421 protein-coding genes, 7 tRNA genes, 11 pseudogenes and 1 riboswitch (2 of these 440 only partly in view) are annotated in these 454,007 nt (G+C 63.0%); of the genes and pseudogenes, 198 read left to right on the forward strand and 241 right to left on the reverse strand.

The window, feature by feature from the left end; genetic code table 11:
• A protein-coding gene (locus FIU81_RS08095) for an RluA family pseudouridine synthase (RefSeq protein WP_124112506.1) crosses the window boundary here: on the reverse strand, positions 1-704 show its 5' portion. 316 nt of this gene lie to the left of the window's left edge; only the first 704 of its 1,020 coding nucleotides appear in the window; its start codon is at positions 702-704; its stop codon lies off the left edge, out of view.
• Between FIU81_RS08095 and FIU81_RS08100 the strand changes: the two genes are divergently transcribed.
• A complete protein-coding gene (locus FIU81_RS08100; protein WP_124112507.1) occupies positions 703-1,014 on the forward strand; it encodes a DUF6476 family protein in 312 nt (103 codons plus the stop codon). The two genes, FIU81_RS08095 and FIU81_RS08100, sit on opposite strands and share 2 nt — an antisense overlap.
• 4 nt (positions 1,015-1,018) lie before the next feature.
• On the opposite strand, the gene FIU81_RS08105 is transcribed toward FIU81_RS08100, so the two are convergent.
• Positions 1,019-1,095 (reverse strand) — tRNA-His (locus FIU81_RS08105).
• Between the two features lie 104 nt (positions 1,096-1,199).
• Here FIU81_RS08105 and FIU81_RS08110 point away from each other — a divergent pair.
• Positions 1,200-1,400 carry a DUF6324 family protein gene (locus FIU81_RS08110; protein ID WP_124112508.1) on the forward strand — a complete coding sequence of 67 codons (201 nt, stop codon included), beginning with the start codon at positions 1,200-1,202 and terminating at the stop codon, positions 1,398-1,400.
• 1 nt (position 1,401) lies between these two features.
• On the opposite strand, the gene FIU81_RS08115 is transcribed toward FIU81_RS08110, so the two are convergent.
• Positions 1,402-1,872: an MmcB family DNA repair protein gene (locus tag FIU81_RS08115; RefSeq protein ID WP_124112509.1), complete on the reverse strand. Its 471-nt coding sequence runs from the start codon at positions 1,870-1,872 to the stop codon at positions 1,402-1,404.
• Positions 1,873-2,193: 321 nt separating this feature from the next.
• On the opposite strand from FIU81_RS08115, the gene FIU81_RS08120 reads away from it, so the two are divergent.
• Both FIU81_RS08120 and FIU81_RS08125 read left to right on the forward strand, forming a co-directional pair.
• Positions 2,194-3,447, forward strand: a complete 1,254-nt coding sequence (locus FIU81_RS08120; protein WP_124112510.1) for a hypothetical protein — start codon at positions 2,194-2,196, stop codon at positions 3,445-3,447.
• Positions 3,444-4,208: a hypothetical protein gene (locus FIU81_RS08125; RefSeq protein ID WP_124112511.1), complete on the forward strand. Its 765-nt coding sequence runs from the start codon at positions 3,444-3,446 to the stop codon at positions 4,206-4,208. The genes FIU81_RS08120 and FIU81_RS08125 overlap by 4 nt, the downstream gene beginning before the upstream one ends.
• On the opposite strand, the gene FIU81_RS08130 is transcribed toward FIU81_RS08125, so the two are convergent.
• The 4 genes from FIU81_RS08130 to ribB form a co-directional block, all read right to left on the reverse strand.
• The gene (locus tag FIU81_RS08130) at positions 4,183-4,419 is read right to left on the reverse strand and encodes a hypothetical protein (RefSeq protein WP_124112512.1); all 237 of its coding nucleotides are present in this window, start codon (positions 4,417-4,419) and stop codon (positions 4,183-4,185) included. The two genes, FIU81_RS08125 and FIU81_RS08130, sit on opposite strands and share 26 nt — an antisense overlap.
• Positions 4,420-4,520: 101 nt before the next feature.
• Entirely contained in the window at positions 4,521-4,985 is a 465-nt protein-coding gene (gene nusB / locus FIU81_RS08135) for a transcription antitermination factor NusB (protein ID WP_124112513.1), read from the reverse strand.
• The gene (locus FIU81_RS08140; RefSeq protein ID WP_124112514.1) at positions 4,982-5,485 is read right to left on the reverse strand and encodes a 6,7-dimethyl-8-ribityllumazine synthase; all 504 of its coding nucleotides are present in this window, start codon (positions 5,483-5,485) and stop codon (positions 4,982-4,984) included. The genes nusB and FIU81_RS08140 overlap by 4 nt, the downstream gene beginning before the upstream one ends.
• Positions 5,486-5,488: 3 nt before the next feature.
• Positions 5,489-6,592: a 3,4-dihydroxy-2-butanone-4-phosphate synthase gene (gene ribB, locus FIU81_RS08145; RefSeq protein ID WP_124112515.1), complete on the reverse strand. Its 1,104-nt coding sequence runs from the start codon at positions 6,590-6,592 to the stop codon at positions 5,489-5,491.
• Positions 6,593-6,699: 107 nt separating this feature from the next.
• On the opposite strand from ribB, the gene FIU81_RS08150 reads away from it, so the two are divergent.
• Complete coding sequence (locus FIU81_RS08150; RefSeq protein ID WP_254695871.1) at positions 6,700-6,933, forward strand: N-(5'-phosphoribosyl)anthranilate isomerase; 234 nt, start codon at positions 6,700-6,702, stop codon at positions 6,931-6,933.
• Positions 6,934-7,061: 128 nt separating this feature from the next.
• On the opposite strand, the gene FIU81_RS08155 is transcribed toward FIU81_RS08150, so the two are convergent.
• Positions 7,062-7,664 (reverse strand): riboflavin synthase, encoded by a 603-nt coding sequence (locus FIU81_RS08155; RefSeq protein ID WP_124112517.1) that lies wholly within the window; start codon positions 7,662-7,664, stop codon positions 7,062-7,064.
• 134 nt (positions 7,665-7,798) lie between these two features.
• Here FIU81_RS08155 and FIU81_RS08160 point away from each other — a divergent pair, with 134 nt between their 5' ends.
• The 3 genes from FIU81_RS08160 (at position 7,799) to FIU81_RS08170 (ending at position 12,316) form a co-directional block, all read left to right on the forward strand.
• Positions 7,799-9,085, forward strand: coding sequence for a capsule biosynthesis protein (locus FIU81_RS08160; protein WP_124112518.1), 1,287 nt, complete (start codon positions 7,799-7,801; stop codon positions 9,083-9,085).
• Positions 9,086-9,184: 99 nt separating this feature from the next.
• Positions 9,185-10,327, forward strand: coding sequence for a polysaccharide biosynthesis/export family protein (locus FIU81_RS08165; protein ID WP_124112519.1), 1,143 nt, complete (start codon positions 9,185-9,187; stop codon positions 10,325-10,327).
• Positions 10,328-10,330: 3 nt separating this feature from the next.
• A complete protein-coding gene (locus FIU81_RS08170) occupies positions 10,331-12,316 on the forward strand; it encodes a capsular polysaccharide biosynthesis protein (RefSeq protein WP_124112520.1) in 1,986 nt (661 codons plus the stop codon).
• Here the strand turns inward: FIU81_RS08170 and FIU81_RS08175 are convergent.
• The 3 genes from FIU81_RS08175 to FIU81_RS08185 are packed head-to-tail and all read right to left on the reverse strand — an operon-like array spanning position 12,313 to position 15,192.
• The gene (locus tag FIU81_RS08175) at positions 12,313-13,839 is read right to left on the reverse strand and encodes a cryptochrome/photolyase family protein (protein WP_124112521.1); all 1,527 of its coding nucleotides are present in this window, start codon (positions 13,837-13,839) and stop codon (positions 12,313-12,315) included. The genes FIU81_RS08170 and FIU81_RS08175 overlap by 4 nt on opposite strands.
• On the reverse strand, positions 13,833-14,501 hold the full coding sequence (locus tag FIU81_RS08180) for an SDR family NAD(P)-dependent oxidoreductase (protein ID WP_124112522.1): 669 nt from the start codon (positions 14,499-14,501) through the stop codon (positions 13,833-13,835). Before FIU81_RS08180 ends, FIU81_RS08175 begins: the two co-directional genes overlap by 7 nt.
• The gene (locus FIU81_RS08185) at positions 14,491-15,192 is read right to left on the reverse strand and encodes an SDR family oxidoreductase (protein WP_124112523.1); all 702 of its coding nucleotides are present in this window, start codon (positions 15,190-15,192) and stop codon (positions 14,491-14,493) included. Before FIU81_RS08185 ends, FIU81_RS08180 begins: the two co-directional genes overlap by 11 nt.
• Before the next feature lie 218 nt (positions 15,193-15,410).
• Here FIU81_RS08185 and FIU81_RS08190 point away from each other — a divergent pair, with 218 nt between their 5' ends.
• Complete coding sequence (locus FIU81_RS08190; protein ID WP_124112524.1) at positions 15,411-16,982, forward strand: 2-isopropylmalate synthase; 1,572 nt, start codon at positions 15,411-15,413, stop codon at positions 16,980-16,982.
• 104 nt (positions 16,983-17,086) lie between these two features.
• On the forward strand, positions 17,087-18,094 hold the full coding sequence (locus FIU81_RS08195) for a PAS domain-containing protein (RefSeq protein WP_124112525.1): 1,008 nt from the start codon (positions 17,087-17,089) through the stop codon (positions 18,092-18,094).
• 74 nt (positions 18,095-18,168) lie between these two features.
• Here FIU81_RS08195 and FIU81_RS08200 read toward each other — a convergent pair whose 3' ends face one another.
• Complete coding sequence (locus tag FIU81_RS08200; protein WP_124112526.1) at positions 18,169-19,020, reverse strand: DUF4394 domain-containing protein; 852 nt, start codon at positions 19,018-19,020, stop codon at positions 18,169-18,171.
• A gap of 342 nt (positions 19,021-19,362) precedes the next feature.
• Here FIU81_RS08200 and FIU81_RS08205 point away from each other — a divergent pair, with 342 nt between their 5' ends.
• The 6 genes from FIU81_RS08205 to FIU81_RS08230 are packed head-to-tail and all read left to right on the forward strand — an operon-like array spanning position 19,363 to position 25,856.
• The gene (locus FIU81_RS08205; protein WP_124112527.1) at positions 19,363-20,400 is read left to right on the forward strand and encodes a rod shape-determining protein; all 1,038 of its coding nucleotides are present in this window, start codon (positions 19,363-19,365) and stop codon (positions 20,398-20,400) included.
• Positions 20,401-20,425: 25 nt separating this feature from the next.
• Positions 20,426-21,340 (forward strand): rod shape-determining protein MreC, encoded by a 915-nt coding sequence (mreC, locus tag FIU81_RS08210; RefSeq protein WP_124112528.1) that lies wholly within the window; start codon positions 20,426-20,428, stop codon positions 21,338-21,340.
• Positions 21,333-21,869, forward strand: coding sequence for a rod shape-determining protein MreD (locus tag FIU81_RS08215; RefSeq protein WP_124112529.1), 537 nt, complete (start codon positions 21,333-21,335; stop codon positions 21,867-21,869). The genes mreC and FIU81_RS08215 overlap by 8 nt, the downstream gene beginning before the upstream one ends.
• Positions 21,866-23,791 (forward strand): penicillin-binding protein 2, encoded by a 1,926-nt coding sequence (gene mrdA, locus FIU81_RS08220; protein WP_124112530.1) that lies wholly within the window; start codon positions 21,866-21,868, stop codon positions 23,789-23,791. The genes FIU81_RS08215 and mrdA overlap by 4 nt, the downstream gene beginning before the upstream one ends.
• On the forward strand, positions 23,788-24,933 hold the full coding sequence (gene rodA / locus FIU81_RS08225) for a rod shape-determining protein RodA (RefSeq protein WP_124112531.1): 1,146 nt from the start codon (positions 23,788-23,790) through the stop codon (positions 24,931-24,933). The genes mrdA and rodA overlap by 4 nt, the downstream gene beginning before the upstream one ends.
• The gene (locus FIU81_RS08230; protein ID WP_124112532.1) at positions 24,930-25,856 is read left to right on the forward strand and encodes a 2-hydroxyacid dehydrogenase; all 927 of its coding nucleotides are present in this window, start codon (positions 24,930-24,932) and stop codon (positions 25,854-25,856) included. Before rodA ends, FIU81_RS08230 begins: the two co-directional genes overlap by 4 nt.
• A 7-nt stretch (positions 25,857-25,863) precedes the next feature.
• Here the strand turns inward: FIU81_RS08230 and FIU81_RS08235 are convergent, their stop codons facing one another.
• Complete coding sequence (locus tag FIU81_RS08235; RefSeq protein ID WP_124112533.1) at positions 25,864-26,640, reverse strand: SseB family protein; 777 nt, start codon at positions 26,638-26,640, stop codon at positions 25,864-25,866.
• Positions 26,627-27,220 carry a uracil-DNA glycosylase family protein gene (locus FIU81_RS08240; protein ID WP_124112534.1) on the reverse strand — a complete coding sequence of 198 codons (594 nt, stop codon included), beginning with the start codon at positions 27,218-27,220 and terminating at the stop codon, positions 26,627-26,629. The genes FIU81_RS08235 and FIU81_RS08240 overlap by 14 nt, the downstream gene beginning before the upstream one ends.
• A gap of 180 nt (positions 27,221-27,400) precedes the next feature.
• Here FIU81_RS08240 and FIU81_RS08245 point away from each other — a divergent pair, with 180 nt between their 5' ends.
• From FIU81_RS08245 to FIU81_RS08265, 5 genes are all read left to right on the forward strand, one after another.
• Positions 27,401-28,663, forward strand: a complete 1,263-nt coding sequence (locus tag FIU81_RS08245) for a Na+/H+ antiporter NhaA (RefSeq protein WP_124112535.1) — start codon at positions 27,401-27,403, stop codon at positions 28,661-28,663.
• A gap of 131 nt (positions 28,664-28,794) precedes the next feature.
• Complete coding sequence (locus tag FIU81_RS08250) at positions 28,795-29,454, forward strand: ABC transporter ATP-binding protein (protein ID WP_124112536.1); 660 nt, start codon at positions 28,795-28,797, stop codon at positions 29,452-29,454.
• Entirely contained in the window at positions 29,432-31,090 is a 1,659-nt protein-coding gene (locus FIU81_RS08255; RefSeq protein ID WP_124112537.1) for a capsule biosynthesis protein, read from the forward strand. The genes FIU81_RS08250 and FIU81_RS08255 overlap by 23 nt, the downstream gene beginning before the upstream one ends.
• A 75-nt stretch (positions 31,091-31,165) precedes the next feature.
• Positions 31,166-31,240, forward strand: a tRNA-Gln gene (locus tag FIU81_RS08260).
• A gap of 294 nt (positions 31,241-31,534) precedes the next feature.
• The gene (locus FIU81_RS08265) at positions 31,535-33,205 is read left to right on the forward strand and encodes a tyrosine-type recombinase/integrase (RefSeq protein WP_172971431.1); all 1,671 of its coding nucleotides are present in this window, start codon (positions 31,535-31,537) and stop codon (positions 33,203-33,205) included.
• 855 nt (positions 33,206-34,060) lie between these two features.
• On the opposite strand, the gene FIU81_RS08270 is transcribed toward FIU81_RS08265, so the two are convergent.
• Positions 34,061-35,551 carry a DUF6880 family protein gene (locus tag FIU81_RS08270; RefSeq protein ID WP_124112539.1) on the reverse strand — a complete coding sequence of 497 codons (1,491 nt, stop codon included), beginning with the start codon at positions 35,549-35,551 and terminating at the stop codon, positions 34,061-34,063.
• Between the two features lie 324 nt (positions 35,552-35,875).
• Here FIU81_RS08270 and FIU81_RS08275 point away from each other — a divergent pair, with 324 nt between their 5' ends.
• The 5 genes and pseudogenes from FIU81_RS08275 to FIU81_RS08295 all read left to right on the forward strand — a co-directional run bounded on the left by FIU81_RS08275 (position 35,876) and on the right by FIU81_RS08295 (position 42,034).
• Entirely contained in the window at positions 35,876-36,745 is an 870-nt protein-coding gene (locus tag FIU81_RS08275) for a tyrosine-type recombinase/integrase (protein WP_124109949.1), read from the forward strand.
• Between the two features lie 11 nt (positions 36,746-36,756).
• Positions 36,757-37,959 (forward strand): annotated as a pseudogene (locus tag FIU81_RS08280) (IS91 family transposase).
• Between the two features lie 639 nt (positions 37,960-38,598).
• The gene (locus tag FIU81_RS08285; RefSeq protein WP_124112196.1) at positions 38,599-40,176 is read left to right on the forward strand and encodes a hypothetical protein; all 1,578 of its coding nucleotides are present in this window, start codon (positions 38,599-38,601) and stop codon (positions 40,174-40,176) included.
• 9 nt (positions 40,177-40,185) lie between these two features.
• Positions 40,186-40,584 (forward strand): hypothetical protein, encoded by a 399-nt coding sequence (locus FIU81_RS08290; RefSeq protein ID WP_124112195.1) that lies wholly within the window; start codon positions 40,186-40,188, stop codon positions 40,582-40,584.
• Positions 40,585-40,636: 52 nt separating this feature from the next.
• Positions 40,637-42,034: a hypothetical protein gene (locus FIU81_RS08295; RefSeq protein ID WP_124112194.1), complete on the forward strand. Its 1,398-nt coding sequence runs from the start codon at positions 40,637-40,639 to the stop codon at positions 42,032-42,034.
• Between the two features lie 232 nt (positions 42,035-42,266).
• Here FIU81_RS08295 and FIU81_RS08300 read toward each other — a convergent pair whose 3' ends face one another.
• From FIU81_RS08300 to FIU81_RS08320, 5 genes are all read right to left on the reverse strand, one after another.
• A complete protein-coding gene (locus FIU81_RS08300) occupies positions 42,267-43,031 on the reverse strand; it encodes a 3-oxoacyl-ACP reductase (RefSeq protein WP_124112193.1) in 765 nt (254 codons plus the stop codon).
• Between the two features lie 2 nt (positions 43,032-43,033).
• Positions 43,034-43,840 (reverse strand): bifunctional hydroxymethylpyrimidine kinase/phosphomethylpyrimidine kinase, encoded by an 807-nt coding sequence (gene thiD, locus FIU81_RS08305; protein ID WP_124112192.1) that lies wholly within the window; start codon positions 43,838-43,840, stop codon positions 43,034-43,036.
• A complete protein-coding gene (gene thiE / locus FIU81_RS08310; protein WP_254695872.1) occupies positions 43,837-44,424 on the reverse strand; it encodes a thiamine phosphate synthase in 588 nt (195 codons plus the stop codon). Before thiE ends, thiD begins: the two co-directional genes overlap by 4 nt.
• A 17-nt stretch (positions 44,425-44,441) precedes the next feature.
• Positions 44,442-45,233, reverse strand: a complete 792-nt coding sequence (thiM, locus tag FIU81_RS08315) for a hydroxyethylthiazole kinase (RefSeq protein WP_124112190.1) — start codon at positions 45,231-45,233, stop codon at positions 44,442-44,444.
• A gap of 46 nt (positions 45,234-45,279) precedes the next feature.
• A riboswitch (TPP riboswitch) is annotated at positions 45,280-45,375 on the reverse strand.
• Between the two features lie 200 nt (positions 45,376-45,575).
• Positions 45,576-46,196 (reverse strand): TetR/AcrR family transcriptional regulator, encoded by a 621-nt coding sequence (locus FIU81_RS08320; protein WP_124112189.1) that lies wholly within the window; start codon positions 46,194-46,196, stop codon positions 45,576-45,578.
• A gap of 86 nt (positions 46,197-46,282) precedes the next feature.
• Here FIU81_RS08320 and FIU81_RS08325 point away from each other — a divergent pair, with 86 nt between their 5' ends.
• A complete protein-coding gene (locus FIU81_RS08325) occupies positions 46,283-47,359 on the forward strand; it encodes an aldo/keto reductase (protein ID WP_124112188.1) in 1,077 nt (358 codons plus the stop codon).
• Positions 47,360-47,444: 85 nt separating this feature from the next.
• Here FIU81_RS08325 and FIU81_RS08330 read toward each other — a convergent pair whose 3' ends face one another.
• Positions 47,445-47,852, reverse strand: coding sequence for a RidA family protein (locus FIU81_RS08330; protein ID WP_124112187.1), 408 nt, complete (start codon positions 47,850-47,852; stop codon positions 47,445-47,447).
• 142 nt (positions 47,853-47,994) lie between these two features.
• Between FIU81_RS08330 and FIU81_RS08335 the strand changes: the two genes are divergently transcribed.
• Together FIU81_RS08335 and FIU81_RS08340 are read left to right on the forward strand one after the other, a co-directional pair.
• Entirely contained in the window at positions 47,995-48,876 is an 882-nt protein-coding gene (locus FIU81_RS08335) for a LysR family transcriptional regulator (RefSeq protein ID WP_216644244.1), read from the forward strand.
• Positions 48,877-49,469: 593 nt separating this feature from the next.
• A protein-coding gene (locus FIU81_RS08340; RefSeq protein WP_254695873.1) for an IS5 family transposase occupies positions 49,470-50,194 on the forward strand; the annotation gives its coding sequence in 2 pieces (ribosomal slippage) (positions 49,470-49,773 and positions 49,773-50,194; 726 coding nt in all).
• A 182-nt stretch (positions 50,195-50,376) separates the two neighbouring features.
• Here the strand turns inward: FIU81_RS08340 and FIU81_RS08345 are convergent.
• Genes FIU81_RS08345 through FIU81_RS08355 form a run of 3 tightly spaced genes read right to left on the reverse strand, consistent with a single transcriptional unit; the run spans position 50,377 to position 53,226 of the window.
• Complete coding sequence (locus FIU81_RS08345) at positions 50,377-51,222, reverse strand: NAD-dependent epimerase/dehydratase family protein (protein WP_124112185.1); 846 nt, start codon at positions 51,220-51,222, stop codon at positions 50,377-50,379.
• Positions 51,207-52,004 carry a glycosyltransferase gene (locus tag FIU81_RS08350; RefSeq protein WP_124112184.1) on the reverse strand — a complete coding sequence of 266 codons (798 nt, stop codon included), beginning with the start codon at positions 52,002-52,004 and terminating at the stop codon, positions 51,207-51,209. Before FIU81_RS08350 ends, FIU81_RS08345 begins: the two co-directional genes overlap by 16 nt.
• A 4-nt stretch (positions 52,005-52,008) precedes the next feature.
• Entirely contained in the window at positions 52,009-53,226 is a 1,218-nt protein-coding gene (locus FIU81_RS08355) for an NAD-dependent epimerase/dehydratase family protein (protein ID WP_124112183.1), read from the reverse strand.
• A gap of 658 nt (positions 53,227-53,884) precedes the next feature.
• Here FIU81_RS08355 and FIU81_RS08360 point away from each other — a divergent pair.
• The 3 genes from FIU81_RS08360 to FIU81_RS08370 all read left to right on the forward strand — a co-directional run bounded on the left by FIU81_RS08360 (position 53,885) and on the right by FIU81_RS08370 (position 56,480).
• On the forward strand, positions 53,885-54,835 hold the full coding sequence (locus tag FIU81_RS08360; RefSeq protein ID WP_124112182.1) for a class II glutamine amidotransferase: 951 nt from the start codon (positions 53,885-53,887) through the stop codon (positions 54,833-54,835).
• A gap of 51 nt (positions 54,836-54,886) precedes the next feature.
• Entirely contained in the window at positions 54,887-55,465 is a 579-nt protein-coding gene (locus tag FIU81_RS08365; protein WP_124112181.1) for a poly-gamma-glutamate hydrolase family protein, read from the forward strand.
• 379 nt (positions 55,466-55,844) lie between these two features.
• Positions 55,845-56,480: a tyrosine-type recombinase/integrase gene (locus FIU81_RS08370; RefSeq protein ID WP_124112198.1), complete on the forward strand. Its 636-nt coding sequence runs from the start codon at positions 55,845-55,847 to the stop codon at positions 56,478-56,480.
• Positions 56,481-56,845: 365 nt separating this feature from the next.
• Here FIU81_RS08370 and FIU81_RS08375 read toward each other — a convergent pair.
• From FIU81_RS08375 to FIU81_RS08410, 8 genes are all read right to left on the reverse strand, one after another.
• Positions 56,846-57,972, reverse strand: a protein-coding gene (locus tag FIU81_RS08375) for an IS3 family transposase (protein ID WP_124112180.1) whose coding sequence is annotated in 2 segments (ribosomal slippage) — positions 56,846-57,708 and positions 57,708-57,972 — 1,128 coding nt in all. Because the reading frame shifts where the segments join, the coding sequence is not laid out codon by codon here.
• Positions 57,973-58,464: 492 nt separating this feature from the next.
• Positions 58,465-59,205, reverse strand: coding sequence for a Crp/Fnr family transcriptional regulator (locus FIU81_RS08380; protein ID WP_124112179.1), 741 nt, complete (start codon positions 59,203-59,205; stop codon positions 58,465-58,467).
• An 80-nt stretch (positions 59,206-59,285) separates the two neighbouring features.
• Positions 59,286-60,107, reverse strand: a complete 822-nt coding sequence (locus FIU81_RS08385; RefSeq protein WP_254695874.1) for a sulfotransferase family protein — start codon at positions 60,105-60,107, stop codon at positions 59,286-59,288.
• Position 60,108: 1 nt separating this feature from the next.
• A complete protein-coding gene (locus FIU81_RS08390; RefSeq protein ID WP_124112177.1) occupies positions 60,109-61,242 on the reverse strand; it encodes a glycosyltransferase in 1,134 nt (377 codons plus the stop codon).
• Between the two features lie 4 nt (positions 61,243-61,246).
• The gene (locus FIU81_RS08395; RefSeq protein ID WP_124112176.1) at positions 61,247-62,188 is read right to left on the reverse strand and encodes a glycosyltransferase family 2 protein; all 942 of its coding nucleotides are present in this window, start codon (positions 62,186-62,188) and stop codon (positions 61,247-61,249) included.
• Complete coding sequence (locus tag FIU81_RS08400; protein WP_124112175.1) at positions 62,185-63,339, reverse strand: glycosyltransferase; 1,155 nt, start codon at positions 63,337-63,339, stop codon at positions 62,185-62,187. The genes FIU81_RS08395 and FIU81_RS08400 overlap by 4 nt, the downstream gene beginning before the upstream one ends.
• A gap of 4 nt (positions 63,340-63,343) precedes the next feature.
• A complete protein-coding gene (locus FIU81_RS08405; RefSeq protein ID WP_254695875.1) occupies positions 63,344-65,389 on the reverse strand; it encodes an HAD-IIB family hydrolase in 2,046 nt (681 codons plus the stop codon).
• 365 nt (positions 65,390-65,754) lie between these two features.
• Entirely contained in the window at positions 65,755-66,723 is a 969-nt protein-coding gene (locus tag FIU81_RS08410; RefSeq protein ID WP_124112174.1) for an IS5 family transposase, read from the reverse strand.
• Between the two features lie 191 nt (positions 66,724-66,914).
• Here FIU81_RS08410 and FIU81_RS08415 point away from each other — a divergent pair, with 191 nt between their 5' ends.
• Entirely contained in the window at positions 66,915-67,856 is a 942-nt protein-coding gene (locus tag FIU81_RS08415; RefSeq protein WP_152460910.1) for a YihY/virulence factor BrkB family protein, read from the forward strand.
• Between the two features lie 591 nt (positions 67,857-68,447).
• On the opposite strand, the gene FIU81_RS08420 is transcribed toward FIU81_RS08415, so the two are convergent.
• Positions 68,448-68,684: a YdcH family protein gene (locus tag FIU81_RS08420; RefSeq protein ID WP_124112927.1), complete on the reverse strand. Its 237-nt coding sequence runs from the start codon at positions 68,682-68,684 to the stop codon at positions 68,448-68,450.
• Between the two features lie 153 nt (positions 68,685-68,837).
• Here FIU81_RS08420 and FIU81_RS08425 point away from each other — a divergent pair, with 153 nt between their 5' ends.
• Complete coding sequence (locus FIU81_RS08425; protein ID WP_124112926.1) at positions 68,838-69,770, forward strand: hydrogen peroxide-inducible genes activator; 933 nt, start codon at positions 68,838-68,840, stop codon at positions 69,768-69,770.
• A gap of 11 nt (positions 69,771-69,781) precedes the next feature.
• Here the strand turns inward: FIU81_RS08425 and FIU81_RS08430 are convergent, their stop codons facing one another.
• From FIU81_RS08430 to FIU81_RS08470, 9 genes and pseudogenes are all read right to left on the reverse strand, one after another.
• Complete coding sequence (locus FIU81_RS08430) at positions 69,782-70,795, reverse strand: cytochrome d ubiquinol oxidase subunit II (RefSeq protein ID WP_124112925.1); 1,014 nt, start codon at positions 70,793-70,795, stop codon at positions 69,782-69,784.
• Positions 70,796-70,799: 4 nt separating this feature from the next.
• Positions 70,800-72,236, reverse strand: a complete 1,437-nt coding sequence (locus tag FIU81_RS08435) for a cytochrome ubiquinol oxidase subunit I (RefSeq protein ID WP_124112924.1) — start codon at positions 72,234-72,236, stop codon at positions 70,800-70,802.
• Positions 72,237-72,257: 21 nt separating this feature from the next.
• Positions 72,258-72,803 (reverse strand): GbsR/MarR family transcriptional regulator, encoded by a 546-nt coding sequence (locus FIU81_RS08440; RefSeq protein ID WP_124112923.1) that lies wholly within the window; start codon positions 72,801-72,803, stop codon positions 72,258-72,260.
• 862 nt (positions 72,804-73,665) lie between these two features.
• Positions 73,666-74,694 (reverse strand): annotated as a pseudogene (locus FIU81_RS08445) (IS110 family transposase).
• A gap of 117 nt (positions 74,695-74,811) precedes the next feature.
• The gene (locus FIU81_RS08450; RefSeq protein ID WP_172971432.1) at positions 74,812-77,892 is read right to left on the reverse strand and encodes an efflux RND transporter permease subunit; all 3,081 of its coding nucleotides are present in this window, start codon (positions 77,890-77,892) and stop codon (positions 74,812-74,814) included.
• Complete coding sequence (locus FIU81_RS08455) at positions 77,889-78,977, reverse strand: efflux RND transporter periplasmic adaptor subunit (RefSeq protein WP_216644246.1); 1,089 nt, start codon at positions 78,975-78,977, stop codon at positions 77,889-77,891. The genes FIU81_RS08450 and FIU81_RS08455 overlap by 4 nt, the downstream gene beginning before the upstream one ends.
• A 342-nt stretch (positions 78,978-79,319) precedes the next feature.
• On the reverse strand, positions 79,320-80,168 hold the full coding sequence (locus tag FIU81_RS08460) for an SDR family NAD(P)-dependent oxidoreductase (protein WP_124112920.1): 849 nt from the start codon (positions 80,166-80,168) through the stop codon (positions 79,320-79,322).
• On the reverse strand, positions 80,165-81,079 hold the full coding sequence (locus FIU81_RS08465) for an alpha/beta fold hydrolase (RefSeq protein WP_124112919.1): 915 nt from the start codon (positions 81,077-81,079) through the stop codon (positions 80,165-80,167). Before FIU81_RS08465 ends, FIU81_RS08460 begins: the two co-directional genes overlap by 4 nt.
• Positions 81,079-82,575 (reverse strand): flavin-containing monooxygenase, encoded by a 1,497-nt coding sequence (locus FIU81_RS08470; RefSeq protein WP_124112918.1) that lies wholly within the window; start codon positions 82,573-82,575, stop codon positions 81,079-81,081. Before FIU81_RS08470 ends, FIU81_RS08465 begins: the two co-directional genes overlap by 1 nt.
• Before the next feature lie 220 nt (positions 82,576-82,795).
• On the opposite strand from FIU81_RS08470, the gene FIU81_RS08475 reads away from it, so the two are divergent.
• Positions 82,796-83,737, forward strand: a complete 942-nt coding sequence (locus tag FIU81_RS08475) for a YihY/virulence factor BrkB family protein (protein WP_152460911.1) — start codon at positions 82,796-82,798, stop codon at positions 83,735-83,737.
• 372 nt (positions 83,738-84,109) lie between these two features.
• Here FIU81_RS08475 and FIU81_RS08480 read toward each other — a convergent pair whose 3' ends face one another.
• From FIU81_RS08480 to FIU81_RS08500, 5 genes are read right to left on the reverse strand one after another with little or no spacing between them, the layout of a single operon-like run.
• A complete protein-coding gene (locus tag FIU81_RS08480) occupies positions 84,110-85,018 on the reverse strand; it encodes a TonB family protein (RefSeq protein ID WP_124113206.1) in 909 nt (302 codons plus the stop codon).
• Positions 85,015-85,398, reverse strand: coding sequence for an ExbD/TolR family protein (locus FIU81_RS08485; RefSeq protein ID WP_124113204.1), 384 nt, complete (start codon positions 85,396-85,398; stop codon positions 85,015-85,017). Before FIU81_RS08485 ends, FIU81_RS08480 begins: the two co-directional genes overlap by 4 nt.
• A complete protein-coding gene (locus FIU81_RS08490; protein ID WP_124113202.1) occupies positions 85,398-85,748 on the reverse strand; it encodes a biopolymer transporter ExbD in 351 nt (116 codons plus the stop codon). Before FIU81_RS08490 ends, FIU81_RS08485 begins: the two co-directional genes overlap by 1 nt.
• Positions 85,749-85,770: 22 nt before the next feature.
• Positions 85,771-86,430: a MotA/TolQ/ExbB proton channel family protein gene (locus FIU81_RS08495; protein ID WP_124113200.1), complete on the reverse strand. Its 660-nt coding sequence runs from the start codon at positions 86,428-86,430 to the stop codon at positions 85,771-85,773.
• Complete coding sequence (locus tag FIU81_RS08500; protein WP_254695876.1) at positions 86,427-86,867, reverse strand: hypothetical protein; 441 nt, start codon at positions 86,865-86,867, stop codon at positions 86,427-86,429. Before FIU81_RS08500 ends, FIU81_RS08495 begins: the two co-directional genes overlap by 4 nt.
• A gap of 134 nt (positions 86,868-87,001) precedes the next feature.
• Between FIU81_RS08500 and FIU81_RS08505 the strand changes: the two genes are divergently transcribed.
• From FIU81_RS08505 to FIU81_RS08530, 6 genes are all read left to right on the forward strand, one after another.
• Entirely contained in the window at positions 87,002-88,060 is a 1,059-nt protein-coding gene (locus tag FIU81_RS08505; RefSeq protein ID WP_124113198.1) for a siderophore-interacting protein, read from the forward strand.
• A 32-nt stretch (positions 88,061-88,092) separates the two neighbouring features.
• On the forward strand, positions 88,093-89,067 hold the full coding sequence (locus FIU81_RS08510) for an ABC transporter substrate-binding protein (RefSeq protein ID WP_216644247.1): 975 nt from the start codon (positions 88,093-88,095) through the stop codon (positions 89,065-89,067).
• 4 nt (positions 89,068-89,071) lie between these two features.
• Positions 89,072-90,073 (forward strand): FecCD family ABC transporter permease, encoded by a 1,002-nt coding sequence (locus FIU81_RS08515; RefSeq protein ID WP_124113196.1) that lies wholly within the window; start codon positions 89,072-89,074, stop codon positions 90,071-90,073.
• A 20-nt stretch (positions 90,074-90,093) separates the two neighbouring features.
• Positions 90,094-91,086, forward strand: coding sequence for a FecCD family ABC transporter permease (locus FIU81_RS08520; protein WP_254695877.1), 993 nt, complete (start codon positions 90,094-90,096; stop codon positions 91,084-91,086).
• Complete coding sequence (locus FIU81_RS08525) at positions 91,083-91,913, forward strand: ABC transporter ATP-binding protein (protein WP_124113192.1); 831 nt, start codon at positions 91,083-91,085, stop codon at positions 91,911-91,913. The genes FIU81_RS08520 and FIU81_RS08525 overlap by 4 nt, the downstream gene beginning before the upstream one ends.
• A gap of 83 nt (positions 91,914-91,996) precedes the next feature.
• Entirely contained in the window at positions 91,997-94,063 is a 2,067-nt protein-coding gene (locus tag FIU81_RS08530) for a TonB-dependent siderophore receptor (RefSeq protein WP_124113190.1), read from the forward strand.
• A 249-nt stretch (positions 94,064-94,312) separates the two neighbouring features.
• On the opposite strand, the gene FIU81_RS08535 is transcribed toward FIU81_RS08530, so the two are convergent.
• Positions 94,313-94,489 carry a ribbon-helix-helix protein, CopG family gene (locus FIU81_RS08535; protein ID WP_254695878.1) on the reverse strand — a complete coding sequence of 59 codons (177 nt, stop codon included), beginning with the start codon at positions 94,487-94,489 and terminating at the stop codon, positions 94,313-94,315.
• Between the two features lie 108 nt (positions 94,490-94,597).
• On the opposite strand from FIU81_RS08535, the gene FIU81_RS08540 reads away from it, so the two are divergent.
• From FIU81_RS08540 to FIU81_RS08550, 3 genes are all read left to right on the forward strand, one after another.
• The gene (locus FIU81_RS08540; RefSeq protein WP_124113187.1) at positions 94,598-95,092 is read left to right on the forward strand and encodes a hypothetical protein; all 495 of its coding nucleotides are present in this window, start codon (positions 94,598-94,600) and stop codon (positions 95,090-95,092) included.
• 390 nt (positions 95,093-95,482) lie between these two features.
• Positions 95,483-96,184: a GIY-YIG nuclease family protein gene (locus FIU81_RS16700; protein ID WP_172971433.1), complete on the forward strand. Its 702-nt coding sequence runs from the start codon at positions 95,483-95,485 to the stop codon at positions 96,182-96,184.
• An 83-nt stretch (positions 96,185-96,267) separates the two neighbouring features.
• A complete protein-coding gene (locus FIU81_RS08550; RefSeq protein ID WP_172971434.1) occupies positions 96,268-98,520 on the forward strand; it encodes an AAA family ATPase in 2,253 nt (750 codons plus the stop codon).
• 178 nt (positions 98,521-98,698) lie between these two features.
• Here the strand turns inward: FIU81_RS08550 and FIU81_RS08555 are convergent, their stop codons facing one another.
• Genes FIU81_RS08555 through FIU81_RS08590 form a run of 8 tightly spaced genes read right to left on the reverse strand, consistent with a single transcriptional unit; the run spans position 98,699 to position 105,683 of the window.
• Entirely contained in the window at positions 98,699-99,733 is a 1,035-nt protein-coding gene (locus tag FIU81_RS08555; protein WP_124113183.1) for a TRAP transporter substrate-binding protein, read from the reverse strand.
• Positions 99,734-99,786: 53 nt separating this feature from the next.
• The gene (locus FIU81_RS08560) at positions 99,787-101,076 is read right to left on the reverse strand and encodes a TRAP transporter large permease (protein WP_124113180.1); all 1,290 of its coding nucleotides are present in this window, start codon (positions 101,074-101,076) and stop codon (positions 99,787-99,789) included.
• Entirely contained in the window at positions 101,076-101,609 is a 534-nt protein-coding gene (locus FIU81_RS08565) for a TRAP transporter small permease (RefSeq protein ID WP_124113178.1), read from the reverse strand. Before FIU81_RS08565 ends, FIU81_RS08560 begins: the two co-directional genes overlap by 1 nt.
• Positions 101,599-102,294 carry a TetR/AcrR family transcriptional regulator gene (locus FIU81_RS08570; protein WP_124113176.1) on the reverse strand — a complete coding sequence of 232 codons (696 nt, stop codon included), beginning with the start codon at positions 102,292-102,294 and terminating at the stop codon, positions 101,599-101,601. The genes FIU81_RS08565 and FIU81_RS08570 overlap by 11 nt, the downstream gene beginning before the upstream one ends.
• Complete coding sequence (locus FIU81_RS08575; protein WP_124113174.1) at positions 102,291-102,821, reverse strand: MaoC family dehydratase; 531 nt, start codon at positions 102,819-102,821, stop codon at positions 102,291-102,293. Before FIU81_RS08575 ends, FIU81_RS08570 begins: the two co-directional genes overlap by 4 nt.
• Positions 102,818-103,246, reverse strand: coding sequence for a MaoC family dehydratase (locus FIU81_RS08580; protein ID WP_216644248.1), 429 nt, complete (start codon positions 103,244-103,246; stop codon positions 102,818-102,820). Before FIU81_RS08580 ends, FIU81_RS08575 begins: the two co-directional genes overlap by 4 nt.
• Positions 103,247-103,257: 11 nt before the next feature.
• On the reverse strand, positions 103,258-104,004 hold the full coding sequence (locus tag FIU81_RS08585; protein WP_124113170.1) for an SDR family NAD(P)-dependent oxidoreductase: 747 nt from the start codon (positions 104,002-104,004) through the stop codon (positions 103,258-103,260).
• Positions 104,001-105,683 (reverse strand): class I adenylate-forming enzyme family protein, encoded by a 1,683-nt coding sequence (locus tag FIU81_RS08590; protein ID WP_124113168.1) that lies wholly within the window; start codon positions 105,681-105,683, stop codon positions 104,001-104,003. Before FIU81_RS08590 ends, FIU81_RS08585 begins: the two co-directional genes overlap by 4 nt.
• Positions 105,684-105,847: 164 nt before the next feature.
• Between FIU81_RS08590 and FIU81_RS08595 the strand changes: the two genes are divergently transcribed.
• The 3 genes from FIU81_RS08595 to FIU81_RS08605 all read left to right on the forward strand — a co-directional run bounded on the left by FIU81_RS08595 (position 105,848) and on the right by FIU81_RS08605 (position 108,415).
• Positions 105,848-106,648, forward strand: coding sequence for an enoyl-CoA hydratase/isomerase family protein (locus FIU81_RS08595; RefSeq protein WP_124113167.1), 801 nt, complete (start codon positions 105,848-105,850; stop codon positions 106,646-106,648).
• A 64-nt stretch (positions 106,649-106,712) separates the two neighbouring features.
• Positions 106,713-107,489, forward strand: a complete 777-nt coding sequence (locus tag FIU81_RS08600; protein ID WP_124113165.1) for a cyclase family protein — start codon at positions 106,713-106,715, stop codon at positions 107,487-107,489.
• Between the two features lie 2 nt (positions 107,490-107,491).
• Positions 107,492-108,415, forward strand: a complete 924-nt coding sequence (locus FIU81_RS08605; RefSeq protein ID WP_124113163.1) for a 3-keto-5-aminohexanoate cleavage protein — start codon at positions 107,492-107,494, stop codon at positions 108,413-108,415.
• A 37-nt stretch (positions 108,416-108,452) separates the two neighbouring features.
• Here FIU81_RS08605 and FIU81_RS08610 read toward each other — a convergent pair whose 3' ends face one another.
• The 11 genes from FIU81_RS08610 to FIU81_RS08660 all read right to left on the reverse strand — a co-directional run bounded on the left by FIU81_RS08610 (position 108,453) and on the right by FIU81_RS08660 (position 120,176).
• Positions 108,453-109,634, reverse strand: coding sequence for an acetyl-CoA C-acyltransferase (locus FIU81_RS08610; protein ID WP_124113161.1), 1,182 nt, complete (start codon positions 109,632-109,634; stop codon positions 108,453-108,455).
• A 16-nt stretch (positions 109,635-109,650) separates the two neighbouring features.
• Entirely contained in the window at positions 109,651-110,955 is a 1,305-nt protein-coding gene (locus FIU81_RS08615; protein WP_124113159.1) for a TRAP transporter large permease, read from the reverse strand.
• A complete protein-coding gene (locus FIU81_RS08620) occupies positions 110,948-111,505 on the reverse strand; it encodes a TRAP transporter small permease (RefSeq protein ID WP_124113157.1) in 558 nt (185 codons plus the stop codon). Before FIU81_RS08620 ends, FIU81_RS08615 begins: the two co-directional genes overlap by 8 nt.
• 11 nt (positions 111,506-111,516) lie before the next feature.
• Positions 111,517-112,644 (reverse strand): C4-dicarboxylate TRAP transporter substrate-binding protein, encoded by a 1,128-nt coding sequence (locus FIU81_RS08625; RefSeq protein WP_124113155.1) that lies wholly within the window; start codon positions 112,642-112,644, stop codon positions 111,517-111,519.
• Between the two features lie 61 nt (positions 112,645-112,705).
• Complete coding sequence (locus tag FIU81_RS08630) at positions 112,706-113,464, reverse strand: crotonase/enoyl-CoA hydratase family protein (RefSeq protein WP_124113153.1); 759 nt, start codon at positions 113,462-113,464, stop codon at positions 112,706-112,708.
• Positions 113,461-114,222: a nuclear transport factor 2 family protein gene (locus tag FIU81_RS08635; protein ID WP_124113151.1), complete on the reverse strand. Its 762-nt coding sequence runs from the start codon at positions 114,220-114,222 to the stop codon at positions 113,461-113,463. Before FIU81_RS08635 ends, FIU81_RS08630 begins: the two co-directional genes overlap by 4 nt.
• Complete coding sequence (locus FIU81_RS08640) at positions 114,219-115,727, reverse strand: long-chain-fatty-acid--CoA ligase (RefSeq protein ID WP_124113149.1); 1,509 nt, start codon at positions 115,725-115,727, stop codon at positions 114,219-114,221. Before FIU81_RS08640 ends, FIU81_RS08635 begins: the two co-directional genes overlap by 4 nt.
• Positions 115,728-115,753: 26 nt before the next feature.
• Positions 115,754-116,929: an acyl-CoA dehydrogenase family protein gene (locus FIU81_RS08645; protein WP_124113148.1), complete on the reverse strand. Its 1,176-nt coding sequence runs from the start codon at positions 116,927-116,929 to the stop codon at positions 115,754-115,756.
• A 9-nt stretch (positions 116,930-116,938) separates the two neighbouring features.
• Positions 116,939-117,811: a 3-hydroxyacyl-CoA dehydrogenase family protein gene (locus tag FIU81_RS08650; protein ID WP_124113147.1), complete on the reverse strand. Its 873-nt coding sequence runs from the start codon at positions 117,809-117,811 to the stop codon at positions 116,939-116,941.
• Complete coding sequence (locus tag FIU81_RS08655) at positions 117,801-119,423, reverse strand: flavin-containing monooxygenase (protein WP_124113145.1); 1,623 nt, start codon at positions 119,421-119,423, stop codon at positions 117,801-117,803. Before FIU81_RS08655 ends, FIU81_RS08650 begins: the two co-directional genes overlap by 11 nt.
• 153 nt (positions 119,424-119,576) lie before the next feature.
• The gene (locus FIU81_RS08660) at positions 119,577-120,176 is read right to left on the reverse strand and encodes a TetR/AcrR family transcriptional regulator (RefSeq protein WP_124113143.1); all 600 of its coding nucleotides are present in this window, start codon (positions 120,174-120,176) and stop codon (positions 119,577-119,579) included.
• Positions 120,177-120,194: 18 nt separating this feature from the next.
• Between FIU81_RS08660 and FIU81_RS08665 the strand changes: the two genes are divergently transcribed.
• Positions 120,195-121,169, forward strand: coding sequence for an alpha/beta hydrolase (locus tag FIU81_RS08665; protein ID WP_124113141.1), 975 nt, complete (start codon positions 120,195-120,197; stop codon positions 121,167-121,169).
• Positions 121,170-122,376: 1,207 nt separating this feature from the next.
• Here FIU81_RS08665 and FIU81_RS08670 read toward each other — a convergent pair.
• Positions 122,377-123,548: pseudogene (locus tag FIU81_RS08670) on the reverse strand (IS3 family transposase).
• A gap of 30 nt (positions 123,549-123,578) precedes the next feature.
• Positions 123,579-124,013, reverse strand: a complete 435-nt coding sequence (locus FIU81_RS08675; RefSeq protein ID WP_124113216.1) for a hypothetical protein — start codon at positions 124,011-124,013, stop codon at positions 123,579-123,581.
• A 496-nt stretch (positions 124,014-124,509) separates the two neighbouring features.
• Here FIU81_RS08675 and FIU81_RS08680 point away from each other — a divergent pair.
• The 9 genes and pseudogenes from FIU81_RS08680 to FIU81_RS08720 all read left to right on the forward strand — a co-directional run.
• A pseudogene (locus FIU81_RS08680) lies at positions 124,510-124,770 on the forward strand (transposase); the annotation flags it as partial.
• Between the two features lie 47 nt (positions 124,771-124,817).
• Positions 124,818-125,799: pseudogene (locus FIU81_RS08685) on the forward strand (IS5 family transposase).
• A gap of 429 nt (positions 125,800-126,228) precedes the next feature.
• Positions 126,229-126,999: an amino acid ABC transporter substrate-binding protein gene (locus FIU81_RS08690; protein ID WP_124111540.1), complete on the forward strand. Its 771-nt coding sequence runs from the start codon at positions 126,229-126,231 to the stop codon at positions 126,997-126,999.
• Positions 127,000-127,007: 8 nt separating this feature from the next.
• Entirely contained in the window at positions 127,008-127,682 is a 675-nt protein-coding gene (locus tag FIU81_RS08695; RefSeq protein ID WP_124111541.1) for an amino acid ABC transporter permease, read from the forward strand.
• On the forward strand, positions 127,679-128,410 hold the full coding sequence (locus tag FIU81_RS08700; protein ID WP_124111542.1) for an amino acid ABC transporter ATP-binding protein: 732 nt from the start codon (positions 127,679-127,681) through the stop codon (positions 128,408-128,410). The genes FIU81_RS08695 and FIU81_RS08700 overlap by 4 nt, the downstream gene beginning before the upstream one ends.
• 544 nt (positions 128,411-128,954) lie before the next feature.
• A complete protein-coding gene (locus FIU81_RS08705) occupies positions 128,955-130,211 on the forward strand; it encodes an imelysin family protein (RefSeq protein ID WP_124111543.1) in 1,257 nt (418 codons plus the stop codon).
• 62 nt (positions 130,212-130,273) lie between these two features.
• Complete coding sequence (locus FIU81_RS08710; protein ID WP_172971435.1) at positions 130,274-131,848, forward strand: di-heme oxidoredictase family protein; 1,575 nt, start codon at positions 130,274-130,276, stop codon at positions 131,846-131,848.
• On the forward strand, positions 131,848-132,825 hold the full coding sequence (locus tag FIU81_RS08715; protein ID WP_124111544.1) for an imelysin family protein: 978 nt from the start codon (positions 131,848-131,850) through the stop codon (positions 132,823-132,825). Before FIU81_RS08710 ends, FIU81_RS08715 begins: the two co-directional genes overlap by 1 nt.
• Positions 132,826-132,828: 3 nt before the next feature.
• On the forward strand, positions 132,829-133,902 hold the full coding sequence (locus FIU81_RS08720; protein ID WP_124111545.1) for a DUF1513 domain-containing protein: 1,074 nt from the start codon (positions 132,829-132,831) through the stop codon (positions 133,900-133,902).
• 549 nt (positions 133,903-134,451) lie between these two features.
• Here FIU81_RS08720 and hemN read toward each other — a convergent pair.
• Complete coding sequence (gene hemN / locus FIU81_RS08725) at positions 134,452-135,783, reverse strand: oxygen-independent coproporphyrinogen III oxidase (protein ID WP_124111546.1); 1,332 nt, start codon at positions 135,781-135,783, stop codon at positions 134,452-134,454.
• Between the two features lie 69 nt (positions 135,784-135,852).
• Between hemN and fnrL the strand changes: the two genes are divergently transcribed.
• Positions 135,853-136,584: a transcriptional regulator FnrL gene (gene fnrL / locus FIU81_RS08730; protein WP_124111547.1), complete on the forward strand. Its 732-nt coding sequence runs from the start codon at positions 135,853-135,855 to the stop codon at positions 136,582-136,584.
• 4 nt (positions 136,585-136,588) lie between these two features.
• On the opposite strand, the gene FIU81_RS08735 is transcribed toward fnrL, so the two are convergent.
• The gene (locus FIU81_RS08735; RefSeq protein WP_124111548.1) at positions 136,589-137,401 is read right to left on the reverse strand and encodes a universal stress protein; all 813 of its coding nucleotides are present in this window, start codon (positions 137,399-137,401) and stop codon (positions 136,589-136,591) included.
• 148 nt (positions 137,402-137,549) lie between these two features.
• Here FIU81_RS08735 and ccoN point away from each other — a divergent pair, with 148 nt between their 5' ends.
• The 8 genes from ccoN (at position 137,550) to ccoS (ending at position 145,605) form a co-directional block, all read left to right on the forward strand.
• Complete coding sequence (gene ccoN, locus FIU81_RS08740) at positions 137,550-139,145, forward strand: cytochrome-c oxidase, cbb3-type subunit I (protein WP_124111549.1); 1,596 nt, start codon at positions 137,550-137,552, stop codon at positions 139,143-139,145.
• A 4-nt stretch (positions 139,146-139,149) separates the two neighbouring features.
• A complete protein-coding gene (gene ccoO / locus FIU81_RS08745; protein ID WP_124111550.1) occupies positions 139,150-139,965 on the forward strand; it encodes a cytochrome-c oxidase, cbb3-type subunit II in 816 nt (271 codons plus the stop codon).
• Positions 139,966-139,977: 12 nt separating this feature from the next.
• Entirely contained in the window at positions 139,978-140,208 is a 231-nt protein-coding gene (locus FIU81_RS08750) for a cbb3-type cytochrome c oxidase subunit 3 (protein ID WP_124111551.1), read from the forward strand.
• Positions 140,205-141,140, forward strand: a complete 936-nt coding sequence (gene ccoP, locus FIU81_RS08755; RefSeq protein WP_124111552.1) for a cytochrome-c oxidase, cbb3-type subunit III — start codon at positions 140,205-140,207, stop codon at positions 141,138-141,140. Before FIU81_RS08750 ends, ccoP begins: the two co-directional genes overlap by 4 nt.
• 163 nt (positions 141,141-141,303) lie before the next feature.
• Positions 141,304-142,836 carry a cytochrome c oxidase accessory protein CcoG gene (ccoG, locus tag FIU81_RS08760; protein WP_124111553.1) on the forward strand — a complete coding sequence of 511 codons (1,533 nt, stop codon included), beginning with the start codon at positions 141,304-141,306 and terminating at the stop codon, positions 142,834-142,836.
• On the forward strand, positions 142,836-143,276 hold the full coding sequence (locus tag FIU81_RS08765) for a FixH family protein (RefSeq protein WP_124111554.1): 441 nt from the start codon (positions 142,836-142,838) through the stop codon (positions 143,274-143,276). Before ccoG ends, FIU81_RS08765 begins: the two co-directional genes overlap by 1 nt.
• Positions 143,273-145,411, forward strand: coding sequence for a heavy metal translocating P-type ATPase (locus FIU81_RS08770; protein ID WP_124111555.1), 2,139 nt, complete (start codon positions 143,273-143,275; stop codon positions 145,409-145,411). Before FIU81_RS08765 ends, FIU81_RS08770 begins: the two co-directional genes overlap by 4 nt.
• Positions 145,408-145,605 carry a cbb3-type cytochrome oxidase assembly protein CcoS gene (gene ccoS / locus FIU81_RS08775; protein WP_124111556.1) on the forward strand — a complete coding sequence of 66 codons (198 nt, stop codon included), beginning with the start codon at positions 145,408-145,410 and terminating at the stop codon, positions 145,603-145,605. Before FIU81_RS08770 ends, ccoS begins: the two co-directional genes overlap by 4 nt.
• A 402-nt stretch (positions 145,606-146,007) precedes the next feature.
• On the opposite strand, the gene FIU81_RS08780 is transcribed toward ccoS, so the two are convergent.
• Entirely contained in the window at positions 146,008-146,133 is a 126-nt protein-coding gene (locus FIU81_RS08780; RefSeq protein WP_124111582.1) for a ribbon-helix-helix protein, CopG family, read from the reverse strand.
• A gap of 175 nt (positions 146,134-146,308) precedes the next feature.
• Between FIU81_RS08780 and FIU81_RS08785 the strand changes: the two genes are divergently transcribed.
• From FIU81_RS08785 to FIU81_RS08795, 3 genes are all read left to right on the forward strand, one after another.
• On the forward strand, positions 146,309-146,821 hold the full coding sequence (locus FIU81_RS08785; protein ID WP_124111557.1) for a hypothetical protein: 513 nt from the start codon (positions 146,309-146,311) through the stop codon (positions 146,819-146,821).
• Between the two features lie 81 nt (positions 146,822-146,902).
• Positions 146,903-147,436 (forward strand): hypothetical protein, encoded by a 534-nt coding sequence (locus FIU81_RS08790; protein ID WP_124111558.1) that lies wholly within the window; start codon positions 146,903-146,905, stop codon positions 147,434-147,436.
• Between the two features lie 70 nt (positions 147,437-147,506).
• Complete coding sequence (locus FIU81_RS08795; RefSeq protein ID WP_124111559.1) at positions 147,507-149,690, forward strand: AAA family ATPase; 2,184 nt, start codon at positions 147,507-147,509, stop codon at positions 149,688-149,690.
• Positions 149,691-150,424: 734 nt separating this feature from the next.
• Here the strand turns inward: FIU81_RS08795 and FIU81_RS08800 are convergent.
• The 10 genes from FIU81_RS08800 to FIU81_RS08845 form a co-directional block, all read right to left on the reverse strand.
• Entirely contained in the window at positions 150,425-152,191 is a 1,767-nt protein-coding gene (locus FIU81_RS08800) for a hypothetical protein (RefSeq protein WP_124111560.1), read from the reverse strand.
• Entirely contained in the window at positions 152,188-152,505 is a 318-nt protein-coding gene (locus FIU81_RS08805; protein WP_124111561.1) for a plasmid mobilization protein, read from the reverse strand. The genes FIU81_RS08800 and FIU81_RS08805 overlap by 4 nt, the downstream gene beginning before the upstream one ends.
• A gap of 635 nt (positions 152,506-153,140) precedes the next feature.
• A complete protein-coding gene (locus FIU81_RS08810; RefSeq protein ID WP_124111562.1) occupies positions 153,141-154,121 on the reverse strand; it encodes a D-2-hydroxyacid dehydrogenase in 981 nt (326 codons plus the stop codon).
• A gap of 42 nt (positions 154,122-154,163) precedes the next feature.
• A complete protein-coding gene (locus FIU81_RS08815; RefSeq protein ID WP_172971436.1) occupies positions 154,164-154,874 on the reverse strand; it encodes a GntR family transcriptional regulator in 711 nt (236 codons plus the stop codon).
• Positions 154,875-155,023: 149 nt separating this feature from the next.
• The gene (locus FIU81_RS08820; RefSeq protein WP_124111564.1) at positions 155,024-156,055 is read right to left on the reverse strand and encodes a lactonase family protein; all 1,032 of its coding nucleotides are present in this window, start codon (positions 156,053-156,055) and stop codon (positions 155,024-155,026) included.
• A 2-nt stretch (positions 156,056-156,057) separates the two neighbouring features.
• Positions 156,058-157,263 carry a mandelate racemase/muconate lactonizing enzyme family protein gene (locus FIU81_RS08825; protein WP_124111565.1) on the reverse strand — a complete coding sequence of 402 codons (1,206 nt, stop codon included), beginning with the start codon at positions 157,261-157,263 and terminating at the stop codon, positions 156,058-156,060.
• Positions 157,264-157,275: 12 nt separating this feature from the next.
• Positions 157,276-159,018, reverse strand: coding sequence for a dipeptide ABC transporter ATP-binding protein (locus tag FIU81_RS08830; RefSeq protein ID WP_124111566.1), 1,743 nt, complete (start codon positions 159,016-159,018; stop codon positions 157,276-157,278).
• Entirely contained in the window at positions 159,018-160,241 is a 1,224-nt protein-coding gene (locus tag FIU81_RS08835) for an ABC transporter permease (protein WP_254695879.1), read from the reverse strand. Before FIU81_RS08835 ends, FIU81_RS08830 begins: the two co-directional genes overlap by 1 nt.
• Positions 160,242-160,245: 4 nt before the next feature.
• The gene (locus FIU81_RS08840; protein WP_124111567.1) at positions 160,246-161,232 is read right to left on the reverse strand and encodes an ABC transporter permease; all 987 of its coding nucleotides are present in this window, start codon (positions 161,230-161,232) and stop codon (positions 160,246-160,248) included.
• Between the two features lie 206 nt (positions 161,233-161,438).
• Positions 161,439-163,391 (reverse strand): ABC transporter substrate-binding protein, encoded by a 1,953-nt coding sequence (locus FIU81_RS08845; RefSeq protein ID WP_124111568.1) that lies wholly within the window; start codon positions 163,389-163,391, stop codon positions 161,439-161,441.
• A 367-nt stretch (positions 163,392-163,758) separates the two neighbouring features.
• On the opposite strand from FIU81_RS08845, the gene FIU81_RS08850 reads away from it, so the two are divergent.
• A complete protein-coding gene (locus tag FIU81_RS08850) occupies positions 163,759-164,622 on the forward strand; it encodes an NAD-dependent epimerase/dehydratase family protein (protein ID WP_124111584.1) in 864 nt (287 codons plus the stop codon).
• Positions 164,622-165,488, forward strand: a complete 867-nt coding sequence (locus FIU81_RS08855) for a hypothetical protein (RefSeq protein ID WP_124111569.1) — start codon at positions 164,622-164,624, stop codon at positions 165,486-165,488. The genes FIU81_RS08850 and FIU81_RS08855 overlap by 1 nt, the downstream gene beginning before the upstream one ends.
• Before the next feature lie 187 nt (positions 165,489-165,675).
• Here FIU81_RS08855 and FIU81_RS08860 read toward each other — a convergent pair whose 3' ends face one another.
• A complete protein-coding gene (locus tag FIU81_RS08860; protein ID WP_124111570.1) occupies positions 165,676-166,281 on the reverse strand; it encodes a peroxidase-related enzyme in 606 nt (201 codons plus the stop codon).
• Positions 166,282-166,571: 290 nt separating this feature from the next.
• Here FIU81_RS08860 and FIU81_RS08870 point away from each other — a divergent pair.
• The 3 genes and pseudogenes from FIU81_RS08870 to FIU81_RS08880 form a co-directional block, all read left to right on the forward strand.
• A pseudogene (locus FIU81_RS08870) lies at positions 166,572-167,458 on the forward strand (IS481 family transposase); the annotation flags it as partial.
• Between the two features lie 165 nt (positions 167,459-167,623).
• Positions 167,624-168,894: pseudogene (locus tag FIU81_RS08875) on the forward strand (IS3 family transposase).
• Positions 168,895-168,997: 103 nt separating this feature from the next.
• Complete coding sequence (locus tag FIU81_RS08880) at positions 168,998-169,186, forward strand: hypothetical protein (RefSeq protein ID WP_124111572.1); 189 nt, start codon at positions 168,998-169,000, stop codon at positions 169,184-169,186.
• 27 nt (positions 169,187-169,213) lie between these two features.
• Here the strand turns inward: FIU81_RS08880 and yiaK are convergent, their stop codons facing one another.
• From yiaK to FIU81_RS08910, 6 genes are all read right to left on the reverse strand, one after another.
• A complete protein-coding gene (yiaK, locus tag FIU81_RS08885) occupies positions 169,214-170,227 on the reverse strand; it encodes a 3-dehydro-L-gulonate 2-dehydrogenase (protein WP_124111573.1) in 1,014 nt (337 codons plus the stop codon).
• 74 nt (positions 170,228-170,301) lie between these two features.
• A complete protein-coding gene (locus FIU81_RS08890) occupies positions 170,302-171,351 on the reverse strand; it encodes an L-idonate 5-dehydrogenase (protein WP_124111574.1) in 1,050 nt (349 codons plus the stop codon).
• Between the two features lie 16 nt (positions 171,352-171,367).
• Positions 171,368-172,645, reverse strand: coding sequence for a TRAP transporter large permease (locus FIU81_RS08895; protein WP_124111575.1), 1,278 nt, complete (start codon positions 172,643-172,645; stop codon positions 171,368-171,370).
• Between the two features lie 4 nt (positions 172,646-172,649).
• A complete protein-coding gene (locus FIU81_RS08900; RefSeq protein ID WP_124111576.1) occupies positions 172,650-173,162 on the reverse strand; it encodes a TRAP transporter small permease in 513 nt (170 codons plus the stop codon).
• Positions 173,163-173,242: 80 nt separating this feature from the next.
• Positions 173,243-174,217: a TRAP transporter substrate-binding protein gene (locus tag FIU81_RS08905; RefSeq protein ID WP_124111577.1), complete on the reverse strand. Its 975-nt coding sequence runs from the start codon at positions 174,215-174,217 to the stop codon at positions 173,243-173,245.
• Positions 174,205-174,960, reverse strand: coding sequence for a GntR family transcriptional regulator (locus FIU81_RS08910; protein WP_124111578.1), 756 nt, complete (start codon positions 174,958-174,960; stop codon positions 174,205-174,207). Before FIU81_RS08910 ends, FIU81_RS08905 begins: the two co-directional genes overlap by 13 nt.
• A gap of 120 nt (positions 174,961-175,080) precedes the next feature.
• On the opposite strand from FIU81_RS08910, the gene uxuA reads away from it, so the two are divergent.
• From uxuA to FIU81_RS08925, 3 genes and pseudogenes are all read left to right on the forward strand, one after another.
• Complete coding sequence (gene uxuA / locus FIU81_RS08915; RefSeq protein WP_124111579.1) at positions 175,081-176,292, forward strand: mannonate dehydratase; 1,212 nt, start codon at positions 175,081-175,083, stop codon at positions 176,290-176,292.
• Between the two features lie 35 nt (positions 176,293-176,327).
• Entirely contained in the window at positions 176,328-177,773 is a 1,446-nt protein-coding gene (locus FIU81_RS08920) for a mannitol dehydrogenase family protein (protein WP_254696054.1), read from the forward strand.
• Between the two features lie 66 nt (positions 177,774-177,839).
• Positions 177,840-178,821, forward strand: a pseudogene (locus tag FIU81_RS08925) (IS5 family transposase).
• Between the two features lie 363 nt (positions 178,822-179,184).
• Here the strand turns inward: FIU81_RS08925 and FIU81_RS16705 are convergent.
• The 8 genes and pseudogenes from FIU81_RS16705 to FIU81_RS08960 all read right to left on the reverse strand — a co-directional run bounded on the left by FIU81_RS16705 (position 179,185) and on the right by FIU81_RS08960 (position 186,229).
• Complete coding sequence (locus FIU81_RS16705; RefSeq protein ID WP_172971437.1) at positions 179,185-179,346, reverse strand: hypothetical protein; 162 nt, start codon at positions 179,344-179,346, stop codon at positions 179,185-179,187.
• Positions 179,347-179,418: 72 nt separating this feature from the next.
• Positions 179,419-179,958, reverse strand: coding sequence for a hypothetical protein (locus FIU81_RS08930; RefSeq protein ID WP_124113214.1), 540 nt, complete (start codon positions 179,956-179,958; stop codon positions 179,419-179,421).
• Between the two features lie 21 nt (positions 179,959-179,979).
• Positions 179,980-180,510 carry a hypothetical protein gene (locus FIU81_RS08935; protein WP_124113213.1) on the reverse strand — a complete coding sequence of 177 codons (531 nt, stop codon included), beginning with the start codon at positions 180,508-180,510 and terminating at the stop codon, positions 179,980-179,982.
• A gap of 161 nt (positions 180,511-180,671) precedes the next feature.
• Positions 180,672-181,604 carry an IS5 family transposase gene (locus FIU81_RS08940; protein WP_124109948.1) on the reverse strand — a complete coding sequence of 311 codons (933 nt, stop codon included), beginning with the start codon at positions 181,602-181,604 and terminating at the stop codon, positions 180,672-180,674.
• Positions 181,552-182,283, reverse strand: coding sequence for a hypothetical protein (locus FIU81_RS08945; RefSeq protein WP_172971438.1), 732 nt, complete (start codon positions 182,281-182,283; stop codon positions 181,552-181,554). Before FIU81_RS08945 ends, FIU81_RS08940 begins: the two co-directional genes overlap by 53 nt.
• A 51-nt stretch (positions 182,284-182,334) precedes the next feature.
• Positions 182,335-182,448 (reverse strand): annotated as a pseudogene (locus FIU81_RS17160) (hypothetical protein); the annotation flags it as partial.
• A 1,014-nt stretch (positions 182,449-183,462) separates the two neighbouring features.
• Positions 183,463-185,073 (reverse strand): DUF262 domain-containing protein, encoded by a 1,611-nt coding sequence (locus FIU81_RS08955; RefSeq protein ID WP_216644249.1) that lies wholly within the window; start codon positions 185,071-185,073, stop codon positions 183,463-183,465.
• Between the two features lie 481 nt (positions 185,074-185,554).
• The gene (locus tag FIU81_RS08960; RefSeq protein WP_124112296.1) at positions 185,555-186,229 is read right to left on the reverse strand and encodes a hypothetical protein; all 675 of its coding nucleotides are present in this window, start codon (positions 186,227-186,229) and stop codon (positions 185,555-185,557) included.
• Positions 186,230-186,593: 364 nt separating this feature from the next.
• On the opposite strand from FIU81_RS08960, the gene FIU81_RS08965 reads away from it, so the two are divergent.
• Positions 186,594-187,133, forward strand: a complete 540-nt coding sequence (locus tag FIU81_RS08965; RefSeq protein ID WP_124112297.1) for an RNA 2'-phosphotransferase — start codon at positions 186,594-186,596, stop codon at positions 187,131-187,133.
• Positions 187,134-187,204: 71 nt separating this feature from the next.
• Here FIU81_RS08965 and FIU81_RS17025 read toward each other — a convergent pair whose 3' ends face one another.
• Complete coding sequence (locus FIU81_RS17025) at positions 187,205-187,330, reverse strand: hypothetical protein (RefSeq protein ID WP_256366136.1); 126 nt, start codon at positions 187,328-187,330, stop codon at positions 187,205-187,207.
• 194 nt (positions 187,331-187,524) lie between these two features.
• Here FIU81_RS17025 and FIU81_RS08975 point away from each other — a divergent pair, with 194 nt between their 5' ends.
• On the forward strand, positions 187,525-188,457 hold the full coding sequence (locus tag FIU81_RS08975) for an IS5 family transposase (protein WP_124109948.1): 933 nt from the start codon (positions 187,525-187,527) through the stop codon (positions 188,455-188,457).
• Here FIU81_RS08975 and FIU81_RS08980 read toward each other — a convergent pair.
• The 3 genes from FIU81_RS08980 to FIU81_RS08990 all read right to left on the reverse strand — a co-directional run bounded on the left by FIU81_RS08980 (position 188,438) and on the right by FIU81_RS08990 (position 190,166).
• Positions 188,438-189,040 carry a hypothetical protein gene (locus FIU81_RS08980; RefSeq protein ID WP_148085640.1) on the reverse strand — a complete coding sequence of 201 codons (603 nt, stop codon included), beginning with the start codon at positions 189,038-189,040 and terminating at the stop codon, positions 188,438-188,440. The two genes, FIU81_RS08975 and FIU81_RS08980, sit on opposite strands and share 20 nt — an antisense overlap.
• 117 nt (positions 189,041-189,157) lie before the next feature.
• A tRNA-Asn gene (locus FIU81_RS08985) sits at positions 189,158-189,232 on the reverse strand.
• Between the two features lie 58 nt (positions 189,233-189,290).
• Positions 189,291-190,166 (reverse strand): MBL fold metallo-hydrolase, encoded by an 876-nt coding sequence (locus tag FIU81_RS08990; protein ID WP_124111860.1) that lies wholly within the window; start codon positions 190,164-190,166, stop codon positions 189,291-189,293.
• A gap of 38 nt (positions 190,167-190,204) precedes the next feature.
• Here FIU81_RS08990 and FIU81_RS08995 point away from each other — a divergent pair, with 38 nt between their 5' ends.
• On the forward strand, positions 190,205-191,521 hold the full coding sequence (locus FIU81_RS08995) for an ATP-binding protein (RefSeq protein WP_124111859.1): 1,317 nt from the start codon (positions 190,205-190,207) through the stop codon (positions 191,519-191,521).
• Between the two features lie 172 nt (positions 191,522-191,693).
• On the opposite strand, the gene FIU81_RS09000 is transcribed toward FIU81_RS08995, so the two are convergent.
• The gene (locus tag FIU81_RS09000) at positions 191,694-192,395 is read right to left on the reverse strand and encodes an RlmE family RNA methyltransferase (RefSeq protein WP_124111858.1); all 702 of its coding nucleotides are present in this window, start codon (positions 192,393-192,395) and stop codon (positions 191,694-191,696) included.
• Between the two features lie 113 nt (positions 192,396-192,508).
• Here FIU81_RS09000 and FIU81_RS09005 point away from each other — a divergent pair, with 113 nt between their 5' ends.
• On the forward strand, positions 192,509-192,856 hold the full coding sequence (locus FIU81_RS09005; protein WP_124111857.1) for a DUF1428 domain-containing protein: 348 nt from the start codon (positions 192,509-192,511) through the stop codon (positions 192,854-192,856).
• Here FIU81_RS09005 and FIU81_RS09010 read toward each other — a convergent pair.
• Entirely contained in the window at positions 192,853-193,968 is a 1,116-nt protein-coding gene (locus tag FIU81_RS09010; RefSeq protein ID WP_124111856.1) for a Ppx/GppA phosphatase family protein, read from the reverse strand. The genes FIU81_RS09005 and FIU81_RS09010 overlap by 4 nt on opposite strands.
• Positions 193,969-194,192: 224 nt before the next feature.
• Here FIU81_RS09010 and FIU81_RS09015 point away from each other — a divergent pair, with 224 nt between their 5' ends.
• Genes FIU81_RS09015 through FIU81_RS09035 form a run of 5 tightly spaced genes read left to right on the forward strand, consistent with a single transcriptional unit; the run spans position 194,193 to position 199,128 of the window.
• The gene (locus FIU81_RS09015) at positions 194,193-194,489 is read left to right on the forward strand and encodes a virulence factor (protein WP_124111855.1); all 297 of its coding nucleotides are present in this window, start codon (positions 194,193-194,195) and stop codon (positions 194,487-194,489) included.
• Positions 194,490-195,440 carry a methylenetetrahydrofolate reductase gene (locus FIU81_RS09020; RefSeq protein ID WP_254695880.1) on the forward strand — a complete coding sequence of 317 codons (951 nt, stop codon included), beginning with the start codon at positions 194,490-194,492 and terminating at the stop codon, positions 195,438-195,440.
• Positions 195,437-196,096, forward strand: coding sequence for an HAD family hydrolase (locus FIU81_RS09025; protein ID WP_124111882.1), 660 nt, complete (start codon positions 195,437-195,439; stop codon positions 196,094-196,096). Before FIU81_RS09020 ends, FIU81_RS09025 begins: the two co-directional genes overlap by 4 nt.
• On the forward strand, positions 196,093-197,082 hold the full coding sequence (locus tag FIU81_RS09030; RefSeq protein ID WP_124111854.1) for a methyltetrahydrofolate cobalamin methyltransferase: 990 nt from the start codon (positions 196,093-196,095) through the stop codon (positions 197,080-197,082). Before FIU81_RS09025 ends, FIU81_RS09030 begins: the two co-directional genes overlap by 4 nt.
• 36 nt (positions 197,083-197,118) lie before the next feature.
• Complete coding sequence (locus FIU81_RS09035) at positions 197,119-199,128, forward strand: ASKHA domain-containing protein (protein ID WP_124111853.1); 2,010 nt, start codon at positions 197,119-197,121, stop codon at positions 199,126-199,128.
• A gap of 1 nt (position 199,129) precedes the next feature.
• Here FIU81_RS09035 and FIU81_RS09040 read toward each other — a convergent pair whose 3' ends face one another.
• The 4 genes from FIU81_RS09040 to FIU81_RS09055 all read right to left on the reverse strand — a co-directional run bounded on the left by FIU81_RS09040 (position 199,130) and on the right by FIU81_RS09055 (position 200,810).
• On the reverse strand, positions 199,130-199,555 hold the full coding sequence (locus FIU81_RS09040; RefSeq protein WP_124111852.1) for a hypothetical protein: 426 nt from the start codon (positions 199,553-199,555) through the stop codon (positions 199,130-199,132).
• A gap of 66 nt (positions 199,556-199,621) precedes the next feature.
• Positions 199,622-200,167 (reverse strand): Hint domain-containing protein, encoded by a 546-nt coding sequence (locus tag FIU81_RS09045; RefSeq protein WP_124111851.1) that lies wholly within the window; start codon positions 200,165-200,167, stop codon positions 199,622-199,624.
• Between the two features lie 447 nt (positions 200,168-200,614).
• Positions 200,615-200,699 (reverse strand) — tRNA-Leu (locus FIU81_RS09050).
• Between the two features lie 25 nt (positions 200,700-200,724).
• A tRNA-Leu gene (locus FIU81_RS09055) sits at positions 200,725-200,810 on the reverse strand.
• 74 nt (positions 200,811-200,884) lie between these two features.
• On the opposite strand from FIU81_RS09055, the gene FIU81_RS09060 reads away from it, so the two are divergent.
• Positions 200,885-201,277: an NUDIX hydrolase gene (locus FIU81_RS09060; RefSeq protein WP_124111850.1), complete on the forward strand. Its 393-nt coding sequence runs from the start codon at positions 200,885-200,887 to the stop codon at positions 201,275-201,277.
• A 108-nt stretch (positions 201,278-201,385) separates the two neighbouring features.
• Positions 201,386-202,594 carry an aminopeptidase P family protein gene (locus FIU81_RS09065; protein WP_124111849.1) on the forward strand — a complete coding sequence of 403 codons (1,209 nt, stop codon included), beginning with the start codon at positions 201,386-201,388 and terminating at the stop codon, positions 202,592-202,594.
• 66 nt (positions 202,595-202,660) lie between these two features.
• Here FIU81_RS09065 and FIU81_RS09070 read toward each other — a convergent pair whose 3' ends face one another.
• Positions 202,661-203,188, reverse strand: coding sequence for a component of SufBCD complex (locus FIU81_RS09070; protein ID WP_124111848.1), 528 nt, complete (start codon positions 203,186-203,188; stop codon positions 202,661-202,663).
• A 104-nt stretch (positions 203,189-203,292) separates the two neighbouring features.
• On the opposite strand from FIU81_RS09070, the gene hemB reads away from it, so the two are divergent.
• From hemB to gluQRS, 7 genes are all read left to right on the forward strand, one after another.
• Positions 203,293-204,291 (forward strand): porphobilinogen synthase, encoded by a 999-nt coding sequence (hemB, locus tag FIU81_RS09075; RefSeq protein WP_124111847.1) that lies wholly within the window; start codon positions 203,293-203,295, stop codon positions 204,289-204,291.
• Positions 204,292-204,415: 124 nt separating this feature from the next.
• On the forward strand, positions 204,416-204,979 hold the full coding sequence (locus FIU81_RS09080) for a YSC84-related protein (RefSeq protein ID WP_124111846.1): 564 nt from the start codon (positions 204,416-204,418) through the stop codon (positions 204,977-204,979).
• Between the two features lie 57 nt (positions 204,980-205,036).
• Positions 205,037-206,902, forward strand: a complete 1,866-nt coding sequence (locus FIU81_RS09085) for a peptidyl-prolyl cis-trans isomerase (RefSeq protein WP_124111845.1) — start codon at positions 205,037-205,039, stop codon at positions 206,900-206,902.
• Positions 206,902-208,407: an anthranilate synthase component I gene (gene trpE / locus FIU81_RS09090; protein ID WP_124111844.1), complete on the forward strand. Its 1,506-nt coding sequence runs from the start codon at positions 206,902-206,904 to the stop codon at positions 208,405-208,407. The genes FIU81_RS09085 and trpE overlap by 1 nt, the downstream gene beginning before the upstream one ends.
• A gap of 127 nt (positions 208,408-208,534) precedes the next feature.
• On the forward strand, positions 208,535-211,303 hold the full coding sequence (gene gyrA, locus FIU81_RS09095; protein WP_124111843.1) for a DNA gyrase subunit A: 2,769 nt from the start codon (positions 208,535-208,537) through the stop codon (positions 211,301-211,303).
• Between the two features lie 27 nt (positions 211,304-211,330).
• Positions 211,331-212,677 carry a methylenetetrahydrofolate--tRNA-(uracil(54)-C(5))-methyltransferase (FADH(2)-oxidizing) TrmFO gene (trmFO, locus tag FIU81_RS09100; RefSeq protein ID WP_124111842.1) on the forward strand — a complete coding sequence of 449 codons (1,347 nt, stop codon included), beginning with the start codon at positions 211,331-211,333 and terminating at the stop codon, positions 212,675-212,677.
• The gene (gene gluQRS / locus FIU81_RS09105; protein WP_124111881.1) at positions 212,674-213,492 is read left to right on the forward strand and encodes a tRNA glutamyl-Q(34) synthetase GluQRS; all 819 of its coding nucleotides are present in this window, start codon (positions 212,674-212,676) and stop codon (positions 213,490-213,492) included. The genes trmFO and gluQRS overlap by 4 nt, the downstream gene beginning before the upstream one ends.
• On the opposite strand, the gene hisI is transcribed toward gluQRS, so the two are convergent.
• Complete coding sequence (gene hisI, locus FIU81_RS09110; RefSeq protein ID WP_124111841.1) at positions 213,489-213,842, reverse strand: phosphoribosyl-AMP cyclohydrolase; 354 nt, start codon at positions 213,840-213,842, stop codon at positions 213,489-213,491. The two genes, gluQRS and hisI, sit on opposite strands and share 4 nt — an antisense overlap.
• A 75-nt stretch (positions 213,843-213,917) precedes the next feature.
• On the opposite strand from hisI, the gene FIU81_RS09115 reads away from it, so the two are divergent.
• The gene (locus FIU81_RS09115) at positions 213,918-214,370 is read left to right on the forward strand and encodes an iron-sulfur cluster assembly scaffold protein (RefSeq protein ID WP_124111840.1); all 453 of its coding nucleotides are present in this window, start codon (positions 213,918-213,920) and stop codon (positions 214,368-214,370) included.
• 357 nt (positions 214,371-214,727) lie between these two features.
• Here FIU81_RS09115 and recG read toward each other — a convergent pair whose 3' ends face one another.
• From recG to FIU81_RS09135, 4 genes are all read right to left on the reverse strand, one after another.
• Positions 214,728-216,812 carry an ATP-dependent DNA helicase RecG gene (gene recG / locus FIU81_RS09120; protein WP_124111839.1) on the reverse strand — a complete coding sequence of 695 codons (2,085 nt, stop codon included), beginning with the start codon at positions 216,810-216,812 and terminating at the stop codon, positions 214,728-214,730.
• Positions 216,809-218,902 carry an NAD-dependent DNA ligase LigA gene (gene ligA, locus FIU81_RS09125; protein WP_124111880.1) on the reverse strand — a complete coding sequence of 698 codons (2,094 nt, stop codon included), beginning with the start codon at positions 218,900-218,902 and terminating at the stop codon, positions 216,809-216,811. Before ligA ends, recG begins: the two co-directional genes overlap by 4 nt.
• Before the next feature lie 135 nt (positions 218,903-219,037).
• Entirely contained in the window at positions 219,038-219,757 is a 720-nt protein-coding gene (gene ctrA, locus FIU81_RS09130; protein WP_124111838.1) for a response regulator transcription factor CtrA, read from the reverse strand.
• A 101-nt stretch (positions 219,758-219,858) separates the two neighbouring features.
• Positions 219,859-220,137, reverse strand: a complete 279-nt coding sequence (locus tag FIU81_RS09135; RefSeq protein ID WP_124111837.1) for a DUF1153 domain-containing protein — start codon at positions 220,135-220,137, stop codon at positions 219,859-219,861.
• 130 nt (positions 220,138-220,267) lie between these two features.
• Here FIU81_RS09135 and mnmA point away from each other — a divergent pair, with 130 nt between their 5' ends.
• Positions 220,268-221,404 (forward strand): tRNA 2-thiouridine(34) synthase MnmA, encoded by a 1,137-nt coding sequence (gene mnmA, locus FIU81_RS09140; RefSeq protein ID WP_124111836.1) that lies wholly within the window; start codon positions 220,268-220,270, stop codon positions 221,402-221,404.
• A 33-nt stretch (positions 221,405-221,437) separates the two neighbouring features.
• Here the strand turns inward: mnmA and lpxB are convergent, their stop codons facing one another.
• The 14 genes from lpxB to pyrH all read right to left on the reverse strand — a co-directional run bounded on the left by lpxB (position 221,438) and on the right by pyrH (position 235,318).
• Complete coding sequence (gene lpxB, locus FIU81_RS09145) at positions 221,438-222,589, reverse strand: lipid-A-disaccharide synthase (RefSeq protein WP_124111835.1); 1,152 nt, start codon at positions 222,587-222,589, stop codon at positions 221,438-221,440.
• Positions 222,586-223,389 carry an LpxI family protein gene (locus FIU81_RS09150; protein WP_172971439.1) on the reverse strand — a complete coding sequence of 268 codons (804 nt, stop codon included), beginning with the start codon at positions 223,387-223,389 and terminating at the stop codon, positions 222,586-222,588. The genes lpxB and FIU81_RS09150 overlap by 4 nt, the downstream gene beginning before the upstream one ends.
• Complete coding sequence (gene lpxA / locus FIU81_RS09155; RefSeq protein ID WP_124111834.1) at positions 223,386-224,183, reverse strand: acyl-ACP--UDP-N-acetylglucosamine O-acyltransferase; 798 nt, start codon at positions 224,181-224,183, stop codon at positions 223,386-223,388. The genes FIU81_RS09150 and lpxA overlap by 4 nt, the downstream gene beginning before the upstream one ends.
• Positions 224,180-224,632, reverse strand: a complete 453-nt coding sequence (fabZ, locus tag FIU81_RS09160; protein WP_124111833.1) for a 3-hydroxyacyl-ACP dehydratase FabZ — start codon at positions 224,630-224,632, stop codon at positions 224,180-224,182. The genes lpxA and fabZ overlap by 4 nt, the downstream gene beginning before the upstream one ends.
• Positions 224,633-224,707: 75 nt before the next feature.
• Complete coding sequence (locus FIU81_RS09165) at positions 224,708-225,253, reverse strand: OmpH family outer membrane protein (protein ID WP_172971440.1); 546 nt, start codon at positions 225,251-225,253, stop codon at positions 224,708-224,710.
• Complete coding sequence (gene bamA, locus FIU81_RS09170) at positions 225,228-227,513, reverse strand: outer membrane protein assembly factor BamA (RefSeq protein WP_124111831.1); 2,286 nt, start codon at positions 227,511-227,513, stop codon at positions 225,228-225,230. The genes FIU81_RS09165 and bamA overlap by 26 nt, the downstream gene beginning before the upstream one ends.
• Before the next feature lie 189 nt (positions 227,514-227,702).
• Positions 227,703-227,828, reverse strand: coding sequence for a hypothetical protein (locus FIU81_RS17030; protein ID WP_256366137.1), 126 nt, complete (start codon positions 227,826-227,828; stop codon positions 227,703-227,705).
• Between the two features lie 92 nt (positions 227,829-227,920).
• Entirely contained in the window at positions 227,921-229,243 is a 1,323-nt protein-coding gene (gene rseP / locus FIU81_RS09175; protein ID WP_124111830.1) for an RIP metalloprotease RseP, read from the reverse strand.
• 11 nt (positions 229,244-229,254) lie between these two features.
• Positions 229,255-230,424 (reverse strand): 1-deoxy-D-xylulose-5-phosphate reductoisomerase, encoded by a 1,170-nt coding sequence (gene dxr / locus FIU81_RS09180; protein WP_124111829.1) that lies wholly within the window; start codon positions 230,422-230,424, stop codon positions 229,255-229,257.
• A gap of 4 nt (positions 230,425-230,428) precedes the next feature.
• Entirely contained in the window at positions 230,429-231,214 is a 786-nt protein-coding gene (locus tag FIU81_RS09185) for a phosphatidate cytidylyltransferase (protein ID WP_124111828.1), read from the reverse strand.
• Positions 231,211-231,927 (reverse strand): polyprenyl diphosphate synthase, encoded by a 717-nt coding sequence (gene uppS, locus FIU81_RS09190; protein ID WP_124111827.1) that lies wholly within the window; start codon positions 231,925-231,927, stop codon positions 231,211-231,213. The genes FIU81_RS09185 and uppS overlap by 4 nt, the downstream gene beginning before the upstream one ends.
• Positions 231,928-232,117: 190 nt before the next feature.
• Positions 232,118-232,681, reverse strand: a complete 564-nt coding sequence (frr, locus tag FIU81_RS09195) for a ribosome recycling factor (protein ID WP_124111826.1) — start codon at positions 232,679-232,681, stop codon at positions 232,118-232,120.
• A 79-nt stretch (positions 232,682-232,760) separates the two neighbouring features.
• On the reverse strand, positions 232,761-234,542 hold the full coding sequence (locus FIU81_RS09200; RefSeq protein ID WP_124111825.1) for a S1C family serine protease: 1,782 nt from the start codon (positions 234,540-234,542) through the stop codon (positions 232,761-232,763).
• 47 nt (positions 234,543-234,589) lie between these two features.
• Positions 234,590-235,318, reverse strand: a complete 729-nt coding sequence (pyrH, locus tag FIU81_RS09205; RefSeq protein ID WP_124111824.1) for a UMP kinase — start codon at positions 235,316-235,318, stop codon at positions 234,590-234,592.
• Positions 235,319-235,392: 74 nt separating this feature from the next.
• On the opposite strand from pyrH, the gene miaA reads away from it, so the two are divergent.
• The 13 genes from miaA (at position 235,393) to FIU81_RS09270 (ending at position 249,971) form a co-directional block, all read left to right on the forward strand.
• Positions 235,393-236,289 (forward strand): tRNA (adenosine(37)-N6)-dimethylallyltransferase MiaA, encoded by an 897-nt coding sequence (gene miaA / locus FIU81_RS09210; RefSeq protein ID WP_254695882.1) that lies wholly within the window; start codon positions 235,393-235,395, stop codon positions 236,287-236,289.
• 80 nt (positions 236,290-236,369) lie between these two features.
• Positions 236,370-237,170, forward strand: coding sequence for a helix-turn-helix domain-containing protein (locus FIU81_RS09215; RefSeq protein WP_124111823.1), 801 nt, complete (start codon positions 236,370-236,372; stop codon positions 237,168-237,170).
• 192 nt (positions 237,171-237,362) lie between these two features.
• Positions 237,363-239,036 (forward strand): ABC transporter substrate-binding protein, encoded by a 1,674-nt coding sequence (locus FIU81_RS09220; RefSeq protein WP_124111822.1) that lies wholly within the window; start codon positions 237,363-237,365, stop codon positions 239,034-239,036.
• A gap of 80 nt (positions 239,037-239,116) precedes the next feature.
• Complete coding sequence (locus FIU81_RS09225) at positions 239,117-240,163, forward strand: ABC transporter permease (RefSeq protein ID WP_124111821.1); 1,047 nt, start codon at positions 239,117-239,119, stop codon at positions 240,161-240,163.
• 12 nt (positions 240,164-240,175) lie between these two features.
• A complete protein-coding gene (locus FIU81_RS09230) occupies positions 240,176-241,630 on the forward strand; it encodes an ABC transporter permease (RefSeq protein WP_124111820.1) in 1,455 nt (484 codons plus the stop codon).
• 57 nt (positions 241,631-241,687) lie between these two features.
• The gene (locus FIU81_RS09235; protein WP_124111819.1) at positions 241,688-243,769 is read left to right on the forward strand and encodes an ABC transporter ATP-binding protein; all 2,082 of its coding nucleotides are present in this window, start codon (positions 241,688-241,690) and stop codon (positions 243,767-243,769) included.
• A gap of 51 nt (positions 243,770-243,820) precedes the next feature.
• Positions 243,821-244,660 (forward strand): DUF1206 domain-containing protein, encoded by an 840-nt coding sequence (locus FIU81_RS09240; RefSeq protein ID WP_124111818.1) that lies wholly within the window; start codon positions 243,821-243,823, stop codon positions 244,658-244,660.
• 175 nt (positions 244,661-244,835) lie between these two features.
• Positions 244,836-246,155 carry a DUF5930 domain-containing protein gene (locus FIU81_RS09245; protein ID WP_413816200.1) on the forward strand — a complete coding sequence of 440 codons (1,320 nt, stop codon included), beginning with the start codon at positions 244,836-244,838 and terminating at the stop codon, positions 246,153-246,155.
• Entirely contained in the window at positions 246,145-246,708 is a 564-nt protein-coding gene (locus tag FIU81_RS09250; protein ID WP_124111817.1) for a bactofilin family protein, read from the forward strand. The genes FIU81_RS09245 and FIU81_RS09250 overlap by 11 nt, the downstream gene beginning before the upstream one ends.
• A gap of 151 nt (positions 246,709-246,859) precedes the next feature.
• Complete coding sequence (locus FIU81_RS09255; protein ID WP_124111816.1) at positions 246,860-248,107, forward strand: nucleotide disphospho-sugar-binding domain-containing protein; 1,248 nt, start codon at positions 246,860-246,862, stop codon at positions 248,105-248,107.
• Positions 248,108-248,188: 81 nt separating this feature from the next.
• Positions 248,189-249,580 (forward strand): class II fumarate hydratase, encoded by a 1,392-nt coding sequence (fumC, locus tag FIU81_RS09260; RefSeq protein ID WP_124111815.1) that lies wholly within the window; start codon positions 248,189-248,191, stop codon positions 249,578-249,580.
• Positions 249,577-249,750 carry a DUF4169 family protein gene (locus FIU81_RS09265; protein WP_124111814.1) on the forward strand — a complete coding sequence of 58 codons (174 nt, stop codon included), beginning with the start codon at positions 249,577-249,579 and terminating at the stop codon, positions 249,748-249,750. Before fumC ends, FIU81_RS09265 begins: the two co-directional genes overlap by 4 nt.
• Positions 249,747-249,971: a ribbon-helix-helix domain-containing protein gene (locus FIU81_RS09270; RefSeq protein ID WP_124111813.1), complete on the forward strand. Its 225-nt coding sequence runs from the start codon at positions 249,747-249,749 to the stop codon at positions 249,969-249,971. The genes FIU81_RS09265 and FIU81_RS09270 overlap by 4 nt, the downstream gene beginning before the upstream one ends.
• Positions 249,972-250,013: 42 nt before the next feature.
• Here FIU81_RS09270 and FIU81_RS09275 read toward each other — a convergent pair whose 3' ends face one another.
• The 3 genes from FIU81_RS09275 to FIU81_RS09285 are packed head-to-tail and all read right to left on the reverse strand — an operon-like array spanning position 250,014 to position 253,416.
• Positions 250,014-251,387, reverse strand: coding sequence for a cytochrome P450 (locus tag FIU81_RS09275; RefSeq protein ID WP_124111812.1), 1,374 nt, complete (start codon positions 251,385-251,387; stop codon positions 250,014-250,016).
• The gene (locus FIU81_RS09280; RefSeq protein ID WP_124111811.1) at positions 251,384-252,631 is read right to left on the reverse strand and encodes a hypothetical protein; all 1,248 of its coding nucleotides are present in this window, start codon (positions 252,629-252,631) and stop codon (positions 251,384-251,386) included. Before FIU81_RS09280 ends, FIU81_RS09275 begins: the two co-directional genes overlap by 4 nt.
• Before the next feature lie 41 nt (positions 252,632-252,672).
• Positions 252,673-253,416, reverse strand: coding sequence for a cytochrome c biogenesis CcdA family protein (locus FIU81_RS09285; RefSeq protein WP_124111810.1), 744 nt, complete (start codon positions 253,414-253,416; stop codon positions 252,673-252,675).
• A gap of 65 nt (positions 253,417-253,481) precedes the next feature.
• Between FIU81_RS09285 and FIU81_RS09290 the strand changes: the two genes are divergently transcribed.
• Positions 253,482-253,748 (forward strand): sulfurtransferase TusA family protein, encoded by a 267-nt coding sequence (locus FIU81_RS09290; protein ID WP_254695883.1) that lies wholly within the window; start codon positions 253,482-253,484, stop codon positions 253,746-253,748.
• Between the two features lie 3 nt (positions 253,749-253,751).
• The gene (locus FIU81_RS09295; protein ID WP_124111809.1) at positions 253,752-254,186 is read left to right on the forward strand and encodes a hypothetical protein; all 435 of its coding nucleotides are present in this window, start codon (positions 253,752-253,754) and stop codon (positions 254,184-254,186) included.
• A 49-nt stretch (positions 254,187-254,235) separates the two neighbouring features.
• Here the strand turns inward: FIU81_RS09295 and FIU81_RS09300 are convergent, their stop codons facing one another.
• The 7 genes from FIU81_RS09300 to purC form a co-directional block, all read right to left on the reverse strand.
• Positions 254,236-256,881 (reverse strand): Rne/Rng family ribonuclease, encoded by a 2,646-nt coding sequence (locus tag FIU81_RS09300; protein ID WP_124111808.1) that lies wholly within the window; start codon positions 256,879-256,881, stop codon positions 254,236-254,238.
• 360 nt (positions 256,882-257,241) lie between these two features.
• The gene (locus tag FIU81_RS09305) at positions 257,242-258,573 is read right to left on the reverse strand and encodes a sigma-54-dependent transcriptional regulator (RefSeq protein WP_124111807.1); all 1,332 of its coding nucleotides are present in this window, start codon (positions 258,571-258,573) and stop codon (positions 257,242-257,244) included.
• 3 nt (positions 258,574-258,576) lie between these two features.
• Positions 258,577-260,334 carry a sensor histidine kinase gene (locus FIU81_RS09310; RefSeq protein WP_124111806.1) on the reverse strand — a complete coding sequence of 586 codons (1,758 nt, stop codon included), beginning with the start codon at positions 260,332-260,334 and terminating at the stop codon, positions 258,577-258,579.
• 37 nt (positions 260,335-260,371) lie between these two features.
• Positions 260,372-261,040, reverse strand: a complete 669-nt coding sequence (gene purQ / locus FIU81_RS09315) for a phosphoribosylformylglycinamidine synthase subunit PurQ (protein ID WP_124111805.1) — start codon at positions 261,038-261,040, stop codon at positions 260,372-260,374.
• Positions 261,037-261,576: a 5' nucleotidase, NT5C type gene (locus FIU81_RS09320; protein WP_124111804.1), complete on the reverse strand. Its 540-nt coding sequence runs from the start codon at positions 261,574-261,576 to the stop codon at positions 261,037-261,039. The genes purQ and FIU81_RS09320 overlap by 4 nt, the downstream gene beginning before the upstream one ends.
• Positions 261,576-261,806 carry a phosphoribosylformylglycinamidine synthase subunit PurS gene (gene purS / locus FIU81_RS09325; protein WP_124111803.1) on the reverse strand — a complete coding sequence of 77 codons (231 nt, stop codon included), beginning with the start codon at positions 261,804-261,806 and terminating at the stop codon, positions 261,576-261,578. Before purS ends, FIU81_RS09320 begins: the two co-directional genes overlap by 1 nt.
• Before the next feature lie 48 nt (positions 261,807-261,854).
• On the reverse strand, positions 261,855-262,616 hold the full coding sequence (gene purC / locus FIU81_RS09330; RefSeq protein WP_124111802.1) for a phosphoribosylaminoimidazolesuccinocarboxamide synthase: 762 nt from the start codon (positions 262,614-262,616) through the stop codon (positions 261,855-261,857).
• 133 nt (positions 262,617-262,749) lie between these two features.
• Between purC and FIU81_RS09335 the strand changes: the two genes are divergently transcribed.
• The 3 genes from FIU81_RS09335 to FIU81_RS09345 all read left to right on the forward strand — a co-directional run bounded on the left by FIU81_RS09335 (position 262,750) and on the right by FIU81_RS09345 (position 264,564).
• Positions 262,750-263,055 (forward strand): DUF1476 domain-containing protein, encoded by a 306-nt coding sequence (locus tag FIU81_RS09335; protein WP_124111801.1) that lies wholly within the window; start codon positions 262,750-262,752, stop codon positions 263,053-263,055.
• A 107-nt stretch (positions 263,056-263,162) separates the two neighbouring features.
• Positions 263,163-264,179 carry a betaine--homocysteine S-methyltransferase gene (gene bmt, locus FIU81_RS09340; RefSeq protein WP_124111800.1) on the forward strand — a complete coding sequence of 339 codons (1,017 nt, stop codon included), beginning with the start codon at positions 263,163-263,165 and terminating at the stop codon, positions 264,177-264,179.
• A gap of 70 nt (positions 264,180-264,249) precedes the next feature.
• On the forward strand, positions 264,250-264,564 hold the full coding sequence (locus FIU81_RS09345) for a chorismate mutase (RefSeq protein ID WP_124111799.1): 315 nt from the start codon (positions 264,250-264,252) through the stop codon (positions 264,562-264,564).
• On the opposite strand, the gene FIU81_RS09350 is transcribed toward FIU81_RS09345, so the two are convergent.
• Positions 264,550-265,632, reverse strand: coding sequence for a PA0069 family radical SAM protein (locus FIU81_RS09350; RefSeq protein ID WP_124111798.1), 1,083 nt, complete (start codon positions 265,630-265,632; stop codon positions 264,550-264,552). The genes FIU81_RS09345 and FIU81_RS09350 overlap by 15 nt on opposite strands.
• A 164-nt stretch (positions 265,633-265,796) precedes the next feature.
• Here FIU81_RS09350 and FIU81_RS09355 point away from each other — a divergent pair, with 164 nt between their 5' ends.
• From FIU81_RS09355 to FIU81_RS09360, 3 genes are read left to right on the forward strand one after another with little or no spacing between them, the layout of a single operon-like run.
• A complete protein-coding gene (locus FIU81_RS09355; protein WP_124111797.1) occupies positions 265,797-266,501 on the forward strand; it encodes a corrinoid protein in 705 nt (234 codons plus the stop codon).
• A 58-nt stretch (positions 266,502-266,559) separates the two neighbouring features.
• Positions 266,560-266,706: a hypothetical protein gene (locus tag FIU81_RS16710; RefSeq protein ID WP_172971441.1), complete on the forward strand. Its 147-nt coding sequence runs from the start codon at positions 266,560-266,562 to the stop codon at positions 266,704-266,706.
• Positions 266,703-267,332 (forward strand): DUF1638 domain-containing protein, encoded by a 630-nt coding sequence (locus FIU81_RS09360; protein WP_124111796.1) that lies wholly within the window; start codon positions 266,703-266,705, stop codon positions 267,330-267,332. Before FIU81_RS16710 ends, FIU81_RS09360 begins: the two co-directional genes overlap by 4 nt.
• Here FIU81_RS09360 and kdsA read toward each other — a convergent pair.
• The 5 genes from kdsA to FIU81_RS09385 all read right to left on the reverse strand — a co-directional run bounded on the left by kdsA (position 267,329) and on the right by FIU81_RS09385 (position 271,303).
• Positions 267,329-268,147 (reverse strand): 3-deoxy-8-phosphooctulonate synthase, encoded by an 819-nt coding sequence (gene kdsA / locus FIU81_RS09365; RefSeq protein ID WP_124111795.1) that lies wholly within the window; start codon positions 268,145-268,147, stop codon positions 267,329-267,331. The two genes, FIU81_RS09360 and kdsA, sit on opposite strands and share 4 nt — an antisense overlap.
• 45 nt (positions 268,148-268,192) lie before the next feature.
• Complete coding sequence (locus tag FIU81_RS09370) at positions 268,193-268,981, reverse strand: 3-deoxy-manno-octulosonate cytidylyltransferase (RefSeq protein ID WP_124111794.1); 789 nt, start codon at positions 268,979-268,981, stop codon at positions 268,193-268,195.
• Positions 268,978-269,937 (reverse strand): KpsF/GutQ family sugar-phosphate isomerase, encoded by a 960-nt coding sequence (locus FIU81_RS09375; RefSeq protein WP_124111793.1) that lies wholly within the window; start codon positions 269,935-269,937, stop codon positions 268,978-268,980. The genes FIU81_RS09370 and FIU81_RS09375 overlap by 4 nt, the downstream gene beginning before the upstream one ends.
• Positions 269,938-269,979: 42 nt before the next feature.
• Positions 269,980-270,960, reverse strand: coding sequence for a hypothetical protein (locus FIU81_RS09380; protein WP_124111792.1), 981 nt, complete (start codon positions 270,958-270,960; stop codon positions 269,980-269,982).
• A 259-nt stretch (positions 270,961-271,219) separates the two neighbouring features.
• Positions 271,220-271,303: transfer RNA gene (locus FIU81_RS09385), tRNA-Tyr, on the reverse strand.
• An 88-nt stretch (positions 271,304-271,391) separates the two neighbouring features.
• On the opposite strand from FIU81_RS09385, the gene rlmB reads away from it, so the two are divergent.
• From rlmB to FIU81_RS09400, 3 genes are all read left to right on the forward strand, one after another.
• A complete protein-coding gene (gene rlmB, locus FIU81_RS09390; RefSeq protein ID WP_124111791.1) occupies positions 271,392-272,183 on the forward strand; it encodes a 23S rRNA (guanosine(2251)-2'-O)-methyltransferase RlmB in 792 nt (263 codons plus the stop codon).
• Between the two features lie 88 nt (positions 272,184-272,271).
• Positions 272,272-272,721, forward strand: coding sequence for a YHS domain-containing (seleno)protein (locus FIU81_RS09395; protein WP_124111790.1), 450 nt, complete (start codon positions 272,272-272,274; stop codon positions 272,719-272,721).
• A 199-nt stretch (positions 272,722-272,920) separates the two neighbouring features.
• Positions 272,921-273,382: a CoA-binding protein gene (locus tag FIU81_RS09400; protein ID WP_124111789.1), complete on the forward strand. Its 462-nt coding sequence runs from the start codon at positions 272,921-272,923 to the stop codon at positions 273,380-273,382.
• A 58-nt stretch (positions 273,383-273,440) separates the two neighbouring features.
• On the opposite strand, the gene FIU81_RS09405 is transcribed toward FIU81_RS09400, so the two are convergent.
• Positions 273,441-273,947 carry a hypothetical protein gene (locus tag FIU81_RS09405; RefSeq protein WP_124111788.1) on the reverse strand — a complete coding sequence of 169 codons (507 nt, stop codon included), beginning with the start codon at positions 273,945-273,947 and terminating at the stop codon, positions 273,441-273,443.
• Between the two features lie 85 nt (positions 273,948-274,032).
• Between FIU81_RS09405 and moaA the strand changes: the two genes are divergently transcribed.
• The 3 genes from moaA to FIU81_RS09420 all read left to right on the forward strand — a co-directional run bounded on the left by moaA (position 274,033) and on the right by FIU81_RS09420 (position 277,390).
• Complete coding sequence (gene moaA / locus FIU81_RS09410; protein WP_124111787.1) at positions 274,033-275,037, forward strand: GTP 3',8-cyclase MoaA; 1,005 nt, start codon at positions 274,033-274,035, stop codon at positions 275,035-275,037.
• Positions 275,038-275,043: 6 nt separating this feature from the next.
• Complete coding sequence (locus FIU81_RS09415) at positions 275,044-276,261, forward strand: 3-deoxy-D-manno-octulosonic acid transferase (protein WP_124111786.1); 1,218 nt, start codon at positions 275,044-275,046, stop codon at positions 276,259-276,261.
• A 64-nt stretch (positions 276,262-276,325) separates the two neighbouring features.
• Positions 276,326-277,390, forward strand: a complete 1,065-nt coding sequence (locus FIU81_RS09420) for a glycosyltransferase family 4 protein (RefSeq protein WP_124111785.1) — start codon at positions 276,326-276,328, stop codon at positions 277,388-277,390.
• 42 nt (positions 277,391-277,432) lie between these two features.
• Here FIU81_RS09420 and FIU81_RS09425 read toward each other — a convergent pair whose 3' ends face one another.
• The 3 genes from FIU81_RS09425 to FIU81_RS09435 are packed head-to-tail and all read right to left on the reverse strand — an operon-like array spanning position 277,433 to position 280,662.
• Complete coding sequence (locus FIU81_RS09425) at positions 277,433-278,152, reverse strand: glutamine amidotransferase (RefSeq protein ID WP_124111784.1); 720 nt, start codon at positions 278,150-278,152, stop codon at positions 277,433-277,435.
• Positions 278,149-279,306, reverse strand: coding sequence for an amidohydrolase (locus FIU81_RS09430; protein ID WP_124111783.1), 1,158 nt, complete (start codon positions 279,304-279,306; stop codon positions 278,149-278,151). The genes FIU81_RS09425 and FIU81_RS09430 overlap by 4 nt, the downstream gene beginning before the upstream one ends.
• Positions 279,307-279,315: 9 nt before the next feature.
• Complete coding sequence (locus FIU81_RS09435; RefSeq protein ID WP_124111782.1) at positions 279,316-280,662, reverse strand: NAD(P)/FAD-dependent oxidoreductase; 1,347 nt, start codon at positions 280,660-280,662, stop codon at positions 279,316-279,318.
• A 158-nt stretch (positions 280,663-280,820) separates the two neighbouring features.
• On the opposite strand from FIU81_RS09435, the gene FIU81_RS09440 reads away from it, so the two are divergent.
• On the forward strand, positions 280,821-282,140 hold the full coding sequence (locus tag FIU81_RS09440; protein ID WP_254695884.1) for an MATE family efflux transporter: 1,320 nt from the start codon (positions 280,821-280,823) through the stop codon (positions 282,138-282,140).
• Here the strand turns inward: FIU81_RS09440 and FIU81_RS09445 are convergent.
• The 6 genes from FIU81_RS09445 to aceE all read right to left on the reverse strand — a co-directional run bounded on the left by FIU81_RS09445 (position 282,109) and on the right by aceE (position 291,036).
• A complete protein-coding gene (locus FIU81_RS09445; protein ID WP_124111780.1) occupies positions 282,109-283,401 on the reverse strand; it encodes a DUF3422 family protein in 1,293 nt (430 codons plus the stop codon). The genes FIU81_RS09440 and FIU81_RS09445 overlap by 32 nt on opposite strands.
• A gap of 69 nt (positions 283,402-283,470) precedes the next feature.
• Positions 283,471-283,962, reverse strand: coding sequence for a phasin family protein (locus FIU81_RS09450; protein ID WP_124111779.1), 492 nt, complete (start codon positions 283,960-283,962; stop codon positions 283,471-283,473).
• Between the two features lie 51 nt (positions 283,963-284,013).
• Entirely contained in the window at positions 284,014-285,129 is a 1,116-nt protein-coding gene (locus FIU81_RS09455; protein WP_124111778.1) for a Hint domain-containing protein, read from the reverse strand.
• A gap of 131 nt (positions 285,130-285,260) precedes the next feature.
• Positions 285,261-287,009 (reverse strand): dihydrolipoyl dehydrogenase, encoded by a 1,749-nt coding sequence (gene lpdA, locus FIU81_RS09460; protein WP_124111777.1) that lies wholly within the window; start codon positions 287,007-287,009, stop codon positions 285,261-285,263.
• 10 nt (positions 287,010-287,019) lie between these two features.
• Positions 287,020-288,351, reverse strand: a complete 1,332-nt coding sequence (locus tag FIU81_RS09465; protein ID WP_124111776.1) for a 2-oxo acid dehydrogenase subunit E2 — start codon at positions 288,349-288,351, stop codon at positions 287,020-287,022.
• Between the two features lie 30 nt (positions 288,352-288,381).
• On the reverse strand, positions 288,382-291,036 hold the full coding sequence (aceE, locus tag FIU81_RS09470; protein ID WP_124111775.1) for a pyruvate dehydrogenase (acetyl-transferring), homodimeric type: 2,655 nt from the start codon (positions 291,034-291,036) through the stop codon (positions 288,382-288,384).
• Positions 291,037-291,329: 293 nt separating this feature from the next.
• Between aceE and hisB the strand changes: the two genes are divergently transcribed.
• The 4 genes from hisB to FIU81_RS09490 all read left to right on the forward strand — a co-directional run bounded on the left by hisB (position 291,330) and on the right by FIU81_RS09490 (position 294,449).
• On the forward strand, positions 291,330-291,917 hold the full coding sequence (gene hisB / locus FIU81_RS09475) for an imidazoleglycerol-phosphate dehydratase HisB (protein WP_124111774.1): 588 nt from the start codon (positions 291,330-291,332) through the stop codon (positions 291,915-291,917).
• A gap of 44 nt (positions 291,918-291,961) precedes the next feature.
• The gene (hisH, locus tag FIU81_RS09480; RefSeq protein ID WP_124111773.1) at positions 291,962-292,597 is read left to right on the forward strand and encodes an imidazole glycerol phosphate synthase subunit HisH; all 636 of its coding nucleotides are present in this window, start codon (positions 291,962-291,964) and stop codon (positions 292,595-292,597) included.
• 50 nt (positions 292,598-292,647) lie between these two features.
• Complete coding sequence (locus FIU81_RS09485; RefSeq protein WP_124111772.1) at positions 292,648-293,025, forward strand: HesB/IscA family protein; 378 nt, start codon at positions 292,648-292,650, stop codon at positions 293,023-293,025.
• Positions 293,026-293,330: 305 nt separating this feature from the next.
• Positions 293,331-294,449 carry a Hint domain-containing protein gene (locus FIU81_RS09490; protein ID WP_124111771.1) on the forward strand — a complete coding sequence of 373 codons (1,119 nt, stop codon included), beginning with the start codon at positions 293,331-293,333 and terminating at the stop codon, positions 294,447-294,449.
• A 79-nt stretch (positions 294,450-294,528) separates the two neighbouring features.
• Here the strand turns inward: FIU81_RS09490 and ispG are convergent, their stop codons facing one another.
• From ispG to hemA (FIU81_RS09505), 3 genes are all read right to left on the reverse strand, one after another.
• The gene (gene ispG, locus FIU81_RS09495; protein ID WP_124111770.1) at positions 294,529-295,662 is read right to left on the reverse strand and encodes a flavodoxin-dependent (E)-4-hydroxy-3-methylbut-2-enyl-diphosphate synthase; all 1,134 of its coding nucleotides are present in this window, start codon (positions 295,660-295,662) and stop codon (positions 294,529-294,531) included.
• 60 nt (positions 295,663-295,722) lie between these two features.
• On the reverse strand, positions 295,723-296,964 hold the full coding sequence (locus tag FIU81_RS09500) for a helix-turn-helix domain-containing protein (RefSeq protein ID WP_124111769.1): 1,242 nt from the start codon (positions 296,962-296,964) through the stop codon (positions 295,723-295,725).
• A 129-nt stretch (positions 296,965-297,093) separates the two neighbouring features.
• On the reverse strand, positions 297,094-298,317 hold the full coding sequence (hemA, locus tag FIU81_RS09505; protein WP_124111768.1) for a 5-aminolevulinate synthase: 1,224 nt from the start codon (positions 298,315-298,317) through the stop codon (positions 297,094-297,096).
• Between the two features lie 230 nt (positions 298,318-298,547).
• On the opposite strand from hemA (FIU81_RS09505), the gene FIU81_RS09510 reads away from it, so the two are divergent.
• The 3 genes from FIU81_RS09510 (at position 298,548) to FIU81_RS09520 (ending at position 301,411) form a co-directional block, all read left to right on the forward strand.
• Entirely contained in the window at positions 298,548-299,903 is a 1,356-nt protein-coding gene (locus tag FIU81_RS09510; protein WP_124111767.1) for a M20/M25/M40 family metallo-hydrolase, read from the forward strand.
• 146 nt (positions 299,904-300,049) lie between these two features.
• Positions 300,050-300,979: a nucleoside hydrolase gene (locus tag FIU81_RS09515; protein WP_124111766.1), complete on the forward strand. Its 930-nt coding sequence runs from the start codon at positions 300,050-300,052 to the stop codon at positions 300,977-300,979.
• Positions 300,980-301,411 (forward strand): GNAT family N-acetyltransferase, encoded by a 432-nt coding sequence (locus FIU81_RS09520; protein ID WP_124111765.1) that lies wholly within the window; start codon positions 300,980-300,982, stop codon positions 301,409-301,411.
• On the opposite strand, the gene FIU81_RS09525 is transcribed toward FIU81_RS09520, so the two are convergent.
• Positions 301,408-302,565 (reverse strand): deoxyguanosinetriphosphate triphosphohydrolase, encoded by a 1,158-nt coding sequence (locus FIU81_RS09525; RefSeq protein WP_124111764.1) that lies wholly within the window; start codon positions 302,563-302,565, stop codon positions 301,408-301,410. The genes FIU81_RS09520 and FIU81_RS09525 overlap by 4 nt on opposite strands.
• 73 nt (positions 302,566-302,638) lie before the next feature.
• Between FIU81_RS09525 and FIU81_RS09530 the strand changes: the two genes are divergently transcribed.
• From FIU81_RS09530 to FIU81_RS09545, 4 genes are all read left to right on the forward strand, one after another.
• Positions 302,639-302,962 carry a HesB/IscA family protein gene (locus tag FIU81_RS09530; RefSeq protein WP_124111763.1) on the forward strand — a complete coding sequence of 108 codons (324 nt, stop codon included), beginning with the start codon at positions 302,639-302,641 and terminating at the stop codon, positions 302,960-302,962.
• A gap of 41 nt (positions 302,963-303,003) precedes the next feature.
• Complete coding sequence (locus FIU81_RS09535) at positions 303,004-303,897, forward strand: EamA family transporter (protein ID WP_124111762.1); 894 nt, start codon at positions 303,004-303,006, stop codon at positions 303,895-303,897.
• 28 nt (positions 303,898-303,925) lie between these two features.
• The gene (gene xth, locus FIU81_RS09540) at positions 303,926-304,705 is read left to right on the forward strand and encodes an exodeoxyribonuclease III (RefSeq protein WP_124111761.1); all 780 of its coding nucleotides are present in this window, start codon (positions 303,926-303,928) and stop codon (positions 304,703-304,705) included.
• 70 nt (positions 304,706-304,775) lie between these two features.
• Entirely contained in the window at positions 304,776-305,078 is a 303-nt protein-coding gene (locus FIU81_RS09545) for a hypothetical protein (RefSeq protein WP_124111760.1), read from the forward strand.
• A 3-nt stretch (positions 305,079-305,081) separates the two neighbouring features.
• On the opposite strand, the gene uvrA is transcribed toward FIU81_RS09545, so the two are convergent.
• The 6 genes from uvrA to bcp form a co-directional block, all read right to left on the reverse strand.
• Positions 305,082-307,982, reverse strand: a complete 2,901-nt coding sequence (gene uvrA, locus FIU81_RS09550; protein WP_124111759.1) for an excinuclease ABC subunit UvrA — start codon at positions 307,980-307,982, stop codon at positions 305,082-305,084.
• Positions 307,983-308,061: 79 nt separating this feature from the next.
• Positions 308,062-309,210 carry an MFS transporter gene (locus tag FIU81_RS09555; RefSeq protein WP_124111758.1) on the reverse strand — a complete coding sequence of 383 codons (1,149 nt, stop codon included), beginning with the start codon at positions 309,208-309,210 and terminating at the stop codon, positions 308,062-308,064.
• Positions 309,211-309,252: 42 nt separating this feature from the next.
• Positions 309,253-309,444 carry a hypothetical protein gene (locus tag FIU81_RS09560; RefSeq protein WP_124111757.1) on the reverse strand — a complete coding sequence of 64 codons (192 nt, stop codon included), beginning with the start codon at positions 309,442-309,444 and terminating at the stop codon, positions 309,253-309,255.
• A 79-nt stretch (positions 309,445-309,523) separates the two neighbouring features.
• On the reverse strand, positions 309,524-310,099 hold the full coding sequence (locus FIU81_RS09565; protein ID WP_124111756.1) for a DUF924 family protein: 576 nt from the start codon (positions 310,097-310,099) through the stop codon (positions 309,524-309,526).
• Between the two features lie 73 nt (positions 310,100-310,172).
• Positions 310,173-311,489, reverse strand: coding sequence for an MFS transporter (locus tag FIU81_RS09570; RefSeq protein ID WP_124111755.1), 1,317 nt, complete (start codon positions 311,487-311,489; stop codon positions 310,173-310,175).
• 158 nt (positions 311,490-311,647) lie between these two features.
• A complete protein-coding gene (gene bcp / locus FIU81_RS09575) occupies positions 311,648-312,106 on the reverse strand; it encodes a thioredoxin-dependent thiol peroxidase (RefSeq protein WP_124111754.1) in 459 nt (152 codons plus the stop codon).
• Positions 312,107-312,214: 108 nt separating this feature from the next.
• On the opposite strand from bcp, the gene FIU81_RS09580 reads away from it, so the two are divergent.
• The 10 genes from FIU81_RS09580 (at position 312,215) to FIU81_RS09625 (ending at position 323,538) form a co-directional block, all read left to right on the forward strand.
• Positions 312,215-315,529, forward strand: a complete 3,315-nt coding sequence (locus tag FIU81_RS09580; protein WP_124111753.1) for a DUF3971 domain-containing protein — start codon at positions 312,215-312,217, stop codon at positions 315,527-315,529.
• Between the two features lie 3 nt (positions 315,530-315,532).
• Positions 315,533-316,600 carry a tRNA preQ1(34) S-adenosylmethionine ribosyltransferase-isomerase QueA gene (gene queA, locus FIU81_RS09585; protein WP_124111752.1) on the forward strand — a complete coding sequence of 356 codons (1,068 nt, stop codon included), beginning with the start codon at positions 315,533-315,535 and terminating at the stop codon, positions 316,598-316,600.
• Positions 316,593-316,871, forward strand: coding sequence for a putative quinol monooxygenase (locus FIU81_RS09590; RefSeq protein WP_254695885.1), 279 nt, complete (start codon positions 316,593-316,595; stop codon positions 316,869-316,871). Before queA ends, FIU81_RS09590 begins: the two co-directional genes overlap by 8 nt.
• Positions 316,868-317,740, forward strand: a complete 873-nt coding sequence (locus tag FIU81_RS09595; protein WP_254695886.1) for a DMT family transporter — start codon at positions 316,868-316,870, stop codon at positions 317,738-317,740. The genes FIU81_RS09590 and FIU81_RS09595 overlap by 4 nt, the downstream gene beginning before the upstream one ends.
• Positions 317,741-317,868: 128 nt before the next feature.
• Positions 317,869-319,074 (forward strand): OmpP1/FadL family transporter, encoded by a 1,206-nt coding sequence (locus FIU81_RS09600; protein WP_124111749.1) that lies wholly within the window; start codon positions 317,869-317,871, stop codon positions 319,072-319,074.
• An 84-nt stretch (positions 319,075-319,158) separates the two neighbouring features.
• Positions 319,159-320,022: an ATPase gene (locus FIU81_RS09605; RefSeq protein ID WP_124111748.1), complete on the forward strand. Its 864-nt coding sequence runs from the start codon at positions 319,159-319,161 to the stop codon at positions 320,020-320,022.
• A 58-nt stretch (positions 320,023-320,080) separates the two neighbouring features.
• Entirely contained in the window at positions 320,081-321,001 is a 921-nt protein-coding gene (locus FIU81_RS09610) for a homoserine O-succinyltransferase (RefSeq protein ID WP_124111747.1), read from the forward strand.
• Complete coding sequence (locus FIU81_RS09615; protein WP_124111746.1) at positions 320,973-321,935, forward strand: alpha/beta fold hydrolase; 963 nt, start codon at positions 320,973-320,975, stop codon at positions 321,933-321,935. Before FIU81_RS09610 ends, FIU81_RS09615 begins: the two co-directional genes overlap by 29 nt.
• Before the next feature lie 105 nt (positions 321,936-322,040).
• Positions 322,041-322,928 (forward strand): polyphosphate kinase 2, encoded by an 888-nt coding sequence (gene ppk2, locus FIU81_RS09620; protein ID WP_124111745.1) that lies wholly within the window; start codon positions 322,041-322,043, stop codon positions 322,926-322,928.
• Positions 322,921-323,538: a TetR/AcrR family transcriptional regulator gene (locus FIU81_RS09625; protein WP_124111744.1), complete on the forward strand. Its 618-nt coding sequence runs from the start codon at positions 322,921-322,923 to the stop codon at positions 323,536-323,538. The genes ppk2 and FIU81_RS09625 overlap by 8 nt, the downstream gene beginning before the upstream one ends.
• Here the strand turns inward: FIU81_RS09625 and FIU81_RS09630 are convergent.
• The 5 genes from FIU81_RS09630 to FIU81_RS09645 form a co-directional block, all read right to left on the reverse strand.
• Complete coding sequence (locus FIU81_RS09630) at positions 323,535-323,747, reverse strand: hypothetical protein (RefSeq protein ID WP_124111743.1); 213 nt, start codon at positions 323,745-323,747, stop codon at positions 323,535-323,537. The two genes, FIU81_RS09625 and FIU81_RS09630, sit on opposite strands and share 4 nt — an antisense overlap.
• The gene (locus tag FIU81_RS17035; protein ID WP_256366140.1) at positions 323,744-323,872 is read right to left on the reverse strand and encodes a hypothetical protein; all 129 of its coding nucleotides are present in this window, start codon (positions 323,870-323,872) and stop codon (positions 323,744-323,746) included. Before FIU81_RS17035 ends, FIU81_RS09630 begins: the two co-directional genes overlap by 4 nt.
• Positions 323,873-323,943: 71 nt before the next feature.
• Entirely contained in the window at positions 323,944-324,831 is an 888-nt protein-coding gene (gene htpX, locus FIU81_RS09635; RefSeq protein ID WP_124111742.1) for a zinc metalloprotease HtpX, read from the reverse strand.
• 64 nt (positions 324,832-324,895) lie between these two features.
• A complete protein-coding gene (gene gndA, locus FIU81_RS09640) occupies positions 324,896-326,293 on the reverse strand; it encodes an NADP-dependent phosphogluconate dehydrogenase (RefSeq protein WP_124111741.1) in 1,398 nt (465 codons plus the stop codon).
• A gap of 72 nt (positions 326,294-326,365) precedes the next feature.
• Positions 326,366-327,397 (reverse strand): L-idonate 5-dehydrogenase, encoded by a 1,032-nt coding sequence (locus FIU81_RS09645; RefSeq protein ID WP_124111740.1) that lies wholly within the window; start codon positions 327,395-327,397, stop codon positions 326,366-326,368.
• A gap of 112 nt (positions 327,398-327,509) precedes the next feature.
• On the opposite strand from FIU81_RS09645, the gene FIU81_RS09650 reads away from it, so the two are divergent.
• Complete coding sequence (locus tag FIU81_RS09650) at positions 327,510-328,277, forward strand: SDR family oxidoreductase (protein ID WP_124111739.1); 768 nt, start codon at positions 327,510-327,512, stop codon at positions 328,275-328,277.
• 100 nt (positions 328,278-328,377) lie between these two features.
• Here FIU81_RS09650 and FIU81_RS16955 read toward each other — a convergent pair.
• Positions 328,378-328,715: pseudogene (locus tag FIU81_RS16955) on the reverse strand (hypothetical protein); the annotation flags it as partial.
• A gap of 218 nt (positions 328,716-328,933) precedes the next feature.
• On the opposite strand from FIU81_RS16955, the gene FIU81_RS09655 reads away from it, so the two are divergent.
• On the forward strand, positions 328,934-329,719 hold the full coding sequence (locus tag FIU81_RS09655; protein ID WP_124111738.1) for a MauE/DoxX family redox-associated membrane protein: 786 nt from the start codon (positions 328,934-328,936) through the stop codon (positions 329,717-329,719).
• Here the strand turns inward: FIU81_RS09655 and FIU81_RS09660 are convergent.
• Positions 329,716-330,066, reverse strand: a complete 351-nt coding sequence (locus tag FIU81_RS09660; protein ID WP_172971442.1) for a DoxX family protein — start codon at positions 330,064-330,066, stop codon at positions 329,716-329,718. The genes FIU81_RS09655 and FIU81_RS09660 overlap by 4 nt on opposite strands.
• A 57-nt stretch (positions 330,067-330,123) precedes the next feature.
• Between FIU81_RS09660 and FIU81_RS16715 the strand changes: the two genes are divergently transcribed.
• Complete coding sequence (locus tag FIU81_RS16715) at positions 330,124-330,264, forward strand: hypothetical protein (protein WP_172971443.1); 141 nt, start codon at positions 330,124-330,126, stop codon at positions 330,262-330,264.
• Positions 330,265-330,300: 36 nt separating this feature from the next.
• On the forward strand, positions 330,301-331,191 hold the full coding sequence (locus FIU81_RS09665; protein WP_124111736.1) for a sterol desaturase family protein: 891 nt from the start codon (positions 330,301-330,303) through the stop codon (positions 331,189-331,191).
• Positions 331,192-331,194: 3 nt separating this feature from the next.
• Here the strand turns inward: FIU81_RS09665 and FIU81_RS09670 are convergent, their stop codons facing one another.
• Positions 331,195-331,380 (reverse strand): hypothetical protein, encoded by a 186-nt coding sequence (locus FIU81_RS09670; RefSeq protein ID WP_124111735.1) that lies wholly within the window; start codon positions 331,378-331,380, stop codon positions 331,195-331,197.
• Positions 331,381-331,581: 201 nt separating this feature from the next.
• Here FIU81_RS09670 and gap point away from each other — a divergent pair, with 201 nt between their 5' ends.
• Positions 331,582-332,583, forward strand: coding sequence for a type I glyceraldehyde-3-phosphate dehydrogenase (gap, locus tag FIU81_RS09675; RefSeq protein WP_124111734.1), 1,002 nt, complete (start codon positions 331,582-331,584; stop codon positions 332,581-332,583).
• A 95-nt stretch (positions 332,584-332,678) separates the two neighbouring features.
• On the opposite strand, the gene FIU81_RS09680 is transcribed toward gap, so the two are convergent.
• Positions 332,679-333,605 (reverse strand): calcium/sodium antiporter, encoded by a 927-nt coding sequence (locus FIU81_RS09680; protein ID WP_124111733.1) that lies wholly within the window; start codon positions 333,603-333,605, stop codon positions 332,679-332,681.
• A 178-nt stretch (positions 333,606-333,783) separates the two neighbouring features.
• On the opposite strand from FIU81_RS09680, the gene FIU81_RS16720 reads away from it, so the two are divergent.
• Positions 333,784-333,948, forward strand: a complete 165-nt coding sequence (locus tag FIU81_RS16720; RefSeq protein ID WP_172971444.1) for a hypothetical protein — start codon at positions 333,784-333,786, stop codon at positions 333,946-333,948.
• 28 nt (positions 333,949-333,976) lie between these two features.
• Complete coding sequence (locus FIU81_RS16725; RefSeq protein WP_172971445.1) at positions 333,977-334,141, forward strand: hypothetical protein; 165 nt, start codon at positions 333,977-333,979, stop codon at positions 334,139-334,141.
• Here FIU81_RS16725 and FIU81_RS09685 read toward each other — a convergent pair.
• Positions 334,138-334,554, reverse strand: coding sequence for a DUF6314 family protein (locus FIU81_RS09685; RefSeq protein ID WP_124111732.1), 417 nt, complete (start codon positions 334,552-334,554; stop codon positions 334,138-334,140). The genes FIU81_RS16725 and FIU81_RS09685 overlap by 4 nt on opposite strands.
• 80 nt (positions 334,555-334,634) lie before the next feature.
• Here FIU81_RS09685 and purB point away from each other — a divergent pair, with 80 nt between their 5' ends.
• From purB to FIU81_RS09700, 4 genes are all read left to right on the forward strand, one after another.
• Positions 334,635-335,942 carry an adenylosuccinate lyase gene (purB, locus tag FIU81_RS09690; protein ID WP_124111731.1) on the forward strand — a complete coding sequence of 436 codons (1,308 nt, stop codon included), beginning with the start codon at positions 334,635-334,637 and terminating at the stop codon, positions 335,940-335,942.
• Positions 335,943-336,026: 84 nt separating this feature from the next.
• The gene (locus tag FIU81_RS16730; protein ID WP_172971446.1) at positions 336,027-336,173 is read left to right on the forward strand and encodes a hypothetical protein; all 147 of its coding nucleotides are present in this window, start codon (positions 336,027-336,029) and stop codon (positions 336,171-336,173) included.
• An 89-nt stretch (positions 336,174-336,262) separates the two neighbouring features.
• Positions 336,263-337,312 carry a FliG C-terminal domain-containing protein gene (locus FIU81_RS09695; protein WP_124111730.1) on the forward strand — a complete coding sequence of 350 codons (1,050 nt, stop codon included), beginning with the start codon at positions 336,263-336,265 and terminating at the stop codon, positions 337,310-337,312.
• A gap of 123 nt (positions 337,313-337,435) precedes the next feature.
• Entirely contained in the window at positions 337,436-338,338 is a 903-nt protein-coding gene (locus FIU81_RS09700; protein WP_254695887.1) for a lysophospholipid acyltransferase family protein, read from the forward strand.
• A 7-nt stretch (positions 338,339-338,345) separates the two neighbouring features.
• Here FIU81_RS09700 and FIU81_RS09705 read toward each other — a convergent pair whose 3' ends face one another.
• Positions 338,346-339,047: a DUF1223 domain-containing protein gene (locus FIU81_RS09705; RefSeq protein ID WP_124111729.1), complete on the reverse strand. Its 702-nt coding sequence runs from the start codon at positions 339,045-339,047 to the stop codon at positions 338,346-338,348.
• A gap of 217 nt (positions 339,048-339,264) precedes the next feature.
• Between FIU81_RS09705 and acnA the strand changes: the two genes are divergently transcribed.
• On the forward strand, positions 339,265-342,072 hold the full coding sequence (gene acnA, locus FIU81_RS09710) for an aconitate hydratase AcnA (RefSeq protein ID WP_124111728.1): 2,808 nt from the start codon (positions 339,265-339,267) through the stop codon (positions 342,070-342,072).
• 55 nt (positions 342,073-342,127) lie between these two features.
• Here acnA and FIU81_RS09715 read toward each other — a convergent pair whose 3' ends face one another.
• From FIU81_RS09715 to yajC, 10 genes are all read right to left on the reverse strand, one after another.
• Complete coding sequence (locus FIU81_RS09715) at positions 342,128-342,373, reverse strand: hypothetical protein (RefSeq protein WP_124111727.1); 246 nt, start codon at positions 342,371-342,373, stop codon at positions 342,128-342,130.
• A gap of 312 nt (positions 342,374-342,685) precedes the next feature.
• Positions 342,686-343,228 carry a DsbE family thiol:disulfide interchange protein gene (locus FIU81_RS09720; protein ID WP_124111726.1) on the reverse strand — a complete coding sequence of 181 codons (543 nt, stop codon included), beginning with the start codon at positions 343,226-343,228 and terminating at the stop codon, positions 342,686-342,688.
• The gene (gene ccmD, locus FIU81_RS09725; protein ID WP_124111725.1) at positions 343,221-343,367 is read right to left on the reverse strand and encodes a heme exporter protein CcmD; all 147 of its coding nucleotides are present in this window, start codon (positions 343,365-343,367) and stop codon (positions 343,221-343,223) included. The genes FIU81_RS09720 and ccmD overlap by 8 nt, the downstream gene beginning before the upstream one ends.
• A complete protein-coding gene (locus FIU81_RS09730) occupies positions 343,360-344,094 on the reverse strand; it encodes a heme ABC transporter permease (RefSeq protein ID WP_124111874.1) in 735 nt (244 codons plus the stop codon). The genes ccmD and FIU81_RS09730 overlap by 8 nt, the downstream gene beginning before the upstream one ends.
• Positions 344,095-344,210: 116 nt before the next feature.
• Positions 344,211-344,867 (reverse strand): heme exporter protein CcmB, encoded by a 657-nt coding sequence (gene ccmB, locus FIU81_RS09735; RefSeq protein WP_124111724.1) that lies wholly within the window; start codon positions 344,865-344,867, stop codon positions 344,211-344,213.
• Between the two features lie 34 nt (positions 344,868-344,901).
• On the reverse strand, positions 344,902-345,504 hold the full coding sequence (gene ccmA, locus FIU81_RS09740; protein ID WP_124111723.1) for a heme ABC exporter ATP-binding protein CcmA: 603 nt from the start codon (positions 345,502-345,504) through the stop codon (positions 344,902-344,904).
• The gene (locus FIU81_RS09745; RefSeq protein WP_124111722.1) at positions 345,501-345,851 is read right to left on the reverse strand and encodes an Mth938-like domain-containing protein; all 351 of its coding nucleotides are present in this window, start codon (positions 345,849-345,851) and stop codon (positions 345,501-345,503) included. The genes ccmA and FIU81_RS09745 overlap by 4 nt, the downstream gene beginning before the upstream one ends.
• Before the next feature lie 12 nt (positions 345,852-345,863).
• On the reverse strand, positions 345,864-346,829 hold the full coding sequence (gene secF, locus FIU81_RS09750; protein ID WP_124111721.1) for a protein translocase subunit SecF: 966 nt from the start codon (positions 346,827-346,829) through the stop codon (positions 345,864-345,866).
• Positions 346,830-346,833: 4 nt separating this feature from the next.
• On the reverse strand, positions 346,834-348,495 hold the full coding sequence (secD, locus tag FIU81_RS09755) for a protein translocase subunit SecD (RefSeq protein WP_124111720.1): 1,662 nt from the start codon (positions 348,493-348,495) through the stop codon (positions 346,834-346,836).
• 1 nt (position 348,496) lies between these two features.
• Positions 348,497-348,820, reverse strand: a complete 324-nt coding sequence (yajC, locus tag FIU81_RS09760; RefSeq protein ID WP_124111719.1) for a preprotein translocase subunit YajC — start codon at positions 348,818-348,820, stop codon at positions 348,497-348,499.
• Positions 348,821-349,080: 260 nt separating this feature from the next.
• Between yajC and FIU81_RS09765 the strand changes: the two genes are divergently transcribed.
• From FIU81_RS09765 to FIU81_RS09780, 4 genes are all read left to right on the forward strand, one after another.
• On the forward strand, positions 349,081-349,644 hold the full coding sequence (locus FIU81_RS09765) for a CHAP domain-containing protein (RefSeq protein ID WP_124111718.1): 564 nt from the start codon (positions 349,081-349,083) through the stop codon (positions 349,642-349,644).
• Positions 349,645-349,699: 55 nt separating this feature from the next.
• Complete coding sequence (gene serS / locus FIU81_RS09770; RefSeq protein WP_124111717.1) at positions 349,700-350,959, forward strand: serine--tRNA ligase; 1,260 nt, start codon at positions 349,700-349,702, stop codon at positions 350,957-350,959.
• A 164-nt stretch (positions 350,960-351,123) separates the two neighbouring features.
• Entirely contained in the window at positions 351,124-352,044 is a 921-nt protein-coding gene (locus FIU81_RS09775; RefSeq protein ID WP_172971447.1) for a YaaC family protein, read from the forward strand.
• 65 nt (positions 352,045-352,109) lie between these two features.
• Positions 352,110-352,790 carry a hypothetical protein gene (locus FIU81_RS09780; protein ID WP_124111715.1) on the forward strand — a complete coding sequence of 227 codons (681 nt, stop codon included), beginning with the start codon at positions 352,110-352,112 and terminating at the stop codon, positions 352,788-352,790.
• Here the strand turns inward: FIU81_RS09780 and der are convergent.
• From der to FIU81_RS09795, 3 genes are read right to left on the reverse strand one after another with little or no spacing between them, the layout of a single operon-like run.
• A complete protein-coding gene (gene der / locus FIU81_RS09785; protein WP_124111714.1) occupies positions 352,750-354,210 on the reverse strand; it encodes a ribosome biogenesis GTPase Der in 1,461 nt (486 codons plus the stop codon). The two genes, FIU81_RS09780 and der, sit on opposite strands and share 41 nt — an antisense overlap.
• A 42-nt stretch (positions 354,211-354,252) precedes the next feature.
• The gene (locus FIU81_RS09790) at positions 354,253-355,545 is read right to left on the reverse strand and encodes a PQQ-like beta-propeller repeat protein (protein WP_124111713.1); all 1,293 of its coding nucleotides are present in this window, start codon (positions 355,543-355,545) and stop codon (positions 354,253-354,255) included.
• Between the two features lie 11 nt (positions 355,546-355,556).
• Positions 355,557-356,210 carry a hypothetical protein gene (locus FIU81_RS09795; protein ID WP_124111712.1) on the reverse strand — a complete coding sequence of 218 codons (654 nt, stop codon included), beginning with the start codon at positions 356,208-356,210 and terminating at the stop codon, positions 355,557-355,559.
• Between the two features lie 201 nt (positions 356,211-356,411).
• Here FIU81_RS09795 and FIU81_RS09800 point away from each other — a divergent pair, with 201 nt between their 5' ends.
• Both FIU81_RS09800 and FIU81_RS09805 read left to right on the forward strand, forming a co-directional pair.
• Entirely contained in the window at positions 356,412-357,629 is a 1,218-nt protein-coding gene (locus FIU81_RS09800; protein WP_124111711.1) for an efflux RND transporter periplasmic adaptor subunit, read from the forward strand.
• A complete protein-coding gene (locus FIU81_RS09805) occupies positions 357,626-361,342 on the forward strand; it encodes an efflux RND transporter permease subunit (protein ID WP_124111710.1) in 3,717 nt (1,238 codons plus the stop codon). The genes FIU81_RS09800 and FIU81_RS09805 overlap by 4 nt, the downstream gene beginning before the upstream one ends.
• A gap of 120 nt (positions 361,343-361,462) precedes the next feature.
• Here FIU81_RS09805 and FIU81_RS09810 read toward each other — a convergent pair whose 3' ends face one another.
• A complete protein-coding gene (locus FIU81_RS09810) occupies positions 361,463-363,286 on the reverse strand; it encodes an ABCB family ABC transporter ATP-binding protein/permease (RefSeq protein WP_124111709.1) in 1,824 nt (607 codons plus the stop codon).
• A gap of 57 nt (positions 363,287-363,343) precedes the next feature.
• Positions 363,344-364,816: a LysM peptidoglycan-binding domain-containing protein gene (locus FIU81_RS09815; RefSeq protein WP_124111708.1), complete on the reverse strand. Its 1,473-nt coding sequence runs from the start codon at positions 364,814-364,816 to the stop codon at positions 363,344-363,346.
• Positions 364,817-364,896: 80 nt separating this feature from the next.
• On the opposite strand from FIU81_RS09815, the gene FIU81_RS09820 reads away from it, so the two are divergent.
• Positions 364,897-365,454 (forward strand): TIGR00730 family Rossman fold protein, encoded by a 558-nt coding sequence (locus FIU81_RS09820; protein ID WP_124111707.1) that lies wholly within the window; start codon positions 364,897-364,899, stop codon positions 365,452-365,454.
• Here the strand turns inward: FIU81_RS09820 and rarD are convergent.
• Both rarD and FIU81_RS09830 read right to left on the reverse strand, forming a co-directional pair.
• Entirely contained in the window at positions 365,429-366,334 is a 906-nt protein-coding gene (gene rarD / locus FIU81_RS09825; RefSeq protein WP_254695888.1) for an EamA family transporter RarD, read from the reverse strand. The genes FIU81_RS09820 and rarD overlap by 26 nt on opposite strands.
• On the reverse strand, positions 366,324-368,018 hold the full coding sequence (locus FIU81_RS09830) for a divergent polysaccharide deacetylase family protein (RefSeq protein ID WP_124111706.1): 1,695 nt from the start codon (positions 368,016-368,018) through the stop codon (positions 366,324-366,326). The genes rarD and FIU81_RS09830 overlap by 11 nt, the downstream gene beginning before the upstream one ends.
• 102 nt (positions 368,019-368,120) lie before the next feature.
• Between FIU81_RS09830 and FIU81_RS09835 the strand changes: the two genes are divergently transcribed.
• The 4 genes from FIU81_RS09835 (at position 368,121) to FIU81_RS09850 (ending at position 371,598) form a co-directional block, all read left to right on the forward strand.
• Positions 368,121-368,702: an anthranilate synthase component II gene (locus FIU81_RS09835; RefSeq protein WP_124111705.1), complete on the forward strand. Its 582-nt coding sequence runs from the start codon at positions 368,121-368,123 to the stop codon at positions 368,700-368,702.
• Positions 368,699-369,718, forward strand: a complete 1,020-nt coding sequence (gene trpD / locus FIU81_RS09840; protein ID WP_124111704.1) for an anthranilate phosphoribosyltransferase — start codon at positions 368,699-368,701, stop codon at positions 369,716-369,718. The genes FIU81_RS09835 and trpD overlap by 4 nt, the downstream gene beginning before the upstream one ends.
• Positions 369,719-369,773: 55 nt before the next feature.
• The gene (locus FIU81_RS09845; protein WP_124111703.1) at positions 369,774-370,598 is read left to right on the forward strand and encodes an aldo/keto reductase; all 825 of its coding nucleotides are present in this window, start codon (positions 369,774-369,776) and stop codon (positions 370,596-370,598) included.
• Between the two features lie 73 nt (positions 370,599-370,671).
• On the forward strand, positions 370,672-371,598 hold the full coding sequence (locus FIU81_RS09850) for an NAD(P)H-dependent flavin oxidoreductase (protein WP_124111702.1): 927 nt from the start codon (positions 370,672-370,674) through the stop codon (positions 371,596-371,598).
• Positions 371,599-371,689: 91 nt separating this feature from the next.
• Here FIU81_RS09850 and FIU81_RS09855 read toward each other — a convergent pair whose 3' ends face one another.
• A complete protein-coding gene (locus FIU81_RS09855; protein ID WP_124111701.1) occupies positions 371,690-372,154 on the reverse strand; it encodes an Lrp/AsnC family transcriptional regulator in 465 nt (154 codons plus the stop codon).
• Between the two features lie 113 nt (positions 372,155-372,267).
• On the opposite strand from FIU81_RS09855, the gene putA reads away from it, so the two are divergent.
• Entirely contained in the window at positions 372,268-375,660 is a 3,393-nt protein-coding gene (putA, locus tag FIU81_RS09860) for a bifunctional proline dehydrogenase/L-glutamate gamma-semialdehyde dehydrogenase PutA (protein ID WP_124111700.1), read from the forward strand.
• 10 nt (positions 375,661-375,670) lie between these two features.
• Here putA and FIU81_RS09865 read toward each other — a convergent pair whose 3' ends face one another.
• Positions 375,671-375,868 (reverse strand): hypothetical protein, encoded by a 198-nt coding sequence (locus FIU81_RS09865; RefSeq protein ID WP_124111699.1) that lies wholly within the window; start codon positions 375,866-375,868, stop codon positions 375,671-375,673.
• A 190-nt stretch (positions 375,869-376,058) separates the two neighbouring features.
• On the opposite strand from FIU81_RS09865, the gene FIU81_RS09870 reads away from it, so the two are divergent.
• Together FIU81_RS09870 and FIU81_RS09875 are read left to right on the forward strand one after the other, a co-directional pair.
• Positions 376,059-376,766: a rhomboid family intramembrane serine protease gene (locus tag FIU81_RS09870; RefSeq protein WP_124111698.1), complete on the forward strand. Its 708-nt coding sequence runs from the start codon at positions 376,059-376,061 to the stop codon at positions 376,764-376,766.
• On the forward strand, positions 376,763-377,125 hold the full coding sequence (locus FIU81_RS09875; RefSeq protein WP_124111697.1) for a GFA family protein: 363 nt from the start codon (positions 376,763-376,765) through the stop codon (positions 377,123-377,125). Before FIU81_RS09870 ends, FIU81_RS09875 begins: the two co-directional genes overlap by 4 nt.
• Here FIU81_RS09875 and FIU81_RS09880 read toward each other — a convergent pair.
• The 3 genes from FIU81_RS09880 to FIU81_RS09890 all read right to left on the reverse strand — a co-directional run bounded on the left by FIU81_RS09880 (position 377,122) and on the right by FIU81_RS09890 (position 381,150).
• The gene (locus FIU81_RS09880) at positions 377,122-377,901 is read right to left on the reverse strand and encodes an inositol monophosphatase family protein (RefSeq protein WP_124111696.1); all 780 of its coding nucleotides are present in this window, start codon (positions 377,899-377,901) and stop codon (positions 377,122-377,124) included. The two genes, FIU81_RS09875 and FIU81_RS09880, sit on opposite strands and share 4 nt — an antisense overlap.
• A 62-nt stretch (positions 377,902-377,963) precedes the next feature.
• Positions 377,964-380,141, reverse strand: a complete 2,178-nt coding sequence (locus FIU81_RS09885) for a fused MFS/spermidine synthase (protein WP_124111695.1) — start codon at positions 380,139-380,141, stop codon at positions 377,964-377,966.
• Positions 380,142-380,244: 103 nt separating this feature from the next.
• Positions 380,245-381,150 carry a LysR family transcriptional regulator gene (locus FIU81_RS09890; protein WP_124111694.1) on the reverse strand — a complete coding sequence of 302 codons (906 nt, stop codon included), beginning with the start codon at positions 381,148-381,150 and terminating at the stop codon, positions 380,245-380,247.
• A gap of 87 nt (positions 381,151-381,237) precedes the next feature.
• Here FIU81_RS09890 and metF point away from each other — a divergent pair, with 87 nt between their 5' ends.
• Both metF and FIU81_RS09900 read left to right on the forward strand, forming a co-directional pair.
• Positions 381,238-382,095 (forward strand): methylenetetrahydrofolate reductase [NAD(P)H], encoded by an 858-nt coding sequence (metF, locus tag FIU81_RS09895; protein ID WP_124111693.1) that lies wholly within the window; start codon positions 381,238-381,240, stop codon positions 382,093-382,095.
• A gap of 40 nt (positions 382,096-382,135) precedes the next feature.
• Entirely contained in the window at positions 382,136-382,618 is a 483-nt protein-coding gene (locus tag FIU81_RS09900) for a PaaI family thioesterase (RefSeq protein WP_124111692.1), read from the forward strand.
• Here the strand turns inward: FIU81_RS09900 and FIU81_RS09905 are convergent.
• Together FIU81_RS09905 and FIU81_RS09910 are read right to left on the reverse strand one after the other, a co-directional pair.
• Positions 382,545-383,546, reverse strand: coding sequence for a DUF2235 domain-containing protein (locus tag FIU81_RS09905; RefSeq protein WP_254695889.1), 1,002 nt, complete (start codon positions 383,544-383,546; stop codon positions 382,545-382,547). The genes FIU81_RS09900 and FIU81_RS09905 overlap by 74 nt on opposite strands.
• 76 nt (positions 383,547-383,622) lie before the next feature.
• Positions 383,623-385,920 (reverse strand): xanthine dehydrogenase family protein molybdopterin-binding subunit, encoded by a 2,298-nt coding sequence (locus FIU81_RS09910; protein WP_124111690.1) that lies wholly within the window; start codon positions 385,918-385,920, stop codon positions 383,623-383,625.
• Positions 385,921-386,045: 125 nt separating this feature from the next.
• On the opposite strand from FIU81_RS09910, the gene FIU81_RS09915 reads away from it, so the two are divergent.
• From FIU81_RS09915 to FIU81_RS16735, 3 genes are read left to right on the forward strand one after another with little or no spacing between them, the layout of a single operon-like run.
• Positions 386,046-389,168 carry a valine--tRNA ligase gene (locus FIU81_RS09915; protein WP_124111689.1) on the forward strand — a complete coding sequence of 1,041 codons (3,123 nt, stop codon included), beginning with the start codon at positions 386,046-386,048 and terminating at the stop codon, positions 389,166-389,168.
• Positions 389,165-390,274, forward strand: a complete 1,110-nt coding sequence (locus FIU81_RS09920; protein WP_124111688.1) for a pyridoxal phosphate-dependent aminotransferase — start codon at positions 389,165-389,167, stop codon at positions 390,272-390,274. The genes FIU81_RS09915 and FIU81_RS09920 overlap by 4 nt, the downstream gene beginning before the upstream one ends.
• Before the next feature lie 41 nt (positions 390,275-390,315).
• Positions 390,316-390,489, forward strand: a complete 174-nt coding sequence (locus FIU81_RS16735; protein WP_172971448.1) for a hypothetical protein — start codon at positions 390,316-390,318, stop codon at positions 390,487-390,489.
• Here FIU81_RS16735 and FIU81_RS09925 read toward each other — a convergent pair.
• A complete protein-coding gene (locus FIU81_RS09925; RefSeq protein WP_124111687.1) occupies positions 390,486-391,673 on the reverse strand; it encodes a pyridoxal-phosphate-dependent aminotransferase family protein in 1,188 nt (395 codons plus the stop codon). The genes FIU81_RS16735 and FIU81_RS09925 overlap by 4 nt on opposite strands.
• 76 nt (positions 391,674-391,749) lie before the next feature.
• On the opposite strand from FIU81_RS09925, the gene FIU81_RS09930 reads away from it, so the two are divergent.
• The gene (locus tag FIU81_RS09930; protein WP_254695890.1) at positions 391,750-393,504 is read left to right on the forward strand and encodes an ABC transporter ATP-binding protein; all 1,755 of its coding nucleotides are present in this window, start codon (positions 391,750-391,752) and stop codon (positions 393,502-393,504) included.
• A gap of 3 nt (positions 393,505-393,507) precedes the next feature.
• A complete protein-coding gene (locus FIU81_RS09935) occupies positions 393,508-394,233 on the forward strand; it encodes a YgfZ/GcvT domain-containing protein (protein WP_124111686.1) in 726 nt (241 codons plus the stop codon).
• 5 nt (positions 394,234-394,238) lie between these two features.
• On the opposite strand, the gene efp is transcribed toward FIU81_RS09935, so the two are convergent.
• Complete coding sequence (gene efp, locus FIU81_RS09940) at positions 394,239-394,802, reverse strand: elongation factor P (protein ID WP_124111685.1); 564 nt, start codon at positions 394,800-394,802, stop codon at positions 394,239-394,241.
• A 214-nt stretch (positions 394,803-395,016) separates the two neighbouring features.
• Between efp and FIU81_RS09945 the strand changes: the two genes are divergently transcribed.
• Positions 395,017-395,334, forward strand: coding sequence for a DUF6280 family protein (locus tag FIU81_RS09945; RefSeq protein ID WP_124111684.1), 318 nt, complete (start codon positions 395,017-395,019; stop codon positions 395,332-395,334).
• A gap of 77 nt (positions 395,335-395,411) precedes the next feature.
• Here FIU81_RS09945 and FIU81_RS09950 read toward each other — a convergent pair whose 3' ends face one another.
• From FIU81_RS09950 to FIU81_RS09965, 4 genes are all read right to left on the reverse strand, one after another.
• On the reverse strand, positions 395,412-395,978 hold the full coding sequence (locus tag FIU81_RS09950) for a cobalamin biosynthesis protein CobQ (protein ID WP_124111683.1): 567 nt from the start codon (positions 395,976-395,978) through the stop codon (positions 395,412-395,414).
• 15 nt (positions 395,979-395,993) lie between these two features.
• On the reverse strand, positions 395,994-396,923 hold the full coding sequence (locus FIU81_RS09955; RefSeq protein ID WP_124111682.1) for a hypothetical protein: 930 nt from the start codon (positions 396,921-396,923) through the stop codon (positions 395,994-395,996).
• A 76-nt stretch (positions 396,924-396,999) separates the two neighbouring features.
• A complete protein-coding gene (locus FIU81_RS09960) occupies positions 397,000-398,418 on the reverse strand; it encodes a TolC family outer membrane protein (protein WP_124111681.1) in 1,419 nt (472 codons plus the stop codon).
• A complete protein-coding gene (locus FIU81_RS09965) occupies positions 398,415-399,068 on the reverse strand; it encodes a protein-L-isoaspartate O-methyltransferase family protein (RefSeq protein ID WP_124111680.1) in 654 nt (217 codons plus the stop codon). Before FIU81_RS09965 ends, FIU81_RS09960 begins: the two co-directional genes overlap by 4 nt.
• A 132-nt stretch (positions 399,069-399,200) precedes the next feature.
• Between FIU81_RS09965 and FIU81_RS09970 the strand changes: the two genes are divergently transcribed.
• A tRNA-Cys gene (locus tag FIU81_RS09970) sits at positions 399,201-399,274 on the forward strand.
• Positions 399,275-399,373: 99 nt separating this feature from the next.
• Here the strand turns inward: FIU81_RS09970 and FIU81_RS09975 are convergent.
• Both FIU81_RS09975 and FIU81_RS16960 read right to left on the reverse strand, forming a co-directional pair.
• Positions 399,374-399,589, reverse strand: a complete 216-nt coding sequence (locus FIU81_RS09975) for a hypothetical protein (protein ID WP_254695891.1) — start codon at positions 399,587-399,589, stop codon at positions 399,374-399,376.
• An 8-nt stretch (positions 399,590-399,597) separates the two neighbouring features.
• Positions 399,598-399,821, reverse strand: a pseudogene (locus tag FIU81_RS16960) (IS3 family transposase); the annotation flags it as partial.
• Between the two features lie 390 nt (positions 399,822-400,211).
• Here FIU81_RS16960 and FIU81_RS09980 point away from each other — a divergent pair.
• The gene (locus FIU81_RS09980; RefSeq protein WP_254695892.1) at positions 400,212-401,015 is read left to right on the forward strand and encodes an MBL fold metallo-hydrolase; all 804 of its coding nucleotides are present in this window, start codon (positions 400,212-400,214) and stop codon (positions 401,013-401,015) included.
• Between the two features lies 1 nt (position 401,016).
• Here the strand turns inward: FIU81_RS09980 and hemA (FIU81_RS09985) are convergent, their stop codons facing one another.
• The 13 genes from hemA (FIU81_RS09985) to FIU81_RS10045 all read right to left on the reverse strand — a co-directional run bounded on the left by hemA (FIU81_RS09985) (position 401,017) and on the right by FIU81_RS10045 (position 412,380).
• Positions 401,017-402,240, reverse strand: a complete 1,224-nt coding sequence (gene hemA, locus FIU81_RS09985; protein WP_124111678.1) for a 5-aminolevulinate synthase — start codon at positions 402,238-402,240, stop codon at positions 401,017-401,019.
• Entirely contained in the window at positions 402,237-402,659 is a 423-nt protein-coding gene (locus tag FIU81_RS09990; protein WP_124111677.1) for a DUF302 domain-containing protein, read from the reverse strand. The genes hemA (FIU81_RS09985) and FIU81_RS09990 overlap by 4 nt, the downstream gene beginning before the upstream one ends.
• 62 nt (positions 402,660-402,721) lie before the next feature.
• Positions 402,722-403,990, reverse strand: coding sequence for an NAD(P)/FAD-dependent oxidoreductase (locus FIU81_RS09995; protein WP_124111676.1), 1,269 nt, complete (start codon positions 403,988-403,990; stop codon positions 402,722-402,724).
• A gap of 32 nt (positions 403,991-404,022) precedes the next feature.
• The gene (locus tag FIU81_RS10000) at positions 404,023-404,355 is read right to left on the reverse strand and encodes a c-type cytochrome (protein ID WP_124111675.1); all 333 of its coding nucleotides are present in this window, start codon (positions 404,353-404,355) and stop codon (positions 404,023-404,025) included.
• Positions 404,345-405,793, reverse strand: a complete 1,449-nt coding sequence (locus FIU81_RS10005; protein ID WP_320414773.1) for a c-type cytochrome — start codon at positions 405,791-405,793, stop codon at positions 404,345-404,347. The genes FIU81_RS10000 and FIU81_RS10005 overlap by 11 nt, the downstream gene beginning before the upstream one ends.
• Complete coding sequence (gene soxC, locus FIU81_RS10010; RefSeq protein ID WP_124111674.1) at positions 405,777-407,027, reverse strand: sulfite dehydrogenase; 1,251 nt, start codon at positions 407,025-407,027, stop codon at positions 405,777-405,779. The genes FIU81_RS10005 and soxC overlap by 17 nt, the downstream gene beginning before the upstream one ends.
• 14 nt (positions 407,028-407,041) lie before the next feature.
• The gene (soxB, locus tag FIU81_RS10015; protein WP_124111673.1) at positions 407,042-408,736 is read right to left on the reverse strand and encodes a thiosulfohydrolase SoxB; all 1,695 of its coding nucleotides are present in this window, start codon (positions 408,734-408,736) and stop codon (positions 407,042-407,044) included.
• 87 nt (positions 408,737-408,823) lie between these two features.
• Positions 408,824-409,663: a sulfur oxidation c-type cytochrome SoxA gene (gene soxA, locus FIU81_RS10020; RefSeq protein ID WP_124111672.1), complete on the reverse strand. Its 840-nt coding sequence runs from the start codon at positions 409,661-409,663 to the stop codon at positions 408,824-408,826.
• Positions 409,664-409,690: 27 nt separating this feature from the next.
• Complete coding sequence (gene soxZ / locus FIU81_RS10025) at positions 409,691-410,020, reverse strand: thiosulfate oxidation carrier complex protein SoxZ (RefSeq protein ID WP_124111671.1); 330 nt, start codon at positions 410,018-410,020, stop codon at positions 409,691-409,693.
• A gap of 25 nt (positions 410,021-410,045) precedes the next feature.
• Complete coding sequence (soxY, locus tag FIU81_RS10030) at positions 410,046-410,462, reverse strand: thiosulfate oxidation carrier protein SoxY (RefSeq protein WP_124111670.1); 417 nt, start codon at positions 410,460-410,462, stop codon at positions 410,046-410,048.
• Between the two features lies 1 nt (position 410,463).
• Positions 410,464-410,949: a sulfur oxidation c-type cytochrome SoxX gene (soxX, locus tag FIU81_RS10035; protein ID WP_124111669.1), complete on the reverse strand. Its 486-nt coding sequence runs from the start codon at positions 410,947-410,949 to the stop codon at positions 410,464-410,466.
• Between the two features lie 102 nt (positions 410,950-411,051).
• Entirely contained in the window at positions 411,052-411,627 is a 576-nt protein-coding gene (locus tag FIU81_RS10040; protein ID WP_124111668.1) for a thioredoxin family protein, read from the reverse strand.
• A gap of 12 nt (positions 411,628-411,639) precedes the next feature.
• Entirely contained in the window at positions 411,640-412,380 is a 741-nt protein-coding gene (locus FIU81_RS10045) for a cytochrome c biogenesis CcdA family protein (RefSeq protein ID WP_124111667.1), read from the reverse strand.
• A gap of 78 nt (positions 412,381-412,458) precedes the next feature.
• Between FIU81_RS10045 and FIU81_RS10050 the strand changes: the two genes are divergently transcribed.
• The 8 genes from FIU81_RS10050 to FIU81_RS10090 all read left to right on the forward strand — a co-directional run bounded on the left by FIU81_RS10050 (position 412,459) and on the right by FIU81_RS10090 (position 418,375).
• Positions 412,459-412,803, forward strand: coding sequence for a hypothetical protein (locus FIU81_RS10050; protein WP_124111666.1), 345 nt, complete (start codon positions 412,459-412,461; stop codon positions 412,801-412,803).
• 98 nt (positions 412,804-412,901) lie between these two features.
• Positions 412,902-413,231, forward strand: a complete 330-nt coding sequence (locus FIU81_RS10055; protein WP_254695893.1) for an ArsR/SmtB family transcription factor — start codon at positions 412,902-412,904, stop codon at positions 413,229-413,231.
• A gap of 21 nt (positions 413,232-413,252) precedes the next feature.
• Entirely contained in the window at positions 413,253-414,314 is a 1,062-nt protein-coding gene (locus FIU81_RS10060) for a YeeE/YedE family protein (protein WP_124111665.1), read from the forward strand.
• Positions 414,315-414,808: 494 nt separating this feature from the next.
• Positions 414,809-415,426, forward strand: coding sequence for a zinc uptake protein ZrgA (gene zrgA, locus FIU81_RS10070; RefSeq protein ID WP_124111664.1), 618 nt, complete (start codon positions 414,809-414,811; stop codon positions 415,424-415,426).
• Between the two features lie 3 nt (positions 415,427-415,429).
• Positions 415,430-416,125 carry an ABC transporter ATP-binding protein gene (locus FIU81_RS10075; protein WP_124111663.1) on the forward strand — a complete coding sequence of 232 codons (696 nt, stop codon included), beginning with the start codon at positions 415,430-415,432 and terminating at the stop codon, positions 416,123-416,125.
• Positions 416,122-417,369, forward strand: coding sequence for an ABC transporter permease (locus FIU81_RS10080; RefSeq protein ID WP_124111662.1), 1,248 nt, complete (start codon positions 416,122-416,124; stop codon positions 417,367-417,369). The genes FIU81_RS10075 and FIU81_RS10080 overlap by 4 nt, the downstream gene beginning before the upstream one ends.
• 5 nt (positions 417,370-417,374) lie before the next feature.
• Positions 417,375-417,875 carry a DUF3299 domain-containing protein gene (locus FIU81_RS10085; protein WP_124111661.1) on the forward strand — a complete coding sequence of 167 codons (501 nt, stop codon included), beginning with the start codon at positions 417,375-417,377 and terminating at the stop codon, positions 417,873-417,875.
• The gene (locus FIU81_RS10090; protein ID WP_124111660.1) at positions 417,869-418,375 is read left to right on the forward strand and encodes a DUF3299 domain-containing protein; all 507 of its coding nucleotides are present in this window, start codon (positions 417,869-417,871) and stop codon (positions 418,373-418,375) included. The genes FIU81_RS10085 and FIU81_RS10090 overlap by 7 nt, the downstream gene beginning before the upstream one ends.
• Before the next feature lie 130 nt (positions 418,376-418,505).
• Here the strand turns inward: FIU81_RS10090 and FIU81_RS10095 are convergent, their stop codons facing one another.
• The 5 genes from FIU81_RS10095 to FIU81_RS10115 form a co-directional block, all read right to left on the reverse strand.
• On the reverse strand, positions 418,506-420,647 hold the full coding sequence (locus FIU81_RS10095; protein WP_124111659.1) for an esterase-like activity of phytase family protein: 2,142 nt from the start codon (positions 420,645-420,647) through the stop codon (positions 418,506-418,508).
• Positions 420,648-420,748: 101 nt separating this feature from the next.
• Entirely contained in the window at positions 420,749-422,083 is a 1,335-nt protein-coding gene (locus FIU81_RS10100) for an FtsX-like permease family protein (RefSeq protein WP_124111658.1), read from the reverse strand.
• Positions 422,080-422,751 (reverse strand): ABC transporter ATP-binding protein, encoded by a 672-nt coding sequence (locus FIU81_RS10105; RefSeq protein WP_124111657.1) that lies wholly within the window; start codon positions 422,749-422,751, stop codon positions 422,080-422,082. Before FIU81_RS10105 ends, FIU81_RS10100 begins: the two co-directional genes overlap by 4 nt.
• 1 nt (position 422,752) lies before the next feature.
• Positions 422,753-423,193: a hypothetical protein gene (locus FIU81_RS10110; protein ID WP_124111656.1), complete on the reverse strand. Its 441-nt coding sequence runs from the start codon at positions 423,191-423,193 to the stop codon at positions 422,753-422,755.
• A gap of 91 nt (positions 423,194-423,284) precedes the next feature.
• Positions 423,285-424,841, reverse strand: coding sequence for an alkaline phosphatase (locus tag FIU81_RS10115; RefSeq protein WP_172971449.1), 1,557 nt, complete (start codon positions 424,839-424,841; stop codon positions 423,285-423,287).
• A 612-nt stretch (positions 424,842-425,453) separates the two neighbouring features.
• On the opposite strand from FIU81_RS10115, the gene FIU81_RS10120 reads away from it, so the two are divergent.
• Positions 425,454-428,222: a glutamine-synthetase adenylyltransferase gene (locus tag FIU81_RS10120; protein ID WP_124111655.1), complete on the forward strand. Its 2,769-nt coding sequence runs from the start codon at positions 425,454-425,456 to the stop codon at positions 428,220-428,222.
• Positions 428,209-428,484: a hypothetical protein gene (locus FIU81_RS10125; RefSeq protein ID WP_124111654.1), complete on the forward strand. Its 276-nt coding sequence runs from the start codon at positions 428,209-428,211 to the stop codon at positions 428,482-428,484. Before FIU81_RS10120 ends, FIU81_RS10125 begins: the two co-directional genes overlap by 14 nt.
• Positions 428,485-428,487: 3 nt before the next feature.
• Here the strand turns inward: FIU81_RS10125 and eda are convergent, their stop codons facing one another.
• Together eda and edd are read right to left on the reverse strand one after the other, a co-directional pair.
• Positions 428,488-429,129, reverse strand: coding sequence for a bifunctional 4-hydroxy-2-oxoglutarate aldolase/2-dehydro-3-deoxy-phosphogluconate aldolase (gene eda / locus FIU81_RS10130; protein WP_124111653.1), 642 nt, complete (start codon positions 429,127-429,129; stop codon positions 428,488-428,490).
• Between the two features lie 48 nt (positions 429,130-429,177).
• A complete protein-coding gene (gene edd, locus FIU81_RS10135) occupies positions 429,178-430,983 on the reverse strand; it encodes a phosphogluconate dehydratase (RefSeq protein ID WP_124111652.1) in 1,806 nt (601 codons plus the stop codon).
• Between the two features lie 149 nt (positions 430,984-431,132).
• On the opposite strand from edd, the gene FIU81_RS10140 reads away from it, so the two are divergent.
• Together FIU81_RS10140 and FIU81_RS10145 are read left to right on the forward strand one after the other, a co-directional pair.
• Positions 431,133-432,284, forward strand: coding sequence for an RSP_2647 family RNA methyltransferase (locus FIU81_RS10140; RefSeq protein WP_413816201.1), 1,152 nt, complete (start codon positions 431,133-431,135; stop codon positions 432,282-432,284).
• Positions 432,281-432,814: an RSP_2648 family PIN domain-containing protein gene (locus tag FIU81_RS10145; RefSeq protein WP_124111650.1), complete on the forward strand. Its 534-nt coding sequence runs from the start codon at positions 432,281-432,283 to the stop codon at positions 432,812-432,814. The genes FIU81_RS10140 and FIU81_RS10145 overlap by 4 nt, the downstream gene beginning before the upstream one ends.
• Before the next feature lie 216 nt (positions 432,815-433,030).
• On the opposite strand, the gene FIU81_RS10150 is transcribed toward FIU81_RS10145, so the two are convergent.
• The 7 genes from FIU81_RS10150 to FIU81_RS10180 are packed head-to-tail and all read right to left on the reverse strand — an operon-like array spanning position 433,031 to position 440,899.
• Positions 433,031-433,984: an ABC transporter ATP-binding protein gene (locus tag FIU81_RS10150; protein ID WP_124111649.1), complete on the reverse strand. Its 954-nt coding sequence runs from the start codon at positions 433,982-433,984 to the stop codon at positions 433,031-433,033.
• Positions 433,981-434,958, reverse strand: coding sequence for an ABC transporter ATP-binding protein (locus FIU81_RS10155; protein WP_124111648.1), 978 nt, complete (start codon positions 434,956-434,958; stop codon positions 433,981-433,983). Before FIU81_RS10155 ends, FIU81_RS10150 begins: the two co-directional genes overlap by 4 nt.
• Entirely contained in the window at positions 434,955-436,262 is a 1,308-nt protein-coding gene (locus FIU81_RS10160; RefSeq protein ID WP_124111647.1) for a short-chain fatty acid transporter, read from the reverse strand. Before FIU81_RS10160 ends, FIU81_RS10155 begins: the two co-directional genes overlap by 4 nt.
• A 4-nt stretch (positions 436,263-436,266) precedes the next feature.
• The gene (locus FIU81_RS10165; RefSeq protein WP_124111646.1) at positions 436,267-437,181 is read right to left on the reverse strand and encodes an ABC transporter permease subunit; all 915 of its coding nucleotides are present in this window, start codon (positions 437,179-437,181) and stop codon (positions 436,267-436,269) included.
• A 1-nt stretch (position 437,182) separates the two neighbouring features.
• Positions 437,183-438,190: an ABC transporter permease subunit gene (locus FIU81_RS10170; protein ID WP_124111645.1), complete on the reverse strand. Its 1,008-nt coding sequence runs from the start codon at positions 438,188-438,190 to the stop codon at positions 437,183-437,185.
• The gene (locus tag FIU81_RS10175) at positions 438,184-439,281 is read right to left on the reverse strand and encodes a M24 family metallopeptidase (RefSeq protein WP_124111644.1); all 1,098 of its coding nucleotides are present in this window, start codon (positions 439,279-439,281) and stop codon (positions 438,184-438,186) included. Before FIU81_RS10175 ends, FIU81_RS10170 begins: the two co-directional genes overlap by 7 nt.
• Positions 439,282-439,330: 49 nt before the next feature.
• On the reverse strand, positions 439,331-440,899 hold the full coding sequence (locus FIU81_RS10180) for an ABC transporter substrate-binding protein (RefSeq protein ID WP_172971451.1): 1,569 nt from the start codon (positions 440,897-440,899) through the stop codon (positions 439,331-439,333).
• A 224-nt stretch (positions 440,900-441,123) separates the two neighbouring features.
• On the opposite strand from FIU81_RS10180, the gene FIU81_RS16740 reads away from it, so the two are divergent.
• A complete protein-coding gene (locus tag FIU81_RS16740; RefSeq protein ID WP_172971353.1) occupies positions 441,124-441,579 on the forward strand; it encodes a hypothetical protein in 456 nt (151 codons plus the stop codon).
• Between the two features lie 153 nt (positions 441,580-441,732).
• Here the strand turns inward: FIU81_RS16740 and FIU81_RS17085 are convergent, their stop codons facing one another.
• The 6 genes from FIU81_RS17085 to FIU81_RS10210 all read right to left on the reverse strand — a co-directional run bounded on the left by FIU81_RS17085 (position 441,733) and on the right by FIU81_RS10210 (position 448,681).
• Positions 441,733-441,885 (reverse strand): hypothetical protein, encoded by a 153-nt coding sequence (locus FIU81_RS17085; protein ID WP_320414774.1) that lies wholly within the window; start codon positions 441,883-441,885, stop codon positions 441,733-441,735.
• 193 nt (positions 441,886-442,078) lie between these two features.
• Positions 442,079-444,433: a TRAP transporter large permease gene (locus tag FIU81_RS10190; protein ID WP_124111643.1), complete on the reverse strand. Its 2,355-nt coding sequence runs from the start codon at positions 444,431-444,433 to the stop codon at positions 442,079-442,081.
• A gap of 16 nt (positions 444,434-444,449) precedes the next feature.
• Positions 444,450-445,337: a TRAP transporter small permease subunit gene (locus FIU81_RS10195; RefSeq protein WP_254695894.1), complete on the reverse strand. Its 888-nt coding sequence runs from the start codon at positions 445,335-445,337 to the stop codon at positions 444,450-444,452.
• Between the two features lie 101 nt (positions 445,338-445,438).
• Positions 445,439-446,524: a TRAP transporter substrate-binding protein gene (locus tag FIU81_RS10200; protein WP_124111642.1), complete on the reverse strand. Its 1,086-nt coding sequence runs from the start codon at positions 446,522-446,524 to the stop codon at positions 445,439-445,441.
• Positions 446,525-446,690: 166 nt separating this feature from the next.
• Complete coding sequence (locus FIU81_RS10205; protein WP_124111641.1) at positions 446,691-447,767, reverse strand: TRAP transporter substrate-binding protein; 1,077 nt, start codon at positions 447,765-447,767, stop codon at positions 446,691-446,693.
• A 95-nt stretch (positions 447,768-447,862) separates the two neighbouring features.
• The gene (locus FIU81_RS10210) at positions 447,863-448,681 is read right to left on the reverse strand and encodes a YihY/virulence factor BrkB family protein (protein ID WP_124111640.1); all 819 of its coding nucleotides are present in this window, start codon (positions 448,679-448,681) and stop codon (positions 447,863-447,865) included.
• Positions 448,682-449,005: 324 nt separating this feature from the next.
• Here FIU81_RS10210 and FIU81_RS10215 point away from each other — a divergent pair, with 324 nt between their 5' ends.
• Both FIU81_RS10215 and ilvN read left to right on the forward strand, forming a co-directional pair.
• Positions 449,006-450,760, forward strand: coding sequence for an acetolactate synthase 3 large subunit (locus tag FIU81_RS10215; RefSeq protein ID WP_124111639.1), 1,755 nt, complete (start codon positions 449,006-449,008; stop codon positions 450,758-450,760).
• Positions 450,761-450,849: 89 nt separating this feature from the next.
• Positions 450,850-451,407: an acetolactate synthase small subunit gene (ilvN, locus tag FIU81_RS10220; RefSeq protein ID WP_124111638.1), complete on the forward strand. Its 558-nt coding sequence runs from the start codon at positions 450,850-450,852 to the stop codon at positions 451,405-451,407.
• Between the two features lie 68 nt (positions 451,408-451,475).
• On the opposite strand, the gene FIU81_RS10225 is transcribed toward ilvN, so the two are convergent.
• Both FIU81_RS10225 and FIU81_RS10230 read right to left on the reverse strand, forming a co-directional pair.
• Positions 451,476-451,766 (reverse strand): hypothetical protein, encoded by a 291-nt coding sequence (locus FIU81_RS10225; RefSeq protein WP_124111637.1) that lies wholly within the window; start codon positions 451,764-451,766, stop codon positions 451,476-451,478.
• Positions 451,767-451,840: 74 nt separating this feature from the next.
• Entirely contained in the window at positions 451,841-452,614 is a 774-nt protein-coding gene (locus FIU81_RS10230; RefSeq protein ID WP_124111636.1) for an ABC transporter permease, read from the reverse strand.
• Positions 452,615-452,700: 86 nt separating this feature from the next.
• Between FIU81_RS10230 and FIU81_RS10235 the strand changes: the two genes are divergently transcribed.
• A protein-coding gene (locus FIU81_RS10235; RefSeq protein WP_124111635.1) for a 4Fe-4S binding protein crosses the window boundary here: on the forward strand, positions 452,701-454,007 show its 5' portion. The gene runs 811 nt beyond the window's last position; only the first 1,307 of its 2,118 coding nucleotides appear in the window; the start codon lies at positions 452,701-452,703; the stop codon falls past the right edge of the window.

Raw genomic sequence — 454,007 nt, forward strand, 5'->3', positions numbered from 1 at the left:
ATCCGTGTGACGGCATGGCGCCCGCCCTCGAACGTCACCGCCTGCCGCTGACGGTCCGACGGATGGCGGTTCAGGCGCGTGGTGATGCGGATTACGCCACCGTCCTCTGCGCTTACCCCTCGCGTGCCCATGAGGCGCGGATCGCCCGGCGACGGGACGCCGTGGCACAGGGCGCGATACTCCCGTCCAACGGTATGGGCGGCGAATTGCGCGGCGAGCGCATGGTGGGCGCGGTCGGTCTTCGCGACAACAAGCAGGCCGCTGGTATCCTTGTCGATGCGGTGCACGATGCCGGGGCGCTTTTCGCCGCCGACCCCGGACAGGGTGTCGCCGAAATGGTGCAAAAGCGCGTTGACCAGCGTACCGGACGGGCTGCCGGGGGCCGGATGCACCACCATGCCTGCGGGCTTGTTCACCACGATCAGGTCGTCGTCCTCATGCACGATATCCAGCGGAATATCCTCTGGCAGCATGTGGGTTTCCGCTTCAATCGGCACGGCGATCTCGATCACGTCGCCCTCTGCCACGCGCGCCTTGGCCGAGGTCAGGGCCGCTCCGTCGCGCGCCACGGCGCCATCCTCGATCAGCCGGGCGATGCGGGACCGCGACAGATGCGCGTCCTCTGGCACGTCTCGGGCGAGTGCCTTATCCAGACGCGGGGGCGGATCGGCCCCGATGGTGACGGAAAGGCGACGCTGGCCCATGAACGACCCTCTCGATCCAGACGTGGCGGCGCCGCGGGATACGGCGCTGATCGTCCTGAAATGGCTGGTGATCGCGCTGACCGCAACCATGCTTGCGGGAATGGTGACGCTGATCTGGCTGTTCGCGACGCGCTTTCCGCAACCCATCGCCGAGTTGCCGAACGCTCTAGCACTGCCAGAGGGCGAGACGGTCTCTGCCATCACGCGCGGTCGCGGATTCGTGGCGGTGGTGACGGATGGCGGAGAGATCCTGATCTTCGACGCGAACGGCACGCGCCTGCGTCAACGGATAGAACTGTCGAAAGAGTGAGTGGTGGTACCACCGCCCCGGCTCGAACGGGGGACCTCCTGATCCACAATCAGGCGCTCTAACCTACTGAGCTACGGCGGCACACGGGCGCGATTTAGCGAAGGGCGGCTGGGGATGCAAGGGGCCAGCGGGTTGCGATGTGCGTTGTCTCGGCGTAGTCGGGGCTAATATTCAGGAGCATCCCCATGGGCATCAACGATCCCTCTGACACGACCGCAAACCTGCAAATCGGACCGACCGACGCGGGCTTCGTAAGGCTGTATATCGAGGCCGAAGGCGGCGTCGAGGTTCCGATGGACTTCGATCCCGAAGAAGCGGAAGAGATCGCAGAAGAAATCCGGGCGGCCGCGCAAGGGGCGCGCGCGATGGCGAAGCGCAAGCGCTAGGCTACCACGCCTGCCCCGCACCGGGATCGCGCAAAGCGTGCAAACGGCGCGCGGCATGGACGGCGAAGGTGCGCGTGATGGCCTTGCGTCTGGCGGGCGCAAGCTTGGTTTCGGGGGCCATGCGCAGGATTTCGGCGTCATAGGCGTCGGCGATCATCAAGCCGTGGTCTTCGGGCAGCAGGTCGGTCGGGAAGTCCGAATCGACCGCCCAGAAGTAGCGGTCGCACCAATCCAGATAGCCCTGCCACTTGGAATCGCCCTGAAAGTCGGCACGGCAGGACTTGCACTCGACAATCCATATCTCGCCCTTTGGTCCCAGCGCCATCACATCGACGCGCAGACCGGGGGCTGGCACCAGTTCCTCTACACTGACGAACCCGTGTGAGATCAGCGCACGCGACACGCCGCGTTGTAACAGCTGGCCCGGTCGTGGGCGGATTTCAAACTCTGAACCAAAAGCATCATCGGGCATGGCGGCACTGTGAACAAAAGGTAAACGTAAATCAAGAGACTCGGCCCCTTGTCAGACCCCCTCCCCCCGCTTAGGTGCAGTAACAGGCGGGTACTGCCCTTCCAGTGTAGGGGAAATTCCGGTGGCCTTAAGCATTTCCGAGGGGGCTGGCTCTTGCAGGACCGTGGTTCTGTAACCTGGCTCCCACCTGTACATACAGGTCCTCGGGAATTTGTAGACCCCACGTTTGCGGTGGTCCCGCCGCTTCCACCCACATCTGCGTGATTTGGCAATCACTCCCGCGCCCTACATAGTTTGGCGGGACGGATGAGGGATGACTAGATGAACGATGCGGTCGATCCGCGCCAAGTGCGCGAGCTTGAAGGCCACCTGACGTGGTTGGATACGTTCTCCGGCGCGGCCTTGGGCGTTCTGTCGGCGGCGTCCGGCATCTATACCTACCTCGGCGTCTCGTCGCTACTGGATCAGACCGGTGCGCTGTCGGTCTTCGCCGCCCTTGCCTATTCCATCGCCGTTTCGGTCGGCATCTTCGTCTTCTGGTCCTACCTCATGCGCCTGCTTCCGGCGATGCGCACCGCCAGCGCACGCATGGGGCTGTTGTTCGCGATGGCGCTGGGGTCGCTGGCCATCATCGCGATGTCGTCTTGGTTGAATGCGGCGGCCCTGGCCGGGTCTGCTGCTGTCGAGCAGCATTTGGCGCGTACCGTGCAGGACTACCAATCGTCGCTGGAGGGGGCGAATGAGATCGCGATCTCGGCGCAGGCGCTGGAGCGTGATGTCGCACGCGTTCGGCAGTCGTTCGAGGATTTGGCAGAGCAGGAAGCAACCGGCGACCTATCCGGCATCAGCGGGCGCGGCGCCGTATTCCGCGTGCTGCGCCAAAAGTCCGAGGAACTGGCCGCGCTGGAGACCCAGATCGCGTCGCAAGGCCAAGCGGTCGCGCAGGCGTTTGCGGAAGGTAACGAGATCCTCAGCCGGATGCGCGCGCTTACGGTCGAACCCGGCCCTGTCGAGGCGCGCTCGGTCGAGTTTTCCGAAGATGCGGTGCGCCTGTCCGGTCTGATCACGCAGCTGCGGCAGCTTTCCGTCGCGCCGCTGGTCAGTCGGGCCGCGAACGATCTGGCACAATCGGTGGTTCTGCCCACCCTGTCCCAAACCGAACAGACGGCGCAGGGGCAGCAGGCGACCATTGACTCGGTGCTGACCGTTCTGGGCCAGCGTGCCGCGACGCTTTCGGCTGCCGCGCAAGCTGTGCAGACGATGCAACCGCCGCCGGAGGTCGTCTACACGCCGATCTCTGCCGCCGACGCCGTGATCCGCTATGCGGGCAACTTCATCCCAAGCTGGGCGGGTGCCATCGCCATCGACCTGCTGCCTGCGGTGCTGGTGTTCATTCTGATGGTGACGCAATCGGCGATCCGGGGCGCGCGGGATCGCGTGGCGATCGAGGATCGGATGACGGTGGCAGAGTTGCGCGCGGCGATGGTGGCTTTGCGAGAGGTTGACGGAACAGCCCTGCCCCCGGAAGCCGATCCTGCGAAACCCGCACCCACACCGCTGCGGTCTGCCGAATGAGCGAGCGGTTCTCTCCCGGCACCGTCATCAAGGGCATCTTCGGGCTGCAATTGCTGATTGGCGTGGCGCTGATCGCGGGCGATATGTCCGGTGGCATCAGTGCGCCCGGCTTCGCCCCCCGCGCACCATCGCTGGACCAGCCTGTGCGGCCCGGCGACCAGACCCGCCGCTATCAGACGCGTGACGTGCCTGATGTGCCGAACCGCCCCTTCCCGGCGACCCCGGACATGCCGTCGCGATTGACGCTGAACGCTGTGGAGTTCGAAGGCCGAGACGTGCTGCGCTTGGTTGGCGCGATTGCGCCGGGCGATGCGGTGCGGATCGCCGATCAGCTATCAGAGCGGTTGGATGATGGGGGCGAGGTGCTGCTACACTCGCCCGGCGGGTCGGTGATGGATGCCGTCGATCTGGGGCGGGCAATGCGCGATCTGGGCCTGAGCACTCGGATCGCGACCGGCGATGTCTGCCTGTCCGCCTGCCCCTACGTCTTCGTCGGCGGGGCCGCGCGGGCCGTCGATCGCGACGGGTCGCTTGGCGTTCACCAGCACTATTTTGGGGAGAGCACCGTCTTGCCCGCGTTTCTGGCCGTGAAAGATATTCAGCGCGGACAGGGGCAGGTCATGGCGTATCTGGACGACATGGGGGTCGACCCATTGATGATGCAGCACGCGCTGACGACACCGCCGGAGTCGATCTATATCTTCGTCGAAGAAGAGCTGGACCGCTACCGGCTGACTACCGGCGCTGATCCCGAGAGCTGACGCGCACCCGACGCTCTTCCACATCGTCCTGTGACAGACGCGACAGGATCAGCTGCGTCGACAGGAAGAACATCGCAACCAATCCGAACAGGATCGTCAGGCCCAGCGTGTCCAGATGGCGAACACCACCCGTGTCGAAGGCAAGTAGCGCCGCGAAGAACGACAGCGCAGCCGCCGCGCCGATGGTGATGTGAAGCAAAAGGGCACGCATGATCTGAACTCCCAAGAAACAGTTTGTGTCTTTGAAGTCAGAACATCCCGCGTCGGCAGTTGTTCCCGGAACAAAGGTCGTATGCCCCGGATGTGATCGGCCTATTTCGGGGCGAAGGCGTCCGGCTTGGCAGCGCGCCCCATGTGGTCGAGCACAGCATTCACGAAACGCGATTCCTTGCCCTCCGGGAAGAAGGCCTTGGCCACGTCGACGTATTCCGTGATGACGACCTTCGGCGGGGCTTTGCCTTCCACCAGCTCGGCACCCGCCGCGCGGAACAGCGCGCGCAGCACGGGGTCGATCCGGTCGATGGGCCATTTGGCCACCAGCGCCGTATGGGTCAGCTGGTCGATCTTGGCTTGCCACGTGACCGCGTCGTCCAGCGTCTTGCGGAACAGGTCGATGTCGCCCTCGGCATACTCGCCCTCTTCGTAGGTCGCGCCGAAGCGGTGATCCTCGAACTCGGCGCGCACGCGGTCGGCTCCGGCGTTCATCTGCTCCATCTGGAACAGGGCCTGCACGGCATACAGCCGCGCGGCAGAGCGCATTTGCTTCTTGTCGGTCATCCCGCGTCCTTGGCTTTGAACCCGATGCCCTTCGATCCGCCGACCCATTTGCGAGAAATCGCGATCAAGTGAAGCGCCGCCGCAGCCGCACCACCGCCCTTGTTTTGCTCTCCCGCGCGAACGGCAGCCTGAGCATGGTTTTCCACCGTCAGGATACCGTTTCCGACGCAAGCCCCAGACAGGCCCAGCATCGTCAAGCCGCGGCTGCTGTCATTGCATACGGTCTCGTAGTGCGTGGTCTCACCCCGGATCACGCAGCCCAGCGCGACGTAACCGTCGAAATCGGCCGTGCGGTGGGCGAGCGCGATGGCAGACGGAATCTCCAGCGCGCCGGGCACTTCAATCGTCTCATGCGTAGCGCCTGCGGCCTCAAGCGTGGCGCGCGCACCGGCCAGCAGGTCATCGGCAATGTCTTTGTAATACGGCGCCACGACGATGAGCACCTTGGGCGCGTCGTCGAACTCGGGCATTGGCGGGGTGTAGTGGGACTGGCCGGCCATGGTCTATCCGATCTGTGAAATCTTGCGGGTGCCCGTGATGTTCAGCCCGTAGGCATCGAGGCCCACGATCTTGGGCTGCGGCGAATTGGTCAGAAGGATCAGGTCGCGCAGGCCAAGGCTGGACAGGATCTGCGCGCCCAGACCGTATTGGCGCAGGGTCTGGGGTGAGACTTCATCGTGGGCGGCGATCTTCATCGTCAGGTCGCGCAGCAGGACGACGACGCCGCGCCCTTCGTCCGCGACAGCGCGCATCGCGTCGGCGAACTCATCCGCGCGACCCGTGGGTCCGGTGCCCAGCACGTCGAGCATGGGATCGAGCGCGTGCATCCGCACCAGCACCGGGTCGTCGCCAGCGATGTCGCCCTTGATCAGCACGATATGTTCGGCGCCATGCGTTTCGTCCTGGTAGACGCGCATCGTCCATTCACCGCCGAACTCGCTGGTGATGGTCTGTTCGCTGGTGTTGCGGACAAGGTTATCGTTGCGCCGACGGTAGCGGATCAAGTCGCTGATGGTGCCAATTTTCAGATTGTGACGCTGCGCGAAGGCGATCAGGTCCGGCAGGCGTGCCATGGTACCGTCTTCATTCATGATCTCACAGATCACGCCGGACGGGTTCAGTCCGGCAAGGCGGCTGATGTCCACCGCCGCCTCGGTATGACCTGCGCGCACCAGCACGCCGCCTTCCCGCGCCCGAAGGGGGAAGACATGGCCGGGCGTCGCGATATCGGCTTGCGTCGCGGCGCTGTCGATGGCGACGGACACGGTGCGCGCGCGGTCGGCGGCGGAGATCCCGGTGCTGACACCCTCGCGCGCCTCGATCGAGACAGTGAAGTTCGTCTCATGCCGGGAGGAGTTGTGCGAGGCCATAAGCGGCAGACCCAAAGCGTCGCACCGCTCGCCCGTCAGGCTAAGGCAGATCAGGCCACGGCCTTCCTTGGCCATGAAATTGATGGCGTCCGGCGTAGTCATCTGTGCCGGGATGACCAGATCGCCTTCGTTCTCGCGATCCTCGTGATCCACAAGGATGAACATCCGTCCGTTGCGGGCGTCTTCGATGATCTCTTCGATGGAAGAGAGCGCGTCTTGATCGTGGTCATGCATCATGGAGCGCAGATAGCGGGGCGCGGCGGGAATGGGAAGGCGGGTCCCTGCGTCTTGTTGGCTGTTTGTGGTTTACGAATTGGTAATTCGTTCCCGCTATGTTCTGACTTATGGATATGCAGCATAATTTCACGCGGACAAGCGCACACTGGCTGGACCGCATTTTCTCGGCCAAGGCCGTGGCGAAAGGCGCCATCGTCAGGCGTTCAGTGGGATGGGTAGAGAAAGAGATCGGACGGGATCGCTTGATTGCAGAGGTCAAGCGCCGACGATTTCATATGGTCGAAAGCGGTGGCCAGTTCGTGATCTTCTGCCATCGCGGACTGATGCGGGTCGTCGTTTGATGCAATTGTGCATAAGGCGGTGCGCCGTACCGTTTGCGACTTTTTTTCGTAGCTGGATTTCTCAGCTACGAAAAAAAGATGTTAACGGGCAAGATCGGGTCCTGCGCCAAAGTGGCATAGACACATCCCTATCCCGCCTCAGCCAGCCGCGCCACGTAGCGGGCCATCGTGTCCACTTCCAGGTTCACCGCGTCGCCCTCGTGCGCATCGCCCCAGGTCGTCACCATCTTCGTATGCGGGATCAGGTTTACGCCGAACCGCGCTCCGCTCACCTCGTTTACCGTCAAAGATGTGCCGTTCAGCGCGACAGACCCTTTTTCGGCGATGAATTTCGCCAGATGCTCCGGCGCTTCGAAGGTGTAGCGCGTGCTGTCGCCTTCGTCCCGCATCTCGACGATACGCGCCACACCGTCGACGTGGCCCGATACGATGTGGCCGCCCAACTCGTCCCCCACGCGCAACGAGCGTTCAAGGTTAACGCGCCGACCCACCGGCCAGCCCTGTGTTCCGATGTTTGTGCGCGCCAAGGTCTCGGCACTGATCTCCACGTCGAACCACCCCTGCGGATCGGTCCCGGTCGCAATGGCGGTCAGACAGATGCCATCGCAGGCGATGGATGCACCGCGCGCGATCCCGTCCACGTCATAGGAGCACCCGATCCGCGCGCGCATGTCGCCGCGCAGCTCGACTTCCAACACCTTGCCGATATCGCTGACCAATCCCGTGAACATCGCCGATCTCCCATTTCTGGTGTCCGTGATGCCGCCCCCACGGTGGCGCGGCAAGAGCGCAAATGTCGCCCGTGCCATCGAATTGCCCCATTGGAATGTTGAACTGACCCGGAAATCGGCGAAAAAGACGTAGTATGGCACAGCCTGACACCCGCTCTTTCCTGTTCCTGCAAGGCCCGCACGGGCCGTTCTTCGGCCAGTTGGGACGGATGGTCTCGGCTGCGGGTGGGCAAGTCTGGCGCGTGGGCTTCAACCGCGGCGATCAGGCGTTCTGGCCGGACAAGACATCTTATATCCCCTACAATGGCTCACCCGAGGACTGGCCAGACACCGTGGCAGGCCTGCTGGACGACAAGGCTATTACCGACATCGTCCTGTACGGCGACACGCGCCCCATCCACGCGCAGGCCGTGGGTATCGCCAAGGCGCGCGGATTGCGGGTCCATGTGTTCGAGGAAGGCTATCTGCGCCCCTACTGGGTGACGTACGAGCGTGACGGCTCCAACGGGAACTCGGCCCTCATGGACACCGACTTGGCACAGATGCAGACAGCGCTGGACCGATCCGAGACGGAAACGCCCGAGGCCCCGGCCCATTGGGGCGACATGCGCCAGCACGTCTTTTATGGTGCAGCCTACCATACCTTCGTTCTGCTGATGAACGGGCGCTACGCGAACTTCCGCCCGCACCGGGCCCAAACGGTGCGCGACGAGTTCCAGCTTTATCTGCGCAAACTTCTGCTCGCCCCGGCGATCTGGGCGCAGCGCAAGATCGCCACGTGGCGCGTCAAGACCGGCGGTTTCCCCTATCACCTGGCCCTGCTTCAGCTGGAGCATGACAGCAACTTCCAGCAGCACTCGCCCTTCACAACCGGCACCGACTTTCTGCGCACCGTGCTGGAAGGTTTCGCCCATGGCGCGCCCGCACACCATCACCTCGTTTTCAAAGCGCACCCCTTGGAAGACGGTCGCATCGACCAGCGCCGCACGATCCGGCGTATCGCGTCCGAGTTGGGCGTGGCCAAGCGCGTTCACTATGTGCGCGGCGGTAAGTTGGCGCAGCTTCTGGACCATGCGCGCTCTGCGGTGACAGTGAATTCCACCGCCGCCCAGCAAGTGCTGTGGCGCGGCCTACCGCTCAAGGTGTTTGGGGATGCTGTCTACGCCAAGCCGCAGTTCGTTTCGACCCAGCCTCTTGCCGAATTCTTCGAGACGCCCAGCCGCCCGGACGGACGCGCCTACCGCGACTATCGGCGTTATCTTCTGGAAACCAGCCAGATCCCCGGAAGCTTCTATTCCAGCGCGGGACGGCGGCAATTGCTGCGCCAGGTGGTGGACATGATGCTCGCCCCGCATGACCCTTACGAGGCCCTCGCCCGCGGGCAGGCACAGCCGCGCCAGAAACTTCGTGTGGTGAAATAGCGACACTGCGTCAAAGACGCTGGATTTTAGCGCGGTCCGTGGTATCGTGAAAAAAAATAAGACGACCCGAGGCAGACATACAGCTCGAGGAGACCGAGCGTGATTTTCAAGAATTCGCACTGGGCGAAGTCTATCGCCCTGATCGCCTCCGTTGGCGTTCTCAGCTCTTGTGGCTTGCCGCGCGTGGGCCCGAACAAGCGTGAGATTTTCGCAGGATCCGTTCAGCGCGACGGCGACGCCTTTATCGTGTCCGTCAATCGCCGCGTGACCACGGCCACGGCGGTCTACCCTGCCCTGGGCTTCAGCAGCGCCTTTCTGAACGCAGGCCAACTTGGGTCCGACACGATCCGCCCCGGCGACGTTCTGGGACTGACGATCTACGAAAACGTCGAGGACGGCCTACTTGTGCCGCAAGGCGCCCCGGCCACCGTTCTGGACGAGGTTCAGGTCGACGGCGCGGGCTTCATCTTCGTGCCCTACGCGGGCCGTATCCGCGCAGCGGGCAACTCTCCCGAGGCGGTGCGTCGCATAATCGCCGAGCAACTTGGCAGCCAGACCCCCGATCCGCAGGTGCTCGTACGCCGCGTCGCGGGTGACGGGGCGACTGTCTCTGTCGTCGGCGGTGTCGGCGGACAAGGCGTCTACCCCATCGAACGCCCGACCCGCACCCTGTCGGCAATGCTGGCCCAGGCCGGTGGCTTGGCCATCCCGCAAGAGGTCGCGCAGGTGACCGTGTCGCGCGGGAACATGCAGGAAAAGGTCTGGTTCGAGGATATCTACACCCATCCGCGCTTCGATATCGCCCTGCGTGACGGCGACCGTATCCTTGTCGAACAGGACGCCCGCGCGTTTACCGCGCTTGGCGCGACCGGCGCGCAATCCCGCGTCGATTTCGACCGGCAGACCATTTCCGCCATCGAGGCCATCGCGCTGGTTGGCGGCCTGTCCACGGCCCTTGCCGATCCCACCGGCGTTTTCGTGTTCCGCAACGAGCCGGAAGAGATCGCAGAACAGGTCCTGGGTCGCAGCGATCTGACCGGCACGCAGCGCATGGTCTACGTGCTCGACCTGACGCGCCCCACCGGCATGTTCGAAGCACGCGACTTCGCGATCCGCGACGGAGACACCGTATACGTCACCGAAGCGCCCTACGTTCAGTGGCAGAAGACACTTTCGGCGCTGACAGGTGCGACCGGCGCGGCGACGACGCTGGCGTCCACCGCGAACGTCACCGGCAACTGATCCATGCCCGCCCTGCGGGTCTATACTGGCGGCTTCCTGAACCCGCGATTGCGGCGCATTCTGACGCTTGCGGGGTGGTCCGCTCGCACGGGATGGCCTTCGGGTGATGACTGGATCGGCGTCTGGGGCCGTTCGCCCTACGCCCGACGCGGCGAATGGGTGGCGCACCGCTCCGGGGCGGGGCTTCTGCGCATCGAAGATGCCTTCCTGCGGTCTCTGCATCCGGGCCGCGCGGGCGAGCCGCCTCTGGGTCTGTTGCTCGACGGGCGCGGCGTTCATTTCGACAGCGGCGCGCCGTCCGATCTGGAGCATCATCTGGCGACCGCGCCCTTGGATCACACCGACACGCTGGAGCGCGCCCGTCAGCTGGCCGTGCGCCTGAAACGCGCGCATCTGACAAAATACAGCGCCGTCGATCCTGCTCTGCCCGTGCCCGATCCCGGCTATGTGCTCGTGGTGGACCAGACGCGTGGCGATGCCTCTATCGCGTATTCGGGCGCGTCCGAAGCGATGTTCGCCGAGATGTTGGCCTTCGCACGGATCGAGAACCCCGGCGCGCGGATCGTCATCAAGACCCACCCCGAAACCGCGCAGGGCTTTCGCGCGGGCCATTTTTCGGATCGCGATCTGGACGGCAAGACGCAGATTGTGGATGCGCCCGTAAGTCCCTGGGCCTTGCTCGACGGCGCGACAGCAGTCTACGCAGTCTCGAGCCAGCTGGGGTTCGAAGCGATCCTCGCCGGTCATTGCCCGCGTATCTTCGGCCAGCCTTTCTACGGCGGTTGGGGGCTGACGCAGGACGAGACCCCCTGCCCCCGCCGGTCACGCAAGCTGACACGCGCGCAACTGATCGCGGGCGCGCTGATCGACTACCCGGTCTGGTACGATCCGTTCCGCGACGCCCTGTGCGAAGTGGAGACGGTCATCGATATCCTAGAGGCCCAAGCCCGCGCATGGCGCGAAGATCGGCACGGCCACGTGGCTTCCGGGATGCGCCTGTGGAAGCGGCGTCCGCTGCAAAAAGTATTCGGATCGGTCGCGCCATTGGTGTTCGAAGATGATCCGGCGAAGGCGTCAGCCAGGGCCCGCGACGCGGATCGCGGCCTGCTGGTCTGGGCCGGAAAGGAGACGCCGGATCATACCGGGCGCGTTCTGCGGGTCGAGGATGGGTTTCTGCGCTCACGCGGTCTGGGCGCGGAATTGGTGCCACCGCTAAGCTTGGTGACCGATGATCTGGGCATATACTACGATCCCACGCGCCCCTCGCGACTGGAACGGCTGATTGCCGAAAGCAGCACGCTGGGGCCTCTGGACCTTGAACGGGCACGGCGGCTGCGGGAAGGGCTGATCGCGCGTGGATTGTCGAAGTACAATCTGGGCAGCGACGCCGTTCCCGACCTGCCGAGCGGCCACCGCATCCTTGTGCCCGGACAGGTGGAGGATGACGCATCGATCCGAATGGGCACCACGGAAGTGAATACCAACGCCGCCCTTCTGGCAAAGGCGCGAGAAGACAATCCGGGCGCGGTGATCCTGTACAAGCCACACCCGGACGTGGAAGCGGGTCTGCGCCCCGGAGCCATCGACGGCGCGGATGCCGATGTCGTGCTGCGCGGCATCGATCCGGCGGCGCTGTTGTCCGTGGTGAATGAGGTTTGGACAATGACCTCTGCCCTGGGGTTTGAGGCGCTGTTGCGCGGAATTTCTGTCACGACGCTCGGCCAGCCTTTCTATGCCGGGTGGGGCCTGACCACCGATCTTGGCGGCACGTTCCCGCGCCGGACCACGACCGTTTCGCTTGACGCGCTGACATATGCCGCGCTGATCGCCTACCCGCGCTACCATGATCCGGTGACGAACGGCCCCTGCCCGGCCGAGGTTGTCGCGGACAGATTGGCAAACGGCACTGTTCCACGCCCCTCTCCCGCAAACCGCGCCTTGGCAAAGGCGCAGGGGCTTCTGGCCAGTCGCGCGCATCTTTGGCGCTAGACCAAGGCCCCCTGCGCCATGCGGTTCAGGAAGGTATCGGCTTCATCGCGGATCGTGGTCTGCTTCTCGTCGGACATGCGATCCCACGTCGCATACATCTGGGCCATGCGGGGGTTCTTCTCGAACTTTTCGCGGTGGCGGTCGAGGAAGTGCCAATACAGCAGGTTGAAGGGGCACGCGCCCTCGCCCGTTTTTTTCTTGGCGCTGTAGTGGCACCCTTTGCAGTAATCCGACATCTTGTCGATGTAATTGGCGGATGAGACGTAGGGCTTCGAGGCCACGATCCCCCCATCCGCGAATTGGGTCATGCCGATGACGTTGGCGCTCATTACCCACTCGTAGGCGTCGGCGTAGACGGCCATGTACCAGTCCTGCACCTCTTGCGGGTTCAGGCCGGCCAAAAGCGCGAAGTTCCCGGTGACCATCAGACGTTGAATGTGATGGGCGTAGGCCTGGGTGCGGGTCTGCTCCACGGTCTTCGAGATACACCGCATCTGCGTGTCGTCGCCCCAGAAGAAACCGGGCAGACTGCGGTTGTGGTTTAGATCGTTGCGCTTCGCGTAGTCGGAGCCCTCGCGGTAGTAGATGCCGCGCACGTATTCGCGCCAGCCGATGATCTGACGGATGAAACCTTCGACCGCGTTGATCGGCGCGTCGCCTGCTTTCCAGGCGTCTTCGGCGGCACGACAGGCATCCATTGGATCGAGCAGCCCGGAGTTGAGGTAGACCGAAATGATGGAGTGATAGAGGAACTGTTCCTCGCTCATCATTGCGTCTTGGTAGTCCCCGAAATTGGGCAGAGCGTGCTTGATGAAGCGGGTCAGCGCGCGGGAGGCCTGTTCGCTGTCGGTCCCGAACCAGAAATCGTCGAGGCTGCCGAAGGAGTTTCCGAAACGATTGCCGACAAGGGTCAGCACCTCTTCCGTCGTCTCATCCGGGGTGAAGCGCATGGGACCGCTAAAGTCGATCTCGCCGGGCGCGGGCTTGCGGTTGTCGTGGTCGTAGTTCCACTTGCCGCCCGCCGGCTCGTCGCCCTCCATCAGCAGGCCAGTCTTGCGGCGCATCTCGCGGTACCACCACTCCATCCGCAATTCCTTGCGGCCCTCTGCCCAGCGCTCGAATTCGGCGTGGGTGGCGATGAAGCGGTCATCCTCGATCTGGCGGACGGTCAGGGGGCAGTCGTTCAGCGCCTGGATCAGCCGCCATTCGCCGGGTTCGGTGGCAATGACCTCGGACACGCCGTGTTCGTCGGCCCGGCGGATCAACTCTCCGGTGATCGACCCGGTGTTCTCGGGGTCGTCAAGCGTGGTGTAGGCGACCGCCAGCCCCTCTTCGCGCAGACTGGCGGCGAACTTGCGCATGGCTGTGAAAAGAAACGCGATCTTGCGGGGGTGATGGGGGACGTAGGTGGCCTCGTCCGAGACTTCCGCCATCACGATCAGATCGCCGTCGCGGTAGTCGCGCAGGGCAGCAACGTTGCGGGTCAGCTGGTCAGCAAGGACAAGGATCAGGCGGCTCACCAGGGGATCTCCTTGCCTGCGTAGTCGAAGAAGCGGCCCGTGTCGTCTGGCGTCAGGCCCTTTATCACTTCCAGCAGCTTGGCGGCCGATGTGTCGGGCGTGAACTTGTCGTGGTCGGGGTAGTCTTCGGTAAAGCTGGTCGAGACGGTGCCGGGATGCAGGCAGGTCACGATCGCTTCCTTGCGGTTGCGCGCGATTTCCACCGCCGCGCCATGCAGCAAGGCGTTCAGCGCAGCTTTGGAGGTGCGATAGGAATACCAGCCGCCCAGACGGTTGTCGCCGATAGAGCCGACGCGGGCCGACAGCGCGGCGAAAACAAAGCGCTCTTTTCGCGGGATATGCGGCTTGAGGTGCTTCAGGATAAGCGCGGGACCAATTGCGTTCAGGTGCATCTGGGCGAGCAGTTCCTCGGCATCGAGGTCCGACAGCGATTTTTCGGGCGCATCGCGTGTAGAGGTCAGCGCGCCGGTGGCCACGAAGACAAGGTCGAAGGGGTGATCCAATCCATCGAGCGCGTCTTTGATCGACGCCTCGTCCGTAACGTCCAACCCGTCGCCCGAGCGGGACAGGGTTGTCACCTCTGCGTCGCGGTCCCGCAATTCGGTGGCAATAGCCTGACCGATACCACCCGATGCGCCGATCACCAACGCGCGCTTACTCTGCATAGATCATCTTCCGCGTCATGCCCCCGTCGATGGTCAGGACCTGTCCGGTCGTGAACTCTGCCTCAGCTAGGTAGGCCACCGCGCGCGCAATATCCTGCGGCACACCCGCGCGGCCGACGGGGTGCTGCGTATGGTCCACGTCCCTCAGTTCCGACGGGTCGCCGGTGACGATCCAGCCGGGTGCGATGGCGTTGACGCGCACGTCGGGCCCAAGGCTGATGGCCAGCGCATGAGTCAAAGCGACGAGGCCGCCCTTGGTTGCAGCGTAGGCTTCTGTGTTCGGCTCCGACATCTCGGCGCGGGTGGAAGTCATGAAGATCAGGTTGCCCTTCGCGGCGCGCAGCTTCGGCGTGGTATGTTTGGCGATCAGGAAGCCGCCCGTCAGATTGGTGCCGATCCAGTCGGTCCAATCGGACAAAGCCAACTCTTCAACAGGACCGCTGACGGGGCCTGCGAGGCCGGCGTTCGAGACTACAAGATCCAGCGCCTCCAGTCCGGAGACGGCATCGCGTACGGAGGCCTCTTCCGACACGTCAGCGATCAGGCGGGTCATCCGGTCATGGTCAGGCAGGGCGGCCAGCCCGTCCGCGTCGCGATCAAGCGCGGCGACGTACCAGCCAAGGTTCAGAAGATGCAGGACGATGCCGCGACCAATGCCGTTCGCGGCGCCTGTGATAAGGGCGTGTTTCATGGATCGCGACCTATGCCACAGGCCGACGGCGTCAAACATTCGCGTGATTTCGGGGGTTCACATCCGCGAACGCCGCGATATGGTCGCGAACATGATGACGCACCGCGCACTCCTGCTGCTTACCCGCCTCTGAGCGTGCCCTGCCCGGCGCGCCGCTCAGAGGTGACGCCGCGCCGGACCAAGCAGACAGACTGAAGCGACATCGAAGGACCAATCCCATGAATACCGAACACCCGCGCGACCGCGTCGTGATTTTCGACACCACTCTGCGCGACGGTGAGCAATCGCCCGGTGCCACCATGTCCCATGCCGAAAAGCTGGAGATCGCGGAGCTACTCGACGACATGGGCGTCGATGTGATCGAGGCGGGCTTCCCAATCGCGTCCGAAGGCGACTTCGCCGCCGTCAAAGAGATCGCCGAACGGTCGAAGGCCGCCGTGATCTGCGGACTGGCGCGGGCAAACATCAAGGATATCGATCGCTGCTGGGAGGCGGTACGCCACGCGGGTCAGCCGCGCATCCATACCTTCATCGGCACCTCGCCTCTGCACCGAGCGATCCCCAACCTGACCCAGGACGAGATGGCGGACCGCATCCACGACACCGTGACCCACGCGCGCAACCTGTGTGACAACGTGCAGTGGTCGCCCATGGACGCCACGCGAACCGAGTGGGATTACCTCAAGCGCACTGTTGAAATCGCGATCAAGGCGGGTGCCACCACGATCAACATCCCTGACACTGTCGGCTATACCGCCCCGGTCGAATCCGCTGAATTGATCCGCCGCCTGATCGCGGAAGTGGACGGCGGGCAAGACGTGATCTTCGCCACGCATTGCCATAACGACCTTGGCATGGCGACGGCCAATAGCCTTGCTGCGGTCGAGGGCGGCGCGCGGCAGATCGAATGTACGATCAACGGTCTGGGCGAGCGTGCGGGCAATACCGCGCTGGAAGAGGTTGTGATGGCGCTGAAGGTGCGTGGTGACATCATGCCGTTCACCACCGGCATCGACACCACCAAGATCATGAACATCTCGCGCCGGGTTGCCACCGTTTCCGGCTTCCCAGTGCAGTTCAACAAGGCCATCGTCGGCAAGAACGCCTTCGCGCACGAATCCGGCATCCACCAGGACGGAATGCTGAAGAACGCCGAGACGTTCGAGATCATGCGTCCCGCCGACGTGGGCTTGAAGGACACGTCGCTGGTGATGGGCAAGCACTCTGGCCGGGCCGCGCTGAAGGACAAGCTGAAGAACCTGGGCTTCGACGTGGCGGACAATCAGCTGCAGGACATCTTCGTGCGGTTCAAGGCGTTGGCCGACCGCAAGAAAGAGGTGTTCGACGAGGACATCGAGGCACTGGTCCGCGCGCAGGGTGCGGCGGAAGATGCGCTGGAGCTGAAATTCCTGCGCGTGATCTGCGGCACCGAAGCGCCCCAGTCGGCGGACCTGACGCTTCGCGTGGACGGTGAGGATCATCAGACGACCGCTCAGGGCGACGGTCCGGTCGATGCGACCTTCAACGCGATCAAATCGCTGGTCACGCATTCCGCGCGTCTACAGTTGTATCAGGTCAGCGCCGTGACCGAGGGCACAGATGCGCAAGCCACTGTGACCGTTCGGCTGGAAGAGGAAGGCCGGATCGTCACCGGTCAATCCGCCGACACCGATACCGTCGTGGCCAGCGCCAAGGCCTATATCTCGGCGCTGAACCGGCTGCTGGTGAAACGGCGCACAACCGCGGCGGGAGTGGATACCAAAACAGTGGGATACCGCGATACTGTCTGAACGTCGGGGGCATTGCGCAGCAAAGTTGCGCATTGCCCCTTCCCCGATTTATAATTCTGCTTCATGTAAGTCTGTGCTGACAGTTGCTTAATGAGGAACCCGAGATGGATGGGTCGCAGCACATCTCTTTCGAAGCGCCGCGTGAAGGCACACTGCTTGCGCTTCTGAATCAAAGCCAGGACTGCATCAAGATCCTGTCGCCCAACGGAACCCTTGGGTTCATGAGCGAAACCGGCCAGAAAATCATGGAGATCGATTCCTTCGATCAAGTTATGGGAGAGCCATGGTGGGCGCTTTGGCCCGAAGACAGCCAGGTTCTGATCTCTGACGCCGTAACCCGCGCCATCGACGGTGAGAGCAGCCGGTTCGAGGCGTTCTGCCCCACCGCCAAAGGAACGCCGCGCTGGTGGGAAGTCGCCGTCTCTCCGATCCGAGACGAGAGCGGACAGATCACACACATCATGTCGATCTCACGCGATGTGACCATGACCCGCGCAGAGCAATTGGCCGACCAGGCCCGCGCGGTTGCGGCCGAACACACCGCGCAGGTGCAGACCATGATCGCGCATGAATCGCGACACCGCTTGAAAAATCTTCTGACGGTCGTGTCTTCTTTGACCACGCTGGTCTCCCGCCACGCCAACAGCGTGTCAGAATTTCAGTCTCGTCTGCGCGCGCACCTGAACCACATGGCCCGTGCGCAGGACCTGCTGATCGGCACGAATCGTCGCTCTGCCACCCTGCGCGAGACCGTGACGGCGGTGCTGGAGGCCGACGGTCGTCTGCGCATCGCCGACATTCCTAGGGTTAGTATCAGCGACCAAGCCGTGCAGCTTCTTGCACTGGCGCTGGGTGAGTTGCAGACCAACGCGATCAAGCATGGAGCCTTGAGCGTCGATACCGGCAGCGTGATTCTCAAGACGAAAGAGAAGGATGGAGCGATCCACGTGACTTGGGTCGAGGATTGCGGAGAAGAGCGCCCCGAACCAGAGCTGACGAAAGGATCCGGGGTCGAGTTGATCCGCAGAATGATGTCGATGCAATCCGATGGCGTCCAGTTCACCTGGACCGGCAAAGGTCTGCGCGTCTCGTTCGCTCTGCCCGCCGTCTAAAACGCCGCGACAGATGACCGAAAAAAGGGCCGCCTGCAGATCCAGGCGGCCCTTCGTCATTCAGTCAGGCGCACTTACTGCGGCATCGAAACGGCGAAGCCGCTGAAGCCACCCATGCCCAGATCGGCCAGCATGGTCGCAGCACCCGTATCGGTGTCGATCATGTAAAGACCGGCGTTGTCTGCGCCTTCCATCTGCAGGATGGCGTAGGCAGCATTCTCGTCTTCGCTGGGCGAGACGATGTCGAAGCCGCCCATCGGGGCCACGTCGACCTCTTCACCATCGACGGTGATCGCACCGATGGTTTCCAGCGTGCCTTCGTTGTTGGCGACGCTGACCAGCGAGTCCGTTTCGGCGTCGATGCCATATTGGAAGGTCGAACCTGCGGTCTCGCCGTTGATCGCGTTGGTGTAAGCGTTGGCGAAGACCATCGGGGTCGCGTCGGCGTTATCGTCACCCTCGGCGTAGGCCAGATCGGTCATGCGGACGACGGTGTTGGCACGGTCGTCGTTATCGCCGAAGCCCACGGGGAAGTAGACAAGGTTGTCGCCACCGGTGGACAGCGCACGCACGGCGTCGATGGCGTTGTTGAAGTCGAAGGCCACGGCATCGCCGGACAGGGTGGCGTCGTCACCGAAAGAGGCTTCCAGATCGGTCATTTCGCCGGACATGGGGTCAATCGTGCCGACCATGCCGTTGGTGATGCCCAGCAGTTCGCCGGTCACGGGACGCCATGCGATGGCATCGACGGGCGAAGCCAACTCAAACGTCTGCAGATCGGCGGGCGAGGCGATATCGGCCATCACGACTAGCGTGGCGCCGTCGTCGGCAAGGGCATAGCCCATGTTGCCAGCGTGCCCGGCAGCGTGCGCACCGGCGGTGCTCAGGGCAAGAATCGAAGCGGTCGTCAGAATACGATAGGTCATGGTTATCCTTTCAGATCGTCGCCATCCCACATTGGCTGGCGTCGACCGAACACACGGGACATGTTGCCCCCGAGTTTCCCGATTTCTGACTTTCTTGCGCCTCATTCTTTTAAACGGCTGACTTGCAAAGACAAAATATGGTGGAAAGACCCATAGCGCCGCGCGCGCCGCACGTTGGTCTGCAATTCCGGCAACCTTGAATGGCAGCACCGGCCCAATCGCGCTGCAATTCGCCTAAAATGCCGCCCCCCGCCCCTTTTCCCCGGTCGGCGCACTGCTATAAGGCCCGACACGGGCACCCGCCTTAATTATGACACACCCACCATCAGGGACCAGAGCGCAATGAGCAGTCTAACCGGCCTCTTTTCGTCCGACATGGCCATCGACCTCGGCACCGCGAACACGCTGGTCTACGTGAAAGGCCGCGGCATCGTGCTGAACGAGCCTTCGGTCGTGGCTTTCCACACCAAGGATGGCCGCAAGCAGGTCCTAGCCGTGGGTGAGGACGCAAAGCTTATGCTGGGCCGGACTCCCGGTTCCATTCAGGCCATCCGCCCGATGCGCGAAGGCGTGATTGCCGACTTCGACGTGGCTGAAGAGATGATCAAGCACTTCATCCGCAAGGTCCATCGCCGCACGACGTTTTCGAAGCCGAAGATCATCGTCTGCGTGCCGCATGGTGCGACGCCTGTAGAAAAGCGCGCGATCCGCCAGTCGGTCATCAGCGCAGGCGCACGCAAGGCAGGCCTGATCCCAGAACCCATCGCGGCGGCCATCGGTGCTGGGATGCCGATCACCGACCCCACCGGCTCGATGGTTGTGGATATCGGTGGCGGCACCACGGAAGTCGCGGTTCTGTCGCTGGGCGACATTGTCTACGCGCGATCCGTCCGCGTCGGCGGTGACCGCATGGACGAGGCGATCATCGCCTACCTGCGCCGCCAGCAGAACATCCTGATCGGTGAGGCCACGGCCGAGCGCATCAAGACCACCATCGGTTCAGCCCGGATGCCCGACGACGGGCGCGGCCAGTCTATGCAGATCCGCGGTCGTGATCTGGTGAATGGCGTTCCGAAAGAGATCGAGATCAACGCCGCACAGGTCGCCGAAGCCTTGGCCGAGCCAGTACAACAGATCTGCGAGGCCGTGATGACCGCTCTAGAAACAACGCCCCCGGACCTTGCCGCCGACATCGTGGATCGCGGCGTGATGCTGACGGGTGGCGGCGCGCTTTTGGGCGAGCTGGACCTTGCGTTGCGCGAACAGACCGGGCTGGCCGTGTCGATTGCGGACGAGTCACTCAATTGTGTGGCGCTCGGCACCGGAAAAGCGCTCGAATACGAGAAACAGCTTCGGCATGTGATAGACTACGAAAGCTGACCTGGCGGAGCGCAGGGACTGACCCATGGCGCGTGAGAGACTGAACAGCGAAGACTACACCCGCCCCGTGCGCCGCATCGTCGTCGGCACGGTGGTGATCCTGTGTCTTGCGCTGTTCCTGTTCTGGCGCATCGACAGTCCGCGCGCCGAACGGATGCGCGCGCAGATCGTGGATACCGTGGTGCCCTCGATGGACTGGGCGCTGATCCCGGTAACGCGGGCGTCGAGCATGATCGACAACTTCCAAAGCTACTCGCGCATCTACGAGCAGAACCGAGAGCTGCGCCGCGAATTACAGCAGATGAAGGCGTGGAAGGAAGCGGCCCTGCAACTGGAGCAGGAAAACGCCAAGCTGCTGGACCTCAACAAGGTGCGGCTCGATCCGAAGCTGACATTCATCACAGGCGTTGTGCTTGCCGACGCGGGCAGCCCGTTTCGCAAGTCCGTGCTACTGAACATCGGACAGCGCGACGGTATCCGCGATGGCTGGGCTGCGACCGACGGGCTGGGCCTTGTGGGGCGCATCTCTGGCGTGGGCACGGCATCCAGCCGGGTGATCCTGCTGTCTGACAGCAACTCTCGCGTTCCGGTGGCGATCCAGCCGTCTGGTCAGAAGGCGATCCTTGCGGGCGACAACTCTCCGATCCCGCCGCTGGACTTCCTGGATGGCAGTGACCGCGTGCGTCCGGGCGACCGTGTGGTCAGTTCCGGCGACGGCGGCGTGCTGCCCGCTGGCGTACTTGTCGGCACGGTCGTGCAGGGGTCAGACAGCCGTTTGCGGGTGCGTCTGGCCGCCGATTACGAGCGGTTGGAGTTCCTGCGCGTGCTTCGTTCGATCGAGACCGAGCGTATTACCGAACCGGGCGGGCTTGTTGCACCCGAACGGGATGCGCAGACCGTCGCGCTGCCCCCACAAACGGTGGAGGGTACGGATGGTTGATCCCGTAACCCTGCGCCGCGCGAGCTACCGAATGCTCTTGCTGGCCATTGCGGCGGTCTTCCTTTTCGTACGGATCCTGCCTTTCCACGATTCAGGTGGCCGCCTTCCGGCACCGGATTTGCTGACTGTATTGGCGTTCGCTTGGGTGTTGCGCCGCCCCGAATACGTGCCGACGTGGCTGATCGCCTGTATCGCTCTGATGGCCGACATCCTGTTCATGCGCCCGCTGGGTCTGTGGGCGCTGATCACGGTGATGGGAGTAGAGTTCCTGCGCAACCGCAGCGAGTTGACCGATCAGCAGCCCTTCCCCGTTGAATGGATGCTGGTGGGCGGCACGCTGACGGCCATGTATGTGGCGCAGGCTTTGGTGATGGGTGTCTTCGTAATCCCGCAGCCGGCCTTCGGTGCGACGCTGCTAGAGTTGCTGGCCACCGTGGCGGTGTATCCGCTGGTTGTCGTGGTCACCGTCTTCCTGTTCGGGGTGCGCGTGCCCTCTCCCACCGAACGTGACGCGGAGGCCAGATCATGAAGCGCACGCAACGCGATACCGAAACATCCGTCGGCATCATCACGCGCCGGGCCGCGGTGCTGGGCGGGGTGCAACTGGGCGTCGCCGGACTGCTGGGCTGGCGGATGCGGCAGATGCAGGTCGAGCAAGCCGATGAGTTCCGCCTGCTGGCCGAAGAAAACCGCATCAACATGCGCCTTGTCGCGCCGCCGCGTGGGTTGATCTTCGACCGCAACGGTATCCCGCTGGCCGAGAATTCACAGAACTACCGCATCGTCATCGTCAAGGAAGACGCGGGCGACGTGGAAGACGTGCTCTCGCGTCTGCAACAGCTGATCTACATCGATGCGGACGAGATGGAGCGTGCCCGCAAGGAGATCGCCCGCCGCTCTCCCTTCGTGCCTGTGACGATCACCGATCAGCGACAGTGGGAAGACGTAGCAACCGTTGCGGTGAACGCCCCCGCCTTGCCCGGCATCACGCCGGATGTGGGCCTGACTCGACAGTATCCTCTGGGCGCGGACCACGCGCATGTCGTGGGCTATGTCGGCCCGGTATCAGACTACGACCTTAGCCGGATCGACGACGACGATCCGCTTTTGCAGATCCCCAAGTTCCAGATCGGCAAGACGGGCGTTGAGCAAAAGACCGAGCGCGCGCTGCGCGGCAAGGCCGGTGCGCGCCGGATCGAGGTGAACGCCGCCGGTCGGGTCATGCGAGAGTTGGACCGTGACGACGGCACGCCCGGTGCAGACCTGCAGTTGACCGTGGAAAGCAAGCTGCAGAACTTCGCCGAAGCGCGGCTGGCTATCGGACTATCGGCAGCGGCGGTCGTGATGGACGTGCGCACGGGCGATCTGCTGTCCGTCGGCAACGCGCCCACCTTCGACCCCAACAAATTCGTGCGCGGCATCTCTGTTGCCGACTATGGCGAACTCACGGGCAACATCTACCGGCCGTTGGCCAACAAGGCCGTGCAGGGCGCCTATCCGCCGGGTTCCACGTTCAAGATGTTGGTCTCGCTGGCCGCTCTGGAAGCCGGGCTGCTGTCGTCGGACGAGACGGTCTATTGCGGCGGCTACACCGAGCTGGGCAACCGCCGGTTCCACTGCTGGAAGCGCGGTGGGCATGGCCGGATGAATCTGGAAAAATCGCTCCAGCAGTCGTGTGACGTCTTCTACTACGAAATGGCCCAGCGCGTCGGCATCGACCGTATCGCCGAGACCGCGCGCAAGTTCGGCATCGGAGAGGACTTCGATCTGCCGATGTCTGCCGTTACCTCTGGCGTGATGCCGGACAAGGCGTGGCTGCGGCAGCGCTACGATCAGGAATGGCGCGTGGGCGACAGCCTGAACGCTTCTATCGGGCAGGGCTACGTGCTGTCTTCGCCTTTGCAACTGGCCGTGATGACGGCGCGGATCGCGTCCGGCACGAAAATTCAACCGCGCTTGGTCAAGTCCATCGACAGTGTGGAAACGCCCGTGGTCGGGGCAGAACCGCTTGGCCTGAACGAGAACCACTTGCGTCTGATCCGTAAGGGCATGTTCGCCGTATCGAACACCAATCGCGGCACAGCCTTTCGCAGCCGGATCGCCGCCGATGGCATGGCGATGGCGGGCAAGACCGGTACCAGTCAGGTCCGCTCGGCAGTCGTCAATAACAGCCAAGTTCCGTGGGAGCAGCGCGACCATGCGTTGTTCGTGGGCTACGCGCCCTATGATAACCCGCGCTACGCGATCTCTGTCGTGGTCGAGCACGGTGGCGGCGGATCGACGGCGGCGGCGCCCATCGCGCGCGATATCATGCTTTTCGCCCTGCATGGAGAATTGCCACCGATGGAAAGCTACCCCTCCGGCGTGCGTCGCGAAGTCGAGTCGCTTTTCGCCGAACTCGACCTGCGCAGCGACTTTCGCCCCACCAGAGACGGGAAAAACCGCGCGTGAGCTATCTTGAATACAACGTCAAACGTGTGCCAGCGGGGCTGTCGAAGGTCTTGTACCTGAACTGGCCGCTGTTCCTGTTGCTGGTCACCGTCGCCAGCGCCGGGTTTCTGATGCTGTATTCAGTCGCCGGTGGGTCCCTGACCCCCTGGGCAGAGCCGCAGATGAAGCGTTTCGCGCTGGGCTGCATCGCCATGTTCGCCATCGGCCTGACGCCGATCTGGTTCTGGCGCTCCATGGCGGGCATCGGCTACGGGGTCGCGCTGTTGTTGCTGGTGGCGGTGGAATTCGTGGGCACCACGGGCATGGGCGCGCAACGATGGATCGACATCGGTTTCATGCAATTGCAGCCGTCAGAGCTGATGAAGATCACGCTCGTGATGATGCTGGCGGCTTATTACGACTGGCTGGACGTGGAGAAGGTCAGCAACCCGCTATGGGTGATCCTGCCGCTCGTGCTGATCGCGATCCCCACGTTCCTGGTGCTGCGCCAGCCGGACCTAGGCACCTCTATCCTGCTCGTGGCGGGCGGCGGCGTGGTGATGTTCTGCGCGGGCGTCAGCTGGTGGTATTTCATCGCCGTGATCGGCGCGGGCGTGGGCGCGGTCACGGCCGTGTTTTCGTCGCGCGGCACATCATGGCAGCTTTTGAAGGACTACCAGTATCGCCGGATCGACACGTTTCTGGACCCCGCCAGCGACCCCCTTGGCGCGGGCTACCACATCACCCAGTCCAAGATCGCGCTGGGATCGGGCGGCTGGACGGGGCGGGGCTTCATGCAGGGCACGCAAAGCCGCCTGAACTTCCTGCCCGAGAAGCACACAGACTTCATCTTCACCACGCTGGCCGAAGAGTTCGGCTTCATCGGGGCGTTCTCTCTGCTGGCGCTGTATCTGGGCATCGTCATCTTCTGCGTCATATCGGCGATGAACAACCGCAACCGCTTCGCGTCGCTGATGACGTTGGGGATCGCGGCGACGTTCTTCCTGTTCTTTTCGGTCAACATGGCGATGGTCATGGGTCTGGCCCCCGTCGTAGGCGTTCCGCTTCCGCTGGTCAGTTACGGCGGCTCTGCCATGCTGGTGCTGATGGTGGGCTTCGGACTGGTGCAATCGGCCCATGTGCACAGGGCGCGCGGCCGGTGATCCGCGTTCTGTTCGCTGCCGGAGCAGAGCGGTGGGATGCGTGGCGCGGGCCGCTTGAACGTGCATTTGACGCGCGGGGGTTGAAGGTCGATCTGGCGAAGGACCACCCGGCGACAGAGACGGACATCATCGTCTACGCGCCCGGCGCACCGTTGCAGGACTTCGCGCCCTATACGAACGCCAAGGCTGTTCTGAACATTTGGGCCGGGGTCGAAGGCGTGGTGGGCAATCCGACCCTGACCCAGCCTTTCGCGCGCATGGTCGATCCGGGGCTGACGCAAGGCATGGTGGACTATTGCGTCGGCCACGTTCTGCGGCACCACCTTGGGCTGGATGCACAACTCGCGACACAAGATCGCTGGGCGCCGGTCGTGCCGCCGTTGGCCAGTGACCGACCTGTGACAGTGCTGGGGCTTGGTGCCTTGGGATCGACCGTGGCCGGCGCGCTGGCCGGTCTGGGCTTTCCCGTTACCGGCTGGGCACGGTCCGAAAAGCGGATTGACGGCGTGCGCTGTTTGGCAGGCAGCGACACACTGGATCAGGCGCTTTCGGATGCCCAGATCCTTGTTCTGCTTCTGCCGCTAACCGCCGAAACGGCCGACCTGATGGACGCCCGCCACCTTGCGCTGCTGCCGAAGGGCGCAGTTGTCATCAACCCCGGTCGCGGCGGACTGATCGTGGACGCGGACCTGTTGGAGGGGTTGGACACGGGCCACATCGCGCACGCGACGCTGGACACATTCCGCACCGAACCACTACCGGACGCGCACCCCTTCTGGGCCCACCCCAGGGTCACGATCACACCGCATATCGCGTCGGAGACACGGCCCGAGACTGCGGCCTCGGTAATTGCAGAGAATACCGAGCGGGCGACGGCCGGGCAGCCACTGCTGCACGAAGTGGACAAAAGTGCGGGCTACTAGGCCTGAATCACCGCAAGCGCGGCGGTGTGCTGGGGTCCATGCCGGGGGCTTTGGGCTGCAGCGGCTCGAACTTCGGCAGGTCGAAGCGCAGGCCGACGCGTGCCAATCTAGCCGCGACCGGGTTCGATGCGGCGAAAAAGGTCACGTCCAGCGCGCCCGCTTCCAGCCCTGAGAACACCAGCGCCTCGCGCACAGCGCGGGCCAGCGCGCCTTCAGCGCCGGGGGCGGCGTCGATGAAGGCCAACAGATGCCCTTTCGCGCCACTGTCCCACGTCACGCCCGCCAAATAAGCGATCCGCGCCAAGCCACGGGCCGACGCCAGTTTAGCGTCCAGCGCGGTCAACAACTGCTCGGGCAGATTGCCGGGCGGCGTCAGGTCGCTTGGGGTCGCCTGCGTTTCCTCTGGGCCGTCCGACAGCGTGTCGGCCAGCCAGTTCACGGCGTCGGGTGGCATCAGGTAGGACGATGGCGCGACGCCCGGATTCAGCGCCAAGCCGATCCCCTTGCCCGCAAGCATCGCCGCCAAAATACGCCCGGACAGCGCGGCGTAGGGGGCAGAGCCTTCGGCAAACTCCGCCAGCCGCTCGACCCGGTCGAAAACCAGCACGAAACTGCCCTGCGTCGTCTCGAACAGGCGCGGATCAAGCGGCGCGTCGCCCTCTGGCTCTGCAATCAGCAGCAGATATAACTCGGCAGAGGCAAGGCGGTCGTGGAACGCCAGTCGCGCCGCGTCATCGTCGGGGGCCGCGTCCATCGCGGCATGGGCTTGGTCAAGCGGGGTCATCCATCACCTCTTTCACGCGCGCTTGCAGAACGGGGAGCAGGTCGGTCTCGAACCACGGATTGCGCTTGAGCCATGCGGTATTGCGCCACGACGGATGCGGCAAGGGGAAGACCGACGGCGCATGGTCGCGCCAGGCGCGCACGGTATCCGTCACGCTGGTCTTCGTACCAAGGTGCCACTTCTGTGCGTAGCCGCCGATCAGGACAGTCAAACGCACGCTGTCCAGCGCGTCGATGATCGGCGCGCGCCATGTCTTGGCGCAGATGGCCGGCGGCGGCAGGTCCGATCCCTTCGCGTCATAGCCCGGAAAGCAGAAGGCCATGGGCACGATCGCCACGCGAGAGCGGTCATAGAATGCAGGCTCTTCCAGCCCAAGCCAGTCGCGCAGGCGCTTTCCGGACTGGTCCCAGAACGGCGTATTGGCCTCATGCACGCGTAATCCCGGCGCCTGGCTCGCGATCAGCAGTCGCGCGCCGGGCCGGAACCAGACCACCGGGTTGGGGCGGTGGCCCGTGGCCGTTGCCGCGAAACGCTCGGCGCAAAGGGTGCATTGGGAGAGGCGCGCGATCAGATCGTCCATGCGTTGCGAGGTATGGGGTGAGGCTCTGAAGACAAGCGGTGGGAATGCCGCGCTTCAAACCGGAGTTTCTGACTTTTCTTCGGAATTACACGACACACATCTGAAAAAACGAGTCGGGCGATCTTTCCGGCGCGCTTGTTTCGTTAGAACAGTGAACCGCACATCGGAAGTGGGGATGCGATGTACCGGGTCTGGACCTTTCTGGAGAACTACGTCTGGACGCTGGGCATAGGTGCCCTTCTGGCGATGGTGTTGGCGAACCTCACGCCTGGGCTTTACGCCTATCTGACCGCCTTCCCGATCAGCTTCGGCGACTATGTCGGCCAAGATGCGGGCGTCTGGCTCACGCAGCATGGCACGCGCTTCGGCATCCCGGATCTGGGTGATGTGCGCCGCGTTCTGACGGTGTCCGAGGCCGTGACCAAACTTGGCATGTCCCTGTTCCTATTCCTCGCCGCCAAGGAGTTGTGGGAGGCATTGGTTCTGGACCACGGAGCTTTGCGGGGTTCGGACGCAATCCTGCCCATCGGCGTGGCCATTGGCGGCATGGCGGGCGCGGCGGTGGTCTATCTGGCGCTGAACGCGGCCTTCGGGTTGGACGCGCAGGCAGGCTGGGCAATCCCGGTCGGCACGGATATCGCGGTGGCCTACATTCTGGGGCGCGCTGCATTCGGCGCGAAGCACCCTGCCCTGCGGTTGCTGTTGGTCATGGCGGTGGCGGACGATGCGCTGTCGGTTCTGATCCTGGCCATCTTCCATGTGCAATCCTCGATCCAGCCCCTGTGGCTTTTACTTGCAGCCCTAGCCGGGGGTTTGGCCTATGGGCTGGCGAACTGGCTGCCCCGGCGGCTGGATGGGGCCGATCCCGTGAAACCCGCTCAGACTGCCGTTCGACTGCGCCTTGGCCTGCTGCCTTACGTGGTCGCCGGTGCCGTTAGCCTGTTCGCGGTCACGCGGTCGGGCCTGCACCCTGCCCTAGGCCTGTTGCCGGTGCTGCCCGCCCTGCCCCATGCGGATCGCGCCTTCGGCGTTTTCGCCTCTGCCGAACGCTTCCTGCATGACCTTCTGAACCGCGCCGAGCAGATGCTGCGCTATCCCGTCGGCGTCGTTCTGTTCCTCTTCGCGTTCTGCCAAGCAGGCGTGCCCGTCGCAACATTCGGCCTGCTGTCGCTGACGGTCATCCTTGCCATGCTTCTGGGCAAGCCGCTGGGTGTGCTTGCGGGCGGCTGGGTCGTCGCGAAAGCGGGCGGGCCTGTCGCAGCACAGGGTATCCTGCCGCGTGTCGCACTGGTTGCGGGCGCAAGTCTGACCATGTCGCTTCTACTGGCGGATGCCAGTCAGCTTACCGTCGAACAGTCGCAATCCGCGCGTTTGGGCGTTCTGGTGGGACTGGTATTTCTATCCGTCGCCGCCCGCAGTCTTGGCGCGCGCCTGCCCGCCTAGCATCAAGGGATCGGCAACAAAGCCCGCTACATCTTGCCGATTGGCACCAATCCGGGCCATATTATCGTCAGATTACGCGCCTATTGTCGCGCCATGACCACCATTCTGCGTGGTCCCTCCGCTTGGAAGCCATGATCGAATTCGACAATGTCTCGAAGTCCTTTTGGACCGGAACGCAGCGCAAGGTGATCCTTGATCGCGCCTCTTTCCGCGTCGAGGTCGGCAATTCGCTGGGCATCCTTGCGCCGAACGGCACCGGGAAGACCACGGTTATCAACATGATGGCCGGTCTGGAAAAACCGGATGAAGGCGACATCCGCCGTACCAGCCGCATTTCTTTCCCGCTGGGCTTCATGGGCGGCGTCATCAACAAGCTGTCCGCGACCGAAAACGCACGCTTCATCGCGCGGCTGTACAATCTGGACCCGGACTACCTGGAAGCCTTCTGCCGCTGGCTGTGCAATCTTGGTGAATACTTCGACATGCCCGTTGGCACCTACTCTGCAGGGATGCGCTCGCGCCTTAGCTTTGCGCTGCTACTGGCGTTGGACTTCGACATCTACCTGATCGACGAAGGCATGCCGGCCACCACGGACGTCGAGTTCAACCGCCGCGCCGGCCAGATCCTGCGTCAGCGGCTGGAAAACACGACGCTTGTGGTCGTGTCGCACCAAGCTGAAACACTTGAAAAATTCTGTCGTTCTGCCGCCGTTTTGATGAACGGACAGCTGCATATGTTCGACACACTGGAAGAGGCGAAGCGTCTATATGACTACGAACTCCAAGCCTAAGAAGTTCCGCCTCAAGCGTAGCAACGCCGCCGCCTCGGCGGCAGAGGACGTGGCCGCGAACACGCCGGCACGCCCGGACGCCGTCGGCACGGAAACCGCCGCGCCCGCGCCTGCGTCGATCCGCATCGCCAAGCGCGACACTGCAAGTGCGACGGACGCGGAGACCACCGATGTTGCAACGAAGACCCCTCGTCCCGGCACCGACCTGTCGTCGATCCGCCGTGAAGGTCTGACGGGGCGTCAGCTGCGCATGGCCCGCCGTCTTGCGCAAAAGCACAATCTATCCGTCACATCGGACTTCGACGCCGTGCGCCAGCTTCGCCTGGCCGGGATCGACCCGTTCGAACGCGCCAACATGCTGGAACTCGTCGTGCCGGATGGCAGTGGACCGGTTCAGACAGGACGGGTTCAGCTGCCGCAGACCACGCAGCCGAACGAGGTTCCATCGACCGAGGTGGGCAAGCCAGAGCCCGCGGCGGCCCCACAATCGCAGATCGCCCAGATTGCCGATATCCAGCGCGATATTGCGCGCCGTCGTCGTCGCAAGCTGGTATTGCTGTTTGCGCGGTTGGCCTTTTTTGTTGGCCTGCCAACGCTGTTGGCGGGCTATTATTACTTCAACGTCGCCACGCCGATGTACGCCACGAAGACCGAATTCGTCATCCAGCAGGCCGACAGCGGTGCTGGCGGTGCTATGGGTGGCTTGTTCTCGGGCACGGGCTTCGCGACCAGCCAGGATTCGATCACCGTCCAATCCTATCTGACTTCGCGCGATGCGATGTTGCGGCTGGACGAAGACGCAGGCTTCAAGGAGCACTTCAGCCAAGACTGGATCGACCCGATCCAGCGGCTTGAGCCGGACGCCTCTAATGAGGAGGCCTACGACGTTTACCAAGACAACGTGCAGATCGGGTACGACCCCACCGAAGGCATCGTGAAGATGGAGGTCATCGCCGCCTCGCCCGACGTATCTGCAGAATATTCAGCGCTTCTGATCGGTTACGCGGAAGAGCGCGTGGACCAGCTGACCCAGCGTCTTCGGGCCGACCAAATGTCCGGCGCGCGCGAAAGCTTCGAGGAATCGGAAGAAAAGATGCTGGCCGCCCAGACCGCCGTGCTGGAACTGCAGGAACAGCTTGGCGTGCTGGACCCGGTCGCCGAAAGCGGCTCTGTCATGAGCCAGGTGACCGCGTTCCAGACGCAGCTACGAGAGAAGCGGCTGGAACTGGCCCAGCTTCAGTCCAACCGCCGTCCGAACGAGGCCCGCGTGGCCGGTGTCGAAGGCGATATCGAACGACTGCAGACCGTGATCGACGATCTGCGTTCAGAGATGACCGACGGTACCACCGGCGTTGCGTCCCTAGCCCGCGTCTCGGCCCAGCTGCGCATCGCCGAAACCGAACTACAAACACGCACCGCCCTGATGCAGCAGTCCCTACAACAGCTGGAAACCGCCCGAATCGAGGCGAACCGTCAGGTGCGCTACCTGTCGCTGGGTGTGTCGCCGATCCCGCCGGACGAGCCGACCTATCCGCGCTCGTTCGAAAACACATTGCTGGCATTCCTGATCTTCTCCGGCATCTACCTGATGCTGTCGCTGACCGCGTCGATCCTGCGCGAACAGGTTTCAAGCTAAGCACACCGGAGGGCGGATTTTCCCGCCCTCCCCCCTTGCCCTCGTCTCGCCACCCACTTAGAACCCGCCCTGCGTTGGGGTGTAGCCAAGCGGTAAGGCATCGGTTTTTGGTACCGTGTATCGTAGGTTCGAATCCTACCACCCCAGCCAAGTTTCTCTCAAGATACTGAACTCTCTTCGTTTTTCGGCTTCGGCTGAGAATCGGCTCCGCAGTGCGACACAAGGGTGCAACACATCCCTGCGTCACACGGCGGTAGAAACGGTGTCTGTCGACCTCTCTGGGAGAGAATGTCGATGGGGAAGATCACACATGTCAGCCGCCGGGGCGCGGTTTATATCTGGCGCCGCCGTTGCCCGCTGCGATCGGGTCGGCAATCCACAGAAATGATGCAGGTCAGTCTGCGGACGCGGGAGTTATCCACAGCCAGGCGCGTCGGTGCTCTTGTGTCGAATACGGCCGAGCAGATGTATCTCGGCATGGAAAGTGGAACCCTCACCAGAGACGACGTGCGGACCTATCTGGACGCCGTTGTGACCGAAGAACTGCAGCGGATCGAAGGCGAGCGCTGGGATGAAAGTCCGGCAATTTCGCCGTCCGAATGGCGCGCACGCTGGATGCGGGATCGCGCGGAAGTCTTCGCGCTTCGGATCGTAGCACAGCGCGGAGAAGCCGCGGATCTCATGGCCGAGGACATGGATGTCTTGCGTGATCAGGGTTTCCGCCCGGACGAGATGGGCATGGTCATGGAGAAGATCTTGGACCTGAAGGAGCGCTTCTGGTCCGAAAGCCCGTCGCCGCTGCCGCTCGATCCCGACAAGGTGCTGGGCCCGCGGGATGTCTCGCACGGCTGGGACCGCCATCTGCGGTCGGCGTCCTTCGAGGGTCGCGCCCGGGCGCTGGAGCGGCTGGATCGCGGCGCGTCCTGGGCCGACAGATTCGTTGGCGGCGGCGGCCCGGAGCCCCAGCCGACGCTGCCGAACCTTCCCTCGCCGAAAGTCGGCAAGGCCCCTGCCATGTCCCGCTTTGAACCCGGGATCGTGACGGTCGCGGATCGTATGACGGCCAAGCTACGGGCGTCCCGGATGAAAGAGAGAGACTTCGACGAGAAGTCCTTCACAAATGGCGAGCGTCAGAAGGCTCGTGTTCTCGAGCAGTTCGTGGCCGCCACCGGGAAGTTGACCGTCACCGATCTGCGGCAGGAGGACATTGCCTATTACGTCGCCTGCCTGTCACGGCTGCCGAAGAGCTACAACAAGTCCGAAGCGGACCGCGCGCTGTCCTTCGATCAGCTGATGGAACGCGGCGACGATCTGCCAGACGAGGACGTCGGGCTGTCGGGAGCCACGGTGAACCGGAACCTGACCTTCATCGGGGCGATGTTGAAGGCCGCGAAGTCGGAAGGCATCCGCCCGGCTGAGGAGATCGACCTGACCTGTTTCCGGACAAAGGATCGCCGACTGAAACGCGCGCAACGCCCGGCCTTCACACCCCAAGAAGTCCTTGCAATTTTCGCGCACCCCACATTTCACGGCCGTCAAAGCGCCGCCCGTCCCCATGCGCCGGGCAACGAGATCTGCAAGGATGCACTTTACTGGCTACCGTTGATCGCGGCCTATTCAGGGGCACGCCGCGAGGATATCGCCGGGCTTGAGCTTTGCGACATCAAGATCAGCGCAACGATCCCGCATCTGATCATCCGGCCGAACGTCAATCGCGGCCTGAAGAACCCGCAATCGGAACGGCTGCTCCCCCTGCATCCCCACCTGCTCGAGCTGGGTTTCCGAGAGTATTGCGAGGAGACCGCGGCGTCCGGTGAGACTACGGCCTTCCCGGACCTCAGGCCCTCGGGCGACACCGCCAGCTTCGGAGATGCCCTCCACCATCGCTGGAGCAAACTCCGCAAACGTCAGATCGGCGACGCCCGCGGCAAGGTGTTCCACAGCTTCCGGCACTACGTCAGCACGTATCTGCAGAACGAGGCCGATTGTCCGGACCTCGTGGTGAAGGACCTCCTAGGGCACCTTGCGGGCGATATAACCGCCGACCGGTATCGGGATCCGTCGCGGCTGGGAGAGCTTCTGAACGCCGTATGCCGTCTTCCCAGGGTATTCTGACCGATGGGTTGGCCGCACTGACGGGTTGTTCTCAAAAAAGCGGGACGATTTCCTTGAAAGCGCGAGATCGCCTAAGCGCAAGCGGGGTTATGAAGATGGCAAAGTGGGGTTATGAAAGAGGCCCAGGGGTTATGAACGCAACCCGTTTGGACATCGGTGAAATCGAAGTGCCGCTGTCGAGACGAAGCGTTTTGCCTAATCCGGGCGTCTTCGCACTCATGTCGCGGCGATCCCCAGCGAGGCGCGAAGACGGCTGCAGCAGTTCGCCAATATCTCTCCCCGGGGATCGCTTCTTGATAAAGCCGATCACCGGCATTCCTTGATCGGCGGATCCGGTTGCCGGACGCCCTCCGCCGGGCCGCCCACCTAAACCCCTTATGACAAACGATGATTTCGGGGCGGTTCTCGCTTCTCCAAGGACCACCTTCCGCTCAAGGTGTCCAAACCCAAGCACGTCGACCTGCATTTAACCTCAGGGTATCCCGACCCGCGTGTGTTGGCCTGTTCCGCCCCCGCAGACCCCTGGCAGGAGGTCGCCTTTCGACCCTGGATCGCCTCAACTCGAAGTCTTTCATAAGGCTGTTCGAACTCGTAGTCCCTTATTGAACGACTTCCATAACCGTGAGTCCGGGGAGGTTATGAAGGATTCTTGGCGATTTGGGGGGGGGCGTTAAAACCCACCGACGCCCGTCTTCGGCATCAGCGAGAAGGTCTGCTGCCGGACATCGGTGCCAGTACGTGGCGCTGGCAAAGACGCGCGCCGGCGCGGCGGGCCAGTTCCGCCATCCAGTCCTCGTCGCGTCCCTCCGGGCCGACATGCGCGCCGGTGGTCACGCTGATGCCACGGGATATCCTTCAGTTAGCATACCATGCCGGACGACGGCCTTTGGGCGTGCCTGGATCTCGTGTCTGTTCGTTCAGCAGATCCCAGACTGCATACTTGCGGCCATGCGCCTGCCTCAGGCTTTCCTCGAACTTGTCATGTCCGCAAACTTCGCCGTAGTCTTCGATCCGTGTGTCGGACGCGCGGCAGGCCATGAAGTGCCGCGCCGCGTGGCGATAGCGTTTGGATTTGCCTCCATTCAGGGTGTCTTCGATCAGCTCCCGGCGTAGCAAGGTCGCCGCCAGCGGGTACTCTGCGTCGAGCGCTTCGGCGGCAGGGGTTAGGACTTCGTAGACATTGCCGTCGAGATCGTCCGCTCGGGCCAGAACGGACCGGGCGGCGCGGTCGTGCGCGGGCCATTCGATCAGAAGGGCCAGAGCGGTTTCCAGGTCCGGGAAGGTCTCCGCGAAATCCAATGCCCGTTCTTCGGCCTCCATATCCTCGAAGTCAGGCAGCAGCTTGAGATATTGCCGTAGGTGCGGAGCGCTCAATGTCTCTTCGAACGTCGTGAGAAGGTGGCGCTTGAGATCTTCGGTCCGGCCCATCGCGACCAGGCAGTCCTCGAACACCGCGTCCAGCTCGGCCCTCGATGGCCTGAAGTTTTTGGCCTCATCGACGGCACAGGCGCGGGTGACGATCTCGAACGCCTCCTCGCCGCGTCCCGCGTCCAGCAGTCGGCGCGCCACGCCCGGCGCAATGGTGCCAAAGGTCAGCTGCTCGGCGGAGTAGCGGGCGATGTAGGCGTCCACGTCGCCCTGTGCATCGGCAATGTCGGCCAGGATGATCGACTTGGTCAGACGTCTGTCATCTCGGGCGCGATCCTCTGCGGATGATGACAGGCCGTAGCCGCGATACTGCGCGAGGCCCTCGTCGTCGGGTGTCGCCGCGATCCACGCCTCGGTGATCCGCTTCAAATGCTCCAGACCGTCGTTGCCGAGAGCGGGTGCGGTCGCCGGGATGATCCCGTCGAACTCTCCGTAACCCGCACCGGCCACGGCATCGAGGATGCGGTCCGCTAGCGTGTCTGGGCCGATCGAGATACTCGGCGAGATATCCGCGATCAGATCCATGGCATCGTCCATGACGCTGCCGATCGACCCATTGCTGTCATACGTCCGCTCGTGGATCGACGGTGCGAGTTGCAGGAACGCCCAGAGCAGTTCAAAGGCCTCCGTCGGGTCGTGCAGGGCGACGGTGCCGTCGATTATACGCAGAAGATCCGTGAGGTCCTTCACCAGGGCGCGCTGCTTGCGCCAATCGACGTAGCTTGTCGACCGCCGCAGGGAGGCGAAGCGTTTGCGAATGTCGGCCGCGACGTCGCTCGGTCCCTGCGCGGCGCTCAGCTCAAGCCGCGCCCGACGCTGAAGCGCGGCGTTTCCCTTCACCAGATCCATGACAAGCGCCGCGAGCCGTTCGGCCCCGAGCTTCTCCAGGTTCGCCTTGTTGAGGGTCTTCTTCCCCATCCTGTAGACTCCGCTCGCCTGCCGATCCCGGAGACAAGGCTGCATGATCGTCGACAGCGGGACAATGGCGAACGACGCTCCCGCCCCTAAGCCGACCTTTAACTTGGATCAGATTGCTGCAGTCAGCCCGCCAAAGCCGTCATTCGCCGTACTTGATGTCCCCGGTAGTGATCGGAGGTCCGCTGTGCGGACGAGGACGAAACCGCTCTCGCGGTAGGGGCGCCTGTGGCGGCTGACGTGCGCTGATGCGGGCGGTACGATTTGGTGGATGGGCATGCCTGTCGGACGATTGGGACCTTCTCAATCCGATGACAGGAGGCTTCCATGTCCGATCAACACGTTCCCGCTCTGCGCCGGCGGTTTCTCGAAGATATGCGCATCAAGGGTCTGCAGCCGAAAACGCAGACCATGTATTTGCGGGCGATGCGCGACTTCACCCGGTTCTTGGGCCGCTCGCCCGACACGGCGACGCCTGAGGACCTGCGGGCGTTCCAGCTGGACATGTCCGAGAACGGCACCGGCTCGGCGACGTTCAACAACCGGCTGAGCGTACTGGGCTTCTTCTCGGTGACCTGCGCGCGCGAAGAGATGAAGCGCCACATGCGGTATCAGCGTCTGGCGAAGAAGATTCCGGTGGTGCTCAGCGCCGCGGAGGTCACGCGGATCCTCGACGTCGCCCCGGGACCCGGCCTGAAGTACCGTGCCGCGTTCAGCGTCGCTTATGGCGGCGGGCTGCGGGCCAGCGAAGTGACCCATCTGCGCGTGCCCGATATCGACAGCGACCGGATGCTGATCCGCGTCGATCAGGGCAAGGGCCGCAAGGACCGCCACGTGATGCTGTCGCCAAGCCTGCTGACGCTGCTGCGCGACTACTACTGGGAAGCCCGACCCGCGGGTTGGCTCTTTCCCGGCCGCAACCGGATCGATCCCATCTCGACCCGGCAGTTCAACCGGGCCTTCGGGGCGGCCTGCGACTTCGCCGAGATCAGGAAGAGGGTCTCGCCGCACACGTTGCGGCACAGCTTTGCGACCCATCTGCTCGAGGGTGGGACCGACATCCGAGTGATCCAGGTTCTGCTGGGACATGCCAAGCTGGAGACCACGACGATCTATACAAAGGTAGCGACCAAGGCGATCCAGAGTGTGACCAGCCCGCTCGATCTGCTGGTGCGACGGGAGGCCGGTCCAGATTAAGCGCGGCATCCGTGGCGCATCCCGGACTGGAGGTCGCGGATATCTTCCGCACCCATGGGTCTGCCTATCGCCATGAGAACGCCGGGCATCTGAACCTGCCGCAGCTGAAGGTGATGTCCGCGATCGAGAACTGCCGGACCTCCGCACTTGGCGGGCACGTGTTGGCATGCGCCAAGTGCGGCCATCAGCACGTCGCCTACAACTCTTGCCGCAACCGGCACTGCCCGAAGTGCCAAGGGGCCGCATCGCGGGAGTGGATGGCAGCGCGTATCGAGGACCTGTTGCCGGTCGAATACTTCCATGCGGTCTTCACCCTGCCGACCCAGGTCGCTGACATCGCCTTCCAGAACAAAGCGGTGGTTTAAGGTTTGCTGTTCAAGGCGTCGTCCCAGACGCTTTTGACCATTGCCGCCGATCCGAAGCATCTCGGCGCCCGGATCGGCCTGACCAGCGTGCTCCACACCTGGGGATCGGCGATGACCCACCATCCGCACGTCCACGTCGTCGTCCCGGGTGGCGGTCTGTCGCCGGACGGCACTCGGTGGATCGCCTGCCGCCCGGGGTTCTTCCTGCCCGTGAAGGTCCTGTCGAGGCTGTTCCGACGCCTGTTCCTCGAAGGATTGGTCAGGCTGCACGAGGCGGGCGATCTGGCGTTCTTCGGCGATCTGTCGGAGCTGGCCGACACCGGCGCCTTCGCGGCCCATCTCGCACCGCTGCGCAAGGCCGACTGGGTCGTCTACGCCAAGCCGCCCTTCGGCGGCCCCGAGGCAGTCCTGGCCTATCTCAGCCGGTACACCCACCGGGTCGCGATCTCGAACCACCGTCTTATCAGCGCAGATGCCGGCACCGTGACCTTCCGGTGGAAAGACTACCGCATCAAACGCGGGGAACGACTGAAGGTCATGCGCCTGCCCACGTTCGAGTTCATCCGCCGGTTCCTGGTCCACGTCCTGCCGTCCGGCTTCCACCGAATCCGTCACACCGGCTTCCTCGCCAACGGTGTCCGTCGCGGCAGGATTGAGGCGATCAGGCGTCTTATAGACACGGAGCGAAAGCCGGATCAGACGACCGGCGAAGACGGAAGCGCCGATGCCCATGCGCGAGACCCGCGCCGGACATGCTCCAAATGCGGCAGTGCGATGCGCGTCGTCGAGACCTTCATCCGCGGCCAGATCCCGCAGTCCCGTGCGCCGCCGTGGGAGGATGCCGCATGATCCACCCGTCACACCCAGCGCTGCGATCCCGAGGCGTCGGACCCATTACCGTGGCCGATCCGTCAGAACCTGCCCCGCGACGAGACAATGCTGGCAGAAATGCACCCCGATCCGCGAAACCCAATCAGAAAGATCGACGGACCTGCTCCGCTCGCTCCAATGGAACTCGTAGCTCGGCCCGCCCACCGACGAAGACCTGAGCCACAATTCCCATAGCACCGAAATCCGCCCGCGCTTTCCTCCTTGTCAGGTTTATCGCCGCTGAATGGTGAGCATCCAGCAGCCACAAACCTTAGACGAAGCTGCCGTTCGTTGCTTTATACCCCAAAGTCCGGTTCGCTGGTACGCTAAGTTATGCGGCACCTATGGCTTCTCCATCGCCTCGCAGAGGTAACATCCGATGGTTCGAAATTTGTGAGCATCGTCAGTGACAAGCGCGTAGATCCAGCGGATCCAAGGTCACCTCGCACGCAAACGTCCGCCTTGGCGGGACCCGGGAGATTGTGTGAAAGGGCAAAAGAATGTATACATAGAAGAGGTTTTCAATGCGCTTTTCTTTGTTCCAGACGAGTTTTCACATGCCGCGACGCCTCTTGAGGGATTGCATCTATTCAAACCGCCGTAAGGGGTATTTTGATTATGGAGCCTATCTTCGGCGATGAAACCGGACTTCACGGAAGCTATATTCACCTAATCGGGCTGCCTTCTAGGACCAGAGTTCCGCTAGGGGATTTGATGCAGGCCGCGTTATCTGTCCGCCAAGGCGTAACCGATCAAGATTGGCCGTCGCTTGCCGATCAGGGCTTGAGCTGCTTGGCTTTGGGACACGCGTCATTTCGGCTTTTGCAAGAAGCCGAGACGGTTGCGAGTGCTCGTGACCAATCCGAACGTCGCCAGGCGAAATACTATGCCAAGCTTCTAGTGAACGCAGTCGGCGGCGGCGGTGGTCAGCCTTTCCTTGAAGCTCTCCGCGCGAAGCTCTCAGACAGCGACCCGGCTGCGCGCCTCGATAGCGCGATTTCGCGCATCGAGCGGCGCCTTGGCCGGGAGCTGAGGCCGTCTTTGAAGTCGAGGATCCGCTCGGCATCTCAGAGGTTTGAAGAGCGGGTCGGTCTCGACGCATCCGTTGCTATGCTGGAGCAAGGAAAAACCAAAGGCGTGCCGCTTCTAGAGCCGTACTCCTTCCGCCTCGCCGCTTCGCAGGCGGACCAGATCAAGGCGCAATCCGACTTGGTGTTGTCTTGCCTGTCCAGAGGTCTGTTGGCACGCGTCCATGCAGAGTTTCATCTTTCTCATTGCACAAACCGCGCGCCCTCGAGATCGTCCGATATTGATCGACATCGCCAAGCAACAGAGGCCGTTCTAGAGGACGCGGAGCGGTGGCTTGGACGCGGTCAGCGGCGCATTTATTGTGCCCTTGCGGGGCAGAAGAGCACCGATCAAACAGCCCGCGCTGCCATGGCGCTGGCGGTCGAGATCGAGCGGCGGCTTCCGATCTTTGTAAGAGCTCAAGGTGCCATCCGGCAGACGATGCTGTTCCTTCGCGACGATGGGAAAGGCGCTGCATCCGAACGCATGGGCCGACTTGCCGCGCGCGCCGGAATGCTGACCCGCGAAGTGATCGCCAGCCATTGCGCGAGCTATCGCATCGCGCTTCACGCGCTCAGCCTTCATCCGCCCGAGGACGTGGATGCGTTTTTGCGCAGAACAGACACGACCGCCTTCGACGGGCCACTGCCCAACGGCAGGGATGTTGCGCTGAAGGATATCGATGCTACGCAGGACGGCGATTTCGTCGAGATCGAGGGGTTCGTAAGGTCTGTAGAGGCACTGCGTCTGGGCGATGGCAAGCTTATCAGCCGTGTGGTGCTGCACGATCCGTCCAGCGACACGACCGCAAACGCCGTCACGATCTTCGCGCACCTTCCCCACGCCGGGGTCACGCTGGACTCCTTTGTGCGCGTGAGCGGATTGTTCAAAGCAGGTTCCTCGCTTTTTGACAACGAGCCCGCCGTCGAGATCGACACGCTTGCGATGAACGATCTAGGACGATCGAGTTGGCGTATGGCGTTTCTCGGGCTGGCGGACCGTTGGTTTGAGCCATGGCGCAACGGTGCCAACCTGATCTGGTCGCTCGGCCCGCACGGTCTGGGGGACGATGATGAAATGCGTTTCGGGGCCGGAGAACTTCTCTACCTGCCCCTTTTCCGACGATAGGAGAAACACATGCCGGTTTCTGATGGATGCGGTTCTGAAGAAGATGCCCTCAAGGAAGCGTTGAACGCTGCCGACGAATTTCTCGAAGAGTACTTTGAAGCCAGGGAACAACTTCTGGAGATGCTCCGACAGGCCGAAGAGGACGCGATAGACGCGGTCGGACCGGAGCCACCTGAGATCACCCGTGATATGGATCCTATGCTTCAGCACGAGCTGGAACGGCAGTGGGAAGAGTATCGCGATAAGGTCGGAGATCACGTCAATTCATCATCCGACGTCGAGGCCGCACGGAACCACGCAGATAACCTGAGAACCGCGTGGGAGATCACCATGGAAGAGGCTGACGCCCTTCGAGAGGAACTGGAAGTGTGCCAGCACGATCTGAACGAGACTATTTTAACGCCCTGATGGTGTTGCGGGGCCAAAGAGGGTGACAAGACACCACTGAGAGTACGGCGAGATGCGCTTTGTTGCAAATCTGCGGAACGAAACGATTGCTGCCTTCGCGGCAGAAGACATCCAGCCACGCGCCTACCTTCTTTCTTCTCATCGGGTCACGCCGAGCACACTTGAGGCGGCGACCCATGTTCGTGACCTCGACCTGCCACTGTTCGCGGACAATGGCACAAAGCAGCTCATCGAACAGGTCATTGACGTGTTCGCCGATGATGCCGCGTCAGTGCGCGAACAGGTCCGTGATATTCGTCGGGACATCGGCCATGTACCGCGCGGAAACGACATTCCCCCCGCCCTTCGCCAAACCGCCAAAGATCTAGCAAACAGCGTGATCGAACACGCCACCGCCGTGTCGAACGCGATTGACCGTGACAATCTGATCAAGTTGCAGTTGTCGATGGATCCGACCGACCTGATCGCGCAAGAGGATTTTGCAGTCGCTTGCCTTCTGGCCTTGCAGTTGGAGCGTGAAGTAACCGGTTTTTCTGTTAGCCGCTTTGCAACCAGAAACCGACGCTCGCTTCGATTATGGAAGGCGGTAAGCGCGGATCCAAGATGCGCTAATTTGAACGTATATGCGGTGCTCAGTGCGGTCGATTTCAACACAGCCCGGACTGCTGGTCGTCTTGCGGCCGAGGCTGGGGTTCGCTTCGCGGCAATCGGCATCGCCGGGATCAATATGGACAGCACAGCGACGGACTTTTTTGTCATCGGCTCTGCGAGCCATAGACTGGAGCGGCCAGCGCCCAGACGTTATGTCCGATTGGCGCAGATCTTAAGCGGGCTCGATGTCGGGTTGCGCGAGGCGGGAGGTCGGCTCGACAGCTTTCACTGCCTTGGGCTTGGGGCGTCGGCCATGTTGCCTCTCGTTGCCGCAAGCTTCGATGACGGGATCGGGCTTTCGACGGATGCAACAAGCCCCATCCACGACGCGATACGCGACCAAGTCTTTTACGAGCTGGCGTCGAAAGGCCAGCGCGTTTCGACTAGTGCGATTGCGAACCGTGAGGTCCGTGATGCCCCGTGGAAGTTTGAAAGCCCTTTCGAGCAACGATTCAGGGAGACGTTCGGCCATGATGTCGATGCCGCTAAGGCATGGTGGCGCGCCAATGGCGAGCCGCAGATCATCCGTGATCATCTTCGGTCCGAGACCGAGCTAAACGAGGCACTGCCGCTTCTCGCAGAAGCCGAAAGCGAGGCCCGGCGGCGTGGCGAACGGGTGCGCGTCGCAGCGAACCACTGGACCATAGGAGAACTTGCAGCGGTGTTCTCTGTGTCGTTGGACAGACGTATCCAAGCACGCGCCGCCATGAGTGGAATTGAAATGAGCGGAAGCGCCTCGATCGCCCGAGGAACGGAAGCCGCAGGCGCGATACTAGATGCTATCGGGGAAATTGGGTGAATAAGGGGTCTGATCTGGCCAGGAGCAGAGTCGTATCATAAGGCGTTGCAGACCTTCGCCGCGCTACGTATGCAATCGTAAGATGCGGACATTCCTGCCGTTCGCTACGGTTGCGAAAGTTCGCCTCGTGCTGGCGCAGCGGAGGTCACCTTGGGCGGAATGCGGACATTCGCCGCAGCTTGCACCAATGTCCGCTACGAGATTTTGAAGAGATCGAGCATGCTGCAGATTGTCAGTCACACACCAATCCACCATCGACCACCAACGTCTGACCGGTCACCGCGCGTGACCACGGCGATGCGAAGAATAGCACCGCATCGGCTAAATCTTCAGGCGAAGTGACGCGGCCGAGCGGTGTCAATTCAGCGATCGTGTCGAAAACGGCCTCGGGTGTCGCCGCGCTTGCGTCGGTGGTACGCAACAATCCACCTGCCACCATGTTCACTCGGACCCCGAGCGGGCCAAGGTCCTTTGAAGCGGTCCGCGTAAACGCCATCAGCGCGGCCTTGGCTGCGGTATAGTCGTGATAGGGCACAACAGGGTTCTGCACGAGGTTGGAGCCGATCGTCACGACGCTGCCTCCGCCCTCTGCTTTGAAGTGGGGCAGCATCGCCTGTATGGAATGTAGCGCGCCGCCCACGGCGACTTCGGCCTGCTGCGCAATGGCGGGCCACCCCAGGGTGTCGAGCTTGGCCCGGTCGTCGCCATTGAACGAGAAATCCGCCAACGCATTATGCACGAGGGTCGTTGGCGGACCGAGCCGGTCGGCGACCTCAGCCACCATCGCGGTGACGGCTTCGGCATCCGTGACATCTGCTGCGAAGGCCATGGCGTGCGGGCCGACCTCGCGGGCCGGAGCCTCAGCCTGTGCAGCGCTGTTTCGATAGTTTATCGCCACTCGCGCCCCTTCGTGAGAGAATGCGCGGGCGACGGCGGCGCCGAGACCGCGCGCCGCGCCGGTGATCAGGACAGTCTGGTTTTCGAGTTCGCAAGCCATGGTCAGAATGTCTCCGGATAGAACGCGTGGAAATGGTGGACGGGGCCGTGACCAGAGCCGACGGTCAGATCGCCTGAGCGGAGGATGGCCGTCGCGATGTAGGATTTCGCACGCCGCACGGCCTCGGGTAGTGGCAGACCTTGGCCCAGTTGCGTTGCCAGCGCTGAGGACAGCGTGCAGCCGGTGCCGTGGGTGTTGCGCGTGGCATGGCGCTGGCCCTCGACCCAATAGGTGTCATCCGCGGTCAGGAGCAGATCGGGACTGTCGCTACCGGCGAGATGCCCGCCTTTTATCAGAACCGCCGATGGCCCCATCGCCAGTAACGCTTTTGCCTGTACCTCCATTCCTGATCGGTCCGTTGCCGTATCGGTGTCCAGCAGATCCGCGGCCTCGGGCAAATTCGGGGTAATGACCGAAGCAAGCGGCATGAGGCGGTCGCGTAGAGCGGCAACGGCCTCGGCCGCCAGCAAGCGGTCGCCACCCTTGGCGACCATGACCGGGTCCAGAACCACGGGCGCGGTCAGCCCCGAAAGCGCCGCGGTCACGGCCTCGATGATCGCTGCACTGCCAAGCATGCCGATCTTTACCGCATCGATGGAAATGTCGTCGCGGATGGCGGCGATTTGGGCAGTCACCATGTCGGGGTCCATCAGCGTGACGGCGCGCACCCCCTTCGTGTTTTGCGCCGTCAAAGCCGTGATTGCCGACATGCCATAGCCGCCATTGGCCGAAATGGCCTTCAGATCGGCCTGGATGCCAGCGCCGCCCGAGGGATCGGAGCCTGCGATGGAAAGGATGTTGGGGATCATTTTTGCTTCCATGCGTCGACGAGGGCGCGGGTCGCTGTCTCGGGATCCGCAGCGCGGGTCACAGCCGAGACGACAGCCATGCCAGACGCGCCCGCCTGTTTCAGAATGGCGATGTCGCGGATGGACAGCCCGCCGATTGCGAGTGTCGGCACAGGTGCTGCCGCGACGATACGGGTCAGCCCCTCGGGCCCGATGGGAGCGGCGGCATCTGGCTTGGTCGCGGTGGCGCGAAAGGGTCCCGCACCGATATAATCAATGCCGTCGGGAACGCGCGCGCATTGCGCAACGGTGTCGATGGAGATGCCCAGCAGGGCATTCGGTGCGATCCGGTCGCGCGCGCGCAGCGGGTCGCCGTCGTCTTGCCCGATGTGCAGATCAGCGCCCGTCGCGCGCGCCACTTCGACCCGATCGTTGACGAAGACACGCACGCCCATCGGCGCAAGCGTTTCGATCAGTGCATCGGTCATACGAGCCAGTTCGGCGTCGGAGGCGGTCTTGTCCCGGATCTGCACCGCCCATGCCCCACCGCGGGCGGCGGCCATGGCTTGGTCGCGCACCGGGGTCGGGGCGGTGGGGTCGGTCACAACATAGACTGGGCCAATCACGCAAAGACCTCGATCCGCGCGGCGGCGTCCAGCACCTCAGGCGTAAGATCATAGAGGGCGTCAAGAAACGCCACCTGAAAGCTGCCCGGTCCCTGTGCCTTTTGGCCCGCGACCTCGCCTGCGATCCCGTAAGCCGCCAACGCCGCGACGGTGGCCTCGAAGCCGGGCTGGCCAATGCAAAAGGCCGCGATGACCCCGTTCAACGAGCAGCCCATGACCGTGATCCGTGCCATCATCGGGTGGCCGTTACAAACGCGCGCTGCGCGCGTGCCGTCCGTGACAAAATCGACCGGGCCCGAAACGGCGACAATGCCGCCGGAGCGCCGTGCCAGCACGCGCGCCGCATCCTCGGCGGCATCCACGCTGTCGCCGGCATCCACCCCCCGCGCAGCCCCGCCGATACCCGCCAGAGCGAGGATTTCCGATGCATTGCCACGCACCACGGTGGGTTTCAGGTCAAGCAACTTGGCCGATAGATCTTGCCGGAACCGCGTGGCAGCCACGCCGACCGGGTCGAAAACCCAGGGACGGCCCGCTTCGCCCATGACTGCGGCCGCATCCTGCATGGCAACACCCCAGTCGGGGTCAGCAGTGCCGATATTCACGGTCAGTGCCTGCGCCAGTACGGCAAACTCGGCGGCTTCCTCGCGCGCATGCACCATGGCGGGTGAAGCGCCTATGGCCAGGAGGACATTCGCCATTACGTTCATGGCGACGTAGTTGGTGATGTTGTGAACAAGCGGCTTGGCCGTAAGCACGGCGCTCAGGTATGATCCTGGGGTCTGCATTGTGCCTCCTTTTTCTTCGGAGGCACGAAAGACGTAAACCCTCAAGGGGTTCATCTCCGCAACTTCCTCCGCCGGCATGATCCGGGTCAGGTTCAAAGGGTGCTTCTCAGCCCGCGCATTGCGGACGCCCCTGTTGTCATGGCAAGGGTTGCACGATGATGAACGGAAAACAAGGCAGGCAGAAGTTCGCTGGCCTGACCAAGAGTGACCGCATTGGGCCGTGAGCAACGTGTGGTATGGCCAGTCACGTCCCACTCCCGCTGCACCGCCGCAGATCTGCTTCGAATCCTCAATGCTTGTTGCTGCGACGAGGACTTCGTCCGCTTTGCGCGGCGATGATCATCACGCCCCCTGACTTTGCCAGCCCGCCATCGACGCATGGGCAACCGCCAGCAGGGTTTCCCGATCGGCTCCGTCACGCGCGAGAACGGACATGCCCTGCGTCACTGCGAGAGCGAGGTCGGCGAGCACCTTTGATCGTGTGGATGGCGGCAGGATTCCCCGTTCGATGTCGCTCTCGATCCGTTTGACGATGATCGACCGGATGACGCACCGTTCCTGCGCCGCAGCTTCTCGAACATCGGATGCATTCTTCGAGCCGGTGGCCACGGCACTGGCGAGCAAGCATCCCCGCGGGGTCGCTTCGCCCGTGAAGAGCCGCGCCGCATTTTCGATCATGTCCGCCACGGCATGTCGCGCTGTCGGCGCGTCGGCGAACGCTTTCTCTAGGTCGTCGGGATCGCCCGCGTAGCGCTTCATGGCTTCGAGAAACAATCGCTTCTTGTCGCCGAAGGCTGCGTAAATGCTGGGCGCCGTCACCCCCATCGCTGCGGTCAGGTCACTGATCGAGGTGGTCTCGTAGCCGCTTTCCCAGAACGCGAGCATAGCCTTCTCGAGCGCAGCGTCGCGATCAAAGGACAGGGGACGGCCGGTCTTGCGGCGGGCTGTGACGGGATCTTTCATAATGGTCACTAATAAAGTCGTTGACGCAGGCGCTCAAGGTCTTCATGTGATTTCGTAACGATCAATATGTAACGCGGAGCTAACCCATGTCCCTCACCGATTACCGTGCCCTCGGGCGATCCGGCCTTGTCGTCAGCCCGCTATGCCTCGGCACGATGACCTTCGGCCCTGGCGAGTGGGGTGCGGACGAAGCGGCCTCGCGCGAGATCTTCAGCGCCTACCGAGACGCGGGCGGCAATTTCGTCGATACCGCCGACATCTGTTCCGGCGGCGCGAGCGAAGAGCTGGTCGGCAAGTTCATCCGCGAAACCGGGTCGCGCGACGATATCGTCCTGGCCACCAAGTTCGGCTTCAACGGATCGAGCAGCCCTTTGACGGCCACACGAGGCCGCGGGGGCAATCCCCATGCAGGCGGCGCAGGATCAAAGAACATTCACCGTGCGCTGGACGCATCTCTGAAACGGCTCAGCACCGACTATGTCGACCTCTACTGGATGCATATCTGGGATGGCGTCACACCGGTCGAAGAGGTTGTGCAGACGTTGGGCGACTTGGTGCGCGCCGGCAAGATCCGCCACTACGCGTTTTCCGACATGCCGGCATGGGTCGCGATGAAGGCCGCGACCATCGCGTCCGAGCGCCGAGTGCCCGGTCCGATCGCCATGCAGGTGGAATACTCGCTGGTCGCGCGGGACGTAGAGGCCGAGCACTTCCCCGCCGCTCGTGACGGCGGAATGGGCGTGATGCCCTGGAGTCCGCTGGCCGGCGACTTCCTGACAGGAAAATACAGCCGCGACGACACCGCCGATACCGGCCGGCTCAGCGGTGCCAATCCGTTTGGAGACAGCAAGTTCAAGGATCGCAACTGGGCCATCCTCGATACGCTCCGGGAAGTCGCGTCTGAGCTTGGCTGCGAGCCGGCACGGGCGGCACTCGCCTGGACCATGGCACGGCCGGGGGTTGCCTCGACGCTCGTCGGCGCGCGGACGGTCGCACAGCTGACCGGCAACATCGCGGCGGCCAGCATCAGCCTGAGCGACGAGCAGATGAGCCAGCTGAGCGACGCCAGCGCGCCGCCCCCCGGTTTCACTGCATCACTCGCGTCCCCCATGATCCGGAAGATGCTCTACGGCGGGCATGAGGTTACGGCTTGGGGTGAATAAGAAATACCGCGCATGCGGGACGAAACGCGAAGCGGACACCTCGCGTGTGACTGTCCCCCTCCATTAAAGAGGGACAGAGCACCGATCACGCGGGGAGGCTGACGACCATTTCGATTTCAAGCTGGAACTCTGGCGCTGCCAGCGCGGACACGCCGATGCCTGTCAGGCTCGGTTGCGCCCCGTTTAAAAACGCGGCGAGCCGGGTCATGACGACCTCCTGCGTCTCCGGGCGCAGGTCGGTCATGTAGATCCGCATCTGCGCGATCTGCCGCGGTCGCGCGTCCAACGCCACCAGTGCGTGAGAAAGGTTTTCTACCACGATGTCAGTCTGCTCTTCGAGGTCGGCTGGCACCGCTTCCCCGTTGTGCCGCCACGGGACCTGACCCGAGACGAAGGCGAGTGGGCTCGGCGGGATCACCGAGATCTGGGAATAGCCGACGCGCCCCGCGTCGGGCAGCGTCGTCGGGTTCATGCGGGTGAGTGAGATGGCCATTAAAGGTCCTTTTCCTGGCTTTGGCTGTCGGGATGACAAGCGTCTTGCAAGCCGGTACCTAAGACCGCGATCCGCGAATGGAGTTCGCCGCTGTGACGAAGATTGTGCGCCATTGACCCGTGCCGCGCTGAATGGTACGCGCGTGGACGAAATCCTGACCTTCCTCGCGATCGTCGAGACGGGGAGTTTCGTTTCGGGCAGTCGGAGCATGGGCCTGTCGCGATCCGCCGCCGGCAAGGCCCTTTCGCGGCTCGAGGAACATTGCGGGGTGAGGCTGTTGAACAGAACCTCGCGCGCTCTGAGCTTGACCGAAGAAGGCCGGCGGCTTTACGCTCAGGGGGTCGAGCTTCGCAGCACGCTCGATGCTGTCGGCGCCCGGTTCGTGGGCGACGGCGGCGATCCGCGCGGAGAGCTCCGCATCAGCGCACCGGACGCCCTCGGGCGTCGGCTCGTGCTGCCGGTGGTTAAACGGTTTCTTGAGAGATGGCCGGAGGTGCAGGTCGAGATGAGCCTGTCGGATACGGTGACGGACCTCGTCTCGGACGGGGCGGACCTTGCCGTGCGGATCGGTGTGCGGCTGCCGAACCCCGGTCTGATCTGCCGGACCCTTAGGCAGGAACCTTTGGTGCTCTGCGCCAGCCCCGCTTACCTCTCCCGCACTGACGTCCCGACGCGGGTAGAACATCTGAGTCGACATGATCTGCTGATCCATGCCAGCCAGAACATGCGGCAGACCTGGCAGCTGAAGGAAGCCGACGGCACATGGGTGCGGGCCAGCGGGCGCTCTCGCCTGCGGCTCGATTCCGGTGAAGCGCTGAGAGAGGCCGCGTTGGCGGATATGGGGGTCGCGTTGCTGCCTGAGAGCATCGTTCAAAGCAACTTGGCGGATGGGCGGCTGAAGAGGATCTTGCCTCAGCGCGACACGGGGACGGTCGAGATTCTGGCACTCTATCCGCACAAGCGCATGCTCGAGTCGAAGGTGCGTCACTTCGTGGATATGATCGCTGCGGATCTCGCAATATGAACCGTGCTTCGACCGGATCTGGAGCGACGCGAGACGGACGATCCTGCGGTATGGCAAGCAAGGATTGGCTTTTTCCGGTCTACCGATAGCCCGTTTCGCGAATGTCAGAAATCTCCTGCTTTGCTGAACCCCGCGAGCACAACGATGCTGTTTGAAGGCTCCGACGACCGCATTCGGCACGCCGCACCGCGGCATCGGCCGATCAATTGAAGGTCCGCAAAGTGCCGAGTGACGCGTTTATTTGGATGGTTCTGGTAGACCTCTGTGGCCGATCCCAAACACCTAGATCGGCGGAGAGTAGAAGAAACGGGTGCCTCCTGTTTGAATGGGCTACGTCGGGTGCAGCAAGTTTATCAATTCACGGGTGTAGGTCTCGGCTGCCTTATCTTGATCTTGAAATGTTTCATTCTGAAGCTCCCCTACACCCGCCTTTCCAACTTGTCGCAAGAGCAGGTGAAGGTAAGGCTTGCCCCCACGTCATCTTGGAGCCACGCTAGGGTCAGGACCCATTGATTTCAGATGCGCCGGATGATTCACGGCTCCGAAAACGGAGCGATGACATGTCTGATCTTTTTTGATTGTCCGACGCACAGATGGCGCGTCTTGAGCCCTATTTCCCGAAGCCCCATGGCAAGCCACGGGTCGATGACCACAGAGTGTTGAGTGGAATTATTTTCATCAACCGGAATGGGTTGCGCTGGCGGGATGCCCCCAAGGATTATGGCCCTCACAAGACGCTTTACAACCGTTGGAAGCGGTGGAGTGACAAGGGCATCTTCGCGCAGATGATGGTCGGACTGGCTGCAGAGCACGGCGAAAAGAAGACCGTGATGATCGACGCGACTTACCTCAAAGCACACCGAACAGCGACCAGCCTAGGCGTTAAAAAAGGGGGCGTGGACGCCTGATCGGTCGCACCAAGGGCGGCATGAACACCAAGCTGCACGCCGTCTGCGATAGCCAAGGCCGACCGCTCAATCTGTTCGTCACCGCCGGTCAGGTCAGCGATTACATCGGAGCGCGGGCGCTGTTCAGCAGCTTGCCCAAGGTCGAATGGCTTCTTGGCGACCGAGGCTACGACGCCGACTGGTTCAGAGAAGGGTTGAAAGACAAGGGGATACGCGCCTGCATCCCAGGCCGCAAGCAGCGTAAAACGCCCGTGAAATATGACAAGCGTCGCTACAAACGCCGCAACCGCATCGAGATCATGTTCGGAAGGCTCAAGGACTGGCGGCGTGTCGCAACCCGATACGACAGATGTCCAAAGGTGTTCTTGTCTGCCATCGCTCTGGCCGCAACTGTCATGTTCTGGCTATGAAACGAGAACGAGTCCTGACCCTAGAGGCGAAGCAGAGCTTTTGCCTCATCGAAAAGCGCTTTCAGTCTTATCTCCACTTCATCAGTCTAGGGCGGGATCGCTAGCATTGTGTTGCGTGACCCTCCTCAGCATTGTTGGAACGATATCGGCAAAAAAGATAGCGTTTGGGTCCGGTCAAATTGTCAGGCTCGGTTCAAAGCGCCAAGCATTGTGGTGCGAAGGGCGCAAAGCAGTCCATCAACACCGCGGGGAGCCCAGCCTAGATTTCGTAGCCTATCGGTCTCCATTTCGCACACTTCACCGGCTTCGGCGCGTGGCGGAAGATCACCACGGTGTCCCGTGACGTCCATGTAGGCTGACAGAAGATCGCGACGGTCTATCACGATATCAGACACATTTAAGATATCAGCTTCGCGACGAAGAATGGCGATGCCGACGGCGGCGGCGACGTCATCGGCATGCACTTCGGTCCCGACGCGTGGGACTATGGGACGGCCTGCGCGAAAGGCGGAGAACAAGGTGCTCCACTTGTGCTCTCGACCGGGCGGTGCCGGTCCGTAGACACCGGTTGTCCGTAGCGAAACGCCGCTGCGCGCGGTGACCTCTACTTCTATATCGCGCTTCAGGATCCCGTAGAGCGTGTCGGGCTGCGGGGTCATGTCTTCCGACAGGCGCGTTCCGGGCGGTGGGCGTCCGTACACGGCGCGGGAGGACAGGAATACGATCTTGCTGTCCCGAGCAGCATCGAACAGGTCCCGCGTGCCGTCTAGATTGCGCTGGATGAAGCCGTCGGGGTCGGCGCCCTCTCCGCCGCGATAGCGACCGGGCACATGATCGAAGGCCGCGTGAACCAGCGCATCGGCGAAACAGAGGTCGGGGCAGTCCGCACCAAGCGACCATTCGATATGCGCGAGCCCTAGCGGTGAAGGACGACGCCCCAACGTCGTAACCTTATGCCCTGCGTTGGCTAGGTACGCAGCGATCGGGTGACCGACGAGCCCGGTGGCCCCGCTTACGACGACGTGCATGGGTCAGGCAGCGCTGAGAGATCGGGAACCCGGCCCGACGCGAAATCGTGCCACATATCGATCAAGGGACGCAGGCGATCCGCCTTCGCGTGATCCTCCCACGGTTTTTCGTATTGGTAATGCAGCACACAGATGTCCTGCCACGACCAAAGCTCGGGCAGGTTGATCCAGACGTATTGCAGCATGTTCATCGTGACCGGCAGACCGTGCCAATCGGGGAAAAAGTCTTGCAGGAACGTCTGGTCCGTTCTGCGCCAGAACTTGTCTGGCTGGTCCAGATGAGCGAGCATCCGATTAAAGGTGTCGCCATTGGGGCGGGCCGTGAAGACCCCGGAGTTCAGCCGGTGAAAATCCCCGAGGCCTTCATAGACATTGGGCGCGGCGCTGAATTCAGGATAGTCGAACAGGCGGTCGATGTTGCGCAGCACCAGGGTGTCGGCATCGAGGAACACGACCCGGTCATAGTCCAACTGCCACAGCCGCAGCTTGGCGAAATTGTCGAGCGGCGTGTGAAACGCGGGTTTCTTCCCCTTGCTGAAAGGCGCGACGCCGTGGATGCGGTCGCGCCCATGGGCAGCGTTGAAGGCGTCTGACGTTGGCAACAGATCGACCCGCACCAGCCGCGCCCCCACAAGGGTCGCCAGAGCGCTATCCGACACACCGTCGGTGTGCATCACGATCCGGTGCGCCTCGGTGCCCGTGGCCGCGATCGAGTTTAAAAGGGCGCTGGCCCCAAGCGCGAAATCGTCGTTGGTGACCAGCGTGACGTACGCGGTGCGCATCCGGTCACGACACCGACTTCAGCGCTTTTCCTTCGGGGTCGCGTTCGACCTTCGATCCTAGCTCGCGCGTCCAGCTGGACACCGCGGGCACGCGGCTTCGGTCAATGCGGTGGGCGAACTTGCGGGCCACGTCCACGACTTCTGACATCAGGCCTTCCGCCAGTGTCGTTGGCTCCAGGCCCAACGCGAGGAATTGGTCGTTCTTCACGATCAGGTCGTTCTCGGCGGCTTCCTTACGCGGATTCGGAAGGTAGGCCACGCGGGCGCCGGTTTGCGTGGCAATCATCTCGGCCAGATCGCGCACGCGGTGGGTTTCGGTCATCTGGTTGAAGATCCGCACGCGATCCCCTGATTTGGGCGCGTCGCCCAAGGCCAGTTCGATGCAGCGCACGCTGTCGCGGATGTGGATGAAGGCGCGGGTCTGCCCGCCCGACCCATGGACGGTCAGCGGATAATCGATGGCCGCTTGGATCAGGAAGCGGTTGAGCACGGTGCCGTAGTCGCCGTCATAGTCGAACCGGTTCACAAGCTGCGGATCGCGTAGGGTCTGTTCGGTATTTGTGCCCCAGACGATCCCTTGGTGCAGATCGGTGATCCGAAGCCCGTCGTTCTGGGCGTAGAACTGGAAAAGGATCTGATCCATCGACTTGGTCATGTGATAGACCGAGCCGGGCCGCGTGGGGTACAGGATTTCCTGTCCGCGCTTGCCGTCCGGCGTGTCGATCTCGACGTCCAGATAGCCTTCGGGGATCGGCGCACCGACAGAGGAATAACCGTAGACGCCCATCGTGCCCAGATGGACGAGATGCGCGTCGATCCCGGTTTCCGCCAGCGCGGCCAGCAGGTTATGGGTCGCGTTGGTGTTGTTGCGGACAGTGTAGACCTTGTGCCGGTCGGTCTTCATCGAATAGGGCGCGGCGCGCTGTTCGGCGAGGTGGACGATGGCATCGGGGCGATGGTCGGCCAGCCAGGCCTTCACGCGCTCATATTCCTCGGCCAGGTCGAGCAAGTGGAAGTGGATCGTCTTGCCAGTCGTTTCGCGCCAAATGCGGCAGCGTTCCTGGATGGAGTCCATCGGAGTCAGGGACTGGACGCCAAGCTCGGTATCAATCCAACGCCGCGACAGGTTGTCGACGATGTGAATCTCATGGCCCGCATCGCTTAGATGCAGCGCGGTGGGCCATCCGCAAAATCCGTCTCCGCCCAGGATCGCGATCTTCACGATATCACCTCTTAGTAGTTGTCCTTACCGTCACCCGACAAGCGTTCCGGTCCCTGATCAGTAGTCAGCCGGCAAGGAACGCTTCCACGAGACGCCGGTTGGCAGAATAAGATCTACCTTTAGAAGAATGACTGTGCGATCAATTAGACCCACACTCTATCGAGTAAAGTACAACCGCTGTGCGTAGAGCAGACAGCACCGCCCCGGGTTCTAAAGAACCCTCCTGGGTGCGGTCGGCTCCGGATTCTTCCATCCGCCTAAGTTCGGAGATATGGCGTGAGCCGAGCAAGTGCGGCTAACGGCAGCGTCGTCCACTCTGCGGACCTTGCCCTGCCAGACCATGCTGCACGATGTCATGAAGGTCCGCTTCGGGGAAGCTGCGCCGCAACGAGGCCGAACCTCTCGAAGGTCCGGAGTGGGCCGTGAGCGACGGATTAGACCACGCCGTGAACCGTCAGTCCTGCTTTGTCTTTGCGGGTTCGCTTCAGGCATGTGCTACCCGTCGACGAACTGACTCCCGTCCGCCAAGTCGGCACGGCACTTGTTTTCGGTGGTTCGAGGAACGGCTACTGTCTCAGGAAGTTGTCCCTGCGAGGGTCAGGCTCCGCGCCGTGCGGAGCGGTCCTGGTTTCGCCCACTTGCCACGTTTGGAAATAAGATGTGCCGCATCCTTGCCTATATCGGTCCGGAACTGCCCCTCGAAAGCCTGCTACTGACCCCGGAGAACAGCCTCATCAACCAGAGCCTGGATCCGGAACTGCACCCGCACCTCCAGTTGGCAGGGTGGGGCTTCGGCGCTTGGAGCGAACATCTCCTGAAGCCGGAAGAACCGTTCCTGTACCGGCGGCCAAAAGCCGCGTTCTATGACGACAATGCCGAGAGGATCATTCCAAGCCTTCAGGGCAGCACTCTGCTCGCGCATGTCAGAGCTTCGTCCTACAATGCCAGGGTCGTCCAGGCGGACGAAAACTGTCACCCGTTCGCTTTCACCGAAACGCGATGGATCATCGCGCAAAACGGCGGACTGCCGAATTGGCAGCTGCTGCAGCGCGAGTTATTGCAGCACTGCCAGGACCGATACCTCAAGCAGATGCGCGGCACGACGGATACGGAGTTTCTCTATGTCCTGCTTCTGTCGCTGCTCGAAGGCAACAGCGACGACGAGATCAAGGAGGCATTCGAAAAGCTGCTGAAGCTGATTTGTGCGGCAATGAAGACGCTCGATCTGGCCGACCTGACCAAGCTGAAGATCGCCCTTGTCGCACCGAACCGGATCATCGGCGTCAACTACGGCTGCGGCTATGAGGGAGAGACGGACGTTGCGGGCGACTGGAGGGAACTGCGGGACCCGAACTCGGAAAACTACGACTCTTCACTGTCGATGCTTCTGGAACCTTTGTATCTCTTAATGGGCGAGAACTTTCAAGATTATGCCGGTTCATACAAGGTCGACGCAACTGCCGAAGGCGAGGCAGAATCGGCGATCCTTGCGTCAGAGCCCCTGACCGAAAACGGCGAAGAATGGCTGCACATCGAATTCGGCGAGATCGTGATGCTTGAAAGATCGGATGGAAAGATCTCAAAAACAGTGAAGACGTTGAACCTGTGAATTTGCATTCGTCCAAGCCTGCTTCCGCACTGACAAACAAGTTGGCGATCCGTGGCTGACCGATATGCCAACTTCGCAGAGCTTGCGGCCGAGCTTGAACGAGACGTCGATTATCGTATCCGCAGCGCGGATCGTGGCTCGCCCGTTGTCATCATCGCACCGCACGGAGGCACGATAGAACCCGAGACATCCATGATTGCAAAAGAGATCGCGGACGACGTTTTTTCCTTCTACACCTTCGAGGCATTGCAAGCTGGTGCCCATGGCGACTTACACATTACCTCGCACCGTTTCGATGAACCCATGGCGCTCGACCTTGTCGGTAGGGCTGAGACCGCGGTGGCGATCCACGGGCGGAAAGACGATGGAACCGACACGGTCTGGCTTGGCGGCCGCGCGATTCTGCTGCGCGATGCAATCGGCGCATCGCTGCGCACCTCCGGCTTCGAAGCCGAGTTGAACACGACGCTGCCCGGTGTCGATGAAAGCAACATTTGCAACCGGACGCGATCCGGGAAAGGGGCGCAACTCGAACTCCCGAGATCGCTTCGCAGAGGGTTGGCGGAGTCAAGGAAGGGTTTGAAGGATTTCTGTTCGGCTATCCAAAATGGGATCGGCACGACGATCTGAACGTTTAATGGCAGGTACACATGCGGCAAGCTCGATAAGCGAAGAGCTGCCCGAGGCACTTTTGGGCCTCTGCGGACGAGAAGCATCACCAGCGGCGGGCTCGTACCGAACAGCGGACAGTAAACCCGTTCACATACTGCGCAACGCACGAACGGCCGCCTATTGAGAAAGCTGCAGTGCAGCACAAGAATTCAGCACGAACGTCGGCTGTGGGCCGTCTGCAACGTGAGAATTCTCGCCGCACGTGCAAGCTCGAGGTGGAGGGCCGTGGGTTGTTAGGGCTCAGAGCCGACCTCCGATGCATCGCAGCATCATGTGATATGGTGCCGTGTCAACGTCGGGTTGTCGATGTGGGAGGGCGTGGTGGATCGGAGGATTCATCAAGGAAACACCAAACCTACCCGCCATCCGCGCACTGCGCCCAGCCTGGAACAAAGGTCGAATTGTCGGTCAGAAGAGGCCACTCAAGCCCAAACACGTTTGGGCGATCAGGGTGCGGCTGGAGCTAGCCGAGAACCATCGTGATCTGGCCCTTTTCGATCTTGCCATCGACAGCAAGCTGCGCGGCTGCGATCTTGTGAAAATCAAGGTGGTCGATGTCATGGCGTCAGGCCAAATCAAGGAACGCGCGTCGGTTCTGCAGAGCAAGACCCAGAAACCTGTGCGTTTCGAAATCTCTGAATGCACGCGAGCGTCGCTGGCAAGGTGGATGCGGGAGCCGCTCATGGTCGGATCCGAACACCTCTGGCCTGGGCGATTTCACGAACGGCTTCACATCTCGACCCGTCAGTACGCGCGTATTGTCCGAGAATGGGTGACGTCCATTGGTCTGGAGGCCAGCGCCTATGGCACGCACTCAATGCGACGCACGAAAGTCACGCAGATCTATAAGAAGACCGGCAACCTGCGGGCGGTGCAACTCCTCCTTGGCCACACGAAGATGGACAGTACGGTGCGTTACCTCGGCGTGGAGCTCGAAGATGCGCTGTCTATCGCCGAAGCTATCGAAATCTAAATACCAAGGCCGTCTTCACGGACGGCCCATAGCGGACCTTGGCGGGAATTTTGGTCGCTGCAGTGCAGCTTCCCGGAAGCGGACGGTCGCGACGGCAGTCAGCGTTGTACTCTATACCAATGTCCTACATTTGGAACTATCTGCGCTTATTCACGACCGCCGGACGGCGGTTTTCGCCATTTTTCATCTCTGCCGCACCTGACCATAGTTAGCGACGAACCAAGAGGGCCATCCGCGGCGCTCATACTCTTTCTTGGTGGAAATATTCGCCAGGATGCGGGGCAGAGCCGCAAGGGCAAGCTACGTTGCGAATGCGGACCGCGATGTCAGGTGGCGTGCCCCCATCGGGTGGTCCAGTTCGAATGTTAATGCATCGTCGGTCTCTGATCTACCGGGACGATGCTCTTGGGCGCTGGGGGCCGGTAGCCCAAAGAGCTGTGCGGTCGGACCGTGTTGTAGTGGCGACGCCAGCGTTCGATCAGGATCTGGGCTTCGCGCAGCGTGGTGAAGACCTCGCCATTGAGCAGCTCATCCCGAAAGCGGGCGTTGAAGCTCTCGCAGTAGCCGTTCTCCCAGGGTGACCCCGGCGCGATGAACGCCGTCTTTGCGCCCGCGGCGCCGATCCAGGCCCGCACCTTCTTGGCAATGAACTCTGCGCCATTGTCCGATCTGATGTATTCCGGCGGACCGCGCAGGATGAATAGGTCAATCAGAGCGTCTACAACGTCGACAGAGTTGAGCTTGCGTTTTACGCGGATCACCAGAGCCTCCTTCGTGAACTCGTCTATGATGTTGAGCGTGCGGAAGACCCGGCCATCATGCGTGCGATCCTGAACGAAGTCATAGGACCACACGTGGTTCGGGCGCTCCGGCCGTAGCCCGACACACGACCCGTCATTCAGCCATAGACGACCCTTCTTGGGCTGTTTCTGCGGGACTTTCAGCCCTTCCTGCCGCCAAATCCGCTCCACGCGCTTGTGGTTCACATGCCAGCCGCTGTTGTTCAGCATCCCGGTGATCATGCGATATCCATATCGCCCAAACTCTTCGGCCAGCGCGATGATATCCTCGGTCAACCGGGCTTCGTCTGGCTGACCACAGGGCACTTTGCGCTGCGTAAAGCGATGCTGACCCAAGGTGCGGCACACCCGGCGCTCCGATACGCTGAGGGTCTGCCGCACATGGTCGATGCATTGCCTGCGGCGGGAAGGGCTTAGAAGTTTCCCCGTGCGGCCTCGGCCAAGATCATCTTGTCCAAGGTCAGATCAGATACCGCGCGACGAAGCCGGATATTCTCGGCCTCAAGCTCTTTCAGCCGTTTGAGCTGATCGCGGCTCATCCCACCATATTGCTTGCGCCATCGATAGTAGGTTTGGATCGTCACACCGATCTGTCGAACGGCTTCCTGAACCGAACTCCCTTGCCCCTGCAACACTTCAACCTGCCGCAGCTTCAGCACGATATTTTCGGGCTTCTCGCGTTTGCCAGCCATCTCGTCGTCCTCCTGAAAACGGGATATTCCTATCCCAAAAGGTGGACCACTTCAGTGGGGGCACTCCAAGCGCACCATAGTTCACCGTCGAGACTAATCGTTTCCGAATGGATGGTACCGCGACATCCAGAGCGGGATCTAAAGAGAAAGATATCTATCTTAGGGGCGTTTAGAAGCGATACTGAGCTCTGAGCGAGTGCTTGCCCAGATCGGAACATAAAGAGCCGGACGCTGTACGGGGTCGATCTTGGCAACTCCCGACACGGAGCCAATTCTGGCCGTGAGAAAGCGAACACCAGAGGAAGGCCCCATTAGACTTTTATGCTCGGCTCGCCGAAGCGCATATCAACGTTCGAGCAGATGCTGCTCGGTTAACAGTTATGGTGTCTTGCAGTTCTCGTGCGAAACTCGGTGCAGAAGACAGTTGCCGCGATGACAATGTCGCGTCAGGTTTCAGGACCAGTGCTGCCATCTACTTCTCATTCCAAACGATCAGGCGGTGTCGGGTGGGGGGAACCAGTCGGTATCCATCTCTGTGCTCATCGGCGTGAACGAAAGCTGCGACCTTAGCTGCTCAACGTCGGGAATGCTGACGTGATGGTCCGCGTAGTCGATCAGATGACCTTCGCGAAGGTCTTGCAGGATGCGGTTGATGTAAACTGGGGTAAGCCCCACCACATCCCCCAGTTCGGCCTGCGAGAACGGAAGTCGGAACCGCTTGCTCTCGACGCCACCCGCCAACGATAGACGGTTATGAAGACTGAGCAACAAGTAGGCGATCTTCTCTGCCGCCGTGGCGCGGGTGGCGACCTGAAGCTGCTCGCGCGTCCTCAAATGATCGCTGCTTTCAAGCGCCGTGAGAAGAGCCGCAAGGCGCGGCACTGTTCGATAGAGTTCGGGAACCATATTGCGCGGAAATGGACATATGGCGCCGTCCGTTTGCATGTAGATCGAGTGCAGAACCTCTTTGCGACTGATTTCGGCCAAGCCTATGATCTCTCCGGCAAGATAGATGCGCAGTATGGGGCGTCGATTTCTCAAAGATGCACCCCGGACAACCGCCCAGCCGTACTTCAAGAGCATAAGATCCCCCGACGCTTGGCCCGCCGTGCAGATCGGCGTGCGGCGGGTCAGCGACCTTTCGTCTTTTTCCATCTGCGCGATGAACTCGGCTTCGCGGTCCGTTAGGACCACGTAGTGCTGCAGTCGGTTTGTCAGGCAGCTTGTCGCCATCAGGTCTTTCCGATCGTCTGTGAGAAAGAGACTTAGGGGCGTACGACCACTAGACAATCGGCGTGCCCGGCAAGGACAGATCAGCCCACGTGCTGCAGAACACCCCTGATCCGGGATCGAAGGTGGTGGCGACACCGAAGATCACCCAACGGATGCACTGCACCACCTCGACCGTAGCCCAACGTCAGCGCAATGTCCGGTAGACGGCTCTTCCTCCCGTTCAGATAATCCGCATTGCGGTTCTGTATGTCGATATCCGGTTGCGGGATCGGTGTCAGATCAAGGAAAGCGCTAAGGGCGGACAGGCTGGCTGCCGGATCGGCAGTCAGATCTTCATAGCGCAAAACCAGTGCTGCGTGCAGGTATGGCAGATCGTCGAGCATTAGTTGATGTGCGTGCCGCCAATGATCGACCAACTGGTCTTCGGATGCCGTTGTCCACTTCGCCGTGGCCCGAGCCGTGGCTACGGGATGACGGGTGATGAACACGAAATGGGCGAGCGGGAAGAGCTGCTGGTACAACCGCGTGCGCAGAAGGTTCACAGGCGATTTCTCAACCCGCCATGGGCTGTGGCCGGGAAACACGCGATCCCAATCACGCTTCAACCGCAAAGCCGTTTCCAGAGAGTTGTAGCGCGACGCTTCGGTCAGGTGTTGCTCCGGGTCCCACGCGAAAGCCCCGGGCACGCCATGGCGCGCCGTATGGGGGATTGCGCCTTGAAGATAGACGCCTTCCTGCTCCGGTGCGTCGGTATTTTCGATGGCGGCTATATCGGGGTGGCTGGCCAGCAAACCGGCCAACAGACTTGTGCCGGATCGGTGTAGCCCGCAAACGAAGACATAGCGCGGCACGGGTCGATCGGACGGCCGGACAGATCGCGACATGGGGTGGCGCTCGAACATCTTACTCTCCCGCCAGCGCCACCGGACTGCGCAATGGCAACTCATGCGGCGCGAATGTCGCTTGCGGGAACGGCGCGTCCCGCCCTTTGATCGCGGCGTGATACAGCGCCTCGTAGCGTGCGATCATCCTGTCGGTCGTGAACTGCGCTTCCACCCGCGCACGCACGGTCTGCCGGGGAATGCTCAGCGCGAGGTCCATCGCCTTGGCCAACGCCTCTGCCTCGGGGGCCGTCGCGAACGCCCCTGCCGGGCCAATCACTTCGCGCACTGCGCCGCTGTCCAGCGCGGCGACCGGAACGCCACAGCTCATGGCTTCGATCGCGACAAGACCGAACGGCTCATCCCACATCGGGGTGAACAGCAGAACCGATGCGCGCCCCATCTGCGCTGCAAGATCCGCCCCGGTCAGGTGGCCGCCGTAGCGGATGCCGTCCCCCAAGTATGGTCGGACGTGATCGTTGAAGTAGTCGCGATGCTCGATGGCACCGAACAGGGTCAGGTCCACCCCCCGCGATCGTGCCGCCTGTACGGCAAGGTGCGCGCCCTTGGTCGGCGTCATGCGCCCTGCCCAGACGGCAGTTCCATCGCCCTGCTCGACGTATGGCCAGTCGGCAAGATCGATCCCATTGGGAACCACTTGGGATTGAGATGGTGCGCCCTCCGGCCACCAGCGGGTCTGCTGCTGCGCAGAGCATGTGGTGAAATGCGACCACGGCGCCGCACTGTCAGCCACGGAGCGGCGCAGGACATCGAAGGGCGGAACGTGCAGAGACGTTACCATCGGAGCCCTGTCGCGCCGCGCAAGGCGCGGTGGGTAGCGGTGCAATCCGTTGTTGTGAATGACGTCGAACCGCCCGTCCGACAACGCCGGAATGATCGCATCATGCGCGTGATCAAGATGCCCGGTCAGGACCGGAGTCCCATGGAAGCGATGCCACGGCAGCTCCCGGTCGTAGTGTTCTTCCACCATGGGAAGCAGCGCGCACCCCGCATCGCTGTCACCCGAGGCGATTAGCGTAACCTCATGCCCGCGGACCTGAAGACCTTTGACCAGATGATAGGAATGCGCCTCCATCCCGCCCATGAAAGGCGGTGCGATGGGGTGGCGTATGTGGGCAAGAACACCGATCCGCATGCTGCTACTCTGCCGCGTGGGCAGGCGCGGCCAGCTTGGCCATCTCGCACCGTGCTTCGCGCCCGCGCAGATAATCCAGCACGCGGCGGGTGCTGGCGTAGGGCATGTTGTCTTGCTGACGACACAGGGCCAGATCGTCGTCGGTCAACGCGTGTAAGACGCGCATGCCCTGCGGCGTCTCTTCGATTAGGCCCATCATGCGGAAGGCGGCCAGCCAGTGCTCCATCGTCCGGTAGCCCCATTTCTGGCCAAACAGCTCGGCGTTGCGGATGACCGACGCCGCATGGTGGATCGGTGGCATGAAGTGGGGGTGGAATTGATGATAGACCTTCGCGCCCTTCAGCCACCAGATCCGGACATCGACCTCGTCCAGTGTTCTGCCGAAGTCCGTATCCTCTCCGCCGTAGCCGACGAACCGTTCGTCGAACCCGCCCGAGGCGATCCAGTCCGCGCGGTGCATGGCGAAGTTCAATGACCAGAAACAACGATAGTCGTTGCACAAACGCGCGCCCTGCGGCGGAGGCCCCTGCCGGTCACCGTGGCGGATCGCGAGGGCTTCGAACCGGGCGTCATTCCGGTCGCCATCCGTCGCACCCTTGGGCAGATAACCGACCTCTCCCATGAAGACGCCCGCGCCCGGCGTCAGAACGGCGGCGTAGTCGGCGACAAGGGTCTCGGCGGGGATGCAGTCGACGTCCAGGAAGATCAGGCGATCACCGACCGCACCGTTTGCGACCGCGTTACGCGCCGCGGCCAAGGGAAGTTTCGGCCCGGTAACGTGGATCTGGCGAACCGGGAACGGCGTTTCGGGCAGGTCATAAGGGGCGTCCTGCATGACGCCGATTACGAGCTCACGGGGTTGCAGCGTTTGACGGCACAGACCCTCGATCACATTCGCAAGGTGGTCGGCGCGCCCGGAAGCGATGGTCAGAACGGATACGGTCATGCCGGGATTCCTTCGGGGTGGGATGTGATTGCTTGATTGGGATTTGCGAGCAGCCCCTCGATCCACGCCGCGACCTTTGCGGCGGGCGCGACATCGAGCAGCGCGGTCTGGCCCGTCGAATCGTGAAGGGTCTGCGCCTGCGCGACCGCCTCTTTCCAACGATGCGCGGATGACGGCAGGTGTGGCAGATGCAAGGCGGCACAGGCGCGGGCCAATGCCTCTGCCTTTCGGACCTGCTCGTCGAAGTAGCGCCATTCGGGCACGACGATCCATGGTTTGCCTGCGCGCAAGACCTGCCCGCAGGTCGTGTTCCCAGTGGAAGAGATGACCAGATCGGCGGCCGCAATGTAGCGTGCCGGATCGTCGACCCACCCCGCATGCCGCAGGTTCGCGGGTTCGGTCGCATGCCAGTCGGTCTGCACCGCTCCGATGGTCAGCCAAGTAACGTCGGGCATGGCGCGGGCCGCCACACCAAGTGGCGCAGAGGTCACCCCGCTGCCGCCGCCACCAGAGACGACAAGGTGGACCGTTTCCGCGTCCGACAGGCCAAGGCTACGCCGCGCCGTATGCCTATCGGGGAGATCGACCGTATCCCCCAGTCCGCCAGCAAAACAGGTCTTCGCGACTTGGTTCTGCGGCCATTCGGGCTGCGCAAGGTCAGCATGGAACGGCGCGATGAGCCCCACTGCCCCGTCATAGGCAGCCCGATGGCCCGGATCGCCGCGGTCGCCATGCTGAACGACGGCCACGTGCGGGACCGAGCAGATGCGGGCAAGCTGCGCGACTTCTGCCGACACATCGGTGATCACAAGCGCGGGGTCCGCCGTGTCGAACCACTGCGCCATACGCGCCATCGCGGTTCGTATGCCCGGCCAACCGACCGGCGCGCAATGCAGCGTGTCGGGCGTTCGCAGCGACGCGAACCGATCATCCTCTTGACCTGATGGTTCGAATAGCGACGGGATGGGCTCGATGGTGACCCCGGCTCTTAGCGGGGGAAAGATGTCCGTACGGGCGCAGAAAATCGTTACCGGCTGCGACGGGCCAAGCGCGTTGACGATAGCCGCGGCACGGACTGCGTGCCCCCTGCCCTGATGGTGACAGAAATATCCGATGGGGCGAGGGCTTTGATTGGCGGCGAAATCCTTCATCGCCCTACTCCGCGGCCATCGGAAGCTGTTCGAAGGTTCGATGCGCCTCGACCCCCTCGATCACACCGAACGCGTGGGACCGGGACGCCCGATACAGGCCTGGCTGCTCGATATGCGCGATCTCTGATCGGCCATTCGCAGGCACGACGGCTTTGGGCATCTGGGACAGCATGTCCGCATCGTTGCCGCTGTCGCCTGCAACGATGCACTGGTGTTGCGGCAACCCCATGCGTTCTAGTTCGAAGCGAACCGCGTTGGCCTTGCCGGCCCGCACCGGGATCACATCGATGAACCGCCCGTGGGACGGAATAACCCGTGCGGCGATCCCAGCCTGCGCGAGTAGAAGTTCTGCCCGCTGCGCCTGCCTTTCCGTCCCGAAGTAAGAGCGCTTCCAAGGGCGCTGCTCGTAGCCATCCTGCGGCGTCAAACGCAGATCGGCCAAGATATCTTCGATGCGCCCGGCATCCCAACCATTCGAAATCACAGAGGCATATTCGTTGCACAAAGCCAAACCGCCCTGCGCATCAGGCCGCCAGATCTCGGTCCCGACAGAGGTGATCCAAACCTGCGGAACCGGCAGGTCCCAATCGGCGATGACGCGTCTCGCCTCTGACAGGCACCGCCCAGTCACAGCCGCGAAGCCGAATTTGTGCTTTGCCTTCAGCCATTTACCGAACGCCCGCGCACCGGCCCGATCGCCAGTCAGTGTATCGTCGATGTCGCTGGCCAACAGCATACCCACCGACGCCTGCACTTTACGCGGGCGAAGAAGATCGCGGTAGATCGTATCGACGCGCGCAGCCCATCTCGGCCAGGAATAGACGGCTCTCGCCTTCACCTTGGCCTGATCGATCTCGTGTCGCGGCGCATCGAGCATAGACCCTATTGCGCGGCCGATACAGGCATCGTCCTTCGGGTCGACCAGAATACCCGCACTAATCTCTGCGACGATGCTCGATGGCCCACCACGGCACGTCGCCACGATCGGAACACCCGCCTGCGCTGCCTCTACGATCGTCAGTCCGAACGGCTCGTGGAACGAAGGGGCCACGAAAACGCCGCCTTGTGCCGCCCAGGCATACATGGACTGGACCTCGGCGGCAGAGTGTTGCCGGGGCATAGCGATGCTACCCCAAAGATCGTGCCGGTCCACCAAGTCGAACAGATCGGCCATCACCCGTCGCTGCTCAGGACAACCGTCCGACAAACCATCGCGCAGACCCGGCAGAATCACGAGGTTCGCACGTTTGCGCAGGGTCGGGTCAGAGACGAAGCCCCTGATCACACCCGCCAAGTTCTTCTTTTCGACAGGACGGGCAATCGCCAGTACAATTGGCTTTCCAAGGTCACGCAAGAACGGCGCAACCAGACGCCGTGCAGCATTGGTATCGGCTGAGCGCGACACATCCACTCCGGGGTCGACACGGTGAACGCGCCCATGCGAGGCGAAGCCGTAAGCCGCAACCTGCCGTTCGGCCTCGTCCCGCGACGAAGTCACAATAACACCGGCACCGAGGATTGCATCGCGCTCCTGCTCGATACGCGATTGCAGGGCCGCGCCACTTGCCCCGTCGGCCAGTTTGTCGATCCCCAGCGAGTGGGGCGTGTAGACCCAAGGGATACCGAACCGCTCTTGCGCCGCCTGTGCAAGCTGCGCGGCATCCGCGAAATGGGCATGTATCACATCAGGGCGCGGATGTTCCTCCAGCATCTTCAGAAACGCATCTGTCAGAGACGGCAATTCATCATTCAGCCGTCCCTTTTCAAGATACCCGACACAGTCCGTGAACAGTCGGCGGATGGTGCAATCGGGTCCGACGGGCTCAGTCGGATACCCGTAGCGTGTTCCCAACCGCTTATCGTGGAAGCCGCGGGTGACGATGGTGACATGCCCGACGCTGGAAAGATTGGCCTGCGCTGTGGCGGCACCAAGAACAAACGCAATGTGCCCACCAGTATCTTCGGTCAGACCGTAGGGCACGGGCGGTGCGGACAGGCATCCCCCAAGAGCAAGATGCCAGATGTTCAAAGGTTTTACACTCGCACTCATACAGGCCCCTCACGAGGTCACCTCGAACAGCCGTAGGGCGCAACGCCGCGCCGACGGATATCCGAAGAAACACTTACACAAATGACGGTCTTTGATGTCGACCATTGGACCGCTAACGCACGATCTCGCGGCGTCGGTTCCGGCACCATTTATTGGGGTTCGCAAAACGCTAAACCATTTTAACGTCAAAAGACGTCGCGCTAGCCGAAGCGGGCTAACGGGGCTTTGAAACGGCTCTGTTACTCAAATCCTGAGAGGGATTCAGCTCGTGAACCTGGGGAGGTAGCTGGGCTGCATGAGCAGACCGACACGGCCTTGTTGCACAAAGCAGCTGCTAATCGGACTTCCCCTTTCCCCAGCCACACTTAGCCCACGGCCTTTGTGACGGGTATGCCGAGTGCGGTATATCCGTTCATGATGGCAATGCGGACTTGGACCTCGGCGACCTGACGGTCGAAGTCCCGCGCCATGAGGCGCTGCCCCAGTAGCTTCATGCAGTTCATCTTCGTCTCGGCGCGGCTTCGGCGATGGTATCCACTCCAGTTTCGCCAGATCGCCCGTCCCAGGTATTTCGACGCTCGGAGGGCCTCGTTACGTGCTACCGCACCAGCCGTGGTCGGCTTCCAGGGTTTGGCATTTTTGCGGGGCGGAATGACGGCGTGGGCGCCTCTATCCGCGATGGCATCGTGGCAATTGCGCGTGTCGTAGGCGCCGTCTGCGGTCACGCTGCCGATCTCCTGCTCAGGTGAGATCTGACTGAGCAAATCGGGCAGCACTGGCGCGTCGCCGATGTGGTTTCCGTCCACTGGCTCTTTCGGACCAGTGGCATTCGCCAGTGAACCCTCAATTGTCCGGACCTCCAGCGTCTGCTCGTCGATTCCGAGGTGGATCTTGCGCCAGACGCGTCGTTTGGAGCCGCCATGCTTGCGCGCGTGCCACTCGCCTTCGCCCTCGACCTTGATCCCGGTGCTATCGACCAGAAGATGCAGCGGGCCTCTGGAGCCGCGATAGGGGATGTTCACGGCGAGAGGCTTCTGGCGACGTGACAGGGTGCTAAAATCTGGCACCGTCCAGTCCAGGCCGACCAGCTTCAACAGGCTCTCCACGAAACCCGTGGTTTGGCGCAACGCCATGCCGAACAATACCTTCATGGTGAGACAGGTCTGAACGGCCGCATCGCTGTAGGTCTGCTGGCGGCCGCGCTTACCGGTGGGCGCAGCGTCCCACTTCATCTCGGGGTCGAACCAGATCGTCAGCGAGCCTCGACGCTTGAGCGCCTCGTTATAGGCCGGCCAATTCGTCGTCTTGTAGGTCGTGGGGGTGGGCTTGATCATGCCCGCCAGCTACCACGCTGGATTCACGAGATGAATCCTTCACGTGCTTTGTGCAACAAGGCCGTCACCGAGCCCGTGGGATAAGTGCGTCTGGGGAAAGGGGAAGTGCGCCCCTCACCTCCTTTGCGCAACAAAGCCTCGCCCACCGACCACAGCAGGTTAGATATGAGGTCTCTAGCGAGGGAACCCGCATGGATGAACGTCAGCCGACCGAACCGGGTCGTGACGCCGTCATGACCCACGGCATCGTCACCGATAACCCCGAAGGACTGTTGCGCGGCACCGGGTGGCACGCCGCACGGGGCATCGTGCGCGAGGCCGGATTGCGCTTGTGGAGCGACGATGCCTTCGGTCTGGCAGGGAATGTGGCGTTCCGTGTGCTGTTGGCGGTCTTCCCGTTCCTGATCTTCACCTCTTCGCTGACCGCGTTTTTCGGCAGCCCCACCATGGCCGATGATCTGATCTCTTTCCTGATCGCCATTGTTCCCGAGACCCTGATCGAACCCATCGTGTCGGAAGTCAGGCAGGTGATGACAGTGCCGCGCGGCGGCGTGCTGTCCGTCGGTATCTTGCTGACCATCTGGTTCGCGCTCGGTGGCGTCGATGGCATCCGCGTGGGCCTTAACCGCGCTTACGGAGTCCCCGAGAATCGCGCGTGGTACGTGCTCTATCCGTTGATGGCGCTGATGGTGGTGGTCGCCAGCCTTGTGCTGGTCGTGGTGGGCTATCTGCTGGTCCTCGGCCCTCGCGCAGGCTCTTGGATGCACGTTCTGTTTCCGAGCTTCGATCCTGCGTCGGTCACTGTGGGGTTCGTGCGCTACCCGGCGGCCGGAGTGATCCTCGTGTTCTCGCTCTTTCTGGCGCATGTCTTCCTGCCCGCCCGGCGCACGCAGTTCTCGTCGATCTATCCCGGCGTGCTGTTCACGGTCGGCGCGTGGACAGCACTGACCGCAACGTTCTCTTACTACCTCGGCCATTTCGCCCCCTACGCCAGCTACTACGGTGGCCTCGCGGGAATCGTCGCCGCGCTATACTTCCTGTACCTCGCCGCACTGGTCCTGATCTTCGGCGGCGAGCTGAACAGAGCGATCCGCATTCGGCGCCTTGCGCGGGCGTTGCGCAATGATGGGTAGTGTTCGGCTTATTGTTCTGGACCGGCACAATCGGCCCATACCGGACACTCAATATTGCGATCCTCACTGTAGTGCGGCTTCGCCGAAGGCGACATTCGCACCTGCGTGCAGCATTACGCTGCATCACGAACTCAGCGTGAATGCGTGACCTACCGTCGGGCATAGCGCGTTCGAGATATGTTTTTTTAAGACCTGGCTCGAAGGATGTTCTTGACGGCTCAACCATCGATTTAGAATGGCAGATTGGTGTTCGCATCAAGGTCGACACCTTTGCAGACCACCGCGACAAGGAACAGGTCACGGTAGTCTCTTAAGCTACTACCGGAAGCGTGCTTTGTCCTTGGCCTCCCGATCGGCTCGATGTGTGAGAGGGGCTTTGCCCCTCTCTCGACGGCTTACGTGCTAATCAGGATGCCGTGTCGTAACGGTATGCGTCATTTGCGTGGTCTCTCGTCCTCGCAGGCCCATCTGCGTCGTTGGGCACATCAGGGTCGTCCGGTAAGAGAGCGCTTCGCATATCTTTTAGATCGGCACTGTGCATCCGGCCGATCCCGGTGTTGCGGAACAGGAAGTTGAAATACAACATCCCCGTCACGCCGCCCCCAACGGAAACTGCGCACCGTTTGGATTGCGCATGACAGTCTCGTGGCGAGCGATCTGATCCTTCAAACTCAGGCGACGGCGCTTCAGGTCCTGCAGGGACATGCTGCATGGGGCGGGCCGCTGCAATTCGTCTTCGATGCGCGCCGCCAGATCAAGATGGCGCCGGCGCAGGTTGGCGACCCTCGTCTGAAGGGAGGGCAGGTTCCTGGCGGACGTCATATGCATTGGGTTTCTCCGTAGATAATGTTTCGCGGTGACCACCCTGGCCACAGGATGAATATGGGCTGGGGATACGATTGGATAAATATAGAATAACCTGAAAGTCCGATTGGTTTTTCCTATATTAATCGGACAGCTTCCGTCGCAGAAGGACGCCCCATGGCCGCTGACGTCACTTTGAAACAGCTGACCTACTTCGTGGCGCTTGCGGATACGCGCCACTACCGGCGCGCCGCCGAACGGGTCGGTATCAGTCAGCCATCGCTCAGCCAGCAGATCGTGGGACTGGAAGAGGTGCTTGGGTTTAAACTGGTCGAACGCGGCCAGCGCGGTGCGGTGCTGACCCCGAACGGCAGGAAGGTACTGGAACAGGCGCGGAGGATCTTGGACGAGGCACAGACTCTGCGCACGCTGGCCCAAGACGCCCGCGAAGGGTTCAGCGGGACGATCCGCCTTGGCTCTACCCCAACACTGGGGCCGTACCTGATGCCGCACGTCATGCGCCAGCTTCACGCAGCCTATCCGTCACTGAAGGTGATCGTGCGCGACGCCACACCGGTTGTGTTGCAGGAAGAGCTTTTGACCGGGCAGCACGACCTGATTCTGACGCAACTGCCGGTGGCGTCGGGGGATACCGAAGTCATGCGGCTGTTCAGAGAGCCGTTGAAGCTGGCGATGGCGCGGGACCATCCGCTGGCTGCCCAAAAGACGATCGCGGACGCGGATCTTGCGGGGCTGGACGTGCTTGGCTTGTCGGACGCCTACCGCTTGCACACGCAAGTAGCAGCGCTGTGCGAGGAGTTGGACGCGAACCTGCGGCGCGACTACGAAGGCACCAGTTTAGACGCGGTGCGGCAGATGACGGCCCTTGATATGGGCATCAGCTTCCTGCCCGCTCTCTACGCCCGATCAGAGGTGTCCTCAACGGCAGGCGACGTTATCATCCATCCGTTCCGCAAGGATCGGGTCAAGCGTTCTATAGGACTGGCCTGGCGACGGCGATCAGCCCATCGCGACCTGATCCGGCGCATGTCGGCGTTGATCAACGTTGTAGTTCGCGACAGGTTTGCCGGGGTCGTGGTGATCGAGTGACCGGGTGCGCGTCAGTCGTAGCGCAGCTCGATCGCCTTGCCGCCGAAGATCACGTAGGCGAGCACCGAGTAGGCGATGATGATGGGCACGACGAAGCAGGCCCCGACGAAGATGATGATCAGGCTTTCCGGCGCCGCGGCGGCTTCGTAGATCGTTAGCCGCTCTGGCACCACGTAGGGGTAGAAGCTGTAGGCAAGCCCCACGTAAGCCAGCGCGAAGATGGCGCTGGAGGTCGCGAAGGGCAACCAGTCCCAGCGGTCGCCCGCGAAGGGCATCCGCCGCAGCATCCACCATAGCGTCACGACCAGCGCGCCGGAGATCAGCGGCAAGGGGATCAGCCACAGGATCTCTGGATAGGTGAACCACTTGGCGAAGATGCGGTCATCCGCCAGCGGTGTGGCCAACGATACGGCGCCCACACCTGCGATGATGCCCCACAGGCTGCGCCGCGCCCAACGCAGGGCCTTGGCCTGTAGGGCATCGGTCGTCTTGTGAACCAGCCATGTCGCCCCGATGAAGCTATAGCCGACCGCAAGAAAGACTGAGGTGAGCGTGGCGAAGAGGTATGTCTCTGCCGACTTCTCCAGCCCCATGACGTAGAGGCCCAGCATGAAGCCCTGCGCCAGTGCCGTGGTCAGCGAACCTGCAAAGAACAGACGGTTCCACAGCACCTTGTGGTGGTCGCGCGCCTTGGCCCGGAACTCGAACGCGACGCCGCGCAGGATCAGGCCGATCAACATGGCGAAGACCGGCAGGTAAAGGGTCGACAGGATCATCCTATGCGCCGTCGGGAAGGCGACCAGCAGCAGCCCCACGGCCAGCACCAGCCAGGTCTCATTCGCGTCCCAGAACGGCCCGATAGAGCCAATCATCCGCTCCTGCTCGGCCTTTTCGGCCAAGGGGAACAAGATGCCGACGCCCAGATCGAAGCCGTCCAGTACAACGTAGACGAGGATCGACAGACCCATCAGAGAGGCGAAAGCCCATGGCAGCCAGTCGGCGGGATTAGAGAAGTCGGGAAGCATCGGTTTACTCCGCTGGGGTCAGGGCAGTGACCTGAGCCTTGCCCGAATGAGACATGCTGATGGCGCGGGCGTCCTGCCCCCGCGCGGCCTTCCGCGCGAGGTAGACGATCACGCCGATGTAAGAGGCCAGCAGCACGGCATAGACGGCGAGGTAGGTCACCAGCGTGCCCATCACCATGGGCGCCGGCACGTCGGCCACGGCCATGTCGGTCGTCATGACGCCTTGCACCAACCATGGTTGGCGGCCGATCTCTGTCGTGTACCACCCCGCAAGCGTGGCGACCCAGCCAGAGAACGCCATCGGCACTAGCGCCCAAAGGATCGGCTTGGGCAGGCCCTCGACCGCCAACCAGTGGCCTTTGATCCGTCCCTCGTGGCGATTGCGGCGCAGCCACATGAAGGCCGCGGCGGACCAGCTGAGGGCCAGCATGGCCATGCCGGTGCCGACCATCACGCGGAAGGACCAGAAGACGGGGCTGACCGGCGGGTGCATGACCGTGCCGTCTTCGGCCACGAAATCGTTCAGGCCCTTCAGCTTGCCGTCCCATTCGTGGGTCAGAATGAAAGACGCAAGGCCCGGAATTTCGACGGCATAGCGGTTGGTGCGCGCCTCTTCGTCGGGCAGGCCGAACAGGACCAGCGGCGCACTTTCCTGCGTCTCCCACAGGCCTTCCATCGCCGCGACTTTGGCCGGTTGATACTCCTTCGTGTTTAGGCCGTGCATGTCACCCATAAGGATCTGCAATGGGATCAGGATCGCGCCCATGGCCACGCCCGTCTTCAGCATCGCGCGCACGTCACGCGACCGATCCCCGATGATCCAGCGGTAGGCCGAGACACCCGCCACCAGGAACGACACAGTCAGGAACGACGCCAGCATCATGTGGCCGAAACGGTAGGGCATCGATGGGTTGAAGATGATGTCCCACCAGCTTGTCGCATGGGCGACGCCGTCGATCATCTCGAAGCCCTGCGGCGTGTGCATCCAACTGTTCAGCACGATGATCCAGAAAGTCGACAGGGTCGTGCCGAAGGCCACCAGCGCGGTCGCGGTGATATGCAACCAGCCCGGCACGCGGGAAAAGCCGAACAGCATGATCCCGACGAACGCCGCCTCAAGGAAGAACGCAGTCATGATCTCATACGCCAGAAGCGGCCCGGCGATGTTGCCGACGGTTTCCATGAAGCCCGGCCAATTGGTGCCGAACTGGAACGACATGGTTATCCCCGACACGACGCCCATCGCGAAGGACAAGGCGAAGACCTTCACCCAGAACCGATAGGCCGCCATCCATTTCTCATCGCCCGTGCGCGCAAAGCGCAGGCGGAAAAACAGCAGCACCCAGCCCAGTGCGATGGTGATCGTCGGGAAAAGGATGTGGAATGAGATATTTGCCGCAAACTGGATGCGGCTCAGGATCAGGGTGTCGAGAGCTTCCATCGTTTTGTCTTCGGTCCAGGGTTAGCGTTTCGTCGACGGCAGGTAGCCACCGACCTTGTCCATGAGGCCCGCAAGTCGGCTGCCGTAGGTCATAAGGCGCACCAGTTTCTCGGTCTCAAGCCGGGCCATGTCTTCGTAGAAATCCGTCATCATCTCGATCATCTCGCGCAGTTCCGAGATGCGGGCTTCGGAGTAGTCGTCGCCCGCAGGCCCCTGCATCTCAAGCGCGCGCAGCTTCGACAGCGTAGGATCGATCTCGCGCTTCTTGCGCTCTTCGATCAGGATGCGGACGATCTCCCACAGGTCGCCTGGCGTGGTGAAATGATCCTTGCGGTCGTCGGGCACATGTTTCAGCCGCACGAGCCGCCACGCTTGCAACTCTTTCAGCCCCATCGAGGTATTCGACCGGCTGATGCCCAGCGCTTCGGTAATCTGATCGGCGTTCAGCGCCTCGCTCGACAAGAACAGCAGCGCGTAGATCTGCCCAACCGTTCGGTTGATCCCCCAACGACTGCCCATCTCACCGAAGTGAAGGACGAACTCCTGATGGAGCGGCGGCAATTTCATCGGCTGAACCATCGGCCTACAGAACTTTCAGTAATTTCTGAAAATTTAGATATGACCGGCGACGGTAGGCTTCAACTGCTGCTGACTTCCTTCCGAGCAAAAAATTTGGAGTAGATTAGACAGTACGGCCAGGGATGCCGCGGGGAGCAGCGCAAGGTTAAGACGGCTTCAGACCGACGGCGGAGGAAAAAGCCCGTGGCAGAGCACCCTATACCTATTTGACATTTGCGGCGATCGCACAGGAGGTTCCTCTCCAGTCTCTTGTGTCGTCAGAGTCTGTGCAGGCTCGGGTTCCTCATCGAATATAAATTTTTCAAGAGCGGACTGTGTGCCTTCGCATCCAAAGCGCAGGACCGGTTTCCGCCCTTAGTGTCGGTTAACCCGGGTCCGCAGGAGCGAGTCAGGCTGAATGTCTGCTCCGACCGCGAGAACGCGCTAAGCTCGCGCCCGCAGCGAATGTCGGCTCCCCGCCCTCACAGGACAATGACATGAGGCACGGACCGTTCCGCGCAATCACCGTTCGTTCGACGGCAAGGCTTTCACTCTGAGCGATCTCGAACAGTTCGGTAAGAGGAGATCCGTTTGTCAGACATTTCGTGCAACATGAGTAACCGCCCCGTGCGCAAGAGGGTTCTCCGAAGCTTCATCTGGCGCGCCATCGGGTGCTGACATGTATCCGGCCTCTCGATGCGGCCGTCTGTGCCGCGGATCCGTATGGTGGTCGAGGATCGGGTCCAGATCAAGGCCGCGTGCTCGGTGGCATTTTGTTGCACCCTGGGTGTCCTGGTCCTGTCTCACGAAGATTGCGCCATACCGCTCCTTGCCCTATTACGCTCCGACGTCCCCCGCGACCGCAGACGACCTACGCCGCCGCGACCGGAGCTCTGTAGACGCCGCCCCGGGCCATCAGGACCCAGACGATGCGCGGCATCTTGTTCGCAAGCGCCACCCGAGCCAGCATCCCCGGCTTGCGCGTGAGCAGCCCGCCGAGCCAAGTTCCCGGCTGCGCCATGGGATTGGTGCTGCGCTTGATCACCACACTGTTGGCCCCGAGGATCAACAGCCGCCTGAGCGAGCGCTTTCCCATCCTGGTCGTCGTCCCGAGTGGCTGCTTGCCGCCCGTGGAATGCTGCCTTGGCGTCAGCCCGAGCCAGGCGGCGAAGTCGCGGGCACGCCGGAAGTGCTCCGGCGGCGGAGCGAGTGTCGCCAACGCCGTGGCGATCAGCGGGCCGATGCCGGGGATCGTCATCAGTCGCCGCGCCAGTTCGTCCTCCCGCGCACGACGGGCGATCTCGGCGTCGAGCCCGGCGATCCGCTCATTGAGGTGGCGCAGGCCGTCCACGAGGACCTGCAACGTCGCTCGTGCCGTCTTGGGCAGATCGCTGCCGGGGTCTTCGATCAGCGCAATCAGCTAACGCCTGTTCGCGGCACCTTGCGGGACGACCTCGCCGAACTCGGTCAGGTGGCCCCGAAGAGCGTTGATCGTCTGCGTGCGCTGCCGGATCAGAAGTTCGCACACACGGAACACCGCAGCGGCAACCTGCGTCTCCTCGCTTTTCACCGGCACGAACCGCATGTTCGGGCGCTGCGCCGCCTCGCAAATCGCCTCGGCACCAGCCGTATCGTTCTTTTGCCTGCGCACGAATGGCTTCACGTAGGCCGGCAGGATCAGACGAACCTGGTGACCCAGCTTCCCGATCTCCCGGCCCCAGAAATGCGCGCCGCCGCAGGCATCCATCGCCACCGTGCAACTCGGTAGTCCGGCCAGGACCTCAAGTACCTGTCCGCGCCGCAATTTGCGACGTAGCACCGTCCGACCGGATGCGTCCGCTCCATGAAATTGGAACACATTCTTAGCCAGATTGAGCCCGACCGTGATAATCTCCAACATGACCGCTCTCCTATGTGGATCATTGCAGACCCACCTTGGCACGTTAATGCCGTCGGGGGGCGGTCACACCATCAAGGCCCGTCAGGTGGAGAACGGGGCAATCCAATCAATAGGGGCTCATGCAACAGCGCCGTTCTCGCGTGTTTGCGCTTCGTGCTCGTTCTGCTCCTTCGGCTGATCCCGTTGGAGCAAATCGTACAGAACAGGCGTCAGGAACAGCGTCAGGATCGAGGCGAAGAGGAAGCCGCCGATGATGACGATGCCGATGGAGAAGCGGCTAGAGGCCCCTGCCCCGCTCGACAGGACGAGCGGCACCGCGCCAAGGACGGTGGACATTACGGTCATCAGGATCGGGCGCAGGCGGACGGTTGCAGCCTCGATCACAGCCTCGCGCACACCGTAGCCGCGCGTGCGCAGCTGGTTGGCGAATTCGACGATTAGGATGCCGTTCTTCGCCATCAGGCCGATCAACATGACCATGCCCACTTGCGTGTAGATATTGATGGCCTCGCCCAACAAAAACAGCGTGATCAGCGCCCCAGCGGCGGCCAGAGGTACCGATAGCAGGATCACAACGGGCTGGATGAAACTCTCGAATTGCGCGGCCAGCACGAGGAACACGATCAGAAGTGCCAGCGCGAAGGTCGTGGCAATGCCGCCGGAGGTGTCCTGGAAGCTTTCGGCCTGACCGGAGTAGGAAATTTGCATCTGCGACGGCAGATCCTCGGCGATCCGCTCTATAGACCCTATGGCGGACCCAAGATCGACGCCGTCGGCCAGGGAAGACGAAACCTCGACGCTGGGCTGGCGGTTGTAGCGGTTGAAGGCGGCGACGGAGGCGCGACGTTCCAGCGTCACCAACCCATCAAGAGGGACCAGCGCGCCGCTGCCCACGCGCACGTTGATGCCGCGAAGATCGTCCGTTGCAGCACGACGGTCATCCGGGGCCTGCAAAATCACCGGATACTGGCGGTCGCGTGAGATGAATTCTGTCACTTCGGCAGAGGCAAAGAAGGTGCGCACCGCGTCCGAAATAGCCTGCACATCCACGCCGATCTCTCGCGCAAGATCGCGGTTCACGCCGATGTCATAGCCGGGCGTGTTGATCTCGTAGCTACGGCGGACCCCGGTGAAATCGGGCTCCGACCGCATCGCGTCGGCCATCTGCTTGGAATAGTCGGCAGCTTCCTCAAAACTTGGCGCGGTGATGATCATCTCCAGCCCAGACCCGCCCCCCGCGTCGAAACCCGACGGGGCGAAGCTGCGCACGCTGACGCCCGTGATCTTCGAAAACTTAGGTCGCAATTCGGCCAGCACGTCGCGCGGACCCATCTCGCGCTCGCCCCAGGGCGTCATCACGGCGACGACGAAGGCGCGGCCCGTCTCGCCGTATTGGCCGACGATGGCGATCGTGTCGGAAACGATCCCGTCTTCGCGGTAAGGCTCGATCAGCGCCTCGACCTTCTTCACGGCGGTATCCGTCAAGCCCAGCGCCGATCCGGGCGGGGCCGAGATCGAGGCGAAGAACACGCCGCGGTCCGCTTCCGGCGTCAGTTGCGAAGGCAGCTCTTGGTATAGAACCCAAGACATCCCCGATAGCGCAGCGGCGATGGCCAATACGATGACCGGGGCCTTGATCGCGCGCGTCAGCAAGCTGCGGTAGCCACTGGAGACGCGTTTTGTCGCCCCCTGCACGATGCGTGAGAACCAACCCTCGTTCATCCCCGGCTTCAGCACGCGGCTGGCGATGACCGGACAGAGCGTCAGCGCCACGAAGGTGGAAAGCGCCACGGCGATCGCCAGCGTGATGCCGAACTCTCGGAATAGCTTGCCCAGCTCGCCTTCCAGGAACGACAACGGGACGAAGACCGAGATCAACACGGCAGAGGTGGAGACCACCGCGAAGAACACCTGATTGGCGCCAGTACGCGCGGCCTCTTTCGGCGTGTCGCCCTCTTCGATCCGACGCTCGATATTCTCAAGGACCACAATGGCGTCGTCGACCACCAGGCCGATGGCCAGGATCAGCGCGAACAGCGTCAGGGTGTTGATCGAAAACCCCGCGATGGCGATGCCCGCGCAGGCCCCGATCAAAGCGATTGGAATGGTAACGGCGGGCACGATGGTTGCACGCACAGAGGTCAGAAACAGGAAGATAACCGCAATGACGATGGCGACGGAAATGCCCAGCGTTGTGAGCACCTGCCGGATGGAATTGCGAATAAAATCGGCATCGTCGGATGTGATGGAAATTTCCGTGCCGCCGGGCAGGCTGTCCGCGATCTCTTGCACTTCTTCGGTGACTGCAGATGAAATCGTCAGCGTATTGGCAGAAGATTGGCGCAGGACGCCCAACCCAATGGCGACCTCTCCGTTCACGCGGAACAAGCTGTCATCATTCTCGGTGCCGATCTCGACCCGCGTCACGTCGCCCAGCAGAACGCGGCCGTCGTCGTCGGAGCGCACGATCAGCCCCTCAAACTCTTCCACGCTGGTCAGCCGCGTTTCGGTGCGCAGAAGGTAGGTGCGCGACGCGCTTTCAAGCTGGCCGGCGGGCAGTTCTAGGTTGTTCGCCCGCAAGGCGTCCGCAACTTCGTTCGCCGTGACACCGCGCGCGGCCATCGCGTCGGGGTCCAGCCAGACCCGCATGGCATAGGGGCGATCGCCGTAGATCTGGACGGCAGCGACGCCCGACAGCGTCTCCAGCCGGTCCGTCACGAAGCGGTCGGCGTAATCGGTAAGCTCAGACGATGAGAGCGTATCCGACGTCATCGTCAGCCGCATGATCGGATCGCCCTGGCTGTCGTTCTTCTCGACCTGCGGCTCCTCTGCCTCTTCGGGTAGGTCACCTGACACGGATTGTACGGCGGCACGAATGTCGGACGCCGCCTGATCGATATCGCGCCCTTGTTGGAAGATAATGACGGTGCGCAGGCCACCCAGTTCGGACTCGGTCGAGATGCTGTCGATCCCCGCCACCGACGAGATTGCGCCTTCGATCACCGTGGCCAGCTCGCTGTCCACTACACCTGGGCCCGCACCGGTATAGGGCACGCTGACCGTCACCTCAGCGGTAGATGTGTTGGGCAGTTCGCGCACCGGCATTCGCAGAAGGCCCGCGATACCGATGACGATGATCAGGATCGACACGACCGTCGCCAGTACGGGGCGGCGGATGGACAGGTCCGGCAGGGTCAATTCGTGGCCTCTTGTCCGTAGTCTTCGTCGATCTCGACCGCGTCCCCGTCCGACAGGTCGTCCCATCCGGCGATTACCACGCGGTCATCTTCCGCCAAACCTTCACGCACCTCCGTCAGCGCCCCGATGGATCGGCCAGGGGTGATTTTGGTGCGGGCAGCGGTGTCGTCTGTCACTGTGTAGACGAAGGTGGTCAGGCCTTCGCTGATGATTGCATCGTCCGGGATCGCCAAGGCGTCATAGGTGTCCAGCACGAGCCGCGCGTTGGCGAACATGCCGCCGACCAGACGCCGCTCGGGATTGTCGATGCGAGCGCGGACATCGAAGCTTCGCGTGGCAAGCTCGATCTGGGAGGCTCTGACGGCGACCGTGCCCTCGAAGGTTGCGTCGGGATAGGCCGGGGTCGTCATGGTGACTGTTTGACCGGCCTCGACTTGGTCGAAGTAGCGCTCTGGAAGTGACAACCGGATCTCGACGGCCGACAGGTCGAACAGGGTGGTCACTATCGCATCTTGCGCCAGGAAGCTGCCCGGTTCGATGTCCAATAGCCCCACCGTTCCATCGAACGGAGCGGTGATCGTGCGATCTTCCAATGCGGCGCGGGCCGATGATACCGCTGCCTCGGCGCGTCTGAACGCGGCGCGGGTTTCTTCCACACGGGCTTCGGCGGCGGTGTTGCTTTCCGACAGTTCCTCGAACCGCTGAAAATCGCTGCGCGTTTCAGCCAAAGTCGCCTCGGCGTCGTTCAAAGCTGCTCTTTCCGCCCTGTCATCCAGCTGGATCAGTATATCGCCTTCGGACACAGTATCCCCAGAGCTGATGCGCACCTCGGTGACGCGCCCGGAGGCGGCGGGCATAAGATCGACCGCACGAATGGCGCGCAACGTTCCCACGCCAGACAAGTCGTCTTCGATCCGTCGCTCTAGCGGCGATGCGACGCCCACTTGCGTTGCATCCGAACCGCCGCCCTGCTCCCCGCCATCCGGGGTGTCTTGGGCCGTCAATTGGCGCGCGCTCCAGATCCCGCCGAACGCGAATGCGGCGACGAGGCAGATACCCAGCAGAATTTTGATCAGCTTCGACACCGCAGCGATACCCCGTTTCGGTCCGTCGCTTGCGAGCATGAGCGCTCAAGCGAAAATCGATCTCAGACTTTCCAACTAGATCTCGATGCCTTTTTTGGCAGTCTCGCGACAAAGCGCCGCTACGCAAGCGGGCGGTGGAAAACCTTCACACCAAACGTCTTCGCGCCTTGGAACCGGCATTCACAAAGCCGTCACCTCGACAGGAAGAGATCAGTGCCACTTGTATTTAGAGTAAATCCACATCGAATTATCGACTGAAATGCCGCCCTACGTGACCACGTCGACAGTCTAACCCGGACCGCCGGATCGGAACGGCGGATGGTGACAGGCGTCCTTCGCTTCTCAGCCGAAGAGTTTCTTCATCTCGCGCGCAACGATGGGCACATAGCGAGTGGGCATGAGGCGGATCAAAAGATCCAGTTGCTTGGCTTTCTTGGTCAGCACGATACGGCGCTTGCCCTTTGCCATACCCGTCAGAATCTCGTCCGCCGCATCCTCGGGGCGCATTCTTAGCAGCTTGTCCTGATAGACCTGTAACCGTCTGCGGGCCGCAGGCTGCTTCGCGGGCGGCAGCGTGTCGATGTCGGGCCCCCGGCGCGCGGCGATCTGTGTCGCAACGCCTCCAGGGTGGACGACCGTGACTTCCACCGGGTGGCCGTCGGCGATCATCTCTTGCCGGATCGCTTCCGTCAGACCCCGCACCGCGAATTTCGACGTCACATAGGGTGACATGTGGGGCTGTGCCATCAGGCCGTTGAGGCTGGAGATCGTGACAAGATGCCCGTCACCGCTTGCGATCAGATGCGGCAGGAACAGGCGCGTGCCGGTTGCGACGCCGCCCAGATTGACGGCCATGACGCGGTCGAAGTGGTCGGCAGGCATTTCGGCAAAGGGATCGTTCCCCGATGAAATCCCGGCGTTGTTGTAGAGCTGGTTCACACGGCCGAACCGTTCAAGCACCTTGTCCGCGTAGGCGGCGAAGGCCGTGGCATCGGTCACGTCGAGCGTGTCCGTAATCGCCTCTACCCCTTTCTCCGACGCCAGTCGGGCGGTTTCATGGACCGGGTCGCGCTCGATATCAGACAGCGCTAAATGTGCCCCGCGCTCGGCCAGTCCAAGCGCCAATGCGCGCCCGATGCCGCTTCCGGCCCCGGTCACGACCGCAACGCGATCCTTGAAGATATCCTTCATGCCACGACGCCTTGCGCCGAACGGACGTGCTCTAGGATCAATTCGGACAAACGCGGTGCAAGAGAGGCCGGAATATCGTGCCCCATGCCGTCGACCGTGACATGGCGCGCGCCGGAGATCGCTTTCGCAGTTGCCGTGCCGCCGGATGGGTGAACCAGAGGGTCGCGGTGCCCGTGCAGCACAAGCGTTGGGGCTTTCACCCGTGACAATTCCATGGTGCGGTCGCCAGAGGCGAAGATCGCACCAAGTTGGCGGCCGACGCCGGCGTGCATCTTGCGCCCTGCCCTGTCCCATGCGGTGCCGAAGGTGGTGCGCAGATCTTGCGGCTTATGCGAATAACCGCTTCCGCCAATGATCCCGTTGGTCTGAACGGCTCGCTCGACAAATTCTTCACGTGTCTTCGCGGGCTTGCGCGACAGTTGTAGCGTCATGCGCAGGCCCGGCTGACCGGTCTTCCGCGCGCCGGTGTTAGAGAAGACCGAGGTCAGGCTGCTGACCCGGTCGGGATGCCGCGCGGCCATGACCTGCGCGATCATACCCCCCATCGACATGCCGACCACATGCGCCTGCGGGATCGCAAGATGATCGAGCAGAAGAACGCTATCCTTGGCCATGTCGCCCAGATCGTAAGACCCTTCCGGCGCTTCGCGCTTCATGCGCTGCAACAAGCCGGGTATCGGTCCCTTTGGGAAAGTGGACTTGCCGGAATCGCGGTTGTCGAACACGATTACCCGGTGTCCCCCGGCCCGCAGCGCGTCCAGTAGCGGCTCGGGCCAGTGGATCAACTGAAAGCTCAGGCCGATGACCATCAGAATCGGATCGGTTTGCGCTGCGTCACCGCCGGTCGCTGGCAGGTCTCGGAAGCACAGGCGGATAGCGTTCGGCAAGTCGGCGAATTGCTCTTCGGTCATTAGGCGGCCTTTGTCTTTGCATTCGGTGCGGGCGAGAGGCGCAGTTCCGGCTCGATGACCTTTCCACGCTTCACGGCCTTCTCATCTTCGCGGAAGTTGAACGTCATCTCCCACGGATAGCTGTCGCCCTGCCGTGGCAGGGTGTCGATGGAACGCTTCACGTAGCCTGCTCCGAAGTCGAGCAAGGGGCGTAATTCCATGTCGCGCTTTGGCCGGACAGGTACGCAGACCGCCATGCCGCGCCGGTCCATCTCTGCCAGAAGCCGGACGAAATACTGACAGAGCAATCCGACCTTCAGCGTCCATGACGAGGTCGTGTAGCCAATGGACATCGCGAAGTTGGGCAGACCGTTCAGCATCATACCTTTGAAGATGATATGATCCGACCAGGTGACCGACTTGCCATCGACAGAATAAGCCGCACCCCCCACAAGTTTCAGATTCAGCCCCGTCGCCGTCACGATGATGTCGGCGTCCACCTGGCTGCCGTCCTCCATCTCGATGCCGGTTTCGGTGAACCGCTTCATGGTGCCGGTAACGATGGAGCAACTGCCGTCAGAGATGCGCTTGAACAAGTCCCCGCCCGGAACCGCGCAAAGGCGTTGGTCCCACGGATCGTAGGGCGGGTTGAAGTGCTCATCGACCGGATAGCCGTCCGGCAGCATCTTCACGTTCGCCTTGCGGATCATCTTGCGCATCGCCTTCGGGTACTTCTGACACAGCTTCCAGATGATCTGCTGTTGCCAGATGTTCTTTCGCCGCAGGATGCGCGCGGTGCGCTCGTCCGAGAAAACCTTGCTCAGCTTGTTGCGCAACGCTTCCTTACGGGGGACCGGCATGACGTAGCTAGGTGTGCGCTGGACCTGAACGACATGCGCCGCCGTCTGGGCCAAGGCGGGCAATAGCGTGACCGCGGTCGCACCCGATCCGATGACCGCAATGCGCTTGCCTGTAGTGTCCAGATCCTTGGGCCAGCTTTGGGGATGGACGATCTGGCCGGTGAAGGTCTCTTCTTGCGGGAAGCTGGGCCGATACCCCTTGTCGTAGTCGTAGTAACCGGTGCCCGAAAATATCCATCGGGCGCGCCATGTCTCCGTTGTGCCGTCTTCTGTCCGTGCTGTAGTTACGGTCCACAGGCCGTCGTCCGAGGACCAGTCGCAGCGGATAACTTTGCGACCGAAATGAATGTGGTCCCGAATGCCGTAGTCGTCCGCAGTCTCGCCGATATAGCGCTTGATCTCATCGCCTTGGGCGATCGCGTTCTCGCTTTCCCACGGCTTGAAGTCGTAGGCGAAGGTGTAAAGGTCCGAATCCGAGCGGATGCCCGGATAGCGGAACAAGTCCCAGGTACCGCCCAGATCGTCGCGCATTTCCAAGATTCGGAAGGTCTTGCCCGGCACTTCGCGCGATAGGTAGGCGGCGCAGCCGATGCCGGAGATGCCTGCGCCAAGGATCAGGATATCATCATGCGCGACGGTCGTTTGATCGAAAGCCATTCTTTGTCCTCCACTTAGAGGAAGATATGGCCCCCGGCGAACGTGTGGGAAGGACGGTGCAACGCCAAATCATCCGAACGAACGCAGGGTCATTCGTGCTTGTCCGAGATGCGTTTTCGTTCTCCTAGGCCCCCGTGGCCCGGCAAATGGCTGTTTCCAATAGTGCCTCGCCCACCGACCACAGCAGGTTAGATATGAGGTCTCTAGCGAGGGAACCCGCATGGATGAACGTCAGCCGACCGAACCGGGTCGTGACGCCGTCATGACCCACGGCATCGTCACCGATAACCCCGAAGGACTGTTGCGCGGCACCGGGTGGCACGCCGCACGGGGCATCGTGCGCGAGGCCGGATTGCGCTTGTGGAGCGACGATGCCTTCGGTCTGGCAGGGAATGTGGCGTTCCGTGTGCTGTTGGCGGTCTTCCCGTTCCTGATCTTCACCTCTTCGCTGACCGCGTTTTTCGGCAGCCCCACCATGGCCGATGATCTGATCTCTTTCCTGATCGCCATTGTTCCCGAGACCCTGATCGAACCCATCGTGTCGGAAGTCAGGCAGGTGATGACAGTGCCGCGCGGCGGCGTGCTGTCCGTCGGTATCTTGCTGACCATCTGGTTCGCGCTCGGTGGCGTCGATGGCATCCGCGTGGGCCTTAACCGCGCTTACGGAGTCCCCGAGAATCGCGCGTGGTACGTGCTCTATCCGTTGATGGCGCTGATGGTGGTGGTCGCCAGCCTTGTGCTGGTCGTGGTGGGCTATCTGCTGGTCCTCGGCCCTCGCGCAGGCTCTTGGATGCACGTTCTGTTTCCGAGCTTCGATCCTGCGTCGGTCACTGTGGGGTTCGTGCGCTACCCGGCGGCCGGGATGATCCTCGTGTTCTCGCTCTTTCTAGCGCATGTCTTCCTGCCCGCCCGGCGCACGCGGTTCTCGTCGATCTACCCCGGCGTGCTGTTCACGGTCGGCGCGTGGACAGCCCTGACCGCAGCGTTCTCTTACTACCTCGGCCATTTCGCCACCTACGCCAGTTACTACGGTGGCCTCGCGGGAATCGTCGCCGCGCTATACTTCCTGTACCTCGCCGCACTGGTCCTGATCTTCGGCGGCGAGCTGAACAGAGCGATCCGCATTCGGCGCCTTGCGCGGGCGTTGCGCAATGATGGGTAGTGTTCGGCTTATTGTTCTGGACCGGCACGATCGGCCCATACCGGACGTTAGCTTAGCTAATGATTGCTGCGGTGTAGCCTTGTCGAAGCAGACTTTTGTGCCGGATGCAGGGCTATCATGCCCCGAGCGGCGGCGTGAGGACGGAACGGACTATTTTACTGCACGGTGGGCCACGTAGATCGTCGACAATCGGGTCGTTCTTTTCGTTCGGTCTCATACTCTTCATTTTTCGATCGAAAGACGCTGCCATCGGCATTCGCGGAGCCGTCGTTTGCGCCCGTTCCGAAAAGACGCTGGAACCGAGGTCCTCGAGGAAAATGAATGACGGTGTCCGCACATCATCGCATCAAGGGAAAATTATCTGATTTTTCCTCAACGGCCCGAGATGTTGATCGCAAAGCTGCGTTGCGCACCGGGCGGTGGTGGCGGAAACGGCGCGGCGCGCTGGACGATCCGGACGGCGGCACGGTCCAGCTCGAACGAGCCGGAACTGCCTGCGATCCCCACATTGGACAAGCGGCCAGAGGCGGAGATCGTGAATGCGACCCTTGCCTGACCGGTCGCGCGGATCGACGGACGACGGACGCGGTTCAGGCGCGCCATGACCTGGCCTGGATAGTTCGACGCCGCCGCGTTGCCGTCCTGCGAAGGTCTCGTGGTCTGGGACCGTGCCCCGCCCTGCGCGTTGCTAGTTGACCGAGCCGCAGAATTCGACCCGGCCGTGTTTCGCGGCCGGCTCTCCTGCGTGGGGCTGATCTGCGGCGCGGACGCGGTTGAACGCGGCGGCGGGTCGGGTCTGCGGTTCGCCTGCTCGAATGCCCGAGTCCGCGTCGGGGGGCGTCGCGACGACAGGACAACACCGGGCTCGGGTTCCTGTCCGACGATCCTTTCGGGGGCGGGTGATGCTGTTGGGGCGGGCACGGCCGTGTCCGGCGTGACCGCGACGGTCGGCAGATCGGTCGAGACCGTTGAAGCGTCTTCGGGCGCAGAATCCGGGGTCGGCTGCGCAATGGATGGCTCACCAGGAGCCGGCGTATCGGGGCGCATTGGCTGGGCCTGCGGTGGCGCGGCGGTCTGCATCGCCTCGACCACATCCGCCCTCCGGGGGCCTTGGGTCAGGTCCGTGAAGCTGGAGCCGAGCTGGGCCTGAATGGGCGATCCAGCGCTGCCGCCCTCGATCCTGACCGGTGCATCGGTGGTCGCGGCGGCAAGCATCACCGAAAGAAGGGCGAAGGCGCTGGTCCCGGCAAGTGACTTGGCGATCCAGGAGGATGGGATCATTGCAAGCTCCGTTCGGTCACCAGCCGCACGCGCTGGGCGCCAGCGGCCCGGAGTTCTGCGGCCACCTGCACCAGACGGGCGGCATCGAGATCGCGGTCCGGCACGATGCGCACTGCTGCACGTTCTTCCTCTGGCAGATCGGCGATGTAGGACGCAGCTGAGGCAACTTCTCGATCCCGGAACCGCAGACTTCCGTCGGCGCGAATGACAAGCGCGTCCGGTGGCGCGCGCCCGTCGAGGTCGGCTGTCTGGACAAGCGACAACTCGCCCTCCATCGGTGAGGCGATCTGGCCTGCTACCATGAAGAAGATCAGCATCAGGAACACGACGTTGATCAGCGGGATCGTGGGTTCGCGGTTGGATGGTCCGGTTCTGCGCATCACGATGCGCCCAGCACGGTCGGGACGATGCCCGGGGCATCGCGCAGAACCCCCAGAAGATCGGTCAGGCGCTGCGCCGTCACGCTCGGCCCCAGCGAAACGAGGAGGCTGCGCGGAGCTGCGTCTTCGCTGATCAAGACGCGGGCCAGGACATTCAAATCCACGAGCTTGCCGTTCAGGGTGACGCTATCGGCGCCGAGGCGCAGGAACAACGGCGGTGTCTCTGCGCTCGCTCCGCCGCCTGCGGCTGCCGCCGTCAGATCGACCTCTGCAAAGCGCGAGAATGTGGACGTCAACATGAAGAACAGCAAAAGCAGGAAGATCACGTCGATGAGCGATGTCAGCGACATCGCCTTGCGCCGCCGGTTACGCCTAAGCATCGGCAAACCGGCCCATGGGCGCCGGAGCCGGCTGTTGCAGACCGATTGGGGCGCGAATGGTCGAGATGGCCTGCTCGGCCAAGACGCGCTCGGCGTCCATGCGGCTTTCGAACCACGACAGCGCGACGGCCGTGGGCATCGCGACGGCCAGACCGACGGCGGTCGTCAGAAGGGCCACCCAGATGCCGCCCGCCAGCAGGGTTGGATCAACCTGGGATCCGGCGGCCTGAAGCGATTGGAACGCCTCTATCATACCCAGAACGGTGCCGAAGAGGCCCAGCAAAGGCGCAAGCTGCGCAACCGAATCGAGCAGCCGCAGCCCCCTTTCCAGCTTCGCGAATCGCGTCTCGGCCTCGGAGGTAATGCGGGTCAGGGCTTCGGGACGGTCCGGCGCGGACAGAGCTATGTCCATGACAGGCGCAAGGTAGGACGTGGACCGATCCAGCGCCGCCCGTGCCGCCGTCCGATCGCCCGCGTCGAAAGAGGTGATGGCTTGCTGCAGGGCTCGGTGCCGTCCAACGCCGGCGGCCCAGAATTGCCAGATCTTGTAGAAAATGACCGCGATGGTCACCACGCCCACGGCAATCAGCAGGGCCACGACCGGACCGCCGATATCGTAGGTCCGAACAAGCGCGTTCGTAAGCCCGGTCATCCTGTCACCTCGATATCGGCGCGACTGGTCAGGTGCAGACCCGTGCCGCAGACATCACGAGCGCCCTCCGCGCCGTCGCAGGTGGCGGCGCCGTTGAAGAGGATCTGCCCGTAGTCCGAGCAAGCGCGGTCCGGCATCGTGAATTGCCGCACGCGTGGACGGTCCTGCGGCAACGCCCCGAAATCGAACAGCGTCAGCCGATCAACCTGCCCGGACGCATCGAACAACACGGTCTCGTAGACGACACTTTCAAGATCGACGTCCGTGCCGTTGGTCACCAGGAACGACAGCGTGCAGCCGCCCGAAGAGGCTGCCGTAGCTGCATTCAGTTCGACCGATACGCCCCCGCCTGTCGCGGTTTCCCTAGGGGCATCCTGTGCGCTTGCGGGCATGGCCGACAGCAGCGCCACGGCCAGACCTATCCAACGAAATTCCATGAGTCTCTCCAATCGCGGCGGTTCATCAGCCCCCATATTACCGGCCTTAAAGAATAGTCAACAGAAATAGTCGGGATTGAGTCTGCTGCCGTTTGCCCCTACCAAATCGCGGGACAACGGCCGGAGGCAGAGCCATGAACAAGATGATTTCCGGCGTGAATCGCCATTTTTTCAAGGCATCCGGACATTTTCGAATCAGCGAGCCGCGCGCGTTCCTCGACCGGGTGGTCAGGTACTGCGAGACCTATGATCTGCCCGTCAGCATGACCCAAGCCGACCGACTGGCGATCAAAACCAATATGGGTTCGGTCAATATGCGGCCGGTTTCGGGCGCTGTGTCGATCCATCTGTCGGCGCCCAATGACGGGGCATTGCACATGCTGCGCGAGACGGTCGCGTTTCAGATCGAGACACTGGAGCCGACCTGTCTGGCGGGGCTTGAATGGCACGATGAGATTGCCCAGGGCCGCCTGCCCCCGAATTTCCGAATGGCCCGCGTCGTTTCCGTGTCCGCGCTGGGTCGATCCTTCTGGCGTCTGATCGTCGAAGGGGACGATCTGGTCCCCTTCGCGTGGGACGGCATGCACCTGCGTCTGGCCCTGCCCGCACGCGGCGCTCCGGTACAATGGCCGCGCCTGAACGAACGCGGTCGCGCCGTATGGCCTGAGCCGCAGGATCTGCACGTCGCGGTCTACACGATCCGCGATATCGACCTTTCGATCGGGCGCCTGACGATCGACATCTTCCGCCACGAGGGGGGGCGCACATCGGACTGGGCCGCCTCCGCTGTGCCCGGCGATGCCATCGGGCTGATCGGTCCGGGTGGCGGATGGTTCCCAAGCGCGAACCACCTTGTCCTCGCCGGGGACGAAACTGCCCTGCCCGCCATTTCGCGCATTCTGGAGAATACGGGCGATTATGTGACCGGGACCGCCATTGTCGAGGTCGCGGGGGCGCTCGACTTCCCACTGCCAAACGTTCCCGCCGGGATGAGCCTGCACGTTCTTGACCGTGCCAATGGGGACAGGCTGGAGGCGGCGCTTGCCCAGATCGATCTTGGCGCAGATGGCACCCGCCACATCTGGGTCGCCGCCGAAAAAGGACGCTGCGCTGCAATACGCGGCGATCTGCGAGACCGTCGCGGTGTCACCCGGCGGGAAAGTTACGTCACCGGCTACTGGCAGAAGACCTGAAACAGACCGCCTGTCGCCAAACCCATGCAAGATTGGATACCCCCATGCTCCGTTCGTTAACCCTCGCCGTGCTGTCTTTGTCGGCGGCTGCCGCCGTTGCGCAGGACTATCCCCTGACCGTGGAACACGCCTTCGGTCAGACGACTTTGGACGCACGTCCAGAACGCATCGCCAGCGTCGGCTGGGCGAACCATGAGGTTCCCCTTGCCCTTGGTGTCGTTCCCGTCGGGTTCGCGATGGCCAACTGGGGGGACGACGATGGCGATGGGTTGCTGCCGTGGGTCACCGCGCGACTGGACGAACTGGATGCCGAGACGCCCGTCTTGTTCGATGAAGGAGACGGCGTGGACTTCGAAGCCGTTGCCGCGACCGACCCGGACGTGATCCTTGCCGCTTATTCCGGCATCTCACGGACCGACTACGAGACGCTTAGTCAGATCGCGCCGGTGATCGCCTACCCAGAGGCCGCCTGGACCACCACCTGGCGCGAGATGATCCGCCAGAACGCTTTGGGGATCGGCATGGCCGAGGAGGGAGACCAGTTGATCGAGACGCTGGAGGCGCGGATCGACGACGCGGTCGCCGAGCACCCGGAGCTGAAGGGTGAGACCGGGATGTTTGTCACGCATCTGGATCCACGCGACCTGAGCACGATTGGTTTCTACGCGTCTGCCGATCAACGCGTCCAGTTTCTGCAGGACCTTGGCATGGCGATCCCGCAAGCCGTGCGGACGGCCAGCGAGGCCGGACACTATTCGGGTCGGATCAGCGCAGAGCGAGTGGACCTGTTCGACGACGTGGATGTGGTCGTGACCTACGGCGACCGCGCCCGTCTGGACGAGATGAAGGAAAATCCGCTGATCGCGCAATTCCCGGCGATTGCCCGCGATGCCGTCGTCCTTCTGGGCAACGACTCCATCGGCACGGCAGCGAACCCCACGCCCCTGTCGCTGGGTTATGTGTTGGACGACTACCTGCAGATGCTTTCGACAGCGGCAGCGAAGTAGCAGGATGCCGTTGGACCTGTCGCATCCCGCGGTGAAGGCCTTCGCCGCGCTGGCGTTGATCAGTGCTGCCGCGTTTCTGTCCGTCGGCATCGGGACGCGTTCCGTGCCGTGGTCCGAGATCCGGGCTGCCTTAGCCGGTCAGACAGATACGATCGGCACGGCTGCGGTTTCCGTCCGGCTGCCGCGCACGGCGCTGGCGCTGCTTGCCGGTGGTGCGCTTGGAGTCTCGGGGGCGATCATGCAGGGGATCACGCGCAACCCGCTTGCCGATCCCGGCATTCTTGGCGTGAACGCAGGCGCGGCGCTGTTCGTCGTGATTGGGATCGCGTGGTTCGGAATTTCGGGCGCGATCAGCTATTTATGGCTTGGCGTCGCCGGGGCAGGCTGCGCGGCGATCTTTGTCTACGTCATCGGCTCACTGGGCCGGGACGGTGCCACGCCACTCAAGCTGACGCTGGCCGGCACGGCGACCTCTATCGCCGCTTCGGCCTTTATCGTGGCGGTCGTCCTGCCGCGAAACGACATTGCGGGGAATGTACAGGCGTGGTCGATCGGTGGTGTCGGCGGCGCGCGGTTCGACACCTTGGCGCCTGCCTTACCCTTTTTTCTTGCAGGGATGGCGTTCAGTGCCGCTTCAGCACGGGTCCTGAACGCACTGGCGCTGGGTGACGAGTTGGCCGTGGGGCTTGGTCAGAACGTGGCGCTTGGCCGACTGTTGGCGGCTGCCGGTGCAATCCTGCTCTGCGGAGCGGCCACGGCCCTGTGCGGACCCATCGGGTTCGTCGGCCTGATCGTGCCGCACCTGTGCCGGATGCTTGGCTCTATAGACTACCGGACGCTGATCCCCGCGTCCGCCATTGGCGGAGCGGTTTTGCTGGCCCTGTCGGACGTTCTTGGCCGGATCGTTGCGCGCCCGAACGAGTTGGACGTGGGCGTCGTCACTGCCTTCGTCGGCGCACCGTTCTTCATCTGGACCGTGCGGCGGCAAAGAATGCGCGGGCTGTGATGGGGGTCGTTCGCCAAGTGATGAGGCAGCGCATCAGCGCGCGACCCATGCTTCTTGGGCTTGTCATTGGCGCGCTCGGGCTGTTCTGCCTGACGCTGGTTTGCGGCCGAACCTGCGCCCCGATCTCGGAGGTCGTGGCAGTCCTTGCGGGTCGGAACGTTCCCGGCACGAGCTTTCTGGTTCAGGATCTGCGGTTGCCGCGTGCCCTTCTGTCGGCGGTGGTGGGATGCAGCTTTGGCCTTGGTGGCGCTTCGTTCCAGATCATGCTGCGCAATCCGCTGGCCAGCCCCGACATCATCGGCATCAGCGCCGGTGCCGGGGCGGCGGCTGTTTTTTCTATCGTGGTGCTGGGTCTGGCAGGTGCCACAGTATCGGTCGTGGCCGTGGTTTCGGGCCTGGGTGTCGCCGCAGCGATCTGGGGTCTGTCGTCAGGTAAAAGCGCCGCGGGGGCCCGACTGATCCTGGTAGGCATCGGTATTTCGGCCATGCTGGGCAGTGTGACGTCCTACCTGCTTCTGGACGCCCAGGCCTGGGACAGAGCCGAGGCGATGCGGTGGTTGACCGGAAGCGTGAACGGCGCCCGTCTGTCGCAGGTCTGGCCGGTTGCCGCGGCGCTTGCGGTGTTCGGCGGCATGCTGGCCTGCACGGCGCGGGACCTCGACATCCTGCGGCTGGGCGACGACACGGCGCGCGGGCTTGGCGTGCATCCTGATCTCACGCGTCTCAGGGTGACGGTCGCCGCCGTGGGCCTTGTGTCCTTTGCAACCGGTGCCGCCGGTCCAGTCGCCTTCGTCGCTTTCCTTGCGGGACCGATCGCCGCGCGTCTGACCGGTGGCAAGTTGGTGCTGCCCGCCGCGGCAGCGATGGGCGCGATCCTTGTTCTGGGCGGCGATTATGCGGGGCAGGTCTTGCTGCCGACGCGGCTGCCGGTCGGCGTCGTTACCGGCGGCTTGGGCGCACCATTCCTGATCTACCTGATTGTCCGCTCCAACCGCGCAGAAGGAACCCCATGACACACGGGCCCAGTCTTAAAGCCGTGGACCTGTCCGCCGGATACGATCACCGTCGCATCCTGAACGGCGTGTCGCTGTCTCTGATGCCGGGACGGATCACCGCTATCGTCGGTGGCAACGCTTCGGGCAAATCGACCCTCTTGCGGACGCTGGCCCGTATTCTGGCACCAAAGGCCGGTCAGGTTCTTCTGGATGGCAAGCCGATCCACGCCCTACGCTCCCGCGATGTCGCAAAAACGGTCGGCCTGCTTCCGCAATCACCCATCGCGCCAGAGGGCATCACGGTGCAGGATCTTGTCTCTCGGGGCCGTCATCCGCATCAGGGGCTGTTTTCCACTTGGAGCGCACGGGACGAGACCGCCGTCACCGATGCCCTGGGCGCGACCGGCATGATCGACCTGCAAGAGCGTGAGATCGACACGCTCTCCGGCGGACAGCGTCAACGCGCGTGGATCGCGATGGCGCTGGCACAGGAAACCGGGATGCTTCTGCTGGACGAGCCGACAACCTTTCTCGACGTGGCGCATCAGATCGACGTGCTGGACATCCTTGTCGACCTTAACCGGTCGCGCGGCACGACGATCGTCATGGTCCTGCACGATCTGAATCTGGCGGCGCGCTACTCCGACCGGCTTATCGCCGTTTCCGGTGGCGGCATCCATGCGGACGGGATGCCCGGGGAAGTTCTGACAGAGGCCAACGTCCGCGCGATCTTCGGCCTTGAAAATCGTATCGTCACCGACCCCGTTTCCGGATCCCCCACGATGATCCCGATCGGTCGTCACGGGTGCAATCGTGTCGGATATGCGACGCCGGAAGATTCCTGACATTTTCTGTCGGAATAGACTCGCCACCGCTTCGAAGGGCGCGTAACTAATACCCGACAACAATAGTCGGATAAGGCGCCGCCATGAAATACCCCAGCACTTCCACACGCTCAGCCATCGCCGCACTGCTCTGCTGCACATCCCTGGTTCCGGGCCAGACTGCCGCTCAGGACGCGGTTCAGTTGCCCGATATCATCTTGGACTCCGGCGCGGTCGCGGATGACCAGACCATCGTTGCCGAGGCCATCAGTGCAGGTGGTAAACTGACAGGCGATATTCTGGACATCCCCGCCAGCGTTTCCGTCGTCACCAGCGCAGAGATCGAGCGGCGCAACGCGAAAGACATCGAAGAGGTGCTGAACTACACCGCCGGTGTGGTCACGAACTCTTACGGGGCGGACGACCGGTTCGACTACTTTTCGATCCGGGGCTTCAACGCCTACACCTACCGTGACGGGCTGACGCTGGGCGAAAACTTCGGTGGCATCCGCGAGGAGCCCTTCGCCTTCGAGCGGGTCGAGGTCTTCAAAGGCGCGAACTCTGCCGTGTTCGGCGTTTCCGACCCAGGCGGATCCGTCAACTACGTCACCAAGACACCGCGCGGCGCGCGTTTCGGATCGGCCTACGGCACGATCGGCAGCTTCGACACGAAGGAAGTCGGTCTGGATTTCGGTGACGTGCTGAACGCGGATGGCAGCCTGTCCTACCGCTTCACCGGGTTGGTGCGCGATGGAGAACGCGAATACCCGTTCTCTCGGAACGACGAGGTTTTCGTCATGGGTGGCCTGTCGTGGCAACCGACCGAGCGGACAGAGCTGACCTTCGTTCTGGATCACTTGGACCGCGACGACGTTCCTGGCAGCGGTGGCTTTCCCATTGGCTACGACTTTGATCGGTCGGACACCTTCTTCGGCGAGCCAGACTTCAATTTCCGCGGCACCGAGCGGACGACTGCAACTCTGATCGGGCGGCATGATTTCGGCAACGGCCTGAGCTTTGGCGGCACGGCGCGCTTCAGCGACGGCAATGACGATTTCGGCTACGCCTATGTGTCAGGACAAACGGCGACCGACGCCAACCGTAGCTTTTTCGCAAGCGACAGCGCAGAAAAGGTGGCCATCGCAGATGTGCATCTGGCCTATGACCCACAATTCGGCTCTTTCGCCAGCAGCACCCTTCTGGGGTTCGAAGCATCGCGGTCGGAGTCCTCGAACAAGCGTTACTTCGGCCCGGCGCCCTCCGTTTCTATCGACGATCCCGTCTATACAGGTGCGCCTTCCAGCGTTCCGCTGTTCGCGGACGGCGAAACCGAAGTCAGCGGCCGTGCGGTATACCTGCAGGAAACCCTGGACTGGAACGACCGGGTGATCGCATCTTTCGGGGTGCGCCAAGACTGGATCGACATCACCGAGCGGGACCTTCTGGCCGGATCGAGCGCCACGAACGACATCAGCGCAACCACGGGCCGCTTTGGCCTGACCTACAAGGCGACGACCGATCTGTCGCTATTCGCCAGCTACGCGCAGTCGGTCGTTCCGGCAGGAACCGGCGTCGAACCGGAGAACGGCGAACAGTTCGAAATCGGGGCAAAGTGGCGACCGCTTGGCGGTGGGACCTTGCTGTCGGCCGCGGCCTACGATCTGTCGAAGACCAATATCACGCGAACCAATCCGGTGACGAACCTGCCCGAACCCATCGGAGAGATCCGCGTACGCGGTATCGATCTGGAAGCGAAGGCCGAACTCGGGGCGTTCGATCTAACAGCCTCGTACAGCTACATTGACCCCGAAATCACCGAAAACGGCACCGCCGGAAACGAGGGCAATCAACCCGCCCGTGTGCCAAACCATATCGGGTCGATCTGGGCGAACTATACACTGGAAGGCGATGGCGCACGCGGTGATATGACCTTCGGTCTGGGCGCGCGCTACAGCGGCAGCTACTTCTTCGATGACGCGAATGTCGCCGGCGAATCCGATAGCTACGTGGCGATCGACGCAGCCTATACCTACGCCCTGTCGGACAACACGGAACTGGCGATCAACGCGACGAACCTCTTCGACGAAAAGCACGTGGCGTTCGGTGGCTTCTATGCAGATTTCTACAGCCCGGGCCGCGAGGTTCAGGCCACGATCCGCCGTAGCTGGTAGCTAGGTGAAGCGGCGGCACTCTCATGGCCGCCGTTCCCACAGATTGCCTGTGGGCCAAGCCATTGGTTCGCATTTGCCCCGCGCTCCGACTACAAATGTTGATCCGCTCCAACCAACTGACTGAAGGTCGGCTTTCTTACGACGGAACGGCTGTTCCGACGCTGCAGCGAATGTCCGCATTCCGCCCCTCGTGTCATTTTCGGCAGCGCAGCACCGAGGCCTTGAGCACGGAACCCGCCGTCGGAGGTCTCATCCCTGCACTTCTCGCGCCTCCAACCACTCCGCGATGATCCGTCTCAACATCTCAGGCCGGGTCGGGATGTCGTCTTCTTCCTTACGCGCTTCATCCAGGACCGCGATCGTCTCCACAGGCAAGCGTAGAGTGATCGGTTGAGTGTCTTTCGACGGTCTGCCCATTTTTTTCATAATTCGCTCCTTGACATTACGGAGTCATAATGTCATATCGGACGTACAGACGCAAGAGTTGCAGCTCTCGCGCCTGCACTGACCACAAAGATCTATGAGGAGATCATCATGGCTACCTTTCCCTCTACCACCCGCAGCGTGTCCGACGGAAGCGGCGATCGGGCGTTCTTTGCGGATGCCGAAGCCTTCGACAGTGTGCTCGACGTGCTGCATGCCGCGATCGATGCCGAGGCGCTCGTTGGGCCTAATCCGTTCGATCCCGCGGTATCGGACCTTGCGGGCGCGGCGTCAGATGCCTGGAGCGCCTGCGAAGACGGCGCGAGCCGATTCCTGTCTCGCCCGGGTCTTCATGCCGACCACGTCATGGCGGCGGAGCATGTGCTCGATGTCCTGCGCAGCGAGGTGACGGCTTTCGTGGTTCCGGCCGCCATTCAGCGGGCGGCGCTGCGGCACGGACGTCAGCGGAACATCCGGTCCGTCGTCCTGTCCCGGCAGTTGAGCCATGCCGGCTCGGCGCTGCTTCTGATCATCGACGACGCTCGGCGGGCGGAGGACGTAGATTCGGCAATTGGCGACGAGGAGGATCTGCCGCCCGCGGCCTGATCCGTTCTTCCAGTCACCACGATATCCCGCCGGACCTGACCGAGGTCGGTCCGGCGCGGCGCCCCATGCTTCCCCCAGCCTACAAGGCCTACTCTTTTTTCCCTGCATCGAGGAGTTTCCAAATTCGCTCAGTTCAAGCATCTCACCTGCATCGTCGACGGCGTCACCGTCGGCATCTCCATCACCCCTATTCCTGACGGACTTCATGGGCTTGCCGCGAAGCACGGCTTCGACATCGTATCCCGAACGGCTGATAAGGACTGGCTGCTCATCAGATGCCGCCGCTGCGATCGGATCAGTCGCAAACGCTGGAACGTGGTCCGCGATCATCGGCCGGAATGTCATCACTGTATCTTGGACCGCCGGACCGCGGCGGCCCGGAAGATCGGCGTGGCGCTGATCGGCGCTGACCCGGACCACCGTCATTACGGCCTCTTCCAGCTCCCTTGCGGCCATATCATCCGGCGTCAGTATCTCCGGGTCGAACGCGCGGCGGCCGGCAAGCATGCTCTCGGATGCGAGGCATGCCGCGAGGCACGGTATGCGGAGGAAGCCGAAGTACAGGGCTGGACGCTCGAAGGGCCTGACACCGTCGGCCGCCCCGGCTATCGCAGCTATCGACATCGCTGCGGACATCTGCAGAACGTGTCTGTTGGCAACATGAAGCATGGAGATGTGGACTGTTCGGGATGTGGGCAAAGTTGGAGTTCGAAGCCGTCGTTCATCTATCTGTTCCACATCGACTTGCCGACCGGTCCGATCCTCAAACTCGGGTACAGCAGCAACCCGCGGCGGCGGCTGCGTCAGCAGCTCGGGATCGCGAAGACCGTGTCCACACGGATCTTGCGGACCGTCGCGATGCCGACTGGGCACACGGCGCAGTGCGAAGAAAAGGCGATGCACAGCTACATGTCTCGGATGCATCCGGAGATGATCGTCCCGAAGACCGTCTACGGTGATGCGATCAACACCAGGACAGAGATCTATTCTCCTGCCGCCCAGGCGATCCTGAGCGCGCAGCTTGACGACATCGCGGCGCGGGTCCCGGACCCGGACGATCCGGACGACGCACCCGACGACACCTCTGACTGACGGGCTCCAGCCCGGTCACTCACCTCTTTCCTCTTTGACAGACGCCGATCGGTCCCATGCCGGTCGGCTCTGGAGCTCTTGCCATGAACACAGACATCCACATCAATCCGCACGACTTCATCACGCAAACCGTTCGCAATCTTGCGACGGCGATCACCATCGATGACGAGGACAGCGATCCGAAGCTCGATGCCTGGGCTGCGGAACAGACGGCACTTGGACGGTTTCCGCCGGAACCCGCAGGAAACCTTGTCGGAGGCCTTGCCGCTGCCTTCGCGCGCCCGAAGCTTCGGGCATCGCGGGCGACCGAACTGACGGAAGACCAGATCGCGGCACTCATCGGACGGGGGCAGGATCCGTACGCCGATGCGATCGACGAGGCTGCCGGAGCGATGGTTCCGGAGCATAGCCACCGGCTCGCGCTGTTGGCACGGGCCGCGATGTGCATCACCACGCCGGAGGCCCGCGCGGCCCTGGCGGAACCGCTTGGCGTCCTGTTCATCGAGGAGGCTGACGAGAGTACTATTGATCGCGTGAAGATCCTGCTTCAGGCAAATCTTCTGCCGCAGTTGGTCGCCGACGATGACCGGCTTTCCGGACTGGAGCCGGGGGCTGTTGCCCGAACCGAGGCCCCGTCTTCGGACGCCCGCCCAAAGAGGATCCCGGCCACCTTGCTGTCAGGCCTTGGGGCCGGTCGCGGCTGCGTTCTGATCGGTGACCTCGACCACCTTCCAGACGACATCCGTGGCCTCGTTGGCGCCCGCATGACCCTTCCGCCACTCGACGCCGGAATGGTCATCGCGATCCTGCGCGGTAGCCACTCAAGGACCGGCCAACTGGCAGAAGCCGCTATCTTGGATCGTCTGCCAAACGACACCGACCTCAGCCGTCTGCCGGACCTCGCCTTGGCATCCGCATTCTCCGCGCCCACCACGTTGGCCGTGGCAGATCGCCTCTCGGACTTTGTCGCGCGGCTGTCCGGACCAAGAGGCCCGGCAATCCAGTCAAGTCTCGACAGTATTGTCGGGCTGCCCCAAGAGACGCGTGCGCCGCTTGATGCCCTTATCACCGATATGACGGCATGGCGGTCCGAGATCGTCCCGTGGTCCGACATTCCGTCCAGCTTTCTCCTCGATGGACCACCCGGTGTCGGCAAGACGCAGATCGCGCGCGGCCTGGCCGGTGACCTTGGTATTCCGCTGATCGCGGCAAGCTACGCTCAATGGCAGGGATCCGGTGCGGGTCACCTCGGCACCTTCCTCGCGGCAATGAAAAAGAGCTTCGATGACGCCTCTAGACAGGCGCCGTGCATCTTCTTTCTTGACGAGATCGACAGTTTTCCGACGCGCCGGGAGGACGACGATCGCGGGGCCCAGTACAACAGCAAGTGCGTCAATGGCCTCCTGACGGAGATGAACAGACTACCCGGCATGGAAGGTGTAATTTTCATCGCGGCCACGAACCACGCCGACCGGGTCGATCCCGCGATCCTGCGCAGCGGACGGCTCGATACGAAGATCCACGTGCCCCCGCCCGATCGAAAAGGACTGAAGGCGATCCTGCGGCACTACCTCGGCCACGCGGCGATCCCGGACAAGGCCATCGACCGTTTGGGCGCCCGGCTCCTCGGCCAGACGGGTGCCGACGTCGAAGCTCTCGTTCGACGGGCGAAGTCACTGGCCCGCATGTCAAGGGAAGATGTGTCCGAAACACATCGCGAGGCCGCCGCCGACAGATTGATCCATCAAGAGGATCCCGATCTCCTACAGCGCATCGCGGTCCACGAGACTGGCCACATCCTCGTCGGCCAGGCTGTCGGCATGCGCCCGCGCCGTGTCCGGATCGCGACGTCCGGGGGCGAGACACACAATCGCGAACCATCAGTCCTCACCGCCGACGCCGCGCGGCGTCGGCTGCAGGTGATGATGGCCGGACGGGCCGCTGAGCGCCTGATTTTCGGAGACGTCTCGAACGGGTCAGGTGGTTCGGAACAGAGCGATCTGGCGAACGCCACGCGCTTGGCGGTGCGCCTGCACCGGCAGTGGGGCCTTGGCGACACGCTCACGAGGATTCCGGACAGTCTGATCGACCATGTCCACAGCCTGTCCCCTGCACTTCTCCGCATTGTTGAAAAAGAACTGCGCGCCGCAGAAGCCGCGGCCACGGCGATCCTTGAACAGCGTCGCAAAGACCTCGACCAACTGACGCGTCGGCTCTTGGCGGAACGCGAAATCGACTTCGAGGACGAGGCAGACTGGGATATCGAACTGAAGGTCGACGGCGATTGCGGCCCCGGCTCAGGCGAAACGCTCGATTCAAAACGCGAGGCCTTCTAGGCGAGAATCCTCTGAGCGCTATAGGGATGGCAGGGTAATGTTATCCATCAATTTCATGAGCATGATCAGTTGCTATTCGCAAATAGCGTTGTGTGATCTTCCCTCATTGCAGTATCTACCAGATTTGATGGGGGCGGTGACGCCCCCTACGCGGCAAGACGCAGGGGACGCAGCCGCTTCAAGAATCGCTGGCCGAGCGCAGCTCGTCGCGGAAAGCTTCCAGCAGAGCTTCGGGGTCCTCGACGCCCTCGGCCTTCGCACGTTCGATCCATTCGGCCTCGACCGGCTGGATCGCCGTCTCGAAGGACTGGAAGAACTCGTTCGAGACCTCGTGGAATGTGAAGCCGCCGATCTCTTCTAGATCGGCCATGGCCTCGTCCTCATCCTGCTGCCAGACCCGTCCGATGATTTGCGCCAGTGCGGGGCCCGAGACCTCGGAGATCGCGGCGCGGTCCTCCTCGGACAGCGAGTCCCACTTGCGCTGGTTCATCAGGAGCGCGATTACCGACTGGCCCATGCCGCCAGGCATCTCAGTCACTTCCTTGAAGATCTCGGCCGTATTCCACGAAACAATGGGCGCCAGCGAGAAGAAGGTACCGTCGACGACGCCCGTGGAGGCCAGCTCGTAGATCTCGGTTACCGGTTTCTGGACGGCGACGGCGCCCACGGCGTCGATCACCGCGCTGGCAGTGGTGGAGGGGGCGCGCAGCTTGAGGCCCGCGAAATCCTCCATCGAAGTGACCGCGTTTCCGCTCGATGTCACGATGGAGGTCGGCGCCGAGGCGAAGACCGTCAGGGGATGAGTGCCCTCAAAAGGATCGTATTGCGCCAGCTGGTCCTCGTAGACCCGGTTGAACACCGGAGCGAGCGTCGCCTGATCCGTCGGCACAAGAAGCGGCAGCTCGCCCATCTCCATCAGCGGGAAGCGGCCCGGCGTGTATCCCGGCAGGATCAGCGTGATGTCGGCCAGCCCGTCACGGGCCACGTCGAACTGGTCGCGTACGGCGCCCACGGTGGCGGGCAGATACTCGATGGTGACGCGCCCCTCGGTCGCTTCCTCGACATTGCCGATCCATTCGCGCAAGGCAGTGTTCAGCGAATGGCTCTCGGGAAACCACGAGGAATAGCGTAGCACGGTCTCTTGCGCAGTCGCTGGAACAGCGCAGAGCGCCCCGATGAGCGCGGTCGTCGCGGCAAGGTGGGTCAGTGTCATGGTCAGGTCCTCCCTAGGGTGCCCGGACAAGGTCCCGAGCGGTTTAAAATGCGTCAGAAAAACAGTCGCGGCAGGAAAAGCGCGAGCGCAGGCACCAGACCGATCAGGATCAGCCGAGCGATATCGGCGGCGATGAAGGGCACGATGCCTCGGATGATGGTACCGAGCTTCACGTCCGGCACCACAGACTTGAGTATGAAAAGATTAATGCCGATGGGGGGCGTAATGAGCCCCAGCTCGACCAGCATCACGACCATTATGCCGAACCAAACCGGATCGTAGCCGAGGTTCGTCACGATCGGGAAGAACATCGGCAGCGTCAGCAACATCATGGCGAGACTGTCTAGGACGCAGCCCAGCAGGATGTAGATCAGGCAGATGATGAGCATGACCATGGGCGCCGACAAGTCGCCGTCCTGTACGACGCTCAGAACGCCCCGGTGCGCGCCAGTGAGATTGATGAATTCGGCGAAGATCTTAGCCCCAATGATGAGGGCGAAGAGGACCGCCGTGGTCTCGGCCGAGTCGACGAGGACACGCGTCAGCCGCCGCAATGGCATGCGCCGCAGGAGCGCGAAGAACAAAGCGCCCGACGCGCCGATGCCGGCCGCCTCGGTCGCCGTGAAGAACCCCGCGTAGATGCCGCCGAGGACCACGATGAACAGAACGCCGACGGTCCAGGTGCGCGATACCGCGGCCCAGCGTTCGGCGCGGGTGGCCCTTTCGGTCTCGGGGGCTGCACCGGGATCGCGCGAGATGGTCCAGCGCACGGCGAGGATGTAGCCTACCATGCCGATCAGGCCCGGAACGATTCCGGCAGCGAAGAGCGCGCCGATATTGGTTTCGGTGGTGATGCCATAGACCACCATGATGATCGACGGCGGGATCAGGATGCCGAGGGTGCCGCCCGCCGCTACGGTGGCAGTGGCCAGCCGGTCCGAATATCCGAAATCACGCATGGGCGGGATCGCCACGCGTCCCATGGTGACCGCGGTCGCCACGGAAGAGCCGCAGACGGCCGCGAAGCCGCCGCAGGACAGGATCGTCGCCATCCCCAGCCCGCCCTTGCGGTGGCCGATGAAGACCTGCGCGGCGCGGAACAACTCCTGCGCGATCCCCGCGGCAGCGATCAGATTGCCCATCAGGATGAAGAGCGGGATCACCGCGAGATTGTAGTTCAGCGTCGAGCTGACCGCAGACAGGCCGATCATGGCAAGGGCCGGCGAGAGCCCGACCGTGAGGGCGTAGCCCGCCATACCGGTTAAGCCCAGCGCAAGGGCGATAGGCACCCGCAGGAAGATCAGTGCGAAGGCGCAGAGAAATCCCAGACCCGCCGTCAGCATCACTCGATACCCTTCTTGGCGTCCTGCGCATCGGCATCCGGCAGCCGCCTGGGCGCCGCGATCACCAGCGCCAGACGGGCGAGATAAGCCGCTGCCGTCACGCCGCAGAGTAGCGCCATGGCGTAGTAGACCGGGCCGAGGGGGAGGCGCAGGTAGGGTGTCACGTCGCCGTAGCCAGTGACCCGTTCGCCAAGGATCCAGATCCGCCAAGCCAGAGCACCGAAGGCGAGCGTCCCGATGACCGCGGCGAGGACGCGCTGCAAGCGCCGCGCAGCCCGGCCCATGAAGCCGTCGAGCAGATCGACCGAAATATGCGTGTCGCGCCAAGCAACGCGCGGGTAGAGCAGGAAGGTGATCGCGACGAGGGCCAGCTCGGTCAGCTCGGTCGCCCCCGGTACCGGCGCATCGAATAGGTTGCGCCCGATCACATCCGCCAGCGTCAGAAGCGCGGTCAGCAGCAGAACGATACCTGGACCCAATCCCAGCGCGAGGGCAAGGCGGTCGTTCGCCGTGGTGGGCGCGTCAGGTTCCATCGGGGCGCTCCGCCGCACCCAGCATCATCAGCGTCGAGCGCGTGACATGGGCTGCGATCTCATGCGGCTCCAGACGCCCGCCCTCGACAAACCAGAATGCCATCCAGGTGACCGAGCCGCCCAGCTCGAGCGCGCTCAGTAGCGGATCGGAGGTACTGAGCGTGCCCTCGTCCCGGCCGCGCTCGAGGAAGGCGGCCAGCATGTGGAAGAAGGCGCGCCGCGCCTCGTTGACCCGGTACGCATCCTCGGCCGGCAATGCCTTGTCCTCGCGGGTGTGGACGGCGATGTAGCGCTGATATTTCAGGACGGTGGTGACATAGCGCTCGACGACCAGAGCCAGCGTCGTGCGGGTGTCGAGCCCCAGATCGAGGGCGCCCTTGACCGCCTTGTGGACCTCCGCGATGCCCATCTCGCAGATCGCGACCAGAAGCTCGGTCTTCGAGCGGAAATTGGCGTAGATCAGCGCCTTGGAGAACCCCATTTCCTCGGCCACCTGATCCAGCGTCGTCTTGGCATATCCACGTTCGTGGAACAGGCGCGCGGCCGTGTCGAGGATGCGCTCGCGCTTGGGCCCCTCGTTCGCGCCTCGGACAGTGCGCTGACGGCGCGGCGGTCGGCCGCGCGGGGCGCTCGTCCCGCGTGCTTCGGTCTCCTGCGACGGTTGGGTGTCCGCGGTCTTGCTCATAACGACATGATATCCCGCACCTCGCGCATGTAGCGCGTCCCGCTCTCGGTATCGCTGACCACGACCTCGTGGCGCACGTAGCGCCGCCCGCGTTTCTCGAACTTGTCGATGGCCTCGGCACGGATGGTCACAGTGGCGCCCACAAAGATCGGCGCGAAGATCTCGGTCTCGTGCATCGTATGCACCGAGCCAATGGCGAAGGGCTTGGTGTGGTCGAATTGCACGGACAGCACGAAATGGCTCATCATCAGCGGCGGGACGATGGCGCCGCCAAAGGGGCTTTCCCCCTCGATCCGCCAGGTGTTCATTCGCCAACCCTCGTACCACGGGTTATAGTCCTCGACCGCGTCGGCATAGAGGATCACCAGCTCGGGCGTCACGGTCAGGTCGCGCTCCAGCACGTCGCTGACGGCGATCATGTCCCAGTAGGTCTGGCTGTCTTCTTTCAGGCTCTCGACGAAGGCCCGTTCCTGCGCGATCTGCAGCTCAGTCATCGGGCGCAGGTCGTCCGTCTTCGGATCGCTCATGAGGTCACTCCCACATCTGCTTCGACGGTGCCGACCGTCTTGGTCTCGCCGCTCTCGTTCTTGGCCCAGACATCCAGCGTGAAGCGGAAGCCCCCGCCCTTAGGCGCCTTGCCCGTGACGCGGCCGCCGGTTTCGATCACCTCGTTCGCGGTGGTCGAGGCGACATATTTGCAGGTGATCTTGGCGCCGGTGAACATGGCCTCGCCCAGCCAGGCCACGCACATCTCGGCGATATAGGCCGAGCTCATCTCGCCTGTCTGGATCGGCGCCGGCAGGCCTGTCTCGGCGGCATAGACCGGGTCCCAATGGTTCGGATTAAACCGCCCCCAGAGGCGCGAGCCCATCAGCTGGATCGCCGCCTTCTTCTTGACGCCCACCAGCTCGAAGCCGACGGGCGTGTCAGGCGTGATGCGGTATTTCTCCATTCGAGGTCCTTTCAGCATTTCGGGCCGCCGGTCACGTAGAGGATCTGGCCGGAGACGAAGTCAGAGCGCGCGTCGCAGAAGAACGACACGGCGTGGGCGATGTCCTCGGGCGTGCCGAGGCGGCCCATGGGGATGCCGGCGAGCGCCGTGCGCTCCATCTCGTCCACGCCCTCGCCGATGCGGTCCGACATGCCGTCGATCATGGGCGTCAGCGTCAGGCCCGGCGCCACAGCGTTAACGGTGATCCCGAAACGGCCCAGCTCGACCGCGAGCGATTTCGTCAGGCCATGCAGCCCCGCCTTGGCCGCGGAATAGGCCGACAGGCCGGTCTCGCCCAGCGCGCCGGTGGACGTGAGGTTGACGATCCGCCCGGTTCCGGCGTCCCGCATGCCCTGCTGCGCGGCCTTGCTCATGTTCCAGGCGCCGGCGAGGTTCACGTCGATCGCCGCGCGCCAGTCCTCGACCGTGCTGCGCCGGAGCGTGCCCTCGCGCATCAGCCCGGCGTTGTTGACGAGGACCGTGGGCGCGCCCAGCGCCTCGGCGATCTCGGCGACCGCGGCCTCGCAAGCAGGCAGATCGGAGACATCCGCGGCGGCGGCATGGGCGCGGACGCCCAGCGCCTCGATCTCGGCGGCGACCGGATCGCAGGCCTCGCGGGCCAGATCGACCAGGCCGATGTCGAAGCCGTCGCGGGCAAGGCGCAGAGCGATGGCCGCTCCGATGCCGCGAGCGCCGCCGGTGATCAGCGCGGCGCTCATGCCTCGATCCCCAGCGTCTGAACGGCGCGTTCGCTCAGGAGAAACTTGCGGGCCCGCCCCGAAGGCGTCACCGGCAGGTCCGCCTCCGCGATGAACAGCACATGAGCCGGCACCTTGAAGCGCGCGAGCTTTTCGCGGCAGAGGTCCGTCAGGTCCTCGGCAGTCACCTGCCCCCCGTCCCGCAGAACGATGTAGGCCACGCCGATCTCACCCATCCGCGCGTCGGGGACCGGGACGACATGGGCCTGCATCACGTCGCCATGGGCGGTCAGCACATCCTCGATCTCGGTCGGCATCACCTGCTCGCCGCCCATCCGGTAGGATTCCTTGGTCCGGCCGTCGAGCACCAGATAATCGTCGTCCAGCATCCGGCCCAGATCGCCGGTGCGCAGCCAGCCGTCGGCCGTGAAGGTCTTCGCCGTCTCTTCTGGCTTGTTGTAGTAGCCCTGCGTCACGCACAGACCGCGCGCCTGCAACTCGCCGGTCTCGCCCTTGGGCATCTCTGCGCCCGTCTCGGCGTCGGCAACGCGGTAGAGGACCAGCTTGCCGTTCAAATCGTCCGAGCCTGCGGGCCCGGCGTCCCGCATCCGGCCATTGGTGGTCTGCAAGGTGGAGACCGGATCGCCCACGCGGGTCATGGACATGGTCGCCGTGACCTCGCTCATGCCGTAGCCGGTCGTCAGCTCCACCGGCCCGAAATGCGCCCGGATCTCGTCCCAGATGCCCTTGGGACTGCGCTGTCCCGAGGAGATGACCGAGACGAGGCTGGGCATGGGCGTCGGGTTGGCCTTCAGATGATCGAGGATCGCCAACGTCATCGTCGGCACAAGCAGGATATCGTTGGCTTCGTGGCGGACGACGGCGTCGACCGTTGTATCACCTGCGAAGGACGTCCGCGGGATGATCGCCCCGCCGACCCAGGGTACCGTCAGCATACCCTCGACGTAGCCATAGACGTGATACATCGGCAGCGAGAAGAGAACGCGCCAGCCATCACCGAAACCCCGCGTCAGAACGCTGGTAAAGGCGGCGCGGGTGAGCATGTCGTGCGTCATCAGCACGCCCTTGGGCTGACCCGTGGTGCCGGAGGTGTAGATGATATCGCTGACAAGGCTGACGTCCGTCTCGATCTCGGCGGGCGCGGGGCCAGTCAGTTCCGACAGGGACATCGCAGAGGCCCGGCTGTCATCGGCCACCACGACCCGCTCCAGCCGCGGCAGAACCCTGCCGCCGCCAGACGCCTCCCAGCCGGGGGCGATGTTGTCCAGCATCGACAGATAATCGAGGTCCTTGAACCCGGACATGGTGATTAGGACCTTGGCGTCCGACTGCTCCAGCACATAGGCGAGCTCGTCGCGGCGGTTGAGGAAGTTGATCGGCAGCGCGACCGCCCCGAGGCGCGAGATCGCGTATTTGATCCAGACGAACTCGGGGTGGTTGGCAATCAGAAGGGCCACGTGCTCGCCCTGCCCCACCCCGAGCCGCGCGAGGCCGCCGGCCACTTCGCGTGAGCGGCGGATGACCTCGGCGTAGGTGAATGCGCCATCGTCCGTGAGGATATAGGGGCGATCCGGGGTGCGTTCGCCAGCGCGGTCGAGCACCTCGTGCAGCATTAGGGGCGTCCACGAGGGATAGGCCTCCAGAACCGCTGCGTGCCGCTCGGCAAATGGCTTCGTCATGCTGCACCTCCCAGTCGGCCAATTCGATGCCGACAGGTATATACTGACACGTATAATTTCTCTAAGCAATTTTTTAGGTACCGTGCGAAAATAACGTCCCTTGCCGTTTAAAGAGATACGCGCCAGTATATTGACCGAGAACCGCTGACGGACGGAGCCGTTGCATGACCCTGGACAGCTATGAGACGATTTCCTTCTCGCGGCGCGGGCGGGTCCTGACGGCCACCTTGAACCGACCCGAGGCGCGGAACGCCGCCAATGCGCAGCTCCATGCGGAACTGGCGCGCCTCTTTCCCGATCTCGATGCCGATCCGGGCAGCGACGTCATCGTCCTGACCGGTGCGGGCGAGTCCTTCTCCGCCGGCGGCGATCTGAAGTGGATGCAGGACGCCATCGACAAGCCGGCGAAGTTTCACCAGACGATCCGTGAGGCGCGGCAGATCATCCTCGGGCAGCTCTCCATGGAAAAGCCGCTGATTGCGCGCGTCAACGGCGCGGCGATGGGGCTGGGCGCATCTCTGGCGATCTCCTCGGACATCGCGATCGCCACTACGGAGGCCAAGATCGGCGATCCGCACGTCAGTGTCGGTCTGGTGGCGGCGGACGGGGGCGCGCTGCTCTGGCCGCAGATGGCCGGCTATCTGCGGGCCCGCGAGTATCTGCTGACCGGCGCGCCCATCCCCGCCCCACGCGCTGTCGAGCTCGGCCTCCTCAGCGATGCCGTGCCCCCCGCCGATCTTGACGATCGGGTGGACACCCTGGCCGACCGCCTCGCCCAAGGGGCGACGAAGGCGATCCGCTGGACCAAGATGGCGATCAACCGCCCCCTCGTCGCCCATGCCCAGACCCATATGGATGCAGGCTTCGCCTACGAGATCCTGTCCAACGAGACCGACGAGCACGCCGAAGCGGTCAGGGCCTATGCCGAAGGTCGGCGCCCCAACTTTTCAAGCGAGACAGGATGAGCGTTCTTCCTCCATCCTTCTCGTCTATCGCCACGTCGCACCAGAATGCCCGCCAGGAGAACCCATGTCCCGCCGTTTGATCGATCTTTCCGTGGCTCTGGAAGCCGAGATACAGTCCGATCCGCCGCCGATGCTGCCGCAAATCGAGTATTTCGATCACAAGGACACCGCCCAGCAGATGGCCTCCTTCTTTCCCGGGCTGACGCCGGATCAGCTTCCGGGTGGCGACGGCTGGGCGCTAGAGAAGCTGACGATCTACACCCACAACGGCACCCATCTGGATGCGCCCTATCACCACCACTCCACCATGAGCGGCGGTGAGCGCGCGATCACCATCGACGAGGTGCCGCTCGACTGGTGCCTTGCGCCGGGGGTGAAGCTCGACTTCCGGGACCGACCCGATGGGCACATGGTCACGCCCGCCGAGATAGACGCCGAGCTGGAGCGCATCGGTTATACGCTGCGGGAGCGGGATATCGTTCTGGTGAACACCTCCGCCGGCGCCGCCTACGGTCAGCCCGACTACCTGTCCAAGGGCTGCGGGATGGGGCGGGACGCGACCCTGCATCTGCTGGAGCAGGGCGTGCGGGTCACCGGCACCGACGCCTGGAGCTGGGACGCGCCCTTCGGCGTCACCGCCGAGCGTTTTGCCAGGGACGGCGATCCGTCAATCATTTGGGAAGGACACCGCGCTTCGATGGAGATCGGCTATTGCCACATCGAGAAGCTGGCCAACCTCGACCAGCTTCCGCCCAGCGGGTTCACCGTTTCCTGCTTTCCGTTCAAGATCAAGGCGGCCTCAGCGGGCTTCGTGCGCGCCGTCGCCATTCTGGAGGACTGACCATGTCCAAAACCATCATCACCTGCGCGATCACTGGCGCCATCCACACGCCCACCATGTCGGAGGCGCTGCCGGTCAATTCGGAGATGATCGCCGAGCAGGCCATCGCCGCCGCCAAGGCCGGCGCCGCGATCCTGCATCTGCACGCGCGCCATCCCGAAACCGGCGCGCCCTCGATCGATCCCGCGCATTTCATGGAATTCCTGCCCCGCATCCGCGCCGAGACCGATGCCATCGTGAACATCTCAACGGGCGGCAGCCTGAGCGCCAGCATCGACGAGCGCCTTGCCCCGGCCTATGCCGCCTCTCCCGAGATGTGCTCGATGAACATGGGCTCGCTCAACTTCGCGATCCACCCGCTGGCCGAAAAGCTGACGGGCTACAAGCACGACTGGGAAGAGGGCTATATCCGCGGCTCGGAGAACAATATTTTCCGCAACACCTTCGGCGACATCGCCCAAGTCGCCGAGAAGATGCGGCCCCACCGCGTGAAGTTCGAGCACGAGTGCTACGACGTGGGCCATCTCTACAACCTGAAGTTCTGCCTCGACCGCGGCATGTTCGAGGCCCCGATCTTCCTGCAATTCGTCATGGGCATCCTCGGCGGGATCGCGGCCGAGGTCGACAATCTCGTCTTCATGAAGCGAACCGCTGACCGCCTGTTCGGCAGCGACTACCAATGGTCGGTGATCGGCGCTGGCGGGCAGCAGATGAAGATGGCCGCCCTTGCCGCGCAGATGGGCGGGCACTGCCGCGTCGGCCTCGAGGATTCGATCTTCATCGAGCGGGGCGTGCCGGCGACCTCGAACGCCCAGCAGGTCGAGAAGATCGTTCGCATCCTGACCGAGCAGGGCAACACGCCCGCCACACCCGCCGAGGCCCGCGAGATGCTGGCGCTCAAGGGTGCGGACCGGGTGTCGTTCTGATCGCGCGGCTGCTCCAATCGCTGTCGGAGCGGCCTCCTCAGATCTCGAAGAGCGCCGCGGCGCCCATGCCGCCGCCGACGCACATCGTGGCCACGACGTAGCGCACGCCCCGCCGCCGTCCTTCGATCAGAGCGTGGCCGACGACGCGGCTCCCGGTCATGCCGTAGGGATGCCCGATGGAGATCGCCCCGCCGTTGACGTTGTAGATCTCGGGGTCGATGCCGAGCTTGTCGCGGCAGTAGATCGTCTGGCAGGCGAAAGCCTCGTTCAGCTCCCACAGGCCGATTTCCTCGACCTTCAAACCATGCCGCTCCAAGAGCTTCGGGACCGCTAAGACCGGGCCGATGCCCATCTCCTCGGGGGCGCAGCCGGCCACGGCCATGCCGCGATAGGTGCCCATGGGGGTCAGGCCTCGGCGCTCGGCCTCGGCCCGCTCCATCAAGACGCAGGCGCTGGCGCCGTCTGAAAGCTGGCTGGCGTTGCCCGCGGTAACGACCCCGCCCTCGATCACCGGGTTCAGCCCCTGGAGGCTGGCAAGCGTCGTCGAGGGGCGGTTGCTCTCGTCGCGGTCCAGCGTCACGTCGTGGTGGGAGTATTCGCCAGTCTCCTTGTCCTTCACCTTCATCGTGACGTGGAACGGCACGATCTCGTCGTCGAAGCGGCCCGCCTCCTGCGCGGCGGCGGTGCGCTGCTGGGACATCAGGGCATATTCATCCTGCGCCTCACGGCTGATGCCGTAGCGCTCGGCCACGACCTCGGCGGTCTTCAGCATCGGCATGTAGGCGTGATCGACCTTGCGCGTCACATCGGGGTCGGCGTCTTTCACAGCCCATTCGAAATAGGGCCCCTGCACAGCCGAGATGTTGTCCTGCCCGCCCGCAAGGGCGATCTGCTGGCCGTCCACGATGATCTGCTTGGCGGCCGTGGCGATGGCCATGAGGCCCGAGGCGCATTGCCTGTCGATGGTCTGCGCGGCGACCGAGGTCGGCAGTCCGGCGGCAAAGACCGCGTTGCGCGCGATGTTGAGGCCAGCCGTGCCGGCGGCGAGGACCGTGCCCATCACGGCGTCCTCGATCTCCGAGCCGTCGAGCCCGGCGCGGTCCACGGCATGGCGGATGGCGTGGCCCATCATGGTGGGCGACTTGGTGTCATTGAGCGCGCCCTTGAAGGCGCGGCCGATGCCCGTGCGGGCGGTTGATACGATGACGGCGTCTCTCATGTCGGTCTCCGGAAGGTCAGCCCAGCGAGGGCAGGAAGGTGATGATGGACGGCACCGCGACGAGCAGCGCCAGAAGGAGGATGTCGATGACGAAGAACCAAAGGACGCCCTTGAACACGACGTCCGAGGGCGCGGCCTTGCCGACGGTCGAGCTGAGGACGAAGACGTTCATGCCGACGGGCGGCGTGATCATCCCGATCTCCAGCAGCTTGGCCACGAAGACCCCGAACCAGATGGGATCGATCCCGGCGTCCTGCGTCAGCGGCAGAAAGATCGGCAGGGTGATGAGCATCGCGCCGATGGGCTCGAGGAACATGCCGAGGATCATGTAGACGACCGCGATCCCTGCGAGCAGCAGGATCGGCCCCGCGTCGAGCGCGGTCACGGCATCCGAGATGACCCAGCCGATGCCCGAGAGCGTCAGGAAACGGGTCAGCATCGACGCGCCGATGGTGATGATGAAGAGGCTGCCGCAGGTTACCAGCGTCTCGACCAGCGCTGAACGGATCACCTGCCAGTTCAGAGCGCGCTGAAGGCCCGCCACGACGAAGGAAAGAAGCGCGCCGACCGCACCGGCCTGCGTTGCGGTGAACAGGCCCGCGAACAGCCCGCCGAGCACGCCGACGATCAAGAGGATGATCGGCAGCGTCTGTTTCAGCGCGCCGATCTTGCGACGCATGGGGATGCGCTCGGTCACGCGCGGCGCGAGCGCCGGCTTTAGCGAGACGCGCACCCAGATCACGAGGATATAAGCCAGCGCCGTGACCAGCCCCGCGCCGATGCCGCCGAGAAACAGGTCGGTGATCGAGGTCTGGGCGATGACGCCGAAGACGATCAAGAGGATCGAGGGCGGGATCAGCGCGCCGACTGTCCCCGCCGCGGCAACAGTGCCGGTGGCCAGACCCGGATTATAGCCGTGGCGCAGCATCTCGGGCACCGCGACCTTGCCCATGGCAGCGGCAGTCGCCACCGACGAGCCTGTCACAGCGGCAAAGCCCGAGCACCCGAAGACCGAGGCGATGGCCAGACCGCCCGGCAGACGCGCCAGCCACAGGCTGGCCGAATCGAAGAGGCCGCGCGTCAGGTTGGCGTGGTAGCAGACGTAACCCATCAGCACGAACATCGGCACCGAGCTGAGCGTCCAGTTCGAGATGAAGGTGAAGGGCACGACCTGAAGCATCCCCCAGGAGGCGGCCTCGCCGACAAGGGCCCAGAGGCCAAGGTAGGACACGAGGATCAGCGCGATGCCGACGTGGACGTTCGCCGCGATCAGGACGAGCAGGCCGCCAAGGCCCAGAAGGCCAATCATGATGTCAGACATCGTCGGACTCTCCCAGTTGCGGTGCCTCGAGGGGCTCTTCGGCGGGGATGTCCTGCCCGATCAGGCGCAGGACGGAGCGCGCCAGAAGCAGAAAGCCCATGGCGCCGAAGCCGATGGGCACCATGAAATAGGCGGGCCAGATCAGGATGCGCGTGGTCTGCTCGACGACGAAGCTGCCCGATGAGAACTTGTTGCCCGCCTCCTCCAGCGATTGCGTCATCAGCAGAAGGTAGACGCCGGCGGTCACCAGCCCCACCACGGTCTCCAGACCGCGCCGGGCGCCCTCGGGCAGCCGGTCGGTCACGATGGTGACGCCCACATGCGCCCCGCGCCGCTCGGCGCTGAGGATCGGCAGGAAGGCGACGGCGATCATCGCGTAGTTGGTCACCAGCGCCGAGGTGATCGAGATCGGCGCATTGAGGAGGAGGCTCGACAGAATATCGACGCTGACGAGCCCCATCATTACGATCAGCGCGATCCCCGCGCCGATCAGCAGCGCCATGTCCACGCCGCGCGCAAGGCGCTGGGCGAGACGTGCGGTAGAAGACATGGCGCGGCCCCTCACAGTCCGTAGGTGGTTTCGTCGAGCTTTGAGAAGATCTCGGCGCGGTAGACTTCGGCGATCTCCTCGGGGCTCCAGTCACGGTCGAGGGGCAGAAGGCCCTCCCACTTCGTCACCAGCTCCTGGAACCGGGCGATCTTGGTGTCGACATCGTCGAGACCATGGGTCTCGGCCGCGATCTGGGCGATGTTGGACAGATCGTCCTGAATCACCTGATCGGACATCGCCTTCGCCTCCGGGGAGGCCTCGGACACCGTGATCCCCTGCGCCTTGGCCATTTCGAGGTTGCTGGCCACGTCATCGGCGAACTTCCACGTCGTCGCGGCATTGGCCAGCGCGGCGGCGTCCATGTAGGCCCGGCGCTGCGCATCGGTCAAGCCGCGCCAGAAGTCGCGGTTCACGCTCATCAGGTCGAGACCGTGGACCGTGCCGCCCGGCATGTTCGTGGTCACATTGGTCGCCACGTCGATCAGGCGGATCGAGCTGAGCTCGGACGGCGCGTTCATAGCCCCGTCGATGGTGCCTTGGCTAACGGCCTCGAAGATCTCGTTGCCCGAGAGGCTGACCCCCACGGCGCCCATGGCCGCCGCCCAGCGGGACCAGGCACCGCCGGCGGCGCGCAGCTTCTTGCCCTGCAGCTCGGCCTCAGTGGTCATTGGCGCGGTGCCGAGGATCGCATAGGCGCCCGTCGAGGCATTGCCGAGCGGCACCATGTTCGCCGCCAGACGCTCTTCGATGCAGGCGTCGCAGGTCAGGATGTATTCGCTCATCGCGCCGGCCATGGCGTAGGGATTCTGGCCCAGCATCGCCATCTCGATGGGCAGTTGCGCCTGCGGCAGCTCGGCCGGGAAATAGTTCAGCACCATGTAACCACCGTCGACGACCCCGTCGCGGATGCCGCCGAAAGTCTGGCGCAGGTCCAGAAGCGAGGGCGGAAAGACGCGGACCCGCAGATCGCCATCAGTGCGCGCGGCGAGATCCTCCGAGAATTTCTCGATCCCGTAGTGGGCGCCCGATCCGTCGGGCACGCCGATCACGATGCGGACGGTCTCGGCCATGGCTGCCCCTGCGGACAGGGCAATCGCGGCGCCGGCGACGCTGGCCAGCATGGTCTGTCGGATGTTCATTGTCGTTCCTCCCTTATCGGGCCGTCTCGGCCCCGTTGTCCGCTTGCGCGGTTCATGGACGCTAGCGGCCCTTCCAGACCGGCTCGCGTTTCTCGGTGAAGGACGCCGCCCCCTCGCGAGCGTCCTCGGAATTGATGACGGGCTCCAGTTCCGCGTCCTGGCGGTCCCAGACGGACTCCTCGGGCCAGCGCGGCGACTGTGAGACCATCCGCTTGGTCGCGGCGACAGAGAGGGGCGCGTTGCTTGCGATCTCCGCCGCAAGCGCGCGCGCGCCGTCCAGCGCGCCGCCCTTCTCCGTCAGCCGGTTGACGAGACCCCAGCGTTCGGCCTCTTCGGCGTCCATCATCCGTCCGGTCAGGCCCAGTTCCATCGCGATCTGCGGCGGGATCCGTTGGGGAAGACGGACCAGACCGCCCGAGCCTGCAATCAGTCCGCGCCGGGCCTCCGGCAGGCCGAAGCGGGCGCTGCGGGCCGCCACGATCAGATCGCAAGCCAGCGCAATCTCAAACCCGCCCGCCAGAGCGTTGCCCTCGACGGCCGCGATCAGGGGTTTCTCGGGCGGTGTGCGGATGAGGCCCGCAAGGCCCCGGCCCGGTAGCTCCACCCGCTCGCCGGCGAGAAAGGCCTTGAGGTCCATGCCGGCCGAAAACTGTCCGCCCGCCCCCGTCAGGATACCGACCCGCAGGTCGTCTTCGGCGTCGAGGCGGTCCATGGCGGCGGCGATCGCCGCGGAGGTCGCCCGGTCGATGGCGTTGCGCCGCGCGGGGCGGTCGATGGTGACGGTCAGGATGCCGCCCTCGGTGTCGAGATGCACGCTCACAGCCGCCGCCTCCGGGCGCGCAGGCCCATCCGGTCGCGGATAACACGGCCCGAGACCACACGCCCGCCGCGCACATGCACGATGCCGTTCACGTCGATAAAATCGGGTCCCGGCACCGCGCCCGGCAATCCGCCGAGGAAGGTGCCCGATTGGCGCACCGCGAAGGCCACCGTCTCGCCGACCGAGCGCATTTCCAGCACGTCGGTCACGTCCACCTCGAAGGTGACGCGCTCGCCCGTCAGGTGCTCGTCGTCGCAGCGCACGTCTGGCCGCGGCCAGCCCCCTTCGAGCCATTGCGCCACCACCGCCTCGGCCTCGGGATCGGCCGCCCCCGGCGTCACGTCCCAGGGGGCAACGGCGGCGCGGTCGATGCGGTCGGGCTTGCCAGATTTCAGCTGGCGGCGGCGGGTGAAGTAATCCTCCTGCGCGATGCACCGGGTCAAGACATCGCCGGTCCGGCGGTAGATCGACACACCGGACCACGCGGCGCTGGTGCCGTCACGCTCGCCGTGCTCGCTGAACCACAGGGCCGTCCAGTCGTCTCCCGTCAGCGCCTCATGCACCGTCATCGACAGGCCGGGATAGTCGCGCATCTGCACATCGACGGCGGGCAACCATGCGTTGTCGCGCCCCGAGAAAGCCACGTCGCCGATGGACAGCGTGTAGCCGCGGGCGCAGATCTGACGCGCGACTGACGGATCATGCCCGTTGAAGTAGCCCTGCACCCAAGACCGCACGAGGGACAACGCCGGGCTCATGCGGACGCCCCGTAGAGGCGGCGCAACTCGGGCTTGAGCAGCTTGCCGGAGGCGTTGCGCGGCAGGCTGTCCACGACCTCGATCCGGGTCGGGCACTTGTAGGTCGCAAGGTTCTCTCGGGTGTAGGCGATCAGGTCGGCCGGCGCGGCCTCGGTGCCGTCCTTCAGAACGACCACGGCCAGCGGCGTCTCGCCCCATTTCTCGTGCGGCACGCCGATGACGCCCACCTGCGCCACGGCATCGTGACCGTTCAACACGTTCTCGATCTCGGCAGGGTAGATGTTCTCGCCGCCCGAAATGATCATGTCCTTGTATCGGTCAAAAAGGAAGATGTGCCCCTCCTCGTCGAGGTAGGCGGCATCTCCCGTGCGGAACCAGCCCCCCTCGGTGATCGCGTCAGCCGTCGCATAGGCGTTCTTCCAGTAACCGGTCATCAGCATCCGGGAGCGCAGCCAGATCTCGCCGACCTCGCCCGCCGCCGCATCTTCGTCCGACCCCGGCGCGACGACGCGCAACTCGACCCATGGCAGGACCCGGCCGCAGGATTTCAGAAGTCTGGCCTTCGGCCCCTCGGGATCGTGGCTCTCGGGGGGCAACACGACTACGGTGCCCGCGCTTTCGGTCATGCCGTAGGCGTGCATGAACCCGCAGTCCATCGCGGACATGGCCTTGCGCAGAAGCACGTCGCCCATCGGCGAGGCACCGTACATCAAAAGCTGGAGCGAGCTCAGATCGCTCCCATCCAGACCGTCGGAATTCAGCATCATCTGAACGACCGCCGGCACGAGGAAGGTGTGCGTCACGCGGTGCTCGGGGATCAGATCGAGGATCGTCCCCACATCCACATCCGCCATCAGGACGGTGTGCCCGCCCGCGAAAAGCGTGGACGAGCCGTAGCCGCAGCCCCCGATGTGAAACAGCGGCATCGCGACGAGGTTGACGCTCTCGGGGCCCATGCCCCAGGCCTCGGCCAGCTGGGCCGTGTAGGACATCGCGGCATTGGACAGCATCGCCCCCTTCGGCAGACCCGTGGTGCCCGAGGTGTAGAGGATCAGCGCGATCTCCTCGGGGCGGCCCTCATGCCCCGGATCGGCTTCGCTTTCATCTTGAAGTATTGCATCAAGATTGCCTCCGAAGCGCATGATTTCGAGGGATAGATTTTCCGGCGCGAGGTCCGCGCCGGTCTCGTCCACGAAAAGCAGCGAGAGGTCGGCATCGGCCATGATCTCGGCGATCTCTCGCTTGGACAGACGCCAGTTGAGACCCACCAGCGTCGCCCCGACCTTCGAGGCGGCGATGATCGCGTGGAAGAATTCGGCGCGGTTCTTCGACAGGACCCCGACGCGGTCGCCGGCCTTGACCCCGGCCGTCGCCATGGCGTTTGCCAGCTGGGAGCTGGCGCGGTCCAGCTCGGCGAAGCTTTCGGTCCTGCCCTGAAACGTCAGCGCGGCGGCATCGCCCCGCTCGGCGGCATGGCGGCGCAGGATGCTTGCGAATGTCTCCATCTCGATACCCCTCCCAAGGCGCCCGATCAGTAGCTCTTCGGCAGCCCCAGAGAGTGCTGCGCAAAGAAATTGAGCACCATCTCGCGGCTGACGGGTGCCGTCTTGTGCAGGCGGGCGATGAACCACAGGTCGGCCAGCCCGTATTCCAGCGCGAGGCCGTTGCCGCCGTGGACCTGGATCGCCTGATCAAGCGCCTTGAGCGACGAGTCGGCGGCGGCGAATTTTGCCATGTTGGACGCCTCGCCGGCTTCGGGCGAGCCCTCATCGTAGAGAACCGCCGCCCGCGCCGTCATCAGACGGGCCTGCTGGACGCCGACGTAGGCCTCAGCAAGGGGATGCGCGACACCCTGGTGCGCGCCGATGGGCACGTCCCAGACGCTGCGGTCCCCGGCGTAGGCCGCGCCCTTCTCGATGGCGTAGCGCGCGATGCCGTTGTTGATGGCGGAGGCGCAGATCCGTTCGGGGTTCAGGCCCGCAAAGAGATGCTTTAGGCCCTTTCCCTCCTCCCCGACCAGCGCGTCGGCGGGCAGTTTCACGTCATCGAACCACAGCATGAATTGCGTCTCGGGCACTTGCAGGGCCGTCTCGATGGGCGTCTTGCGGATGCCCTCGGCGTCCACCGGCACGAGGAAGAGGGACAGCTTGCCGCGGCCCTTTTCGTCCAGCTTCTCGCCGCGGGCGACGACCATGATGGCATCCACCTCGTCCACCGCGGAGGTCCAGTATTTTTGGCCGTTCAGCGTCCAGCCGTCGCCGTCGCGGCGCGCGATGGTCGAGACCTTGTGCGTGTTCGATCCGGCGTTGGGTTCGGTGATGGCGAAGGCGAGGCGCTTCTTGCCGCTGGCCAAGCCCGGCAGCCACTCGTCTTTCATCGCATCGCTGGCGTGGCCCTGGATGATCGGGGCGCAGATCGAGCCGATGACCAGGCTCAAGATCGGGCAGCCCTGCGCCGCCGTTTCCTCGACGATGACGTTGTAGTCGGCCATGCCGCCGCCGCCGCCGCCGTATTTCTCATCGACATGCACCCCGAGGAAACCTGCCTCGCCGAGCGCGTTCCACAGCTCTTCGGGCTTGCCGTTGCGCTTGGTGACGTCTTGGAAATACTTGCGTCCGAAGCCGCCGACCAGCTTGCCGACGCTGTCGCGCAGCATCGCGTGATGGTCTGCGGTATCCACGAGGGTTGTCGAGAAGATCGTGCCCATGTCCTTTCCTTATGCCTTGTCTGCCGCCTCGGCGGCCCAATCGTAGAAACCCCGGCCCGACTTGCGACCCAGATCGCCGCGCGAGACCATGTCCTTCAGAAGCTGCGGCGGCGCGAAACGCGGGCCGAGCGCCTTGTCGAGGTGGGTGGCGATGTCGAGCCGCACGTCGAGCCCCACCACATCCGAGAGCCGCAGCGGCCCCATCGGATGGCGGTAGGCGGTCGTCACCGCGCGGTCGATGTCCGCCGGCGAAGCGACACCGTCCTCGACCATGCGCATCGCCTCGATGGCGAGGATCAGGTCGAGGCGGCTCGTCGCGAAGCCCGGCGCGTCCGCGACCACCGCAGAGACCTTGCCGATGGCGGCCGTGAAGGCCTCGGCCTGCGCCAGTGCCGCATCCGAGGTGGCCGCGCCGCGCACGATCTCGACCAGCTTCAGGGACCAGACGGGGTTGAAGAAATGCATGCCCAGGAAGGCCGCCGGATCGCCCACCGCGCCCGACAGGTCGTCGACGCTGAGCGCGCTGGTGTTCGTCGCGATGAGACGCGGGCGCCGCGTGGCGATCTCGGCCAACACACGGTCCTTCAGGGCGCGCTGCTCGGGCACGGTCTCGATCACCAGATCGAGGGTCTCGGGCAGATCCGCGGCGGCGGGCAGTATCGTGATCGCGGACAGCCAGGCGTTGGCCACCTCGGCCTCCACCTTGCTGCGCTGGATCGCCGCCGTCGCCGCGCCTTGCATGGTCGCGCGGGCTTCCTCGGCTCGGCCGGCGTCCGGCTCGACAAGGGTCGTCTCAAAGCCCGCCATGGCGAAGACATAGGCGATGCCCGCCCCCATGGTGCCGCCGCCGACCACCGCGATGCGCTGCGCCTCAGGCGTCATGGGTAGCCTCCGCGGGTTCGGGGCGCAGGGCGAACCCGGCGTAATCCTGCTCGGCGCATTCAATCAGGAGACGGCGGTAGGCGCGCACGCCGCCCGAATAGGGCATGAAGACCCGCGGCTTACCCTTCACCTCGCCGCCGTTGTAGAAGCTGTCGGCGGTCATGTAGAGCGTCTCCTGCGCGCGCTCCTGCACATGGGAGGTCCAGGCCTCTTCGGCCTCTTTCGTGACCTCGAACTCGGCGATGCCGCGATCCCGCAGGTCCGAGAGCATCGCGACCATCCAGTCCACCTGCTCCTCAATCGAGACGATCACGTTCGACAGGACCGAGGGGCTTCCGGGCCCGGCGACGATCAGCATGTTGGGGAACCCAGCGGTGCCGAGCCCGTAATGCGTCAGAGGCCCCTGCCCCCACTTGTCACGCAGAAGCTCGCCGTCCCGGCCGCGGATATCCGGCTTGAAGAGCGCGCCAGTCAGCGCATCGAAGCCGGTGGCATAGATCACCATGTCGAGCTCGTGGAACGCATCCTCGGTGCGGATGCCGCTTTCGGTGAACTCGGTGATCGGATGCGCTCGGATATCGGCGAGGGTGACGTTCTCGCGGTTGAACGCCTCGAAATAGCCGCTGTCCACCGACGGGCGGCGGGTGCCGAACTTGTGGGTGTCTGGGATCAGTTTCTCGCGGGTCACCGGATCGTCGACACGCGCGCCGATCTTGCGGTGCAGGAACTCGGAGGCCTTCGCGTTGGCGTTCGCGTCCAGAAGAATGTCGGGATAGGTCAGCGCGAAGCCGAAACCGAGACGATGATAGGCCTCCTCGAAGGCCTTCTCGCGCTCGGCGTCGCTGACCTCCAGCGTCTTGATCTTGCCGGGCTTGAAGCCGAGGCCCGTCGGCGAGTTGCGCATCAGCTGGCGCCGCTCTTCGTAGCTTTCCTTGACGCGGCGGTCCTCGTCCTCGGTCAGAGGCGCGTTCGCCGCGGGCACCGAGTAATTGGCCGTGCGTTGGAAGACCGTGACATGGGCGGCCGATTGGGCGATCAGCGGCGTCATCTGCATGCCGGACGATCCGGTGCCGATGATGCCCACCCGCTTGCCGTCAAAGGACACCTCTCGGTCGCGGGGCCATTCGGCGCTGGTAATCGTCTCGCCGGCGAAAAGGTCCTGACCGGGGTACTCGGGCAGCTTGGGCGCCGAGAGTTGCCCCAGGCACAGCATTATCCGGCCCGCAGCATAGCTGCGTCCGTCTTCGGTCTCGATGCGCCAGACGGCAGCGTCCTCGTCATAGATGGCGGAGGTGACGCGGGCGTTCAGCTCGACCCCCGAGCGCAGATCGAAGCGGTCGGCGACATGGTTGATGTACCGCAGGATCTCGGGCTGCGTGGGATAGCGCTCGGTCCATCGCCACTCCTGCTCGAGCTCCTTGGAGAAGCTGTAGGAGTAATCGTAGCTTTCCACGTCGCAGCGCGCGCCGGGATAGCGATTGTGATGCCAGACGCCCCCGATCCCGTCCGAGGCCTCCAGAACGGTCACGTCGAACCCGGCTTCCCGAAGGCTGTAGAGCGCCCTGAGCCCGGCCAGACCGGCACCCACGACGATGACATCGCGCGTCTGCATGCTTCCTCCCTGTCGGGGGGACCCCGACTTGCTGAGGATAACAGTATATACTTACGGGTATAAATCAAGATCCTAAGTAGAAAGCTGACGTCAGCAAGTCTCAGAGCGTCACGCCGTGCGCTCTAGAACTCTGAAGATATTGCATTTATTCCGCTATTGCGCTTCGGGTCGCGCGAGCGTGACGAACATGCGGGTCATGCGATCCGACACCTCTTCGACGGAAAGCGTACCGCCCGGTTTGAACCAGAATGTCGTCCAGCTGACCGCCCCGACGAGCGCATAGGCCGCGATCCGGGCGTCGGGCACGTTGATCTCGCCATTCGTCAGACCGCGCTCCAGCAAGGCTTCGACGCGCATCATGAAAGACTGGCGCAACTCACCCAGCCGCTCGGCGGCCGCCGGCTCGAGGTTCTTCTCCTCACGGATGTTGATCGCGATGCTTCGCTGCGACTCGAGGATTGCCGTGAGGTATCTGGGAATGAAATAGCGCAGGGTCTCTGCTGGCCCGCTCTGCCGCGCGTCAGCTTCGTCGAAGGCAAGAATCGCGCGTCGTATGCCGATCGCGCTGACCTGCTCGAGAAGCGCTGCCTTGTTGCCGGCGTGGGAATAGAGAAACGGTTTGGTCACGCCAAGCAGCTCAGCCACGTCATCGAGCTTGGTATTTGCGTAACCGCGTTCGTAGAACAGTTGTGTCGCTGCATCGATTATCCGCGCGCGCTTGAGCGCGGCAACCTCGTCCTTGACCCGATTCATGGGCGTATTCCTCTTGTAATGCGGCTTTCGCACCAGACTACTGGCAAGTATTATTTTTTACTATACCATAAGGCCATGTCGTTGCATCCTGCCCTCACCCCGATCGCCGCAGATCCGAAAATGACCGTCCGCGTCCCGCCGCCGACCGTTCCCTTCGCGGCCATCCGCAAGGCCGCGAATGCCGCGATGAGCACGGGGCCACGCCCCGACATGGCTCGCGTCGAGGACACCATCGTCGACGCCGCCACCCCGGTGCCCGTGCGTCTATACCATCCTTCAAACATTTCCTCATCGTCCGTGATCGTCTTCTATCATGGCGGCGGCTTCGTCTGGGGCTCGCTCGATACCCATGACGGACTATGTCGCCGCATGGCGTCGCGCACCGGCGCAAAAGTCGTCTCTGTCGGGTATAGGCTGTCGCCTGAAGCGCCCTTTCCGGCTGCGGAAACGGATGTCGGCCTGGTCACCGATGCGCTGATTGAAGGCTTCTTCGAAACGACAGTAACCGCGGACCGTCTGATACTCTGCGGAGACAGTGCGGGTGGATATCTCGCTTTCCTAGAGACCTGTCGTTTGGTGGACCGCGGGACGACACCCGCGGGGCTTGGACTGATCTACCCGGCGCTCGATCCATCGTGCAGCGGACAGAGCCACGTCACCAATGCTGGCGGACCGATCCTGACTACCGAGGCCATGCGCTGGTTCTGGACGTGCCATGCGCCATTCGATATCGCCCCTCCCTTCGAGAAGGCGCCACTTCACACATTCCCGCCAACTCATATCCTTGTGGCTGGCCACGACCCGCTGCGAAACGATGGGACGCGCTTGCACGACCATCTGTCGGATCTCAACGTCAAATCGACTTTATTAGAGGCGCCGGACATGGCTCACGGCTTCCTCAATCTGCCAATGGCATACGATGTCTGGAAGAGCCATGAGATGGCACTATTCGACTCTTTGGGAGCCACAGTAATGTCCCATGGGGCAGTGTGAGAACTCTTGAGCCGAGTAACTCTAATCAGGCTTCGATAGCGACTGGATGGAAGTTATTTGGCAGGTCACCATCACCGTGACATCGTCGAAACCAGCAACGAGATCTGGCGCTTTCGGACCGGGGATCGGCCCAAATGAAACCGGCGAGCCTCGGCCGCGATGTACGTAGGGCCTTGGTGTGGTTGCCTGACGGTCGGTGTCTCAAGCCGACCAGGCCTAAGAGTCCGCCCGTTCAGACCTGAGATAGGCAACTGGCCCGCTTCTTGGATGCCCTCTACCTTTATCATCAGGCATGCCTGGACCGACGGATCCGAGACGGTCTGCGGCCTGCCACGCTTGCCGGACGAGGTCGCGTGCCGGGTCATGACAGCGTCGAATTGAAACTTAGCGACCCGCGCGCGCAGCGAGATCGTGAAAGACAACCCCTTCAGGGTGCGGAAGCATGCGGGCTCAGGCCCGGAGTGTCCGCTGCACAGAGCGCCTGACGCCCGACTCTATCCCGATGTTGATGGTGCGGCGCATATTGACCTCGACCCTTCTCCTCGGTGCGCATCATGCATCGTCGATCCAATTTTTCAGAAGAGCATCAACTTTTCCCGTGGAGGCTTCAGATATCCTGAGCCATCCCTCCGATCTGCTCTTGAACCTGTCTGCCCACCTTCCCTCTTGACTGCGAACGGCACTGCGACACATATTTCTAGATATAGCAGACAGATTTCTGTTTTAATGAGCGTTCTAGTATCTTCGTTATGCTCGAACCTTCGCTGGGAATCCTACCACCCCAGCCAACTTCGTCGTAAGCCGTTAAATTCGAACCGAAACTCTGCCGCAGCAGGGAATCGGATTTGCAGTGCGACACACGTGTGCTTTACACCCCTGCGTCACACGGAGGTTTTCGGGTCGTCCTTTCGGTCTCTTCAAGGAGACGACGATGGGGAAGATCACGCATGGCAGTCGTCGGGGCGCGGTTTATATCTGGCGTCGGCGGTGCTCTACACGGTCGGACACACAATCCACAGGAATGATGCAGATCAGCTTGCGGACGCGAGAGTTGTCCACAGCAAGGCGGCTGGGCGCCCTTGTCTCAAACACGGCTGAGCGGATGTATGAGGGTATGGAAAGCGGAACCCTCACTAAAAGCGACGTTCGGACCTATCTCGACGCCTTTGTGGACCTGTCACGCTTTTGTGCCGCCCCAAGTGCTCGTTTAGGCCGCCTTTCGTTCGAAGGCGACGGGACTTTTCCAGCCCAGTGCTGAGTGGCGGCGACGTGGATTGTAGAAGCCGTTGATGTATTCGAAGATCGCAATTTCGGCTTGCCGCCTTGTTTCCCATGTCTCCCGCCAGATCAGCTCTGCTTTGATGGTTTTGAAGAACGTCTTTACTACTGCCCGGCAGAGTTTTGCTGCGCAAAATCCCGAGAGGGGGCGGCATTGTCATAACAATTACCCGTGCCGCTCATCGAGACTTGGAAGCCATGCTGGCGCAGGATCTTCTGATAGTCGTGAGAACAGTATTGGCTGCCGCGATCGGTGTTATGGATGCAGCCCGCGGGCGGTGTTGTGAATGCGATGGCCATGTTCAGCGCCCGAATTGCCAGGTCTCGCTTCATCCGATTGCTGTACCGCTGCCCGGCAGGGTCATGCACAGCATGATCCCGAGAGGGGGCCCAACCGATGACCCGCCGGGAATGCAGATTCAGGAACGAGCCTTTGTCCGCCATCGGTCCGAGGACAATGGCGAGTGCCAAATACAATCAGGCCTCTCGCGTCCAGATATAGCTGATGTCACCAGCCCATTTCTGGTTGGGGCGTTTGGCAGCGAAGTCTCGATCCAGCAAGTTCGGCGCGATGTTGAACTTGTGGTCGCTGTCCGTGGTCACTTTGTGTTTGCGTGTGCGCACAACCGATGTGCCGTTCTGGCGCATCAATCTGCCAACGCGGCGGTGGCCTATATCCAGTCCAATTCCCTTGAGCTCGTCGGTCATTCGTGGGCGACCATAGCTGCCCAGGCTGAGACGGGATTGCTCTTTGATGTGCGCCACCGTCACCATATCAGATCGCTGCCGGAAATGTGTCCCGGTGTTCTTCGACGAACCTAAACCTCACGGCTTTTGGCTCGCGAAGAACTGCGTTGCTTTTTCTAGGATGTCCCGCTCCTCCTTGAGGATGCGAACCGCGCGCCGAAGCTGGTCATTCTCTTGGGCCAGCCCCAAATCCTCTTTCGACACCACATCCGTGTCTCGATGAGCTGTGATCCATTTGTTCAGCGTCGACATCCCGACGCCCAGATCATCAGCCACCTGCTTACGCGTTAACCCGCTTGTCAGCGCTATGCGCACCGCATCCTTGCAAAATTCGTCCGTCCGTTTCAGTCCCATAGTCAGTCTCCCTTAGTGCAGTGAATGCTATCAAAGGAGCGGCATCAAACCGCGACAGGTCCAGAATGCTTCCTGCCAGGCCGTATACTTGCCAGTAATCCACGCGTCCAACAATTCGAGGAAGCCGAGGGCAGAGCGTTCCTCACGGCCGGTAAGGGCCTCGAAATTCCGAACAATGCTGGTGCGGCGCGGATCACTCGCCAGATTCTGCGTGAGTATCTCGACATTTCGGGCCAATAGCCCGTCTCCGAGCTCGGTGGTATCAGCCTTCAGATCTTGGTTCGCAAGAAACGCCCATGCATCGCGCATCGTGACGTTATGCCGGCGATCATCCTCCGGAGACAAACTGTCGGTACGCTCTAAAATCTGAAGCGTTTCGATCTTGCGGCGTTCGGTTTCCACGACGTTGGCGAGCCACTTTCGGCCCTCATCCACAGAGATCCGCTGTCCGACGATCTGGTTCATGATTGCATCGCTCTCCGCGCTGACCCTTCGCGCCAGAATAGACGCTCGACGCAGGTTTGTCGTCCTCAAGGAGAGCTTGATATCCGCCAAAGTTGTGGATTGCCAACGCAGGCGACGCCGCCAGTGATACACGTTCCCACGACGAAAAAGATGAGGTTGAGCCAGCATGGTGCGGTCCGCTTCCTAGCAAGACAGACGAACGCAGAGATCTGGGATGCCACGCAGCTATGCCACATCCCGAAGCCTTTGAACGGCTTTACCCGCCTTTTCGGGGACTTACGCGGGAAATGGCTCCGGCGGTAGGGATCGGAGCGAAATTCTTACAACGCGCAAGTCACTGAGATCACACGAAGTTAAAACATACGTCGGACCGCTGTGCTACAGTTTTCTGTAACAGTGTCACACAGACTGATCTCATGAGCAACTGCAGGTCTGACCTGCCACGGGATTTTTCCTCCACCGTCGATTAGAGTCCGGCCCAACCTGAGGACGGACAATGAAGCGAACGAGATTCAGCGACGAACAGATCATCGGCATCTTGGCCGAACACTCGGCGGGCCCGAAGTGCGCGGACCTGTGCCGCAAGCACGGCATGTCGGAAGGCACTTTCTACGACTGGAAAGCTAAGTTCGGCGGCATGGCGGTGTCTGAGGTCAAGCGGCTGAAGGCGCTTAAGGATGAGAACGCCAAGCTGAAGAAGCTCTTGGCGGAACAGATGCTGGACTCGGCGGCGATGAAGGAGGCTCTGTTGCGCAAATCGGGTTGGGGATTCATCTCGTGAATCCAGCGTGATAGCTGGCGATTATGAGCAGACCGACACCCCCGAGCTACAAGATCAAGAACTGGGCGGCCTATAACGAAGCGCTCAAGCGCATCGCTTCGCGACCTCGCTGACGATCTGGTTTGATCCCGAGATGACATGGGAGGCGACTCCGACGGGCAAGCGCGGCCGGCAGCGGACGTATAGCGATCGTGCTATCCAGACCTGCCTGACGATTACAGTGCTGTTCGACTTGGCCCTCCGGCAGACAACCGGCTTTGTCGAAAGCCTCCTGCAACTGAGCGGGCTGGACTGGACGGTGCCGGATTTCAGCACGCTGTCCCGCCGTCAGAAGACACTGGACGTGAGCATACCTTATCGTGGGTCGGAGGGACCGCTGCACCTTCTGATCCCCTCTCGGGATCATACTTCGCATGACCCTGCCGGGCAGCGGACAGCACCGGGATCAAGGTCGAGGGCGAAGGGGAATGGAATGCCCGCAAGCATGGCGGCGCCAAACGCCGTGTGTAGCGCAAGGTTCACCTCGGGATTAACGAGAAAGCTCTGGAAATTCGGGCAGTCGAGTTCACCAGCAGCGACATCGGCGATGCGCCCATGCTGCCCGAATTGCTCAACCAGATCCCGCCCGACCAGGAGATCGGCAGCGTCACTGCGGACGGCGCCTACGACACCCGAAAGTGCCACAATGCCATCGCCGACCGGGGCGCTGCCGCTGTCATTCCGCCCCGCAAGAACGCCAAACCCTGGAAGCCGGACACGGCTGGCGCGATTGCGCGCAACGAGGCCCTCCGCGCATCGAAATACCTCGGCCGAGCGCTCTGGCGGAAATGGAGTGGCTACCACCGCCGAAGTCGCGTCGAGACGAAGATGCACGGCATGAAGCTGCTGGGCCCACGGCTGATGGCACGTGACCCAGACCGTCAGGTCGCCGAGCTTCAGGTTCGTATCGCCGTCATGAACGGTTTCACCGCGCTCGGCATACCCGTCACACAGGCCGTGGGATAAGTGCGTCCGGGGAAAGGGGAAGCTTGCCCGTCAGTCGATTTGTGCAACAGAGTCTGTTTCAAGCGGCGGTGTTGGATTGTCAGCATCTTGGCCTTTTACCTTTCCCTCAGAGTGCTTTTGTCGCAGCCAAAGGGCATTGATGATGTGACCGCTCCCCGACGGCATTAGAGCCATCCCTGTCCCAAAAACCTTGAGATCGGTTTGTCTGGGGAAAGGCGAGCCTTGTCCCACAGCTGACTTGTGCGGAAGGGTCCGATGACCCGGGACATCGGGTTGGCTTTAAACGATAGTCCAAGAATATCCCGCTGCGACGAACGACGTTCCGGCCAACACTCACTACCGGAACATCTGCCTTAGTTCTGCAATATCCATTGATAGGGACGCGGCCCGACGACAGATCCATAATCCAACGCCAGCAGGAGTTTTATGATGTTGAGAACGGTTATTGCCGCCGCGATTGCCACCGCGGGTCTATCGGGCGAAGTCGTGGCGCAAGAGGCGGACACGCTTCAGGTCGGGATGTCGGGCGGCTATTTCCCCTTCACCTTCGTGCAGCAGGACGAACTGCAGGGCTTCGAAGTGGACGTGATGAATGCGGTCGGCGAACAGGCCGGGCTGGATATATCCTTCGAGACGATGTCGTTTTCTGGCCTAATCGGTGCGTTGCAGGCGGGACGGATCGATACGATCGCCAACCAGATCACCATCACGCCCGAGCGCGAAGCGGCGTTTGTTTTCACCGAGCCCTATGTGATCGACGGCGCCCAAGTCGTGACGCGCGACGGCAACGATGAGATCGGTGGGGTCGAGGACCTGAAGGGGCGGACCGTGGCCGTCAATCTTGGCTCTAACTTCGAGCAGCTGTTGCGCGATCTGCCCTACTCCGAAGAGATCGACATCCGCACCTACGAGTCCAACATCGAGCAGGACACCGCGCTTGGCCGTGTCGATGCCTTCGTGATGGACCGCGTCTCCTCGGCACAGGTGATCCAGGAAAGCCCGCTGCCGCTGCAACTGGCGGGTGAGCCGTTTTCTGAAATTCGGAACGCCCTGCCCTTCCGCGACGATGAAGACGGGCGCGCGATGCGGGATCGGGTGGATGAGGCTTTGGCCGCGCTCCGGGAAGACGGCACCCTGTCCGAAATCTCGCAGAAGTGGTTCGACAGCGATATCACGACCTCTGCAGCCAGCTCGGACTGACCTGATCCATGCGGGCACTTGACCTTGACTATATGGTGGGGCTGGTGCCCGTGATCCTGGGCTACGTGCCGCTGACGCTGTTCATGGCGGCGGTGGCCATGGTTTGCGCACTGATGCTGGCGTCGCTTCTGGCCGTGGAGCGTGTGATCCGCGTACCGGGACTGGACTGGCTGGTGGTGCTGTTCATCAGCTTCTTCCGCGGCACCCCGCTGCTCGTACAGCTGTTCCTGTTTTACTACGGGCTGCCGCAGGTGGTGGGCTTCCTTACCCAGATCAACGGCGTGACGGCGGCGATCATGGGGCTGACGCTGCACTTTTCGGCCTACATGGCCGAAGCGATCCGCGCCGCGATCACAGGGGTCGACCGCAGCCAGTGGGAAGCTGCGCAATCCATCGGGATGACACAGGGGCAGACGATGCGCCGGATCGTACTGCCACAGGCCGGGCGGATCGCCGCGCCGACGCTGGTGAACTACTTCATCGACATGATCAAAGGCACGTCGCTGGCGTTCACCTTGGGCGTCACAGAGATGATGGGCGCGACGCAGAAGGAAGCATCCGGCAGCTTCCTGTATTTCGAAGCGTTCCTCGTGGTGGCGATCCTGTATTGGGTAATCGTCGAAGTGCTGAATCAAGGCCAGAAGCAGCTAGAGACCTATCTCAACAAGGCCTACGCGCGATGATTTCCCTACAGGGCCTGACCAAACGCTTCGGTGACACGACGGTTCTCGACGGGATCGACCTGCAGATCGCCGATGGTGAACGGGTCGTTGTTATCGGCCCGTCCGGCACCGGCAAATCGACACTGCTGCGTTGCCTCAACTTCCTTGACCGTCCGGATGCGGGGACCATCACGGTCGGCGATGTGCGCGTCGATGCCGCCCGCGCCACGCGGAGCGATATCCTTGCCTTGCGCCGGGCCACGTCCTTCGTGTTCCAGAACTACGCGCTGTTTGCCAACAAAACGGCGGTCGAGAACATCACGGAGGCGCTCACCACGGTTCAGGGCCGCCCCCGCGCCGAGGCCGAGCAGCGCGCCCGTGACATCCTTGCGGAAACCGGGCTGGCCGAGAAGGCGGACAGCTATCCGGCAGCGCTTTCGGGTGGGCAGCAACAGCGCGTCGGGATCGGTCGGGCGATGGCCATCGGGGCCGATCTCATGCTGTTCGACGAGCCGACCTCTGCGCTTGATCCCGAATGGGTCGGCGAGGTGCTCGACCTCATGCGCCGGGTGGCCGAGCAGCGCCAGACCATGCTGATCGTGACGCATGAGATGCAGTTCGCCCGCGAAATTGCAGATCGGATCGTGTTCATCGATAATGGCCGGATCGTCGAGTCCGGCCCCCCACAAGCGGTCCTTGATGCGCCGCAGGACGAGCGGCTGAAACGTTTCCTGCGCCGCGTCGCGTGACCGGCTTTCATGAACGCGGAACGGATTTGCCATAGAATGGTAGGTCTCGGTCCGTGGAAACGTCATTGGGCAACTTCGCATCCCCCGCTCCCTGATAGGAAAGATCGGAATACGGGCCTAGCCCGAGGCGGGTAACGCGTTGGCCGAACATAAGAGGGCCAAATTCACCTCCTCACACAGTCGTAGCTCCGACCGGGTGTCGAAGCGGGAACCAAATATCAGCATGGGGATCAGCAACGCGGGATTGATGGGAAGACGGCCCGTATGGCTGGAGAACTGGGCGAGACAGGTGCGCCGAGCATACTTTCAGGATCAGTCGTACTGCGTCGATGACCGACGATATTTCCTGATCTGTTTTCCGAGATGTCGTGTGTGGTGAGGTCAACTGGTTGGCGAGGTCAGACAAGAAGCATCGCCACCAAATTTCCCGACTAAAATTATCGGGCTTGAATTAGCTGACTGAATAAGTCAGGTTTTTTGTATCCGCTATGACCCTAACATCCAAAGCACCGAGACCGACTTCGATCCCAACCAAGGACCTCCAATGCGCCTTCTTCTGACCACCGCCGCCTGCGCCCTGACCGCGACCACCGCTTTCGCCGCCGACAAGGAGAGCGTGGTGACGACTTATGCCGACATCGCCGCCGCCTCCTATGGGGATAGCCTGACCGCCGCCAAGCGGCTCTCCGACGCCATCGCGACGTTCCTTCAAGATCCGTCCGCCGAAGGTCTGACGACTGCGCGCAGTGCGTGGCTGGCCGCGCGTGTGCCCTATCAGCAGACAGAGGTGTTCCGCTTCGGCAACCCGATCGTCGACGATTGGGAAGGCAAGGTGAATGCATGGCCGCTGGACGAAGGGCTGATCGATTACGTGGCCGCAGGCGACGGAGAGGCGACCGACGAAAACCAGTTCGCCGGTCTCAACGTGATTGCCAATCCAACCTTCACCCTGTCCGGAGAAAACGTCGACGCGACAGAGATCACCCCCGCCTTGCTGGAAGGCACGCTACACGAGGCTGACGCGGTCGAGGCGAATGTCGCCACCGGCTACCACGCCATCGAGTTCCTGCTCTGGGGGCAGGATCTGAACGGTACCGAAGCTGGCGCAGGCAATCGCGCCTGGACCGACTATGCCACGGGCGACGACTGCACCAACGGCAACTGCGACCGGCGTGCGGAATACCTGAAGGCAGCTACCGATCTGCTGGTCTCTGACCTGGAATGGATGGCGCAGCAGTGGGCTGAAGACGGTGATGCGCGCGCCGCCGTGCTGTCGGACGCAGATGCAGGCCTTGCCGCGATGCTCACCGGAATGGGCTCTCTGTCCTACGGCGAGCAGGCCGGCGAGCGGATGAAGCTTGGCGTGATGCTCAACGACCCCGAGGAAGAGCATGATTGCTTCTCGGACAACACGCACAACAGCCACTTCTACGACGGGATGGGAATCCGGAACGTCTACTTCGGGGAATACGTCGGAGTGGACGGCACGGTGGTGTCTGGCGACTCGCTGTCCGACTTGGTGGCAGAGGCCGATCGGGATGTCGACGCGGACCTGCGCGGAAACCTGAACGCCACGATGATCGAGTTGACGCAGATCAAGGCCGCAGCAGAAGCAGGGTTCAGCTACGACATGATGCTGGCGCGGGGTAACGACGCGGGCGAGGCTCTGATCATGGACGCCGTCGATGCGCTGGTCGCTCAGACCCGCTCTATCGAGCGAGCCGTGTCCGCGCTGGACCTCGATCAGATCGGTTTCGAGAGCTCTGACAGCCTCGACGATCCTGACGCGGTATTCCAGTAAGGGGTCTTGACCGGTCCGCCTTGGCGGGCCGGTCCGACGCGATCGAGACAGGAAACCGCGATATGGTTCTTCCCAAACCCATCGTGTTGATGGTGTCAGTGCTTTGCTTCGGTGCGTTTGCGGCCGTGGCCCAGCATACGACGGTCGAAAGCTCGCCCGAGCTGACCCTGCCATTTCTGGACATTGTGCCACGGAGCGCGGATGAAACAGCGCGCGTCGCGCATGTGCTGTCCCCCACGACCAGCTTCGACCAGGCTGAACCTTTCGAAGCGAAGCCGGGTGGCGCTGCAAGCGTCCGGGCGCGGACCAACGCGGATGCCTTCTCTCAACCCTCTGGCAACATGCCGCTAGAGCGGCGTTTGAACTTTCAGGTCGGCAACGGGCTGTTCAAGAAGCTTTGGGTCTCGTCCCCGTCGTCCACTTTGGCGTCGGACGGTCTGGGGCCGCTGTACAACGCGCGGTCTTGTCAGCGATGCCACCTGAAGGATGGTCGGGGCCACCCGCCAGAGGGACCACAAGATGACCAGACCTCCATGTTCCTGCGCCTGTCCGTTCCGACAGCTCCGGATACGGAGATAAGCAAGATCGAAGCGTTCCTTCTGTCGGCGGGCGACAATGGACCGCGCACCAGCCCCGATCCGATTTACGGCGGGCAGTTGCAGGATACCGCGGTTGCCGGACACGCCGCCGAGGGGCGAATGGATATCACCTACGAAGAGATCGCCGTTTCCCTGTCCGGCGGGGAAATGGCCAAGTTGCGCTCGCCCAGCTACGCCATCGCCGATCCGGCCTACGGCGCACCCGACCCCCAGGTGATGCTCAGCCCCCGCGTCGCACCGCCGATGATCGGGCTGGGCCTTCTGGAAGCGATCCCCGCGGCCGACCTGCTGGCGGCTGCCGATCCTGAAGACGCGAACGGCGATGGCATATCGGGGCGCGCGCAGGTGGTTTGGTCCTTCGAGCATGACCGCCCGATGCTGGGCCGTTTTGGCTGGAAAGCCGGTGCTCCGACGATCCGAGAGCAGTCTGCCAGCGCGTTCGCAGGCGATATCGGCATCTCCAGCCCTCTGTTCGACACGCCGGCCGGCGATTGCACCGACGGCCAACCGGCCTGCCTTGCCGCGCCGCACGGGGATGGCGATGCGCGGGGGCAGGAAGTCGATGCCGAAGGGCTCGATCTGGTGACGTTCTACAGCCGCAACCTCGCGCTGCCGGAACGCCCCGATGCGGGCGATGCCGACGTTCTGCGTGGCAAAGAGATGTTCTACACGGCCGGCTGCACGTCCTGCCACACGCCGAAACACGTCACGCATCGTTTGTCGGACCAGCCTGAGCAAAGCTTCCAGCTGATCTGGCCCTACAGCGACCTGCTGCTCCACGATATGGGCGACGGGCTTGCCGATGATCGACCGGAAGGCCGCGCGTCGGGGCGCGAATGGCGCACGCCGCCCCTATGGGGGATCGGGCGCACCGAGCAGGTGAACGGCCACACCTATTTCCTCCATGATGGGCGCGCCCGCTCTCTATTAGAGGCGATCTTATGGCATGGTGGCGAGGCAGAGCAGTCACGCGATGCCGTGGTGGATATGCCGCCCGAAGACCGCGCTGCCCTCGTTCGTTTTCTGGAGAGCCTGTGATGTTTCGCCCGACCCTTGTTGCCCTTGCCGTCCTCGCCGCTCCTGCGTTTGCGGGGATAAAAGACGCGGTCGACACGCACGTCCTGCCGGCTCTTGACGAATTTGCATCCGCAAGTGCGGACCTTGCGGCAGCGGCGGAAGACGATTGCAGTGCGCAAGCGTTACGTCCGGCCTATCAGGTTGCCTTCGACGCGTGGATGGGCATCAGTCACTTGCGGTTCGGTCCGATGGAACAGAATGGCCGCGCTTTGGCTATCGCCCTCTGGCCGGACGAACGCGGCATGGTGCGCGACACCGTGGATCGCATGCTGGATGATGAAGACCCGATCGCAGCCGATCCGAACGCGTTCGCCGATGTCTCGATCGCCGGACGGGGCCTGTTCGCTCTGGAACGGCTGATCTACGAGACTGATTATGCAGAGGGGTCTTATGCCTGCACCTACGCCCAAGCTGTAACGTCCGATCTGTCACGGATGGCCAAGGCCCTGCGTTCCGACTGGCGCGACAATTATACAACCGCCATCAGCGGTGCGGGCGAAGAGGGAAACACCGTCTTCCTGTCGCAGGATGAACCGGCGCAGGCGTTCTACACCGCTTTGACCACCGGCCTTGAATTTATCGCAGACCAACGGCTTGGCCGACCTCTCGGCACCTTCGATCGTCCACGCCCCGAGCGGGCCGAGGCGCGCCGGTCTGACCGGTCCCTGCGCAACGTCGTCCTGTCGCTTCAGGCGACGCACGATCTGGCCACCGCGCTGGCCGACGTCCCGACGCCGAATACCGATGCCGCCTTCGCCGCGGCATTGGAGCAAGCCGATGGTATCGACCCGCTGCTGGCAGATGTGACCGATCCCGCCGGTCGCCTTGGGGTCGAGATCCTTCAACAGCGCGTGGGAGCGATCCTGCCTGCGATCGCGAATGAGATCGGCGTACCGCTGGGAGTTTCGGCAGGCTTCAACGCGTCGGACGGGGACTAGGCGATGACCACCCGACGCGGCTTCATGGCAAGCATTCTGGCGGCATCCCTGACGCCCCGGTTAAGCTGGGCCGAGGCCGGTGGTCCCGCCTATCTTGCAGCTGCCCGAGAGCCGGACGGCGGCTTTGCCCTATTCGGACTGAACGGCTTGGGTGCCGACCTCTTCCGTATCCCCCTGCCCGACCGCGGCCACGCTGCCGCCGCGCATCCAACGGCGCCAGAAGCTGTCGCCTTCGCCCGGCGGCCAGGAAGCTTCGCGCTGGTCATCGATTGCGCGCGAGGACGCCTATCGCACCGCCTGGACGCGCCGAAAGGCAGGCATTTCTATGGTCACGGCGCGTTTCTGCAGGACGGAGACCTGCTCTGCACCACCGAGAATGACATCGAGACAGGCGCCGGTGTCATCGGCCTGTGGTCGCGGCCCGACGGCTATGCGCGAATCGGCGAAGTTCCATCCGGCGGCATCGGCCCACACGAACTGCGCGCTCTGCCAGAGGGGGAGTTGGCGATTGCGAACGGTGGCATCCGCACCCGTCCTTCGCGCGGTCGCGATAAGCTGAACCTTGAAACCATGCGCCTCAATCTGACCTATCTCGACCCGGAACGCGGGATTTCGGAGCAGGTGGAACTGGAACCCGATCTATATCGCAACTCTATCCGCCATCTCGCCCTTGGCCCCACTGGACAGGTGGCCTTCGCGATGCAGTGGCAAGGCAACCCTAGGGAAGTGGTCCCGCTGCTTGGGCTACATCGCCGCGGCGAACCTCCAATCCTGACCGAAGCGCCCTTTGCAGAACAAATGCTGATGGAGGGTTACGCGGGCAGCGTCGCCTTCGACGGCAGCGGCAATCGCGTGGGTATCACCTCTCCTCGCGGCGGACGGTTGCACGTCTTCACCTCGGATGGCGCCTACGACACGACGGTCCAACGGACCGACATCTGCGGTCTTGGCCCCAAGGCCAACGGCTTCATGGCCACTGACGGCTTTGGTAACACCTGCACCATAGAGGCAGGGACGCTTTATCCACTGACAAGGGCTGATCGCGCATGGGACAATCATCTGGTTCACATCGGATAGCGCGCTCAAGCCGAACGCAGAACTGCAAATAACCCTTGATTCCCTAACGAGCAGTCATTCTCTGAAGTGACACGAATTGCGTCGATCATGACTTGAGCCATAGCTTTCAAGAGAAGCGGCGGATGTCTCTTAGCTGCAGCGAAGTTCTGCGTCTCACTTTGCCAATTAATATGTAGTTCCCGGCCCTCACCGGACATTCGAATCACCCTTGCGCGCTGCGGCGCGGCTTCACCGGACCGGTCATTCGCCCTATCTCCCGGAGCGATGCAAGTAAAATCCCTGTAATACTTTAGGGAGTTGTCGACTGGTCTTCTTCCGCGACTGGCGCATCAGGCGCGACGAGAAGGATCGCTACGAATGGATGACCCGCGATATCGTCTGGTTTTGCTCCCCGATCCTCCGCGCGTCGCGCGTCGTCGATCTCGACAATCAGGCATAAGCACAGCCCCTTCTTGGCATCCTGCTCCGCAATACCCTGCCAGGCAGCGGGATCCTACGCTTCTGTCGAAAGACGGAAACCTGACGGAAGGTAATTCCGCAAGCTCAACTTTAGCTTGCTTGGCTGTAGCGTCGGTTCGTGCCTGACGTCTCGCCCCCTCCCGTTTCGACGGCATTTGAAAGCAGTCGGGCCGCGCGACGGTCACGCAGCCGCAGTGTATTTTCGTTGATTTCTGCCGCATCGGGAAAGCGTTCGACGAAGTCTCGCGCCGAAGCGACGAGCGGTGCCGGTTGCGGTGCAAGGTCCACATCCGCGCAGCACATCAGTTGTTCGATCATGCGCGCGACATCCTTGTCGGTTTGCGAAAGCGCGGTACCGCGCGTGGTCGGAACTTCATCGGCGGCAACGAGGCGCTGCCACGCGTCCGTGGCGGGCGCATTCTGCGCGTAGCCCTGCCGGAAGCGCGAGATGGCAGAGGGTCCCATCGCTATCAGCGTCGCCGCTTGGTCCGTCGTGTAGCCTTGAAAATTTCGGCGCAGCGATCCCGTTTGCGCGGCGTTCGCCAGTTTATCATCAGGCTTGGCGAAGTGGTCGATTCCGACCGCGACGTACCCGGCGTCGGTCAGGACGCCGCGCGCCATCTCATCCAGGTCAAGCCGTTCTTCGGGCGTAGGAAGCGCCGCTTCCGGGATCAGCTTTTGCCGACGCGCAACCCATGGCACATGAGCGTAGCCATACAGCGCAACGCGCTCCGGCTGCATGTCGATCACTTGCTCCAAGGTGTGGTTCAGTCGCGTCCGGGTCTGATGTGGCAAGCCGTAGAGCAGGTCGAAATTGATGCTTCCGATCCCCCTATCACGAAGGGCCTGCACCGTATCTCGTGTTGTTTCTGCGGATTGCCGTCGCCCGATGGCGGCCTGCACCAGGGGGTCGAAGTCTTGGACGCCGATGGAGGCGCGGGACAATCCAAGCGCCATCAGTGCGTCGATGCGGTGCGTGTCGCATTCGGTTGGGTCGATCTCGGCCGCGATCTCGCAGCCATCGATGGGGAAGTGTTCGCGGATCATGGCATCCAACCGTGCGATCCGGTCGGGCGACAGAAGCGTCGGCGTGCCACCGCCCAGATGGAGCGCCGACACCGCCAGATCGTCCGGAAGAAGGTCACGCGTCAGTGCGATTTCCTGCGCCAGGTGATCGAGGTAGCGGTCGAGCGGCGCATCGGTGCGCGTCCCTTGCGTACGACAGGCGCAGAACCAGCACAGTCTGCGGCAAAACGGGACGTGGATGTAGACGGAGACCGCCTCGCTAGGTGAAACGGCAGCCAGCCATTTGGACTTCGTGGTTGCACCGACAGCATCGGTGAAGCGGTCGGCGGGAGGATAGCTGGTGTAGCGCGGCACGCGCGATGTCAGCAGGGCGGTTCTGAGTGGATCATGTGTCATGCGCGCAGATTTCACGCGAGACGTGCGAGGTGCATTGATCGAGATCAAGGGGACGAATAGGTAAACGACATGGCAAAACTGACCCCGATCATCGCGTGCTCGAACTGTCCGATCCGGCACAGTGCCGTCTGTGCGGAATGCGATGCCGAAGAGCTGGAAAAGCTCGCGTCCATAAAGACTTACAAGACGGTTCCTGCCGGCGCGTCACTGGCCGAGGCGGGAGAGCGGCTCGATCACTTCTCGTCCATCGTTTCGGGCTGCGCCAGCATGTCCCGGACCTTGGAGGATGGGCGGCGTCAGACCGTCGGTCTGCTTCTGCCGTCCGACTACATCGGCCGTCCCGGTCGCTCCGTCGCGGCTTTTGACGTTGAGGCGTTGAGCGACGTGACGCTCTGCCGGTTCGAGCGGGGCGCCTTCGAGAAGTTACTGCGCGACACACCCCACGTCGCCACGCGTCTCCTGACCATGACGTTGGACGAGCTGGATGCGGCACGGGACTGGGCCGTTGTGCTGGGCCGGATGACCGCGCGCGAGAAGGTGGCCGCGTTCCTCGTCAGTCTCGTGCGGCGTCAGGCGGTGGCGCTTCCGAGCGCTACCGGAACGGACCTGCACCTGCCCCTGTCGCGCGAGGCAATAGCCGACCACCTTGGCCTGACGATCGAAACGACGAGCCGCCAGTTCACGGCCCTGCGCAAAGAGGGGCTGATCGAACTGGTGTCGAACCGCGACATCCGTATTCCCGATTTCGATGCGCTGGCTATCGAGGCCGGAGACGACGGGGACGGCGGCCCCATCGTCTAACCGCTTAGCGGGCCAGGAACAGCGGCACCGGCGCGGCGCCCAGCATGTTTCGGGTCACACCGCCGATGAAGATCTCGCGCAAGCGGCGATGCCCGTAGGCTCCCATCACGATCAGGTCGGCTTCGGTATCGCGGGCGTGGTCCGTCAGCGCCTCAGCGATCCGCTTGCCGTTGCGGGTCAGGCCCATGACCGGGGCCGGAGTGCCGTGGCGGTTCAGCATGATCGCAAGATCGTGGCCCATCGTGTCGCTCTCCGGCTCCACGATGACGATCTCAACCGATGCGGCTTGCGCAAGGATCGGCAAGGCGGCTCGGGTCGCGGCGAGCGCCGCATCGCTGCCGTCCCAGGCCAGCATCACCCTGTCAAAGTCGGACTCTATGCCGTCCGGTGCCAGCAAGACCGGCACCCGGCTGGTGTAGAGCAGGGCTTCCAGCACGCCGTGCATCAGGCCCGACGGTTCCGCGCCGGACGCCGCCAGCACGGCGAGGTCTGCAAAGCGGTTTGTCTGGGCGAGCCGGCGCGCGACATCGGCACCGTACGTCGCAAACGCGTCAACGGACCAACCGAAGGTCTCACCGGTCAATCGCTGTTCAAGACGCTTCTGTACCTCTTCCAACGCCTTGGCATCGTCATCGCGCAAGGTGGGGGCGGCGACGACCATATCGGGCGCGACGAAGGTCGGCACGTCGATGGCGTCGGCAGTCGTGCAGGTCACGTCCAAATGGGCGGACCATTTGCGCGCACAGGCGATGGCGGTATCGACGGCGTCGTCTTCGTCCGTCGGCGTCGCGACTGAGAAGATGCTCTTGTAAGACATCGGGTCCTCCTGTGATGGCCGCCTTCAATTTAGATCGCCCGCTCGGGTCCCGCCTTGATGCGGATCAACCGGCGGCTTGATCCATGTCAAAGCGCGCGGCCCCGTCTGCGTGCGACTGGGATGCTCAAGGCGAATCGCAGGAGACGACATGCAATACTTCAAGCTCATCATACTGGCGCTGATCGCGCTCTTCGCTGCGGTGGCGGCGGATTGGGGGCGCGATCTGGCATATTCGACCCATGCGATCATCATCATGCTGGTCGCGGGCGGCTTGTTCCTATGGGAACTGCGCCGCACGGATGCGCCGCTCCTCGTTGCAGATCAGACCGCCTACCTAGACGGTCCGATCCGGGCCGGTGTGATCGCTACGGCCTTCTGGGGCATCGCGGGCTTTCTGGTGGGCACCTTCATCGCGTTCCAGCTGGCTTTCCCGGTCCTGAACTTCGACTGGTCCGAAGGCTTTGCGAATTTCGGTCGCCTGCGGCCACTGCACACCAGCGCCGTCATCTTCGCCTTCGGCGGCAACGCCCTGATCGCGACCTCGTTCTACGTGGTCCAGCGGACGAGCGCGGCGCGGCTTTGGGGCGGCAACGCGGCGTGGTTCGTCTTCTGGGGCTACCAGCTCTTCATCGTACTGGCCGCCACGGGCTACCTGCTGGGGGCCACCCAATCCAAGGAATACGCCGAGCCGGAGTGGTATGTAGACATCTGGCTGACCATCGTGTGGCTGGTCTACCTTGCCGTCTTCTTCGGCACGATCATCAAGCGGCGCGAGCGCCATATCTACGTCGCCAACTGGTTTTTCCTCGCGTTCATCGTGACTGTCGCGATGCTGCATGTGGTCAACAACCTGTCGGTCCCAGTCAGCATCTGGGGCAGCAAATCCGTGCAGGTCTTTGCAGGCGTTCAGGATGCGATGACCCAGTGGTGGTACGGCCACAACGCGGTCGGATTCTTCCTGACCGCAGGCTTCTTGGGGATGATGTATTACTTCATTCCCAAGCAGGCCGGTCGCCCGATCTACAGCTACAAGCTGAGCATCATCCACTTCTGGGCACTGATCTTCCTGTATATCTGGGCCGGTCCGCACCACCTGCACTACACCGCGCTGCCCGACTGGGCGTCGACGTTGGGGATGGTGTTCTCGATCATGCTGTGGATGCCGAGCTGGGGCGGCATGATCAACGGCCTGATGACGCTGGAAGGCGCGTGGGATAAGATCCGCACCGACCCGATCATCCGCATGTTCGTGGCCAGCCTCGCCTTCTACGGCATGAGCACTTTCGAAGGCCCGATGATGTCGATCCGCGCGGTCAACAGCCTGTCGCACTACACCGACTGGACCATCGGCCACGTTCACTCCGGCGCGCTGGGTTGGAACGGGCTGATCACCTTCGCCTGCATCTACTTCCTGGTGCCCAAACTGTGGGGCCGCGTTCAGATGCATTCCATGGCCGCGATCAACTGGCACTTCTGGCTCGCGACCGTGGGGATCGTTTTCTACGCGGCGTCCATGTGGGTGACCGGCATCATGGAGGGCCTGATGTGGCGCGAGGTCGATGCCAACGGCTTCCTCGTCAACTCCTTCGCCGACACCGTCGCCGCCAAGTTCCCGATGTACGTGGTGCGCGGTCTGGGCGGGGTCCTCTACCTCTCTGGTGCGCTGATCATGGTCTGGAACATGTGGATGACCATCCGCGCCCCCCAAGCCAGCCCTGCCACTGCCACCGTTCCTGCGGAGTGAGACAATGACCAACGACAAGATCCCCCCCGCAGAGCAGGACTCGAAGGTCACGCAACCGGGTGATGGCGGTATCCCGAACGAGCTGCCGCACCACACCAAGCTGATCGACAAGCACGCGGTATTGGAGCGCAACGCGACGCTGCTGCTCGTGGCCTCCCTGCTGGTAGTCACGGTCGGCGGCATCGTCGAGATCGCGCCGCTGTTCTGGCTGGAGAATACCATAGAGGAGGTGGAAGGTGTGCGCCCCTACAGCCCGCTCGAACTGGCGGGACGCGACATCTACCTGCGCGAGGGCTGCTACGTCTGCCACAGTCAGATGATCCGCCCGATGCGCGACGAGGTCGAGCGCTACGGCCACTACTCCCTAGCCGCCGAGTCGATGTACGACCACCCGTTCCAATGGGGGTCGAAGCGCACGGGGCCGGACCTGGCGCGTGTCGGTGGGCGGTATTCGGACGAATGGCACGTGGATCACTTCACCGATCCGCAGACGGTCGTGCCCGAGAGCGTCATGCCGAAATACGACTACCTGTCGCGCACGCCACTGGACGGCAAGCACATCGACGAGCTTCTGGCGACGCACCGCATCGTGGGCGTGCCCTATACCGACGAGATGATCACCGAGGCGCGCGCCGACTTCCGCGTGCAGGTGGATCCGTTCGGCGACATCGACGGCCTGCTGGAGCGCTACCCTAACGCGCAGGTCCGCAATTTCGACGGGACCGATCAGTTGACCGAGATGGACGCCCTGATCGCCTACCTGCAGATGCTCGGCACGCTTGTCGACTTCTCGACATTCACCGCCGATGCCAGCCGCTGAAGGAGCCATTCCATGACCGACACCTATTCGATCCTGCGTGAATTCGCTGACAGCTGGGCGCTCCTGGCGCTGACGGCCGTATTCGTCGGCGTGATCCTGTGGGCCTACCGCCCCGGCTCTCGCGCCCTGCATGACCAGGCCGCGACCTCGATCCTGCGGGATGATACCCCTCCACGCGTCGCGGACTGCGCGAATGCCTGCCCCGACTGCACCTGCGCATCCATCCTGGAGAAGCTGGCATGAGCAAGCGCCGTATCGACCCTGTCACTGGCACCGAGACCACGGGCCACCAGTGGGACGGCATCGAAGAGTTGAACAACCCGCTGCCGCGCTGGTGGCTTTGGACCTTCTACGCCACCTGCGTCTTCGCGCTGATCTACGTGATCCTCTATCCGGCGATCCCACTGGTCCGCGATGCCACGGGCGGTGCCCTTGGTTGGTCCACCCGCGGTGACGTCGCCGCCGAGATCGCGGAGGTGGACGCCAGTCAGGCGGACATGCGCGAGTCTTTGGTCAGTATCGATCTGGCGGCCTTGGATGAAAACGAAGCGCTTCTCTCCTTCGCCACGAACGCGGGCGGCGCGGTCTTCCGTACCAACTGCTCGCAATGCCACGGTTCCGGCGCAGCAGGAGCCATCGGCTACCCGAACCTTCTGGACGACGAATGGCTGTGGGGCGGCACGATCGAAGATATCGCCTACACCGTCCGCCACGGGATCCGGAATGAAAACGACCCGGACGCCCGTTGGAGCCAGATGCCTGGTTTCGCCGAGATATTGGAGAAAGAGGAAATCGCCACGCTCGTCGTTCATGTCCAATCGTTGCCAGAAGGTCAGGACCCGCTGGCCGGGGCAGGTGGGCAGTTGTTCGATGAAAACTGCAGTTCGTGCCACGGCATGGATGCGGGCGGTGACCGCTCCCTTGGCGCGCCGAACCTGACCGACGCGATCTGGCTTTACGGCAACTCGACAGAGCGGCTGACCCAGCTGATCGAACGCGGTCCCTTCGGCGTCATGCCACCGTGGAGCGAACGGCTGAGCGAAGCCGAAGTGCGCGCCGTTGCAGCCTATGTCCACGGTCTGGGTGGCGGCGAAGCACAGGTGGGGGAACCTGCGGATGATACCGCGGCAGGCAATCCGAACGATTTGATGCTTGGAGATGAGACACCGGAATAGGGCCTCCGACGACCTGTTCGCACCAGCGACGGATGGCCCGGATCGGGGCGGCGGAGGAGCGCCGCCCCGTTTCTTTTTTGAGACCGATTTCGCGCCTTTGATCCATGTCAATGCAGCCAGCCCCGCAACGCGCGAGACAGGGCCTGCGAACAGGACGAAAAACATGTCAGACCAACCTCTTTACGTTAGCCGCATACCGATCTTCCCGCGCCGCGTGTCGGGCAGCTACCGCACGCTCAAATGGTGGATGATGGGTCTTACCCTTGCGATCTACTACCTGACACCGTGGCTGCGCTGGGACCGTGGCCCCAATATGCCGGATCAGGCGGTGCTGATCGATCTGGTCAACCGCCGCTTCTACTTCTTCTGGATCGACATCTGGCCGCACGAATTCTACTTCGTGGCGGGCCTGCTGGTCATGGCGGGGCTGGGGCTGTTTCTGTTCACCGCCGCGCTGGGCCGGGTCTGGTGCGGCTACACCTGTCCGCAGACGGTCTGGACCGACCTCTTCCTTGTCGTCGAACGCTGGGTGCAGGGGGACCGTAACGCGCGGATGAAGCTACACAACGCGCCATGGACCGCACGAAAGATGCGCCTGAAGGGCACGACCTGGGCGATTTGGCTTCTGATCGGGCTGGCGACCGGGGGGGCGTGGGTCTTCTACTTCACCGACGCGCCGACGCTGGCGCGCGACCTTGTGACGTTCCAGGCCCCCGGCATGGCTTGGTTCACAATTGCCATCCTGACCTTCACCACCTTCGTCTTCGGCGGCTTCATGCGCGAACAGGTCTGCATCTACATGTGCCCCTGGCCGCGCATCCAGGCCGCGATGATGGACGAGGGCACACTGACCGTCGCCTACCGTGATTGGCGGGGAGAGCCGCGTGGCAAGGGCTTGCGCCGCCGCGAAGCCGCCGCCGACCTGCGAGTCGCGGGTCCGCTGGTCGGTGGGCGCTCTCCGCTGATCCCGATGCCGGGCGTGCCGAATACAACCACCGGCGCACGGCTGGAAACCGCAGGGCAGGACACCCGGCCACCGGGCGACTGCATCGATTGCAACGCCTGTGTGACCGTCTGCCCCATGGGGATCGACATTCGCGATGGGCAGCAGATGGCCTGCATCACTTGCGCGCTGTGCATCGACGCCTGCGATCAGGTGATGGAGAAGATCGGGCGTCCTCGGGGACTGATTGATTACGTGGCCCTCTCTGACGCCCCACGAGAGGCCGCAGGCGGCGCGCCGATCCCAGCGTGGCGGCACGCCGTTCGGCCCCGGAACCTGATCTATTTCGGTATCTGGGCAGGCATCGGCATCGGACTGGTCTTTGCGCTTTTCGTGAGGCCAGAGATTGAGATGACCGTCGCACCCGTTCGCAACCCGACCTTCGTAACCCTTGCCGACGGCAGTGTGCGCAACGCCTACGACGTGCGTCTGCGCAACAAGAACGGGGAAGCGCGCGCCTTCCTGCTGTCGCCCTCCATGGGAACTGCCGCCGATGTGTCCATCGAAAGCCGCCCCGGCAGCGTCGTCCGGGTGCCTGCCGATGCGCAGGAACGGGTGCGGGTCTACCTGACCGCGCCGGCTGACAGCGAAATGGCGCGGGAGGCCGCATCCGATGCACGGCTGTGGGTCGAAGACCTGGCCGGCGGCGCACGCGCCCACGTGGACACCACCTTCAACGGAAGAGAGAACTGATGACCGAACTGACAGGACGCCGTGTCGCCGCAATCTTCGTCGGTGGCTTTGGGATCATCATCAGCGTGAACCTGGCCCTTGCGTTCAACGCCGTGCGCAGCTTTCCAGGGCTGGAGGTCGCCAATTCCTACGTCGCCAGCCAGTCCTTTCAGGACCGCCGCGATGCGCAGGAAGCGCTGGGCTGGCGTGTCGATGCCTCTTATGACGGCGAGCAGGTCCACGTTGCCGTGCTGGATGCGAGCGGGGACCACGCGCCCGCGGAAAATCTGAGCGTGCATATCGCGCGTCCGACCGAGGCGCGGGACGATCAGGACCTGACCCTGACGGACGGTTCCGCACGTCTCGACCTTGCTCGCGGCACGTGGCGGCTGGACATCGCCGCAACCGCTCCCGACGGCACTGCGTTCGCACAGGCCATCACGCTACGGGTCGCACCGTGACCGCCGCCTGCCCCGCCTGTGCCGCTTTGCCCCCGCCCTCGCCGGTCGCACCGAGCGAGGCCACGCATCTGCTACACCTGCCTGACATCCACTGTGGCGGCTGCATCGCATCGGTAGAACGCACGTTGATAGTGCTACCCGGCGTCGCCTCCGCCCGCGTAAACCTGACGCTGAAGCGGGTCTCGGTTCAGGCCCCCGGACTGGACGCCAACCGACTGATCGACGCCCTTGCGCAGGTCGGGCACCGGGCCGAGCGATTGGACGGCGCACGGCTGGGGCCAGCCGACACGACGTCCCGCGACCTGCTGACCCGCATCGGTGTGTCGGGCTTCGCGCTGATGAACGTCATGCTCCTGTCCGTCGCGGTCTGGAGCGGGGCGACGGGTGTCACCGCGCACGTCTTCCATCTGATCTCGGCCTCAATCGCGATCCCGGCCGTCGCCTATGCAGGCCACCCCTTCTTCCGCTCGGCCCTGCGCGCGCTGGCCAAGGGGTACCTGAACATGGACGTACCAATTTCGCTGGCGATCATTCTGGCCTCGGTGGCGTCGTTGGCGAGCGCGCTGGGGATCAGCGATCGCGCCGGCTGGTTCGACGCGGCGCTGGCGCTGACGTTCTTCCTGCTGGTGGGCCGATATCTCGACCGTCGAGGTCGCGCGGCGGCCAGATCCGCCGCCGCCGAACTGGCCGCACTCGAAGCCCCGCAGGCGCGACGCATCGACGGCGCGTTAGAGCGGATCATCGCCGCCGACGCCCTGCAGCCTGGCGATTTGATCCGCCTCCGTCCCGGAGACCGACTGCCCGCCGACGGTACGATCGTCACCGGGCGCACCGATCTCGACCGCTCTATCCTGACCGGGGAGAGCCGCCCCGAAGCGGTCGGTCCGGGAGATAACGTGACGGCTGGCGAGACCTCTCTGACCGGCGTGCTGACCGTTCGGGTGGACCGCGCCGGGCGCGATACGTCTCTGGCCCGCATCGCCGAAATCGTCGCGACGGCCGAGAGCCAGCGCAGCCGCCACACCGGCATCGCGGATCGTGCGGCGCGGGTCTACGCGCCTGCCGTTCATTTGTTGGGCGCGCTGACGTTTCTCGGCTGGCTGCTGGCGACCGGAGACGGCTGGCAGTCGCTCGACATCGCGATCTCGGTGCTGGTCATCACCTGCCCCTGCGCGCTCGGCCTCGCCGTCCCTGCCGTATCGACCGTCGCCACCGCACGTCTGTTCCGCGAGGGTATCCTGGTGAAATCGCAGACAGCGCTCGAGCGTTTGTCGCAGATCGATTGCGTAGCGCTCGACAAGACTGGCACGCTGACGACCGGAACACCCGTTCTGGATCGGGACGTGCCGGCGGGCGCGCTTTCGGTGGCCGCGGGTCTGGCCCAAGGCTCGTCGCACCCCGTCTCGCGGGCCATCGTGGCGGCGGCGAACGAGCGTGGCATCACCCCGGCCGACGTCCGAAGCGTCGTCGAACGTCCGGGCGACGGGGTCGAGGGACGGCTGGACGGGCATCCGGTGCGATTGGGACGCGGCGTATGGGTCGGCGCGTCGACCTCCGGTGCGACATGGTTGGCCGGGATAGACGAGCGGCCCGTTCCAATGCCCACGACCGAGATGCTCGCCGCCGACGCGGTGAGCCTGAGCGCTGCTCTGCAGGACGAGGGCAAGACCGTAACCCTGCTGTCCGGTGATGCGCCGCACGTCGTCGCCCGGATCGCAGGCCGTCTGGGTATCGTACAGGCCAAGGGCGCGCTCAGCCCTTCGGAGAAGGTGGATTGGGTGACGCGTGCCGGCCGCGACGGGAAACACGTCCTGATGGTCGGCGACGGGCTCAACGATACGGCGAGCCTAGCCGCTGCACATGCCAGCATTGCCCCCGGCACCGCGCTGGATGCCGCGCGGAATGCCGCCGATGTGGTGCTGCTGTCCGGCGGGCTGAAAGGGGTCTCGACGACGCTGACCATGGCGCGACTTGCGGTTTCGCGTATGCGGCAGAACATCGCCCTGGCACTGGCCTACAACGTCATCGCGGTCCCGCTTGCCATAGGAGGCCTCGCGACGCCCCTCTGGGCCGCGCTGGCGATGTCGACATCTTCGCTCGTCGTGACTCTGAACGCCATGCGGCCCGCCCGATGAATGTCCTCGCGATCCTCATCCCGATATCGGTGGCCATGGGTCTGGCCGGGCTCGCGGCGTTCGTATGGACCATCCGGTCCGGCCAATTCGACGACCCCGAAGGCGATCAGGCCCGCGCGCTATCCGATGCACAAGACGCTCGTCCGATCTGCAATTCCAACGGAGACGGCCACGGCAAGCCGGAAGACGAATAAATGTGAAGTCTCAAACGCGAATCTGCCGAAGTCGAAAGTCGAGAGCGAAAATCTGCTTCCACCCTTGGCATCACCCTTTGCATTTTGCACGGCAAAGGCTCGCTTTCCGCCTATTCCGTAGGCTGGCGGTCCTTTCTGATCACCGCTGGTTTGGAGGGGCGCTTCCGTAGTAGCCTGTGCCTGCGATGCTGCAGCGCCGCAAGTCCGCTTTCCGCCCTTCTGAGACCATCGCATAAGGTACATATCATTTGACGGGTTCGCTGTGCGACCGGCAGTGAGGTCTCTACTTTGAGCGATCTCTAACCTGTCTCTGTTGAGGAGCGTACTCTCCGCCTGTTCTTACCGAGTACGCTCCCCGATCGCCTCGTGCGTAGGATACGAACCTTACCGCTTGGCGCGTCCCTACTCTTCGAGCCCGAACTCTTTCGCGAGTATTCGCCTGATGATCTCAGGCCTGGACGGCAAATCCACGTCGGCGCGACGTAGATCGTCGATGGCTTTCGCCATGTCGGGCGGCAGTTTGACCATCACGGCGACTGAATCGGGTATGGGAACACCTCTGGGCATTTTTGCAATCTCCTGTTGACGCCGTGAAGATATCTCTTATGTTGGTCGGTATCAAGAGGGTCTTGCGGTCTTGCTCGCTGAGGAGCGGACCGATGGGGGGCGGCAACCCCCCACCTGCCCTGATCACATTGATCGTATGAGGATCAACATGACTACTGATTGCACTAGCACTCCGTTCGGGGTGTCTGAACCCCTCCTCTTCCTCTCCACGTCTTCGATCGCGCGGCGGTTCACGTCGATCCTCGACTTGCTCGACATCGTCATCAATCTCGAGCCGGAGATCGCGGGTGCTTGGCCGGGTGAAGCCCCGGGTTTGCAGAAGCGGCAAGATCTGATGTGGGAACACGCGGACAACGAGCTGCGGAGTTTCGCGGGTAAGACCGCCGACACGTCGAACGTGCAAAGTCCCGAAGCGCTTCGGCTCGGGATCCTGGCCTTCCTGATGCACCGCACCATGACCAGCGAGACCCCGGAAGACGTGGCGCATTTCTCGGCGCGGCTTGATGATGCGGTCTTCGACTGGCTCGACGTTGCCGTATCCGAGCTCGCCCTTCACGCGCGTGCCCGGGAGCTGACGCAGGCGTTCGCTTCCGTCTTCGATCTGTCCGAATGCGACATCTTCGCGGAAGATCTGTTCCCGGTCCTCTGAGGCTGATCACCGACAACGATATCGTTTCCGGCGCGGCCCTCCCGCGCCGGCCGGACCTGCCTGTCGTAAGGACCAACTCCCATGTCTCTCCAGCCTCCCCTCCCCGGCTTCGCCTCTCGTCCCGGCACCGACCTCACATCGGCCGCCGATCTCCGTCACTATCCGAACGTTCCTGGTTCGACACTCGCTCGTCACGGTCGCCTCATCGGCCGCGCAGGCGAGGATCTCGTCGCCTCGATCCTGCGCCGCCACGGGTTCATCGTCCTCGATCTTGACGATCACTCCGCGGACAAGCTGATCACTGTCGGTAACTCGATCTGCGGGTTGCAGATCAAGACGGTCACGCATCCGGACATGAGCGGAAGCTGGCGCGTTCAGGCTCGAAAGGGCTGCTCGCGCGGCGCCGGTCGCCGGGGCTACGCAGTAGCGGACTTCGATCTGCTCGCCATCGCTGTCCTGCCCATGAACGTTGTTCTTTTCACCTCGGATCGCAGTGAGTGTCACGCGATACGCCCCTGCGAGATCGCCGGCCTGCGCGCGGATCCCATGGCGTCCTTGAGGCAAGCGCTTTGCACGATCGGACTCGATCTCTGCCCCGCGCCTCCCGCGCCATAACACCTAGCGGGACGGCCACCGCCGCCCCGCCCTTTCCGATGCTTTGATCCGATACAAAGGAGGCACTTCAATGCCGACCGACCGTACACTTGCACCCTGGGCCTCGCTCGCTGACACCGCCGTCACGCGCCTGCGTAGCGCTATCGCGAAAGACGAGTGGTTCGACGCCACGGACCTTGAGACAGTTCGAGACGACGCGCGCTCGGCCGAGGGCCTGGCCTTCAAGATGGCCCGCGCGACCGCACGTCTCGATCCCCCTAATCATTTGCCGGAAGAACAGATCGCGGCGATCCGGCGCGCCGGTGGCGATCCGCATCGTACCGACGCTGAAGGTCGGGACCGTCCGAAGGTCCGTATTCCCAATGACACGTTACTGCTCACCATTCGTCTGGCCGCCACGCTGGGCACGTTCACCCAAAAGGACAAAGCCCTGGCGGAAGGTGCGGTCACAGTGATCGAGACCGACCGCCCGATCGGCGCCGAGCTGTTCCAGCGCGTCCTCCGAGCGCTTTTGCCGGTCGGCTGGCGGATCGCGACAGGGTTTGAAGCGGGGGACGGGATTGCCATCGATGTTCACGTGATGCCGACTGATGACGAGCTGAAGGCAACGGTCGAGAGATCCAGGCGAGATCTGATGAAAGCCCTTTCCAGCGCACTGCCGATCCTGATCGTCACCGACAACATCGCGGCGTTTCCGGATGCTGTCCGGCGTGGCTGCGATGTGCTGCGCCTCGCGCGGCCCAACGCCGATATCATTCTGACCGCGCTGTCCGCGTCTCACTCCGCCACCGGTGCGATCGATGGGATCCCTGTTCGCGCGGCATTGCCCACCGACGCACATCTCGCTCGGATCGACGACACCGCCCTTCTGCTGGCGTTCCGGGCGTCGTCGCCCGTGGAGGTCGCCCATCGCATCGCCGCGACCACTGGACCGCGCGCCGGGGACGGCCCTACCCTGGCTGATATCGCTGGTGGCGGTAAGGCGGAGGCGCAGGCCCGCCGCATGGTGCGCGATCTGCAGGCCTGGCAGTCCGGCGAGGTCGCGTGGTACGATGTGGAACGCAGTGTGATCTTCAATGGCGCACCAGGCACCGGCAAATCGTACCTGGCCCGTGCGATGGCCGGCGAAGCGGGTGTCAGTCTCGTGCGCGGCAGCCTCGCCGCCTGGCAGGCGTGCGGCCATCTCGGCGATATGCTGCGGGCCATGAGAGATAGCTTCGCCGAGGCGCGCCGGTCGGCCCCGGCAGTCTTCATCATCGACGAGATCGATGCGATTGGGTCGCGCTCGGACGGGGACCGCCACGGGCAGCGGTACCATCGGCAGGTAATCAATGCCTTCCTCCAAGAACTCGATGCTCTCGGTGAGATGGAGGGCGTTCTGGTCGTCGGCACCTGTAACGACCTCACGGCCATCGACCCCGCGGTCTTGCGTCCCGGGCGCTTCGACGCCCATGTCCGGGTTCCGGTTCCGGGCCGCGCGGCGGTGTCCGGAATGCTCCGGGCGGCATTCCCGGACACCGACGGGGGTGAGCTCGCGCCAGCAATCCGCGCCGCGACGGGGCTGACCGCCGCCGAGATCGACGGCGCCATCCGCGCCGCCCGTTCCGCCGCGCGGGACGCCGGTACAGGTGCGCCGCACAAGCATCTGCTCGCAGCATTGTCGGACCGCGTATACCCCCCGGACATCGCCCGTCGCATCGCGCTCCACGAGTCGGGACACGCCGTCATCGCGTTCGCGCTCGATCTTGGGATGATCGAGAGGATCGCCCTCACACCGGGCGGCGGCGAGATCGAACTCGCACGCCATAAAGTGAGTGGATTGCTGTCTGAACTCGAGGACCACCTCGTCTACGACCTCGGAGGGCGCGCGGCGGAGACCTTGGTTCTCGGGACACCTTCGGCAGGCGCGGGCGGGCCCGATAACTCGGACCTCGCACAGGCGACCGCACGAGCTCGCAACATCGAACTGACCTCAGGCCTGGGACTCAGCGGACTTGCATGGAACGGCGCCGTCTCCGATCTCGATGCGGCGATCCGGGACCGGCTGCAGAACGCGGAGGCGCGGGCGACGGATATCTTAACGGCGCATAAGGCTGACCTGCTCCGGATCGCAAACAAGCTTATGGAGCATGGGGTGCTGGAGCGGGAAGAGGTCGAGGACCTTGTGGCGACGGCATGGGTCCCGGCCGAACGCTCGCGCACCGTTGGTCAGGATTGTCCGGAACACGCCCGTGTCCTCCGGGAAGGTGCATGAGACCGTGAACGATGACGCACGCGGGCCTCGATGTGGTCTTTGTCCGTGTGTTCCGCGCCTTGGCCGAGAGATCGAGTGCCGGCAGGACGCTTCGGCCTATTCCGGACAGCATCACGGAATGGGCGACGGTCGCCGGGGGCCGCGCATAGAAGGGCTTCCCAGCCATCGAGTTTGTTTCCGAATCGCGCGGGATTGTCGATGACCGCGGGTCGTATATGCGGAGGAAGACAAGGCGGACCTTCAAGAAGGGCGCTCCGATACGGCCGATAGCCGCCAAACACGCTGCGGTCTTGGAGACAGGGCCTTTTGCGCGCAGGACTTGCTACGCGCATGTCAAGGACGTTTGAGTCCGGAAGTTGCAAGATGGAGATCGCATCCGATGCAGGCCGAGCTTTCAGGTTGTCCGGTCTTCCATCCGGATCCACGGGCGATGAGGTATTGTCGAGGTGCTCTGCACAACCCGACAGCGGGGATCGACGAAACAAACCGCATATCGCGATCGGTACGTTGCGGATCGAAATGCGGTTCCGAAATGCGACGGAATGCGGCCGGTTTTTTGTTGGACCGATGCGTCGATCAGATAGGCCTCGTCGAAGAAGCATTGTCCGGAAAGTACGGCACACAAGGTTCAGCTTCCCATTGCGAATGCGGCGCAATTCTCGAAAGCGATGATGCAGTCTGGCTCCCTGCCCCAAGGTGGCGAGATCGGACAGGAGAAGCCGAACAAGCCATTGTCAGAACGGTGCCGGACCCTCATCAGGCGCATTCTTACACGTATCGTCGACGCCGGAGATCAGATTGACAACTTCGCCGACGATACGCGCTAGGTCGGCGTTCTCCGGACCCGCGAAGATGCCCTTCGTATCGACCAAGTATGCCTTTTCACCAAGGCGCACCCGGAAGGCAAGATCCGACATCGAGAGCAACGGCAGGACCGAGATCGTCCGGTCAGGAAAAGCCTCGATCAATGCCGACCTGAGGACCCGCCATGCGGCGATCCAAGGTCGGCCGGCCCTAACATCGCGTCGTGGAGCTTCGTTGTCTGTGCGCTCATCTGCATCATCATGTTCTCCAGCCGATCCATTCGCGCCTTCAGCTGTTCGGTCGCCTCGGCCGCCGGTAGGATCCGTTGTAAATCGCCAGTCACACGATCCATCGCGGCCATCGTTTCGTCCAGCATGGTCACGAAGCTTCCGATCGCCTCCCGCATGTCCGCAGTCTGCGCTTTCTCGAGCATCGCCGACAGAAGCGTGATAAGGTGTTCGATCTGAGCCGCGTTCGGTAGGTCGGTGTGAGACGGTGTTTGGGTAGGATACTGGGACATGTAAGGCCTTTAGTTTCTGGGTAAGGGAATGTGCGGAATGCTGCAGTTTTTGAAATCGCGGGGCCAAAGGGGCGAAAGCGATAACCTGGCTCAGCGCCAGCGCCATCCTGGTCGTGATCTTTTCTGTCAGCTGTGAAATCGGCCCCTTATGGTTGGCAGTGTAGGGTCTACCAGCGTGGCGTTCCGGTATCTTAAGTGACGGTTCTGCGAGTATTCGCGACAAGTCCGGCTCGGGTACCGGGATGAACCCGTAGCGATGAGCGTTGTACGCCGCGCGCTTTTGCCACGCGGCTGCAAGGCGCTCCTTGGTCCGCGCCATATCGAACTCGTAGCGTTGGAAGTCGGACACGGTTGGACCGCCGTCGATCAGGCTGCCGCGAAGCGTAAGCCCTTCATTCTCCTTCGGGCCGAGCTTGAGTTTTCTCCTATCTCGTTTCAGCACTTCAAACTCGACCTGATTCCTCAAGGGCGCTGCAGAGATGAGTAAGTCATCGACATCCTTGTAGCCTTTCGCCTCTCTTTTCAGCGCATCAAGAAGCCATAGGACAGGCCGATCTTGCGTGGCGCCGACGTCGTATCTGGCCATCTCCGCCAGTTCTTTTTCCGCCCAGTCCGATCCACAAATCCATGCGCGGCGAGCGGGATCGCGTGGGTTCGCATAGCCGAAAGCGGCAATTATCCGGTCGCAGACCGCGTCGAGATCAGCCGTGCTGCCCTTCGTCGGCGGATGTGGATTGAAGCTGCGAACCTTTCCGACGGGGGTAATCACCCCACGCGGGAACGCGAAGTTTAACTCCATCCTTTTAGTGTGCGTATGTGTGCCAGCCCAGAACGGAAGCCGCGCCGCGCTCGGCACGCCCGCATGCAGAAGTTGTTCGACCATTTCGACAATCGCCGCAATCTGCCCGCGCAGCTCGGGATCGCCTTCGTTGAAGGCATGTGCGTCGAATTCCTTCAGCGCCCACGACAGCGTTCCGGAGCGATATGCTAGCTTGAACGGCAGACGCGTCGCCGCGGACTGGAAGAGCTGTGGATCACCCCAGAGAAGTTCGGGTACGGGATCACGAGCAATCTGCCTTCTCCCCTGCCCGAGCGGTTTCTCGACGACAACATTGAGCCCGTAGGCTGTCGGCTCGTGCAGTGAGCGCTCTTGATGTTTCGACCAGCCGAAATTCATTTCCGTTGCCTGGCGATTGCCGCGCCAGCCTCAGAGAGGCGTTCCTCGACAAGCGTCAGCGCGGAGAGGAGCAGCGTCGCATCCAGACACTCTCGACGACCCAGACCGACGGCGATTTCGTTCAATAGCTGCCTGATCAACTCGAGCAGCGCGATGATACGAACGGGATCGCTGCGGCCCATGGGGCGCCCGCCTGCCACTGCACACTGCACTACGAATTTCGTTCGGGACATGCCGGCGCGCTGCGCTTTCGCGTCAATCTTCGTGAGCTGTTCAGCCGTCGCGCGAACTGTGAATCTTTGTTGAGTGCCCATGCTTGCAGTCCGTGCTTCGAACCCCGGTGATCGGGATTTCCTTGACTGCAATTTCAGGGTTCACGGCATTTGAAGCAAACGGTTGTCCACAGGAATCAGCTTCGGGCGAACAAACAGTACGACCATCGATGAGCGCGATCAGAGCGCAGAAGAATGTCTCACAGGCAACCTGAGGCGAAAAAACGTCGTGTCGGTCAAGGCAGTTGGACCTGTCTGACACATCAGTAGGTCAGCGCTTGTGGCGTAACACCTCACGCATGGTGGCGTCACTTCGGGGGGCCTTGCTCCTGCGTCCCTCCTGCGTCCCAACCGACGAGAAGCCGCGGAACTCTTTATAGAAGTGTTCTCTAGAAAAATTTCCGGCATACAGATTCATGAAAAAAGCGAGCTTAATCTAGAGAAATGATAGCTCGAGGAAGATGAGGTGTGGTCGACCACATCAATGGAACAGTGTCGAAACAGATCTGCTCAGCGAGCCGCCCGATCCTTATGACCGCCGGTGTTCGATGTCGCAGACATGACCCTCTTCATTGAACTTCTTCTCTCCGACCCACGTGGTCTCGATGCTGTGACCGCTCACCTTGGCACATTGATGCCGTCGGAGGTCGGTCACATCATCAGAACCCTGTTGAGGATCACTCGCCGGACCACATGTCCTCTGGCTCAATTCGGTTCAGCATTTCCTCTCCGGCTCGATAACGACGAAGGTTTTCGAGAATCGTGACGAGCGACCGCTCGGATCGGTCGGGCAGCGTTGCCGTGAAATGCGGGGTAATCAAGGTGTTCGGCGCGTCCCATAGCGGGTGGTCCGTAGGCAGGGGTTCGGGCGTGGTGACATCCAGCCCCGCCCCCGCGATCCGTCCTTCGGTCAATGCGGCCAGCAAGGCGTCCTGATCCACGACCGGGCCGCGCGCGAGGTTCACAAGGATCGCCGAACGTTTCATCCGGGACAGTTCAGGCGCTCCGATCAGATGGTGTGTCGCGTCGGACAGGTTCACCACGAGGGCGACCACATCGGACTGCTCTAGCAACTCATCCAAGCCTTCGCCGCGGTCGCTGGAATACATGCGATCCACGCCCTCGGGCGGCGGCGCATCGCGGCGGCGATAGCCCAGAACGGTCATATCGAAGGCCTTTGCACGCTGCGCCAAGGCCTTGCCCGTATGGCCCATCCCTACGATGCCCATGGTCCGCCCCGCCAGCGCGCGAAGATTTGCCATTTCAGGCACGCGCCGCCATTCATGATGCTTCTGAGCCTCGTAGAAGGCCGGATAGCCGGAGCACAACATCAGAGAGAACATCATCACATGCTCGGCCAAGGCCGGTCCTGATCGTCCGGCAGAACCGGTGACGATCAGGCCCCGCTCGAACACCTCTGGGCGGGCTGATCGGGTGAGACCTGCGTGGTCGCAATGAACCCAGCGCAGGTTCGGGGCGGCTGTGAAGCGCGCGTCCAGATCGCTCTTTAGGATCGCTATTTCTGCCGTTTCCAACGCGACCGCGACGGCGGCGTCGTCCGAGGTATCGCCTCTTTTGATCGGATCGGGAGCCAACGCAGCCTCTAGCCGGGACCATTGGTCTTCGTCGAACGGAAGGTCTTTGGACAGAAGGATCATAAGGGTTCTCGTTTCTTGTCAAACCGCGCCGCGGCCGAAGCGTCAGTCGATCTGGTTCAGACGCTTTCGCCGCAGACGATCCAGGAAGCTGGCCTGCGCATTGTTCAGGTGCAGCGCGATAGCCTCTGCCGCCTCTTCCGTCTCACCGTTTTCAACGGCCTCTACGATCCGCCAGTGCTCGGCGGTGGACCGACGCATCTGGGCAAGGCTCAACGGTTCCGATTTCGCGAAGGCCTTCATCCAGCCGTTGTGCTTGCGGATGATGGCAACGGCCTCTGCATTGAAGTGGTGATCGACGATCATGTCGTGGAAAGCGATATTTGCAGCGTGGAAGGCCGGGTAATCCTCTGCCTGTACGGCTTTTTCGCAGGCCTCTTGCAGCCGCCGCAGCTGAACGATGTCGTCTTGCGATGCCATTTCGACGAAGGTTCTGACGATATAGACCCACAGCACGCGGCGCAGGTCGAATACGTTGTGCAGTGTGTCTTCGCTCATCTCGCGAACACTGGCACCGCGGTTCGGCATGATCGTCACCAGCCCCTCGCCCTCCAGCACCTGAAGTGCCTCACGCGCCGGGTTCGTGCTGGTGCCATACCGTTTGGCGATCTCGGACACTTTCAGCCGGTCACCCGCCTTCACGCTGCCGTCGAAGATCTCTTCGCGGATCAAATGGGCAAGACGGCTATATCCCGGCTCGCGGACCTTCTTGCCCTTCTGCGCGCCGCCCGCGGTCTTCCTGACAATCTGATCCATAAATACTCTTCCCATCGCGCCGTTTCTACGCCTTCTGGACTAAAGCAGCCTAATGCGGAACCGGCGGCTCAATTCAACTTTCGTCTGCGTGGACCACGTTAACGCACAAGAGCGGTAGGCACAGACGATGCCCCGCAGGGAACGGTACCTCATGCCGGCCCCACCGACACTGCGGCTAGCCCAAAAGGCAGGACCCAGCTGGGTCCATCACCGACGCGCAGGCTGCCTGCGGCGGTCAGCGTGCCATCGTGACCAACGTGGTAGCTGCGAACCTCTCCGCTACTCTCGCCCAAGGCGATCAGGACGCGGCCCGCCCCGTCCAGTGCGAAGGCACGCGGGCAGTCTGGCGCAGCGACAACTTGAATGACGTTCATCTGGCCGTCGTTCAAAGCGATGCTGAATATCTGGGACGTGTTTCGTTCAGAGGCATACAGCACCTGCTCATCTGCCCCCAAATGCGACTCTGCGGCCCATGCCTTCTGCCCCTCCGGCAAAAGCGGCATCGTTTCGCGCGCGTGCAGGCCTCCGTCGTCCAGAACGTCCAATCGGGTGATGGTCCCGACGAATTCGGACAGCAGGTAGGCCGTCCGGCCGTCCCTGGTGAACCGGATGTCTCGGGGCCCGGAATCCTCGGGCGCATCCCATCGGGCCACGGGGCGTAACGCGTTCTGATCGTCCGTCAACTCGTAAACCTGAACGAATCCGCCCTTCAGGCTGGGCGCGTAGAACAAGCCGTTCGGAGCTTCGACCAAGCAATGTGCAAAGGGCGCGTCCTGTATGGATAGCGGATCACCGGGCTGGCCATTGTCGTCAACCGGACTGACCGCGACCGTGCTGTCCCCCATGGATGCCGTGACGATGCGCCGATCCTTTGCGGTCAGTGCGACGTAGCAAATGCTGGCGGGCAAAGGGGTGTTCGATAGCGGTTCCAAACGACCCGAGGCTTGATCGAATGTGAATCCGAACAGACGCTTTTCCGCACCCCGCCAAGCGGCGTAAATGCAATCGCCGGCGTTGTTCGCAACCAATGGCATGCCGCCGCACGACCCCTCGACCCCCGGCAGGGCTACCTTTTCGCGCAGGGTCATGGCGCCCGTTTGCATGTCTAGATCGCACAACGCCAGCGCGGCCTCGCCTGACAGGGCTATGATGAGGCGCTGGATTTCGCTTCGATCCTGCACGGCTATCCGTCCGTCCGCTTCAGCCTTAGACGCTTCCCACGTCGCAATCGGGACTGGAAATACACGCACTCGCCAACCGTTCCGGGCTCATACGCGCTCTCATTATCGGGCATGTCTGTCACGTTGCGCTCACTGGGATACTTGGCGATCTCGTCCTCTACCAATTCGACACCCAGACCCGGCGCGTCAGGCACTTTCAGAGCGCCATTCTCGGACATCAGCGCCGGGGAGACGACTTCGAAGCGCCCTTCCCAGTCGAACTCCACGCGTTCCAGCATCAGCGCGTTCGGGATCGTCGCCATCATATGTACGGCGGCGAATTCCGCAACAGGACCGAGAGAGCCGGAGTGCGGGGCCATCGTGATGAAGTGGGATTCCGCCATTGCCGCCATTTTGCGCATTTGGGTGATCCCCCCTGCCCGCCCTGTATCGGGCTGGATAACATCCACAAGGTCCCGTTCGACATACGGACGAATGCCCCAGATCGTGCTGACCCGCTCTCCGGCGGCCAGCGGAATATCCACCGCGTCGCGCACGCGTTGCAGGGCGTCCAGGTTCTCCGGTGCGATGGGATCTTCGTAGAACAGCAAGTCCAGCTGCTCAAGCTCGCGTCCCACGAGGATGGCGTCGGCGGGCGTCATCCATGAGGGCCCGTGCGCATCGACCATCAGGTCCTTCTCGGGACCGATCTCATCACGGATCCAAGCGACGAGATCCAGATCCACACCGCCGGTGAAGCCGACCTTCACCGCCGAATATCCGCGGTCCATCAACTCCCGCGCGCGCTTCGGTGTCTTCGCATGGCCATAACAGGGCACCGTGTCGCGGAACTTGCCACCCAGCAGGTTCCAGACCGGCTGGCCCAGCACCTTGCCCTTGATATCCCACAGCGCCATCTCGATGCCTGTCAGCGCGCCGCCGCCCACCGTTCCGGTCATGCCGTGGCCCATTGTGGCAACGTACATGCGGTGCCAAAGGCGGTCGATGTCGCGCGGATCCGCACCCTTCAAGATGGTTGCAAGATCCTGTACGGCGCGTTCGATCACACGCGGCCAGCCTGAACACTCGCCGACGCCGTAGATGCCTTCGTCCGTCTCGACCTTCACGAACAGCCAGTTGCGCGAGCCTCGGAACGATCCTTCGCCTTTGGGGACGCCGGGGCGCTGACCGGGGGCCATCAGGAAGGTCTTGATGTCTGTAATCTTCACGGGGCGGTATCCTTATGCGGCTCCGGTGTACCTGACGCGCTGCTTTTGCCCACGCGTGCGCGGATCGGCGACCGGAACGGCAGACAGCAGGGAACGGGTGTAGTCGTGGGCGGGGTTTTGGCAGACGTCTTCGGTGTCACCGGTCTCGACGATCTGACCGCGATACATCACCGCGATCCGGTCGCAGAAGTAACGGATCACCGCGATGTCGTGGCTGATGAGGATGAAACTCAGGTCCAGCCGTTCCTGCAGGTCGAGAAGCAGGTCTAGGATCTGCGTGCGCAGGCTAACATCCAGCGCCGACGTCGCCTCATCCGCGATGATGATGCGCGGGTTCGGTGCGATGGCGCGTGCGATGGACACGCGCTGCCTTTGACCGCCAGAGAAAGCGTGCGGATAGCGCATGTAGGCGGACTCCGGCAGGCCCACCAGGTCGAGCAGTTCGTAGACGCGCGCGCGGATCTCGGCACCCGACATCTTGCTCTCGACGATCAGCGGCTCGGCGATGATCTGGCCGATGGTCATGCGGGGGTTCAGTGACGAGAACGGGTCCTGAAACACTGTGCGGATGGCCCGCCACGGCTCGGCCAACTGGTTCTCGGTCATCGGCGCAAGGTCAAGTTCGCGGCCTTCTTCGGTGGTGTAGAGGACCCGGCCCGACGTCACTTCATGCACCCTTTGCAAACAGCGGCCCAGCGTCGTCTTTCCGGACCCGCTTTCGCCCACGATCCCAAGGTTCTCGCCCTTGCGCAGCTCAAGATTGGCGTCGTTCACCGCCACCAGCCCTTCGACCTTGCCGCCCAGCCATGTGTTGCTGCCGCCGAAGACTTTGCGCACGTTATCGGACACCAGACACGGCGCGCCGACAGGGCGTTCAGCGCGCATGTTAAGACGCCGCTCGGACGGCTTGTCCAGCTCCTTTACGGAACTCAGCAGGCGCTGCGTGTAGGGGTGTTTCGGCGCTTCGAAAATCTCGTAGACGTCGCCCGTTTCTACGACCTTGCCGAAACGCATCACGGCGATCTCATCGGCGATCTCGGCCACCACACCCATATCGTGGGTGATGAACAGCACCGCCATATCACTTTCGTCCTGGATCGAACGGATCAGGTCGAGGATCTCTGCCTGGATCGTCACGTCGAGCGCCGTCGTCGGCTCGTCCGCGATCAAGACCGTGGGATTGCAAGCCAAAGCCATGGCGATCATCGCGCGTTGGCGCATGCCGCCAGAAAACTCGAAAGGATACTGGTCGATGGCCTTGCCGGGGTTCGGGATCTCGACTTTGCGCAGTAACTCCAACGTCCGCTCGCGCATCTCTTTCTTGGAGACGCGTTCGTGCAGTCGGATTGCCTCGCCCACCTGATCGCCGATGCGGTGAACCGGCGACAGCGAGCTCATTGGTTCCTGAAAGATCATCGCGATGTCACGGCCGCGCAGGTTGCGAATGGCCTTGGACTTCGGGTTCAGTTGCAGCAGATCGACCGTATCTTCGATCCCCGCATCCCGCGCTGTGCGGTGGCGGTGCAGCAGGACCTGCCCGCCGGTCACACGCCCCGGCGCATCGACAATCTGCAGGATCGAGCGGGACATGACACTTTTGCCCGATCCGCTTTCCCCCACAACGCATAGGGTTTTGCCGGCGTTCAGCTCTATCGAGACGTCATCGACCGCACGGAACAGGCCCTGCTTGTTATTGAACTCGGTCGTCAGGTTCTTGATTTCCAGAACCGTGGTGTCCTTGGGGCTATGGTCCATCAGTCATTGTCCTGCACGTAGGGATCGGCTGCGTCGCGCAGACCATCACCAAGGAAGTTGAGCGCCAGCACTGCCAGGCACACCGCCCCGCCCGGCACAAAGAGCCATGGCGCCTGCGCGATAGACCGGATGTTCTGCGCCTCTTTCAGCAGCACGCCCCAAGAGATAATCGGTGGCGTCAGGCCAAGGCCAAGGAACGACAGCGACGTTTCTGCGATAATCATAACCGGGATCGCCAACGTCACGGACGCGATGATGTGGCTGACCATCGACGGCATCATGTGTCGGAAGATCACTCTGCCCCGCGATCCGCCGTCCAGTCGCGCTGCGGTGACGAAATCTTCGGTTCGCAACGTCAGGAAACGCCCGCGCACGACACGCGCCAGTTCGGTCCACGCTACCAGAGATAGGATGACCGTGATCGCGAAATATCGTGTCAGCGGCGACCAATCCTGTGGAAGGGCAGCACTAAGGCCCAGCCAAATCGGGATAGTCGGCAGCGAAATGACCAGTTCCACGATACGCTGGATGAACATGTCCACCTTACCGCCGAAGTAGCCAGAGATACCGCCAAGGATCAGACCCAGCACAAGGCTCAGGCTGACGCCGACCAGTCCGATCGACATGGACACGCGGGTTCCGTAGATCGTCCGGCTGAGCATGTCGCGCCCCAGACGGTCGGCACCGAACAGAAAGAACATCTCGTCCGGGTTCTCGGTCGTCAGGAAGTGACGCTCCATTGGGATTAGGCCCCACAGCTTGTAGGGATCGCCTTTGCCGAAGAAGTCTAAGTAGATTTTCTTGTCCGGATCGGGGCTGAATGTGGTCTCCAGCGTGAAGGTGTCCCGTTCGGCCACCATGGCGTTGACATGCGGGTTGATCGAAAACTCACCATCGGATCGGTCGATGAAACGGATCATCTGAGGCGGGTGGTAGATATCCGGCGCCGAAGTCAGGTTGGGATCGAAGGGCGCAAGAAACTCTGAGAATGCGCCGATCAGATACATCGCCACGACGATGATCAGACCTGTCATCGCCAGCTTGTGCTTGCGGAACGAGATCCAGATAAGCTTCCACTGGGACGCGAAATCCTCTGGCGCAAGGTCCTGGGCGCGCGGGTCATCGTTCGCCGTGTAGGTGCGCGGATCGGGATAAGGCTCGGCCCCCAAAGCGCCGGGCTTCACCATCGTGACGTCGGGGTCGGATTGGATTTTGGTGCTCATGGGATCACTGGAACCTGATACGGGGGTCGATCAGCGCGAGAAGGATGTCAGAGACGAGCATGCCCACGATCGACAGACAGCAGAGCAGCAGGATGAAGGCACCGGCCAGATACATGTCCTGCGCCAAGAGCGCCTGTAGCATCAGCGGACCAGACGTTGGCAGCGACAACACGAAGGCGGTGATGACGGCACCCGAGATCAATTGCGGGAACGCCCAGCCGATGGTCGAGATGAACGGGTTGATTGCAATGCGGACGGGGTATTTCAGGATCAACTGCCATTCCGACAGCCCCTTGGCCCGCGCGGTGGTCACGTAGGGGCGATACAGCTCATCCAGTAGGTTGGCGCGCATGATCCGCACGAGGCTGGCTGTCGCGCTGGTGCCGAGGATGATGACGGGGATCCAGATATGGGACATGAGATCGCCGAACTTCGCCAGAGACCATGGCGCGTCTTGGTAGTCTTCCGAGAACAGGCCGGACACGTCTGATCCGAACACGACGACCGCGACGTACATAAGAACGAGAGCGAACAGGAAGTTCGGCGTCGCAAGGCCGATGAAGCCAACAGTCGTAGCGACGTAATCCCCGATCGAATACTTGCGCACCGCCGAGTAGATACCGATGGGCAGCGCCAGCGCCCAGGTGAACATCAGCGTAGCGAGGGCAAGCGTGACCGACAGGGCCATACGCTCCCAGATCAACTGGCCGACAGGTTGCTGCCATTCGAACGAGATGCCGAAGTCACCCTGCAGCACGCCCCAGATCCAACGAAAATACTGCACTAGGAAGGGTTGATCGAAGCCATAGCGTTCGCGCAGGGCGTCGAGACGGGCTTCGTCCACGATGTCGCCTGACTGGGCCAGCGTGGCGGCGAAGGATGTCAGGTAATCGCCGGGAGGCGCCGTGATCAGCGCGAAGGCGATGAGCGAGACCGCGAACATGAACGGGATCGCCCAGAGGATCCGTCGCGCGATGTAGTAGAGAAGCATCTGTCGGACTCCCGAACATTGCAGTCAACTTGGAGAGCAGGTTGGACCTTGGATACCGGCTGAACGCATCTTTCACGTGTGCCGGTCAGATCGTTTTACCTGCAAGCATTGCCTCTGTGTCGGAGTGCTTTGTCCGGCGTGTGACCGGTGCAGCAAACAGAACAGGTGTGGCGGCGCCCCCGGATCGGGGACGCCACCGCCAAGGGTTACTCTTCAGCCCAGAACCAGCTTTGCGGCAGGGTCGGCGACGGCGTGGCGTAGTACCACGAGCTGACCATGCTCTCGGGGACGTTGTTCAGACCGTTCTTGACGATGCCGTAGGTCGGGATGGATTTGTACACACCCATGACCTCGAACTCCTCGGCCGCGATGTCCGCGATCTCCTGGAACTGCGCGATACGCTCTTCGGGGTCGGTGAGGGTCCGCGCGGTGTCGTAGAGATCGAAACGCGTCTTGATGGTCTCCGGGGGCTCCTCCCCGGCCTCGCCACCGCTCAGGTACCAGTCCTTCCACGCGATGCCGTACCGGCTGTCATGGTGTACGGGAACCAGCATCTGCGGGATCTGGCCGGGCACCCAGCTTTGCGTCGCGGTCCAGATCGCGGCGTCATGGTCGTTGGAGTTGGAGGTTCGCTCGTAGAAGAACGTCCGCTCCATCGGGTTGATCTCCATGTCGACGCCGATCCTGGCCCATTGCTGCTCGATGATCTGCAGCGCGTCGACCCATGTGGGTTCGAACGTCGGGATCACGTCGATCTGGAAGCGCAGCGGATCGCCGTTGGCCATGGTCCGAACGCCGTTGTCGCCCATTTCCAGACCGAGATTGTCCAGCAGCGCATTCGCCTGTTCGGGATCGTAATCGAGATACTGCGAGGCGATCTGCTCGTGGTAGTAGGGATGATCCTCGAACGGACCATGTTGATAAGGCTCGCTCTGGCCCAGCAGAACCGTGTCGATCACTTCTTGGCGGTCCAGTCCGAGGGACAGGGCGACGCGGAAGTCCTTCTGGTTGAACAGCTCGCGCTTGGCCGGGTCCTTGTGGGTGAGGTTGAAGCTGATCGACATGTCGGTGCCACCGGTCGCCGTCGCTTCGAAGAACTTGTAGTCGCCCGCCTCGCGGTTCTGGGCCAGGACCGGACGGTTCGAGGGCGGATCAATGTGGCGGAGGCCGAAGTCGATGTTGCCGCCGATGACCGACAGGATCAGGCTTTCGACGTCCTGATCGATGGGCGCCACGATCCGGTCGATGTAGGGAAGCTGGTTCCCTTCAGTGTCGATCTGCCAGAAGTAGGGGTTGCGATCCATCGTGACGCGGGTGGTGCCGCCGACATAGGGATCCGTGACGATCCACGGGTCTAGCGTCGGACGCTCGGGATTGCCCCAACGCGCCGGAATCTCCAGATCGCCGCATTTCTGGAGGAAGAGGTTCTGCCAGTCGGTAGCCTGAACTTCCGAGATCAGGGTTCCGATGTCGCCATTGTAGGCCGGCAAGAACTGCGAGCAGTAGTGCTTTGCATGAAGGACCGGATGCTGGCCCAGCGGGCTGGCGAGTTCTGCCAGGAAGTCGCCGTAAGGTTCCGCGAAGGTGAAACGCACGGTGTAGTCGTCGATGGCCTCGACGGTCATCGGCTCGTCGCCGGACATGTAGCGCGGCGGCGTGGGCGCGAACTCTTCATTCAGCAGAAGATCATCGACGTTGAACAGAACGTCCTCTGCGGTGAAGGGCATGCCGTCGGACCACTTCATCCCATCGCGCAGGTTGAAGGTGAAGACGCGGCCGTCTTCGCTGACCTCGAAGCTTTCGGCAACGTTCGGGACCACTTCACTGTAGTCGGGGTTCCAACGCACGAGGCCCTGCGGCCCGACCACGCGAAGAATGTGGTTGTGATCCGAGCTGCCACGCAGACCGATCCGCAGATCACCACCGTAGCTGCCAACCTCGTTCAAAGGCGTAACGGCTTCCGGCTCAGAGCCGACACGCTCCGCCACCGGAGGTAGGTTACCGGCCTCTACCATTTCTGCCAGGGCGGGCGCCTCGCCGGATGCGCTTTGCGCAATGGCCGACAGCGATAGAAGCGGCAGCATCGCGGCGCCGAGCATCAGGCGGGCCGTTGCGCTGCGCGCCCGTCCTGACCTTTCGGTGGCGGTATGTCGTATCATGGTCTTCCTCCCGGTTGCGTTCTTGCGCGGCAACGACAGGCTCCTCCCCTTCGTCAACCGCGATATCCAATACGGCTAGCCGAGCACCATCAGCGGATCAACAAAAATTATACATTATTTTGGAAGTGGTTTCCTCGATCATTCGCAATGCAGTGCAAGAATCTGAACGTGATACCTGCACTAGAAGGCCTCACTACCAACGGAAGTATCGCTTCCGTATGCACAATCATACACTATTTACTCAATGCCCGCCGTCGTCTATCTCGGATCAAATGAACGAGACCGGCTTGATCACCTTGCATTCCAATGCCCACCAAGTGTGGCGATGCAGGTGCGGCGCGTGGCCGAACTGGAAGGTGCTGAGCATATGACCTTGTCACAGTCGACCTCTGGCAACGCGTCTTCCATTGTGCGCACTGAAAAGCGGATCGCGATGACCGGCGGAGCAGGACGGGTCGGCACAGCCCTGCGACAGGCGCTGGCAGGAAAAGTCGGCAGCATACACATCATCGACCGCGCCGACCCCGGTGACCTTGGCCCGAACGAAACGTGGGACGACATCGACATCTCGGACGCCGCCGCAATGGTGCGGGGTCTTCGGAACGTCGACGGTGTCATCCATTTGGCAGGCTTCCCGAACGAACGCGACATCGACGATATTCTGAACGTGAACGTGCTTGGCACGCACAACGTCTTCGAGGCCGCGCGCCAGAATGGGATTGAACGGGTGGTCTATGGATCGTCCAACCATACCGTCGGCTTCTACCCCCGCGACACCCAAATTTCGGAAGACGAGCCCATGCGCCCGGATACGCTGTATGGCCTCAGCAAATGCTGGGGAGAGCTGGAGGCAGGGCTTTACTTCGACAAGTTCGGCATCCGCACACTGAACATCCGGATCGGCAATGCGGCGGATCGCCCGGCAGACGAACGCGCCCGAAAGATCTGGATCAGCGCGCGGGATATGGCGCAGCTCGCTCTGATTGGGCTAGAGCATCCAGACATCACCTGCACCACCGTTTATGGCATCTCGAACCAGCGCTCTGGCTGGTGGGACAACGCCACCGCCCATGCGTTGGGGTACGTGCCGCAGGATGACGGCGATACCGTCGCGGGCCCGGATGCTCATGATAACGCCACCTCCGCCCTGCCTGAAATCGCAAACCATTTTCAGGGCGGTCGGTTCTGCGCAATCGCGCACGACGGCATCCGAAGGATCAGGGGGGCGTGATGAACAACGCGGCGAAATCGATCGCGAAAATTCTAGCGTCATCGAGCCGCCGCATCCTGCGCAATGACCATCTGGAAGTTGCATTTCTTCCCGAGGCGGGTGGACGGATGCAAATGCTACGCCATGTCGATTATGGTGACTTGCTGGTTCCCCTGGTCAGTAGCGTGTCGGACCTGTCACGATGGCCGAAGGCGGGTGCCTACCCGCTCTTCCCCTTCCACAACCGGCTGACAGGCGCAGTTTTGCGATTACCCGGCGGCACGCATCGCTTGCGTTCCAACGCGACCAACGGATCAGACGTCATGCACGGCCCCGCGCACCGCCGCCCTTGGCAGGTCACGGATGAGAGCAAGAGCTTCGTCGAGATGACCCTCGCATATACTGCCGACATGGACTGGCCGATCGACTTCACCGCGACCCAACGGTTTGCACTGACGCCGAACGGCCTGACACTCGACTTGCTCCTGCGCAACGACGGCACCACAAACATGCCCGGCGGAGTGGGCTGGCATCCCTACTTTGTTGCGCCGCCAGATGTGCGTTTGCAGATTAGGTCCAAAACGTCTGGTGCCGATTGGGAGGAGCGCACCGTTGATCTCGACTCCACTGAGGACCTCTCGGACTGGCGTGCAGCGGCGATCCGTATTGGCAAAGCGCAACTGGTTGTATCTTCGGTGTCGGGTTTGAATCATCTGACCCTGCACCGGAAACCCAACTACTTATGCGTAGAGCCTGTGTCCCACGCCATCGGAGCATTCGACGCCTTGCCGAACGTGCCCTCAAAGACTGGCCTGCGTATGCTGCGTCCCGGCGAAATCATGTCGGCGCGGCTGACCGTTGACATTGCGGAAGCGAGCCAAGCTTAGCAGCGCCCATGCTACCACGGATAGGCAGCCCCATAATAAAAGACGGTAAGACATCGAGATGTAGCGAGCCGTAGAAGTCACTCGTGCTGAAATCGGACGACGAAGGAATGCCTGTTACAGGCATCAGCAGGATGACGAATAGCCACCGCCTAGCATGACCTAGCGCCGGGCTTACCTACTTTCCGGATCACATTCGTCCCGTTTTTGATATGTCTTCTGCCGGTCTGACGGGATCGCCCAGCACATGCATCAGTCGGTTGGCGCAACCAAACAGCGACACCGACAAGATCAAGTCAAGGACCTCATTCGAGTCCAAGCCGGCATCGCGCAGGGCGTCCATATGCGCATCAGTTGCGGCGGGAGGACAGGCGGACAGGGCAACTGCGAAATCGAAGATCGCTCGATCCCGCTGTCCTAGGTCAGCCTGCACACCGTCGCGGAACAGAGCATCCGTCACGTCGGTGGAGTTCTCGATCTGTGTATGACGGTCTGCATGGACCGCCGCGCAATAGACGCAATGGTTGACCATTGAAGACCCAAGCGCCCCAAGCTCGCGCTCGGCGCGGCGCATCCCTCCCGTGTCGTACATGATCGCGTTGAAGAGCGGCGACCGGACCGCGAGACTTTCCACATCATGCGCCAGCGTAAGCACGTAAGCCGACACCTTGGTGTTGGACGGCGTGACCTTGAGAGCGGCAAGCTGTTCGTCGGTCGCCAGCTGCAAATCGACCGGGGTGAGGCGCGGGCGCCACTGCGGCACCTTGCGGGTAAACTTCGTCAGCACGTCCGTCATATGCGGTCTTTCGTCAGCAATCGGAGGCCTTCGACAACGGGGATTTGATAGGCGAGAAAGGCGTTCAATTCGCTCGAACGGACGATATCGGCGTCACCGATGCCCGCGTCCTGCAGGGCTGTGACATCGGCTGCCGCAGGTGTTTGATCCCACGGTTTGATGGTGTGATCCTTTCGCAGGCTTGGAAGGAAGCATTATGGGACAAGTTCGTCACGGGAGCGCCACGTACTGTTACCCGGCAATGGTTTGCTCGCAAACCATGAGAGGGCACGCACGCCGTCAGAGCTGCAATACAGCGATCGCAAACTTCACTCGCGCAACTGAGCGAAGAGCTGGGTATCAACCCCAAGACAGTTGCGAAGTGGCGGAAGCGGCAGACGGTCGAGGACCTTAAGACCGGACCTCGAGAGCCGCGTTCGACCGTTCTGACCGAGGCAGAGGAAGCGATGGTCGTCGCGTTCCGACGCCATACGCTACTGCCGTTGGATGATTGTCTCTATGCCTTGCAGCCAACAATCCCGCATCTGACCCGGTCAGCACTGCATCGGTGCCTTCAGCGGCATGGGATCTCGCGACTGCCGGATGTCGGCGGCGACAAACCCAAGCGGCAGAAGTTCAAGCGCTACCCCATCGGCTTCTTCCATATCGATATTGCCGAGGTTCAGACGGTCGAGGGCAAGCTGTTTCTTTTCGTGGGTACTGACCGGACGAGAAAGTTTGCCGTCACCCAACTCGTGGATAAGGCGGATCGGAAGACCGCGTGGGAGTTCCTCGAGCTTCTGCTCAAGACGGTTCCCTATCGCATCCACACGATTCTCACCCCCTCTCGGGATCATGCTGCGCATGACCCTGTCGGGCAGTGGACAACGGCATCCAGTTCGCCGAGCAACCTCGCAACCGGAACACAGCGTCCTCCAGGCAAATGCGTCTCGACATGATCTGCGAGGCGAATGGGATCGAGCATCGACTGACCAAGCCGAACCACCCGTGGAGTTCCGAGGGCCAGAAAACAGTCCGGGGGACTGTTTTCCCGAGGGACGGTCAGGTCGAACGAATGAACCGCACGATCAAGGATGCTACCGTCAAACGGTACCACTACGACAGCCACGACCAACTGCGCACGCACCTTGCCGACTTCATGGCAGCTTACAACTTCGCCCGCCGGCTCAAGACGCTCAGTGAATAGCCCCGTGTATCGTGGACGCCTTCTTCGCTAATTTTCAGGCAAGGAGGCCAGGATGAGTAGCAACAAGTTCAGTAATGGGCGTTGTTGCACGAATGACCTGCCACGGGATTTTTCCTCCACTGTCGATTAGAGTCCGCCCCAACTTGAGGACGGACAATGAAGCGAACGAGATTCACGGACGAGCAAATCATCGGCTTCCTTGCCGAGCATGAGGCCGGCGCGAAGTGCGCGGACCTGTGCCGCAAGTACGGCATGTCGGAAGGCACTTTCTACAACTGGAAGGCCAAATTCGGCGGCATGACGGTGTCGGAGGCCAAGCGGCTGAAGGCGCTCGAGGATGAGAACGCCAAGCTGAAGAAGCTTCTGGCCGAGCAGATGCTGGATCTGGCTGCGATGAAGGATCTGGTTTCAAAAAAGTGGTAGGGCCCGCCGTGAAGCGTGAAGCGGTTGCGTATCTTCGGGCCGAGCATGGCCTGTCTGAACGGCGGGCCTGCCATATCGTCGGCGCGGATCGAACGATGATCCGCTATCGCTCTCGGCGTGCCCCGGATACGGTGCTGCGCGGTCGGTTGCGGGACCTGGCCAACGAGCGCCGGCGGTTCGGCTACCGGCGCCTGTTCGTCCTGCTGCGCCGCGAGGGTGAACCCTCGGGGATCAACCGGATCTATCGGCTCTACCGTGAGGAAGGGCTGACGGTGCGCAAGCGGAAGGCGCGGCGCAAGGCGGTCGGAACGCGGGCACCGATCCTGGTCGAGGCACGGGCCAATGCACGCCCCCTCTCGCGGTTTGCATGCAAACCGCTGCCGGGCAGCGGGATCGCTGGATTTCGTCCATGATCAATTCGCCAACGGCCAGCGCTTCCGGGTGCTCAACGTTGTAGACGACGTCACCCGGGAGTGCCTGGCCGCGATCCCGGACACCTCGATCTCGGGGCGCCGTGTGGCGCGTGAACTGACGGCCCTGATCGAGCGCCGCGGGACGCCTGGCATGACTGTCAGCCCCTCTCGGGATCATGCTACGCATGACCCTGCCGGGCAGTGGACAACGGGACCGAACTGACCAGTAACGCCATCCTGCGGTGGTGTTCCGAGCACCGGGTCGAATGGCACTACATCGCGCCGGGCAAGCCGATGCAGAACGGCTTCGTTGAGAGTTTCAATGGCAGGATGCGCGATGAGCTGCTCAACGAGACCATGTTCCAGAACCTGGCCCATGCACGGGTCGTGATCGCAGCATGGGCTGCCGACTACAACACCGAACGCCCACACTCGGCTTTGGACTACCAGACCCCGGTCGACTACGCGCGGACCCTGAACACCGCAATCGCCCGCCCCGCTGCGCGAGATGAAAGCTCCGCGCGTCGGGCGATTGCTCAACCTGCGCCAATCGGCGTAAACACCAAACGGGCTCCGGTCGCGGCTGGATGAAAGTTCAGTGGCAGGTCACAGGACCATCGCGCAGGTCGTCACCCCGCATGAGTTGTATTAAAGAGCCGAAGACCTTCAACCGAGGTCCCACGGCGAAGGCATATTGGATGCCGCGGTCGAAGTGGTCGGATACCTTGGCGCTGACAGCTTTCTCATTCTCGGCACGGAAGAGGCAGGCAAGATCACCCTGCGCGCCGACGGCAACACCTCGGCGATGGTGGGTGATAAAATCGGTCTGGCCTTGTCCGGAAAGCTGCACGCTTTCACCGAATCCAGGGCGGCCATCAGCTAGGGACCGGACCAATTTCCGTCGCGGGTTTTACCCCGCCAAAGAGACAACTTCCCGCCAGATATCGTCGTCCACGAGGATGCCGTTCTTCTGCTGATCCATACGTGCGGCCACGGTGTTTTGGCCGGGATGGGTCACAGCGCGATTCGGGTCGGCGGGCTGTGATCCGTTCACATAGTCTACCATTCCGTTGACCGCCTGCTGCAGATGCTCGGACGTGCCAAGACGGTCGGGATCGAACGCGATGAAGATCTGCGAACAGCCGGTGCAACTACCCTGATCAATGCCGTCGATCTGGTGCGTCGCCGACCCTTCGGACAAGGCCGCCGCCAGTATGTCCAGCATGATGGCCAGCCCCGATCCCTTCCAGAACCCGGTAGGAAGGATCCGGCGCGACTCCTCGATCGCAACGGGATCGGTCGTCAGATTGCCGTCGACATCGAAGCCACCGGCGTAGGGCAGCTGTTCGCCCTTCAGCCGGGTCGTCTGAAGCTTGCCGTAAGAATATTGCGACATCGCCATATCCAGAACGACGGGCCCCTCTTTGCGCGGAACAGCCATGACGAACGGGTTGTTCCCCAACCGCGTGTCTTTCGCGCCCCATGCGGGCATGCAGGATTCGGTATTGGTCCAAGCGATCAGGATCTTGCCCTGCTCTGCCGCGCGCCACCCGTAAGCACCGCCGCGCATCCAGTGCGTCGTGTTGCGCAGCGCCACAATCGCCAGACCATGTTGTGCCGCCAGTTCAAGCGTCCGGTCCGTCGCCGTCAGCGCGTTCAGGATGCCGGGGCCGCGCTGGCCGTCGTAGACCTCCATCGGGCCCATGTCGCGCAGCAGAGTTGGCTCGGCGTCGGCATCGACCCACCCTTTCTGCAGATACTCCACGAAACGGGGCACCCGGTTGAGGCCGTGCGAGTAGACTGCATCCAAGCTGGATTCGGTATGAACGCGCGCGGATCGAAGGGCCTTATCCTCTGACATGCCGGCGTTGACGAACGCCCGCGTGACCGTGCTGCACATTTCGTCGAATGCGATCCTGCCCATGATCTTCTCCTGCTTTTGTGGGTGTTATGGTTATCGAAGCCTCCTACCCATCCGACAGAGGGTCGGTGTTTTCTTCAATCGAAGGTCAGATGGACCTTCACGGATTGGGTTCGGTCTGAGGCGCTGGCGAAAGCGGCCTCTGCCTGCTCAACCGGCCATGATCCGGTAATCGCAGGTCGCACGTCGACACGGCGGGCTGCAATGGCGTCGACGGCTGCGGCGAACTCTACCTCGTCGAAGCGGAAAGAGCCGAGGAATGCGAGTTCCTTGCCGACCAGCAGGTTCAGCGGAACGGCTGTCGGCCCGGCCGAGCCGACTTGGATGAACCGTCCGCGCGGGCGCAAGCATTCGACGGCCTGAGCAATGGCGGGCGCGGCGGCGGAGCACTCGAACACCAGATCGAACTGGCCCTTGTCGTCTTTCCACAGTTCAAGGCCCACCGGATCGGACACCGCGTTGACGACAGCCGTCGCGCCCATCTTGCGCGCCACGTCCAGAGGCAAGTCTTGCAAGTCCGTCGTCACGATTTCCGATGCGCCCTTCGAGGCCACGACCGCCGTCATCAGCGCGCCGATGGGCCCTGCGCCCGTGATAAGCACGCGCTTGCCGTCGATCTCCCCGGCGACACCTGCTGCGTGCAGACACACGGCCAAGGGTTCGGCACAGGCCGCTTCGGCCAAGGTCACATCGCCATTTACCCTGTGGCACTGCTTGGCCCCCACGGTGACGCGGTCACGGAACAAGCCCTGCGCGTGGGGCAGATACATGGCCGAGCCCAGAAACCGCATATTCGCACATTGGTTCGGCAGACCGCGATTGCAGAAGGTGCAATCGCCGCATGGGTGGCTGGGATTGACCGAGACCAGATCGCCGACCGACAGACCGCTGACGCCCTCACCCAGCGCGGCGACGAGGCCTGCCGCCTCATGCCCCAGAATGATCGGTTCCTGCACACGGATCGTGCCGATGCCGCCGTCGTGCCAGTAATGCATGTCCGATCCGCAGATGCCGCCTGCGCCGATGGCGACGGACACCTGACCGGGGCCGGGAGCGGTCGGGGCTTCGGTTTCGACACGCAGATCGCCCTTGGCGTGCAAGCGGCAGATACGGATTTCGTCGGTCATCGCTGGACTTTCTGGATCAGTTGGCCACGAGGCGCGGCAGCCAGGTGGACAGCGCGGGAATGTAGCTGACCGCCAGCAGGACCAGGATGTTGGTCGCAAGGAACGGCAGGATGGCCTTCACCACCGGCGTCAGAGGCAACTGCGCGATGCCCGCGCAGACGAACAAGCAGACCCCCACTGGCGGCGTGGTCAGACCGATCATCAGGTTCAGCACTGCGAAGGTGGCGAAGTGGATCGGATCGATGCCAACGGCGAACGCCAGCTGCGACAGCGGGACGAACAGGATGATGAGCGCGGCAATGGTCTCCATGAACATACCCACGAACAGCAGCAGCAGGTTGATGATCAGGATTACGTAGAACGGGTTGGACGAGATCGACAGCACGCCATCTGCAATCGCCTGCGGAATACGCTCGGACACGAGGATCCAGCCGAAGACGTTGGCAAACCCAACCAGCGCCAGAATACCGGCGGAGGCGATGGCACTGTCGATGACAATGCCGGGCACGGCGCGCCATGGCAGCTCTCGGTAGATCAGGCCGCCAACCAGCAACGCATAGACCGATGCCACGATGGCGGTTTCGGTCGGTGTGGCAAGGCCGGACAGCAGGCCGTAGATGATCAGGCCGGTCATCGCCAACGCCCATGATGCCGATCCGAAGGCACGTGCGACCTCTCCCCAGCCCTGCCAGCTTTGACGCGGGAAATTCTTGCGGCGTGCGATGATGTAGGCCGTCACCATCATGGCCAGCCCCATCAGGATACCGGGGATCGCGCCCGCGACGAACATCTGCCCGACCGAGATCCCGGCCAGAGAGCCGACGATGATCATCGGAACAGAAGGCGGGATGATCGGACCCACGGTGGACGACGCTGCCGTAACCGCCGCCGAGAAGTCAGCCGGATAGCCTGCCTTTTTCATGCCGGGGATCATTACGCCCCCGATGGACGCCGCATCGGCCACGGCGGTGCCGGTGATACCACCGAACAGCATGGAGGCCGCGATATTGGTCAGCCCCAAGCCACCGCGAATCCAGCCAACGAGGGCAGACGCAAAGCGGATGATGCGATTGGTGATCCCGCCGCGGTTCATCAGGTTGCCCGCAAGGATGAAGCCCGGAATGGACAGCAGCACGAAGACGTCCATCCCCGCATACATCTTCTGCGGGATCGCCACCGGGTTCAGTCCGGTCGTCAGGATGTAGGCCAGCGAGGCCAGTCCCAGCGTCACCGCCACGGGCACGCCGATGATCAGGCCTATGATGAAGACCGAGAACAGGATCGTCACGTCCATCGCATCAGTCCTCTTGCCACGTGTTCAGGTTATCGGGCCGACCGTTGTTCGTACCCGCGATCATGCCAACGACGCGCAACAGGGCGAAGAACGCGAGCAGCGCCAGCATCAGGAAAATGGTGAAATGCACGTAGGCCATCTGCCAGCCCAGCGCTGGGGACGTCTGGAAGAAGCCGATCTCGGTATAGCGCCAAGCCATCGGAAGCAGGTAAAGCCCAAGCCCGGCGACCAGAACGGCAGACACGAAGCGCATCCACCATGCGATACGCTCCGGCATCGCCTCGGATACGATATCGACATTCACAAGATCGCCCGTCCGCATCGACAGGCCAGCGCCGATGGCCGCCAGATACAGCAGAGCAAAGCGCGTCAGTTCCTCTGTCCAGACCCGCGAGTTTCCGGTCAGGCGTCCAGTCACCTGGATCAGCACGGCAACGATGAGGACAAGGAAGGCAACGCCCACAAGGGCGCGAAAAACGATGAGCACGTAACGCTCGATCAGGTGAAGGAACCGCATGGCAATCCGATCCAACGGGATAAAGCACTGCGGGCCGCCAGACGTATCTGCGCTGGCGGCCCTTTCTTTTCAGACCGACGTTACTCGGCTTGGGCTGCGAACAGCTCTTCCACCGTCGGGCGGATCTCTTCGGCGACGTTGGACAGAACCGCTTCCTTGGCCGCTGCCGCGAAGGCCGCGTTGTCGACTTCGACGAAGGTCATGCCCTGCTCTTCCAGGTAGGCACGGTCTGCGGCTAGGCTCTCTTCGAACAGCCCACGCTCGTACTCCTGCGCGATGTCAGCCGCTTCCTGAAGCGCCTGCTTATCTTCGTCGGACAGCTGGCTCCAGGTCTGCTCGGCGATCGCCAGGTAGATCCACGACCGCACGTGGTCGGTCAGGTTCACATGGCTCTGCACTTCCGCGAAGCTGGCCGACCGGATCAGCGCCAGCGGGTTTTCCTGTGCGTCGATGGTGCCGTTCTGCAGCGAGGTGAAGACCTCTGAGAAGGCCATCGGCGTCGGCTGAGCGCCCAGTGCGGCCCAAGTGTCGACGAAGAGCGGCACGTTCGGCACGCGCATCTTCAGGCCTTCCAGGTCGTCAAGGCTTTCGATGGCGCGGTTCGACGTCAGTTCACGCGGACCACGGGCGAAGTAGGCCAAGGGGCGCACCTGTGCGCGCTCGATGATCTGCTGCTCGATCTCGTCGCCGGTCTCGCCGCCCGCGACTTCGTCCATCTGCTCCAGCGAGCCATAGGCGTAGGGAATGGCCAGCAGGGCAGCCATCGGCGCCCAGTTCTGCAGGCTTTCGCCGGTGATCGTCATGTCAACAGTGCCAAGCTGCATCCCGTTGATCAGGTCGATTTCTTTGCCCAGCGACTCGTTGGGGAACACTTCGACGGCAATGCGGCCTTCGGTCAGACGCTCGACCTCTTCGGCGAATTTGACGGACGCAAGGTGCCAGGAATTGTCCTCATTCGCGAGGTGTCCAAGCTGCAGCGTGCGCTCTTGGGCAGAAAGCGGACCGGCCAGCAGGGCCAGCGTCGCCACGGTTGCGAGTTTCTTCATAATAGCCATTCTGTCTCTCCTCCATGAAGTATGACCACCCGATCCTCCGCCCCATCTGGGATGGCGTCGAAAAAGTCGGGATTTCGGTGTGCGATCAGCGGCAGGTCGGCCAAGACCTCTCGCAGATGCGTGCGAAGTGCAGCCTCGGCAGCGCCAAGGTCGCCTTTCGAGATTCCGTCGACGATATCCGCATGCTGTTCGACCAACTTGGCGATCGGAAACTGTTCCAGAGACAGGAAACGAACGCGGTCCATCTGTGTCTTCAGGCCGTGCAGCTTGCGCCAGATCCCGAACTTCGCGGCAGAGTTCGCCAGCTCGCGGTGGAACGCCTCGTCAGCCACCATGAAAGCGACCGGATCGCCCGCGTCGATGCGGTTTTGTTGATCCACCAGATCGCGCAGTTTGGCGACTGTGGCCGCATCCGATGACTGCGCCAGTACCTGCACGATGTCGGACTCCACCGACTCGCGGATGAAGCGGGCTTCGCGCACCTCGGCGATATCGATCCGGCGGATGCGCGTCGCGCGCTGCGGCAAGATCGACAGTAGGCCGTCGTCGGCAAGGCGGATGAAAGCCTCGCGTACCGGTTGGCGACTAACGCCGAACTGCGCGGCAATCTCGGATTCGGAAATCTTCTGATCAGGTTTCAAGAGGTTTCGAACGATGCGGCGACGCAGGATAGACCGCAATTGCGGCGCGATGGGCCGCGCCAGATCAATCTCGGCACCAGAGCTGTCGCGCTCTTTCAACATCGATTCGTCCTCCCCTGCGGACTTGCTACCATACTGCCATACCAGTACACAAGATATGTGGAATCGCTTAGCGGCGCCGATGGTTTGCGGTCGCCAATACGGGCTTTACGGGAGGATGAGATGCGCGAGACTTGGAGATGGTTCGGACTGCAGGACCTTGTGTCGATAGAAGACGTCCGCGAGGCCGGGGCCAGCGGGATCGTCACGGCGCTTCATCACATCCCGACCGGGCAGGTCTGGTCGCGCGCCGAGATCGCGAAACGCAAAGCCGAGATTTCCAAACGCCGCGACGGTCGTCCCTCCGGCCTGCATTGGGACGTCGTGGAAAGCTTGCCGGTGTCGGAGTCGATCAAGATGCGCTCTGGCGCGTGGCGCGCGCACATTGACGGCTACATCGAGAGCATGCACAACCTGTCGGCAGAGGGCATAGAGACGATCTGCTACAACTTCATGCCCGTGCTGGACTGGACGCGCACGAATCTGGCGCATGAGGTCGAAAGCGGCGCGACCTGTATGCGCTTCGACCTTATCGATTTCGCCGCCTTCGACCTGTTCATCCTAGAACGCGACGGAGCTACGTCCGACTTCGACGCCGCATTGACCGCAAAAGCGCAGCGCCGGTTCGACGCAATGACGCCTGACGATCAGGAGGCCATGGCGCGTAATGTAGTGTTCGGGTTGCCAGGCGCTGCCGAATCCTTCTCTTTGGATGACGTGCGCGCGCTGTTGGCCGACTACGCCCAGATCGGCCCGGACACTTTGCGCGGGAACCTTATCGAGTTCCTGAACGAAATTGCGCCCGTCGCGGAAGAACTGGGGATACGCCTCTGCTGCCACCCCGATGACCCACCCTTCCCGCTTCTGGGCCTGCCCCGCATCATGTCGACCGAAGCCGATTACGCCAAACTGATGACAGCCGTGCCCAGCGCCGCCTCTGGCATCACTCTCTGCACCGGATCGCTGGGCGCGCGGGGGGATAACGACCTGCCCGGCATGATCGACCGGTTGGGCGATCGCATCCATTTCCTACATCTGCGCAACGTCACGCGCGAAAGTACCGAGATCCGCGGCTCGTTCCACGAAGCAGAGCATCTGGGCGGAGACACCGATATGGTCGCCGTCATCGCCGCCGTCCTGCGCGAAGAGGTGCGGCGGCGCGACGCGGGGCGCGCAGATGCGTCCATCCCGTTCAGACCCGATCACGGGCAGGACATTCTGGATGACAAGTCCCGCAAGGCGCAGCCGGGCTATCCGGCCATTGGACGCCTTAAGGGGCTGGCGGAACTGCGGGGCGTCATCGCGGCCCTTAGCCATGAAAGTGTATCGTTGTGAGCAGACTGAAAACCATCGACGACATCCCGAGCGGCGTGCAGATTCCCGCCTACGACCGCGATGCCCACGGTACAGGCATCGTTCATCTTGGCCTTGGCGCGTTCCACAAGGCGCATCAAGCCGTCTATACCGACGACGCACTCGCAGCCGAAGGCGGCGACTGGCGCATCACGGGCGTCAGCCTGCGCTCGGCCGATGCAGTTGAGGAGCTGCGTCCTCAGAACGGCCTCTTCACCGTTATCGCGGCAGGGGCAGACGGCACGTCGGCGCGTGTGATCGGGTCCGTTGCACAGACGCTGGCCCACGCTCATGGCGACGCCGGCCGCGTTCGCGCCGCCCTGGCCAGCCCCGCGACACGGATCGTGACGATCACGGTGACAGAAAAGGGCTATGGCCTTGACCGCGCCACCGGCGGCATCGATCCGGCGCATCCGGCCATTGCCCACGATCTGGAACACCCGGACGCACCTGCCGGGGTTGCGGGCCTTCTGGTTCAGGCTTTGGCTACACGTCGTGCCGCAGGTAATAAGCCCTTCACCATCCTGAGCTGCGATAATCTACCTAACAACGGAAAACTGACGCGCGGCTTGATCCTCGATTTTGCCGCGTGCTTCGATCCGGAGCTGCGGGATTGGATCGCCGAGAATGTCGCCTTCCCTTCTTCCATGGTCGATCGCATCACACCGGCAGCAGCTGCTGATCTCCCGGCAAAGGTCCGCGGTATCTTTGGCCGCGACGATCACGCTGCGATCGAAACTGAAACGTTTTCCCAATGGGTCATCGAGGATCACTTCCCCACCGGTCGCCCCGCTTGGGAAGCGGGTGGCGCGCTGTTCGTGGATGATGTTGCGCCCTACGAAATGATGAAGCTACGGATGCTGAACGGCACGCACTCCATGCTGGCCTATGCCGGCTTCCTGTCCGGGCATCGTTATGTGCGAGACGTCATGCAAGATCCTGACTTGGCGGCGCTGGTGCGAAGGCATCTGGCTTCTGCGGCGAAAACCTTGCCACCGCTGAACGGAATAGACTTTGACGTCTATGCCGCCGATCTGATCCGCCGGTTCGAGAACCCCAACCTTGACCACGAAACCTACCAGATCGCCATGGACGGCACCGAAAAGCTGCCCCAGCGTATCTTCGCCCCCGCTATGGATGCATCGCGCGCGGGTCAGAAAACGGGTGCCTTCGCATTCGCGACCGCCGCCTGGATGCGGTACTGTAAAGGTAATCGTGACAATGGCTACGACCACGCGCTACGCGACCCACGGGAGGACGAGATTGCAAACCGGATTGCAAATCTGATCGACGCATCCGCTATTGCGCAGGCTCTTTTCACCCTCCCGAGCTTTGTGCCAGAAGCGTTGAAATTTGATGCGCCTTTCCGCGAACAGGTGACCGAAATTTTGTTCGAAATGCTGTCAGCCTCAACTTCGAATTGCATCGCCCAAGAAGTTCTAACAATTGAAAGTAATCTGTGAAATGGCTCTGTTGCGCAAATCGGGTTGGAAATTCGTCTCGTGAATCCAGCGTGATAGCTGGCGATTATGAGCAGACCGACACCCCCGAGCTACAAGATCAAGAACTGGGCGGCCTATAACGAAGCGCTCAAGCGCATCGCTTCGCGACCTCGCTGACGATCTGGTTTGATCCCGAGATGACATGGGAGGCGACTCCGACGGGCAAGCGCGGCCGGCAGCGGACGTATAGCGATCGTGCTATCCAGACCTGCCTGACGATTACAGTGCTGTTCGACTTGGCCCTCCGGCAGACAACCGGCTTTGTCGAAAGCCTCCTGCAACTGAGCGGGCTGGACTGGACGGTGCCGGATTTCAGCACGCTGTCCCGCCGTCAGAAGACACTGGACGTGAGCATACCTTATCGTGGGTCGGAGGGACCGCTGCACCTTCTGATCCCCTCTCGGGATCATACTTCGCATGACCCTGCCGGGCAGCGGACAGCACCGGGATCAAGGTCGAGGGCGAAGGGGAATGGAATGCCCGCAAGCATGGCGGCGCCAAACGCCGTGTGTAGCGCAAGGTTCACCTCGGGATTAACGAGAAAGCTCTGGAAATTCGGGCAGTCGAGTTCACCAGCAGCGACATCGGCGATGCGCCCATGCTGCCCGAATTGCTCAACCAGATCCCGCCCGACCAGGAGATCGGCAGCGTCACTGCGGACGGCGCCTACGACACCCGAAAGTGCCACAATGCCATCGCCGACCGGGGCGCTGCCGCTGTCATTCCGCCCCGCAAGAACGCCAAACCCTGGAAGCCGGACACGGCTGGCGCGATTGCGCGCAACGAGGCCCTCCGCGCATCGAAATACCTCGGCCGAGCGCTCTGGCGGAAATGGAGTGGCTACCACCGCCGAAGTCGCGTCGAGACGAAGATGCACGGCATGAAGCTGCTGGGCCCACGGCTGATGGCACGTGACCCAGACCGTCAGGTCGCCGAGCTTCAGGTTCGTATCGCCGTCATGAACGGTTTCACCGCGCTCGGCATACCCATCACACAGGTCGTGGGATAAGCGCGTCCGGGGAAAGGGGAAGCTTGCCCATCAGTCGATTTGCGCAACAGAGTCACACTGAGCCAAAAGTAGAATTACAACAAGTGCTCCGTCAGCCAGCCCTACATTTTCAACATAGTGATGTAACCGCCTTGGGGTGCAGGGGCATTCCTGCATCCTCCAACTGGCTCGTAAGCCATACTTCAGGGAGGACCACTTTTCAGGGGGCAGACCAACTCGCAGCACACATTGCGAAGCGCACTCCCTACCACATGACAGAATTGCCATCGCAACTCTTCAGATCACCCGGAAGGTGGGGCACAGACGGCGCTTACGATCAACGCCCTCGTCGAAGGTGGGCAACACCAGCTATGCCTCTTTTAGCTACTTCGCCTTGGCCCGTGCCGCCGCGGCGCCGGTCGCCGCCGTCTTCGACAGCTCGACTAGATGCAGAACATCGCGTGGCTGGGCGGTGCCGAAGCCGGTGGCCGCACCGGCCGCGCCCCAGTTCACGAAGCAGTGGTAAATCTGCGTTTCGAAGCCCACCAGGTCGAAAGCATCAAATCACCTGTAGCCCGGGATCAAACATCTATTTAGAACGAGATTCCCGTTATCTAATCAATTGTACTGTACTACGCCCCTTTGTCCTGTCATAGAGATGGGAAACGACAGAAGTTCGATTGCGCGTCTCAATTCCTCAATTGGCGTCGCTTCTCCGTAAGCGCTATCATGAACATCGCTTGCCTCATGGCCAAGAATGTCACGCCGAGTTTTTCCTGTCACCGATGGCTGCCCATCCAACTGCTGTTTAACGTAGTGGCGGAACGAATGCAGGGACAGTTTCCGAGGATTCCCATCGAGTGCAATCTTGAGAGCGTTCGAGAAATTATAGTAGAGCTTCCTTCCAAAGGGATCCTTAGAATTCTGCGGACAGAGTTCTGGGAAGAGGTTTTCCTGCCCCTTGTTTTTGATTGATTTGACGTAATCGAGGAACCCGTGCGCGATCAGCCCGGTATGAATCGGCACCTTCCTACGAGAGGAAGCGGTCTTCACCCGCCGGTTCAAATTATCGTCCAGATCGAAAAACCAGACGCCATTCTCCTGCTTGATGTCGCGCACCATGAGGGCGGCGATCTCCTCGCGCCGGGCCCCACTCATGACTGCGACCAACGGCACCCATTAGAGACCATCGCGGATAACGAGGCGACCCGGCTTGTTTCGCCTCTTGCGACCAGCACACCCGTTCCAGATCGTGTGCCTGAAAAGTCGACCGATCTCCTTCTCGCTGAAAGTCGAACGACGATCCCTTGGCCGGCGCTTTTCCGTGTTCTTCAGGCCCTTGAACTCCAGCCGGTGCGGCAGGTCGATTCCATCCAGACGCGCGCGTACAATCAAGCGCTCAAGTCTTGTCAGGTGTCCATTCATCGTGGAGACCGAAAGCCCAATCTCTGACATCGGCAACGGCTTCGCCCTGGCAAGGATCGTTTCGAGATCGAGATCTCCATCGCCTTCGCGCTTTCCCAGGGATTTCGGGATTGCCGCCATCAGGTCCACAAAACGTGAAAGGTGGACCTGCCGTATCTCGCGGATATCGGTAACACCGACCAACTGTCTAAAAAGTCGGACGGTCGCCGCATACTGCTTCAGCGTAGCCTTCCTGAATCCCTTTTGCTGCCCCGCACTCGTTAGCCTTTCCAGAACTTCCGTCATGGCCGATCCGTATCGAACTACACAGGCGTCGAATTCCGTGTTGAGGCTTGTGTCTGCCTTTTCATGAGTTACAGCCCCCTCACCCAATTGCGACTTCTCCTTCCCGAGGCTCTGTTGCACAAATCCACTGCTGAGCGGCCTTCCCCTTTCCCCGGACGGGCTCATTCTACGGCTTCAGTGACAGGAATGCCGAGCGCGGTGAAGCCGTTCAGGACGGCCACACGGACTTGGAACTCCGCAACCTGCCGGTCGAAGTCGCGCGCCATGAGGCGCTGACCCAGCAGTTTGACACAGTGCATCTTTGTCTCGACGCGGCTTCGGCGGTGGTAGCCGCTCCATCGTCGCCAGATGGTTCGGCCGAAGCGTTTCGATGCGCGTAGGGCTTCGTTGCGGGCGGCCGCCCCGGGGCTGTCGGGCTTCCAGGGCTTGCCATTCCTCCGAGGCGGAATGATCGCAGCAGCGCCACGAGCAGCGATGGCATCGTGGCACTTGCGGGTGTCGAAGGCTCCGTCAGCGGTGACGCTGGCGATCTCCTGATCAGGCGGTATCTGGTCGAGTAGCTCGGGCAGCATGGGCGCATCGCCCACAACGCTTGTGGTGAACTCGGCGGCGCGGATTTCCAGTGTTTGCTCGTCAATACCGATGTGGATCTTGCGCCAGACCCGACGCTTCGTGCCACCGTGCTTGCGTGCATTCCACTCCCCTTCGCCCTCGACCTTGATCCCGGTGCTGTCGATCAAGAGGTGCAGCGGCCCTTGTGAGCCACGATAGGGTATGTTGACCTTCAGGGACCTCTGGCGCCGCGACAGCGTGCTGAAGTTGGGCACCGCCCAGTTAAGGTCGATCAGCCGCAGGAGGCTTTCGACGAACCCTGTCGTTTGCCGCAGCGCCATGCCGAACAGCACCTTCATGGTCAGGCAGGTCTGGATCGCGGCATCGCTATAGTCAGGCTGTCGACCGCGTTTGCCGGTCGGCGCAGCCTCCCAGATCATGGCTGGATCGAACCAGATCGTCAGCGAGCCGCGGCGCTTGAGCGCTGCGTTATAGGAAGGCCAGTTCTTGGTCTTGTAGGCGGGGGGTGTGGGTCTGCTCATGCCCTCGGGCTACCACGCTGGATTCACAAGATGAATCCCTCACCGGATTTGTGCAACAGAGCCCCTTCCCGACAATCGCGGATTCCTCCGCCTCACGGAAATCGTTACTTTTTTCCACCTCTGGGGAGTCGATTGCCGCGATGCACGGCAGATCAGTTAATGAGGGGCCGAGTGCCTTCGCCACAGCGTCCTGAACTTCCTCAATGTTCCGCGCATTCAGAGCAGCCGGGATCTCCATGGAGGCTTGCCAAGCGATCGCTCTCGCGCGGTGAACACCTTCGAAAACCTTCATCTGTGCAAGAGGCGCTTCAGGTCGCTTCCCGGTTATCTGTTCAAAAGCAGCGCACTGCTTGTTTCTCCAGCCTTCGTTGACCGTTTCAGCAGCGAAGAGCGCGAGCATTCGATCCACGGAAGCTCGGAAGTCGGCATCGTTTCCGTCCCCGCCAAGATCGGATACGATCTGATCGCTGACTTGGGCGCCCAGGCCATCGCGCGCAATCAGTTGTGCGGCAATCGTCGTGGCGAGCTCACCGCGACGATATGCGATCGGATCTTCCGCGAAATTGCGCGCGACCACCCGCTTGTCCTCGATCATCCTCAGTAGATCGTCGCGCTTCCTTTGGATGAACACGCGCATCTCTTTCGAGGTCGGGGCGCAGGTCGAGGCGGTTTCCAGCATGTCGTCGAACTCAGAGCTCAATATTCGTGCCATCTTACGCGCGAGATGGAGATCTGTCGTTCCTAAGGACACCTGGACGGAGCAGAAACCTGTGGATTGAGCCGGCAGCCGTCGCCGCCAGGTCCAGACGGCCCCGCGCCTGAACATATGAGTTTGTATTGTCATCTCGCGCCTCCTTGAGACGCGGTCCGGACACCTGTCGACCCACTGGCGTGCGACACCAATGTGCGACACGCCTGTGCTACATGAGCGAAGCTACGAAAGTAGTTTCACTAATAAAACAATGACTTGCTGCTGTATTTGGCTCCGGCGGTAGGGGCCGGAGCGCGCAGCTCAACGCACTGAAATCGCGACACTTTTCGGGAGCGACTCCTGTCCGACTCCGCAGTGTGACTGCGTTTGTGCCGTAACCTGTGCCAGCTGGCAAGCGACCTTCGCTTCGAATAAGAATCGTGGATGGTCCGATGAACATGCCGTGCCGAGCGGCAGCGCGACGACCACCCGAGTCTCGGGCGCAGCAACCCAGGCACGTTCCTGATCAGAACCTCGGAACGATCCAAGGCGACGAGCGCGACCCTATGTTCGTCTCGACACTTTCCGGTCCGGACAGGCCGGGTGGCCTGGGTGCATCAACGCTTCGGATCGATCAACTCGGCCCATGGCTTTCGTCAACTCAACGCCCCCTTCACCCGCGCCAAAAGCAAGATCGTGACCTTCATCTCGCTCAAACCAACAGAACGCCCCATGTTCTGGAGCAGGAGGAAACCGAGCCGGAGCCGGCGCACTCGACACCACTGTGACGCTTGGGCGACGCGCCGAGTTCGGCGCGTCTTTGGCTGCACCCCCGGATCAGGCTGGTTCAACCTCCTTGGCCGCCAGGAGCCGGTCCGGAGACCAAATGTGGTCGGCCAGTGCGCAATAGAGCGCGGAGCGGGCCTTGAGATTCGAAGGTTCGAACTCCGGCATCGGCACGAAGGCCAGACCGGTCCGCTTGAGCGCAGCCCGTACGCCGGGATTATTTTCGTAGAATGCCTCGTGGAGCGATTGCGCCAGTGGATTCTGTTTGACGTAATGGGGCCGCTTCTCTGCATAGGTCTTATCGCTCAGGCTTGCATTGACCTTGTGCGGCAGCAGGATCAGGCCGCCGATCTCGTTGCGCGACCGGTCGAAATCGGACTTCTAAAGAAAGGAGGTCGCGAACCGGTCGTGATGGTTCGCCCAGATATGCTCCACCTCGTAGGCATGCTTCCCCGAGCGCACGACGTAATCCTCGTAGCGGCCGGGCTCGCCGGCTTGGCGTTCCAGCCAGTCGGTGAAGCGAGCGAGCTGGCGATGCACGGCTTTGCCGGTGAACTGGTTGAGGTGAACCGGTGTCGAGAAGTCGAGTTCCTTGCGCTCCTCAAGTAGCCTCGCGTGCAGGATCGCGCGGACGCCCTCGAGGCTCTCGCCGCGGATTTCTCGCATGACCAAGAAGGCAGCATACTGCATCGAGGAGTAGCTGTTTGACTTGTAGTTCCAGAGGCGCAGGTTGAGCCAGCAGTCGATGAAGTCGGCAACGACGCCAGCTTTCTGCTCCGCAAGCTCGCGGCTATCTTCGGGCGTGATCGGAGCGATGAGCATTTGGTGCTGCAAGGTGAAGCCTGCATCGGCATTGTAGCGAATGCTTTCGAGACCCGGGGTCCGGACACGCGCGGCCTCGAGCAGCCGCACGTAAAGATCGGCGTAGTAGCGCATATCGCGCAGCACAAAGCGCGCGTAGTCGGGCGATGCGACCAGGCCGATCCTGGCGGCGTGGTTGCGTACCCAACGGTGATACTCGGTGCCGATCAGGTCGTAATCCTCGGGGCGGGCGTCCTTGTGGCGCGCACGGATCGACTTGGCGTATTGCGAGCGGACCCAGGCCTTGAAGAACTCGGGGGCGGTATCCTTGCCGTAATCGGTGAGGCGGCTGATCTTGTCGCGCATCACGACATTGGCTTCGTGCCGCTTGTCCGGCTCCTCGATGTTGGCGAGGAGATAACCTTTCAGCATGTCCGTGGGGGTGAGCGAAAGCCCGCGGTCGTTCATGGTCTCGAAGATCGTGTAGGCGTCGCCCTCGGCATAAGCGGTGATCTCGATCACCTTCACCTTGCGAAGGAGCCAGTAGATGAAGAGCGGCAGGGCATCACCCCGGAGCTCCTCTGGAAAGATTTCGGGCAGCTCACGGAAGCGGGCAACGAGGTTGTAGACCGAATCCGAGTGTCCCACGGGGTTGAAGTCGTCGCCTTGGAAGAGGGCTTCCATGCAGGCGTTCCGGTTCGGCACGTCGAGCTTGAATTTCTTTTGCCCGAAGTCATCGTCGTAGATGAGCTGCGCGACCGAGACCTTGTCCTGGCGATCCTGCTGCATGTGGTTGAGGAAGATCAGCAGGAGTGTCAGCGACGTCAGGCGCTGCTGCCCGTCAACGATATGGCGGATCTCCCCGCTCTGGCTAACGACGATCGAGCCCAGGAAGTAGTGGCCGTAATTGGCAACCTCGGCAGCCGTGGCGCCGGGCTGGTAATGCTCAAGGAAGCTGCTGGCCAGATCATCGACCAGCGCGCGCATTTGTTCTGTCTGCCAGCGGTATTCTCGCTGGTAATAGTCGATCCCGAAGCTCCCGCGGGAAAACAGTTGTTGAACAGAAAGATCGTAGCCTTTGATATCGTGCACGGGTAACTCCGGATTGGCAGTGAACGGCAGCCTTCGTGCGATGATAATGACGCCAAGGCGGTGCACGCAATCGCAGCGTAGAGTGCCCCAATCGGCCATGTTTGTAGCAAATTCACCAGCGCACGGAGTGGTCGGTATTGCTCCTGCCGCTCCAGCGCTCGCGCCTTGTTCCAAGGCGCCGGTTGCTGGAGTTGGTGCCAAGCTTGCTGGTGCCGCCCGGGCGGATATGTTCAAGCGCTGTGGGAACCAGAGGCGACCCCTTAATTGAAGTCCATCAGCGGCGGCGCCAGTGCAAACCAGTGGTACGGTATCCTCCAAGCGCTTTCGATACGGACAACAAGATCCCGTCGTCCGGTGTGCAGCGCGACACTGTCACCCCAATAGATGCGTCGACGAGCAAACCACCAACTTCCTGGAGCCCCTCGTCATCGCCACATAGAGGTTTTTCCTGTTCTTCTCTGCATTACGATCAAAGAGGTGAACTCCGTGCGAGAAAGCTTTGGCGTAGAACGGGAAACGGCCGCCTGACGGCGGCCGTGTTCTGAACGCGTTCTTGCGTGTCGTGGGGTGACCGGCTGGATCAGGATGGCCGCGCTTCCTGAACGGACGTGGCAACAACCTCAGCCAGAAGCGCTCGGATCACGTCCTGGTTCGCAGGATCTCGCACCTCGGTCAGTAGACGGTCCACGGCACCGGTCTCGCGTTCCCGCTGTTCAATCTCCTTGAGTGCGGCGTCCCGCTCCTCGATGAGTTCATCTACGCGTGCAAGGGCCTCGTCCCGCTCCTGCTCAATTGCGGATAGTTGCGCTGAACGCTCTTGCAAGTCCGCCTCGAGCTGCGCGATCCGCCAGTTGGCGTTCCGCTTGTCCGCGCGCAGGACCTCGCATTCCGCGTCCGCTGCATTTTTGCAGGCCGCGTTCTGCCGGGCAACCAGGAGCATAAGCTCGCGGCCGGCGGCGGCCATGGCGTCGTCGACGGCCAGTGAGACGTGGTCCGGGAGAGATGTCAGAAGAGACCGACGCTCTTCCTCAGAGATTTCCGCGATAGTTGCTTCGACCAGCTCCTGAAGTGGTTCCGGCCGGATCTGTTTGCTTACGCCATGGTGCTGGCAGAGTTGGGCCTTCACCATGGCAGCGTCGATGTCGGCGGGAGTGGCGCCGCCCTCGATGAATTCGAGGACGATGTTGCGCACGAGGTCCGGCGAGTAGCTCTTCGAGCGCCCACCGAGGTTCGTCTTTGCGGCTTGTTTTGTCATTCGATGTTTGTCTTTCGGTTTCTCAAACCAGGTTTGTCAAACCCGGTTCTGTTGCGTTCGTGAGAAGAAGATTGGTCCGTTTGCCGATTGGCGAAATTTTCGCCCGATCGCTGGTCGGGCCCGTCAGTGGGGGCGATAGACTGGAGGCATCAATCCTGCGCGGTCTTCGCCACCGGTCGCAGATGCCAACCAGTTGGTTCTTGGTCATTTACACTCACTGGCCTATGCTGTCTGGCTGACACCCGGAGGCGACTTTGCCATCCGAACCGACAGCAACGGGGCACCGCGCTCGGTTACTCGAAGCTGATCGAGAAGGCGTTTGAAGCATCGAAAAAGCTTCTCCTTACCGCCGGAGCAAAGACAGATGAGCCGACCCAGTAAATTCCTCGCCAAGGTCCTGCGACACGAGCCGGACCTGATCGACATTCAGCTCGACCGACATGGATGGGTTCAGGTCGATGAGCTCCTGCGCAAACTCAAGAAAGTAGGTCACGGCCTGAGCAAGGATGAGCTCCGCCACATTGTGGAAACAAACGACAAGAAAAGGTTCTCGATCAGCGAGGACGGCAGGCGCATACGGGCTGCTCAGGGACATTCCATTGAAGTCGATCTTGGGCTGCCTGCCACACGGCCACCCGAAACGCTCTATCATGGGACGGCGTCTCAGAATCTCGACAAGATCTTCGAGGGTGGCCTGGACCCTGGCCGTCGGCGCCAAGTGCATCTTTCCCCTGATCCAGAGACCGCGACCCGCGTCGGACGCCGACATGGCAAACCCATTGTTCTTCGCGTCGACGCACGAAGAATGCACGCGGATGGGTGGACATTCTTTTGTTCTGACAACGGGGTGTGGCTAACCGACGCCGTTCCAGCAGAATACCTGGGTTTTGGCGTGACGCAGTGACACCAGTTGGCATCCGCCCTCTAAAAGCCAAAAATTCCGTTCGCGAAATGCGCGGAGCGCATCCGGAGATTTCATGGCCGCCGCGAGTTGGCTTCATCTCGACTTAGTTGATCGTCGGCAGGAAGCTGACCGCGATATTTCTGCATTCCGTCGAGGGCTTCTTCCAAACTCTTTTTGCGCCGCACGATGGCGATCAACCTATCAACTGCCTCAGGGTCATGTGGCCGATCACGTACACTCGTCCTGACTACGAACGCTACGAAGGCGAGACCCAGAACAGCCGACGTGATATAAACAGAAACAAAAATGATTTCGAATGACGTCATGAGGCTCTGTTGCACAAATCCGGTGAGGGATTCATCTTGTGAATCCAGCGTGGTAGCCCGAGGGCATGAGCAGACCCACACCCCCCGCCTACAAGACCAAGAACTGGCCTTCCTATAACGCAGCGCTCAAGCGCCGCGGCTCGCTGACGATCTGGTTCGATCCAGCCATGATCTGGGAGGCTGCGCCGACCGGCAAACGCGGTCGACAGCCTGACTATAGCGATGCCGCGATCCAGACCTGCCTGACCATGAAGGTGCTGTTCGGCATGGCGCTGCGGCAAACGACAGGGTTCGTCGAAAGCCTCCTGCGGCTGATCGACCTTAACTGGGCGGTGCCCAACTTCAGCACGCTGTCGCGGCGCCAGAGGTCCCTGAAGGTCAACATACCCTATCGTGGCTCACAAGGGCCGCTGCACCTCTTGATCGACAGCACCGGGATCAAGGTCGAGGGCGAAGGGGAGTGGAATGCACGCAAGCACGGTGGCACGAAGCGTCGGGTCTGGCGCAAGATCCACATCGGTATTGACGAGCAAACACTGGAAATCCGCGCCGCCGAGTTCACCACAAGCGTTGTGGGCGATGCGCCCATGCTGCCCGAGCTACTCGACCAGATACCGCCTGATCAGGAGATCGCCAGCGTCACCGCTGACGGAGCCTTCGACACCCGCAAGTGCCACGATGCCATCGCTGCTCGTGGCGCTGCTGCGATCATTCCGCCTCGGAGGAATGGCAAGCCCTGGAAGCCCGACAGCCCCGGGGCGGCCGCCCGCAACGAAGCCCTACGCGCATCGAAACGCTTCGGCCGAACCATCTGGCGACGATGGAGCGGCTACCACCGCCGAAGCCGCGTCGAGACAAAGATGCACTGTGTCAAACTGCTGGGTCAGCGCCTCATGGCGCGCGACTTCGACCGGCAGGTTGCGGAGTTCCAAGTCCGTGTGGCCGTCCTGAACGGCTTCACCGCGCTCGGCATTCCTGTCACTGAAGCCGTAGAATGAGCCCGTCCGGGGAAAGGGGAAGGCCGCTCAGCAGTGGATTTGTGCAACAGAGCCCTTTTTCGGCGTCCAGCATGACCCGGAGCGCTCGGAATGCCAGTCGCTGCCAATCCGGATCGGTCTCGTCGAGCGGGACGCCAAGGCGCTCGGCGACCTGGCGGAGCGGGGCGCGTGCCGCCTCGCGGTCCCGCATGGTGATCGCTTGCCGAAGCGTCTCGACGGCCGCATTCGCGCAGGCAAGTTCGTAGGCCGCGACTTCGGGCGTCCGTACGGGCGCGTTCTCGCGTACAACATCGGCCGCTTCGATCAGGAAGCGGCAGAGCTCCACGAGAAGCCTGTCCATGATGTCGGGCGCGATCGCCATCGTTCTCTCCGTCACTCCGGCGAAGGCGATGTCGCTCAGAAGCGTAAGCTTCTGAGCGAGCACCTTCGCGTCGGGGAGGACGTGGGAGCGGAGGGAAAACAGAAGTGCGCTTTTTGCGCTTGGGGTACAGCGCCTCAGAACCCGGCGCGGCCAGCGCCGTCGCCAGTGGTAGCCCGAAGGACGGTATTCGAGGTGCGACTGTGTCGAGACCCGTCCGGGCATGTCTTCGACTCCTGTGCCAGCGTTTGTGCCAAGCGCGGTCACAGGAATCGTGCCATGCCGGGTAGTCTGCGACCCTTATCGCAAATTACCCAATGATCTCAGTGATTTGAGGAAGATTGGCTCCGGCGGTAGGGATCGAACCTACGACCAATTGATTAACAGTCAACTGCTCTACCGCTGAGCTACGCCGGACCACGAGGGGGCGTATAGCAAGGGGGTTTGGGGGCTTCAAGGGTGGGAATGGGAAATCTCACCTGCGGTGGAAAATGGCTGTCGGGGAGACGGCTCCATCCACAAAAATTTCTTCGCGATCAACAAGATCGACAAGATGGGCAAGGACGTTTCGCGTGGCGGCCGGCCACATGCGAGGGTCCACATCGGTGTACACGCGTTCCGTTAGCGTTGCCGGACTGGCGGGACCGCTCTGCAGTGCGGCGAGGATCTGGTCCTCTCGTGCGTCGCGATGGGCGAGAAGCCAGTCGATGCGCACCCTTGGATCGGCCACGGGATCACCGTGACCTGAGTAAAGGACACGTGGTGCCCGGTCTCGCAGCGCACGGCAAGAGGCGCGGAAGTCGGTCAGGTCGCCGTCCGGGGGCGACACGAAGGTCGAGGCCCAGCCCATGACCAGGTCGCCAGAGAATGCGGCGCCGCGCCACAAAAAGCTTAAGTGGTTTCCGAAATGACCTGGCGTCCACAGGGCGGTTATGGGGCCGACCTCTGTCTCGACCACCGCGCCATCGGCAAGGGTTCGGTCGGGGGCAAACCCATGGTCGACACCTTCTCCGCCGCCGAGATCATTCAACGATGCCATCCGGTCAGACCGTCCGGCGGTTGCGTCACCGAAGGCCAGCACCGGAGCGCCGGTCCGGTCCGATAGCCAGCGCGCCAGCGGCGAATGATCCAGATGCGCGTGCGTCACGAGGATTTGCGCCACACGCCCCTGCCCCACATCGTCCAATATGGCTTGCCCATGCGGCTCGCTGAGTGGCCCTGGATCGATGACGGTAACGTCCGACTCACCCAGAAGATAGGTGTTCGTGCCACGCTCGGTCATCGGCGACGGGTTCGGCGCGATCAATCGGCGCAAGTCGGGCTCTGGCGTGTTGAAGGGCGTGTCTGTCATGGCTTCCTTGGGCGCACTTGGGGGCCTAGGGTGCCACCATGACATTCGAGCCGATGAAACGCTATGTGCCACGGTCCCTGTACGGCCGCGCAGCGCTGATCCTGCTGTTGCCGGTGGTGACGCTGCAACTGGTGGTCGGAGTGGTTTTCGTTCAGCGGCTGTTCGAAGATGTTACCCGCCAGATGACAGGTAATGTCGCCTACGAGTTGCGGTACGTTCTGGATCAGGTGGCAGGCGAAGCCGATGCCGACAGTGCGCGCGCGACGTTGGAAGCCCTCTCCGACACCTTCGCCCTGACGGCGCGCCTGCCCGACCCCGCCCCCATCACGCAGGACAGTCGGCTGATCTACGACTTGTCTGGCCGGCTGGTTCTGCCGACCCTGCGGGAAGAGATCGAGGGGATCGACGGCATCGATCTGGCCAGCGACGACAACCGCGTCGCGCTGACGGTTGCGACACGGCACGGTCCGTTGCGCCTTGGGTTCGCGCGCAATCGGGTGTCGGCGTCGAACCCGCATCAGTTGCTGGTCATCATGGTCTTTACCGCACTTCTGATGACCTTGGTGTCCTACCTGTTCCTCAAGAACCAGCTGCGCCCGATCAAACGGCTGGCGCAGGCGGCGACGGCCTTCGGGCGCGGTCGGTCGGAGCCTTATTCGCCGGGCGGTGCAAGCGAAGTGCGGATGGCGGGATCAGCATTTCTGGACATGCGCGCGCGGATCGAGCGGCAGATCGAACAGCGCACGATGATGCTGTCGGGAATCAGCCACGACCTGCGCACGCCGCTGACGCGCATGAACCTGGGGTTGGAGATGATCGACGACCCCGAAGCCCGTGCGTTGCAGGGTGACGTGGCCGAGATGCGGCGCATGGTGGATGCGTTTCTGGACTTCGCGCGGGAAGGCTCTGTCGGGCTACCGCAAGACACCGATGCCGCAACGCTGCTACGCACTGTCGTCGAAAATGCGCGACGCTCGGGGGGAGAGGTCGAAGCCGGCGTTTGCCCCGACACCGCCATAGCCATCATCCAGCCGGTCGCCGTGACCCGCGCGCTGGAGAACCTGGTCATGAATGCCCTGCGCTACGGCACGCGGGCCAGGGTGTCGCTGCACACCTTCGACCGTGCACTGGTGTTCAGCGTCGAAGATGACGGGCCGGGCATCCCAGAGGCCGAGCGTGACCAAGCCATGCGCGCCTTTTCTCGACTGGACGATGCGCGCAACCAGGATCACGGCGGCGGCGTCGGTTTGGGGCTGGCCATCGCGCAGGATGTGGCACGCCAGCATGGCGGAGTGCTGCGGCTGGATACGTCCGAAATGGGCGGCCTGCGCGCCGATCTGGTGCTGGGACGTTAGGGTATGTCGAGGGGGCGCTGCCCCCGCCTTCGGCTCCCCCGAGGTATTTTCTGGAACGATGAAGAACGCTCGGCCTGCTCTTTCCTCGCGCAATGCCCCGGCAGACGGCGACATGGAGCGGGCGTTAGGAACATGTGCCGTCGTTCATCGCCAAGGTTTCGGCAGAAGCGCGCTAGCCCCGAAACCCCTGCGCCACCACGAACTTCTCGGACGAGTCGGACCGCGACGCGCTCGGTTTCACGTTCGCCACCTTCTCGAACCGGCGTTTTAACTCGGATTGCAAACTGTCTTCCGCGCCGCCCTGTAGCACCTTGGCGACGAAGGTGCCGCCCGGTGTCAGCACGTCGAAGGCCAGGTAGGCCGCCGCTTCGCACAGGGCGACGATGCGCAGGTGGTCGGTCTGCTTGTGGCCCGATGACGAGGCCGCCATATCCGACATGACGACGTCCGCCGACCCACCCAGCCAGTCCTTCACCTGATCGTCCGCGCCGTCTTCCATGAAGTCGAGCTGGTGAATCTCTGCCCCCGGTATCGGCTCGACCTCTTGCAAATCAAGGCCGACGATACGGCCCACGGGCTTGCCGCCCGTTTGTCCCAGCGCGTTGATGCGCGGCACGGCGACTTGCAGCCAACCACCGGGTGCGCAGCCCAGATCGACGACCCGCGCACCGGGGACAAGGAAGTGATACTTGTCATCCAATTCCATGATCTTGAACGCCGCACGACCGCGAAAGCCCTCGGCCTTGGCGCGCTGGACGTAGGGATCGTTCAACTGCCGTTGCAGCCAGCGCGTTGAGGACAGCGTGCGCCCGCGCGCCGTCTTCACCCGCACCGTCAGATCGCGCAGTCCGCGCCCGCTGGACTTCTTGACCATCCCGGCCCCCTATTCGCTGTCCTGCTCACATAGGCGTTCCGGGCAGTCGGGAAAAGCGGACTCCTTGAGCGCAGGACGTGGTATGCTGCTTCACCGCACAGAAAGGACTCGCCATGGCCTACACCGACCTGTTCATCGCACCGATCTCGGCTGCGAAGAAAGACGACTACACTGCCTTCTGTATGGAGACGCAGAAGATGATCCTTGGGTACGGGGCGCTCGCCTGCTCGGACTTTTGGCCCGACGATGTGCCCGACGGAAAGCTCACATCACTGCCACTGGCCGTAATGCTTGAAGACGGAGAGGCCGTGACCGTGGGACTTGTCGTCTGGCCCGACAAGGCGACACGCGATGCCGGCTGGGAAAAGATGATGTCGGATGCATCTAATATGGAGATGCCGTTTGATGGCAAGCGCCTGATCTTCGGAGGCTTCACCACGATAGCAGAGACCCGCGCTTAGTAGGGCCCGTCGTCCAGCACGCCATCGGCGCTCATCTGCGCATACAGCAGGCCCTCGCGCAGACCCCGATCGGCGACGGATAGCCGATCCGTTGGCCAGACGCGCAGCAACGCTTGCAGGATCGCGGCGCCGGACATGATCAGCGCCTGCCGGTCCCGCCCGATGCGCGGATCGGCGCGGCGGCCCGATGGGCCCAGCGTAAGGTAGCCACGAATGACAGCATCGATCTGGTCGGAGGTCATGCGCAGACCGTCCACGCGGTTGCGGTCGTATCGCTTCAGGCCAAGATGGCTGGCCGCGACGGTCGTTACCGTGCCGCTGGTGCCGATGATCTGGAAGCCGTCGCGTGCCTGCTCCTTTGCGTAGGGCGCGAAGCTTTCCAGCTGCTCTTCGAAGAACCAGCTCATCAGCGCGAAGCGGGCCGCGTCGTTCTTCACGTCGTCGAATTGCTCGCGCAGGGTCGCGACGCCAAGCGGCACGCTGATCCAGTCCACCACACGGGCGGCGGGGAACGGCGATCCGTCGGCGGGTTTGAAGCCCGCGTGCAGCCGCATGATCGCGCGAGGCCGATCATGGCGGGGCACGCGGGTCAGGTCGATCCAGACAAGCTCGGTCGAGCCGCCGCCGATGTCGACGACCAGCAGCTGTTCGGTCTTGGTGGAGACCAAAGGCGCGCAAGATATAACGGCAAGCCGCGCCTCTTCTTCCGGCGCGATGATCTCCAGTTTCAGCCCGGCCTCCCGCTCGACCCGCTTGATGAAGCTAGCACCGTTGACCGCGCGGCGGCAGGCTTCGGTCGCGACCAGGCGCATGCGGCTGACCTGCCGACGGTCGATTTTCGAGCGGCAGATCTTCAGTGCGTGAACCGTGCGGTCCATCGACATGCGCGACAGGCGGCCCGTGACCTCTAGCCCCTGCCCCAGCTGGACGGACTTCGAAAAGCTGTCCACGACATGAAACTGGTTGCCCTTGGGTTGGGCAATCAGCATGCGGCACGAGTTCGTGCCGAGATCCAGCGCCGCATACAGCGAGGCGGGATCGGGTTGTCGGGTGCGCGGCGGCTCGACCGGCTTCGGGAACGCGCCCGCACCATCGGGACGCCTGGGCGCCATGGTGTCGCCCTCTCATTGGTTGAGACAAGGCTACGCCCGACCCCGCCTTATGGCAAGCCTAGCGCTCATCAAGAACATGAACGATTCTAGGGGTTGGTGCTGTGGTAGCCCCTGAGGTGTCGCGATAGGAATGCGGCGTCGCGCTTGCGCGCCAGAATGTCGAAATCCGGCGTCGGGTGCGCGGCTGGCAGGATAACAGAGAGCGGGAAACGCAAGGGGAACCCATGGCCGAGATCACCATCGTATACTGGCGCGACATACCCGCGCAGGTGATCGCCGGTAAGGGTCGCCGGGGGGTGAAGATCCCCCTGCCCGAGCGGTTCGAGCAGGCGATCGACCGGGCCGCGATGAAATCGGGTGCCGCCGGGACCGACGACTATTTGGCCGAATGGCGCAAGGCGTCCCCGGTCACGGTCGAGGGGTCGGATCAGGAGGCGGCGCAAGCCACCGCGGATCGGATCGACGCCGAATATGATCAAGAGCGTCTCAAGGCGCTTATCGCCAATGGTGGCCGGGCCTGAATGGGCACCGTTTCCCGCAGTCTGGAGGCTTTGATGTCGATCCTGTCGTTCCGCAGCAATAAACCCGCGCCCGCACCGGTCGCGACATCTGATTTCGTCGCTGGCTATTCTATCGAGGTGATGCCCCGCACCGCCGAGAAGGTCGAAAGCTTCGCCGAGATCCTGCCCGTCGGCACGCGCGTCTACATCGCCCATATCGACGGCACGCCCATCGAAGAGATGGTCGCCACCGCCAAGCGGATCGCGGCGGAAGGCTTCGAGGTCATGCCCCACTTCCCCGCCCGCATCATCGACGATGCGGCGACGCTGGAAGACTGGATCGCCCGCTATCAAGGAGAGGCCGACGTGCGCAGCGCCCTGCTGCTGGCCGGTGGCGTAGCGGAACCGAAGGGCGCCTTCGACAACTCGATGCAGCTGATGGACACGGGGCTTTTCGACAAGGCCGGGTTCACGCGCCTCCATGTCGCTGGTCATCCCGAGGGCAACCGCGACATCGACGTTGACGGCTCTGACGCCAACGTGTCCGAGGCGCTTCGCTGGAAGCAGGCGTTTTCCGAGCGCACGGACGCGCAAATGGCCATCGCGACCCAATTCTGCTTCGAGGCACAGCCGGTCATCGAATGGGCCGAAGCCCTGCGCGCGAACGGCATCGACCTGCCCGTCCATATCGGTATCGCTGGTCCCGGCAAGCTGCAGACGCTGATCAAGTTCGCCATCGCCTGCGGCGTCGGCCCCTCCCTGCGTGTTCTGCAAAAGCGCGCCATGGACGTCACCAAGCTGGTGCTGCCCTACACGCCCGACGACGTGGTGAACGAACTGGCCGCGCATAAGGCTGCGAACCCCGATTTCGCCATCGAGCAGATCCACATCTTCCCGCTGGGCGGCATCAAGACCAGCGCGGAATGGGCCAACGCCGCCGCAACGCAAGCCAAGGTTTCCGCCGCGCGATGACTCTCGCCCTGCTCTTCGATCTGGACGGCACGCTGATCCATTCAGACCCGATTCACGCGGCCGTGTTCATCGAGCTATTCGCCGAGTACGGTCGCGAGATCGACGAGCGCTACTACTACGACAACATCCACGGCCGCCGGAACGAGGCGATCTTCGGCGATGCCTTCCCGGACAGCGACCCGCAGGCCATGGCAGACGAGAAGGAAGCCCGCTTCCGCGATCGTCTGGGCGATAGCGCAGAGCCCATGGCCGGCCTGATGCCTCTGCTGGATCGCGCCGCATGCAACGGTTGGCCCTGCGCCATCGTCACCAATGCACCCCGCGCCAACGCCGACGCGATGCTGGCAGCCATCGGCCTTAACAGCCGTTTTGATCCGGTGGTGATCGGCGACGAACTGCCCCGCGGCAAGCCCGATCCCCTACCCTATCAGACCGCGTTGGACCGGCTGGGCATTGATGCGGGCGGCGCGCTCGCGCTTGACGACAGCCCGTCCGGCGTCGCCTCTGCCTCCGCTGCCAGGGTGGCCACGCTGGGCGTGCGCTCTTCTCTCCCCCATGACGCGCTGATCCAGGCGGGCGCGCATGACACCATCGCCGATTTCACCGATCCGGTCCTCGACCATTGGATCGCGCAACTGACCAAGGACCGACCATGACCCGCACCGTCATCGAATCGAAAACCAAGACCGTCACCATCGGCTTCGACGAGCCGTTCTGCGTCATCGGCGAACGCATCAACCCCACCGGTCGCAAGAAGCTGGCCGCCGAGCTGGAGATGGACGATTTCTCGACCGTCGAGCGCGACGCGCTGGAGCAAGTTGCGTGCGGTGCCATGGTGCTGGACATCAACTCCGGCGCCGTCTTCACCAACAAGATGGCCGACGATCCACGCTACGCCGACAACAACTTCGTCGAGCCGATGCTGATGCCCGAACTCGTCAAGCGCGTGCAGGCGTTGGTCGACGTACCTCTGTGCATCGACAGCTCGGTCCCCGGCGCGTTGGAGGCCGGATTGGAAGCCTGTGAGGGCCGCCCCCTTCTGAACTCGGTGACTGGCGAAGAGGATCGACTGGAACTCGTGCTGCCGCTGGTCAAGAAATACAATGTGCCGGTCGTCGCGATCTCCAACGATGACACCGGGATTTCCGAAGACCCCGAAGTTCGCTTCGCCGTCGCCAAGAAGATCGTCGAGCGTGCCGCCGATTTCGGCATCCCTGCCCATGACATCGTCGTCGATCCGCTGGTCATGCCCGTGGGTGCGATGGCGAGCGCGGGCCAACAGGTCTTCGCGCTGGTCCGTCGTCTGCGGGACGAACTGGGCGTGAACACCACCTGCGGCGCTTCGAACGTGTCCTTCGGCTTGCCCCACCGCCACGGCATCAACGCCGCCTTCCTGCCCATGGCCATTGGCGCGGGCATGACCAGCGCCATCATGAACCCCGTCCGCGCCGTCGAGATGGAAGCGATCCGGGCGGCGAACTTCCTGATGAACCACGATCCCAACGGCCAAGCATGGATCGAATTCAGCCGCGTGCTCGACGCGGTTGAGGCCGGAACGCCCTTCCCCGAGGCTGCGAAAGCCTCCATGGATGGCGGCGGCGGCCGCGGTGGCCGATCCGGCGGGCGCCGCCGTCGGGGCTAAGACGCAGCCCTTTCTTTATCCCAAGACGGAATACAGATGTCCGACCAAGATCCGCTCGTTATCTTCACGCCTTCCGGCAAGCGCGCCCGCGTGCCTGCCGGAACCACGGTGCTGTCTGCAGCACGCCGGATGGGCGTCGATCTTGATTCCGTGTGCGGCGGCCGGGGCATCTGTTCGAAGTGCCAGGTTTCTCCGCAGTTCGGCCAACACTCCAAGCATGGCGTCACCGTCGCAACGGATGCCCTGTCCGACTGGAACGCGGTCGAGGCGCGATACGACGAAAAGCGCGGCCTGAAGCCCGGTCGCCGTCTTGGCTGCCAGGCCGAAATCTGCGGTGACGTGGTGCTCGATGTGCCGCCGGACAGTCAGGTTCACCGGCAGGTCGTGCGTAAACGGGCCGAAGCGCGCGATATCGTTCTGGACCCCGCGACTCGCCTGTATTTCGTCGACGTTGACCAGCCCGACATGCACGAACCCACAGGCGATCTTGAACGCCTGAACCGGGCGCTTCAGACGCAGTGGAAGATCGGTCCCGTCGCCGCGCCGCTGACCGTTCTGTCCCGCCTGCAAACCACGCTGCGCAAGGGTAACTTTCAGGTCACCATCGCTGTCCATCACGATCATGCCGGGTCGCCACGCCTGATCGACATCTGGCCGGGCCTTTACGAAGGTGGCCTTTACGGTCTTGCGATCGACCTTGGCTCTACCACCGTCGCTGCGCACCTTTGCGACCTGTCATCCGGCGAAGTACGCGCATCGTCCGGCGTGATGAATCCGCAGATCCGCTTCGGCGAAGACCTAATGAGCCGCGTGTCCTACGTGATGATGAACCCCGGCGGCGACGCAGAGATGACGGCGGCCGTGCGCGCCGCCATGTCGGACCTGTTCGCCGAAATTGCGGCAGAAGCAGGCGTCGACGCGCGCGCCATCGTGGAAACGGTCATCGTCTGCAATCCGGTCATGCACCATCTTCTGCTGGGCATCGACCCGGTTGAATTGGGGCAGGCCCCCTTCGCACTGGCCACGTCGGACGCTGTGCATTGCTGGGCGTCAGAGTTGGACCTGACCGGCCTGAACCCCGCCGCGCGCACCTACCTGCTGCCCTGCATCGCGGGCCATGTGGGCGCGGATGCAGCTGCCGTCGCGCTATCCGAAGCGCCCGGCCAGCAGGACGATCTGACGCTGATCATCGACGTGGGCACGAATGCGGAAATCCTGTTGGGTGACCGCAACGGTGTGCTCGCCTGCTCTTCCCCTACCGGCCCCGCGTTCGAAGGCGCGCAGATCAGTTCCGGTCAGCGCGCCGCCCCGGGCGCGATAGAAGCGATCCGGATCGACCCCATCACCAAGGAACCGCGCTTCCGAGTCATCGGTGACGAGCGTTGGTCCGATGAACCGGGCTTCGATGCCGACGTGACCGGCATCTGCGGATCTGGCATTATCGAGGCCGTTGCAGAGATGCGCATGGCTGGGTTGGTCGACGCGAAGGGCCTGATCGGCTCGGCTGAGCAGACGGGATCGGAGCGGCTGGTCGCCGAAGGCCGCACACATGCCTACGTGATCTTCGAGTCCTTGGAGCGGCGCATTACCGTGACGCAAGGCGATATACGCGCGATTCAGCTCGCAAAATCAGCCCTATACGCAGGGGCGCGGCTGTTGATGGACGAACGCGGTGCCGAGACGGTGGACCGCGTGGTTCTGGCCGGAGCCTTCGGCGCGCATATCAGTCCGCTGCATGCAATGGTGCTGGGCATGATCCCGGACGTGTTGCTGGAAAAAGTTACAAGTGCAGGCAACGCGGCTGGCACCGGAGCGCGGATCGCGCTGCTGAACCGTGCCGCGCGCGCAGAAATCGAAACGACGGTGCGCCGTATCCACAAGGTCGAAACGGCCATCGAACCGCGCTTTCAGGAGCATTTCGTGGCCGCGAACGCACTGCCCCACGCGACCGATCCGTTCCCGGAACTGCGCAAGATCGCGCAGCTACCGGACGTCTCGTTCAATCAGGGTGACGGTGGCCGCCCCCGCAGACGCGGGCGGCGGTAAATCAGACCAAGCAGGCCTTGTGCATATCGCGGGCGTAGATCCACAGCAGCACCGTGATCAGCGCGGCGATCCAGATGCCCGCAAGTCCCGGCCATCCGGCCAGTTCCATCACCGTCGGGTTCGCGAAGACACTGATCCATATTGCCAGAACCACCGACGCCAGCATCGAGATCGACAGCACCAGCGGCGTCAGCGACATGCGCACGGCCAGCATCAAGGCCCCCAAAAGACCGGTCCAGACCGACAGCGCCCACGCGGCATCGACCCATGCGGGCATCGTTTGAGCAAATTGCTCCTGCGGACCGGTTGCGAAGACCAGCCAAGGTGCCCAATCATACTGGATGGCAGTGTAGTCGAATGCGCCGAAGCCGTGCCAGAGTATGGCTATCGTGACGATGATCCAGAAGTGCCAGGGTGTGTCGGTCATGGGGTCCTCCCGGAAGGGTGCGTCGATCCGAGCCAATTAGACCGACGCATCCCTTCCGGCAAGGCCTCACCCCGCGAGCTGCGCCTCGATACGGCTCAGCACCCGACGATGCGACGGCGCGGCAACCCCACCGGCCAGTCGCATCGGCTCGCCTTCCGACCAAACCCCTTCGGTCAGAACCATGTCACCGGAAGTGAGTGCAAGCGACACCCACCCCAGCGCGGGGGCCGGCACGCGGGTGATCCCCGGCCGTCCCACCAGATCGCCGGCGGCGACAAGCGCCTCTCCGACGTTGAACAAAAGCATCATCTTGTCGCTTGTCAGCAGCACGCGGTGCGTGTCGGCGACCGTAATGTCACGCACAGGGCAACCATCGCCCAGCGCACCGGCGGCGATACGAACAGCCGTGCGCTCTTTGCCACCGATCTCGTGGGCGACGGACGCGATCCGCACCGGGCCGGAGTCGCGGGTAAAGACCGTCATGCCAACGGCAAGACGCTCGACCGCGACTTCGCCGGCCATCGTGGCAACCATGGTGCCGGCGGCCAGACCCGTCAGACGCGCCTCGGTGCGGGCGGGTTGTTTGGCAGATGTGAGCGCATCGAATGTCATCAAATTGATCCTTGCAAGATGGATGCGCTGCCCCTGCGGCTCATCCGTCAGCTTCGATTACAGTCTTAGCGAATGTGCCAAAGCCGATCCACAAAAACGGCAGGAAAGGGGCGTGGACCCGACGATGGGGCCGTGATTGGGGCGAGATAGGCCCTGATTGTCGCCCCGGGCAGGATCAATCGGCTGCAATTGCGGAAAACTGTTGGGTTTCCAAGGCGAATTCAAAGGATTCTGACGTGAACAGTCGCGGTCGGGTGAACCACATTGTTTCGCATGTTGCGCGCGGCCACGACCGTCACGCATGGAATTGGGCATGATTGCGGCACGGAGTGGGACGCAGGGCGATTCGCGGCAGATGGGACCGGAAAAAGCTCCCACCGTTTTTTCGGAAACCGGCCGCCGCTCGCGATGTGCAGACACGCGTCGCCGGTTGCTGAGCAAACGGCTTGGTGCGGGCGGGGGGACTCGAACCCCCACGGGCGATGCCCTAGGGATTTTAAGTCCCCTATGTCTACCATTCCATCACGCCCGCGATGGTGCCGCTGGGGCAAGTTCGGTGGTACCCGCGGTCGGACTCGAACCGACAAGACCGTTAAGTCGGGGGATTTTGAATCCCCTGCGTCTACCATTCCGCCACGCGGGCCCTTGCGGCACAGGGCTTTGGTTCCACCGTGGCCGCGTTCCTAATGCCAAACAGGACCAAAGGGAAAGAGCCAAATGACACCGATCGCAGGAGCCGCCGCAGTCACCGTGCACGAAGGCCACGTCTTGCTGGTTCAGCGCCGCAATACGCCCGATGCCGGACTGTGGGGCTACCCCGGTGGGCACGTGGAGACGGGCGAGACGGACGCACAGGCCGCCACGCGGGAATTGCGGGAAGAGACCAGCGTGATCGCCCTGCCCCGTCGGACGCTGGCGGTACTGCATGTCGGCGATGACTCGCGCCGGTTCAGGCTGACCATGGTCGCCTGCGACTACCTTTCGGGAGAGCCGCGCGCGGATGACGACGCTATGGCCGCAGAGTGGGTGGCCTTTGCGCAGGTCTTCACCCCGGATCGCGCCTACAGCGACCGCGTCGCCGATGTGTTGCGCATGGCGTTGAGGGATTGACCGGCCCGCGCGGTTTGCCATGATCGCGGTTGTCGCACGATGGCGTCGTGCGTGTCGATCCCCTTTCCCGTCCTGCACGCCCGGACACGTCCCGCAAGGAGCGTGACCATGACCGATCGTCTGGAATTCTTCACCCTGCACAACGGCGAAAGAGCCGCCCTGCCCTTCGCCACATCCGAGTACGAGGCACGGCTGTCGGGCCTACGTTCAACGATGGAAGCGCGCGGACTGAAAGCCGTGCTTCTGACCTCGATGCAAAATATCGCCTATTATTCAGGGTTCCTTTATTGCAGCTTTGGGCGGCCCTACGGCTGCGTCGTCACGGCGGACACTTGCGTCACCATCAGCGCCAACATCGACGGGGGCCAGCCGTGGCGGCGTTCTGTCGGTGAGAACGTCATCTATACCGACTGGCAGCGCGATAACTTCTGGCGCGCGGCGCGGCAAGTTCTGGGCGGTGTGCGCAGTGTCGGGATCGAAGCTGATCATCTCACCCTTCAGATGCACGACAAGGCCGCCGCTTTCCTTGGCGCGGAACTCGTCGACATCAGCGCAGAGACGATGACGCAGCGCATGGTGAAATCGAAAGCCGAGATCGCACTGATCACCGACGGCGCGCGCATCTGCGACCTGGGTGGTGCTGCGATTCGCGACGCGATCCGCGTCGGCGCGCGAGAGATCGACGTGGCAATGGCCGGGCGTGATGCTATGGAAGCAGAAATCGCCCGCGCCCACCCCGGAAGCGAGTTGCGCGATACCTGGGTCTGGTTTCAATCGGGGCTGAACACCGACGGCGCGCACAATCCCGTAACCACACGTGCGCTGCAATCGGGCGATCTGCTGTCGCTCAATACCTTTCCGATGATCCACGGCTACTACACGGCTTTGGAACGCACACTGTTTCTGGGCGAGCCCGATGCCGAGACGCTGCGCCTGTGGCGCGCGAACGTCGCCGCGCATGAGCTGGGCCTGTCGCTGATCCGCCCCGGCGCGCGTTGCTCTGACATCTGCGCGCAGATCAATGACGCGATGGCGCAGATGGACGTGCTGCACTACCGCTCTTTCGGCTACGGCCATTCGTTCGGCATCCTGTCTCATTACTATGGACGCGAGGCCGGGCTGGAGTTGCGCGAAGACATCGACACGGTGCTGGAACCGGGTCACGTCATCTCTATCGAGCCGATGCTATGGGTGCCCGAAGGCACAGCGGGTGCAGGTGGCTACCGCGAGCACGACATTCTTGTCGTGACCGAGGATGGGGCCACCAACATCACCGGGTTCCCCTACGGCCCGGAGGCCAATGTGATCGCTGGATAAGCAACGGCTGGGGCGCTGCCCCAGACCCCGAGGTATTTGGCGAACGATGAAGCAGGCGCGTCGGCCCTAGCCTCCAAGCGGGCCGACGTTCATGTTCTGATACATGCCGTACATGGCGGTCACGAAAATCGAGATCATGCCGATGACCTGCACTGTCACACGGTGGCGCGTCAGACGGCGGCGCAGGCCGGGTGGGTCGTATTGTGCCTCTGCTATGACCTGCGCGGTGTGGATGCTGAGGAGGCCGACGGCGGTCATCGGCAGCGCGATCAAGAATAGCGCCTGCGCGAATTCGACCCCATAGACGAAAGCCAGAAGGGCTAATGCGGTCAGAAGTGCTGCGACCAGACCCACCAGCCAAAGGCCGGAGACGCGCGCGATGAACAAGATACGATTCACACGGATGCGCACCATATCCTCCAGATCCTGCTGGGCTTGTCCTTCGTGTTTGGCCGCGCGGCCCACCATGTCGAAGGGCACGCCGATCACGTAATGGCTGGCCGTGGACCACACCGTCGCCAGCGCGATCCAGAACCACAGGTTCGAGAACGAGCGCATGTCGATCAGCTCGAAAACTGTCTGATACCAATCCAAGAAGACCGCTCCGCATCGCGTTTTCACCGCCCTTACACTTGAGACGCGCGAAGTTCCATGCGACCCCCGACACAACCTGCATCCGTTGCCGAAGGACCACCACCATGGCACCTGTCTTCGCCCCCTACCCCGCCACACGCCTGCGCCGGGTGCGCCGCACACCGCAGTTGCGCGCTCTGGTCCGGGAAAGCCACCTGACGCCAGGCGACCTGATCTGGCCCATTTTCGTACGCGACGGCAAAAGTGAGCGGGATCCAATCCCGTCGATGCCGGGTGTATCGCGCCTGTCGGTGGATCTGGTCGTCGAAGCGGCGCGCGAGGCTGCCAGCCTTGGCATCCCTGCGATCTGCTTGTTTCCATACACCGATCCGTCGCTGAAGACCGAGGGCTGCGAAGAGGCTTGGAGCGCGGACAATCTGTCGAACACCGCCACCCGCGCCATCAAGGATGCCGTTCCGGACATCGTGGTGATGACCGACGTGGCGCTCGATCCTTATAACGCAAACGGCCACGACGGCATCGTGCGCGACGGTGTAATCGTGAACGACGAAAGCGTCGAGGCGCTCGTGAAGATGGCGTTGGCGCAGGCCGATGCGGGTGCGGACATCCTTGGCCCGTCGGACATGATGGACGGGCGGATCGGCGCGATGCGTGCGGCGCTGGAAAGTGCGGGCCATACAGAGACAGCGATCCTGTCCTATGCCGCGAAATACGCGTCTGGCTTCTACGGTCCGTTCCGCGATGCGGTGGGTGCATCGGGTGCGCTGAAGGGCGACAAGAAGACCTACCAGATGGACCCCGCGAACACCGACGAAGCTTTGCGACAGGTCGCGCGCGACCTGTCCGAGGGCGCGGATATGGTCATGGTGAAGCCGGGAATGCCTTACCTGGATATCTGCCGCCGCGTGTCCGAGACCTTCCAGGCCCCCACCTTCGCCTACCAGGTGTCTGGCGAATACGCGATGTTGCGCGGCGCGTCGGATCAGGGCTGGCTGAATGGCGATCATGTCATGATGGAAAGCTTGATGTGCTTCAAACGCGCCGGTTGCGACGGGATCCTGACCTATTTCGCGCCGCAAGCCGCGCGTCTTATGAACGGCTGATCGGCGATCCACTGCCGAATTGCTCCGAAGGGATGACAGATGCGGTGCCGATAGGTAACACTGTGGCAGAGCGGTCGGGAACAAGGCCGCCGAACAAGGCATCGGCAGTTAAAAGGGACACCCCATGACCACGATCACCCGGCGCGCAGCGCTTTCGGGCATGCTCGCCGCCACGGCTGGGCTGGCGGCAGGCTGCGGCAACGGCGTCGGCTCTCCCGGCGCGTCCGTCATCGATGCGCGCGTCGCGTCGACCATGAACTTCTTGTACTCGAACTACCCTGCGACGACGCAATTGCGCGACAAATCGACTGGCATCCTGGTCATGCCCGTGATGACCAAGGCAGCGCTCGGCGCCGGCGGTTCGTTCGGACGCGGCTCGCTTTTGGTGAACGGCCAGCCCATCGACTACTATTCGGCAGCGCAGGCTTCGCTTGGCTTCCAGCTGGGCGCGCAGCAATACGCGCAGGTCCTGTTCTTTATGACCAATGATGCGCTCTTCCGCTTCCGCTCCAGCCCCGGTTGGGAAGCGGGCGGCGATATCGAGTATGCGCTGAACGATCAGGGCGCGAACCTGTCGGCCACGACCACTACATCCACCAGCCCGGTCGTGGGCGTCATCTTCGGGCAAGCCGGTCTGATGGCGGGCGCATCGATCGAGGGGACGAAGTACACGCGCATCATCCCTTGAGGCGCGTTCCTCCATCGCCTACACCGCCGCGACAGTCTTGAGACGTAGGAGCGGCGGATGGCCAAGGACAAGAAGAACCCGATCGCCAAGGGGCTGGTCTGGATCATCCTTCTGTTGCTGATCGTCGGCCTTGCCGGGTTCGGCGCGACTAACTTCGGCGGCTCGACACGTGTGGTGGCCACCGTCGGCGACACGGAAATAGATGTCGACCGCTACGCCCGTGCCCTGCAGAACGAATTGCGGCGGCTGGAACAGCAAACGGGTCGGCGCATCCCGATGTCCGAGGCGCGTCAGGCCGGCATTAACACCATTGTCCTGCAACGCCTGATCGCCACGGCCGCGCTGGAAGACGAGGCGGCCGCGCTTGGCCTGTCGGTCGGGGACGCGGAAGTCGCGCGCTCGGTTCAGGATATGGCCGCGTTTCAGGGAATCGACGGCAGCTTCGACCGAGAAGCCTATCGTTTCGCATTGCAGAATGCGGGCCTGTCCATCGCAGAGTTCGAGGAACAGCTTCGCGGCGAAACCTCTCGCGCGATCCTGCAGGGCGCGCTGGTCGCCGGGATCGCCCCGCCGGACACCTTCGTGGATACGCTCTACGACTACGCCCGAGAACAGCGCGACCTAACGCTGGTGCGCTTCACCGAAGACGATCTGGATGGCGAACTGGCAGAGCCGACTGACGCCGATCTGCAGGCCTACTACGACGCAAACCCTGACGCCTTCACGCTGCCCGAGCGCAAGGCGGTTACCTATGCATGGCTCTCGCCAGAGATGATGACGGACACGGTCGACGTGCCGGAAGACGATGTGCGCGCCCTGTATGACGCCCGGTCCGACGACTACGATCGCCCCGAACGTCGGTTGGTCGAACGGCTTGTCTTCCCGAACGAAGAGGCCGCGCAAACGGCTGCGGATGCCATCGAAGCGGGCGACACCACATTCGACGCTTTGGTCGAAGAGCGCGGTCTGTCTTTGTCGGACATCGATCTGGGCGATGTCGCGCAAAGCGATCTGTCGACCGCCGCCGCCGAAGCGGTCTTCGCGCTCGATGATCCGGGCATAGCGGGCCCCGCGCAGTCTTCGCTCGGGCCGGCTCTGTACCGCGTCAACGCGATCCTGTCGGCACAGCAAACCCCGTTCGAAGATGTGCGCGAAGAGTTACGCGTGGAGGCCGCTATCGCCGCCGCCCGCCGCGCGACGGAGAACCAGCTTGACCCGGCAGAGGACCTTCTGGCGGGCGGCGCCACCTTGGAAGACCTTGCCGCCGAAACCGAGTTCGAGTTGGGCAAAACGGTATGGGCCGCCGACGAAGCCGGAGAAGACGACGGCGCGATCGACGCCTACACCGCCTTCCGCGATCTCGCGGCCTCCACCGAACCGGGTGATTTTCCCGAGCTTGCCGAACTCGCCGACGGCGGCCTTGTCGCGCTGCGGGTGGACGAAGTCTTGGCCCCTGAACTGCAACCGCTGGACGCGGTGCGCGATCAGGTCGTCGAAGGGTGGCGCGCTCAAGCCTTGCGCGATGCTTTGACCACGCAGGCAGAGGCCGCGCTGGAAGACCTGCAGTCCGGTACGGCTGTGAGTGAGCTGGCCGGAACAGTCTCGACCGAGACCGAGATCACCCGCGACGCCTTTCTGGAAGACACGCCCGACGCACTGGTGACGGAAGCCTTTGCTTTGGAAGAAGGCGCGGCGACTGTGCTGACCGGCGATGCTGCCGCGCTGCTGGTGCGCGTGGATGCCATCACCGTTCCCAGCGGCGTCTCCGACGAGGCGCAAGCCATCAAGGAAGGTGTGCGCACCGCCGCCGGACAGGGCATCGCCGCTGACATCACATCCGCCTTCACCGCGTCCATCGAGACGCAAAAGGGGATTTCGATCAATCAGGCGGCCGTTAACGCCGTGATGTCGCAGTTCCAGTGATGCAACTGACCCCCGACTTCGACGCCTTCGCCGCCGGTTACAACGCTGGCGAGAATCAGATCGTCTACGCCCGGATCGCCGCCGATCTGGACACGCCCGTGTCACTGATGCTGAAGTTGGGGCAAGGCGGTCGCGACACTTTCATGCTGGAATCCGTCACGGGCGGAGAAGTGCGCGGGCGCTATTCGATCATCGGCCTGAAGTCCGATCTAATCTGGGAATGCCACGGCACGACCAGCCGTGTGAACCGGCAGGCCCGCTTCGACGACACGGCGTTCGAGCAAATGGTCGAGCCGCCACTGGACGCGCTTCGCGCTGTTCTGGCGGAAAGCCGCATTGCGTTGCCCACCGATCTACCCGCCGCCGCGGCTGGCCTGTTCGGGTATCTCGGCTACGACATGATCCGCCTGGTCGAGCATCTGCCAAACGTGAACCCCGACCCGCTGGGCCTACCCGACGCCCGGATGATGCGTCCCTCTGTCGTTGCCGTGCTGGACGGCGTGAAGGGAGAGGTCACGGTTGTCGCTCCGGCGTGGGTCGGGTCAGGGCAGACCGCCCGCGCCGCCTATGCGCAGGCCGCCGAACGGGTGATGGACGCCTTGCGCGATCTGGATCGCCCCACCCCCGACGCCCGCGATATCGGCGATGCAGGGCCCCTACCAGCCGCCACATCGAACTTCGCCAAGGCCGACTACCTAAAGGCGGTCGAGACGGCGAAGGACTACATACGCGCGGGCGACATTTTCCAGGTCGTGCCCTCGCAACGCTGGACCCAGCCCTTCGCGCTGCCGCCTTTCGCCCTCTACCGTTCTCTGCGGCGCACCAACCCGTCGCCCTTCATGTTCTTCTTCGATTTCGGCGGCTACCAGATCGTCGGCGCCTCGCCCGAAATCCTCGTCCGCGTCATGGACGGCGAAGTCACCCTGCGCCCCATCGCGGGCACCCGCCCCCGCGGTGCGACCCCGGCTCAGGATCAGGCGCTGGAAGAAGATCTGCTGGCCGACGCCAAGGAACGCGCCGAGCATCTGATGCTGCTTGATCTTGGCCGAAACGACGTCGGTCGCGTCGCCAAGATCGGCACGGTACGCCCCACCGAAGAGTTCATCATCGAACGCTACAGCCACGTGATGCACATCGTCTCGAACGTGGTCGGCGAGTTGCGCGACGACCAAGACGCCCTGTCGGCCCTACTCGCAGGTCTGCCCGCAGGCACCGTATCCGGCGCGCCGAAGGTCCGCGCGATGGAGATCATCGACGAGCTGGAACCCGAAAAACGCGGCATCTACGGCGGCGGCTTGGGCTATTTCAGCGCGGGCGGCGATATGGACATGTGCATCGCCCTGCGTACCGGCGTCGTGAAAGATGGTAACCTATATATCCAGGCCGGTGGCGGCGTTGTGTTCGACAGCGACCCCGAGGCAGAGTTCCAGGAAACCGTGAACAAAGCCCGCGCTTTAAGCCGAGCGGCAGAGGATGCCGGGCGCTTCACGCGCGGCAATGGCTAAGGGCCATCCATCCGAGCGGTTTCGCTTGGATACTTATGAAGGGGAGACTCCGATTGCCCCCCATATCCATGTGCTGATATAGTGGACTTCACAAAATCTGGGACCGACCGAGCAGAAAGGCGACCCCTTGAGCGACACGCCCGAACCCCCTGAGAACATGGACGACAACGCACCCGAGGGTCCGCGTCACGACGGTCCGACGATCAACATCGCCGACGAGATGAAGGCGTCTTTTCTCGACTATGCGATGTCCGTCATCGTCAGCCGCGCCATTCCCGATCTGCGCGACGGGCTTAAGCCCGTCCACCGCCGCATCCTGTTCGCCATGCACGAGGCCGGGAACAGCCACGACAAGGCATATCGCAAGTCCGCCCGCCCGGTCGGCGACGTTATGGGTCAGTATCACCCGCATGGTGACAGCGCGATCTACGAGGCGCTGGTGCGTATGGCGCAGGACTTCTCCATGTCGCTGCCGTTGCTGGATGGTCAGGGCAACTTTGGCTCAATGGATGGTGATAACCCCGCCGCCATGCGCTACACAGAAGTCCGCATGGACAAGCCCGCGCGCGCGCTGCTCGACGATATCGAGAAAGATACCGTCGACTTCCAGGACAACTATGACGGCAAGCAGCAGGAACCCACGGTTCTACCCGCCCGCTTCCCGAATATGCTGGTCAACGGCGCAGGCGGCATCGCGGTGGGCATGGCGACGAACATTCCGCCCCACAATCTGGGCGAAGTGATCGACGGGACGCTGGCCTTGATCGAGAATCCGGACCTGTCGTCCGAGGCATTGATGGACATCATTCCCGCCCCCGATTTCCCCACCGGCGCGCAGATTCTGGGCCGTTCGGGCGCGCGCAAGGCTTATCTCGAAGGTCGCGGTAGCGTCATCATCCGCGCGAAGACCCATGTGGAAGAGGTCTCGAAAGGCCGCGAGGCCATCGTCATCGACGAGATTCCCTATCAGGTGAACAAGGCGCGACTGGTCGAACAGATCGCCGATCTGGTCCGCGAAAAGCGGCTAGAAGGCATCTCTGCGGTCCAAGACGAATCCGACCGTGTCGGCGTGCGCGTCGTCGTCGAGCTGAAGCGTGATGCGACCGCCGATGTGGTGCTGAACCAGCTGTACCGTTTCACCACGCTGCAGACCTCTTTCGGGTGCAACATGTTGGCGTTGCATGGCGGTCGGCCCGAGCAACTGACGTTGCGCGATTTCCTGACGCACTTCATCGCATTCCGCGAAGACGTCGTTGCGCGCCGCACCGCGTTCGAACTGCGCAAGGCGCGTGAGCGTGCGCATGTTCTGTGCGGTCTGGCCGTCGCGGTGTCGAACGTGGATGAGGTCGTCGCGACCATCCGCGCATCGGCAGACGCACCTGAAGCGCGCGTCAAGCTGATGGAGCGTCGCTGGCCCGCTGCAGAGATCGCGCCTTTCATCCGCCTGATCGACGACCCGTCGCATACGATGAACGACGACGGGACGTATAACCTGTCCGAAGCGCAGGCCCGCGCAATCCTGGAGCTCCGATTGCAACGCCTGACCCAACTTGGCGTCAAGGAAGTCACGGACGAGCTGGAAGAGCTAGCGGGCAAAATCAAGGACTACCTTGATATCCTGCGCTCGCGCGAGCGGATCATGCAGATCATATCTGACGAGCTGCACGAGGTCCGAACCCAGTTCGCCGTGCCGCGTCGGTCCGAGATCATCGACTGGTCCGGCGACATGGAAGACGAAGACCTGATCGAGCGCGAAGACATGGTCGTCACGGTTACCGCCGGCGGCTACATCAAGCGCACGCCGCTGGCTGATTTCCGCTCGCAGCGCCGTGGTGGCAAAGGGCTTTCCGGGGCTGGGCTGAAAGAAGAGGACGTGGTCACCACCCTCTTCGTGGCCAACACGCACACCCCCCTTCTGGTCTTCACCACTACTGGGATGGTCTACAAGCTGAAGACGTGGCGCTTGCCGCTGGCGTCCCGCACCGGGCGCGGTAAAGCCATGGTTAACATCCTTCCCATCGATCCCGGGACGTCGATCGCAGCCATTATGCCAGTGGATCGCGCGGAAGAGGATTGGGACGAACTGCAGATCGTCTTCGCGACGTCTTCCGGCGATGTGCGGCGCAACGCACTGTCGGACTTCACCAATGTCATGCGCAACGGCAAGATCGCGATGAAGCTGCCAGAAGCGGTCGAAGGCAAACCGGAAGTCACCCTGGTGAACGCGCGCATCGCCTCTGAAGCTGACGATGTGATGCTGGTCACCGCGCTTGGACGCGCGATCCGGTTCCCGACAACGGCGGTCCGTGTCTTCAAGGGGCGCGACTCCACTGGCGTGCGCGGTATCCGCTTGGCCGACGGCGACAGCGTGGTCTCCATGGCCGTGATCCGTCACTTCGAGGCATCCGCGCAGGAACGTGCAACCTACCTGAAGATGCGCCGCGCCATGGCCGGACTGGTCGAAGAGCCCGAAGCCGACGACGACGAGGAACCAGGCGTCGAAGCCGCTGACTTCAGCCAGGAACGCTATGCCGAGATGTCCGCAGCAGAGGATCTCATCCTGACGATCACCTCACAGGGCTCGGGCAAGCTATCCTCCAGTCACGATTACCCCGTGCGCGGACGCGGCGGTCAGGGTGTCATGGCGATGGACAAGGCGATGCGTGGCGGCCCTCTGGTAGCATCTTTCCCGGTGGATATGGACGATCAAATCATGTTGGCCACCTCCAAGGGTCAGTCGATCCGCGTGCCGATCGAGGGAATTTCGTTCCGCAGCCGCGGTGCAGGCGGCGTGAAGGTATTCAACACCGGAAATGATGAAGAAGTCGTTAGCGTGGCGTGGATTGCCGATCAGCCCGATGACGAAGCCGATCCCGACGCGCCGTTGGACGCTTGATCAGATTTCTTGCGGAGTAGTTTTTAGATGAGTGTTCTCAACATCATAGGCGGCGGCATGGCCGGATCCGAGGCCGCGTGGCAGGCTGCCAACATGGGCGTGGACGTCGTTATCCACGAGATGCGACCAAATGTCGGGACATTCGCGCACCGCACCGGAAACCTTGCTGAAATGGTGTGTTCAAACTCTTTCCGGTCCGACGATTCGGAGCAGAACGCCGTCGGGCTGCTGCACTGGGAAATGCGGGCGGCGGGCGGGCTGATCATGGAAATGGCAGACGCCCATCGTCTTCCCGCCGGTGGTGCTTTGGCCGTGGACCGTGATCCCTTTGCAGAAGCGGTCACGGAGAAACTGAAGTCCCATGGCAAGATCACGATACAGCCATCTGAAGTTACTTCTCTTTCCGGAGATGGAAACTGGATCGTCGCGACTGGACCACTAACATCAGGCGCGCTGGCCGAAGCGATCCGTGCAGAAACCGGTGCAGACCAGCTTGCCTTCTTCGACGCGATCGCCCCGATCGTGCACGCCGACTCGATCGACATGTCGAAGGCGTGGATGCAGTCCCGCTACGACAAGGGCGAGACCGAGGAAGAGCGGACCGCATACTTGAATTGTCCAATGGATAAAGAGACTTATGACGCACTCATTGATGCTCTCTTGGCATCTGACAAGACGGAGTTCCACGAAGGTGAAACGGCTGGCTACTTCGACGGATGCTTGCCAATTGAAGTGATGGCCGAGCGCGGTCGAGAAACGCTGCGCCACGGTCCGATGAAGCCGGTCGGTCTGACCAATCCGCACATGCCCGACGTGAAGGCACATGCGGTCGTGCAGCTGCGTCGGGACAACAAGCTAGGCACGTTGTTCAACATCGTCGGCTTTCAAACAAAGATGAAGTATGGCGCCCAAGCCTCTGTTTTACGTATGATTCCCGGATTGGAGGAGGCACGGTTCGCGCGTCTCGGCGGCATCCATCGGAATACGTTCCTCAATTCTCCGACCTTGCTCGACTCTCAACTGCGCCTGCGCCGAAAGCCGAACGTGCGGTTCGCTGGGCAGATTACCGGGGTCGAGGGATACGTGGAATCAGCCGCGATGGGACTGCTTGCGGGCCGCCTTGCCGCGGCAGAAATCCAGGGCCATGCGGTGCCGGACGTGCCCGAGACGACGGCGACCGGCGCGCTGGTCACCCACATCACCGGCGGGGCCGACGCTAAGACGTTCCAGCCGATGAACGTGAACTTCGGCCTTTTTCCACCGGTCGATCTGAAGGGGGGGCGCCGCAACCGACCTGCGCGCCACAAAGCCTACACCGACCGCGCCAAAGCAGATTGGACGACGTGGCTGGAGACAGCGCGCGAACCTGCGTGATAACGCGCTTTGCTCCTTCTCCGACGGGCCCGTTACATCTTGGGCACGCCTTTTCGGCTATGACCGCCTTCGATCTGGCAAAGGCTGCCGCGGGAACGTTTCATTTACGAATCGAGGATATAGATCAATGCCGATCCCGCCCGGAATGGGAGGATCAAATCTACGAAGATCTTCATTGGTTGGGGCTAAAATGGCCCGTCCCGGTCGTGCGGCAGTCTGAACGACTGCCTGAGTACCAGTCTGCCTTGCAAAAATTGCAGGGCCTTGGGCTGACCTTCGCGTGCACCTGTTCACGGCGCGATGTGGCAGAAGCTGCGTCCGCACCACAGGAAGGAGCAAGGATCGGTCCCGATGGCACGATCTATCCGGGGACCTGCAAGCACGCAGATCGCGCAACCGAAGGTGCAGCTATTCGGTTGCACATGGACCGCGCTATGGCTTTGACGGGCGCGATAGAATGGAAGGAAGGCGATCGAAGCGAAACACGCTCGACTGAAGAAATGATTAACGACATCGGCGACATCGTTTTAGCCCGCCGCGATTTGGGAACGAGCTATCATCTGTCTGTGGTGATTGACGATGGATTTCAGAATATCAGAGACGTTGTGCGCGGTAAGGACCTGCAGGACGCGACGCCGATCCACGTGTTGCTGCAACGGCTGCTGGACCTGCCGACACCCGTCTACTGTCACCATCGCCTGATCCGAGACGAAAACGGAAAGCGGTTGGCCAAGCGAGACGACGCGCGCGCGATCGCCACCTACCGGGCCGATGGTGCGACGCCGGAAGATATACGGCGCATGGTCGGCCTTTAGATCGGCTTGGCAATTTCGACGTTTTCACCGTCTCGTACCGCAGTGTAGAAACACGAGCGTCGACCTGTGTGGCAGGCTGGCCCCTCTTGGCGGACAAGCACCAGAACACAGTCGCGGTCGCAATCGACACGCAGATCTACCAAGTGCTGCACGTTCCCGCTTGTTTCGCCCTTGATCCAGAATGCTTTGCGCGAACGGCTCCAGTAGGTGACGCGCCCGGTCGAAAGAGTCTTGGCGACCGCTTCCGCGTTCATCCAGGCCATCATCAGGACATCTCCGGTTTCGGCGTCCTGCGCTATGGCCGGAAGCAAACCGCGATCGTCGAAACGCAGGGTGGTCGGATCGAACATGACATGCGCCTTTTTGCGACTTTGCGGAAATGAGCGAAGCGCTTATCTAGTCTCACAACTGGACGAGGGAAAGCCATGGCCGACAGCGATATGATCAAGCTCTACTCGGGCCGCATTTTGGAATTGGCGGCGAGTATTCCGTTGACGACCCGTTTGACCGATCCGGATGCGACCGTGAGGAAGCGGTCTCCACTATGCGGATCGACGGTGACCGTTGATATGACGGTGCAAGGTGGCGTGGTCGCGGCGTTCGGGCAGGATGTGAAAGCCTGTGCGCTGGGTCAGGCGGCGGCTGCCGTTGTGGGTGGAAACATCGTCGGTCGATCCGAGCAAGAGGTTCGTAACGCCCAACAACAGTTGCGCGCGATGCTCAAGGATGCCGGTCCTGTTCCGGAAGCGCCATTCGACGGATTCGAAGTCCTTGAACCGGCGCGGGACTACAAGAACCGCCATGCCTCTATCATGCTGACTTTGGATGCTGCGGTCGAAGCTTTCGCCCAGGTTCGCGCCACACAAGACGCCCAATAAAAAACCGCCGCACCTTCAGTTACGAAGGGCGGCGGCGAAGTAGCGTATCGGATCGGTCGGATCGAGGCAGATCCAGCTGAGGGGTCAGACGCGGCACCAGATGGGACAAGAGTGCGGCGTGGAACCGATCACATCGAAACGCAGGCAGAAACGGTCACAGCAAGGGCAGATGCAGGCCCGCGAACAGCAACACGGCCAAGGCGACGCATCCGGCGATATCCTCGATCAAGGTGTCCGAGCGGCGGATGGTGCGGCTGATGTCACGAAGCATGTCATTCCTCCTTCTGTTGACGGTTTGTTCTCATATTCACGCCAGTATGGCAAGAACTTTTTGAGAACATACGTGAACAATAGATGTCAGCCCGCTCGGATCAGGTCGATCGCCTTGTCATGCTCCATCAACCACAGGAGGCCGCGCGCCGCCTGGCCGCGAGGCGACGTAAGCGCCGGATCATCCGACAGCAGGCGACGTGCATCGGTTTGGGCCACTGCCAAAAGAGAGCTTTGACGTTCCAGATCCGCGATGCGGAACCGTGGCATGCCGGATTGGGCATGCCCGATCATATCACCCGCGCCGCGCATCCGCAGATCTTCTTCCGCGATGCGAAAGCCGTCTTCCGTCTCGCGCAGAATGTCCAAACGGCGGCGCCCGCTTTCGGACATCTCGGCCCCGTAGACGAGCAGACAGGTCGAGGCCGCCGCGCCCCGCCCGACGCGCCCCCGCAGCTGGTGCAACTGCGCTAGGCCGAAGACCTCTGCCCGCTCGATCACCATGATCGACGCGTTTGGAACATCGACGCCGACCTCGATCACCGTGGTCGCGACAAGAACCCCCGTCTCACCGGCCGCGAACCTGGCCATGGCCGCGTCCTTTTCGGCAACCGGCATCTGCCCGTGCACCAAGCCCACGCGCGCTTCACCAAGAACGGCGCGCAATCGCTTGAACCGTTCTTCCGCCGCGATCAGGTCGCTGACTTCACTCTCGCCCACCAAGGGACAGACCCAATACGCCTGACGGCCTTCGTCCACCGCGCGCCGCAAACGGTTGACCACATCGTCGTATTTAGCAGCCGAAACCAAGGCCGTCTGCACCGGCGTTCGTCCGGGTGGCTTTTCGTCCAAGATAGACACGTCCATCTGGCCATACTGCGTAAGACTAAGAGAGCGCGGTATCGGGGTCGCCGTCATTACCAGAACGTCTGCCATCTCTCCTTTGCGGCCCAACTCCAGCCGTTGAGATACGCCGAAGCGGTGCTGCTCATCGACGATGGCCAGTCGCAGATCACTGAACGATACGTCCGCCGAGAAGACAGCGTGTGTGCCCACGAGGATCTGGATATCGCCGCGTGCCAGCGCCGCGAGTTTGGCGTTCCGCTCGGCGCCCTTGTCGCGCCCGGTCAGAATTTCGAGCACGACGCCAGCCGCCTCGGCCATGGGACGCAGGCCCTGCAGGTGTTGACGGGCAAGGATCTCGGTCGGGGCCATCAATACCCCCTGCCCTCCCGCCTCTACCGCGGCGAGCAGCGCCATCAACGCCACCAGCGTCTTGCCCGAGCCCACATCGCCCTGCAGCAACCTGTTCATGCGCTGGGACGAGGCCATATCCTCTGTAATTTCGGCAATCGCCCGTTCCTGCGCGCCGGTCGGGGCGAACGGAAGGGCCGCGCGTACCGGGGCGCTAAGACGTCCTGTCGGAATCGAAGCGCGACCGGGGCGTGCACGGCGTTCGGCGCGGATCATCGCAAGTGACAACTGATGTGCGAACACCTCGTCATAGGCCAGCCTGCGACGCGCAGGCGCGGCAAGGGCCAGATCAGCGTCTGACTGAGGGGCGTGTGCAGCTGCCAGAGCGTCGTGCCAGTCCGGCCACCCTTCGCGATCCTTCAATGAAGGATCGATCCACTCTGGCAGACGGGGGGCTACGGCAACCGCACCGATGGCGGCGCGTGCCATGACACGCTGGGTCAGACCGGCCGTCAGCGGATAGACTGGCTCGAACTGCGGTATATCATCTGTCTCTCCCGGAACCGCGATATGGTCCGGATGGGCCATCTGCGCGACACCATCGAACAACTCGACCCGACCGGACACGATTCGACGCTGCCCGGTGGGCAAGGTGCGGGCCAGCCAGTCGCCACGGGGATGGAAGAAGACCAATTGAAAAGACGTCTCCGCGTCTTCCACATCGATACGCGCCGGACCGCGACCTTTTTGGGGCCTATGGGTGCCGACAACCACTTCGACAGTTACCGTGGCTGGCAACTCGATCTCTCGGATGCTGCGTCGTCTTCGGCGATCGATGCCGGAATGGGGCAGCGTGAACAGAAGATCGCGCGGCGTTTCGATCTTCATCTGCCCCAGAAGCTGCGCGCCCTTCGGCCCAATACCCGGAAGGCTGGTCAGATCAGCAAATAGCGGGAACAGATTTTCAGGGCGGCTCATGCCAGTCCGGCAAGGGCCATCCAGCCGTCCTCGTCTATCGTCTCGACGCCCAGTTCTGCGGCTTTCTTCGCCTTCGATCCAGCCCCCGGCCCGGCGATCAACAAATCGGTGCGGGCCGAAACCGAGCCGGCCACCTTGGCGCCCATCGCTTCGGCACGCGCCTTTGCCTCGGCGCGCGTCATACGTTCGAGGGAACCCGTGAACACGAGCGTTTTTCCGGCGACGGGGCTATCGGATCGAGCGGCTTCCACAGGCTGCGGGTCAAGCTTGGCGATAAGGCGGTCGATGGAGGCCCGTTCAGCCGGCTGAGCCAGCGTCGTCACAAGCGACTGCGCGAGCACTGTGCCGATGCCGTCGATCCCCAGTAGATCCTCCCATTCCGGTCCCGATTGGTCCGCGGCAGCGCGCATTGCCGTCTCGAAATTGTCCCAGGTACCATAGTGCCGCGCGATAAGGCGCGCGTTGGTCTCGCCCACGTGACGGATGCCTAGGCCAAAAATCAGGCGATCGAGCGGGACGGTGCTGGCGGCATCGATAGCGGAGAACAGATTGTTGGCGCTGGTATCGCCCCAGCCCTCGCGGTTTTTCAGTTGGCGCGGTTGGCCGGGGCCGAAACGGGATTTCAGAGTGAAAATATCCGCAGGCTCGGCGAGCCAGCCGTCCCGGTAGAACTCTTCGACCAGCTTTGCGCCCAACCCATCGATATCGAACGCCGCGCGTGACACGAGATGACGCAGACGTTCGACAGCCTGCGCAGGGCAGATCAGTCCACCAGAGCAGCGCCGGACCGAATCGCCGGGCTCGCGGGGCGCGTCAGAGCCGCATTCGGGGCATTTTTCCGGGAATTCGTAGGGCTGTGCAGTGGTGGGCCGACGGGACAGGTCCACATCGGCGATCTTCGGGATCACATCTCCGGCGCGATAGATCTGAACCCAGTCGCCTTCGCGGATATCCCGCCCGTCCCGAATCGGCTGCCCGGCAGAGTCACGTCCGGCTATGTAATCCTCATTATGCAACGTTGCGTTCGATACGACCACGCCGCCGACAGTAACCGGGACCAGCCGCGCAACCGGAGACAAAGCGCCGGTGCGTCCGACCTGAATTTCGATGCGTTCCAACGTGGTCCAAGCGAGTTCGGCAGGGAATTTGTGCGCTGTTGCCCAACGCGGCGTAGTGGATCGCAAGCCAAGGCGGTTCTGCAGGCCGAGATCGTTCACCTTGTAGACAACGCCGTCGATGTCGTAGCCGAGCGTGGCGCGCTGCTCTTCGATCCGCCTGTAGTGTGCAATCATCGCGGCGGTGTCGGCGCAAAGCGTCATCAGCGGATTGGTCTGGAAACCTAACTTGGAAAGCCGGTTGACAGCGTCTGCTTGTGTGTCGGCCAGTGGAGCGCTGATCTCTCCCCACGCATAGGCAAAGAAGCGCAGGGGTCTAGACGCTGTGACATCTGGATTGAGTTGGCGCAGCGATCCGGCGGCGGCGTTGCGGGGGTTGGCAAAGACCTTGCCCCCCGCCTGCGACGCGCGCGCATTCAGATCGGCGAAATCAGCGTGGGACATGTAGACTTCGCCGCGCACTTCCAGAACGTCCGGAGCATGTGCCACGGTGGCGGGGATGTCCTGCACCGTTCGGGCATTCGCCGTCACATCTTCACCGATTTGGCCGTCGCCGCGCGTGGCAGCGTGGACCAGCTTGCCGTTTTCATAGCGCAGCGACAGGGATAGACCGTCGATCTTCGGTTCGGCTGTGAAGGCCAGAGGATTTTCTTCTGGCAGGCCAAGATAGCTGCGCACGGATTTGACGAAGTCCTCAACGTCGTCGTCTGAGAACGCATTTCCAAGCGACAGCATCCGGCGGGAATGTTTGATCTTGCCGAAGCCGCTTATCGGCGCCGCGCCGACTTGCTCGCTCGGAGAGTCGGTGCGTTTGAGGTCGGGAAACAGGGCCTCGATCTCGGCGTTTCGACGATTCAGACGGTCGTACTCCGCGTCGGTGAGCGTCGGTGCGTCTTGCTGATGATAGGCTGTGTTGGCTTCCGACAAAAGATCGGCAAGCCGCGCCAGTTCGGATTGCGCAGTTTCGCGGTCCATTTCGCCCAATGGGAGGTCTGCGGCTTGGCCTTGTGTCCCGTTGTCGTTCACGTTGCCCCCGCGCGTCTGGCTCACGCACGATTTAAGCGCGGCGTCCGACTTCGTCCAGCCAGACAGCCACAGATCGACAGAGACTCAGCCGGCTTGACGCTCTCGTTCGAGCTCGCTTCGCGAAGCGACCTCTGGATCGCGTAGCACGTAGCCCCTGCCCCAGACCGTTTCGATATAATTCTCTCCGCCGCATGAGGTGCTTAGCTTCTTACGCAGTTTGCAGATGAAGACGTCGATGATCTTCAGTTCCGGCTCATCCATTCCGCCATAAAGGTGGTTCAGGAACATTTCCTTGGTGAGCGTCGTGCCTTTGCGCAGCGAAAGCAATTCGAGCATCTGGTATTCCTTGCCCGTCAGATGCACCACATTGCCGCCCACTTCGACCGACTTCGCGTCAAGGTTGACCGTGATCTTGCCGGTTCGGATGACAGACTGCGAATGTCCCTTCGAGCGGCGGATGATGGCGTGAATACGGGCCACGAGCTCTTCACGGTGGAACGGCTTGGTCAGATAATCATCGGCACCAAAGCCGAAGCCCTTGATCTTGGTTTCCGTATCGTCCGACCCGGTAAGGATCAGGATCGGCGTGTCGATGCGCGCCAGACGCAATTGGCGCAGGACTTCATGCCCGTGCATATCGGGCAGATTCAGATCAAGAAGGATCAGGTCGTAGTCATACAGCTTGGCAAGATCGATCCCCTCTTCGCCCATGTCGGTGCAATAGACATTCAGGTTCGCGTGGCTCAGCATCATTTCGATACTGCGCGAGGTCGTCGGATCGTCTTCCACAAGCAAGATGCGCATCGTACTTTTCCCTTACGCTTTGATCATCTTCACTGTGGGCGATGAAAGTTAACCATGGGTTACTTAACCGAACAAAAGCCCTGCTTTGCAAGAAATGCACGCTAAAGTTGTCTAAATTGTTGCACCCGCGTTGCTTTCAATGCCTTTTCGCCGTGCCGGGCAACCGCGCGCGACCAGCTTTGCAGCTCCTCCTCTGACAAATCATAGATTTCGCAGGCTTCCTTGAAGCTCATCAGACCCGAATCGACCGCGCGCACGACCGCTGCCTTGCGGCTGGCGACCCATCTGCGGCAATCCGCGTCCGGTAGGTCTGCGCGCGTCATCGTGCGCCCATCTGGTAACGTCACCGCCCGCGGGCCATTCACTTTCTTCAAATACATCGGTCCATCCTGCCTGTTTGAGCCTGTGAAAATGGCGCAAATCGCTTAACGGGCCGTGAAGTCGTGCCTTGAGAATAGGCAGGATTTTCGTATATCTGTCGTGCTTCCGCCCAAACCCGAGGACCGTGCCATGGCACTGGACGCGCAATTGAACTCGCTTGGTTTCGCCAAGGCCCCCGCCGACACACGCGTGATCGTCGCGATGTCGGGCGGCGTGGATTCGTCAGTCGTCGCTGCCGAATTGGCGGCCGAGGGATACGATGTGGTGGGCATCACGCTGCAACTTTACGACCACGGCGCGGCTCTGGCCAAGAAAGGCGCTTGCTGTGCGGGACGCGACATCCATGATGCACGGCGCGTGGCGGAAACGATGGGCTTTCCCCACTACGTGCTGGACTATGAAAACACCTTCCGCGAGGCGGTGATCGATGAATTCGCCGATAGCTATCTGGCCGGCGCTACCCCCGTTCCCTGCATCCGCTGCAACGAGCGTGTGAAGTTCCGCGATCTGTTGGCAACGGCAAAGGATCTGGACGCAGACTGCATGGCCACGGGCCACTATATCAGACGAGCCGCAGGTGCTGCCGGACCGGAGTTGCATCAGGCCGCCGACCCTGCGCGGGATCAAAGCTATTTCCTGTTTTCGACGACCTCCGAGCAACTTGATTACCTGCGGTTTCCGCTAGGTGGACTGGCGACGAAAGCCGAGACGCGGGCGTTGGCGGCCAAACATGGCCTGTCGGTCGCCGACAAGCCCGACAGTCAGGACATCTGCTTCGTGCCCAATGGCGACTATGCCAGCGTCATCGAAAAGCTGCGCCCCGGTGCTGCCGATCCGGGCGAGATCGTCCATGCGGATGGCCAGGTTCTGGGGACGCATCGCGGCGTGATCCACTACACCGTCGGACAGCGCAGGGGCCTTGGGATCGGCGGACTGGAAGAGCCATTGTACGTGGTCAAGCTGGACGTCGAGACGCGGCGCGTGGTCGTCGGCCCGAAGGAGATGCTGTCGACGCGGATCGTTCCCGTACGTGAAATCAACTGGCTGGGCGATGCGCCCTTCACGTCGCAGGATGAATGGCATTTGGGCGTAAAAGTTCGCTCTACCCGCCCGCCGCGTGAGGCGGTGATCCGTCCAGTGTCGGAGACCGAGGCCGAGGTGGAGTTGGTCGTGGCCGAGGAAGGTGTCTCGCCGGGGCAAGCCTGCGTGTTCTACGCGCCCGAAGGGCCTCGCGTGTTCGGTGGTGGGTGGATTCACCGCGGGTGATGCGCCTGCATCGGGCGGTCCGCCAGTGAGTATTTAGGAAAACAAAGAAGCTGGAAAGCCATCCAGAACGGCTTGGGCGGCGCGTAGTCCGGGAGGTGTGCCGCCTTCGCCGAGTGCTGTCATCGTCCGCCTGAGAGCTGGACGCTGGGCGTCAGGATCGGACAGAAGGTCATCCAGCGCTGCGGCGATGGGACCGGGCTGACAGGCGGGGCCTAGGAATTCCGGAACGATGTTCCGGCCTTCGATCAGGTTCACAAGCGTCACCGTGTCGATCAGGGCGGCGCGGGACATGATCTGCCAGCTGAGCCAACTCATATCGTAGGCGATGACCATAGGGGTGTCGGCGGCGGCGAGTTCCAGACTGACGGTACCGGACGCGGCGAGGGCCGCGTCGGCGGCGGCGAAGGCGGCGATCTTCTGGGTCTTGGTCGGGTTTTCGAGCCGCAACGTGGATGGCCAGTGCGCCGTCAATTCACGAGCGGACTGTTCCAATCCGGTCGCGACGGGCAGGACGAAGGTCAAGTCGGGCCGCCGCGCGGAAAGGTCATGCAGCGCTGCTCCAAATGGCGCGGCGAGACGTTTCAGCTCAGAGGCGCGAGATCCCGGTAAGACCAGCAGGATCGGAGCGTCGCCCAGATCGTGCTGCGCGCGGAAAGCAGCAATGTCGGTATCTGTCGCACGCGGCTCGGACACGACCGGATGACCGACGAAATCGCAGCGCATACCGGCGGCCTCCATGTAGGGCGGCTCGAACGGCAGAAGCGCCAGCACCTGATCGACGTGCCGCGCCATCTTCGCCGCGCGGCCCGGACGCCAGGCCCAGACGCTGGGAGCGACGTAATGGACCGTGCGGATCGAGGGATCGGCGGCGCGAACACGAGCGGCAACCCGTAGGCCGAAATCGGGGCTGTCGATGGTGATCAGGACGTCCGGTTTCGCAGCAAGGCAGGCATCGGCGGTCTGGATCATCCGGCGCCGCAGATGGCGATATTTCGGCAGAACCTCTACGATGCCCATGACGCTGAGTTCATGCATGGGGAACAGGCTGGACAAGCCATGCTCGGCCATCAACGGGCCACCGACGCCTTGGAAGGTGGTGTTCGGCGCAAGCTGCGTCAGACCCTCCATCAACGCGCCGCCAAGGCGGTCGCCGGAGGCCTCTCCCGCGACCAGGAACGCCTTCACGGCACTACGCTCAGGAACAGCTCCGCATCGTCGGCGGCGGCGACAGTCTCGGCACGGTCGAGGATCATCACGCCGCCGGCTTCGATCGCGATGCCGTGCAAGCCAGCAGCGGCGGCGCGGCGCACCGTATCAGGGCCTATAACGGGCAAATCGATCCGGCGGTCCTGACCCGGCTTCGGTCGTTTCATCAACAGACCGCCAACAGGCACTGGTCGGGCCAGCGGACCGTCGCCGCGCAATGCAGCGACGCTCTCCAGCATCCAATCGGTGCCCGGCAGCGCCTCTAGCGCGAGCACCTGCCCGGATGCGACGACGACCCCCTGACCCAGATCGGCAGGGCCAGTTGCGCGCAACAATGCCGTCGCTCGGTCGGCGTCGCCTTGGGCATCGCTGTCCGGCTCCGCGCGCGTCAGGACACCCTGTGCAGGCAAAAGATCCGGGATCAGATCGGTTGGCCCGATGACGGAAAGCCCGGCCTCTTCGAAGACAGAGATGACGGCGCGCAGCAACGCATCGTCACCCTGCCGCATGGCCATCGCGAGCCGGGGCACGAGTGGCGCGGTCGCCGCGTCGATGGCGGTCGGGTCGATGGACGGGCGCCGGAGTGATCCGGCGAAGACGATGCGCTTGGTGCCGCGCGCGCGAAGACCTGCAAGAAAGGACCCAAGGTGCTCGAGACGGAAGCTTTCCGCGCCATCCGGGGCGAAACCCTGTAGCCCGGCGACATGCGCCTGCGGGTCAGCCTGCATCAGAAGGCCGGGCAAACGGCCCTGCCCCGCGATGATCGCAAGATCGCTCACGGCGTGAGGAAACCGCGGTCGCTGTCAGCCAGAACGAACTCGACAATCTGGCGGACGTAATCGCTGTCGGTGTCGTCGCGCAGCCTGCGGGCGCGATCCTGGAACGCGCCTTCGCCTTGCTTGAGCATCTGCAACGCCGCGCGCAGGGCCGTGATGTCGGACCGGGCCACGCCTTTGCGCTTGAGGCCCACAAGGTTCAGCCCGTCAAGCACGCCGCGCGGCCCCTGCACCAAGGCATGCGGAATCACATCTGCCGTGACCATGGTGACCGCGCCGATGATCGCGCCCTCGCCCACGCGCACGAATTGGTGCACTCCGGACAGACCGCCGATGATCGCGCCGTTGCCGATCTGACAGTGGCCGGCCAAGGCGGCGTTGTTTACGAGAATGACATGATCGCCGACCATACAGTCGTGCGCCACGTGACATCCGGCCATGAACAGCCCGTCATCACCCACCCTCGTCACGCCACCGCCACCGGCCGTACCGGGGTTCATGGTGACGTGTTCGCGGATGCGGCAGCGCGCGCCGATCTCCAGTCGGGTCTTTTCGCCGCCGAACTTCAGGTCCTGCGGGATGCCGCCCAGCACGGCAAAGGGATGCACCTGCGTGTTCGCGCCGATGCTCGTTTGGCCCGAAACGACCACATGGCTGTCCAGACGCACGCCCGCGTCCAGCACGACCTCTGCGCCGACGACGCAGAACGGGCCGATGTGGCAGTCCGGGCCGATGCGCGCACCGTCCTCTATGACCGCCTGCGGGTGGATCGTTGCAGAGGCGTGGATAGTGCTCACTTCGGCATGTCCATCATCGCGGTGAACTCTGCCTCGCAGGCGAGCTCTCCGTCGACAGTCGCGCGGCCCGCGAACTTCCAAACCTTGCCGCCACCACGCTTGGTAGTGACCGACATTTCCAGCACGTCGCCAGGGACCACCTTGCGGCGGAATTTGCAGGACTCGATGCCCATGAAATAAACTAGGAAGTCCTTGTCGGCCAAGTCTTGCGCAACGCCCACCATCACGGCGGCGGTCTGGGCCATCGCTTCGACGATGGTGACGCCGGGCATAATCGGTGCGCCGGGAAAATGGCCTTGGAAATGGGGCTCGTTGAAGGTGACGTTCTTGATCCCCACGGCGGACTGTGTGCCGTCGATGTCGCGGACCCGGTCTACCAGAAGGAAAGGATATCGGTGCGGAATGATCCGTTGGATCAGGTCGATATCGGCGGTCTGCAGGTCGGACATGGGGCCCCCGTTCGTGATACTCGGCGTTTCAACCGGCTTAGCCGTTGGTCGGTCGAGGGGCAAGGAAGCGGTGGCCTAGTCCTGCGCCTCGATCTCTGCGTCAATGCGGGCGATCGCGCGGTCGGTGATGTCGGCGTCTGGAGCGGTGGCTAGAACAACACGTCGATCCAGAAGAACGGCGGCACCCGTTTCAGCCAGCAAATCGGCAAGGATCGGCGTGATGCGACGCACGAATTCCTGCCGGGCCTGATCCTGCATTCGGGTTACAGCCGCCGATTTCGCATCCTGCTCGGCCCTGATCTGGCGCACTTTCTGATCGAACTCTTCGGCGCGGGCGCGGAAGTCCTGAACGTCAAGCGTAGCGCGGGCATCGGTCAGCGCGCGCTCTTCCTCTGTCAGCTCTTCTTCGATCCGGCGATTCTCGGCCGCCAAGGCTGTGCCCCGCTGATCGATCTCGGACAGCAACTCTTGCCCGAAACGGCTATTCCGAAACAGACGTTCCTGATCCACAACCGCGATGCCGGCAGCATCCTGCGCCTGAACGGGAGAAGCCGCCCAGAAGGCGGCCCCGACCAAACCGCCCAGAACGGCGCGTCTAGAACTGCGTGGAGAGCGTGACATTGAACGTCCGCGTTTCATCAAAGTCCTCGGCCTGCAGCGCTTCGGCAAAGTTGAAGCGCAGCGGTCCAAGAGGTGTATCCCAGAAGAGCGATACACCGATGGACGAGCGCAGGGCGAAGTCGTCATCGACTTCACTACCCGCAGGTCCGGTGTAACCCAGTCCCCAAACCGAGCCGACGTCCAAGAAAGCACCGCCGCGAATGCCGTATTCTTCCGGCAGTCCAAGCGGGAAGTCGGCCTCGAACCGAGCAACGGCGAAGTAGTTGCCGCCAAGCGGATCATCTTCGTCGTTGTTGTTCAGATCGCGCGGACCGACGCCCAGTGGCTCGAACCCGCGCAATTGACGCGACGACAGGAAGAAACGATCCGTCACACGCGTGGCGGTTTCGCCAAAGACGTTGCCGACCGCTCCACCCTCGAAGACGGCACGAACGTTGACTTCTTCGTTGAGAATCGCGCGCTGATATCCGGCGAAGACCGTGCCCTTTAGGTACTCGACGTCCCCTCCAAGGCCAGCAACATCAGCCGAAAAGCGCAGCACGATTTCGTTCTGAGGTTCTAAGCCGCTTCGGCGATTGTCGTAGGAATAGGTCGCGCCGACGGAAGATACAATTTCTTCGCCGGCGTCGAGTTGGATGATGGGCGACGTCTCATCATTGACCTCGATTTCTTCCTGAGCAAGCCGGTAGCGCAACTGAAGGCGACCCAGTTCGGACACCGGGAAGGCGACCGCGGTGCTGAAACCTGCGATGTCGGTACTGTACGACGCCTCATCCAGATCTGAGGTCTGATAAAACGCGCTGAAGGTACCGCTCAGGTCACGGCCGAACAGATACGGTTCGGTGAAGCTGAAAGAGTAGTTCCGCGTGTCGGTGCCGCCAGACAGGTTGACGCCTACCGTCTGTCCCCGGCCAAGGAAGTTACGCTCCTGAAACCCGATATTGACGCCAAGACCGGAGTCGCTGGAGAACGAGCCGCCGAGGGTCAAAGAACCGGTCGGCTGTTCTTCGACGTTCACGTCAACGACGACTTGGCTGGGTGACGATCCCTCGCGGCCTTCCGCCTGCACGTCGGCGAAGTAGCCAAGCGCGCGGATACGTTCTGCTGCCGCGCGGATCTCGCGGGGATTGAACGGATCGCCCTCGACTACCCGGAACTGTCGGCGGACCACGCGATCCAACGTGGTCTGGTTGCCCTCGATATCGATGCGCTCAACGAAGACGCGCGGGCCGCGTTCGATCACGAAATTCACGTTCAAACGCAGGTTCCGCGGATCGCGCTCGATGACCGGGGTCGCGCGGATGAAGTTCAGACCGCGCTCGGTGGCGAGGTTTTCCATCCGAGTGATGGCGTTGTCGATGGCACGTGGGCTGTAGGTCTGGCCTGCGTCGATCTTCGCGACAGCCGCGTAGTCGGCGGCATTGATCCCCGGAATGTCCGACGACGCTGTGATGCGTCCGAAATCCCAAGAATTGCCTTCGGTCACGTTGAACTGGACGAAGAAAGCGTTGCGCTCGCGACTGAACTCGGACGTCACATCGTCGATGCGGAAGTCGATGTAGCCGCGCGAGCGATAGAAATCGGTCAGAAGCTGACGGTCCAATGCCACACGGTCGGCGATGAAGGTGTCGCTGCCGATAAATGTGCGCAGGAAGCCGGCCTGCTTGGTGGCCAAGGCGCGCCGCAGGCGGCGGTCGGAGTAGTCGCGGTTGCCGACAAAGGACAGACGCTCGATCTCGACCACGCGGCCTTCCGCGATTTCGAACACCAGATCGACGCTGGAATCGCCGCGACGGATGATGCGCGGGGTCACGCTGGCTGCCAGACGACCGCGCACCTCGTAGGCATCTGCAATTGCGCGCGCATCTTCTTCGGCACGCGACGGGTTATAGACGCGGTTCGCGACAGAGCCGATCAACTCGCGCAGTTCCGCATCATCCAGACGCTCATTCCCCTCGAAGGCGATGCGGTTGACGGTGGGATATTCCTGAACAGTGACGACAAGCGTGTTGCCCTGCGGCGCAATCTCAACCGACTCGAACAGGCCAGAGCCGACGACGCGCTGGTAGCCCGCGTTCAACTCACCTGCGCTGACGGCCTGTCCGCGCGGAATCGCCAGAAAGCCGGTGACGGTCGCCGGATCGACGCGGTTGGTGCCGCGCACTTCAATCGAGCTGAACGAAAAGGCCTGCGCCACAGCCATGGGCGCCGTGCTCGCCACGCCCGCTGCCGCCAAGGCAGCGACACTGACGCCCCGCATCGCCAACCCCAACAAGGTGCCACGCGCGCACCGACCCCTCATAGCAATCATGAGTTTAACCCGTTTCAGACATCCCGATTTCGTGCGTAGCGGGTCATCACGGGCATGTCAAAACGGCAATCGCCCCACCGATGATATCGGCAGGGCAATTGGGGTCGGTCAAAAAGACCGGAAACGTCGGGCGTTAGTTCAGAGGCTAAGGATCAAACCGCCCAGGAAGAGGCACCCACCGATGGCCGCGGGAAACATCACACGATCCAGATTCAACTGGCATAGAAGGGACAGGCTGCGCGAGCCCGAGGCAATATACTGCATGGTTCACACCTTTCACGATTAGAGTTGCGCCCATGATCGCGTCGATTTGTGTCGGGATTGGGGCAGTATCGCGGTGGCTTTTTGGTGTTGTTCTATGGACACATAAAATCGTTGGTGATCGCGAAGATCATCAGCGTTCCCAGCAACCCAAGCCCGATCGTCATCAGGATATTGAGCGCCCGATCCGAAGGCGGCTTTCCGCGCACGGCTTCATAGGCATGAAAAACAAGGTGCCCACCGTCGAGCACAGGGATTGGAAACAGGTTCAACAAGCCAACGGCTGTGGACAGAACCGCGACGAACCATACGAACGAGAGCAGACCGGCACTGGCCGCCGCCCCACTGGTCTGCGCGATGCCCACCGGGCCCTGTAGATTGCAGGTGGAGATCGCGCCAGCGGCCATATTATACAGGCCTGACAGCGACGAGCGCACGATGAAGATCGTCTGATCCACACCGTAGGACAGCGCTGCAATGGGGCCGGGTGTCGTCGTTTGCGGCGTCAGGTACAGACCGCCTGTGATGCCGATCAGCCAGCGCGTCTCGAACCCACCCTCTGGCAGCGGCAGGTCCATGCGGCGGGGTTCCAGATCGACCGTGCGCGTCTCAAGCGTGTCGGGCGACCATACGGTCAACGACATGGCACTGCCGTCCGAATTGCCGACGATGTCGCGCAGTTGCGAAAAGGCGAAAATAGATTGGCCGTCGATGGCTGTGATGACTTCATCCGCCCGGATACCGGCGTCGGAGGCTGCGGATTGCGGGTTCACGCCAGCCACGATGGCCGGATAAGGATAGGGACCGTCCAGCGTTTCCGTCTGCCCTGCCCGCTCGACCGTGTAGGGAAGCCGCGGCTCCAGTGGCAGGTTGTCCACGAACGCCGTCAGTCCTTCGACCTCGGGGACATCTTGGTCTGCGATGGTCAACAGCCGATCACCCGGCTCCAGCTGCTGCTCGATCCCCGGCAGCGCGCGGACCTCTTCCACCACCAACGGATCGGTGGCGACCCCGCGAATCCCGAGGATCACCGCGAAGACGAGGATCGACAGAACGAAATTGAAGATCGGACCGGCCGCGACGGTCGCCGCACGCGCCCAAAGAGGCGCACCCGCCATCGTGGTGCGCGGATCGACACCCGGTGTATCGGAGCGCCCGACACTGGCCGCATCGGCGTCCCCCCGGAACTTGACGTATCCGCCTGCCGGGATCGCGGCGATCTGCCACCGCGTTCCGCGCTTGTCGGTGCGGCTGAACAGGACCGGCCCCATCCCGATCGAAAAGACATCGGCATGGATGCCAGACCATCGGCCCACGATATAGTGACCGTATTCGTGAATCGCGACGATGATCGAAAGCGCGGCCACGAAAGCAAGTATCGTGAAGGCGAAAGAGCCGAAATCGGGCAGAAGTCCCATGCAGTCTCCAGTCAGGCCGAAAGATGCGGCACAAGGTCATCGGCGGCCCGGCGGGCCTGTGTGTCTATGTCGTGCACCATATCAAGGCTGAGCGCGTCATTTCCAAGGCGGCTTTCTGTCATCCGGTCAAGAACCCGCTCAACCAGCTCTGACATCTGCAGAAATCCGATTCGTCCCGCGATGAAGTGATCGAGCGCGCGCTCCTTCGCGGCATTGAACACGGCACCCGATAGCCCGCCATCGCGCATGACTTCACGCGCCAAGCGCAGGGCCGGATACTTGTCCTCATCCGGGGCGCGGAAGGTGAACTGGCCAAGCTTCGCGAAGTCGAGCCTGTCCACCGGCAACGTCCGCCGCTCTGGCCAGTTCAGCGCGAAACCGATGGCGTGGCGCATGTCCGGCGGGCCGATATGCGCCATCAGCGCGCCGTCGCTAAAGCCAACCATGGCGTGGATCATGGATTCAGGGTGAACGAGCGCTTCGATCCGATCAGGCGCAATGCCGAAGAATTCATGCGTTTCGATCAATTCCAGCGCCTTGTTGAACATGGATGCGCTGTCGATGGTGATGCGCTGGCCCATGTCCCAATTAGGATGGGTCGCCGCCTGTTCTGGCGTGGCCCGCGCCAGCTTATCCTTCGGCCAGTCCCGAAACGCACCGCCCGACGCGGTGATGATGATGCGCTCGACGGCGGCGATATCCTCCCCGATCAGGGCCTGAAACACCGCAGAATGCTCACTATCCACAGGCAGGATCGTGGCGCGGTGCTCGGCGGCTGTCGCCATCAAAAGCGGCCCCGCGCAGACAAGGCTTTCCTTGTTGGCCAGCGCCAGCGTTGTCCCTTGCTCCAGCGCGATCAGCCCCGGCTCCAGCCCCGCAGACCCGACGATACCCGACATGATCCAATCCGCAGGACGGCGCGCGGCGTCAAGGATCGCGGCGCGCCCGGCGGCGGTCTCTACCTTCGTACCAGCCAGCGCATCACGCAGTGCGGGCAGATCATCTTCGTAGGCGCAAACGGCAATTTCGGGGCACAGGTCGCGGGCCTGTTCGGCCAGGCGCGCGATATTGCGTCCGCCGGTCAGGGCGACGACATCGAAGTCGTCCCGCCGCCGCGCGATCAGATCAAGCGTGCTGCATCCGATCGAGCCGGTTGAGCCGAAGACGGAAATGCGTCGCATGCGCTTAGGCCAGCGTGCCCGGAGGGAAGCCAATGATGGGTGTGGTCAGCAACATGAAGACCGACGCGCCCAGCATCCCGTCGAAGCGGTCGAACAAGCCGCCGTGGCCAGGCAGCAGCGAAGAGCTGTCCTTGACCCCTGCCCTGCGTTTGACTGCCGACTCCGCCACGTCGCCGATCTGCGCGGCCATTGCAACGGCGATGGAGACCGGCACGATTTCCGGGCCGACACCCGTCCACCAGGCAATGCCCCCGCCGACAATCACAGCCCCAATCCAGCCAGCGACAGTGCCCGCCCAGGTCTTGTTCGGGCTGATACGCGGCCATAGCTTCGGCCCGCCGATTATACGGCCGAAAGCGTAGCCGAACACGTCGGACGCGATGACGACCAGCGCCAGCCACAGCATCCAGACGAAGCCGAAGTCCGCGCGCAGGATGTACAGGCCAAGACCCGCCAGGATGATCAAGCCGGTGAAGACCGCGAAGGTCAGTCTGCGCTGGGTGAGTTGCGAAATTCCGATGAAGACCGGCGCGATGACAAGCGGCAAGGCATAGGTGACCGGCAAGATCTCTGCCACAATCAACGCCGCCGCCGACAAACCGGCCAGCAGCACGGCGGGTGCTTTCGGGTCCAGCATCCGCACCAGTTCCCAGACCATCACGCCAGAGGCGACTACGGTGAGCGCGGCGAAAGGGAAGCCCCCGAACCAGACGCAGGCCAGACCCACCAGCGCAACGACGGCACCGACGCCGATGCGTTCGCCCAGATCGTTCCAACGGGATTTGCTCATGCGGTCACGGCACCGAAACGACGTTCGCGGTTGCCGTAGCGGCCCACAGTCTCGGCAAAGACGGCGGGCGTGAAATCGGGCCAAAGGGTGTCGATGAACTCGTACTCTGCATAAGCTGACTGCCACAGCAGGAAGTTGCTGATCCGCGCTTCGCCGCTGGTACGGATCACAAGGTCGGGGTCGGGTAGGAAACAAGTGTCGAGGAAGCGGGCGAGCGTGGTTTCATCCACATCATCCGGGCTCAACCGCCCCGCCGCGACTTCCTTGGCCAGACGCTTCGTCGCGCGGCCAATCTCGTCCCGGCCACCGTAGTTCAGCGCGATGGTAAGGTGCAGCTTGTCGTTGCGGCTGGTCAAAAGCTCCAGCTCATCCATCATCTTCGATAGCTTGGGGCTCAACCGCACGCGGTCACCAATGAAGCGCACGCGCACACCCGCGGCCAGCAACTCGCGCGCCTCTGACTGAATGTAGCGACGAAAAAGCTTCATCAGCCCTGCCACTTCAGTCTGCGTGCGCTTCCAGTTTTCTGTCGAGAAGGCGAAGATCGTCAAATATTCTACGCCCAGGTCGGGGCAGGCCTTGACCACATCCCTGACGCGTTGGGCACCTGCATGGTGCCCGAAAAGACGGGGCCGACCGCGCGCCTGTGCCCAGCGTCCGTTGCCGTCCATGATGCAGGCGACATGACGAGGTCCGTTTTTCTGATCGCTCATGGTCGCTTCCTTCGCGCGCGGTGCGGCTGATTTAGCGGAAAAGTGTAAACGATGCCAGTATAGCGGTAGGGGCAGGCTCGATTTCGGCGATGCATAGGTGATAACGCTTTGCATAGACGGGTGCGCCCAGATCAAATGCATCGCGCGCTGGCCGCTGAAGCGCGCCACTGGCACGCGTTTCAGACGTGGTTCACACCTGCATGATTTCCTGCTGCTTGGTTTCCAACGCCTCGTCCACTTTCTTGATGTAGCCGTCCGTCATCTCTTGGATCTCGGCCTGCCACAGCTTCTGATCGTCCTCGCCCATGCCGTCGTTCTTCGCCTTCTTCAGCTGGTCCATGCCGTCCCGGCGGACGTTGCGGATGGCGACGCGGGTGTTCTCGGCGTAGGTGCCAGCGACCTTCGCAAGCTGAGTGCGGCGCTCCTCGTTCAGTTCAGGGATCGGCAGGCGGATGGTCGTGCCGTCGATCACCGGGTTGATGCCCAGACCGGACTCGCGGATTGCTTTTTCGGCCTTACTAACCAGCGTCTTGTCCCAGATCGTGATCGTCACCATCCGGGGCTCTGGCACGTTGACCGTGCCGACCTGATTGATCGGCGTCGGCGCGCCGTAAGCGTCGACCATGATCGGCTCGACCATGGAGGCGGACGCCCGGCCCGTGCGCAGCGATGCGAATTCCTGGCGCAGAGCAGCCATCGCGCCGTCCATGCGCCGTTGCAGATCGTCGGTGTCGATTTCGATGTCGTCGGCCATTGTGTTCGGTCCTGCTAGAAGGCGTGTTCCCGGCACATATGCCGAAACGGACAGGCAATTTCCAGAGTGTTGAATGAAGCTAGAAACACTCGATCAAGCGGGTCGCGTCCTGCAGACGACGCGCTGCGTCTTCTGGAGACAAGGGTTCAGCATCGGCAGGTGCGCGAGCGTACCCAATATCATGCGCTGACAGAAAGGCGGTGGCGACGCTTCCACGGATCACGAAATTGATGTTCTGCGCAATGTCGCCAGAGGCTTCGGCAAGCGCAACGGTGTCCAGTTTGGCGACCACCACCCCCACGACATGACCAAAACGATCTACCGCAGGCCCCCCGCTATTACCGGGCTGAACCGGAGCGCTGATCTGTAACGTCGTCTCGTCGCCACCCAGACCACGCAGGGACGACACCGCGCCACGCGTGATATTCAGCCCGCCGAGCAGACCGTGCAGCGGGTAGCCTGCGACAGTCAGGTCCGCGTTCAGACCAGCGTTTCCTGTCGCGAAGGGCAGCGGCGTCATTTCGCTCGCCTCGGAAACCCGCACCGCAGCCAGATCGAAGGCCGAGCTCTGCGCAATCACCTCGGCCGCTTGCCCGCCCAAATGCACAAATCGGCATCCATCGATCACATGCGCGTTCGTCAGTGCGACCCCGTCTTCTGAGACGAAGAAGCCCGTTCCCGTGCTGCGCGCTTCGGTCGGTTGCGGTCGCTGATCGTCAGGCGGCGGCTGTCTTTCGGGTCGGGCGACCGCCACCCGATTGGGTCTGTCGTCCTCATGCACATCTTCCGACGGATGATCGTCGGCGCTTTCCGAACGGGAAATGGCTGCGAGAGCATCCGCGTTCCGATCCAGAACCCCACCGCGAGGCGGAAAGATCGGATCGGCCCCGCCGCGTTTGATGCTGGACGTGACCAAGGCCATCGCATTCGCATGACGGTCCTGCGCAAAGATCGCCGTCGTCGACCACGTACCCGCAATAAGATCGCTGCGCAGGTAGCTTGCATGACCGGCGAAACGCAGAGAGGTGATCCACATATCGCTGTTCCGAACCGTATATGGTTCCGCGATCTGGCCCCGTTCCCCCATAAGATCGGCATGCAAAGATGCCATGCCTGCACCCGGAAAATCGGCGAACATGATCGTCAGCATGTCGTCGCGGTGGCGCCATGTCTGCACGCCATCGTCTTCTTCGTGCAGATACAGGCCCTCTTGGGGCAGCAGCATCGAAATACCCAGCCAGCCGATATCCATCGGCTCCCACCCATCGGCATCCCACTGCCACAGTGTATCGCGGACAAGTTGCGCGGCATGGGCATTCACCGGCTCTGCACCATGCTGACGCGCAGTATAACGCTCCAGTGCGGCCTGACTGCCGCTGCCCCAAACACCATCGAGCAGGCCGACGTAATCGCCCTGCATGGCGAGGGCTGCCTGTAGCATCCGCCGTTCCGTGCGGCTTAGTGGGCGGGAGTCGAAATCCGCCCAAAGCGCGGTTGGATCAGCCGGTGCCACCGAACGACCGTCTGCCATCAACGGCACCTCTCGGCGATAGGCGTCACCTTCCGAGCAATAGGCATCTGGTGGAATGCGCCCTTGCCGCTTCTGGCGGTCCAGCACACTGTCAGCGACGTTGTCGGGGACCTGAGCCACGACGATCGCATACCACCCGTTGTCGGATGCAAAGACCCGCGCGTCGTCTGACCAACCGTTTTCGTTGATGTAGATGCGGACCTCTCCAAGCGACTGGCGCGCGGCGACGACGATTCCACAGCGGCCGGCCCCGAACCAGGAACTGGCAGCAACCTGTCCCGAGCCGAGCATTAGGAAGAGGATAACTGATAAACGGAACGCGTGCCTCATCCCTCGAAGGTTGAAGAACACGCGCCCCCTTTCAAGCGAAAAATCGCTTAGTCCGAGACCTTCGTGAACGTCCCCTCGCCCGCAAGGATGCCGCGAAATCCACCTGGCTCGTCCAGAGAGAACACGATGATCGGCAGGTTGTTGTCGCGCGCAAGCGCGATGGCCGATGCGTCCATGACGCCCAAGTGCTTTTGCAGCACCTCGTCGTAGCTCACGTGGTCATACCGAACTGCGTCGTCGTGCTTGGCAGGGTCCTTGTCATAGACGCCGTCCACTTTCGTACCCTTGAAGATCGCCTGACAGGCCATCTCGTTGGCGCGCAACGTCGCAGCCGTATCAGTCGTGAAATAGGGATTGCCCGTGCCGGCGGCGAAGATGCAGACGCGCTTTTTCTCTAGGTGGCGCACCGCGCGGCGGCGGATGTAGGGCTCGGCGACCTCGTTCATGGTGATCGCGCTGATGACGCGTGTGTGGATGCCGTGCGCTTCCAGCGCGCCCTGCATCGCCAGCGCGTTCATCACGGTGGCGAGCATCCCCATGTAGTCTGCGGTCGTCCGCTCCATCCCCTGCGCCGAGCCTTGCAGCCCGCGGAAAATGTTGCCGCCGCCGATGACCATGCAGACCTCGACGCCCATGTCGTGGACCGATTTCACCTCTGCCGCGATGCGCTCGACGGTGGGGGGATGCAGGCCATAGCCCTGATCACCCATTAACGCTTCGCCCGAAATTTTCAGAAGAACGCGATCGTAGCGCTTGGTTCCGTGTGCATCCGCCATGTCATGCCCCGCTTTGACCTTGCGGCGGTATGTGCGCCAAAAGGCGCGTCGGGGCAACTGTCGGGATCGACGAAATGGATATGAAGGCGGCAATTCGAGACGCCGGGCGCGACAGGCCGGTACTGATCGCCGGACCGACGGCCAGCGGCAAGTCCGCGCTGGCGCTGGCCATAGCCGAGGCGCATGGCGGGGTGATCGTGAATGCCGACGCGCTGCAGGTCTACGCGCGCTGGCGGGTGCTGACGGCCCGCCCTTCGGACGACGAACTGGCGCACGCGCCGCATCGGCTCTACGGGCACGTCGGCGCAAACGACGCCTATTCCGCCGGGCATTGGCTGCGTGAAGTAGCGCCGCTGCTGGATGGTTCCGAGCGTCCCATCATCGTCGGCGGCACGGGGCTGTATTTCACCGCGCTTACGGAAGGATTGGCGGAAATCCCCCCGACCCCCAATGAAGTCAGAGCCGAGGGAGATGCGCTGGACCAGATCACCATGCTCGCCGCGCTGGATGCCCGAACACGCGCGCGGATCGACACGCAGAACCCCGCTCGCGTGCAGCGCGCATGGGAAGTGTGGCACGCCACCGGGCGGGGCTTGGCCGACTGGCAGGACGACACCGCGCCGCCGCTGTTGCCGCCCGAAGCCGCTCTGACGCTGGTGATCGACGCGCCGCCGTCCTTGCTGACACCGCGTATCGAGACCCGTTTCGACGCGATGCTGGCGTCCGGCGCGATGGAGGAAGCCCGCGCAAACGCCGCCGACTTCGACTTCAATCGACCCGCAGACCGGGCGATAGGCGCGCCGGAGTTGATCGCGTATCTGGCGGGCGACCTGACGCTGGGCGACGCACGCGAGCGGGCCGTCATCGCAACGCGCCAATATGCCAAGCGGCAGCGCACATGGTTCAGGTCACGGATGAAGGGATGGGATCGTGTCGAATTGTTAACCAAATCCAGCGATCTGCCTGAATAGTCCGAATCTTCTTGGAGAATCGCCCGAATCATCTCTAGCCTCTGGGGACACTACCGGCGCTGCCACTCCGGAGACCCAGCATGCTTGATTTTACCCGGCCCACCGCCGGTCCCAGCCTTGTATCCCTGCCGAAACTTATCGCGGGCGGGCGCTGGCGCACCGCCGCCATGCGGTCCTACAGCCAGCCAGTCCTGTACTGGTTCACGCGCGGCGAGGGGCGGATGACCGTGCAAGGCGTGTACCGCCCGTTCCACGCGTACGAAGCTATCCTGCTGCCCGCCGGGACGATGCACGGCTTCGAAGGCTCGGACGAGACGGATGGATCGCTGTTGTTCTTGCCATCAGACGTGATCGAGAGCCTGCCGGAAGACATGGTGACGCTGCACATCGACGCCTCAGAGGCCCGTGACGATCTGAACGCCCGGATCGAGGATATCCGCACCGAATTGACGCGCGGCACCAAGCGGTCAGAACGCGCGCTGGGCTTCCACCTTGGCCTGCTGGCCGTCTGGCTGGAACGGCAAGCACAATACCGAATAGACGAGGTCCGCGATCCCCGCGCGCACGAAACGCTAGCGGAAGCCTATACCTCATTACTGGAACGCTACTTCCGCGACGGGCACACCGTGGCGGACTTCGCGCGCGCACTCGGCGTGACACCCGCTCATCTGAGCCGGGCCTGCCGCAAGGCCTCCGGGCGTCCGGCGTCCGCTTTCCTGAAGGACCGCGTGAACTTCGAAGCGCGGCGCTTGCTGGCAGAGACGCGGATGCCCATCTCAGAGGTCGCCGCGACGCTTGGCTTTACGTCGCACGCCTATTTCACCCGTGCGTTTCAGTCCCTCAATGGCCAGACACCCTCGGCCTTCCGCCGGTCTGCTTAATCCCGATCACTGCGTCACAAGAATGTCGGAAACAGGCACGTGATGTCGCATTTGGATCACTTTTGTGCGTGTCGCGGTTGACGGGCCTGTCCACATCGTGCGCATAATTCACGTGCCGCGACCAATGATTGCGTCGCCCAAGGGCCGACCGCAGCCATAAGAAGTCGTAACAGGACAATCAGGGAGAGACCTATGAGCCATTCCACCGACCGGATCCATCCGGCCGCAAAGATGCACGCCACCGAATATCAGGCCGGCAAGATCAGCCGCCGTGAGTTCCTGACCCGCGCTACCGCGCTGGGCGTCAGCGCAACCGCGGCCTATGGCCTGATCGGTGCCGCCGCCCCCGCCCACGCAGAGCAGCACACCATGGATGGCGGCACCCTGCGCATCCAGATGGAAGTGCGCGCGCTGAAAGACCCGCGCGTGACCGACTGGCCGCAGATCGCCAACATCTACCGCGGCTGGCTTGAATACCTGACCGAATACCAGGCCGACGGCACCATCCGCCCGATGCTGCTGGAAAGCTACGAGGTTTCCGACGACGCCACGACGTACACGCTGAAACTGCGTGAGGGCATCACCTGGAACAACGGCGACGCTTTCACCGCCGAGCATGTGGCACACAACTTCCGCCGCTGGTGCGAGAAGGGCGTCGAAGGCAATTCGATGGCGTCCCGCATGGGCGATATGGTCGATCCCGACAGCGGTACGATCAAGGAAGGCATTCTTGATGTGCAGGACGACCTGACGCTCGTCATCAACCTGACCTCTCCCGACATCGCGCTCATGGCCTCGGTCTCGGATTACCCCGGTGCGCTGGTTCACCCCTCTTACGACGGTGGCGACATGACCAGCGGCGCGGGCCTGATCGGCACGGGCCCCTACACGCTGGAAGACCTGTCGGTCGGCGTGAAGACGGTGCTGGTGAAGAATGCCGACCACCAGTGGTGGGGTGCGGAGGCCGAAGGCTTCGGCGGCGCATCGCTAGAGCGGATCGAATACATCGACTACGGGACCGACCCCGCCGCCTGGCTGGCGGCCATCGAATCCGAAGAAGTCGACATGCTGTATGAAAGTGTCGGTGAATTCATCGAGATCATGGACAGCCTTGATCTTGTGAAATCCGAGACGATCACAGCCTCGACAATCGTCATCCGCTGCAATCAGGAGGCCGAGGTAAACGGCGAGAAGCCCTATGCCGACGTACGCGTCCGCAAAGCGCTGCAAATGGCCGTCGATAATTCGGTCCTGCTTGAGCTGGGCTATTCGGGCCTGGGCGAAGTGGCCGAGAACCACCACGTCTGCCCGATCCACCCCGAATACGCCGAAGTCGACAACCCGGTCGTCTACGACCCCGAAGGTGCCATGGCGTTGCTGGAAGAGGCCGGGATGGCCGATTACGAGCATGAGCTGGTGTCCATCGACGACGACTGGCGCAAGAACACCACAGACGCCTGCGCCGCCCAGCTGCGCGACGCCGGTATCCGGGTGAACCGTTCGATCCTTCCGGGCAACACGTTCTGGAACGACTGGGCCAAGTTTCCCTTCTCGTCGACCGACTGGAACCAGCGGCCCTTGGGCGTTCAGACGCTGTCGTTGGCCTACCGCTCGGGCGAGGCCTGGAACGAATGTGCCTACGCCAATCCCGAGTTCGACGCCAAGCTGTCAGAGGCCATGGGGATCGCGGACGCGGATGAGCGTCGGGTCATCATGAAAGAGATCGAGCAGTTGATGATCGACGACGGCGTCATCATCCAGCCCTACTGGCGCTCGATCTACCGTCACTACACGCAGCATGTGACGGGCGCCGAAGTGCATCCGCTGTATGAGATCCCCCAATACAAGCTGGGTCTGTCGGCCTGATATCAGTCCAAGGGGCCGCGCCGGTCATCCCGCGCGGCCCTTTTTCGTATCGTACCTGCCCCTGACAGGAGCCTGATCCCTTGGGTCTTTTCCTTCTCCGACGCCTTGGCGTGATGATCCTGACGGCGCTGTGCCTGACGTTCGTCGTGTTCTTCCTGACGAACCTTTCGCCCAACCTTGAAAAACTTGCGAAGACGCAAGGAAATATGCGGATGACCGACGATGAGGTCGTCTCGTGGCTGGAAAACCGGGGCTACGACCGCAACGTCTTCGCGCGCTACGGCGAATGGCTGGGCGTCGTGCCGGGCTATGTGGTCGAACAGCCGGGCGGCTTTCGGGGGCGTTGCTTCGGTGAGGCGGACGAGGTTCCACCAGGTGCATCGACTTTCTGCGGCGTCGTGCAAGGCAACTGGGGCTTTTCGTCTGTCTTCCGCGAAGAGGTCGGCAGCATCATCGCCACGCGCCTTGGCCTGACCGCAAAGTTGATGGGCTTCGTCATGCTGCTGATGGTGCCTGCGGCGTTGATCATCGGCGTGCTGGCGGGGATGCGCGAAGGCTCTCGGCTGGATCGAGGGCTGTCGTCGGTGTCCATCGTATCCACGGCAACACCGGAATATGTGTCGGGCGTCATCTTCATCACCGTCTTCGCATCCAGCGCGGTAGGACTGCGCTGGTTCAAGGGCACCGCGACAGGTGCGATGGAGAACGCGACCTTCGAAAACTTCGCCCTGCCCGTCCTGACCATCGCGCTCTACGGCATCGGTTACATCGCCCGGATGACCCGCGCGTCCATGGCAGAGGTGATGACCCAACAGTACATCCGCACCGCGCGGCTGAAGGGCGTCAGCTTCCCCAAGGTTGTACTGAAGCACGCCCTTCGCAATGCCCTGATCGCGCCCTTCACGGTGATCATGCTGCAATTCCCGTGGCTGCTAAACGGCGTAGTGATCGTAGAGACCCTGTTCAACTACAAAGGCTTCGGCTGGACGCTGGTGCAGGCCGCATCCAATAACGACATCGAACTGCTGCTGGCCGTATCCGTCGTGTCCGTCTTCGTCGTTCTGGTAACGCAGCTGATATCCGACATCGGCTACGTCTGGCTCAACCCGCGCATCAGCGTCACGTAAGGAGGGAGCCGTATGGAACCCCTGACATGGACCGGCGCGCTGGCGCCGTTGACCACGATCCTCTTCACCGCATTCGCGGCGCTGATCATCCTGTTCGTCCTGCGCACTGTCGCGGGCCTGTTCCTGGCACCGGCCCCGCCGACGGCGCAAGCCGATGGCACGTTGGTGGACGCACGCGGCCCGTTGGAGATGATCGACACCGCGATGTTCTTCGCGCTGCTGGCCGTGATCGGCACGTTGGCGTTGTTTATCTTGGGCGGCATCGCATTCGATACCGACGGCGGCATCATTGGCGGCATCATGCGCCGCCTCATGCCCGTGTGGATCGCACTCGCACTGACACTGGGACTATCCTACGCGTTCAAGCGGCGGCTGGGCCTATACGGCAAGCTCTTCGACTCGACCATCGGCGTGATTGGCTTCGCGCTGGTGATGTTCTGGATATTCTGCGCAATCTTCGTGTCCTTCGACCTGATCGCCACATACGATCCTTTAGGGCAGTCGGGTGCCATGAAGAACGAGCTGCCCGGAACACCCTACACCCGCATGATCGGCGACGTGGCCGACGGCGCATATGGCTACTACCTGCTGGGTGGCGATAATCTGGGGCGTGACGTGTTCAGCCGCATGATCGCAGGCTCATCCGTCGTGGTGCAAATCGCACCATTGGCAACGCTGTTCGCCTTCATGGTCGGCATCACGCTGGGCCTTCCGGCCGCTTATCAGGGCGGCAAGCTGGACACGGTGCTGACCTTCATTGCGAACCTGATCCTCGCCTTTCCGGTGATCCTGCTGTTCTACCTGCTGGTCACGCCGGAGATCGTGGCGACCGGCATCCCGACCTACATGGCCGCCGTCATGTTCCTGTTCCCGATCGCCTTCCTGACGATCCTGCTGAACGCACGCTACCACACGCGCCCCACCCTGCGACTAATCCTGCTGACAGCGGTGATCGGCGGGTTGGGCTGGCTGTACCTGTCGCTGATCTCAGAGCCGTTCGGCGTGTTCCGCATCCTGCCGAACGCGCTCGACCTGTTCGACGTGCCCGGCGGCATCCTGATCGTCTTCGTCGCGGTCGTCTTCGTGAACGCGCCCACGGTGTTCCGCATCGTCCGGGGCATCGCTTTGGACATCAAGACCCGCGACTACGTGGCCGCCGCGCAGACCCGCGGAGAGGGCAAGTGGTACATCATGCTGTGGGAGATCCTGCCCAATGCGCGCGGACCACTGATCGTCGATTTCTGCCTGCGCGTGGGCTACACCACGATCCTTTTGGGCACGCTGGGCTTCTTCGGCCTTGGACTGCCGCCCGAAAGCCCCGACTGGGGATCGACGATCAACGACGGCCGCAAGCTGCTGGCCATCTACCCGCACCCCGCTTTGGCCCCGGCCCTCGCGCTGCTGTCGCTGGTGCTGGGCCTGAACCTGCTGGCGGACGGTCTGCGGGAAGAATCGCTGCGCGATTGATGATCTGCCCGGGGGCCAGCCCCCGGTCCCCCGAGGTATTTGTGGAACAGTGAAGACATGAGCGACGACACCCCGATCCTCGAGATCGAAAACCTTTCGATCAGCTTCTTCACCCGCCTGCGCGAGATCCCGGCGGTGATGGACTTTTCCTGCACCGTCCGGCCCGGAGAGGCGATGGGGCTGGTCGGAGAATCCGGCTGCGGCAAGTCCACCGTGGCGCTGGGCGTCATGCGCGATCTGGGCGTGAACGGGCGGATCGTGGGCGGCACCGTGCGCTACAAGGGGCGCGACATGGCGTCGATGTCGGATAGCGAGCTGCGCGACATTCGCGGGCGTGATATCGCGATGATCTACCAAGAGCCGATGGCTTCGCTGAACCCCGCGATGCGGGTGGGCGCGCAGCTGATGGAAGTACCCATCATCCACGAAGGCGTGTCGAAATCCGAAGCCCGCGCCCGTGCGCTGGAAGTGCTGACGGACGTGAAACTGCCCGATCCCGAGCGTGTGATGAGCGCCTATCCACACCAGCTGTCGGGCGGGCAGCAACAGCGCATCGTCATCGCGATGGCGCTGATGTCGAAGCCGTCGCTGTTGATCCTGGATGAACCAACGACTGCGCTTGATGTGACGGTTGAAGCCGCCGTTGTCGATCTGGTGAAGGGGCTTGGCGAGAAATACGGCACCTCGATGCTGTTCATTTCTCACAACCTTGGTCTGGTTCTGGAAACCTGCGACCGGCTGTGCGTGATGTATTCGGGCGAAGCGGTCGAGACCGGCAACATCGCGGATGTCTTCGACAAGATGCGCCATCCCTATACGCAGGCGCTGTTCCGCTCGATCCCGCTGCCCGGCGCGGACAAGAATGCCAAGCCGTTGGTCGCCATCCCCGGCAACTTCCCCCTGCCCCACGAGCGGCCCAAGGGCTGTAATTTCGGGCCGCGCTGCGACTACTTCGTATCCGGGCGCTGCGACGCCAAGGCGATCCCGATGTTCGATGTAGAGGGCACAGCACGGCATGAGACCCGCTGCCTGCGCGCGGATGAAATCGACTGGTCGCGGCAGGAGTTGGGTGCCATCGAGACCACAGCGACCGAGCCCGGCGATGTCATCCTGCGTATGGAAGACGTGAAGAAATATTACGAGGTCAGCGCCTCGGCGCTCTTCAAGGGCGGTGAGCAACGGGTGGTGAAGGCCAACGAAGACCTGTCCTTCGACGCGCGCGAAGCCGAGACTCTGGCCATCGTGGGCGAATCGGGCTGTGGCAAGTCCACCTTCGCCAAAGTCCTGCTGGGGTTGGAGACGACGACCGCCGGTTCGATCACGTTGGACAACCGGGCCATCGGCGAGACGCCCATACAGGAACGCGACACGCAGACGGTGGCCGACGTGCAGATGGTGTTCCAAAACCCCTTCGACACGCTGAATCCCTCGATGACCGTGGGCCGCCAGATCATTCGCGCGCTGGAGGTCTTCAAGATCGGTAACTCGGTCGAAGAGCGGCGCGAGAAGATGCTGGACCTCCTCGATCTGGTGAAGCTGCCGCGTGAGTTCGCGGGTCGGATGCCGCGCCAGCTTTCGGGTGGGCAGAAGCAGCGCGTGGGCATTGCGCGCGCCTTCGCGGGTGGCGCGCGGGTCGTCGTAGCGGACGAGCCTGTCTCGGCGCTGGATGTGTCGGTGCAAGCGGCGGTGGCCGATCTGCTGATGGAAATACAGCGCACCCAGAAGACGACCCTGCTGTTCATCAGCCACGACCTGTCCATCGTGCGTTACCTGAGCGACCGCGTTCTGGTCATGTATCTGGGCCACGTGGTCGAGATCGGCGATACTGCCGACGTGTTCTCGCCCCCCTATCATCCTTATACAGAGGCATTGCTGTCTGCGGTGCCCATCGCCGACACGCGGGTGAAGAAGAAGCACATCGTGCTTGAAGGCGACGTGCCATCGGCCATGGACCCACCCCCCGGTTGCCCGTTCCAGACGCGCTGCCGCTGGAAAAGCCAAGTGCCGGGCAACCTGTGCGAGACCGAGGTGCCGCCCATGGTACGGTTCGGCGAAGGTGGCGCGCACCAGATCAAGTGCCATCTGAGCCGCGAAGATCTGGAAGGCATGGAGCCTGTCATCACGCTGGCGGCAGAATAGACGGAACATCTGCGGCCTGCGGCCCTTTGTCTTCCGACAGGGGGATATGACATGACCGACGGAAAAAATGACAAACTGGACTGGGCGATCCCAGTCATGCGCACCGGATACGCCGGGCGAGCGCTGGTCTATCTGGTGGTCGCGGGTATCTCCCTTTGGTCCGTTCTGCGCGGTGGCAATGGGCAAGGGACATCCAGCGCCTTCGCCCAGCTTGAAAGCGCTCCACTGGGCAAGGTCGTGCTGGTCCTGATCTTTCTGGGCATGTTGGCCTATGCCGTATGGCGGTTGATCGATGCGATCTGGGACCTGGAATGCTATGGCAGCGACGGCGAAGGCATCATCGCACGTCTGGGCATGATCGTCACCGGCGTGATCCACCTGATCCTTGGCTTCGGTGCATTGTTGTTGGTCTTCACCGCGTCGTCGGGCGGCGGCGAAAGCGGAATCGCCAAAGCGGCAGGCATGGTCATGGGTCTGCCCGGTGGTCGCTTCATCCTAGGCGCGGCGGGCATCGTGACTATCGGTGCGGGCCTTTACTACGGCAAGAAGGCTTACGAGCGCGCCTACCGCAAGCACCTGCGGGGCAACGAAGTCACCCGCAACTGGGATGGCCTGCTACGCGCCGGGGTCGCGAGCCAAGGTTTCGTCGTCGGAATGATCGGTGTGCTCATCGCTTATGCCGCCTGGACCTACAATCCCAGCGAGGCGGGCGGTCTTGGCGGCGTGTTCGGATGGCTGTCAGGTCAGCCCTACGGCCAGATCCTGATCGGCGTGCTGACCCTTGGCCTGCTGTGTTTCGCGCTTTTCTGCGCGGTGAATGCCGTTTACCGGATCGTGCCGCGCGCGTCCGACCCCGATATCCAGACACTGGCGGCGCGCTTTTCCAGCTAGCGCTATCAGCTACCCCGAATCGGCGAAATCCCGCCGACGGTCGGCGAGTCTTGGAACATCGCTCAGGGCAAGTGCCCAAAATCGTTGCGATCTTGTCTGTCGCCCGTTAGGCACGTCGAAAGCCGAGGTGGGAACCGGCTGCTGCCGACGATAACGGCGACAAGAGGGGACGTAAGTGCTTATAGGTCGAAGAAATTCGTTGGGTGCCGCTCTGGCGCGCGCCTTCCCAGAGCGTCGACTATTCCTGCGTTCAGATACCGAAACCCGATTTGTTCGATTGTCTCCGGCAACGCAGGCGATTGCGGTGTCCGGCTCTGCCCTTTTGGTCGGCTGGACGATCCTCGCCTCTGCCGTCGTTTTGATGGATTCGATCGGAGCCGATGATCTTCGCGACAATGCCGCGCGCGAGCAATCGGTTTACGAGAATCGGTTAAATGCACTGTCCACCGAGCGCGACACCGCGCTGACCGAAGCCCGCGCCGCGCAGGACCGGTTTCAGGCCGCATTGCAGCAGGTCAGCGACATGCAATCCGAGTTGCTGGAATCAGAGACCCGCCGCGAAGAGCTGGAGCGCGGAATGGGCGTGGCTCACGCCAATCTGCGCAAGGCAATCCTGGAGCGTGAGTCGGCCCGTGCCGCGCGCGAACAGCTTGCCGCACAGATCGGTGGCGATGCCGAAGCACTGGGTGATGTGGCCCGCCTGGCAGAGTTCGAAAGCACCATCGGCGTTCTGGCGCGCGCACTGGATGATACCGCCGATCACCGCGACACGGTTCTGGCGGAAGCCGCTGAAACACAGGCTTTCGCCGAGGAAGTGCTGTTGGAAGCACAGCTGCGCGATGATCGGAACGAAAAGATCTTCAGCCAGCTTGAAGACGCCCTGACGATTTCGGTCAAGCCGCTGGACCAGATGTTTCGCAATGCCGGTCTGAACACCGACACACTGCTGAACGCCGTGCGCCGTGGCTACTCTGGCCAAGGTGGCCCATTGTCGCCCATCAGCTTCTCGACCAAGGGCGAAGCACCCGACGAAGACAGCGCGCGGGCCAACGACATCCTCGAACGGCTCGACCGCATGAACCTGTACCGGATTGCGGCAACGAAAGCGCCGTTCGCTCTACCGGTCGCGGGCAACTTCCGCTTCACGTCCGGTTTCGGACCGCGCTGGGGCCGCATGCACTCTGGCACCGATTTCGCCGGCTCCCATGGCACGCCGATCGTCTCCACAGCCGATGGGGTCGTGATCCATGCCGGACGTGCTGGCGGTTACGGCAACCTTGTGAAGATCCGGCACGAGTTCGGTATCGAAACCCGCTACGCGCATCTTAGCCGAATCCGGGTCAAGGTTGGTCAAAGGGTCTCGCGCGGGGATCGGATCGGTGATATGGGGAACACCGGACGATCGACCGGAACACACCTGCACTATGAGGTCCGCGTCGGCGGCAAGGCCGTGAACCCCATGACCTACATCAAGGCAGCGCGCAATGTTTTCTAAATCCAAGATCAACGAGCCCGGCCCCAAACAGGGCGGCGAGGCCACTCCAAGACATCCGAGCGAGAGTTCCATGAACAAACCCCAATCCAGCAGCGTCCCCGGTTCATCCCCGAAGGCGAAGCCCCCCGCGTCCATCCTGTCCGCCGACCTGACGGTAAAGGGCAACCTGAAGACCACCGGCGATATCCAGATCGAAGGCAACGTCGAAGGCGATATCCGCGCCCACCTGCTGACCGTCGGCGAAAGCGCCGTCATCAAAGGTGAAGTCATGGCCGACGATGTTGTCGTGAACGGCCGCGTCGTGGGACGGGTTCGTGGCTTGAAAGTACGTTTGACCGCCACCGCGCGTGTCGAGGGCGACATCATCCACAAGACCATCGCCATCGAGTCCGGTGCGCATTTCGAGGGATCGGTTGCCCGCCGCGATGATCCCCTGAACACCTCCGGCGGTTCGCGCGGCTCTGCGTCGACGTCCTCTGCTTCCTCCGCACCCTCGTCCACCATGTCATCGGCATCCTCTTCGTCGGACAGCGACAGCGGGTCGACCAGCTAATTCTCCTGAGCATCAGGAACGCGAAGGGCGTCCGGGACAACCCGCGACGCCCTTTTTCATGGCGTCCCAAGACGTGCATCAGTGAAGCAGGTGCGACGCCAGGGCGGTCCGGTGCCCCTTCCCTTCCACCGATTCCGACTACTCTTGAAGGATGACCGCTCCCGTTCTTCTGTCCACCGTCGGCTCCCTTGGCGACCTCTTTCCCGTCCTGTCTCTTGCCCATGCGTTGCAGGCGAAAGGCCAACCGGTGCGTCTGGCCCTGTCGCCCGAAGATACTCAGCGCGCCAAGGCCCAGGGCTTGGACGCTTTCCCATACGGACCGACGGAGGCAGAAACGCTGGCCTTTTTGGGTATGGATAAGGATGCCGTCGCGCAGCAGGTATTTCGAAATCCATCACCCATCCTGCGCCGCGCCGTTTATCCGCAGTTGGCAGACCTTGTGCGCGGCTTGATCCCAGAGGCCCGCCGGTCGCGCGCGGTTGGTGGCACGCTTCTGGCGCTCGCGGCACCGCTGGCGGCGGAAATGGTCCGGCGACCCTATATCGAGCTTGTCCTGCAGCCGATGCTGCTGCGCTCGGCGCTCGATCCTCCGCGTGTGTCGGGGTTCGTGCCACCGATGCACCCCGCGCCCAATAATACCCTGACCCATGTTTGGAACAATGCGTGGTTGCGCGTCATCGATACAGAGTTCCGACGCCGACACGGTCGCGCACAATCCCGCGTTCGGGCCGATCTAGGCTTGCCGCCGACGCGTGCCGTGCCGCTGTTCGGCAATGCCATTCCGCCCAGACGCCGTATTGGCCTCTGGGATGCGGCGTTCTCTGCGGTTCCAAGTGACCGATCAGATGGTCTTTTGCTGACCGGTTTCCCGCGCCCTGCTCCATCCGAGTTATCCGCCGACCTGGAGAGATTTCTGAATGCAGGCCCACCCCCGCTTGTCGTCACGCTGGGATCAGTGTCGCATCGCTTAGCGGGAGAGCGTTTCTGGCACGAAGCAGCCGCCCTCGCCCGCCGGAATGGACTGCGCGCCGTCCTTCTATCAGGTGATGCGGATGCCCCAGAAGGGCCCGATATCCATCGCATCCATGCCGCTCCCCACGACGCACTATTCACCCGTGCAGCCGCTGTTCTGCACCACGGAGGCGTCGGCACAACCGGGGCTGCCTGCATCGCGGGCGTGTCGCAACTGATCCTGCCCCTTGGCGCGGATCAGCCGGACAATGCGGCGCGAATCGAACGTATCGGTGTCGGTCGCCGCATCCGCTCTGTCGCCAAGGCTGACGACGCGCTGGCCTTCGCGCTATCGCCGGACACCCGCGAAGCGGCACGTTCCTTGGCCGAGCGCATGATCCCCGATGCTGCAGACCGCGCAGCTGATGCGTTTCTCGCCGCCCTTTAACGCGTATAGTTTGCGCCATCACCGTTGCCAGCGCAGACCCCTCGTGCGATCACCTGTTCGCCAACTTCGAAGGGATACCAGATGACCGACACCCGCACCGAATCCGACAGCTTCGGCCCTCTGGAGGTGCCCTCCGACAAGTATTGGGGCGCGCAGACACAGCGCTCGATCATGAACTTCCCCATCGGATGGGAGCGTCAGCCCATCGCCATCGTCCGTGCGCTTGGCGTCATCAAGAAGGCCTGCGCACAGTCGAACAAAGAGACCGGCAAGCTGGACGCGCGACTGGCCGACGCCATCATCCAGGCCGCCACGGAAGTGACCGAAGGCAAATTCGACGATAACTTCCCCCTTGTCGTCTGGCAGACGGGATCGGGCACCCAGTCGAACATGAATGCCAACGAGGTCATCGCCAACCGCGCGATCGAGATCTTGGGCGGCACCATCGGATCGAAGGACCCGGTGCATCCGAACGATCATTGCAACATGGGGCAATCGTCGAACGACACCTTCCCCACCGCCATGCATATCGCCGCTGCGACGACCACGCATGAGGTTCTGCTGCCGGGCCTGACGATGCTGGCCGAGGCGCTGGAAAAGAAAGCGACAGAGTTCGCCGACATCATCAAGATCGGCCGAACCCACACGCAGGACGCGACGCCCATGACGTTGGGCCAGGAATTCTCTGGCTATGCTCAACAGGTCCGCAACGGGATCGCCCGGATCGAGATGGCGTTGCCCGGTCTGTATGAGCTGGCGCAGGGTGGCACGGCGGTGGGCACTGGCCTGAACACCTCGAGAGGCTGGGCAGAGGATGTGGCCGAACGCATGGCCGAGATCACCGGCCTGCCCTTCGTCACCGCGCCCAACAAGTTCGAGGCACTCGCCGCTCACGACGCCATGGTTTTCATGTCTGGCGCGATCAAGTCCGCAGCAATGGCCTGCTACAAGATCGCCAACGACATGCGCCTGCTGGGTTCCGGCCCGCGCTCTGGTCTGGGAGAGCTGATTTTGCCGGAGAACGAGCCCGGCTCGTCCATCATGCCCGGCAAGGTCAACCCGACGCAGGCCGAAGCGATGACGCAGGTCTGTGCGCATATCTTGGGCAATGACGCCGCTATCGGGTTCGCAGGTTCGCAAGGTCAGTTCGAGTTGAACGTCTACAACCCGATGATGGCCTATAACCTGCTGCAATCCATGACCCTTCTGGGTCACGCCGCCGACAGCTTCACCACGCGCATGCTGAAGGACACGAAAGCCAATGAAGAACGCATCGGCACCTTGATGCGCGAGTCGCTCATGCTGGTCACGGCACTGGCCCCCACCATCGGTTACGACAACGCCACGAAGGTGGCCAAGACCGCGCATAAAAACGGCACCACTCTGCGGGTCGAGGCTGTGGCGCTTGGCTTCGTGACCGAGGAAGAGTTCGACCGCGTGGTCCGTCCCGAAGACATGATCGGGCCGAAGTGACGACGCCGGTCAACCTGAATCGGGCGCGCAAAGAGCGGGCACGGAAGGCGGCCAAAGCACAGGCGGACGCGAATGCGGTCCGGTTCGGGCGCACCAAGACGGAAAAGGCGCAGGAGTCCGCAGTCCGTATCAAAGGCGCCCGCGACCTGGACGGGCACGCCAAGGAATGAGCGGCCGGCCGGTGAAACGGTCGCTGACGTTGCGCGGCCACCGCACCAGCGTCTCCTTGGAAGACGCGTTCTGGCGCGAGTTCAGGCGTATTTCAGAGCAGGACGGCCGTCCGTTGAATGCACTGGCGGCAGAGATCGACGAGGCCAGAGACAGCGACATCGGCCTTGCCTCGGCGATCCGGCTTTTCGTGCTGGAACGCGCATTGGGGACGAAGGATTAAACAGTCGGCAATGGACATGCGGACGCAACGCAACGCGCCCGACTATTCGTCCGAGATTGTTGATCCCTCGTTCCGTCGCCGCCGATCCAAATTCAGCCAGATCCCATCCTTCGCGCGGACGGTCAGATGCGCCTCGGGAACTGGGACTGTGTCGGTCGGTGACACCCGCCACTCCGCCAGAACGGCGGCAAGAAGAAGCACACCCTCTGCCATGGCGAATCCAGCACCAGTGCAAACACGTGGACCCGCAGAGAACGGCATATAGGCCTTCCGCGCGCTTTCACGCCCCGCATCTGTCTGCCACCTGCCCGGATCGAAACCGTCCGGGCCGTCCCACATCCGCGTCTGCCGATGCAGATGCCACGGGCTTAGAACGATCTGATCGCCGCGTCGCGCCGTGCGGTCGCGCAAAGGCTCTTCCTGCACAGCCTCGCGCACCATCATGGGCACGGGCGGGTACAGACGCAGAGCCTCGCGGAAGACATCGCGCGTCAGGCGCAATTTGGACAGGGATGAAAACGAAGGATCGGCCATGAACGCTTGCGCCTCTGTCGCCACCTCCTTCTGCACGTCCTCATGTGTCGCCAGCAAATACAGCGCCCATCCTAGAGCGGAAGCAGAGGTTTCGTGCCCCGCAAGGAAGAAGATCGCGACCTGATCGACCATCTCATCGGCATCGAAACTGTCCCCGGTTTCAGGGTCTGTCGCCATCAGGATCTTGGTCGACAGATCGTCCGGTGCCGTGCCCGCCGCGATCAATATCTGACGATCCCGAACGAGCCCTTCGATCAGCGCGCGGATACGTTTCGCAGCAGCCTTCGTCGCAGGACGGTGAAACCGCGGAACCCAGCGCGGCAATGGGATGAACGCTGCAAGGTTCAGGATCGGCTGGGTGCGCTGGTAGGTGCGGAACTCCTCGAACACCTCTCTCGCGATGGCGTGGTCGATGGGGATCGTGAACAGCGTGCGGAAGATCACATCGGCGGCGGCGTGGCTGGCCTCTCCTTCGATCTCCACGCGACCGGGCTGCAGACGCGCCGCCATCGCACGCGCCGCATCCAGCATTGCGGGGAACGTATCGCGCAAGCGCCCCCCTTCGAAGGCGGGGTCGATCAGGCGACGCTGACGCTGCCACTCGGCCCCGTTCGTCAGGAACACCGAGCGGCCCAGCAGCGGGCGCAACCCTTCCCCGATCCGCTCTGACTTCGGAAAATCCAAGGGACGGTCGTTCAGAACAGTTCGGATCACCGCTGGGTCGTTCACCATGAACGACCGAAAGAACGGCGTGCGGAACTCTGCCATCCATGCGCGATACAGCCGGGCGGGCTGGGCCGAGAGTATGTCAGCTCGAAAAAGGCGCAGATAGCGCCAAAGCGAAACGCGATCAGGCCGCGCGGGCGGTTTCGGCGGGATCATGCGGCGGTGGACGTGTAGCGCGACGCAGCCACGTCGATCCGGCTCTTGGACGGGGCGCGCCCTGCGAAACGCGTCGCCAACGTCTTCGGACCGGCCGTGATGCGGAAATAGTCGTAGGCGTCTGTTTTGTCGGGTAGATTGTCGAAAGCACAGAGATACTGGAAATGCAGGCGGAAGAAGCGCCAGCGTAGTTTGGTCCATGTCTGTGGCAAAAGCGTCTGGGTGAAGGCCGCCGACAGGATCAACGGCTGATGCGCGCCTTCGGGGCGCACGCCCGACACGGCCACCGGATCGCAGAGCGCGAAGGCGCAGCCATCGCCGGGTGCCGTGACGTCCACCCATGTCAGCGCGTCGGTCTTCGACAGGAACGCCAAATCGGCGCGCAGACGGTGCGCCGCTGGCAGGAAGGACATCATCGGAACCACTTGGCCCAGCGAAAGGAAAGACAGCACCGGACCGTTCGCCGGCACCCTGCCCTCACGCACCAGATCGGCCAGGATAGAGACCGCCAGATGCGCGCCAGAGGAATGGCCGACGATCAACACTTCATCCGCGTCACTCGCCAACGCGGCGGCGATGGTCTGGCCCATCTGCGTCATCCGCTCTTCCAGCGCATCCGGATTCGCGCCGCGCCAGCGGGCCGAGAAGGCATAGTCGTGCATCAGATAGTAGGCGAAGAAGCGACCGTCCTGTTTGCGAAACCATCGCAACACGAAGGCCACGACGAATGGCAGCGCGATCCAGCCCACGGCGCCAGGCACGCCGACGGCGGATATACCCGAGCGAAGCACCCACGCACCCAGCCAACCAGCCGCCAAAGCCAGTGCAAGTTGCAGAAGCAGCATACCCACAGGGTAAAGCGCTGCGATCACCGGGCCCTTGCGCAGCCACATCAGCCGCCGTAGTGCGCCGGTGGTGATATAGACCCAGGCCGTGCGGGCCAATTGTGCGTAGGTGGCGGCGATTCCCGCGTCCATCGAGTCGCGTACGATGTCGGACCAGACGAGCACCTCGACCTGCGCTTCGACCTCCGCCCCTTCGATCCGCGCCCGAACACCCCAGCCGAAGCGACCACCTGCCTTCGGTGCAGGCTCCACCGAATAGCCGCTGATCGCGGCCTGCGCGGCGCCTTCGCGTCGGTAGAGTTCGCGGTAGCGGCGGGGCGGCATGGGATCATAGCCCGGGATGTAGAACACCCGGCGGGTTCTGACCTTACGGTCCGGCGTGGCGCGCGCTTGATCCATTCAGGCAAGATACCGCGAAATCTGGGCGGAAATAAGCCCCGTCAGCCGAGCCGCGCGAGGGCGGGGAAGGTCTCTAACAACCAATAGGAAAAGGCGGAGAATGCGCCCGTCACCAAGGCCAGCCCGACGACCAGCAAAAGCGCGCCCATGACCTTCTCGATCATGCCCATGTGCCGCTTCAGCTTGTTCATCACACCGGTCGCCCGTTGCAGGAACATGGCAGCGACAAGGAACGGGATGCCCAAACCGGCGGCGTAGACCGCTAGCAATGCGGTGCCGCGTGTCACATCGCCTTCGGACGCGGCCAGCGACAGGATCGCGCCCAGTTGTGGGCCGATGCAGGGAGTCCAACCGAAGGCGAAGGCCAAGCCCAGCACGTAGGCTCCAAGCGCCGATCCGCCCCGGTCCCCTGCGTCAAGCCGTGCCTCTCGGTCCAGCACGGGGATGCGAAAGACGCCAAGGAAATGCAGGCCGAAGATGATGACAACGACGCCGGACACGCGCGCAAACAGCGTTTGATACTGCAGGAAAAACGCCCCGAAGGCCGATGCCGTAAAGCCCAGCAGCAGGAACACCGTCGACAGACCCAGAACGAAGAACAGCGCGGGCAGGATGGCGCGGCGGGACTTGGATGACGGATCGTTCAGCGTCACGCCGCCCATGTAGGCCAGATAAGGCGGCACGATGGGCAGCACGCAGGGCGACAGGAAGGACAGCAGACCGGCGAACAGCGCGATCAGCATGGCCGGTGCAAGGCTGGCGTCGATGATGTCGAACCCGAACATGCGCCACCCTTAACGGCGGCGCGGCGCGGGGTCACGGGCAATTGGCTCACAAGGGCGTGGACTTGATGAAACAGGCGCGCGATACCGCATCCATGACACAAGACGCCACACATGACGCTGATCTCGATGCGCTTGGACTGCTGTGCCCCCTGCCCGTTCTGAAGGCCCGTAAACGATTGCAGGCGCTGACTACCGGACAGGTCCTGCGCGTGCGGGCCGACGATCCGGCAGCGGTGGTGGACGTACCGCATTTCTGTGCCGAGGCTGGGCACGAGTTGGTCTCGGCCACCGACGACGGCGCCGTTCAGACATACCTGATCCGCAAGGTTTAGACCGTGTTACTGGGACAAGGGCGCATACACGCGCGATGGCGGCAGATCGTGCTGACGACCGCGCCAGAGCATGTGATGACCGACGATGAGAACTGGACCGATGCCAAGCTGGCGCGCGGTTTCGCCGGAAGCGCAGAGGCGCGGCTGTTCGTGGTGGACGCGGGCGAGCGCACCTTTGATGTCAGCTTGCACCTGCTGGATGCCGCTCCGGGGTTAGAAGCCGGCCGCCGGGTGATCTGTGCGGATGTCGCGAACCTGTCGGGGCGGATCGAGGTGGGCGGGCTGGTGGATGACACGCCCACCATCGCGGCGGATCTGCCCCACGGCGAATACGCCGCCTACGTCAGCGAGGATCGGCATAGCGCGGCCTCTATCGGCACACCAGATCTGCGGATCGTTTTAGTGCCGGAAGTGCCGCTGAAGCGCGGACGATTGTAACGGCAAAGAAGAAGGGCCGCCGCGGGATACGCTGGCGGCCCTGTCATTTTCAGCGGCGCAGCGACCACCATCCCCGACGTTTAGGCTTGTCGTCGTCATTCGCGGTCTCCGCCGCGTCCTCCTGCGGAGCCGGGGGTGCCACCGGCGCATCTTCGGTGATCTGCGCCCCGACCGATTCCGGCACGGGTTGATCGACCACCTCGGGCTCTTTCGACGCAGGCTTTTCGGCGACCGGCTCTTCGACAGCAGGCTCAGGCTGCGGCGCGGGTGCTTCGGCCTGCGACTCGGCTACGGCTTCTTGCGGCGCGTTCTCTTCTGGAACGGGCGGCGCGATGGCCGCGTCTTCCGTCACCTGCTCGGAGACTGCGGCAGCAACCGGCGCGTCCACGTCTGTAGGTTGATCGTCGGACTTGCGACGCGAGCGCGACCGCGAGCGGCGACGCTTGGGTTTGTCCTGTTGCGGCGCATCGTCGGCAGCGGGCGCATCCGGAGTCGACTGATCGGCAGACGTGTCGTCGTCATCGTCAGACGCGGAGTCGTTCGCGTCAGAACCTTCGCCATTCGAACCGTCGTTACCGTTTTCGCCGTTCTCACCCGTCTTGCGACGACCACCACGACGACGCCGACGCCGCTTCTTCTTTGGCCGATCTTCGCTGTCGCTGTCCGAGTCCGCCTCTGGCGCCTTCGCGACGGGCTCTGCCACGGCATCCGGAGCCTCGGGCGCTTCGTCCTCGATCACCTCGTCCGGGATATCGTCGTCCGGTTCGTCTTCCATGATTTTGGAAGAGGTGATGACCTCTGTCTGTTCGACCACGCGGATGGTCTGATGCTTGAGCTTCTCGATCTTGAAGTCCGGGCTGATCAGCGAGGGATCGGCTTCCAGCCGCACGGCCATGCCATAGCGCGCCTCGATCAGCGCGATGTGCTCCCGCTTCTGATTCATCAGGTAGTTGCAAATGGCGACGGGCGCGGTTACGCAAACCTCGCGCGATTTCTTGCGCGTGCCCTCTTCTTCCAGATGACGCAGGATGGCGAGCGCCACGTTGTCGTCGGATCGTAGCAGACCCGTGCCATGGCAATGCGCACAGGGCTGGGTGGTCGCTTCGATCATTCCGGGACGCAAACGCTGGCGGGACATTTCCAGAAGGCCGAATCCGGAAATGCGGCCCACCTGAATGCGCGCACGGTCGGTCTTCAGCTTTTCCTTGAAGTGCTTTTCCACGTTCGCATTGTGCTTGCGGTCTTCCATGTCGATGAAGTCGATCACGATCAGACCGGCAAGGTCACGCAGACGCAACTGGCGAGCCACCTCTTCAGCGGCCTCCATGTTGGTGCGGTAGGCGGTATCCTCGATGCTGCCTTCCTTGGTGGACCGGCCGGAGTTCACGTCGATGGCGACGAGCGCTTCGGTCACGCCGATGACGATGTAGCCGCCCGAGGGCAGTCGCACGTCCGGGTTGAACATCGCACCAAGGTAGGATTCGACCTGATGGCGCGCGTACAGCGGCATCGGATCGACGTAGTGTTTCACGTTCTTGGCGTGGGACGGCATGATCATCTTCATGAAGTCCTTGGCGGTCCGGTAACCGTTGTCGCCTTCGACCCAGACCTCGTCGATCTCGCGGTTGTACAGGTCGCGGATCGAGCGCTTGATCAGATTGCCTTCCTCGTAGATCGCGGCGGGTGCGACCGATTTCAGCGTCAGCTCGCGGATCTGCTCCCACATGCGCTGCAGGTATTCGTAGTCGCGCTTGATCTCTGTCTTGGTGCGCTTGGCCCCTGCCGTGCGTACGATCAGCCCGGCGCCTTTCGGCACCTCAATGGACTGCGCGATCTCTTTCAGCTTCTTACGGTCGGCGACGTTGGTGATCTTGCGGCTGATGCCACCACCGCGGGCGGTGTTGGGCATCAGGACGCAATAACGGCCGGCAAGCGACAGATACGTGGTCAGCGCAGCGCCCTTGTTGCCCCGCTCTTCCTTGACGACCTGCACCAGAAGGATCTGGCGCACCTTGATGACTTCCTGAATCTTGTACTTCTTCGCGCGCGGCTTGCGCTTGGGGCGCACGTCCTCGGGCGTGTCATCGTCGGCCACCGATTCGATGGTTTCGTCCCGCTCGGAGGCGTCATCGGCGGCGACGTAGGGCTTGGGCTCGTCGTCGTCGTCCTGATGGTGGTCGTCGCCGGGGGCGGTCGCGCCCTCGTCGTCACCCAGATCGACAACATCCATGCCGGGCACGCTGTTCGCGATCTGGTTGGCCTGCGCATCGGCGGCGTCGTCGCCGTCAACTTCGGCAGTTTGCACGGCATCGTCGGTCTGCGTGTCGGCGGCCTTGGTGCGGCTGCGCGAACGTGTCCGGCGGCGGGGCTTCTCGGCTTCTTCGTCCTGACGACGCTCTTCCTCGGCGTCGGCCTGCTCTTCTTCCAACAGGGCCTGACGGTCGGCGATCGGGATCTGGTAGTAATCCGGGTGGATTTCCGAGAACGCAAGGAAGCCGTGGCGGTTGCCGCCATAGTCAATGAAAGCCGCCTGAAGCGACGGCTCTACGCGTGTGACCTTGGCAAGGTAGATGTTTCCGGCAAGCTGACGCTTGTTCTCGGACTCAAAGTCGAATTCCTCGACTTTGTTGCCGTCCACCACGACCACGCGGGTTTCTTCCGCGTGGGTCGCGTCGATTAGCATTTTCTTGGGCATTGGTTCGTGTCCGCATACCGGTCATCCCCTGCCACCATCGGGTGGATTGGGTCCGCTTCCGGCATGATCGTTTGGTGCGATGGGGGCGTCCAGCCACCGAACTGCCCCTCGGGGCAGTCGGAACGGCGAGATTTTCAACGGCGCGCGGCGCATCGCAATTTCAACTCCGGCCCGGAATCGCGTTCCGGTCCATGTACGGGGGCCATTCCACGCAGATGCGGGTCCGGCATCGATCTATCTGTCCGGCCCCGAAAACGGGTCGCCGTCAGCGAAATCAGCTCTGGGCGCTATGTCCCATATTTCACAACATAGAGTAGAAATATCGGAATTGCCAACGACATTTCATCGAATCGCCGCCGACTACGCGCCGAGATAATCGGATCTGGTCAATCCGTATTTCGCCATCTTCTCATTCAGGGTCCGGCGCGGCAGGCAAAGCTCGTCCATGACAGCCACGATAGAGCCCTTGTGACGGCGCATCGTATTGTCGATCAGCATTCGCTCGAACGCCTCGACATATTCTTTCAGCGGCTTGCCTTCCGTCGTCATGCCGGCGTCGCTGTCGTCTTCCGTGGCCATCAGCAGGCTGGAAATTGTGCCCGTGCCGCGCCGGTTCTGCATCGCCGCACGCTCGGCTACGTTGATGAGCTGGCGGATGTTGCCGGGCCATGGCGCTTGCAAAAGCTGCGCGGCTTCCTGGGCCGAGACCTCTGGCGCATCGCCGCCGTAGTCTTCGGCAGCCTGCTCCGCGAAGCGCGTGAACAGCGTCAGGATATCTTCTCCACGGGCGCGCAGCGGCGGCAGGGTGATCTTCATCGCGGCAAGGCGGTAATACAGATCGGGGCGCAGCGCGTCCTCGGTCGTCTTGCCCTGCTCGGACAGGTTGGAAATCGCGATGACGCGGGTCTCGGCAGGGCTGCCCTGATCGTTCATCCACGTCAGCAGACGGGCCTGCAACGCGGGTGGCAAAGCCTCTATATCCTCCAGCACCAGTGTGCCACTGCGCGCCTGCTCGATCAAAGGCACTTCGGCCTCACTCGGCCCGAACAGGCGGTTGGCCAAGGTGGATTCGTCCTGCCCCGCGCAGGAATAAAGAACGAACTTGCGGCCTGTCTTGGCACCGACGGCGTGCAGCGCGTGGGCCGTCAGCGTCTTGCCGGTGCCCGTCTCGCCCTCAATCAGCACATGGCCGTCGGCCTGGCCCAGATCCAGAATATCCTCACGCAGACGCTCCATCACCGGCGACGCACCGATCAATTTGCGCATGATCCCAGAGCCGTCGCCCAACTCGCGCCGCAGGGCGCGGTTGTCCAGCGTCATGCGGCGCGCGTTGGTGGCGCGCTTGGCCAGTTCGTTCATCTTTTCGGGATTGAACGGCTTTTCCAGAAAATCGAACGCGCCGACCTGCATCGCTTCGACCGCCATCGGCACATCGCCGTGACCTGTGATCATGATCACCGGCAGCGCGCTGTCTACACTCATCAACCGCTTGAGGAATTGCATCCCGTCCATACCCGGCATCTTGATGTCCGAGATGACGATGCCCGGATAATCCGCGCCCAAACCCTTCAGTGCATCCTCGGCGTTCGGAAAGGTCTCGGTGTCGTAGCCCGACAGCGCCAGCCATTGGCCGATCGACTGCCGCATGTCCTTTTCATCGTCCACGATGGCGATCTTCATCGCATGTGCCATGGTCTACTCCGCTGCCTGTAGCGCCGCTGTGTGAAGCGGCAGTTGCATCTCAAATAGCGCGCCACCCGCGCGTCCGTTCCGTGCCGTCAGACGTCCACCCAGATCGGCGACGATCCCCGAAGAGATCGCAAGGCCCAGCCCGGTGCCGTCGCCCGGCGCCTTGGTGGTGTAGAACGGTTCGAACAACTGGTCGAAATCGGTGATCCCGTGGCCGTTGTCGCGCACCGTCAGCATCGCGCTGTCGCCCATGGCAAGGATCAACTCGATCCGGGGGTCGTCCAGATTGGATGTGGCGTCAATGGCGTTGCGCAGCAAGTTCACGATGACTTGCTCGACACGGATACGATCGGCGACGATGGGCACGGGTGCGGTGGGCACGGTGCGCTCGATATGCACCGCGCGGCGCTTCAATTGCGGTTCCATCAGTGCCAGCGCAGAAGACAGGCAATCGCGGAAATCCAAAGGCTCCAAGGCGGTACCGCCCTTGCGGGCATAACTTTTCAGCTGACGTGTGATCGCCCCCATTCGTTCGATCAGATCGTCGATGCGGTGAAAGGACGACAGCGCCTCATCGGGGCGCTTGCGCTCCACAAGCAGGCGCGCGCCGGCAAGGTATGTTTTCATCGCGGCCAGCGGCTGATTCAACTCATGAGACACGGCTGCCGACATTTCACCCAGCACCGCCAGCTTGGAGGTCTGCGCGACGGTCTGCTCGGCGACTTCCAGATGCTTCTCTGCCCGCTCGCGTTCTGCAACCTCGCGCTGCAGGGCGACGTTCAGACGGCGCAGTTCCGCGCTTTCTCGCTGGAAGAAAGTCAGCCGCGACAGGGCTTTGCGGCTGACCAATGCGGATCCCAGCGCGAACAGCAGCGCGAAGCCCATGATCTCTACCGCCAGCACACCATTCACCCGCTCGCGTACGCTGGAATAGGTTGTGAAGGACGTCATCCGCCAGCCCTGGAACGGGATGCGCGTGGCCTGCCGCATCACGGCCTCGCCACCCACGTAGGCGTCTGCTGGCAGCACCGTCCAATCCGCCGTGGCTTGGATCGCGCGCTGGATCGCGCCGGTGGCAGAGCGGCGGGCCAGCGCCTCTTCCTCTGTCAGCCCGCGCCATCGGCTTTCAGTCGCAAGGATGATCCGCCCTTCGCTGTCCGTCACCATCACCGCGTCCGAGAACCCGGCCCAAGAGCGTTCGAACTGCCCCAGATCGACACCCACGACGATTACGCCGATCATCGAGCCGTCGACCTCGACCCGGCGCGCGTAGGAGAACGCGAACGCCCCGCTTTCCGTTTGCGTCGTGGTAAAGACCGTATTGCTGGAGCGTTGCGCATTCACGAAGTACGCGGATGACCGACGATCCGCCCCCAGCATCTGTCGCTCGGTCGAGGCGACGATGCGCCCATCCTCGTCCAGCAGCATCAATGACGCGGCCCCGATCTCTTCGATGTAAGAAATCAGCCGCTGTGTCGTTTGGCTGTAATCCGCCGAATTCAGCGCACCGATCAGCGCGGGATCGCGGCTAAGCAACAACGGCACAACACTGGCGCGCTGCAGGGTCGACATCAGGTTGCCGGAATACAGCGCCAGCCGCACCTCTGCCCGGTTGCGGGTGCTTTCCGTATAGCGCTCTGTCAGGAAAACGTTGGTGACCCAGACGGTCGCGACGGCCACAACACCAAGCACCAGCACGGCGACCCGCAGGAACCAGCGCCGTCGGCGCTCGGACCGGGCGGTAAGATCGGAAACGTCGCTCATGCCGACAGACTAATGGGCGCGCGTCCCGCCAACAAGCTTACGCTTGGGCAAGCGCACCAGCCAAACCGGCGAAAAGTCGCTTGCCGTCGGTGCCACCCAAGGCGGGATCGGCTGCCCGCTCGGGATGGGGCATCATCCCCAGCACGCGGCGATTCTCCGACAGCACACCCGCGATATTGTGGACCGACCCATTCGGATTCTCGGCGTAGCTGAAGGCAACGCGCCCCTCGCCGCGCAACCGGGCCAACGTGTCCGCGTCGGCGGTGTAGTTGCCATCATGGTGCGCGATGGGGATCTGGATGGTCTCGCCCGCAGTGTAACCTTCGGTAAATGCGCTTTCGGCGTCGCCCACCACCAGCGGCACGGTGCGGCAGATGTACTTGATGCCGGCGTTGCGCATCAGCGCACCGGGCAAAAGCTGCGTCTCCGTCAGCACTTGGAACCCGTTGCAGATACCCAGAACAAAGCCACCGCGCACCGCATGATCCGCGACAGCCCGACACACCGGAGAGGTCGCGGCGATGGCGCCCGACCGCAGGTAGTCGCCGTAAGAAAACCCGCCCGGCACGCCGACCACGTCGACCCCATCGGGCAGCGTCTGTTCTTTGTGCCAGACCATTTTCACGGCAAATCCGGCATCCTCGAACGCGACCTTGAGGTCGCGGTCGCAGTTCGATCCGGGGAATACGATGACTGCCGCTCTCATACGCGCGCCTCCTCGATGCGGACCATCATGGCCTCGGCATCGGACCAGCGGTCCAGCCGATAGGCCGGATCCTCGTCCAGATTGTGGTGGGCCGTGAAGCAGACCCCCTGCCCCATGAACCCGTCGAAATGTCGGGTATGGTCGTCGATCAGAACATCGGCGTTCAGGATGCTCTTGTCGCCGCAGAACACGAGGTTCAGCCGGTCGATGAACGGGAAGTGACGCTCCATCCAGGCGATCTTGTGGCTGCATGATGCGGGATATTCCATGGCGGCCGTCGCGATGAAGACCTCGTGTCGGTCTTGCAAAGCGCGCAACCCGTCCACCGCGCCATCCACCACAGGGGCGTTCGCGAATGGCAGACCCGTATGCATCACACGCGCCATTTCAGTCGCGGTCGCCTCAGGCACCATGTCCTTGAATTCACGGCCCCGCGCGACCTCGCGGCTGATCTCGATGCCCATATCGGCCAGGATTCGCTGCTTCACGGCGGCGGTGTCGGCGATCACCTCGTCCATGTCGATGGCGATGCGCATCACGGCATTTCCACGGTGTAGCTTTCGATCACCGTGTTCGCCAGAAGCCGCTCGCACATCTGTGCGACCTCGTCTTCCGTCGTGCCATCGGCCACGTCGAGCGCGATCACCTTGCCCTGCCGCACGCCGTTCACGCCGTCAAAGCCCATCGCCCCCAAGGCATGGCGGATCGCCTCGCCCTGCGGATCCAGAACGCCCTCCTTCAGCATCACGACAACACGAACCTTCATGGCGCCTACCCTCTTTGCTTTCCTGAAATACCCAAAGCCCGCAGTTGGTCAGTTGATCAGCGTTGGCTTCGGCGCGTGGGTCACGTTGGACGGCAACACGCCAAGGCGACGGGCCACTTCGGTATAGGCGTCGGTCAGAGAGCCCAGATCCCGGCGGAACACGTCCTTGTCCAGCTTCTGGCCGCTTTCGATGTCCCACAGGCGGCACGAATCGGGGCTGATCTCATCGGCCACGATCAGGCGCATGAAGTCATTGTCCCAGACGCGACCGATCTCGATCTTGAAGTCCACCAGCTTGATGCCGACGGCCAGCATCATGCCAGACATGAAATCGTTCACCCGCAGCGCCAGCGCCACCATGTCGTCCAGGTCACGTTGCTCGGCCCAGCCGAACGCCATGATATGCTCTTCCGACACCAGCGGATCGCCCAGCTTGTCGTCCTTCAGGCAGAATTCGACGATGGGACGCGGCAGAGCCGTACCCTCTTCGATCCCCAGACGCTTGGACAGCGATCCGGCGGCGAAGTTGCGCACGATGACTTCCAGCGGGATGATCTCGACCTGGCGGATCAACTGCTCGCGCATGTTCAAGCGCTTGATGAAATGCGTCGGCACGCCGATCTGCGCGAGGCCGGTCATGAAGAACTCTGACAGGCGGTTGTTCAGCACACCCTTGCCCTCGATCGTCGCCTTCTTCTCGGCGTTGAAGGCGGTGGCGTCGTCCTTGAAATATTGTACCAAAGTGCCGGGCTCCGGACCCTCGTAGAGAATTTTCGCCTTGCCTTCGTAGACCTTGTTGCGCCGTGCCATTCGGGGGCCCTTTCGCCAGTTCCGCCCGCCTATAGGACAAAGCCGCAAACCCGACAAGGACGCGCCGCGCTTGGAAACGTCGTGCGCCATGCGCATATCGATCAAGTGACATTCACCAAAGGGAGAGACCGACATGGCATCGATGGAAGACCGCAAGAAATCCTTCGAAGATAAGTTCGCCCACGACGCCGACATGCAGTTCAAGGCCGAATCCCGCCGCAACCGCCTGCTCGGCCACTGGGCCGCAGGCCTGCTGGACCGTGATCCGACGGAATACGCCAAGGAAGTCGCCCGCGCCGACTTCGAGGAAGCAGGCGACGAAGACGTCTATCGCAAGCTTGCAGGCGATCTGGAGGGCAAGGCCGACGAGGCGACCATCCGCGCCAAGATGGCAGAGATGATGGATCAGGCGAAAGCCGACCTCGCCGACAAGGGCTAGCCTGGCTTGCTTCATGCAGGCCGCGCATGACATCTTGAAGAACGCGCGTTTGCGCGGGCGCGGTGGCTGTGCGATGCCCGCGCGACCCATTCATTCAAGGACAGACCATGCCCGACGCCCTGACGAAGATGCTTTCAACCCGCGACTGGATCCTCGCCGATGGCGCCACGGGCACCACGCTGTTCAACATGGGCCTGTCGTCCGGCGACAGCCCGGAGTTCTGGAACGTGGACCGCCCCGACGACATTCGCGCCCTGTATTCCGGGCCGGTGCAGTCCGGCTCTGACCTGTTCCTGACCAACACCTTCGGCGGCAACGCCGCGCGCTTGAAACTGCACGACGGTCAGGACCGCGTACGAGAGCTGAACCGCGCGGGCGCTGAACTGGGTCGCGAAGTGGCCGACACGGCCGGTCGTCCGATCATCGTGGCAGGCTCTATGGGTCCGACCGGCGAGGTCATGGCTCCGCTGGGCGCGCTGACCCATGAGCTGGCCGTCGAGATGTTTCACGAACAGGCAGAGGGCTTGAAGGAAGGCGGCGTTGACGTTCTTTGGGTCGAGACGATCAGTGCCCCGGAAGAGTACCGCGCCGCTGCCGAGGCCGCTGCACTGGTGGATATGCCCTTCTGCGGCACCATGAGCTTCGACACCGCCGGACGCACGATGATGGGCACGACCAGCGAAGAAATGGTCAAGATCGTCGGCAAGATGAAGCACGCCCCCCTGGCCTTCGGCGCAAACTGCGGCGTCGGCGCGTCCGATCTGCTGCGCACCGTTCTGGGTTTCATCGAGGCTGGCGCATCCCGCCCCGTCATCGCCAAGGGCAACGCAGGGATTCCCAAGTACGTCGACGGGCACATCCACTACGACGGCACGCCAGAGGTCATGGCGAACTATGCCGAAATGGCGCGCAACTGCGGCGCGCGGATCATCGGCGGCTGCTGCGGCACGACGCCGGAGCATCTGACCGCGATGAAAGAGGCGCTGGAAACCCGCCCCAAGGGCGACGCGCCGACGCTGGAAGAGATCGGCGCGAAGCTGGGCGGATTCTCGTCCGCCAGTGACGGCACCGGCGACCAAAGCGGCCAGCCCCAGCGCGAACGCCGCGGGCGTCGGCGCACCTGAGCGATTACAGAGCGAGGGGCTCTGCCCCTCACACTCCCCGAGGTATTTTCGGAACAGTGAAGGACAGGCGATGAGCGACCGGCGCACGGCAAAAGAGTGCAGCAACATGTCCGAGCTGCGCGCCGCCATCGACAGTATCGACCGCGATCTGATCGAGTTGCTGGCCGAGCGGGTTGGTTATATCGACCGCGCGGCGCAGTTGAAGCCAGCCGAAGGTCTGCCCGCGCGGACGACGGATCGGATCGCTGCCGTCGTCGCGAATGTGCGTGCGTTGGCGGAGGATAAGGATCTCGATCCTGATCTGGCCGAACAGATCTGGCGGCTGTTCATAGAATGGGCCATTGTACGCGAAGAAAAGGTGCTGGGTCCGTCAGTCGAAGAGTGACGGCTGATCCGCGTCCCCCAGCGGCACCGCGAACAGATCGCTGCGCAGGGGTGGCAGGTCGGTCTTCAGCCCCAGTCGCCTTACCGCCATTTCGAACCGCTTGGCTGTCAGCTCGGCGAACAGACCCTCTCCCCGCATCCGGTGACCCCAGTCCGCCGAATAAAGCGCGCCGCCGTGCATCTCGCGCACGCGGGCAAGCACCTTGTCTCGCTTGTTCGGCGCGTGACGCTCCAGCCAATCTTCAAACAAGCCCGCGACTTCGAACGGCAGACGCAGCATGATCCAAGAGGCCGCAACAGCGCCCGCGTCGCGCGCCGCAGCCAGGATCGCGTCGATTTCTGTGTCCGTCAGGCCCGGCACGACAGGAGAGACCATCACCCGCACTTCAACCCCGGCCTTCGCCAAGCGTTCGATCGCCTGCAAACGCCGCTTGGGCGACGGCACGCGCGGCTCCATCGTGCGGGCCAGTTCGGCATCCAGCGTTGTGATGCTGATGCCGGCCCGCGCCAGCCCTTGCCCGCTCATCCGAGCCAATATGTCGGCGTCGCGTTCGATCATCACGCCCTTGGTGGCGATGGCGACCGGGTGGCGGAAGCGCTCCAACACCTCCAACACCTGCCGCATCACGCGCCACTCCCGCTCTATCGGCTGATAGGGGTCGGTGTTCGTTCCGATGGCGATGGTGGCAGGCCGGTAGCTGCGGGCGCGCAATTGCCGCTCCAACACCGCCGCCGCGTCTGGTCGCGCGATCAGCTTGGTCTCGAAATCAAGGCCGGGCGACATCCCCAAGTAGCCGTGCGAGGGCCGCGCGAAGCAGTAGATGCAACCGTGCTCACACCCCCGATAGGGATTGATGGATCGATCGAACGAGATGTCAGGAGAGGTGTTGCGTGCGATGATGCTGCGGGGCCGTTCCACCGACACTTCCGTCCGCGCCAACGCAGGCTCATCCGGAGTCCAGCCATCATCCACCGCCTCTCGCACATGGGCATCGAACCGCGTCTCTGGGTTGCGGTCGGTCCCACGGGCGCGCGTGCGCTTGTGCGGTTGAGGCGGCAGGTCGGTCATAGCCGCAAGTTAGAACATAAAGGGAACGCGCGAAACCCTCATATCCTTCATGTGCAACGTGCATTTGACGGAGTGTCGGCAAATAGCGCAGTGACGTCGCAAACATATCAGCCCGCGCGACGCTTTTGCGCGCAATGGCGGGAAACCCGAAGGAGGCCGGAGCAATGGCGGACGACGAAGAAATCATCCTGGCCGATCTGAGCGACGACGAGCTTGTCGAGCAGATGATGGACGATCTGTACGACGGCATGAAAGCCGAGATCGAAGAATCGGTGATCATCCTGCTCGAACGTGGATGGACCCCCTACGACATTCTGACCAAGGCGCTTGTCGCTGGCATGACCATCGTGGGTCACGACTTCCGCGATGGCATCCTGTTCGTGCCCGAAGTGCTGCTGGCCGCGAACGCCATGAAGGGCGGCATGGCGATTCTGAAGCCGCTGCTGGTCGAGACCGGCGCGCCGCGCATGGGCAAGATGGTGATCGGCACCGTGAAGGGCGATATCCACGACATCGGAAAGAACCTTGTGTCGATGATGATGGAGGGCGCGGGCTTCGAAGTCGTGGACCTTGGCATCAACAACCCGGTCGAGGCCTATCTGGAGGCGCTGGAGCGCGAGCAGCCGGATATTCTTGGCATGTCTGCCCTGCTGACGACCACGATGCCCTACATGAAGGTCGTGATCGATACGATGTCCGAACAAGGCATCCGCGACAACTACATCGTGCTGGTCGGCGGCGCGCCCCTAAACGAAGAGTTTGGTCGCGCGATCGGGGCTGACGCCTACTGCCGCGACGCGGCCGTCGCGGTCGAGACGGCCAAGGACTTCGTAGCGCGCAAGCACAACCAGATGGGCGCACAGGCCTGATCGGATGGTGCGGGCCGCACGACTTGCGGCCCCTCCCCCGACCTCCCATCTATTAACCATGCCCACGCACATCTTCCTGCTGATCCTCGTCTCCGTAATCGCCGCCGCCGGATTAACAGTCTGGGGCGTTACCGCTATTGGCTGGCCCATCGCGGCAGTTCTGCCCGCCACGCTGGTCGCTGCCCTTCTCATGCGCCGCTTGTGAGTCTACCGGACGATCACGCCCTGACCGAAGACGGTATCGCCCCGAACGGGCGGGGCCGCGTGCTGGTTTTGGCCTGCGGTGCGCTGGCGCGAGAGATCACCGCGCTGACGCGGCAAACTGGTTTGAGCCACGTGGATCTCGCCTGCCTGCCTGCCATTCTGCACAACACGCCCGCGCGCATCGTAACCGCGTTGCGCGCGGCGGTAGAGCGCCATCGCGAAGACTACGATACGATCCTGATCGGTTACGGCGACTGCGGCACCGGCGGCGAAATTGACGCGCTTTGTGCCGAATTGGGTCTGGACCGCTTGCCGGGCGCACACTGCTACGCGTTCTTCGAAGGCGTGGATGCGTTCGCCGCACGCGATGAGATCGACGCATTCTACCTGACGGATTTCCTCGCCCGTCAGTTCGACGCTTTCGTGACGCGCCCCCTTGGACTGGACCGTCACCCAGAGTTGCGGGACATGTATTTCGGGAACTACCGGAAGGTTGTCTTCATGGCGCAGACGGATGATGCGGTGCTGACTGAAAAAGCGAAAGCTGCCGCCGATGCGCTCGGCCTAGGCTTCGAGCGACGTTTCACGGGCTACGGCGATCTCGAAACGACGGTGACCGGGCTTTAGCCCTGCTTCATCAGATCGTCGATGGCGCGCAGGCGTCCGATCAGGTCGCCCATCTGATCCACAGGGATCATGTTCGGGCCATCCGACGGCGCATTGTCGGGGTCTTCATGCGTTTCGATGAACAGCGCCGACACGCCCACGGCGCAGGCCGCGCGGGCGAGCACCGGCGCGAACTGGCGTTGGCCGCCGCTGGTCGCGCCCTGCCCGCCGGGTTGTTGAACCGAGTGCGTGGCGTCGAAGACGACCGGGTAGCCCGTTTGCGCCATGATCGGCAGGCCACGGAAGTCGCTGACCAACGTATTGTAGCCAAAGCTGGTGCCACGGTCACACAGCATGATCCGCTCGTTTCCGGTCGACGCGATCTTGGTTGCCACATTCGCCATGTCCCAAGGTGCCAGAAACTGGCCCTTCTTGACGTTGATCGCCGCACCCGTCTCACCTGCCGCCAGCAGCAGGTCGGTCTGGCGGCACAGGAAGGCGGGGATCTGGATTACATCGCAGGCCTGTGCGGCCGGGCCGCAATGGTCGGGCAGATGCACGTCCGTCAGGGTCGGGCAGTCGAATTCCGCACCGATCTTCGACAGGATGGACAGCCCTTCATCCATGCCAAGGCCCCGCGTGGACCCAAGCGAAGAGCGGTTGGCCTTGTCGTAACTGGCCTTGAAAATGAAGCGCGTACCCGTGGGCGCGCAGGCCTGCGCGATCCGCTCGGCCATCATGCGTGCGTGGTCCAGACTCTCCAGCTGGCACGGGCCGGTGATCAGGGCGAAAGGGTTGGCATCGCCGACTTCGATATCGCGGATGGTGACGGTCATGGCATAGCCCTTCGGGATTTGGGTATTTGCAAAAAGCAAAGAAGATCAGTCGAGTTGGTCGATCACGCTTTCGATGCGCGGCACGTCTCCGGGATTGTTCAGCTCCCAGAAGACACGTCCGCGACCATCGACTTCGATACAGGCGACATGCCAGCCGTTCTCAAGAAAACGCAGCTGCTCCAGCCCCTCCAGACGTTCCAGCGGGCCTTCGGAAAGCTCGGCATAGGCGGCGAGCGCATCGCGCGTGTAGGCGTAGACGCCGACGTGGTGGAAGACGGGCACATTGTCGGGGTCCAGCTTGCCGGGGTCGACGAAGGGGATGACTTCCTTCGAGAAATAAAGCGCCTTGCCCCCCGTCCCGAACACCGCCGTAGTGCCGCCAACGCGGCCCTGTTTGCGATCCTCGATGAAATGGCCGTAGGTCGTGGCATCGCAGCGCAGCACCGGGGTGGCGACCGGCGTGCCGCCCTGCATCGCGTCGATCAACGCCTCGACGAACCATGGCGGGGTCAGAGGCGCGTCGCCCTGCAGGTTCACGATCACATCCGCGTCGATCTTCCCCGTCGCCACCGCCGCTGCACAACGCTCGGTGCCGTTGCGACAGCTTTCGGGGGTCATGATGACCGACGCACCGAAGCCGCGCGCGTGATCCGCGATCCGGTCGTCATCGGTGCAGACATGGATCGCATGGTCGCCCACGACCTTCTGCGCGGCATCCCACGTCAGCCGAATCAAGGACTTGCGCGTGCCGTCGGGCAGCGCCAGTTCCACCAACGGCTTGCCCGGATACCGGGTCGATGCATAGCGGGCGGGGATCAGGATGGCTGCTTTCATGCGACTCCGGCCCTTAGCAGATCGTGGATATGCAGCACACCAACAGGCGCGCCTGCGTCGTCGGTGACCATCAGAACAGAGATACGCCGGTCCTGCAGGATCGCCAGCGCCTCAGCCGCCAGCATGTCCGGCCCGACCGTCACGGGCGCGCCGGATGCCACATCTCCGGCGGTCCGCTCCATCAGTCCGGCCATGTTGCGGCGCAGGTCGCCGTCGGTCACAACGCCTTGCAGGCTGCCATCCGGGCCGACGACCGCCGCGATGCCGAAGCCCTTGGAGGTCATTTCAATCAGGGTCTCACCCATGTCCGTTTGCGGCGACACACGCGGCAAGTCATCGCCGCCGTGCATCAGCATCGACACCCGTGCCAGCTGCGCCCCCAGCTTGCCGCCGGGGTGGAAGGTGCCGAAGCCTTCGGCGGTGAAGCCGCGCAGGTCCATCAAGGCGACGGCAAGTGCATCACCCAAGGCCATCGTCATCGTGGTCGACGTTGTAGGCGCAAGGCCCATCGGGCAGGCTTCCGGCTGCTTGGGCAGAACCAGTGCGTGATCGGCGGCGGCCGCGACGGTGGACCCGGCACGGCTTGTGATAGCGACCAGCGGGATCGCGAAGCGACGGCAATAGGCGATCAGGTCGCGTAATTCAGAGGTCTCGCCCGAGTTCGACAGAACAATGCAGACGTCGCCCGTTCCGATCATACCCAGGTCGCCGTGGCTCGCCTCTGTCGGGTGGACGAACATGGCGGGGGTCCCGGTCGAGGCGAAGGTGGCCGCGATCTTGCGGCCCACATGGCCCGACTTGCCCACCCCGGCCACGACCACCCGACCGGGCGCATCGCGGATCGCCCGCACGGCGGCGGCAAAGCCATCGGGCAGCGCTTCGGACATCGCGGTCAAAGCCGCGCCCTCGGTCGCCAACACGCGCCGCGCGGCGCTTAGGATCGCATCACTGTTCATGGCCGCCTTCTAGGCTTGGCGATGGCGCGCGTCAAAGCCCGCCTATCGCATCCACAGATTGGCCGATTTCAACCGGTTGCGGATCGCACGTTCCTTGCGCGGCAGACCGTCGGCGAACAGATCACGCGCCCGCGCACCCTTGCCTTGCAGCAGGAAGCGCTTGAAAGGTTCGTGCTCTTTCAGAACCTTCTTCACCTTGTTCTCGGCCATCGCGGCCTCTGCCACCGCAATCGCCGCGTCGCTTTCTCGCGCATACAGCAGCGGCATCAGCCGGTAATGGGTCGTGACGTCGCCATCCAGCCCGTCCAGCTCGGGGCCAGGCCGACCGCCGCCCATGGCGTGAATGGTCAGTGGCAGCGCGACCTGGTCGAGCCAAGGATCGAAGGATTGCAGTTGCGCTGCCTCTGGCGGATCGTCGCGGATCGCCAATGCATGATCCAGCCATTTTTGGCCAAATGCGGGGCCGGAACGGGCAAAGAACCAACCTGCGTTGAAGTAGAGATAACGCTCCCAGTATTCATCGGGCTGCGCGGGATCGAGCGAGCTTTCGAAGTCCAGATCGAACGTGTCGTAGAGCGACTTCCAGATTTCGGCGTAGCCCGGACCGTAGAGCTGAAGCTCGGGCCACGTGCCTTCGCGCCGCATGGATGCTGCGGGACGATCAAAGTCGAAAGGCACGGCGGACAACGTGCCATGAACCAGCGTGTCGCTGTCGAAGAAAACGAAGGGCGCGTCCGGGTCCAGAGCCAACAGCCCTTCGATCTTGTTGCCGTAGGCGTAGGAGGCACCGAAATGACGGCTCTCGAAGGGGCGGATCTCTGCGCCCAGTTTGGTCAGCAGATCGGCGACGGGTTCCTCCAGTCGCGGATCACCCGGCCATTTCGCACCGGGTTGCGGCTCCAGCACGATGACGCGGCCCGCGAAATCTGGATCGGCCTGACGCAAAGAGGCAACGAACAGCGCCGCCTCATACCCGATCCGGCCCTTGTGGCCGACAAGCGCGATATCGAAGGTCTCTGTCACGAACGCCTCATTGTCTTTTGACAGGTCGTTAACACGACGCAAACCCGGCCGCCTAGGGGCATCGGCGGTATTCGTCATTTGTCCGCAGTGTTTGCGCGAGTCCTGCCTTGAGGTTGCCCCTAGCGTGCGGCGCACGGGAAGTTTTGGTAAGGGGTAGAGGCTGATTGGAAGCGGCGGTCGCTAGATATCTGACGGGTGCCGCACGTGTTTGCCACGCAACCACTTCCGCGCGCTTTTCTCAAATCTTCGATTATGAAAGTGGTGGGCGACCCTGGAATCGAACCAGGCGTGCGTCTCCGCGAGGGAGTTACAGTCCCCTGCCACACCTTGCGGCCTGTCGCCCACTGGGGGTGCGGACTAAAGGCCGCCCCGGAACCCGTCAAGGCGAAAACGACTTGCAATCGGACGCGTCCGGGCGCACCCCGCACGCCATGACAAAGAAGCCGAAATGGGTTGTTGAAAAGGAACAGGCGCAGCGCGACGAAGCGCGTGCGACCGTGTGGCTGTTCGGCCTGCACGCCGTGCGCGACGCCTTGGTCAATCCCGCCCGCCAGAAGATCAAGCTGGTCGTCACCCGCAACGCCCGCGACCGTCTGGGTGAGATCGTGGATAGCGCCACCTGCGAAGTAGTCGAGGCCGATCCACGCAAGTTCCCCGCCCCCCTAGACCCCGGTTCGGTGCACCAAGGCGCCGCGCTGGAGGTCAAGCCGCTGGACTGGGGTCTGCTGGATGACATCGCCGTCAGCGGCAGCGGCCCCATCGTGGCGCTCGACCGGGTGACCGACCCGCATAACGTGGGCGCGATCCTGCGTTCGGCGGAAGTGTTCGGCGCGCGCGCGGTGATTGCCCCGGCCCGCCACTCGGCGCCCGAAACGGGTGCGCTCGCCAAGACGGCATCGGGCGCGCTGGAGCGGCAACCCTACCTGCGCGTCGGAAACCTGAGCGACGCGCTGATCCGGCTGCAGAAGATGGGCTACACCTGCCTTGGCCTCGACGGTGAAGCCACCGTGGACCTAACGCAGGCGCTGACCGACACCGCCGACCGCCCACTGTGCCTTGTGCTGGGCGCCGAGGGTCCGGGCCTGCGAGAGCGCACGCGTGAGACCTGCGACCAACTGGTGCGGATCGACGCGGCGGGCGCCTTCGGGTCTTTGAACGTGTCGAACGCCGCGGCGGTGGCTCTGTTCGCAGCGGCGCAAGCCCGGTCGTATTCGCGGTCGTAACATCTATCAGAACCGCGTCATCGTGGTTTCAATCCGTAGACCCAGCGCATCCATCGGCGCATCCTTTCTGGAAATGAAAGGATAGCCCATGCATCGCCGGACCCTTCTGACCACCGCACTCGCCCTGCCCTTCGCCTCTGCCGCCACCATAGTGCGCGCTGCGGAACCCGAAATCTTCACTGTCGGCGGCTTGGCCATTCGCGGCATCGACCCTGCCGCCTATCACGCAGGCGCAGGCCCCGTATCAGGATCGACCGCACACAGCCTGACTTGGCGCGGGGCTGAATGGTTGTTTGCGGATGCGGACGCCCGGCAAAGATTCGAAGCATCCCCGGACGCCCTCGCCCCCGCATTCGGTGGGTATTGCGCCTATGCCGCCGCGCGCGGCTACCTTGCACCCACCGTGCCAGAGGCATGGACGGTGCATGATGGCACTCTCTACCTGAACGCATCCTTGCGTGTGCGAGACCGCTGGCTGCGCAACATCGACGCAGAAATCGCCAATGGCCGCGCGAACTGGCCCGCAATTTTGGGCTGATCCAGTAGATTCACGCCTTGTTCACGTTGGCGCGACCGGCTCTGGTCAAGGAGTCGCTGGCTACCGATATGGCTCACAGGCGTCGGGTCGGAACACCCGGCGCGATATCACTGTCCCTCGTTCCACACTCGCGCCCGAAGCCCACCGCTTTGGGCGCATTTTTGTTGCAGGGACCGCACGCACCGATGCACAAAGCGCCATGACCGACAGTGACCTGCGCCGCATCTTGAACCGCACGAAGACGATCGCCTGCGTTGGTGTTTCGGCGAATCCGGTGCGTCCCAGCTACTACGTGGCGCGCTACCTTTCGCTGAAGGGCTTCACCGTCCACCCCGTCAATCCCGGCCTTGCGGGGCAAACGCTGTTCGGACGCACCGTCGTCGGATCGCTGGCGGATTTGCCGCCCGGCGTTCAAATGCTGGATATCTTCCGCCGCCCCGAACACGTGCCAGCCCTGGTGGACGAGGCGTTGGACGTCATGCCCGACCTTGAAACGGTCTGGATGCAGATCGGCGTCGTGCATGAAGAGGCCGCCGAGAAAGCCCGTGCACGTGGGCTGACCGTGGTGATAGATCGCTGCCCGAAGATCGAATACCAGCGCCTGTTCGGCGAATTGCGCATGGGCGGTTTCGCGACGGGCGTGATTTCGTCCAAGCTATAGGCCGCCGCTGCGCAAATGGCGCGGCGACGGCCAAGGGGGATTGCAGAAAAGCAAAGAGCTACTGGCTGTAAAGCACGACCGTCGGGATATCGGTCAGCGGGATCTCCAGCAGGCGCATGGTCGACAGGGACAGCGTGGTGCCGCCCTCTCCCGGCCGCAGCTCTACCAGTCCGGTCTGACCGTTGGCGGGGTTCTCGACCCGGCCCGATTGCGTCGAGGATACAAGCGCCGTCTTCACCCACAGGCCCCCTTCGGTCGGATCGCCCAGAGAGGCCGTGACCTCTCCCAGACGATTTCCACCTTCGGTCACCGATTGCGCGGCGGCCTTCTGCTCATCCGTCACGGTATCCAGCGACGCGGCGGTGTTCGCCCCGGCGGCAGGCGGCGGTGCGGTGGTGACCATCGCAACCTCTTCCGGCGTTTCGGGCGCGGCAACGGCCGGAGCGGGCGCTGGCGCGGCGGGGGCAGCATCGCCGCCACCGCGATTTGCAAGACCGGACAGCTGCGCACAGCCCCCCAGGGCGACGACAAGCGCGATGGCGCTAATTGGGAATATACGTGTCATCCGCCCTATCTAGTTTGCCGCCCAGCAGACGACAACGACGAATGGCCCCCTTGAGGCATCGCCTCGCCCCCCATAGGTTCAGCCCATGAACGCACCTCTTATCGACCCATTTCAGCGCGCGATCTCTTACCTTCGCGTCTCCGTCACCGACCGCTGCGATTTCCGCTGCGTCTATTGCATGGCCGAGAACATGCAGTTCCTGCCCAAAAAGGAGCTTCTGACGCTGGAAGAGCTGGATCGCATGTGCTCGACCTTCATCGACCTTGGCGTGAAGAAGCTGCGGATCACTGGCGGTGAGCCTTTGGTGCGCCGAGAAATCATGACGTTCTTCAACGCGATGGGTCGCCATCTGGACTCTGGCGCACTCGATGAGCTGACGCTGACCACAAACGGCAGCCAACTCGCGCGTTTCGCCGATCAGCTTTATGCGGCCGGCGTGCGCCGCGTGAACGTGTCCTTGGATACGCTGAACGAAGACAAGTTCGCCCGCGTCACCCGCTGGGGCCGTCTGCCGCAAGTGTTGAAAGGCATCGACGCCGCACAGGCCGCCGGCTTGCGCGTGAAGATCAACGTCGTGGCCCTGAAGGGCTTCAACGAGGACGAGATGTTCGAGATCGTCGATTGGTGCGCCAGCCGCGACATGGACCTGACCTTCATCGAAGTCATGCCCATGGGCGACATGGGAGAGACTGACCGCATCGGCCAATACTGGCCGCTGTCGGACCTGCGCGCGCATCTGGCACAGCGCTACACCCTGACGGAATTGACCAAGCGCACCGGCGGACCCGCGCGCTACGTTCGACTGGAGGAAACGGGTCAGGACATCGGGTTCATCACGCCGCTGACCCATAACTTCTGCGAAAGCTGCAACCGCGTGCGCCTGACCTGCACGGGTGAGCTGTACATGTGTCTCGGCCAGGAAGACATGGCCGACCTGCGCGCCCCGCTGCGCGCCAGCGAGGACGACCGCGTGCTGCAAGAAGCGATCCGCGCCGCGATATCGTTGAAGCCAAAGGGCCACGATTTCGACTACTCGCGGCAGGACGTGCAAGGCCAGATGTCCCGTCACATGAGCCACACGGGCGGCTGACCCCGTATGTGGGACAATGTCACCGGCGGGTTGGCGCGGCTGGCGTGGCCGATGCTACGCCGCCGGGCGAAGCGGTCATTTCTGAACCGCGGCGGCGATCCGGCGCGCTGGGGCGAGCGCCTCGGCCATCAGCCCGGCGCCACCCCCGGCGCGATCTGGGTTCACGCCGTCAGCGTGGGTGAGATGATGTCAGCCCTGCCCCTGATCGACGCGCTGCTGACCGCCGATTCAGAGGCGCGGGTGGTTTTGACGACGACGACAGCGTCTTCGGCGAAGCTGGCGGCCGACCGCCTGCCCGACCGCGCCACCCATCGCTACGCCCCCGTGGACCATCCCACCGCCGTGCGTCGCTTTTTGGATCACTGGCAGCCCAGTCGCGCGATCTTTCTGGAAAGCGAGGTTTGGCCGAACCAGATCGCAGCCTTGCACCGACGCGCCATCCCGCTGGCATTGGTCTCGGCCCGTCTGACCCAGAAAACCGCCGACGGTTGGCGCAAGTCCGGTCCCCTCGCACGCGCCGTGTTCAAGCGCGTTCCGCTGATCTTGGCGCAAGACGCGCAAACCGCCGCGCGCGCCCGTGAATTGGGCGCCCCCCGGATCGAGGTTGCCGGATCGCTCAAGGGGGCTGCTGTGCCGCTGCCCGTGGACGATGCCGAACTTGGCCGCATGATCGCCGCGACCGAAGACCGACCCGTCTGGGTCGCGGCATCGACGCATGAGGGTGAGGAAGAGATCGTGCTGGAGGCGCACGCCCTGATCCGCCACGAACGCCCAGAGGCGCTGTGCATCCTCGTGCCCCGCCACGTCGAACGCGGTGCAGAGCTTGCCGAAACGTTAGGGCCTTTTCCGCTGCGATCGGGCGGCGCAGTGCCGGGGCCGGATGCGCCCGTCTACGTCGCCGACACCTACGGCGAATTGGGGCTGTGGTTCTCTGTCACCCACGTCGTATTACTTGGCGGCTCGCTTCTGCCCGACATCGGGGGGCATAATCCACTGGAGCCAGCCGCCTTCGGCTGCACGATCCTGACCGGCCCGCACACGTCGAACGCCGACGCGGAATTCAAAGCCTTGGGCCAGCGCGTGACCCGTATCGAGGATGCCGAACACCTCGCTGTTGCCGTGCTGGACGCCTGGGACGATGGACCGATTCCCGTGCTTGAAGACAGCGCGAAATCGGACCGTGCCGCCCGGATCGCGCGCGCCTGTCTGGACCTGCGCGTGTGATCGTTGCTTACGCAAACCCCAAGCACCACTCGACATGCGCGGACTGCGCTGAAAGATAAGCGCCATGCCAGAGCTGTTCGTTACCAACTACAACCCGCGCTACACCGGCGTTTCGGCCACGGCCGAACGCATGGCGCAAGCACATCTGGACCGCTACGATCTGGCGCTGGTCGGCAAGCCGCTTCATGGCCTGCCCGATCCGATCTCACCCGCGCTGGCGCGCAAGCTGTCCCGCACGCCATCGAACGACCGCCCCTGCGCGGTCTGGCACGTGCGCCGCGACCCAGAGATGCTCTCGGCGATCTATGCCCGCGACGTGCTGCGCTTGCCGATCCGCACGGTCTTCACCTCGGCTGCCAAACACCGGCACAGTGCGTTCCCACGCTGGCTGATCTCAAAGATGGACGCGGTCATCGCGACCTCTCCCGAAGCGGCGGCGTTCTTCCCCGATGTGGCAGCCACGCTGCCTCATGGCATCGACCTTGGCCGCTTCTCTCCCGCGCCCGACCGTCGCGCGGCATGGGATGCGCTCGGATACGGCGGGTCAGAGGGCGTGGCCATCGTGGGACGCATCCGCGCGTCGAAAGGCACCGATGTCTTCGTCGACGCGATGTGCCGCGTCATGCCCGACCGGCCACGCATGCATGCGCTGGTGATCGGACAGGCGCGCCCCGCTGACCGCGCTTTCGTCGAAGCACTGCATGCCCGTATCGCCGAGGCCGGCCTGACGGGCCGCTTCCACTTCCTTGGCGACACGCCCAACGATCAGGTGCGTCAAATCCTCCCCGCCCTTAGCCTTGTCGTGAACGTTGCCCGGTACGAGCCGTTCGGCGTTGTACCCGCCGAAGGCATGGCCAGCGGCACGCCCTTCGTCTGCTCGGACACGGGCTACTATCGTGCGTTTTCGGATGACGGCCGCTGCGGGCTGATTGTTCCGGTCGAGGATGCGCCGGCCACCGCCGCAGCCGTATCCGAGCTGTTGGCCGACGCCGACCGATTGGAGGCGATGGGCCGCGCAGCGCGCGCCAAAGCCGAGGCGGATCATTCGATCCAGGCCGAAGCGGATGGCGCCGCAGAGATTTACGAGCGGCTCTGGGCCGGAGATGATCTGGCCGTCCATCGGGGGTAGCTGGCCGGGCGCCAGTGAGTATTTGGGAAAACAAAGAAGGGATCACCGCGCGAAGCGGTCCACGAAGTTGCGCAGAATGCGCGCGGCGTGGGGCGTCTCGATGCCGCTGACGCGGGCTTGCAGAGCGTCGGCCTCGGCAGCGTCGAAGTAGCCCCGATCCCGGTAGACGCCGATGCGCAGCGCAAAGCTGTCGCCGTTCGCCTCTGGGTGAAATTGCGTGGCATAGACGTTGCTGCGGTAGCGGATCATCTGCACCGGACAGGCAGTGCCTTCGACAAGCAGTGTGGCGTCCGGCGGCACCTCTTGCGCGGCTTCCTTGTGGGCGACGAGGCCGGTGAACTGCTTGGGCACACCCTCCAGCAACGGATCGGCGCGGCCTTCTGGCGTAATGCCCAAGTCTGCGACCGAGATAGGCTCTGACCGGGCGCTTTTGTCCACCTGTCCTCCCAAAAACGCCGCCAGCGCGCCGACGCCGTAGCACAGGCCGAGGAAGGGTATGTCGCGCGCGCAGACCTGTTTCAGTATAGCTCGAGTCCGGTCGTTTATCGCAGCCTCCGCAGGCGTAGGGTCGGGATCGCTGACGCAGGCCGGGCCGCCGCCCATGATGATCGCGCGCACATCACTCAGCGATCCTGGATCGTCCTGTTCCAGACGCACGCGCCGCACATCGGTCGCGGTCAGCCCGCCGCGTGACAGGATCGCGCCGTATTCCTCGTCCGCCGCCTCATCCTCTGGGCGGCATTGCAGCAAAAGGACCGTCACCGCGGCAATCGTTGTTCGGCCAATGCCACCCACCACGCGACCCCATGCGGGATCGCCGCGTCGTCGAAGTCGTAGTCGCTGGCATGCAGCGGCGCGGTGGGACCATTGCCGGTCAGGATGTAGGCACCGGGGCGGGCCTGCAGCATGTAGGCGAAGTCTTCCCCACCCATGACCAGATCGGCGGCGGCACAATCGCCGGCAACGCTGCGCGCCGCGGCAGCGGCGTATTCCGTCTCAACGGCGTGGTTCGCCATGACAGGGTAGTTGCGCTCATAGCGGACTTCCGCCCGTGCGCCGTGGGCGCTGGCGATGCCTTCTGCGATCTGTGCCAACCTGGCTTCGGCCATGTCGCGCATCGCGTCGGACATGGTGCGCACCGTCCCCTTCATCGCCACGCGGGACGGAATCACGTTGTCGGCTTGGCTGGAGCTTTCGATGCCAGTGACCGATACGACGAGTTGCTCTGTCGGGTCCGAGACGCGGGAGGCCAGCGATTGTAGCGCCGTGACGATCTGCGCCGAGATCACGATGGGATCGACCGTCTCGTGCGGTTTGGCGGCGTGGCCCCCCTGCCCGATGACGTCGATGTGGAAGATGTCGGTCGCCGCGAAGAAAGCGCCTGCGCGGATCGCGAAGGTGCCCACCGGCAAGCCCGGCCAGTTGTGCATGCCGTAGACCTCTTGGATTTCGAAGCGGTCCATCATGCCGTCGTCGACCATCTCACCCCCGCCGCCGCCCCCTTCTTCGGCGGGCTGAAAGATGACCGCGACGGTGCCTTTGTGCGACCGCGTCTCGGCCAGCACCTGCGCCGCGCCCAACAGCATGGCGGTGTGACCGTCGTGGCCGCAGGCGTGCATTTTGCCGGGTGTCTCGCTGGCGTAATCCGCGCCCGTCGTTTCGGTGATCGGCAGCGCGTCCATGTCTGCACGCAAGCCGATACAGCGGCCAGGGCCATCCTGCCCGTGGATCAGCCCAACGACGCCGGTGCGTCCGATTCCCTCGACCACGTCGTCGCAGCCGAAGGCCCGCAGCTTTTCAGCGACGAAGGCGGCGGTCTCATGGACGTCGAACATAAGCTCAGGATTGCGGTGCAGATGCTGGCGCCATTCGGCGATGGTTGGGGACAACTCGGCGATGCGGTTCGAGGGGGGCATTGGGTCAACTCACAAATGGAATGCGGCGCGCTGTGTGCCGTCGGTGAAGCGCGCGAAGCGGAACGGGGAGAGGTCGTGATCAGGCGTCTGGTCCAGCGCCAGTGCCGCCGCCGCGCGTCCCACGGCGGGACCAATGCCGAAGCCGTGGCCCGACAATCCGGTGAGCAGCACCAGTCCGGGCAACGGGCCGACGCGGTCGATCACTGGGATCATGTCGGGCAGGCAGTCGATCATCCCCGCCCAACTTTTCCTTAACGCGACTGGCCCGAGAGACGGGAATGCGTCTGCGAACTGCTGCACCATACGGCGCGCGAAGCGTTGCGACGGGGGCGGGTCGAGCACGCGCATCCGCTCGAAAGGCGAAGGTGCATCCGAAAGCCAGCGGCGTGGGGTCGTCCAGCTATCGGGAAACCCGCGCGGGGACGCGGGGCGCAGGTTGGTCGACAGGATGTCCCGCCGGAACGAGGGCCAGAAGCCGCGCCAGTGGCGGAAGGCGGACGGGCCAAGGTAGAAGTCGTGGTCGAAGGACGGGGCCAGAGAATAGCCGCCATCCGCGCGACGGCGGAAGGCAAAGCGGTCATCCACCCCCTGCCCCGCGAAGACCTCTGGCAGCGGGTCGGTCGCGCCGACGGTCGCGCGGACAGAAAGCTGTGGCAGGTCAACGCCATGATTGCGCAGCAGGGTCGCCGACCACGCCCCGCCCGCCAGAACGACGCGCGGCGCGCGGATGGGTCCCGCTTCGGTGATAACGCCCGTGATGGTGCCGCCGTCCATATCCAGCGCGCGCACGGCGCAGTCTTCGCGGATCGTCACGCCTTCGCGCGCGGCAAGGCGCGCCAGTTCGGGAACGGCAACCCAAGGCTCGGCGCGGGCGTCGGATGGCGTCCAAAGCGCGCCGGTCCAACCGGCGTTGGCATCGGGCAGCATCTCTGCAAGGTCGGCGGTAGAGAGCATCCGACTATCGAGGCCAAGATCCGCCGCCGTCGCGGCCCAACCCGCGTAGGCGGCCAGCGTCTTGGCATCGCTGGCGAAATACAGCGTGCCGGTTTGCTGAAACCCCAGCGCGCCATTGGTATCGCGCGAAAGGTCCTGCCATAGCCGCACGGACTGCATGACCAACGGGATCTCATCAGGGTCGCGGCCCTGTTGGCGAATCCAGCCCCAGTTGCGGGACGATTGCTCTCCGGCGATGCGGCCCTTTTCGCACAACACGACCCGTGCCCCAGAGCGCGCAGCATACAGAGCAGTCGTCACACCGGCGACTCCGCCGCCGATTACGACGATATCCGCCTCGGTCGGCAGATCGCCGCGATGCTCTACGGGGGTGGCAAGGGTGACGGGGCCTGTAGCGTGCATAGGCAAACGGTCTGCGCCCCTGCGCGCGCCGTCAAGGGGGGGTCGCGACGTCGCACGGGCTGGTGCTTTGGGGATGCGCGGGCTAGCTGCCACCCATGTCCTCACGCGATCTGACCGAAGGCCCGATATCCCGGGCCGTCCTTGCTGTTTCGGCCCCCATGACCCTTGGCATTCTGGGGGTGATCTCTGTCGGTCTGGCTGACGCCTATTTTCTTGGTCGCGTGGGACAGGCCGAACTCGCCGCCGTGGGCTTCATCTACCCAGTCACCGTCGCGGTCACCTCGCTGTCCATCGGTCTGTCAGCGGGCGCGAACGCCGCGCTGTCGCAAGCCTTGGGGCGTGGAGACGACGACAGCGCCGCTGCGCGCCTTAGCCTGCATGCGCTGGGATTGGGCGCGGTGCTGGGTGTTCTGGTGGGACTGGCGTTGTGGCTTGGCCAAAAGCCCCTATTCGCTCTGATCGGCGCGGGCGAGCAAGTGCTGCCAGAGATCGGCGCCTACGTCGTCTGGTGGGCGGCCTCATTCCCGTTTCTGGTGCTGTCGATGCTGGTCGGCGCGATCTTTCGGGCACGCGGCGACGGTGTGACCGCGTCCGTTATCATGGTCAGCCAAGCGAGTGTGAACATCATCCTCGACCCGCTGCTGATCTTCGGTCTGGGCCCCTTCCCCGAGATGTCGACCGGCGGCGCGGGACTGGCGACCTTCCTGGTGCGAGTCGCCGCGACGGCGGGCGGGCTTTTCTGGGCGTGGCGGCAAGGACATCTGACCGGCTGCCGTGATCCACTAAAGCGCGTTCCGCAGAACCTGTGGACCATCGGCGCGGTGGGCCTGCCCGCCGCATTCTCGAACAGCGTGAACCCCGCCGGCATGGCCATGGTCACCGCGGCCGTTGCCACTCTGGGCGATGCCGCCGTCGCGGGCTTCGGCGCGGCCACGCGGGTTCAGACCTTGGCCTTGGTGCCGATGCTCGCACTATCGTCCGGCATCGGGCCAGTCGTCGGGCAAAACTGGGGTGCGGACCGGCGGGACCGGGCACGCGGAGCCGTGCGTGCCACCTTCCTGATGTGCGCAGGTTACGGTGCGGCCATTGGTGCGGTGCTGCTGCTGTTCGGAGGGCCCATTGCGAGCGCCATCGCGTCCGGAGAGGAGGATGCCGCCTTCGCTACGACCTATCTGCGCATCGTCGGTCTGTCGCTGTTTGGATATGGCATGGTCGTGACGGCCAACGCCGCGATGAACGCGCGATCCAAAGCCGTCTGGTCCATGGGCCTGTCGCTGGCGCGCATTTTCGCGCTGTATCTGCCGCTGGCGTGGCTTCTGGTCGGGCCGTTCGGTTTCACCGGCGTATCCGCCGCCGCCGCTGCTGCCAATGTCGCCGCCGCCGTGGCTGCCCTTTGGGCAGTGACGCGCACGGGTCTGTCGCCGCTGGGAACGAGCGACAGGTCTGTCAGTGCAGTCGTCGCGTCGCCCGGCGAATAGCAAGCCAGACGAGCACCAGAACCAACGGTACCAACGCCGCGGTGCCAACCGTTTCGGACACGCCCAAGCGAGCGAACACGGGCTTCAAAGCGTAAGCCGCCAAAGACACCGCGTAGTAGCTGATCGCGACGACAGACAGGCCTTCGACCGTGCGTTGCAGACGCAACTGGGTGTCTGCCCGGCGGTCCATGCTTTCCAACAGCGCCTGGTTCTGGGCAGAGCGTTCCACGTCCACGCGCGTCCGCAGAAGATCACCCGTATGCAAGGCCCGCTCGCTCATCTCACGAAGGCGGGTGCGAGTTGCTTTGACGGTCCGCATGGCCGGATCGAAGCGGCGCATCATGAATTCGGCCATCATCTGCCGCCCGTGATAACGTGTCTCACGCAGGGCTGCGATGCGCTGAGCGACGATGGCCTCATATGCCTCTGTCGCGCCGAATCGGAAAGACGACTGGGCCAATACCGCTTCCAGTTCTGCCGAAACATGCAGCAGGTCCTTCAAAGTCGCCTCAGGGCTGGCCTGCGATGTCATCTCGTTCATCAATCGGCCAAGATCGGCATCCAGGGCGGACATGCGCGGTCCCAGTTCCCGCACGCGCGCAAGACCCAGCATCGACATGGTCTTGTAGGTTTCGATCTCGGCCAGGCGCTGCACGATCCGGCCCGTCCGCTGCATCCCCGTACCGGGCGCCACGAAAACGGCCATCCGCATGTGCCCGCCTGTGTCGATGCGGAAGTCAGAGGCCACCAGCGCCGCGCCCTCCAGTACCTCGCTGACAGCGAGGCTTTCGGGCACAAACCAATCGTCCAGCTTGGTTTGAATGGCATCATCGTCCGAACGCACTTCCACGCGGATCAAGGCAGAGGTGATGCGCACACCCGGCATGTCGGCCAGCCATTCGGGGGAAAAAACGCCGAACATCGAACGGTCGAAGGCAGCATCCGCCACCCCGTCCCCGAAAACCGTGTAGGTCGTGAATTCCGTGTGGTTTTCCCACTTCAGGCGATACCGCCCGATCTGGCCGAACCAGTGCGTCGCGTCCGGCTTCGGGTGGTCCGCGCCGAAACGATCCAACAGGTCGATCAAGTGCGCACGGTCCAGACTGCGATCCCGCCGCGCCGCGTCAGAGGGTTGTTTGATCGCAAGATACACCGCGTGGGACGGTGCTTGGATCATGGGAAACGGGCGGGCATGCAGCTCGTTTGCCAAGGTGTAGCGCAAGGCGTGATCGGTCAGCTGTGGGGCGGTCTGGGTGTTCATTCACCCACTTAAGCGCACAAGGCCCGGCCGGAACAGGGCCTTGAAGCGTTTCGGCACCGAAACTGAAAATCAGCTTTTCTTGGCTGCCTTCTTGGCCGTCTGTTCGACCTTGGACACCGACTCTTCGATCTGGCTGGTCATCGAGCGATAGGCTTCCTCGTTCGCCTCGCGCGCGTTGTCGGCCATCTTGCGCATGAGCGTCAGGCTTTCCTCTACCGCTTCGTTCATTGCGGCGGTGCGCGACTTCATGGCGTCGGGGCCTGCGTTCTCATCGGCCCATTCGTACTGCTGGCGCGCGGCATGGGTCATCTTCTCGAAAATTTCCATCTGCTTATCCAACAGGTCCTTGTAGGCCTCGGCCGCAGATTGGTTCGCCTCGGACATCGCTTCGAAGTTGCGCTGGTTGGCACGGATGACCTGCTCCATATCAAACATCTGCGCCTGCGGCTGCTGGAACATCTGCATCATCGCCTGCGGATTCCACATTTGCTTCATGCGGTCGGGTTCGAACATCGCGAACATCTGAGACATGTCGAACGGGTTCTTCGGGGCTTGGGCCATCGGTCGCTCCTGACTAATTCAGTGTATAACGTAGCCGATAGGCCCGCGTCATCAAGGCGCACTGTCCAGCAGCTGCTTTTCGTTCTTGGCGATCCGGCGGAGGAACTCATCCACATCGCCGTCCCGTTGCACCAATTTGCGGGCCGCCTTCGCCGTGCCACTTCGATCGGCCGCTTCCTTGAACAAGGGCCGGTCTTCAAAAGCGAAGCGGGTCTGTTGCCCTAGATACAGGCTTTCCGCTGGCATCCCGTTCGCGAAGAGAACTTCGTGGTTATCGAGCAGCAGATGAACGTAGTGAGTGTCAGTCGGGCTCAGGCGGCTTACGCCCGGAATGCCAAGCAGCTTGACCGCCGGGACCAGAATTTCAAAGCTGTCGAACATGCGTCGCGCGATGATCGAGCGCAGAAGCACACGGTGCTGGGGAGAGACCTCTAGCGCGCGGTCCGGCAGCCCCGGACCGAAGGTGTTCGCTTCGATGCGGATCGGGCGCAGCATCTTTTGCCGGCCCATATCGTGCGCCGACACATGCAAACCACCGGTCCAGATGACGCGCTGGTAGCCGTGATCCATCGTCATCACGGAGGCGCCCGCCGTGATCCCTTCGACGGCGCGCAAGCCCTTCGACGTGGCGATCAGCGTTCCAGCCCTAAAACAGACGGCTTGCACGTTGTTGTTCTGATCGGCGTCGATGATGACGTCATCACCGGCCGGCGAGAAATCGATGGACCGTGTCTGGATCGAGGTAATGGGTCCGACATCGCCTACATCGTCGTCCAGAAGCATGAAGTAGCGGCTCGCCCCCCCGCCCGTTGGAATGGCCTGAATGAAGACCACGTTGCTCGACCCGGAATCGCCGCTGACGTCGAAGGAACTGTGCGTGCCGTCTGGATTGAGGGTTGTGATCGTCACGGGCGTATTGTCAGGATCTGCAAGCTCGATGCCGTACTCTACCCCATCGATCATCAGCCAGCCGCTGTCCGCATCGTTCCAGTCGTTCAACTGCGTAATCTGTGTGGAAGAATTACCCGATTCAGAATCGCTGTAGGTCGCGTTATCGACGACACCCAGAATGTCCCCGCCGCCACCAGGCGTGGCCGTGTAGGTCCGAAATTCTCCGATTCCGGAAACCTCGATCAGGTCGGGGATCGGTGTATTGTTCGCGGGCATGTCATTTGCTCCTGTCGCCTTGACAGGAAACCTGAACGCCAAACGCGGACCCTTTCGGACCCGCGTTGGCTATTTTCAAGACTATTATAAAGAAAACTGAAGTAAATTTCCCCTGCTTCAGGGACAGGCCTCTACTTCTTTTTCTTCTTCGGCGGGATCAGATCGGTGATCGTGCCTTCGAACATCTCGGCCGCAAAGTTCACCGTCTCCGACAACGTCGGGTGCGGGTGGATCGTGTGGCCCAGATCGACCGCATCGGCCCCCATCTCAATGGCCAAAGCGACCTCTGAAATCAGATCGCCTGCGTTGGTACCCACGATGGCACCGCCGATGACGCGGTCGTCTTCGGGATCGAAGATCAGCTTGGTGATTCCTTCCGACCGACCGTTCGCCAAGGCCCGACCCGAAGCGGCCCAGGGAAACACGCCTTTTTCGATCTTCAGGCCCCGCTTCTTCGCCTCGCCTTCCGTGATGCCGACCCATGCGACTTCCGGGTCGGTGTAGGCGACCGACGGGATCACGCGCGCATCGAACGCGCGCTTCTCACCCGCGCAAACCTCTGCCGCGACCTTGCCCTCATGCACGGCCTTATGCGCCAGCATCGGCTGGCCGACCACGTCGCCAATGGCGAAGATGTGGTCCACGTTGGTGCGCTGCTGATGATCGACCTCGATAAAGCCGCGGTCGGTCACTTTCACGCCTGCCTTGTCGGCGGCGATCTTCGCGCCGTTGGGCGTGCGCCCCACGCTGACCAGCATTTTGTCGAAGCTCTCGGTCTCGGTGCTGCCGTCTTCGGCCTCGAACGTGACCTTGAGGCCCGACTTCTGCGCCTCGACGTTCGTCACCTTCGTCTTCAGCTTGATCGCCTTCAGGCGCCCTTCCATCCGCTTGTGCAACGGTTTCACGATATCCTTGTCGGCACCGGGCAGAATCTGGTCCATCATCTCGACGACCGTGACTTCGGCGCCCAGCGCCTCGTAAACCGTCGCCATTTCGAACCCGATGATGCCACCGCCAAGGACGAGCATCTTCTTCGGGATCGGATCCAGTTCCAGCGCACCGGTGCTATCCACCACGCGCTTGTCGTCATGGGGTACGAACGGCAATTCCACCGGCTGTGAGCCTGCCGCGATGATGCACTGATCGAAGGTCACCGTCTTGGTGCCGTCGCCCGTGTCCACCTCGATCGAGTTGGCCCCCGTGAATTGGCCATACCCTTGCACGACCGTCACCTTGCGCTGCTTGGCCATGCCGGCCAGACCGCCGGTCAGCTTTTGGACCACGCCATCTTTCCAATGGCGCAGCTCAGCTTCCTTGATCTTCGGCTTGGAGAAGCTGATGCCGTGTTCTGACATTTCTTCCGTCTCGGTGATGACCTTCGCCGCATGCAACAGCGCCTTCGACGGGATACACCCGACGTTCAGACATACCCCGCCCAGAGACTCGTAGCGCTCGATCAGGATAACGGACTTGCCCAGATCGGCCGCGCGAAACGCCGCCGTATAGCCGCCGGGGCCAGACCCCAGAACAACCACCTCGGCATGGTGATCGCCCGATCCGGCTTTCGACCCATCAGCAGCCTTGGGTGCAGGCGTATTGTCCTTCTGTTCAGGCGCAGGAGCTTCGGATTTTGGCTCATCAGACGCATCCGCGGCTTCGACTACAAGGATCACGTCGCCTTCCTTGACCGAGTCGCCCTCTTTCACCTTTATTTCGACGACCTTGCCCGCATGGGACGACGGCACTTCCATCGTCGCCTTGTCGGACTCCAGCTCGATCAGCGGGTCTTCTTTCTCGATCATGTCACCGACCGAGACGAGCACGGCGATTACCGGAACATCCTGGAAATCACCGATATCGGGGACTTTCACATCAGCCATGTCAGCCCCCTTACAGCATCAGCCGGCGCACGTCGCCGAGCAGGTATTTCAAGTGCGCGGCAAACTTCGCCGCCAAAGCGCCGTCGACGGCACGGTGGTCGTAGGACAAGCTCATCGGCAGCATGTTCTTCGGCTCAAACTCGGACCCGTTCCACACGGGCGTCATCGCAGAGCGCGTCAGGCCTAGGATCGCCACCTCGGGTGCGTTGACGATGGGGGTAAAGCTGGTGCCCCCGATGCCGCCAAGGCTGGAGATCGTGAACGTCGCGCCCTTCATGTCGTCGCCCTTCAGCTTGCCGTCACGCGCGGCAGAGGACAGCTCCATCAGATCGCGGCTGATCTGTTCAATTCCCTTGCGGTCGGCGTCCTTGATGACCGGGACCATCAGCCCGTTCGGCGTGTCGGCCGCGAATCCGATGTTGTAGAAATCTTTCTTGATCAGCTTGTCGCCGTCGGAATGCAGGCTGGAGTTGAACTGCCAGTGCTTGCGCAGGGCCGAAACGCTGGCCTTGATGACGAAGGACAGCAGCGTAACGCGGTAGCCTTCTTCCTTCGCCGCCGTGTCCAATTCCTTGCGATACTTATCCAGCTCGGTGATGTCGGCGCTCTCGTTGTGCGTGACATGCGGGATATTCAGCCAGGAGCGGTGCAGCGCGGGGCCGGACAGCTTCTGGATACGGGTCATCTCGACCTCTTCCACCGGGCCGAACTTCGAGAAGTCGACCGCCGGGATCGGCGGGATGCCCATGCCACCCTGTGCGGCCTGACCGCCGGACTGAGCGGGGGCGCTGGAGGCAAGTGCTTTCTCGACGTCCTCACGCAGGATACGACCCTTGCGACCCGATCCGTTGATCTGGCGCAAGTCCACGTCGACCCGACGCGCAAAGGCCCGCACCGAGGGCGAGGCGTGGAAGCTGGAAGAGCCGGTGTCGACCACGGCGTTCGTATTCGATGACGGCGCTTGGCTGGAAGAGCCGGAATAGGCCGCATTGCCGGTCGGTTCGGCGTCGTCCTCTTGCGCTTTTTCCTTCGGCGCATCGTCGGACTTCGCTTCGGGCTCGATTTCCTCTTTCTCGTCCGATCCGCCGTCGTCGCCGGATCCACCCGCATCGTCTTCGAGGATCAGGATAACGGTCCCTTCGGCGCAGCTGTCGCCTTCCTTCAGCTTCACTTCCTTGACCGTCCCGGCGTGGCTTGATGGCACTTCCATCGTCGCCTTGTCGGACTCCAACTCGATCAGCGGGTCTTCCTTCTCGATCTTGTCACCGGCACTGACGAGCACCGCCACCACGGGAACATCGTCGAAATCACCGATATCGGGCACCTTAACTTCGGTCGTCATCTTGTTCTTCTCCCTCGTTCTTTTGCCCGATCAAACCAGTCGCGGGTTCGGCTTGTCGCCGTCGATTTCGTATCTCTGCACGGCCTTTTCCATATCGGCCTTCGACACGGTGCCTTCCTTGTACAAAGCGTGCATGGCGGCGGCCGCGATGTGGTTCGCGTCCACCTCGAAGAATTTGCGCAGGTTGGCGCGGCTGTCCGACCGACCGAACCCGTCCGTGCCCAGCACGGTGAAGGACTGCGGCACGAAGGCGCGGATTTGTTCGGCGAAGTTCTTCACGTAATCCGTCGCCGCGATCACCGGGCCATTTGCATTTTGCAAACATTGGGTGACGTAGGGCACCTTTGGCTCGGACGTCGGGTTCAGACGGTTCCACCGCTCTGCGTCCTGACCGTCGCGGGCCAGTTCGTTAAGCGATGTCGCCGACCAGATGTCCGCCGTCACGCCGAAGTCTTCCTTCAGCATCTCGGCTGCCTTGTAGGACTGCATCAGGATCGTGCCGGACCCCACTAGGTTCACGTGCTTCTTGCCTGGCTTGTCGGCCTTCTGCGCCTTGTAGAGTCCCTTGATGATCCCCTCTTCGGCACCCATCGGCATTTCGGGATGCAGGTAGTTCTCGTTGTTCAGGGTGATGTAGAAGTAGACGTCCTCCTGATCCGCGAACATCCGCTGCATGCCGTTCTGGACGATCACCGCGACCTCGTAGCTGAAGGTCGGGTCATAGCTGATGCAGTTCGGGATCGTGCCTGCAAGGATGTGGCTGTGCCCGTCCTCGTGCTGCAGGCCCTCTCCGTTCAGCGTGGTGCGCCCGGCGGTCCCGCCCAGCATGAAGCCGCGCGCGCGACTGTCGCCAGCGGCCCAAGCCAGATCGCCGATCCGCTGGAACCCGAACATCGAGTAGTAGATGTAGAACGGAATCATCGGAACGCCGTGGGTGGAATAGGACGTCGCCGCCGCGATCCAGTCGGCCATGGCACCGGCCTCGTTAATGCCTTCCTGCAGCACCTGCCCGTTCTGGCTTTCCTTGTAGTAGGACATCGTCTCGGCGTCCTGCGGCGTGTATTGCTGCCCCAGCGGGTTGTAGATACCGACAGAGCGGAACAGCCCCTCCATCCCGAAGGTGCGGGACTCGTCAGGTACGATGGGCACCACACGCTCGCCCACCTTCTTGTCGCGCAGCAGTGTTGTCAGGATGCGCACGAAGGCCATCGTAGTCGAAAACTCGCGATCACCCGACGATTGCAACTCACGCTTGAACGACTCCAGCGGCGGAATCTCCAGCGAAGGCGCCCCGGTATAGCGCGATGGGAACGACCCGCCCAGATCCTTGCGCCGATCCGCCAGATACGCCTTTTGCGCGTTGTTCAGCGTGACGAAAGGCACCTTCTCGATGTCCTTGTCGTCCACGGGGATCTTGAAGCGATCCCGCATGGCTTTCATCTGCGCCACGTCCATCTTCTTGGATTGGTGCGCGGTGTTCGCGCCCTCACCGGCGGTGCCCATGCCGTAGCCCTTGACCGTCTTGATCAGCAGGCAGGACGGGCGCCCCTTGGTTTCGGTTGCGCGCTTGTAGGCGGTATAGACCTTCTGAGGGTCATGCCCGCCACGACGCAGCGAGAAGATTTCTTCGTCGGTCATATCCTCTACCAGCGCAGCGGTTTCGGGATATTTGCCGAAGAAATGCTCGCGGATGTAGGCGCCGTCCTTCGATTTGAAGGTCTGGTAGTCGCCATCCAGCGTCTCATCCATCAACTGGCGCAGCTTGCCGGAGGTGTCGCGCTCCAGCAGGTCGTCCCAGCCCTTGCCCCACAGCACCTTGATGACGTTCCAGCCGGAACCCCGGAAGTTGCCTTCGAGCTCTTGCACGATCTTGTGGTTGCCGCGCACCGGCCCGTCGAGCCGCTGAAGATTGCAGTTCACCACGAAAATCAGGTTATCCAACTTTTCGCGCGCGGCGATGGTGATCGCGCCAAGGCTTTCGGGTTCATCCATCTCGCCGTCACCAAGGAACGCCCAGACCTTGCGATCCGACTTCTCGATCAGGCCGCGGTTCTCCATGTAGCGCATGAAGCGGGCCTGATAGACGGCCATCAGCGGGCCAAGACCCATGGAAACGGTCGGGAACTGCCAGTAATCGGGCATCAGCCACGGATGCGGATAGGAGGACAGACCCTTGCCATCCGTTTCCATCCGGAAGCCTGCAAGATCTTCTTCGCTCAGCCGACCTTCCATGAACGACCGGGCGTAAATGCCGGGGATCACGTGGCCCTGGAAGAAGACCAGGTCGCCGCCGTGGGTCGCGGACCGCGCGCGCCAAAAGTGGTTCAACCCGATGTCATACATCGCCGCGGACGAGGCAAACGAGGCGATATGCCCGCCGATCCCGTCTTCGGCCTTGTTCGCGCGCACCACGGTCGCCATCGCGTTCCAACGGTTGATCGATCGAATGCGCTTTTCCATGTCCGCATCGCCGGGGATCTCCAACAGATCTTCGGCAGGAATGGTGTTCTGATACGGCGTCTGCGCGCTGAACGGCAGGTTCGCGCCCTCGGCCCGCGCTTTCTGTACGGCCTTGTCCAGCAGGAAGTGGGCCCGATCAGCGCCATCCCGCGCGATCACGTCCTCAATCGCCTCCTGCCATTCCTGGCTTTCTACGGGATCGATATCGTCCTGTCCGTCTTTCATCTCAAGCTCCTCCCTTGCGGGACGGGTCCGACTGCGCGCGGTTTTCCCGTCATATTATCGATCACCTTAGCGCCTACTTCGCGACAAGCCAGAGCAGTAGATACGCTTCGCGAAATGCAGCCATGCGATTTCCGCATGTCACCTTCGAAAAACGCATAGCAAAGCAATACCCTTGCGCGAACAATGTCTTGAAGGACACGGACGTGCGCGCAAGATCGTGTCGCGTGCACCCACCCTTTCCCCGCACGCCTCGACTCGCTAATCGGGTCGCGATCAGCAATGAAGGCGGCCCAATGCGCAGCGCATCCATCACCCGCAAGACGAACGAGACCGACATCACCGTCATGGTCGACCTCGACGGCACCGGCAGGTCAGAGATCGAGACCGGCATCGGCTTCTTCGACCACATGCTCGACCAGTTGTCGCGGCATTCGCTGGTCGACATGCACATCCGCGCCAAGGGCGACCTGCACATCGACGACCACCACACGGTCGAGGATACGGGCATCGCCATCGGCCAAGCCCTGCGCGAAGCCTTGGGCGAAAAGCGCGGGATCGCACGCTACGGCCAATGTGCGCTGCCCATGGATGACACGCTGGTGAATACCGCGCTCGACCTGTCGGGCCGGCCGTGGCTCGCGTGGAACGTGCCGATGACCGCCTCCCAGATCGGCACCTTCGACACAGAGCTGGTGCGCGAGTTCTTCCAAGCCTTGTCCACACACGGCGGCGTCACGCTGCACGTGGACCTGATCCGGGGCCTGAACAGCCACCACATCGCGGAAGCCGCATTCAAATCGGTCGCCCGTGCCCTGCGCATGGCGGTCGAACAGGACCCCCGAAAGGGCCACGCAGTACCGTCGACCAAAGGCACGCTTTAGGCTTCTTTGTTTTCTGAAATACTCACGGCCGAAGGCCCGCCCATATGACCACCGTCCTGATCGATACCGACAGCGGCAATCTGCACTCTGCCGAAAAAGCCTTTCAACGCATGTCGCGTGAAGGCAGCGGAGAGCCTGTCGTCGTCACATCCGACCCCGACACCGTGCGCCGCGCGGAACGTATCGTCCTGCCCGGAGACGGTGCCTTCCCCGCCTGCGCCGACGCCCTGATGCGCGACCGTGCCGCACTGCACGAGGCGCTGCTGGAAGCAGTCGAGACCCGCGCTGTGCCCTTCCTTGGCATCTGCGTCGGAATGCAGCTTATGGCGCGCGAAGGATACGAGTACCGCTCAACAGAAGGCCTGAACTGGATCGACGGTGCCGTTTGCGCCATCCCAGCCAATGGCCGCAAGGTCCCACACATGGGCTGGAACGATCTGGTCATCGACCGCCCCCACCCTGTGCTCGACGGCATCGCAACAGGCGATCACGCCTACTTCGTCCACTCCTACCACATGGATCTGGATACCCTCGACCAGCGCCTCGCGCACTGCGACTACGGCGCAGAGATCACCGCAATCGTCGCACGCGACAACCGCATCGGCACCCAATTCCACCCCGAAAAGAGCCAGTCCACCGGCCTGCGGCTCATCGCCAACTTCCTGTCCTGGCGGCCTTGAGCCGACGCGCCGTCCACCTTACGTTGAAGGCACCTGACAGGAGAGTCCCGATGTTCGCCATTCCCGGCAAACAGGCCGTGACCATCACGCCCGCCGCCACACGCCAGATCCTCAAGCTGATGAACGCCAAGGGCCACAAGGGCCTGCGCATCGGCGTGAAGAAGGGCGGCTGCGCCGGCATGGAATACACCATGGACTACGTGGATGAGGTCGCCGACCACGATGAAGTCGTCGAGCAAGACGGCGCACGGGTGATGATCGCGCCCATGGCACAGATGTTCCTCTTCGGCACGGAAATCGACTATGAGACCAGCCTGCTGGAATCGGCCTTCAAGTTCCGCAACCCCAACGTCGAAGACGCGTGCGGCTGCGGTGAGTCGATCAAGTTCAAGGACGTGGCCGAGCTGAGCGCCGAACGTGAACTCTAAGGCCTAAAGCCATTTCACATCGCAGGATTGCAGCACGTGCACAGTGCCAATGCGGCGATTCGCAAAACAATTATTGCGTAATGCGTCGATTGTTTCCCATCCCTAACGCGATCTTGAGCGCCGCGTCCAATCCTATGCCCGGCAATTCATCAAAAGGCGCGATTGCGGCAAAAACCTGTCGCTGACGTAGAGTAAGTTTTCCTCCCGGTTGGCGCGATTGTGGCAATCTATATTATGATTCTATCAACCCTAGGTGGTGCCAGGCTACCCCTAGGCGGTGCGTGACCAACGCGGGAGTTTTAAAGATGCCCTTCACATTCGGAATTCTCGACCCGAGCAACTACGGCGATCCCAACGGCATTTTCGCGGATGACACCGGGACGGACGGCAATGTCGGTGATACCTTCACAATCCTCGATTACGACTACACGAAGGCCACGACCGAAGGCTTCCCGGATGACGGCGGCTCTGACCTGACCGAACCCGTCACGATCAACGGAACGACCTACCAGGCCGGTGACGAGCTTGAGGCCAATTACGAGGTCATCTTCATCGATCAGGCAACCGGACTGTATCACCGCGTCACGGCAATCCAGATCGACAACAGTGACGAACCAGTCGGCATCGTCATTTCGCCGGGCTGGGATATCACGACTGGTGAATTTGTCCCGAATTCCCTGCCCGACCCCGGAACCACCCTGACCGCAATCGACGGCGACGATCTGGATGGCACGCCTAACATCGGTCAGTTCGCAACGGACAACAATTACGTCGGCATCGAAGGCAACGACGCTGAGCTGAACGACAGCAACGGCGTGCCGATCTGTTTCGGTTCGGACGTTGCGATCTTCACCAGCACCGGCAGCAAACCTGCGGGAGAAATCTGTGTCGGAGACCGCGTGCATACGCTGGATCACGGCTTCCAGCCGGTTCAATGGGTCGGGCGGATCACGCTGGAATCAGAGGAACTGACCCGCAAACCACAGCACCGCCCGATCCGCATCAAGGAAGGTGCGCTGGGCCACGGGCTTCCGATGCGTGACATGCTGCTGTCGCCACAGCACCGGGTCATGGTGTCATCTGTCATTGCAGAGCGCATGTTCGGTGCAACAGAAGTTCTTGTGGCGGCCAAACACCTGTTGTCCCTGCCGGGCGTCGAAGTGGCCACGGATGTGACGCAGATCACCTACGTCCACTTCCTGTGCCGCGGGCATGAGATCCTGATGGCAGAGGGTTGTCTTGCTGAAACGCTGTTCTGGGGAAGCGAGGCGCAGAAATCGCTGTCCAGCGCCGCGCAGACGGAAATCATGTCCCTGATGCAACCCCCAACCGAGCCTGCGCGCACGATCGCTCGTGGTCGTCGGGGCAAGCGGCTGGCGGAACGCCACGCGCAGAACGAGCACCACGCCCTCGCAAAGGCCTGATCTACGTTCCGAGCTAAACAATGGCCGCATCCCCCAAGGATCAGCGGCCATTTTTCACGGAGTTCGGGGGAGTTCTGCGCTATTCAGCCGCCGCGACGTCTGATGCTTCCTGCGCGTCGATCTCTGCCGCCCGCTTCTCGACCTGTTCGACGATGTGATCCACCATCTCTTCGTTCGACAGCTTGTGGCTTTGCTTGCCAGCCAGATACACCATGCCAGACCCTGCGCCACCGCCGGTGAAGCCAACGTCGGTCATCAATGCTTCACCTGGGCCGTTCACGACGCAGCCGATGATCGACAGGCTCATGGGCGTCTTGATGTGGGCCAGCCGGTCTTCCAGCACCTCGACCGTCTTGATCACGTCGAAGCCCTGCCGTGCGCAGGAGGGGCAGGAGATGATGTTCACACCCCGATGCCGCAGGCCCAGCGACTTCAGGATCTCGTAGCCCACGCGCACCTCTTCCACCGGGTCGGCGGATAGTGACACGCGCAAGGTATCCCCGATGCCCATCCACAGCAGGTTGCCCAATCCTATGGCCGACTTGACCGTGCCCGCGTTCAGCGATCCGGCCTCGGTGATGCCAAGGTGGATTGGAGCGTCAGTGGCTTCGGCGATGCCCTGATAGGCCGCCGCCGACAGGAACACGTCGGACGCTTTCACGCTGATCTTGAACTCGTGGAAGTCGTTGTCTTGCAGGATCTTGATGTGATCCAAGCCGCTTTCGACCATCGCGTCGGGGCATGGCTCTCCGTATTTCTCCAGAAGATCGCGCTCCAGCGAGCCTGCGTTCACCCCGATGCGGATAGAGCAGCCGTGGTCCTTAGCGGCCTTGATGACCTCTTTCACTCGCTTTTCGTCGCCGATGTTGCCGGGGTTGATGCGAAGGCACCCTGCCCCCGCCTCTGCCGCCTCGATCGCGCGTTTGTAGTGGAAATGGATGTCGGCCACGATGGGCACCGGGCTTTCGCGCACGACCTCTTTCAACGCCGCCGTCGACGCTTGATCCGGGCAGGACACACGCACGATATCGGCCCCCGCTTCGGCGCAGTCCAGAACCTGCTTGATGGTCGCTTTCGCGTCGCCCGAGTCAGTGTTGGTCATCGTCTGCACCGCGATGGGCGCGTCGCCGCCCACGGGCACGTTGCCAACCATAATCTGGCGCGACTTGCGGCGGTAGATGTTCTTCCAAGGGCGGACGTGGTTCAGCGACATGGGATGCTCCGATAGGCTTAAGCGATACCTAAGCCTTACGGAACGCCCTGCCAACCACAGCTATTCGGCGGGATCGGCTTCCGCGGGCTGACCAGGCAAACGCGGGGGATCGGCCTGCAGTTCAACAACGACGCGCGCCAGCGCGGTGTCCTGCGTGATATCCGCGACTTCGTAGGTTTCAGTCAGCGTTTCGGCGGCGAGGGCAAGATTGCCCGTCACGCTGCCGGGGCTGCCGGCGGGGCCGTAATGCTCGCCATTGACCGCGAAGTAGACGGCGCCGGATTCGCCGGTGCGCAGGGTCGCGGGCTCTTCGGTCTTCGGCAGGACGAAGCGGTCGCCCTCTTCCATGACCTTTTCGTAGATTGTGGTACCGTCAGCCGCGCGGACGCGCACCCAGGACGGGCGTACGGCGAAAACGACGACTTCGGGGATATTGGCGGCCACGACCTGCGGACGTGGCGTATCTGTGTCTTCGGCGATCAGAACTTCCGTTCCGCTCATGGGGGTTTCACCGGTCAGACCGTCAGGTGACGCAGTTGCGGGCGTCGGGCCTGTTACACCGGCAAAGCTGCCGCTACGGCGCGGGTCGATCGTCGCGATGGGACCGTCGCGGGCCACAAGGACAGGAACGTCCAGCGCCTCAGGGCGATACAGACGGTCGAAGCCATCGCGGGCCGCCGTCTGCGCACCATCTTCGTCATCCGCACCAAGCGGGGTGATCGTATCGAGCGGGTCAATATCTGCAACGACCTGCGGCGCTTGATCTACGGGCACGACTTGCACGCGCTGCACTTCGGACAGCACGGCATAGCCTCCGTAGCCCAGAAGACCGATCAAACCGACCAGAACAGCGATGGACCCGATAGCCCCCGGTTCGATCCGGGCAAGAAAGCTTTCGTTGCGCGGGGTGATCCCCAAGGCCTTGCTGCCGAACGGGCTGGCCTCTTCGCGGGCTTCACGTTTTGGGGCCGAAGCAGCCTCTGACATACCGTGTGCGGTGGCGAAACCGGCTTCGGCGCAGAAGCGCTTGTAGGCCCATTCGGGGTCGAGATCGAGGTAGCGGGCGTAAGACCGGACATATCCGGCGATAAAGCCGGGTGTTTCGAACGCGGTCGGATCCGCGTTTTCGATAGCGGCGATATAGGTGGCTTTGATCTTCAACTCACGTTGAACATCCAAAAGCGATTTACCGGCGGTGGCACGCTCGCCCCGCATCACATCGCCAAGTCGTAGATCGTAGTCGTCGAAGCCCTTCGGCTCGACGGTTTCCGCGTCTTCTTGGCTGCTGAACCGCCCGATCATGCCTAGCCCCTCAAGACTGCCCGTCCGTCCTTAGACCACCCGCAAAACACACGGGCCCCTTGGTCTTGGACCGCTGATTAGCAATATCGTAGCACGAGTCCAGAGCGCTTGAACACCAATTAGTGTATATCAAGCCGATAGTTCGGCACGATTTAGCGCACAATGTGACCATAAAGTGTCCAGCGCATGAACAAGTGCATCCATTTCGCGCGGACCGTGCACGGGCGACGGCGTAAAGCGCAGCCGTTCCGTTCCGCGCGGCACGGTCGGGAAGTTGATGGGCTGAACGTAGATGCCATGATCTTCCAGCAGCATGTCCGAAAGCATCTTGCAGTGCACCGGATCGCCGACGTGGACAGGCACGATGTGGCTGCCGTGGTCGATGAACGGCAGACCGATCCCCTTCAGACGCATCTTCAGGATACGCGCCTGCGTCTGATGCGCATCCCGCAAGGACTGGTCATGCTTCAGATGCGCGACACTTGCCGCCGCACCGGCGGCCACGGCGGGCGGCAATGACGTCGTGAAGATGAAGCCGGGCGCGTAGGACCGCACTGCATCGCACATGCGGTCGCTGGCGGCGATGTAGCCACCCATTACGCCGTAGGCCTTCGCCAAGGTGCCATTGATGATATCGATCCGGTCGGCCAAATTATCACGCTCGGTGACGCCACCACCGCGGCGGCCGTACATGCCGACGGCGTGAACCTCGTCGATGTAGGTCAGGCAGTTGAACTCATCAGCCAGATCGCAAAGCTCTTCGATCACGCCGAAATCGCCGTCCATGGAATAGACGCTCTCGAACGCGATCAGCTTGGGCAGCGCAGGATCGTCCGCCTCCAGCAGTTCACGCAGGTGGGCCACGTCGTTGTGGCGGAAGACACGCTTCGCCCCGCCATTACGGCGCACGCCTTCGATCATCGAGGCGTGGTTCAGCGCGTCGGAATAGATAATCAGGCCCGGGAAGATCTTCGGAAGCGTGCTGAGCGTCGCGTCGTTCGCGATGTAGGCGCTGGTGAACAGCAACGCCGCTTCCTTGCCGTGCAGATCGGCCAGCTCGGCCTCCAGCCGCTTGTGATAGACGGTGGTGCCAGAGATGTTGCGCGTTCCGCCCGAACCGGCACCCGTGGCGTCGATTGCATCGTGCATCGCGTTCAGGACCACCGGGTTTTGCCCCATGCCCAAATAATCGTTGCCGCACCAGACGGTCACAGGCGTCTTCGTCCCGTCACCGCGCGTCCATACCGCGTGGGGGAAATTTCCCCGCTCACGCTCGATGTCGATGAAAGTCCGGTAGCGCCCTTCCTCGTGCAGGCGGGCGATGGCGGTGTCGATCTGGGCGTCGTAGGTCAAGCGGTAAGACCCTCTCTTCTCTGCGTCCAACCTGATGTAAGGGCGAAAGCCACCGTGTCACGTAGCCAATTCGTCGCCCCTTGCGGCAGTTTAGGTGGTGTAGCCGCCCCGGCCCCGCCCGTCCAGCGACCGCCCGCGCGAAATGCACCGTTTCCACACTGGCCCGCCCGGCGCTCTGGACAGGCGCGCCGGGCGGCGTAGTGTCCCGGCGCAGTAACACCGGAGTGCCCATGTCCCTTGAAGCCATCCTGTCGCGCCTTGATTCAGACCAAAACGATGCCCGAAATCGCCTATTGGAGTTTCTGGCGATCCCGTCGATCTCGACCGATCCCGACTACAAGGCAGAGGTGCGCCGCGCCGCCGAATGGCTACGCGATGCGCTGATCGATCTGGGCGCCGACGCCGAACTGCGCGTCACGCCCGGCCACCCGATGGTCACCGGCCGCACAAACGGCGAAGGACGACCGCTACTGTTCTACGGCCATTACGACGTGCAGCCGGTGGACCCTCTGGAACTGTGGCACCGCGATCCCTTCGATCCGGCCATTGAAGACGATGTCATCCGCGGACGCGGTGCGGCCGACGACAAGGGCCAGCTGATGACCTTCATCGAGGCCCTGCGCGCCTGGAAGTCCGAGCGTGGCACGCTGCCCAACATCACCTTCCTGTTCGAAGGAGAGGAAGAGAGCGGCTCTCCTTCGCTCGTGCCGTTCCTGAAAGAGCATAAATCAGAGCTAACGCGCGATCTGGCGCTGATCTGCGACACCGGCCTTTATGCCAAAGACCGCCCCGGCATCGTCACGCAGCTACGGGGGCTGCTTGGCGAAGAAATCGTCGTGAGAGGTGCGTCGAAAGACCTGCACTCCGGCAGCTTCGGCGGCATCGCTCAGAACCCGATCCGCGTGCTCGCACGTATCGTCGCCAGCCTGCACGACGCGACGGGCCGGGTTACGATCCCCGGCTTCTATGAGGGCGTCCCCGAACTGACAGACGAGCTGCGCGCGCAGTGGGATGCGCTGACTTTCGACGGTCCGGGCTTTCTGTCGGGCGTAGGTTTGTCGGCCCCGGCGGGCGAATCCGACCGGACCGCGCTGGAACACATCTGGTCGCGCCCCACGGCGGAAGTAAACGGCATTCGGGGCGGGTACGCGGGCAAGGGCTTCAAGACCGTCCTGCCGGCAGAGGCCGCAGCCAAGATCAGCTTCCGCCTTGTCGGCAACCAGGACCCGTTGGCGATCCGCGACAGCTTCCGCGCCATGGTCCGCGAGATGATCCCCGAGGATTGCACCGTCGAGTTCCACGACCACGGCGCCGGACCCGCCAGCCATATGGACACCTCCGATCCCGCGTTCGAGGCCGCGCGGCAGGCGCTGGGGCAGGAATGGCCGCACGAAGCTGCCTACATCGGTGCGGGCGGCTCTATCCCCGTCGCGGGCTACTTCCAGTCCATCCTTGGCATGGATTCGATGTTGATCGGCTTCGGTCGCGACAACGATCAGATCCACTCACCCAATGAGAAGTACGATCTGAAGAGCTTCCACCTTGGCGCCCGGTCTTGGGCGCGTATCCTGGATGCGATATCCTGAACCGGGGCGCTGCCCCGGACCCCGAGGTATTTAGAGAACGATGAAGGTAACGGTACTTCACTGTTCCATAAATTCCTTAAGGTAAGGCCGCAGGCCGGGGGGCAGCGCCCCTTGACCGCCCCGGCCCCCGCAGCCAAACCGATCCCATGAAAATCATCATCGACACCGACCCCGGACAGGACGACGCCGTCGCGATCCTGATGGCCCTTGCCTCACCAGAGATCGAGGTGCTGGGGCTGACCGCCGTCGCGGGCAACGTGCCGCTTGACCTGACGGCGAAGAATGCGCGGATCGTGCTGGAACTGGCGGGGCGCACGGACGTGCCCGTCTTCGCAGGCGCCGATCGGCCCTTGTTGCGTCCGCTCGTCACTGCCGAGCATGTCCACGGCCGCACCGGCCTCGATGGCCCGGACCTGCCCGACCCGACCATGCCGCTGCAGGCCACCCACGCCGTCGACTTCATTATCGACACTCTGCGCACGGAAGCCTCCGGCACCGTCACGCTTGTCCCCATCGGCCCGCTGACGAATATCGCCTTGGCGCTGGCGAAAGCGCCCGACATCGCCCCCCGCATCGCGCGCATTGTCTTGATGGGCGGCGCATATTTCGAGGTCGGCAACATCACCCCCGCCGCGGAGTTCAACATCTACGTGGACCCCGAAGCTGCAGCACTTGTCTTTGCCTCCGGCGTGCCGCTGACCGTCCTGCCGCTGGACGTCACGCACAAGGCGCTTGTCACCAAGCCCCGCAATGACGCTTTCCGTGCGCTGAACACGCCCGTCGGAACTGCCGTCGCGCAGATGACGGACTTCTACGAGCGCTTCGACAAGGAAAAATACGGCAAAGCGGGCGCGCCCCTGCACGACCCCTGCACCATTGCTTGGCTGTTGGAGCCGGACATCTTCACGGGCCGCGAGATCAACGTCGAGATCGAGGTCACGTCCCCCCTGACCCGTGGCATGACCGTCGCAGACTGGTGGCGCATCACCGACCGCCCCGCCAACGCGCTTTTCATCGGCGAGTTGGACGCGGACCGCTTCTTCGATCTGCTGACCGACCGTCTGGGGCGTCTCTAGATGGCCGCCACATTGCGCATCGCCGGTGAGGCCGACGCTACCTCCGTTGCGCGCCTGGTGGCGGCTTGCCATGAAGAAACTGGCGTGCAACCCGATCCCGCCCGACGAGATGACGCTATCGCCGCGCTTCTGGATGGCGGAATGCCCGGAGCCCTTTATCTGATAGGGCCGCCGTCTTCGCCGGTGGGCTACCTTGCCATCAGCTTCGGGCATGCGCCTGCCACCGGCACCACCGCGCGGCTAGAGGAAATTTACGTCCGCCCGCCCGTCCGAGGCCGTGGCATGGGCACCGAATCCATTCAGGCCCTGTCCAAGATGCTCTCGCAGAACGGGATAGAGATCCTGTCGGCCACGGTGCCCGAGAGCGAGAGCGGCTTTTTCCCGCGTCTGCGGTTCCAGCCTTATGGGCCGGACATGCGCCGCGCGCTCTAGACGCCGCGCACCTCTATCCCGCCGATCAGCCGGGCGTGTTCCTGAATGGCGAAACGATCCGTCATGCCCGCGATGTAGTCATTCACGATGCGCGCCAACGCGGTCTCTCCGTCCGCATCTTCCACGTCCTTGCGCCATTGTTTGGGCAACAGGTCGGTTTGCTGCATGAACAGAGGAAACAGCTCGTCCACCACCTGCGTGACCTGCGCGCGCATCTCGATCACGCTGGGCGCGCGGTACATGCGGTGGAACAGGAAGTCGCGGATCACCTTCAGTTTCGTCCAGACATCCGGCGAAAACCGGATGATAGAGGTGCCAGCCCCGCGGATATCCGTGGCACTTTGCGGGTTGATCGCCGCCAGCGCGGCCTGCGCCTCTGCGATCACGTCATCCACCAGCAGACCAAAGAACCGCCGCAGCGCCTCGTGCCGCCGCTTGTAGTAGTTCAGACCGGGATACAGTGAATCCACGCGCGCAAAGCAGTCCCCCAGCAACGGCAGCTCGGCCAGTTCGTCGGTCGAGAACAGCTCGGCCCGCAGGCCGTCGTGGAGATCGTGGTTGTTGTAGGCGATATCGTCGGCCAGTGCCGCGAACTGCGCTTCGGCGCTCGCGTGGGTGTGCAGCTCCAGATCGTGCTGCGCATCATAGGCCGCCAAGGCATAGGGCACGTCGCCCGCCACGGGGCCATTGTGCTTCGCGATCCCTTCCAGCGTTTCCCACGTCAGGTTCAGGCCGTCGAACTGGGCGTAGTGCCGCTCCAACGAGGTCACGATGCGGATCGCCTGCGCGTTGTGATCAAAACCGCCGTAGGGCTCCATCAACCGCGCCAGCGCCTCTTCGCCCGTGTGGCCGAACGGCGGATGGCCCAGATCATGGGCCAGCGCGACCGCCTCGGCCAGATCGGTGTTCAGGTCCAGCACGCCCGCCAGAGTGCGCGCCACCTGCGCCACCTCGATCGAATGAGTCAGCCGCGTGCGAAAATAATCGCCCTCATGCTCCACGAAGACCTGCGTCTTGTGCTTCAGCCGTCGGAATGCGCTGGCGTGGATGATCCGGTCGCGATCACGCTGGAAACAGGACCTGAAGGTCGATGTGTCTTCCGGATAAAGCCGCCCACGACTGTCTTCGGGGCGCGAGGCGTAGATGGCAGTCACGAGGGCACTCCTTGTGGGTCGGGGCCGCGCCTCATATATCTATGCCATCACAGGAAAACAGGCGGATCAAACCATGAACCTGCCCCCGAAAGTCACGGATCGCGCCTACGAGCGCCTGTCGGAGATCGGCGCAGCGGCGCAGGGTCAGGCCCTGCGCGTTGCCGTCGAAGGCGGCGGATGCTCGGGCTTTCAGTATGAAATCAAGCTCGACGCCGCCGAGGATGACGACCTGGTGCTCGAAAAAGACGGCGAGCGCGTGCTCGTTGACCAAGTCTCGCTGCCGTTCCTTGCAGGCGCTGTGATTGACTTCACCGAAGAGCTGATCGGCGCGCGCTTCACCATCGAGAACCCGAACGCCACCAGCTCTTGCGGATGCGGCACCAGCTTTTCCATGTGATCGCCCCGGTGTAGGGGCGGCGGATGGACGCTGCACAGAGCATGACAGCCAGAACTTGGGGTATCGCCGCCGTTATCGCGGCGGCAGTGCTTTGGGGCACGACCGGAACCGTGCAGGCGCTGTTGCCTCCCGACCGTGCGCCTCTGGCGGTTGGCGCACTACGGCTGGCGATTGGAGCGGTGTCGCTGATCGTCTTGGCCGCAGTCCAGATCGGTCGTATCCCACTCCGCACACTTCCGTGGCCCGGCATCATCGCCGCCGGGATCGCCATAGGCGGCTATAACCTGCTGTTCTTTCGTGCGGTTTCAGAGGCGGGCGTCGGCATCGGCACCGCGATCACCATCGGCTCTGCGCCAATCTGGGCCACGGTGGTCGAGACCGTGCAGACCCGCCACCTGCCGCGCCCAATTCGGCTGCTCGGCCAAGCCCTGTCGATCACCGGCGTCGCGGTCCTGTCGGCGTCAGGAGAGGTCACCGCCAGCACCCTTGGCATCGCGCTCGCTCTTGGCGCGGGCGCCTGCTACGCGGCCTATTCCCTGATCACCAGCCGCATCAGCCACCGTGCGCCCTCCACTGCCATCGCCGCCGCAACCTTCACGGTCGCCGCACTGGTCGCCCTGCCCGTCCTCGCCATCACCCCCATCGCCTGGGCCGCGGCCCCTGCCCCCGTCGCAGCCCTTCTGTTCCTTGGCATCGGCGCCACCGGCCTGAGCTACGCGCTATACACTTTGGGCCTGGGACGCGTCGCAGCCTCTACCGGGGTCACTTTGGCACTGGCAGAGCCTGTCACGGCATGGATTCTGGCGCTGCTGATCGTTGGCGAAAGCGCGACGCTACCCGGCATGTCGGGCGTCGCACTTATCCTGATCGGCCTGGTCCTGGTGACCCGGCCCGCCCCACAGATGGCTAGCGAAGCCCGCGCCGATGGGCCATGAAGGCCCCAAGACAAGCGAAAGGTCCCCCATGAAGATCGCCAGCTTCAATATCAACGGCGTGAAGGCGCGCCTGCCCGCCCTGCTCGACTGGCTGAAGGACAGCGCGCCGGACGTAGCCTGCCTGCAAGAGATCAAATCGGTGGATGAGGGCTTTCCCCGTTCAGAGATCGAAGACCTCGGCTACACCGTAGAAACACACGGTCAAAAGGGTTTCAACGGCGTCGCGATCCTGTCGAAGCTCCCCGTGGAGGACGTGACGCGCGGCCTCCCGGGCGATGAGACCGACGAACAGGCCCGTTATATCGAAGCCACCGTGATCGGCGACACGGCGATCCGTGTTTGCGGCCTGTATCTGCCCAACGGCAACCCCGCGCCGGGTCCGAAGTACGACTACAAACTGGCATGGATGGCCCGGCTGGAAGACCGCATGCGCGCGCATCTGGCAGAAGAGACTGCCGCCGTCTTCTGTGGCGACTACAACGTTATCCCGGATGATCGCGACGCCGCCAGACCCGACGCTTGGCGCAAGGACGCGCTGGCCCTGCCCCAAAGCCGTGCCGCGTTTCACCGGATGACGCATCTTGGCCTTACCGAAGCCTTCCGCGCCCGCAACCAGCAGGCGGGGCATTTCACCTTTTGGGACTATCAGGCAAACGCCTATGACCGGAACGATGGTATCCGCATCGACCACCACCTGCTGACCCCTCAAGCCGCTGATCTGCTTGAAGATGTGTGGATCGAAAAAGAGGTTCGCGGTCGTGAGAAACCGTCCGACCACGTGCCGGTCTGGATCGAACTCCGGGCCTGATCAAAGAGTCTCACACCCGTGATGCATCTTTTGACACCGACGCGCATTGGGGTGTCGAAGGAGCAACCGGATGATGATCAGCGCAGCCTTGCAGATCGCCCTGTCATTAGGCGTGCCCGCCACTTGCGCGGCCACCTTCGTGCAGACCGAGTCCAAGTCTGAAAAGTCCTGGAAGGACCCAAGGTTTGCAGTGAACGACGTGATCGACGTCGATCAGAACGCGCTTCAGTCCCATTACCCCGGCATGGATCTACCTACGCTGACCGGGGACGAAGAAGCCTATTATCGTGGCAACGAATTTATCTACCGCGTTCAATTGAAGACCATGACCGTGATCGAAGTTGTCCCGATCGGAAGTGTCCTGCTCTACTGATCGCTACTCCGCCGCCACCTTTCGTGCGTTTAGCATCGGCTTGAGGTAACGCCCCGTGTGGCTCTCCTCGACCTCGGCCACATCCTCTGGCGTGCCTGTCGCGACGATGCACCCGCCGCCGGTGCCGCCTTCGGGACCGATGTCGATCAACCAATCGGCGGTCTTGATGACATCCAGATTGTGTTCGATCACCACCATGGAATTGCCCTGTTCGACCAGCTCGTGCAGCACCTCCAGCAGCTTCTTCACATCCTCGAAGTGCAGGCCCGTCGTCGGCTCGTCCAAGATATACAGCGTGCGGCCCGTGGACCGTTTCGCCAACTCCTTCGATAGCTTCACCCGTTGCGCTTCGCCGCCCGACAAGGTCGTGGCCTGCTGGCCAACTTTGATGTAGCCAAGGCCGACGCGCACCAGCGCGTCCATCTTCTCGCGGATCGACGGCACAGCCTGGAAGAAGTTCTGCGCATCTTCAACCGTCATATCAAGAACGTCCGCTATGCTCTTGCCTTTGAACTTGATTTCCAAAGTCTCGCGGTTGTAGCGCGCGCCGTTGCAGGTCTCGCAGGTCACGTAGACATCCGGCAGGAAATGCATTTCGATCTTGATGACGCCGTCACCCTGACAGGCCTCGCACCGCCCCCCCTTCACGTTGAAGCTGAAGCGACCCGGCTTATAGCCACGCGCTTTCGCTTCCGGCAGCCCGGCGAACCAGTCGCGGATCGGGGTGAAAGCGCCCGTGTAGGTCGCCGGGTTCGAGCGTGGCGTGCGCCCGATGGGCCGCTGATCGATGTCGATCACCTTGTCCAGATGCTCCAAGCCCTTGATCGTCTCACATGGCGCTGGCGTCTGGCGCGCCCCGTTCAACCGCATGGAGGCCGTCTTGAACAGCGTCTCGATGGTCAGCGTGGACTTGCCGCCGCCCGAAACACCGGTCACGCAGACGAACTTGCCCAGCGGGAAATCGGCGGTCACGTTGTCCAGATTGTTGCCGTTGGCCTTCACGACCGTCAGCTTCTTCTTGTTGCCCTTGCGCCGCTGCGCTGGCACGCCGATCTCACGCCGTCCGGCCAGATAGTCGCCCGTCACGCTTTCGGGTGTATCGATGATCTCTTGCGGTGTCCCGGCGGCGATGACTTGCCCGCCGTGGATGCCCGCGCCGGGGCCGATATCCAGTACGTAGTCGGCCTCTCGAATGGCCTCTTCATCATGCTCGACCACGATCACCGTATTGCCCTGATCGCGCAGGTTCTTGAGCGTGGTCAACAACCGGTCGTTGTCGCGCTGGTGCAGGCCGATGCTAGGTTCGTCCAGCACATACAGCACGCCCGTCAGGCCAGAACCGATCTGAGACGCCAGCCGGATGCGCTGCGATTCACCCCCCGACAGCGTGCCCGCGTTGCGCGACAGCGTCAGATATTCGAGACCGACGTTGTTGAGGAACCCCAAGCGCTCGCGGATTTCCTTCAGGATCGCACGCGCGATCTCGTTCTTCTGCTTCGACAACGCCTCGGGCACCGCCTCGCACCAGTCAAAGGCTTCCTTGATCGACATCTGGACGACTTCGCCCACGTGGCGAAGCTCTGCCCCCTTGCCCGTGCCGGACCCGATCTTCACGGCCAAAGCCTCTGGCCGCAGACGATAGCCCTCGCAGGTCTTGCAGGCGCGGTTGTTCTGGAATCGCTCGAACTCTTCGCGAATCCACGACGAATCCGTCTCGCGATAGCGACGCTCCATGTTGGGGATCACGCCCTCGAACGGCCGCTCGATCTGGTAGACGCGACCGCCTTCATCGTAGCGGAACTTGATCTCTTCCTTGCCCGAGCCGAACAGGAAGACGTCCTTTACCTTGTCGTCCAAGTCCTTCCACTTCGTCGCAGAGGAGAAGCCGTAGTGCTTGGCCATCGCTTGGATGGTCTGCGTGAAATAAGGTGATTTCCCCTTCCGCCATGGCGCAATCGCCCCGTCACCGATCTTCAGGTTCTGGTCCGGCACCATCAGCGCCGGGTCGAAGAACAGCTCTACACCCAAGCCGTCGCAAGACGGACACGCCCCGAACGGCGCGTTGAAAGAGAACAGGCGCGGCTCGATTTCCGGGATCGTGAAGCCGGACACCGGGCAAGCGAAATTCTCGGAAAAGGTAATACGCTCGGGCTCTGGCGGCTCTTCGCCTTCCTCTGCGCGCGGTGCGGTTTCCAGAATGGCGATGCCATCGGCCAGATCCAAAGCGGTGCGGAACGAGTCCGCAAGCCGTGTTTCCAGCCCCTCACGCACGACGATCCGGTCCACGACCACGTCGATGTCGTGGCGAAACTTCTTGTCCAGCGTGGGCGGCTCGTCCAACTCGTAGAACGTGCCGTCGACCTTCACGCGCTGGAACCCCTGCTTGCGCAGCTCCAGAAACTCCTTGCGATACTCACCCTTTCGGTCGCGAATGATGGGGGCCAACAGGAAGCCGCGGGTGCCTTCCTCCATCTTCATGACCGTATCGACCATGTCCTGCACCTGCTGCGCCTCAATCGGCTGGCCAGTGGCGGGGGAATAGGGCGTGCCCGCGCGCGCGAAGAGCAGGCGCATGTAGTCGTAGATCTCTGTCACGGTGCCGACGGTGGACCGCGGGTTCTTCGACGTGGTCTTCTGCTCGATGGAGATCGCAGGCGACAGGCCCGAGATGTGATCCACATCGGGCTTTTCCATCATGTCAAGGAACTGCCGCGCATAGGCCGACAGCGATTCTACGTAGCGGCGTTGCCCCTCTGCGTAGATCGTATCGAACGCCAGCGACGACTTGCCGGACCCGGAAAGCCCGGTGATGACCACAAGCTGATCGCGCGGAATATCCACGTCGATGCTTTTCAGATTGTGCTCGCGCGCGCCGCGAACAGAGATCGATTTCAGCTCGGCCATGGTGCCCCCTTAACCCTTCGTCCACACATAGACCCGTGTCGCCGTCGCGCCAACGCTTAATTGGAACGAACAGGGAACGCTAATCGTGCCGTATGGATGTGCTGTGCAGATGGGCGAGTCCCAGTGTCACCGCAAGCCCAAGCACCGAAAAGCCGACGAGCGCCGCCCACAATCCGGGCAAGCCGGCCTGCGCGTAGAACAGGGCGAACATCGGCGTGCCCAGCGTGGTGCCGACGTTCCCCATCTGCGCGATCCCACCGGTCGCCAACGCGCGGTCTGACACTTCAGCATTCAGGTGCGGGATCAGCGCGAAGGCAGCCCCCGGCACCAGTCCCATGGTCGCGAACATCGGGTAGACGGCGGCAGGCGTGCTGACCCAGCCGATGATCCCACAAAGCGCAACTGCGATGAAACCCGCAGCGAGGACGATGAAAGGTGGCACTCGCTTGCACAGCCAACCGGCGGCGAAGGTGCCGGACAGGGACAGAAGCGGAAGAGAGATCGCAAGTCCCGGGCGTCCCAGTGCCAAGGGCAGGAAGGCGACGGCAGCGACGAAGACCACCGTATAGAACACGAAACACAGCGCCGGCATGGCGCGGGCGACGTGGCCGTAGATTGCGCGGTGCATTGCGACCGGTGAAAGGCGCAATGGTTGCCGGGGCTGCACCGGCAGCATCGGGACCAGCACGGCGGCCATGACCAGAAAACCCAAGCCATGTGCCACGTTCAGTGCCTGCAAGCCGCCGATCGTCACGATCATCGGAAAGATCGCCGCGCCGATGGCGAATGCGACCCCGAAGAACATCGCCCAGATCGCCATGGCGACCGGGCGCCCGTTGTCAGAGGCCACCCCCGCGATCAGTGTCGGCGCCGCGACGACGATCAACAGGTGGGACACGCCTTCGATCACTCGACTTACGCCCAGCAGCCACAGGGGCGGCAGAAACGCCTGCACCAGCGACATTCCAGCCCCCAGCAGCATCGCGAAGATCAATACGCGCCGTGCACCCATAGCCGCCACACAGCCGCCCGCAACGGCACCGAGCAGTATGCCGACAAGGCCGACCACCGATACCAGCCACGCCAGAGTTGTTACTGGTCGGTCGTAGGCTGCCGATAGGTCCGGCAGTGTCAGCGCGAAGGTCGCGAATTGCCACGCCGCCAACAGACCGGTCACGAAGAGGGCTGCGACGACGGCCCAGTTGGTGCGGTCGGAGGATACGCTCATGCGTCGCTTAGACGCGCGCTGCAGGCGCGGCGCAAGCGGGTGTCAGCCCTTTCGGCGACGCTCGATCGCGATCAGCAGGACGACTCCGGCGATCAAAAGAAGCGGTCCGATCAAGCCGACAATCCCGCTGCCGAAAACGCTGGTCGCCAGTCCGTCGGCCAGGAATGCGAACCGATAGAAAGTAATGACGATACCGGCCACGATCAGGGCAATGGCCAACCATGTCTTGCTCATACTGCGCTCCTTTGGTTGGCGGAGAAACAGAGAACACAGGTCGACGTTCCGACGCGGAAGGTCGCACCCCTGAAGCTGGTCACGCGGTCTGCTGTAATTCCCGAACCACCGCGCCGTATCCGCCGTCCTTGATGAACGCGGTTTCAGCGCTGGTCGACGATCGGCCCAACGTCTCGTTCCGGTGGGGGAAGCGTCCGAAACGGCGGATGACTTCCCGGTGGGCCTTGGCGTGCAGAAGGTTGTTCTCTGCCTCTGGCATCCGGTCGTAGAACAGCCGCACGCAACGATCCTGATCGATCAGGTTCTCGGCGTGCATCAGCGGCAGATAGAAGAATTGCCGCCCCGGCGGGTCGATCCGCTTGTCCCACCCCTTGCCGATTGCCATCTTCGCAGCGGCCCCCGCGACGGCGTCTAGCTTGAACGCGTCAGGCGTGCCGCGCCACATGTTGCGGGGCAGTTGGTCGGAAAGGATGATGTAGGCCAGAACGCCGGACGGATACGTCAGCCAAAGCGACAATCCGCCCTCGTCCAGATCTGCCCATGCCTCTGCAAAACGGTCGCGGCAGGTCTCATCCAGTTCATCGCCACCGGCATACCAGCCTTTGGGGCCGACATCATCCAGCCAAAAGGCCAGAACCTCTTCAGGTGTCGCCATGGCACACCCTCCCTATTGCTTCCGCCCCCCGAACCCGATGAGCGTTGCAAAATCCCCCCGACATAGCAAGGATTTACGCCGATCCGCTGGTCGGCAGGATATCGGGCTCGTCTTCGCCCTCATCCCAGCCATTGTCGCCCGCGTCCTCGGCGTCATCCGACTGCGCCTCGGACCATTCCTGACCGGCCGCGACACCCACACTCGACAGGTTCGGCGAGAACGGAACGTAGGCACCCGTCTCATCGGCGGACGGCGCCGCACGGCGAGTCATGCGGTAGGCGGAATATCCCGCCAGCGCGACCATGAGAAACGCCACGAACAGCCAGTAGCCCTGCGGCCCGATGGCGGTCATCAGCGCACCGATCGCCAACGGCCCGGCGATGGCGCCCAATCCGTTGATGAAGATCAATCCGCCCGAGGCTGCTGCCATGTCGGAATAGTCCAGGTAGTCAGCCGTGTAGGCGATCAGCAACGAGTAAAGCGGGTTGATCATGCCACCCATTATGAAACCGATCGTCAGCACGACCGGCACTGTTGGCGATAGCAAAACGCCCGCTGTGCAGGCCAGCGCACCGATGACGGAGCATCCAAGGATCAGCACGCGCCGGTCCATCCGGTCGCTGATCCAACCCACGGGATACTGCAAGATGAGCCCGCCCAAGAAGATCGCGCCCACGAAAGAGCCGACCTCTGCCACGCTCAACCCGGCCTGTGCCGCATAGACTGCGGACATTCCGAACTGGGCGGCCATCATGCCGCCTGACAGGAACATTCCCACGCAGCCCGTGGGCGACGAGCGATACAGCTCGACCAGGTTCATGGGCTTGGTGGTGTCAAATGGGGGCGTCGGTGCGATGGACAGAAGGATCGGCGCGAAAGAGATCGAAACCAGCACCGAAGGCACGATGAACAGAATGAATCCGGCCGGATCACCCAAAGACAGAAAGCCCTGCGCCGCAACCATGCCACCGGTCTGCACGATCATGTAAAGAGATAGCGCCTGCCCGCGATTTTCGGTCGTCGTCGCGTTGTTCAGCCAGCTTTCGGCAGTGACGTAGACGCCCGCGAATCCGAATCCAATGATGACGCGCAGCGCGATCCACGCCCACGGCTCTGTGACCGAGGGGAACAGGATCAGCACCGCAGAAATCAGCGAGCCCAGCGCGGCGAAGACACGAACGTGGCCGACCCGTCGGATCATCTCTGGCGCCAGACGCGACCCGCCAAGGAAGCCGACGAAGTAGGCAGACATGACGATCGACATCTCGACGGTAGAAAACGCCTCGATCTCGCCCCGGATCCCCAACAACGTGCCCTGCATTCCGTTGCCGATCATCAGCAACAGCATCCCAAGAAACAGCGCCCAGGCGCTGGCAAGAACCTTGAACATGATGTCGTCCCTCTTGGCTATAGGACCGCGTTGACCGGCATGACACCGGCCGTCTGTCCTGGCCGCGACGCAAATGTCGCAAGCGGGCCGTATCAGCGGGACTCACCGGGGCATAGCACCGACGTCTGCGCCCACCGCATCGCTGCCATGCGCTAAGGTCACAGGGCGGCTGCGGCTTCCAGCACCTCGTCCACATGGCCCGGCACCTTCACCTTCCGCCATTCGCGCACGACTGTGCCATCCGCGCCGATCAGGAAAGTGGACCGTTCGATCCCCATGGAGGTCTTGCCGTACATCTTCTTCTCGACCCACGTGCCGTAACGCTCACACACGTCGCCCTCTTCATCGGACAGCAACGCGACACCCAGCTCATGCTTGTCGCGAAATTTGTCCTGCTTCTTCACCGGATCCTTGCTGATGCCGAGCACGGTGACACCATGCTTGGCGAATTCGTCGGCAGCGTCGGTGAACCCTTTCGCTTCGGTCGTGCAACCGGGCGTATCCGCGCGAGGATAAAAGAACAGGACCACGGCCCCGTCGATGTCCGACAGTTTCACGGTCTCACCGCCGTCGCGCGGCAACTCGATCTTGGGGGCGGTCTGTCCGGTCAGGTCCATGGGAGTCTCCTTCATCTGATGCCCTTCCCTATCTGCGTTGCCAAAACGTGAAGGCAATGCCGCCGCAACCCTGTGGCCAAGCACAGGCAAACCCGCCAGATTGCCGCCATGAGCGATGCCCCCGTCGAACATGGACACGCGCGCGCCAAGCCGTTGCGCCACTTGATCCGTTTCCTGCGGGCCGTGACGCTTTTTCTTCTGGTGCTGCTGGTCGTGATCGTTGCCGGGATCACGTGGCTGACCACAACCGAACAGCGTATTGCCCTGCCCGACTGGGCGGTCGAGCGGATCGAGACGGCGGTGCAGGACCGCAGCCCCGGCGTCACAATCGAATTGGGCCGCATTACCGCGGCCATAGATCGCAGCGCCACCCCGCGCCTGTGGCTGGAAGAAGTGCGCCTTGGCGGGCCAGACGTGGGAGAGGTCGCACGCCTGTCGGAAATCGGCGTGGCCTTCGACGCCGACGCCTTCTTGTCCCGCCGCATCGCGCCCAGCGCCCTTCGGATCGGTGCCATCGACCTGCTGTTGCGCCGCGACGCCGATGGCCGGTTCGAGCTGCAATTCGGCGGTGGTGGCAGCTTTCAGTTGGACACACCCGGTGACCTGTTCGACGCGGCAGAAGCCCTGCTGGACCGCGCACCCTTCGACCGCGCCGAACGTGTGGAACTGGAAGAGGTGTCGATCCGACTGGAAGACGCGCGCTCGGCCCGTGTCTGGCAGGTCACCGGCGGGACGGCTGTGCTGGAGCGTGGCGCGGACGGGCTGGAGGCAACGCTCAACGCGGCACTGTTCAACGGCACCGACGATCTGGCGCGGCTACAAGCCTCGCTGTCCACTGACGGTGACGACGGCGCCGCTGCCTTGCGGATCGAACTGGAAGAAATCGCCGCGTCCGACATCGCACTCCAGGCCCCCGCGCTGGCGTTCCTTGGCGTGCTCGACGCGCCAATCTCCGGTGCCTTGCGCGCGGTCTTGGGATCGGATGGCGAGCTGGCTTCGCTGGCCGGCACGCTCAGCATCGCCGAAGGCGACCTGCAGCCGCGCCCCGGCATTCCGCCCGTCCATTTCAACAAGGCCACGGCGTATCTGGACTTCGATCCGGCCACCAACCGCATCGAATTCTCCGAAGTCTCGGTGGACGGCGAGCAGGGCAGCGCGCGCTTGTCAGGCCACGCCGATCTGTCGCAGATCGGGGCGAATGGCTTCCCCGCGGCCCTGCTCGGCCAGTTCCAGATCGAGGCGTTGCGGCTCGACACCCCCGCCCTGTTCCCCGACCCCGTCGAGCTGTCCGGCGGCACCGCCGACCTGCGCCTGCGCCTGAACCCGTTCACGCTGGAAGTCGGTCAGTACACCTTGCCCGCCGCCAATGGCGCTCGCGAAGAAACCCTGAACGGCAACGCCCACATCGAGGCCGGGCCAGACGGGTGGTCCGTCAGTCTGCGGTTGGAAGCCGCCTTGATGCGTGCCGAACGCCTGCGTCGCCTTTGGCCTGCGCCGGTCGCGCGCAAGGCCCGGCAGTTCTTCCTGGAACGCGTGCAGGACGGGGCCGCCACCAATGCAACCGTCCTGCTGTCCCTGACCCCGGACACGCCGAAGCCCGAGAGCACGATCACCTTCGGCTTTCGCGATGCCACCACCGTTGCCGTCCCATTCCTTCCCCCCGTCGAGGATGCTTCCGGCTATGGAGAACTGCACGACGGGCGCTTCACGATCATGGTAAACGACGGGCTGATCCGCACACCCGCCGCAGGACCCATCACGCTGGCCGGCAGCAGCTTCGTCATCCCCGACGCTCGCCAAAAGCCCAGCCCCGCGACCATCGACCTTGTGGCTGACGGGCCTCTGAAATCGGTTTTGTGGCTGATCGACCGCGAACCCCTTTCGCTTTTGTCCCGCGCGGGCCGCGATCCCGATCTGGGTACGGGACGCGTCAGCGCCGAAGTTGACCTCGGCCTGATCCTGAAAAAGGGCCTGACGCCGGAAGAGATCACGCTGGACGCCACCGGCACCCTGCGCAATTTCTCATCTGACAGCATCGTTCCGAACCGCGCGCTGACGGCGAGTGCGATGCAGATCTCTGTCACCAAGGACACGATCCGCGCCGAAGGTCAGGCCGCATTGGACGGCGTTGGCTTCGACGGCAGGTGGAAGCAGGCGCTGGCGGGGCCGGATCAGGGCAAGGGAGAGGTTTCAGGCACCATTCCCTTGGCCCCTTCAACCCTGCAGACCTTCGGCATCGCCCTACCCGATGGCCTCGTCACAGGTTCGGGCCGCGCGCAAATAGACTTGGCACTGAACCCAGGCACATCGCCCCGGCTGGAATTGCGCTCTGACCTGCGTGGCGTCGGGCTGGATATCCCCGCGATCAATTGGGCCAAGCGCCGGGACGAATCCGGACGTCTCGCCGTCGATGTGACGCTGGGCGACACGCCCGATGTGACCCGCTTGGAACTGGAAGCCCCAGCACTTTTCGCGCGCGGTGACGTGGCGCTGGCGAACGGGGCGTTCCAATCCCTGACGCTGACCCGCGCCACCGTCGGCGACTGGTTCGACGGAACGGTCGCCATCACCGCGCGCGGGCCGGGCCAGCCCCCCGCGATCTCTGTCAACGGCGGTAGCGTCGATCTGCGTCGCGCCAAGCTGGGTGGCGAAGGTGACGGCAGTGGAAGTGGTGCCGCCCGTGGCCCCATAGAGTTGCGGCTCGATCGCGTGACCGTCACCGACACCATCGCCCTGACCGACGCGCAGGCGCGGATCGAGCCGGGCCGCGCGTTGGCGGGTCGCTTTCAGGGCCGCGCGAACGGCGGTGTGACCGTGCAGGGCAGACTGGCGGGCGGCACCAACGGCACGTCCATCCGCCTGACAACCGCCGACGCGGGCGCCCTGCTGCGTGATGCCGGACTGATCGAACGCGTCAGCGGCGGGCAGATGGAACTGACGCTCTATCCCACGGGCCAAAGCGGCACCTACGATGGCGCTGTACGCGTGGTGAACCCACTTCTGCGCGACGCCCCCGCCATTGCCGAATTGCTCAGCGCAGCCTCTATCGTGGGCCTGCTGGAACAACTCGAAACCAATGGCATCCCGTTCGAGGAAGTCACCGCCGACTTCCGCCTCTCGCCCAGCGGCATCACCCTTTATCGTTCGTCCGCGGTCGGAGCCTCCCTTGGCCTGTCGATGGATGGCATATACGACACCGCGAACAAGCAACTGGATATGCAGGGCGTCGTGTCACCGATCTATTTCCTCAATCGCATCGGATCGATCTTCACCCGCAGGGGAGAGGGGCTGTTCGGCGCGAATTTCACCCTGCGCGGTCCGGTCACCCAACCGCAGGTCGGCGTGAACCCACTGTCGCTGCTGACCCCCGGCGTGTTTCGCGAAATCTTCCGCCGCCCGCCGCCACAGCGCCCCGGAGGCTGATCCGTGAAACTCTCCGACTTCGACTTCGATCTGCCCGACACGCTGATCGCCACCCGCCCTGCGCGCCCGCGCTCCTCTGCGCGGATGCTCGTGGCGCAGGGGGCGGCGATCACCGACGCGCATGTCACCGACCTGCCCAACTGGCTGCGCCCCGGTGACCTGCTGGTGCTGAACGACACCCGCGTGATTCCTGCGCGCCTTTCCGGCATCCGCCACCGCGAGAATTCCGACGGTGCGCGGATAGAGGCGACCCTTCTGGAGCCTCGCGCCGACGGCACGTGGTCGGCGCTGCTCAAGCCGCTCAAGCGCATCCGCGACGGCGAAATGCTGGTCTTCTCCGATGCGCTGTCGGCCACCGTCGAGGGCCGCGCGGATGGCCAGGCCCACCTGCGCTTCAACCTGACGGGCGACGACTTCGACGCCGCGCTGGCCGATGCCGGCGCCATGCCTCTGCCCCCCTATATCGCCGCCAAACGGCCCGCCGACGCGCAGGACATGACGGACTACCAGACCATCTGGGCCGCGCGCCAAGGGGCCGTAGCTGCCCCCACAGCATCGCTGCATTTCGACGACGCGCTGATGGCGGCCCTTGCGGCGCGAGGCGTGAAAACCACCCATGTCACCCTTCACGTCGGCGCGGGCACCTTCCTGCCGGTGAAGGTAGACGACATCTCCGACCACAAGATGCACAGCGAATGGGGCGAAATCACTGCAAAGGCCGCCGCTGCCATAAGCACCGCCAAGCAAAACGGCCACCACGTCATTCCGGTCGGCACCACGGCCCTGCGCCTGATCGAGACGGCGGCCACCGCCCCCGGCCAGATCGCCGCTTGGCAGGGCGATACCGACATCTTCATCACGCCCGGCTTCCGCTTCCAGATCGCAGATGCGCTGATGACGAACTTCCACCTGCCCCGGTCCACGCTGATGATGCTGGTCTCTGCCTTTCTGGGGGTGGACGAAATTCGCGCCGTCTACGACCATGCGGTCACCAGGCACTATCGCTTCTTCTCCTACGGCGACGCCTCCCTGCTGTTGCCCGCGTCACCGAAGGATACCCAAAGTGCCTGAACTTTCCGTAAACGGCCGCCTCATCTGCCGAACAGAGGCCGAGGCAGACGCCGTACGCATCCATCTGCCCGACCATATCGCCGCCACACGCAATGAGCCCGGCTGCCTGTCGTTCGAGATCACGCAGACCGACGATCCGCTGGTCTGGGCCATCGCCGAACGGTTCACCGATCGCGCCGCGTTCCAAGCACATCAGGACCGCACGGCGACCACCGAATGGGCGCGCGCTACCGCCGGGATCCCTCGCGACATGACTATCGGCGGGGAATGACGGACGCCGCCGCCTTTCGCCGTGCAGCGCTTTGGATGTCGGGGGCTATCGCGTCATTCTCGCTGATGGCCATCGCCGGGCGTGCGGTGTCGTTCGAACTCGATACCTTCGAGTTGATGACCTACCGTTCGCTCATCGGCATCGTTCTGGTGGTGACGGTCGCGGGCGCGATGGGCAAGCTTCGCCACGTGCGCGCGCATCGCATGGGTCTGCATCTGGTGCGCAACGTCTTCCACTTCGCGGGCCAGAACCTGTGGTTCTACGCCATCACCGTGATCCCCCTGGCGCAGGTCTTCGCGCTGGAGTTCACCTCACCCATATGGGTCGCCCTCGCCGCGCCGCTGGTGCTGTCAGAGCGTCTGACGTCCACGCGCATCCTGTCCGCTTTGGTCGGCTTCGCGGGCATCCTGATCGTCGCGCGACCGGGCGCGACAGAGATCGGCCCCGGGCAGATCACCGCTGCCCTCGCCGCCATCGGCTTCGCTGGATCGGCGCTGTTCACCCGTAGGCTGACGCGCACCGAATCCATCGTGTCGATCCTGTTCTGGCTGACCGTGATGCAGGCGATACTTGGGCTGATCTGCGGTTGGTTCGACGGCAGCTTCGCATGGCCCTCTGCCGTCACGTGGCCGTGGCTCGCGCTGATCGGCTGCGCGGGGCTGTCGGCGCACCTGTGCCTGACCACGGCGCTGTCACTCGCCCCTGCCAGCGTTGTCATGCCCATCGATTTCCTGCGCCTTCCGGTGATCGCGCTGGTCGGTATGGCGCTCTACGCCGAGCCTGTGGACCCTTGGGTCATCCTTGGTGGCATCGTTATCTTCGGCGCGAACTGGATCAACATCCGCGCTGCCAGCCGCAACGCAGGGTAGAACTGTTACATTTTCGACGCATTCGCGCGGCGCGTGCGACACAGTGACGTTCCGTCAATCTTTGCCGAATTTTACGGCACTATAAGAACGACGAAGACGATCACCCCCGTGTCTCTTGGGAGGAGCACATGAAAAGCAAGTTTCTGGCAGGTGTTGCCGCAATCGCCCTCGCCCCCGCATCCGCGATGGCCGTGGGCCTCGACCGCTCGAACAGCGACATCAATGTGCTGTTCGAAGATGGCAACTACTTCGAACTGAGCTTCGGACGTGTTTTTCCGGACGTGTCTGGAACGGACGGAGCAATCAATCCTCCGATCGGGACGCCCGGCGGGTTCAATAGCGGAGACGTAGCCGAGGATTTCACCCAGATCGGTGCTGGTCTGAAGCTGCAGCTGTCCGAGAAGCTATCCATGGCGTTCATCTCCGGTGAGCCATTCGGGGCCGATGTCAGTTATCCGACCTTCGCAGCCGGCGGGTCCGCAAATCTTGGGGGCACTTCCGCGCAACTGGATAGCTCCGAGTTGATGGCTCTTGCGCGCTACAAAATCAACGACAACTTCTCTGTCCATGGCGGTCTGCGCTACGTCCGTCTCGGCGATGCGGAAGTGACGTTGTCCGGTGCCGCCTACGGCGGTCCGGTGAACGCACCGGCTCCGAATACCGGTCTGAACGGATACAACGTGCAGTTCGGCGATGATGCCGATCTGGGATATGCCATCGGCGCCGCCTATGAGCGGCCTGAGATCGCACTTCGGGTCGCTTTGACCTATTTCTCGAAAACAGAGCATGACCTCCCCACTAACGAAACCATCCCCGGCACACCGATCCGAGCCGATACGGCGGACACGCGGGTCGAGACCCCGGACTCTATCAATCTCGACTTCCAGACAGGCCTGAACCAGAAAACCCTCCTATTCGGTCAGATCCGTTACGCTTGGTACGAAGATGTGATCCTGCGCCCGCAGGCTTACAGCGTCGCAACGCCGAACTCGCTTACGGATATCGACAACAATTACAGCCTTCAGATCGGCGTCGGTCGCCGTCTTACCGACAAGCTGTCCGGCTCGGTGACCTTCGGCTACGAGCCAAAGGGCGATGACGATTTCGTCTCTGCGCTGGCCCCGACCAACGGCCAGAAGTCCATCGGCATCGGTCTCAGCTACGACGTCACCGATCAGCTGACCGTCGCTGGCGGCGTGCGCTACGTGAAGCTTGGTGATGCACGTCCTGACTCGGGCGCCTGCGGCATTCCCGCACTCGCGCCCGGCGGATGCGGCACGTTCGAGAACAACGACGTCATCGGCGTTGGCCTCCAAGTCGGCTACTCGTTCTAATCGCCGACACCATCGCAATCGAAAGGCCCCGCCCCAACAGGCGGGGCCTTTTCGTATCCGGCCCTCCGCGTTAGAGACCGAACCATGATCTACGACACCGCCGAAGACTGGTCCGCCGCCCCGCAAAAGCGCGTCATGCTGTTCGGCATGTCGGGTCTGGGCAAGACGTATCTCTCGACCATGCTGCGCGACCGTGCCGACTGGTTTCACTACTCGGTCGATTACCGCATCGGCACGCGCTACATGGGCGAGCACATCGCCGACGAGTTCAAGCGCCACGCCATGCAAGTGCCGCTGCTGCGAGAGTTGCTGCTATCGGACTCTATCTACGTCGCGTCCAACATCACGTTCGAAAACCTCGCACCCTTGTCCACCTACCTTGGCAAACCAGGCGATCCGGCGCAGGGCGGGCTGGCCTTCGATGAGTACCTGCGCCGCCAGTCCCAGCACCGCGAGGCAGAGCAACTGGCCATGCGCGACACCGCGCATTTCATCGACCGCGCGCAGTCCATCTACGGCTATGGCAACTTCGTGTGCGATACCTCTGGTTCCATCTGCGAGGTGGTGGATCCCGACAGAGACGATCCCCTGCTGGACCTGCTGGCCGAGCAACTGCTGTTCGTCTGGATCAGGGGATCTGACGCGCACACCGCCGAATTGGTCCGGCGTTTCGACCGCGCGCCCAAGCCGATGTACTACCAGCCCTCGTTCTTGGCAGAGACCTGGGCCGCCTATCTGAACATCTCGAACCAGGCACCGGACGCGGTGAACCCGGACGATTTCATCCGCTGGGCCTACGCCCGCGCGCTGGCCCACCGCCAACCCCGCTACGAAGCAATGGCGCAGCGCGGCGTGACCGTTACGGCGGATCAAGTGGCGGCCGTGAAGACACCCGAAGACTTCGACGCGATGATCGCCAGAGCCATAGAATCCCGCGCTTTGAAATAGTCGCCGCCGCCCGGCGGCAATGGCGGACACCTCTCAGACCCACAGGACCCCACGCCCCATGCCCATCAAACTGCCCTCCTCCCTTCCCGCCTTCGACGTGCTTCGTCGTGAGGGCGTGCAGGTCATGGGAGAGGCGGAAGCGATGCGGCAGGAGATCCGCCCGCTGAAGATCGCTCTGCTGAACCTGATGCCAAAGAAGATCCAGACGGAGAACCAGTTCGCCCGCCTCATCGGCGCGGGACCGATCCAGATCGACTTTCACCTGATCCGTATGACCGAACACCAGACCCGCAACACCGCTGCGGATCATATGGAGGCGTTCTACCGCCCCTTCTCGGACGTGGCGGACGAGAAGTTCGACGGCCTGATCATCACCGGCGCACCCATCGAGCATCTGGAGTTCGATGCCGTCACCTATTGGGACGAACTCACCCGCGTGATGGATTGGACCCAGACCAACGTGCATTCCACCTTCGGCGTGTGCTGGGGCGGAATGGCGATGATCAACCATTTCCACGGCGTGAAGAAGCACCTGCTGGATGCCAAGCTGTTCGGCTGCTTCAAGCACCGTAACCTTGATACATCCAGCCCGTTCCTGCGCGGATTTTCCGACGAATGCGTGATCCCTGTGTCGCGGTGGACAGAGATGCGGCAAGCAGAGATCGACGCGGCGTCCGGCCTGACGACGTTGCTGGCCTCGGACATCGCTGGCCCAGCTTTGGTCACCGACCCCGGTCACCGCGCGCTCTATATCTTCAATCATTTCGAATATGACGACGATACGCTGAAGCAGGAATACGACCGCGATATCGCTGCGGGCACCCCGATCAATATTCCCGGCAACTACTATCCCGATGACGATCCGTCGCGCCCGCCGCTGAACCGCTGGCGATCCCACGCGCACCTCCTATATGGCAACTGGATCAACGAAATTTACCAATCGACTCCCTATGACATTGACCAGATCGGCCGCCCTTAGCGCCGCCCTCCTTATCGGCGTGACCGCCGTGGCAAGCTGCGCGCGCACCCGCGCCGCCGAAGAGGCCTATCCGCCGCTTGGTCAGTTCGTGACCGTGAACGACCGGCGCGTCCACTACGTGCAGGAGGGGTCCGGCCCGGATCTGGTTCTGATCCACGGCGCGTCCGGAAACGTGCGCGACTGGACGTTCCGCTTCGTCGACCGCGTGAAGGATCGCTACCGCGTAACCGTCTTCGACCGGCCCGGCCTTGGCTATACCGATCCTGATCCCGCGTTGACCGGCCCCTTTGATGCCCGCGCCGAGGGGCCGGAAGATCAGGCGGCCCTTCTGCACGCCGCCGCCGAACAGGTGGGCGTCAGCAACGAGGTTGTCGTCGGCCACTCCTACGGTGGCGCTGTTGCCATGGCATGGGCGCTGAACCACGATCCTGCCGCCGCCGTTGTGGTGTCCGGCGCGACGCAGCCTTGGCCGGGTGGGCTGGGGTTCATGTACAATTTGACGGGCACCTCTTTGGGCGGGGCGACCTTCGTGCCGCTGGTATCGGCTTTCGTGCCGCGCGGAATCGCCAAAACGGCGATTGCGGCGATCTTCGATCCCAACACCCCGCCCGACGGTTACGCAGATTACGTGGGCGCCGGCTTGACCCTGCGCGCGGAAAGCTTCCGCACGAATGCGCAGCAGGTGAAGACCTTGCGTCCCCACGTTGTCGAGATGTCGAAGCGGTACCCCGATCTGCGCTTGCCGTTGGAAATCGTGCACGGCCTTGCCGACGACGTGGTGCCCATCGACATCCATTCCGAAAAGCTGGTCGAGCAGGTGCCCGGTGCGAACCTGACGGCGCTGGAAGGCGTCGGCCACATGCCGCATCATATCGCACCGCAGGTGGTCGAGGATGCTATCGACCGTGCGGCCTCTCGCGCCGGTTTGCGGTAAACAACGTCCGACGGGACGCCGACGGTTGGCAGACAGAACGTCCCCCTGATTGCGCGCCGGTCCCACGCCCTCTAGTCTGGCGCTCCAGACGAAAAGGCCCGCCCCATGTCCCTGCCCTTCGACGGCGCCATCAGCGCCTTCCACTCGACCGCCCCCGATGACGTTCGTACCGCCATCTCGGGTGCAAAGAAGAACCACATCGTTACCCCCGGCTATCCCTACGACAAACGGATGGACAAGGACGACTACGAGGGCACGCTGGAGGCCTTGCAGCATCAGCTTGTCCGGCTTCAAGCCGACGTGAAAGAGACCGGCAAGCGCGTCGTCGTCGTGTTCGAAGGACGCGATGCGGCTGGCAAGGGCGGCACGATCAAACGCTTTCGCGAGAACATGAACCCACGGGTCGTGCGCACGGTAGCCCTGTCGAAGCCTACGGAAACCGAACAGGGACAGTGGTATTTTCAGCGCTATGCCAACCACCTGCCGACGGCGGGAGAGATCGTTCTGTTCGATCGCTCGTGGTACAATCGCGCCGTCGTGGAAAAGGTATTCGACTTCTGCACCGACGAACAGCGCGCCCTGTTCTTCGATCAGGTCAACGACTTCGAGCGTCTTCTCGTCTCGGACGGCATCACGCTGGTCAAGATCTGGCTGAACGTCGGCCGCGCCGAGCAACTGCGTCGGTTCCTTGATCGCGAGCAGGACCCACTGAAGCAATGGAAGCTGTCATGGATCGACGTCGAAGGTCTCAAGCGCTGGGACGCCTACACCCAGGCCATCGGCGAGACGTTCGACCACAGCCATTCCAAGCACGCCCCCTGGACAGTCATCCGATCCGACGACAAACGCCGCGCTCGAATTGCCGCCATTCAAGCGGTGCTGAGCCGACTGGACTACTCTGGCAAGGATGTAGACCTTGCCTATTCGCCCGACCCGAAAATCGCAGGCGGACCAGAGGTTTGGACACCGGGCCAGACAGGCAGTAATGCCTAAACAGGGCTACCATCACGGCAACTTGGCGCAGGCGCTCGTGGACGCAACGCTGGTGCTGATCGAAGAGAAAGGCCCAACCGGTTTCACCGTGTCGGAAGCCGCCAAACGCGCGGGTGTCACGCCCGCTGCCGTCTATCGCCATTTCGACGGGCGCGAGGCGCTGATCACCGAAGGCGCGCGGCAAGGATATGGCATCTTCGCCCGCGCGATGGAGGCCGCTTATGACAGCGGCCAACCTTCTGCCCTGTCCAGCTTCGAGGCTGTGGGCCGCGCTTATCTGGCTTTCGCCCGCGCCCATCCAGGTCACTACGTCGCGATGTTCGAAAGCGGCATCTCGGTGAACCGCTCGCCCGAGTTGCACGCCGTTGCGCTGCGAGCCAACGGCGTGCTGGAACGCGCGGCGACAGAGCTTTCGCAGCATATTCCCGAAGCCAAACGCCCGCCGCCGTCCATGTTCGCCAGCCACATCTGGGCGATGAGCCACGGGGTCGTCGAACTCTTCGCGCGCAACTCTCCAGGCACCAACGTGCCGTTCCCGCCGGAAGACTTGCTGGAAACGGGAATCGGCATCTACCTGCGCGGTTTGGGCCTGATCCCGCCCGATAGCTAGACGTCGCGCGGCATCGGCGTCGGCTTGGGGTCCATGGACTGCCGCGGTGTCATTGGTGGCCGCATACCGGATGGCGCCATGCGAGAGCCAGCCTCGACCCCACGTTTGACGGTCTGTGCGACAGTGCAAGCGGCCAGCACGCCGGTCACGCCCATGGCGACCCCGGCAGCAGCGTGGACGCCTGCGATGGCGGTCAGTCTCAGGATCATTTTTTCGGCTCCATCATCATCGCGCCGTGGGCCGCGACAGCCAATCCAAGGCCCAAGGCCACACCCATTCCGACACCGGCCATGGCGGCCCCGGTCGCGACAATTCCGTTCAGCGGGTTCAACATCTGTCTCTCCATGCGTTGATACTATCCGGCCAACGCATGAACCCGGCGATCACTGGCTGCGACAGATCGGATCAGCCCCAGGGGCCGCGCTTGGGTCCGCCCGATGCCTCTGCCGCGACCTGCGGTCCCTTCCCTGCCATGGCGCGCAAGGCGGCCACGCGGTTTTCCGTCGCCGGGTGGGTGGCGAACAGGTTGTCATGCTTGTGGGCGTGCAGCGGGTTGATGATGAACATATGCGCAGATGCCGGATTGCGCTCTGCCGCGTGGTTGTCGATCCGCGAAGCACCTTGCTGAATGCGCTGCAGGGCCGAAGCGAGCCAGATCGGGTTGCCGCAGATCTCGGCCCCCGCGCGGTCGGCGGCATATTCGCGCGTGCGGCTGATGGCCATCTGCACAAGGCTCGCCGCCAAGGGGGCCAGAATCATCATCGCGATGGTGCCGATCAGGCCAAGCCGTTCACGGCTACCACCGAAGAACAGCGCAAAATTCGCCAGCATAGAGATCGCACCCGCGAAGGTGGCCGTGATCGTCATGATCAGCGTATCGCGGTTCTGAATATGCGCCAACTCATGCGCGATGACGCCGGCCACCTCTTCGCGGCTGAGGCTTTGGATCAGGCCGGTCGTCACGGCAACGGCGGCGTTCTCGGGATTCCGGCCCGTTGCGAAGGCATTGGGCTGGGGCGTGTCGATCAGGTAGAGCGCGGGCATCGGCATGCCTGCATTGCGCGCCAATCCAGCGGTCAGGTCGTGCAGGCCACCCCGATCGCCCGGAGGCAAAGGCTGCGCGTTGTGCATGCGCAGGACCATCTTATCCGAGTTCCACCACGAAAAGACGTTCATTCCCGCCGCGACCACAAGCGCGATCCCGGCACCCGTAGCACCCCCCAGCAGGTAGCCCAGTCCCATGAACAAGGCGGTCATCGCCGCCATCAGCATCGCCGTCTTGGCAAAAGCCATCGTGCCCTCCATCCGTTGCGGATCAGATAGGTATGGCGTCGGCGCGGGCCAAGTCAGAGGCCCGTCAGTCTGCCCAAGAACCGTGCTGATCTTTCGTCCCATCGTCCATCCGCACGAAGCCGTGGCGACCGAAGAAGTCGCGTTGGCCCTGGATCATGTTCGCCGTGCCCCGCGCTGTGCGCATCGTGTCGAAGTAAGCCAGCGCCGCCGACAAAGCAGGCACCGGTGCGCCGTGACGGACCGCGGTGGAAATCACGTTGCGCAGCGCCTTTTGCGTGGCTTTCAGATGGTCGGCGAAGACCGGGGCCGCCATCAACGCGGGGCTGTCGACCTCGCCAAGAGCCGATGCCATATCGTCCAACATTTCCGACCGGATGATGCAGCCCTGACGCCAGACCCGCGCGATCCGCGCCCCATTCAAGGACCAGCCATACTGATCCGAGGCCGCGGCGATCATGCGAAAGCCTTGATCGTAGCACAGGATCTTGCCGCAGATCAGCGCCTGCTCCAGCGCATCCAGGGACAGGTCGGATGCTGCGATGGTCTGCGGCGCCGCGCCGAACAGGTCTTCCATCCGCGCGCGTTCCTCTACCCGGGCGGACATGTTGCGCGCGACGACGGCCGCTTCGATCACGGGGATCGGCGCGCCCAGATGCTGCGCCTCAATTGCCGTCCAGCGACCGGTGCCCTTCTGCCCGGCTGCGTCGAGGATCACGTCCAACAACGGACCATCGGTCGCTTCGTCATGGGCGGCGGCGACCTCTCCCGATATCTCGATCAGGTAGGACCGCAGCGCCCCTTCGTTCCATCGCTGAAAGGTCTGCGCAATGGCATCCGCATCCATGCCCAATCCGTCGCGCATCAGCCCGTAAGCCTCTGCGATCAGCTGCATATCGGCGTATTCGATGCCATTGTGGACGGCCTTCACAAAATGGCCTGCGCCTTCTTCACCCATCCAGTCCGCGCAGGGCGTGCCCTCATGCTTGGCTGCGATGGCATGCAGTACCGGCTCGACCCGATCCCACAGTTCCCGCGGCCCGCCGCCCATGATCGCGGGGCCGTGGCGCGCGCCCTCTTCGCCACCCGAGACACCGATCCCAAGGAACGGCTGATCCAACTCGCGCATCCGGCGGTTGGTGTCGTGGAAGTTCGCGTTGCCCGCATCGACGATCATGTCGTCGGCATCCAACAGGGGCGTCAGCGCGGCGATCTGCTCATCCACCGGGTCGCCCGCAGGCACCATCAAGATGATGGTGCGCGGCTTGGCGATGGCGGCTACCAACTCTTCCAGCGTTTCCGTCGCCGTCAGCCGCCCCGCCAGATCGCCCGCACCCCCGACGAAGTCATGCGTCTTAGAGGTCGTGCGATTGAAGACCGCGATGTTGTGGCCCTTTTCCGCGATGTTGAGCGCCAGCGCGGCCCCCATCGTGCCAAGGCCGATCAGGCCGATGTCTGCGCTCATGGGGTCTCTCCGCTAAGTGTCAGGCTTTTGGTTTAGATGGCCTTTCACCGAACGAATGAAAGTGTTGCGCCCTCACTCGTCGGCAAATTTGATCTGCGCCTTCACGACGGTGTTGCGATCCCCGGCGGCGTCGAAGGCCGCGACCGCGTCGTCCAGCGCGAAGGTCTGCGTGATGAAGGGTTGCACGTCGATCAGACCCTTCTGCATCAGGCTGACGCCAGTGAAAAACTCATCGTGGAAACGGAAAGAGCCCTTCAGCGCCAATTCCTTCGCGGTCATCGCCTGCACCGGCAGCGTCATGTCACCCCCCAGCCCAAGCTGCATGATCGTGCCGCCCGGACGCATGGCCGGGATGGCACCGACCAAGGCAGGCACGGCACCCGAGCATTCGAACAGCACGTCGAAGGTGCCCTTCTCGGCCTCATAATCGCTTAGCGCATCCTGCCCGGCGGCAACGGTCACGTCCGCGCCTGCCGTCCTGGCCATCCCCAGCGTGAAATCCGACAGGTCGGTAGCAACGATCAGGTCGGCCCCGGCGCGCCGCGCGGCAAGGATGCACAGGATGCCGATGGGGCCGCAGCCGGTGACCAGAACCGACTTGCCCAGCAGCGGACCCACGCGCTGAACGGCGTGCAGAGCGACCGCCAGTGGCTCGGCCATCGCCGCCTGTCCGGGCGTCAGGCCGTCGGCAGGCGCACATTGCCCGGCCTCGGTCACCAAGACCTCGCGGAACGCGCCCTGAATGTGCGGGAACGGCATGGCAGAGCCGTAGAAGCGCATGTTCAGGCACTGATTGAACATCGCCTCGCGGCAGTAACGGCAATGACCACAGGGACGCGATGGCGATACGGCGACAAGCTGCCCCTCTGTCAGCCCCTTTACCCCCTCGCCCACCTTCGCCACGAAACCGGACACTTCGTGCCCCAGGATCATCGGCTCTTTCAGGCGCACCGTCCCGAACCCGCCGTGATTGTAGTAATGCAGGTCAGAGCCGCAGATGCCGCCCGCCGCCAGACGAATCTGGACCTGTCCCGGACCAGGCTCTTCCGCCTGGCGATCCTCGACCCGCAGGTCTTTCGCGTCGTGAATGACGATACTTTTCATGCTCTTCCTCACCGTTCCGACCTGATCCGAGCCTGCAGTAGCACGTTGCCGGGATCGGTGAACGCTTTATAGGTGGCTGACGCCCTTAAACGCCGAAACGGCAGGAGCCACGATGAGCATTTCACTATTCGATCTGACCGGGAAACGCGCGCTGATCACGGGCTCTTCGCAGGGGATCGGCGCGGCCTTGGCCAAGGGCTTGTCCGATGCTGGCGCAGAGATCGTGGTGAACGGCCGCGACACCAAGAAGCTGGCGGCAGCGGCCGACGTTCTGCGCACCGGCGGGGCGACGATCCATGAGCTGCCCTTCGACGTGACAGACCACGACGGCGTGCGCGCCGCAGTGGACGGCTTCGAACAGAACACCGGCCCGATCGACATCCTGATCAACAACGCCGGAATGCAGCAGCGCGCGCCGTTGGAAGATTTCCCCGCAGACGGGTTCGAGCGTCTGATGCAGACCAACATCGCCAGCGTCTTCCACGTGGGCCAGGCCTGCGCGCGCCACATGATCAAGCGCGGCGCGGGCAAGATCGTCAACATCTGCTCGGTCCAGACCGCGCTCGCCCGCCCCTCCATCGCGCCCTACACGATGACGAAGGGAGCGGTCGCGAATTTGACCAAGGGCATGGCGACGGATTGGGCGAAACACGGGTTGCAGGTCAACGGCCTCGCGCCGGGCTACTTCGCGACACCGATGAACCAAGCGCTGGTGGATGATCCCGAATTCTCGGGCTGGCTGGCGAAGCGCACGCCCGCGGGCCGATGGGGTCAGACCGACGAACTGGTGGGCACCGCAATCTTCCTGTCGTCACAGGCGTCGTCCTTCGTGAACGGCACGACGATCTTCGTGGACGGCGGCATGACAGCCTGCGTCTGACGCGGGCTTTTGGCGGCTTTGACGGACCATGTATCAGCCAGGACCCTTGGGAACCGGAGGCGAGACCGGCTTTTCTGCATACACCCGCTTTAGGACGAATTTATCCTTTCTCCCAAACGGATTTGCCCACGGTCACGGCAAGTGGAATTCCAGAAGTTGAGCCGTCGCGAATCGCGGCGCCCATTTGGATCTCGGCAACCTGTCAGTCGAAATCCCGCGCCCTGTGGCGCTGACCAAGCAGTTTCACAAAACGCATCCACTGACCGGCTGTGTCATGCGCAGCATGATTCCAAGAGGTTTCGTCTTGATGCGGCTTCGGCGGTGGTATCCAATCATGTTTCGCCACAAGGCTCGGCTGAAGTCGTTCGAGAGTTGTACGGCTTCGTCACGCGCGCAGGCTGTTGGCGTGTCCGCCTTCCACATCTTGGCATTCTTACGCGACGATAGTGAGGATGCGAACGCCACCGGTGCGGAAAGGGCGAAGGCATCAGAACGATCCACAAGCTTCTGTATCCCATGCCCTCTTCATCAACCAACTCATCGTACAAAACGTGAGTGCACTTTCTTGAGACTTCACGATCAAAACACTAAATTTGTCTCGTCGGCTTCCATGCCTCATACGAGGTTGCACAAAAACAGAAGTTCAAAGCCCTCTCATGACCGTTTCACCGATCACCGATAGCAACGCGCGCACTGCCACGCTTTACCGCATGGCCATGCCCGGACACCTGTGTCCATTCGGCCTGAAGTCGAAATCCATGCTGGAGCGCAAAGGTTACAAGGTCGACGATCACCTTCTGACCAGCCGGGCCGAAATCGATGCGTTCAAAGCCGAGCATGACGTAGCAACGACGCCGCAAGCTTTCATCGGCGGTGACCGGGTTGGCGGCTACACCGATCTCAAGGCGCATTTCGGCTATCAAGTTCTGGGAAAGGGCGACACGACCTACCGCCCCGTCATCGCGATTTTCGCCGCAACCGCGCTGTTGGCAGTGGCCATCGTTCTTAATCTATATGACGGCTTTCCCCTTCTGACTTGGGCTAAGTGGTTCTTTGCCGCATCCATGGTCGTGCTCGCGATCCAAAAGTTGCAGGACGTGGAAGGTTTCGTGAATGGCTTTCTGGGATATGACGTACTGGCGCGACGTTATGTACCTTACGGCTACGCGTATCCGTTTGCCGAACTCTACGCTGGCGTCGGCATGGCAGCCCTGATCGGCACGGGCAGCCCGCTGGTCTGGCTGGTGGCCCCTGTCGCCATCTTCATCGGCAGCATCGGGGCCTTCAGTGTGGTGAAGGCGGTCTACGTCGACAAAAGAGAGCTGACCTGCGCCTGTGTCGGCGGCGGATCGAACGTGCCGCTCGGCGTGATTTCCCTGTCCGAGAATGTCATCATGGTGCTGATGGGCGTTTGGATGCTGGGGACGTGGGCGGCAGGCTAGGATATGGCCCTGGACCGCGCTGCCAGACACAGCAACCCGCCCGCGATAGCCCAGTTCTTCACGAAGATCGACATTTGCCAGCCGTCGCTGGGAATGAAGTGGAAGACGCTGGTGACCATGCAATATAACGCCGCTGCCAAGGCCACCCATTTCAGCTGCCAGCCTACGACCAGCGCCACGGCCAGCCCTGCGTTGAACACCATCGCGGGCCAGACCAGCACCTCTGGCAGTCCGCGATCCGCCAACAGACCGGCCGCCGATCCGGGGTCTGTCGCCTTCTGCACCGTTCCGGCGGCGAAAAGCGCGGCCAGAAGGACACGGCCCGCAATGTCTATCACTTTATCCATGCGCCGCACATAGCCCCGCCCTTCCCTGTGCCCAGCGGCTCTGCCAAATTGCCGGCGATGACCACGAAGATCGCCATTTTTCTTGCCCTTCTGATCGCCACCGCGATCTGGGCCGACCTGCATTACGACTGGGGCGGCACACTTTATGTCATGCGGGCGCTGAACGAGGCGGTGAAGTGGGTGGCGTTCTGGCGCTAGGCCAAACTCTGCCCTCCGCGGCACAGGATCAGCGTTATGCAAGCGATCTATAAAATCTTCTTCGGACCCGGCGAGATCATCGCGCCCGCCTATCTTGCGGTATCTGCGGTGATCGCATTCGTCGTTTGGCGGTTGCGAAAACCCGGCCAATCCTTCGCCCAATGGCTGCTGCCGCGTGACATCATCCTGCATCGCTCGCACCGCATGGACGCGCTTCTCTTCGTCATCTCGCGCATCATGGTGGCATCGGGCGTTCTGGCCCGGCTTGTGGTCACACCTGCCGTAGCCGTCTGGACGGGCACGACGCTTGGCGGCCTGGATCTCGGCTTGTCGCCGCTGGCAGTGGCCCTGTTCCTGTTTCTGCTCACAGACTTCTTTCAATACTGGCTGCACCGCGCCTTCCACGACGTAGACGCGATCTGGCCGATCCACGCGGTGCATCATTCGGCAGAGGTCCTCACGCCCCTGACGACCTATCGCCAACATCCCCTGGCCTACGTGGTCTCGCCCCTGATCCTGTCTTCAGGTGTGGGCGTGTGCATGGGCCTGATGCTCGGGGCCGCGGCCCCCGAGGTGGGGTTCACCACGATCATGGGCGTGAACGCCTTCCTCGTGGCCAGCAACGCCTGCCTTGCCAATTTCCGCCACAGCCACGTCTGGATCGGGTTCGGGCCCGTTCTGGAGCGCATCGTGATCTCACCCGCGCAGCACCAGATTCACCACTCGATCAAAGCCGAGCACTATGACCGCAACTATGGCGAGGTGCTGGCCGTCTGGGACTGGATGTTCGGAACACTGTACCTGACGCAAGGGAAGGAGCCCGTCCGCTTCGGCTTGACCGGCGCGCGCGATGCCGATCTGACGCGGCAGCACATCGTGCCGATCCTGCTGTCACCGGTGCGCCGCCTGCTGTCGGGGCGCGGCTAGGGCCTACTGATCGTCGTCGCCCGACTGCTGGGTCAGCACCGCGACCCCAAGGATCGCCGCGACCACGAGCGCGAAGACCAGCCCCCCGTCACCCCCACCGCTATCGACGACCACCGGCGCAGGTGCGATACCGGCATAAGCGGCCGCGCCGGTGACACCCGACATGCAAGCAATGATAAATGTTTTCATGGAACACTCCCTGGCAAAGATCGGCAAAACCTAGCCAGCCCCTGCCCGCCAGATCATCGTTCGTGACGCGACGACAGGATTTTTGCACCCGCCCGCGACTTATGCGCAACGTTCTGCCCGATATCGGCGGCTCGCTAGCGGTTGACGCTTCCCCGATTGCAGCAAGATAAGGGGGTGAATGCCAATCACAGGAGAGACACCATGGCCGTGAAGGTCGCCATCAACGGATTCGGTCGCATCGGACGCAACGTGCTGCGCGGCATCATCGAGTCGGGCCGCACCGATATCGAGGTCATCGCCATCAACGATCTCGGCCCCGTCGAGACCAATGCCCACCTGCTGCGCTACGACAGCGTGCACGGTCGTTTCCCCGCCACCGTCACAACCGGCGACGATTGGATCGACGTGGGTCGCGGCAAGATCAAGGTCACCGCGATACGCGATCCCAAGGAACTGCCGTGGGACGGTGTGGACATCGCGCTGGAATGCACCGGCATCTTCACCAGCCGCGAAAAAGCTGCGATGCACCTGGAGAACGGTTCGGACCGCGTTCTGGTCTCGGCCCCCTGCGGCTCGGCCGAGAAGACCATCGTCTACGGCGTGAACCACGACAGCCTGACCGCCGAAGACAAGGTCGTCAGCAACGCGTCCTGCACGACCAACTGCCTGTCACCTGTTGCCAAGGTGCTGAACGACGCCATCGGGATAGAGCGTGGCTTCATGACGACGATCCACAGCTACACCGGCGACCAGCCGACGCTGGATACGATGCACAAGGACCTGTATCGCGCCCGCGCCGCGGCGCTGAACATGATCCCGACCTCGACCGGGGCCGCCAAGGCCGTGGGCCTTGTGCTGCCCGAACTCGACGGCAAGCTTGACGGCGTGGCGATCCGGGTGCCGACGCCGAACGTGTCGGTCGTGGACCTGACCTTCACCGCATCGCGCGACACCAGCGTACAGGAGATCAACGACGCCATCCGCGCCGCCGCCGATGGCCCGCTGAAGGGCGTGCTGGCCTATACCGACGAGCAGTTGGTCAGCACGGACTTCAACCACGATCCCCATTCGTCGATCTTCCACATGGACCAGACGAAGGTGATGGAAGGCGGCAAGCTGTGCCGCATCCTGACATGGTATGACAACGAGTGGGGCTTCTCGAACCGCATGGCCGATACCGCTGTTGCGATGGGAAAGTTGTAAGGGGCTCTGCCCCTCGCCGCGTTGCGGCTCACCCCGCGGTATTTCGGGAACGATGAAGACCGGACGGCCCGCCCTTGGTTGCGGGCCGTTTTACTTTAGGCTCCAAGTGCCAGCCAGCCGACGTAGGCAAGGTAGGCGGCGATCAGCACCGCGCCTTCGCCCCGCGACACGCGCCAGCCGGTGATGGCCACGGCCAGAAGCGCCAGCGTCGACGCGCCCATGACCCACACATCCAGTCCGGCGATCTGCGCGGGCACCTCGATCGGGCGGATCAGCGCGGTGACGCCCAGAATCCCGAGAATGTTGTAGATGTTCGACCCGACCACGTTGCCGAAGGCGATGTCGCCCTGCCGTTTCAGGCCCGCGACCATGGCCGTGACCAGTTCCGGCAGGGACGTGCCAACGGCCACGACCGTCAGTCCGATCACAGTCTCCGACACGCCGAAATCCGTGGCGATCCCGGTCGCACCCTGTACCAGAAAGCGCGCGCCCAGAATCGTCAGCACGATGCCGACAGCCGACAACCCCAACGCGGGCGCAGTTGCCATGGTCGCTTCGGGCACGTCCTGTGGGCCGTCTGCCGCCCGCTCTAGACGATACGCCAACACGATGTAGGCGATCAGGCCCACGACCAGCAGCGCGCCGCCCGGTCGCGCCAGATTGCCCGACAGGATCACCACCCCGCCCGCCAAGGTCGCCAACACAAGCGCTGTCCCGTCGCGCCGAAACGCAGCACGCCCCACGGCCACGGGGTAGATCAGCGCCGCGACCCCAAGGATCAGAAGGATGTTGGCGATGTTCGAGCCGACCACATTGCCGACCGCGATCCCCGGCGCACCTGCGAAGGCCGCCTGAAGCGATGTGACCAATTCGGGCGTCGAGGTGCCAAAGCCCACCACCGTCAGGCCGACCAGCAGCGGCGACACGCCAAGCCGGGTGGCCAACGCGACGGCCCCACGCACCAGAAGATCGCCCCCCGCGACCAGCAGAACGAAGCCGAGCACAAGCAGCAGATAAAGCATGGGAAAGACCTTTCAGGCCGTAGGGGCAACGCCGGATCGGCGCACCGTCAGCGCAATTGGGCACGCATGCCCGGCCATGCAAGGGCTGCAAGTCGGGCTTGTCGTTCTGCGCGTTGTTGCAGCGCAGCATTAGCGCCATCTGTCTGGCAACGAAACGCCAGACCAGAAGGAGCGGACCATGACCGACTTCATCCACACCCTGAAATCCGCCGCTGCCAAGCGCGCCGAATACCGCCGCACGCGTCGCGAACTGCGGTCCATGCCGCTCGACGTGGCGTTGGACCTGGATATCGACCGCGCTGCCGCCGACCGCATGGCCCACAGCGCCGTCTATGGCCGCTAAGCGAAGCCCTTTACCTAAGGATTATCCGATGACGTCTTTCTTCAAGCCTTTGAAAGCCAAGGCTGAAAAGCGCGCCGCCTACCGAGAGACGCGTCACATTCTGCGCTCTTTGCCCCAGCATGTCGCGCATGATCTGAACATCGACCGACGCGCCGCCGAGCGTATGGCACGTGTCGCGGTCTATGGCGGCTAGGCTGCGTCGCGCGCGTAGATGCTAATCAACTCGTAGCCCTTCCTTGGGCCCGTCACGACCCACCGGCTGCGCCATTGCGGCCAGCCGCTGAAGTCGTAGGACACATCGTAGATGTCCGGCGGACAATCGTGCCGCGCCGCAGCGTCGGCCAGTCCCAACGCGAAGCTGTGGAACGGCCGTCCGTCCGCAAAGCTGACATGGATGCGATTGCCATCAGCGCGCCACAGATGGCTCTGACGCGCCTCCAGCGTGGTTCCGTCCATCTTCAAGGTGCCCGCTTCCTCATACACCAACGTCGGACCTTCGGCACGAAACGCCGCCCGCCCGCGCAGAGTCGCCACCCGTCCATCCGAGTGCACGATCTTGCGGGCCAGCACCCATTGTCCTGCGAAGTCCTGAAGTTCCGGCGTCATCCTGCCTCTCTTGCCGCTGCGGTGCGCGCAGTCTAGACCCGCGCGCAATTCCCGCACGCTATCAGAAAAGGCTGCCGCCCATGATCCCCCGCTATTCCCGTCCCGAAATGGTTGCGATCTGGGAGCCACAGTCGAAGTTTCGCATCTGGTTCGAGATCGAGGCCCACGCAGGCGACGCCATGGCCGATCGGGGCACGATCCCGCGCGAATTCGCCGATGCCGTGTGGAAAGCCAAGGATGTCGAGTTCGACGTCGAGCGTATCGATGCCATCGAACGTGAGACCAAGCACGACGTCATCGCCTTTTTGACGCACTTGGCCGAAATCGTCGGCCCCGAGAACGCGCGCTTCGTGCATCAGGGCATGACCAGTTCCGACGTGCTGGACACCACGTTGAACGTGCAGTTGACCCGCGCCGCCGACATTCTGATCGCCGATGTGGAAAAGCTGTTGGAGGCGCTGAAAAAGCGCGCATTGGAACACAAGGATACCGTCCGCATAGGGCGATCCCACGGCATCCACGCAGAGCCGACAACCATGGGCCTGACCTTTGCTCGATTCTACGCCGAGATGGACCGTAACCTGTCGCGTCTGCGCGACGCCCGTGCCGAAGTCGCCACCGGCGCGCTGTCCGGCGCCGTCGGCACCTTCGCCAACATCGACCCGGCGGTAGAGGAACACGTCTGCGACAAGATGGGGCTCGTGCCGGAACCGATCAGCACGCAGGTTATCCCCCGCGACCGCCACGCGGCCTTTTTCGCGACCCTCGGCGTTGTGGCCAGCAGCATCGAGAACGTCGCAACCGAAGTGCGCCACATGCAGCGGACCGAGGTGCTGGAGGCTGAAGAGTTCTTCTCGAAGGGCCAGAAGGGCTCGTCCGCGATGCCCCACAAGCGCAATCCGGTGTTGACCGAGAACCTGTGCGGTCTTGCTCGCCTTGTGCGAATGGCTGTTGTTCCCGCGATGGAGAACGTGGCGCTGTGGCATGAGCGTGACATCTCGCACTCGTCGGTCGAGCGGACCATCGCGCCCGACGCTACCGTGACGCTCGATTTCGCGTTGGCGCGCCTGACGAATGTGGTCGAAAATCTTGTGATCTACCCAGAGCGGATGCTGGAGAACATGAACAAGTTCAGAGGCTTGGTCATGTCACAGCGCGTTCTTCTGGCCTTGACGCAGGCCGGTGTGTCCCGCGAAACCGCATACACGCTCGTGCAACGCAACGCGATGAAGGTTTGGACCGATGGCGCCGACTTCAAGACAGAGCTGCTGGCCGACCCGGACGTGACGGCGGCCCTGTCGGAAGCGGAAATCGAAGAAAAGTTCGATCTTGGTTATCACACCAAGCACGTCGACACGATCTTCGCCCGCGTTTTCGGCGACGTTTGACTGCTCCGATCCGTCGCAGATCAAATTAGGTGACGAAGCGTCAACCCATGTTAAGCTCTTGGCATCACCAACAGGAGACTCACCATGAAGACGCTTCTGACCGCCCTGATCTTGGGCATCGCCCCCGTCGCAGCCTTTGCCCAGTGCAACTACGATCGCACGGCCATGTCCTGCGCCGACGGCACAACCTATGACGCGGAAACCAAAGGATGCGTTCCGGTCACGGGCTGACGCTTTATTTCGCCCCGAACAGGGCCTTGGTAAGCGGGTGTTAAGACCGCTTGCCTAACCTCCTTCGTGACGAATCTCGCGGAGGGGCCATGACGACAGAACTGACTGTAGACGCAGCGCGCGCTGGGATGCCGCGCGGTGCTCTGACGCGGCGGGAAAAGGCGGCAGTCGTCGTGCGCTTATTGTTGGCAGAGGGTGCGACCCTGCCGCTGATGGACTTGCCGGACAAACTTCAAGCCGAACTGACAAGTCAGATGGCAGAGATGCGGTTCATTGACCGCGCAACCCTGCGCGCGGTTGCGGAAGAATTCGCGACCGAACTGGACGATATCGGCCTGACCTTCCCCCCCGGCATTGATGGTGCGCTATCTCTTTTAGAAGGCGCGATTTCGCCCGACATGGCCCAGCGTCTCCGGGCTCAGTCCGGTGCCCTTTGGGGAGACGATCCGTGGGACAGCATCTGCGCCTTCGATATGCCGAAGCTGATCGACCTGATGAACGCCGAAAGCGCTGACGTCGGCGCAGTGATCCTGTCGAAGCTCGACGTAGGAAAGGCAGCCGAACTGTTGGGTGCCCTACCCGGCCCGCAAGCGCGCGGCCTGATGCTGGCGGTCAGCGACACGGCGGATATCGAACCAGAGGCTGTCGCCCGCATCGGCGTGGCCATCGCGGCAAGCCTGCAAGCCGAACCGCCCCGCGCATTTACCTCTGCTTCTGTAGAAAGACTGGGGGCAATTCTTGATATTTCCACCTCTGTAACGCGCGAGGACGTTCTGGCCGGCTTCGCGGAAGAGGATGAAGACCTCGCCGAGCGCGTGCGCGCCGCCATCTTCACCTTCGCCGACCTGCCCGACCGCGTTTCGCCCCGCGACATACCGAACGTGGCCAAGGGATTGGATCAGGAAGATCTGGTTACGGCCATCGCCGGAGCGACTGGCTCGGAGCCGCTGGAGCGTGCGGCCCAATTCATTCTGGAGAACCTGCCGGGCCGCTTGGCCGATTCGATCCGCGAATTGGTGGCCGAAGCGGGTGCGGTCACGCCGTTGAACGCCGAAGCCGCGCATATCTCGGTGGTCCGCGCGATCCGAACGATGTCCGACAGCGGCGAAATCATCCTGCTGGAGAAGACCGGCGCGTGATCCCGCGCCCGTCTCGCCCGCACCCGTCATCTGCATCGACCTTGTCCTCGCAGCACAAGCCCTTGTATGTCCAAGCCAAGCACCCCGTGGAAAGGTTGGCACGTGCCCCGGAAGAATCGTTCAGTGATCGGTGATGCGCTGCAGAATGCCATGTTCATGGGCCTGCTGCGTCTCGTTCTGGCTTTGCCATACGCCATGCGCGTACGCCTGATGGGCTGGCTGGCGGCCCATGTGCTGGGCCCGTTGGCGGGATGGCGCAAACGGATCGCCAGCAACCTTGCGCATGTACGCCCCGATCTGTCCGCCAAAGAGGTCGAACATCTGCAACGCGCCGTGGCCGACAATGTGGGCCGCACCTTGGTCGAGATATATTCCGGCGCGGAATTCAAGAAACGCGTCACCGGCACCCCGCTGGAAGGCCCCGGAGCGGACGCATTGCGTGCGGCTCGAGCCAAGGGCCGGCCCGTCGCACTCGTCACAGCACATCTGGGCAATTTCGACGCCCTGCGCGCGATCCTCTTCGCCGAAGGGTTCGAGCTTGGCGCGATCTATCGCCCGATGAACAACCCGAAGTTCAACGAACACTGGGTCGCCACGTTGTCGCAGATCGGCACACCGCTTTTCCCAAGCACGCGCGAAGGCATACCGAAATTCGTCCGGCACCTTGCCGATGGAGGAATTGTCGGCATCCTTACCGATCTTTACAAACGCGACGGAGCAGAAACGACGTTCTTCGGAAAGCCCGCCCCCTCTTCTGCCGCGGCCTGCGCCTGGGCTCTGAAATACGATGCAGAAGTCATCTTCTGCTACGGCTTGCGCCAGCCCGATGGCCTGTCCTTCCGCCTTATTTTGGAAGAACCGATTGCCCATTCCAACGCCGACACGATGACACAAGAGATAAACGACCGGCTGGAAGCAGTGGTGCGCGAACATATGGACCAGTGGTTCTGGATACATCGCCGCTGGAAGCCGGAACGCGCGGAAAAAGAAATGAGAAAGCGATCAGAGCAGGCGAAGCAAGCGTAAAGAAAAATCAGTCGACACGCTGCGCGCCCAGGATTGCTCCAAGCCCCGCGCCCATTTCCTGGACCAGCACGGCTGCGGGGGGCGTGATGAATGCTGTACCCTCCCACGTTCCGGTACCGTCCCATTCGCCGACGATCTGCCAGTCCGTCGCGATATTGGCGTAGTCCACAACCGCGCCCGCATTCTCTCCGCCGCGAATATCGACGCGCGCACGGGGCGTGAAGGGCACCACTTGAATAAGCAACCTGCGCTGCGGGGCGTCACCCGTCATCTGCGCCGTGATCTGCACCGTGCCACCCTGACCATTCACCCGCAGATCAACCGCATCCGGCGCGGCCCTGTGGCGCGCGATCGCCGCGTCGATGTCGCCCGCTTTAGAGCCTATCATCGACGCCTCACCTGCCACGACGGCCTGCGGGGTGTAAATCATCCGCTCGCCCTTGGCCTGCGCGTAAGCCTTCTGCCGTGCCGTGAATCGCGGATCGGCGAACTCATCGGGCCAGCCGATATAGTCCCAATAATCGACATGCAGCGCCAAGGGCAGAACATCGTCGCGGGTAGCAAGCTCGGACAGCACTCTGTCCGCCGGCGGGCAGGACGAACACCCCTGCGACGTATACAGCTCAACCACCACCGGCTGATCGCCTGCTGCGGCATACGACACGGGTGCGACCAGGCACAACGACAGCAGAGCAGACAGAACGCGCATGAAGAATCCTTAGCGATCGAACAGGTCGAAGGCTTAGGCCCGCAGACACGCAGGTGCCAATCAATGTTTTGCGAACCGGCTGAAACCCGATCGAGATCATGCAGCTTTGTCACATTTGCATACTGTTGCATACAAAGTGGAAACTGTCTAAATTGCTGCTAGCTGTTAGGCCGTAGCCAACGGCCCAGAACCTGCAAACCGCCAAGGAGATCTGCCCATGACCATCGAGGTCGGACAAGACAGCATGAACACCCGCCGCACGCTGGAAGCGGGCGGGTCATCGTTCGCATATTACGCGCTGGACGCAGCCCAGGATGCCGGTCTGGGCGATGTGTCCAAGCTGCCTAAATCGCTGAAAGTGCTGCTGGAAAACCTGCTACGCTTTGAAGACGGCGACACCGTCACCACCGATGACATCAAGGCTTTCGCCGACTGGGCGGCCAACGGCGGCAAGACCAACCGCGAAATCGCCTACCGCCCTGCCCGCGTCCTGATGCAGGACTTCACCGGCGTGCCCGCCGTGGTGGACCTTGCCGCCATGCGCGACGGCATCGTGAACCTTGGTGGCGATGCCCAGAAGATCAATCCGCTCAACCCCGTTGATCTTGTAATCGACCACTCGGTCATGATCGACGAGTTCGGCAACCCGCGCGCGTTCCAGCAGAACGTCGACCGCGAGTATGAGCGCAATATCGAACGCTACACCTTCCTCAAGTGGGGCCAAAAGGCGTTCCAGAACTTTCGCGTTGTCCCGCCCGGCACCGGCATCTGCCACCAGGTAAACCTTGAATACCTGTCGAAGACCGTCTGGTCCGACACCGATCAGAACGGTGATATGGTGGCCTATCCCGACACGCTGGTCGGTACCGACAGCCATACCACCATGGTCAACGGCGCGGCCGTTCTGGGCTGGGGCGTTGGCGGGATCGAGGCCGAGGCCGCGATGTTGGGTCAGCCTGTATCCATGCTGATCCCAGAGGTCGTCGGCTTCAAGCTGACCGGCGCGATGCCCGAAGGCACGACGGCGACGGACCTTGTGCTGAAGGTCTGCGAGATGCTGCGCGAAAAGGGCGTCGTTCAGAAGTTCGTCGAGTTCTACGGCGACGGGTTGGACAACGTGCCGCTCGCCGACCGCGCGACCATCGGCAACATGTCGCCCGAATTCGGCGGCACCTGTGCCTTCTTCCCGATCGACGACGAGACCTTGCGCTATCTGACGCAAACGGGCCGCGAGAAGGAAACGATCGAGCTGGTCGAAGCCTACGCCAAGGCTCAGGGCATGTGGCGCGAAGCGGGGGCAGAACCTGTCTTTACCGACACGCTGGAACTGGACATGGCGACGATCAAACCCGCCATTTCCGGCCCCAAGCACCCGCAGCAGCACATCGATCTCGATGCCGCAGCGACCGAGTTCCACGCGTATATCGGTGAGCAACGCAAAGGATCGGACAAGCCAGAGGACGAGCGTCGCGAAAAGCGGTGGGAAGCCGAAGGTGGCCAGCCCGCGCCCAAGGAAATCCCCGGCGACAAGGGCCAGCACAAGCGCGCCCATGTCACGATGGAAGACATCGACGGCGAAGAAAAGTCGTTCGAGTTGCACGACGGTTCTATCGTCATCGCCTCGATCACATCCTGCACCAACACGTCGAACCCCTACGTGATGATCGGCGCAGGCCTCGTGGCCCGCAAGGCGCGCGAGCTGGGTCTAGACCGAAAGCCGTGGGTGAAGACCTCGCTCGCTCCCGGCTCTCAGGTCGTGTCGTCGTACTTGGAAGCGGCTGGTCTTCAAGAAGACCTGAACGCCATCGGTTTCAACTTGGTGGGTTATGGCTGTACCACCTGCATCGGTAACTCTGGCCCGATCCCCGAGCCGCTTTCGAAGGCCATCAATGAGAACGACTTGATCGGCGTGTCGGTGCTTTCAGGCAACCGAAACTTCGAAGGCCGTATCAGCCCCGACGTGCGTGCCAACTACCTTGCCTCGCCCCCCCTTGTCGTCGCCTATGCGCTGGTCGGCGACATGAACGTCGACATCACGACCGAACCGCTGGGTCAGGACAAGGACGGCAATGACGTCTTCCTGAAGGACATCTGGCCCTCGCAGAAAGAGATCGCCGACCTCGTTGAGGCAACGGTCACGCGCGAGCGCTTCCAAGAGAAATACGCCGACGTCTTCGAAGGCGACGACAAATGGAAGGGCGTGGAAACCACCGACAGCCAGACCTACGACTGGCCCGCCGGTTCGACCTACGTGCAGAACCCGCCCTACTTCCAGGGTATGGGCCAAGAGCCGGGCACCATCAGCGACATCACTGATGCAAAGATGTTGGCGATGCTGGGCGACATGGTCACGACCGACCACATCAGCCCCGCAGGTTCGTTCAAGGAAACGGCGCCCGCTGGCCAATACTTGACAGAGCGTCAGGTACAGCCGCGCGAGTTCAACTCTTACGGCAGCCGTCGTGGCAATCACGAGGTGATGATGCGCGGCACCTTCGCCAACATCCGTATCCGCAACGAGATGCTGGACGGTGTAGAAGGTGGCTATACCAAGGGTCCGGACGGCGAGCAGATGTCGATCTACGATGCCGCGATGAAGCATCAGGAAAACGGCACTCCGCTGGTCATCGTCGCGGGTGAGCAGTACGGTGCTGGATCGTCGCGCGACTGGGCGGCAAAAGGCACCGCGCTTCTGGGCGTGAAGGCTGTGATCGCCGAAAGCTACGAGCGTATCCACCGCTCCAACCTTGTCGGTATGGGCGTGCTTCCGTTCGAGTTCACCGGTGGCGACAGCCGTGAAAGCCTGAAGCTGACCGGGGAAGAGACGTTCTCGATCACCGGTCTGGAGGGTGAGTTCAAACCGCAGGCCGAAGTGCCTTGCACGATCACCTATCCGGGTGGCGAGACGAAGGAGATTACCCTGAAGTCCCGCATCGATACCGGGATCGAGATCGATTACGTCAAGAACGGTGGCGTGCTGCACTACGTGCTGCGCCGTCTGGCGAACACCGCTAGCGCTGCCTGATACCAATCTTCACGAATTGGAAAGGCCCGCACCTTTGGTGCGGGCCTTTTTGCGTTCAGATGAACAGGCCAGTCACGAAATCACGCACCGTCTGTTCCAAGTGGGGAACGCCGCCGCCAACGGCGATTCCCACATACAGGAACATCAAACCGGCCGCGATCAAGGCTGGCCCCCCAACACCTCTCCGACCGCTGCGCCCCTCTGGGTCTGCCAGTCGAAACGCTCCGGTCAGCAAGGCAAAAGCCGTCAAAGCCACCAACAGGGGCGGTGCCGTGTCGATATAAGATGCGACGTTGGTCATGCCTTACGATAACGCCCGCGTTTGACCGTAGGGGGGCGATTTCAAGGCCGAGGCATCAACCCCGCGTTGGCGGTCCGCGCACAATGGGCCTGTGTCAGAAGGATCGATGCGCGCACGGCCCTCAATCGACCGACCATTTAGGCAAAAACACGGCAAAGCTTCGCGTCGCGGGTTTGGTGCGCTACCAAGGGTCATCGGAACAGGAGCCCGAATGCGACAGGCGATTCGACAAACGACAGCGCGATTGAATTGGCCCTTGCCGATGATCGAGACTGGCATGCTCGCCGTCGCCCTGATCTGGGCTGTCGCAGCCTAGTCGCCGCGGGCCTCTGCCAGTGCCGGCAGGATTGTCCGTTCCAGCGTGCGCTGGGTCACCGGCCCCGCAACGCGGGCCAAAACACGACCTTCGCCATCCACAACAAAGGTTTCCGGCACGCCGTAGACCCCCCAATCCCGCGCCGTGCGCCCGCTCGCGTCCTGAGCGGTCCCGGCATAAGGGTTGCCCAGTTCATCCAGGAAGTTCAGCGCGTTGTCTGGATCGTCCTTGTAGTTGATCCCATAGATCGGGACGCCCTCCTCTTCCGCCAAGGCTTCCAGATTCGGATGCTCGACGCGGCAAGGCGCGCACCAAGAGGCCCAGAAGTTCACCAATTTGACTCCATCGGCGTCGATGTCGGCGTCTGTTACGCCTTCCAGATCACCCAGTGCGAGAACGCTCAATTGCGGTGCTTCGCGCCCGACGAAAGCGGATGGCAAACCGTCGGGATCTTCGCGTTGCATTCCAGCATAGAACAGCCCCGCCAAACCCAAAAAGATGACGGGCGGAACGATGGCAAGGATCGGAAGTCTAGCCACGGCGCACCTCTGCCTTCTCGACCTGCTGGGCGACCCGTCGGGCGCGCAGGACGGAAATCACAACCAGACCCGCGATCAAAACGGCGCTGATCCCGTAGGCCAATCCAACCTCTAACGCGTATTTTCCAAGATCAGGCATCGGCCATCCTCTCGCGCAACCGCATGGCATGCAGTCGTCGGGCGCGTATCTCTGTTCGGGTGCGCAGCAGCACCAAAGCGATGAACAGCGCCACAAATCCAGCGATACACACCAAAAGCGGGTGGTAGAACACGTCCGCCACGTTCTCTTCGGCATCTAGCGACAGGGACGCGCCTTGGTGCAGTCCCTGGTTCCAGAAGTTCACCGCGTAGCGTGACAACACGGCGAAGACGCTGCCTACCAAGCACAAGACGCTGGTCAGGTCGGCAGCCGTGTCGGGATCTTCGATCGCTTCCCACAGCGCCATGTAGCCCAAGTAAAACAGGAACAGGATCAGGAACGAAGTCAGCCGCGGGTCCCACGCCCACCATGTGCCCCACATCGGCTGGCCCCAAACCGCGCCGGTCACCAAGGCGACCAAGGTCATCGTCACGCCGACCGGGGCCGCCGCACGGGCCGCAAGCGCGCTGACGTGGTGGCGACGGATCAGCCAGATCAGGGACGCGACGAGCATCATGAACCACGCATTGATCGCCAGCAGCGCAGAGGGCACGTGCAGGTAAATGATCTTGACCGTCGCGCCCTGTCGGTAGTCGTCGGGGGTGAAGAAAAAGCCCCAGATCAGGCCGCCCGCAAGGCAAAGGCCCGCGATCCAGAATGCCGCCCGCATGGGCAGCGCGGTTACGGCCAGGAAGCGCGTGGGGTTTGCGAAGGACCAGAACGACATACGTTTCATCTATCCACAGTTTCGAAGGGTGCCAAGTGGACGGCTTGTCACGATATGGTCGGTTGGTGAAAGCAAGTGAAAGCTATTCGAACCTCTGCGATCCGCGACGGAAGCTCTCATCGCAAGCTCACCCTCAACGCCGCCGCCGCCGCGAAGGGCAAGCCCGCCAGACACCCCAGCGTCACCGCCCCCAGCAGTGCCAGCGGCGTTCCCGCCGCGATGCCTTCCGCGCCGCGACGTGCCACGTCCGCACCGAAAACCAGCGTCGGAATATAAAGCGGCAGGACCAATAGAGACAGCAACAGCCCCCCGCGCCGCACCCCCACTGTCAGCGCCGCGCCGAAGCAACCGATCAGCGACAGGGCCGGGGTGCCCAACGCCAGCGATACCGTCAGCCAAAAATGGCCCGGCCACGGAAGGCTAAGAAACACCCCCAACGCGCCGCCGGCCAATGACAACGGCAGGCCCGTCGTCAGCCAATGCGCCACGGCTTTACTAAGGCACAGGGCTTCGAGCGGCAAAGGCGCTGTGGCCAGCAAATCCAGAGCGCCATCTTCCCGGTCCAGAGCGAAGATCCGGTCTAGCGAAAGAAGGCACGCAAGAAGAGCCGCGATCCACAGGATACCGGGTGCGATGGGTGCCAATCGTGCGGTCTCAGGCCCAACGCCGAACGGTACCAGCACCACGACGATCAGGAAGAACGCCAATCCCAGCCCGAAACCGCCGCCAGAGCGAATAGCGAGGGTTAGGTCTCGGCCGATCAGCCTCAGCATCTCTTTGCTTTCTCAAATACCCAGCCCGACCGGATCACGCGAACAGGTCCATCGCAGAGGCGGTGGCGCGATAGGGCGTCACGTCCAGAACGTCGCCTTCCAACCCAAGGTCGATATGCGTGGCGATTACTGCGATACCGCCCTGACCCAGATGCGCGCGCACCAGATCGGCGAACCGCCCCGTGTTTACGGTGTCAAGCGATACAGTGGGCTCATCGAGGCACCAGATCGAACGGCCCGTCACGACCAGCCGCGCCAGACCAAGCCGTCGCGCCTGACCCGCCGAAAGGTGCTGTGCTAGACGATCCTCAAGCCGCTCCAGATCGAACGCGGCCAGGGCGTCGTTTATCCCGGATTGGCCGTGCAAACCGGCCCAGAATGACAGGTTCTCTTCGACTGTCAGCGTGCCTTTCATTCCGTCGCGATGCCCGGCATAGGCCACGGCGTCGGGGCCCGGAGTGACGGACCCCGCATAGGCCCCCTGCAAGCCTGCGATGGTGCGCAGTAGGGTTGTCTTCCCTGCCCCATTCGGCCCGCGGAGGATCAGCGCGCGCCCCGGTTCAACAGTAAACGAAAGCTCCGCCAAGACAGGAATGCCCCCGCGACCGACGGCAAGATCGCGGGCCTTTAGCGTCACGTCGGCAGAAGCGCGGCGCCGATGCGACGCCCTTCGCCGACCAGCACATTGTAGGTCCGGCACGCCTGCGCCGAGGCCATAAGCTCGACCCCAAGGCCAGCAACCTCCAGCTCGCGCCGAAACGCCTCTGGCACGTGGCTGATCTCGGTTCCTGTCCCCACAAGGATAATGTCGATTCGCTCTGCCGCAGCGGTGATCGGCGCAGTGTCCCACGCCTGCCAGCCGTGCACGCCGCCGGGCAGGATCAGTACGGCACCATCATGTAGCTTGCCTCCGATACGAAAGAAGCCGGGGCCGTAGCCGTCGATGGGTGTGCCTTCGTGGTATTCGGTTTCGTGCAGGTTCATGCCGCCTCCGGTCTAGTCCATCTGGGCGAATTGGTTGCCCTCTGTCTTGTCCGGCTTCGACCAGTCGCGCTTCACGCCAAGGAAAAGAACGATGTTCTTGGCCACGAAGACCGACGAATACGTGCCGACAATCACGCCCCAAGCAATCGCGAAGACGAAACCTCGGATCACGTCACCGCCCAACACCAACAGTGCGATCAGTGCCACCAACGTCGTGCCCGAGGTCATTACTGTCCGGCTCAACGTCTCGTTCACCGACAGGTTCATCACATCGCGTAGGTCCCGCGATTTGTACTTGATCAGGTTCTCGCGCAGACGGTCGAAGATCACCACGGTGTCGTTGATCGAATAGCCGATGATCGTGAGGATCGCTGCAATGGTCGCCAGATCGAACTGGATCTGCAGAATCGAGAAGATGCCAATGGTCAGCACCACGTCGTGGAACAGAGCGGCGACCGCGCCGACAGAGAATTGCCATTCGAAGCGCAGCCAGATGTAGAACAGGATCGCCGCCAGAGATGCGGCAACGGCCAGAAACGCGGCCTGAATCAACTCGCCAGACACTTTAGGGCCAACCGATTCGACGGATGTGAACTCCAACGTCGGTGCGACGTCCTGCAAAGCCGCCTGCACACGCTCAATGGTTTCGGGCGTGACCGCCTCTGCACCGTCCTGTGCGGCTATGCGCACCATGGCGACGTTCTCATCCGGCCCGAAGGTCGGATCGAAGACCTCTGAAATCACCACATCGCCAAGGTCCAAGCCCCCCAACGCGTCGCGATACTCGGACACGACGACGGTCTCTTCCGCCTGCGTGCGGATCGTGGTGCCGCCCTGGAAATCGATACCGAAGTTTAGCCCTAGCGCCAGCCACGCGACCAGCGACAATACAATGGCCACGCAGGACGCCCCGAAGGTCGCCCGCGCGTATTTGAAGAAATCCCAATCGGTATTCTCGGGGACAAGTTTCAATCGCATGGTATCAGACCTCCAAGGTCTTGGGACGGCGGCGGTCGAACCACGCAACGACAATGGCGCGCGTCACAAAGATCGCCGTGAAGACAGAGGTTATGATGCCGATCCCCAACGTCACCGCGAACCCGCGCACGGGGCCAGAGCCCAGCGTGAACAGGATCGTCGCAATGATGAAAGTGGTGATGTTGGCATCCACGATGGCAGACAGCGCACGCTCATATCCAAGCTGGATGGCGCGTGACGGCCCCTTGGCCGTCTTCGCTTCCTCGCGGATACGCTCGAACACCAGCACGTTGGCGTCCACCGCCATACCAATGGTCAGTACGATCCCGGCGATACCCGGCAATGTCAGCGTAGCTCCGATCAGCGACAGGAGTCCGAAGATCAGACCCACGTTGATGATCAGCGCGATGTTGGCGAACAGACCGAACAGTCCGTAGCTGGCCCAGATCATCGCCATCACCAGAACGAATGCCACGAGGCAGGCGATACGGCCCGCGTCGATACTGTCCTGCCCCAGTTCCGGCCCGATGGTGCGCTCTTCAAGGAATGTCAGCTCGGCGGGCAGCGCGCCCGCGCGCAGCAGAACGGCAAGCTCGGTTGCCTCTTCGACGGTGAAATTGCCGGTGATAATGCCCGAACCGCCCGGAATATGGCTTTGGATCACCGGTGCAGAGATCACTTCTTCATCCAGGACGATGGCGAAGGGCGAGCCGATGTTCTCCAGCGTGTAGTCGCCGAAACGCCGCGCGCCGGATGGATTGAATCGGAAACTCACCGCCGGGGCGCCGTTTTGATCGAAGGACGGCTGCGCATCCACCAGATCCTCACCCGATACGACCGGCGAGCGCTCCAGTACATAATTGGTGCCCGACTGATCGATGGAGGGGTAAACCACGTTGCCCACCCCGGCATTCGTGTTCGCGTCGTCGGTCCGGTTCACGACCGGATTGAAGGTCAGCTGCGCAGTCGTGCCGATCAGCGCCTTCAGCTCCGCCGCCGAGCCGATGCCCGGCACCTGAATTAGAACGCGGTCGTCGCCCTGTCGCTGGATCGTCGGCTCCCGTGTGCCGACCTCATCCACGCGGCGACGCACGATTTCCACCGTCTGCTGCAGCGTCCGGCTGTCGGTCGCGGCGCGTTCGGCCTCTGACAACTGCACGCGGATCACGGCGGTATCGCCGGTCACTTCAAGATCGCTGGTCCCGCCACCGGTCAGGGACGCGACTGGCTGCGCGAGACCGCGCACCAGTTCCAGTGCTTCCGGCAACCCCTCGGGGCGGCTGATGCGCACTTCGAGCACGGCACCGCCATCGTCCAGACGGCGGATCGTGCCGACCGTATCGCGGGCGTCGCGCAGAGTGTCGCGCACCTCGGGCCACATCCCGTCGATCCGCTGGGCGTAGACCTGATCGACCTGCACTTCGGCCAGTAGATGCGCCCCGCCCCGCAGGTCGAGGCCAAGGTTCACAAGACCCGACGGCATCCATTCGGGCCAGCCACCGGCTGCTGCGGTCCGCTCTGGCGTCGCACCCATCTGCACGATCTCGGCGCGCGCATCGTTGGCCTGCTCGACCCGTCCGTAAAACAGGTTCGGCAGCGCCAGAACGAGGCCGACAAGGACCAGGCCCCAGATGACGAGGCGCTTCCAAAGCGGAAATTGCAGCATTTCAGGCCTCGGCCGGCTCGGTCTTGGAACGCACTTGGGCGATGGTCGACTTGATCACGCGAACCTTCACATTGTCTGCCAGTTCAACCTCGGCCTCACCTTCGTGAACCTTCACGACCTTGCCGACCAGGCCACCGGCGGTGACGATCTGATCGCCCCGGCGCAGCGCCTCGACCATCTTCTGATGCTCTTTGACCTTCTTCTGCTGCGGACGGATCAGCAGGAAATACATGATCGCGAAGATCAGAATCAGCGGAACGAAAGAGCCAAGCGCCCCCCCGATACCGCCACCGGCGGCCTGCGCGTATGCGGGCGAAACAAGCATGGAAATATCCCTCGTCTGCGGGGCGCGACAGGCCCCCGTGGCAAATCGATTTCGTCCTATCTGTGGCCCCACGGCTTGTCCAGCAAGGGGACCGCGCCCTTCGACGCCGGTAGATCGGTTCCGCAGTTGGCCCGAAACGGCAAACTTTCGCCGCATTGTTTACATAACGGTTGCTCGAACCGCCCGAATCGGGAAGGTTCCATCACAAACGTGAAACAATCACGTCAACGACCGACAATCGGCACAAGGGACATCACCACATGATAATCGGCAACGGGTCCTTCGGCCTTCGGCTTCCTGCGCTTTGTGCGACCCTTCTGATCGTTGCCGCCTGTGGCGCCAGAGCCCCAGAGGTCACGCGCGCCGCACCGAACTTCGGCCTCAGCCAGACGCTTCTGACCCAAGCCGTCCAAACCGCAACACAAATGCGCCAGGCTGGGCAACGCGTGTGGTGCGTGCCGTTCGCACGCAACGCCTCGGGCATCCAGATCCGTGGCGATGCGCACACCTGGTGGGCGTCGGCGACTGAGACGCCGGGCGTAATGCGCACGCAGACCCCGGTAAATGGCGCGGTCATGGTATTTTCGAAGTCCAGCCGCCTGAACCGGGGGCATGTGGCCGTCGTATCTGGCGTCGATGGCCCCCGCGCCATTCGCATCCACCACGCGAACTGGAAGAAGAACCACGTGTCGCTCGACATGAAGGTCATCGACATTTCGGACAACAACGACTGGTCCCGCGTACGCGTCGAAAGCGTGCCGGGCGCGTTCGGCAGCCCCTATAGCGTATCGGGGTTCATCGCGAAAACAGGCGTCGCATCCTGACCCTTCACCACGCGTGAAACATCCGGCATACGGGGCCCAAGCGAAGGAGCCCCCCATGCACGACATCCGCCTGATCCGCGACGACCCCGCCAGCTTTGACGCCGCAATGGCGCGCCGGGGGATATCGAACGCCTCTGCGCCCCTGCTGGCGCTTGACGCCGCGCGCCGCGCCGCGATCCATGCCGCCGAGACGGCCAAGGCCGAACAGAACGCCGCCTCCAAGCAGGTCGGTGCCGCCAAGGCCGCCGGGGACGACGCGAGGTTCGAGGAACTGCGCGCAGAGGTCGCGCAGAAGAAGGCAGAGGTCGCCGATCAGGAGCAGGCCGCCCGTGAAAAGGACGCCGAGCTGATCCAGCAGCTGATGGCCCTGCCCAACGTCATGGCTGCGGACGTGCCCGAAGGCGCGTCCGAGGACGACAACGTCGAGGTCAAGACCCACGGCACCCCGCCCGACATGCCCTGGGCGCGCGAACACTTCGACATCCCCTCCGTCGCACCCCACTTGGACTTCGAAACGGCGGCGAAGCTCTCCGGCTCGCGCTTCGCGCTGCTCTCCGGCCCCGTCGCGCGCCTGCACCGGGCGCTGGCGCAGTTCATGCTCGACACCCACATCGACCAGAACGGCCTAACAGAGATGAACCCGCCCGTTCTGGTGCGGGACGAGGCCATGCAGGGCACCGGCCAACTGCCCAAGTTCGGGGAAGACAGCTATCAGACCACGAACGGCTGGTGGCTGATCCCCACGGCAGAGGTGCCGCTGACCAACACGGTCGCGGGTCAGACGCTGGACGCCGCCACCCTGCCCCGCCGCATGGTGGCCCACACCCTGTGCTTCAGGTCAGAGGCCGGATCCGCGGGCAAGGACACCGCCGGGATGCTGCGCCAGCACCAGTTCGAAAAGGTCGAGATGGTCTCGGTTACGCACCCGGATCATTCCGACGACGAACAGCTGCGGATGCTCGCCTGTGCAGAAGGTATTCTGGAGGCGTTAAAACTCCCTTACCGCACGGTGAAACTCTGCGACGGAGACACAGGCTTCGGCGCGCGCCGCACCTTTGACATCGAAGTCTGGCTGCCGGGCCAGAACCGCTACCGCGAGATCTCCTCGGTCTCGAACTGCTGGGACTTTCAGGCCCGCCGCATGAACGCCCGCTTCAAGCCGGAAGACGGCGGCAAACCCCAATTCCTCCACACCCTCAACGGCTCCGGCCTCGCCATCGGCCGCGCCCTCATCGCCGTGCTGGAGAACTACCAGCAGAAGGACGGCACGGTAGAGGTACCGGAAGTGCTGCGGGGGTATGTCAAATTCATTTGACGACGAAGCTACCGGAATGTTGACTACCCCCACAGGCAACATTCTGGAATTACATGCAAAAGTTTACACTCCAAGGCAAACACGCCAAACCTCACAAAGCAGTCAAACGGCCGAATTTCAAAATTCGATCAGCACACGTTTCGGACAAGTTCCAGTTCGTGAGCATGTTTCTCTACTCCGCAGGGGAAAATGGCCGGACAGCCAGAACTTATTGGCATCAAGCAAGCAACTTTTACATCGCCAACAAGAATGTTGATTTCTTGGCGAAGCCTCTAACCTCTTACTACTGCGCATTGAATATGGCGAAGGCCTTATTGCAATTTGACGGTCAAACAATGTCATCGGTTTACCATGGAGTGTCGGGAAGAGCGGATGGTAATTCAGTAAACCTTGCTAACGAAGTAGTCGAATTTAAGCAAAACGGCGTCCTACCCGATCTCTGCGCATATTTTGATGAGCCTCGACAAAATAATGAGGAGTATTGCGTTCGCGATCTACTTTATAATTTGCCCCACATACACCGGGCTTTCTGCATGACTCAGACGACTTGGGAAAAGAATGAACTATTTATTCCCCTAATGAATTGCGGATACTACCGTATTGGGCAGCAAAGAGAGATTTTCTTTAGGGGTGAACTGTCCCCAAACTGGACCTCTGGTCACACAATCAACAAAGCGCCGAACGCTTTCGAAGAAGACTTTCATGATGAAGACGTGCAGGCCATCCGGATGCGCAAAAGAACGACCTATACTGGGAATTCAGATGCCGTAAAAATTCGCGCCTTGAAGAGAATAAACAAAAGAATACGGAAGCATATTTTTCCGATATTCGACGCTCCGGGCGTTTGGTATTTAAAACGAAGTGAGGTCGACTCTTCAAACCTCGGATACATCAAAAGAAGCCCGATAATACTAAGCTTTGCCGCCCTGCATCGGCTGAGTGAGCTCTCTAGATATGATCCAAAACAACTAGAGGCGCACTTTGCAAAAAAATATGGCTGGGTACTACAAGAATTCCTAGCGCGTACTCTAGATCAGTTGTTAGATGATTTCACGACAGAAATCACTGGCCGAGAAGCGTTGTAAGAAAGCTAACGGAGTCAGCGAAACCTCTTCGTTCAACAGGGTTCGTCCCGCTACAAATAATCTTCATGCATATCCTCATCCCCCTCCTCGCCCTCGCCTTCGCGCTGTCGCCGCTCGTCACGAACTCCTTCGGGGGGTTCGATGCGAATGCCTTTCCCGTCCCGCAGGAGGCCCCTCCGGTGCAGCCTGCGGGCTATGCTTTCGCGATCTGGGGGGTGATCTACCTTGCCCTGATCGCGCACGGCCTCATCGGGTTGCGCCATAAGGACGACCCCGCGTGGCGCGCGACCCGCGTCCCCTTGGCTATCAGCCTTGCCGTGGGGGCCGTGTGGATCCCCGTGGCCAATGCCTCTCCCGTCTGGGCGAGCGTGTTGATCCTGGTGATGCTGGCGGGCGCGCGGGTGGCCCATGCCCGCGCGGGCGACGGCTGGGCGCTGCGCGTGCCGCTGGGTCTGTACGCCGGGTGGCTGACGGCGGCCTCTGCCGTTTCAGTGGGCTTGCTGCTGGCGGGCTACGGCGTGCTGGGCGCGGTGCCCGCCGCCTTCGTCGCCTTGGCGTTGGCGGGCGGGCTGGCGCTGGCCACCCTGCGCCGCGCGTCACTGGGCTACGCCTTTGCCGTGGTCTGGGCGCTGGTCGGCGTGGTCGTGCAGAACTGGGGCGGGGCGTGGTCCGTCGCCATCGCCGCCGCCGTGCTGGGCGTCGTTCTTACTGCTCTGGCCCTGCGCCCTTCTTCAGGTGCTTCCTAAGGCGTGAGGGCGTGGACTTCGTCTTGTTCTTGTACGGGTTCTGATCCGCCTGAGAGCGCATCCACAGCCGAATCGGCGTGCCCGGCATATCGAAGTCCACCCGCAACCCGTTGACCAGATAGCGGTTGTAGCTTTCCGATATGTCCTTGGGATTGCTGCACATCACCACGAAGCCCGGCGGCCGGGTCTTCGCCTGAGTCATGTAGCGCAGCTTGATGCGACGCCCGCCCGGCGCGGGGGGCGGATGCGCTTCGACCATCGCACCCAGCCATTGGTTCAGCTTGGCCGTGGTGACACGGCGGTTCCAGACCTCATGCGCCTTCAGGATCGCGTCGCGCAGCTTGTCGAGCCCCTTGCCCGTCTTGGCCGACACCGTCAGCAAGGGCACGCCGCGCAGCTGGGGCAGAAGGCGCGTGCAGGCTTCGCGCAGGGCCAGGATCTTTGCGTTCTTGTCCGGCTCGGCGTCCCACTTGTTGATGGCGATGACGACGGCGCGGCCCTCTCGCTCGGCCAGGTCCGCGATGCGCAGGTCCTGCTGTTCGAAGGGAATCGCGGCGTCCAGCAGGACCACGACCACCTCGGCGAACTTCACCGCGCGCAACCCGTCCGAGACACTGAGTTTCTCCAGCTTTTCCTGCACCTTGGCACGTTTGCGCATGCCCGCTGTGTCGAATATGCGGACGGGCAAATCGTCCCAATCCAGCTTGACCGAAATCGCGTCGCGGGTGATCCCCGCCTCTGGGCCGGTCAGCAGACGCTCTTCGCCCAGCAGCTCGTTGATCAGCGTGGATTTCCCGGCGTTGGGACGGCCCACGACGGCGACCTGCAGGGGCTTTTCCTTGGTCGGCACGCGGGGGCCGTCGTCCTCGCCCTCGACCACGTCCACATCCGTCTCGGGCGCGGTTTCAGCGACTTCAGCGTCGGCCTTTTCGATTAGAGGCTTGAGATGTTCATAGAGGTCGGTGACCCCCTCGCCATGTTCGGCAGAGATGGCCACCGGCTCGCCAAGGCCCAGCGAATAGGCTTCGAGCATGCCGGATTCGCCGGCGCGCCCCTCTGCCTTGTTACAGGCGAGGATCACGTGTTTCGCCCGCTTGCGCAGGATCTCGGCGAAGATTTCATCAGTGGGGGTCACGCCCACGCGCGCGTCGATCACAAAGAGGCAAGCGTCGGCCATGTCGACCGCGCGTTCTGTCAGCTTGCGCATGCGGCCCTGCAGGGATTCGTCTGTCGCCTCTTCAAGGCCAGCGGTGTCCAACACGGTAAAGTGCAGGTCGGCCAGCTTGGCGGGGCCTTCGCGCAGGTCACGCGTGACGCCGGGCTGGTCGTCGACCAGGGCAAGGCGGCGGCCGACGAGGCGGTTGAACAGCGTGGACTTGCCCACGTTGGGGCGGCCGACGATGGCGAGAGTGAAGCTCATGGGTGCGTTCCGTCAGTAGGACGCGCCCCCATAGGGGAGGCGTCAGCGAAAGGCCAGCAGGCGGCCCGTCTTCGACACGATATAGAGCGTTTGGTTGACGATCACCGGGTTCGTTGCCGCGCCGCCGGGCAATTCGACCTGACCGGCCAGCGCGCCAGTCACCGGATCGAAGCTGCGCAGGACGCCGTCGCTTGAGCCGACCCAAAGGCGCCCGCCCGCGATGACAGGACCGTAGTGGGCGAAGACAGCCTCGCGCCGAGTGATGCGGTTTTTCTTGAAGAACGGGAGTTCAGTGCCCCAGATCCGCTCACCCGTGGCAGCGTCGAGGCGCACAAGTTCGGCCTGGTCGGAGACGGTGAAGACCGATCCGCCCGCGACAGCGACGGGCGACATGGCGCCGTCCTTGGCGGACCATAGCTGTTCGCCCGATCCCAGGGAGAACGCGTTGGTGCGGCCCGATGGAGAGCCTGCGTAGATCGTATTGCCCGAGATCACCGGATCCCCGGAGATATCGCCGATGCCTGCGTAGACGGCGCCGAGGCGGGTGCCCGCGACGTTGGATGTCCAGCGCGTGGTGCCGCCGGGCAGCAGGCCTTTCAGCTCTCGGCTGCCGAAGGGCAGGACGATCGTGTCACCAGACACGGCGGGCGATGCGCCGCCTGAAACGCCAGCGATTGTTGGCGTGCCCTGTTCGGTCCACTTCACCCGGCCATTCGTGGTGTCGATGGCCCAAGCGGTGGCATCGCGCCCCACGACGTAGACGGTGCCGCCAGATACGGTCGGCGCGCCACTCGCGGGCGATCCAAGGTCTTGCACCCAGCGGCGTTGGCCGGTGGCGGCGTCCAGCGCCAGAAGCTGGCCGAAGGCGGTCGAGACATACAGCGTGCCGCCCGACACCGCGAGTCCCGCGCCGCTGGCGTCATCCACGGGTTCAGACGCCGGAGAGACCTGCGCAGACCACAGCGGCTGGCCGCCCGTCGTGTGGGCCATGACGCGCGCACGGCTGTCGACGGTGAAGACGCGGCCATCCGCGACGACCGGCGTGGCGGTGATGCGGTGCTTGCGATCCTCGCCCTGCCCGATGGGCACCGACAGAACCAACGATGGGTTGGCGGAGAACGAAACGTGGGGCTTTGAATGGTCGGGGGCGGATCCTTTGTGGGTCCAGGATGCCAGCGATACCGCGCCGGGCAAGCTGATCGGAGCAGACCGGTTCACATCTGCCGTGGACTCGGCTTGGAGGTTCAGCCGCTCGCCCGTCAGCACCAGTTTGCGGTCGCCGCAGGCGGCCAATGCCACCAGCGCCACGCCCATCATAAGACCGATCCGCGTCATGCCCCTGCTCCCTAGCCGTTGCCCAAGTCGAACGTGCCACCCAGCGCAACAATCAACTGCCGCACCCGTCCTTGCAAGTCCTGCGTGGCCGCGCCGTCGTTCAGAACGCTGCGCAGCGTGTCTATGGCCACATCCGTCTCACCCGACCGGACCCGCGCGATGGCCTGCTGTTCCAGCGCCAACAGTCGATAGGGCGCGCCGGGAATGGTCAGCGGCTCCAGCAGGTCGATGATCTCTTGCGGGTCGGCGCTGGACTGCAGGATCATCGCGCGTTTCAGCATCGCAAGCTCGGAATAGAGCGGCGCGGCACTGCTGCCGACGCCTTCCAACACCTCGGCCGTGGCGCCGCGTGCCTCGTCCGTGTCCAGCGTGTCTGCGGCCAGCATTGCCAGCAAAGCGGCACGGGGGCCGTCGGTATCGATCCCGTTCAGCGCGGCGCGACGGGCCTCTGGCGTTTCTTCGGCCAAGGCCGCGACAACGGCATCGCCGAAAGCTTCTGCATCGGCGCGGGCGGTGGCGCGCTGGTATTCCACGTATGCGGCCGCCCCGACGAGGATCAGCACCAGTGCAACCGCGATCCAGCCGTAGCGACGCAGCGCACCATACAAGCGATCGCGGCGGACTTCTTCCGAGACTTCGTCAATGAAACTGTCGTTGTTGCTCACGCCGCGCGCTTCCCTGTCCCTGTGGGTCGCGTCGTCCTAACGTGCGATTGGCCCGAATGCCAAGGCTTCTGGTCCGGCTGGCGGCATCCCATCGCCGAAAAAACAGTCATACGGGGTGAATCTGAACCGTTTGGTTCAGTAAACCCTTCCCATGCGATCCAGCCGGGCGTATGTGCGAGGCGTCGATTGCCGGAGTCTCCGATGCGCCTTTTCTCGATCCTGACCGCTATTCTCGTTGCCGCCGGGCTATATTTCTTGGTGCTAGAGCGGGACGCCGTGCTCGACTTCGCTGGCGCAACACCCGGCGTGATCGGAGCGGAAGCCGACGATCAGCCCGGCGCGCCCACGGGCATCGCGGTCGTGGCAATGGCCTCTAAGGCGCAGCCCATTGAGACCGCCGTCGTCGTGCGCGGCCAGACAGAGGCTGCGCGTCAGGTGGCTGTCAGAGCGGAAACCACCGGCAAGGTCGTGTCCGACCCGCTGCGCAAAGGCGCGTTCGTGTCCGAGGGCGATCTGCTGTGCAGCCTCGATCCCGGCACGCGCGCGGTGTCTTTGGCCGAAGCGAAGGCCAATCTTGCGCAAGCCGAAGCCGCAGGACCCGAGGCTCAGGCCCGCATCGCAGAGGCAGAGGCACGACTGGTGGAAGCGCAGATCAACCAGAACGCCGCCAGCCGTCTTAGCGAGGACGGATTCGCGTCGCAGACCCGCGTGGCATCGTCCGACTCTGCCGTCGAAGCCGCGAATGCGGCCATCGAAGCCGCAAAAAGCGGGCTCGAATCCGCCGCCGCCCGCGTGCAATCGGCTCAGGCCGCTGTTGCCGCTGCGGAAACAGAACTGGAACGATCGGAAATTACCGCGCCCTTCGGTGGCCTGCTGGAAAGCGACACCGCAGAGATTGGCGCGCTTTTGCAGGCGGGTGGTCTGTGCGCCACGGTGATCCAGCTGGACCCGGTCAAGCTGGTCGGCTTCGTGCCCGAAATCGGCGTCGATCGCGTGGAAGTCGGCGCGCCCGCGCAAGCCCGCTTGGCTTCTGGTCAAACCGCCACGGGCCGCGTGACGTTCCTGTCGCGCGCCGCCGATCCGCAGACCCGCACCTTCCGCACCGAGATCGAAGTGCCGAACGCCGATTTGAAGATCCGTGATGGCCAGACCGTCGAAATCGCCATTCAGGCCGAAGGCCAGCAAGCCCACCTGCTGCCGCAATCGGCCCTGACGCTGAACGACGAGGGCGATCTGGGCGTTCGGGTGGCCGAGGAAAATGACCTCGCGCAGTTCTACGAGGTGTCGATCCTGCGCGACTCTCCGCAGGGCGTCTTCGTCACAGGGCTTCCCGAAAGCGCGCGTGTTATCGTGCTGGGACAAGAATATGTCAGCGACGGCACCCCTGTCGTCGTCACGCTGCAGGAGGCCGCGCAATGACGGGAATGGTGGATTGGGCTGCTGCGCATGCCCGCATGGTTCTGGCCTTCATCGTGCTGTCCCTCGCCGCAGGCTGGCTGGCCTACACGGGCCTTCCGAAAGAGGGTGAGCCGGACATCGAGATCCCCGCGATCTTCGTGTCGGTCCCCTTCCCCGGCATCTCTTCCGAAGACGCCGAGACGCTGTTGGTCAAGCCCATGGAAACCGAGCTGTCGGACCTAGATGGCTTGAAGACCATGACCGCCACCGCGTCGGAAAACTATGCGGGCGTGGCGCTGGAGTTCGAATTCGGCTGGGACAAGACCCAGATCCTGGCCGACGTGCGCGACCGCATGAACAACGCAGAGGCCAGCTTTCCCGACGGAGCCGAGCAGTATTCCGTCAATGAAATCAACTTTTCCGAATTCCCGATCATCATCGTCAACCTGACCGGTGACGTGCCAGAGCGCACCCTGCTGCGCGTCGCCAAGGACCTTCAGGATCGGCTGGAAGGGCTGGAACCGGTTCTGGAAGCCACCCTGGCCGGGCACCGCGATGAAATGGTCGAGGTCACGATCGATCCGCTGCGACTTGAGGCCTACAATGTGACCGCTGGAGAGCTGATCCAGACGGTCCAGAACAACAACCAGTTGATCGCGGCGGGTGAAATCGAAAGCGATCAGGGCAGCTTCGCCGTCAAGATTCCGTCCAGCTTCGATGATCAGCAGGACATCTATGACCTGCCCGTCAAAGTGAACGGCGACCGGGTCGTGACGCTGGGCGATCTGGCCGACATTCGCCTGACGTTCGAGGACCGCGCCGGCACCGCCCGCTTCAACGGGGAACGCACAGTTGCGCTGCAGGTCGTCAAACGCAAGGGCTTCAACATCATCGACACAGCGCAACTGGTGAAGGACGAAGTCGCCGCCGCCCGCGCCGAATGGCCAGATGTGTTGCAAGACACCATTCAGGTCGGCACGTCGAATGATCAGTCGCGGCAGGTGGCTTCCATGGTCAGCCAGCTGGAAGGCTCTGTCCTGACCGCCATCGCGCTGGTGATGATCGTGATCCTCGCGTCGCTGGGCGTGCGCTCAGCGCTGCTGGTCGGCTTCGCGATCCCCACGTCGTTCCTGCTGTGCTTCATCCTGCTGGGCCTGATGGGCATCTCGATTTCCAACATCGTGATGTTCGGCCTGATTCTGGCCGTGGGCATGCTGGTGGACGGCGCGATCGTCGTCGTCGAATACGCCGACCGCCGGATCGAAGAGGGCGCAGGCCCGATGAGCGCCTTCACCGAAGCCGCGAAGCGCATGTTCTGGCCCATCATCTCGTCCACCGCAACGACGCTCTGCGCCTTTCTTCCCATGCTGTTCTGGCCCGGCGTTCCGGGCGAATTCATGGGCATGTTGCCGGTCACGCTGATCTTCGTGCTGTCCGCGAGCCTCGTCGTCGCGCTGATCTATTTGCCCGTCATGGGCGGTGTCGCGGGACGCATCAGCCGGGTGTTCGACGGCGCCGCCGCGACCCTGCGCGGGATGGCCCCTTGGATTGTGCGTGCGGCGCTGGTAATCCCGGCGGCCTACCTTGTGTTCCTTGGCGCAATGCAGACGCTGAATCCTAACTACCTGTTCCCCAGCCCGGTGGGCGCGCTGCCCGGCGCGATCCTCTTCCTGACCGGCACAATCCTGACCGGCATCACGCTGAACTCCGTCACCTTTCAGCGTGCCCCCCGTCGGGTGAAAGCGGGCCACCGCCGCACGATCTTCGGCCGGTTCATGTGGGTGGTCGCAGGCAACCCGATCATGCCGCTGGTCGCCATGGGCGGCGTGGTCGCCTTCGTGATCTTCACCTTCGGCTACTACGGCGCGAACAACAACGGCACCGAGTTCTTCGTGGAATCCGAGCCTGAACAGGCGCTGATCTACGTCCGCGCCCGCGGCAACCTGAGCCTGATGGAAAAAGACGCCGTGCTGCGCAACGCCGAAGAGATCGCGCTGAACACCACGGGCGTCGACAGCGCCTTCGCCTTCGCCGGAGAAGGCGGCATCAGCAACAACACCGGCGGCGGGCAAGCTCCACTGGACACCATTGGACAGGTTCAGATCGAGCTGATTGCCTGGGACGACCGCGCGGAATTCGCTGCCGAGAACGATGTGCCCTTGGCACAGCTTGATGGCGATGTCGTGCTGGAGCGGCTGCAAGAACAGCTTGATACCTTGCCCGGCATCCAGACGGAAACGCTGAACCTTGCCATGGGCCCCGCCACCGGCAAGCCGGTCCACCTACGCCTGACCGGCGATGACTGGACCGACCTGCGCCAAGCCGCCGCCATCGCGCGCGCGCAGTTCGAACGCACGCCCGGCCTGACGGATGTGGAAGATAGCCTGCCCCTGCCGGGCATCGACTTCGAAATCGACGTGGATGTGGAACAGGCCGGCCGCTATGGCGCAGATGTGGCGACCGTGGGCGGCATGGTCCAACTGGTGACGCGCGGTCTGCTGCTGGACACGATGCGCGTGGACAGCTCGGACGAAGAGATCGACATCCGCGTGCGTCTCCCCGAAGGCGACCGCGCGCTGTCGACGCTGGATACGTTGAAGGTGCGCACCGCAGATGGGCTGGTCCCGCTGTCCAACTTCATCACGCGCCGCCCGGTGCAAAGCCTTGGCCAGATCGACCGGATCGACCAGCAACGCTATTTCGACGTGAAGGCCGATGTCGCGCCTAATCTGCAGAAAGCCGTGCTTGATGGCGAGACGCTCGCCCTGCTGCGCCCGACCGAGGCGCCGACCGCACGCGCGGACGCCCCCACGATCCAAATCGGCGATACCGCCTACAACATCTTCTGGCGGGCCGATGGGCTGGACATCGCCATCCTGTCTGACGCCAGTGTCGTCCTGTCCCCGGTGAACCCAAATGAGCGGATCGCGATGCTGACCACGTGGCTCGACACTGATCCTCTGCCGCAAACCGTGGGCACCGAATGGACCGGCGATCAGGAAGATCAGGCCGAAAGCCAAGCGTTCCTAATGTCCGCCTTCTCGGCGGCGCTCGGGCTGATGTTCATCATCCTGTTGGCGCAGTTCAATTCGTTCTACAACTCTGTGCTGGTCCTGCTGGCCGTTGTCATGTCGGTCGCAGGCTGCCTATGGGGGATGCTAATTCTGAACCAGCCCTTCAGCATCATCATGACCGGCACCGGCATCGTGGCGCTGGCGGGGATCGTGGTGAACAACAACATCGTTCTGATCGACACCTATCAGGAATACTCTCGCTACATGCCCAAGATAGAGGCGATCGTGCGCACCGCAGAGGATCGCATCCGTCCCGTCCTGCTGACCACGATCACCACCATCGCGGGCCTTCTGCCCATGGTCATCGGCCTCAGCCTCGACTTCATCGGCGGCGGGTATTCCATCGATTCGCCGACCGCGCTGTGGTGGAAGCAACTGGCAACGGCGGTCGTCTTCGGCCTTGCCATCGCAACGGTGCTGACGCTGGTGTTCACCCCCGCTGCCCTTGCCTTCCGCGTCTGGGTCAGCCGGGGCGCCTACCGCGCGCTGCTGGGCGTGCAGTCGCTGGCCGCGCGTGACGTTGCCGCCGATCTGCGACTGGGCAAAGCGGCGCGCAAGGTGAAGAACCCGGAAATCCTTTGGGATGTGGATGCGCCCGACCTGCAAGATGCGCCCGAGCGGGGCCCGGCCAGCGTCTCGCCCTTGCAAGCTGCCGAATAGGGGCGCTGCCCCCACCGTCTGCGACGGCTCCCCCGAGGTATTTCCGGAACGATGAAGCGCGCAGCGGGCATGCCTCATCGTTCTGAAAATACCTCCCCCGGAGGGTCGTTCACCGCACGCTCACGCCGCTTCTTCAGAGGCCTGCCTTTGCCACAAGGCCGCGTAGCGTCCGCCGCGGGCCAGCAGATCATCGTGCGATCCGCGCTCGACGATACGGCCGGCTTCCAACACCGCGATCTCGTCGGCGTCGGCGACGGTGGACAGGCGGTGCGCGATGACCAGCACGGTGCGCCCCTCGCCCATCGCGGCGAGCGCGTCCTGAATGTCGGCCTCGGTCTCGGTATCCAAGGCGCTCGTCGCCTCGTCCAGCAGCAGGATCGGTGGGTCTTTCAGCAGCGTGCGCGCGATACCAACGCGCTGTTTCTCGCCACCCGATAGCTTCAGCCCACGCTCGCCGACTTCGGTATCATAGCCGTCTGGCAGTGACATCACGAAGTCATGCACTTGCGCCGCCTTCGCTGCCGCCTCGATGTCCTCCAGCGACGCCTCGGGCCGACCGTAAGCGATATTGTAGCGGACCGTGTCGTTGAACAGGACCGTGTCCTGCGGCACCACGCCGATGGCCGCGTGCAGGCTCTCCTGCGTTACGTCCCGCAAGTCCTGACCGTCGATCCGAACCGCGCCGCCGGTCACGTCGTAGAAACGGAACAACAGGCGACCGACGGTGGACTTGCCTGCGCCAGATGGCCCAACCAGCGCCAGCGTTTTGCCGGGTGGTATGGTAAAAGAAAGCCCGTCGAGGATTTGCCGATCCGGCCCGTAGCCGAAGGACACGTCGTCGAAGGTGACCTCTGCCCCGCGCACGTCCAGCAGTGTCGCGTCATCCGCGTCCTGCACGTCGGTCGGCTGCTCCAGCAGCGCGAACATCTGGCCCATATCAACCAGTGCTTGCCGGATCTCGCGGTAGACGGTGCCAAGGAAGTTCAGCGGCACCGTGATCTGGATCATGTAGGCGTTGACCATGACGAAATCGCCCACGGTAAGCGCGCCCGTAGATACGCCCATCGCCGCCATCACCATGACCGCGACCAGCCCCGTCGTGATGATGATCGCCTGTCCCGCGTTCAGGAACGCCAGCGAATAGGACGTGCGCAGCGCGGCATCCACATAGGCCGCCATCGCGCCATCGTAGCGGTCGGCCTCACGCCGTTCGGCCCCGAAGTACTTCACCGTCTCGAAGTTCAGCAGGCTGTCCATAGATTTCTGGGCAGCGTCGTTGTCCTGCTTGATCATCTCGCGCCGGATCTTCACGCGCCATTCGGTAACGGCAAAGGTGAAGGCGACATAGGCCGCGACAGTGGCGGCGACGGCCACGAGGTAGCGCCAGTCGAACACGAACCCAAGAATCACGCCGACCATCAAAAGTTCAAGCATCAGCGGTCCGATGGAGAACAGCAGGAAGCGCAGAAGGAATTCGACACCCTTCACGCCACGCTCCATGATCCGTTGCAACGATCCGGTGCGGCGCTGGATGTGGTAGCGCAAGGACAGGCGGTGGATGTGCTGGAACGTCTCCAGCGCCAGCTTGCGCAGGGCGCGCTGACCGACAGCGGCAAAAAGCGCGTCGCGCAACTGCTGGAAGCCGACGTTCATGAAGCGCGCGACGCCGTAAGCGATCGTCAGTCCGACGGCTCCCGCGCCCAGCATCCACGCGGCATCCACCCGCTCGTTGGCCAATGTGTCGACGGCAGCTTTATACAGGAACGGTGTCGCCACCGCGATCAGCTTGGCCAGCACCAGCATCGCCATGGACGCGACCACCCGGATGCGCAGCGCGCGGCTTTCCTCTGGCCAAAGGTACGGCAGAACACGGGCGATGATGCCAAGACCGCCGGTTTGCGGATCAAGGTCTGGTGTGCGTGTGTCGGATGTTTCGGGCGGCATGGGCCCGGTCCTAGCCGCTTGATGGCACGGGGGCCAGTGCGTCCCGCATACGCGCGTCTATTGCGGCACGTCGAAGATCTGTCCGGGATAGATCAGGTCGGGATCGCCGATATCTGTCGCGTTGGCTTCGAACACCTTCACATACTCAATTCCGCTGCCGTAGTTGCGCTCGGCGATGGCCCACAGGGTAAAGCCGGGTTGAACCGTAACGCGGCGCACGCCGTCCGTTTCCGTGGCCACCAAGGCGTCAAGCGTCTCGGCATCCTCTGGCTTGAATGGTGTCTCTGCACGAGCGACGACGGTGCCATCCCCACCGATCTGATCGACGCGCAGGGTGTAAACCTCTTCTTCCAGGCGCGGCAGGTCCAGCCGCCATTGCCCATCCGGCCCGCTCCGGGCGGCATCGACGGGAGCGTTGTCCAGGTAGACCCGCACCGCCGTATCGCCCGGCGCCCGCCCGCCCAGAACGGTGCCGCCGTCGGCACCATAGCTGATCGAATCGATGCTGAGCGCGGCGTCGGGGCCGCCCTGCACAACGCTCAGCCCGCCGTTTTCGACCCGCATGACGCGCGGTGCCTGCGGTTCAGGCGCGGTTGTCGTGGAGGGATTGGTGTCTTCCGAAGTGTCGCCAGCCGCAATGGCGCCTGCTTGTGCCGTCGCAGATCCGGACAGCGCTGCCGGGGTATTGGGCACGCTTGGCGCCGAGGCAGAAGGAGCTGCTATCTGCACATCATCCACCGCGTCCGTCTCTGGCGTTATGTCGGAAGTCAGTGTTCCGGCCACTTCGTCGGAGGTCTCCGCCGAATCATCGGAACGCTCGGTTGCCTGCGGTGCGGCTTCCCGGGACGCGTCTGCGGGCTCTACCGCATCGTCCGTCGCCAAGGCGACTTGGGTATCTTCCTCTGCGTTCCGCTGCACGTTGTCCGAAATCGCCGCGCTGTCTACTGTTCCAGTCGCCACCGTTTCATCAGCGTTCGCGACGTCGATCCGCCCGACAGAAGTGTCGTTAGCCTTTGTCGACAGCGCAGAGCCTGATTGCGTACCCTCGGCGCTATCGACGCCTGCCAAGGCGCGCGGCGGCTCGACAAGGAAGGTCTGCTCACCCTGCCGGACCACGCCTTTGCTGTCGGTGCTGCGCAGCTCCAGCGCTCCGGCCTGTGCCGTATCCGGCACGTCGCCGAACAGAACGAAACTGCCGTCCGGCCCGCTGCGACCCGAAGCGACGATGGCATCGCCCAGCGCAACCTCGACGATCTCATCCGGCGCGGTCAGGCCAGAGATCAGCGTCATGCCGTCGGGTTCGATCCTTAGGGTGTCGATGCGGGGGGCCGGGGCTGCGTCGGTCATGTCCTCAGCCTCGGAGGCTTCTGGCATCGGCAGCACAGGATCGGCCAATTCTGCGGGACTGTCGGGCAACACGGCGTCCGTCGCGACCGTCTCATCACCCGGACTCAGCAGGCCCAGCAGCACCAAGGCCCCAACAGCAACGACCGCACCCGCGCCGGCAATCAACCCTATGCTGCGTCCCATCGTCAAACCCCTTCGCCCAGCCTTGCCCGCTTTCGGCCCAAGGCTTAGCACTGCAGCGCAATGAAGGGAATTGTGCCGCCATGTCCGATAACATCAGCCGATCCATCTGCGTCTATTGCGGATCGCGTGACGGCACCGATCCCGCCTACGCCGCCGCCGCCGAAGAACTGGGCGCTGGCATTGCCGCGCGGGGATGGCGATTGGTGTACGGAGCGGGCGACGTGGGCCTGATGGGCCGAACCGCGCGCGCGGCGCAGGCTGCCGGGGCCGATACCTTCGGCGTGATCCCCAAGCACCTGCTCGATTGGGAGGTCGGCAAACGCGACCTGACCCGCTTCATCGTTACCGAAACCATGCACGAGCGAAAGAAGGTCATGCTGATGAACGCCGATGCGGTGGTCGTTCTGCCCGGTGGCGCAGGCTCTATGGATGAGTTTTTCGAGGCGCTGACGTGGCGCCAGCTTGGCCTGCATGACAAGCCGATCATCGTGATGAACGTTGCGGGCTACTGGGACCCTCTGGCCGCGCTGGTCGAGCGCATCACCGGCCACGGCTTTGCGGATGCCAGCCTGACGGACCTGTTCCAGATCGAACCAGATGTAGCAGCAACATTCACCGCGCTGGAACGGCTGCTTTGACGCGCCGCCGCGTGCGCAGCGCGGCCCCCGAATACAGCGCCAGCGCCGTCCAGATCAGCGCGAAAGCGATGGCGTGCCACAGTGTGAACCGCTCGCCGAACAGGACCGTGGCGCACAGGAATTGCAGCGTGGGGTTCAGGTAACCGATCACCCCGACGGTGGCGAGCGACAGGCGCTGCGTGGCGATGGTGAACAGGATCAGCGGCAGCGCGGTCATCGGGCCAGTCGCCACCAGCAGCAGCGCGGTCCCGCCCGAAAAACCGCCCCAGCCCGGCACCTGCACCCACAACCACCACAGTGCCAAGGGCAGCAGCACCGCGACCTCTGCCGTGACACTGACCATGGCATCGGCCTGCAACCGCTTCTTGATGGCCCCGTAGAAACCGAAAGTGATGGCCAGCGCCAGGCTGATCCAAGGTGTCACACCCAGCCCCAAGATCAGGACCGCAACGGCAGCGCAGGCGAGCGCGATGGCCACGATCTGCACCCGTCCGGGCCGTTCTGCGAATAGCACAACCCCTAGCGCAACGGAGACCAGCGGGAAGATGTAGTAGCCCATGCTGGTCTCGACCACGCGGCCCGCTTGGACAGCGAAGATGAACAGGAACCAGTTGACCGAGATCATCGCCGCCCCCGCTACCAATAAAAGCGCCGGGCGCAGCGCGGAGACTAACTGTGGGACACCCTGCAGCCGCCCGCGCAGGCCAAGGATCGCGGCGAACAGCACCGCAGACCATAGGGTACGGTGGGCCAGAACCTCTGCCGCGGGGACATGGGCCAACAGCTTGTAGAAGATCGCCGACAGTCCCCATGTGGCCGACGCCGCGATCATCGCCAGCGTGCCGATCAGCGCCGCGCGGGCGGGCGCGTCACTCGGCAAGAAGCAGCGCCGAAACGGGAACGAAGGCGGCACCCCTTGCACGGGTGCCATCCAGCCACGTGTCCAAAGCGGCGCGCGTCTGCGCCGTGTTGCCCGCCAGAACGATGGCACTGCCGCGCCGCGAGGCGTCGAAGGCGGCCCCGTCGAGGAATCGGGCGATGGCGCGTGCGTCGCGGCCTTCGCCATCCACGCGGCGCAAAACAGGCTGCGATGGCACGCCCTCTTGCGCCGCGATCCGCCCGGTGCCGTCAAGGCCGGAGGGTCGCGTAATCAGGCCATGGCCAGAAGATGCGAGCCGCGCGATCACGCTCTGATCGGTTGCGGTGCCGCCGGGAAAGCCGCCAAGGTCGGCGGGCATGACCGTGGCCGCTGTCGGCACCGCGCGCAACGACCCCTCCAGCGCCTGCGCAACGTCCTGAGGTGTGCCGCCGGTCAGGGCCGGAATGACGACGATTTCCTGTCCGGCGTCGCGCCACGCCTGCGCGCGTGCGGCGGCATCTGGCGCGTCGGCGAAGATGGCGACAGACAGGCGCGGCTCGGTCAGGATCGGTGCGGTCTCATCGTCGAGCAAAACGATGGCCAGACGCGGAAGCTCGGACGCCACATCGACGGGCACTGCATTCCGGGTCAGCGCGTCCGACGGTTCGGATTGGCTCGTAGCTTCTTGGGGTTCCGCCGGTACAGGATCTGCCCCCACTTGCGGAAGAGAGCGCACGGGCGCGGCATCCGAAGCGAGGCCGGGCTCTTCGCGCACGATCACCAGCTGCCGGTCCGCGGCCGACGGCTGATCGGGCGCGTCTTCCAACGGCGCAGGCGGTGTTTCGGTGACCGGGCCAGTCGGTGCCTCCGGCACCGCCATGATGGTCGGTGACGCGTTCTCTGCGGTCGGTGGCCTCGGTGCGCCGGACATCCCCGACGGCTGCACCTCGGCAATCTGCACCTGCGCCTGGGTCCGTTCAGGACCGGACGGTGCTGACGCGAGACTGACCGCCTGCCCGACGCCCGCAATCTGTGGGGCTGACGTGTCTAATACGGGACCGCCGGCAGAATCCGGCACCACTCCGGTCGCACCGACAGACGCGTCGATCATCGGTTCAGGCTCATCCAGCGCTTCGGGTTGGGTCGGGCGCAGCATAACCTCTGGCGCCTCTGCACGCGACGGCACTTCGGACAGCGCGGGCGCGGTGGGTTCCCCCTCTCGCGCCGGACCTGCCGGACGGCGGGGCACATCATTCGAAACGGCAGCGTCGTTGGGGAGTGAACCGCCCAGTGGCAACGCAGGTGCTTGGGCGGGCGACACCAGCAATGGAAGATCGAAGTCAGAGGGCCGCGCAGGCTCTTCGGCGGCTTCTATATCCTCGGTCGCAGCGACCTCACCGGTCTGGACATGATCCTCAGAAGGCGCTTCGATCCTGTCGGTCGTTTCTGGTTGGGACCCGTTTACTGGCGCCGGATCGGGTTGCGCCTCATCCGAGGACCCGACTGGAGCCGTCTCGGCACTGACCACAGTATCATTGACGCTTTGCTCCGCAGTGGTCGGCTCGACCGCATCGACGCCCTCGGTCGCCACGACCGACTCATCCTGCGGGCCCACCTCGACCGCTGGCACAAGCGTCAAGGTGCCGACAGTGACGGCCCCCGCCACGACAGCACCCGATGCGATTCCGGTCAGTAAGCCCTTCACTGCGCGCGCCCTTCCTGCCTTGACCCCTACCGGGCCTTGCCCCCATCTATACCCGACCCGGCGCGGGCCTCTACCCAAATGCGCAACGCACGAAAGACCGCTATGCTTCTGCTCATCGACAATTACGACAGCTTCACCTGGAACCTTGTCCATTACGTGGGCGAACTGGGGGCCGAGGTGCAGGTGCATCGCAACGACGCGCTGGACGTACAGCAGGCCATGGCGCTGAAGCCCGACCAGATTCTGCTGTCACCTGGCCCCTGCGACCCGGACCGCGCGGGGATTTGCCTGCCGCTGGTGCTGGCAGCAGCAGAGGCGCGCATCCCGCTTCTGGGCGTCTGCCTTGGCCATCAGGCCATCGGGCAGGCTTTCGGCGGAAAAGTGCAGCGCCATTCAGAGATCGTGCACGGCAAGGCGGGCGTCATTCACCACGAAAGCGAATCGGTCTTCGCGGGCCTGCCCTCGCCACTGTCTGCCACGCGCTATCACTCGCTGGTCGTCGACCGCCCCACCCTGCCCGACGCGCTGCACGTCACGGCACAGCTGGAGGACGGCACGATCATGGGCCTCGCCCACCGCGAGTTGCCGATCCACGGCGTCCAGTTCCACCCCGAATCGATCCGCTCGGAGCACGGCCACGCGATGCTGAAAAACTTCCTCGATCTCGCTCCGGTGCCGGCATGAGCGATGCGATGAAGCCGATCCTCTACGCCGCCTCCGAAGGCCCACTGTCGCAATCCCAAGCGACACAGGCCTTCGAGATGCTGTTCGAAGGCACGGCCACCCAAGCCCAAATGGCGGGCCTGTTGATGGCGATGCGCGCCCGAGGGGAATCGGTCAGCGAATACGCTGCCGCCGCCGCCGTGATGCGCGCCAAATGCACGCCGGTGCAGGCCCCCGAAGGCGCAATGGACATCGTTGGAACCGGGGGCGACGGCAAGGGCACACTGAATGTCTCTACCGCGACGGCTTTCGTGGTCGCCGGCGCTGGCGTGCCGGTTGCCAAGCACGGTAACCGCAACCTGTCGTCCAAGTCCGGCGCGGCTGACGTCATTTCCCAGATGGGCATCGACGTGATGGTCGGCGCGGACGTCGTGGAACGCGCGCTGAATGAAGTCGGCATCGGCTTCATGATGGCCCCGATGCACCACCCGGCGATGAAGCACATCATGCCGGTGCGTCAGGACCTGGGCTGCAAGACGATCTTCAACATCCTTGGTCCCCTGACCAATCCCGCTGGCGTCAAACGGCAGCTCACCGGGACTTTCGCGCCCGATCTGCTGTTTCCCATGGCAGAAACTCTGCGCACCTTGGGGTCAGAGGCCGCATGGCTTGTCCACGGCTCGGACGGCACGGACGAGATCGCAATCAGCGGACCGACCGAAGTCGCGGTGCTGAAGGACGGCAAGATCACGGGGATGGAGATCCACCCAGAGGACGCCGGCCTACCGGTGCATCCCTTCCGCGACATTCTGGGCGGAACCCCGGAAGACAACGGCAAGGCCTTCCGCGCGCTGCTGGCTGGAGAGCCATCCGCTTACCGTGACGCGGTGCTGCTGAACGCCGCCGCTGCCCTTGTGGTAGCCGAACGTGCGTCTGACTTGACCGATGGCGCGCGCATGGCAGCCGAAAGCATCGACAGCGGGGCTGCGCGCGAAAAGGTCGCGGCGCTCGCCCGCCTCTCCCCCCTGAACGTCTAGGACCCGAACGACTCCGCACCGCGTTGGCCCCATCCAACACGACAGGAGTTTTACCATGAGCATTCAGCACATCGGTCCCGCAAAGATCCCGAACCTTGGCCTTGGCACGTTCGAAATGGACGACGGCAAGACCACCGATCTGGTCGAGCGTGCGTTGGCCGAGGGCTACCGCCACATCGACACCGCGCAGGCCTACGGCAATGAAGAAGGCGTCGGCAAAGGCATCAAGGCCTCTGGCGTGCCGCGCGACGAGATTTTTCTGACCACCAAGATTCTGCCCGGCAAACACGACGCCGAGGCCTTCCGCATCGCGGCTGAGGACAGCCTGACGAAACTGGGCACCGACTACGTCGATCTTCTGCTGCTGCACTGGCCCGACAAGAACGTACCACTGACCGAAACGCTGCCGGTCCTTGATGCGCTGATCGACGAGGGCAAAGTGCGCTTCGGCGGCGTGTCGAACTTCACCATCGCCCTGCTGGAAGAGGCGACCAGCGTAATGAGTCACCCGATCGCGGCCAACCAGATCGAATTCCACCCCTTCATCGACCAGCGCAACCTGCTGGCCGCGATGGATGCGATGAACATCCCGTTCGAAGCCTATTCTCCACTGGCGCGCGGTAACGTGCTGGGCAATCAGGTGCTGCAGGAGATCGCGGCGGATCACGACGCGAACGAGGCGCAGATTTCCACCGCTTGGATCTTGGCCAAAGGCGGCATCGCCATCCCCAAGACATCCACGCCCGAACGGCTGGCCCCAAACCTTGCCGCCGCCGAGATCACGCTGTCCAAAGCGGAAATCGAGCGCATCGACGCATTGCGCCGTCCCGACGGGCGCATGATCTCACCAGACAGCATGGCGCCCGACTGGGACGACTGAACTTGGACTGACGCCCCGTTCCCCTTGGCGTCCTCCCCCGCGCCGTCCTAGACAGGCGCAAAGGGAGGACGCCATGCCGCATTCATTCGAAAACCTGAAAATTCCCGCTATCGCCGCGCCGATGTTCCTGACCTCTGGCCCCGATCTGGTGGTCGAGGCGTGCAAGGCAGGTGTCCTGGGCACCTTCCCCGCACTAAACCAGCGCACGACAGAAGGCTTCGGCGATTGGCTGACGCAGATCGAAGAGCGGCTGGCAGAGGCTGACAAGCCTGCTCCCTATGGCGTGAACATCATCGTCCACCCCACGAACAGCCGCGTTCGCCCCGATCTGGAATTGTGCGTGAAGCACAAGGTGCCGTTGGTCATCACCTCACTGGGTGCCGTGAAGGATGTGGTGGATGCTGTGCACAGCTATGGCGGCAAGGTGTTCCACGACGTCATCAAGACGCGCCACGCCGAAAAGGCGGTGGAAGCGGGGGTCGACGGGCTGATCGCCGTCTGTGCGGGCGCGGGCGGGCACGGTGGCACGCTGTCGCCCTTCGGGTTTCTCCCGGAAATCCGCAGCTTCTTCGACGGCACCATTGTGCTGTCCGGCTCGATCTCGAACGGCGCGCAGATCGCGTCGGCACGGGCGATGGGCGCAGACCTTGCCTACCTTGGCACCCGCTTCATCGCGACCGAAGAGGCAATGAGCACGCAAGACAACAAGGACATGATCGTCGGCTCGAAGACAACCGATATCCTTTATACGCCCAATATTTCCGGCGTGAACGCAAACTTCATGCGCCAGTCCATCGAAGCCGCGGGCCTCGACCCCGACAACCTGCCCCCGCACGAAGGGATGAACATGGAGTCGGAAGCCAAGGCGTGGAAGAACATCTGGTCTGCGGGCCACGGCGTTGCCGCCATCGACGACGTTCTGCCCACGGCAGAGCTATGCGCGCGGCTGACCAAGGAGTACCGGGAGACCTGCGCGATGCTCGGACGCGAGGCGGATTGAACTCTCCGGCCATGAGTATTTGTAGAAAACAAAGAAGCGGGAGCGCGGCGCCCGGTCTCTTTGCTTTCACAAATACCCGTATCGGGCACCCTCAACCCGCCCAGGCGGTATCCTTGACGGCTTGCATCGCCACGAAGGTGGAGGTGTGCGAAACGTTGGGCAGGGTCGATATGTGGGCGGCCAGCACTTCCCTGTAGCGCGTCATGTCAGCCGTACGGACCTTCAGCAGATAGTCGAAGTCGCCCGCGATCAGGTGACACTGTTCGATTTCGTTCACCGAATGCACAGCGTCGTTGAAAGCGGCCAGTGCGGCCTCTCTGGTGTCAGTCAGCTTGACCTCGACGAAGGCGACATGCTCACGGCGCAGGCGTACCGGGTCGATCATGGCGCGATAGCCTGTGATCACCCCTTCTGTCTCTAGCCGCCTCAACCGCGCCTGAACCGGGCTTTTCGACAGTCCGACCCGCTGGGCCAGCGCGGTCACGCTCAGCCGTCCCTCGGACCCTAGAATATCGAGGATCGCCATATCGAAGCGGTCGAGCGTCTGATCGGTCATTCGGCACGTACCTTTCGCAACCTTCGGTCGATCCGCCTGCGACTTTTAAGAATTCCGGGCGGATTACGGGCAACAAGACCCTATATTGTATCGATCAGCAAGGAGAACTGCCCATGCCCCGCGATACCTCTATGCCGCCTCAAGTCCTGCCGGTTTCCCCCTACCCGGATGCCGATGAGGTTCTGGACAGGCTGGTCTCGGAGGTTGACCTGAATGACGCCACGCGCGGCGAGATCGTGGATCATGCCGAAAAGCTGGTGAAGCGCCTGCGCAGCGATGCGGAACCGGGTCTGATGGAAGTCTTCCTGGCCGAATACGGCTTGTCCACGCAGGAAGGCGTCGCGCTGATGTGTCTGGCCGAAGCGCTGTTGCGCGTGCCTGACGCCGTCACCATCGACGATCTGATCGAAGACAAGATCGCGCCCGGCAAGTGGGGCGAGCACATGGGCAAGTCGTCTTCGTCGCTGGTCAACGCTTCGACTTGGGCGCTGATGTTTACGGGCCGTGTGCTGGAGGAAAACGACTCGCGCCCGCTGAAGGCCCTTCGCGGTGCCGTGAAGCGCATGGGCGAGCCTGTGATCCGCCGCGCCACGCGCGAGGCCATGCGCGTCATGGGCCGCCAGTTCGTGTTGGGTCAGGACATGAACGCCGCCATGGAACGCGCGTCGAAGATGGAAGCCAAGGGCTACACCTACAGCTACGATATGCTGGGTGAGGCCGCGATGACCCACGGCGACGCCGAGCGCTACCGCAAGTCCTACGCCACCGCGATCGAGCGCATCGCCCGCGCCGCCACCAAGGGCAGCGTCGCGCAGAACCCCGGAATTTCGGTCAAACTGTCCGCGCTGCATCCGCGCTATGAAGTCTCGCATCGTGAGGCTGTGCTGAAAGATCTTGTGCCCATCGTGCGCGACCTTGCCGCCCGCGCCGCAGAGCTGAATATCGGCTTCAACATCGACGCCGAGGAGCAGGACCGCCTGTCCCTGTCCCTGGAAGTCATCGATGAGGTTCTGGCCGATCCGCGCCTGGTCGGCTGGCATGGCTTCGGCGTCGTGGTGCAAGCCTATGGCCCACGTGCGGGCACCGCGATCGACTGGATCGCCGACGCCGCAGAACGCCATGACCGCCGCCTGATGGTGCGACTGGTCAAGGGCGCCTATTGGGACACCGAAATCAAGCTGGCCCAGCAAGAGGGTCTGGCGCGCTTCCCCGTTTTCTCGCGCAAGCCCGCGACAGACGTGAGCTTCGCCGCCAATGCGCGTAAGCTGTTGCAACACCGCGACCGACTTTATCCGCAGTTCGCCACGCACAACGCACATACCGTATCGACCGTGCTGAAGATGGCCGAACTGGAAGGTGCCGGGTCGGACGACTACGAATTCCAGCGTCTGCACGGCATGGGCGAAGCGCTGTATAACATCGTGATGAAAGACGAGGGCATCCGCTGCCGCATCTACGCGCCGGTAGGGGAGCATAAGGACCTGCTCGCCTATCTTGTGCGCCGGTTGTTGGAGAACGGGGCGAATTCGTCCTTCGTGAACCAGATCGTAGACGAGGACGTGCCCGCCCGCGAAGTCGCCGCCGATCCGTTCGACCGGCTAGGCTACACGCCCCCGGTGACGCCCGGCACGGACATCTTCCTGCCCATGCGCCGTAATGCGCGCGGCTGGGATCTTGCGGATGCCCAACAGCTGGACGAGATCGACGCCGCGCGCGATCCGTTCCGCTCCACGCAGTTCGAAGCCGCACCGATCATCGCGGGCGACGCTGCGCCGGATGACGCGAACACGCGCATCAACCCGGCGAACCCGGACGACACCGTGGGCACCGCGCATTTCGCCAGCGCTGCCGACGTGGACACTGCTTTGGGAGCAGCACAGCGGTGGGAGGCCAGCGCCGAAGAGCGCGCCAAGGTTTTGACGCGCGCCGCCGAACTTTATGAAGAGCACTACGGCGAACTCTTCGCGATCCTTGCGCGCGAGGCTGGCAAGACTTTGCCCGACGCCGTCGCCGAACTGCGCGAGGCGGTGGATTTCCTGCATTACTACGCCGCCGAATGCACAAAACTGGACAGCACCGCGCGCGGCACCTTCGTGTGCATCAGCCCGTGGAACTTCCCACTGGCGATCTTCACCGGGCAAATCGCGGCCGGTCTGGCGGCAGGCAACGCGGTGATCGCGAAACCGGCGGAACAGACCCCGTTCATCGCTTACCGCGCAACGCAGCTGTTGTTGGAAGCGGGCGTGCCGGCGACCGCGCTGCAACTACTGCCGGGCGGCGGAGAGGTTGGCGCGAAGCTGACCGCCGATGCCCGCGTCAATGGCGTTGCCTTCACCGGATCGACCGCGACGGCGCGCAAGATCAACGATAGTATGGCAGAGCATTGCGATCCCTCGGCCCCCCTGATCGCCGAGACGGGCGGCTTGAACGCGATGATCGTGGATTCGACTGCTCTGCCAGAGCAAGCCATCGCGGCATTAATGCAATCGGCGTTCCAATCCGCCGGGCAACGCTGCTCGGCCTGCCGCTGCGTCTATGTGCAAAAGGACATCGCCGACAGCTTCCTGAAGATGCTGAAGGGCGCGATGGACGCGTTTCAACCCGCCGATCCGTGGTTGTTGAAGTCCGACAGCGGCCCCCTGATCGACGCGGCAGCGCATGAGCAGATCGCCGACTACGTGGCCAAGGCCGATGCCGACGGTCGCCTGCTTCACCGGGGCCCGGCGCCGGATCAGGGGCATTTCCTTGCCCCCAGTCTGGTGAAGGTGTCGGGGATCGAAGCTATCGAGCGCGAGGTCTTCGGCCCCGTCCTTCACGTCGCGACCTACGCGGCCAACGATCTGGACAAGGTGATCGATGCGATCAACGGCACCGGCTATGGGCTGACTTTCGGTCTGCACACCCGGATCGACGACCGCGTTCAGCATGTGACCGACCGTATCGAGGCCGGGAACCTCTATGTGAACCGCAACCAGATCGGTGCGATCGTGGGGTCTCAACCCTTCGGCGGCGAAGGTCTGTCGGGCACCGGCCCCAAGGCGGGCGGCCCATTCTACCTGCCGCGCTTCCAAGAGCCCGTGCAGCCCGACGTGCCGGAAAGCCCGATGGTGATGCCTGGCCCGACAGGCGAATCGAACCGTCTTCACCTTGTGCCGCGCCCTGCTGTGCTGTGCCTCGGTCCCTCGGAAGAGGATCAGAAAGCGCAGATCGCCGCGGTAGAGCGGCTGGGCGGCAAGGCGCGTCGTGGCAAGCCAGAGATGAACCTGACGAATGAGCCGAAGATGGGCGCGGTTCTGTGGTGGGGCGACGATGACACCGCGCGCAAGCTGGCCAAGCAACTGGCGCAGCGGCGCGGACCTATCGTCGGCCTTCAGACCGCTGCGGTGACGGTCGCGGACGTTCTGCATGAGCGTCATCTGTGCATCGACACCACCGCGTCCGGCGGCAACGCGCAGCTTCTGGCCGAGGTCGCACAGAACGACCCAGAGCTGCTTGAAAGGTCGTGACCGCGAACGCTTAGCGGTGCGTCCACTCGCTAGAGACGTCGGCAGAGGCCTGCATGTTCAGGAATGACAGGCCGATGTCGGCGTCGTTTGCCAGATTTACACCGGCGCACAGGATCGTCAGGCTTACAGCGATCCCGGCGCCGGAACGCGGGATAAGTTTACAAACGGTGGCGATGAGGGCCGCAGGGAACTGAATAAGGGGTCGCATGGCTGTCTCTTTCGAAGGGAACGTTGCGTTACTCTCTCTTAAGTAGAAGGAAGTCGGGCCGCTTGTTCGCCCTAAGCGGGATTAAAGTAAGATTTCGCGCAACAGACTAGATAAATGATGTGAGTTTAAGTTCTCGGCCGCAAAGATGGTCAATCTTGCCTCGGCCCACCCCTGCCCCATGTGACCGACGATGTTTCCAATCCGCGACCATAATCCCAGCCGCACGACGCCATATGTCGTCTATGCCCTGCTCGCGGTGAACGTGATCGTCTTTCTGGCGCAGACCATGGCGCCGGAGTTTCCGACCCGCTGGGCGCTGATCCCCGCGCGCTTTGCGCCAGAGACCTACATCACCCACCAGTTCATGCATGGCGGACCGCTGCACTTGGCGGGCAACATGCTGTTTCTGTGGATTTTCGGCGACAACCTGGAAGACCGCATGGGCCGCCTGCCCTTCCTTGGCTTCTATCTTGCCTCTGGCGTGGCGGCCGGGCTGGCGCAGGCTTCGGGCGCGCCAACCTCTACCATCCCGATGGTCGGCGCATCCGGGGCCATTGCGGGGGTGATGGGGGGATATCTTCTGCTGTTCCCCAAAGCCAAAGTGGATGTTCTTCTGATCCTGCTGATCTTCTTCCGCGTCTTCGCGATTCCGGCTTGGATCGTGCTGGGCATCTGGTTCGCGCTGCAAGTCGGATCGGGCACGATGACGCCCGTGGATCAGGGCGGCGTCGCCTATTGGGCCCACGCGGGCGGCTTCGTCGCCGGGATAGTGCTGACGGTGCCACTGTTCCTACGCCTCGGCGGCCCGGCGTTCTGGAGCCGCACCCATGGCCGCCCGCCCCACGCGCCCGTGGAATATCGCCGATCCCCCATTCCATCGGCAGGCAAACGCAAATGAGGGTGCGCGCCACCTGCCACTGCGGCGCGATCGAGCTGATGGCCACACTGGTCGACGGGCTGAACACCATCCGCCGGTGCGACTGTTCGTATTGCAGCCGCAGACAGGCCGCCCCCGTGTCGGCCTCCGCCTGCGACATCGAGGTGACGAAGGGCGCTGACGTGCTGGCGCTGTACCAATGGGGCACGCGCACGGCCGAGCATCACTTCTGTTCGATCTGCGGCATCTACACGCATCATCGACGCCGCTCGAACCCAAACGAATACGGCGTGAACGCCGCCTGCATCGACGGCGTGGATGTGCGGACGTTGGAACCAATCCCGTGGAACGACGGGGTGAACCACCCCAGCGACACCTAGGACTTGCGAAGCTCTTTCGCGAATGTCTCGAATATATCGCCGTTGGCCGCGACTATGGTGCGGCCTTCCAGGATCGGCTGCTCACCCAGCGGCTCGACGAAGCCGCCCGCCTCACGCACGATGACCATGCCTGCCGCAACGTGCCACGGGCGGATACCGCGCTCGAAGTACCCATCAAAGCGCCCGGCGGCCACGTAGCAGAGCGCCAGCGCAGGTGATCCCCATTCTCGCACTCCCGCGCAGCCCGGCATCAGACGACCGATGTCGCGCACCGACAGCGGAATCGCGGACTTAGAGGCCGGCATTCCGGCGGCGAACAGACAGTCGACCATGCGGCCCCGGCCCGACACACGCAGGCGACGTTCGTTCATAAAGGCCCCGGCGCCCTTTTCGGCCCAGAACAGCTCGTCCTTGGCAGGATCGTAGATGACCCCGGCGACGATCTCGCCCTTATGCTCCAGCGCGATGGACAAGGACCAATGCGGCAAGCCATGCGCGAAGTTCACCGAATCGGCCAGCGGATCGACGATCCAGCGGCGCGTCGGGTCTTTGCCCTCGACTTCGTTGGATTTGCTCTGCCAGCCGTAATTCGGACGCTCTCGCTGCAGCATCTCGCGGATGACTTCGTCCGACATCGCCTCGGCGCGGGTGACGAAATCCGACGACCCCTTGACCGAGACCTGCAGGTTCTCGACCTCGGCGAAGTCACGGATCAGCTTGCGCGCGGCGGCCCGCGCGGCCTTGATCATAATGGTGAGGTTTGCGCTGCCTTGCATGACCGGCTCCTGTCGTTCGGCCCCGCTCCATAAACGGGGCCGACGCGGAAGCCAATGGCCCCCTAGTGGCGCATCAAAACACCCAGCGGATTGGCGTAGTCATCCGTCCACGCCCGTCCGCCATCATCGGCCAGCGGTTGCCAGTCAAGCCGCGCGTCCAGCCCATCCAGAGATGCGCCATCGCGCGACAGCACAGCGACGCGTGAGCTAGTGGCTTGGCTCGGAGCATCCGCGCCATCATGGAAGGCAACCCGCCCCGACAGCCCCAGTTGCGTGGCCGAACGGCCAAGCGGCAGCGCGATATCATAGTAGCGGTTGGAGATGTGGTAGATCAGCAGGCCGTTTGGCGACAGGCGGTCGGCGTAAAGCGCCATCGCCTCGGTCGTGGTCAGATGGACGGGCACGGCATCGGACGAATAGGCGTCGATCACCAGCACGTCGTAGGTCACATCTTGCCCTTCCAAAACCACGCGCGCGTCGCCCATGTGGGTAGGCGCATCTGGCGTGCAGTCCGACAGGAAGCTGAAGAGCGCAGGGTCGCGGGCGATGCGGTCCACGACCGGATCAATTTCGTAGAAGGCCCAGGTTTGCGTGGGTCGCGCGTGGCAGGCCAACGCTCCGACACCCAGACCGACCACGCCGACGCGCGCATCGTCCGCGATCAGATCACCATTCAAGATGCGCGCCATGGGCCCGGTCTCATGGTAATAGGTCAGCGGGATAGGCCGCCCTTCCAGATCCCATTCCTGCGCGCCATGCAGCGTCGTGCCGTTGGTGTAGACGTGACGGCCATCCTTCGCGCCGACGTGGTGGATGCCGAAGAAGCTGCGGTCGCGGAACAGGGCCTCATCAGGCATCGCCTGCACCGCGATCAGCGCCATGACTGCGGCGCCCGCAAGCCCCGCACCCATCGTCTTCCGGTGGATCAACACGATCACGACCAAGGCCGTCAGGCCAAGCGCGGCGATGGCGTCACCTTTCAGCATCGGCGCGGCAAAGTGCAGAGCCACGCCTGCCACAGCCGCGATGCCAACCGCTCGAAACAGTCTGCGCGCGTCCGTGCGCGTGGCCGCCGCACTCAGCGCCAGCGCGCCCGCGATCAGCAGCGTGATCGGCCCTTCGGCCAGCGTGTCGAACAGAACAGGCGACAGGATGGAGTTAAACAGCCCGCCCAGCGCACCGCCCACGGACATCACTAGGTAGAACAGCGTCAGATGGGCGCCCGCAGGCCGCGCCTGATACAGCCGCGCGTGGGCGTAAAGGGCCACGGCGAAGAAAGCCACGCCAGCCAGCACGATCATCGCAAGACCCTGATGGCTGCCGGTCAGCCCAAGAAACAGCGCGGCCAGAAGCCCGATGGCGCACAGATGCGCAATGCGCAGAACGCCAAGACCCAGCAGGGGCCGCGTGCGGAACGTCACCACGAAGCTGAGCAGATACAAGGCCAGCGGCAGCACCCAGACAAGCGGCAGCGCACCCACATCGGTGCTGATCCGCGTGGTTACGGCCAACATCAGCGACGAGGGTACGAAGGCCAGCACAAGCCACAGGCCGATCCGCGTCCAAGAGACCGGATCGACGGTCGCGCGTGCCTCTCGCGCGGCCATGTCGGGCCGGGCGCAAAGTCCAGCGGCCAGCAGCCCCGCGCCCAGAACGACGTAGCCCAGCGAGAACCCTTCACCGATCAGCGTCGCGCCGAACAGCGGCTCTGCCACCAGTGGAAAGCCCAGAAGTGCCACGAAAGAGCCCAGGTTCGACGCGCCATACAGGAAATACGGATCGTTCGCCGCCGGGCCGTCGGAGCGCGCGTACCAAGACTGGATCAGCGGCGCGTTGGCGGCAAGTGCGGCGAAGGGCACGCCCACGCCCAGCGCAAACAGCGTCAGCGTGGCCCAAGCAGCGGGTGTTCCGGGTGTCCACGTCCAGCCATCGGGAATACCCAGCGGCAGGAACAGAAGGCCAGCGGCCCACACGGCCAGATGCACGGCCACCTGCCCCCTTACCGGCACGTATTTGGTCAGCAAATGCGCATAAAGGTAGCCGCCCAGCAGCACAGACTGGAAGAACAACATCGCCGTCGTCCAGACAGACGCAGCCCCGCCGATCTCTGGCAGGACGATCTTTGCGAACAGCGGTTGCACGAAGAACAGCAAGCTGGCCGACAGGAAGATCGTGGCGGTGAACAGCACCGGCGCAAGGCGCACGGGCACGGCTGGGCGGTCGAATTCGGCGACAGACATTGGCAAATCCTTCGATTGTCCGAAGAATGTTACCAATCGGTCTGGGCAGGATTATGGCCGCGATCCGCCGTTTTCCGCACGATTTCGCGCGAAGGGCGTCAGCCTAGCGCCGCATCATCTTCAAAGGCTCTGTCCGTGCCAACTTCAACAGGTTCGCCATGTAGGGCAGGTCCGCTTCGTCGTTTCGGACAGCCGCATATAGACGCTTCGTCTTGCCCTTGGCTGTCAGCGGGCGGGTCACGTAATCCGATTGCAGCCGAATGTCGCGCACCACCCAGTCGGGCAGCACCGCGACGCCCCGTTGGCTGGCGACAAGAATCAGGATCATCGCCGTCAATTCGACCTGCCGGATCGCGTGGGGCACCACGCCTTCAGGGATCAGCAGTTCGGTGAACACGTCCAGCCGTTCGCGCGGCACCGGGTAGGTGATCAGCGTTTGGTCGGCGAAATCCGTCGCCTCGACATAAGGCTTCTCTGCCAATGGATGGCCAGATGCGGCGACGAAGACAGGCTCGTAATCGAACAGCGGGACGAAGGTGACGCCCTCGATCTTCTCTGGGTCCGAGGATACGACCAGATCGACTTCCTCGCGCCCCAGCGCGGGCAAGGCGTCGAAGGCCAGACCGGGGCGGATATCCACGTCTACCTCTGGCCAGGCGCGGCGGAACAGCTCCAGAACCGGGAACAGCCATTCGAAGCAGGCGTGGCATTCGATGGCGATATGCAGGCGCCCGGACCGCCCCGCGACCAGCCCGGCGAACTCTGCCTCCAGCGCAGCGACCTCTGGCAAGATTCGCTCTGCCGCCTTCAGCAAGCGATGTCCGGCAGCGGATAGCTTCAGCGGTTTCGACCGTCGCACGAACAGCTCGACCCCCGCCTGATCCTCCAGGTTTTTCACTTGATGGCTTAGCGCCGATTGAGTGATGTGCAGCCGGTCCGCAGCGCGCGCCAGACCGCCCTCGTCATGGATCGCCTTGATCGTGCGCAGGTGACGGAACTCGATGTGCATGTGCTGGAACTCATAAAGATGTTCTTGGTTATGAATTTGTCTCACGTCGCAGAGGATGCGACAAGGGACGAAACAAGGACGCACCCCATGACCCGTATCAGTTACGAATTCTTCCCGCCGAAGTCGCTGCAGGCCTCTTTCAAGCTATGGGATACGATCCACACGCTGGCCGCGACGGCTCCCGACTTCGTGTCTGTCACCTATGGCGCGGGCGGCACGACCCGCAAGCTGACCCATGAGGCCGTGACGACCATCAACAAGGAAACCGGCCTGCGCGTCGCGGCGCACCTGACCTGCGTGGACGCCAGCAAAGCCGAAACGATGGAGATCGCCGAAAGCTACGCGGCGGCGGGCATCACGGATATCGTGGCCTTGCGCGGCGACATGCCCGGTGGTGGTGCGTTCGTGCCCCATGCCGAAGGCTTCGCGTCTTCCGTCGAGCTGATCGAGGCGCTGGCCGCCGATGGCCGCTTCAACATCCGCGTGGGCGCCTACCCCGACCGCCACCCCGAGGCGGCCAGCGACGATGCGGACGTCGAGTTTCTGAAGCGCAAGATCGACGCCGGTGCGACCGAGGCCCTGACCCAGTTCTTCTTCGAGGCAGAGACCTTCCTGCGCTTCCGCGACCGCTGCGCAGCTGCCGGGATCGACGCCCCCATCGTGCCGGGCATCTTGCCCATTGAGAATTGGAAGGGCGTCAAGAAGTTCGCCACCGGCTGCGGCACGACCATCCCCGCGTGGCTGGAAGAGGCTTTCACCGCCGCCGAACGCGACGGTCGCGCCGATCTGCTGGCAACGGCCCTTTGCACCGAGATGTGCACCGAGCTGCTGGAAAATGGCGTTGAGCAGCTTCACTTCTACACACTCAACAAGCCCCACCTGACGCGCGACGTGGTTCACGCGATGGGGCTGGCGCCGGAACCGGCTCTGGAAAAGGTCGCCTGAGGGCGGCACAAGGGGTGGGACCAAACCCGGAGCCCGCCCCATGAAGTTCGCCACATCCGCCGCCGACTTGCCCGATATCGCCAAGATGCGCGATCTGTCGGGGCTTGAGTTCATGCAGGCGATGCAGTCGGGCGACCTGCCCGCCCCTCCCATCGCACAAGGCATGAATTACGATCTCGATACGGTCGAAGACGGGCGCGTGGTCTTTCGCGGCACGCCCCGTTTCGCGCACCTGAACCCCATGGGCGGCCTGCACGGCGGCTGGTACGGCACACTTCTGGACAGCTGTATGGCCTGCGCGGTGATGACCAAGGTGCCGACGGGATCCACCTATACCACGCTGGAATACAAGATTAACATCGTGCGCGCCCTGCCTGCGGATACCGAGATCATGGCCATCGGTCAGGTCAGCCACGCGGGCCGCACGACCGGCGTCGCCACCGGAGAGATCAGGGGCGCGTCCGACGACCGCCTATACGCCACGGGATCGACCACTTGCCTGATAATGGCACTTCCCGTTTAGCCACGCTGGCGTGCAGCTCTTCCGAGGGATCGGTGCCGATGAGCCGATCCTCTCTGCTGCGCAGGAACTTCCCCATCCCGACGTATTGCCCGATCGAAGGCGCCTCAGGGTCCACGGGAAAGCGGGCGCGCCAGCCATCAGGCAACGGCAGGCCGGCCTGCTCGGCCTTCCCCAGCATCCAGCACAGCGCCACATTCGCCAGCGGACGCGCGCTGTTTCGGCCCGAAAGATGCCCGCCCACATCGCCATGCGTGCCGGGAAACCAGACCTGCTCCAGATTGCCGTCCCAGTCGTCGCGCGTGCGCCACAGGACAGGCCGATAGGCGCGCCGACGCTCGTCATGCGCAAGCGCGTGGTAGCCGCGCTTGGTCGTGTCGTTCAACGTATGGTCGTGGAACCGGTGCGCCATCTGCGACCAGCGCCAGATGATCGGCGCCCCCAGCCCCAGCGCCTTCACAGTATCGAACGCACCGATCATTTCGACCTCGACGGCGTTGTGACAATTGATCCGGCGGAAGTCGTCCGCCGCGTGGGCGTCGGGCAACGTACGGTAGTGACGGTAGGCGTTCTGCACGTTGCGCTCGGTCGCGGCGTCCGCACGCAGTAGGCCGATGCGTCCGATAACGCCCGCCAAGGAGCGCACAGCGTAGGCCCCGCGAGAATAACCCAAGAAGTAAATGCGGTCACCGGGCCGATACTGCGACGAGAGCCAACCGTAGGCGCGCTGGATTTGACGGTTGAGGCCCCGCCCCTCGATCACATCGCGCATCTGCGAATAGCGGGCGAGTTGGATGCCCGGCTCATAGTAGACGGCCATATCGCTGGTTGGGGCCATCTCCGACAACAGCTTCCAGATCAGGCCGATGCTCGTCTCCCGCCCCGGACGCAGCGTCGACATCGTGCCGTCTAGCAGCACGACCAGCGTCATCGGTCCGCGCCGCACAGCCCGCCGAACACGCCGACCGGAGGACTGGCGTGCCCAGGCGCGAAGCCGTCGCGCAGCCTTATTCTGCGGCGAGCGGTCGGGCATCGGCCCCCTGCAAAGCGGCCCAGACCCGCGCGGGCGACAGCGGCGGGTGAAGATCGCGCACGCCCCGATCCCACGTCGCATCCTCGACGGCGTTGGCCAAAGCGGCCATTGCGCCAACGGTTCCCGCCTCGCCACAGCCCTTCATGCCAAGCGGGTTCGCGGTAGAGGGCACGGGTTCCGTCGTGAAGCCGATCATCGGCAGGTCAATCGCCCGTGGCATCGCGTAATCCATGAAGCTGGCCGTCAGGAACTGGCCGTCCGCATCGTAGATGCCATGCTCCATCAGGATCTGACCGATCCCCTGCGCCACGCCGCCATGCACCTGACCTTCGGCCAGCAAAGGATTGATAAGATTTCCGAAGTCATCGACGACCGTGTAACGCGCGACCGTCACTTCGCCGGTGTCGGGGTCTACCTCGACCTCTGCCACATGCGCGCCGTTGGGGAACGACCGTCCGGGCAGCGTGTCACGCCCCTCGAACCGCGTCAGTTCCATGCGCCCCGCCGCCCGCGCCCGCGCCACGACATCCAGCACATCCGGCGTATCGTTCGAGCCAGCGATGCGGAAGCGTTCGTCGTCGAAGGTGACTTCGGCCCCCTCTTCCTCTTCCAGAAACGCCGCCAGTGCGCCGATGGCTTCCGTCGCGACCTTCAGGGTCACCGTATTCTGCACGGTGACAGAGCGTGATCCCCCCGTGCCGCCGCCGGTCTCGATCCGGTCCGAATCGCCCTGAATGATTGTGATGCGATCTACGGGAATTCCGGTCTGATCCGACAGGAACTGCGCGAACACCGTCTCATGCCCCTGCCCGTTCGACTGGGTGCCGACATACAGATCGACGCCGCCATCCTCGGTGAACTCTACCGTCACACCTTCCGACGGATCGCCCAGGATCGACTCGATGTAATAGCAAAGGCCCATCCCGCGCAGCTTGCCTTTCTTGGCGCTTTCCGCACGGCGTGCCTCGAACCCCGCGCGATCCGCCGTCGACTCGATGCGGCTGAGCACGCGCCCGAAGGCCCCAACGTCGTAGCTTTCGCCAGAGACCGTCTTGTAGGGAAACACCCCCTCGGGGATGAAATTGCGCCGTCGTAGGTCCCACGGATCGACACCCAATTCCCGCGCTGCGCGGTCCATCAGACGTTCCAGCGCGAACATCGCCTCTGGCCGCCCCGCGCCGCGATAGGCGTCGACCTGCGTCGTATTGGTGTAGATGCCGAGCGCGTGCAGCCACGCCGTCTGGATATCATAGGTTCCGGTCAGAACCCGCGCGAACAGGTGCGACTGCATCAACTGACCGAAGTTCGAATTGTAGGCGCCAAGGTTCGACAGCGTTTCCACCCGGTAAGCGGTGATCCTGTGATCCGCGTCGAAGCCCATTTCGACAGTGCTGACCAGATCGCGACCCGCGTTGTCGGTCATCATCCCCTCGCCGCGCTCGGCCTGCCACGCGACAGGACGGTTCAGTTGCATCGTGGCAAGCGCAACGCAGAAATACTCGGGATAATTCATCGTCTTGGTGCCGAAGCCGCCGCCGACATCAGGTGTGGTGACGTGTATACGCTCGGCGTCCAGACCCAGTCGGTTGACAAGCTCTTTCTTCAGGTTCCACACGCCCTGCCCGCCATAGCAGACATGTAGCCGGTCGCCCTCCATCTCGGCCCAGCAGGCGCGCGTTTCCATCGGGTTCGACACGATGCGGTTGTCCTCGACCACCAGCGACACGCGATGCGCCGAGGCGTCCAGCGCCCTAGCGGTCGCGGCCTCATCGCCCAACCCGTAGTCGAAACACACGTTATCAGGTGCCTCGGCGTGCAAGGTCTCGCCGCCGGGCGCCAGGTCCATCTTCACGGGCAGGTCGTCGATCTCCACCATCACGGCCTCGATGGCATCGCGAACCTGAGCCGCTGATTCCCCGACGATCACGGCGATCGGCTCTCCGACGAAGCGCACGCGATCCCGCGCAAGGAATGGCCGTTCGGGCGCCGCGCCCTTGGTGCCGTCGCGGTTGGGCACTTGCACGAAGGCCATGCCCAACGATGCGCCTGCCGCTTCGGCCTCTGCCGCGCCCATCGCCAGCACCACGCCCGGCATGTCCAGCGCCGCGTCCAGATCGACTGAAACGATCCGCCCATGCGCCACGTCAGACCGGATGAACCCCGCGACCAGCGCCCCTTCGGGCACCGTGTCGCCGGTATACTGCCCTGCTCCGGTCAGGAAGCGAACATCCTCGCGGCGGGTCACGGACTGGCTTTTACCGAATGGCTGCATGATCTTGGCTCCTTCCGGGCGCACAGTGGCGCGCCCGGCCCGCGATTTCCAGCGCCATTGTCACCTTCCCCTTGGGCCTGCGACACGATATTGCGCGAACCGAAGTTTGCCGAAGGATCCCGCCGATGCCCATGGAAAAGAATTTCGACGCGCAAAGCGCCGAACCCCGCCTGTACGAGATGTGGGAGCAACAGGGCTGCTTCGCCGCCGGGGCCAACGCCAAGGACGGGGCCGAGACCTTCTCGATCATGATCCCGCCGCCCAATGTCACGGGCAGCCTGCACATGGGCCACGCCTTTAACAACACGCTTCAGGACATCCTGATCCGGTGGAAGCGGATGCAGGGCTATGACACGCTCTGGCAGCCCGGCACCGACCACGCCGGCATCGCCACGCAGATGGTGACCGAGCGTGAGATGGCCGCGAACGGCGAACCCACCCGTACCGAAATGGGGCGCGAGGCGTTCCTGAACCGCGTCTGGCAACAAAAGCAGTCGTCGCGTGGCACAATCATCGGCCAGCTCAAGCGATTGGGTGCGTCCTGTGATTGGTCGCGTGAGGCCTTCACAATGGGCGGCGCGCCCGGCGATCCCGATGCGCGCGAGGGCGGTCAGGACTTTCACGCCGCCGTCATCAAAACCTTCGTGGAGTTCTACGAGAAGGGCATCATCTACCGCGGCAAGCGGTTGGTGAACTGGGACCCGCATTTCGAGACGGCGATCAGCGATCTGGAAGTCGAGAATATCGACCAGCCGGGCCACATGTGGCACTTCAAGTACCCGCTGCAGGACGGCGCGACCTACACCTACATCGAGAAGGACGACGACGGGAACGTGCTGTTCGAAGAAGAGCGCGACTACATTTCCATCGCCACCACACGCCCCGAAACCATGCTGGGCGACGGCGCGGTCGCCGTTCACACATCGGATGAACGCTACGCGCCAATCGTCGGAAAATTATGCGAAATCCCGGTCGGCCCGAAAGAGCATCGCCGCCTGATACCGATCATCACCGACGACTATCCGGATCCCACATTCGGCTCGGGCGCGGTGAAGATCACCGGCGCGCATGACTTCAACGACTACGGCGTCGCCACGCGCAACGGAATTCCGTTGTATGCGCTGATGGACACGCGCGCCAAGATGCGCAGCGATGGCCTGCCCTATGCCGAAGCCGCAGAAATGGCCGGCGCGATCGCACGGGGCGAGATCGACGCACCTGCCGACGCCACGCAAATCAACCTTGTGCCCGAAGAGTATCGCGGGCTCGACCGGTTCGACGCGCGTCAGAAGGTCATCGACGCGATCACGTCAGAGGGCCTGGCCGTCATGGTCCCGGACACCGATCCGCGCCTTGGAGCGCAAGCGGCCAAAGCCCCCATCGCACCGGAAGAAGGCGGCGAAACGCGCGAAGCCGAGATGATCCCGCTGGTCGAGGCCAAGACGATCACCCAACCCTTCGGCGACCGCTCGAAGGTCGTGATCGAGCCGATGCTGACCGATCAGTGGTTCGTCGACACCGACCAGATCGTCGGTCCCGCACTGGAGGCCGTCCGCGAAGGCATGGCGCGCGCGGATGGAACCACCGATGGCACCAAGATCCTGCCCGAACGCGACGCCAAGACTTATTTCCACTGGCTGGAAAACATCGAGCCTTGGTGCATCTCGCGCCAGCTGTGGTGGGGGCATCGGGTTCCGGTTTGGTATGGCCCCTACATCACCGAAGGCGGTGAGCGTCTGCATGATACCACGGGCGCCGCGCCTAAAGAGGCCGCCGTCTTCCTGCGGGACGGGCAATGGGTGCGCGCGTTCTGCGGCGCGGATAGCAACGCCGTGCGCGAAGACGCTCAGAACTGGTATCGCGCGCGCCTGCACGGCCGCGTCGAGATCGACATGGGTGACGGCGTGCTCCCCCACGCCGAAGAGCTTAGCAGCGAAGTCGTGCAATTGTCGCAAGACGAAGACGTTCTGGACACTTGGTTCTCATCCGGCCTCTGGCCGCTGGGCACACTCGGCTGGCCCGACGACTCGCCCGAATTGCAAAAGTATTTCCCGACCTCCGTTCTGATCACCGGGTTCGACATCATCTTCTTCTGGGTCGCCCGGATGATGATGATGCAATTTGCGATGGTAGAGCAAAAACCTTTCCATACCGTTTACGTCCACGCGCTCGTGCGGGACGAGAAGGGGCGGAAGATGTCGAAATCGCTCGGCAACGTCATCGACCCACTGACCCTGATCGACCAATATGGCGCGGACGCCGTGCGCTTTACGCTGTCGTCAATGGCGGCCATGGGGCGCGACCTTAAGCTTTCGGAACAAAGGGTTGCGGGCTATCGCAATTTCGGAACCAAGCTGTGGAACGCCTTCCGCTTCGCCGAAATGAACGGGGCTTTGGCGGAGACCGGCGGCGATCTGCCGCACGACCTGACCCAAGCCACCAACAAGTGGATCGTCGGTGAAACGGCCCGCACCGTACAGGCGGTGGACGCCGCGCTGTCCGACTATCGTTTCAACGACGCGTCCAGCACGCTTTACGCCTTCGTCTGGGGGCAGGTCTGCGACTGGTATGTCGAGCTGGCCAAGCCTCTGTTCGATAACGAGGACACCGCGCCGGAAACGCGCCGCACGCTAGCGTGGGTTCTGGATCAATGCTGCATCTTGCTGCACCCTTTCATGCCGTTCATCACCGAAGAGCTGTGGGGCCAGACCGAACGTGACTCCCCTCTGGTTCACGCTGCTTGGCCGACCTATGGCCCTGAAGTGGCTGACGAAAACGCGGACGCAGAGATGTCTTGGGTCATCGCGCTGATCGAGCAGATCCGCTCTGTTCGGGGCGAGATGAACGTGCCCGCGTCCCTGAAAGCACCCCTGTTGATGATCGAGCTGGACGAGGCCGGTCGCACTGCCTTCGCCCGCAATCGCTCTTTAATCGAACGACTCGCGCGGCTGGGCGAGATCGCCGAAGGCCCCGCCCCCAAGGGCGCCATGATCCTGCCCGTGCGCGGCGGTTCCTTTGCGTTGCCGCTGGCCGATATCATCGATGTGCAGGCGGAAAAGGCGCGTATCGACAAGGCTCTGGCCAAGCTCGGCAAGGAGATCGGCGGGCTCGAAGGACGCCTGAAGAACCCCAAGTTCAAGGCCAGCGCCAAGCCCGAGGTCGTCGAGGAAACAGAGGCCAATCTGGCCGCCCGCACCGCCGAGCGTGACCGCATGGCAGAGGCGCAGGCGCGCCTAGCCGAACTGTGAGTGACCCGCGCCTGACCGCGCTTGCCGCGTCCCTGCCCGCCACGGTGCCGTTTGTCGGTCCGGAGGCTATCGAACGGCAGACCGGCAAGGCCTTCCGAGCGCGACTTGGGGCGAACGAAAGTATCTTTGGTCCGTCGCCCAAGGCGGTCGAAGCCATGCAACGTGCGGCGTCGGAGGCGTGGAAGTATCCCGATCCCGAAAGCCATGAACTGCGCTTCGCCTTGGCGGACCATCTGGACGTTGCGGTGGAAGAGATTGTCGTCGGCGCAGGGATCGACGGTCTGCTCGGGTCGCTCGTGCGTCTGTTCGTGGCGCCCGGTGATGTCGTCGTGACCAGCCGGGGGGCCTATCCGACGTTCAACTACCACGTCACCGGTTACGGCGGGGATTTGCACTTTTGCGATTATCGCGATGACCACGAAGACCCCGATGCCCTTATCGACAAAGCGATCGAGACGAAGGCGAAACTGCTCTATTTGACCAATCCCGATAATCCCATGGGCTCTTGGCATCCGGCAGAGAGGATTGCGCAGCTAATCGAGCGTGTTCCAGACGGCTGCCTTCTGGTGTTGGACGAGGCGTACCTAGAATGCTCCGAGGTCCAGACGTCCCCGGCGCTCGACACTACTGATCCAAGAGTCATCCGGATGCGCACGTTTTCCAAAGGTTACGGCTTAGCGGGCGCGCGCGTCGGCTATGCGGTGGGCCACCGCGATATCATCGCCGCCTTTGCGCGTGTCCGAAATCACTTCGGGGTCAGCCGGGTCAGTCAGGCCGGAGCGCTCGCAGCGTTACGTGATCAAAACTACCTGCTTGAGACGCAGCACCGGATCGCGAAAAGCCGCGAACGAATCGCCGCCATCGGCCGGGACAACGGCCTGACGGCCTTGCCGTCCGCCACCAATTTTGTGGCGCTCGACCTAGGCCGAGAAGGAGCCATTACTAAGGCCCTCGTCAGCGCGCTGGCGGAACGCGGCATTTTCACGCGGATGCCGGGCGTCGCGCCGCTGGACCGCTGTATTCGCATCACCTGCGGGCCAGAGGCCGAAATGGACTTGTTTGCGACAGTGCTGCCCGAGGCTATGGACGCCGTGATGGGACGTTAAAAGACTTGAAACGATTTGCGGTGTAGGCACGTTCTTGCATCATGGACCGTCAACCCGCCCCGAATTACACGAACGCCTTCCTCGTGTCGCTTGCGCCGCTGGTGTTCATCGCCCTTATCGTCGTCTGGGCGTTGGTCGGCCTTCTGGCGGCGCTTGGGGTGAGTTACGCCGCCGATAAGGGGATCACCCGTATCGGTGCACGTCGCGAGTCTTAGCGACCGGCACAGATTCGCGCGGCCGCAGCCACGCCGCCCTCCCCATGGGGGATGTCGCAGGCTTGCAGGCCCGCTTCGATGACACCCAGCGTTCCAAGGATCATATGGGCGTTCAGGTGGCCCATGTGCCCGATCCGGAAAAAGCCACCGAAATCGGGATCGCCCGGTTCGGCCATTCCAAGGCCGATGCCCAAGGTCAACCCAGCCTCTTCCGCTGTCCATTTGCGCAAGCTGTCTGCCAGAGCGCCACCCAGACGTAGGGCGGTTACCGCATTGCTGCGCGCGCCCACCGGCGCGTTCACCGTCAGCGGTCCGGCCTGCCCCCATGCCTCGCAGGCCGCCCAGACGGCACGGGCCAAGGTTTCGTGGCGCGCCCAGACATGCTCCATCCCCTCTTCCATCAGCAGGTCGAGTGCGGCGCGCAGGGCGAACAGATGGTGCGTCGGCGCGGTGCCGCAGAAGTGCTGGTAGTAGCCTTGCGGAGCGATGCGCGGCGCCCAGTCCCAGTAAGCGCTCACGCTATTCACACGCTCAGCCTGCGCCTTGTCGGACACCCATAAAAAGCCAATGCCCGGCGGCGTCATCAGTCCCTTCTGGCTTGCGGCGAGCAGCACGTCGACGCCCCAGGCGTCCATCTCGACCCGATCGCAGCCGAGTGACGCGATACAATCGGCCATCAAAAGCGCGGGGTGCCCGGTTTCATCCAGCACCCGGCGCAAGGCGGGAATGTCGCTGCGGATGCCGGTCGATGTGTCGACGTGGACCGCCAGCACCGCTTTGATACGGTGATCCTTATCGGCGCGCAGGGCTTCGGCCACGCGCTCTGGGTCCACCGGGCTTTGCTTGCCAAACTCGATCAAGTGCACGTCCGCGCCTATTCTGCGTGCTGTTTCCGCCCAGCCGTGCCCGAAGCGACCCGTCGCAGGCACCAGAACCGAGTTGCCCGGGGTCACCACATTGGCAAGCGCAGCTTCCCACAGGCCGTGCCCGTTGCAGATGTAGATCGCACAGCCCGCTTCTGTGCGCGCGACGCGCTTGAGGTCCGCGACGATGGTCGCCGTCATATCGACCAGATCGCCCTCATAGATGTTAGGCGCAGGCCGCATCATGGCAGCCAGAACGCTGTCGGGCATGACCGATGGACCGGGAATGGCGAGGTGGGGGCGACCGTTGTGCAAGCTCATACCGTGCAGCGTTAGGCACGGTCATCGAGGGCGTCAATCGCTTCCCCTTCGCCGCGATCCGCGCTACCTCGCGCCCATGTTCAACAACCGCACGCCAAATCAAGCCTTCGCACATATGGGGCGCTTGTGGCGGGACTACGTCCGCCCACACCGCTGGTGGTTGGCCTTCGCAGCCGTCCTGATGATGATCGAGGGTTCGACTGTGGGCCTGCTCAGCTGGATGCTGAAGCCCATGTTCGACCGTGTATTGGTCGGCGGAGAAGCCAGCGCAATCTGGTGGGTGGGGCTTGCGATCCTCAGCCTTTTTGTCGTGCGGGCCGTCACAGGCGTTGTGTCGCAGATCATTATGTCACGAGTGGCGCTGAAGACGGCGACGACGATGCAGGTCGACCTGTTGGCGCATCTGACAACGCTGGACATGAGTTACTTCCAGGACAATGCCCCCGGCGCCCTGATAGAGCGCGTTCAAGGCGACACGGCGGCCGTTCAGCGTATCTGGCTGTCGGTCATTCAGGCCGCCGGTCGCGACACAGTGGCTTTGGGATCGCTGCTCGTGGTTGCTCTCTCGATCGACTGGATCTGGACTTTGGCGGCCTTGGTCGGTGTGCCACTGTTGATCGGGCCGATGGTGGTGCTGCAGCGCTATGTGCGGAACAAGACGAAGCAGACGCGCAATACCTCTTACGAGCGCGCAAAGCGGTTGGACGAGATCTTCCACGGCATCGGCGCGGTGAAGCTGAACGGGATGGAGCGCTATCAGGTCAGCCGCTTCGACACGTTGGTGCGGCGGATCGTGCGCGCCGAAGTCCGCTCGACCGCCGGTCGCGCCACCATGCCCGGCCTGATCGACGTGATGACCGGAGTGGGCTTCTTCGCCGTCTTGATCCTGGGCGGAGCCGAAATCGTAGACGGCACGAAGACGGTCGGTGACTTCATGTCCTTCTTCGCGGCGATGATCCTGACATTCCAGCCCCTGCGCCGTCTCAGCACGCTTGCGGGGTCGTTCCAGGTCGCCGCGATCTCGTTGGACAAGATCTACAGTACCTTTGACCTCAAGCCGAAGGTGTCCGGAGCCACCAAGCCCCCGGCCAGCGGCCTTCCCGCCCCGCGGGTCGAGCTTAGCGGGGTCACCCTGTCCTACGGCGACACGCAGGTGCTGACCGACGCGGGCTTCGTGTCAGAAGCCGGGCGCGTCACCGCATTGGTCGGTGCGTCGGGGGCCGGCAAAAGCACCATTTTCAACGTGCTGACCCGCATGGCCGAGCCAGACAGCGGTGCCACATACATCAACGGCACAAACATCACCGACATGGAGTTGGGCGACCTTCGCGCCCTGATGTCGGTCGTCACGCAAGACGCCCTGCTGTTCGACGAAACCATACGCGAGAACATCACCGTGGGCCGCGAGGTCTCGGACGCGGATCTACGGGCCGCAGTGGAGGCCGCGCATGTGTCGGACTTCACCGACACCCTGCCCGACGGCTTGGACACCCTTGCCGGTCCGCGTGGATCGGCCTTGTCGGGTGGCCAGCGGCAACGGGTCGCTATCGCCCGCGCCATTCTGCGCGACACGCCGATCCTGCTGCTGGACGAAGCAACCAGCGCGCTCGACGCAAGGTCCGAGCGGCTGATCCAGACGGCGCTGGAGCACGCGTCACAGGGCCGCACGACGTTGGTGATCGCGCATCGGCTGGCCACGATCCGCGACGCGCACAAGATCGTCGTGATGGATATGGGCCGCGTCGTCGAACAGGGCACGCATGAAGAGCTCCTTGAAGCGGGCGGCCGCTATGCCGACCTCTATCATCTGCAATTCAAGGACGAGGACTAGCCGATGACCCGCACCGTGCTTTCGCTGAGCGGCCCTGACCGCGTGCCCTTCCTGCAGGATCTGGTGACCAATGACGTGACGCGGACCGACCGGCTGACCTACGCCGCGCTGCTGACACCTCAGGGCAAGTATCTGTTCGATTTCTTCGTGGCGCACGACGGTGACGCGCTGCTGATCGACGCACCCGCCGACATGGCAGAGGCGCTGGCCCAGCGGCTGTCGATTTATCGCCTGCGCCGGAAAGTAGAGATCGCGGTAACCGACCTTCCTGTCGGGCGCGGAACCGGCGAGGCACCCGAAGGCGCCCTGCCCGACCCACGTCATCCCGATTTGGGCTGGCGACAGATCGGCGCGGCGGGCGACGATGGGACGGATTGGGATGCGCTGCGCGTGGCTCTATGCGTGCCCGAAAGCGGGATCGAACTGATCCAGAACGACAGTTTTCCGCTGGAAATGGGACTTGACCGGCTGAACGGCATCGACTTTCGCAAGGGCTGCTATGTCGGGCAGGAGGTGACCGCGCGCATGAAGCACAAGACCGAGCTGAAAAAGGGGCTGCGGGCCGTCGGCATCGACGGCACGGCGGCGCCCGGCACGCCGATCACGACCGAAGACGGCAAGCCAGCAGGGACACTGTTCACGTCGTCAGCCAACCGCGCCCTTGCGTGGCTGCGTTTTGACCGGGCGACCGGCCCGCTGGTCGCGGACGGCGCCAAGATCAAAGCCTAACGGGATTACGCCCGCTCGGAATATTCCATCGCGACGGTATCGACGACGATCTCCTCGTCCTGCCCGACGAAAGGCGGCACCATGACCTTCACGCCATTGTCCAAGATGGCCGGCTTGAAAGAGTTGGCAGCGGTCTGACCCTTCACCACCGGCTCAGTCTCCACCACGGTGCAGGTCACCTTCTGCGGCAAGGTCGCCGACAATGCTTCTGATTCGTAGTATTCGATCTGAATTGTCATGCCGTCCTGAAGGAACGGACGACGGTCACCAAGAATGTCGGCGGGCAGTTCGATCTGCTCGAAGGTCTCATTGTCCATGAACACGAGCATACCGTCGGTTTCGTACAGGAACTGTTGATCCTTCTGCTCCAAACGAACGCGCTCGACTTTATCTGCGGATCTAAACCGTTCGTTAAGTTTTGACCCGTTACGAAGGTTGCGTAACTCAACCTGCGCGAAAGCGCCGCCCTTCCCGGGCTTTACGTGGTCGGTTTTGACAGCGACCCAAAGGCCGTCATTGTGTTCCAGTATGTTACCGGGGCGAATCTCGTTTCCGTTGATCTTCGGCATTAAGGCGAAACCATGGCAAAAGGTTGAAGGAAGATTGATGGAGCCTATATCTACCCATCAAGTGTAGCGCAACACAGCCTATTTAGCCGATCTCGCCAGTTCGCCATGCACCCAGCGCATGTGTGGCATTCCGAATTGGCATAACAAATTGTGTCGCAAAACCGTCATAAGGTGCGTCACGCCCACCGCCAAGACCAAGAACAAGGAACGACGAATGGCCGACTTCGTTGATGGAACCGCTTTCAACCACGAGCAGGGGAACCGCGCGCGCAAGCTTTTTGCTGCCGTTGTGCTGGCTGCGCTCGATGACGCGATCGCGGATGACAAGAAATACGGGAACGGACCCGAGCAGATCGCTCGCTGGGCACGTTCGCGGGACGGTCGCGAAGTCCTAAGCTGTGCTGGCATCGACCCCAACGAGCGTGTCGTGGCCGGCCTGATGGAGTTCGTGAAGAAGGGCGTTCGCACGTCCGTCGCTCTGAGCCGCGAAGAAAGCGAGCGTCGCAACGCCGCTCAGGCCGAAGCCGCCTGATTTCATACGCCGGGCGACTGCCATCGCCTTGCACACCGGAAAGCGCCGCAGCCTGCTCCTGCGGCGCTTTTCTTGTGTCAGAAGACCAAGCGCCAGATCAGGAACGGCGCAAGCTGCGCGATAGCCAGCGCGCCGAAGGTCAGTCGCCAAGGCAACGAGAAATCGCGCCAGATCAGCCAGACCGACATGACGACAACAAGACCAGTCTCGATCAGGCTCCAGACCTCTCCCGACCGCCCCTCCCAGTAGGAAATCGGAGAGTGGAACTTCCAGTCCGTCACCGGCCAGAAGTGCATTCGCGCGTCATGGCTGTGCAGCGGGAAGTCGAAAATGAGATGCAGCAAGGCGGCCCCCGTAAAGGCGACGGCCCACCGCGATCCAGCCCAAACGGCAATTGCCAGTCCGATGCCCCACAACACAAAGCTGTTGTCGATGCCGAAGACGGTTTGCCAGGTGTCCGAATAGTAAAGCGTGCCGAAAACCTGCTCGGCAGGAATGCTCATCACGAACAACGCCACGCCAGCCATCAGGTAAAGCGACAGGTCGGGTGCGAAGCCACCCGCAAGTGCCGCAGCAATCACCGTGTTCTGTCCGGGACGACCAAAGGCCGCGGCCCCCATGATCAGATGCGCGGGCGTGTTCATCCCCGCGCGCCTACCCTAGTCGAATTCGCGGGCCGACAGGGCGCGCATGATCTCGCGCCGGACCAGCTTCTTCACGTTGCGCGTGATTCGCTCACCCAACGCACCGGCGAGTTCTTCCCGCACGATCTCGGAAATCATTTCTCGCAGAAGCTCTTCGTCGATCACGGTATCTTCGTCGTCGGTCGCTTCGATGGTGCTGCGCGATGGCTCGGAATGGATGAAATGCAGGCCCGCTGCAGGCTCTTGTTCTTCGGCTTCCGTGAACGGTGCTTCAGGTGCGTTCAGGTCGTCCACCGGATCGCCGTGGAAGACATGCTTTTCAGCCAAGCTCACCTCGGCCTCGGACTGCGCATCGGTCAAACCGGCAGGCTGCGCGGCCGACTCATCGGCTGAAGGAAGAATATCGAAAGCCCAGTTATCCGACACCGATACGTTATCATCTTGCGTTGCGGGTAGCGCCGTCTGCGCTTCGACCGGTAGATCGGCGTCCAGTTCTTGGGACATCGTTGCGTCCGCCGGCACCATGTTCGTAGGTGCAGTCGGCGCCATATCAGCGTCGGAAGCCTCGCCCTCCTCACCCTCATCTTCGGCGAAACGAGCGGCCAAATCAGGCATGGCACCGGGAAGCGGCGGCTCTTGCGCCTCGCTTCCATCCGGTTCGAATCCTTGTTCGGCGGCAACGGCGGATTCCAGCTGTGCAATGCGCGATTCGAGCGATTGGTCGATCGCGGGACCGTCCACAGTCGGCGCAGGCCGTTCAACAGGCTCTGGCGCAGCGGAACCCTTTTCCGGCGTTACAGCCGCTTCCTCCTGCGGAACCCTTAGGTCGGACGTGAGCATCAAGCGCTCGCGCGTCGCTTTGCGTTCGGTCGGCTGCGTCGAGACGAGCTTGCGAATATTGGCGAGGACGCGTTCGACGTCTCCCGAGCTTAACGGTTCTGACATGGCGCACCTTCACGGCTCTTGACTGCCCGTTCCAGCATAGGCCGACCCGGTCTCTCACACAACGATGCAGTTTTCGTTAACGGCCCAAAGACTTGATAATACGATCCAACTGCTCACCCTGCGGGCTGACTTTCCGCACGGGCGCGTCCTTGACCGCGTTGTAATAGGCCTCCGGGTCGTAGGTCGTGATGCCCAGCCCAAGATGCTCAACGGTCAGCAGGCCCATTGTGAACAGTATCTGGTAGGCCGCACGGATTTCGGCAACCTGCGCCGAGATCAACGCCGCGCGCGCGTCCTGCAGATCCTGCTCGGCGTCCAGCACATCCAGCGTCGTTCGCGCGCCAAGGCCGAACTCTTCCTGCAAGCCCTGAAAAGCAACGCGGGCGGCGCGAACACGCAACTCTCCCGCCGCGATGCGGGCGGTCGCGACTTCGCTTTGCGCCCAAGCCTGCGCAACCTGGTTCAGCACGTCATCAACGGTGATATGCAGATCGGCGCGGCTTTCGTCGCGGCGCGCAGCAGCTTGCCGATACGCAGAGGTTAGCGCACCGCCCTGATAGATCGGGCCGGTCATTTGAACGCCCAGACGCGCGGTTTCGGTATAGTCCTGATCGATCTGAAGCGAGCCCTGCCCCACGATGCGCGGCTTCATTGCCGCTTCCGCGCGCAGGATGTTCAGTTCGGCCACCGTGATGGCCCGCATGTCGCGGCGAATGTTCGGATGGGTCTGGCGTGCGACGGCCTGCGCGGCGTCCAACGACGTGGCGGTGCGAGGTGGCGTGGCGATAGGCTGCAGCTGGCCCGGCTTCTGGCCCACGGCCTGCACATACTGCGCGCGCGCAATCTCCAGATCGCCCAATGCGGCAGAGAGATCCGAGCGCGACGCGGCCAACTGGCTTTCGGCCAGCGCCACGTCGGTACGGGTGACTTCACCGACCTCGAATCGCTCCCGCGAGGCACGCAACTGTTCGTTCAGAACCTGTACGTTGGACTGGCGCAGGTTCACGAAGGCCTGTGCCTCGATCACGGCAAGATAGGCGCTGACGGCGTTGAACAGGACCTGCTGTTCCACCTGCGTCAAAGCGTGGCGGGTCAGAAGGACCGTCTCTCGCGCGACATCGACGCCAAGGCGCGTACGGCCTGCGTCCCATAGCAACAGTTCGCCAGAGATGCCGAGCGACGCGGTGTCGGTTACGGTATCTCCACGCGGGCTTGTTGGCAGACCACTTGAACTAATTCCCCCCGGCGTATCGTTCGGGAACGTATACGTCCGCGTAGCCTGCGCCGTATAGCTCAGGACAGGCCGCAGCGAGGCAAGCGCCTGCGCCACGTCCTCATCCGCGGCACGCAGCACAGCGCGGTTCTTGTCCAGCAGTCCAGAATGGCGATAGGCCAAGATGAACGCATCGGCGAGCGTTTCGGCCCGCGCGGCCAGCGGCCCGGCCAGACCAGCGACCAGCGCCGCCCCGAACAGAAGTGCGCGACCGCCCTTCATAGCGAAAACTCCGCGTCGCGCGCAAAGCCGGGCAGCACCGGCGCGCCGGCATTGAACGAAAAACGCCAGTTGATCTGACCGTCCGCTTTCACACCAATCTTAACCGTTCCAAGCCGGTCTTCGACGAAGATCGCGGCGATGCGCCCACCCTCGGCAAGCTGGTCGGTCAAAGCGTCGGGAATCTGCTGAACAGCCCCCTGGATCGCGATCGCATCGTAAGGACCGTGCGACGGCGCGCCAGCCGCCAGTGCGCCTTCTTCGATCACGGCGTTGTCGATCCCTTCGGACGCCAGCGCGGCCTCGGCCTCTTTCACCAGCGGCGTGTCGGCTTCGACACCCACGACAGCCTGCGCCAGCTGCGCGATGACGGCGGTTGAGTAGCCGAAGCCCGCCCCCACATCGAGCACCAGATCGGTCGGGCCGATGTTCAACGCGTTCAGCATCTTCGACAACGTTCGCGGCTCCAGAATGGTGCGACCGGGGCCAAGGGGCAGGTTCTCTCCAAGATAAGCCGCTTCACGCAGGCGATCCGGAACGAAGTTTTCGCGCGGGATCGTCAGCATCGCTTCGATAATCGGAAAGAGCGTCACGTCAGAGGGGCGAACCTGCGTGTCGACCATCATACGACGGCGCGTTGCGTAGTCTGGCATAGGGCTGACCTTGTGGCAGAGAGGATGACCGATGGATGCCACATAGCGTGGCGGGCAGCAACGCCTTCAACGCGACCCGCGCCCTCTTGCAGCACCCGATCACGCAGGCTAGACCCCGCCCAGACCACAGGCGGCGAGTTGGCGGAGTGGTTACGCAGCGGATTGCAAATCCGTGTACACCGGTTCGATTCCGGTACTCGCCTCCACTTATTTTCAAGCACTTGCGTCACCCTGCTTGTCTCTTTCTTGAAAATTGAAACAGCCGTTGAAACTTTCATGTGCCTGCCCTGTTCTGTTCCATCTTGTTATCGGCTTCTTGTGCCCGCGCTGCCAGCGCGCGCTAACGTACCGTCCCACAGTATTTTTTTCAGCATCTCGACACCTGAGTGCCCGGCGACCGCTTTGACCACCTCGTCATCGCAGCCTGCACGATAGAGTTCGATGGTAGCGTTCTTGCGCAGCCCGTGGGTAACGTTCTTCGACGCTTCGGGATGCTGCATTTGGCCTTTAACATTGCGCATCTCTTCGGCCAGGCACGCACCTTTTTGGCAATAAGCTCTACGCCGTTGTAAGACCTTATATATCCCGGCGATCCGCGCAGAATGAACAGATCGGTCAAGGCGTCGACGACGTCGATGGAGTTGAGCTTGCGTTTGACGCGGATCGCCAGCGATTCCTCATGACCTCGTCTATGATATCGAGCGTGCGGAAGGCCTGTCCGTCGTGCGTCCAGTCCTGATCGAAGTCGTAGGATTTCGCTGACCTTGCAGCACCTCAACCTGCCGCAGCTTCAGCACGATATCCTCGGACTTCTTTCGTTTGCCAGCCATCTCGTCGTGCTCCTGAAAACGGGATACTCCTATCCCAAAAGGTGGAGCACCTCAGCGGGGGAACTCCAACCCCGACGGTATCAGTGCGCCATGGCGAGCAGAGACTGGTTCCTCGCGTACAGGTTCGACGCGCCCGTTACCAATAAGTCCATGACATGCGAGACGACATATGGGACTATGTGAATGTGTTTTTCAGGAGATCGACCCCATGCTCACTCGCCGAGGTTTCTGTGCCGGTTTGTCCGCCGGCAGTCTATCTTTCGTTGGGGGTCGTGTCTGGTCATCGAGCCGAACGGCGATAGGCACTGCAGAGGTGATCACCTTGAGCGATGGCCATCTAAGCCTGCCGGAGAGTTTTCTTTATGGATCCTTGGACCGTTCGGATGTCGATATAATTCTCGGCAATGCCGATATGGTGGCGGGTGGGCTGGAGCCGCCTTGCAACGTGACCCTGCTGCGCACTGATGATGCGGTGGTGCTGTTCGACGCCGGTTCAGGCTCTGGCTTCATGCCAACAGCTGGAAAGCTGCCCGACGCTCTGTCAGCGGCTGGTGTTGCGCCCGAAGACATCACGCATGTCGTCTTCACTCATGCGCACCCCGATCATCTATGGGGCGTCCTGGATGATTTCGACGAGCCTATCTTCGCGAACGCACAGCACCTGATGGGCGGCGACGAGCTACGCTACTGGACCGATCCCGATACGGTGAACACCATCGCGCCAGAGCGTCAAAGCTTCGCTGCGGGCGCGACCCGCCGTATCGACTTAATAGGTGATCGCCTTGAGACGTTCGGCGATGGCGAGCAAATTCTGCCAGGCGTGCAAGCCGTTATAACCCCCGGTCACACTCCGGGTCATATGTCGTTCGAATTGTCCGAAGGGGACGCGCGCGTTTTCCTGATCGGCGATGCCATCGGAAACGCTCACGTCGCGCTCGCCCGACCAGAATTGCACGCACCCGCCGACCAAGATCCCGAAATCGGTGCCGAGACGCGTGTCGCCCTTCTGAACCGCCTAGCAGAAGAACAGACGCAGGCCGTGGGATTCCATCTGCCCGGTGGAGGCATCGGCAGGTTCGCGCGCGACAAAGATCGCTTCGCTTGGAACGCCGGCTGATTTATTGCGCGGCCACGGGGCGGCGGGCGATCTGACAGGTCGACCATAGCTCTTCCAAGGCTGCGACCAGCCGATCCATGTCTTGCTCCGAATGGACGGGCGACGGCGTGATCCGCAGGCGTTCCGTTCCCTTCGGCACCGTCGGATAGTTGATCGGCTGAATGTAGATACCGTAACGGTCCAGCAAAAGATCCGCGATATACCGACACTTGACCGGGTCCCCGACGATCACGGGGACGATGTGACTGTCGTTCTCCAGATGTGGCAGTCCGATGGCATCCAATCGCGCACGCAACCGGGCGACATTCGCGCGTTGCTGTTGCCGCTCTGTATCGGAGTGTTTCAGATACTGCACGGCGGCTAAAGCCCCGGCGGCAACGCTTGGAGGCAAGGCGGTCGTGAAAATGAAGCCGCTGGCAAAGCTGCGGACGAAATCGACGATCGGGGCAGATGCCGCGATGTAGCCACCCATCACACCGTAGGCTTTACCAAGCGTACCCTCAATCACGTCGATACGGTGGGCCAGACCGCGTTCTTCGGCCACCCCGCCGCCGCGCGGTCCATACAGGCCGACCGCGTGGACTTCGTCCAGATAGGTCAGTGCGCCATAGCGCTTTGCAAGATCGCAGATACCTTCGATTGGGGCGATGTCCCCGTCCATCGAATAGACGCTTTCGAATGCGATGATCTTCGGGCGGCCACTCGGGATGGCCGAAAGGTGCCGCTCCAGATCCTCAAGATCGTTATGATCCCAAATGCGCGTCTCTGCGCGAGAGTGGCGAATGCCCTCGATCATGCTGGCGTGGTTCTTGGCATCAGACAGCACGACACACTCGGGCATGCGAGAGGCCAAGGTGGCAAGGCTCGCCCAGTTGGCAACATAGCCCGAGGTGAAGACTAGCGCTGCCTCCTTGCCATGCAGATCGGCAAGTTCGGCTTCCAGCGCGGCGTGATACCGCGTGTTACCAGAAATGTTGCGGGTGCCCCCTGCGCCTGCCCCCGCACTGTCGAGCGCATCGTGCATCGCGGACAGGACGGCGGGGTGCTGCCCCATCCCAAGGTAGTCGTTCGAGCACCAGACTGTCACCTTGCTCTGGCGTTCATCCTCGTGGCGGGTCGCGTCGGGGTAGGCACCGCGGTGGCGTTCCAGTTCAGCGAAGACACGGTAGTTCCCCTCCGAGTGAAGCCTGGTAATTTCAGAGCGGCAGAAATCGTCGAAATTCACTGGCCCGCTGCCTCTCGTGCGATGCCATCCAAAAGGGTCTCGACCTGATCCATGGGGCCGTCGGGATAGGTTCGATAGCCGACCCGGACTTGCCCATCCCGCTCGGCAACGAAGACGCCGTAGGGGCAGAAGGCGATGTTGTCAGGATTGGCTTCCATCACCTCGCGGCTGACCACGGCAGAACAGAAAACGAAGATATCGGCTTCGGTGTAGAGTTGCTCGCCGCCGACATCTTCCTGCGTGCGATTGAGCATCTCCCCGACGTGGCTGACGAAATCGAGGACGAGCCCACGGTTCACAATGGCGCTTTCCACACCGAAGGCGGCATCTTCGAAGCTGCCGGGATAGTCGTAGGACACAACGTCCTGAGCGGTGGCGAGGCTGGGCAGGCAAGCGAGTGCGAGAGCGGCAAGGCGCATGGGTCGTCTCCTAGATCGTAAATGAAAACAGGCGGACCTACCGGCCCGCCCGAAAGAACGGGTCAACCGAACATGTCGGACGTGATCGCATCGTACCACGCCAGGCTTTCGCGGTAGGTATCGACGCGGGTCGTCGCGTCTTCGCCGGTTTGGCTGACGAAACCGCCGGTGCTGGCGATCTTCTCTTCCGTCGCCTCGTAATTCGCGCCGACCTTCACGCCATCAGGCTGCTCGCCTGCATGGATCAGGGACCAGCAGGTGTTCGAGAACTTCGGCGGGAAGGCGCGGCTGTCGGTCAGGGCCGCACGAACGGCCATGGCGCAGGCCTTGGCCTGGCTGTTGGCAGAGAAACCGGATTTCGGCATGTCACCCTGTGCTGCCGAGTCGCCCAGGATGTGAATGTTCTCATCCATCTTCGACGACAGGTCTTCGGCATTCACCGGAGCCCAGTCACCATCGTTCAGGCCCGCGCTGTGGACGATCTTCCCGGCCATCTGCGCGGGGATCACGTTGACCACATCGCCCTTCTCGACCACGCCATCGACATCAACGGTCATCTCGGCAGGATTCACGCTGACATTCGCGCCGCCGAAATCGGGGCCGATGCGCTGAATCATGCCAGAGTAATGCTTCTGCCAACCCTCTTCGAACAACGCTTGCTTCGAAAACTTTTCTTTCGGATCCACGATCAGGATCTTGGCCGTCGGGTTATTCTCTTTGAAGTAATTCGCGACCATCGAGACACGCTCGTACGGACCCGGCGGGCAGCGGTAGGGGTTCGGGGGCGCGACCATGATGAAGCGCCCGCCTTCTGGCATGGCTTCCAGTTGCGCCTTGAGAAGTTGGGTCTGACTGCCGCCCTTGTAAGCATGGGGCATGGCGTTTTGGGCTGTCACATCCCACCCAGGGACAGAGCCTTCCTTGAAGTCGATGCCGGGCGACAGGATCAGCCGGTCGTAAGGGATCGTCCCACCGCCGGCGAGTGTCACGGTCTTGGCATCGCGGTCCACGCCGGACGCGTAGTCGTGAACCACGTTGATCCCGTTGGCGGCGAGCCCACCGTAAGTGTGACCAAGGCTGTCGAACGTGCGCACACCGCCCAGATAAAGGTTCGAGAACCAGCAGGTGTAGTAGGTGCGCGAAGGTTCGATCAGGGTCACGTCGATAGCGCCATCGCTGTCCATCGCGATGTAGCGCGCCGCCGTGGCACCACCTGCTCCACCGCCAACGACGACCACGCGGGAACGCGCTTGGCCCATCACCATGGGGGCCGACAAGGTGGCGGCAAATGCGGCACCTGTTCCGATAAATGTCCGTCTGTTCAAAGTCATGTTGGTCTCCTCCCAAAGACACGATCGCGCCGCTATTCGACGCTTTCGAAATAGGCGGCGAGTGCTGCAAGCTCTTCGTCGCCTAGCGCTTCGGCGACGTTTTGCATCGTGGCATTCTCACGGTAGCCGATCTTGTAGTCATGCAGCGCAGACAGCATGTATTCGCGGGGCAATCCGCTCAGCGGCGGGATGCGCCCGCCGGATGCGGCATGGCACGCGGTGCATTCGCCACTCAGGTATTCGCCCCACTCGACGTCACCCTCGATGGCCATGAGCGCGTCGAGCGTTGCGGCGTCGTCTGCAGCGCTGGCGGGGCCGGATAGAAGTCCGGCCACCGCTCCGAGGATCACGGCCTTAGTCAGCATGGCTTTGCAGGAAGGCGATGATCGCCGCCCGATCCTCTTCTGCGCGCAAACCACGGTAGGACATCTTGGTGCCCTTCATGTATCCGCGCGGATCTTCGAGATAGGCACCCAGCGTTTCGGCGTTCCAGATCAGGCCCTCGGCATTGGCGTCCATCATGGCGTTGGAGTAGCGGAAGTCCTCCACCGATCCTGCGGTGCGCCCCACAACCCCGTTCAGTTGCGGACCGACCTTGTTCGCGGCCCCCTCACCTACCGCGTGGCAGGCTTGGCATTGCCGGAACACCTTGCTTCCCGCTTCGACCATCTCGGGATCAAGTGCCGCAACTTCCTCGGCTTCAGCGGCAACTTCCACCGTCCCTTCGGTGGCAACCTCCGGTTCAGCAGTTTCTGCCTCGGCCACTTCGAGAACGGTGGCGTTGCCCTCAACGGCCATATCCGTTGCACTCACAGCCGCGACGGGAGCTTCGGCGGCCGCTTCGACCTTGGCTTCCTCTGTTTCCGGCGTCACGTCGAGCACAGCGGCGCGCATCGTGATCTCTACCGCATCCTTGCAGTCCGTCATGCACGGCTCGGCAGAGAATAGGGTCAGCTCGGTCTCGGCGCGATCATCAAGGAAGAAGCCGTCGGCATTGGGCATCTGAACGTCGAGGAAGGTCTCGTTCGACAGCTCGAAGTCGTCTTCCACCACGTTGTTGAGATATAAGATATAGGCCGTCAGCGCATAGACCTGGTCGGCCTCCAGCGACTGCGCGTTGCCGAAAGGCATGGCACGGTAGATGTAGTCGTAGACGGTCGACAAATAGGGCCAGTAGCTGCCGACGGTTTTCACGGGATCCGCACGGTCCAGCGTGTCCCAGCCGCCAGCGATGACGGGCCAGCGGCCTACGGCTTCGCCGAAGTCGCCATGGCACATGGCGCAGTTGTCCACCCAGACTTCTTCCCCGGTCCACACGTCGCCCGAACCCACCGGAAGACCGGTTCCGTCGGGGCGGATATCAATGTCCCACGCCGCCACTTCCGCTTCCAGCGCGGGACGGCCAAGGCCGAAGCCTCCGTCGCGGGCAAGGTCTGTGCCGGTAGCCTCTGAAGCGTCGGCTGTGGCCATACCGGCCAGCGGAGTGGTCGCGGGCATCTCGCCGCCTGCCTCCGCCGCGGCAGATCCGGCAACGTCTGGCTCAGTTGCGTCGCTGTCATCGGCCATGCCGGCCATGGGGGTGGTGTCGGCCACAGTATCCTGTGCCTGCGCCGCATTCGGCGTCAGGGCGTCGGTCGCGGCATCCTCGACCGCTGCGATCACCTGACCGGCCGCCATGCGATAAGACCCATCCCCGGGATGCACGATCATCCGGTCTGCGACCGAGGCCGCCACCGTCAAAAGCGCGGTCGTCCCCAAGAGAGCGGGCGCAAGGATCTTCAGAGTATCACGAGATTTCGACATTCTCGGCCTCTCCTTCGGCGTTCACGGCCCAGGTCTGGATGCCGTTGTTGTGGTAGATTGAGTTCTCGCCGCGCACTTGGCGCAGGGCGTTCTTGGTGGGCTGGACGTAGCCGGTGCTGTCCATCGCCCGGCTTTGCAGCAGCAGCGGAGAGCCGTCCCAATCCATCTCGTAGTAGAAGCGGTGCAGCGACTTATCCATCGACGGACCGGACATGCGCGCCGTGTGCCACGTCATGCCGCCGTCGGTGGTGACGTCCACGCGCGGAATGGTGCCGCGACCGGACCACGCGACGCCGGTGATGACGAGCGGGCCTTTGCCGTGCGTGATCGGCGCCTGAGGGGACGGGTTCGTGATGACCGACTTCGCGTCCATCTCCCAGGTCCATTTGCGGGCGCGGCCATCATCCAGCAGGTCGGTGTATTTAGAGGTTTCCTCGCGATGCTCCCACGGCTGATCGCCCACTTCGAGGCGTCGCAGCCATTTCACCCACATGTTGCCTTCCCAGCCGGGCACGACCAGACGCACAGGATAGCCCTGCTCGGGGCGCAGCGCCTCGCCGTTCATCTTCCAGGCGACCATGCAGTCGTCCAGCGCCTTTTCCATCGGGATCGAGCGGGTCATTCCGGACGCATCAGCGCCCTCGGCCAGAAGCCACTTGCCCTCGGTCTTCACGCCAGCTTCTTCCAGCAACAGCCGCAGGGGCACGCCGGTATACATGACGTTGTGGATCATGCCGTGCGTGAATTGGCAGCCGTTCAACTGCGCACCGGCCCATTCCATGCCCGAGTTCGCGGCGCATTCAAGGAAGTAGGCCCGGTTCACACGCGGGAAGCGCAGGAGGTCCTGCATCGTGAAGACCAGTTCCTGATCCACAAGTCCGTTGATCATGATCCGGTGCTCGGCGGGGTCGACCTCGGCGATGCCGGCGTGGTGACGCTCGAAGCACAGACCGTTGGGCGTAATGATCCCGTCCAGTTCGTGCAGCGGCGTAAAATTGACCGAGGACACCGGATCGGCGGTCAGCCATTCCACGTTGCGGCGCACCACATGCGATTCAAACTCGGATGGCATGCCGTAGGGCCGGGCATCCACGCCTTCCCCCAAGTACTGCATCCATGGCTTGATCTCGGTGATCGCGGGATCGGCTTGCTGCGCCATAGCGCGGCCCCCTGCGACGGCTGCGCCTGCGACGGCGGCCCCTCTCAGGAAGGCGCGGCGGGACGTATCGCTCATGTCTGTCCTCCGGTTCAGTCGGCCTTGACGGCCACGGTTGTGTTCTCGGGTACGCTCACCGTGCCCTTCGATTTGATATGCGCTTCGACCACGTCCCAGATGGGCGGGCCTTCGGTGCCTTCGTTGACCGATGCCCAGCCCGCGATGGTGTAGGCACGCGACGGGTCGATGGCCTCACCCGACGACAGCAACGTAAGGTCCGACAGGCGGCTGCCCTGCGGCTGGGCAATGTCGATCCGGTAGCCAAGGCCCCCGACGCGGACCATGTCGCCGCCCTGCTGGTAGTAGGGATCGGGGTTGAAGAGGTTGTCGGCCACGTCCTCCAGCACGATCTTGAGCATCTCGCCCGTCATCTCTGTGCGGTAGGCGTTCGGATAGCTCATGGCGGTGGCGTTGAAGATATCTTCGCGCGTGATGTCCTGTCCGGGCATGATGGACGGCCCCCAGCGGAAACCGGGCGAAAGGGCGATCTCTGCGTCGCGCTGTTCCAGAAGCGCCTCGCAGATCAAATCGTCCCAGGTGCCGTTGAAGTTGCCACGGCGGTAGAGCAGCGAGTCTGTCTGGCCGATGACCTCGGACATCTCATCCACGAAAGGCGCACGGGTCTCGTCGACCATCGCAGTCATCTCTGCGTCCGGTTCGATCACGTCGGCGAAGATCGGGATCAGGCGTTGGCGAACGCCGTTCACGCGGCCGTCCGCGATGTCCAGATCCACGCGGGAAACGAACTTGCCGTGGCTGCCGCTGGCGATCAGGTGGGTATCGCCCACGCGAACAGGTTCCGGCAGCGCATCGTGGGTGTGCCCGGTCAATATGACATCGATGCCCGGCACGTCGGCGGCCATCTTGCGGTCCACGTCGAAACCGTTGTGCGACAGGACGACCACGACCTGGGCGCCGCCGTCGCGCGCCTGCTGAACGACCTCTGCCATGCGTTCGGCTCGGACACCGAAAGACAAGTCCGGGAACATCCAAGATGGGTTGGCGATAGGAAGGTAGGGAAAGGCCTGCCCGATGACGGCGATCTGGGTGCCGCCCCGTTCGAAGCGGGTCATCGGCTCATACGCGGGTTCATCCCACATGGCATCGAAGATATTCGCGCCGAGGAAGGGGAAATTCAGTTCGTTTTCGACGATCTCGGTCACGCGGTCGATGCCCAGCGTGAACTCCCAATGGGATGTCATCGCCTCTGTGCCCAGAGCGTTAAACAACTTGACCATATCCGCGCCATCGGTGCGCAGCGCGGGCAACGAGCCCTGCCACGTGTCGCCGCCGTCCAGAAGGATCGCGCCGGGGGCCTGGTCGCGGATCGTCTTCACGACGGTCGAGATCCGGTCGAGGCCGCCCATCTTGCCGTACTCACGGCCCAGTGCCACGAAGTCCTCAAAGGTCAGCGCGTAATCCATGGCCGAGCCTTGCTCGATCCCATAAGCGGCGCGGAACTCCTTGCCCGTGATATGGGGTGGTTTGCCCTCTACCTGTCCGACACCCAGATTGATTGATGGCTCTCGGAACCAGATCGGTTGGGTCTGGGCGTGGATGTCGGTGATATGAACAAGTGTCACGTCGCCCGCCTGCGGATCGCCGATCAGACCGGCTTGTGTCAGGCTTTGTTGGGCGGCCAGCCGCCCCCAATTCCCGGTGGCCGAAAGCCCCCATAGGGCAGAGGTCGCCAAACCGGCTTGCAGGAAATGACGGCGAGAGATCATCGCGTGTCCTTGAGATTCACATTCCTAAATTGGAATGGATTAAAAGAAGGAAAAGCCCCGCACGGTCTCCCGCCGGGGCGTGTTCACTTAGTTGCGGACCGACGGGCCTTCGACGCTCAGGCCGTTGCCACGCGAGGCGACATACAGTTCCAGCGCCACGAACTCCGGGCTACCGGGGCTGAACGTTTCGGCGCGGGTGTCACGGATGCAGCCCTTGAAGCGGTCATGGACCGAGTTCAACTTGGCGTTCTTCAAGCGGTAAGCCGGGAAGCCATTGATCTGGCCTTGGCTCAGGTGGTCGGCGCGGATCATGTTGCCGTAATTGTCTTCGTGGCAATTCGAGCAGGCAAGCTCCAGCTGACCGTAACGGGTGTAGTAGATGTCCTTACCCTGCTGCCACGTGTCGGCAGCTTCGCCATCGATAGCCACGTTCACCGGCATCCCGCGCGAGACGGACGACATCAGTGCAGTCATCTCTATCATCGGCTGACTGGTGTAGCCCCACTCTTCCGCCCCTGCCCGCTCGGTGATGCACTCGTTGATCTGCATCTCCATGGTCTGGACTTCGCCGGCCTCTGCATCCCACTTGGGATAGACGGCGCGGGCTCCGGCCAAGGCCTCTGGTGTATCGTGGCAACCAGAACAGGATTGGTCCGTGTCGCCAAGCGCCGTGTCGAACGCGGCGCGGGCGTTTTCGACAAAGATCATGCCGGGATTCTCAAAGTCGTCCATCTGGAACGCCTGCGTCTCTGGCGAGCGGAACTCCCAACCCGAGATGACCTCCGACAGGAACTCGGTGTGGGCAGGTGCGTCGGCGCGCGTCGTGATCTCGATCTCTTCGTTGATCACCAGAGATTGGCCGTCCTGGCCCGTGGCGGCACCGGCCGCAAGGGCCAGCGCCATCGCTGTCATCGTTGATCTCATCATCGGTCTCTCCTCCCTTGGCCTTGCGGCTTATCCGACCGTGATGTCCTTGGATTCGGTGTAGACCGATCCGTCATCATCGTACCACGTGAACTCGAAGGTGCCCGTTTCCGGGACCGTCGCGACGAACTCGAAGTAAGGGTTGGTCGAGATCGCGGGCTCCATTGCCACGTCGATGACCGTGTCGCCGTTGAAGGTGGTCACGAAGCGATTGATGATCGACCGCGGGATCGTGTTGCCGTCCTTGTCCTTGCGCTGACCCGACTCCATCGGGTGCGAAATCAGCGTCTTGATCACAATCTCTTCTCCGGCTGTCGCACTGCCGGGGACGCGGACGCGGGGGGTGACGTTGTCTGCCATGATATTCTCTCCTGTCGTCCGTTGATTAACCGCCGCAGCCGCCGATGGTGACTTTCACTTCCTGGCTTGCACGCTGGAAAGTGCCGTCAGCCATCTTGGCAATCGCCACCACGTCCTGCGTACCGGCCAGACGGATCCGCGTGGACGCGGCCTGGGACCCGGCAAGCGGACCGAAATTGAAAGTGCCGACGCTAGGGGTCGGGTTGCCGGCGGCCAGGATCATGATGGACTCTGCGCCGGGTGCATCGACTTCTATGGGAACGGTATTGCCATTCTCGGCGATCTCTGGAGCGGTCAGGTTCAAACCGGTGGCCTCGGCCACCTCGGCCCCACCGGTGAAGGCGGCGATCGCGTTATCCGTGGCCGTCGCCCAGCCCATGCGGGGCAGGAAGATCGCGGCGGCGGTGCCCATAACGAGCGTCTGTCTGCGAGACAGGTTCATCTCAATTCTCCTTCAGCGTCATTAGGTAGGCGACGACATTCTCGACCTGATCCGCGCTGAGCAGCGGATCGAGAGTGCCCTCTGCGGGCTTGCCTGTGTAGGCGTTGCCGGGACGGATATAGCCGTCGTTCTTGTAGAACGCGGGCATGATCGTGCCGGGAAAGACCATCTTGGCGTTCGCGATGATCCCGCGAAGATCCGCCTCGGTCCAGCGATCCGCAACACCGTCCAGCGAGGGTCCGACCTCTCCCTGGAAGGGCACATCGGCCAAATCGCTGACCTGATGGCAGGCGATACAGTTACCCATGCTCTTGTTCGATACGACCTCTGCTCCAGCGGCGGCATCACCCGTCTGTCCGGTCAAGGATTCGGCCACGCTGCCGTAATCGTCATAGACGACTTCGGTCGGCGCGGGCGCGGTCTGGGCGAACGCTGCTCCGGCGGTAAGCGCAAATGCGCCAGCCCAAAGGCTGCTAGAAATCTTCATATCTCCTCCCGTGGTGTCGTTGCACCTTGTCCACGACGGTATGCGAAGGCTTGCCCGCAGATCAAGGACAGATTTTGGATTCAGAATATGAAATACTTTCGCTCACTCCGTGCCGCCCTGCTCGGCGAACTTGCGCGCGTGGTATTTCTGGAACGGCTCATCACCGGTATACCCTTGCTCCAAAACCCAAGAGAGTAGGTTCTGTGTGGTCCACCGACCGAATGCGCCCGGCATGGTGACAACGGCTGCCTGGGCGGCATCGGCATCCGCAGGCACATCCGCGGCACTTCCGGGAAAAAACATCAGGGTCGGCGTGAACATCGCGTTCCATTTGCGGACCGCCTGCTTCTCGCTCAGCGCCTCTCCATCGAAGTCGGTAACCTCGATATCGCCGAACATGTTGACCTGCACGACGTAGAAGTCGTCCGACAGCATCTGTTTGATTTCGGGCACGACGAAGACCTCTTCGTGCATCTTGGTGCAGTATATGCACCCGCGCTGCTCGATGATGACCAGCAAGCGTTTGCCCTGCGCCTCGGCATCTTCAAGATCCTCGCGCAGCACACGGAACGTGTCTTGCATCCAAGGGGCCTTGTGCAGCCCGTCGTCGCCCAGTTCGGCAGCCGGGACGATCGTGGGAAAGGCGAAAGCTGTCAGCGTGGCGAGAATGCGGAGCATGGCGAAAACCTCTTATCCAAAGCGGGTGAAAACCGGGAACGTCTCGATCATCCACTGCGCGATAGCGTTGACCGAGTTCGTGGCGATGAGGACGGCGAATAGAAGCAGAAGCGCTCCCATAACCTTTTCCACCGTCCCAAGGTGGCGGCGGAAGCGGACCATGAAGCGCGTGAACGGACCGACGAAGGCGGCAGCGAACACAAAGGGTGCGGTCATGCCGATGCCGTAGCCCAGCAACAAAAACGCGCCACGCGATGCGCTGTCGGCCCCTGCTGCGGTGAACAGTATCGCCGCCAGGACCGGCCCGACGCAGGGCGTCCAGCCAAACGCAAAGGCCAGTCCGACGACGTACGCCCCCGCCAGCGAAAGGTTCGATACGTCCCCTGGCTCTGCGCGGAACTGACGATACAGGATCGGGATGCGCAGGATGCCCAGAAAGTGCAGCCCCATCAGCCCGATCAGCCCGGCAGCGACGTAACGCAGCAGATCGAACCAGTCGCGCAACACCTGCCCCAACGAGGTCGCTGAAGCCCCCAGAAGCACGAAGATCGTGATGACTCCGGCGGCAAAGCAAAGCGCACCAAGAATTGCGCGGGTGCGCAGCGCAGCAGGGATCTGTCCATCTGGCCCCACCGCCTGCACCGACCCTCCAGCCAGATAACCCAGGTAGAACGGCACCATCGGCAGGATACAGGGCGACAGGAACGACAGCAGGCCCGCGAAGACCGCGCCGCCCAGAGTAACATCGAACATGCTGCATTCCTCCCTTTGACATATCAAGCAATCGGAATATGTGTGGCGTCAAGGTGAAAGACCGAAAGGCAAACCGCCGTGCGTCGTATCCTGCCCATAGTCCTGGCGCTGCTACCGCAGATCGCCCTCGCCGATCTTGAGCTTGTCATGGTAGAACAAGCGGGATGCCATTGGTGTGCCCGATGGGACGAAGACGTCGCGCCGGAGTATCCTTTGACCGATGAGGGCAAGATGGCCCCATTGCGCCGTGTCGATCTGAACGCTCCCCTGCCCGACGATCTCAAGCTTGAGTCCCGCCCACGCCTGACACCGACCTTCATCCTCGTCGATGACGGCGTCGAGCTGTCCCGGATCGAAGGCTATCCGGGAGAAGACTTCTTCTGGCCCCTGCTCGGCGCGATGATCGATCGCAACACGCCGTGAGAGATTTTGCGCCCGCAGCGAATTGCCCAACCCCGCCATCTACTGTATCTTTTGTCGCGTCGCGCACAGAAGCGGCCGCTGCCACCCCAGGATCGCTTTTGGCCCTACCAGTCTTCAACGAAGATACCCCCGCGGAAGATTTCGATGAGATGGGGCGCAACGCGCGCAAGGCAGCAGAATTCCTTAAGGCGCTCGGCCACGAAAGCCGCATGATGATCCTGTGCCATCTGGCCTCGGGCGAGAAGTCCGTGACGGAGCTTGAGCGACTTCTTTCTGCCCGTCAGGCCGCCGTGTCCCAACAATTGATGCGACTTCGACAGGATGGCTTGGTCGCGGCGCGCCGGGACGGAAAGCAGATTTTCTACTCCTTGACGGATGAGCGCGCCGTGCGGATCATGGACGTCGTCTACGACCTGTTCTGCAACTAGCGGGCGTCGACGGGAGGATACATGTTCGATCTGCTTTCTGAACCGGCCTTGGCCGCCCTGATCGGCTTGGGTGGCGGTATTGTCCTTGGCTTGGCGGCTCGCTTGGGTCGGTTCTGCACGCTTGGCGCCATCGAGGACCAGCTATACGGCAACTCGTCTGCGCGTCTGCGGATGTGGGGCGTCGCCATCGGCGTTGCCGTGGTCGCGACGTTTGGGTTGATTGCGATCAACCTGCTAGAGCCAACCAGCAGTTTTCACATCGCTCAAAGTTTCAGTCTACCCGGTGCCGTTATGGGCGGTCTGGTCTTCGGCTACGGAATGGCACTGTGTGGCAACTGCGGCTACGGCGCGCTTGCGCGTTTGGGTGGTGGCGACATGCGCGCCTTTGTCATCGTGGGTGTGATGGGAATAACTGCCTACGCGACAATCGCTGGGCCTTTGTCCGGGGTAAGGGTTTCCGCATTCGGCAGAGGCGCTTCGGAGCAACCGCAGGGTATCGCTCAGGCGCTTGAAGCCGTTACGGGACTGTCTGCAACCGCCATTGGCCTGACGCTTGGTATCGCAATCGTCGCGGTAACGCTGCGGGGCGCGCGCGCTGCCGGCATGAACGGCAAGCAGGTCGTTTGGGGCGCCGCCGTCGGGCTCGCCATCGCCACCGCGTGGGTCGGCACCCAGTGGCTGGCAACGCGGGGCTTCGACGGTTTGCCGGTCGTATCCCATTCCTTCTCCGCACCAGTTGGCGAGACGCTTCTCTACATCATGACATCCTCTGGCGCGCAGCCGAGTTTTGCCATTGGATCGGTCACCGGAATCGTGGTTGGTTCTGCCCTTGGCTCTCTATTCCAAGGGCATTTTCGTTGGGAGGCCTGTGAGGATCCCCGTGAACTCCGTCGGCAAATCTTCGGGGCCGCATTGATGGGCTGGGGCGCTGTCACTGCAGCCGGATGCTCGATCGGACAAGGGCTTTCAGCGTTCTCGCTGCTGGCGTTCAGCGCGCCGCTGACATTAGGTGCCATCTACATCGGAACGGCAATCGGCCTGCGTCAGGTCATAGAAGGCTGGCCTCTGCGTCAGATAAATTGACGATAGATCGACTAGTCCAAATACCTCCCCCTCGGACGGTGTTGTAACGTGAATGGCCTGAAGGACGGACTTCCCCTTCCCCCAAACGCACTTATCCGACGCACTCTGTGACAGGGAAGCAGCGCGATGAAGACGTTCTGCAGGGCGGCAGGGATAACCATGCTGGACTCCCAAACAGAGACCCTCACGGAATTTGTGATACAGAGCCGGTTGATCGTAGATCCCAGAAGCTGCGGCCTGGGCAAAAGCGCGTACACGGGTGTCGCGACGCAGCGTGGACCCACTTTTCTATCCAGTTACACCAGTACGGAGTGGCTCCTCGGTTCGACCCAAAGGGAAAGATTTCGAATGCAGCCCAACTTTCGTACGAGACACGATGAACCGGTACGACTTCCGTGATGCTCTCATGACATTCGAACCAATGCCTTGCAGTTTCGCAATGTTATACCGTATCATCTCCGGCATGTCTTCAGCGTCGTTTCAAAAGGTCCAACATGTCACTTAGAACCACCTTCCTCGCGGCGTTCTGCACGATGCCAGCATTTACTCTCGCCCAAGAGACGCGACAACTCGATGCGCATGAGCATGGAGTCAGCGCCGCGCAGATCTCGATTGAGGGCCAGACGCTTGTGATCGACTTGCACGCGCCCGGTATGGATATTGTCGGATTCGAGTATGCCGCCGAAAGCGCCAGCGACCGCGATGCCGTTGCCGAAGCGATCCGCAAGATGGCCCAGCCACAGATGATCGTTAGCCTGCCGGATGCCGCCGGATGCCGGGTGGACGAAGTGTTGGCGCATCTTCATTCCAAAGACGACCGTCACGACGATATGGATGCGCACGCAGAGGGCGAGGATCACGCGCACGATCACGATGCGGATGAACAACACACCGAAGATGACCACGAGCATGATAAGGCAGATGCGCAGCATAGCGAATTCCATGCCCGCTACGAATTTACCTGCGATACTCCCGACGCGTTGACCGAGATCGCGTTCCCCTTCTTCGACGCCTATACGAACGCGATGGAGATCGAGGCTCAGTACGTCACCGACGCCAGTGCCGGATCCGCCGAGATCACGCGCGATGCCCCTTCCCTGTCGCTTGACTGAAGCATGACACCCCCCGCTCTTGCCTTGCAGGATGTCGACTTCGCGTGGCCCGGACGCCGGTCGTTCGGGTTTCGCGTTCCGTCGCTGACCCTCGCCGCGGGCGAAAGCGTCTTGCTGCTGGGCGAAAGCGGGTCCGGCAAGTCCACCTTGCTGTCTCTGATCTGCGGAATCGTCGCGGCGGATGCGGGGCAGGTCGCGGTTTGCGGCACCGATCTTGGCACCCTGCGCGCGGGAGCGCGGGATCGGTTGCGGGCCGAGCTGGTCGGCGTGATCTTTCAGCAGTTCAATCTGCTGCCCTACGCCAGCGTCGCCGACAACATTTGTCTGCCATTGCGTTTCGCGCCGAAACGGCGTGCGCGGGCGGGTGATACGGCGGCGGAGGTGCCGCGCCTTTGTGCCGCTCTGGGCCTGCCAGATGGTATTATCGGCGAACGCGCCGGACGGCTTAGCGTGGGTCAACAACAGCGCGTCGCTGTCGCCCGCGCCCTGATCGGAGAGCCGCCGTTGATCGTCGCGGACGAGCCGACCTCGGCGCTCGACGCGCAGACGCAGGCGGGCTTCCTTGATCTGCTCTTCACACAAGTGGCACAAAGCGGATCGGCCCTGTTGATGGTCAGTCACGATCCGCGTCTGGGGAACCGCTTCGACCGTGTGATAGAGATGAACAATATCGTCACGACGATACGGAACGCCGCATGATCCTGCGCCTTGCCTTCGCCTCGCTTCTGGCCCGCGCCGTCACGGTCGCCATGACGATCCTGGCCATCGCGCTGTCGGTGGGCCTGTTTCTTGGGGTCGAGAAGGTACGCACCGGAGCGCGCGCGAGCTTCGCCGACACGATCTCTGGCACCGACCTGATCGTCGGCGCGCGGTCGGGTTCGGTCCAGCTGCTGCTTTATTCCGTGTTCCGCATCGGGAATGCCACGAACAACATCACGTGGGACAGCTACCAAGACATCGCCGCGCGGCCAGAGGTGGACTGGATCGTGCCGATTTCCTTGGGCGACAGTCACCGACAGTTCCGCGTGATGGGCACCACGCCCGCCTTCTTCGATCGCTACCGCTACCGTGGCGACCGGACGCTGGCCTTCGCGGGTGGCAACGGGCTGGATGATCTGTATGACGCCGTGATCGGTGCGGATGTGGCCGATGCTCTGGGCTACGCGGTGGGCGATCCCATCGTCGTCAGCCACGGCCTGGCCTCTTTCACCGACCACGGCGACCAGCCGTTCCGCGTGGCGGGTATTGTAGAGAAGACCGGCACGCCAGTAGACCGCACCGTCATCGTCGGGTTAGAGGCGATTACCGCGATCCACGTGGACTGGCAGGGTGGAGCACAGACCGGGCAAACCACACCGACAGAGCGCATCCGACAGATGGACCTGACCCCCGACGCCGTGACCGCCGCGCTGATCGGAACACAGTCGCGGCTTCAGATTTTCGGCCTTCAACGCTGGATCAACGAATACCCGGAAGAGCCACTGCTTGCCGTTCTTCCGGGCGTGGCCCTGCAAGAGCTTTGGGCCATCGTCGGCATCGCGGAAACAGCCCTGATCGCCGTGTCGGCGATGGTCGTGCTGACCGCACTGATCGGGATGACCGGCATGATCTTCTCCAGCCTGAACGAGCGCCGCCGCGAGATGGCGATCTGGCGCGCCATGGGCGCGCGGCCCGCAACCATCCTTGGCCTATTGGTCATCGAAGCCGTGCTGATGGCTGCCATCGGCGCCGTCCTCGGCTTTGTGCTGGTATACGCTGCCTTGGCCGTCGGCCGCCCGGTGATCGACGCGGCCTTCGGCCTGTGGCTTCCGATGGACGCGCCGACCGCGCGCGACGCCGCCGTTCTCGCAGCCGTGATCGCGGCCGCGGCGCTTGCCTCTCTGATTCCAGCGCTAAGAGCGTATAAACTAAGCCTCGCAGATGGTATGATGGTCAGGATATGATGCATATGACACTCACGCGAAGGCGCGTTCTTCTTGCCGGTCTTGCGACGACCCTGCCACTCGGGGCAAACGCGAAGGGTTTTGCCGAGATCGAGTGGGAGGATTTGATCCCCGAAGGCGTGCCCTATTCAGAGATCGTCGGCCCTGGCTACATGGACGAGGCCACCGATACCTGGCTGCCCGAGTTCGACGAAAACGCGACCCGGATGAACACCGATCTGGATGGCGCGCTGGTGAAGCTGCCCGGCTATATCATTCCGATCACCAGCACGTTCCAGGGCGTGACCGAGTTCATCCTCGTTCCCTACGTCGGCGCCTGCATCCACACACCGCCCCCACCGCCGAACCAGCTGGTCTTCGTGACCACCACGACCCCATGGCCAAGCGACGATATGTGGACGGCGATCTGGGTCTCCGGGACCCTGCGCACACAGATGCAATCCACCGCAGTCGCAGAGATCGGCTATGCGCTGTCGGCCAGCAAGATCGAGGAATACGAATGGTAGTCGTCCTGAACCGTCGCGCGATCATCGCCGGTCTGGCCACCGTGGTGGCACTACCCGCCCGCTCCGAAGAAATCGTTGATCTGGATTGGAAAGATCTTCTGCCGAAAGACGCCGCGGCAAGCGCCATACCCAACACGCTGCGCGGCGTTCTTCCCCACGATGAAGCGGACCTTGCCGCACAGCAGCCGATGTCGGCCGGCGTGCGCACGGATTGGAACGGGCAGACCGTGCGGATGAACGGTTTTATCGTGCCGGTAGACTACTCCGGAACGGGGGTAACAGCGTTCATATTGGTGCCCTACGTCGGCGCTTGCGTCCATGTCCCCCCGCCACCCGCAAACCAGCTCGTCTTCGTCACGACGTCGCGGCCATGGGAAAGCGATGGCCTGTTCGAGCCCGTCACCGTCACGGGCATGTTCGGAACCGCCTCGACCTCGACCCAACTGGCGGACATTGGATACGCGCTTTCGGCTGACCGCATCCAAAATTACAGAATCTGATCCCGCTTCCCGAATGAATGGTTGCGGCTCTACCCTTTCGGCCGGACTTCATTGCAGAGTGCCAGCGCGCGTAAACAAAAAGGGCCCCGACAGCTCTTTCTGCCGGGGCCCTTCTTCGATCCTGCGTTCGCTACTCTGTCGCTATGGAAAAGAGCATGGTCTCGCCGGAGTGGTCGTCGACGCCGTCGTTGTCGGTGGAGACCCACATCGTGTCGTCTGCCGCGATGGCAAGACCTTCGACCTTGTCGAGGACATAGCCGCCTGTCGATGTCAGGTACGGCAGCAGGTCAACGACGACTTCGGGTTCCAGCACGGCGGGCGTCTGGCCAAGCGGCACCATCTGATCCATCGCGCTCAGCGACACCTGCGTGATGACCTTGGTCACCGCGCGGGTGTCATGCTGGTTGTCGCGTTCGATGAAGTAGACCGTATCGTCATGGGCGACGATTTCGGACAGCCCCACCCAACCGGTCGACGGCTCGGTCAGGGGATAGTGGATCACCGACCATTCTTCGGACCCAAGGTCATAACCCAGAACCTTTGCGTGGTTGGCCGGGTCATCACGCCATTCGCGCTGGACCGCGACGTAGAGCATATCGTCCACACGGGTGATTCCTTCAAAACCGAAGCGCCTTTCGACGGCCAGAAGTTCTTCCGGCAGCGCGATGTAGTCTTCGATCGCACCGTCTGCGCCCACGTGGTAGATCGCGTGCGGCACCAAGCGGTCAGAGCGACCTTCGGAGGCGATCCAGAAGCCGCCCTCTCCGTCCAGCGCGATGCCTTCCATATCCATCAGCTGCGCCGGTTGACCTTCGCGCGTCACCCGGATCGCCTCGACGATCCGTGCCGGTGTCTGCGTCACATCAATGCGGAAGATCGTGGGCTGCATGGCGTAAAAGCTGTCGGAGACGGCATACATCGTGCCATCTTCGGCCATGACCTGCCCAGAAATCGCCCCCCAGCCTGTCAGCTCATCCATGCCTTCGGACGTCAGGTGCGGGTAGGCTGCCGGTGCGTCCTGATACTCGAAGATCATCACATGGGCGCGCGGGCCGGCATCGTCGGTCTCGTTGGCCGAGATCAGCAGGTTACGCTCTGGGATGGTCACGTAACCTTCTGGCCCGATGCCGGAGGGCAGAAGCTGGTTCAGGACCGGGGATGCGGGATCGGTGATGTCGTAGACGCCGACGACCGAGGAGCGCTCTGCCCCCACGAAGACGAACGGTGTGTCGCCGAAAGTGTCGAAGGTCACGCTTTCCGGCTCTACGCCTTTGTTGCCCGACCGCTCTTCGGGGTAGTGGCCGATCTGAACGATGGCGTACTCGAAGTCGGTGCCGGAGTCGTAGACGACTTCGCCATCTTGGCTGAAGATCGTCCAGCCGCGCGAGCCGCCGTCCATGTCGCCCTCGTTGGCCGTGGCGAAATGCGTGTCGTCGATCCAGGTGATGCTGTCGGGCTCACGCGGGACGGTGATCGTGTCGGTGAACTCCAGCGCGCCCTCTTCTTCGGTATCGATGCCCTCAAGCGTGACTTCGCCAGCCGAGAAGTGGTTGATGACCGAACCGTCAGAGGCCAGCACGATGATGTGGTTGTTCTCTTGCAGGGTCACGACGACTTCGTTCTCGGCGTTGATCGAGACGAATTCAGGCTCTGGATCTTCGGGGGCAATGTCGGCAAGGCCGGTGATGTCAGCGATGCGGGCCGTGTCGCAGTCGATCAGGCCCTCGTCGGTCAGATCGACCATGAAGATCGATCCGGCGGGCATCTGGCCCACGCGACCGTCGCCCAGATCTTCGTCGCGCTCGTTCTCGATTGCGACGGCAAGGAAAGACCCGTCGGGCGCGATGCCGACGCTGTCGGGCTGTCCGGGTAGGTCGCAGCGACCGACTTCGGCTTGGGTCGTGACGTCGATCTCGACCAGGTAGCCCGACGGATCGGTGTAGCTTTCCGAGGTGTTCACACCGGCCAGCGCGTAGTTGCCGATGACGGCGACCGACGTCGGCTCACCCTCGGGCATGAACGCACCGGCGGCGGTGGGGTTCGCGGGGTCGGTGATGTCGATGAAGCCGATCGAGCCGCCGGGGCTGTCCGTATACACCAGCGTCATGCCGTCATCGGTCGCGGCGATGATCTCTGCCGAGGTCTCTTCCGCGTCGGGCAGGTTATCGGCGACGCGGAAGGATGCGATCCGGTTGAAATTCATGTCCTGGGCCAGCGCGGGCGCGGCCAGACAGATGAAAGCCGACGATATCGTCAGCGCACGACAAGCCATTGTGTATTCTCTCCTGTGGCGATCAGCGGGCAAGCGCGCCGCGGCGCGCTACGGCGCGGTTTGATCACGGTTGTGTGACAGGCGCGCGACAGCGGCTGGGGCTACATCCGCACTTTGGCGACGTTGGTGCCCCGGATCAGCGCCCACGCCGGGATCAGGGCGACGCATGTCGTTGCGGCGATGAAGCCTGCCACAAGATGCACCTCTGACCAGCCTAGTCCGACCGGGATCGCCACACCGGTGCGGGCAGCTACGATACCCGACAGGACCGCGGCAACGGCCCACCCGACCGCCAGACCCAGCACGCCGCCAAGGGCAAGCAGCGCGGCACCGTAGGACCAGACCAGCGCGATCAGGAAGCGTGTCGGCGCACCTAGCGCGCGCAGCAAGGCCATATGACGCTCGAACAGACGCATAAGCATGACAAGGCCAGTCAGAACGCTCGCCGCAACAAGCACCTGCGCGACGAGACTCATCAGGGACATGGCCTGCCGGATATCGCCCAGAATGGCGTAAAGCTGGCTGAGGACCGCGCCAGGCAGGAACGCCATCGTCTGCGCATCGCGGGTGTAGGTCGAAATCAGACCGTAGGACTGCGCGAGCGTTTCCGGCACGACGATGACGGCGGGTGTGCCGGGAAAGAGGTCGGGATCGAAGGGCGGGCCGAGCGGGTCGTCGTGATCCTCGGCGTGGCCTTCTTCTTCAAAAGCGTGGCCCGGTGCGAGCCCGTGGACGCTCCACACGGATTCGACCGGCACCAGCACGGCGCGATCCCAAGGCGTTCCCGTGGGAGCCATGCGGCCGACCACCTCGTAGTGGAAGTCGCCATGTGCATCCATTTCGACGAACGAGCCCTGACCGTGGGCCGGTTCTATTTCCCCGCCCAGCGGAACGTCGATCAGCGCGCCGACCACCGCCTCGTCTTCATGTTCAAAGATGCGGCCCTCTACGGCGTCATCACTTAGATGCGAGACGAAACCGGCCACGGTGCCGACGACCGGATCGCCCTCGAAGCTGTCTCCGAAGGCGATGGGCGCGGCCAGTCGGACGCGGGGGTCGGCCTCGATCTCGGCAAATGTTACCCCGTCGATCAACGGCACATCGGCGGGGCGCAGGTACACGGCGGCAAGAAGCATGGTGATCTCGCTGCCGGGAGCGGACACCACGATGTCGAACTTCGATGCGGCGTCGGCCGTGCCCTGCCGCAGCCCCCGTTCCTGCGCGATAAGGCCGATCCCCATGCCGACCGAAATGGCGATGAGCGCGACGAACACCGCATTGATCCAGCCGAACCGCCGGATCATGCCAAGCGCGAGGGGCCAAGGCGCAAGGCCGCGCAGCAGGATGACCGCGATGATCACGACGGGAAGCAGCATGGCCAACAGGATCAGCAGATCCTGCGCGACGGCTGGCAGACTGGCCCAGAAGTCCGTCATGCCATCACCCGCCCGTCGGCGACGCGCAACGTCCAGTCCATCCGTGCAAGCAGCCGCTCATCATGGGTGACGCAGACCAGCGTGCGTCCTTCATCCCCCACGGATACCATCAGATCATCGGCCAAGGCTTCTGCCGCCTCGCGGTGCAGGCTGGCGGTCGGCTCATCCGCCAGCAGGATCGGGGCGTCGGCGGCCATGGCGCGGGCAACGGCGACGCGCTGACGCTCGCCCCCCGAAAAACTTGCGACGCGTCGCGTGCCTGCGTCGATGCCAAGCTTGGCAAGCCGGTCCGCCGCCCGGTCGCGGATCGCCCGGCGCTGCGCCTTCGGCGCATACAGCGCGGGGAGACCTGCGTTACCGAGTGCCGACAGTTCCTCGAACAGCAGGTGATCCTGGAAGATCATGCCGATCCGGTCGGCCCGGAACCGCGCCCGCTGGGCCGGCGTCTGCGCGACAATCTCTGTCCCGTCCCAGTCGATGCGCCCCGTCATCTGCGCGGCCATTCCAGCCAGCGCGTAAAGAAGCGTTGACTTGCCCGCACCGGACGGTCCTGAAATTCCCAACGCAGTTCCGGGCGTAAGATTGAGTTCGGGCACGTCGAGAATACGACGCCCCCCTTCGCCGAATACGATCAGATCGCGCAAAACCAGCGCAGCACCGCGCGTCATGTCAGCGACCGAAGGTGGCGTCTGTCAGGCGCATCTGGCCGACAAAGCCGGTCTCGGGGTCGGTGAATTCGCTTAGGCTCAGGATGCCGCGCGTGTCGATGCCGACGGTGTAGTAAACCGGGTCGACCACGCGCTTGGTCTGCACGGGCAGGATATCTTCGATCCAATCGGCATCTGATTCGCAGAACGGGCAAACGGCCATGGGACGGCCCGTCAGCACGAAGAAACTGGATTGTGCCTTCAATGGCGGGGCCATGTAGCCCGCAACGGTGATGCGCTCGCCATCCAAAGACCGCGCGAGATCGGAGAAACCGCGCGCACGGGTATAGAGGTCGCGCACCTTGATCGGCGCGTCGGCGTCGCCCGGCGCGGCCCGCACAAGGGCTGGCGTGGCCAGCATCGGGGCGGCAAGGGCGGCGGTGAGAAACTGTCGTCTGATCATTCTTTCCTCCGTTCGACAGAGGTGAGGCAGTGGTCTGCAATGGGCAAGGGCGGCCAAAAGGCCGCCCCGCCGGTTCAATTGGTACAGAAGCTTACTGATCGTCGCCCGCCGTGAAGGCATGGTTCATCACGTGGAAGATCACGTTCTGCTCCATGGTGCCATCAAAGAGATGCGCCCAAGGGCCCTTGGCATAAACGGCCACATCCTCACCAGAGTGGGTCTCTGAGGAGAGCGGGATCAGCGCCTGCTGCAGGTAGTCGATGTCGGTCGCCTCTTCCTGCGTCAGCTCGGGACGGCTACCGGAGAAGGACGGAACCTCGCCATCGGCTTCGCCGGTCTCGACGTCGGGGTTGGTGGCCGATGTGTCCTCTTCCCCGGTCTGCTCCGGCACAAGGATCGAACCCGCACCGTTCAGGTAACCGGCAACCGTGTAGGGCAGCCCGTCTTCGGCGGTGTTCGGCTCACCGGTGTGCTCGATGCCCGCACCGTCGATGCCCATGCAAAGGCCCAGGATGTCAGAGCCGCGACCGCAGTAGCCGTTGAAGGCGATGGCATGCTCGTGGTCGGCGGTGACGACGATCAGCGTGTCGGCGTCCTCGGTCATCTCGTCGGCCATGGCGACGGCCTCGGCGAACGCCTGCTGGTCACGCACAACACGGGCCAAGTTGCCGCCGTGGTTGGCGTGATCGACGCGGCCGGCCTCGACCTGAAGGAAGAAGCCGTTTTCGCCACCGGCCGCCTGAAGCGCGGTGATTGCGGCGCCGGTCATCTCGGCCAGCGAAGGCTCGTCCTCGCGGTCGGCCTCGTACATCATGTGGCTGTCCTCGAAGAGGCCGAGGATGGGATCGCCGCTTTCCAGATCGACGGCCTCGAAGGAGGCCATGTCGGACGCGAACTGTGCACCCAGTTCGTTCTGCGCGATCTCGATCAGGTTCTGGCCGTCTTCACGGCGACCGCCCTCATCCGCGTGGAAGTTGCGCATGCCGCCGCCCATGGCGACGTGGATCGTGCCCACTTCCATCGCGTCGATCAGCTGCTGAGCAATGTCGACCTGGCTTTCGCAGCCTTCGGGTACCGTGGCCTCGAAGTTACGATCGACGGTCTGGGCATAGCCCGACGCCGGGGTCGCGTGCGTGATGCGCGCGGTCGAGATGACACCGGCGGCTTTGCCCATGTCGGCGGCAACCTTGGTGATCGGCGTGACGGTGTTGCCCTCGAGCGTGGCGCAATCGCCGCGGGTGACGTTCTCGTTCGCACCGATGACGCCGGCCTTGGTCTTGATCCCGGCCATCATCGCCGTGCCCGTGCCAGCCGAGTCGGGGGTCTGCGCGTTCACGTTGTAGGTCTTGATCAGGCCAAGGCTTGGGAATGCCTCGAAGCTTTGGACGTAATCGTCCCCGAATCCGCCTTCCTGCTGGCCCTGAAACAGGCGAGAGGCGTAATTGGTGCCCACACCGTTGCCGTCCGAGATCATCAGGATCACGTTCAGCGCGCGGTTGGTGTTGGGCTGACGCTCCATCGCCTCTTGGATGGTCTCCTGCGCGGCGGTGAACCACTCGGACGAGGCTTGCGGCAAGGTCTCCTGCGCGAAGGCGCCGGTGGCGCTCATCGCGACGACAGACGCGGCGAAATACGGTTTCAATGACATGGAAAGTCCCCTCTGTTTCCGTTCCCGGATGCCCTAGGCCGCAGGCATGACGGTTGTGCATCGCTTTTGTATCGAAGGGATGACAATGGCATGTGCAGCCATGAGCGATACGCTTGGGCGGAGCCCCAAACCCGGAACCTCGGTGAATACTCTGGCAAAGTCAGAGAGCGACCGGGTTGACCGCCATGCGCGCAATCCCTCCAGCCTTGTTCGATCGTGGGCCAGCCAGCCCAAGGGTCTAGGTGCGTCAGGGCGCCACGGACGTGCTGGCGTCCAACCGCATGGTGGCCATTTCCGTCAGCAGGTATTGAGGAAGAAGTGGACTTGCCCGGCGTTTGCGGAGATCGTTAAGCGCACTTCCGTGGCCTTTCGCTCGAAAGCGATGGGACGGCCTGCTTAGATCGCTTTGGGCAAACCGAACGCCGCGCAATTCGGCAGTCTATCGGCTCAGCAAGAGGATCAGGAAGGTGTCGAAGGCGATCCCAAAGCCTGGAACCAATCTGACGTATTCCCACCGAAACCAAGATAATCCCGCTCATTCAGCTTGAGTCCGGTTTAATTCCAACGGGTACAATGCTTGACGATTGCAGCTATCGGTCGAACTGTCCGGTCATGTCTTTGACCGCCCGCATCACCGCCACGCCCCATTCCATCGACGCCGATCGCGCCGATGAAGCCCTGTCGGCCTTGGGCGACCTACCCGATGCCGCGCGCGATCTGATCCGCGGTGTGGCGGGCTGCTCTCCTTACCTGAAACACCTGTTGGAAATGCAGGCCGATTGGTTGCGCCCGGCGCTGGAGACATCGCCGGAAGACACATTGGACGCCATTCTGACCGAAGCGCAACAAGCCCCGGACGCCGATCTGTCCACCGCATTGCGGCAGGCCAAGGCGCGCACCGCGCTTCTGGCGGCCCTATGCGACTGTGGCGGCGTCTGGGCGTTGGAAGACGTGACCAGCGCACTGACCCGGCTGGCCGATGTCGCCGCCGACCGCGCGTGGCGGCGCGAGATCGCGGTAGAGGTAACGCGAAAACGCCTGCCAGAAACGACCCGCGATGCGGGCGGATTCGTGGCTTTGGCGATGGGCAAGATGGGCGCGTTCGAGCTGAATTACTCGTCCGACGTCGATCTGATCTGCCTGTTCGACGAGACCGCATACTCCCCCGATGACGTAGGCACCGCGCGTGCGGCACTGGTGAAGGCCAGCCAGCGCGCCTGCCAGCTTCTGTCCCAGACCGATGCGCACGGCTACGTCTTCCGCACGGACCTGCGGTTGCGCCCCGATCCGTCGGTCACGCCTGTGTGCCTTGGGATGGTGGCCGCCGAACGCTACTACGAGTCGCTGGGCCGCACGTGGGAACGCGCCGCGCATATCAAGGCGCGGCCCTGCGCGGGCGATCTAGAGGCGGGGGATGCCTACCTAGACCGTCTGCGCCCCTTCGTCTGGCGGCGGCATCTGGACTATGCCGCAATCCAGGACGCCCATGACATGCGGCTGCGCATCCGCGATCACAAGGGGCTGGGCGGGCCGATCCGACTGCAAGGCCACGACATGAAGCTGGGGCGTGGCGGCATCCGCGAAATCGAGTTCTTCACCCAGACCCGCCAAATCATCGCGGGCGGGCGAGACCTGTCGTTGCGCGTGCGCGGCACGGTCGAGGGGCTGTCCAAGCTGACCGATGCGGGCTGGATCGAACGCAATGTGACCCAAGCCCTGACCGACGCTTACCGCGCGCACCGGCAGGTCGAGCATCGCATCCAGATGGTCGATGACCGCCAGACCCACACTCTGCCCGATGACGATGAAGGCATGGCGCGGATTGCTGCGTTTCTCGGCCGCGACCTTACCGATTTCCAGCGCGAGACGAAGGCGCGGCTGGAAGAGGTCTCTGCCCTGACCGAAGATTTCTTTGCCCCCTCGGCCCCGCCGATGCGCACTGGTCCAGACCTGACGCCGGACCAGAAGCGCATCGTGGAAGGCTGGCGCGGCGTGCCGGCCCTGCGGTCGGAACGTGCGCTCGATATTTTCGACCGTATCAAGCCCGCCCTTTTGGAACGGCTGCTGAAAGGCGCGCGCCCCGATCAGGCGCTGCTGCATTTCGATGGCTTCCTGCGGGGTCTGCCTGCCGGTGTGCAGCTTTTCTCGCTGTTCGAGGCAAAGCCCGAACTGCTCGCACTGATCGCCGACATGGCGGGCACCACGCAGGAAATGGCCAGCTACCTGTCGCGCAACGCCGCCGTTCTGGATGCCGTCATCGGCGGCAGCTTTTTCGCGCCATGGCCGGGAGCAGAAGCGCTGGAAACGGAGTTGACCGCCCGCATGGCGCGCGATGCCGACTATGAGCGACAGCTTGATACGGCCCGTCGCTGGGCGCGCGACCATCATTTCCGCATCGGCGTTCACCACCTGCGCGGCCTGATCGACGGCGCGGCCGCGGGCGCGCAATACACCGATCTGGCCGATGCCGCTCTGCGCGCGCTTTGGCCGGTCGTTATTGAAGAGTTCTCTGCCAAGCACGGCACCCCGCCAGGACGCGGCGCGATGGTGTTGGGCATGGGGTCCCTGGGCGTCCGGCAGCTGAACGCACGGTCGGATCTGGACCTTATCGTGATCTACGACTCAGGCGATGTGGACGCGAGTGACGGCCGCCGCCCCCTGCCCGCCCGCACCTACTACGCGCGGCTGACGCAGGCGCTGGTGACGGCCCTTTCCGCGCCCACTGCCGAGGGACGGCTTTATGAGGTCGACATGCGTCTGCGCCCCTCCGGCAAACAGGGTCCGGTCGCGACGCCCCTGTCAGGCTTCACCGCCTACCAGCAGGGAGAGGCCTGGACCTGGGAGCATCTGGCCCTGACACGCGGACGCGCGGTGGCCGGAGAGCAAGCGGTCATGGACGACGTGGAAGCGGTGCGATGCAAGGTGATCGAGGGCGCGCGCGATGCGGCGGTTACGCGCGACGACACGCGCGCGATGCTGGAACGGCTGCGGGGCGCCAAGGGCGGCGACGCGTGGGACCTGAAGGCCGGGCCGGGGCGCCTGACAGAGATCGAACTGGTCGCCGCGATGCTGGGATTACTGGCGGGATCGGCCGAACGTGCGCCGACGGTGCAAATAGCGGATGGCCTCGATGCCGGATTAATCACGTCGGCACATGCCGAAGCCTTGACCAGCGCCCATCGTGGTTTGTCAGATGTTCATGGTGCGCTGCGCCTATTGACCGAGAAAACGCTGGACCCGGAAGCTTTGGGCGCGTCGGGTGAGGCTATGCTCTTGCGCGCGGCGGACGCGGCGCACATGTCGGAACTGGCCGAACGCATCGACGCGTGGAGCAAGGCCGCGGATGCGGCGATCTCAGAGGTGCTGAATGCAGAAGTCTGAACCGGATGACCCCAAGGGCCTGATCGCCGAGAGTTTTCGCATCGACGGCATAACTCAGTCTGACTGTCGCACGATCTTTCTGGACTGGGCGCTGTCGCTGCCCGCCGATGCAGACCCCGACCGCGCCGTGCCGCGCCTGCTGTCACGCCATCAGGACAAGCCGCATGACCATCCGATGCAGACGGTCATGCGCGAAGCCTTGGCTGAACCTTCAAGAACAGGCCGGCGCGGGGGCCGCGCCGGGCGCTTTTCGCAAAGCTGAAGATCAGCGCGAGAGCTGAGAGGCCTCGCGCGCCAGATCGGCGATACCGTCCCAATCCCCTGCAGCGACCTTGTCCGCCGGGGCGACCCAGGATCCGCCGACGCACAATGTGTTCGACAGACCAAGGTAGTCCGGCGCGTTCTTCAGGCTGACGCCCCCCGTCGGGCAAAACATGATCTGCGGCAGCGGTGCGCCGATGGCCTTCAACGCGGGCGCGCCGCCGTTTGCCTCTGCGGGGAAGAACTTCTGCACGGAATACCCCCGCTCCAGCAGCGCCATCGCCTCGGTCGAGGTCGCGGCCCCCGGTAGCATGGGCAGATCGGCCTCTTCCGCCGCAGTCAGCAAACGGTCGGTCATACCCGGCGACACGCCGAAGGTTGCGCCTGCCTCGATCGCGCGGGACACGTCATCGGGCGTCAGCAAGGTGCCTGCGCCCACGTGGCCGCCTTCGACCTGCGCCATCTCTGCGATGACCTCCAGCGCGGCAGGTGTACGCAGCGTGACTTCCAGAACCGGCAACCCGCCCCGCACCAGCGCCTCTGCCAATGGCTTGGCGTGGGCCGCGTCGTGCACGACGAGGACGGGGATCACGGGGGCAAGGCGGCACAGCTTTTCGGTTTGCTGACTGGCGGCGAGAGGGGTCATGGGCGGGCTCCTTGGCGGATGTCGATGGGTATTTGGAAAAAGCAAAGATCAGACGACGACACCCGCACCCTGGCTGGCGAGGCCCGCGTTCTGGCGGAAGACCTCGAACATCTCGCGTCCGATGCCGAAGCTGTTGGCAGACAGGTCGCGGGTGACGGCGGTGCGGGCATCAAGATCGACGCCAAGTGCGTCGATGGTGCCGTTCGTGGCGTCCACGCGGATCACGTCGCCGTCTTGCAGCTTGGCGATGGGACCACCGTGCGCGGCCTCGGGCGACAGATGGATGGCCGCAGGCACCTTGCCGGACGCGCCGGACATACGGCCATCCGTGACCAGCGCCACGCGCAGGCCGCGATCCTGCAACACGGCCAGCATAGGCGTCAGAGAATGCAGCTCCGGCATACCGTTCGCGGAAGGACCCTGGAAGCGGACGACGACGATGGTGTCTTCGGTGAATTCGCCATTCTTGAAGGCCGCCTTTACGCTCTCCTGATCCTCGAAAATGCGACAGGGCGCTTCGATCACGTGATACTGCTCTTTCACCGCAGAGACCTTCATCGCCGCGCGGCCCAGATTGCCCTGCAAGTCCGCAAGGCCGCCGGTCTTCTGGAAGGGATCGCCCACGGGACGCAGGATCTTGTCATTCTGCGTCTCACGCGGGGCGTCCTGCCATTTGACGCGGTCATCATCGAGCTTCGGCTCTTGCGTGTAGGCGCCCAAGCCCTGCCCCATGACAGTCGTCGTGTCGGCATGCAACAGACCCGCGTCCAGCAACTCGCCGATCATGTAGGTCAGGCCACCGGCGGCGTGGAAGTGGTTCACGTCGGCCAGACCGTTCGGATAGACCTTCGCCATTTGCGGCGTGGCGGCAGAAATATCCGCGAAGTCCTCCAAATCGAGGATAACGCCCGCGGCGCGCGCCATCGCAGGTAGGTGGATCAGCAGGTTGGTCGAGCCGCCCGTCGCCATCAGTCCCACGATGCCGTTCACAAAGGCCTTTTCGTCCAGCACCTGCCCGGCAGGGCGGTAGTCGTTGCCCAAAGCGGTCATCTGTGCAGCACGCTCGGTCCCCGCGACCGTCAGCGCATCGCGCAGCGGCGTGTTGGGGTTCACGAAGGACGCGCCCGGCAGGTGCAGGCCCATGAACTCCATCAGCATCTGGTTGGAATTGGCGGTGCCGTAGAAGGTGCAGGTACCCGGGCCGTGGTAGCTTTCCATTTCGGCCTTCATCAGCGCGTCGCGACCCACTTCACCGGCGGCGAACTGCTGGCGCACACGGGCCTTTTCGTCGTTCGGCAGGCCGCTGGTCATAGGGCCTGCGGGCAGGAAGATCGCCGGAATGTGGCTGAAGGTCGCCGCAGCGATTACCAGGCCCGGCACGATCTTGTCGCAGACGCCCAGGTAGATCGCCGCGTCGAAGGTGTTGTGGCTAAGCGCCACGCCCGCCGCCAAGGCGATCACATCGCGCGAGAACAGCGACAACTCCATCCCCGGCTGGCCCTGCGTGACCCCGTCACACATCGCAGGCACGCCGCCCGCGACCTGCGCCGTGGCCCCGGCCGCCCGTGCGGCGTCCTTGATTTGCTGGGGGAACCGCTCGAACGGCTGATGCGCCGACAGCATGTCATTGTACGCCGTAACGATGCCAAGGTTCGGCTGCCGCCCCTCGGCCAGCGTGTCCTTATCGCCGCCCATCGCGGCATAGGCGTGGGCCTGATTGCCGCATGTCAGGTGCGCGCGCGCCGGCCCCGCCTCTGCCGCGCGGGCCATGCGGTCCATATAGGGGCCGCGTGTGTCCTTCGAGCGGGCGACGATGCGGTCGGTGACGCGGGCGATGGTGTCGTGCAGGGGCATAAGGCTCTCCGGCGAAATGGCGTGTCCAATCTCGGCTAGCATAGGCCCGTTAGCGATACCAGACCACGCAGCCGGGCCTTTCCAGTCGCGCGCAACACGGATAGGGCAGAGCCATGACAGAGCGCCCAGTAATCCGCCTTCTTCCCAAGATGAAACCGCAGGCCATCCGCCACGGCTTTCCATGGGTCTACGCAAACGAGGTCGTGCTCGACCGCCGCACCAAGGGGGTCGACCCCGGTGCGCTGGCCGTGCTGGAGGATGCCGAGCGGCGGCCCATGGGCGTGGTCGCGGCCAACCCCGGATCGAAGATCATCGGCCGGATGCTGGATTTCGACCCGGATGCGGTGATCGACGAAGGCTGGCTGCGCCTGCGCGTCGCCCGCGCTCTGGCCCATCGAGAGCGCCTGTACGACGCCCCCTTCTACCGCCTGATCCACGCCGAATCCGATGGGCTGCCCGGCGTCATCGTGGACCGGTTCGGCGACACGGTGGTGATCCAGCCCAACGCGGCTTGGGCAGAGGTGCTGCTGGAGCCGCTGGTTGCCGCAGTGATGGCCGAAACCGGTGCGACGACGGTGGTGAAAAGCGCATCAGGCCGCGCGCGCGGGCTTGAAGGTCTGGACGACGTGGACGCGGTGCTTCGCGGTTCGTTGAGCGGTCCGGTATCCGTTCCGATGAACGGCGCAACCTACATGGCCGATCTGGAAGGCGGGCAGAAGACGGGTCTCTTTTTCGATCAACGCGACAACCACGCCTTCGTCGCCCGGCTGTGCAAGGGCGCGCGGGTGCTCGACGTGTTTTCTCACGTGGGTGGCTTCGCACTGGCGGCACTGGCGGCGGGCGCGGATCACGCGCTGGCAGTGGACGGATCGGCCCCGGCGCTTGCCTTGGCCGAGGACGGCGCAAAGGCATCGGGCCTCGCCGAGCGATTCGAGACGCGCAAGGGCGACGCCTTCACCACGCTGGAAGCCTTGGCCGAGGAAGGCGCTCAATTCGATATGGTCGTCTGCGACCCGCCCGCCTTCGCGCCGAACAAGGGCGCGCGCGATGCCGGGTTGCGCGCCTACGAGCGGATCGCCCGCCTCGCCGCCCCTCTGGTGGCCGCAAATGGCTATCTGACGCTCTGCTCCTGCTCGCACGCCGCCGATCTGGCCTCTTTCCGCAACGCCAGTGCGCGGGGTATCGGACGTGCGGGGCGGAAAGGGCAGATCGTCTACACCGGGCAGGCCGGTCCCGACCATCCGTTGCTGCCGCAGCTGGCCGAAAGCGGATATCTGAAGGCGTTGGTCTTTCGGTTGTGAAGGTCTTTCTGGATGCCTGCGTCCTTTACCCGACCGTCCTGCGCGAGATCCTGACGGGCTGTGCTGCCGCCGGGCTGTTCCAAGCGCAATGGTCACCGCGCGTGCTGGAGGAATGGGCGCGCGCGGCGGCACGGCTTGGGCCTGAAGGTGAGCGGATTGCACGGACAGAGATCGCGCTTCTGCGCAGCCAGCACCCCCGCGCAGAGGTCCAGCCTCGCGATCGGGACCTGAACCGCCTGCGCCTGCCCGATCCGAACGACGTCCACGTCCTTGCTGCCGCCATCGCCGGAAGCGCTGACGTGCTGTGCACGTTCAACGCTAAGGACTTCCCGCGCCATACGATGAGCGCAGAGGGGGTCGAGCGGCTCGATCCCGATCAGGTGTTGGCACGGCTGGACGACGATGGCGTGGCACAGGTCACCTCGCGCGTTCATGCCATGGCAGAGAAACTCTCGGGTGAGACCCTGCCCCTGCGTGCTTTGCTGAAACGCGCGCGGGTTCCTAAACTGGGCAAGCGTCTGGCGGGATAGCCAACCGGACGACATGAGTATTTGTGAAAACAAAGAAGAGCGCGGGTTTGCCCTGATCGCCCGCGCTGCGGCCAACTGGCAGGGCAGCCGCTTCTTCGTTTTGCGGCCATCGGCTCTCCAGCCTGTACCGCCCATCCAATTTGCCGGAAGAAAGTTAAGAACGCGTTACCGCTTCTTTGTTTTCACAAATACTCATGGCACGCGGCCCGTCGCGCGTCAGTTTTCCGGGAAGAAGCACGCCGCCGGATGGGGGGCGCCTTCCATGACCGGGCGCTCGGACCGACACCGATCCTGCGCTTTCCAGCACCTTGGCGCGAAAGCGCAGCCCGGCGGTACCGCTAGGGGGGACGGGATTTCGCCCACCAGCTTGATCCGTTCGCGTCGCGTCGCCGGGTCGGCCGACGGCGTGGCCGAGATCAGGGCCTTGGTGTAGGGATGACGGGGTGCGTCGAAGATCGCGTCCTTGGGGCCAAACTCCACCGGGCGGCCCAGATACATCACAAGGATATCGTCGGCCACGTGACGCACGACCGACAGGTCGTGGCTGATGAACAGGTAAGCCAGGTTCAGCCGCTGTTGCAGATCGTTCAACAGGTTCAGGATCTGGCTTTGGATGGACAGATCCAGCGCGGACACAGGCTCGTCCAGCACCAGCAGTTTCGGCTCTAGCATCAGGGCACGGGCCACTGCGATGCGCTGGCGTTGGCCGCCCGAGAACATGTGAGGATAGCGGTCGTAGTATTCCTCTCGCAGCCCCACCAGCCGCATCATCTCCAGCCCCTTTTCGCGCCGCTCCTTGGCGGTCATCTTGGGCCGGTTGATCTTCAAGGGCTCTTCGAGGATCGCGCCCACGCGCTGGCGCAGGTTCAGCGATCCGTAGGGGTCCTGGAACACGATCTGTACGTCGGTGCGCAAGGACGGCCATTGATCGGGCGTGACCGTTTGCCCGGCGATCGAGAACGAACCGCTGGTCGGCTCTTCGATCATCGTGACCAGCCGCGCGAGGGTCGACTTGCCGCAGCCTGACTCGCCCACGACCGCCAGCGTCTTGCCCGCCTCGACCTTGAAGGTCGTGCCCGCGACGGCTCGCACGATAGAGGGTTTGCCAAACAATCCGCCGCCGACTTCGTAGTCGCGGCCCAGATCGGTTGCTTCGATGACAGCGGTCATACCTGCGCCTCCTGCGCCGCGTGCAGCGGGTAGTGGCAGCGCGCGCGCCCTAGTTGATCGGGTTGCACCGGCGGCTCGACGGCGCGGCACGTGTCGTCCGCGAATTGGCACCGGGGCGAGAAAAGGCAGCCCGCGGGCCGGTCGTGCTGGCCGGGCACGACGCCGGGGATGGTGGGCAGCGTCTTCTCGGTCGCGCGTTCCGGCAAGGCGGCAAGCAAAGCTGCCGTATAGGGGTGGTGGGGCGTGTCGAAGAGGGCGCGGACCGGCTGGTCCTCTACCTTCTGGCCCGCGTATTGCACGGCGACTCGCTCGGCGGTTTCGGCGACAACGCCCATGTCGTGGGTGATCAGGATCAGGCCCATGCCCGTTTCTGCCTGCAGCCCTGTCAGCAGATCCAGGATTTGCGCCTGAATGGTCACGTCCAAAGCGGTCGTCGGCTCATCCGCGATCAGAAGGCGCGGTTTGCAAGCCAGCGCCATGGCGATCATCACGCGCTGGTTCATGCCACCGGACAGTTGGTGCGGGAAAGCCGACAGGCGCTTTTCGGGCGCGGGGATACCGACCAGTTCGAACAACTCGATACAGCGGACGTGACGTTGGCGCCGGTCCATCGATGTGTGCTTGCGCAACGCCTCCTTAATCTGGAAGCCGACGGTAAAGCAGGGGTTCAGCGAGGACATGGGTTCCTGGAAGATCATCGCAAGATCGTTGCCGATCAGCTTGCGTCGCGCGCGGCCCGACATCGTGCGCAGGTCGGTGCCGTCGAAGCTCATCTCATCTGCCGTGACCGTCGCCGTCCAGGGGAGCAGGCCCATGACGGCCAGCATAGAGACGGATTTGCCCGAGCCGGACTCGCCTACGATGGCCAGCAATTCGCCCGCCTTCACGTCGACGTCTACCTTGTCCACCGCGCGGAACGCGCCGGTGCCGGTGGCGAAGGTGACGGAAAGATTGCGGATGGTCAGAAGGCTCATAGGAAGGTCAGCCCCAATACGATGATGACGCCGCCGATCAGCAAGTGAACGACGCAGAAGCCCATGATGTCGCGCGCTTTCAGTCCCGCGATGCCCAACAATGGCAGCGCCCAGAACGGTTGGATCATGTTGGTCCAGGCGTCGCCCCACGCGACAGCCATAGCGGCGCGGCCCGCGTCGATGCCGATCTCTGCTGCGGCGGGCAGGACTACGGGGGCCTGCACCGCCCATTGGCCGCCGCCCGATGGCACGAAGAAGTTCACCACGCCTGCCGACAGGAACGCCCAGAAGGCAAACGTCGTCTCGTTCGCAAGGCTGACCATTCCGGAAGACACCGACGCAGCAAGGCCCGATGCCGTCATGATCCCCATGATGCCCGCGTAGAACGGAAACTGGATGACGATGCCGGCCCCGCCCTCGATCCCTTCGCGCAAGGCTGCCAGAAGCGAGCGCGGAGAACCGTGCAACAGGATCGCCAGCGTCAGGAACAGGAAGTTGACGACGTTCAGCGACAGGCCATTGCCCGCGATAAAATACTGCGCCAGCCAGATCAGGCCTGCCGCGCCGATGATGTAGGACAGCCAAGGCGAGGTTTCCCACTTTTCGGCGGGCGTGCTGGCGTCGGTGTCGCTGACCAGATCCTCGTCCAGCTTGGCGCGGTCGACATAGACCGATTCACCCTCTGGCGGCATCATCGCACGGTTGACGAAGGGCACCACGATCAGCAGCGCGACCACGATCAGCAGGTTGTAAGACGAAAAGATTGTCTCGGACGTGGGAATCAGGCCGATCTGGTCGGCGAAGGGGTGATCCTCGGTCGCGATGGACAGCGGGATAGAGCCGGACACACCGCCGTGCCAGATGATGAAGCCGGAATAGGCGGCGGCGATCAGCAGGCGGTAGTCCACCTTTATCTGCCGGGCGAGTTCCTTGGCGAACAGCGCGCCGACCACAAGGCCGAAGCCCCAGTTCAGCCAAGACGCCAGAAGCGACACGATGGACACCAGAAGGATTGCAGCGCCCGGTGTTTTGGCGATGGACGCCAGACGCGCCAGCAGGCCGCGCACCAGCGGCGTCGATGCCATCATGTATCCTGCGACCAGCACGAACAGCATTTGCATCGAAAAGCTCAACAACGACCAGAAGCCATCGCCCCACATGGTCACGACCTCTACCGGGCCGGTGCCCTGGAATATCATGGCGCAGACCATGACGACCAAGGTCAGGAACAGCACCAGCACGAAGGGGTCCGGCAGGTAGCGCTCGACCACAGAGGTCAGCGGGCGAGAGAGGATACGCAACATCAGGTCAACTCGTTTTCAGTTTGGGATCAAGCGCGTCCCGCAGGCCGTCGCCCATCAGGTTGATCGCAAGCACGGTGATCAGGATGGCAAGGCCGGGGAAAGTCACGACCCACCAGGCGCGCAGCACGAATTCGCGCGCGTCGGCCAGCATGGTGCCCCATTCGGGGGTGGGCGGCTGCGCGCCCATTCCAAGGAACCCCAGCGCTGCGGCGTCGAGGATGGCGGTCGAGAACGACAGGGCGGCTTGGACGATGATAGGTGCAAGGCAGTTCGGCAGCACTGTGACAAACATCTGCCGGATGCGCCCTGCCCCGGCAACGCGCGCCGCGATCACGTAGTCCTTCGACCGCTCGGACAGCACGCTTGCGCGGGTCAGGCGCACGTAGTGGGGTTGCAACACAAGCGCGATGGCGATCATCGCATTCAGCAGCGTCGGGCCAAGGACAGCCACCAGCACCAGCGCCAACAGCAGCGACGGGAAGGCCAGGATGATGTCCATCAGGCGCATGATCAGCGTGTCGAGCCACTTGGGCGCAAAGCCAGAGATCAGCCCGATGATGATGCCGCCCGTGGCTGACACAACAACAACGACGATGCCCACGAAGAACGAGAACCGCGCGCCGTGGATCAGACGGCTGAGCATGTCGCGCCCGACCGCGTCGGTGCCCAGCGGGAATTGCCACGTCCCGCCCGTCTGCCAGAACGGCGGCTGCAGCGTCGCGTCGCGGAATTGCGCGCTGGGGTCGTAGGGCGCCAGGAGCGGCGCGAAAACGGCTAGGAAGAAGAACGCGAGGAAGACGTACAGGCCAATCACCCCACCCCGGTTCTCTTTGAACGAGGTCCAGAAGGCGCGGAAGCGACCCGGACGGCCACCGGTGCTTGCGGCTTCGACGGCATCTGCGCGGGCGGTATCAGCCATCCTAACGCTTCCTGATCTTGGGGTTGATAAGGCCGTACATAACATCGACAAACAGGTTCACGACCATCACGATCACCGCGATCATCAAAAGGCCGCCCTGCACCACCGGGTAGTCGCGGCGGAAGATGCTATCGACCATCCACTTGCCGATGCCGGGCCAAGAGAAAATCGTCTCTGTCAGGATCGCACCCGCCATCAGGGTGCCGACGGACAGGCCGATTACCGTGATCACAGGGATCATGGCGTTGCGCAGAGCATGCAGGCCATTGACCCGACCGGGAGACAGGCCCTTGGCGCGGGCTGTGCGAATGTAGTCTTCGGATAGCACCTCTAGCATCGCGCTTCGCGTCTGCCGTGCAATGACGGCCAGCGGAATGGTAGACAGGGCGATGGACGGCAGGATCAAGTGCTGCACGGCGGATTTGAACGCGCCGGACTGGCCGGACAGAAGACTGTCGATCAGCATGAAGCCGGTCACGTCATCGAAGTAATACAGCAGCCCGATCCGTCCCGACACGGGCGTCCAGCCAAGGTTGCCCGAGAAGACGATGATCAGCAGCAGCGCCCACCAGAAGATCGGCATGGAATACCCGATCAGCGCGGTGGACATGAAGAATCGGTCGAAGAACTTTCCCCGGTTCACCGCCGCGATCACGCCCATGGGAATGCCCAGCACGATGGCGATGATAATGGCGACGAGGCTCAGCTCGACCGTTGCGGGGAACAGGCTGAAGAACTCGTCCCAGACAGGCCGCTTGGTGATGAAGCTTTGGCCTAGATCGCCCTGAAGGACACCGGTGAAATATTCCCAGAATTGCACGTAGAGCGGCTGATCGAACCCGTATTGGCGGCTCAGCTCTTGATAGCGTTCGTCGCTAAGGCCCCGCTCACCCGCCATGACGACGATGGGGTCGCCCGGTAGCACGCGGATGAAAGCGAAAGAGATCAGCGTCACCCCAAGGAACGTGGGGATGAAGGTGCCGAGGCGAGAGAGAAAGAATCTCAGCATCCCACCACCTGCAACGCCTTGGGGAAGGTGGTCAATGACCGTGACCCGGTTGACGTGACCAGAACGTCGTCTTCGATCCGCACGCCGAACGCGCCCAGCTTGTAAAGGCCCGGCTCATTCGTGAAGACGCAGCCCGAATCAAGCACCTGTTGATTGCCGCGCATGATGTAAGGCGCTTCGTGCACCGCCCGGCCAAGTCCGTGCCCGGTCTTGGTGCGGATACGGTCGTCGTAGGGGCTGTCTTCCAGCACGCGTGTCACCGCGTCGTCTATGTCATGCGCCGTTGCCCCGGGACGCGTGGCGGCGTGGCCGGCTTCGTTCGCGCGCAGGACGGTGTCGTAGACGTCCCGACCTTCGGCGGACGGATCGCCTACGAAGACGGTGCGCGTGATGTCGGCGCAGAAGCCGCCCCATGTCGCACCGAAGTCCAGAAGCAAGGCGTCGCCCGCCGCGATCCGGTAGTCGGCGCGCGCATGGGCGTGGGGCTTGGCAGAGTTGTCTCCCGCCGCAACAATTGGCGGGAACGCCAGCCCGTCGGCGCCATGGGAAAACAGGGCGCCAAGCAGCCGTGTTTCGATCTGCTTTTCGGTGTCGCCTATGGTGACGGTCTCCAGCACTTCGGCCAGAGCAGTTTCACTGATCTCGATGGCGCGGGTCAGCGCCGCGACCTCTTCATCGGTCTTGGCGATGCGCAGCGCGCTGATCTCTGTTTCGGCGTCGGTGATGGGAATGCCACCGTAGGCTTCGCGCAGGGCGTGGTGCACGAACACCCGCATGGACTGCCCTTCGACGGCCAGCGATCCCAGCGGCAAGTGCTGTGCCAAGGCCGCGAAGGCATCCGCGTAGCCGGTCTGGTCGCGCCAATCGAACACGTCGCCCTCGAACGCCAGCGCCTCCCACGAGCCAAGCTCAAGGTTCGGAACAACAGCGGCGGGGGCGCCTTCGACCGGGATCACCAGAACCAAGGGGCGTTCGTTGGTGCCGAAGTCGTGGCGCATCAAGCGCGCGAAATTGGGGCCGGGCACCAAAGCCACGGCATCGACCTGTCTGTTCCGTGCAAGGTCGCGGTATTCTGAATAACGGTCTGTCATGGGGATGGGTTGGGCAGCGCGCATCACGCGCGCCCTGCCCCCGCCTTGCTTATTCGCTTAGCAAAACGGTGTCGAAGAGGTGGCCGCCCAGCGGGTGAACGACGTAGCCTTCGACTTCCGACCGCAGCGGCATGAACACCTGGCTGTGCGCGATGGTCGCCCAAGGTGCCTGATCCTTGAAGATCTGCTGTGCCTCTTCGTACAGCGGCGTGCGCTCCTCTTGGCTGGGCAGGGTCTTGGCTTCCTGCACCAGCGCGTCGAACTCTTCATTGCACCACTGCGCACGGTTGGAACCACCCACCGCGTCACAACCCAGAAGCACGGCCAGGAAGTTGTCGGGGTCGCCGTTGTCGCCCGTCCAGCCCAGAAGGACAGCACCGTCGCGATCTTCGGCCTTCGAGCGTTCGAGATACTCGCCCCACTCGTAAGACACGATTTCCACGTCGACGCCGATCTCGGAGAAGTCTTCCTGGATCAGCTCGGCCATGCGGCGGGCGTTGGGATTGTAGGGACGCTGCACCGGCATCGCCCAGATTTTCATGGACAGATCCTCGACACCCGCATCGGCCAGCATCTGCTGAGCGGCTTCGGGATCGTAGGCGTCATCCTCGATGGACTCGTTGTAGGACCACATGGTCGGCGGGATCGGGTTCTTGGCGGCGGTCGCCTCGCCCTGGAAGATCACGTCGATGATGGCCTGCTTGTCGATGGCCATGTTCAGGGCCTTACGGACCTCTGGCTGATCGAAGGGGGCTTCCATCGTATTGTAGGCAAGATAACCGACGTTCAGACCTTCCTGATTCTCCATCTTCAGCGAGTCGTCGCTGCGGATGGCTTCCAGGTCGGCAGGGTTCGGATAGGGCATGACGTGGCATTCGCCCGCCTGCAGACGCTGTAGACGCACCGACGCATCGGGGGTGATCGCGAAGATCAGGTTGTCGACCTTCGGCAGATCGGCCTGCCAGTAGTTTTCGTTTGCGGCGTAGCGGATCACGGCATCGGTCTGGTAGTCCACGAAGGTGAACGGACCGGTGCCGATGGGCTGCTGGTTCACCATTTCGGGCGTGCCGGCCTCTTCCATCGCGGCGGCGTATTCGGCCGAGACGATCGACGCGAAGTCCATCGCCATATTCGCGATGAAGGCCGACTCGGGGCGCGTCAGGTTGAAGCGCACGGTCATGTCGTCGACCTTCTCGATGCTCTCGATCAGGTCGGGCATCGACATGGCGTTGAAGTACTCCCAAGAGCCTTCGCCGTTCTGACGCTCGAACGTGTGGATCACGTCGTCGGCGTTGAACTCACGGCTGGGGGTGAACTGGTCGTTCGAGTGGAATTGAACGCCGGACCGCAGGTTGAACGTGTACTGCGTGCCATCTTCCGACACGTCCCAGCTTTCGGCCAGACCGGGGACCACGTTGGTGGTGCCGGTCTCGAACTCGGCCAGCTGGTTGTAGATCGTGTGGCTGGAGGCATCGAAGGTCGTGCCGGCGGTATAAAGCGCCGGGTCGAAGCCTTCGGGGCTGCCTTCCGAGCAATAGATCAGCGTTTGCTGGGCGCTGGCGGCTCCGGCTAGTCCAAGGGCCATGGCCGAGACGGCCAGAGTGGATCGAAGTTTCATACGGGTAACTCCCTGTTGGTGCGGTCACCGGATCGTGACGTCCGGCTTCATGGGGCAGAGCCTTGCAGCGCGCGCAGCAAGGGTCCAGCCCCTTCAATCGTCATCTTTCATGAGAAATCTGCGACGACCTGCCAAACATCACTGATCGACAAAATAGAGGTCTTGCACAGCAAGAATAAATCCCGATAGATTTAGTCAGATTAAATTCCCTGACCGGTGAACCTATGACCCAGCCCCTTCACGCCTCTTCCCACACTCAATCGGGGGCTGCCCCCGTTTCCCGCATCGATTCGCTGACGCCATTCGAAGCGTGGTGGGTCCGGGCCATTCGCCTGTGCGACGGCGAACCCGACGGCGTCGTTCAACTGGCGGAGGATCTGACCGCCCGCTTCGGCGCCTACCGAGCGGAACGGCTGCTATCGCGGCTGGGCGATCTGCTGGGCCTGATCGCCGATCACGCTCGCCGCCCCCTGATGACCCATCATGAGACCTGCGGCTGCGTGGGATCGGACGAAGCCGTGCTGACCCTCTTCGCCCAGACCGCTACCTTTGGCGCGCGGGAAGATGCGATGATGATCGCTTGCCTGTTTCTGCGTCCCGATGTGGCCCCGCTGGCAGTGTCCCTGGCGCAGTCCGTCGGTCTCGATCTGGACCGGGGGATGCGGGCGCGGATGTCGTAAGCGGCAAGAGCCGTTCGGCGCGCAGCACACTCGTATCCGTGACGGAGACCATTCCGATATGACGCTCGACCACGGCAAAGGCCACTTCCATTAGCGGGCCCGGACGTGCGGGGCGGATCATGCAGACAGCCATGACCATCCCCGCCGACCGATCTATCCCTCACGTGTCCACTGCCCCGACCGCGCAGAGCCGCCTTTCACCGGGACCACGGTGCAGCCGGTTGCTCCGGCCTCTTGCAACGCATCGGTCAAGCGGCCTTCCAGCGGCCTTTCGATCACAATGGCGGACAGCAGGTAAATGGACATGTCCTTGGCCACAGCCTCGGAGGTCGACAGGTCAGATCACGTTAAGGCTACGCCGAGGCCCAAGACAAAGTTCAAGACGATGGGCGACAGGAGGTTCGTACCGACCCGACTCTGGATTTCGGACAAGACACGCCCATGTGCTTGGCCCCCTATCCGAAAGGCCAAACCGGATTCCAGGACGTGTCCCGCGTTCCTAGTTCGGGAAGAGGTCCGGCACGATCGTCACGATGGCCGGAAACATCCACAACAGGCCAAGGCCCACCACCTGGATCAGTACGAAGGGAATCACGCCGCGGTAGATGTGGCCGGTGGTGACTTCCTTGGGGGCCACACCGCGCAGGTAGAACAGCGCAAAGCCGAAAGGCGGCGTGAGGAAGCTGGTCTGCAGGTTCACGGCGATCATGATCGTCACCCATTTCGGATCCATCGTACCGCCGTAGATGACGGGGCCGACGATCGGGATGACGATGTAGATGATTTCCAGGAAGTCGAGCACGAAGCCCAGGAAGAACAGCACCAGCATGACGATCAGGAAGACGACCATCTCGTTATCGAAGCTGCGCAGGAACTGCTGGATATAATGTTCGCCCCCGAAAGAGATCACGACAAGGTTCAGAAGCTGCGAGCCGATCAGGATGGTGAAGACCATACTGGTGACCTTCGCCGTCTCGCGCACCACGGGCGTCAGCACGCCGCCCATCCACAGCACGACGCAGGCATACAGCAGGCCGAACAGCGCGAACAGGTAGCACGCCTGAGCCATCAGGTAGGCGATCCACTGCTCGAAGCTGGTTTCGCCCACACCGACGCGCAAATCGAAATTCACCCCGATCAGGATCATCACCACGATAGCCAGCGCCGTGCCGATGATGATTTTACCCGACTTGCCGTCATCCTTCAGCTTGCGGAACGCGGCGAGCATGATGGCACCCCCTGCCCCAAGCGCCGCGGCAGGCGTCGGGTTGGTGATGCCGCCAAGAATAGAGCCCAGAACCGCCACGATCAGCACCAGCGGTGGGAAGACCACGCGGATCAGATCGTTGCGGGCGAGCCGCGCGCAGGCCTCACGCAGGGACCACAGGACAAGGAGGCCGGGGATCAGCAGGATCAGCACGGTCGTGCCCGGCGAGGTGGTGGGCGAGATCAGGACGATGTCCAGCAGCAAGGCCAGAACGATCCCGGCGGCACCGATTTGCAGCGGGCGCGGCTCTTCCGACGGCGCAACGCCGCGCGCAAAGGTCAGGATCAGCGCGGCGAGCAGGAAGAAAACCGCGATACCGGTGCCGATGGGGGCCGCGTTCGCGATCTGCTCTGCCTCGGCGGCGACCAGTTCCTCTTCAGTCAAACGCTCTGACTGCTGGAAGCCACCGGATTCTTCGATGGCCTGCTGCTCGGCCACAGCGGTGTTCCACGCCTCTTGCCCGTGCAGGTCGATCATCGCTTCCTGACACTGGGGCGACACGTTGGTGCGCAGGGACGCTGCCGTCGTTTGTTGCGAGAAGCTGGAGACGTTGGTCGACTGCGACCCGATCAGCCCGGCCGCCGAGCCGATGAACAACGCCGCAATCAGCGCAACGGGAATAGCCAAGTAGTATGTCAGCGCCTCGTTCCGGGTGACGTAGTCACCGGTGCCGCCACCAGTGGCGACAGGCGGCGCCTTGGACGGATTAAGTACCGCATAGCCGAAGGCGTAGAGACCATAGAGCAACGCCAGAAAGATGCCCGGCAGCAGCGCCGCTTGGAACAAGGTGCCAACCGACACGACCGCCGCTTCGCCCAGATAGGTCAGCGCATCGCCGCAGCCCACGGCCTGCGCGCGTGCTTCCTGCGCGGTGGAATACAGATCGCCCGCCAGCGTGCCGAGCAGCACGATCACGATGGACGGCGGGATGATCTGACCCAAGGTGCCGGACGCGGCGATCACACCCGTCGCAAGCTCTGGCGAATAGTTGTTGCGCAGCATGGTCGGCAGGCTCAGCAGGCCCATGGTGACGACCGTCGCGCCGACGATCCCGGTGGAGGCCGCAAGGAACGCGCCCACAACCACGACCGACACGGCCAGACCGCCGGGCAGCGGTCCGAAGACGCGCGCCATCGTCGTCAGCAGATCGTTGGCGATGCGGCTGCGTTCCAGCGTGATGCCCATAAGGACGAACATCAGAACGGCCAGCAGAGTCTCGATGGACTGGCCTGCCAGCACCCGCTCGTTGATGCGATTCACGATGAAGGACAGGTTGCGGTCGACCGCCAGTTCCCAACCGCCTGGGAACAGGGACTCGGCGTACAGCGGCAGGTCGGGGAAGCGGAACTTCGATATGGTATCGGGGGCGATACCGTCCGCGATCAGCGCGCGGTAGGCATCCGATCCGGTATCGACAGCCTGATGCACAAGGATGCCTGCACTATCGAGCGCCGCGATGATCGCAAAGGACACGATGGCCGCACCGCCGATGGCGAAGGCCACCGGGAAGCCCGACAGGATCCCGCCGAAGAGGCACAAAAACACGATGATCAGGCCGACTTCGACCCCGTCCAAACCGAAGAGCATCAGTGCATCCTCTTAATCAATGGGTGCTTGGGGCAGCGTCTTGGCCGCCAGAGACATCACGGTCGAGATACAGATCCTCGGACGCCGGGCCTTCGCGCCACTCCAGATACGAGCGGTAGAAGAAGGCCACGCCCTGCAGGAAGATCATGCCGCAGAAGGCGACGAGCAGCACCTTGAACAGGAAGTATGCGTTGAACCCGTTGGGCGAAAACCCGATGGTTTCCACGTTCCAGCGCAGGATCGTCGCCTTGCGCAGCATCAGGTCCAGCTGGTCAGAGGCCGACACCTTGGGCGTCACCAAGTGTCGCCACATGAAGTACCACGCATACATCCAGATCAGCGTGGCCATCGGCAGCACGAAGACCAGCGCACCCACCATGTCGATGATCTTCTTGGTGGAATAGGACACCGGCGCGTAGATCAGGTCGACCCGCACGTGGCCCTTTTGAACAAAGGTGTAGGCGCAGCACAGCGTCACGACGATGGCGTTGTACAGCTTTAGCTCTTCGGACCACCACGACACATCCGCCGAAAACGGGGTGCCGAAGCCGATGCCGATCTGTGCCGAGGCGAAAATGCGCTGGCTGAAGATGATGATGATCTGTTGCAGCACCATCAGCAGCCCCGCCCATGCGCAGACGCGGCCCACGGTGTTGGCGAAGCCTTCCAGTACGCGCACCGCGACCCACAGAATCGCGTGGCGCCACATGCCGATGGCGGTAAAGATGATCAGGAGCGTCAGGACGACGAAGAAGAACTCAACCGAACCGCCATAGTAGATGAAGCGGACAAGAGACTCTCCGTTCGACCAGTCCAGCCACAGGTGCGGCTGCGCAATGGCTTGTGCCACACGCCAGAACGACAGCATGATGTTACTGCCTAGCCAGACGATGAAGTCGAGCACGGCGTCCCTCCCCCCGATATGGCCTGCCGGTTGGTCCGGCTCTGGCCTTTAAACGCTCTCCGCCCGCATCGGGCGAAGAGCAGGTTTGTCAAAAAGTGCGATCAGCCGCCCATGACGCGGTCACGCTGGGCGCGATACGCGCCCTCGGACCGTTGCAGCCAACCCGAAGAGCTGCGCAGCGACTCGTTCACGGAAGACCGGATGTCGGCGAAGATCGTATCGTCCATGTAGCCGTCCAGCACCTCGGACGAGGCCTGACCGAAGGCGTCCCACACGGTGTCGGGGAACTCGGACAGCTGCACGCCAGCGGACTGCAAGCGCTGCAGCGCTGCACCGTTGTTCGACAAGAACTGGGCGAGGTTCCACTGGTGGCCTTCCAGCGCGGCGTTCTTGATGATCGCTTGCTGGCCCGGCGTCAGGCTGTCGTAGACTTCGCGGTTGGTGGCGACGGACAGGCCCGCGCCAGGCTCGTGGAAACCCGCGGTGTAGTAGATCTTGGTGATCTCCTGGAAGCCGGCCTTCTCGTCGGCCCAGGGACCGATCCACTCGGTGCCGTCGATCGCACCGGACGACAGCGCCTGATACACTTCGGCACCGGGGATGTTCTGGACCGATGCCCCCAACTTGCCCAGCGCCTCGCCACCCAGACCGGGCATGCGGAAGCGCAGGCCGTTGAAGTCGTCGGGGCCGGTGATCTCGTTGCGGAACCAACCGCCTGCCTGAGCACCGGTGTTGCCGCCGAGGAAGGACTTGAGGCCGAAGATCTCGCCCAGTTGGTCATGGGCTTCCATGCCACCGTCGAAGTAATACCAGTTGACCAGTTCTTGCGCCGACATACCGAAAGGCACGGCGGTGAAGAACGCATAGGCCGGGTGCTGGCCGACGAAGTAATAGTCGGCACCGTGGTACATGTCGGCCTGACCAGAGGTCACGGCGTCGAACACTTCGAACGCGCCGACAAGCTCACCGGCGGCCTTGAGATCGACGGTCAGGTTGCCATCGGACATCTCGCCGATGGCGTCGGCGACGTGCTGCGCGCTGTCATGCACACCGGCAAGACCGCGGCCCCAGGTCGTGACCATGGTCAGCGTGCGCTTGCCTTGCGCATAGGCCGGAGCGGCAAGGGTGGTGGCAGCGGCGGCGGAACCGCCCAGCGCGGATGTGCGCAGGAATGAACGACGATCCATCAAGTTTATCCTCCCGAAGTGTCCCCCGTTGATCGGGTGGACATGTGTTTGAGTGCCGCGAACCTAGCGATCCGAGCCGAGGGATGGAACATTAAAAAATGTGCAGCATTTACTTAATCGGGCCACGCCGATGGGCGGCCCGTTTTTCTACGTCAAACCGCCAAGATCATATCCCAAGGATGCGGTCTCGCTGGGTGGCGTAGGCTCGTTCGGACGTCTCGATCCAAGCGGCGCTGTCGCGCATGGACGCCTGATAGCTATCGAGGATCTTCGCATACAGAGGATCGTCGCGATACTGTTCCAACACCTCTTGGCTGGCGCTGCCGAAGGCATCCCAGACCGCATCCGGGAACGACAATATCTGCACGCCCTGTGTCTGCAGACGGCCAAGAGCCGCCGCATTGTTCTTCATGAACAGCGACAGTGTATACATGTTGCCGGCCATGGCGGTCTGCTCGATCACGGCCTGCTGGCCGGGCGTCAGGCTTTCGAACGTCTCCAGATTCACGGCTAGCGTCAGCGCGGGACCGGGTTCGTGGAAACCGGCGGTGTAGTAGTAATCCGCGATCTCCTGGAAGCCTGCTGCCTCGTCCGCCCACGGTCCGATCCATTCGGTTCCGTCGATGGCGCCGCTGGACAGGGCTTGATAAACCTCACCGCCCGGCAGGTTCTGAACCGAGGCGCCCAACTTGCCCAGCACCTCTGCCCCTTGCCCGGGCATGCGGAAGCGCAAACCCCGGAAATCCTCTGGCGCGTTGATCTCCTTGTTGAACCAGCCGCCCGACTGCGGGCCGGTATTGCCCGCCAGAAAGGACTTCAGCCCGAAGATCGACGCCAGTTCGTTGTGCAGCTCGTGGCCGTCGCCGTGGTAGTACCAGTTGTTCAGCTCCTGCGCTGTCATGCCGAAGGGCACGGTGGCAAAGAACGGGAACGCCGGGTGCTGACCAGAGAAGTAGTAGTCGGCGGCGTGATACATGTCGGCCTGTCCGGCGGTCACGGCGTCGAAGCTTTCAAACGCACCGACAAGCTCGCCAGCGGCGCGGTAGTCCACCGTCAACTGTCCGTCAGTCATCGCGGTGATGCGATCGGCAGCGAAAGTCGCGCTGTCGTCGACACCCGCCAGACCTCGGCCCCAGGTGGACACCATCGTCAGCGTGCGATTGCCCTGCGCATACAGCGGCGCGGCTAGACCGGTGGCTGCCGTGCCAAGCGCGGCCGTGCGAATAAATTGTCTACGTTTCATACTTATTCCTCCTCGTTACGAAAACGCCCCGCGACGGATCGCGGGGCGGTTCTGATACGGAATTGAAAGCAGAGCGTGGACCGAATGGAAAGCGGTCACTTTTGCGGATCACTCGCCCGCATCTTGGCCACCACGCCGCCCAGCAGGACGATCAGCGCCGAGATCCATAGCCACATCAGCAGGATCACCACTCCGCCCAAGGCACCGAATGTCTCTTGATACGACCCGAAAAGGCGCACGTAGACGGCGAACGCGGCCGTCCCGATAATCCACAACACGCAGGCCAACGCAGCGCCCGGCAGGATCGCCGACCAAGAGGTGTGCGAAACGGGCGCCAGCCTGTAGGTCAACCCGATCCCCAACGCCGCGATGATCAGCAGGATCGGCCACCGCGCCGCACTTACCAACCACTCGGTATCCGACGCCAATGGAAGCCATCCCAGCACGATCGGGACGACAACGGCGACCGCGACGCACAGAAGAACCCCGATCAGCAATCCCAGAGTAAGGCCCACGCGCAGCAGCGTCTGTTTGACCATGCCGCGCTCGTCCTTCTTTTCGTAGATGATGTTCAGACCGTCGATGATCGCCTGCATCCCCTTGGAAGCGGAATAGATCGTCAGCAACAAACCGACGCCCGCCAGCAGCCCCAGACCGTCGGAGTCGCTACCCGCAACCTGGCTGGCCTGACCGCTGATGATATCGGCGGCAGCGCTGGGCAGCACGTCGTCCAAAGTGGAAAGCGTATCGACCACCTGTGCGGGGTCAGTAAACAGCCCGGCAATGGCCATCAGTGCGCCGATCGCGGGAAACAGGGCAAGCAAACCGTAGAAGGCCACACCCGCCGCCACCAGCATAAGGCGCTTCTCGTCCATTTCGTTGTAGATATACTTGCCAGCGGCGATCACGCCCATTGTCGTCTCCTATCCGTTCAACTGACGAACACGTGACCCCCTTGCCTGTTCCCGATTGCGAAATACGCGTTCAAGCTTAGCCAGACGAAACTTTCGTTCGCCCAATCACGCATCCGCGACATTTTTCTCCGCCAAACACGGTTGACCCCGCCCGCGCAGCCCCTTAACGCTCGGATCATTGAATTGGAGAACGTGATGCCCCTTCTAGTAGTCAGGCCAGACAGGCGCACCGGGTAGACGCCCGGACCAGTTTTCCATGACGCGCCCCCGACCTGATCCTCGGGGGCTTTTTGTTGGCGCGGACGCGCAAAGCGGAGAAGACCCATGACGAAGCCCATCACCGGCGCACAGATGGTTGTTCAGGCCCTGAAGGATCAGGGTGTGGACGTGGTATTCGGCTATCCCGGCGGCGCGGTGCTGCCGATCTATGACGAGATCTTCCTGCAAAACGAGATCAAGCACGTTCTCGTCCGTCATGAACAGGCCGCCGTTCATGCCGCCGAAGGTTACGCCCGTTCGACCGGCAAGGTGGGTGTGGCGCTGGTGACCTCTGGCCCCGGTGCGACGAATGCCGTCACCGGCCTGACAGATGCGCTGATGGACTCGATCCCGATCATCGTGCTGTCGGGCCAGGTTCCGACCTTCATGATCGGTAACGACGCGTTCCAAGAGGCCGATACCGTCGGCATCACCCGCCCCTGCACCAAGCACAACTGGCTGGTGAAAGAGACCGACGCGCTGTCCGGCACCATCCACGAGGCGTTCCACGTCGCCCGCTCGGGCCGTCCCGGTCCCGTTCTGGTGGACATCCCCAAGGACGTTCAGTTCGCCGCCGGCACCTATACGACGCGCGAAAAGGCCAACACATCGCGTTACCAGCCAAAGGTCAAAGGCGATCCCGCGATGATCGAAGAGCTGGCGGACGCCATCGCCAAGGCCAAGCGCCCGATCATCTATTCAGGTGGCGGCGTCATCAATTCCGGGCCAGCGGCCAGCCAATTGCTGCGCGAACTTGTGGCCGAGACGGGCTTCCCCATCACATCGACCCTGATGGGTCTGGGGGCCTACCCCGCGTCCGGCGACAATTGGCTGGGCATGCTGGGAATGCACGGCACCTATGAAGCCAACCTGTCGATGCACGGCTGCGACCTGATGATCAACATCGGCGCCCGTTTCGACGACCGCATCACCGGCCGCACGCAGGACTTCAGCCCAAACTCGCGCAAGGCGCACATCGACATCGACCCCAGCTCGATCAACAAGGTCATCCACGTCGAGATGCCGATCATCGGCGACGTGGCGCATGTGCTGGAAGACCTGCTGCGCATCTGGAAAGCCAAGGGCCGCAAGACCCAAGGCGACGCCGTGAAGAAGTGGTGGGCGCAGATCGAGGAGTGGCGCGCGATAAACTGCCTTGGCTTCACCAACTCGGACAAGGTCATCAAGCCCCAGCACGCGCTGGAACGGCTGGAAGCGCTGACGAAGGACCGGGACCGCTACATCTGCACCGAGGTCGGACAGCACCAGATGTGGGCCGCGCAATACCTTGGGTTCGAGGATCCGAACCGCTGGATGACATCCGGCGGGCTAGGCACCATGGGTTACGGCCAACCGGCAGCGATGGGCGTGCAGATGGCGCACCCCGACGCGCTGGTCATCAACGTGGCGGGCGAAGCGTCTTGGCTGATGAACATGCAGGAAATGGGCACGATGGTGCAGTATCACATGCCCGTGAAGCAGTTCATCTTGAACAACGAGCGTCTTGGCATGGTGCGTCAGTGGCAGGAACTGCTGCATGGTGAGCGCTACAGCCAGTCCTGGTCCGAAGCCCTGCCCGATTTCGTGAAGCTGGCGGAGGCCTTCGGCGCCAAGGGTATCCAATGCTCTGACCCAGCCGATCTGGACGACGCGATCATGGAGATGCTGAACCACGATGGCCCGGTCATTTTCGATTGTCTGGTAGAGAAGCACGAGAACTGCTTCCCCATGATCCCGTCGGGCGAGCCGCACAACAAGATGCTGCTTGCGAATGCCGATACGCAGGGGCAGATCACCGCTCCGGGCGCGGTGCTGGTCTAGGCGGACGGACCGGGGGCGCGGCCCCCGGACCCCCGAGGTATTTTCGGAACGATGAAGGGGGCCGGTCGCGCCCCGAAGGGAGACGCAGGATGACTGCACTGAATATCAAGAAAGGTGCCTCGAAGCACTCTGCCTACGATCTGCGCGATCCGAACGCCGACGTTATCGAACGGCACACGCTGGCCATCATCGTCGACAACGAAGCAGGCGTTCTGGCGCGAGTGATCGGCTTGTTCTCCGGCCGTGGCTACAACATCGAAAGCCTGACGGTGGCCGAAATCGACCACACCGGTCACACCAGCCGCATCACCATCGTCACCACCGGCACGCCTGCGGTGATCGAGCAGATCAAGGCCCAGCTTGGCAGGATCGTGCCGGTCCACGAGGTTCACGACCTAACGGTCGAAGGCGCATCGGTGGAGCGCGAACTGGCGCTGTTCAAAGTGGCGGGGGACGGCGACAAGCGGGTCGAGGCCTTGCGTCTCGCGGATATCTTCCGCGCGAACGTTGTTGATTCAACGCTGGAAAACTTCACCTTCGAGATCACCGGCAGCCCGGAAAAGATCGATGCCTTCGCCGATCTCATGCGACCCCTCGGTCTGTCGGAAATGGCCCGGACAGGTGTGGCGGCACTCGCGCGGGGCTAGAACGACATCGCCCCCCGCACGGATCATCGGGCGAGGGGCGAAGGCATTTTTCCGTCAGGGCGTCCAGATCAGTCGTCGGTGCCGGAGTCGGTTTGGAAACCGTCGGTCGGCTCGGCGATCTGTTCTACGGGCGACTCGTTTGTGTAGCCGTCTTCCATGAACCGCATCTGCTCATCGGGGTTGAGTAGACCGTCGGCATCACCGTCGTATTCATCGAACTGCTGCTGGGTCAGGCCCTCGTTCATACCAGCCATTGTCGGGTAGTCGAACACGGCCTCTCGGTTCGGGTTGTTGTCCTGCGCAAAGCTTGCGCCGGCGGTCAGGGCAGAAATGGCGAACACAGTTGCAATCGTCTTCATCGGGTAACTCCTGTTACGTTCAGTCCCGTTATGGGGATCGGCAGGTCAACAGGCAACTTCCCTGTAAGTTTCCTTCATCCCGCGACCACGGTTCGCCGCCAATGCGTGGTCCGACGCTCCCATTGTTGCAGGATAAGATACTCTATCGCCAGCATCACGCCCACGAAGGACAGCGAGTAGGCCAACACATACCCGACCTCGAACAGTTGAAAATATAGGTGAATCTGGAAGCCGACCCCGTTCGAACGGCCCAGGAACTCGACCACCAAGACGATCTTCCAGATGATCGCCAGCCCGTTGCGCGTGCTGGCCGCGACGAAGGGCCAGAGCTGCGGCATGATGACATGGGCAAGCCGCGCACCCCGCGACATGCGAAATGCGCGGGACATATCCGTCAGCTTCGGGTCCAGCGCCCAGACACCTTCGCGGATGTTGACCGCGACCATGGCCGACTTGTTCACGCAGATCGCTGTGATCGCCGCGACCTCGTTCAGCCCGATCCACAGGTAGCACAGCACGATCACCACCAGTGCGGGCACGTTCAACGCCACCACCACCCATGGCCCGAACCAGCGGTTCAGCGCCGGAACCAAGCCCAACGCCAGCCCGATGATCATTCCCACCGCCATGGCGATGGAAAAGCCCATGACCACGCGGAACAGCGTCCAGCCCATGTGGAACCACAGCTCTCCGGTGGAGGCCTCGGCTGCTGCAATCTGCGCTACCTCCCACGGGCCTGGCAGGATCTCTGGGTCCGCCGACAGCCACGCGGCAAAGACCCACAGTCCGACCAGCCCCACAAGAGACAGGATCAGCGTCTGGGCATCGGGATCGCGGGGGTTCGTCATGCGGCCAGAGTGCGCGCCCCGCGCGCCCGCCGCATCGCGACCTTCGTCCCATATTTAAGGCGCCTGCGGCTTTCTATCGTTTCGGCATGCATCTGCGCCACGCCCTTGTCTGCCTGCTGTGTCTGCTGCCCTTCGCAGTGGTGGCAGACCCGACGCCGCGAGAGGATTTGGCCCCCCACGTCGCCCCCCCGATGGAGCTTGGCGCGGCGCTGAACGATCAGGGTGTCTACGAGTTGTTGAACTCTGGCGGCGCGCAGGCCGGCTACGTGTTCGAGACCGAACCGATGGCCCCCCTGCCCGGCTTCTCCGGCGCGCCGGTCAATGCACTGGTGACACTCGACCTCGACGGTCGGTTCCTCGACGTGACGCTCTTGTCGCATAACGAGCCGATCTTCGTGTCCGGCCTGCCCGAAAACCTGTTCTACGACTTCTTCGAGCAATACTCCGGCAACTCGATCTCGGACAGTCTGGTCGTCGGCACGCCCTACGGTGACGAGTCCCAAGGCGGCTCTGCGCTGGTCTATCTGGACGGCGTGACCAAGGCGACGGCCAGCGTGCGGATCGCACATGAATCTATCTTGGCCGCTGCCCTGCAAGTCGCACGCGAACAAATGGGCGGCGTCGCCACCGGCCCGCCGGCCTACCCCGACATGACGGTGTCCGAAGACCTAACATGGGATGACTTGGTCGCCGAGGGTATCGTCACGCATCACACCGTCACCAACGCCGAGGTCCAGGCCGCCTTCGCTGGCACCCAATGGGCCGACGACGACCCAGAAGCTGCGAATGATCCAGACGGCCTGTATCTGGACCTGTGGCTCGTGGATCTTGGTCCCCCATCCGTCGCCCGCGCTCTTCTGGACGACGACGGCTACGCAGCGCTGCAAAACTTCATGGAGATCAGCGACAACGACGAGCCGATCTTGGCGGTGGAAACCGCGCGGCACGGGTTGGTGTCGGAAGACTTCATCCGCAACACGTCGCCCGACTGGGTCAGCGCGGAACAAGGCGGCTTTCCCGTGGCCCTGCGCGATGCGGATCTTCTGTTCGGTCTGAACGATGATGTGCCCGACGCCCTGCATGATGCCGTCGATTTCGGATCGGGGATGATCCTGCGCACCGACCGTAGGTTGGGTCTGGACCCCGCCGCCCCGTGGACCTTCAAGGTCGCCGCCACGCGCGAGCATGGCATGTTCCGGCCCGAAACCGGGTCGGTCACGCTGGAAACGGAAGTCTCCAGCCCCGAACGCTTCTTCGCCCGGCCCGTGGTCCGCAAACCCACCCCCGCCTGGGTCGAGGCGCTGCGCAACCGCGCTGTCGATCTGGTCATCACCGCAACATTCCTGACGGTTCTGGTGGGCCTGCTCGCCTTTGGCCAGAACCGCTTCGCGGC

Source organism: Palleronia sp. THAF1 (genome assembly GCF_009363795.1).
Taxonomy (GTDB): domain Bacteria; phylum Pseudomonadota; class Alphaproteobacteria; order Rhodobacterales; family Rhodobacteraceae; genus Palleronia.

What these genes read in the sequence shown, in the direction of transcription:
- FIU81_RS08100 (WP_124112507.1), top strand. Translation starts at nt 703, where the DNA reads ATGAACGACCCTCTCGATCCAGACGTGGCGGCGCCGCGGGATACGGCG.
- FIU81_RS08110 (WP_124112508.1), top strand. Translation starts at nt 1,200, where the DNA reads ATGGGCATCAACGATCCCTCTGACACGACCGCAAACCTGCAAATCGGA.
- FIU81_RS08115 (WP_124112509.1), bottom strand. Translation starts at nt 1,872, where the DNA reads ATGCCCGATGATGCTTTTGGTTCAGAGTTTGAAATCCGCCCACGACCG.
- FIU81_RS08120 (WP_124112510.1), top strand. Translation starts at nt 2,194, where the DNA reads ATGAACGATGCGGTCGATCCGCGCCAAGTGCGCGAGCTTGAAGGCCAC.
- FIU81_RS08125 (WP_124112511.1), top strand. Translation starts at nt 3,444, where the DNA reads ATGAGCGAGCGGTTCTCTCCCGGCACCGTCATCAAGGGCATCTTCGGG.
- FIU81_RS08130 (WP_124112512.1), bottom strand. Translation starts at nt 4,419, where the DNA reads ATGCGTGCCCTTTTGCTTCACATCACCATCGGCGCGGCGGCTGCGCTG.
- nusB (WP_124112513.1), bottom strand. Translation starts at nt 4,985, where the DNA reads ATGACCGACAAGAAGCAAATGCGCTCTGCCGCGCGGCTGTATGCCGTG.
- FIU81_RS08140 (WP_124112514.1), bottom strand. Translation starts at nt 5,485, where the DNA reads ATGGCCGGCCAGTCCCACTACACCCCGCCAATGCCCGAGTTCGACGAC.
- ribB (WP_124112515.1), bottom strand. Translation starts at nt 6,592, where the DNA reads ATGATGCATGACCACGATCAAGACGCGCTCTCTTCCATCGAAGAGATC.
- FIU81_RS08150 (WP_254695871.1), top strand. Translation starts at nt 6,700, where the DNA reads ATGGATATGCAGCATAATTTCACGCGGACAAGCGCACACTGGCTGGAC.
- FIU81_RS08155 (WP_124112517.1), bottom strand. Translation starts at nt 7,664, where the DNA reads ATGTTCACGGGATTGGTCAGCGATATCGGCAAGGTGTTGGAAGTCGAG.
- FIU81_RS08160 (WP_124112518.1), top strand. Translation starts at nt 7,799, where the DNA reads ATGGCACAGCCTGACACCCGCTCTTTCCTGTTCCTGCAAGGCCCGCAC.
- FIU81_RS08170 (WP_124112520.1), top strand. Translation starts at nt 10,331, where the DNA reads ATGCCCGCCCTGCGGGTCTATACTGGCGGCTTCCTGAACCCGCGATTG.
- FIU81_RS08180 (WP_124112522.1), bottom strand. Translation starts at nt 14,501, where the DNA reads ATGCAGAGTAAGCGCGCGTTGGTGATCGGCGCATCGGGTGGTATCGGT.
- FIU81_RS08185 (WP_124112523.1), bottom strand. Translation starts at nt 15,192, where the DNA reads ATGAAACACGCCCTTATCACAGGCGCCGCGAACGGCATTGGTCGCGGC.
- FIU81_RS08190 (WP_124112524.1), top strand. Translation starts at nt 15,411, where the DNA reads ATGAATACCGAACACCCGCGCGACCGCGTCGTGATTTTCGACACCACT.
- FIU81_RS08195 (WP_124112525.1), top strand. Translation starts at nt 17,087, where the DNA reads ATGGATGGGTCGCAGCACATCTCTTTCGAAGCGCCGCGTGAAGGCACA.
- FIU81_RS08200 (WP_124112526.1), bottom strand. Translation starts at nt 19,020, where the DNA reads ATGACCTATCGTATTCTGACGACCGCTTCGATTCTTGCCCTGAGCACC.
- FIU81_RS08205 (WP_124112527.1), top strand. Translation starts at nt 19,363, where the DNA reads ATGAGCAGTCTAACCGGCCTCTTTTCGTCCGACATGGCCATCGACCTC.
- mreC (WP_124112528.1), top strand. Translation starts at nt 20,426, where the DNA reads ATGGCGCGTGAGAGACTGAACAGCGAAGACTACACCCGCCCCGTGCGC.
- FIU81_RS08215 (WP_124112529.1), top strand. Translation starts at nt 21,333, where the DNA reads ATGGTTGATCCCGTAACCCTGCGCCGCGCGAGCTACCGAATGCTCTTG.
- mrdA (WP_124112530.1), top strand. Translation starts at nt 21,866, where the DNA reads ATGAAGCGCACGCAACGCGATACCGAAACATCCGTCGGCATCATCACG.
- FIU81_RS08235 (WP_124112533.1), bottom strand. Translation starts at nt 26,640, where the DNA reads ATGACCCCGCTTGACCAAGCCCATGCCGCGATGGACGCGGCCCCCGAC.
- FIU81_RS08240 (WP_124112534.1), bottom strand. Translation starts at nt 27,220, where the DNA reads ATGGACGATCTGATCGCGCGCCTCTCCCAATGCACCCTTTGCGCCGAG.
- FIU81_RS08245 (WP_124112535.1), top strand. Translation starts at nt 27,401, where the DNA reads ATGTACCGGGTCTGGACCTTTCTGGAGAACTACGTCTGGACGCTGGGC.
- FIU81_RS08250 (WP_124112536.1), top strand. Translation starts at nt 28,795, where the DNA reads ATGATCGAATTCGACAATGTCTCGAAGTCCTTTTGGACCGGAACGCAG.
- FIU81_RS08255 (WP_124112537.1), top strand. Translation starts at nt 29,432, where the DNA reads ATGACTACGAACTCCAAGCCTAAGAAGTTCCGCCTCAAGCGTAGCAAC.
- FIU81_RS08270 (WP_124112539.1), bottom strand. Translation starts at nt 35,551, where the DNA reads ATGGGGAAGAAGACCCTCAACAAGGCGAACCTGGAGAAGCTCGGGGCC.
- FIU81_RS08275 (WP_124109949.1), top strand. Translation starts at nt 35,876, where the DNA reads ATGTCCGATCAACACGTTCCCGCTCTGCGCCGGCGGTTTCTCGAAGAT.
- FIU81_RS08285 (WP_124112196.1), top strand. Translation starts at nt 38,599, where the DNA reads ATGGAGCCTATCTTCGGCGATGAAACCGGACTTCACGGAAGCTATATT.
- FIU81_RS08290 (WP_124112195.1), top strand. Translation starts at nt 40,186, where the DNA reads ATGCCGGTTTCTGATGGATGCGGTTCTGAAGAAGATGCCCTCAAGGAA.
- FIU81_RS08295 (WP_124112194.1), top strand. Translation starts at nt 40,637, where the DNA reads ATGCGCTTTGTTGCAAATCTGCGGAACGAAACGATTGCTGCCTTCGCG.
- FIU81_RS08300 (WP_124112193.1), bottom strand. Translation starts at nt 43,031, where the DNA reads ATGGCTTGCGAACTCGAAAACCAGACTGTCCTGATCACCGGCGCGGCG.
- thiD (WP_124112192.1), bottom strand. Translation starts at nt 43,840, where the DNA reads ATGATCCCCAACATCCTTTCCATCGCAGGCTCCGATCCCTCGGGCGGC.
- thiM (WP_124112190.1), bottom strand. Translation starts at nt 45,233, where the DNA reads ATGCAGACCCCAGGATCATACCTGAGCGCCGTGCTTACGGCCAAGCCG.
- FIU81_RS08320 (WP_124112189.1), bottom strand. Translation starts at nt 46,196, where the DNA reads ATGAAAGATCCCGTCACAGCCCGCCGCAAGACCGGCCGTCCCCTGTCC.
- FIU81_RS08325 (WP_124112188.1), top strand. Translation starts at nt 46,283, where the DNA reads ATGTCCCTCACCGATTACCGTGCCCTCGGGCGATCCGGCCTTGTCGTC.
- FIU81_RS08330 (WP_124112187.1), bottom strand. Translation starts at nt 47,852, where the DNA reads ATGGCCATCTCACTCACCCGCATGAACCCGACGACGCTGCCCGACGCG.
- FIU81_RS08345 (WP_124112185.1), bottom strand. Translation starts at nt 51,222, where the DNA reads ATGCACGTCGTCGTAAGCGGGGCCACCGGGCTCGTCGGTCACCCGATC.
- FIU81_RS08350 (WP_124112184.1), bottom strand. Translation starts at nt 52,004, where the DNA reads ATGCGCACCGCGTACGTCACGCTGGTCACCAACGACGATTTCGCGCTT.
- FIU81_RS08360 (WP_124112182.1), top strand. Translation starts at nt 53,885, where the DNA reads ATGTGCCGCATCCTTGCCTATATCGGTCCGGAACTGCCCCTCGAAAGC.
- FIU81_RS08380 (WP_124112179.1), bottom strand. Translation starts at nt 59,205, where the DNA reads ATGGCGACAAGCTGCCTGACAAACCGACTGCAGCACTACGTGGTCCTA.
- FIU81_RS08385 (WP_254695874.1), bottom strand. Translation starts at nt 60,107, where the DNA reads ATGTTCGAGCGCCACCCCATGTCGCGATCTGTCCGGCCGTCCGATCGA.
- FIU81_RS08390 (WP_124112177.1), bottom strand. Translation starts at nt 61,242, where the DNA reads ATGCGGATCGGTGTTCTTGCCCACATACGCCACCCCATCGCACCGCCT.
- FIU81_RS08395 (WP_124112176.1), bottom strand. Translation starts at nt 62,188, where the DNA reads ATGACCGTATCCGTTCTGACCATCGCTTCCGGGCGCGCCGACCACCTT.
- FIU81_RS08400 (WP_124112175.1), bottom strand. Translation starts at nt 63,339, where the DNA reads ATGAAGGATTTCGCCGCCAATCAAAGCCCTCGCCCCATCGGATATTTC.
- FIU81_RS08405 (WP_254695875.1), bottom strand. Translation starts at nt 65,389, where the DNA reads ATGAGTGCGAGTGTAAAACCTTTGAACATCTGGCATCTTGCTCTTGGG.
- FIU81_RS08410 (WP_124112174.1), bottom strand. Translation starts at nt 66,723, where the DNA reads ATGATCAAGCCCACCCCCACGACCTACAAGACGACGAATTGGCCGGCC.
- FIU81_RS08415 (WP_152460910.1), top strand. Translation starts at nt 66,915, where the DNA reads ATGGATGAACGTCAGCCGACCGAACCGGGTCGTGACGCCGTCATGACC.
- FIU81_RS08420 (WP_124112927.1), bottom strand. Translation starts at nt 68,684, where the DNA reads ATGCATATGACGTCCGCCAGGAACCTGCCCTCCCTTCAGACGAGGGTC.
- FIU81_RS08425 (WP_124112926.1), top strand. Translation starts at nt 68,838, where the DNA reads ATGGCCGCTGACGTCACTTTGAAACAGCTGACCTACTTCGTGGCGCTT.
- FIU81_RS08430 (WP_124112925.1), bottom strand. Translation starts at nt 70,795, where the DNA reads ATGCTTCCCGACTTCTCTAATCCCGCCGACTGGCTGCCATGGGCTTTC.
- FIU81_RS08435 (WP_124112924.1), bottom strand. Translation starts at nt 72,236, where the DNA reads ATGGAAGCTCTCGACACCCTGATCCTGAGCCGCATCCAGTTTGCGGCA.
- FIU81_RS08440 (WP_124112923.1), bottom strand. Translation starts at nt 72,803, where the DNA reads ATGAAATTGCCGCCGCTCCATCAGGAGTTCGTCCTTCACTTCGGTGAG.
- FIU81_RS08460 (WP_124112920.1), bottom strand. Translation starts at nt 80,168, where the DNA reads ATGAAGGATATCTTCAAGGATCGCGTTGCGGTCGTGACCGGGGCCGGA.
- FIU81_RS08465 (WP_124112919.1), bottom strand. Translation starts at nt 81,079, where the DNA reads ATGACCGAAGAGCAATTCGCCGACTTGCCGAACGCTATCCGCCTGTGC.
- FIU81_RS08470 (WP_124112918.1), bottom strand. Translation starts at nt 82,575, where the DNA reads ATGGCTTTCGATCAAACGACCGTCGCGCATGATGATATCCTGATCCTT.
- FIU81_RS08475 (WP_152460911.1), top strand. Translation starts at nt 82,796, where the DNA reads ATGGATGAACGTCAGCCGACCGAACCGGGTCGTGACGCCGTCATGACC.
- FIU81_RS08480 (WP_124113206.1), bottom strand. Translation starts at nt 85,018, where the DNA reads ATGATCCCATCCTCCTGGATCGCCAAGTCACTTGCCGGGACCAGCGCC.
- FIU81_RS08485 (WP_124113204.1), bottom strand. Translation starts at nt 85,398, where the DNA reads ATGCGCAGAACCGGACCATCCAACCGCGAACCCACGATCCCGCTGATC.
- FIU81_RS08490 (WP_124113202.1), bottom strand. Translation starts at nt 85,748, where the DNA reads ATGTCGCTGACATCGCTCATCGACGTGATCTTCCTGCTTTTGCTGTTC.
- FIU81_RS08495 (WP_124113200.1), bottom strand. Translation starts at nt 86,430, where the DNA reads ATGACCGGGCTTACGAACGCGCTTGTTCGGACCTACGATATCGGCGGT.
- FIU81_RS08500 (WP_254695876.1), bottom strand. Translation starts at nt 86,867, where the DNA reads ATGGAATTTCGTTGGATAGGTCTGGCCGTGGCGCTGCTGTCGGCCATG.
- FIU81_RS08505 (WP_124113198.1), top strand. Translation starts at nt 87,002, where the DNA reads ATGAACAAGATGATTTCCGGCGTGAATCGCCATTTTTTCAAGGCATCC.
- FIU81_RS08515 (WP_124113196.1), top strand. Translation starts at nt 89,072, where the DNA reads ATGCCGTTGGACCTGTCGCATCCCGCGGTGAAGGCCTTCGCCGCGCTG.
- FIU81_RS08520 (WP_254695877.1), top strand. Translation starts at nt 90,094, where the DNA reads ATGAGGCAGCGCATCAGCGCGCGACCCATGCTTCTTGGGCTTGTCATT.
- FIU81_RS08525 (WP_124113192.1), top strand. Translation starts at nt 91,083, where the DNA reads ATGACACACGGGCCCAGTCTTAAAGCCGTGGACCTGTCCGCCGGATAC.
- FIU81_RS08530 (WP_124113190.1), top strand. Translation starts at nt 91,997, where the DNA reads ATGAAATACCCCAGCACTTCCACACGCTCAGCCATCGCCGCACTGCTC.
- FIU81_RS08535 (WP_254695878.1), bottom strand. Translation starts at nt 94,489, where the DNA reads ATGAAAAAAATGGGCAGACCGTCGAAAGACACTCAACCGATCACTCTA.
- FIU81_RS08540 (WP_124113187.1), top strand. Translation starts at nt 94,598, where the DNA reads ATGGCTACCTTTCCCTCTACCACCCGCAGCGTGTCCGACGGAAGCGGC.
- FIU81_RS08550 (WP_172971434.1), top strand. Translation starts at nt 96,268, where the DNA reads ATGAACACAGACATCCACATCAATCCGCACGACTTCATCACGCAAACC.
- FIU81_RS08555 (WP_124113183.1), bottom strand. Translation starts at nt 99,733, where the DNA reads ATGACACTGACCCACCTTGCCGCGACGACCGCGCTCATCGGGGCGCTC.
- FIU81_RS08560 (WP_124113180.1), bottom strand. Translation starts at nt 101,076, where the DNA reads ATGCTGACGGCGGGTCTGGGATTTCTCTGCGCCTTCGCACTGATCTTC.
- FIU81_RS08565 (WP_124113178.1), bottom strand. Translation starts at nt 101,609, where the DNA reads ATGGAACCTGACGCGCCCACCACGGCGAACGACCGCCTTGCCCTCGCG.
- FIU81_RS08570 (WP_124113176.1), bottom strand. Translation starts at nt 102,294, where the DNA reads ATGAGCAAGACCGCGGACACCCAACCGTCGCAGGAGACCGAAGCACGC.
- FIU81_RS08575 (WP_124113174.1), bottom strand. Translation starts at nt 102,821, where the DNA reads ATGAGCGATCCGAAGACGGACGACCTGCGCCCGATGACTGAGCTGCAG.
- FIU81_RS08580 (WP_216644248.1), bottom strand. Translation starts at nt 103,246, where the DNA reads ATGGAGAAATACCGCATCACGCCTGACACGCCCGTCGGCTTCGAGCTG.
- FIU81_RS08585 (WP_124113170.1), bottom strand. Translation starts at nt 104,004, where the DNA reads ATGAGCGCCGCGCTGATCACCGGCGGCGCTCGCGGCATCGGAGCGGCC.
- FIU81_RS08590 (WP_124113168.1), bottom strand. Translation starts at nt 105,683, where the DNA reads ATGACGAAGCCATTTGCCGAGCGGCACGCAGCGGTTCTGGAGGCCTAT.
- FIU81_RS08595 (WP_124113167.1), top strand. Translation starts at nt 105,848, where the DNA reads ATGACCCTGGACAGCTATGAGACGATTTCCTTCTCGCGGCGCGGGCGG.
- FIU81_RS08600 (WP_124113165.1), top strand. Translation starts at nt 106,713, where the DNA reads ATGTCCCGCCGTTTGATCGATCTTTCCGTGGCTCTGGAAGCCGAGATA.
- FIU81_RS08605 (WP_124113163.1), top strand. Translation starts at nt 107,492, where the DNA reads ATGTCCAAAACCATCATCACCTGCGCGATCACTGGCGCCATCCACACG.
- FIU81_RS08610 (WP_124113161.1), bottom strand. Translation starts at nt 109,634, where the DNA reads ATGAGAGACGCCGTCATCGTATCAACCGCCCGCACGGGCATCGGCCGC.
- FIU81_RS08615 (WP_124113159.1), bottom strand. Translation starts at nt 110,955, where the DNA reads ATGTCTGACATCATGATTGGCCTTCTGGGCCTTGGCGGCCTGCTCGTC.
- FIU81_RS08620 (WP_124113157.1), bottom strand. Translation starts at nt 111,505, where the DNA reads ATGTCTTCTACCGCACGTCTCGCCCAGCGCCTTGCGCGCGGCGTGGAC.
- FIU81_RS08625 (WP_124113155.1), bottom strand. Translation starts at nt 112,644, where the DNA reads ATGAACATCCGACAGACCATGCTGGCCAGCGTCGCCGGCGCCGCGATT.
- FIU81_RS08635 (WP_124113151.1), bottom strand. Translation starts at nt 114,222, where the DNA reads ATGAGCCCGGCGTTGTCCCTCGTGCGGTCTTGGGTGCAGGGCTACTTC.
- FIU81_RS08640 (WP_124113149.1), bottom strand. Translation starts at nt 115,727, where the DNA reads ATGGAGACATTCGCAAGCATCCTGCGCCGCCATGCCGCCGAGCGGGGC.
- FIU81_RS08645 (WP_124113148.1), bottom strand. Translation starts at nt 116,929, where the DNA reads ATGGGCACGATCTTCTCGACAACCCTCGTGGATACCGCAGACCATCAC.
- FIU81_RS08650 (WP_124113147.1), bottom strand. Translation starts at nt 117,811, where the DNA reads ATGACGCCTGAGGCGCAGCGCATCGCGGTGGTCGGCGGCGGCACCATG.
- FIU81_RS08655 (WP_124113145.1), bottom strand. Translation starts at nt 119,423, where the DNA reads ATGCAGACGCGCGATGTCATCGTCGTGGGTGCCGGTCTGGCCGGGCTC.
- FIU81_RS08660 (WP_124113143.1), bottom strand. Translation starts at nt 120,176, where the DNA reads ATGAATCGGGTCAAGGACGAGGTTGCCGCGCTCAAGCGCGCGCGGATA.
- FIU81_RS08665 (WP_124113141.1), top strand. Translation starts at nt 120,195, where the DNA reads ATGCGGCTTTCGCACCAGACTACTGGCAAGTATTATTTTTTACTATAC.
- FIU81_RS08675 (WP_124113216.1), bottom strand. Translation starts at nt 124,013, where the DNA reads ATGAACCAGATCGTCGGACAGCGGATCTCTGTGGATGAGGGCCGAAAG.
- FIU81_RS08690 (WP_124111540.1), top strand. Translation starts at nt 126,229, where the DNA reads ATGTTGAGAACGGTTATTGCCGCCGCGATTGCCACCGCGGGTCTATCG.
- FIU81_RS08695 (WP_124111541.1), top strand. Translation starts at nt 127,008, where the DNA reads ATGCGGGCACTTGACCTTGACTATATGGTGGGGCTGGTGCCCGTGATC.
- FIU81_RS08700 (WP_124111542.1), top strand. Translation starts at nt 127,679, where the DNA reads ATGATTTCCCTACAGGGCCTGACCAAACGCTTCGGTGACACGACGGTT.
- FIU81_RS08705 (WP_124111543.1), top strand. Translation starts at nt 128,955, where the DNA reads ATGCGCCTTCTTCTGACCACCGCCGCCTGCGCCCTGACCGCGACCACC.
- FIU81_RS08710 (WP_172971435.1), top strand. Translation starts at nt 130,274, where the DNA reads ATGGTTCTTCCCAAACCCATCGTGTTGATGGTGTCAGTGCTTTGCTTC.
- FIU81_RS08715 (WP_124111544.1), top strand. Translation starts at nt 131,848, where the DNA reads ATGTTTCGCCCGACCCTTGTTGCCCTTGCCGTCCTCGCCGCTCCTGCG.
- FIU81_RS08720 (WP_124111545.1), top strand. Translation starts at nt 132,829, where the DNA reads ATGACCACCCGACGCGGCTTCATGGCAAGCATTCTGGCGGCATCCCTG.
- hemN (WP_124111546.1), bottom strand. Translation starts at nt 135,783, where the DNA reads ATGACACATGATCCACTCAGAACCGCCCTGCTGACATCGCGCGTGCCG.
- fnrL (WP_124111547.1), top strand. Translation starts at nt 135,853, where the DNA reads ATGGCAAAACTGACCCCGATCATCGCGTGCTCGAACTGTCCGATCCGG.
- FIU81_RS08735 (WP_124111548.1), bottom strand. Translation starts at nt 137,401, where the DNA reads ATGTCTTACAAGAGCATCTTCTCAGTCGCGACGCCGACGGACGAAGAC.
- ccoN (WP_124111549.1), top strand. Translation starts at nt 137,550, where the DNA reads ATGCAATACTTCAAGCTCATCATACTGGCGCTGATCGCGCTCTTCGCT.
- ccoO (WP_124111550.1), top strand. Translation starts at nt 139,150, where the DNA reads ATGACCAACGACAAGATCCCCCCCGCAGAGCAGGACTCGAAGGTCACG.
- FIU81_RS08750 (WP_124111551.1), top strand. Translation starts at nt 139,978, where the DNA reads ATGACCGACACCTATTCGATCCTGCGTGAATTCGCTGACAGCTGGGCG.
- ccoP (WP_124111552.1), top strand. Translation starts at nt 140,205, where the DNA reads ATGAGCAAGCGCCGTATCGACCCTGTCACTGGCACCGAGACCACGGGC.
- ccoG (WP_124111553.1), top strand. Translation starts at nt 141,304, where the DNA reads ATGTCAGACCAACCTCTTTACGTTAGCCGCATACCGATCTTCCCGCGC.
- FIU81_RS08765 (WP_124111554.1), top strand. Translation starts at nt 142,836, where the DNA reads ATGACCGAACTGACAGGACGCCGTGTCGCCGCAATCTTCGTCGGTGGC.
- ccoS (WP_124111556.1), top strand. Translation starts at nt 145,408, where the DNA reads ATGAATGTCCTCGCGATCCTCATCCCGATATCGGTGGCCATGGGTCTG.
- FIU81_RS08780 (WP_124111582.1), bottom strand. Translation starts at nt 146,133, where the DNA reads ATGGTCAAACTGCCGCCCGACATGGCGAAAGCCATCGACGATCTACGT.
- FIU81_RS08785 (WP_124111557.1), top strand. Translation starts at nt 146,309, where the DNA reads ATGAGGATCAACATGACTACTGATTGCACTAGCACTCCGTTCGGGGTG.
- FIU81_RS08790 (WP_124111558.1), top strand. Translation starts at nt 146,903, where the DNA reads ATGTCTCTCCAGCCTCCCCTCCCCGGCTTCGCCTCTCGTCCCGGCACC.
- FIU81_RS08795 (WP_124111559.1), top strand. Translation starts at nt 147,507, where the DNA reads ATGCCGACCGACCGTACACTTGCACCCTGGGCCTCGCTCGCTGACACC.
- FIU81_RS08800 (WP_124111560.1), bottom strand. Translation starts at nt 152,191, where the DNA reads ATGAATTTCGGCTGGTCGAAACATCAAGAGCGCTCACTGCACGAGCCG.
- FIU81_RS08805 (WP_124111561.1), bottom strand. Translation starts at nt 152,505, where the DNA reads ATGGGCACTCAACAAAGATTCACAGTTCGCGCGACGGCTGAACAGCTC.
- FIU81_RS08810 (WP_124111562.1), bottom strand. Translation starts at nt 154,121, where the DNA reads ATGATCCTTCTGTCCAAAGACCTTCCGTTCGACGAAGACCAATGGTCC.
- FIU81_RS08815 (WP_172971436.1), bottom strand. Translation starts at nt 154,874, where the DNA reads ATGGATCAGATTGTCAGGAAGACCGCGGGCGGCGCGCAGAAGGGCAAG.
- FIU81_RS08830 (WP_124111566.1), bottom strand. Translation starts at nt 159,018, where the DNA reads ATGGACCATAGCCCCAAGGACACCACGGTTCTGGAAATCAAGAACCTG.
- FIU81_RS08835 (WP_254695879.1), bottom strand. Translation starts at nt 160,241, where the DNA reads ATGAGCACCAAAATCCAATCCGACCCCGACGTCACGATGGTGAAGCCC.
- FIU81_RS08840 (WP_124111567.1), bottom strand. Translation starts at nt 161,232, where the DNA reads ATGCTTCTCTACTACATCGCGCGACGGATCCTCTGGGCGATCCCGTTC.
- FIU81_RS08845 (WP_124111568.1), bottom strand. Translation starts at nt 163,391, where the DNA reads ATGATACGACATACCGCCACCGAAAGGTCAGGACGGGCGCGCAGCGCA.
- FIU81_RS08850 (WP_124111584.1), top strand. Translation starts at nt 163,759, where the DNA reads ATGACCTTGTCACAGTCGACCTCTGGCAACGCGTCTTCCATTGTGCGC.
- FIU81_RS08855 (WP_124111569.1), top strand. Translation starts at nt 164,622, where the DNA reads ATGAACAACGCGGCGAAATCGATCGCGAAAATTCTAGCGTCATCGAGC.
- FIU81_RS08860 (WP_124111570.1), bottom strand. Translation starts at nt 166,281, where the DNA reads ATGACGGACGTGCTGACGAAGTTTACCCGCAAGGTGCCGCAGTGGCGC.
- yiaK (WP_124111573.1), bottom strand. Translation starts at nt 170,227, where the DNA reads ATGGGCAGGATCGCATTCGACGAAATGTGCAGCACGGTCACGCGGGCG.
- FIU81_RS08890 (WP_124111574.1), bottom strand. Translation starts at nt 171,351, where the DNA reads ATGACCGACGAAATCCGTATCTGCCGCTTGCACGCCAAGGGCGATCTG.
- FIU81_RS08895 (WP_124111575.1), bottom strand. Translation starts at nt 172,645, where the DNA reads ATGGACGTGACGATCCTGTTCTCGGTCTTCATCATAGGCCTGATCATC.
- FIU81_RS08900 (WP_124111576.1), bottom strand. Translation starts at nt 173,162, where the DNA reads ATGCGGTTCCTTCACCTGATCGAGCGTTACGTGCTCATCGTTTTTCGC.
- FIU81_RS08905 (WP_124111577.1), bottom strand. Translation starts at nt 174,217, where the DNA reads ATGGCTATTATGAAGAAACTCGCAACCGTGGCGACGCTGGCCCTGCTG.
- FIU81_RS08910 (WP_124111578.1), bottom strand. Translation starts at nt 174,960, where the DNA reads ATGTTGAAAGAGCGCGACAGCTCTGGTGCCGAGATTGATCTGGCGCGG.
- uxuA (WP_124111579.1), top strand. Translation starts at nt 175,081, where the DNA reads ATGCGCGAGACTTGGAGATGGTTCGGACTGCAGGACCTTGTGTCGATA.
- FIU81_RS08930 (WP_124113214.1), bottom strand. Translation starts at nt 179,958, where the DNA reads ATGAGTGGGGCCCGGCGCGAGGAGATCGCCGCCCTCATGGTGCGCGAC.
- FIU81_RS08935 (WP_124113213.1), bottom strand. Translation starts at nt 180,510, where the DNA reads ATGACGGAAGTTCTGGAAAGGCTAACGAGTGCGGGGCAGCAAAAGGGA.
- FIU81_RS08940 (WP_124109948.1), bottom strand. Translation starts at nt 181,604, where the DNA reads ATGAGCAGACCCACACCCCCCGCCTACAAGACCAAGAACTGGCCTTCC.
- FIU81_RS08945 (WP_172971438.1), bottom strand. Translation starts at nt 182,283, where the DNA reads ATGCTGGAAACCGCCTCGACCTGCGCCCCGACCTCGAAAGAGATGCGC.
- FIU81_RS08955 (WP_216644249.1), bottom strand. Translation starts at nt 185,073, where the DNA reads ATGGCCGATTGGGGCACTCTACGCTGCGATTGCGTGCACCGCCTTGGC.
- FIU81_RS08960 (WP_124112296.1), bottom strand. Translation starts at nt 186,229, where the DNA reads ATGACAAAACAAGCCGCAAAGACGAACCTCGGTGGGCGCTCGAAGAGC.
- FIU81_RS08965 (WP_124112297.1), top strand. Translation starts at nt 186,594, where the DNA reads ATGAGCCGACCCAGTAAATTCCTCGCCAAGGTCCTGCGACACGAGCCG.
- FIU81_RS08975 (WP_124109948.1), top strand. Translation starts at nt 187,525, where the DNA reads ATGAGCAGACCCACACCCCCCGCCTACAAGACCAAGAACTGGCCTTCC.
- FIU81_RS08980 (WP_148085640.1), bottom strand. Translation starts at nt 189,040, where the DNA reads ATGCCCGGACGGGTCTCGACACAGTCGCACCTCGAATACCGTCCTTCG.
- FIU81_RS08990 (WP_124111860.1), bottom strand. Translation starts at nt 190,166, where the DNA reads ATGACAGACACGCCCTTCAACACGCCAGAGCCCGACTTGCGCCGATTG.
- FIU81_RS08995 (WP_124111859.1), top strand. Translation starts at nt 190,205, where the DNA reads ATGACATTCGAGCCGATGAAACGCTATGTGCCACGGTCCCTGTACGGC.
- FIU81_RS09000 (WP_124111858.1), bottom strand. Translation starts at nt 192,395, where the DNA reads ATGGTCAAGAAGTCCAGCGGGCGCGGACTGCGCGATCTGACGGTGCGG.
- FIU81_RS09005 (WP_124111857.1), top strand. Translation starts at nt 192,509, where the DNA reads ATGGCCTACACCGACCTGTTCATCGCACCGATCTCGGCTGCGAAGAAA.
- FIU81_RS09010 (WP_124111856.1), bottom strand. Translation starts at nt 193,968, where the DNA reads ATGGCGCCCAGGCGTCCCGATGGTGCGGGCGCGTTCCCGAAGCCGGTC.
- FIU81_RS09015 (WP_124111855.1), top strand. Translation starts at nt 194,193, where the DNA reads ATGGCCGAGATCACCATCGTATACTGGCGCGACATACCCGCGCAGGTG.
- FIU81_RS09020 (WP_254695880.1), top strand. Translation starts at nt 194,490, where the DNA reads ATGGGCACCGTTTCCCGCAGTCTGGAGGCTTTGATGTCGATCCTGTCG.
- FIU81_RS09025 (WP_124111882.1), top strand. Translation starts at nt 195,437, where the DNA reads ATGACTCTCGCCCTGCTCTTCGATCTGGACGGCACGCTGATCCATTCA.
- FIU81_RS09030 (WP_124111854.1), top strand. Translation starts at nt 196,093, where the DNA reads ATGACCCGCACCGTCATCGAATCGAAAACCAAGACCGTCACCATCGGC.
- FIU81_RS09035 (WP_124111853.1), top strand. Translation starts at nt 197,119, where the DNA reads ATGTCCGACCAAGATCCGCTCGTTATCTTCACGCCTTCCGGCAAGCGC.
- FIU81_RS09040 (WP_124111852.1), bottom strand. Translation starts at nt 199,555, where the DNA reads ATGACCGACACACCCTGGCACTTCTGGATCATCGTCACGATAGCCATA.
- FIU81_RS09045 (WP_124111851.1), bottom strand. Translation starts at nt 200,167, where the DNA reads ATGACATTCGATGCGCTCACATCTGCCAAACAACCCGCCCGCACCGAG.
- FIU81_RS09060 (WP_124111850.1), top strand. Translation starts at nt 200,885, where the DNA reads ATGACACCGATCGCAGGAGCCGCCGCAGTCACCGTGCACGAAGGCCAC.
- FIU81_RS09065 (WP_124111849.1), top strand. Translation starts at nt 201,386, where the DNA reads ATGACCGATCGTCTGGAATTCTTCACCCTGCACAACGGCGAAAGAGCC.
- hemB (WP_124111847.1), top strand. Translation starts at nt 203,293, where the DNA reads ATGGCACCTGTCTTCGCCCCCTACCCCGCCACACGCCTGCGCCGGGTG.
- FIU81_RS09080 (WP_124111846.1), top strand. Translation starts at nt 204,416, where the DNA reads ATGACCACGATCACCCGGCGCGCAGCGCTTTCGGGCATGCTCGCCGCC.
- FIU81_RS09085 (WP_124111845.1), top strand. Translation starts at nt 205,037, where the DNA reads ATGGCCAAGGACAAGAAGAACCCGATCGCCAAGGGGCTGGTCTGGATC.
- trpE (WP_124111844.1), top strand. Translation starts at nt 206,902, where the DNA reads ATGCAACTGACCCCCGACTTCGACGCCTTCGCCGCCGGTTACAACGCT.
- trmFO (WP_124111842.1), top strand. Translation starts at nt 211,331, where the DNA reads ATGAGTGTTCTCAACATCATAGGCGGCGGCATGGCCGGATCCGAGGCC.
- hisI (WP_124111841.1), bottom strand. Translation starts at nt 213,842, where the DNA reads ATGTTCGATCCGACCACCCTGCGTTTCGACGATCGCGGTTTGCTTCCG.
- FIU81_RS09115 (WP_124111840.1), top strand. Translation starts at nt 213,918, where the DNA reads ATGGCCGACAGCGATATGATCAAGCTCTACTCGGGCCGCATTTTGGAA.
- recG (WP_124111839.1), bottom strand. Translation starts at nt 216,812, where the DNA reads ATGAGCCGCCCTGAAAATCTGTTCCCGCTATTTGCTGATCTGACCAGC.
- ligA (WP_124111880.1), bottom strand. Translation starts at nt 218,902, where the DNA reads ATGGACCGCGAAACTGCGCAATCCGAACTGGCGCGGCTTGCCGATCTT.
- ctrA (WP_124111838.1), bottom strand. Translation starts at nt 219,757, where the DNA reads ATGCGCATCTTGCTTGTGGAAGACGATCCGACGACCTCGCGCAGTATC.
- FIU81_RS09135 (WP_124111837.1), bottom strand. Translation starts at nt 220,137, where the DNA reads ATGTATTTGAAGAAAGTGAATGGCCCGCGGGCGGTGACGTTACCAGAT.
- mnmA (WP_124111836.1), top strand. Translation starts at nt 220,268, where the DNA reads ATGGCACTGGACGCGCAATTGAACTCGCTTGGTTTCGCCAAGGCCCCC.
- fabZ (WP_124111833.1), bottom strand. Translation starts at nt 224,632, where the DNA reads ATGTCCGACCTGCAGACCGCCGATATCGACCTGATCCAACGGATCATT.
- FIU81_RS09165 (WP_172971440.1), bottom strand. Translation starts at nt 225,253, where the DNA reads ATGTCACGCTCTCCACGCAGTTCTAGACGCGCCGTTCTGGGCGGTTTG.
- bamA (WP_124111831.1), bottom strand. Translation starts at nt 227,513, where the DNA reads ATGCGGGGCGTCAGTGTCGCTGCCTTGGCGGCAGCGGGCGTGGCGAGC.
- FIU81_RS17030 (WP_256366137.1), bottom strand. Translation starts at nt 227,828, where the DNA reads ATGCAGTATATTGCCTCGGGCTCGCGCAGCCTGTCCCTTCTATGCCAG.
- rseP (WP_124111830.1), bottom strand. Translation starts at nt 229,243, where the DNA reads ATGGGACTTCTGCCCGATTTCGGCTCTTTCGCCTTCACGATACTTGCT.
- dxr (WP_124111829.1), bottom strand. Translation starts at nt 230,424, where the DNA reads ATGCGACGCATTTCCGTCTTCGGCTCAACCGGCTCGATCGGATGCAGC.
- FIU81_RS09185 (WP_124111828.1), bottom strand. Translation starts at nt 231,214, where the DNA reads ATGAGCAAATCCCGTTGGAACGATCTGGGCGAACGCATCGGCGTCGGT.
- uppS (WP_124111827.1), bottom strand. Translation starts at nt 231,927, where the DNA reads ATGAGCGATCAGAAAAACGGACCTCGTCATGTCGCCTGCATCATGGAC.
- frr (WP_124111826.1), bottom strand. Translation starts at nt 232,681, where the DNA reads ATGGCCGACGACATCGAAATCGACACCGACGATCTGCAACGGCGCATG.
- FIU81_RS09200 (WP_124111825.1), bottom strand. Translation starts at nt 234,542, where the DNA reads ATGAGGCACGCGTTCCGTTTATCAGTTATCCTCTTCCTAATGCTCGGC.
- pyrH (WP_124111824.1), bottom strand. Translation starts at nt 235,318, where the DNA reads ATGGCGGATGCACACGGAACCAAGCGCTACGATCGCGTTCTTCTGAAA.
- miaA (WP_254695882.1), top strand. Translation starts at nt 235,393, where the DNA reads ATGGATATGAAGGCGGCAATTCGAGACGCCGGGCGCGACAGGCCGGTA.
- FIU81_RS09215 (WP_124111823.1), top strand. Translation starts at nt 236,370, where the DNA reads ATGCTTGATTTTACCCGGCCCACCGCCGGTCCCAGCCTTGTATCCCTG.
- FIU81_RS09220 (WP_124111822.1), top strand. Translation starts at nt 237,363, where the DNA reads ATGAGCCATTCCACCGACCGGATCCATCCGGCCGCAAAGATGCACGCC.
- FIU81_RS09230 (WP_124111820.1), top strand. Translation starts at nt 240,176, where the DNA reads ATGGAACCCCTGACATGGACCGGCGCGCTGGCGCCGTTGACCACGATC.
- FIU81_RS09235 (WP_124111819.1), top strand. Translation starts at nt 241,688, where the DNA reads ATGAGCGACGACACCCCGATCCTCGAGATCGAAAACCTTTCGATCAGC.
- FIU81_RS09240 (WP_124111818.1), top strand. Translation starts at nt 243,821, where the DNA reads ATGACCGACGGAAAAAATGACAAACTGGACTGGGCGATCCCAGTCATG.
- FIU81_RS09250 (WP_124111817.1), top strand. Translation starts at nt 246,145, where the DNA reads ATGTTTTCTAAATCCAAGATCAACGAGCCCGGCCCCAAACAGGGCGGC.
- FIU81_RS09255 (WP_124111816.1), top strand. Translation starts at nt 246,860, where the DNA reads ATGACCGCTCCCGTTCTTCTGTCCACCGTCGGCTCCCTTGGCGACCTC.
- fumC (WP_124111815.1), top strand. Translation starts at nt 248,189, where the DNA reads ATGACCGACACCCGCACCGAATCCGACAGCTTCGGCCCTCTGGAGGTG.
- FIU81_RS09270 (WP_124111813.1), top strand. Translation starts at nt 249,747, where the DNA reads ATGAGCGGCCGGCCGGTGAAACGGTCGCTGACGTTGCGCGGCCACCGC.
- FIU81_RS09275 (WP_124111812.1), bottom strand. Translation starts at nt 251,387, where the DNA reads ATGATCCCGCCGAAACCGCCCGCGCGGCCTGATCGCGTTTCGCTTTGG.
- FIU81_RS09280 (WP_124111811.1), bottom strand. Translation starts at nt 252,631, where the DNA reads ATGGATCAAGCGCGCGCCACGCCGGACCGTAAGGTCAGAACCCGCCGG.
- FIU81_RS09285 (WP_124111810.1), bottom strand. Translation starts at nt 253,416, where the DNA reads ATGTTCGGGTTCGACATCATCGACGCCAGCCTTGCACCGGCCATGCTG.
- FIU81_RS09290 (WP_254695883.1), top strand. Translation starts at nt 253,482, where the DNA reads ATGAAACAGGCGCGCGATACCGCATCCATGACACAAGACGCCACACAT.
- FIU81_RS09300 (WP_124111808.1), bottom strand. Translation starts at nt 256,881, where the DNA reads ATGCCCAAGAAAATGCTAATCGACGCGACCCACGCGGAAGAAACCCGC.
- FIU81_RS09305 (WP_124111807.1), bottom strand. Translation starts at nt 258,573, where the DNA reads ATGGCACATGCGATGAAGATCGCCATCGTGGACGATGAAAAGGACATG.
- FIU81_RS09310 (WP_124111806.1), bottom strand. Translation starts at nt 260,334, where the DNA reads ATGAGCGACGTTTCCGATCTTACCGCCCGGTCCGAGCGCCGACGGCGC.
- purQ (WP_124111805.1), bottom strand. Translation starts at nt 261,040, where the DNA reads ATGAGAGCGGCAGTCATCGTATTCCCCGGATCGAACTGCGACCGCGAC.
- FIU81_RS09320 (WP_124111804.1), bottom strand. Translation starts at nt 261,576, where the DNA reads ATGCGCATCGCCATCGACATGGACGAGGTGATCGCCGACACCGCCGCC.
- purS (WP_124111803.1), bottom strand. Translation starts at nt 261,806, where the DNA reads ATGAAGGTTCGTGTTGTCGTGATGCTGAAGGAGGGCGTTCTGGATCCG.
- purC (WP_124111802.1), bottom strand. Translation starts at nt 262,616, where the DNA reads ATGGCACGGCGCAACAAGGTCTACGAAGGCAAGGCGAAAATTCTCTAC.
- FIU81_RS09335 (WP_124111801.1), top strand. Translation starts at nt 262,750, where the DNA reads ATGGCATCGATGGAAGACCGCAAGAAATCCTTCGAAGATAAGTTCGCC.
- bmt (WP_124111800.1), top strand. Translation starts at nt 263,163, where the DNA reads ATGCCCGACGCCCTGACGAAGATGCTTTCAACCCGCGACTGGATCCTC.
- FIU81_RS09345 (WP_124111799.1), top strand. Translation starts at nt 264,250, where the DNA reads ATGAGCGACCGGCGCACGGCAAAAGAGTGCAGCAACATGTCCGAGCTG.
- FIU81_RS09350 (WP_124111798.1), bottom strand. Translation starts at nt 265,632, where the DNA reads ATGACCGACCTGCCGCCTCAACCGCACAAGCGCACGCGCGCCCGTGGG.
- FIU81_RS09355 (WP_124111797.1), top strand. Translation starts at nt 265,797, where the DNA reads ATGGCGGACGACGAAGAAATCATCCTGGCCGATCTGAGCGACGACGAG.
- FIU81_RS16710 (WP_172971441.1), top strand. Translation starts at nt 266,560, where the DNA reads ATGCCCACGCACATCTTCCTGCTGATCCTCGTCTCCGTAATCGCCGCC.
- kdsA (WP_124111795.1), bottom strand. Translation starts at nt 268,147, where the DNA reads ATGACCGTCACCATCCGCGATATCGAAGTCGGCGATGCCAACCCTTTC.
- FIU81_RS09370 (WP_124111794.1), bottom strand. Translation starts at nt 268,981, where the DNA reads ATGAAAGCAGCCATCCTGATCCCCGCCCGCTATGCATCGACCCGGTAT.
- FIU81_RS09375 (WP_124111793.1), bottom strand. Translation starts at nt 269,937, where the DNA reads ATGAACAGTGATGCGATCCTAAGCGCCGCGCGGCGCGTGTTGGCGACC.
- rlmB (WP_124111791.1), top strand. Translation starts at nt 271,392, where the DNA reads ATGACAAAGAAGCCGAAATGGGTTGTTGAAAAGGAACAGGCGCAGCGC.
- FIU81_RS09395 (WP_124111790.1), top strand. Translation starts at nt 272,272, where the DNA reads ATGCATCGCCGGACCCTTCTGACCACCGCACTCGCCCTGCCCTTCGCC.
- FIU81_RS09400 (WP_124111789.1), top strand. Translation starts at nt 272,921, where the DNA reads ATGACCGACAGTGACCTGCGCCGCATCTTGAACCGCACGAAGACGATC.
- FIU81_RS09405 (WP_124111788.1), bottom strand. Translation starts at nt 273,947, where the DNA reads ATGACACGTATATTCCCAATTAGCGCCATCGCGCTTGTCGTCGCCCTG.
- moaA (WP_124111787.1), top strand. Translation starts at nt 274,033, where the DNA reads ATGAACGCACCTCTTATCGACCCATTTCAGCGCGCGATCTCTTACCTT.
- FIU81_RS09415 (WP_124111786.1), top strand. Translation starts at nt 275,044, where the DNA reads ATGTGGGACAATGTCACCGGCGGGTTGGCGCGGCTGGCGTGGCCGATG.
- FIU81_RS09420 (WP_124111785.1), top strand. Translation starts at nt 276,326, where the DNA reads ATGCCAGAGCTGTTCGTTACCAACTACAACCCGCGCTACACCGGCGTT.
- FIU81_RS09430 (WP_124111783.1), bottom strand. Translation starts at nt 279,306, where the DNA reads ATGCCCCCCTCGAACCGCATCGCCGAGTTGTCCCCAACCATCGCCGAA.
- FIU81_RS09435 (WP_124111782.1), bottom strand. Translation starts at nt 280,662, where the DNA reads ATGCACGCTACAGGCCCCGTCACCCTTGCCACCCCCGTAGAGCATCGC.
- FIU81_RS09440 (WP_254695884.1), top strand. Translation starts at nt 280,821, where the DNA reads ATGACCCTTGGCATTCTGGGGGTGATCTCTGTCGGTCTGGCTGACGCC.
- FIU81_RS09445 (WP_124111780.1), bottom strand. Translation starts at nt 283,401, where the DNA reads ATGAACACCCAGACCGCCCCACAGCTGACCGATCACGCCTTGCGCTAC.
- FIU81_RS09450 (WP_124111779.1), bottom strand. Translation starts at nt 283,962, where the DNA reads ATGGCCCAAGCCCCGAAGAACCCGTTCGACATGTCTCAGATGTTCGCG.
- FIU81_RS09455 (WP_124111778.1), bottom strand. Translation starts at nt 285,129, where the DNA reads ATGCCCGCGAACAATACACCGATCCCCGACCTGATCGAGGTTTCCGGA.
- lpdA (WP_124111777.1), bottom strand. Translation starts at nt 287,009, where the DNA reads ATGGCTGATGTGAAAGTCCCCGATATCGGTGATTTCCAGGATGTTCCG.
- FIU81_RS09465 (WP_124111776.1), bottom strand. Translation starts at nt 288,351, where the DNA reads ATGACGACCGAAGTTAAGGTGCCCGATATCGGTGATTTCGACGATGTT.
- aceE (WP_124111775.1), bottom strand. Translation starts at nt 291,036, where the DNA reads ATGAAAGACGGACAGGACGATATCGATCCCGTAGAAAGCCAGGAATGG.
- hisB (WP_124111774.1), top strand. Translation starts at nt 291,330, where the DNA reads ATGCGCAGCGCATCCATCACCCGCAAGACGAACGAGACCGACATCACC.
- hisH (WP_124111773.1), top strand. Translation starts at nt 291,962, where the DNA reads ATGACCACCGTCCTGATCGATACCGACAGCGGCAATCTGCACTCTGCC.
- FIU81_RS09485 (WP_124111772.1), top strand. Translation starts at nt 292,648, where the DNA reads ATGTTCGCCATTCCCGGCAAACAGGCCGTGACCATCACGCCCGCCGCC.
- FIU81_RS09490 (WP_124111771.1), top strand. Translation starts at nt 293,331, where the DNA reads ATGCCCTTCACATTCGGAATTCTCGACCCGAGCAACTACGGCGATCCC.
- ispG (WP_124111770.1), bottom strand. Translation starts at nt 295,662, where the DNA reads ATGTCGCTGAACCACGTCCGCCCTTGGAAGAACATCTACCGCCGCAAG.
- FIU81_RS09500 (WP_124111769.1), bottom strand. Translation starts at nt 296,964, where the DNA reads ATGATCGGGCGGTTCAGCAGCCAAGAAGACGCGGAAACCGTCGAGCCG.
- FIU81_RS09510 (WP_124111767.1), top strand. Translation starts at nt 298,548, where the DNA reads ATGTCCCTTGAAGCCATCCTGTCGCGCCTTGATTCAGACCAAAACGAT.
- FIU81_RS09515 (WP_124111766.1), top strand. Translation starts at nt 300,050, where the DNA reads ATGAAAATCATCATCGACACCGACCCCGGACAGGACGACGCCGTCGCG.
- FIU81_RS09520 (WP_124111765.1), top strand. Translation starts at nt 300,980, where the DNA reads ATGGCCGCCACATTGCGCATCGCCGGTGAGGCCGACGCTACCTCCGTT.
- FIU81_RS09530 (WP_124111763.1), top strand. Translation starts at nt 302,639, where the DNA reads ATGAACCTGCCCCCGAAAGTCACGGATCGCGCCTACGAGCGCCTGTCG.
- FIU81_RS09535 (WP_124111762.1), top strand. Translation starts at nt 303,004, where the DNA reads ATGACAGCCAGAACTTGGGGTATCGCCGCCGTTATCGCGGCGGCAGTG.
- xth (WP_124111761.1), top strand. Translation starts at nt 303,926, where the DNA reads ATGAAGATCGCCAGCTTCAATATCAACGGCGTGAAGGCGCGCCTGCCC.
- FIU81_RS09545 (WP_124111760.1), top strand. Translation starts at nt 304,776, where the DNA reads ATGATGATCAGCGCAGCCTTGCAGATCGCCCTGTCATTAGGCGTGCCC.
- uvrA (WP_124111759.1), bottom strand. Translation starts at nt 307,982, where the DNA reads ATGGCCGAGCTGAAATCGATCTCTGTTCGCGGCGCGCGCGAGCACAAT.
- FIU81_RS09555 (WP_124111758.1), bottom strand. Translation starts at nt 309,210, where the DNA reads ATGAGCGTATCCTCCGACCGCACCAACTGGGCCGTCGTCGCAGCCCTC.
- FIU81_RS09560 (WP_124111757.1), bottom strand. Translation starts at nt 309,444, where the DNA reads ATGAGCAAGACATGGTTGGCCATTGCCCTGATCGTGGCCGGTATCGTC.
- FIU81_RS09565 (WP_124111756.1), bottom strand. Translation starts at nt 310,099, where the DNA reads ATGGCGACACCTGAAGAGGTTCTGGCCTTTTGGCTGGATGATGTCGGC.
- FIU81_RS09570 (WP_124111755.1), bottom strand. Translation starts at nt 311,489, where the DNA reads ATGTTCAAGGTTCTTGCCAGCGCCTGGGCGCTGTTTCTTGGGATGCTG.
- bcp (WP_124111754.1), bottom strand. Translation starts at nt 312,106, where the DNA reads ATGGACCTGACCGGACAGACCGCCCCCAAGATCGAGTTGCCGCGCGAC.
- FIU81_RS09580 (WP_124111753.1), top strand. Translation starts at nt 312,215, where the DNA reads ATGAGCGATGCCCCCGTCGAACATGGACACGCGCGCGCCAAGCCGTTG.
- FIU81_RS09595 (WP_254695886.1), top strand. Translation starts at nt 316,868, where the DNA reads ATGACGGACGCCGCCGCCTTTCGCCGTGCAGCGCTTTGGATGTCGGGG.
- FIU81_RS09600 (WP_124111749.1), top strand. Translation starts at nt 317,869, where the DNA reads ATGAAAAGCAAGTTTCTGGCAGGTGTTGCCGCAATCGCCCTCGCCCCC.
- FIU81_RS09605 (WP_124111748.1), top strand. Translation starts at nt 319,159, where the DNA reads ATGATCTACGACACCGCCGAAGACTGGTCCGCCGCCCCGCAAAAGCGC.
- FIU81_RS09610 (WP_124111747.1), top strand. Translation starts at nt 320,081, where the DNA reads ATGCCCATCAAACTGCCCTCCTCCCTTCCCGCCTTCGACGTGCTTCGT.
- FIU81_RS09615 (WP_124111746.1), top strand. Translation starts at nt 320,973, where the DNA reads ATGACATTGACCAGATCGGCCGCCCTTAGCGCCGCCCTCCTTATCGGC.
- ppk2 (WP_124111745.1), top strand. Translation starts at nt 322,041, where the DNA reads ATGTCCCTGCCCTTCGACGGCGCCATCAGCGCCTTCCACTCGACCGCC.
- FIU81_RS09625 (WP_124111744.1), top strand. Translation starts at nt 322,921, where the DNA reads ATGCCTAAACAGGGCTACCATCACGGCAACTTGGCGCAGGCGCTCGTG.
- FIU81_RS09630 (WP_124111743.1), bottom strand. Translation starts at nt 323,747, where the DNA reads ATGATCCTGAGACTGACCGCCATCGCAGGCGTCCACGCTGCTGCCGGG.
- FIU81_RS17035 (WP_256366140.1), bottom strand. Translation starts at nt 323,872, where the DNA reads ATGTTGAACCCGCTGAACGGAATTGTCGCGACCGGGGCCGCCATGGCC.
- htpX (WP_124111742.1), bottom strand. Translation starts at nt 324,831, where the DNA reads ATGGCTTTTGCCAAGACGGCGATGCTGATGGCGGCGATGACCGCCTTG.
- gndA (WP_124111741.1), bottom strand. Translation starts at nt 326,293, where the DNA reads ATGAGCGCAGACATCGGCCTGATCGGCCTTGGCACGATGGGGGCCGCG.
- FIU81_RS09645 (WP_124111740.1), bottom strand. Translation starts at nt 327,397, where the DNA reads ATGAAAAGTATCGTCATTCACGACGCGAAAGACCTGCGGGTCGAGGAT.
- FIU81_RS09650 (WP_124111739.1), top strand. Translation starts at nt 327,510, where the DNA reads ATGAGCATTTCACTATTCGATCTGACCGGGAAACGCGCGCTGATCACG.
- FIU81_RS09655 (WP_124111738.1), top strand. Translation starts at nt 328,934, where the DNA reads ATGACCGTTTCACCGATCACCGATAGCAACGCGCGCACTGCCACGCTT.
- FIU81_RS09660 (WP_172971442.1), bottom strand. Translation starts at nt 330,066, where the DNA reads ATGGATAAAGTGATAGACATTGCGGGCCGTGTCCTTCTGGCCGCGCTT.
- FIU81_RS16715 (WP_172971443.1), top strand. Translation starts at nt 330,124, where the DNA reads ATGACCACGAAGATCGCCATTTTTCTTGCCCTTCTGATCGCCACCGCG.
- FIU81_RS09665 (WP_124111736.1), top strand. Translation starts at nt 330,301, where the DNA reads ATGCAAGCGATCTATAAAATCTTCTTCGGACCCGGCGAGATCATCGCG.
- FIU81_RS09670 (WP_124111735.1), bottom strand. Translation starts at nt 331,380, where the DNA reads ATGAAAACATTTATCATTGCTTGCATGTCGGGTGTCACCGGCGCGGCC.
- gap (WP_124111734.1), top strand. Translation starts at nt 331,582, where the DNA reads ATGGCCGTGAAGGTCGCCATCAACGGATTCGGTCGCATCGGACGCAAC.
- FIU81_RS09680 (WP_124111733.1), bottom strand. Translation starts at nt 333,605, where the DNA reads ATGCTTTATCTGCTGCTTGTGCTCGGCTTCGTTCTGCTGGTCGCGGGG.
- FIU81_RS16720 (WP_172971444.1), top strand. Translation starts at nt 333,784, where the DNA reads ATGACCGACTTCATCCACACCCTGAAATCCGCCGCTGCCAAGCGCGCC.
- FIU81_RS16725 (WP_172971445.1), top strand. Translation starts at nt 333,977, where the DNA reads ATGACGTCTTTCTTCAAGCCTTTGAAAGCCAAGGCTGAAAAGCGCGCC.
- FIU81_RS09685 (WP_124111732.1), bottom strand. Translation starts at nt 334,554, where the DNA reads ATGACGCCGGAACTTCAGGACTTCGCAGGACAATGGGTGCTGGCCCGC.
- purB (WP_124111731.1), top strand. Translation starts at nt 334,635, where the DNA reads ATGATCCCCCGCTATTCCCGTCCCGAAATGGTTGCGATCTGGGAGCCA.
- FIU81_RS16730 (WP_172971446.1), top strand. Translation starts at nt 336,027, where the DNA reads ATGAAGACGCTTCTGACCGCCCTGATCTTGGGCATCGCCCCCGTCGCA.
- FIU81_RS09695 (WP_124111730.1), top strand. Translation starts at nt 336,263, where the DNA reads ATGACGACAGAACTGACTGTAGACGCAGCGCGCGCTGGGATGCCGCGC.
- FIU81_RS09705 (WP_124111729.1), bottom strand. Translation starts at nt 339,047, where the DNA reads ATGCGCGTTCTGTCTGCTCTGCTGTCGTTGTGCCTGGTCGCACCCGTG.
- acnA (WP_124111728.1), top strand. Translation starts at nt 339,265, where the DNA reads ATGACCATCGAGGTCGGACAAGACAGCATGAACACCCGCCGCACGCTG.
- FIU81_RS09715 (WP_124111727.1), bottom strand. Translation starts at nt 342,373, where the DNA reads ATGACCAACGTCGCATCTTATATCGACACGGCACCGCCCCTGTTGGTG.
- ccmD (WP_124111725.1), bottom strand. Translation starts at nt 343,367, where the DNA reads ATGCCTGATCTTGGAAAATACGCGTTAGAGGTTGGATTGGCCTACGGG.
- FIU81_RS09730 (WP_124111874.1), bottom strand. Translation starts at nt 344,094, where the DNA reads ATGTCGTTCTGGTCCTTCGCAAACCCCACGCGCTTCCTGGCCGTAACC.
- ccmB (WP_124111724.1), bottom strand. Translation starts at nt 344,867, where the DNA reads ATGCTGAGGCTGATCGGCCGAGACCTAACCCTCGCTATTCGCTCTGGC.
- FIU81_RS09745 (WP_124111722.1), bottom strand. Translation starts at nt 345,851, where the DNA reads ATGAACCTGCACGAAACCGAATACCACGAAGGCACACCCATCGACGGC.
- secF (WP_124111721.1), bottom strand. Translation starts at nt 346,829, where the DNA reads ATGCGATTGAAACTTGTCCCCGAGAATACCGATTGGGATTTCTTCAAA.
- secD (WP_124111720.1), bottom strand. Translation starts at nt 348,495, where the DNA reads ATGCTGCAATTTCCGCTTTGGAAGCGCCTCGTCATCTGGGGCCTGGTC.
- yajC (WP_124111719.1), bottom strand. Translation starts at nt 348,820, where the DNA reads ATGCTTGTTTCGCCCGCATACGCGCAGGCCGCCGGTGGCGGTATCGGG.
- FIU81_RS09765 (WP_124111718.1), top strand. Translation starts at nt 349,081, where the DNA reads ATGATAATCGGCAACGGGTCCTTCGGCCTTCGGCTTCCTGCGCTTTGT.
- serS (WP_124111717.1), top strand. Translation starts at nt 349,700, where the DNA reads ATGCACGACATCCGCCTGATCCGCGACGACCCCGCCAGCTTTGACGCC.
- FIU81_RS09775 (WP_172971447.1), top strand. Translation starts at nt 351,124, where the DNA reads ATGTTTCTCTACTCCGCAGGGGAAAATGGCCGGACAGCCAGAACTTAT.
- FIU81_RS09780 (WP_124111715.1), top strand. Translation starts at nt 352,110, where the DNA reads ATGCATATCCTCATCCCCCTCCTCGCCCTCGCCTTCGCGCTGTCGCCG.
- der (WP_124111714.1), bottom strand. Translation starts at nt 354,210, where the DNA reads ATGAGCTTCACTCTCGCCATCGTCGGCCGCCCCAACGTGGGCAAGTCC.
- FIU81_RS09790 (WP_124111713.1), bottom strand. Translation starts at nt 355,545, where the DNA reads ATGACGCGGATCGGTCTTATGATGGGCGTGGCGCTGGTGGCATTGGCC.
- FIU81_RS09800 (WP_124111711.1), top strand. Translation starts at nt 356,412, where the DNA reads ATGCGCCTTTTCTCGATCCTGACCGCTATTCTCGTTGCCGCCGGGCTA.
- FIU81_RS09805 (WP_124111710.1), top strand. Translation starts at nt 357,626, where the DNA reads ATGACGGGAATGGTGGATTGGGCTGCTGCGCATGCCCGCATGGTTCTG.
- FIU81_RS09810 (WP_124111709.1), bottom strand. Translation starts at nt 363,286, where the DNA reads ATGCCGCCCGAAACATCCGACACACGCACACCAGACCTTGATCCGCAA.
- FIU81_RS09815 (WP_124111708.1), bottom strand. Translation starts at nt 364,816, where the DNA reads ATGGGACGCAGCATAGGGTTGATTGCCGGCGCGGGTGCGGTCGTTGCT.
- FIU81_RS09820 (WP_124111707.1), top strand. Translation starts at nt 364,897, where the DNA reads ATGTCCGATAACATCAGCCGATCCATCTGCGTCTATTGCGGATCGCGT.
- FIU81_RS09835 (WP_124111705.1), top strand. Translation starts at nt 368,121, where the DNA reads ATGCTTCTGCTCATCGACAATTACGACAGCTTCACCTGGAACCTTGTC.
- trpD (WP_124111704.1), top strand. Translation starts at nt 368,699, where the DNA reads ATGAGCGATGCGATGAAGCCGATCCTCTACGCCGCCTCCGAAGGCCCA.
- FIU81_RS09845 (WP_124111703.1), top strand. Translation starts at nt 369,774, where the DNA reads ATGAGCATTCAGCACATCGGTCCCGCAAAGATCCCGAACCTTGGCCTT.
- FIU81_RS09850 (WP_124111702.1), top strand. Translation starts at nt 370,672, where the DNA reads ATGCCGCATTCATTCGAAAACCTGAAAATTCCCGCTATCGCCGCGCCG.
- FIU81_RS09855 (WP_124111701.1), bottom strand. Translation starts at nt 372,154, where the DNA reads ATGACCGATCAGACGCTCGACCGCTTCGATATGGCGATCCTCGATATT.
- putA (WP_124111700.1), top strand. Translation starts at nt 372,268, where the DNA reads ATGCCCCGCGATACCTCTATGCCGCCTCAAGTCCTGCCGGTTTCCCCC.
- FIU81_RS09865 (WP_124111699.1), bottom strand. Translation starts at nt 375,868, where the DNA reads ATGCGACCCCTTATTCAGTTCCCTGCGGCCCTCATCGCCACCGTTTGT.
- FIU81_RS09870 (WP_124111698.1), top strand. Translation starts at nt 376,059, where the DNA reads ATGTTTCCAATCCGCGACCATAATCCCAGCCGCACGACGCCATATGTC.
- FIU81_RS09875 (WP_124111697.1), top strand. Translation starts at nt 376,763, where the DNA reads ATGAGGGTGCGCGCCACCTGCCACTGCGGCGCGATCGAGCTGATGGCC.
- FIU81_RS09880 (WP_124111696.1), bottom strand. Translation starts at nt 377,901, where the DNA reads ATGCAAGGCAGCGCAAACCTCACCATTATGATCAAGGCCGCGCGGGCC.
- FIU81_RS09885 (WP_124111695.1), bottom strand. Translation starts at nt 380,141, where the DNA reads ATGTCTGTCGCCGAATTCGACCGCCCAGCCGTGCCCGTGCGCCTTGCG.
- FIU81_RS09890 (WP_124111694.1), bottom strand. Translation starts at nt 381,150, where the DNA reads ATGCACATCGAGTTCCGTCACCTGCGCACGATCAAGGCGATCCATGAC.
- metF (WP_124111693.1), top strand. Translation starts at nt 381,238, where the DNA reads ATGACCCGTATCAGTTACGAATTCTTCCCGCCGAAGTCGCTGCAGGCC.
- FIU81_RS09900 (WP_124111692.1), top strand. Translation starts at nt 382,136, where the DNA reads ATGAAGTTCGCCACATCCGCCGCCGACTTGCCCGATATCGCCAAGATG.
- FIU81_RS09905 (WP_254695889.1), bottom strand. Translation starts at nt 383,546, where the DNA reads ATGACGCTGGTCGTGCTGCTAGACGGCACGATGTCGACGCTGCGTCCG.
- FIU81_RS09910 (WP_124111690.1), bottom strand. Translation starts at nt 385,920, where the DNA reads ATGCAGCCATTCGGTAAAAGCCAGTCCGTGACCCGCCGCGAGGATGTT.
- FIU81_RS09915 (WP_124111689.1), top strand. Translation starts at nt 386,046, where the DNA reads ATGCCCATGGAAAAGAATTTCGACGCGCAAAGCGCCGAACCCCGCCTG.
- FIU81_RS16735 (WP_172971448.1), top strand. Translation starts at nt 390,316, where the DNA reads ATGGACCGTCAACCCGCCCCGAATTACACGAACGCCTTCCTCGTGTCG.
- FIU81_RS09925 (WP_124111687.1), bottom strand. Translation starts at nt 391,673, where the DNA reads ATGAGCTTGCACAACGGTCGCCCCCACCTCGCCATTCCCGGTCCATCG.
- FIU81_RS09930 (WP_254695890.1), top strand. Translation starts at nt 391,750, where the DNA reads ATGTTCAACAACCGCACGCCAAATCAAGCCTTCGCACATATGGGGCGC.
- FIU81_RS09935 (WP_124111686.1), top strand. Translation starts at nt 393,508, where the DNA reads ATGACCCGCACCGTGCTTTCGCTGAGCGGCCCTGACCGCGTGCCCTTC.
- efp (WP_124111685.1), bottom strand. Translation starts at nt 394,802, where the DNA reads ATGCCGAAGATCAACGGAAACGAGATTCGCCCCGGTAACATACTGGAA.
- FIU81_RS09945 (WP_124111684.1), top strand. Translation starts at nt 395,017, where the DNA reads ATGGCCGACTTCGTTGATGGAACCGCTTTCAACCACGAGCAGGGGAAC.
- FIU81_RS09950 (WP_124111683.1), bottom strand. Translation starts at nt 395,978, where the DNA reads ATGAACACGCCCGCGCATCTGATCATGGGGGCCGCGGCCTTTGGTCGT.
- FIU81_RS09955 (WP_124111682.1), bottom strand. Translation starts at nt 396,923, where the DNA reads ATGTCAGAACCGTTAAGCTCGGGAGACGTCGAACGCGTCCTCGCCAAT.
- FIU81_RS09960 (WP_124111681.1), bottom strand. Translation starts at nt 398,418, where the DNA reads ATGAAGGGCGGTCGCGCACTTCTGTTCGGGGCGGCGCTGGTCGCTGGT.
- FIU81_RS09965 (WP_124111680.1), bottom strand. Translation starts at nt 399,068, where the DNA reads ATGCCAGACTACGCAACGCGCCGTCGTATGATGGTCGACACGCAGGTT.
- FIU81_RS09975 (WP_254695891.1), bottom strand. Translation starts at nt 399,589, where the DNA reads ATGCGCAATGTTAAAGGCCAAATGCAGCATCCCGAAGCGTCGAAGAAC.
- FIU81_RS09990 (WP_124111677.1), bottom strand. Translation starts at nt 402,659, where the DNA reads ATGCGCCTTGCCGCTCTCGCACTCGCTTGCCTGCCCAGCCTCGCCACC.
- FIU81_RS09995 (WP_124111676.1), bottom strand. Translation starts at nt 403,990, where the DNA reads ATGACTTTGAACAGACGGACATTTATCGGAACAGGTGCCGCATTTGCC.
- FIU81_RS10000 (WP_124111675.1), bottom strand. Translation starts at nt 404,355, where the DNA reads ATGCTGACTAAGGCCGTGATCCTCGGAGCGGTGGCCGGACTTCTATCC.
- FIU81_RS10005 (WP_320414773.1), bottom strand. Translation starts at nt 405,793, where the DNA reads ATGTCGAAATCTCGTGATACTCTGAAGATCCTTGCGCCCGCTCTCTTG.
- soxC (WP_124111674.1), bottom strand. Translation starts at nt 407,027, where the DNA reads ATGAGCGATACGTCCCGCCGCGCCTTCCTGAGAGGGGCCGCCGTCGCA.
- soxB (WP_124111673.1), bottom strand. Translation starts at nt 408,736, where the DNA reads ATGATCTCTCGCCGTCATTTCCTGCAAGCCGGTTTGGCGACCTCTGCC.
- soxA (WP_124111672.1), bottom strand. Translation starts at nt 409,663, where the DNA reads ATGATGAGATCAACGATGACAGCGATGGCGCTGGCCCTTGCGGCCGGT.
- soxZ (WP_124111671.1), bottom strand. Translation starts at nt 410,020, where the DNA reads ATGGCAGACAACGTCACCCCCCGCGTCCGCGTCCCCGGCAGTGCGACA.
- soxY (WP_124111670.1), bottom strand. Translation starts at nt 410,462, where the DNA reads ATGAACCTGTCTCGCAGACAGACGCTCGTTATGGGCACCGCCGCCGCG.
- soxX (WP_124111669.1), bottom strand. Translation starts at nt 410,949, where the DNA reads ATGAAGATTTCTAGCAGCCTTTGGGCTGGCGCATTTGCGCTTACCGCC.
- FIU81_RS10040 (WP_124111668.1), bottom strand. Translation starts at nt 411,627, where the DNA reads ATGCTCCGCATTCTCGCCACGCTGACAGCTTTCGCCTTTCCCACGATC.
- FIU81_RS10045 (WP_124111667.1), bottom strand. Translation starts at nt 412,380, where the DNA reads ATGTTCGATGTTACTCTGGGCGGCGCGGTCTTCGCGGGCCTGCTGTCG.
- FIU81_RS10060 (WP_124111665.1), top strand. Translation starts at nt 413,253, where the DNA reads ATGTTCGATCTGCTTTCTGAACCGGCCTTGGCCGCCCTGATCGGCTTG.
- zrgA (WP_124111664.1), top strand. Translation starts at nt 414,809, where the DNA reads ATGTCACTTAGAACCACCTTCCTCGCGGCGTTCTGCACGATGCCAGCA.
- FIU81_RS10075 (WP_124111663.1), top strand. Translation starts at nt 415,430, where the DNA reads ATGACACCCCCCGCTCTTGCCTTGCAGGATGTCGACTTCGCGTGGCCC.
- FIU81_RS10080 (WP_124111662.1), top strand. Translation starts at nt 416,122, where the DNA reads ATGATCCTGCGCCTTGCCTTCGCCTCGCTTCTGGCCCGCGCCGTCACG.
- FIU81_RS10085 (WP_124111661.1), top strand. Translation starts at nt 417,375, where the DNA reads ATGACACTCACGCGAAGGCGCGTTCTTCTTGCCGGTCTTGCGACGACC.
- FIU81_RS10090 (WP_124111660.1), top strand. Translation starts at nt 417,869, where the DNA reads ATGGTAGTCGTCCTGAACCGTCGCGCGATCATCGCCGGTCTGGCCACC.
- FIU81_RS10095 (WP_124111659.1), bottom strand. Translation starts at nt 420,647, where the DNA reads ATGGCTTGTCGTGCGCTGACGATATCGTCGGCTTTCATCTGTCTGGCC.
- FIU81_RS10100 (WP_124111658.1), bottom strand. Translation starts at nt 422,083, where the DNA reads ATGACGGACTTCTGGGCCAGTCTGCCAGCCGTCGCGCAGGATCTGCTG.
- FIU81_RS10105 (WP_124111657.1), bottom strand. Translation starts at nt 422,751, where the DNA reads ATGACGCGCGGTGCTGCGCTGGTTTTGCGCGATCTGATCGTATTCGGC.
- FIU81_RS10110 (WP_124111656.1), bottom strand. Translation starts at nt 423,193, where the DNA reads ATGATCAGACGACAGTTTCTCACCGCCGCCCTTGCCGCCCCGATGCTG.
- FIU81_RS10115 (WP_172971449.1), bottom strand. Translation starts at nt 424,841, where the DNA reads ATGTCATTGAAACCGTATTTCGCCGCGTCTGTCGTCGCGATGAGCGCC.
- FIU81_RS10120 (WP_124111655.1), top strand. Translation starts at nt 425,454, where the DNA reads ATGTCTTTGACCGCCCGCATCACCGCCACGCCCCATTCCATCGACGCC.
- FIU81_RS10125 (WP_124111654.1), top strand. Translation starts at nt 428,209, where the DNA reads ATGCAGAAGTCTGAACCGGATGACCCCAAGGGCCTGATCGCCGAGAGT.
- eda (WP_124111653.1), bottom strand. Translation starts at nt 429,129, where the DNA reads ATGACCCCTCTCGCCGCCAGTCAGCAAACCGAAAAGCTGTGCCGCCTT.
- edd (WP_124111652.1), bottom strand. Translation starts at nt 430,983, where the DNA reads ATGCCCCTGCACGACACCATCGCCCGCGTCACCGACCGCATCGTCGCC.
- FIU81_RS10140 (WP_413816201.1), top strand. Translation starts at nt 431,133, where the DNA reads ATGAAACCGCAGGCCATCCGCCACGGCTTTCCATGGGTCTACGCAAAC.
- FIU81_RS10150 (WP_124111649.1), bottom strand. Translation starts at nt 433,984, where the DNA reads ATGACCGCTGTCATCGAAGCAACCGATCTGGGCCGCGACTACGAAGTC.
- FIU81_RS10155 (WP_124111648.1), bottom strand. Translation starts at nt 434,958, where the DNA reads ATGAGCCTTCTGACCATCCGCAATCTTTCCGTCACCTTCGCCACCGGC.
- FIU81_RS10160 (WP_124111647.1), bottom strand. Translation starts at nt 436,262, where the DNA reads ATGTTGCGTATCCTCTCTCGCCCGCTGACCTCTGTGGTCGAGCGCTAC.
- FIU81_RS10165 (WP_124111646.1), bottom strand. Translation starts at nt 437,181, where the DNA reads ATGGCTGATACCGCCCGCGCAGATGCCGTCGAAGCCGCAAGCACCGGT.
- FIU81_RS10170 (WP_124111645.1), bottom strand. Translation starts at nt 438,190, where the DNA reads ATGCTGAGATTCTTTCTCTCTCGCCTCGGCACCTTCATCCCCACGTTC.
- FIU81_RS10175 (WP_124111644.1), bottom strand. Translation starts at nt 439,281, where the DNA reads ATGACAGACCGTTATTCAGAATACCGCGACCTTGCACGGAACAGACAG.
- FIU81_RS10180 (WP_172971451.1), bottom strand. Translation starts at nt 440,899, where the DNA reads ATGAAACTTCGATCCACTCTGGCCGTCTCGGCCATGGCCCTTGGACTA.
- FIU81_RS16740 (WP_172971353.1), top strand. Translation starts at nt 441,124, where the DNA reads ATGACCCAGCCCCTTCACGCCTCTTCCCACACTCAATCGGGGGCTGCC.
- FIU81_RS17085 (WP_320414774.1), bottom strand. Translation starts at nt 441,885, where the DNA reads ATGTCCATTTACCTGCTGTCCGCCATTGTGATCGAAAGGCCGCTGGAA.
- FIU81_RS10190 (WP_124111643.1), bottom strand. Translation starts at nt 444,433, where the DNA reads ATGCTCTTCGGTTTGGACGGGGTCGAAGTCGGCCTGATCATCGTGTTT.
- FIU81_RS10200 (WP_124111642.1), bottom strand. Translation starts at nt 446,524, where the DNA reads ATGGATCGTCGTTCATTCCTGCGCACATCCGCGCTGGGCGGTTCCGCC.
- FIU81_RS10205 (WP_124111641.1), bottom strand. Translation starts at nt 447,767, where the DNA reads ATGAAACGTAGACAATTTATTCGCACGGCCGCGCTTGGCACGGCAGCC.
- FIU81_RS10210 (WP_124111640.1), bottom strand. Translation starts at nt 448,681, where the DNA reads ATGGGCGTGATCGCCGCTGGCAAGTATATCTACAACGAAATGGACGAG.
- FIU81_RS10215 (WP_124111639.1), top strand. Translation starts at nt 449,006, where the DNA reads ATGACGAAGCCCATCACCGGCGCACAGATGGTTGTTCAGGCCCTGAAG.
- ilvN (WP_124111638.1), top strand. Translation starts at nt 450,850, where the DNA reads ATGACTGCACTGAATATCAAGAAAGGTGCCTCGAAGCACTCTGCCTAC.
- FIU81_RS10225 (WP_124111637.1), bottom strand. Translation starts at nt 451,766, where the DNA reads ATGAAGACGATTGCAACTGTGTTCGCCATTTCTGCCCTGACCGCCGGC.
- FIU81_RS10230 (WP_124111636.1), bottom strand. Translation starts at nt 452,614, where the DNA reads ATGACGAACCCCCGCGATCCCGATGCCCAGACGCTGATCCTGTCTCTT.